Here is a 461,373-nt window from a genome sequence, read left to right as displayed (position 1 = left end):
GCTGCTAAAGAGCTTAGTCCGGCAAGAGAAGCCAATTCACTTGGCTATCAAGGATGACAACACTGGCAACTTGTACGAGAGCCATTCGGGATATATCAAGTACGGTCCGAACGTTGTGTACGGTAAGGGATTTCCGATGGGTCAGTTTACGATGGCCTGTGTATTTATGAATTAGGAGGCGCCCCCATGGGTAAAGGCAAGTATCAAGATTGGTTGACCCACGAGGGCTTGACCAAACTAGAAGGGTGGGCCCGAGATGGCCTAACCGATGAACAAATTGCTAATAATATTGGCATTGGTACAACGACTCTTTACAATTGGAAAAAGCGTTATGTGGAGATTGTGGAGGCCCTAAAAAAGGGAAAAGAAGTCGTTGATCGTGAAGTTGAAGGTTCACTTTTGCGGCGTGCCAAGGGATATACGACAGTTGACCATCAGTACAAAGTAGTTGATGTTGATCCGGATGTGCTGCATGCACGACGTCGTAAGGTGGCCAATACTTACAAGCTAGACCATCCGGAAGCAAACAAGCAGGAAATTGATGACTATGCTGCCGAAAAGGTCCCAACGCGAGAAAGCATTGAGCTATTTCAGAATCAGCATGAGGTACCACCAGACACTACAGCAGCTATCTTCTGGTTAAAGAATCGTAAGCCAGATGAATGGCGTGACCGTAAGGAGACCGAGTTATCTGGTGGCGTAGGCGTACAGGTCAGTGACCCCTACAAGAATTTATCTGAGGAGCAGTTAGCCAAGCTAGCTGATGATGACGATGGCTGACATGCAGCTTATCAGACAAGGCGCGCGGGTTGAACTGGCTCGGCGCCATTTCTTTTCCTATGCTCGGTTAATGGCCCCAGACTTTTACAAGCGGAGCCGGGGCTATTTAGTAGAGATGTGTGATTCCCTGCAAGACTTCGTTAAATCCGACGATGATATCCTAGTCATCAATGAGCCACCCCGACACGGAAAATCGCGCACAGCAGGGCTTTTCGTTCAGTGGTTGTTGGGTAAAGACCCATCGATAAAGGTCATGACTGGTTCTTATAATGAGACGCTTTCAACGACTTTCTCGAAGGGGGTACGGAACGCTATTCAAGAGGTTAAGGCGGACCCGGATATCCCGGTGTTTTCGGATGTTTTCCCAGGCGTCGGCATCAAGCAAGGTGACGGAGCCATGAACTTGTGGTCACTGCAAGGCGGATACAATAATTATTTGGCCACGTCACCAACTGGTACCGCGACAGGGTTCGGGGCTGACGTCATGATCATCGATGACCTTATCAAGAACGCCCAAGAAGCTTTCAACGAAGTAGCCCTAGACGCGCAGTGGTCATGGTTCGTCAACACGATGCTCTCCCGGCTCGAATCTGGTGGAAAAATCATTATCATCATGACTTGGTGGTCATCACAGGACCTCGCAGGACGTGCTCTGGACGAATTGCCCGTATTAGGGTATAAGGTCAAGCACATCAGTATGAAAGCTCGCCAGGACGACGGGACGATGCTTTGCGAGGACATCTTGTCACGAGCACAGTACGAACGGACCTTTAAGACCCAGTCGCCTGAGATTGCGGCGGCCAACTACCAGCAAAAACCAATTGACCAAGAAGGACGATTGTACAAGCACTTCAAAACTTACGACGAAATCCCACGAGATGAGCAGGGCAATCCGCTCTTTCGGGGGATTTTTTCATACACCGATACTGCCGACGAAGGCTCTGACTGGTTGGCTCATTACGTCTATGGGGTATACAACGACGAGGCCTATATCTTGGACGTAGTCTTCTCGCAAGACCCAATGGAGATGACAGAACCAGCTGTGGCCCAATCGCTATTCGAGAATAAGGTCAACGCGGCCACAATCGAATCTAACAACGGTGGGCGTGGGTTTGCCCGGCAGGTTGAGCGGAGATTGCATGAGGAGTATCACAGCAACGTCACTAAAGTTCAATGGTTCCATAACGGGCAGAACAAGATTGCTCGGATTCTGTCGAACTCAACTTGGGTCATGGAACACATCTACTTCCCAGGAAATTGGCGTAATCGTTGGCCAGACTTGTTTGATTTTCTGACGCGATACCAGCGTGAGGGGAAGAATGAGCATGATGACGCCCCTGATGCTCTCACTGGTGTGGCTGAATCGGTTCAAAACAAGGTAAACATCAGCAAGCGTCCTAGCCGTCGTAAGCAAGCCAAAACATTAAGAAGGATGGGATTAGTATGACGAAGAAAATGGGCCACGTTAGCGCGATGGTTGCCAATGCACTGGACCGATACGCGTTAGGTCGCGATGGTGGTCAGATTACTATTGTTGACCGTGAAATTGGTGAAGCGTTTGTGCTAAAGCTATCTGGTAAGAAGGCCGACATAGTGTGGCAGGTGCTGATTAGCACACACCCCAATCGCGATATCGGTAAGATTGAATTCGGTACAAAGAAAGGGCCACGCACCATTGATGAGTTAATCAAGACGGGGCCAGACGGAACACTTAAATCGAAACTGGGGCTGATCTAATGGCTGATGTACCTGTATTTGAGTGGAAGGGCGTTAGCATTGCTTCAATGAGTAAGCACGAGCTACTGGTGGCCATTAAAGATAACGAGCAAGGACGCAACTATCCAGATAGTGCCACAACAATCCTGTTGGGTGAAGCAATGAAGCGATTTCTTAATGAAGATGTTGATTTAGAAGATAAACGAGCTGAGGAACGAGAACGAGTGGTTAACGAAATGCTAGCCGGAACTGATGAGAAAGGGGATGAACTAGATGGCGGAAACGAATGATCTACAAGCCCATGGCATGTCTTTGCCGTGGCCTGATCGTAAGAGTATCTACATGCTTCGTGGTGGTTCACGTTTTGGATTCGATGCCAACCAAGATTATCAAATGCCAGCTGATGAATGGAATGCCATCAAAGCTAACCCAGACGCTATCAAACCGATTCTTTCCTGGTTCGTTAACGACCATTACACCAACCAGCTTCCACGCTTGCTGACCCTCGAACGCTATTATCAGGCTGAAAATGACATTCACTTCTGGCGATCAGACAAGGCTCCTGACCGGGCTGACAACCGCATCACATCTGGTTTGCCACGGTACATTACGGACCAAAAGGTAGGCTATCAGTTTGGAAACCCACTAAAGTTTGCGTACAGTGACCCCGATAATCCTGACGACAGCGGAGAAGACATTGTGAACGCCATTGCGGCATTCAATGACGCGGTAGATGAGCCTTATCACGAGAAGGTGATGAGTAAGAACCTCAACAACACGGGCCGAGCGTACGAGTTGACCTACGTCAAACAGGGAACCAATGACTTAGCCTTACGTGCTATTGATCCGGCCCATTGTTTTGTGGTATATGACACCACTATTGACCTAAACTCGCTATTTGCGGTGCGGTACTACATGGTCAAATTTATGGAAACTACCACTTATTACGTTGAAGTCTATACTAACTCCAACGTTTTTTATTACACCAGCACAGATAGCCCAAACGGTGAGTATACATTGACCGAACAGTCGCCACATTTCTTCGGCACGGTTCCGATCACCGAGTACAAGCTCAACGACGAGCGACTAGGTGCATGGGAGCCAAAGCTGGACGAAATTGACGCTTACGACAAGTCTATTTCCGAAATGTCAAACAGTCAGGAAGATTTCAACAATGCCATTCTAGTGATTAGCGGGGATGTTGACGATGAAGATGATCTCGACAATGCAATTCCACTGACAGACGTTGCCGGTGAGCAGGTCACTGATAGTGAAGGAAATCCGATCTACAAAGTCGATAGCATCAATCCGGAGAACCGCATCTTATTTATCAAGCCATCTATTATTGATAATCTGAATGGGGGCCCAACCATCGTACCTACCACGGCCGAGTATCTGACCAAAGAGCTTAACGCTCAAGGTTGGCAGACGTACAACGACCGCTTGCTGGCTGATATCCATAAGGACACCAACACCCCGGACGTCACGGACCAAAACTTTGCGGCTAACGCCAGTGGTGTGGCCATGTCCTACAAGCTGTGGGGTTCTGACCAAGAACGGGCGACACAACAATCCTTATATACACGGGGAATTAAGCGTCGAATTCGTTTGCTGGCCACTTACTGGGCAAAGACGTCACTTATCAAGTCCGCAGACGAGGCTGAGCACGTCAACCCCAGCTATACACCTAATCTACCGAAGAACGATAACGAAGTCATCACGAACGCAGCCGTATTGCTTAAGACCGGTGCCATCTCTAATCAGACGTTCTGGGAAGCGGTTGAATCAGCTACCGGGGTCAAGCCTGATGGCGAAGAGAAGCGCATGAAAGACCAGAAAGCTCAGGATAAACAGGATGGATTAGATTACATGGATAAGATAGATGGCTCCGACCAAGATAAAGCTCAAGGTGGTGTAAGTGATGGCGAAGACGATAGTGACCGACCAACAGGAGGGACAGCGAATAAGCCAGCTCCTAAGCTCGGACAAACGGTTTAAAGGCCAGACTGATAACCTATACTACCAAGCACTAAAACTCATCAGTGACAATATCAGGGCTTTCTACGCTCGATATGCCAGTAGTAAAGGATTGACCGCTGATGTGGTTCGCGAACGGGTCACTCACTGGGACTTAGACCAGTTCATGCACGCTATTGACCTGTTGATGAACGGTGATCAGTCCAGTGCTGACTTAAAGAAGCGGCTTAAGCTGACAAAGTATCAAGCGGCTGGCGGTGACCATGCTGACGCAGTTGCGGCCCTTATCGGTGCAACCATTGCCGTCACAACTGAGAAAGTCCACAAGACTAGTCGCCAGCACCTCGCTAACGACTATGTGTCTGAGCAAAAGTATCAGCAAGCCATTGCATCGAAGCACCTCACTTGGACGCTTCCACGTACCCAAAACGCTCAAATCACACCAGCCATTGGCCATGCGGTCGATGGCTCGGACTGGTCAGACCGTTTGTGGGTGCGCTCAGATGACATGGTCGCCGACATCCAGAAAGTGGTACGCGATTCACTTAGTGGTGGATTAGATCAAGACCAGCTCGAAAAGCTCCACATTTTGGCGCTACAGGTATGGTACCAAAGGGCATTCAAGCAGCTGGTGAGACTGAAATGTGGATGGTCGACCGCCTTATTCGAACTGAATCGGCACGATTAGTTGACAAGGCTACCATGGATTCGTTAAAAAACAGACGCGTAAAACGCATTGATATTGTGACAGAGCCGGACGCCTGCGAAAAATGCCGCAAGCTGGCAGCTCAAGGACCATTTTCGCTTAGTGAGTGTCCAGATTTACCATGGCATCCTAATTGCCGATGTAAGAAACGAGAACATCAGGAGGAAAACGATGAAACACATTAAACGTTACTTATAGTTTATCTGGAAGTCGCAAGACTTCATGGAAGGATACAATTCCGTGTGGGTATTTTTCCGGTCCCGTAATCTGGGAATTGGATTCTGTAAGCGTATGAGTCAAGACGACAAAATGTACAAGCACTCTTAGCGAGTGCTTTTTTATGCCCTTTTTTCGGCAGTGGGCGTTAAAGAAAGCTGATGAGATATGCAATCTCTAAAAGGCATTTAAGGAGGATTTTTATGTTAAAACGCGATTTATTCAACTCAAAGATGTTTGAAGCTCCAGATGACAATACCGGTGCCCCAGCCGATGGTCAAAAGCCAACGGAGCCAACACCATCATCAGATCCCAACCCGGATGATGGTCACAAAGATGGTGAACCTAATAAGGTTCCCATCAAGGACCAACGGCGAATCCGCCAGGACGCTGTTGATCAGTTTATGAACTCTGATAAGTTCAAAGGATTCATTGATGAAGCTATTGCTAAGGGGGAAGCCCGAGCCAAGATGTCTGCTGAGGAAAAAGCAGAAGCCGATCGTAAGGCGCAAGAACAACGGGATCAGCAAGAACGGGATAACTTCCACAAAGAACAAGCCCATTTTTATGCACAACAGGAACTTGCTAATCGGAAGCTGCCTGCTACCTTTGCTGACTATGTTGCCGATCAAGATCACGACACTATGATTGCAAACGTTGATTCTTTTGAAAAGTCTTTTAACGAAGCCGTTCATGATGAAACGTTGAAGCGCATGCAAGGGGACCAAACGCCAGCGGCTGGTACTCAAACACCCGGTGCAACAGTCACACAAAAGGACTGGGACGCTATGAGTTTTACGGATCAATACACGTTGATGCAAAAGAATCCTGAGTTGGCAAAAAAGTTTACGAAATAGAAAAGGAGTGATTCACATTGGCAGATAATTTCACACAACTGGCCGGCATGCTTCAATCGCCATTGTTTGGTCAGAACGTCATTAACAAGTCCACCAAGACTAACCGATTCTTAGCGTCTGGTATTTTGACACCAGATGCACAGTTTGGTGCTCATTTACTGGATTCCACAGAGGATTACATGACTTTGCCATTCACCAATGATTTAGCCGGCGATCCTGATCCATGGACCGATTTGACTGATATCGAGGTAAGCAACGTCACGACTGGCAAGCAACGTGCTATGCGAATGCGGCTAGTTAAGGCATTTGGCTACACCGATATTGCACAAGAATTTTCAGTATCTAACCCTGCAAATGTTATTGCAGCAAACTTTAGTGACTTCTGGGCTCGTGCAGAACAAAAAATGTTAGTGCAAATGTTGGCCGGTGTTTTTTCAAATACAGATATTGCCACAGCCAAGTTATTTGACGATTCAGCCAAGCAATTCGGTCCTCGTGGTTTCTTGGCAACCATCGGTCTATTAGGTGACTTGCAAGATCAAACGTTTAGCAAGATTGCCGTTAATTCCAGTGCTTATTCGGAAATGAAGGCACAACAGATGATTGATACAGCTAAGCCAAATGAAGCTGTTGGTCCTTTCGGAAACTATAATGGTATGCAGATCGTTGTCGATGACGACTTGCCACTGGATGAAAACGGAGTGGCCACTAGTTACATTTTTGGTAATGGATCAGTTGGCTATTCTGTGGCTAACCCAGCTAGTTCTACCGAAGTTGAACGAGAAGCCCGCAAGAATGGTGGTCGTACCAATGTCATTAACCGGCGTGTTGAAACCATGCACGTTATGGGAACATCGGTGGCTCCTAGCTTTCATTCAGCAGGTCAAACAGTCACCATGGCCGAACTGGCGTCACCAGATACTTGGGAATTCGTCAAGGATGTCGACCCACGGAACATCAAGGTTGTGGCATATAAGGCTAAGGTATCAACCGAATTCTTACCTAAGAAGAAGGCATCTAGTGGTTCTGGGTCAGGTTCTGGAACAACTACAGGTAAATAAGAGGTGAACCGCAATGGCCGATAACAAGACGACACTCGATAAGCTAAAAAAATACCCGCTGGCGTCTGATTTGGACGATGACGAGTATCTGCAGCAGCTTATCAATGATTCATGGGTAACTGTGCAAGATGACCACATCAAACCTATTAAGCAAGAAGAGGCCAACCGCCTGCTGGTGCTTAGTGAGCTGTATGTGGATACCTTGGTGGCTAACGGCGGCGTTCAGTCTGCCAGCCATTTAGGTGAATCTCAGACCATGTTTGACTGGTCTAAGGGCAACGATCCGTACATGTTGCGGTACCAAGCCTTGGTTGATCAATTCGGACGTAGTTATCACCGTGGCCGGGCATTCAGTCGGGATTGAGGTGGTTAGGTGGCAAGCTTTAATCACATTTCAGAGTGGGTTGAGCGATCTAAACGGCTTAATCAAATGGATTTGATTGTTGGCGTCCCCATCGATAATTCGTTCTTACAGATGGTTGCCCGGGTCAATGAACATGGCATGGTGATTCATGCTAAAAAGTCATTTTTGACCATTCCCACGGCTGCAGCCAAGGGACGAAAGCCAAGTGAGATACCTGGCCTGTTCCAACCTAAGGGTGCTCACAATCACGTCCTAGTGGTCGCCGACAAGTCGGTCCCATACGGCATGACTATCATGTTCGTACTCAAAGAGAGTGTTCGGATTCCACCAAGACGGTTTCTGAATATTGCCTTTGAACGCAATCATGATGAGTGGGGGCAACTTGTGGCCGATGGCTTTCTTCGAGTTATGGACGGCAAGCTATCCCCAGAAAGTCTTGAAAATCAGCTAGGGCGAAGAATATCAAATGATATCAAGAAAACTATCCGTGACCTGCACACGCCGCATAACGCGTCGCTCACTGTTGACCGTAAGGGATTCGATGATCCGCTACAGGACACAGGAAAATTAATTGGGTCAATCACATGGACCCGTGAAAGGAAGCTATAAAAAATGGCTCAAAAATTAGCGATTTACAAGAAGGGTGAAACGACACCCTTAGCAACTGGTGATCCATCTGAAAAGGTATCCGTAACTGGATTAGCAGCAGGCACGGTCGTTGCCAATGGTGATTATCAAGCCGCCGTTATTGATGATACTAATGCCGAAAATCCATCAGGTAAGGTTGATGTACCAGGATGGACGGTGCTAAAAAAAACTGAACCAGAGCTAACTAACGTAAAGGCTACGGCAACGGAAGATGGAGCAGATGTCACCGCTGACGTAACTAATGCCTAATTTTCAAAACCTGAATACTTTTCACTATATGTTTGACCGCAACAAAGAACCGCTGACAATCACACCATATCTTGGTAATGATGGTAGCGACCCGTTAGGAATAGGTGGTCAGTCGTGGGGAACACCGCGTGATGTGGTTGAACCCCTCACAACAACATCTAATCCAGCTATTACATACCAGCAAGGCTCTGGTGGTGAGATGGAAGTTAGCATTTTGGTCTGGTCTTCACGTACATCGGGGTACAAGAAGGGCACCAAGGTTTTTCGGAAAAACACGGGTGAAACGTATGAGGTAACTGGTGTAGCGCCATTGACGCATAGCCAGCTGACTTATTACACGCTTCAACGGAATGGAGATGGTAATGATGAACAACCGACAAACGGTGACAGCTCTGGTAACGGAGCTGAACAAGTATCCAATGAACCAGGGGGAGAAGATCCCTTGGGTCTATGAGAAGGTGATTGACGAAAAACGTCAGTTGCCTTTTTTTAGTTGGACGATTGCCAATGTTCATCAACGAAGCACCTTTAAGCACGTAGGTGAACCATTTCTTAAGGTTATTCAGTTAAAGGTCCACTGTGATGACCCACTGGAAGCTAGCGATCGCATCGAATGGTTGCAAAACGTCTTAGGTTCCATGCAACCACAGGTCGACTTGGCCCAGCAGGGCATTTCAATTGTGGAAGTGAGTGACCCTGAGCCACTTGACGAAGATTGGACGATCGCTGTTGAAAATCAGGTTGGTGTCACAGTCACGCTGATGATCAACCCTGACTATCGTGATCAGACACAAGTGGGCGAGCTCGATTCCGTTGAACCGAATATCAAGATTACAAAGGAGGAATCATAAACAATGCCTATTGCAAAGATTATTAAGCAGCCCTCGGATTTAATCACAACTACGACGGTTGCCCCACTTAATACGGGATCGGATACTGCAGCCGTTGCTTTGCTACGCCGGGGAACTGACGCAACCGAAAGCGTGCTGCTAGTTCATGATCCAGAAGAAATGCCAGATGCGGGTTTTGATGAAACAACTGAGGAATATGCGCTTGTCGAAGCAATGTTTGATGTTAAGAATTTCGAAGGTCCAGTTATGATTGGCACTTATCCAAACACCGATGTCATTAGTCTAAATGACGTCAGCGTGACGCCAACTTCTGATGGTGCGACAGTATCTGCTACTATCTCTGGTGTGCAAAAGTGGTTGGAAGACCATTTAAACGATGGCCCTCGGTGGTTTATTCCGGTTGGGATGACGGATGACGACATCAAAACAGCTGCTGATATTATGTACGTCAATGCACACAGTGAGTTGGTATTGCAGGTCGACAACATTGCTGATTTACAGAAATGGCATGATTACGCGGTTGCAACGCAAACCGATAAGGACAAGCTTGGACACCTGCGGGCAATTGTCGAAAAGAGTGCTGAAAATAAGCCGGCCGCACAAGCAGTGGCTTACGCTTCAACTCTGACATTGCTTGACTGGATGCGGATTGGCAATCTTAGCCAGTTCGTACCAAACGACTGGACCCAAGTTGAACTCGATATGATCGAAAACCTAAATAGTTTGACTGTCGTGAATAAGGCGGATGACCTCATGTTGAGCGCTGACAAAGAGTTAAATGGCAACTACATTGACAACTCTTTCAATGCGCAATTCAACACTGATTTTCTGCGATACCGGATTCAAAAGTGGATGAACAGTAAAAACTTTACCGAGATTACTGATGACAATATCAGTGAACTAGTTACGACCGCACAAGCAGCCGGCGATGACTTGTTCAAACTGGGAACCATCGCTACCGGGGACGATGGCAAGGCCGATTTCCATGTAACGGCCAAGTTACGTTCACAGTTATCTTCTTATGAAATCTCGCACCGTAAGTACAAGTCATTAGATGTTCAGATGGGATTGCCTAACCCATTTGAAAAGGTCTACTTGAACAATGCCATTACACTCTAGGAGGTGGAGCTAAATGATTCAACGCGTTCAACTCGATGACGGGAGTTACTTTGTCCTAAAGGATTCTCGCTTTATTCACGTTTACGTGATTGTTGATGGCACTCCAACGGAACTCAGCGGGTTCCAGTCTGGTGAAGCCGTTAACTGGTCTAAGACTGATAACGATGTCGATGTGGCATCTGACTTTAAGGGCGTTCCACTGGGCCTGATTAATCACTCGAAGTTAGGGCAATTTGTTGCTCACCTTAACGACGGCGCCCCAGCCCATGACATCATCTACAGCTGCTACTACCGGCAGATGAACCACTCTTCCGATGTCGTCCCAACCTTTGGATTTAAGGTCCAGAACGACAATAACGGTGAAGTAGTCAAGTCTTCAGTTTGCTTGATCCAGAAGATGCCGAATGGTTCCGTCTCTAACGGGATCACCACGCGCGACTGGACCTTGCTGGCTTGCCAGTACGAAGATACGTTCGGCAATAACGCGGCTTAATCGGCACTATAGAAGAACTCTGCGGGTCTGCTACGGGCCCGCTTTTTACATACCCATTTTGAAAGGATGGAGATTAATTATGACTGAACAAATGCCAGCACCAAAAGTAGACGTAACCAAGTTAGCGGAGAAGGACGAACACGCAACCATCAAGTATGGGCCGCTCGATGATAAGGGTAACCCCACCAAGTCCAAGGAAGTAACCTTCCGGGACCCTGGCTATGGGGTTCTTATGCAAATTCGGTCTAAGCAAAATGTTGGTGACAACGAACGCGACTTCGGTGAAATGGCCAATCTGATCAACGAAAACGTGATCGTCCACCCACGCTACGCCTTCGCTGACCTTAACAAGTCCGTTTCCAAGAAGGATGAATCCAAGGTGGTCACGCTGGACGGACGTAAGGGCAAGAAAGTTCAAATTCTGATGAAATTTCCGGGGTATCGGGAAGCCATTAACCTTGTTACTGATATCCGTGGTGCTAATGGCGCCGACATGTCACTAGGCGTACTAAACGCACTTGACCAAGATGTTTTTCGTCATGCAGACAAGCCGGACAATCCCTTAGACATTCAGTTCTGGGGCGATAACGGGGGCGGTGTGCAGGCCATCAGCGAGGCGCTTACTTACTTTACCGAAGTCATGGACCGCGAAGGGTACTTGACCATCTTCGGTAAGGCTGTGACGTTTCTGCAACCGCTCTACTAATCACTCGATTTACTACAACTCCGAAGGTGAGTTTGACCAGAAGCGACTAAACGCTGATGTGGATCACCTTTACGAGCTGTATGAGCCGGTGCTTGCTGGCTTGGCTAAGTCAATCGATGAGGTCATGAGCTGGACGCTCGACCAACGAATCTTGATGGGGAATCTGGCTCAACGAATCATCGACGAGCGGACTCAGCAACAAAGTATGGCGGTTCAAATGGGGGCTACGGAGTTCTGGAATGCCCTGCAGAAAGCCAATAGCAGATAGGAGGTGTGCCAATGGCTGGAGAAATTAGACGTGAGGACGTCGCAATCGGCTTTAATATCGACTACCAGAAGTTGGAAAAAGTCGATGCGGGAATCGACAAGATCGTGGATAAACTTGGATCTTTGGGCCATAAGTTTGAACCGGTCAATCAGCAGGTTAAGACTTTTGGCACTACCTTCGTCGATACCATCGATAAGGCTTTGGGCGCCAACAAGAAGCTTGACGCTTCTAATTCCGAGGTCAGCAAGGGAATCCAGAATAATTCTCGTGTGGCCACCACTTTTCGTGACAAGATGGCGAACATCAACTCGGTTACTGACAGCTACACTGCGTCACAAGAGCGGCACTATCATCAAGTCGGCACCGCCATGGATCAGGTCACTAAGCACGCCAGCATCTTAGGCAAGAAGCTACACGACTTGCCGAAGGAAACGACGGCTAAGGTCAGCTTCGACACTAACGGCGTTCAAGCTACTGACCTAACCGGCCAGCTTCACAAGGTCGATAAGTCTATGGACAAGACGGCTAAGAAGAGCCGCCGGCTGCACGACATCATCATGGGGACCTTTGTCGGTACTGCAATTTCTAACGGAATTGCGGGTATCACCAACGGCTTACACGAGGCCGCTCAGGCTGGTATGGAGTACAACAAAGAGCAAGACACGATGAAGACTGTGTGGACGTCCCTGACTACTGAGGCACCTAAGGATGGGAAAAATTTAGTCAAGTACATCAACTCCATGTCTCAGCATTCCATTTATGCCGCTGATGCTCTGAATGAGATGGCTCAGTCCTTCTACCACGTTCATTCAAACGAAAAGGAAACCAAGAACTGGACCAATGATTTCATCGCTTTAGGTTCCACGCTGCACATGTCTAATGACGCACTAGCCGAATCTGGTGAGCAATTTGCAAAGATTGTTGCTGGTGGTAAGGCGTCATCCGAAGATATGGCGGTCATGATCAACCGATTCCCAATGTTCGGTGAAGCCTTGCAGAAGGCGACGGGCAAGTCAATGAAACAGTTGTATGCCATGTCCGCAGCTGGGAAGCTATCGGCTAAACAATTTACTGATACGCTGACCTATCTTGGCAAAAAGTACGAAGGTGGGACTAAAGAGGCCATGACTTCATTCCTAGGGATGAGCATGTACTTGAAGTCTCGTTTTAGCACTCTAGCCGGGGACGTCATGAAGACCAGCTTCGAAATGGATAAGAAGACGGCCAGCTCCATGCAAGACCTTCTATCTGACAAGATGATGAAAAAGTACGCTAAGGGGATTAGTTCCGCCTTGGGCGTGGTCACAGGCGCCGCGGTTCATATGATTGGGTACCTTGATAAGCACAAAGACACCGTCATTGACGTGTTGGGGACCACGGGGGATATTGCTGGCGTTTTCGGTAAGGAAGTTTGGTCTGACACAGTCGATATCTTAGATGATATCGGCTCTGCATTCGGATTAGTCGATAAAAACGGGCAAGCCGCTAAGGACCCACTGGAGCAAATCGATGACCTGCTAAAGGGTATCGACAAGCATAAAGAGGGCATTCGAATCGCCGCTAAGCTGATGGTCGGATTCTTTGCCATCAAGAAGGCGACCGAGTTCGTCAAACTGCTCAAGGAAGTCAACACCCAGCTTAAAATTTCAGCGGCTCTAAACGCTATTGGTTCGTTCGGTGGTTCAAAGACGCCTAAGGGGACGCCTGAAATTCCTGCCGAAATTCCTACCGGGTCAGCGCCTAAAGCCGAGGCATCGGCTGGTGGTGGATTGCTGACCAAAGGAAAAGGGCTGCTAAGCGGTGCGGCTGGATTGGTTAAAGGCAGTTTGATTGCCGCAGGAGTTACCACAATCATCGACCGGCTTCCATCAGCGATTGCTGGGCAGGCCAAGGGGGTTAAAGAAGCTTCACAGGGTAAAGATGTCAGCAAGTCGACGAAGAAACAGTTTCTAGGCGGCGTCGGTTCTGACGAGTGGATTGGGAACAAACTTGGGTCTCTCTGGAAATGGGCCACCACGACCCGATACCCAGAAGGCCAAGGCCCTAAGAAGGCCACCCCAAAGAAAGAAACCACGAAGTCGAACCCCTACAGCGGTGTATCCAAGGACACTAAATCTTTCCTGAAATCTACACGCTCACAGATCAAGACGGCCACCAACGGGTACCTAGACATCATGGCGACGGGGTCGAAGAAAGCTATCTCCAAGAATAAAACCACTTACTCCCAGCTGCTTGCCAACGTGGACAAGTATGCCGGATCACAGAAAAAGTCGGCTGATGGCAGTGTGAACTATCTTCGTAAAATCGGGGCCATTACGGCTACAGAGCAAACTAAAGCCCTGCAGAAAGAAGACTCCGGGTCTGCCAAACGGGTCGCCAGTGTCAAGAAAACCATTGCTCAAATCGAACGTGATGAGAAGAATGGCGGAGGCAAGCGAAGTCAGCTGGTTGCTAAACTTGACGGCCAACTCCTTCGACTGACTGACACCGGTGCGAAGAATCAGCGCAAAATTTACAAGCAATTGCACGATGGCGTGACGTCACTGACTTCTAAGCAGTACTCAGCGGTTATGAAGAAGAGCCGCCAGGCACGGACTAGCACTGTCACGGACGCTCGTAAGCAGTACGACGCTCAGATATCGAGCGCTAGCAAGACTTACAGCAAAACACTGAAGTCCGCCAAGGCTACTTACGGTGTCCATTCCGACATGTACAAGAAGATTAAGAAGTACGCCGACCAGCAGTACACCGATACGACTAGCGCTGCTCATCAGCAGTACAAGGACACGGTCAAGTGGGCGAATAAATCCGAAAAGGCCGTCGAACTAGCCGCTGCTAATGCAGCTGGCGGCGTCTACGGAATTATGGGCGTCATGTCCGACAACATCACGATTCTTGGCAAACAGCTTGCCACGGCGGTTGGTGGGACTTGGCACAAGCCTAAGACCAATGATCAAGCGATTCATGATAACACCGACCCTGCTGGGAACTTAGCCAAGGGTGCTAGGAAGCTCCAAGGCAAGACGACCGTGCTCAAGAGTGGGCAGGCAGGAATTCAAATGCCTGACCCACTTACTGGTCACGCGTCTGGTGGTTCAATCGCAAAGCCGGGTATGGCCATGGTGGCCGAGGCCGGTACTGAAATCGGGTACGATTCTCGCTCTGGGAAGTATCAGATTTTCGACCACGGACCGCAGCTGGTGCACCTCACGGCTGGTATGCACATCATGAATCATCGTGACAGCATGAAAGCTATGCGTGGTGGCCTCGGACGAGGCCGGATTCTACCGGGCTATGCCAAGGGGACTGGGTCTGTTGGCGCTGCTTCTGTAGCTACGACAGTCAAGGTGAAGTGCGTCAATGACGCTACCATGAAGAATACTGAATACAAGACCAAGCGGTCGGCTGATCAGATTGGTACTGATATTGTATCTGGGTATGGTAAGGGTACCAAGGGCGCTCAAAAGAAACTGACTAGTCTTAACAAGAAGTCGAGTCAGATCCTGAAGGACACGAAGAATGGAACCAATAAGCAAACAGATCTGATTCGCAAGCAAATGATTGCTGATTTTGACGCCGCTCAAAAGGGTGCCGACAAGCAGCTAGCCCAGCTCAAAAATGGTGGGCTCAAAACCATGGGCAAATTGCAGGATGGCATGGCTAAGGCAGACCAGACCATCGTTTCAGACTTCGGCAATAACTTCGGCAAGTTACCAGGGCTAGCTAAGTCTGCTATGAAGGGCGCTATTACGTCCTTGAATGGTGGTTTTACGGGAATCGACTCGGCCCTGTCCCAATTTGGTGGGAACAAGCAGGTTCTGCGACCAATCCACTACGCAACCGGGTCTAATGGCCCGATTGACAGTGACCAGCTTGCCGTCCTCAACGATGCGTCGGTTGGGCCGCGGCAAGAGCTTGTCGGTCGTGGCAGTCAACTGCTACGGCCTGTCGGTGATAACGTCGCCGTTCACTTAAAGAAGGGTGACGAGGTCTTCAACGGAACACAAGTAGAGCGCGCCAAGTCTTACCTGCCGCACTTTAAGAAAGGAACCGGTGCTAGTGATAGCAAACTGCGTTCACTGGCCTCTAGCAACGCCTCAGCCCCATCTAAAGCGTTTAGCCAAGAGTTCACTGTCAACGTCAAAGCGAATGGCGCTAACTTGCAGAAAGGTTTGACCTCTACAGCTAGTGCTGGTGCTAAGACGATCGGCGTTCCTTGGGAGAATGCGATGTGGGGCTACATCGAGTCACTGATCAATTCTGGTGGTGGCGTCGGTGGCGGCCCTGTGCTTCATTCTCCCGGTTCCGGTTGGATGAAAACGTCCGGATTCGGGAATCGTGGTGCTGTCGGTGGTGGGTTCAGCAGCCATGACGGGAACGACTTTTCGGGTGCTAAGGTGGTCCATGCCATGCAAGACGCTGTCGTCACCCGAGTTGGTGGCGCACCTAGCGGCTGGGGTGGTAGTGACGGGATTGGTGAGTCTGTCGCGACTAAAGGCGGCAACCTCAGTCTTATCTACCAAGAGCTTAACGGCAAGAGCAATTCCGGCGCGACTATTCTTGTCCACAAGGGTGAGCACGTCAAGCAAGGCCAAGCAATCGCCAAACTAGGGCCTAGTGGCACTCACGTCCACGTCGGGGCTTCCACTGAGGGGCTTTGGTCTCACGGTGGGGATTCAACACGTGGTTGGTTGGATGTCACCAAGCTACACAGCAGCTTTGGCAATTCGGAAAGTAAGAAATCTAAGGATAAGCCGAAGGTAAGCAAGGCCATGACTTCGCTGGTCAAGTCCCAACTGGGGCCAACAGCAGTCAAGTGGATCAAGAAGAACCTTCAAGATTCCATCGGCGATGCTGACATCGGTAACCTGTCTGGAAGCATGATGCATCGGGCTAAAGCTTTAGCAGCTGCCATCAAGAAGATGTACGGTTCTGCAACTAACGCCGGAATCGCCGCTGTGCTGGGAAGCTGGGAGTTTGAGTCCGGCTTGAACCCATCAGCGGTTAATCCCAGTGGTGGTGCGTCTGGCCTGGGCCAATGGCTCGGTGGACGTAAGACGGCCTTAATCAACTACTCGAAACGCCATGGCAAAAACTGGAAGTCTGCGGAAGCTCAGCTGGAATTCGCCCTTAAAGGCGATGGCTCTGATAGCTCTGTCTTGAAGAGCGTTTTACGCGGTTCTGGGTCCGTAGCGTCCTTAGCTAACAAGTTCTCATCACAGTGGGAACGTGGGGGCTACAACGCACAACACGTCGCAGGAGCCCGCAAGATTGAGGCCGCTTTGCATGATGAAGGTGGCTGGTCTAAGAAGGGGAAGCTCAACATCTTCGGTGAAAAATCCAAAGAGGTTACCATTAACCCTCGTAAGGCTAGCGCTGATGGACTTATCGACAGTGCCATTAAGGCCCGTTCAAAGGTCGATGGTAGCGGCTTGGCTGGAACCCTTAACCAGGTTTTAAGCTCTAAGCCTGCCAGTCGAGTTCAGCCAGCTAAGGTGGCCGGTTCCGCCGGCGGCCGAAATGTCACTATCAAGATGACCAATCACATCAAAATTGAAGGGGCTGGCGATGACTCGGCCATTAAGAAGTCAGTTGAAGCTGGCTTGCAAAGCGGTAGTGAAAAAATGATTGACATGGTTCGTCGAGTAATCGGCACTGACCAGGGCCGGGAAGGATTCGTGATCTAATGGTGAACATCACTTTAAAAAAGAACGTTTCCAGCTCGGTTGATAACGCAATTCGACGTTATCTTAATGTCCCGGGCCACAAGTTGGTTCGCTTTAAAACGGACCAAATTGCACCGGACCAGCTTACAGATAAGCAGCTTACTAGCGAGTACAACAAGAATAAAAAGAAGGTGAAGACTGATGCGACAGGCATTAAGAATACCCAAACCACGATTACCAAGCAGCAAGCGGTAATCGATAAGGCTGATGATTTTCTGTCTAAGCAAAATGGCTATAAGACCCGTAAGGCAGCGTATGACCATGCTGATAAGACGGTGGCCGACCTTCAAAAACAGTTGGCCAAGGCCAAAACTGCTAAGGATAAAAAATCTATCACCGCTAAGATTAAGGATGCCAAGAAAGACCAGACGGCGGCCTACAAGGATTTGAAAAAGGTAACGAGTTCAAAATCCTATCAGGCCAAACTTAGCGAGCAGAGTAAGGCTCGGAGAGCCTTGAAAAACGCCAAGAAAAAACTGGCCAATCTTAAATCCAAGAAGAAAAAGGATAAGGCCGCATACAACGTCTACAAGAAAGAGAAGGCCAAGCGTGCCGCGGCGGCCAAACGCAAGAAACAGAAGGCCAATCTTTCTAAAATTAAGTCAAAAATCAAAGCACACAAAAAACAACCGCTCGTCGGGCAAACTGCGCTGTATCGCGCAGACCTGATGAGTTCGGTTGTTTATTTTTTGGGTGAAGTTCAACCGACGGAAACAGATACCAACGAAGTGACTTCGATCGGTGTCGACAATTCGGACCCACGGGCCGGTAAGTCAACACGGACAAGCAAAGAGCTATCCGGGACTTACTGGCTTTTTGGCAAGAGCTATGCGGCGGCCTGCAAGCAATTTAATGCGATCCAGAAGTTACAACGACTGGACACTGAGTTTGTGATCAAGGGTTTCTCCAACTGGAATCACGTCAAAATTTCCTCAATCAGTAAGACAGTCTCAGGACTCGCCCGTTCCAATGCCTTAGAGCTTAGTATCACTTTTGAGTACGTCAAACAGGGGAGAATCCTGTATGGCAAGGCTAAGAAGAAGACTAAGAAAAAGGGCGCCGTCAAGAGCACTAAGAAGAAGGGCTCCGACAAAGGGAAGTATAAGTCTTATACGGTCAAGTCCGGTGACACGTACTGGGGGCTTGCTCAGAAGAACCACACGACCGTGGCCACCTTGACTAAGCTCAATGGGTCACGGTTTAAGACAATGTTCCCTGGTCACAAGCTAAAAATCCCAAAGTAGGAGGCGATTAGATGCCAAAGCATGAAACGATCGAATTTGACCTAAGCAGCTTGCCAAGTCGAATCCAAGTGGACTTTGAAAATGTCAGCGCGGAGCTCACTCTGCAGTATAGCGAGCTCTCACAGACCTTCACGGTCGATTATGAGGACCTTGACGACGATACCCATAAGATCATGGGCGAGCCGCTCACTTACGGCGTCCCGCTTTGGTACTGGGCCTCTTACGATTGGCTGCCGGTCGAACGGCTAGTCCCGATGGACGAATCCGGCTTGGAGTCCTCAGTGACTAAGGGCAACCTCCAAAAGACGGTTTTCGTCATGGACCAGGATAGTGTTTATGAGAGCGGTGATGGTAATGGGTCTTAAAGTCACCAATCCCAAGGGGAAGACCTGGTACGGGGCGAAGGTGGAAGTTGATCTGGTACTTAAATCCGGTACCTATCGATTCACTAATTTCCACCCCAAAGGGTACGGCGTCCAGATCACCGGTGAAATCAGCGGCGGCGATGGGGGAACTCCAGCCACCAACACGTTCAACATTTATAACCTATCGAAGGCTCACCAGAACCTCTTCAAGTCTAAGGAGCACGTGATCGTGAAAGCTGGTGGGTATGACCTCTTCGGCATCATTGGCGCTGGAAATATTACCAAGGTTGCTCCTGCGGTCCGCGATGGTGAGGACACTTACATTGCCATCACGTTCGTAGCTGGAAAGGATTACGCCAAAAACAAGAAAATTTACAATCCCTATTCTGGCAGTAAGAAAGTCAAGCACTCTTACAAGACCAAGAGTGGGCGAACTATTACATGGACCACCACGAAAAAGAAGAACATCAATTTACGCTTTAAAAATGGGGTTAAAGCCAAGACGATTATCCAGCGAATCTCGCGTGAGGCGGGCATTCCTATCGCCGCCCTGCACCTCAAAAAGAACAAAGTGTACAAGAAGGGGTATCGGCTGTCCAGCAAGCCAGAGACGGCCATCAAGGCCATTGTCAAGGACTGCGGCAGCCGTTTCCAGTATCGGATGGACGACATCGTAATTGACTACGACGAGAAGCCGAAACTGTGGCAAACGCACCTGTATCTGACTCTTAAAGATGGTCTGGTCAACATGCCGACTATTTCTGACGAGGACGGGAAGAAAGCAACCTGGACGGTGGTGACCTACCTTAATCCGCTGGTGGCTAACGGGTCCGTTTTCTATGTGGCCGAAAACATCAAGAGCTTGGTGCGGGTCAAGAACTACACGCACAGCTTGGATGATATGCAAACGACTTGTGAAGTGGAGGCGGTTTAGATGAGTAAAGATAGAAACGACGCTTTAAAGCTGCTAGTCGATGAACTGCTTCCATACTTTCAAGCCGACGTTCATAGTCATATGAAAGGAAAAGTGGTCTCCATCAAAAGTGGGAGTCCCATGTATGCAGACGTCCAGCCATTGCCGGAACAGTCTGACGGTGAGATCCGTGCTATCTATGGTAACTGCCTAGTCTTGGCCAGTGCAGCCGAATATCTCAAAGATGGCAAACCCACAAAGCTAAAGCGTGGGGACATCGTCGAGGTAGCGTTTGATGACCGGGACCAAGATAATTTTGACGGCGGTTCTGGTAGCTACAGCCTAGCCAGCCGTCGAATGCACAGCGAAAACGACGGAATAATCATGGGGGTGATCCGATGAGTATGGATATAGCGACTGACGAAACCGGTGATGTGATCATTGACCCAGAAACCGGCGACTTTGTCATGGTTGATGATGCAGACCAAGCTGTGGCCACCAACATTGCTTTAGGCACCAACGAGGGCGAACTATCTTGGAACCCCGATTTTGGTCTTAATCATCTCCACGTCATTGAAAACTTGGATGACATACCGAGCTTAGAAGCTGAGATTGAAGACTATCTCGAATCTCAATTTGATAATTTTGTTAGTGCTGAGATCAAAGACATTAAGCGTAATGGGCGTACGGCAACGGTCGACTTAGCCGTTACTTATTTGGATGATTCTGGCGAAGAAACAACGGTAACCGCAGGAACGGAGGTGGATAACATTGGGACTGACTGATAAAGGATTTGACCGGGAAGAGCTGGACGACATCCGCGAGGGCGTTAACCAGCGTTTTAAAGAATCCCTAGGCGATAGTCTGGCCACCGATGATGCTCACCGATTTGGCCAGTTTGCTGGGGCTATTTCGGTAGGCAAGAACCTCGTCGAACAGTTGGCTGAGCTAACTTACAACTCACCTTACACGCTACGCGGACGGGACCAAGACTTAGATATCAGTGGATCAGACATCGGAGTTTCTCGGACGCCCGCGACGGCTGCTACCGTTTACCTGCAGATTGATGCTGATCCAGATACCGTAATTCCCGAAGGAACTCAGTACAGCACGGCTGATGGGGTCGTCTTCAATACACTCGATGAAGCAAAGGTCCCTGGGGTAGCTACCGTAAAGGACGACACTGGGGCTGACGTTCCACTGACGGATGACGACGGCAACGAGATTGGTCGGGTGACCGTACAGGCCCAGGCAAATGAACCGGGAGTGAGTGGCAACGTTAGCGCCGGAACCATCACGGATGAAGGCGGTAGTGATGGTACCGAGGGAATTGCGGGAGTTGTTCGGGTGACTAACCCAGAGGCCGCAACTGGCGGTGAGGAGATTGAGTCAGAGGTTAATTATCGGGCTCGCATCTTTGAGAATAAGCTGTCTAAGTCCGACTCTACCGAGGACGGTATCAAGACCAAGGTTGAAAACGTCACCGGGGTTATCCAGTGTAAGGTCACGGCTAACGACGAGCTGACGACCGATGCTGATGGAAACCCGCCTAAGACCACTCATGTCTATGTGATTGGTGGCTCTGACCAAGATGTGGCTGAGGCCATTTTTCACGCGGTCGGGCTGCCCGGACATACCTACGGAGAAGTGTCGAAGACTGTCTTAAACGCCTCCGGACAGGAGCGCACGGTTAACTTCTCTCGGGCCAAACAGCAGACGTTATACGTGCAGATCCGTATCAAGACGACTGATGGCTTTGACACGGACAACGGGATCACGGATCTAAAAAATAAGGTCGTCGAATACGACCGGACACTTAACATGGGCGACCCCTTGCTGTACTCAAAGCTCTTTGAGTACCTGTGGCAGGTCTCAGGATTATCTAGTATCGATATAACCGTCGGAACGGATAAGGGCCGCCTTAGCGCTTGGAAACGTCACTGTCGACGCCTACACGCTAGCTTATATCACAACCAACGACATCGAGGTGATTGTTGATGACGGATAAGCAATGGCTGCAGTTCTGGGTTGACCAGGGATTAGATGACGACACAATTCGTCAGCTGATTATCACGGCTCTTCCCGGAATGGCTAATCAAAGCCCCGACAGTAATAACCAGGCAATTTTGGGCGTTATTGCCGACTTGATCATTGACGAGGTCGATGAGTTCAGGAAGATCTACGAGTCTCGAAGTCTTGATCGGGCCAAGGGCGGTATCTTAGATGATATCGCTGCTGACTGGGGTGTAAGTCGCATCGATAATGATGATGATTTTCTCCGCTTCCAAATTCGATTAGCTAAGATGCTCAGTCGCATCGGAGTTACTGAGGACGACATCATCAGTCTGATCGCCTTTATCCTACAGGCTGACCCGACTGAGTTTGATGTAATCACTGACCCAGATCAACTAGGTGGTGATCCGGAAGCAGTGAGATTTACTAATATTCCAAACCGTTATAGTAAGTCTGCTCGCAAAAAGAACCTTCTGGTTAAAGCACTAGAGTCAGCCGTTATGCCAGAAGTAAAAATTGTTAGCGTTGACTTTCAAGCTGTCGCTAGCCAGATGCTATACGTGGCCACAGCCACTAAAAAGGAGCGGTCTCACTTCGCTGTCATGGATAGCATGAGAGACCGCACGCACACTACGGATGATAATACGACCGTGGCCACAGTCACTCAGCGACAGCGGCTTCACCAAGTCTCTAAGGAGGGATAAAAGTGCAATTTGATACTACCTATTTGACCGAAGCTGGTCGATCACTAGCAACGGGCACACTTGGGGGCTTGGATAAAATCCAGTTCCCCCGAGCAGTGGCCTCAAGCCATGATTACTCAGCTACTCCGGTCAACGATTTAAAAAAGCTCACATCAATTGAAGATGTGCAGCAGACAGTCGAATACTCACGAATTATTAAGAAGGATGACACTACCTTGACTATGCGGGTAGACTTTCCGTCTAAAGATGTGACGACGGCATACAGTCTCTATACAGTCGGCTTTTATGCACGACCAGAAAACGGGGATGAAATTCTGTATGGAGTACTGCCAAGCTCTCTACCAGACTACATCGCTGCATATGACGGTAAGTCCAACTTAAATGATTCATTCCAGACTGATACAACGGTGAGCGATGCCGATAATGTTTTGATTACTGTCAGTCAGGCTGGTTCACTTAATGAAGCCGACCTTGATGCAATCTTTGCATCAAAACACATTGCAACTATTGATGATATCAAGGCTAACATTCCTGCCACCGTCATTGATGGCAGTAAGCCAGCGGATTTCAAGGAATCCGTCACGCTGGAAAAGGGTGCGGTGGACGGTGAAGGCAATGCCATTGCGACCAGCAAGGATGTCTCCGATGGCGACGCCACGACACTCACGTCGGCGAAGGACTACGCAGACACGAAGATTAGTGGCAAAGCTGACGATAGTACGGTTGTGCACACGGCGGATATGCGCAAACCAGCCAATCAAGTTGCCAGCATTGATGAGGTTAACGTTAAAGCTGACGATAGTAAAGTAGTTCATGATAACCATGACAACACAATTACAGTGAACGGAACTTCTTACGACTTACCAAAATCAGGTCTTACTTCTTTACAACTTGTTGATGGGGGGTCATTTAATGATTTACCTTTGGGAACTATTCTTGCAAATGGCCATTTAATGACGGATGGCCCAGATAACACTCACAGTTTTACTACAACGACTTTTTATTTCTCACAATGGAACGGCCGTAAAGCACAAATTGCCATTGCTGATAATGCAAGCTCAATGTTTCTTAGAATATTTAATGCCGGCGCATGGACAAGTTGGGCTAAACTTGCTGACGATTCCAAAGTTGTCCATACCGCCGATATGCGTAAACCAGCCAGTGATGTAGCGGGTATAGAAGAAGTTAATGCTAAGCAAGATAAGTTGGATTACACACCCGCTAACGCCGCTAACGTGGTTGACCGCAATCCGGATACTGGCGTTGTTTCTACACCTACTGACTTCACCAAGCTCACTGTGAATGGAGGTAAATCAGTCGCTACCCGCGACGATTTGAAAAGCCTTGAAGCAAGCGCTTGGCATACAATAACTGGTAAAAGTGATTCGCTATCTGCATATACTTGCATGTACAGAAAAAATAACGAGCAAAAATATGTTGATTTGGTGTTATATGGAATAATGGGAATTGCAAAAAATGTTTATTTAAATAAACCAGACACCCAGACAGAATTATTAGATTTAAAAAATATTGTTAGCACCCCCAAAAATGTTAGAGGAATGATAGCATGTGCTTCACCTAATTCATCTGGTGGTGGTGCCACTTATGATTTAGAAATATCAGGCACAAAGTTAAAATTTGCTTGGAGTGACCACAACGTGTTATCAACAGGTAAAACAGTGGTAAGTGCAAATGATGATGGCGACCTATTTATGAGAATAACGTTTGACTAACTATTTTATTAATATGTAAAGGAGAAGTTATAATGCCAATTTATTACGTAAAACCAGATTCAGATAACCAATTTCCAGACAAGGACACTGCGCCCGTACTTGAGCCAGCAGATGGCTTACGAGCGGTGAATATCCCGACCACCTCGATTCAATATTTCACTCGCTACTGGTGGATGTACGCATTCAAGAGTGATGATTCGCAAGAAGTCACAGCTCCGGGGAACTTACCCAATTTGGATATTGACTACCTGCAAGGATTGATTGACCAAGAAGGTGAAACTATTCAAGGCTTGCAAACAGCGCTGGGGAGTGCCACAAAGGCTCAAGTAGAAGCCCAGCAGCAATTCGTTACTACGCAAGAGCAATTTCAAAAGCAATTTGTCAGCCTGTCACAGCAAATTGTGGCAGTGCAAAAGCAAATCGCAGCCAAGGCAGAATAGGAGGAATCATTATGGGAAATAATCCATTTTCAGCACCAAGCATTGAAGATGCTAAGTTGTATGCTTCATGGGGCCTAGACATTAGCTACATGGTCAACTGGTGCATCACACCAGAACAGTACAAGGAGCTGACAGGTAAGGATTACACGGCACCGACGACGGATACCACAACCGCCTAGGTGCTTTTTTGATGGAAGAAGGAATTTATATGTATCATCCAATTCGAGATAATCCGCTGCATACCGTGATTGCTTTTACTATGATTGGTATTGGCCTATTTTTGATGGTTAGTGATCATTATTTTACTTGGCCACCAGTAGTCGCTGAAATTGCGAATGATGATGCCGTAGGCATGATGTATGTGGTGATTGGTGTGGTTATGGCAATCTGGGTCTTGGACCCTAAGCGGTCGGTTAGGATGGATCACATCATTTTAACTGTGGCCACGTTTGCCATGGCGACCTTGTCATTTTATCAGTTCTTGCATTCAATGGTTATGGGGAGCGGAATGCCGTGGATCAGTAATGCCGCACTGACCATTGTCATTATGATTATTGCCCGCCGCTCGGATTCAGTTTGACTGAGAGCTATTTGCATCAGATATATCTAATCATGTCAGTTGTAGCCGGTATGATTGCGGCATGGTACACCAATCGAATATCACGGAAGAAGTCTAATCGTGAAGAATGGCAAGGACTGTACATGGAGATGAAGACGCGAACTGATGAAGCCGAAAAAAGAAATCATGAACTCATTATGGAAAACGAACAGCTACGAATTGAAAATGCAGAGCTCAAGAGTCAGTTAAAATCCTAGGAGGAAAAAGCATGAATGAATTTACGAAGATTATTAAATTACTCAACGACACCGGTATCTTAGGTGTCTTAATTTTTGCCCTGGTTGGCTGGTTTACCCGGATCAATCCGGCATTGAAGACCAAGATTGCGGCGAATAAGTCAGCCAATCAGCGAGAGGCATTGACGTTGTTGGACAAGTTGGCCGATAACGCTGTTCATCTTTTATCCACGTATTACGAAATTCCGGGAGACGAAAAACGGCAAAAGGCAATTTCCGATGTTACCGGTCAATTAAAAGGATTAGGTCACAACATTGATCCTGCAATTATTTCTGCGGCCATCGAAAAGGCCTATCAAGCGATGAGCACCCAAAGTACCGTTGCACAGAAGAAGCAGGCTAAATTTGACGTTGCGCAGGCGTCCACAGAGCAAGTGTTCGCGGATAAAGAGGAACAATTACTCAAGCGGAACGTTAAAGACAATGAAAATGAGCCGCTTGATGTCCCTGCAACTAGCCAAGTGGAGGGAGGTACTAAGTAATGCCTCGATGTGACATGGTGGACGTTTCCAATAACAACGGAACAATGACAGTTTCTAATTGGAAGTCAATGAAAAAGTATGGTGTTCGTGCGATGGTTGCTAAGCTGTCGGAGGGCACTTTTTTTACTGATCGAACTGCTAAAACTAGTATTCACAATGCAGTAAAAGCCGGACTGCATGTCAACGGCTACCACTTTGCCCGGTTTACAACCGTAGCAGGTGCTAAGGCAGAGGCCCGAATAGCAGCTCGTTGCGCATTAAATGCCGGGCTTGGTAAAGATGCAGTAATTGTGCTGGACTTTGAAGCGAACAATCTTGGCTGGACCCGTAATGCGGCGAATATTAAAGCATGGGTCGCAGAAGTTAAACGTATGGGATATCCTAAGACGGATGTGTACACCATGGGTTCTTGGACTAACTCAATGCCTCTTAACAATCATGGACGCGGTGGTTGGATTGCCAACTATCCATCTAACCCGGTGGGCCTGAAGTTTTATGCTAGTTATCGCGGTTGGCAGTGGACTAGTACAAAACACTTTCCTGGCTGTTATGGGGGCTTCGATGTGAGCCAAATGTATTCTAACTATTACTACGGCACCGCAACCAAGGCGGTTAAACCGAAGAAGGCCATCTATTACCGATACAATCCCAAGATGGTCTATGCCCGGACGCCAATTAATCGCTACAAGGATGTTGCCTTCAAACACAAAGTAGACAAATTCCCAGCCGGCACCGTATTTGCGATCGCTAAAGTGATTAAGTACGGTAAGATTACCCGATTCCAGTTGGCAAACGGCTATTACATCACGTCTAATAAGGCCAATGTCAATCGCTTATACTATTCCGTTAATGGTGGCGTCAAACGAGTGAAGTCTGTACGCGGTACTCATCGGTACAAAGATAAGACCCTCAAACATGTTGTGGACTGGCAGCCAGCCGGCACTGAATTTGATGTCGCTAAGATCGTCAAGTATGGATATACAACTCGGATTCAATTGGCTAATGGATACTATATCAGTGGAAACAAGAAGATTAACAAATTTGTCAAGTAACACCCCAAAAGCGCTCACTCCTGACGGGGTGGGCGCTTTTTTGCGTACAATTTTTAATTTATCTAAATAAAAGCAAAAAAATATTTTTTATTGCGCGTTTTTTGCGCAACATCGCTATTAACATTGATATTACAGCATCACTAAATCCAATAAGCGGCTTAAGAGATTTCAAAGGGGTAACAGGTCTGGATTTTTCAGGCCTGTTTTTGTTTAAGTGGAAAATACACAGCCTAAAATGAGATCAATTGGCAGGCCAGTTGGATAATTAGTCGGGAATTCGTAAAAAAATCGCTTGATCAGTGTGAATTGATCGAGCACTGTTACTAAATTGAACCGGGATTTAATCTATTTTGATAAATTATGGCTGAATAATAGAGCGTATACGTGAGGGCAAGTGGCGGATATGCTAATTTTTTATTGATTAATGGTGGATCTAGAGAGGAAATGAGATTTTGTCTTTAAGCGTAAGAGCCGCTAAAAGGGGCCACATAGGGGATTAAAAAAACAAAATCAGAAAAAGTTTAAAAATGATTTTACCGGATAATGATAAAACCATTCTCGTTTAAAGTTAGGAATTACTTCCTTATCGAGCCTAAACAAAACTAGTGTGGCAATTGATAAGTGACAAACCCGGATAATGGGGCGAGAAAGTCGCTTGATTGGTTAGACCACTAACGGGAAAGTCTTCATTTTAGTGTTGACGTTTAGCGGGGGAATTGGTATTCTTATATACGTTGTCAAAAATAGATGGCCAAGACCAATTCACTGATATGAATTTAGGGATTGACATCGTTGATAACAACATGATATATTGTATAAGCTGTCATTTAGTGACAGAGGTTAACGATAAAAAGAGAAATTAAATTTATCGTTGACAAGCATATCAGCTAAATGATATGATGATTAAGTTGTCTGCTTCGGCGGATAACGAGTAGACCTTTGAAAACTGAACATTGTTTCGACAAACCAAATATGTGTAGGGCGGTTTGAATTTATTCAAACCCAAACAATATTTGCAAAGTCAATTCGCTTTTAAAATGTAACAACAATCGATGAGTTATTCGAGCTTATCATCTTTAAGATGAGAGTTTGATCCTGGCTCAGGACGAACGCTGGCGGCATGCCTAATACATGCAAGTCGAACGAGCTTTGGTTGATTGATGTGCTTGCACTGATTTCTTCCTAAAGCGAGTGGCGAACTGGTGAGTAACACGTGGAAAACCTGCCCAGAAGCAGGGGATAACACTTGGAAACAGGTGCTAATACCGTATAACAACAAAAACCGCATGGTTTTTGTTTGAAAGATGGTTTCGGCTATCACTTCTGGATGGTTCCGCGGCGCATTAGCTTGTTGGTGAGGTAACGGCCCACCAAGGCGATGATGCGTAGCCGACCTGAGAGGGTAATCGGCCACATTGGGACTGAGACACGGCCCAGACTCCTACGGGAGGCAGCAGTAGGGAATCTTCCACAATGGACGCAAGTCTGATGGAGCAATGCCGCGTGAGTGAAGAAGGGTTTCGGCTCGTAAAACTCTGTTGTTGAAGAAGAACGGGTGTCAGAGTAACTGTTGACATCGTGACGGTATTCAACCAGAAAGCCACGGCTAACTACGTGCCAGCAGCCGCGGTAATACGTAGGTGGCAAGTGTTGTCCGGATTTATTGGGCGTAAAGCGAGCGCAGGCGGTTATTTAAGTCTGATGTGAAAGCCTTCGGCTTAACCGAAGAAGTGCATCGGAAACTGAATGACTTGAGTGCAGAAGAGGACAGTGGAACTCCATGTGTAGCGGTGGAATGCGTAGATATATGGAAGAACACCAGTGGCGAAGGCGGCTGTCTAGTCTGTAACTGACGCTGAGGCTCGAAAGCATGGGTAGCAAACAGGATTAGATACCCTGGTAGTCCATGCCGTAAACGATGAGTGCTAGGTGTTGAAGGGTTTCCGCCCTTCAGTGCCGCAGCTAACGCATTAAGCACTCCGCCTGGGGAGTACGACCGCAAGGTTGAAACTCAAAGGAATTGACGGGGGCCCGCACAAGCGGTGGAGCATGTGGTTTAATTCGAAGCTACGCGAAGAACCTTACCAGGTCTTGACATCTTCTGCCAATCTTAGAGATAGGACGTTCCCTTCGGGGACAGAATGACAGGTGGTGCATGGTTGTCGTCAGCTCGTGTCGTGAGATGTTGGGTTAAGTCCCGCAACGAGCGCAACCCTTATTATCAGTTGCCAGCATTCAGTTGGGCACTCTGGTGAGACTGCCGGTGACAAACCGGAGGAAGGTGGGGATGACGTCAAATCATCATGCCCCTTATGACCTGGGCTACACACGTGCTACAATGGACGGTACAACGAGTCGCGAAGTCGTGAGGCCAAGCTAATCTCTTAAAGCCGTTCTCAGTTCGGATTGTAGGCTGCAACTCGCCTACATGAAGTTGGAATCGCTAGTAATCGCGGATCAGCATGCCGCGGTGAATACGTTCCCGGGCCTTGTACACACCGCCCGTCACACCATGAGAGTTTGTAACACCCCAAGTCGGTGAGGTAACCTTTTGGAGCCAACCGCCTAAGGTGGGACAGATGATTAGGGTGAAGTCGTAACAAGGTAGCCGTAGGAGAACCTGCGGCTGGATCACCTCCTTTCTAAGGAATAATACGGAGGCCTGCACATACTTTGTTGAAACAATGGTCAGTTTTGAGGGGTCTACCCTCAAGCTTGTTCTTTGAAAACTAGATATTATCAATTATTTTCCTTTAATTATTAAAGATAATTAAACCGAGAACACCGCGTTTATTTTGAGTTTTTTAATTAGTTTATTCGCTAATACTCAATTAATCAGCGGTCACGAAGTGACCGTTAGGTTAAGTTATGAAGGGCGCATGGTGAATGCCTTGGTACTAGGAGCCGATGAAGGACGGGACTAACACCGATATGCTTCGGGGAGCTGTACGTAAGCTTTGATCCGGAGATTTCCGAATGGGGAAACCCAATCATCTTTACCGATGATTACAACTCAGGGAATACATACTTGAGTTGAGGCAGACGTGGGGAACTGAAACATCTAAGTACCCACAGGAAGAGAAAGAAAATTCGATTCCCTAAGTAGCGGCGAGCGAACGGGGAACAGCCCAAACCAACAAGCTTGCTTGTTGGGGTTGTAGGACTGAACATTTGAGTTACCAAAGTCAGTGATAGCCGAAACATCTGGGAAGGTGTGGCAGAGCGGGTGATACCCCCGTAGGCGAAATCGTTGACCCTCAGTTCAGGATCCTGAGTACGGTCAGACACGTGAAACCTGGTCGGAATCCGGGAGGACTATCTCCCAAGGCTAAATACTCCCTAGTGACCGATAGTGAACCAGTACCGTGAGGGAAAGGTGAAAAGCACCCCGGAAGGGGAGTGAAATAGTTCCTGAAACCATGTGCCTACAATTAGTTAGAGCCCGTTAATGGGTGGTAGCGTGCCTTTTGTAGAATGAACCGGCGAGTTACGTTAATTTGCAAGGTTAAGGTGTAAAGACCGGAGCCGTAGCGAAAGCGAGTCTGAAACGGGCGTTTCAGTAAGTTGACGTAGACCCGAAACCAGGTGACCTATCCATGTCCAGGCTGAAGGTGCGGTAAAACGCACTGGAGGGCCGAACCCGTGTATGTTGAAAAATGCTGGGATGAGGTGTGGATAGCGGTGAAATTCCAAACGAACTTGGAGATAGCTGGTTCTCTCCGAAATAGCTTTAGGGTTAGCCTCGGATGAAGAATCGTGGAGGTAGAGCCACTGTTTGGACTAGGGGCCCGTCATGGGTTACTGAATTCAGATAAACTCCGAATGCCACTGATTTATATCCGGGAGTCAGACGATGAGTGATAAGATCCACCGTCGAAAGGGGAACAGCCCAGACCACCAATTAAGGTCCCTAAATATGTGCTGAGTGGAAAAGGATGTGGAATTGCATAGACAGCTAGGATGTTGGCTCAGAAGCAGCCATCATTTAAAGAGTGCGTAATAGCTCACTAGCCGAGTGACTCTGCGCCGAAAATATACTGGGGCTAAGCACATTACCGAAATTGTGGATGCAACTATGTTGCGTGATAGGAGAGCGTTCTAAGGGCAACGAAGCTAGACCGCAAGGACTAGTGGAGCGCTTAGAAGTGAGAATGCCGGTATGAGTAGCGAAAGATCAGTGAGAATCTGATCCACCGAATGACTAAGGTTTCCTGGGGAAGGCTCGTCCTCCCAGGGTCAGTCGGGACCTAAGCCGAGGCCGCAAGGCGTAGGCGATGGATAACAGGTTGATATTCCTGTACTAGTTAAGATTGTTTGAACGATGGAGGGACGCAGGAGGCTAAAGCATGCGCACGATTGGAAATGTGCGTCCAAACGCTGAGTCTGGTGATGAGTCAAATGCTTATCGCTAAGGACAAGGCGCGACGGGGACCGAATTTTAGTAGGGAAGTGCTCCACGTCACACTGCCGAGAAAAGCTTCTAGTGAGATCTTAATTACCCGTACCGCAAACCGACACAGGTAGTCGAGGAGAGTATCCTAAGGTGAGCGAGTGAACTCTCGTTAAGGAACTCGGCAAAATGACCCCGTAACTTCGGGAGAAGGGGTGCTACACGCAAGTGTAGCCGCAGTGAAAAGGCCCAGGCGACTGTTTATCAAAAACACAGGTTTCTGCAAAATCGTAAGATGAAGTATAGGGGCTGACGCCTGCCCGGTGCTGGAAGGTTAAGTGGATGAGTTAGCTTCGGCGAAGCCCAGAAATGAAGCCCCAGTAAACGGCGGCCGTAACTATAACGGTCCTAAGGTAGCGAAATTCCTTGTCGGGTAAGTTCCGACCCGCACGAAAGGCGTAACGATCTGGGCACTGTCTCAACGAGAGACTCGGTGAAATTATATTACCTGTGAAGATGCAGGTTACCCGCGACAGGACGGAAAGACCCCATGGAGCTTTACTGTAGCTTGATATTGGGTGTTGACACAGCTTGTACAGGATAGGTCGGAGCCGTAGATATCGGAACGCTAGTTTCGATGGAGGCGCTGGTGGGATACGACCCTCGCTGTGTGAACACTCTAACCCGCGCCACTCATCGTGGCGGGAGACAGTGTCAGGTAGGCAGTTTGACTGGGGCGGTCGCCTCCCAAAAAGTAACGGAGGCGCCCAAAGGTTCCCTCAGAATGGTTGGAAATCATTCGACGAGTGTAAAGGCAGAAGGGAGCTTGACTGCGAGACAGACAGGTCGAGCAGGGACGAAAGTCGGGCTTAGTGATCCGGTGGTACCGTATGGAAGGGCCATCGCTCAACGGATAAAAGCTACCCTGGGGATAACAGGCTTATCTCCCCCAAGAGTCCACATCGACGGGGAGGTTTGGCACCTCGATGTCGGCTCATCGCATCCTGGGGCTGTAGTCGGTCCCAAGGGTTGGGCTGTTCGCCCATTAAAGCGGTACGCGAGCTGGGTTCAGAACGTCGTGAGACAGTTCGGTCCCTATCCGTCGCGGGCGTAGGAAATTTGAGAGGAGCTGTCCTTAGTACGAGAGGACCGGGATGGACATACCTCTGGTGTACCAGTTGTGCCGCCAGGCGCATCGCTGGGTAGCTATGTATGGATGAGATAAACGCTGAAAGCATCTAAGTGTGAAACTCGCCTCAAGATGAGATTTCCCATTCCTTTATGGAAGTAAGACCCCTGAGAGATGATCAGGTAGATAGGCTGGAAGTAGCAGCGCCGTGAGGCGTGGAGCGGACCAGTACTAATCGGTCGAGGACTTAACCAAGTGATTGGTGTTCTCAGAAGATAATTGGTAATACCTAGTTTTGAGGGAATAAGCTCTCAATAGTGTGGTGGCGATAGCCTGAAGGATACACCCGTTCCCATGCCGAACACGGAAGTTAAGCTTCAGCACGCCAATAGTAGTTGGGGGATCGCCCCCTGCGAGAATAGGACGTTGCCACGCAATGTTATAGGAACCCAGCAGGGTTCCTTTTTTTGTATAACTTTGAATTTTAACCTGAGCAGAACTGGTGGTGAGGCCCAATTTCAGATAAAATCGCTGGCCATAGCAGACAGTAGGACACGTGAATAACGAAATATAATGAAGAAATTCAAGTTTTACCTTCGTGTAGTGCGTCGTGAAGCCTAGCTTGTGCTATGATTATGGGGTGCTATGAAATCTAAAAAAACAATTAGACTATGAGAGAATGGGTGAAGATAATGAAAAGGTACCGCAGTTACCGGCTTAGTTTAGGCTGGCAAATTTTAATTGGGTTAGTCTTAGGAATTATTTTAGGGGTCATTTTCTACGAGAATAAAATGGCCATTACCGCCATGCAGAACATCGGGAACATGTTCATCGGCTTGATTCAAATGATTGTGCTACCAATCGTGGTGTCCTGTTTGACGGTCGGAATCGCGAACATGGGTGACATCAAACAATTAGGTCGGGTCGGCGGGAAGACCCTCCTGTACTTCGAAATCATGACCACGATTGCCATCGCCTTAGGGCTCCTGATTGGGAATGTCTTCCATCCGGGGACCTTCATCGATATTCATCAATTACATAGTACTGACATCAGCCAGTACGTGTCCACGGCCAAGTCAGCCAAGAGCACGGGCATCTGGTCGACGTTGATGGGCATCATTCCCACGAACTTCTTCAAGTCGTTATCTGATGGTGACATGATGCCGGTTATCTTCTTTTCCGTCTTCTTCGGACTAGGGACGGCTGCCATTGGTAAGCAAGGAAAAGTGATCGTTGATTTCTTGGATGCCGTTTCCCAAGTGATGTTCCGGGTCACTAACTGGGTCATGCACACTGCTCCAATCGGGGTTTGTGCATTGATTGGGGTCACGGTTGCGCAAATGGGACTGTCGGCCTTGGCGCCGTTAGGTTACTTTATCTTGCTGGCTTACGCGACGATGGTCATCTTCATTTTAGTTTTCATGGGCCTGGTCGCCAAGCTCTTCAAGTTCCGGTTATGGGATTTACTGTCGGTCATTAAAGATGAAGCCATCTTGGCCTTTTCGACGGCGAGTTCTGAAGCCACGTTACCACGGTTGATTGATAAGATGGACAAGTTCGGGGTCAGTCAGGGGATTGTCTCCTTTGTGATTCCCACCGGGTATACCTTTAACCTGGATGGCTCGGCTATTTATCAATCCTTAGCAGCCTTGTTCTTAGCTCAGGCCTACCATATTGATTTGAGTCTGGGACAACAGATTACCTTATTAGTGGTCTTGATGATTACCAGTAAAGGGATGGCCGGGGTTCCCGGGGCGTCCTTTGTGGTCCTGTTGGCCACTATCTCCACGATTGGAGTCCCAATGAGTGGGTTGACCTTCATTGCCGGAATCGACCGGTTAGTTGACATGGGGCGGACCGCTGTCAACGTGGTAGGGAACTCCTTAGCCACGGTGGTCATTGCCAAGTCGGAACACGAATTTAGTGAAGAAAAGAGTCAAAATTATCTGGCCGATATTCGGGCCAATAAGAAGACAGCCTAAGCCGTTGTCTGCCGACAGGATCTGCCATTGCGGGTCCTGTTTTATTTTGGGCGACGAATTGTCAAACCAAGAGCAACACTTTATCGAATAAAATCTCCGCTGGCGTATGATACCCAGGAACTCTTTTAGGGCGATGGTTTATTTTCTACTGACAGCGTTTTACTTCTTCCACAGTCTGTAAAATTAAGCTTTGATTTTTAGGGAAGTACTCTCGAATTAGGCCATTAGTATTTTCGTTAGTTCCTCGCTGTTTTGGTGAATAAGGATCTGGCCAGTAGATTGAGATTATGGTGTTCAATGTGTCGGTAAATGGTGTTTAACTAATGTGTCCGTAATTTTCTAGTACCATTCGTTTTGCGATTTGCTCAGGAGACCATTGATGTTCCTCGATTAACTCGATGACTTTTTGACATAAGATTGATTTTTGATCAAGTATTCGTGGTTTATAACTATGACACCTTTTAGCACGATAATTCTTTTGGGATTTGGACGAAGAGCAACGTCCTGGTAACCAATTCATCTCACGTGAAACAGATCTAGGTGAACGTTTTAGCCATAAGGCTATTGCTCGAATTGTCATACCTTTTGCAGAAAATTCTAGAATACTTTCTCGTTCAGATATAATAAAATGATGATAGCTCATAGCGCGTACTTCTTTGCTTTTCGTGGTTGTTAAGTGATTGTACCCGCTATGGGTCTTTTTATTCAATTACGTGTTGCACTTCAATTGTAAATTCGTCGTTGGAATTTAAAGACTTGTGCCCAAAACTCGCATTGGTGTTGGCCTTGATAAAACTAATAAATAGACATTCTGAATTTGCAGTCTATCCAATAACAATGTTTTTTCGGACACTAAAGGAACCGTGATAGAGGAACCTCAATGATTCAAGAAGATATTTGTTTTTCGCGAAATTGAAATTAGGTTATTTATTGATTTGAATTTGGTTAGTGATACACTCGCTCCAACGATAGCACATCACCTAAAAAAGAGATAGATTCTTATGAAAACAGCTATTAGTCTAGATGACTTGCAAAAAAAACGCGGGTGCAATTGGTTCCTTTATCACAGCATGGCTGCCGCTGTAAGTGTTGGAACTATCAGAATGATTGATGGGGATATTGTAGAAGCAAGCAATATTACAAGACAGATTTTCTACAAAGAGGCTGATGTAGATCACACAAAAAAGTAGATTCCAAGGAGGGGTACCATGATCGGCATTAGTGGAAACAGATTAATAAAATGGCGCGAAGTTAGTGGGCTGATTTTGGGGAAACTACTCTTAAACAACTTTAATCTATTTGTTTCATTAATGCTGCAAGTTGGCATAGGCTATGCTCTTAACAGAAATTCTAAGAGGTTGTGGGGAATATTAGTTGTTTTAATTTCTGGATCAATTGCATATGCAGTTATCTATTATGGAACTTCAATAATATTTACTAGAGTGCATCAACGAACTAGTCAGGAAATTTCAGAAAGACTGATCCATAAAGAATTGAATGATAGAAAATCAAATTCTAGTTTTGGAAAGTTCATTAATTTGGTTAGTTTGGATGTTCAAAACGTATCTGACTTCTTAGAAAGTGGGATTGTACCACTTATAGACTTTTGTACGACTTTGTTGTTTGGCTTGTGTTATATCTTTATCGTATCAAGAATACTTGGGAGCTTTTACCTACTTATGGGAGTCGTGCTGTTTTGCAGTGCGTATTATTTTTATAATCAGAGTCTCATAAATAGGAAAGAGTATCAAACAGCTGATGATAAACAAAAAGGGTTTCTTACTGAAATATTTAAAAATCTTCCGATTCTAAAAATCTTTCAATTAGATGACTGGACTAATTCGCGAAACTACACATTATTTTCTAAAAAACAGCTGTGGTTTGTTAAGTATAGCAAAGCTGGAGCATCTAATATTGGAATAATGAGTGGTGGTATATATGTGATAGAAATAGTTTCATTAGGATTAGGCCTTTGGCTAGTTAAGGTTGGTGAAATAAATTATGGGAGTATGGTTGGCGTTTGGAATGCTGGCATTGGATCCGTTTTTGATTCATTTTTAGCTTTGCCAATTACGTTGTCCTTCCTTGTTAATCAAAAATCATCAATTTAGAGGATTAGTGGGTCAATTAGCAAGACTCAAAATACTAGTCCTAATGATGGCTGGAAAAATGAGATAGTTGAACGTATTGAAATTTCCAGAATAAAGTTTAAGTATGAAGATAAAGATAGATTGGTTTTAGATAATCTGTCGGGATCAATTGATCCGCAAAGAATAACGTTTGTTGTTGGAGAAAATGGTGCGGGAAAGTCTACACTGTTTAAGCTAATGTTTGGAGAAATAAAGCCTCAAAGTGGAGAAATTAGTATAACCACTGCCAAAGGAAAATACGATTCACTCCAGGGATTAGCTGCCTTTGTTCCCCAAAATGTTGATCTCTATAGTGACACACTTAGAAATAATTTAACTTTCAGTGAACCAATGTCTGATGAAATAGTGTATCGGGCATTGGAAGAATCAGGGGCAGCAGAAATTGTCTCAAATTTGGATAATGGACTGGATACTTTTATATCAGACCCAAGTATATTCTCACCAGGTGAGCTAAGGAGAATAGCAATTGCACGAGCCTTATTAACCAGTCAAAATCTAATACTGATGGATGAGCCTTTTTCAGATATTGATGAAAGTAATCAAGTAAAGCTCATGAATACTCTTAGAAAACTAAATAAAGATATTGGATTTATCATCATAACGCATACATTCAATTTAGTTAAAAAAGAGGATTGTTTCTTTGCATTAGGAGGGAAAGCGTATGGAGAAAAGAAACTTTTATAGAACCGTGCTTTCCCCGATTAATTTTTTATTACTGGGGATTGCTGGAGTTATTGTTGCAATCGCAGAGTTTTTTCTTGCGTACAAATTGAATAACTTAGTTATCAGTGCACAAAAAGGAAATAGTGACTTCTTAAAAATTGCTATATTTTTGTTGGTTTTAAGTATACTAATTGGTGTTTTAAAAAAATACATTGCGTACAAAGAGAAAATGTTAACACTCATTGCTGAACAGAATATTATTTTTACAACAATTAGATCAACTATTAAATTTCCGAGATACTCGGATGAAGAATTATTGGAAGGCCAGTGGCTATCTTTAAATAATTCAGATGCTGGAGCTGTTGGAAAAATGATGGGAGAAACAATTGTGGAATTGTTTGTGGGATTGATATCCTTTTTGGCTGCTGTATTATTCGGAATTTTTACATCGCCATTGCTAACTGGTATCATTTTGGCTTTGGGAACAAGCTCCATACTAATTCCGAAGTTGGCAGAAGGTGTTGTACGAACAACCCAAGAGCATAGACAAGGAGATCAGGATCGAATTCAAACATTAATGTTGCAGATTTTAAAAACGAAGATGGTAATTCGCATTTTCCAAGCCCAAGAACCAATATTACGAATGTTTAACAAGACTTATCATAAGTTCTCCGAAAGTGTACTAGATAATTATCGGAGGAGATCCCAAATGGCGAGTCTCAGCCTGGGTATAGGGTTCATTTTTGACGTTACGATTATGGTTGTTAGCCTGGTCTTTGTAGCGTATGGAAAGCTTAGCTTGGGGCAATTTATGGGCTTTTCTATCCTAAATGGTAGCTTAATGTGGATTTTCTACTCAATGCCTATATATTACGGACAAGTAATAAATGGTCGTGTTTCTGTGGATAGAATATCAAAGTATTGGCGTCAGGAAAGAGTCTACATTGATGATAAACGAGATAGGGCACAGATGAAGATGCTAAGTTTAGAAAACGTCTCTTTTACCTATCAGGGGAGTTCAAGACCAATTCTGCAGAACATTAACTTTAGGATGAACTTGGAAAATCCTGATAAGATTGTTTTGACTGGACCAAGTGGGGCTGGGAAAAGCACTTTTATTAACTTACTTATTGGACTACTACGGCCAACACAGGGGAAAATTATTTTAAGTGATGGCAGTGGATTAACGAGTGGAGTTAGTGGGAAAATTACTTTGGTTCCACAAAAGGTACAATTATTCAGTACCTCATTAAAAGAAAACATTCTGCTAGGAAGAAAGATAAACACAAGTGATTTTAATCGTATTTTAAGTGAGGTTGGTTTGAAGAAATTTGTTGAGACTTTAATTGATCATGAAAATACTTTTATCTCGCAAACTGAGGAAGATGGAGCAGTAGATGTATCGGCAGGACAATTGCAGAAGATAGGGCTGGCCAGAGCATTAGTGGCCAATAGCTCGCTATTGATCCTAGATGAGCCAACAGCGAACCTTGACAGTGATTCTACAAAAGAGCTTTTAGATGAATTGGCAAAGCTTGATGTTTCAATGATTATAATTACACATCGTTTGGAAGATGTTAGAGACTACATGGTTCATTACAGAATCGAGAATGGAACGTTAACAAAAGAATAGGAAGTTATGTGATATAAACTATTATTTGATAGCTTATATCACATCTGTGCATGGCGGTTATAAAATGTAGGAAAATGACGGCGTAAAAATGTCGGTTTTCCTACATTTTTTGATATTATGAATCACATTGACTTTAGGAGGTTTTCAATGTGAGACATGATGTCCGCGAAGGAGTGAAACAGTACGTGAATAATGATATCAAGCCTAATTTTACGGCTCTTGGAAGACAGTTTGGGGTAGATTATCGTACAGCTAAGAGAGCATATGAGGAGGCCCAAGGGAGTATGACCCTGCCCTTGATCAAACATAAACGGCCTAGCTTACTGGATGGCTATAGAAGCATTATCGAGGAAAAACTAGAGCTACATTGTTCTGCCAAGGCCATTTACAAATTCATTCAGAAACGGGGCTTTCAGGGAAAGTACACTATCGTTCGAGAATACTGTGCCAGTATTCGTAAGGAACGAACTCATAAAGCAACTATTCGTGTTGAACATACGCCGGGCCTATCGGCCCAAGTCGATTGGAAAGAAGAAATGACTTTATACGACAGGAATGGGCAGCCGCACCGTTTCAACATTTTTCTTTACGTCTTACCCTTTTCTAAATTGAAATATGTCACTTTGGTCTTTGAACGCAGTCAAGATACGTTGTTTCAATGCTTAAATGACGCGTTTGAGGCAACTGGTGGTGTTCCTTCCGAAATTTGGTTTGACAACATGAAGCAAGTTGTTGATCATACCAAATCAAGCTTTGGCAAAGCGATATTTAACGAGCGTTTTCGCCAATTTAGCCACGATGCTGGCTATAATCCAATTGCTTGTCGAGTATTTCGTCCACAGACTAAGGGTGTCGTCGAAGCATTAGCAAGAACAATGGAGCGACTTCGCCCGTACAATTATGAGTTTGAAGACGGTGTAGAACTCATTGGTCTGGTCAATGATCTCTGTGAAGATTTAAATTATGAGGTTTCGCAAGCCACCAACCAGGTTCCAATGGATAAGTGGCAGAACGAAGAAAAAGAGTACCTACATGAACAGCCAGCCAACCTGTTAAATCCATTCTTTGAGGAAGATATTACCCGTATCGTCTCTAAAGAATCGATGGTTAACTTTCGTAAATGTAAGTACTCCGTTGATCCACGCTACATTGGTCGCACAGTCGATATCGAGCTGACCGATAATGAGCAGCGTATCCAAATTTATTATAACGGAGAAATGATCCGTTCGCACAATATAACGACCAATCAATTTAATTACGATAAGCAAGACCGTGTCCGCATATTGGGGTCCGACCTCTTAAAGGGACAAAGTGAGCAGGATATACAGGCATACATCGCAGAGCATCTTAGCGAATATGACCAGGTTTAGGTGATGATAATGACTAGTAAATTTCAGGAGCTACTAACTAACTTAGAGTCCCTAGGACTCACCAAAATGGTTGCGTATCTACCAGAATATGTTGACCAAATTAATCAACAACAACTATCGTTTACTGAGGCAATGCTTACACTGACGAGCACTGAGCTTGAATGGAATCAAGAACAATCGATAGAACGAATCGTAAAGCGGGCACACTTTCCGCAGAAAAAGACACTAAAGGGATTTGATTTTAACTTTCAACCCAGCATTAACCAGCAGGAAGTAGTTGGGTTTCAAGATTTGGCGTTTTTAGAAAAGAACGAGAACTTGATTTTTATTGGTAGTCCAGGGGTCGGTAAGACCCATTTAGCCATTAGTATTGGAATTGAAGCCTGTCGCCAAGGAAAAAGAACGCTCTTCATCAACTGTCATGAGCTTCTCCTTAGGTTGCGAACAGCTAACGAGAAGGGCACCTTAGAGCGCTGCATTAACCGTTATGCTCGTTATGACCTTTTGGTCATTGATGAGATTGGTTACCTACCCATTGATCACGATGAAGCTAACCTATTCTTCCAGCTTATCAACGCACGATATGAGCGTCATTCGACCATTATTACTAGTAATAGTGATTTATCTGGCTGGGTAGAAATCTTTCAAAATCCGACCGTAACGGCGGCGATTCTTGACCGCCTAGTTCATCATGTCCATGTCGTCAAGATTACCGGAAAGTCTTATCGACTAAAAGGCGTCGGTTGACCGCCCAAAACCTACATTTTTAAACCGCCATAAACCTGCATTTTATCACCGCCCTTGACACATCCGCAAAATTAAGTCTTGGGGTGCAGTTAAATAAGCCTTTTTATTCAATTATGTGTTGCACTTCAATTGTAAATTCGTCGCAAATTAAAAGACCTCGTTCACACCTTATAAAGGGTGATGACGAGGTCTTTTTGATTAGCGTGCGTCAGTCTTGACCAGTTCATTCATGTTGCGGCGAGTTAACTTGCGGGGTGATTCCCATCAGCCCATGGGTCGCTCGCGTTCACATCAATAACCGCGAAAAACGGTTTGGCCAAGGAATAGTCGACAGTAGAGTTTAGGTTAGCCATCATAGCGGAAACGGCGTCAATTACTTAGCGTTTTTCCCCCGCTGAGTTCCCCCAGCGGTGAAGCACGATTTGAACTAGCACGTCAATGCCTCAAGGTTAAAGTCGGGCCGGAAAAACAACGTAATTCTAGCTTGCGTTATCAGTTAAATGGTTTCGGTTCAACAGTCCCCAAACGAATTCGAGAAGGTCAGATGACAAGCGTGCTGGCTACAACGCCAACGGTATCTGAGTTAAAGGCGGACTGTAAATCGAAGGTAAAGTCTAGGGTCGAGTGACACCGCATCAAGCTACGGCGTCTGGCCCGGGAAAGCTAACGTAAGTGGCCCTTCCTCAAAGCGTCAACCAAGAGGGATGAACCGACGTCACCTTTCCCACAAGAGAGTGACACGCTCCGGGATCATCTTTCAATTGCGTCATGTTCATCACCTCCTAGCTAAGTTCAAATTGACATTAAAAGCGCTCGGCTAACAATTCATAGCCGAGCGCACTAAAATAACATGCGAATTAAAGTCGGCTAATCGTTGAGTTTTAGCACTATACGGCGTAGTCTTTCAACAGCTACATTAGATCAAGCCTTATGTTGACTTGAACAGCTGACTCATTGGCGTTTCTCGACGTTTCTGAGCAGTAGCATTTTCCGTATAGGAGCCTCACCTAACAGCTTCTAAATATCTTACAAAGTCAGTTTAACGTACTTTCTCAAAATGTGCAAGCAGAACGCAAATTTTCTACCAGATAATCATTATTATTTTTATAACTAGGGGTTAGTTCCCTGGGAATAAAGAATTTTACAGTCTAATTTAGAATCATTATTGATTAATTTTAAAAAAGCGTGTATGCTTTAGGCGAATCAAAAATCGAATTGAGGGAAGCCATAAGTTATGAACTTTATTGGAACTGAATTACCCGATTTTCAAGTCACCGCTTATCAAGACGGTGAAGACAAAACTTTGACGCGAGCCGACCTATTGGGCCACTGGTCCGTCATCTTCTTTTACCCAGCCGACTTTTCGTTTGTTTGTCCGACGGAGTTAGGCGACTTGGCCGACCACTACAGTGATTTTCAAGCCCAAAACGCGGAAATCTACAGTGTGTCCGAAGATACCGAGTTCGTGCACCAGGCTTGGCACGCCCAAAGCCCGGAAGTGGGCAAAGTCGCTTACCCGATGATTGCCGATCCCGCGGGCACGTTAGCCCGGCACTTCCAGGTGTTGAACCAGGACCTGGGGCAGGCTTATCGCGGCGTCTTCATCTTGGATCCTGACGGCAAAGTCCGCTCTTACACGATTAATGATATGGGCATCGGCCGCAACGCCGAAGAAATCCTCCGGACGTTGACTGCCGCCCAATTCGTCGCGGAACACGGCGACCGGGTTTGCCCCGCCAACTGGCATCCGGGTGACAAGACGTTGAAGCCTGGTACCGATTTAGTTGGCAAGCTTTAACTCCAGTTAAACTAAAACGGACCCGGAAAAATTCCGGATCCGTTTTTTAATAGGGTTAGAAACGTCACTAGATACCTTGTTGAATCTTGGCGAAACTTTGGCGGTACCAGCCGTCCCAGGTGTTATCCTTCAACGCGCCGTTAGCGTTGTAGGGGAGTTTGAGGTTTTTTAAAATCGTCAAAAATAGCTCACGTTTAGTCTTTAAAACGGCCTCGACCAGTTGTTCCGGCGCAAAGTAGCGGTTTTCGAACAAGTACTGGTTGATGTCGTTCATGGCATAGTCGACCTTGTACTGGGATAAGATTTCCAAATTGTTCTGCTTGTAGTGTTGCACGTAAAATTTGACAAAGTCCATCAAAGCAGTTTCTTGGGCGCTTTCGTCCAAATCGGTAATTGTTAATTCTGAGTCTGACAAAACTCGGGACCTCCTTATAAATTGTCTCGGTAGTTGGCTGTCACCCACACCCAACTTCCATTATGGCACTTTTTAATGATGGGGTAAAAATTTACTCTCCAGATTGCGGCGATTTGGGTGGTTGCCGGATTAAATCTGCCGCCAAGGCCGCGATTTTTGCCCGTTTTAGCGGCTTTTTCCCACCTAGTGTATACTTATAGGGACAGAAGTTGAGAAGGGAGTTAAACGCAATGCGAGTGTTTGTGGTGGGGGCCAATGGTCAGGTCGGTCGGTTAGTGGTCGCCCGGTTATTGGCCCAAGGGGATACCCCGGTGGCCGGGTTACGGCCGGGAGAAGACAGTGAGGACTGGGAGGACTTGGGCGTTTCGGTCAGCCGTTTCGACCTGTTTAGCCAGCCTGAGCAGTTGGCTAGTCAGTTACTGGGGCAAGACGCACTAATTTTTGCAGCCGGTTCCGGGAGTCGGACCAAGGACGACATGACCTTACTGGTAGACCTCGATGGGGCAGTCAAAACCATGCAGGCGGCGGAGATTGCTGGTGTTCAACGGTTTTTGTTGATCAGCATGTTGTTTGCCGAGGACCGTAATCGCTGGGCTGACCCGTTACGGCCCCTGTATGCGGCCAAATTTTATGCCGACCACTGGTTGACGCACCAAACGAAACTCGATTACACCATCGTGGAGCCCGGGGCGTTGTCGTTTCACCGGCCGACTGGTCTGCTTAAAAGTGACCCGTTAGCTGTTGGCAGCGTGTCACGGGGCGATCTGGCCGCCTTTTTAGTTGCCGCCGTTCACGACGATCGGACCATCAGGCGAACGATTCCGCTTTTGCAAGGTGACCAAACGATTGCCCAATTATTGGCTCAACTTTAACCGGTAAAATCAGGTGGCTTGGTATCATGGCGCTAAAGTGTCCATGAGACACATTAGGGAGGCCAAATATGACACACGACATCGTTTTACCGCCAGCCACGGCGCAATTACTGGTGCAGCACCTCAGTGCATGGGCCCAGTGGCAACGGACCCGTGATCCATTAACGGCAGCCGCGAGTTGGGACCAATTTATTGCGAAGAGCCGCGATAAGGCCCAGTGGGAAGGGGGCATGACCACGGAAATCGACCAGTGGGAAGCCTTGCACGACCTGTTAGTGACCTTAGAGACCGATTTGGCAGCAGACTAAAAAAGAAGCACGACGAGAAAAACTCGTCGTGCTTCTTTGTGCCATGAACCAGGTCACCCTGGTTGTTTTTAGTGGCTTTAATTTATTGTTCTTCGTACCATGAGTAGTGGAAGTCACCCTTACGGTCCCGACGTTCGTAGGTATGTGCCCCGAAGTAGTCCCGTTGTGCTTGTAACAAGTTAGCAGGCAAAACTTCGGCCCGGAAACTGTCGTAGTAGGTGATGGCAGCGGAGAAGCTTGGTACCGGAATACCAGCTTGAACGGCCAAGGCAACCACGTCACGGACGGATTGTTGATACTTCTTGGAGATGTCCTTGAAGTAGTCGTCAAACAACAAGTTGGTCAACTGAGGATCCTTGTCGAAGGCGTCGGTGATGTTTTGCAGGAATTGGGCCCGGATAATGCAACCGCCACGCCAAATCTGTGCTAATTCACCAAACTTCAGGTCCCACTTGTAGGTTTCAGAAGCGACCCGGAGTTGTTCGAACCCTTGGGCGTAACTCATCAACTTACTGAAGAAGAGGGCTTGACGAACCTTTTCGACGAATTCGTCTTTATCGCCAACGTCGACCTTACCTTGCTTTTCAGCAGCTGGTAAGACCTTGGAAGCCTTGACCCGTTCGTCCTTCATCATGGAGATGTAACGCGCGTAGACGGATTCAGTGATAACTGATTGTGGGACTTGAATGTTCAATGCATCTTCAGAGCTCCACTTACCAGTTCCCTTGTTGTTCCCACGGTCAAGAATGGCATCAACGATTGGCAAGTTCTTGTCGTCGCCTAAGTCATCCTTGCGCGTCAGAATATCAGCGGTGATTTCAACTAAGTAGCTGTCCAATTCACCCTTGTTCCATTCCTTGAAGATGTCAGCCATCTCGTCAACGGAAATACCGGCAACGTTACGCATGATGTTGTAGCTTTCATCGATCAGCTCTTCATCACCGTATTCAATCCCGTTGTGGACCATCTTAACGTAGTGGCCAGCACCGTTAGGGCCGATGTAAGTGACACAAGGCTTGCCATCTTGGGGCGCCTTAGCGGAGATTTGTTCTAAGATAGGCGCAACTAAATCGTAAGCTTCCTTTTGGCCACCAGGCATCAAGGATGGGCCTTGTAAGGCACCCAGTTCACCACCGGATACCCCCATGCCGATAAAGTTGATTCCGGACTTGTCGAGTTCGGCGTTACGCGCCATCGTGTCGTGGAAGTTGGTGTTCCCACCATCGATCAAGACGTCACCCTTATCCAATAATGGTAAGAGTTCTTGAATAACAGCATCGGTTGGCTTTCCAGCCTTAACCATTAACAAAATCCGCCGTGGTGTTTCCAGTGACTTCACGAAGTCAGCGACGTTGTAACTCGGGATCAGCTTCTTATCGCTGTGGTCCTTCATGACGTCCTTCGTCCGGAAATCAGAACGGTTGTAAATGCCAACCGTGTAACCGCGGCTTTCAATGTTGAGGGCTAAGTTCTTGCCCATGACTGCCATCCCAACAACACCAATGTTTGCTTTTTGATCTGCCATTAGTAACCTTCCTTTATGTTCAGAATTAAATCAGGCCTTACAAAGATAAGTGTATCATCTCACAATCTGAAAGTGAACTATTTTACCCCTGATTGTTTGAAAATTATGCTTGGTTTTCAATCAGAAGGTGGCAATGACTAGTTTCAGTTTTGGGGATGCCAAGACTGTCAGCCCTTTGAGACGGTAATCGCTATCATAAGAATAATTGTCCTGAGACCACAAACGCGGTATGTTAGATAATAATCGAAACTTACGGGAGCGTGGTTGATATGGTCACTTGGGAAGCTAAGACTTTTGCGGAACTAACCGCTAAGGAATTTTATGACGTTTTTTATGAACGCATTCGCACTTTCGTGGTAGCCCAGCAACGAATTTATCAGGAGTTAGATGCCGTGGATAAAACGGCCCGCCATTTGTTAGGGTATCAAGGTGGCAAATTAGTGGCTTACGCCCGCGTCTTTCGAACGGACGATCACGCTACTTTTGGCCGCGTCTTGACCGTGCCGGAAGTTCGTGGGCAAGGCCTGGGGCGGCAGTTGATGCAACAAATCACCACCGAATTGGCCCGTCACTTTGCGGACCAACCGGTGGTGATCGAGGCCCAGGTCGATAAACAGGGCTTTTATGAAAAATTCAATTATATGCCGGTGGGACAGCCCTTTTTGTTTCAACACACGCCCCATATTAAGATGCAACGGCGTGATTAACGCAACAGGTAACCACCATCGACCGGGATCGTGGTCCCCGTCACGTAGTTAGCTGCGGGACTGGCCAGAAAGACCAGTGTCCCCATGAGTTCCTGAGGTTGGGCCCAGTGACCGGCGGGAATGTGAGCCAGAATCTCTTGGTTACGTTGTGGGTCGGCTTGCAGTGATTTGGTCATTGGTGTGTCGATGTAGCCCGGCGCAATGGCGTTGACCTGGATATTATCAGCGGCTAACGCATCGGCGTAGGCCTTGGTCAAGCCCACGACGCCGTGCTTACTGGCGGCGTACGGGAAAATATTTTTCCCAGCACGGAAGGACTGCATAGAACCCACGTTGATGATCTTACCGTGTCCTTGTTGGGCCATGACCTTGGCGACAGCGTGAGAAAGGTAGTACAGGGCATTCAAATTCAACTCAATCACTTTACGCCAGTCTTCGTCTTGATAGTCACGCCAGTTCTGGCGAATCGTCCGGCCGGCGTTGTTAACCAGAATATCAATGTGGTCGAACTCTTCTTGGGCGATTTTAACGATTTTGGCGGGCGCTTCGGGTGCAGTGAGGTCACACTTCAAAAAGGCCACTTGACCGGAGAAAACATCGGGCAAGGAACGTAAATCTTCCCAGCCTTTATCGGTTCGGCTGACGACCAGGACGTGTGCCCCGGAACGCAAGAGTGCCTTGGTGTAATAGAAGCCTAGACCCGAAGCACCACCGGTGACGATGGCCACTTGGTCGTCCAGGCGAAAGAACTCAGTTGAAAAATCAGGTGAATTGGACATAAGCAAAACTCCCTTGCAATTAGTTGGCGGGTGACCAGGCGCGGAATATGTATTTTTAATCAAGTTGCGCCGCGTTGGGACCCGGTTAAACGATTAAACCGCTTTCATCATAAATCTTTTTTTGAAAAGTTGTCAATTCGAGGTGGGCCGGTTCAAGTCATTTGGGGACCGGTGGCCGTGAGAAAATGCGTGGGCCACACGGTGTGGGACCAGGATGGTGCATGGGCAAGATATTTACACAAAATCTACCATTCTTAGACCAGTTCTTTACATGCAGTTGGTAAGCTTGTTTCTGCATTAGAGAAAGGGGAACGAAAAAAGATGATTTTGCGACGGGTTTTATTGAGTGTGAGCTGCGCCCTGGCTTTGTTTGGAGCGACGGGGAGTCCGGCACTAGCTGCTGCCACCACTGCGACTGATACGGCATTACAGCCAACTGTTTCACAGACGAAAACGCCGGCCATCAACCTCACGGGGGCACCTAATGCCCGGGACATGGGCGGTTACCGGACTAAGAGTGGCCAAAAGGTCAGACTAGGCCGGCTCTTACGGAGTGATTCTTTGGACAAGTTGACCGCTGGCGACATGGTGCAGTTACAATCCAGCTTGCACTTGAAACAGGTCGTTGACTTACGGACGACGGACCAGATCAAAAAGAGCCCTGACCAACTGATCGAAGGCGTCAACTATCTGCAAGCGTCCGTATTGGGGACACGGTCGAACTACGATGACGACGATACGGGGATGTACCACGACATGGCCTTCAAACCAGCTGCCAAACGTAGCTACCACACGTTGTTGACGTTGATGGCCGCCCAGAAGAAAGGTAGTCTACTGTTCCACTGTTCTCACGGGATGGACCGGACCGGGACGGCTGCGGCCATCATCTACACGATTTTAGGCGTCAGTCGTCGTGATATCCAACGCGACTACCTCTTATCCAATACGCAACTGAACGTGACCTGGGCTAAACCGGCGTTACTGAACCAGTTTTTCCAAGACGTGAAGGGCCAATACGGCTCGATGAGCGCTTATATCCACAAAGGCTTAAAGATCACGCCGGCCCAAGAAAAGGCCATTCGGCACCACTACTTAACGCCGGCTCACTTGACCCATTAAATTGATTTTAAAAATTAAAGCAGGTTATCCAGCTAATCATATGCTGGATAACCTGCTTTTGCGTGACGGAGGTCACAAAAAAAGAGCCTGGTAAGCAAGCTCTTGTTTCGATGTTTCGGTTTTTAATCATGCTTAGTGGTTGAGTCGGTAGATCCATTCCCGGTGGTCCCGTTGAATCAATTCTTCAGCGGAAGCCGGTCCCATGGAGTGGGGCGTGTAGTTCGGGAAGTTTGGTTCTTGCAGGTCCCAAACCCGGCGAATCTGGTCAACGAACTTCCAAGCATAAGCCACTTCTGGCCAGCTAGAGAAGTTGGTACCGTCGCCCTTTAAGACGTCGTGTAAGAGGCGTTCGTAAGGTTCTGGCGTCTTCTTGGACTTCTGAGCGTCCACCAGGTAGTCCAACTTGATGGGTTCCGTCTGGAAGCCGGTGTCGTTGGTCTTGGCGTTTAATTGCAGGGAGAAGCCAGCGTGTGGTTCCACGAAGATGGTCAAGACGTTAGCAGCGAGTGGCGTCGATTTGCTTTGTGGGAAGGCAAAGATATCGACGAGCGGCCGTTTGAAGACCACGTCAACCCGGGTGAACTTATCGGCTAACATCTTCCCGGTCCGGACGTAGAACGGCGTCCCTGACCAACGGTAGTTATCGAAGAGGAGCTTCCCGGCAACGAACGTTTCAGTCGTTGAGTCATTCGGGACGTTGTCTTCGTGGCGGTAGTCGGGTTGATCATCGATGGCGCCGTATTGGCCGCGGACGAAGTTGGTCGCAGCGGCAGCCACGTTATAGACCCGTAAGCTCCGCAGTGCCTTGACTTTTTCGGCCCGGATGTCGGTATCCGTGAAAGCGACAGGTTGTTCCATAGCCAGTAGACTGACGATTTGCATGATGTGGTTTTGGACCATATCCCGTAAGGCCCCGCTATTGTCGTAGTAGGAAGCCCGTTCTTCGACCCCGAGTTTTTCGGACAGGGTGACTTGGATATTATCGATGTACCGGTTATTCCACAAGGATTCGACCAGGGTGTTGCCAAAGCGGATGGCTTCGATGTTTTGAATCATTTCCTTCCCCAAGTAGTGGTCGATGCGGAAGATTTGGTTTTCATCGAACGATTCACTGAGGGCGTCGTTCAATTGCTTAGCGGAATCGTAATCGCGGCCAAACGGTTTTTCGATGACCAGCCGGTTAAAGGCCCCTTTATTAGTGGACATTAAACCTTGAGTCTTCAGGTCATGAGCGATGGTCCCGAAGAATTGCGGTGCCATCGACAAGTAGAAGATACGATTTCCTTGCAACTTGTACTTCTTATCGAGCTTGTCCAGAAGGTCCTTGACCACGGCATAGTGCGCAGTGTCGGTCACGTCATGGGCTTGATAGTAGAAGTGTGACGCAAAGTCGGTGACTTCCTTAGATTCGACCCGATTCCCGGTGTCGGCCAATGATTTCTTGACGGCCGTCCGGAACTTTTCGTGATCCATCGCCTGCCGGGACGTCCCGACTACGGCGAAGTGGGTCCGTAAATTGCCTTTGCGATATAAATTAAAGAGACTAGGGTAAAGTTTCCGGTATGCTAAGTCACCGGTCCCACCGAAGAATAAGAATAAAGCTGTACGTTCAGTTGCCACGAGATAGTCACTCCTTAAAATGAAAACAATTTAGTTAGATGTGTTCAACGAGTTACGCGGAAAAACGGACATTTTTCCTAAATGGTTGCGAGTGGGGCAAGTCAACCCGCAACGAGTGATCACAACAGCTTATCTAGACCACTTCGTCAATTATTATACGCTAATCGAGCGGAGAAAGCGACCCCTTTAAAGCAAGAAATTGAATTTTTGACAACCGGTTGCAATCCCTATTTAACAGCGTTTACAATCAGAAACGATTTTTCATGAAAACGGAAACAAATATCGCCATTTTTTCTGAAAATGAGTTCGCTTTGCCTGACAAGTGTAATCGCTATCGCGTTAAGAGTAGCAAAAATCAATGGGAGAGGGAAGAAATTGGCTTAGGGGCCGCCAGTTTGGAAAGTGGCAGAATTTTGAGTTCGTGGATCAGTCGGTTAATTTGGCGGAATATATTATAGAATGACAAGCCTAGCGAGAGGTGGAAACCACTAACAAAAAGTTACAAAGAGGTTAAAATTCATTAAACCTGCAATATTTTGTCATCAGAATGTAAAAAGTCTGTTATACTACGAAGCGAATTAATAAATCATGCCGGTTAAAAATGACCAGCACAGAGTGAAGGAGTCGGAGTAATGAAAAAGTTTATGGTAGCCTTGACTGGCTTGGTCACGTTAGCAACTGTCGGTGCGGCAATGCCTGCACCAACGCTGACGGCGAACGCCGCCAAGAAGACGTCCAGTTACGTAAGTCCGAGTTTAAGCGTTAACAAGATTTACAGTAACTCAAAGAAGATTACGGGGAAAGCAACTAAGGGCTCCAAGATTACGGTTAAGAAGACGAAGCACGCTAAGAAGAACCTGGCGACAGCTACGGCTTCTAAGAAGACCGGGAAGTACACGGCCAAGTTATCCAAGACGCTGAAGAAGAACAGCAACGTCTACGTTTACGCCCGCAACCCAAAGACTAAGGCTTACTTCTACCGAATCATTCGGGTCCAAGCAGCCAGCACCAAGGCAGCCACGAAAAAGACGACGAAAAAGACCACGACTAAAAAGTCCACGAAGAAGTCAACTAAGACGGCTAGCTTCTCTGTGAAGACGCCAACGGGCACTTGGAAGTCCAACACGGCCAACAAGTACTCGCAAGTCTTCGTCTTCAGCCAGAAGAAGGGCTTCAACCAGACACTGTACAAGAATGGTAAAAAAGTGAAGAAGTTAGTGTCCTACGCGACCTACAAGGTAACGCCAAAGACTAAGACCTTCTGGAAGATCACTTACACGCGCCACAACAAGAAGGGCAGTTTCTACATGCGCTTCACTTCGGCGAAGAAGTTCAAGATTGTGAACTCCAAGAACCATGTCATCAAGACTAAGGCCGGCGTTGCGCCAGCCGCTAAGTGGACGTTTACTAAGAAGTAAATGATACCCACAAAATAGTAATGAAAGACGACTTGTGACTATTCGCAAGTCGTTTTTTGTCGGCTTTTTCGGCAAGTTGATTCAGTCACTTAACGACAGTGAGGTGATGGAAATCAGGGGGCAGTTGGACGTGGAAAAGCCGATTGACGGGGAATTAAGCTGGGCGAGATAGGCCTTGAGTATTTCATTAATCGTCTGATAAATAAGTTAACAACAATGATAATATCGTAAATAAGCTATTCACAGCGAAGACATTTTAAACTTGTGGTAGACTAAAGGAGGTTTAATCAATTCGTCTATTCTAGAGGGGGTACATAATAACAGTAAAGTGGTTTGAAACCGACTTGCTTACACTGGTTGGACGCTTTGTGTGGCGTCTGTTGTAAGCGCAACCACTAAGGCTGAAGTCAACGCAGTTGTGAACGACAACATCCCATTCTGGCGATGATGGTGAACGTTGGTAGTAGGACGTCATCGGTGGTTCAATCCGGTGTCATCACGGTAGCCAGCACTGCCAAAGATGGGCAGTACTAGGTCCATAGTTTTAAGTAGTTGGAGGAATGTAAAATGGTTATGAGAATAAGAGAAAAGTGGATTCAAGTGGGCTTACTAGCGGTAGTGGTAACGCTCTTGGCACTGTTGGGAATCAATCCAGCGACCAAGGCGCAAGCCAGCAGTACGCTTGCTGACGGTGAATACACCGTCCCAGCAACCTTCGTGAAAAGCACAGATACCAGTTCGACATCAGCAGCTGCCCAGTATTTTGCGACTTCAGCAACCGTCACCGCTAAGAACGGGACGTATGATGTCACCTTACCCATCAAAGAATCGGGACAGCAGTATATTAAAACTGTCACGGTCAATGATCAAGATGATAATGTCGTTAGTGGGACTAATTTGGTCTTTTCCGTGACCAGCACGGCCACGCAGATTCCGATTACGTTCACCCTCGATTTGTCGTCGGTCGGCATGGGAACCATGACGGAACCAGCCATTTTAGAGTTAGATTGGTCATCGGCCGAGTCAGTCTCTAATGACGATAGTTCCTCCTCATCTAGTAGTTCGTCATCGTCAAGTAGTAGTAGCTCCTCTTCATCCAGTAGTTCGTCTTCGAGCAGTAGTAGTTCTTCCTCGTCTAGTAGTACACCTGCGACCGCTGGCTCAACTACCAGTGACACCGCGACTAGTGAGGCCAATGCTGTTAGCACTAAATCAACGGATCCTACCGCTGGCTGGACCTACCAAGTTTTAAAGGAGTATGGCAAGTCGGTTTCGGCGGCTAACCAGTTCTACACCCATACCGCCCAGGTGACTAAAGTTGGCGACCATTACCAGGTTAAGTTGACCGTGAAATACGCTAAGAATTCGGGGATGACCCAAAAGGGCTTTACGCCATTGACCGTCAACGGTGAAAAGGTCCAAAACGTAACGTACGGCACGAGCGGCAAATATTACACGAATACTTATACTTTCAACGTACCGTCATTGAAGACGTTGAAGCACTTACTTAAGGGGACCCTGCACGTCACGGTACCGACTGTAGGCATTGACGAAACCTTTACAGTTCAATTCAAGTTCAGTCACAATGGGTCAGCTGCAACGGGGACCAGCGCGGCGAATAAGACCGCAAGTGGTAGTCAAGCCGACCAAGCTAGTGCCAGTGACACCGATCCAACGGCCACTACGACCGGAAGTACCGCTGCTGATACGGGCACGTTACCACAAACTCGTGATCACGTGGCCTTTGGTGCCATCGCGTTTGGTATCGTTGGGTTGATTAGCAGTGTCATCTTTTGGAAGCGGGGGATTTAAGATGAAAGCAAAATGGCTCTTAGCGGCGGCGATTGTCGCTCTGAGTACCTTGGGCCTAGCCACGACCGCGCAAGCTAAGTCGGTGACCTATTCGGCATTGACTTACGGCACGAATAAGACCTCGATGGCCAGCAAGTACTTTGTTCGACCAGCGAAGGTCACGGTCAAAAACGGCAAGTACTATGTGACGATGCGGTTAAAGACGGCTAACGCATTAGGGAAGTACCCAGTTAAAGTCTTAAAAGCTAACGGGCAGACCCCACAGAACCTCAAAAAGGTGCATCAATCGGGGAGTTACAATTTATACTACTCGTTCACCGCAACGGCTAGCCAAATGAAAAATAAGATTACGGCAAAGCTGGCCATCAACGTTTTGCACGTATACAAAGCCAAGCACAACATTTCGTTTAAATTCAAGCAATCGCAATTACCCAGTTTGAAGAAGCAGAAGCATACCAGCCAAGCCGCTGTCGCAACTGCGACAACTAGTAGTAGCTCCGCAAAAAAAGCACAAGCACTGCTGCCCGCCATTCCCAACCCGCTTCTAGCAGCAGTGTAGCATCATCGAAAGCGCAAAAGACGCCGACCACTGCGGCGTCCCACAAAGCCGCAAGCTCGACTTCCAGTAAAAAGCCGGCATCGTCTTCTAGCTCAAAGCCGAGCCAAAGTTCGAGTTCGGCCGATCAGGTCGCGGCGGCCCAGTCTAGTAGTCCATCCAAGCATGTGACCCACAAGACACAGGACCTCAAGGCCCAATCGGCCGCACCTCAATCTGGGATGAAATGGCTCTTAAGCGGTGCCATTGTCCTGGTCTTGATCCTTATCGGTGGGGCGACTTGGATTGCCCGGCGGCACGCGCCGAAACATTAACTTAGCAACAATGATGATTAAAAAGAACGCATCCGGAAATTAATTCGGATGCGTTCTTTTTAATAACGGTGTTTAGTTGGTGGCCAATTGTTGGTGCGGAGTTGGTTCCAGCTTAGTGGTGTGGGGCTTGTAAACAATTAAGCGCATCGCGTTGAAGATAACGACGAGGATGGAAGCCTCGTGGACGAACATCCCACTGGCCATGTAGATGTAGCCGTAGACCAAGCCAATCAATAAGAAGACGACAGTCAAAATGGCAATCGTGATGTTTTGTTTGGTGTTGGCAGCCGTCTTACGGGCTAAGCCAATCGCGTGGGTCAACGCGGTGAAGCTGGACTGCATCAGGACCACGTCAGCCGTTTCGATGGCCACGTCGGTCCCACCACCCATGGCAATCCCGATGTTAGCGGTCGCCAGTGATGGGCTGTCGTTGATGCCGTCCCCAACGAAGGCAACGTTACGACCTTGGTCTTGGAACTGCTTGACGTAGTCGACTTTATCAGCCGGGAGTAAGTCGGCGTGGACTTCGTCGATGGCTAACAAGGCTGCCACGGCGTTGGCTGTCGCTTGGTTGTCCCCGGTCAACATGACTAGATGCTTGATGCCCTGGCGCTTTAAGGCGGTCAAAGCGGCGGGGACTTCGGGCCGGATTTGATCGGCAATTCCGAAGATGTAGGCCAATTGTCCCTGGTAACCCACTAAGACGGTGGATTGACCGGCGGCTTGTAGGGCGTCTAAATCAGCATTTTGGGCGGCGGTCAAGGCGATGTCATGATCAGCTAAAAGCTTGGTATTACCGACGTATAAGGGGGCATCTTGCCAGGTACCAATCATGCCTTGGCCCTTGATAGTGTCGGTCTGCATAGTGGTCGCGTTAGTTGGCAAACTAGCAGTTAAATGTTGCTTGATGGCTTGGGCCAATGGGTGGTCGGAAGCCTGTTCGATTTGGGCCACTCCACCGAGGAGATTGTCATCGGTAGTGTAGCGTTTGGTGGCGGCGACCGTCATTTTTCCGGTGGTCAAGGTTCCGGTCTTATCGAAGACCAGCGTGTCGACTTTGCTCAAGCTGTCGACCACGTCGCCGCCTTTGATCAAGATGCCGTTCTTGGCCCCGTTACCGATACCCGCCACGTTGGAGACCGGCGCCCCGATGACTAAGGCCCCCGGGCACCCTAAGACCAGCACCGTGATGGCCAGGCGAAAGTCTTGAGAAATCAGAAAAACGAGAATGGCGATGACCAGGACGGCGGGCGTGTAGTATTGGGCGAATTTATCGATGAACTTTTCGGCGGGAGACTTGGTGTCCTGCGCTTCTTCGACCAGGTCGATAATCTTAGCGAAAGTAGTTTCGTCGCCGACCTTGGTGGCCTTGATCTGGACTGTACCGCTTTCGACGATGGCGCCGGAATAAACAGCGTCACCGACTTGTTTACCGACGGGTCGGGATTCACCGGTGATGGAGGCTTCGTTCACGTACCCGGAGCCGTCAGTGACCGTGCCGTCAACGGGGACTTGGCCCCCGGCTTTGACTAAGACCACGTCACCTTCATCCAAATCGTCGACGTCGACTTCACTGGTGGCACCGGTGCTGTCGAGTAAGAGTGCGGTCGTCGGGGCCATTTCGGTCAGCGATTTGATGGCGCCGCGCGTCTTGGCCAGGGTCTTTTGTTCCAGGTAGGATCCGAACAGAAAGAGGAAGGTCACGATGGCTGACTCCTCAAACTGACCGATAGCAAACGCCCCAATGACGGCGATGCTGACCAGAAGTTCGATACTGAAGACGCGGGCCTTCAGGGCACCAATCGCCCGTAAGACGATGGGGGCGGCTGCGATGATCGATGCGATGATCCAGACCGTTGCCGTCAGGTAGCTGAGGTGGACGAACCAGGAGTTGAGAAATCCCAGAATGATCAATCCTGCCGACCAGAAGGTGATGGGCGTGGTGTGTTGAAAGATGTAACGTTGAAATGCCATGTAAGTCGTTCCTTTCTATTAAGTGGGGAAGTTGATTAAATATGCTTGCCTCAATTGCTGACTCTAGTATGCCCCCACCCGGGATTAGTTAACTTGACGTGAATCAAGTTGGCGGAAAAAGATTAAAAATTATGATGAGACTAGATTAAAGTAGCGGTCAAGCCTTGATATTAGGGCTTGACCGCTACTTTAGCACGATTGACTTGTTGGGAGAGATTAGCCGTGGTGTTCACTATTTCTATGCTGACTATCATGAACAATGATCATTTTAACGGGAAGACTGCCTAAATTTCCCCAATTATGTGGTAACTGGGAATTAAGGTGGGTTGCGTCGCCCGGGTAGAGTTTGTAAATTTGGTCGTTAATAATTAAGGTTAACGTCCCAGCGAGAATGTACAAAAATTCTTCGCCCTCATGAGTGTATGCCTTGGGTAGCTCCTTGGCTTCGGTTGGCAACAAAATTAATAACTCCGGTTGCATAGTTAGCGTAGTAGATTTAGAACTGAGTGGTTTATAAATGGCGTGATTGAGCTGTTTATCAATTTTTTGGTTGTAGCTTCGAATAATGATTTGATCGTCACTATCATCGTCGAAGAAGTATTGGATAGTGACGTTAAAGACGTCAGCTATTTTTTTAAGGTTAGCGACGTCAATCGTTGTCTTTCCTCTTTCAAATTGAGAAATAAATCCAATTGATAGGTCGACTTCAGCTGCAAGTTCCTTAAGCGTCTTCCCACTTTGGGTCCGTAGAGCTTTTAATTTTTCCCCAATGTTCATGGTTAGATAACCCCTTTAATTAGACTTGATGCTACCCTAATTATCGTCGAAGGGGCGATAAAAGACAATACAGCTGAAAATGAAAATGTTCGTTAATTATTATACTAAAATGAAATTATAAGCGTTTAAATGTTGATTATTTTATATTCGTGAATTATAATAATGCTCGATTAATCAAGTTAAAAAGTGAGCATGTTCGTAAAACGATGACAAAATGAGAATGATAGGTACTTTGAAAAATGTGATGTCTGCGACTACGGGAAATTTATTGATTAAGGTTAATGACCGTCATCAGGAATCCTAGAATGGTCCAGATTCATGAAGACTTAAGCACCCGATGCCGTAGTGATTACCTGAGCAAATGGTTGGATTTGAAATAGGGGGATTTCAAGATGGGATTACGGAAGCTGGCGAGTTTTAGACTGACGAAAAAAAAGACTCGAGGATACGCACAAAATCAAGCGCAGGCTCAGCCGGAACCAGAGATTGATCTACAAGATGATGGTGAGATGACGCTTGATGCCGCGCCAGACACGGCTCATTTTCGCCGTGAAATCAGTAAAGGAACGTTCATTAGTCTGGGGTTCTTATTGTTATTAGGCATTTATTTCTCAAGTGTGATGGGGTTTGGGACTATGTTCAGTGTCGTCATGAGTACGGCCCACGACCTCTTATTAAATACGATTTTTTACATCATGGGTGTGGCCGTCTTAGCTGGTGCGGTCTCAACGTTGTTTTCTGAATTTGGAGTTACGGCACTGTTAAATAAATTACTGGCTCCGTTAATGAAGCCGCTGTTTAACTTGCCCGGTGTGGCTTCTCTAGTGGCAATCACGACTTACTTTTCTGATAATACGGCGGTGGCTGTTGTGGCTCAGGATCCGTCGGTTGCGAAGTACTATAAGAAGTACCAGTGGGTCACCATGATTAATTTGGGGACCACCTTCGGGATGGGGATTATCCTTGCCGGAGGAATCTTGGGCATTCAGTCCGGGAAGTTTGTATCGTGTGTGGCGGTTGGGTCGTTATGCACAATCGTAGGTGGGGTAGTCAGTAATCGACTATTAATGTGGAAGACCAAGAAAATGTATGGTATGGACGCGGACGTTGACGAGAAGTGTCTGGCTAGTGACTTGGAACCAGCGCCGAAAGGTTACCGGAGAATTCGAGACGGTGGCCCCTTCCAGCGGGGACTGAGTGCCGCGTGTGATGGTGGTAAAGTTGGGGTTAACTTGGGGATGTCGATTATCCCTGGTGTCTTGATTTTCACCACGTTAGTTATGATGTTGACCAATGGTCCCAGCGTGGTTCACGGACATGAAGTGTATCAAGGCGTGACTTACGAAGGGACGGGCTTGTTACCAATGCTGGGCGATAAGCTGTCGTTCATTCTACAGCCCCTGTTTGGTCTGACAAATTCACAGACTCTGGGCCTACCTTTAACATCATTAGGGGCTGCCGGCGCCTCACTAGCTGGGGCTAAGCAAATGGCAGATGCCGGAACGATTGGGATGCATGATATGACAGTCTATTTTGCCATCGCGTGGTGTTGGTCAGGGTTCTTATCCGCTCACGCCTCGATTGCCGATACAATGAAGACACGTGAAATTACAACTTTTGCTATGTTCGCACAATTGATTGGTGGCTTAGTTGCGGGAGTGGTCGCAAATTATGCGGCACAGTTGATCTTTTAGATGTCATAAGAAAGAGGGATGATGATGAAAAAAACGATTGGATTTATTGGCGGCGGTAACATGGGACGAGCGATGATGGCCGGTTTGCTTAAGTCGGGGCAGTATCAGCCGACTGAGGTTTACGTGTTCGACCCTTCAGTTAAAGTGCGGAAGCATTTAGAGGATACTTTGGGTGTACAACCGACCACGACTGTTGAAGATTTGGTTGATAACGCAGGGATTATCGTCTTAGCCGTTAAACCTCAGGTATTGAACCAGGTCTTGGCGAAAATCAATGGTAGGGTTAATGAACAGCAACTCGTGATTTCAATTGCGGCGGGGGTCACTTTGGCCCAGTTAGCAGCGGGGTTAACCGGTCGTTTGAAACTGATTCGGGTGATGCCAAATACACCAGCATTGGTGGGAGCAGGAATGGCAGCCATTGCTACGAATGAGAACGTTGATGAGCAGGAAAAGCAATTGGCGGTTACGCTGTTTAGCAGTTTTGGCTTAGCCAAGGTAGTACCAGAACATCTTATTGATGCAGTTGTCGGTGTCTCTGGTTCTGGACCCGCCTACGTTTATTTATTCATCGAGGCGCTGGCCGATAGTGCAGTGCTTGAAGGGATGCCAAGAAAAGATGCCTATGAATTTGCGGCTCAAACTGTTCTGGGATCGGCCAAAATGGTATTGGAAACACGGGAACACCCGGGCAATCTAAAGGACATGGTTTGTTCCCCTGCTGGAACCACGATTACAGGTGTCCGGGTCTTAGAAACTGGGGGCTTCCGGGGATTAGTTATGGATACGGTTCACGCTGTGGCGGAAAAGAACCGCCAAATGGCTGAATGAAAGGCAGCGCTTAAGAGTCATAATTGACGAGTAACCTAAAAAGGGACCCAACAGAAAGTAATCTTCTGTTGGGTCCCTTTAGGTAACGCGGCTCGTAGTCCGCAGTCAACTTTAGTCATCATCATCGTCGTCTTCGTCTAAGCCGTCGCGGGCGTCGTTACCCAAGATGGCTTGGAGTTCGCGGATGATGTGGTTATTCGTGCCGCGCAGGGTGGTCAAAAAGGCGGCCAGGGCTGGACGATCTTCTTTTGCGGCCAGCTTGATGGCCCGGTCGATAAAGAGGTTGTGCGTGTCCGCATCGTGGACTAATTCATCAACTTGGTCGGTAGCGGACAAGTATTTCTTGGCACCACTTTCCTCTAACATGTTGTACTCCCCAAATTCTTGGGTGGTCGTCGAGACCAGTTCCCCTTCGTCGAGCAATAGTTCACCGAGCGCATCGAATTGCTTGCGGTAGGTGGCGATGTAATCCGCTAAGAGATCGCGGACGCTGGGAGCGAGTGGGCCTTTGACAGACCAACGGACTTGGTGGAACTTCACAATCGAGATGTGTAAGTTAGCCAGGATATGGTTGGTCATGGCCCCGGCCGTCGGGACGTGGTGGTCGTGGTCGGCTTGGGCTTGTTCAGCGGCGTAACGGTCTTCAATCGTGGTGGTCATAGGAAACTTCCTTTCTACTTGTCGAGGGTCTTAACTTTAGCGCTTTTTACGGTGTATCCCAGGTCGGTCACCACGTTAGCGAGGTCGTCGGCAGAAGTCTGACTGTCGTCAAATTCAGCTTTGATTTTGCTGGCGTTGAACAGAACTTTGACGTCATCGACACCGGCTTGGTGGGACAAAGCACCTTCAATCTTGGTCATGCAAGATGGGCAAGTCAGGTCGTCTAATTTCATGGTTACTTTAGTCATATTGAATTCCTCCTGTCTTGATTACAAGTCTTAGTATAGGGGGACCAGGGGTGAAAAAACTTGACTCAAATCAAGTTACACCAAAAAGTCTGTGGAATTCCCCCTTTTTCTAGGATTGCCGTGATGAGGGGCGGCGGTTGAGTTTTAGGCCAAATATGCGACAATGAGAGCAGAAAGTCGAATAAGCGAGGGAATTGAAATGTGGAAAACAAAACAGGAAGTCAGTTTGGTGGGCATCCTCGCGGCAACGCTACTGTTGAACGCCGCGGCAGCCTGTATGTGGCCATTAACGACGGTCTACATGCATAACCAGTTGCATCAAACCCTGGCGTTGGCCGGGGTGGCGCTTTTGGGGATGTCTCTGTGCATGATTCTCGGGAATTGGTTAGGCGGCTGGTTGTTCGACCACTGGTCACCGTTTAAATCAAGTTTGCTGGGGACCACCTGCTCGTTAGTACCGATGGTGCTCTTGATTTTCTTCCACGGCTGGCCAATTTTTGGCCTGCTCTTACTGCTGATTGGGTTGGGCGACGGCATCGTGATGACCGTCGTGAACTCGTTTGCGGCTAACGTGAAGAGTATCCCGAGTCGACGGGTTTTTAATTATTTATATATCGGCATGAACCTAGGGGTCGTAATCGGGACCTTGATGGTGGGTTACCTGATGAAGCACGGTGTGGTCTTAGTCTTCATGGTCGCCAGTGTCTTTTACTTGGTCTTACTCCTCATCTTGTTGGCGGACTTTAACGTGGTGCTGGTCACCGCGACTAAGGCTCGTGAACAGGGCCCGGCCAAGCCGGCACATTTGCGTTTGATTTGGTTGATTGCAACGATGGTCTTTTGCTTGTACTTAAGCTATACCTTGTGGGAAAGTGTGATTTCGGTCCACATGGTCAACCTGGGGATTTCGTTTGAGAAATACAGTCTGTTATGGACGCTCAATGGGTTGATGATCGTCTTCGGCCAACCGTTAGCGAACCGGATTGGAGCCAATTTTAAACTCAGTACCCAAATCTTTGCCGGGACGTTGATTTTTACGTTATCGTTCCTATTATTGGTGTTTGACCGAACTTACAGCATGTTCGTTTTGACCATGGTCATCCTCACGTTAGGAGAAATGACCGGATTTCCGGGGATACCTGCATGGATTGATAATCTAGCAGGTAACAATGACAAGGGGAAATTTCAGGGCCTCTATAATATGGCGATTTCCTTGGGCCGAGCGGTCGGGCCACTTTACGGTGGGCTGCTAATCGAGTATGGCAGTTACCAGGCGCTGTTCTGGTCGGTCACCATTTTGATGCTGGTCGCACTACTCGCCGTGATGGGGCATAATCGGCAGATCCGACACCGCCGGATAAAACAAGATTAAATTCAACAAAATTAAAGCAGGCGCGGAAAGATTTCCGCGCCTGCTTTTTATAACTATTGTGATTATTGCTTTTCTTGCAAGAACCCTTGTTGCCGCAACGCCGCCAAAATACCAGCCCGTTGTTGCGGGTCACGGCTGAATTCGGTGACGATGTGGTGCGTGAAGGTCTCTTCGCGTTGGTTGGTTGACCGTTGTTGGTAATATGTTTTGAGCAACGCATCGTAAGCCACCAAGTGTGGTTCTGTGGCCGTGATGGGCTGGTACTGGTTCTCGAAGTGGATCAACTCTTGGGGTAAGCGCGGTTTCTGTTCTGGTTGTTCTGCCGGGTGACCGATGGCCAAACCCAAAATAGGGAAGGTCAATTCGGGAAGGTCGAACAACTGGATGAGACGAGGGACGTCGTTCAAGATACTGCCCATGATGGTACTCCCCAGGCCCAGACTTTCGCCCGCCGTGACCACGGCTTCGGTCGCGATGGTCGCGTCAAAGATACCGGCCAAGAGTTTGTCGACACTGTGGAGGTTTTCCGCCGTGGTTGCCGACGTGGGAACTAGTTGTTGATTGCGGTATTGGTCGACCAGGAAAATGAAGTAGTGGCCGGCCTTTTCCAGCCAGTGATGGCCGGTGATGTCCCCCAAGACCGCTAGCTTGGCGGGGTTGGTCACGCTGAGAATGCTGTATTGTTGGGAAAAGGTACTAGTGGCTGAATGCTGGGCCGCATCAATCAAGGTGTGGACCTGGTCAGTCGTCAATTTTTCAGGTGTGAATTTGCGGACGCTTCGGTGTGCCAATAAAGTGTCTAAAGCAGTATTAGGCATGGGCAGTCACCTCCTGAATCCGGGTGACCATTGCCTGGTACACGCGCTTTTCGTCAGCTGGGACCCCGCGAAGTTCGTAGTTGGCGATGAACGGAGCGTTGAAGCGCTTGGCGTAGCGCTTAGCCGTCAAACAGTACTGTTCATTGAAGTTCCGGTTGCCACTACCGACAATGCCGATCAGGTGCGTGGCGTTGTCACCAAAGTCGATATATTCACCCATCACGTTGGTCATGAGTTCTTTGACCCCGTTGTCAATGCCGTTACCGCCATCTAAATAGGTAGGAACGAAACAGAAGTACGGCGTTGTTTCGGGCGTAAAGTCGCTAGCTTCGCTGATCTCGGTGGCATCAATCGTCGGTTGAGTCGCGTCAGCGTCGTGTTGGGTCTGGGCATAAGCCGTTAGGTGTTCAACGAAGTTACGGGTGTTGCCCTCGATTGAAATGAATAAAATCCGTAGTGGTTGCATATCGGTTCCTCCGGTCTTTGAGTTTAGTTCTAGTGTACACGGATTTAAGTAAAATTGCGCGTGAAGTTTGCGCGATTATGTGGTCAAATCGAGCGGACTGTTGATGGCAATGAAGGCGATACTGCGGGTTATCAGGGTGAGCTAGATTGAAAAAGGATAACCTGTCTAAAGCGCACCAAAATCGAGAATTTGCCTAATGAAAACGCTTAACTATAATTTTTCATTAAAAAACACTTACGCGAAAAATTTTTTTCTGGTAGAGTAATCCATTGTGTAAACATGAAAGAAGAGTGAAAACCAATGGACACAGTAGAAAATAACCAAGCAGCTGCGGCTAAAACAGCGCGAGTTCCCGTCGCTCATCCAATGTTAGCGATGATGGGGATGCTGATTGGAGGCTTCGTGGGGATGTTCAGTGAAACGTCATTGAACATTGCCTTGCCACAATTGATGGCGCAATTAGGCGTCTCCACGGCAACGGTGCAATGGCTTGTCACCGGCTACATGCTGATGATTGGGATTGTTTTACCGTTATCAAGTTTAATTACAAAATGGTTTACGACGCGGCAAGTGATTTTGTTTGCCTTAGCTGACTTTGCCGTTGGGGCAGCAATTTCTGCCCTGGCACCAGGCTTTGGCGTTTTGTTAGTTGGCCGGATGATTCAGGGGATTGCCACTGGATTGATTCTGCCGTTGATGTTTACGGTTGCGATGCAGATCTTCCCGCCGTACAAGTTAGGTGCGGCGATGGGCATCGTCGGACTGGTCATTATGTTCGCTCCCGCGGTGGGGCCAACGTTGGCTGGTTTAATCTTAGGGATTGCGTCATGGCGCTGGATTTTCTGGCTCTTTATTCCATTCTTAGCGATTGCCTTTATCTTCGCCGTGACGTCCTTAAAGAACATTGCCCATGTTACCCGGCCAAAGGTCGACTTCATTTCCATCCTATTATCAATGGTTGGATTTGGGAGCCTGGTTGTCGGCGTTAGCTTAGCCAGTGACTATGGTTGGGCTTCTGCCGCCGTTATCGGCAGCATTGTCTTAGGGATCGTTGTCTTAGCATGGTACACTCATCGTCAATTGACCATGGAACACCCCATCTTGAACCTGCGGGCCTTCTCCATCCCGGGCTTCCGGGTCGGAACTGGCCTGGTCATGGTCAACTTCGGAATTATCTTATCCGCGATGTACCTCTTACCAATGTACATCCAAAAGGGGCTGTTAGTGCCAGTTGCGTTGACCGGGATCATCATGTTCCCCGGTGGGATTATGAACGCCATCGTTTCTGCTATTTCTGGCCGGATGTACGACCAAGTCGGCGCTCGGAAACCCGCTATCTTGGGCTTCATCATTTCGATGGTCGGTGCTTTGATGTTGGCCTTGACCAGTGCGCAGAGTACGATTGCGTATGTCATTGCCGCCCACGTCATCTTGATGATCGGGGCACCGATGGCGATGTCACCATCGCAGACCCACGGGTTGAACTCCTTGACCGGTCCGGTTGCGGCCGATGGGAGTGCCATCATGAACACCTTACAACAGGTCGTTGGGGCCATCTCAACGGCGATTGCCACTAGTCTGTTAGGGATTGGCCAAGCTGCTTACATGGCCAACGGGGCCACGAATAAGGCCGCTGACGCCTTCACGAACGGGGCGCACTACGGGTTCTACTTCACCTTCGTCTTGGCATTGGTTGGTTGCCTCTTAGCCTTCCGGTTACCGAAGAAGGAGAAGTACTCCACTAAAGAAAACTAAACCTGTTCAAACAGGATTTAAACGAGAGCCTGGACGTTATCTGTCCAGGCTCTTTTTTGTTTTCGTGGAGATTTAATGGTTAGAAAATAGTCCACGGATAGTGTAACCCGTGTAGTGTCTTGTTAGATGCGGCGACAAACTTATTAACTGGTTCACAACTGCTGGGCCTCACCGCCAACTGTGCTATGCTTCAGTCAAGCCTAACCGCGTACTGGCTTGGCTGGTGTTGGGCGGGATTCACATGGTAAATGGGAACCCGGCTAACGGTCATCGGAGCATTCAATTCGCGGGGGTAGGGTCTAAACGGATCGGTACTTTCGGGACCACACTCACGCCTCATTATGGCTACAGGACCGACGTTTGCCAGTCTTGCAGTGCCTGACTGATCTGATTGGGGGAACCGGGTTAGTGAGGAAACGGGTGACTAATTGGGGGATTGGTCATCTTAGAAACACAAAGGGCCCATTAGCCGGCGAACCGCCGGCTAATGGGCCTACTTTAGTGGTATTAAGTTGTGGTCTTGTGGTGTTTCGATGGGTCGGCCGTCGTCGTCAATTGCTTAGGCACGACCGGGTTCACGGTGACTTCGAACCAATTGATGAAGGAGTTTTCGTAATCCAACACCTTCAGGTCGAAGTTTTCTAGGTGAATCACATCGTTGGCCTGGACGTCGGGGTAATTGTCGATGATGAACCCTGCCAGAGTGACGATATCCGTGGATTCGAATTCCTTGATATCCACGTTGAAGTACCGTTCGAAGTCGTAAGTGGTCATCTTCCCACTAACCTGGAAGGTGCCCTTGGGTTGCTTGAAAATGTACTGGTCGTTGGCATCGTCGATTTCATCGCGGACGGTCCCGAAGAGCTCTTCGTAGATGTCCTTGTCGGTGATGATTCCGGAGGTGCCCCCGTACTCATCAACCACGACCACAATTGGCGTTTGGTGCTTGATCATTTGCTGTAAGACCTGCGTGATGGGCGTGGTCTCGGGTGTCGTGGTGATGTCTCGTAACAGCTTGTCGATGCGAATTGACGAATCGACTTGTTGTTGACGGACTAGGTCATAGTTATACACATAACCCAGAATTTTATCCTTATCATTATCCGCCACGACGGGCAAGCGGCTAAACCGTTCTTGCAGATACATCGTGACGGCTTTTTTAACCGTGGACGTAATGTCGATAACCGTCAATTGGGTCCGGTCAATCATGATGTCCTTGGCGACCTTATCGTTTAATTCAAAGGCCCGTTGCATGTAGACCAGGTCGTTTTTTTCCAACTCCCCACCTTCAACGGCGCTTCGAGAAAGGTTCAAGATTTCAGCTTGCGAGAAAACTTCGTCGCTTTCATTAGCGACCTTTAAGCCCATCATCTTGACGACTCCCGTGGCGCTGGTATTCAAAAGCCAAACGAACGGGTAGAACAAGACATGGCAGTAATGTAGCGGAGTGACAATCAGCATCAACACCCGCATGGGCATATCGATACTGATATTTTTCGGCACGATTTCGGTGAAAACCACTTCGAGGTAGGTCAAGACCAGGACCCCGATAATGGCACTTATCGTGTGCGCCGTTCCGCTATTAACGTGCATCGGGGCAATGCCCGCCAACAAGATGTCGACGAAGAACGTTTCCCCGATCCACCCGAGGATGATCCCCGCCAAGGAGACCCCCACTTGGGTGGTTGATAAATATTCATTTAAATTAGTGACCATTTTCATGGCCCGAGCTAACTTGGGGCTTGGCTTTTCCCGGGCGTCGATTTTTTCCTGCAACGCACTGGGACGCGTCTGCACCAAAGCAAACTCACAGGCAACAAAGAAAGCTGCAAAAAAGAAAGTAACTAAAATTATACCTAGATTTACAACTATCTGACCGCTATCCACACATCATTCCTCATTTCACTTTTCTATCCTTCTATTATAGCGCGACTGACCGCGTTTTTATAGGCATCAGATTGTAGCAAATTCTACGCTTCTGGCTATTTAAACGCAACTAAACTTTTTCGAAGTCCGGGAAAAAAAAGGTGATAAATTTACTTAACGTTTTTGAAACCGTTTCCTTTATTGTAAATTGCGAGTTAGTCGCGATAATGAAATAAATCATCTCCGTGCTTAACGTTTTCATCAAAAAGGACTAGACTAATCTTAGAAACGTCAAAGGAGATTTTGGATTATGGCAGATACACCAAAGAAAGACAAAGCAGAAGAACCGAAAATTGACATTCCCGCAGAGGATGTTAAGAAAGCGGCTGCACTGATCTTAAAACCGGGGTATGTGACGAAACACGATCTACTAAAAATGGTAGAGTTGCCTTGGGCAACCGCTTTAGCGGATGCAGTGACGCAGCACTTCTTAACTGACGACGACGATCACGACCCGTACGTTTACTTCGAGCAATTCGACTTTGCGGGTGGGGACATCGATTCAATCATCTTTAACATGGACCTCATCCCAACCCGGGAAAAAGCTCTGGAAACGTTAGGCCAGGAGATTAACCAGAAATTGGTTACGCCACCGGAACACTTCGATCTTTAATTTTAGTAATAATTATCATAGTAAACACAGTTTGACGACTGAGACAGTTGCCTGTCATCAAAAAGTGCCTGGCCAATGACCAGGCACTTTTTGTCGTGTCAATCCAAATGATGTTAGCTTATATTAATGTGCCGGTTAGTGTCTAACAAAAGTCGTTGGTAACTGCGTGTCGTGAGGTAGTGTCTAGGAAGTCACGTCAGACATGTGTGACTTTAGTGATGAGTCGTTTGCTGGCTATTTTTGCGTAAATTGAGCCACATGTTTAAGCAACTCAGCCCGGTCAGAATGGTTAAAATAATAAAGGCAACTCCAGTTCCTAATTGCGTCGTTGAGACATAGACTTTTGAGGTTGTTGGACCAGCTTGAAATAGGGCCACAATAGTTGAACAAACGGTCGTTCCCACGGCACCAGCAAATTGCTGTGTCACGTTAAACGTTGCGTTACCATCTGCCTGCTGGTTTGCGGGCAGGAGATTGATGCCGTTAGTCATAATGTTTGCGAGTCCCGTTCCGACACCTAACATAAAGATAGCGTAAAAGGTAATAATTGAGGTGTTGGTCAAATGGGTCGTATTAATGGTAAACAAGCATAGGGCAAAGAAAACAATCAGGGTTCCCGTTTTAATGGGTTTATTGGCGCCGAATTCATCTAAAATTCGGCCACTCAGTAGCGTAAAGATGGCCCCGATAATGGCGCCTAATAATAATTGCAGAGCGGCGATTAGGGCGGATTTACCAAGGACGATTTGGCTTAGATTAGGCAGCAAGAAGCCTAAGCCTAATAAGGTCATCTGAATCAGCAAAAATGACATGACGTGTGCCGAAAACTTGTTATTTTTGAAAATGGCAAGATTTAACAGGGGCCGAGCTTGCCGATTGTTGCGGCTAATAAAGCCAATTAGCCCAATGAGACCGACGATTAGGGCTAAAGCAAATTGCCAACTAATAATGCCGTGAATGCTAATTTGACTAAGGGCGAGAATGAAACCAGTAAACATTAATGGGATAAAAATAAAGGTTCGCAAATCGAATGGGTGCTTACTTAACGGTTTGGATTGAGGAATGGTAAAGACCCCCAAAATAAACGCAATCACTAAGAGGGGCAAAAGGAAAATAAAAATATAATGCCAGTTAAGGGCGCTACTGATGATCCCACCAAGGGTAGGGCCAAGAGCTGGCCCTACGGCCGTCACCAAAGTTCCGACGGCCATCATGATACCCATCTTTTCGCTCGGAACTTCATCAATAATAATATTGAACATCAGTGGAAGGGCTACCCCGGTCCCAATGCCTTGGATAATTCTTCCAACTAATAGGAAGGTAAAATCTGTCGCAAAGGAATCAATGCTGACACCAATAATGAAAAAAGTAATGGCAAATATAAACAGATGCTTGGTCTTAAATTGCTTTTTTAAGTAAGCGGAAATGGGGACAATAATCGAAACAATCAATAGATATGATGTGGTCATCCATTGTACGGTAGACGTCTTGATATGAAATTCTTTCATCAGCGTTGGAAAGACAATGTTCATAGAAGTTTCGATGACCATGCCACAGAAAATCATGATGCCGGTTGCTAAAACAGCTAGTAAAATTTGAGTTGTTGAATGTTTTTGAGATGAAGCCATACACATTTCCTTTCTTAATGGGTGTTAAATGAATGGAGATTTTTGATAGCTAACTCGAGTGACGCTAAAAAGGTTTGTTGTTGACTAGTGGGCATGCCGGTAAGCAATGCTTGTTCGAGGCGTTCCTTTGAAGCGTTGAGTTGTGTTTCTAATTGCATAGATTTATGGGTTAGTGAAAGTTGCTTACGTCGCTTATCGTTAGGATCGACGGTTTGTTGCAAGAGCTCTTTTTGAACCATAATGCGGATATTGGCGGTGGCGGTTGAACTACGGATATTAAATTCTCGTTCAATGTCAGTTTGATAGACAGTCGTTTGGTAGTTGTCAAAGAAAAAATTGAGAATAACGATTTCCATCCCACTAAGGTTTAGCTTGGCGCCAATTTGCGAAAAGTATTGGTTGATACCGCGGGCTAACACTTGAGCTAAGAAACCATAATCATGATTTTTCAAGTTAGGCACACACTCCTTAATAATAACTAGATATCTAGGCAACATAGTCTATATTAGGATGATAGTTATGAAAATGCAACTGGTTTACTGACACTAAAGTAAAAAGATGAAAGCAATTGAAACTTTAAACTCGCCAGGCAAAATCGTTTCGGTGGATTAGCAGGCAGAAAGGTGGGCCAGTTAACTATCCGAAAGGCGGGTGGTTAACTAGTTTAGGCGCTTTAGCAATCTTGGTTAAATTTTGTTGGGGATAATTAATTTTATGCAGCAAATGTTTATTTAAGGGTCATAAGGGTTACTGATGTAGGATAGTTAGTCGACAAAATTAATTTGTAAACGCTTAGAAATCAACGTTCGCCCGGATTGCGTTTTATCCTATATATGGTTTATTCATGGCTGGAATAATGGACAAAGTGAATAAACGCGACTATTTTTCGGCTGATTAGCAAATATGTGGGCAAAAATTGAAATATAAAAATTATCCACACCGGTAAAAACGTGGTACTATAAAGTAGATTATCGGGTAATAACTGTAACCTTTAAAAAGTTATGTGGATTGAATTGAGTGAGGGCGATTGAATGAAAGGATTGGATCCGAAACGTGCTTCGGAACTGTTTCGATCAAACAGCAAAACGCACTTTAAAATGTATAAGGCAGGTAGGAAGTGGCTAGTTGCCGGTATCTCAGCCTTAAGTGGTTTACTTGGTCTGGGGACCATTAACTCGTCACCCGCTAAAGCGGATACTAAGACGGGAGCGGCCAAGCAACTCGATACGGCTGACGTCGCGGCAACGCAAAAGTCGGGGACGATTCCGGCGACGTCGCAAACGGACGCGCAACAAGCAAGCACGAGTGAGACCACGACTTCGACCAGCGCGGCACCATCGAAAGTGGCCGCTTCCACGAGTGATGAGTCGACCACAACTGATAGTGAATCGTCGAGCAAGTCGGATGCGACCTCGACGTCCACTTCAACCTCGACCAGTACCAGTGATGCGACTTCCACGACAGAAGCTAGCACGTCCACAACGGAGTCGGAGTCTACCGCGACGAGCACGTCGCAACAAGATGAAAGCGCTTCTATTTCCACCACGGAAACGTCGACGGGACAACCCAGTGCTTCCGAAGATTCTCCGGTGGACAGCTTATCGACTAGTGATACCGATAATTCCGCTTCGACGGATGACAGTGTCAGTGAGTCCACGTCAACCAATGATAGTGCAAGTGATTCTGCATCAACGACTGACAGTACCAGTGAGACCAGCGAGACATCGGCTTCAGTAGACGCCTCGACATCAACGGAAAACAGTCTGTTGGTCGATGAACTCATGGACAAGCTGACCAATCTCAAAGATGCTTACGGGGCCCAAGCGGCAAATTCGCTGCTGGGGACGACGGCCATTATGCCGCTGGCTTTAGCACTGGATACGAATTCAGCGTCGACACCAGGCGTGTATACTGACGATGTTTCCTATAACCTTGGGGCTGCAGACGCTAAATCAGCAATTGATACCATCATTTCGAGTCTTAATCTGAGCGGTGGACTAAATATTCTGGGGGTACTTGACTCGTCAGCGATTACGAAGTCGATCCAAACGATTTCCTCATGGTTGGATGCCTATAATACTGATAGTTCTATGCAATCCAGTACGGATTATGCTCCGCCAATTTGGTCTGATAATAATTATAAAGCGCCTAGTGATGCAGATACGTTTACTACCGGCCTTCTTTTTAAAACGACGTACTATACGAAAGATTATAACCAAGGGTACGCAGATTGTTTGCGTGATTACACATCTGGCCTAAATGCTTGGTTAAAGGGGATTGAGACTAAGGCAACGGATATCGATGCGGGTAACGATTTAATTAATCAAACCTATGACGGTGATGACTTGGCGTCTGCGTCGTTTGGTGGGTCAACGTCAACGGCAATTAGTAGCCTGGTAACCATTGCTAAAAATTCAAAGGGAAATTATGCCTCTCAGCTATTAGGTTACACGTCTGATGCCAATAATACTGCGGATACTGAAATTAGTAATACGGTAAAGTATATTAATGGGTTTGTTGCGATTCTAGCGCCATCCATTACTAATGGGATTACCCACGAGGCTATTGGGGATATCCGTTCCATCGGGGGAACTCTGGATTCGACGAATGCGGATGGTGCGACCAACTATGCCCCAGAAACGCTGGCTGACGCGGTGGCCTTGAACGGTGATCTGCAGGCTGTCGTTAGCAGTTTAGGATTGACTTCGGTTTTAACGACCAACGTTTTAAACGAAATTTATACCGGTATCAAAGATTCTGCCGTAAATGCCATCATGAACGACTGGTCAATCGGGATGAATACGTCCATTGGCGAATTGATGCAGGGGTTTATTTACGGTTACGATAATAGTAACGGTGAAGGTTTTTTAGACCCTAACTCAACCTATGCGGATGTGGAGGGCTTTGGGATTGATGATCCTGCAAAGATTGCAGACGGGAGTGGCAGTCAGCTTAGCCTAACGGTCCAAGCCGCTGCCTATGCTTGGGGAAAGAAAATCCTGGGTAGCGTCATGACCTTAGCGAGTCATGATGCCTTGACGGAGAACCGGCCCGGGCTAGCTGACATCCTCAATGAATTGGAAGATATTGGTATCATTACCGCTGATGAAATTGATCAGTTGACGAACGACGCCGGGCATACCTATGTTGCTACAGCCAACGTAACTTATACGCGGGATGGCGCCGGAGCGTTAGCCATCATTCAAGCCCTTTACGATAATCAATACAATACGGTCAAGGCGGCAACGGATGACTATTTAAACAATCCATCCGGGTATAATTATAAAAATAGCCAAGAATTCGCTACGCAAGACGAAGCCCATGCGTATACTTATGCCGGCTCGTATCAAGGGACTTCCACGGCTACTATTCAGTCGTACAATAACCGGAGTTACTCGCTGGTGCGTAACGGACTGAACGAATTGGATGCGGCCTATCGGGCGATGAGTATCGCTGATGATCTGGTTCATACTGAGCTACGTGGGGACTTGACAACGGAGACGAATCCGTTAACTTATAGTCAAATTGGTCAAATCTCAATGGCTGGGTCGCCGTCCGTTCAATTGCCCGACTTCATGAACCTTGATAAAAGTGTTGATTCCACGCTTTTATCACGGGCCTTCTCCGATGATAATGTCAACGCGTTAACGGCGATTGGCCAAAAAGCGTTTATCAATAGTTACAAGACAGAATTGAAAAATGCCACTGACGCCTTTAAGGCCGGCGCTGCGTTAGCCGAACAAAATTATGAAAACTCTATTAATGGGGACATTCCAGCTGTGGAAGAAGCTGGGAGCTATAAAGGCCTTAATTACCAATCTGATGGTTCCGGGGTATTGTCCGGCAGATCAGGGATGCCATTATCCGATGGGACTGATACTGAAGCTCATCCAGGGCGAGCCTTTACCGATGGCTATAACGTTAACTTAGTCACGGTCAACGTCACGACTAGTGCAGCCAATACCGATGATGCAGCTGCCTTCGAGCAAACGTCGATGTTTGATGCTCAAGAAGCGTTGCATACCCTGCGAGGGAAGTCCATCACGGTCACGGCACCAACGCCCGATGCTGGGTGGAGTGTGGCTTCGGATAACCCGGTCGTCATTGAAAGCGCCGATGACACTTCTGCTATTGCTTTTATTTATAATCGAACGGCGGCCTATAACTACGCGAGTTTGAATGACCAAACGGGAACCTATGATGGTCAATTGGCCAGCACGTTATTGAATGACTCAGACTTTACGCCAGCTTGGAATGATGATGACTCCGGTCAGCAAATCGCGCTGGATAAAGGTTGGTTAGCCGTTGATAATGACGATATCAAAGTTGGAACTTATACGTATCATTTGACCCAAGCCGGTGCCGAGGCCTTAATCGCCCAATTGCAAGCGGATGAAGGCAGTGACTTCTTCGACACCCATGAATTGCCAACTATCACGAATTTGATGGCAATGAAAGGAAACCTGACGGTCGTTCAGACCACAGATGAAAGTCTTTTGCCAAAGATTAACGGGCATGATGTGACCTACGTGATTGGTACGGCAAAGCCAACGGCCCCGGACTACGTTTATAACGCTACGGGTGCTAATGGTGACCAAGTGTCATCCACGTTAGTCACGGCGGATGACACTGCGGTTGACTGGGATACGGATGGCACCTATGGGGTCACCTTGAGTTTGACGGATCCAATCAGTAATCAAACTGTCTCACAACTGGTTAACTTAATCGTGATGTCTGCCGAAGCCTCAACCTCAACATCTGAAGCCCAAAATTCGGCTTCGACTTCAGCTGAGGCCAGTGTTTCGCAACAGACGTCGAAGAGTACGGCTTCTGTCAATAACGCAGAAGATTCAGCGTCAGCTTCAGAAGCTAGCCTGAGTCAGCGGTCCACGTCTGATCAAAGTGATAACTCCGAGGCCTCAGTGAGTGACGCGAGTTTGAGTGACCGGTCGGTTTCCGACATGAGTTTAAACTCGGAATCTATCACCTCCACCCAAAGCGCCAGTGAATCACGGGCACAACAGTCGCAATCTAAAGCCAGTCAGCAATCGGCTTCAGAGGCCTCACAATCCGAGGCTTCCGTCAGTGATGCTAGTCGATCACAAGCTAGTGTCAGTGAGTCGATGGCTAGTGTTGTTTCGGTGTCCGAATCGCAATTTGAGTCACAACAGAGTGCTTGGTCCACGTCGAATGCGCGGGACTCGGCTTCGATGAGTGTGTCCGAAGCGAGTTTGAGTGACGCTTCAACTTCTGAAGCCAGTCAGCAATCAAATGCGTCGACTTCGGTGGCCAGTCTGAGTAACGACTCCGTGAGTGTCGATTCGATGATTAGTGCCAGTGACACGTCGCTGTTGAGTGAAACGTCCGTCTCGCTTTCGCAAGAATTATCGGCGGTCGTTTCCGCTGAACAAAGTAGCAGTCTGACTTCTATGAGCCAGACAAGTCAGAGCACGGATAGGAGTGCATCGCAGGTCAGCATGAGTGAAGCTTCGATGTCCCAACTCAGCGAACAATCTGAGTTGTCAGCGTCCCGAGCTTCACAGGCCCAGGATAGTGAACAGTCTATCATCTCAACTTCATTGGCCAGTCTGAGTGAACGGTCGTTGTCCGGCAAGAGTTTAGCCTCACAAACATCGGCCGCGGAAAGTCAGGCCAGCGAATGGGCCTCGGCGAAAGTCAGTGAGTTATCCGTGATGTCGCAAGCGGAAAAGAGTATTTCGGAGACAGTATCATTGAGTGAAGCATCGGCTAGTCTGTCGGTTTCTGACATGAGTTTGAGCCAGTGGTCGCAATCCATCGCGAGTGAAGCGTCCGTCTTGTCTGCGGATGAGGGGAGTTTGACGTCACAATCCGGATCTGATTTGAGTCAATTATCACTGGGGTCGGCTTCATTAGCCAGCTTATCGGCCACTAGTGTCAGCAACTATTCGGCTTCTGAAACCAGTCAAAATAGCGAAATTTCACAGTCGTTGGTCAGTTTGAGTTTAATCAACTCGACGGATCCGGATATTCAAGATTCCTTGACCAGTTTAAGTAATCAATCCGTTTCGGACCAATCCGCCCAATCACAATGGTCGGAAGCTAGTGACCAGGAAGCTTCAACCGCTTCGCAAGCTAGCGTGACCTCAACGTCCATTGCGGGATCGTTGAGTGCGGTGCAATCACAATCAGTGGTCTCGGCCAGTGAATCGGCAGACCAAACCAAGAGTTTGGCCAGTGCCAGCTTGTCACAAGCCAGTCAGCGGTCATCGTCCGAACATAGTTTGAGCCTACAATCGGTTCAAGAATCGACTGCCCAATCTGAATTGGATAGTGCCCTGACAAATTCAGCGAGTGAAAGTGCCAACGCCTCGGCCATCGCATCATTGAGTGTGGCCGGTTCCAACTTGGATGACCAGAGCCTGCAATCAGCAGAACAAAGTTTGTCTACAGTTCTCTCCAATATGAGCGTTTCGCAAGCTTCAGTCACCAGTGCCCAGGATAGTTTGAGTACGGCCTCGCAATCTGAAGCTAGTCTGAGTGCGCAGTCAACCAGTGAGTTCTCAGAATCCTTAGCCAGCTTAGAGGACGTCGTTGCATCAACTAATAGCGGCATTACCAGTGTCAAAGAATCTGAAACGAGTTTGGCCAGCCGGTCGGTCTCGGGTGAACAATCAATGTCGGTCGTTTCCGAAGCTGAAGCCAGCATGAGTGCCGCCTCGCAGAGCATGAGCTTGGCGGAAAAGTCTCTGAGTGATGCATCACAGAGTGAAGCCAGTGCGCATGAGTCGGCGAGTGAGTCGGCACGTGATTCCGCCGTAACTTCAGCTGAAAATTCTGCGAGTGTTTCGGCTAGTCAATCGGCCAGTGAATCCACGAGTGTCAGTGAGGATAACTCGTTGAGTGTCGCTTCCGCCAGTGTCTCGGCGAGTGAAAATAGTTTGAGTGCTCAGTCTATGAGTGACGCCTCGACGGCGTCCGAGTTATCGGCGAGTGAAGCCAGCGTTAGTCAACAAGTCAGCCAAGCTGATAGTGTTGAGTCGGCAGCTTCGACGTCGTTAGGTTCCATCTCGAACGCCAGTGTCAGTGAAGTTTCGGCTTCCGAAGCCAGTCAAAGTGCGGAAATTTCCAAGTCGTTGACTAGTATGGATTCCGCTGAGGTCAGTGATGATGATGTTTCCGAGTCATTGACGAGTTTGAGTAATCAATCGACCAGTGAAGCCAGTGCTCAATCGCAATGGTCCGAAGCCAGCCAGACGTTGGCTAGTGAAGGGTCAGCGCGGGAATCAGCCACGACGTCGGCTGAAGCCAGTGTGGCTTCGACGACGAGTGCGGCAGAGTCGGAATCCACAGCTTCGGCAAGTGCCTCGGCTAGTCAATCCGCCATTACGAGTAAATCGTTAGCATCCATTTCAATGGATCAATCAACGTTGACCAGTGTGGAAGATAGTTTGAGTGAAAGCAGTCAGAGTGCGGATAGTGCCCAATCCGAGTTCAACTCAATCAGTGCCAGCTTGAGTGCCGACGATGATAGTAGTCATGATAGTGAGTTGAGTACTTCCGCCGCAAGTTTGAGCGATGCGTCAACCAGCTTGAGTAGTGAGCTGTCGACGACGTCGACCAGTGCGGCTAGCCTGAGTGAAAACTCCATCTCCGAATTGTCGAAGTCCTTGAATAGCTTGAGTGATACGTCGGCTTCGATGGCGGATAGCTTAACTTCCGTCAGTGAATCCGAAGCCAGTCAAAGCGACCGATCAGATTCCGGTTCAGTCTCCGCATCAGTTGCTTCAGTTAGTGAGGCAAGTTTGAGTGATGCTAGTGCCAGCGCAAGTGCATCCATGGTTAGCTTGAGCGATCGGTTGACCAGTGAAGCGTCAGCTCATGAATCCGCCAGTGAATCGGCTTCGGCATCGGCGAGCGACGCCTCGATGAGCGACGCCTCGATGAGTGAAGCTAGTCAGAGTGACGCTTCGATGAGCGATGCTTCAATGAGTGAAGCGAGTCAAAGCGACGCTTCAATGAGCGATACCTCGATGAGTGAAGCCAGTCAAAGTGATGCTTCGATGAGCGATGCCTCGATGAGTGATGCGAGTCAAAGTGAAGCATCAATGAGCGACGCCTCGATGAGTGAAGCCAGTCAAAGCGACGCGTCGATGAGCAATGCCTCGATGAGTGACGCTAGTCAAAGTGACGCCTCGATGAGCGATGCTTCAATGAGTGAAGCCAGTCAAAGTGAAGCATCAATGAGCGACAGATCCATGAGTGAAGCCAGTCAAAGTGAAGCATCAATGAGCGATGCCTCGATGAGTGAAGCCAGTCAAAGCGACGCGTCGATGAGCAATGCCTCGATGAGTGACGCAAGTCAAAGCGACGCTTCAATGAGCGATACCTCGATGAGTGAAGCCAGTCAAAGCGACGCTTCAATGAGCGATGCCTCGATGAGTGATGCGAGTCAAAGTGAAGCATCAATGAGCGATGCCTCGATGAGCGACGCTTCAATGAGTGATGCGAGTCAAAGCGACGCCTCCATGAGCGATGCCTCGATGAGTAACGCTAGTCAAAGCGACGCTTCAATGAGCGACGCCTCCATGAGTGAAGCCAGTCAAAGCGACGCGTCGATGAGCGATGCTTCCATGAGTGAAGCCAGTCAAAGCGACGCTTCAATGAGCGATGCCTCGATGAGTGATGCCTCGATGAGTAACGCGAGTCAAAGTGACGCTTCAATGAGCGACGCCAGTCAGAGTATGGCAACTCCTCATGGTGGTGGTACTGCTGACACTGGTAATACCGGTGGTACCGGAACTACACCGGGCGGTAACACCATCTCGACTGGTACGGCTGCTGATACGGCAACCGACGATGACGAAGGTACCTTAATGACTGGTAGCAGTGCCGATACGGTCGCCAAAGCTTCTATGATTGGCCGCGCTGTTATGGCGGTTAAGAAGATCGGCTTGTACAAAAAACCGACGTTCTCTAAGAAGAACCGAATTGTTTGGTACAAGAAGATGCCGAGAAACCGTCGGCCAGAGTTCGTGATTATCGGGATTGCTCGTTCAAAGGGCGGTCGCCTGCGTTATAAGGTACGCGATGTTAACCACAAGTCCAAGACTTACGGTTTGATTTGTTACATCACGGCCCGCAAAGCGTACGTCAAGGAAACGTATTACCAGTCTATGACTAAGGCCAAGACCAAGAAGGTCGCGACTAAGACGGCGAAGGGTAAGACGAAGTACGTTTTGAAGAAGCAGACCTCTAAGACCAAGACGGTTACGATTATCAATCCAAAGGGGGGTCAACTCTTACAAGTCAGTCAACTTGACAGGAGAAGTTAAGCACTACCGTCAAGGACAGAAGCTCACCATCAAACGGGTGGTTCACTACCACGCGACGACACGGTTCGTCTTGAGTGATGGCACGTACATCACGGCCAACAAGCAATTAGTTCGGACCGGAGCCTTTACCCACGCGAAGTACGTCACGGTCAAGACCGGTGTCAACCTCTACAAAGATTACAACCTTCAGACCAAGGCAGGACATCACTACACTGCTAAGACGAAGATCAAGATCTTAGGTTGGGACTACTCCGATAACGGGACGCTACGTTACCGGGTTGCCGGTGGGTATATTACCGCCAATTCCCTGTACGTTTACAAACATTAGACAGTCATTGTAATCAACTAAAAGCGGTCGTTAGCCGCCCAATTAAGGGTGGTTAGCGACCGCTTTTAGTGTCCATGGGGAAATTACTGATAACGTCAAAAACGGGCCTGACAGCGCGTGTCAGGTCCGCTTGAAGTTGCGTTAAAGGTTAGATTTAGTCTTCGTCCGGAATCACAGTGGCCTTCTCGAGGTTAATGTTACGCAAAGCTAATGCATTGTAGGCGCTCTGGGTCATCTGGACTTCTTGGATGTATTGGATATCGTCGTTCAAAATTCCTAAGAGGTTCCCGCGGACTTCGTTTTGCTGGTCGAAGGGGTCTTCGGACAGGTGCAAGATGTTATGGGATTTGGTATAGCGCAAAGCCATCATTTCGACGCCCAGGTAGCAGACCGTCACCTGGTCTTGGACCGTCACCAACTTAGCCACCTGCTGGCAGATGAATTGGTTGAGATTGTCATAGTGTTCCAGGACCTTTTGGGTGGTCGGGTCTTCAATCGTGATGTAGTTTAAGACCTTATCGTAATAATAGTAGCGAATGACGGGTTGACCGGCCAGGTTCAAAAATTGAAACTCTTGGGGGTCGCCTTCGTTGTAAAACAACAGGGTGTATTGCCGGCCGTCCGTAGCATACTCTTCCACGATATCGTTACTACCATCGGGATTGAAGTAATCGATCTCCTTTACGGCCCGATTGGTATTAGGGTAGAGCTTAAGCTGACCAATCGGGGCGCCATCGTATTCGAGGGCACAGTAGCCGTCCGCGTTCATTAAGATGTTCGTCTCCGTCGGCACCGGTGCTCGGTTGAAAAAAAGGTAGTCATCAGTATTGTAAGTGGTCCGTTTGGTGATGGCATCGTAGAGATTCAAACTGTGCTTAATCCCTTCCTGTTTCATGGTTCCGGCAAAATTCGGGGCCGACCCAATGGAAAGCAAATGCAGGTTGTTAGCCTGTAAGACCTTCTTTTCCTGGTGCCAAACGTCAGTGGTGGTGAAAACACCGTTAACTAGTTCATAGTGCATCGATTAACTTCCTCCAATCTGCGGCGATAACGTGGTCCTGGTAGCGTTGGATGGATGCGAGGGTGTTTACCCGTAACTGCTGGTAGTCGGCTGCTAAGAGACGCTTAAGGGCCAAATAGAGCTGATTGACGCTATAGTCGGCATCAGTCCGGTTAAAGTCTGCCAAGAAACCATTTTTACCCTCGGTGACCAATTCCTGTGCGCCGAAGCGGGCGTTGAAAGTCACGATGGGCAAACCAGCGTTTAATGCTTCGATGTAAGTCAGACCAAAGCCTTCCGAGTAAGATCCGGATAAGTAGGCATCGTATTTGGGGTACTGGGTGTCAAGGTCGGCGGATTGGCCCTTGAGGGTGATGTAATCGCTGGCGTGACCGTCCTCAATTGCCTGTTTGATGCGTTTCTGTTCTTCACCAGCTCCGTAAATGTCAAAAACTAAGTTTACCCCGTCATCATCGTGGAGCTTAACCAACGCCTTGACGATGAAGGCGACATGTTTTTCAATCGCTAACCGTGACGCTGTGATAAAGCGAAGCGGGTCATGGGGTTGTTTGGTGGTGTCGAACTGGGGATCGTCACGGACGCCGCCAACGGGAATCGTGACGAATTGTTTATCGTGGCCCGGAAAGTCGATCAACATATCTTGACGCTGTTGCTCGGTGGCCGTGACCACGTTGTCGACCCCGTCGAGGTGGGTCAATAAGTATTCGTTATAGTTGTTGAATAAGGGGTAACGCGGGTCCTTACGGTTATTCAACTGGTCGGCGTGAATCACGTCGATAATTTTGACTTTATCGGAGTGCATCGGGAACAGGGCGACTTCTGGGTCGATGCCACGGTCGATCATGAAGATGTTTTTTTCGTTATAGGCCAAGTTGAGCCGTTCGAAGAAGTAGCGAATCAGTTGCATGCCGTTGCCGAAGAAGAGGTGCTCACCCCCGGCCTGATGGTAGAGGTGAATATTACGGATGATGACCTTGCGGTGCTGGTCGTCGTAGAACTGGAAATTAGCCATGCGTTGGCCGGTGTTGCGGTTGAAAATCTCCACGTGGTTGGACCCGACCAATAAAATTTTAGATTTTTTATGTTTATCGGGGTGCTTGATCATGTGGTCGACCACGTGCAGACCACTTTCCGTGTAAGTATCTCGTTTGCGGTGAGTGTTGGTGGAGTCGATGACCAGTTGGGTGCTGTGCTTGTAAAACTTCTGGGCGCCATGTTTGAGGTAGTCTTCGCCCAGAGCAAAGTATTCCCACATGTTGATGACCTGCTCGTTCGCTAGCCCCCAGCGACGCATCGGGGCCTGTAAGTCCCGGTTCAATCGGTAGAATAAGTAGCGGTATGGGAGCTGGGCCTGGTCCAAGACCTTTCCGCGGTAGAATTCGGCATGTTCCACCCCGGAGTTGCCCATCCCGATGGTTCCGTTTACAAAAAATATCATAGCTGATCCTCCTGGTTCTGAACTGATTGTGGCTGCCAATGTCGTTCCAAGGCCTGCCACGCATCGAGGCCGCTAGCTTGTGGCGACGTGTGGGGCTGCGCGGCGAGAAAGGCATCTCGTTTTTGATTGAGCTGGTGGACCCAATTGGGGTCCCGTAATTGCTGCGGGGTCACGAATCCGACCAGATTGTTTGCATTGGGCGCAATCCAGAGCGGTTTAGTGGCATTTTGCCGGACCACGAGATCAACGTGACTGGTTTGAGCGGCCTTAGTGGTAATCTGGACGGTTCCCAGCACCTGGTCGACGGTAAACGTATGGGTGGTAGCGGTGGTCTGCTCGGCTAACAGGAGGTAGCGAAACATGACCTGTTGGTGGTGGGTATTCACTAGTTCAATGCGGTAATTGACCGCCGTCGATGGAAAGGTGAAGCGACCACTGGTGCCATCGAGAATGATGGGATCCAACTCGGCGTTCGTAGCATCGAAGAACCGCAGACGCAAGTAAACACCCCCGGCAATCACGGTGATGTTGCCGTCTAAAGTATAGGCCCTTCCAGGGGTCAGAATAGGTAGCTCACAACTCAGGTGTTCTTGACCGGCATTGCGTTGCGATCGCCAGTCATGAATGACTTCGCCCGGCGGCATCAGCGGTGCACGGTAACTGACGACGTGTTCGGGAGACACGCTGACCTGACACCCGTATTCGTAGGTGCTACGTAAGTGGGCGGGCCACAATAATAAGTACGCCAAACTCATGGGGACACCTCCTTAGAGGCGATCGTCCGGTCGAACGCGGTGGCGAGGATCATCCGGTACTGCTTGATGAACCAGGCGTTGACGGCGGGCGTATCGTCGTTGTGGCGGCCTAAGATGCCTTTATGCAGGAATTGCACGTGGGGAAAGGCCGTCGTAATCCAGTCGAACAGCTCCGGAAACGTGGTGTTATCGAAGTCGTCCTGTTGCATGTGGGCCACGGCAAAGGTGGTGTGGCTGAAGTCGCCCTGTTTGACCTGGGCCCAGATGCGGTCGTTGAGGTCCTGGGCGGTCTTTGCCGTCACGTCGCCGGTGTGGTCTAACAATAAATCAAACGAGGGTTGGAAATCCTGGGTCCGTTTGATTCGCCCATTGGTGGCCGTGGTCCCCAGGTTCAACAAGGGTTTACCGGCGATGATGGCGCGAGGCTTTAACTTGGCACCGTAGTAGAACGCCGCGACGGTGCCCTCGGAGATGCCCGATAGAATCAAGTCGTCGGGAGCAAATCCCAAGCGGTCCAAGGTGTCTTGGATGACTTTTAAGAAGGCCGTTTCGTACGCCGGACTGCCCAAATAAAAGCCGCCCCCGTTGAGCCGGGGGTCACTGATCAATAAGAAGGGGGCACCCAAGCGTTCCATCATAAAGTTCCCTTCAAAGTGGTCGCTCAAGTTGAACCCACTGAAATACACGTTCAACGGTGGCTTAAGGTCACCGGCATCGAAGTAGGCGTAGAAGTTCTCGTTGAACGTTTGCGGAATATGGATGAACTGCCCACCGGGAAAGAGGCGGCCGTAAGTTTCGCGGGAACGGGAGATGTGGACTAAACCGATATCCACGGTTCCTTGGCCCCGGGCTAAAAGGCTCAGAGTGTAGTAATAATCGGTACTGCCGAGGTGTAAAGTCTTGCCCGTGGGATGGCGCGTCGGGTCGAACGTGACCGTGTGGATTGGCTGATCCGTGGTTTGATTGATCAAGGTGAGTTGGTAACGGACCGTCACGTTGGGGCCTACCTGGCACTCCGGCTGAAAGAGCAGGTCACGAAACCGGGGCGCATACCCCTGGGCCTCCCAGATAGCGACCGATTGTAGCGTCGCCCCAAAGTTGCCGGTGAGTGTCAGCCGGTAACGGCCATAGCGGGTGATTCCTCCCTCAAAACTAGGCAGGACACGTAATTGGCTGTGGTCTAATTTAAAGGCATCCTGACCGGGGAACCAGTCGCGGTTGATGGTGTCCGTTAAGCGCTGCGGGTCCGTCATGTCGACGGCAAAGGCCCCCTTTAATTTCAATAGTTGCTGGACGTCCTGGCGCGGCGTGACACGCTGGTCGTACAGGATGTGGTTGGCGGGCAACACTCGCAACACCGCGTCGTTCAACCAAGTGGCATCGCCACTTGGTAAGAGAAACAGGGCGTTACGCCACTGGGGCGTGAGTTGGCCGGCCAGCGTGAGGACGGACTGGGGCTCCTGGGGGTGTTGGGCGCGGTCCGGATAATAGACCCACTTGAAATCTGCTGTGAGCTTAGCGGGCTGGATGACCGGCTGGCCGCCCAGTTGGACGACTGGCATCTGTGTGTTCGCCATAATCGATCACTTCTCTCCAATAAGCTAAAAGTTTAGGTTCTGCTAAATTTTCCAAGGCAGTGATACTGCTGACCAGGCTCTGGTTCCAATTAACCAGCGTCTTTAAGTAAAAGTCGAGGGACTGTGTCAGGTCGCGGGGGTGCTGGATGATTAGACCATTTTGGTGGTCGGTGACATACCCGGTGGCTGTGGCGTTGATTTGCGGGATGCCCGCACTGATGGCGGCAATCTGTAGTTGCAGATCCGGCATGGGCCCGAGGTCAATCAATAGTCGCGCTTGTCCCAGCAACTGTTCGCGGGCATTGTCGGTCAGATGGACTTGTAGTGTCACCCGCTGGCGTTGGGTCAACACGTCTTGAATGGCTTGGGGGCAATCCGTGAGGCGAACGCCTTGCCCGCGTTGAATCTGGGTCCACAGCAAGTCGATAATCTGAGCTTGCGGGGATTCCAGGTCTACTTGGGCGTGGGCCAATAGCCGCGCGCGCAAGTCTTGTTCCAAGGCGTGTTGGCTACGCTGCGAAGTGGTGATGATGGCCAACTGATTTGTCTCAGCTTGGGTCAGCCAGGCGACCAATTGACTAGCCACGGTCTGTTGGGCGGTGGTGGTCAAATGATTGACGGTCCAGACGAGTGTGGTTGCCGGCAGTTCGGTACTGTGTCCCAGCGAAAGTGTTGTCGCGTAGGGTGAGATGACGTCGATGGGCGTCCCTACGTCGGCATTGACCAACGAAAACTTGGTCACCATCTGCTTGGTTGGGACGATGACGCGTTCCACGGCTCGCAACAGGTCATCCGGCAACGTCGGGGCCCGTTGTGTCGATAACAGATAGGCTACCCGGTGCTGGTGAGCCAACTGCGTCAGAATGGTAGCGGTGGCCGGGTTAGCGTCCGCAATCAAGAGGTCGTGACGCTGGGCCAAGTGTTGCTGGACCGTGGTCGTAATCAAGGTTTCGAGTGAAGCCACAGTTCGTGTTGGCTGCCCATCAGGTCCTAACACCTGAATTGTAGTGTCGTTTACTTGACGCATCTTGGGTTGCCGGGTCGGGGAGAACCAGAGTTTTTCTAACCGGTGATGGTGAGCATCGTAAGTGGTTTGGGTCGAACAGAATCCCCGGTCATCGTAGACCTTGACGATTTGTTGACCAGTCGTGGTGGTCAAATCAACTTCGCTCACGAAGCCAGCTGGATGGAAATGGACTTCACCGTAAATGCGGTCGTGACGGTACAGCAAAACGGTGTGGGCGAGGTAGGCAAATTGGGTATCTGCTGGTAAATCCAAGTCTTCCAGCCCTAAGGGTAACCCGGTGGCCCGAGTAACGCCCTGTAAGGCATCGAAGACGTTCCACCAAGGCAGTTGCGTCAGGTGGTTAGCTTGTAATTGATACCGGAGCCACGGCAACGGCTGGAGCAATAAGAGCTGGGTAGCCACCTGGTTATCCATGAATAGTTGGGCCAGCTTGACGACGGGCGTGTCGTTGAGCGCCGTCGCATCGCGGGACCACGCGGGAATAATCACAGTCATCTTGTCAGCTCCTTAGTCAAAAATCTGGTAACGGTTCTTATTGATCAAGCCCTTGATCTGGTCGGCCACGCCACCGACCATGCCGGCAAGAATCAAAACGGACCCCAAGTACAATGAGTAGTTGACGGCAGCCGGGTACCACAACCCAACGATTAACGGGCCGACGCCCACTAGCAAAATCAGAAAGTTCGAGATAAACGTTAGCAAGTTAAAGTGGTGCATGATGACCGCTTCGGTCGCGTCACCGGCCGGAACCCCGATCAAGTAGTCGTCACTTTCCCGTAAGGTCTTAGCCTGGCGGGAAGGCTGTAAGTTGATGTAGCCAAAGGCGTAGTTCAATAAAATCAACACCAGCGCATAGACCAGGATGCCCTGGGGCGTGCGGTAGGAGAACCAGGTCACGATGGCGTGTTGCAGTGGCGTGGTTGGTCCGACCGTTTGGTTGACGAAGTAGCGCGGCAACATGAACAGCGAACTGGAGAACATGAATGGCATCCCGGCTGAAGTCAGAACCTTGATTGGCAGGTAAGAATCCGAGTGTTCTTGGTCCAACATCGGTCGTTCGATGGGGAGGCGCAATTCAGCGGCGTTGGTGATGACACTCAGGACCAGGAAAATCGCCCCGATAATGATTGCGGCAGTCAGGGTCGTAGCCGTAATCTTGAGGGGCACGTCTTCTGTGTCGCCGAACCCGTTGATCAGGTTCCCGGGGATGCCCCGCACGATACCAGGGATGATCAACGCCACACTGCTTCCAATCCCGATGGCGGCGTTTAGGTTGGCCAGCCAAGCGACGAACATCGCGCCGGCGACCAGAATGATAATGGTGCTGATAAAGACAATGTTAATTTGGGTGCCTGGAAAGTAGAACGTGTCCAGTGACCCGCGCACCAGGTAAACTACCTGAAAGGATTGGGCGATGGCCAAGACCAACGTGATGCCGTATTTGCCCAGACTGACCTGGTGCGGGCTCAGGTGGCTAATGGCCTCGTCTCCCACGGCCTGAACTGCTTGCCAGATGATCATGGCACTCATGAACGGGCCCATGCCGACGGAGAACAGGGTCTGGTTGGAAAAATCACTCCCGGTCACGTTAGCGAATAAGCGTAAAAAGGTGACGTGACTGATAGCGTCCTGCGCCGTGCTCACATCGAGGTTGGGCAACGGGATGGTTTGGCCGGTGACAAAGACCGCCAAAATCAGGACAGTCCAGCCCAGGCTGGTTAAAAATTCACGATAGCGATGCACAGCAAGATCACCTTTCTAAGGATAGGTTACGTCAATCGTCCCGTCCGCTTTGAAGTTAAATTCCGATAAAAGAAGGTTCTGGACCGCCTGGTGAGCGAAGGCTCGCTTCATATTGGCGAAGGATCGCCGTCCGTCTTTTAAGTATTCCAAAAGCGGGTCATGTTGGGCAGTACTTCGGTTGGTCGCAATCTGGCGCAACTGTTGCAACATATCGACTTGGTCAATCCAGGCGTTGTCCAGCGATTTCAACAGGCACATGCGTTCAAAGTAGACTTGTTGGTCCTCATTAATATTCTTAAATTTTTTCTGCAATTGGTCAACCATTAACCGTCGTAAAAATTTAGCGGTTTGCTGTGATTGGGGAGTCCACTGCTGGTCAATGACGTCGGCGATTACCAGTTGGTTATCGATGGTATTGAGCACGTAATCAGCCAAGACGTTGCGAGTCGGTTCGGGGTGGTCGCGCAAGAAGGCGTTAGTGGCTATCTTAAAGACGCTGGTTAACAAGGGCGTCAAATCGGGTTGCGTCATGATGGTCTGCCGGGTGGCATAGATGGTATCACGTTGGACCCGCATGATCTCGGCGTATTGTAAGGTCTGGTTTCGGGACTGGCGGTCTTCCCGTTCGGCATTGTGTTGTGCCTGGGTAATCAGGTGCTTGAAGCGGTGCCGAGTTATCCAAGACGGGTGGGCCGGTGCTTCATTTTTAGCCAACTGACGACGGTATTTCCGCAGCCACTTAGGACCGTGCTCCAGCAAGATCGAATCTTCAATGGAGACCAAGAAAATGGTTTCGCCCGGAGCACCTTGGCGGCCAGACCGGCCACGCAATTGGTTATCGACCCGGGCACTGTTCATTCGCTCGGTCCCCACGACCAGGAGGCCCCCGAGTTCTTTGACGCCAGGGCCCAGGGAAATATCGGTCCCCCGGCCGGCCATAGAAGTGGCGACCGTGACGGCACCGAGTTGGCCGGCCTCCTTGACGATGAGGGCTTCCTTAGCGGCACTGCGCGCGTTTAAGAGGTTATGGGGAATCTCGTCGCGAAGTAGAATCCGGGAGAAAAGATTCGACAACGAGACGGAACCGGTTTCAATCAAGACCGGGCGACCCTTGTCGTGGGCCTGCTTGACTAGGGCCACGGCATGTTCGAGCTTAGTATCGGTGGTCATGAAGAGCTGGTCGGGCCGGTCGATGCGTTGCGAGGGTTTATTGGTCGGTACGGGGATGACCGAAAGGCGGTACGTCTCTTGGAGTTCCGCGGCGTCGGTCATCGCGGTGCCGGTCATGCCACTGAGATGGCTGAACATCCGAAAGAGGTTTTGAAAGGTGATGGACGCCATGGTCCGGGTCTGTGTGGAAACCGGGACTTGTTCCTTGGCTTCCAAGGCCTGGTGGAGGCCAGCTTCCAGTTTCATACCGGCTAGTTTTCGGCCATTCGACAGGTCCAAAAGTGAGATGCCGTCGTCATCGACCACGTAATCGCGGTCGCGCGTTAGCGTCTGGTGGGCCTTTAAGGCAAGGACGAGGTGCCGGTACAAGGTCCGGTGTTTTTCGGTCAAGAGCCCCGTGAGCCCCAGATATTCCGACATGTGGGTGATTCCCGCTGGGGTGAACCAGACCTTCTTATGGTCGCTACTGCGTTCAAAATCCACGTCTAGTTTGAGTAAGCGAATGACCTGATCGGCGATGCCAAAGAGGTTTGAGCGTACCCGTGGTGCCCCTGAGATGATCAATGGCATTTGTGCCGAATCCAACAACACCGCGTCAATCTCATCCAGCAACGCAAAATGGAACCCCTGTAAGAAGCGGTCCTGCGTGGTGCCGGCCAGATTGTCCATCAGATAATCGAACCCCAGGGTGGAGTTGGTGGTGTAAACGATGTCGGCTTTGTAGATGCGCTGGAGATCCCGGTCGTGGGGGTCGCCGCCAGTTGGTGGCACTCCCGCCACGGCGGTGAGTCCCAACCAACGGTAGACCTTGCCCATCTTTTTGGCGTCCCGGTAAGCTAAGTATTCGTTGGCCGTGACCAGAAAGTTGCCACTCCCGGTCAGACCGTTTAAGTACATGGGTAAAGTGGCGGTCAGTGTCTTGCCTTCCCCGGTCTTCATTTCGGCGACGTTGCCGTCCTGCATGACCAATGCCCCGATGACCTGCACGTCGAACGGGAAAAGGCCTAGGACACGACGGTCGGCTTCTCTCGCGACGGCGAAGGCAGGGATTTTAAGTGTATTTAACGATTGGCCCGCCGCTAGCTGCTGGCGAAAATGTGCCGTCTGAGCTTTGAGCTGGTCATCACTCATCGCACGGTATTTAGGTGCTAGGGCGGTGACCGCTTTCATTTGGCGAAAATAGCGTTGGGGCGTGTGTTCTGATTTGAGTGCCATATTGACCATTTCTTTCCATCAAAGTTGACCCGATTCATTGCTTTCCACACGTTAAGGTGGTTATAATTATAGCATGATGAGTAGTTCAAAAAAAGATATGTTAACACACGATATTTCTTCTCGAATGAAGCAGGAGAAGCGTTATGTGAAGGTACCAGCCCGGGAAAATGAAACCGGTGGCAAAGCACTCAACATAACGATTTCGGTCGCAATTGCCATTATTGTTTTGGCGGGGATCCTGTACCCGTTGGTAAGTCTATTTTAAGAGGGCGAATGGTTTCAAGGTGCGACTTATGGGGGACCCTGTGAACCATCGAGAAGAGAACGAATAAACTGTCAAAAGACTGGGTTGAATTGGGGCGTTTGTAAAATGAATAAATGGATAACGGATATTGTTCAGGGCCGAACTTTTGACGCGACTCGGCAGGCCAAAGAAGATATCGCGAAGATTGCGGCGCAAATGGGGTATCACATCGCCAACATCTTTCGCTACAATGATAGTGGCGAATCTGACGAGGCGGTGACCTCGAGAATCGATGGTATCACGGCTGCTGTGGCCCGCGGAGACATGCTGGTGTACCAATACCCTTCCTTGAATAGTGGTCGGTTTGATAACTTTTTTGTGGACCAGATGCACCGACGGGGGATTAAATTCGTCTGTTTGATTCACGACGTGGCCACACTCAGAGACCAACAGAAACCTACGTGGATCGACGAACTGGGGTACTTCAACCGTTGTGACGTGTTGATCGTCCACAACCGGCGCATGGCGGACCGGTTGAAGGAACTGGGTGTCACCACCCCGATGGTCATGCAGTATCTGCTGGATTATCTGGACGACAGCCACGATGACGACCGATACGTGTCCACCCCGGAGACCTTTAAGCGCGGCGTGGTCTTGGCTGGGAATCTGTTGAAGTCCCGCTATGTGGCACAATGGGCACAACAGACACCCATCACGGTCTTTGGCGTCAGTGATGACCAGTTGGACCAACAGTTAGCCGCCAATCCGAAGATCGACTTTCGGGGGCAACGCTGGCGCTGGGATTTGGCCCAGGAACTGCCACGTACCTTTGGTTTAGCCTGGGACAGTGACACCGAGACTTATAAATATAATGATTACACCCGTTACAATCACCCGCATAAGGTCGCGATGTATCTGGCCCACGGTTTACCAGTCATCATTTGGCGGCAAGCCGCCGTGGCTGATATTATCGTGCAAAACGGGCTGGGATTAGCTATTGATAGTTTGGACCAGATAGATAATGCTATAAATAGTATATCTGATGATAATTTAGCCCAGATGTTGGAGCGGGTCAACGCATTTGGTCAGCTGATTCGGGACGGGTGGTTCACGCGCCAAGGGCTCCAGGCGGCTGAAATGAAGTTGATTGCACCGGACTTTCAAATCCCAACTGACCTGCAATAGAATGGGTTGCCCTGCTACATTTATTATAGTCTGAAATACTTACAATGAAAGAACCGGCATGACTGCTGCATTGATAAAAAGGAGATTGGGCGGATGTCCAATCTCCTTTTTGGTACCACCGGTAAGGAAAACGGCAGTTGGGGAAGTGACCGAAGCAACGTCGCAAGGCGAAGCCATTTAGACAACTAAGAATTGTTTGATTTAATTTGACGTTTAAAAGCAAATTAATTGACGACATCGGCGCTAACCGCTTATACTGTTTTCTATAAAACGTAGTAGTATCAAGGGATTGAATGAAATAATTAGCACTCTAAAAATCAAGTGCTAATTATTTGCATTTCTGACCAATACTGACTATTATAGAAAATGTAAAGAGAAACAAAGCTAATTGAAAGGGGTTATTGATAATGACCAATGAAATGATGAACCGGAACGATGACTTATTCAATCCAATGAATTTCTTTAACGAAGTGGGTAACTTGGGCCGTGACTTATTCAGTGGTGAATCGACCCCAATGAAGACCGACGTTGTGGAACACGATAAGAATTACGTGGTCACGGCAGAATTGCCAGGCTTCAAGAAAGAGGATATCCACGTCGATTACCGTGACGATACGTTGCGGATCACGGGTAAGTCCGAAGTTAACGCCGATACGAAGGACAACGATGGCCGCATCTTACGGCAAGAACGCTCCCAGCAAAACGTTTCGCGTGCTTTCTACCTGCCAAACGTTGACTTAAAGCAAGTCGCTGCCAAGTATGATGATGGTATCTTGACGTTGACCTTACCAAAGGAAACCGAAAAGAATGACAGCCATAAGATCAGCATCGACTAAGCTGACTGACCTAAAAGCTGATTAAAAAGAGTGTGACGTCTTAGCCCGTGCAGGGTCGGGACGCCACACTCTTTTTTTACAATGGTGGAAATTTTTCGGACTTTAATATTGTTTACCGGTCTCGTAGACGATTTCAGGTTCGTTGCCGGTCCGCTGGTTCTGGTTGAGTAGGTCGATCATCGACATCTCATCGGCGGTCAACTCGAAATCGAAGACCGCTGCGTTTTCGGCGATACGGGCGGGGTGTTGCGATTTCGGGATTGGAAGTAACCCGTGTTGCAGTTCCCAGCGTAACGTCACCTGGGCCGGGGACTTCTGGTGGTGGGCCCCAATTTTCTGAAGCATCGGATTGGCCAGTACGGTATGATGCCCCAACGGACTCCAGGCTTCGGTCAGAATATGGTGGTCGGTATCGTAATCGAGCAAAGCCTGCTGGTTGAGATAAGGATGGTACTCGACTTGATTGACCACCGGCATCTCGTGGGCCTGCGTTGCCAGGAGTTCGAGGTGGGCGACAGTGTAGTTGGAAACCCCAATCGAGCGAACCTTCCCGTCAGCCTTCAACTTTTCGAGTGCCCGCCAGGTCTCAAAGAAGTGCACCCGGACCGGCCAGTGAATCAACAGCAGGTCAAGGTAGTCGGTCTGCAGGCGTTTTAGCGACCCCTCGACGGCTTTTAACGTCTGGTCGTAACCCTGCACGACCTCGGCGACCTTACTGGTGAGCTGAAGGTCTGTTCGCGGTAAGGCTAGTTGCTTGAGGGTGGTGCCCAGTAGGTCTTCGTTACGGTACAGCATGGCCGTATCGAAGAGGCGGTAGCCGGCGTCAAAGGCTGCTTGGATGGTGGTGTCCATTGCGGCTTGGTCCTTGATGAGGTAGGTGCCAAAACCCAGTATGGGTAAGGTATTGCCGTCGGCGAGCGTGTGCGTTGCGGTGATGCTAGATAATGTCATGGATACGTTTCCTCCTTGGCGGAAAATCCCGTCATGATTAGTCTGGCTCGGGCCGAACGAAGCAGCGAGCCCCTAGACCTATCTTAGGGGATAAGGCTAGAAATGACAACGCTTACTAGATTCAGTGCCGCCGAAATTGGTCGTACAGGTTGACGCTGGATTCGATCAGCATTCCAGCAGTCATTAACCACATGGCGACCATACTTTGTTTGGCGAACATGACCCCTAACAAGACCAAGTACAAGATGAACAGGAGCAGTGATGTTGATTTATGTCCCATGAAAAATTCCCCCTTATAATTAGATAACTCACTTCTCATTTAACCACTCTGCTGGCTGACTGTTAACAGCTAGCGATTCCATTAAGATGTCAGAAAAGTTGAACGGATGACGGGTGAGGGTTGCGATAATCTTGTACAATAAGGGTAAAAGCGGTACCAATTTAAGGAGGTCGGGCCATGACGCAAGAACAATCGACATCGCTAACACGGGGATTAACGGCCGCTGAGGTGACCACCCGAGTCCAACAAGGCCTAAAAAATGACCCGGTGCCGCCACTAACGCGTAGTGTGCGGCAAATCTTTCAAGACAACCTATTAACCTTATTCAATTTAATTAATCTCGTGCTGGCCGGCTTAGTTTTATTGACCGGTAGCTATAAAAACTTACTGTTCATCGGAGTCGTTGTGGTGAATACGGGGATTGGAATCTTTCAGGAAATTCGCTCCAAACACCAGATCGATCATCTAGCGTTACTTTCGGAAGGGCGCATTCGGGTCCGCCGGGACGGCAAAACCACACCACGCCGCCAGGAAGAGATCGTCCAAGATGACCTACTGGAACTGGGGCGGGGCGACCAACTCCCCGTTGATGGGGTGATTCGTGAAACCACGGGGCTGGAAGTCGACGAATCCCAAATCACGGGGGAGTCAACGCCCATCGTGAAGCAAACCGGTGACACCATGGCTTCAGGGAGCGTCCTGTTGGGCGGCCGGGCTGTGGTCCAGGCCACCAAGGTTGGCCAGGCTAGTTTCGTCAAGCAAATGACCCATTCCGTCCAGCAACAACCCCGGACGGCCAGCCTGTTGCTGAATAACATTAATCGTATTATTAAAGTGCTGACCATTACCATCATTCCGTTGGGCATCATTTTGTTTAGCGCTTCGCTCATCAAGGGCGAAGCAATCAACCGGGCTATCTTGGGGACGGTTGCGGCCGTTGGTGGCATGATTCCCCAGGGGCTGGTCCTGTTGACGTCGGTGGCACTGGCGGTAGGGGCCTTGACCCTGGGTCGGCGTAACGTCTTAGTCCGAGAACTGCCAGCTATCGAAGCGTTGGCCCGTGCCGACGTTTTGTGCTTGGATAAGACGGGGACAATCACGAGTGGCAAATTAAAGCTCGACCGGGTGGTGCCGCTGGGCACAACGTCCATGGTGACGGCACAGGCCCTGTTGGCTCAAATCGTGGCGGCGACCGGTGACGATAACGAGACGGCGCAGGCGATTCAAGAGGCCCTGGGCAACCCGGACGTGACGGCCAGTGACGTCCTGCCATTTTCGTCGGGGCGTAAGTGGAGTGGCGCTCGGCTGGCTACTGGACGGGCCTACGTCATGGGCGCTCCGGAGTTCATTTTTGAAACGGTCCCGGTGGCCGTACAAAGTCAAATCCAAACGGCGGCGCAACAGGGTTACCGGGTCTTAGTCCTGGCCCAAGTGGACCAATTGACCACGCCGCACCCGACAAGCCCCACCGCCTTAGCGTTGTTGTTGATTACCGATGAACTGCGCCCGCACGCGGCGGACACCTTTGACTTCTTTGCCACCCAGGACGTGGCCTTGAAGGTCATCTCGGGCGACAATCCCGTGACCGTGGCCAGCATCGCTGAACGTGCAGGCATCAAGGGCGCCCAGCAACTGGTCGATATGAGCCAGGTGGGCGAACAACCGGATTACGCCCAGCTAGTGGCTGACTATAACGTGTTCGGCCGAGTTACCCCCCAGCAAAAAGAAGGACTGATCAAAGCTTATCAAGCCGCCGGGCACACGGTGGCCATGACCGGTGACGGGGTCAACGACCTGTTGGCCCTACGTCAAGCCGATTGCAGTATCGCCATGGCTTCTGGAAGTGAGGCCACCAAGAGTCTGGCCGACTTCGTACTGGTCAACTCGAACTTCGATGCGATGATCAACGTTTTGAATGAAGGTCGGCGAGTCATCAATAACATCGAGCGAGTGGCGTCGCTATTTCTGATCAAGACCATGTATTCGGTGGTGCTGACCGTGATCTTCATTTTTATGACGCGCAGCTACCCCTTCGAACCGATTCAGTTGACCCCGATTTCATCGCTGATGGTGGGGATTCCGACCTTCTTTTTGGCCCTGCAACCCAACTATGCGCGGATTGCCGACCGGTTCATGAAACAAGTCATGGAGATTGCCGCACCGGCTGCGACCTGCGTCGTGGGCTACATCGTGGTCATCATGGTTTTAGGGACGCAATTTCACCTCGACTTTGCGACCACTTCGACTTTGAGTGTCCTGATGACGGGACTAGTCAGTCTGAACGCCTTACTGATGGTGGCTCGACCACTCAACCGTCTCAAAGTCGTACTGATTCTGGTCATGGCCACGTTATTTGCTTTCATTTTTCTGTTCTTGGGCAAATTATTCTCATTGGTCGATCTGTTCAATTGGGAACTGGCCCTGATTTACCTCCCGTTGGTCGTCAGCGTTCAACCCGTGTTCCTACTGGTTCAAGCCGTCCTGGGTAAACGGATTCTAAGTCGTATCAACTGGCGTTAGGTAAAAATAGCGGGGCTAAGCTTTATCTAGTCATCATGACTAGGTTATATGTTATAATTAAGACAAAATCCAGAAGGGCAGGGAACGACGATGGCAGATTTTAATCAATATACCCGGTGGGAAACGCAGATGCACGGGGTGCAACTTCCCCGATGGGATGACCTCCCCAAATTCGACCTGTACATGGACCAAGTCACAGCGCTGGTCAACGAGGTGCTGGGGCCGTTAGGCGTGGATACGGTGACGCCGGCCATGATTAACAATTACGTGAAACATAAGGTCATCTTGGCACCAGTGAAGAAGAAGTACCAGACCATGCAGCTGACGGATATTTTAATGATTAGTCTGCTCAAACCAATGTTCCAAACGGACACGGTTCGTTCGGGCATCGACCAGATTACGGCGGGCGACTACCCTAAGCAAGCCTATGATAACTTTATCGGCCAGTTGGAAGACCGGCTCCACCACTTAGGTGAAGACCAAGTCCAACCGGCGGCCAAGAACTTAAACGAAAAGCTGATGCAGGTCGCCGTAGATGCGGTGGTCTCCCGGCTACAATCTGCGAAGTTATTGACCATGATCAAACGGCCGATTCGTAAGGTGGAAAAAACCAAATAAATGTGACGTACGAAACGGTTTCCAGATGACGGGAACCGTTTTAATTTGGCGAGAAAAAGTTGCAGGAAGTGGCTCGCTAGGAAACGGGGAATAACGATAACGGCCGTTTAAATGTAACCGGTTTCGTGATAAGGTAAAGGTGTGACTAGAGACCAGGTGAGGCTGTCCTCATCGGCTGAGTAAAGGAGCTGTTTGTAATGGATGCAACTAAAGAAGTTAGTTATACCGATTTAATGTTGAAGCGCCAATCTGTCCGGAAATTCAAGCCGGACGTGGAAATCTCCCGGGACGAAATCATGACGATGCTGAAGGAAGCCACCACGGCACCATCGGCTTGCAACCTGCAATCTTGGCACTTCGTGGTCTGCAACGATAAGGCGGGCAAGCAAAAGGCCCACGACCTGGTTATGCCATTCAATTACCCGCAAACCGATACCTGCTCGGCCATTATCTTCGTCTTAGGTGACACCCAGTCTCACGAAAAGTATCGGGCAGTTTGGAACAAGATGTGTGACGAAGGCCGGATCACGCCGGAGAAACGTGACGAGATTTTCCAGACCTTCCTCCCGCTCTATGAACATGCGGACCGTGACTTCTTGGTCAAGGACAGCATGATCGACGCCAGCATGGTAGCCATGCAATTGTTACTGGCGGCTCGGGCACACGGTTATGGGGCGAATCCGTTAGCGGGTTACGCAGCGGACAAAGTCGTTTCGACCTTTGGCCTCGATAAAGACCGTTACGTCCCGGTCATGGCCATTGCCATCGGGGAACCCGACGAGACACCAATCAAGTCGATTCGCTACAATGTCGATGAATTGACGGATTTCGCTTAACCTAACCAAAATTGAAGAAAGCAAAAAACGGTGAACTTACGTTGCGACGTGAGGACACCGTTTTTAGTTTCTACTGAAATCTTTGATAGGATAAATGAGGTCGTAAGACGACCATGCCAGTGGTTGCGATGGGACTCGAAACTACTGCGTTTGGGTTTCCAAGTCAAGTTCGTTCATGAACGCCAGTAACAAATTGGCGTAGCTCGGATTATCCGAATTTCGCTTGATTTCGGCCTGCATCGTATGCAGATTGTCGGTGATGATGCCGTTGACGCCTAAGAACATCATCTGGTCGAGCTGGGTCACCCGGTCGATATCCCAGGCGTAAACCCGTTGGTGATGCTGGGCAGCTTGTTCGACGAAGTTGTCGTTGAGGGTCGTGGCTTCGACGGTATAACCACTCGCATCGGTATACGGGAACGTCAAATTATAGGGCAACACGTAACTGACGAAGAGCTTCGGTTGGTCGTGACGGAGCGCAGTCATGATGCGGTAGCTGAGGGTGTGGACCTGGTCGTGGTGGGCCAAAAGGTCGTTACCAAATTGGCGTAAAAAGCGCTGGGCAACGTCGGGCGTGGTGGCTGAGTTGGTCTTGATCTCGACTAATAATTTTTGGTGGTGGGCGTTAGCGGCCTTGAGGTAGGCGGCAAAGCTGGGGACCTTAGCCTGATAGCCGTTTTCGGTCACCGTGATTTTAGTTAACTGGTTGAGGGTCAAGCGGCCCACCTTTTTATTGAGTCCCGCGAGTTGTTTCAAGTTAGTGTCGTGTAGCACCACGAATTGGTGGTCCTTGGTTTCTTGAATGTCCATTTCGACGTAGTCGGGGTGTTCACGGCTGGTTTTGATCAACGCCGGAATCGTGTTTTGGACGCCGTTGCCGTTATCGACGCCCCGGTGAGAAATGGTGATGGGGCGGCTGGTAGCCAGACCGTTCAAATAGACCAGGTTGAAAGTCACTAGTGATGCGGCAATCACGACTAGTCCAGCCAGTAGGAATAAACGAGTGCGAAGTTTAGTGTGCGCTGGTTCGTGGAAGTTCAATAACATCGTGGGTGTCGGCTCGTGGTCGGCATGACTACTCAAGCTGACCATGACCAAGGCTAACAAGATCCGACTAAGGTAGTGCCAAAAGTCGTGGTGGGTAATGCGCCAACTTTCGCGGATGGCGGCGTGACTGTGGTAGTGGTCCAACATCATTAAGGGCAAGACCGCAATCAAGCGAATCCCTAGGTAGATGGCACCGGCATAAAAGAAGACCAAAACGATTGCCCACAGAGGGTTATCTAATAAGTAGCTGGTGATGAAAGCCGGAAGCTTGGCTTTGTTTAGCAGTGGGGTGGAAAAAAGGATACTGCCAAAGGGGAGAATCACGATGAAATACCCCATGAAGAACAAAAAAGTGCTCGGGGAGGCCCCCTTCAAGCTGGTGACCGTAGCCCGTAGTAACTGGCCCGTGGTGCGGGGCCGACCGCGGCGGATATTACGAATCCCCAACAGTAAAAAGGCAAACTGCCAATAGACCAGCAGCATGATAGCCAGTAAGATGGCCAGTAGCCCGATGACCGCTACTGGATGGTCGAGTACGATATTGCCGAGGTTGGTATACGACACGTAGGGGACTTGCTGCCAACGAAGCAACGCGGCCGTTAACCACCCGAAAATGGGGATGGCACAGTAGCTGATCGCAACATTAGTGAGAAACACCAGGGAGACGTAACTTCCCCAGTGGTGTCGAAAGTGGCGGGTGCTCCGCCGCCAAAACGTCCAGGCTTGACCCATAGTTCTTACCCCCTTAATAGTCTTAATGTACCACAATTTACCCAAACGGGTGGTCTAGCGACGCTTTCAGTCGGAAGTAGGCTGGTTTGGAAAACTTGAAAATTATCAATAATGTGATTCAATTCACACCGCTCAAACGGAAAAATAATTTGGCAGATCTAGCACTGCTTTTGTATCCGCTTCCAATGACGTGGTTATTGAATCCCATGAACTTGGGATTTCGCCGGCTTCAGTGAAAATTGTGATATTTTGAGCACAAAGCAGTTGACGTTTGAAAAAAGAATGATAAGATAGGACTCGTGAATAAGATAACAAGATGTTTTCAACCAAGATGGAGGCATAGAGATGTTAAAAGATATCAAAGTTAAAACCACCAAAACCAGCACGGATACTGAAACCGTCGACCAAATGATCGACCGGCTAGTCACCAAAGCACATAGTGCATTATGCGCGATGGACGATTTTACTCAGGAGAAAGTTGACCACATTGTGCATCAAATGGCAATTGCCGGACTAGACCACCACATGGAACTGGCCAAGGCCGCTTATGCGGAAACTGGCCGGGGGAACGTTGAAGATAAGGCCGTTAAAAACATGTTTGCGACCGAAGAGATTTGGCACTCTATCAAAAACGATAAGACGGTCGGCATCATTAAGGACGACCGTGAACGGCAACTGATTACCGTGGCCGAACCTTTGGGCATCATTGCCGGAGTTACCCCGGTGACTAACCCAACGTCGACGGCGCTGTTTAAATCTTTGATCGCCGTGAAGACGCGGAACCCCATCATCTTTGCCTTCCACCCGCAGGCGCAAAAATCGTCCGTGATGGCGGCGAAGGTGGTCCGGGACGCCGCGGTTGCGGCCGGTGCACCCGAAGGCGTTATTCAGTGGATTGATAAGCCCAGTTTGGATGCCACCACGGCGCTGATGAACCACCCGAAAGTGGCGAGTGTCCTGGCTACCGGGGGCCCTGGCATGGTCAAGGCCGCTTACTCCACCGGGAAGCCAGCCTTAGGGGTCGGTCCCGGCAACGGTCCAGCGTATATTGAAAAAACGGCCAATATCAAACGGGCCGTTTACGACATCGTGTTATCCAAGACCTTCGATAACGGGATGGTCTGCGCCTCAGAAAACAGTGCCATCATCGACACCGAGATTTACACCGACGTCAAAAAGGAAATGCAGGCTCGCGGCGTTTACTTCATTAAGAAGAGTGAACACGCTGCGTTAGCCACCGCGATGTTCCGACCAGAAGGCGGCATCAAGGGCCCCATCGCCGGCATGTCCGCGCAACAGATTGCTGACTTAGCCGGCATCAAGATTCCGAGCGACACCAAGGTCTTAGCCGCTGAAGTCACGGGCATTGGTCCCAAGGAACCTTTGTCAGCCGAGAAGCTATCACCGGTCCTGTCGATCTACAAGGCCACTAGCCACGCCGATGCCTTTAAGAAGGCCGACGCGCTCTTACACTTCGGGGGCTTAGGGCACACCGCCGCTATCCACACGCAAGACGATGATTTGGCCACCGACTTTGGCATTCAGATGAAGGCCAGTCGGGTGTTAGTCAACACGCCATCTGCAGTCGGGGGTATTGGGAACCTGTACAACGAAATGATTCCTTCCTTGACCTTAGGGACTGGCTCGTGGGGCAAGAACTCCGTTTCCCACAACGTGTCTTCCTTTGACCTCTTGAACATCAAAACAATTGCAAAGCGGCGAAATAACATGCAATGGATTAAATTACCTCGGGTTTACTTTGAAAAGACGTCTGTGCGTTATCTCGACGATATGCCGGGCATCAAGCGCGTCTTCCTGGTCACGTCCCCATCGATGGTTCAACTGGGTTACGTGGACACGGTCTTAAACGAATTGAAGCGCCGGCCAGACGGCATTGAATACTCGCTGTTCTCCGACGTGGAACCCGACCCGACCACGGACACGGTCAACCGGGGCGTGGCCCAGATGCGGACCTTCAAGCCGGATACCATCATCGCGTTAGGCGGGGGGTCGCCAATCGATGCTGCCAAGAACATGTGGCTCTTCTATGAAGATCCAGCAGCTAGCTTCTTCGGGGCGAAGCAGAAATTCATGGACATTCGGAAGCGGACTTACCAGTTCAAGAAGCCAAGCAAGGCCCAATTCGTGGCGATTCCAACCACGTCGGGGACGGGTTCCGAAGTGACGCCGTTCTCCGTCATCACGGATTCCAAGACCCACGTGAAGTACCCACTGGCCGACTACGCATTGACGCCAGACGTGGCCATCGTGGATTCACAATTTATCGAAACAGTGCCGAAGAAGACCGTGGCGTACTCCGGGTTGGACGTCTTAACCCACGCCATCGAATCGTACGTCTCCAACATGGCGTCGGATTACACCCGGCCATGGTCCTTGCAAGCCATCAAGCTGGTCATGAACAACTTGACCGCTTCCTATAACGGCGACGTGCACGCTCGCGCCGAGATGCACAATGCGTCGACCTTAGCAGGGATGGCCTTTGCCAACGCCTTCTTAGGGATTACCCACTCGGTCGCCCACAAACTTGGGGGAGAATTCGGTCTGACCCACGGGTTAGCCATCGCCATCACCTTGCCGCACGTTATCCGGTACAACTTCAAAGAACCAACCAAGTTGTCGATGTGGCCGAAGTACGAATACTTCCGGGCTGATGAAGACTACGCTGAAATTGCGCGCTTCTTAGGCCTGCCAGGAAAGACCAACGAAGAATTGAAGGAAGCCTTGGTCCACAAGATCATCGAACTGGCGCACTCTGTCAACGTAACGTTGAGCTTAAAAGCCAATGGTGTCGACAAAGCCCACTTTGACCAAGCCGTGGATCACTTATCGGAATTGGCCTTCGAAGATCAATGCACCATGGCCAACCCGAAGGAACCGTTAATTGCCGACCTGAAGCAAATCATGGTCGACGAATATGACGGTCAGGGGGTCGAAAAGTAATTCCCAGATGGTTCTAAAACCTTATCAAACCAAGAAAAGCACTGACGTTGAGTCGGTGCTTTTTTTGTGAGCCATCTAGGAACCTATATTTTATATAGGAAGAAACTTAAAATTGCAAGCGATGCTGTCATCAGGATGAATAACCAAGAAAAAACGGTGAAAAGGCGTAACTACGGGGCGGTTCGTCCCGATAAAAAAGTTAGGGCCCCGTAATCTATGGCGAAAATGGGCCTTTTTTCATTGTTTTTTCATCTAAAATGACAATTTTTACAAAAAAATTGACGACACAGTGGGGCGTATTTTACCCCAAATCGCACTAAATAGGCTAAAAAAGGGGAAAATAAAACGCTTTATATGACAGCGGCGTTACAAAGATGACAGGTTGTCATAGCCTTAGGGATTTCTTAACCTGGTCGTAATCAAACGTCAATTTACGTGTAACACCTATCAGTTATTCTAAGACCCGTTAAGCAATCAAAGGAGGATGTTTATTTTTATGAGGATTAAGAAAGCTTTAGTTATGACATTAGGGACAGTTGCAGTGATGAGCGCCGGGCTCCTCGCTACAAACGACACTGCTAATGCTGACACGCGGGTGACGGTCAAACAGGGGGATTCTGTTTGGTCCTTAGCCAACAGCTACAACTCATCTGTTAAGTCCATTGAATCAGCGAACAGCTTACAAAACAGCGCGTTGATCTACGTGGGCCAATCTCTGGTGATTCCAACCAGCACGACGACTACGTCCAGTGCGAGTGTGGCTCACCAAACTTACACGGCCCCAGCAACGACCACTACGACGCAAGCCAACACGCAAAGCGCAAAGACTTACAATAGTAACAATGCGCAACGCACGTCGACTTACACGGCCAACACGCAAAGCCAAGCTACGACTAGTCAGGCAACGACGACTTCTGCCGCAACCACGACCACGTCTAGCTCTGATGCCAGTGCTAAGGCCTGGATTGCCAACAAGGAATCTGGTGGTTCATACTCCGCAACCAATGGTCAATACATCGGGAAGTACCAATTAAGCGCCTCTTACTTAAACGGTGACTACTCCGCTGCTAACCAGGAAAAGGTCGCTAACCAATACGTTTCTTCACGGTACGGTTCTTGGAGCAAAGCCCAAGCCTTCTGGCAAGCTAACGGTTGGTACTAATATTTAAAAAACAACTCGTTTAAACTCAAGTAAGTCGTTCGGATGCAGGTCCGGACGGCTTTTTTGTTGGGACGAATTGTCAAATCAAGTGTAACTTTTTACCGAAGAAAACTTCAGATGGTGTCTTCCAGCCTAAGACCTTACGGGGGCGATTATTTAAATTCCTGACAAACTTCGCGATATCTTGATCGGTCAGTTCATCAAGGTCAGTTCCTTTGGGAAAATACTCTCGGATGAGACCATTGGTATTTTCGTTGGTCCCACGTTGTTGTGGTGCGTGCGGGTCTGGAAAATAGACTGAGATACCAAGCTCTTTACCGACTTCACGATAACCCGCAAACTCTGTACCTCGGTCTGGTGTAAGCGTACGAACGCGTTTAGGTGTGACTGTATGCAGGAGGTCGATCATCGCTTGGGTCACATTCTTGGCATTCACTTTGGGTACACGCTCAGACAGAAGGTATCGTGACTTACGGTCGACCAGTGACACTAAACCCGAACGCCCGACCTTGCCGCGAACGGTATCGCCTTCCCAATGGCCAAAACGAGTCCGATTCTCACATGAGACTGGTCGTTCATGGACTGATGGGACATTATTAAAACGGCCACGTCGTTCGTTGACAGTTCCTTTAACCTTACGAGTTTTCCCACGATGTCGTAACTTTCGAGCGAATCCTCGAGCCCCATGACTTTTACGTTTAACGCCTAAATTATTTCGTTCAATTCCGCGATAAATCGTGTTGTAGCTGATATGCCAATTACTGGTCTCTAAAGATAAACGACCGGCGATTTGCTCGGGTGACCATTGTCGTTGAAGAATGCAGTGAAGGACAAAGTCGCGTAGCTTTAAATTCTCCAGTACCCTGAGGCGGCGACTCTTTAATCGGCGCTGTTGATAGTTCTGCTGGGCTTTTACGGCGGAATAGGCGCCCCGACCGCCGTTGCGTTTAATTTCTCGTGACACAGTGGCTTTGGAACAACCGATTTGATTGGCAATAACCTGGTAAGTATGGTGTAAAGTTACACCTAACAGTATGCATTCGCGGTCTTTTAAGGTAAGATGTGTATATGGACTCATAGCCTAAGAACTCCTTTAGATGATTGTTATGGTGACTTCATTCTACAGGACTCAGGCTAGGAGTCTATTTTTATTTTCTTACTTGTTGCACTTCAATTGTAAATTCGTCGGCGTAATAATCAGTCACGACATCGTTCTAATCTTGAAAGCGATTTATCATCGAGCGGGAGAATGGTATATTTGAGGGGAAGTAGTGGTGAAAACGATACTTAATGGTAGAAACGGTGTCGTTAGACTGCCGATAGGAGGGCATAACGTGCGACAACGAAGCGAAATGACCCTGCGAACGTGGGTTAAAATCGGGGCTGGAATTTATGGTGGCTTGACGTGGTTGGTAATTTGGGGCTTAGGCGTCTTACTGCAACGGTGGCCGCGTTGGCTCGATACGATCTTTATGGTAATCATTATTCTGGCCAGCGATTGGGTCTTGCGGTGGGCTCCTTACCACAGTGTGGCGCACGATTTCTGGGCTGTAGGCTTCATTATCATGACCTTATCCTTTATTTTTCTGACTTGAACGGCAGCAATACCGCCTAAAAAGGCTATCCCTAAGAAGAGTTAATCAATAATTGATTAGCAACTAAGCTAAGTTATGCCAGAAATGTTTCGATGGCATTAATAAGATTGCGGATTGTCACATTTCTCCGATTTTCTTAATTAGGGTGTAACTTAACTTCAACTGCTGTGTAACCTCCAGCCGTTATGATAGGAATCGTTAAGTAATCACGACAACCACAAGGAGGACATTTCATTTATGACTATCAAGAAAGCCTTAGTTTCTACCCTCGGTATCGCTGCTGCATTAGGTGCAGGGGTCTTCGCTAGCACGACTTCCGCTAACGCCGATGTCCGGGTAACGGTTAAGTCAGGAGACACGGTCGCTAAGATCGCCAACCAATATAAATCAAGTGTTTCAGCTATTGAAAAAGCCAACAATCTTAAAAACGTTAATTTAATCTACGTGGGTGAATCCTTATCGATTCCAAGTTCGACGTCAACGACTACGGCTACGACCGCAAGCACGACGACGCCAACGACCACGACGCAATCTCAAAACACCACGCAAGCTAAAACAACGAGCCACAAGACGACCCAGCCAGCCAAGACTTACAACTATAGTAGTCAAAAGAAGGCTACGACTAGCAACACGGGTTACAAGAGCAACACGGCCAAGACTAGCAACAATAACACGACCTACAAGAGCAATAACACGGGCTACACGACGAACACTAGCTACAAGAGTAGCAATTCGGGCTACAACACTGGTAACACCAGCTACAAGTCCACGTCAACGGCTAACCAGTCCAGTGCGAACACGGGCTCAACGTCAACGACGAGTTCCAACACCAGCTCTAGCTCTAGCTCGACTTCTAGTTCAGAAGCCAGTGCGAAGGCTTGGATTGCCAACAAGGAATCTGGTGGTTCTTACTCCGCTAAGAACGGCCAATACGTTGGGAAGTACCAATTAAGCTCTTCTTACCTGAACGGGGACTACTCCTCTTCTAACCAGGAAAAGACTGCTGATGAATACGTTTCTTCCCGTTACGGATCTTGGTCTGCAGCTAAGTCTTTCTGGCAAGCTAACGGTTGGTACTAAAAAGAACGCCAACCTCATCAATTAACTTTGATTGATTAATCATTAAGACCCGAGCCTGGTGCTCGGGTCTTTTTTTATGGGCGATGACTTGTAGATAGGTTGGCGAATGAACGCATTGAACCGGTGAAAAGCCTAAGAATTATGCCGCAACCCTGAACTCAGTCTTGAAAGCGGATACATTTTTCTTTACACTGGGAAGTAAGCCATACCAAATTGGGAGGGGTCGCACGATGACCAAAGTATTAGCGATAAACGCTGGTAGTTCGACGTTGAAATGGAAATTATTTGCCATGCCAGAGGAAACGGTGATTGCATCGGGATTAGTGGATCGGTTGAATTTGCCTGGTTCTGTGTTCAAGGTAAAACTCGCCAACGGTAAGAAGTACACAGAAACGCAAGACAACATTACCAATAAACTTGCGGCGGCAATGGTTCTGACGCGGTTGAAAACCTATGGTATCTTGAGCCATTTGAGTGAAATTACTGGGGTCGGCCACCGTATCGTGGCTGGGGGAGAACTTTTCAAGGATTCAGCGGTAATCACACCCTTGGTCTTGAAACAGATTAAGGCATTGAAGGACTACGCGCCGCTCCACAACCCGGTGCAAGCTTACTATATTGAAGTCTTCGAGCAATTACTGCCGGAGGCCAAGCAGGTCGCTGTCTTCGATACGTCCTTGTACACGGAGATGCCTGCGGTCAACTACCTGTATGGGATCCCCTACGAGTACTACGAGAATTTTGGCGCCCGGAAGTACGGGGCTCACGGGACTAGCCATCGCTACGTGTCTAGTCGTGCGGCAGAAATTTTAGACCGGCCGTTAGCCGACCTTAAACTGATCACGTTACACCTGGGATCCGGGTCATCGGTGACCGCTTTTGACCACGGGCACGCACTGGATACTTCGATGGGGTTCACCCCGTTAGATGGTGTGATGATGGGCACGCGTTCCGGTGAGATCGACCCATCATTAGTGGCTTATCTAGCCCAGAAACTCGACATCACCATGCCCAAGATGATTGATATTTTGAATCACAAATCGGGTCTACTAGGTGTGTCGCAATTATCGCCGGACCAACGGGATTTGGAAAAAACGCAGGCGGACCGGCCTCAATCGAAGTTGGCCCTCGATATGTTCGTCAACCGGGTCGTACGATTCGTGGGGAGTTACGTGGCTGAACTGGGGGGACTGGACGCCCTGGTCTTTACGGCGGGTTCCGGGGAAAACGGCATCGCTATGCGCCAAGCAATCGCCGACCAGCTAGGCTATCTAGGCATCGCCATTGATCCCGCGAAGAACGATTTCCGCGGGAAAGAACGCGTGGTCAGCCCAGATGACGCGGCGGTCAAGGTCCTGGTGGTCCCGACCAATGAGGAACTGATGATCGTTCGCGACGTGGTTCGTTTAACCTAGCTTTAAGGTTCAGTGACAGAATATTTCATTACAGTAACTAATATAACAAAATGAAATTTAAAGCGATTTTCCTTAACCGAGCAGTAACTTAGTGTTAACTCGGCTGTGACGTTTCGGCGGTAAGCTGAAGTCAATCAATAAGGAGGTCGTTTTTTGATGACAATTCGCAAAACGTTACTGACAACAGTAGGCTTGGCAACGGTGGTGGCCGGACTTGGACTCACCAACGTGACCGCCAACGCGGACACAGTCGCCCCAAACGCCACGCCCAATCACGCCAAGCACGCGGCGCCAGCTTATCAGACGAACCCATATCAACGGCAGGTTCGCTTAGGCGCACCAGCTGCGCACCATCATAACCGGTCGATGACTAATCAGACTGGAAACAACACGACAAGCAAGAAGACTAATACGAGTTCTAATACCAGTAGTAGTAACAGCAGCACGAGCAGTACCAGTACCACGAGTTCTAGTAGCAGCAGTAGCAAAGCTTCCGGGGCAACGATTACCGAAAGTGAATTTGAAACTCAAGGGGTCGTTTACCTGAACGGTAACAAGTGGACTTACTACTCCGGTAGCGTGACCGCTGACGGGACTAAGATTAGTTCTGATGGCCTGGATTCCAACGGCTACCGGGTCGTTGCCGCACCATCGAGTGTGCCATTTGGCACGAAGATTATGACGCCACTGGGCATGGGCGTGGTCCATGACCGGGGAGCCGCAATCACTGGGAACCATTACGACGTGGTCATCCAGTAAGTTTAAATAGTGAAGATTAAATGAAACGCCTGACTGCCATGCGATTGGATGGCAGTCAGGCGTTTTTTAGCGCGATTGGAGATTTCGGCGCACGTAGCTCCCGAGACCAATGAGTCCGCAACTGATGGCTAAACCCAGTTCCCAGCTGACCGTCACCCAATTGATGGCGTGATCGGGAACGGTCGGTAGCCAGTCGAAGACCCCCAAGCTTTTCGCCCAATGAGGGAGCTGAAGGAGGTTACCCCGGTATTGACTGATGAAAGCGTAGGCCAAGTATCCCCAGACCACAAGGCGTCCTTGTGGCCAGGCTCCCACCACTAGTGCTCCCAGGCCTAACAAAAGGGCCATGACGGGCACACTGCCGGCAACACCCGTTAGAAATTCAGACCAAGTCAGCCCGTCTGCTGCGTGGGTCAGACTAAAATTGCCTACTAAAACCAGGCCGCTCCAGCCACCAAGAAAGACCAAGCAACTGGTCGTCACTGCACTGCCAGTGTAGCCGAGTAAGAGCCGCTGACGACTAACTGGCCGCGCGTAGAGGGCGTCTAACCACCCGGATAAATCGTCGTGGTAGAGTTTGAAAATCAGTTGTAAACCAGGAATACTCGCGACGGCGGTCAGGACTAGTGCAATCGTAGAACTATAGGTGAGAATCAACTGATGGTTGGCGGCATGAAGGGCATTGGTACCAAAGACTTGTTGCATGGTCGGGTTGGTCTTTAAGATGTCGCCGATGGTGTCGAAGACGGCACCATAAGCCGCGCCTAGAACGGTGATGCCGAGGACCCAACCCATAATGACGCGATACTCTTGGCGCCAAAGCAAGGTGATGGGTCCGCGTAAGGCCCGTGCGGCCGTGGCGCGACCGGCACGAATCGTTAAGATACCAGCCCCCAAGTCCCGGCATTGTGCCCAGACACTGGCACTGCCTAGGCAGAGTAGACCCAAGCCACCGAACAGGATCAAGGGGAGCAAGCGCGGCTGCTGATAGGGGGCTAATTTTTCGACCCAGCCCAAAGGAGATAACCAGGTGTAACGAGGAGCTTGCACATCGGTCAGCATTCGCACGAGATAGCTCAGACCAAAAAGCGCGTAAGCCAGACCCGTAGCGCTAGTGGCGTGGTCGGCTAGTTGGGCACTCAAGAGGGCCAACATGCCAAAGACCCAGCCACTGGCGGCTAACCCCAAGCCAATCACCCAATTTCCTAGCCAAGTCGCGCCGGGTAAACCCGCCAGACTCAACCCTAAGGCATCCAAAATGCCAATGCTGAGATTGATCAGTGTGAGTTCGATGACGGCGGCTTGTAGCGGCGCCAGGCTGCCGATAGCATGTGCCCGTAAGAGTTCAGTGATGCCGGTATCCTCTTCATGACGGGTGGCGTGAATTCCGAGTGAGATGCTCATGACGACCTGAATCAAGGCCATAAATAGTAACATCTCGTTAGCGAAGACTTGCGCCGTGGTGGCATGAGTGCCCAGGCGAAAGGGGCCGAACAACGCGACGATGGCGGGGGTCTTTAAAGCTTGGGTGATGCCGGCAATTTCAGCGGGTGTGCCGTAGATGGTCGCGAATTTAGCGGCGACGGCCATCATGAGACCAACTAAACTGACGCCCCATAGTAGGAGGCGCCACCAGTCACGCCGGAGCGCCAAGCGGGTCAATTGGCCGGTTTGGGTAAATGGCCCCATGCCAGTCACTCCTTTCCGTAGTAGTGCAAGAAGAGGTCTTCTAGGGTCGGCGGCGTACTGGTCAGCGCCACGATTTGGTGGCGAGCTAAAGCGGCTAAGACACCAGGCAACTGATCGGCTTCGACGGCAAATTGCCACTCATTGACTTGGTGCCCGACCCGGGCTTCGTGGATTCCGGGTAGGGCCGCGGGGTCCACCGGCGTTTGGGTCGTGACGGTGATTTGCGTGCGGGTCAAATGGCGCATGTCAGCTAACGTCCCGGTCTCAATGATGGTACCGTCGCGGATGATGGCGATGCGGTCACACATCCGCTCGACTTCTGACAAGATGTGACTGGATAACAACACGGCTTTCCCTTGTTGTTTCAGGGCTAAAACGGCCTCTTGAAAGTATTTTTCGTTGAGCGGGTCCAAGCCGGCAGTCGGTTCGTCGAAGATGTAGAAGTCTGCCGGCTGGGAAACGGCGGCAATCAAGGCGACCTTTTGGCGGTTACCCTTGGAGTAAGTCCGCGCCTTTTTGGTGGGGTCGAGGGCAAAGCGGGTGATCAGCCGGTCGGTACGGGCACTGTGAGCCACCCCGTTAAGCCGCAGTAACAAATCGATGATCTCGCCACCGGTCAGGTTAGGCCAGAGTGTCACGTCGCCGGGAACGTACGCCAGGCGTTGATGGATGGTGACCCGGTCGCGCCAAACGTCGTGACCAAAGATGGTGGCCGACCCGCCACTAGCGCGGATCACTCCCAGCAGGGTCCGAATCGTAGTCGATTTACCGGCGCCGTTGGGACCAATGAAACCGAAGACTTCGCCAGCATTGACGGTGAAGGTGATGTCGTGGAGCGCGGTGAACGTTCCGAAACGTTTTTGCAAGTGGTTGATTTGCAGAATGGGTTGGGTCATTAGTCATCCTCCTTCGTGACGATCGAATTGCCCCCAGCGTAAGCCCGGGCTAACGGGAAGTCAACGGAAGGTCCGCGGACGGTCGGGAATAGTTCGTTAAGCTGGTTAGAGGGTATGCTAGAATGAAAGAGAGAAGCAGGGGTAACCTACCGGAAAATGATGAAAGAAGGCAGTTGACATGACAACTGACACAACGCTTGCGGCGGTGCACGATTTCGCTCGAAGCAAGATGCGCGACGATGAGACCGGCCACGGGTTCGACCATATTCAACGGGTGGTCGGGTTGACCGAGCGCCTTTTACAGGCGTACCCGCAGGTCGACCGCTTGTTGACGCTGACGGCGGCTTATTTGCACGACGTCATTGATGAAAAATTGGTTGCGGATACCCGGGTAGCCAGCCAGGAAGTCCGCACTTTTTTAGCAGCCCAGGGCTTTAGCGGCGCGCAACAGGAGACGATTTTCTTGATTATGACCAACATGTCCTTCCATAAGACGCTGGACGGCACGGCTAAGCCCTTACCGTTGGCCGGCCAAATCGTCCAGGACGCCGACCGGCTCGATGCGATTGGCGCGATTGGGATTGCCCGGGCCGTGTACTTTGGCGGTCACTTTGGCGAAAAGATCTACGATCCCACGGTGACCCCACGAACACAGATGACCCACGCGCAGTATCGGGACCTGGGCCACGAGACCGTCATCAACCACTTCTACGAAAAATTATTGACGTTAAAGGACTTGATGAACACCACGGCCGCGAAGAAGTTAGCCGCCCACCGACAATGGGTCATGGAAGATTTTTTGACGGAATTTAAAGCCGAATGGCAAGCGCAGCGTTAGGTTGCATTGCCGGGAATGAAAACGCCCACCAAAGCTGATACTGGGGGCGTTTTCAATTCATGCGGGCGCACTTAACCCATGACATTCGGCTAAAAAGTGCGTATGATAGACGTCGTGTGCGCGACAATAACGAAAAGGTAAGCAGATGAGTTTGAAAGTGCGGGCCACGGCGTTAAGGTTCTCTTAGGTGGGAACAGTGGCCGCACAACCTAAACAGAGAAGGAGTGTTGATATGGCAGAACAAGCAGAGCCACAAAAATTAACGGGGCGGCGCATGGTCGCCATCGTGGCGGTTGCCTTGATGGCGTTCGTGGGTATCCTGGTCGAAACGTCGATGAACGTGACCTTTCCGACCTTGATGCGCAGTATGCACGTCTCGTTGGATACCGTCCAATGGGTTGCGACGGGGTATTTACTGACCGTGGCGTTACTGATGATTACCTCGGCGTACTTGAAACAGCGATTCACGAACCGACAATTGTTCGTGACGGGAGCGAGTTTGTTCATCGTTGGGGCGCTGATTTGTGCGCTAGCTCCTAATTTTCCAATCCTATTACTAGGACGCCTGGTCCAAGCCGGCTGTGCGGGGATTGCGATTCCGCTGATGATCAACGTCGTGGTGGAAAGCGTGCCGCGGGCCAAACTCGGCTTTTACCTGGGGATGACCGGACTGATCTTGATGATTGCACCAGCCAGTGAGCCGACCTTTGGTGGGATCATGGTCGCCATTGCCGATTGGCGGATGATCTTCTGGTCAACGTTGCCCGTCGAACTTCTGATTCTTATTTTTGGTTGGAAAGCTATCCAACAATACAGCCCGACACAAAAAGCTAAGTTCAATTGGAGCCAATTCGTGTTATTAGCCATTGCCTTTATTGCCATTACGTTGGGGTTCAACAGTCTGAATACAGCTGGCTGGTTGAGTTGGCAATTCTTGGGTGGCTTGATCGTGGGGGTACTTGCCATCTTGTGGTATATCCGGTTAAATAAGACCAGTGACCACCCCATCTTGCGACTGGAAATTTTCCGTAATCCAATTTTTACCTACAGTTTCTTCGCTTACGTGATTTTGCAATTTTGTAATATTGGGATTAATTTGGAACTGCCGAACTACGCGCAAATCGTGGTCGGCGCCGGATCGTTAGCCGGTGGGATGATGTTACTGCCCGGCAGTTTGATCACGGCCATCTTGCAGCCTTTATTCGGCCGGATGTTGGATGAGCACGGGGCGAAGTTACCCATCCTACTCGGAAGTAGCCTGTTTTTCGTGGCAGCCTTAGCCTTTACGGTGTTGGGGCAACACTTATCCATCCTAGTGATTTCGCTCCTGTACATTTTGTTCAGTATTGGGCGGTCAATGGCCTTTAGTAACACCATGACCAACGGCCTGAAGGAAGTTACGATTGCACAACGGGCCGATGCCAACGCGATTTACAACACCGGGCAACAGTTTGCCGGGTCGTTGGGGACCACCATCTTGGTAGCACTGATGTCATCGGTTCGCGGTGGCGGGTTATCGTACGCCCACGCCACGGCCGTCGGGAGCCAACTAGCCTTTGGATTGATTTTAACGTTGAGTATCAGCAACTTTGGCTTTTACTTTATCGTGTTCCGACACCAGAAGAACGATTAACGACTGTTTTTCTGTTAGTCTAATAACTAAAATGACCAGTCATAGTTGGGATTACGCCGACTAAGACGGGTCATTTTTGATGAGGATTGCGTTAGATTTGGACCATCACCACGGCACCAGCGATGAGGATGCCCAGACCCGCGGAGGTGGTCAGGGTCCGTTTGGGATCAGCTTCCTTTAGGATGACGATACCCAGTAAGGTGGCCACGACGACGTTCAATTGGGTCAATACGAACGCGTTGACCAGGTCGTTTAATTGCAGAGAAATTAAGTAAACGGATGACGAGACCGAGAAAATCAGCCCCGAGGTGATGTTTCGCAGGCCAGCTGGATCGTTGCCGGGAAGTCGATGCCGACCGACTAAGTAAAGAATCAACGAGGTACTGAGCATGCCCAGGGCCTGGGGCAAAAAGCCGTTGATGCCACTAGTCGAGTTGGCGTAGTGGGGGAAGCCGGAGTACCCCCAGTAGCCAAAGGTCGTGGCGAGTAATAACAGGTAGCCCCGCAAGTTTTTAACGGTTAAGCCGCCGACGCCGTTAGCGACGCCCACCACGATAATCATCAAGGCCCCCAGGCCCAAAGCGGTATCTTGGATCCCACGCCATTCACCGAACAACCAGCCGCCAATCAGTGAATTACCAATGATTTGAAAAGCGGTGGATAGTGGCATGGTCAAACTGACGCCGAGTTGACCGTACCCCCAGTACTGGCCACATTGACAGATACTCCAAAAGGCGCCGGAAATGAAATAAAGCCCAAAATCGTGCGCACTAATATTGAAACGAAAGATGACTTGGAGGGCCGTGGCGGTCATGACGATGCCCATACTGGTTCCCAATAATTGTTGCAAACAACTGCCACCGGTTAGTTTGCGCATCCAGATTGGTAAAATTCCCCAAAAAAGGGCGGGGATGAGCCCGATTAAAATGTTCATGGTCAAACTCCTGTTAAGCGAAAGGAACAGTCACGTAAAAGGGCGCGGGCCGTGACGCTGGTCATTGGTTAAGACAGTCTAAGGCCCGACACCCGCTCGGGAATTTTCGCCCGGCCACGCCAGGGCCTTAAAGCGGTGACCATGGGATAAGCTAACAGTTGACGGAGGTGGGGGGTGACGGTGGCAAGCACCACTTGGTCATTCAAGCCATCAGCTTTCGGACTGACGATAGTGTAAGGCATGAAACCAGGGGTAAAGATAATTCTACACCCAGCTTGTGCGTCATTATCGCTGGCGCGGTGGTCAACGAGGACGCTGACCGCCGGCATTTTTCGAGGAAATAAGAGAGCTGATAACATGAACGACACCTACTTTCCGTGAAGAATCACTCTTAGAGTAGCAGGCTAAGAAACCGTTTTCAATACCAATCGAAAAAAATTACCCTCTTTTTGATGAAACGGGTAATTTGGTTTAGCTGGTTAATCTGTGCTGTCGGGAACCAGGACGAAACGCTGGCCATGGTCCGTTCCCGCTTCTAATTGCGTGTGGCAGTCGGCCGCCGTACTGAAATGACGTTGGGTGAGGTGGTCTTCGAGAAGGGCGTGGTGGGCAAAAGCTTGGTTCAACCGGTGTGCCGCGCGGGCTAATTGGTTGCTGGTCGCGTGACTGATAACGAACCCGACAATGGATTGGTCTTGCATGTAGAAGCGGCGCCAATCGATTGGTACCGAGCTGGCTTTGGGGGCGGTGATCATGGTGAGCTGCCCGTGTGGGGCTAGATAGGCCAGATTGGTTGGTAAGCTGACCTGACCGGAAGTGTCGATGACGTGGTCGAAAGTCGCCCCATTTAAGGCGGCGAGGGTGTGGTAGTCAACGCACCGGGCACTCCCCATTTGGCGACAGATTGCGAAGTCTTGCGGCGCGGACGTGGTGGTCACGGTAAGGCCCATCTGAGTCGCTAATTGACAAAACTTGCGCCCAACGTTACCGGCACCGCCCGCAACTAAGAGGCTTTGGCCAGCTTGGGCTTGCATCATGTCGGTCAACACGATGGCTGCGGTCGCCGCCGAATGGACGGCCGCGACCAGGTGGAAGGGGTCGACGCCGGTAGGGACCGGATAAAGGCGGTCAGTGTCCACCAGGGTGTATTCAGCCGTGGCGCCGAGCCGCCCACCGTAGCCCGCCGAGTTGGTCCACACCAGATCCCCGATGTGCCAGGGACTGGCGGCATCAGCCACAGCGGTCACGGTTCCGACCAGGTCGCGGCCCACGATATGTGGGGTTGCCAAGGGGGTTTGAAACGCACCACTACGGACGAACGTATCGACGTGATCGACCGCCACACCTAAAACTTGAACTAAGACTTGGTGGGCGTGAGGAACGGGGCGCGGAATCTCAGTCACGGTGAGCACTTCTGGCCCACCAAATTGGGTAAAAGTAACGGCTTGCATGGTGAATTCCTCCTTAATACGGGTTATTGAATGCGCGTGAGGCGCTGGATGCCCAGTGCCCCGGCAATGGCGCCAATAATCAAGATGATGTAGACGATGTTTTGGGGGGTGCCGGTTGGGTCGAGGTGGTAGGCCCAGCCGTAAAGTGATGGCCCCAACGCAGCCATGAAGTACCCGCCGGCTTGGGCCATCCCGGAGAGCCGCGCGGTAATCAACGGTTTCGCGGTCTTGAGGCCGAACATGGTCGTGGTGTAAATGAAGAAGAAACTGACGGCGATACCGACCAGCAAGTTTTCCAGTAACCAAAAACTGAACGAAGCGGTGTTTTGAAAGAAGAGCATGCTACCGGCGACAATCCCGCAAATGCCGGCCCCGGCAATCAACCGGCGTAACCTGGTGGGGCCAAGTTGGGTCAAGAGATGCGGGGTCACCACGTACACGGGCACGCCCACTAGTGAATAGATGGCGATGATGAAACCTACGTGATCGGCGCTTAAGTGGTGGTAGCTCATCAAAACCGGGAACCAGGCGGCGATGGTGTAGTTTAAGACGGATTGGCAGCCAAACGTCAGTAAGAAAAGCCAGGCATGGGGATTGGTCCACAGGCTGGGGCCCTTGGGAGTCGGCTGAGTGTGGTCAGTCGGCGTGGCTTTCATTTTTTCGGGCAGGTGGCGACTGACGACCAGCCAAAAGGCGAAGACTAACAGCGCCACACCGGCTAGAATCGTGAGAATCGACGGCCAACCCCACAGATGGGTGGCGGGGGCCGTTAATAGGTTGAACCCGGCGCTTCCCAAGTTCATGGTGAAGGAGTACAGGGTGGTGTACAACGCGATTTTGAGCGGGAAATAAGCCTTAATGAAGGCGGGCATAAACACGTTGAGGTGGGCGATGCTGATACCAATCAGGATGGTGCCCAAAAAGAGGGTCGGTAGGGTGATGATCAACCGTAACCCTGACCCGACCAGGAGTAGGAGCAAAATCAGTCCCATGGCGGGTTTAACCCCCAGTTTAGCTAGCGGTATGGCGGCGAAGTTCGAAAAGAGTAAAAACATCACCAACGGGAGCGTGGTCAGTAACCCCAGACTTTCGGTCGAAACGCCCAATTGGTGGGCCAATTGGGTTACGATGAGTGGTGGGGTGGTGATTGGGGAGCGCATTAACAACCCGATGGCCAGTACCACCAGGAGGATTTCAATAGTATGTTCTGCTTTTTTAGCCATACGAGCGACCTTTCTGTGGAAGAATTTTTGGGGCACAATCATTAAAGTTTAAAACCTGAAAAGTTGTGTCTGGAGGAATCGAGATAAAAGATACTTTCATTCTATAACGAATTTACCTCGAAAGAAACTGGCTTTGAACGTCAAAAAAGCCTGGGGCACGGCCCCAGACTCTTTCGAGTTGTTGTCAAGTTATTAGGAATTCAGAAGTCTGAAAGGAGTTAGCCCTTAGTCTTCAAAGAAGCCAAAGTAGTTTTTGGCATTGTTGTACGAGATGTCTTGGACAATCTTACCCAAGTACTCGTAGTCGTCAGGAACCTGGCCCCGAACGACCCACTCACCGATTAGGTCACAGAGAACCCGCCGGAAGTACTCGTGCCGTGGATACGACAGGAAGCTCCGTGAATCAGTCAGCATGCCGACGAAGTTTGGTAACAGGCTCTGTTGGGCCATGATTCGCAGTTGGTCGTGCATGCCTTCGCGGGTATCGTTGAACCACCAAGCACAGCCGAGTTGCATCTTTTGTTTGATGCCGCCCTGGAAGTTCTGCATGCCAGTTGCCAGTTCCATCCAATCGTTGGGGTTGGTGGAGAAGAAGATGGTCTTTGGAATCCCGTCTTCTTCGGCCATGTCGCTCATCAACGCCATGATTTCACCGGCGATGCCCGGTTCGGATCCCATGGAGTCAAAACCGGTGTCGGCGCCCAACTTCCGGAACATCGGGCCGTTAGCGTTGCGCAAAACGTTCATGTGGTATTGCATGGTGAAGTCGTATTGCTTGTTCAAACGCATCAGAATTTCCAACAAGAGGGTGGTGTAGCCATCCACTTCGGCAGCGGTCAACTTCGTGTTATCCTTAGTTGCCTTGGTTAGGATTTGGTTGAACTCGTCCTTAGAAATCTTGCGGAAGTGGTAGCTGTTCAACCCGTGGTCGGACAACCGGCCACCCATCTGGCTAAAGAACTGGAAACGGTTGTCGAGTGCCTTGACCAGGCTGTCGTAGTCGGTGATGGTAACGCCGGCCGCGGCGCCCAGTTGTTTAAGGTAGGCGCCAAAGTCGCCTTGGTTAATACGGACTAAATTATCAGGCCGCATCGCCGGCAGAACTTTGAACCCGTTTTCATTTTCATCAGCCTTAATCAGCTTGTGATAGTGCAGGTCGGACGACGGGTCGTCGGTGGTGCAGACCACCTTGACGTTCATGTTCTTAATCAGGTTGCGGGGCTTGAAGGCCTCACTTTGGACCATTTCATTGGCCTTTTTCCAGATAGCCGGGGCAGTCTTGGTGTTCAGTGGTTCATCGATACCGAAGAAGCGCTTGAGTTCCAGGTGGGTCCATTCGTACAACGGGTTACCGATGGACTTTTCGATGGTGCCAGCCCAGGCGAGGAACTTTTGATATTCGTCGCCGTCACCGGTGATGAGGTCTTCGGGAACCCCGTTGGCCCGTTCGAGCCGCCACTTGTAGTGGTCGCCTAGGCTCCCGTCGTTTAGCCACAGACGGGTGATGTTCGGGTAGTTCTTGTTTTCGTAGATGTCCTTTAGCTCCAAGTGGCAATGGTAGTCAATGATGGGCATGTTTTCAGCATAATCGTGATACAGCGTCTTGGCTGGATCATTGGTGAGCAGAAAATCTTCATTCAATAAGGTCATGAAAAAAGCTCCTTTGTAAAAATTAGATTGTAAATGGAACCCGGTAGAAAGGACGGTAAAAACAAAGCAGACTAGTTGTTAGTTTGTTCTTCCTTTTCTTCTTCGGCGTTTTCATTATGAATCTTAGCCAACTTAGCAGCGTTTTCGTTAACTCGCTTCTTGCTCAATGGGTAGAAGAAGAGTAACAACAAGGCAGCGACTAACAGGCAGACCGTCGGCACACCAGTAGCCAAGTTGTAGATTTGGTCGATAACGGCTTGCGATTGGGTAGCACCGCCACCAGTGGAGGACTTGTAACCGATGAAGGTCAACATGAACCCACCGAAACCACCGGCAATAGCTTGAGCGACTTTCCGGGCAAAGGAGTTGACCCCGTATACGATCCCGTCTTCCCGGACACCGGTCAAGACTTCGTGATTATCGATAACGTCGGTGATGAAGGCCCAAACCATCAGGTTGAAGACCCCGGCACCTAAGGAACCGAAGAACATCATGACCAGGTAGAAGTACATGTTGGACGTATGCACGACCATCAAGATTCCGTAAAGAGCGGCCCCGATGATAAGTGAGACGATAGAGCATTCCTTTCGGCCGAACGTCCGGGTCATCCAGTTACTGAATGGCGCCAATAAAATAACGGTCGCAAAGTTGAAAATAAGGGCAATCCCCATGAAGGACGTATTCTTGAAGTAGTCGTTGAACAGGTAGGAAATCAAGGTCCCGGAGAGGTTTTGGTTGATAACGACCATGATATCGACTAAGACCAAGACGATTAAGGCTTTGTTCTTAAACAAGCCTTCGACCACTTGGCCAAGGGGAACAGGCTTACTCTTTTCAGTCCGGACCCGTTCAGTTGTCAGGTGAGTCGTTAATTGGTAACTGATGTAGCCTAAGATAGCACAAGCCACAACGACCCAGAAGAACCGGTTCCCGGAAATCTTTTGGGAAGCGCCGCTGTAGATGAACATTGGGACGATGTAACTAGTAATCATGGAACCCACGGATGCCCCAATGGACCGGAACGTTGACAAGGACGTCTTGTCGTTCGGGTCGCTACTGATAGCAGAGGCCATGGAACCGTAAGGGATGTTAACGGCGGAGTAGAAGATCCCCCAAGCAATGTAAGTAATGAAGACCCAGGTCAACCGTAATGGTAAGGCCCAGTCCTTCACGATAGGGACAAACAGCAGAATCAAAGCGATCAGTAACGGGTAGCGCATCCGATTGATCCAAGGCTTGAACCGGCCAATCTTATGTAGTTTACTGTTATCGACCAACCGACCAACGGTAATATCGGCAAAGGCGTCGACGAATCGGGCAATCAAGAAGATTACCCCGACTTGCGACCCCGTTAACCCTAAGACGTTGGTGTAAAAAATCATCAAGAACGAGTTAACAATGTTAAACGAGAAATTATTTCCGATATCCCCGAACATATAACCAATTTTATCTTTGATATTGAACGGTGATGCGGAAATCGTAATGGTCTTTTGTGTCTCCAACGAAAGTCACTTCCTAAACTAAATTTTTAATAAAAGACGAATTACCGCAGTGGTAAACAAAAATTGCTGAAACAGATAAAAGCGCACTAACTGAAAGCATCACCTCCTAAAACTGGTATAGAAGTTACCTAGAGAATAGCACGTAAGGAAAACGCTTTTAACAAAAACTTTGTAAATTTTGCACTTGAATTGAAAGCAATTAAGGCGTTAAATTGCGAAATGACGGGGATTTGTTGGGAATTGTAAATTTTTGGAGTAAAGTTGACAGCGCTTCCAGTCTCGATTAAAGTATAGCTGTGTTGATATTCTGGTATATCACTTAAGCTAATCGGCAGATACCATTAATTGAATAACAACATCATTATATTTCGGAGGTGCTTTTGATGAAAGTTAGTTCTAAACTCCTGAACGTTAAAGACCACCACGACTACCTTGACGTGGCGACGGATGGCGCTCAGTTTCGGATTTATTTGCTAGATGAGAACATTATTCGGATTCGTGGAACGTTCGATCAAGAATTTGCTCCAGAAGACTCCTATGCGCTGGTGAAAACGGCGTGGGATGATGCCACGGACGACTTAATGGCCGACGAACGGCAAAAAGTTACCCCGATTCCCATTGATTTGAAGACTAGCCAAGATGGCTACACGGTTACCAATGGCAAGTACACGTTGCGGATTCACGCTGAGCCGTTTTATTTTGAAATCGTGGATGACCAGGGCCGCGTGGTTCACAAAGACTTGGCAAGACGGTCGTTCGTTCAGGACAACCTGGGCCGGCGCTTCCACTACAGCAGTATGGGCGACCACGATAAATTCTATGGTTTCGGAGAAAAGTCCGGTAAGTTGAACAAGTTCAAACGCCGGATGCGGATGCACAACACCGACTCTCTGGGCTGGAACGCCAAGCAATCGGATCCGCTATACAAGATGATTCCGTTTTACATCGACTTCAACACGGAAGACAATGTGGCCAGTGGTCTCTTTTACAACAATATGTACGATTCCGTCTTTGATATGGATTGTGAACACAGTAATTACTGGTTGCGTTACAGTTATTTCCAGACTGACGGTGGTGACTTGGACGTCTTCTTCATCGGGGGTCCGACCATTAAAAAGGTCGTGGAACACTATACCGACTTGACTGGGAAGACTGCCATGATGCCGTTACCGTCATTAGGGTACATGGGTTCAACTATGTTCTACACGGAACTGGAGTCCCATTCCGACGAGGCCATCTTGGACTTCGTCGATACCTGCAAGAAAAATGGCATTCCGTGTGACGGCTTCTTCCTGTCCTCAGGCTACACGACCGGTGAAGACGGTAAACGCTACGTCTTCAACTGGAACAAGGAGCGCTTCCCGGATCTGGCGAAGTTTGTGGCTGAACTGAAGAAGCGTGGCGTCTTGCTGGCACCAAACATCAAGCCAGGAATTCTGACCACCAATCCAATTACGCCTGAATTCAAACGTGATAACGCCTATGTTAAAACACCGGACGGTCAGGATGACCAAATTGATCAATACTGGGGTGGCCCGGCACACTTCGTTGACTTTACCAACCCGAAAGGACGTGACGCCTGGGGCCAAAAGATTATTGATTCACTGGCTTCACTAGGAATCACCACGTTGTGGAACGATAACAACGAATTTGAAATCAACGACGATGGGGCACAGGTCGATGCTGATGGTGTCCATCAAACGATTGGCGCCGTCAAACCGATCATGCCAACCATGATGGCCAAGGCCGGGATTCAAGCCCTCAAACGCTACAACCCAGACGTGCGGCCATACTCCATCAACCGGGCCGGCTTTGCCGGGATTCAACGGTACGCCCAGACCTGGGCGGGGGACAACTACACCAGTTGGACCAACGTCAAGTACAACATCCCAACGATTCTGGGAATGGGATTATCTGGGGTGGCTAACCAGGGTTGTGATATCGGTGGTTTCGACGGTCCGCTTCCAGAACCGGAACTCTTCGTCCGGTGGGTTCAAAACGGAGTCTTCCAACCACGATTCTCGATTCATTCCTGCAATAACGACAACACGGTCACCGAACCCTGGACGTATCCGGCTTACACCAAGTACATTCGGGCGGCCATCAAGTTGCGCTACACGTTAGTACCGTACTTCTACTCCTTGTTGTACGAAGCTTCGACCAAGGGGTCACCAATCATGCGGCCACTGGTCTACGAATTCCAAGACGACCCTAACGTGGCCGAAGAAAGTTTCGAGTTCATGTTAGGCTCCTCCCTGTTAGTGGCCAACGTGGTGGACAAGGGTCAGACCGAAAAGACCATTTACCTACCACAAGGTTACCGCTGGTTAGATTTGAAGACCGCGCAATACTACGACGGTGGTCAGACCATCACCATCCCCGTGGACCTGAGCAGTATCCCGATGTTCTTGCGGACTGGGAGTATCGTGCCGCGTAGCTTCGGGTTGATGAACCTACACAATGACGTGATCGACCACCTTAACGTCCTGGTAGAAGCTAGTCAGGATGCGACCTTCACTGCCTACGAAGATGACGGGGTCACCAATGACTATCGTCAAGGCAAATCCTTGAGGACCACGTTTAAGGCCCAGACCAGTGCTGACGGCGTGACGTTGGATGTCCACCGTGAAGGGGACTACCAGACCAAGGTCAAGACCATGGAATTTGAAGTGTGCTGCCCGACCATGGCGCCATTGAGCGTCAACTTAGCGGGGCAAGACTTGCCACGCTATTTAAACTCTGCGAAGTTTGAAACGGCCGAAGAAGGCTGGTACTTCGACGGCGAGAAGCGCCAGGTCATTATCCGCTATCACAATCTGACGGCCAAGGATTACCAAATTGGCGTGAACTTCAGCGTTAAAGATTTGATTTCGATTTAACGTTTAACGCCAACCGAAAAAAGAGTTTGGGCGGTCTGCTCAAACTCTTTTCTTTACCGTCGATGAAGACTAAAACCTGAACTAGAAAAGGATGATTGTGATGACCACTATTGATTTAACGCACGGGCGACCCTTGAAAAAGATTCTCCTGTTTGCATTGCCCCTAGTGGGCGGGTCCATCTTTCAACAACTTTATAATTTTATCGACACCTTAATTGTCGGGCGTCTGCTGGGTATCGATGCGGTGGCGGCCGTCGGGGTCTATTACCCCCTGAACTTCTTGATTTTAGGATTCATCCAGGGCAGTTGTTTGGGTTTTAGCATTCCGTTATCCCATAGCGTGGGGAAGGGGGACGACCAGGAAAGTCGGGAATTTTTGACCAACGGGACCTGGTTGAGTCTCGGTTTGGCCGTGATTTTGACGCCAGTGATGATGCTAGCGACCCGCTCCTTACTGGTGGCCTTGAACACTCCTGCTAGCATTCTCGATTTGGCGGTAACCTTTACGTTGATTTCGTTTGCCGGGATTCCCGCCAACGTCCTGTACAACTACTCCGCCGATGCCTTACGGGCGTTTGGAGATTCTATCCACCCGTTGTACTTTTTGATAGTGTCATTGGTCTTAAACATTGGTTTGGACCTTTTATTTGTAGTGGGGTTGCACGCGGGAATCGCTGGGATTGCCTGGGCCACGGTTATCAGTGAATTTATCGGGGGCCTGTTGAATTTGACCCTGTTTTGGGGTCGTCGGCGGCCGTTACAAATTCGCCGGCGAGACTGGTGCTTGCGCGGCACGCGAATCAAACGCATGAGTATCATCGGTCTGCCAATGGGGTTGGAGTATTCCGTATCCGCGATTGGAGCTATTATCATGCAAGATGCCATCAATCTACTGGGACCGACTATCGTGGCGGCCCAATCGGCAGCCGAGAAGATTCGCTAATTGTTTACCCTGCCGATGGAAAGCGTGGGGGCGGCCGTGGCTACCTATCAGGCCCAAAATGATGGCGCCCAGGATCGCTCACGGATGCGGTCTGGCATTTTCAATGGGATGGGGATTCAATTGGTCTATTCGGTAGTGGCGTTTATCGTCATCAACTTGTTTAAGACCACTTTTACCACCATGATTCTGGGTCATCACGCCGCGAGTGCTGTGGCGAGTGCTGACCAATACATCTGGATTATTAGTTTTTTCTTTCCAGTACACGGTTTTTTGATGATTTTTCGCAATACCCTGCAGGGTTGGGGGCACAGCCTCTATGCCATCATTTCTGGAGTAGGCGAGTTATTGGGGCGGTCAGTGGCTAGTGTGCTTGCCATCACGACTTGGGGGTTTCTAGGAATCTGTTATGCCAATCCGGTAGCCTGGGGCGTGTCATTGTTCTACTGTATCGTCATGGTCGTCTGGGTCTTTCACCGGAACCACCCCCTGAAATGAAACCGGGATAATCGGCTACTCTATAATGGAAGAAAAATGCAAACGTGTGAAACGGTAATGAGGCAGATAAAAGAAATGCTTAAAACGTCTTATATTATGGTAAGAAACTCATTTTATTTAAGTGATATATTAGATTCTGGGATTGAAGATTTGCGGGAGCATGCTATACTATGAGCATAGAAATGTTCACGATAACATTATTGAAATGAGCCGAAATAAAGGGGCCAAATTATCACTTGAGAAAACTGATGTATTAGATTGATCGTTTTATTAATTTTACTTTATTGGGATTAATTACTGATATGGCGGCGTTTATACTGATGACTAATGAAAGCGGTTTTAAAACTGCCCTTGACATTTGCCCTGTATATTGTAATATGAAATCGGTTACAACTCATTACTGGTATATAAGTTTTCTCAAACGATTCACTTATTAGGCTCGTGTCACGGATACGACAAAGGAAAGGATGTTTCTCAATGGTTAAATTAAACGACGATTATTTAAACAATCAGGCAGCTTTCGAAAAAGCTGGCATTCAGGTGCCAACTTATGATCAGACAACGATTAAGAAGGAAACTGCCGACCATCCCCGCTGGGTCCATTTTGGTGGGGGGAACCTCTTCCGGGCCTTCCACGCTGCCATTGCCAACAAATTAATTGAAAAGGGCGAACTGGATTCCGGCGTTGTCGTCGCTGAAACTTATGATGACGGTGTTGTGAAGGATATCTACAATGCTTACAACAACCGGATTTTACGGGTCGTTACGCGGGCCGATGGTAACTTCGACAAGGAATTATTAGCTTCCGTTGGAGAAGCGCACTTCTTTAGCCCAACTGACCAAGCGGATTGGGACCGAATGTTTGAAATTTTTAAGAACCCATCTTTGCAAGTGGTTACCTTCTCTATTACTGAAAAGGGTTACAATTTACGGACCGTCGATGGTGACTTGAACGACATTACCAAAGCTGATATTGCTAACGGTCCCGATAAGCCGAAGGGGAACATGGCGGGCTTGGTTTCCCTGTTATTAGCCCGTTACCAAAACGGCAAGACGCCATTGGCCTTATTGAGTACCGATAACTTCTCTCAAAATGGGGACCGCTTGAAGGACAGTGTTTTAACCATTGCTAAGGGCTGGAAAGAAAACGGTTTCGTAGACGATGCTTTCTTGGCTTACTTACAAGATCCTAAGCAGGTCAGTTTCCCAATCTCAATGATTGACCGGATTACGCCGAACCCTGCCAAAGTTGTCAGCGATAAATTAAAGGCTAGTGGCTTCGAAGATTACCAAATCGTGCACACAGCACGGCACACTAACATTGCCCCCTTCACCAATACCGAAGAAGTGCATTACTTAGTCGTTGAAGACAGCTTTCCAAACGGTCGGCCGAAGTTTGAAGATGCCGGCGTGATTTTAACTAATCGGGACACGGTCAACGATGCCGACCAAATGAAGGTTACGACTTGCTTGAACCCACTGCACACGGCGTTAGCCATTTTTGGAAGCGTTTTAGGATTCACTGCCATCTCCAAAGAATTGCAAGACAAGAACTTAGTGGCTTTGATTAAGCAAATTGGCTATGTCGAAGGTTTACCGGTTGTGACGGATCCTAAGGTTATCAATCCCAAGGACTTCATCGATCAACTGGTCAACAAGCGTTTACCGAACCCTTACACGCCTGATACGCCACAACGGATTGCTACGGATACATCGCAGAAGATTCCAGTTCGTTATGGTGTGACTATCAAACAATACAACGACCGTGATGGTTTCGACCCTTCGACCTTGGAATTCATTCCACTGACGATTGCCGCTTGGTTCCGTTACTTAATGGCCGTTAACGATAACGGTGGGGCCTTCGAACCGAGTCCGGACCCAATGATGGACGATTTGAAGAAGTACGTGGGCGACATCAAGTTAGGTGAAAACACCGATGTCCATGCTCACCTGAAGGATATCTTGACCAACACGTCAATCTTCGGTCAGGACCTTTACGCTGTTGGCTTGGGGACTAAGGTTGAAGACTACTTCAAACAAATGATTGCTGGCAAGGGCGCGATTGTCGCCACTTTGGAAAAGGCCTTAAAGGACCACGCCAAGACAGTTGCCTAAGGAACCGTCCCGTTTGAAGGAGTGACACAAAATTATGATTACGATTCAAAATGATAACTTTCAAGCCATTATTGACGAAGTTGGCGCTCAGTTGACCCATCTGGTCGACCGTAAAGCCCAACGAGATTTGATTTGGAACAATGACCTTTGGCCAAAGCACGCGCCCGTGCTGTTTCCTGCCATTGGCCGTTCAAATGAAGACGCTTACCTCATCGATGGTGTAAAGCATGAGATGCCTCAACACGGGTTCGTGAGTGACTTACGGTTCGACGTTACGGACCAAGCCGTTGACCACGTGACACTGAGTACTCAAGGAAACACTGAGACGCAAGCTTACTACCCATTCAAGTTTGAACTTGCCATTACATTTACGGTGGTGGATGACGGATTGCACCTGAACTTCCAAGTGACTAACCAAGATACCCAGAAGCTGTCATATTCATTAGGCTCCCATCCCGCATTTAACGTCCCATTTGTGGATGGTGAAACTTTCGATGATTACCAATTGGTCTTAGACCCTAAACCGGGCGAGTTAAACCAGTTCGAAATCGTAAAAACGCCGAACCCCTACCGTTCGGGGAAGAAGTTGCCCGTAACGCAAAAGGATGGCGTGATTGACTTGAACTACGCGATGTTTGACGCAGGTTTAATCATTCTAGACGATGGTGATTTGAATAGTATCACGTTACGGTCCAAGAAAAACGATCACACGATCAGTCTGGATCTTACAGACTTCGACTACGTGACGTTGTGGACTAAAGAAGGAGCCAAAGCGCCGTTCTTATGCCTTGAACCGTTCAACGGTCTACCAGACGTGTCTGGCGATTTGCGTGAACTGGCCACCAAGGAAGGTAATCATCACTTGGCTGCTGGGCAACAAGAAACCATGCAGTACACGATTCACGTCCACTGAATTTAAATTAATACCTTATGCATTACTAGAGAATATGGAGGTCAATGAGAAAGATGTCAGAATATAAAATTGCGGTTGTAAATTCAAGTAGTTTTGGTCAAGTGTTCACGGAACACTGGAAAGAGCTCGAAGAGATTGGCGAAGTGAAGCGTTTCATGTTACCAACCGATATCGATGGGAAGTCATTAGCCGTTAAATTAAAGGGCTACAACATCATTATTGCGTCGGTGACGCCAATGTTTAATCAGGAATTCTTCGACAACACGGAAGGCTTGAAACTGATCTCTCGGCATGGTATTGGGTTTAACAACGTGGATGTTAAGGCGGCTAAGGCCCATGGCGTCAAGGTGACCATCGTGCCACAACTCGTTGAACGGGACTCCGTGGCCGAAAACGAACTAGTTAACTTATTGACGTTGGTTCGTCGGACGGTTGCTGCGGCCGAACGCGAACGAGATGACCACTACGAAGATCGGGCCGAATTCATGGGCAATGAACTTAGTGGCAAAACTTTCGGGGTTATTGGCTGTGGGAACATCGGCAGCCGGGTCGCCGAACTCTTCAGTGTCTTTGGTGGCCAAGTTTTCATCACTGACCCCGATCCCAAAGCCCCAGCCGGCTGGATTAAGAGTCACAACGTGCAACAGGTCGATCTCGATACGCTATTGAAGAACTGTGATTACGTTTCGCTGAACGCATCGTTGAACGATGGCAACTACCACTTAATCAATGCCGAAAAGGTCGCCGAGATGAAGAAGGGTGCTTACCTGTGCAACAATGCCCGGGGCGCTTTGATCGACGAACAAGCCGTCTTGGACGGGATTAAGTCCGGTCAATTATCCGGTTACGCGGCCGACGCGGTCGAAGTTGAACCGGTTCGGGCAAGCCATCCGTTCTTGCACAACGACCGCATCTTGTTGACACCGCACACTTCTGCTTACACCTACGAATGCCTGCATGGTATGGGTGAAAAGTGTGTCAGTGATGTGAAGAACTTAATTGCAAATAAGCCATTGGTTCGGGAATTAACCAGCACCTTGGCCTAAGGAAACAACCGAATGGGACCATGTGCGCTCAGTGCGGCATGGTCCCGTTCTTTCTCAAGAGACGCTGTAATCGTGACGAAGTCGGGTTACCCGGCTTTCGTCTCACCTTAAAAATATAACCGATATCATTAAGAAGAAAGCCGGGAATAACATGGACTATTTAATTGGAATTGACGTTGGGACCACCAGTACCAAGGCGGTCATCTACGATACGGAAGGGAAGATTTTTGGTTACGCCAACAAACTTTACCCGTTGATTCAGGAAAATGCCGACATGGCCGAAGAAGATCCGGACGTCATCTTTGATGCGACCGTTGCGGCCTTAAAAGAAGTGGTCGGCAAGGTGGACGGCAAAATTTTGGGTGTGTCCTGGTCGACGCAGCAACATAGTTTGATTGCGCTCGATAAGGACCACAAGCCACTGACCAATGCCATCACCTGGGCAGATAACCGGTCCGAGAAGTACGCGTCGGCCATGAGAAAGGACGGGTCTGGTCTGGAACTGTATAAACGCACCGGGATGCCCAATCACCCGATGGGGCCGGTTTACAAGATTCTATGGTTGAAGGCTGAACATCCAGACATTTATAACCAAACGCGTTACTGGGTCGGCTTGAAGGAATACTTGATCTACCGGTACTTTGGCCAACTCAAAGAAGAATACGGTATGGCGTCTGCGACCGGTCTGTTCAACATCCACACCATGGACTGGGACGAAGACTCCTTGAAGTTGACCGGCGTCACCCGCGACCAGTTACCGGAATTAGTCTCCGCCACTTACCAGGTCAAGGGCCTCAAGCCGGAATACGCCAAGGAGATTGGGTTTGACCCCGACATGCCATTCATCATGGGTGGGACCGATGGGGCCTTGTCTGGCATTGGCTCTGGTGCCATCGATGATGGAGAAGTCTCCGTCACCATTGGAACGTCAGGTGTGGTACGGACGTTTATCGACCAGCCGCAAATCGACCCGAAAGGCCGAATCTACTGCTATCCCGTCATGGATGGCAAATGGATTATTGGCGGGCCGGTCAACAATGGGGGCATCGTCTTCCGTTGGGTCCGCGATAACCTCTTCGCCCCGGAAAAGGCCTTGGCCAAGGAACTGGGTGAAGACCCATACGACCTGTTGACTAAGATTGCCAGTCAGGTACCGGCTGGTTCCGACGGCCTGATTTTCCATCCCTTCTTGGGTGGCGAACGGGCCCCGATCTGGGACGGTAACGCGCGGGGGTCGTTCTTCGGTCTGACGCGACGGCATAACCGGGCGCACATGGTCAGAGCGGCGCTAGAAGGTATCGTCTACAACCTGTACACGGTTGAACTGGCCTTGAAGGAATCCGCCGGGGAACCTAAGAAGGTCATGGCTTCCGGTGGCTTTGCCCGCTCACCGCTTTGGCGGCAGATGTTGGCCGACATTTTCGAGGAACCAGTCACGATTGCGGAATCCTTTGAAGCTGGTTGTTTAGGGGCCATGGTGATTGGCCAAATCAGCTTAGGCTTAGCCGATGACTTGTCCGTGGCCAAGAAGTTCGTGGGCAAGACCAACACCTACCAGCCGAACCCCGACACCTTCGCCAACTACCGAGAAATCATGCCGATTTACATTCGCTTAGGTCGGAAACTCGAATCCGAATACAGTAGCATCGCGGAATACCAGCGGAAACGCGAACCGAAGAAATAACCATTAGTCATGACGCGCACACGGGTAGAAAATAACCAGGTAGTGGCCCTTTAGCGCGACGGCTTAACAAACCGAAAAGGGTTTAGGCATTGTCCTAGGCCCTTTTTCAGATTAACGGTGATTCTTGTAATACGACCGGTTGTCTCCACTCTAATTCACAAGGAGATTGTCCAAATATTAAGAGCCGGCTGTGCTACACTAAAAGAATCTGCTAGTGTGTCAATAGGAATAATGTGATTATTGATTTGTTGTCATAATTTGACTTTGGTTGTTAGGGACAACCAACTGCTAAAGTAAGGATGAAAACAGTATGGGAGAGAAGAGTGAAGTCTTGAAAAAGGATGGTCGAAACGTGATGCAACTTAAAAATATGCGGAGCGAGGCCTATAAAAAACTTCGTTACCGAATCATGCACAATAAATATACTCCCGGCCAAAAAATTTCCGAAAAGATGATTTCCGAGGAGTTAGGGATTGGTCGGACTCCGGTCCGTGAAGCTGTGATTCGGGTCGAACGGGATGGCTTGATCGAAGTTATTCCACAAAGTGGGACGTACGTGTCTCGTATCGACATGGCGATGGCCAACAGTGCCCGTTTTGTTCGGCAGGTGTTAGAAGTCGAAATCATGCTGGAGGCTACGAGCAAGATGACCAGTGAGTGGACAGCAAAGTTGCAACAAAACTTGGCCGATCAGGTTGCTGTGGCGCAAGAGGGTGATCCCGATGCATTCTTTGATTTGGACGAAGCCTTTCATAAAACTTTTTATCAGGTGGCGGGGCGTGAAGAAATTTGGAACTGGTTGCAGACCATTAACATGCAGTTGAATCGGTTCCGGTGGATGCGGTTGAAAGTCACAAATTTGGACTGGCAGACGTTGCTCGACCAGCATCAAGGAATTTTGGATGCTGTTTCCCGACGTGAACTAGATGACGTCCGGTACAGTATTACTAAGCACTTGCGTCTGATGTTAAGTGAACGGAAGTATCTACTGAATAAGTTTCCCGATTATTTTACGAATGTTCGTCCTGAGGACTTGAGTTCAGCTGATATCCCGTCACGCAAACCGGGAACGCTAGACGTTCGGGGAATTTTAGCCAAAACGCAAGCGAAACATCAATAAAGGAGGTCGTCAAAATGGAAATGGGCTTTCGATGGTATGGTCAAGCAGACGATGCCGTAACCCTGGCGAATATTCGCCAAATTCCGAATGTGACCCAGGTTGTGGGGGCACTCTTTGACATTCCGTTAGGAGAAGTTTGGCCGCTGGAACAGATTCAAGCTTTGAAGCAACAAATTGAAGCAGCCGGCTTACAGTTTACAACGGTGGAATCGGTCAATATCCATGATGACATTAAAATTGGTCGGCCGAGTCGGGACCGCTACATTGAAAATTACCAGCGAACGATTCGTAATCTGGCGCAGGCCGGAGTGCGGACCATCTGTTATAACTTCATGCCTATTTTTGATTGGGTGCGGACGAATCTCCACTACCCGTTGGCTAGTGGGGCCACAGCATTAGCCTTTGAAGAGCAATATACCCAAAAGTCGCCGCAGGAGATCATTCACGATGTACAGAGCCAGGCGAATGGCTACGTGCTCCCCGGCTGGGAACCTGATCGTTTGGCAGAAGTTCAACGGATATTCGATGCTTACGCTGATGTTGATGCTGATAAATTGAAGACAAATTTGAAGTATTTCTTAGACGCCATTATGCCGGTGTGTGAAAAATATCGTGTGCAAATGGCAATGCATCCGGATGACCCCCCGATGCCAGTCTTTGGCTTGCCCCGCATCTATAAGAACGCTGCTGATATGCGGGCCATTATGGCGTTGAATTCCTCAAAGATGAATGGATTTACCATTTGCACGGGGAGTTTGGGTGAGAACCCGAAGAACGACGTCCCTGCGATAATTCGCGAGTTTGTACCCACGGGACGAGTGCCTTTCGTCCACGCCCGCAACGTGAAGCATTTGGGACATCATCTAGACTTTCATGAATCGGGTCACCTGTCGCAAGACGGGTCACTCGATATGTACGCGATTATGCAAGCGCTATCTGATAGCGGTTTTGATGGCCTGATTCGGCCAGATCATGGACGTGATATTTGGGGCGAACAGGGACGGCCTGGGTATGGGTTATATGATCGGGCCCTGGGTATCGCCTATTTAAACGGCCTTTGGGAGGCCATTCAGAAGTCTAAGTAAGGAGGTATTTGGACATGGGCACGATTTTAACGATTGGTGAACCGATGGTGGTGTTCAAGGCCCAAGAACTCAACACAAGCTTAGCGGACGCTACCACTTTTCGAAAATTCACCGCTGGTGCGGAACTTAACGTGGCGTTGGGCTTGGCTCGCTTAGGTCATGCCACGGAATACGTCTCGGCGGTGGGACAAGATCCCTTTGGTGAGTACCTGAAGGCTCAATTGCGACAGCAACACGTTGGGGTGACGAACCTGGTCACCAAGGATGCGTATCCGACTGGCTTTTACCTAAAACAAAATGTAGCTCAAGGGGATCCAGCAGTGTATTACTTCCGGCGAGGATCCGCTGCCGCGCATTATGATTTAAACGATTTACGCCAGGTTGACTTGAGCCACGTGCAGTTAGCTCACCTCTCGGGAATTTTTGCGGCATTGTCTGCAGAGAGCTTAGCGGTTTACCGTCAATTGAATCGTGAACTCTTGCAACACAGCATTCCGGTAACTTTTGATCCTAATTTACGGCCTACTCTATGGTCGTCATCGGCTGAGATGATCCGAGTGACCAATCAATTAGCCCAAACGGCTACGGTGGTCTTACCTGGCCTGGGTGAGGGTCGGACATTGACTGGACAAACGAAGCCAGAGGATATTGCCGCCTTTTACCTGCGGCAAAGCAAAGTGACTCAACTGGTTGTGGTTAAGTTAGGTGATCGGGGGGCTTTTGCCATGCGTGCGAACGGAGAACGCTTCACCGTGCCTGGTTTTGTTGTAGAGCCGGTAGTAGATACCGTGGGGGCTGGGGATGGCTTTGCGGTAGGAATGATTTCGGCCCTCCAAGAAAAGCTTCCACTGACCCAAGCTTTGAAACGAGCTTGTGCCATTGGCGCCATGGCGGTTCAAGTTATGGGTGATAACGACGGATACCCGACGCCAGCACAATTAGCGGCGTTTTACCAGGCTCATCCAAATTTTTAGGTAAATGAGTTGGAGTTCTGGGACATTAGGAAAGCTATGTGCCAAAAGGTTTAGTTTCTAAATCATTATTGGGACGATTTAAAAGGATGCCAGGCCTTAGAGCGCCAATCGGTCGGACAGCTTTTTTGCTTTTATGGAAAAGTTGTCCTATCCTGTTAGATAACGTCATCTAGCGTGTGATTAGTTGTGGCCGTAAAGGAGTTAATTGACGACCAAGTGGCAAGCGGGAGTGTTGGGGAACCCTTGGTCAGCTAATTGGTGCAACGACATGTCGCTAGTTGGATACCGACTTTGGGAGGGAATGAAAATGGAAGAAGTTACAATTCGGACAATTTCCCAACGGGCCAACGTGTCGCACACCACGGTGTCGCGGGCGCTCAACGATAGCCCATTGGTCAAAGAGGCGACCAAAAAGAAGATTCGTCAATTGGCTGATGAATTAGGATATGTCCCAAATCTTTATGCAAAAGGACTAGTTGAACGACGGTCATTTTTGATTGGGGTGTTCTTTTCGGATCTAGATACTGGGACTTCGCCTAGCTTTTTAGTAGATGTTATTAAGCAAGCGCGGGCTTTCTTACCAAAGGGCTATTCACTCTCATTGGACAGTGTCGAGTCGTTGAGTGCGAGTGGTAACGTATCACGCCACCAATATGATGGGGCAATTGTGGTCAGTCAGTCTAAAAAGGATGATCCATTCATCGAGACGTTAATCAAGTTACACTTACCTACTGTGGTCTTGAACCGGAAAATTGATCGCGATGACGTGTCGAATTTTTCGACCAATGATTATCTAGGGACTAAGAAGATTCTAGAATATGCCATTCGAATGGGTCATCGCAAATTTGGTTTGATTAGCGGAGCTGCTAGTTTTGTGTCAGCAGTTGACCGGCAACGAGCTTTTAACGATGTGATTGAGGAAAACGGTGCCGAGACTTGCTCAGATTGGCAACGTCAGGGGAATTACCTGCCGGAGAGTGGTTATAGAGCAATGCGGGCCATTTTAAGTGCGACGCAAACGCCAACTTGTATCTTTGCGGCTAATGATGATATGGCAACTGGAGCCGTGCGAGCTTGTCAAGACTTGGGTTATAAAGTCCCTGAAGATATTTCGATTATTGGTTACGATGATATGAATTATGCTAAATATTTAGTTCCTCGGTTGACGACGGTCCGTAAACCGACGGACGATATTGTGCAGGAAGGAGTTAGCGCCTTAACTGAGTTGTTAAATAATCCATCTATGATGCCAATAAAAAAGATTGCAGAGCCAACATTAATTGTGCGAGATTCTGTAAAGGATTTACGTAACTAAATCCTTTTTTTTTGAAATAAATGTTAACGTGTGCAGATATTTGTGATAAGATAAACATTGTTAGATAGAAAGCGCTTACGAAGCGGCGGAATAGCTTTTTAAGCGTTCTTCTAATAAATGTTTTATTGATAATCAATTGATATAAAACTGGTACATACCAAAGCTTGTGTTATCGTGTGTATTGGAGCGTAGATGTTGGTTATCCTTTTTCAGGTAGACAATTTAAGGAGGTGCTCACATGAGCGATACAGTAGCTAGTCCCGAGCCAGATACCGGAAAGGCTAAAGAAGAGATGATTAATGACTCATCTCGACACATTCCAATGCGTGAGAAAATCTCGTATGGGTTTGGGGACTTCGGTAACGGGTTCATGTTTGACTTAGGGCAAGCATACCTAACGAAGTTCTGGATTGATGCGTGTGGTATCGGTGCCGGTGCGGTTGCCGGAATCTTCGCCTTTACGAAGATCTTCGATGCGTTCATGGATCCAATTGCTGGTTCAGTGATTGATAACCGGAAGAAAATTGGGAAGGCTGGTAAATTCCGACCAGTCATGATGATTTCAGCTATTATTCTTGGGATTATGACCGTGGTCACGTTCACGATGCCTAGCGGGCTGAGCGGAACCCAAAAGATTGTTTATGCTTATGCTGCATATATGATCTGGGGGCTGGTTTATTCCTTTACCAATGACCCATACGGTTCATTGGCTTCTGTGATGTCCCGGAACTCGCAAGACCGGAGCTTTATGGCAACGTCACGGCAGGTTGGGTCCGTTGGGGCTCAGTTCATTGCCGGGGTTGCGTTTATTCCTTTGATGGGAATTATTGCAAACGGTAACACGGGTGTTAAGGAAGAACACGGTTACTTCTGGGCTGCCGCCGTCTTTGCGGTTATCGGGGTCTTGATGTTTGCCATCTGCTACTTAGGTACGAAGGAAAACGTTAAGGTTCACCGGAATACCGGGAGCGATGCTCACAAGGAAGGTTTCAAGGATTACATCCGCGTTATCTTCAAGAATGGGCCGTTAGGGGCTTTGATTCTGATGACGTTGTTCACGATTTCCGCCATGAACACTAACAACCAAATGATGGTGTTCTACGCGCAATACAACTTAGGTAACATTGGGCTACAGCCAATCATCAACGCGATTATGATGGGGTGCTCCATCGTTGGGGTCTTCATGATTCCGACGTTGACGAAGCACTTTGGTCAGAAGCGGACCGCAATGTGGAGCTTCGTTATCGGGGCCGTTGCGAACATCTTGAACTTCTTCTTACCAGAGAACGTTATTGTTTTCATCGTTCTGGTTACCATTGGTTACACGGCTTTGGCGATTCCAAACGGGATTACTTGGGCCATGGTTTCTAACGCCATTGACTATGGTGAATGGCACTCCGGTATCCGGAAAGAAGCCATTACTTACGCGGCGTTCAACTTCTCCCGGAAGATTGCGCAATCCTTAGCTGCTTTAGTTAGTGCCGGGGTATTGGCATTGACCGGTTACGTGGCGAACGCCCATCAGACGCCAGGTGCCCTTCGGGGGATCAAGGCTGCGATGACCTTATACCCAGGCTTCTGCCTGTTGGTTGCGGCCGTTGTTATCGGCTTCCTGTACAAGCTAGACGAAAAGAACTTCGCCAAGATTGCTGACGACTTGGATCACGGTCGTTGGGAACACGGGAAGATTAGCGGTAACTTGAAGTAATTTTACTTAATTAGGGTTTACGTTCCTTAAAAACTAGGTACTTATAACTATACTGGAGGCATTTTTGATGGATTTACAAAAATTAGTTTCAGACGTCCATGAGATTTTAGCCGCAAATGGCGACTATTCTAACTTGTCAGACAAAGAAGTTTATGTCAACTCGATCCAAGTCGACCGGAAGAACGTTTACTTCGACTTACACCAAACCGTTGACAAGCAAACGGTTAAGACCTTGGTGGTTTACGAAGACCGCGACGACGTCAAGGACTTCGATGCTCGCGAAAGCATTCAAGACTACGAAAAGACTTTAATCGTTGGTGACTTGAACGAACAAAACTGGCACGCATTAACGAAGCGTTTTGCATGGTTGAAGCCAACTTCTCGTCATGGCCACAAATATACCTTTGGTTTAGGTGACCGCTTAGGCTTGGCTTCTAACGCGCACTTACGTTTGTTCAAAGGCCGCGGCATTATGCCAGTCTTAGCACAACAATCCATTCGTGAACTTCTCTTAACGAACCGAACTGAAACCGACGTTCTGTTGGATGCCGGCTGGGCCGTCTTCGACGAAGGCTTCACCACTGGCTGGGCCGATGATGGGGACCACGTTAAGAATCCACATGAAGTTGATTACGCTATCAAGGCTGGTTGCACCATGATTACCTTGGACTCCACTGAAAAGATTCATAACGAAGTCGCCGACTTGACCGATGACCAATTGGATGCCAAGTTCAATGCGTTGGATGACGACTTAGTCAAGTACTTCAACGATACTTACTTAGACAAGACGTTCCAAATTAATGACAACGCTTCCGTTCACTTCAGCAAGAAAGATGTTGAACAATCCGTCTTGATCTTCTATGGTGCTGTTCGTTACGCTATCTTCATTTACAACAAGTTCATCAAGCCTTACAACTTAGACTTCGAAATCTCGATGGATGAAGCTATCGTGCCAACGACGCCAGCTAACCACTACTTCTTCGCTAATGAATTACACCGTAAGGGTATCACCCCAGAAACTATTGCACCACGGTTCTACGGTGAATTTCAGAAGGCCATCGACTACATCGGTGATGTTAAGCGCTTCGAACGTGAATTTGTCATTCATGAAGCCATTGCGGAACACTTCGGTTACAAGTTGAGTATTCACTCTGGTTCCGATAAGCTTTCCGTTTACGAAATCATCGGTCGGTTGTCCAATAAGCACGGCTGGCACGTTAAGACTGCCGGAACTAACTGGTTGGAAGCCTTACGGGTTATCGCCCATGCCGACAAGAAGTTAATGCGTGATATCTACAAGTTCGCTTACGACAATTTGGACGATGTTGCTTCCTTCTATGTCTTCAATGCTCAAACTGACGGTACGGCACCAAAGCCAGAAACCATCACTGACGACAATGTTATGGACTTGTTGAAGAATGATGACTCACGTCAAGTTCTCCACACGATGTATGGTTCTATCCTGAACTACCAGAAGAGCTACCGTTACGTCTTCCGTGACAAGTTCTTCAAGATTTTGAAGGAAAACCAAGCTCAATACGACAAGTACTTAATCGCCCACATTGCGGAACACATTGATTTGCTCCAAGGTAAGGCAAAGACTAAGGATGAAGTTAAGACAAAGTACGAACCAACTGACTAATCTGGAGTCGTTTTAAAGGAGGATAATATCCATGGATTTGCTTGATGACGATTTCTTACTCGGCAATGATATGGCGAAGAAGTTATTTAATGATTACGCTAAAGATATGCCGATCATTGACTTCCATTGCCACTTGAACCCAGAAGAAATTTATGAAAACAAAAATTATCCGAATATTACGCGGATTTGGTTAAACGAAGGCACTTACGGGGACCACTACAAGTGGCGCCTAATGCGGGCTAATGGGGTTCCTGAAGAACTCATCACCGGTGACGGCGACGAATATCAGAAATTCTTAGCCTGGGCTGGAACCATTGAAAAGTCTTTGGGGAACCCCTTATACGAATGGACCCACTTGGAACTCAAGCGGTTCTTCCATATCGATGAGGTCTTCAACCGCAAGACGGCCCCGGATATTTGGAAAAAGACCAATGCCTTACTACAGACCGAAGACTTCAAGCCACGGAATTTAATTAAGAATTCTAACGTGAAGGCCGTCTGCACCACGGACGACCCGGCCGATGACTTGCACTACCACAAACTGTTGAAGCAGGACGAAGCTGAAAACGGCTTCCGGACTTTACCAGCGATGCGGCCTGACAAGTTGATTCAAATCGATCGGGATGGTTACGCTGATTACTTGAAGAAGTTGGCTGACGTTTCTGGCGTCAAGATTAACTCCTTCAAGGACATCATCGCGGCCTTGAAACAACGTTTTGGCTTCTTTAACGACATGGGCGGTCGTTTATCCGACCACTCCTTGTTGACTTACCACTTTGTTGAGGCTTCGGACAGCGAGCTGAATGCCATCGTCAACAAAGGGATCAACAACCAAGACTTAACGCCTAAGGAATTAGACCAATACATCACCATGTTGTTGGAAAACCTGATGAAATTGAACAAGGAATTTGATTGGACCATGCAATTCCATATCAACTCCATCCGGGACATCAACCGGCCAATGTTCAAGAAGTTAGGTGCCGATACCGGGTACGATGCTGTTGGGACGCAACCTGATATTGCGGGTGAAATCCAAAAGCTTTACACCAAGATGCGCGACACTAACGACATTCCAAAGACGATTTTCTACTCCTTAAACGACAACGATTGGATGCAGTTAGCAACCATGATGGGGTCGTTCCAAGAGGGCGGCAAGCAACGGATGCAATTGGGTGCCGGCTGGTGGTTCAACGATACTGCCGAAGGGATGGACAATCAGTTACGGATTTTCGCCCAAGAAAGTCTGTTACCAAACTTCGTCGGAATGCTGACCGATTCACGGAGTTTCCTATCTTACCCACGTCACGAGTACTTCCGTCGGGTTCTTTGCAACTTCTACGGCAAGTTAGTTGAACAGGGTCGGGTACCAAACGACGAAGCGATGTTAGGGAAGATCGTTCAAGACATTTCCTACAACAACGCTTATAACTTCTTCGGTTTCTTCCCAGATAAGACGCCTGATGAGTTATTCAATACAAGTTATTCGACCAGTAAGTAATTACTGTTAACAACAACTTCTTAAAAGTCTCACACGACTGCTGTGACGGTCGTGTGAGACTTTTTGAGTTTCAAAAATTATTAGATGGCAATTTTTCAGTGGTTAAGGACGTTGATGATGGAAAACTGATAAGATAGTTATTGAAAAAAGCGCTTTCTTGTATCACTATAGACCTATACCCTATGGAAAATCGGGCTTTCAAGCCGTTGATCTTCCCAATGGAAGTTGTAGGAGGAATTTCAGATGAATCAGAATCCGTTGAATATTTTACATACGATTGGACTTCAGGAGTTATATCCCATTATTCGTTGCCAACTTAAGGTAACCGGGAAACTGGACGTTGATCGCTTTCGCCGAGCCATCACCTTAACGGCACGGGTCGTGCCTGAATTGTTTTGCCGTTATAATTTAGTTGATAACAGCTGGACACCTGTGGTCCACGATGCATCGACCATCGTGCGGGTGGTCGACCGGTTGACTCCTGACTTGGATGCGGCGCCGGATTGGTTCCATCAACCCCAACTGCGGGTCTTTATTGTGCCCGGGGCTACCACAACACTGGTCCTGACCATGAGCCATATCTTGACCGATGGGAGCGGCTTTAAACAGTACTTATACTTGTTGTGTGCTTGTTACAATCGGGGGAGCGAGGCCGTGACGGGTGTTCAAAATACGGTCAAGCTTGATTGGCTACAGGAGTTAATTAAAACCCACCCAGCGCCTGAAGAGGAGAGCAACGTTGATCACCCGGCGCACGCTTTGGCTTTACCGCGTTTGGCTGCCAAAACGGCTCCACGAACGGCCCACGTTGGTGGGGTGGTGTTGAATGGCGAGGTAATAAAGCGCTTAATTCAAGCTACTCACGACCAACATGTGACGGTCAATGCTGTTTTGCTGGCTCTTTTTGGAAAAACTGTGCAGGCTTATGATCCGGAGGTGACAGCGCTTGCGATTGCCTGCCCAACGGATATGCGACAAAACATCGAAAATGACCAGGCCACGTTGCGAATTGCCAACCATACGGCGCGCTATAACCCGGCTATTGAGTCGCCTGTAAGCGATTCTCTTCGAACAACGGTCCAAAAGATGCACGCAGGAATGGCCGCGTTAAAGGCCCAAGACCAGTTCTTGGATTCTGTACGGTCGTTGATGCAACAATACCAACACGAAAGTATCGCTGATCTCCAGCAGATTGTTGAGGCACATTATCATGTGCGGCCTATTGGCTACACTAACTTTGGCATCATTGATGATGAACGATTGATTCTGGCAGGACTGAGTGTTACGGACTGCCTGTTAACGGGGTCTTTCCGTATTGCACCAATGTATCAGATTGCTTGCAGCACGTTCAAGGGCCGGCTCACGTTAGGTTTCAACATGATCGGGACGCCGCAAGAAGTACAATTTGGTCAGGATTTAGCTGGTGCCATGGCGAGTCGGTTAGAAATGTTTATTGACCCGGTCACGGCGACTGCCCAATCAGTGGCCACGTCAATTGAATAAATTATATAAGATTTTGGGAGAAACTAATAAAGTGCTTTGCCCCAAGTGATAGAGTCATTGGAACGAGGCATTTTTGGTACTATGATGAACTAGTTGATTTTTCTTTGAGTAGATTGTAATTCAAAAAGCCCGAGCCATGAGGCCCGGGCTTTGTCTAATTAGAATTAGAGGTTATTTGAAAGGTTGTGCTTGCTTCTGCACCAACGCTGTGTAAGCTGATGAGAAGGAATGTGACGTTGTTCCGTGGTTCGCATTAGAAGCGGCAAAAGCTTGTGTGCTGACAAAAGCCCCAGAAACGACAACAGCAACAACGGCGATTAGAGCAACTACTTTTAAGAAACGCATAAATAAACATATCCTTTCAGCTGATGAGCTTAACTTTTTTTAGGTTTCGTACTTTCAACATTTGTTAACGTGAACATCGTAATTCTTTCAGAAAATTAAGTCAAGAATTAATTTGGCATGTAAAGGATTACATTGGAAAAAAACTTGTTGGAATCGATTCATTAGTAGGAAATAAGTGATAGTTTATACCCTGCTTTTAAATGAAAACGATTTTTTGCTTTTTCATATTTCGATTCGACCGACAGGAAATAATTTTTGGAAATCGTGAAAAATCTGGGGGCTTAAAATGTGATCGTTAAACTAAACAAAATGTTAAAAGCGGGCCCATTATTAACTGGGCCCGCTAGAGGTGTGTGGTAGCTAATCCGTTAAATTAAAAGCGATGTCGAGAGCTTGAACACTATTGGTCAGATAACCCAAAGAAATAAAGTCGATACCACTACCAGCATAGGCCGGGAGCTTGGTGGGGGTAATCCCACCGGAAACCTCAACTTTAATCGAAGTCGGAATAATTTTGCGCCAGGCTCGGGCCGTTGCCGGGGTCTGATTATCAATCATAATCATGTCGACCTGACTCGCAATCGCGGCTTGGAGTTGGTCACGGGTCGCGACTTCAACTTCGATGGTCTTGGTCGGACCACAGAGCTGACGCAATCGGCGAACCGTGGCTGGGAAATCGGTGATGAGGTGCCAGTGATTGTCTTTGAGCATCACCGCATCGTAAAGCCCCATGCGGTGATTGATTCCACCACCGCACTGGACCGCGTATTTATCGAACAGGCGGAGTCCGGGGGCCGTTTTGCGAGTATCCAAAATGCCGATCGAAGGGTCGTTCAAGGTCGTGACGGCCAAGTGGGTCGCTGTGGCAATGCCACTCATCCGCTGCATCAAGTTGAGAATCGTTCGCTCACCGGCTAAGAGGTCGGCGACGGGACCTGAGGCTTGGCCGATGACGGTACCTTGAGGCACCAGTGTCCCGTCCGGCACCGTGGGGGTGTAATGGCACTTGGGCCCCAACAACTGGTACACGGCATCGGGTAAGCATTGACCAACAATAACGCCGGCGTGCTTAACGACGAAGTCTCCGTGGACTAATTGCGGTGGTAAAGCGCTGGTGCTTAGGTCACCGGTGGCGAGGTCTTCTTCTAAAAAGCCTTTAAGGGCGTCAGTGAGTCGTTTCGGACTTAGCGTCATGGTGGTCAGCCTCCTTAGAGACAACCGTAGTATCGGTGATGCCGACGGCCAGTAACAGTGCCCCCACCACGAGTAACATGACGAAGAGACCGAGAACCGTGGCAATAGAGAAGTTCAACTGGATCAACAGTCCTACCATGTAAGGCCCAATCGTAGCTCCAATCCGACCGATGGCTTGGGCGGTGCCCATCCCGGTTCCCCGCACGGCTTGGGCAAATTGGCCAGGCGTCAACGCAATCAACGTTCCCCAGGCGCCCAGGTCAAAGAATGATAGCCAAGCCCCACTGACCAGGATAGCCAAGTTATTGCTGGCTAAACTAAAGGCCAAGACACTAACGATGGTGCCACATAAATAAATGAGCAAGACGCTTTTTTGCCGGAGCTTGCCCATCAAGTAAGCCGCTAAGAAGTAGCCGGGTAATTGCGCTAAACTCATCAAGAGAGTGTAGCTGAAACTATGCACGATGGGAAATCCGCGTAGGACCAGGATACTAGGTAACCACAGAAACATGCCATAGTAGGTCAGCATTACGATGAACCAGAGGGCGCTAAGCAATAAAGTTTGTTGCCGGTGTTGGGGTTGCCAGACTACCTTATAAGATGGCTTGACCATGGGCTGCACTGGTTGGTCGGGTAAATGGCGGCGAAGTGGTAGCGCGTAGAGGACGGTCAGTGCCGTGATCAACACGGTCCAGCGCCAACCAATCGCCGGCATGACCCCGAAGGCCAGCACAGAAGCCAAAATCCAACCGATAGCCCAGAAACTATCCGCCAAAACCAGCATCCGGGAGCGTTGGGTACCGCGGTACTGGTCTGCGACTAGGGTGGCCGCAACGGGTAATTCGCCACCGAGACCAATCCCAGTGATGAAACGAATCAGAATAAAAACGGTGACGTTAGGCGCGAGCGTCAGCGCTAAGTTTCCCAATGAAAAGAGCGCTAGGGTATAAATTAGAACGCGCTTGCGCCCAATTCGGTCAGCTAAATAGCCACAGCCCAGCGCCCCGAACACCATCCCCACGGAGGTGGCCGCCCCGACGGTCCCTAATTGGACGGGGGTCAGTTGCCATTCAGCTTTCAACAAGGGCATGATAAACGATAAGATAGCTACGTCCATGGCGTCAAAGAGCCAGGCGGTCCCCACCACGAGTAATAAACGATACTTGATCAACATTTAATTTTCCTCCCCAGAAAACAATAAAAGTAATTATTACTTTTATTATATTAAAATAAAAGTAATAATTACTTTTATTTAACTTGCTACTGAATATAAGCGGTTTCTAGCCGTTTGTCAAGCAAGAAGAATTCAAACGGTACAGAGTTGCCGGCCGTCCAGCATGGGCCGTGGCGGTGGTCCCTACGGCGGTAAAGTGATCACGGTGGGCCTTCTTGAAGTTGGAATTGTCCAGGGCACTCAGCGGTTGCCGCAAAAAAGTGGCTGCTACCGTGCGTGCCTCTTTCAACGTGAAGGTGGGACCCAACGTTAGGAAGACGGTCGGGTGGAAGGCTAATTCGTGACGAATCCGACGCGCAGCCACGGCAAGCAACCAGTCATGGTCGAAAGCCAGCTGACTTGGCGGCGCCGCGTGACGGGTCGTCAGATCGGCGTAATAGGTCGCAGTTTGGTTGGTCGTGGGCGTGGTGAAACGAGTATTCCCGTTTTGGACTTGGTAGGCAGTCTTAGTCGCAGTCACCTGAAACCAGCGGGCGTCCTGGGCGCCGTAGCCGGGCGTTAGCGGTGGCATTTTCGGTAAGAAGGTCATGTAAGCCAGGGCGACCCGCCGATGCGTGGGGGTCCGGTCGGGATGGGTGAACGTTGCCAATTGTTGGGTGTGCTGCCCGTCTAGGACCAGACCAATCTTTTCTCGAACCAACCGTAACGCCGCAGTATCAGCACTCTCGTCGGGCCGCATCAAGGTTTCAGGCAACGCCCAGAAACCGTTGAACGGGTCATGGTCGCGGTTGAGTAGGAGCAAGTTCACGTGGTGCGTGGTGCGATCGAAGCTCCAGATTAAATTTGTGATGGTAATGGTGGGGCTCACCAAGGCCACCGCCTCCTTTCACTTAATGGTGCCATTTGACATGCAGGCACAGACGAACCAGCAGGTTGGCTAGTCCCGAAATGAGCAGTGCACCACTCAGAATCACAGCGAGTAAGGCCATGACCGTGGCGACGCCGCGTAGCCACCCGGCCGCACCAGTCAGCAGGGTCCAAATTGCCGTCACTACCAGAATCAAGATGGTGAAGCCAATCAGTCCCATTTTAGAATTGCGAAAATCTGCCGCACTCAAATCAAAGCCGCCGATGCTGATGTTCATGGCCAGGATGAAGACAATGAGGCCGTGGCCCCAACTGTCGTTTGCGTCGGTGATGGCGTGGCGTAAGGCCGACCAGTCCAGGGCCAGGGGGTGACTGGCAAAGGCCACCAGCCCGGCAAATAAGCCCGGCAACAGCCACGCCGTAAGTCCAAGGAGTACCAGGCTACAGCCAAAAATCGGGGCGATACCGATAAAGAGGTTTCCCGTACTTTGGTACCAATTGCCTTGGTTCCAGGTGTGGTTAACATAGCCTAAAGCCAAATCGCTGTCGCCGTTACGGGTCCGCTGGTTGGGATGGGGCCGTTTCAACAACCGTACCCCGGTGATGCGGTGGCCAAAAAGCAAGGCTACCAGTAAGTGACTGAGTTCGTGGCAGAAGATGCCAATGAATCCGAGGTAGAGTTCACTGTTGATGCCAAAGCCGTTGGCCAGGTACTGTTTGGTGTTGCGGTTAACGCCAGTTAAAAGCGCAATAAAGGCTCCCGGCACGACCAGGAGCCAGAAGACGATCAAAGCGAGGTTTTGGAGCAACAGCATATAGTTGATGGTCATGCGCCCTTACTCCAGTAAATCGGTGAAGGTCCCGTGAACCAACGTCGCCAGTTCAGTGGCGTCGACTTCGACGGACCGACCGATTTGTCCGGAAGAGACCAGGATCTGGCCCTGTTGCTGAGCCGTTTGGTCGAGGTAGATGGGGAACTGCTTCTTTTCCCAGATGCCAACGGGCGTGTTGGCCCCGTGTTCGTACCCGGTGGTCTTGACCAGGTTCTTCAAGGGGATCATGTCGACTTTTTTGTTGCCCGAGGCCTTGGCGAGTTTCTTTTCATCGAGGTGTTCATCGATGGGGAGGACACCGACTAAGGGACCGGTGACATTACCACTTAAGACCAAAGTCTTGTAAATGTGGTGTTCGTCCACGGCGGCGTGGTCAACCTCCATTTGGGCCGTATCGCCCGCCATGTGGGTGGCGAAGGCGTATTGCTTATAAGCAATCTTATTTTTGTCGAGGATTTGCTCGACCAGAGTTTTGTGTAAACGTTTGGCTTTCTTTTTCTTAGCCATCAGGCATCACCTTTCTTCACAGTTATTTATAATTGGACCGCACTTTAAAGTCAACTGGAACGGTCAATTTTAAGGAAAAAGCAGACACCCGTTCGAAAACCTGCTATACTTTACTCCAAAGAAGCGTCTAGTTCACCAGTAATGAGGAGATATCATGGCAGATTTAGTTTATCGACAAGTCATGCGCGATTTGAAGCAGCGAATCCATCAGCACGAATTTCAAAATAAGCGGCTGCCCGATGAGCGGAGTCTAAGCGAAACCTACGGGGTCAGTCGTAGCTCGGTCAAACGCGCGCTGATCATTTTAGCCAACCAAGGCATTATTTTTAAAAAACGGGGTTCCGGGACCTTTATTAATCCATTATATATGAAAAACCAGACGATTTTTCAATATGAAGGGTCAAATTTAGGGATTACGGATAGTATGAAGTCCGCGGGCAACACGCCCGGCATCCGATTATTGGGGTTTAACGTGGTTCCCGCCAGCGAAGAAATTCAACAGGATCTTTTCTTGTCACCCGGCGATTTTGTGTACGAAATCAAACGACTACGGTTATTCAACGACCAACCGTTCATGATCGAAACGGGGTACATTCCCATCAAGATTGCGCCGAATTTGTCGCAACAGACCGTGTCGAGTTCGATTTTCAACTATTTGGAAAGCCAAGGCAAGGTCGTCACCAAATCATTCATGTCGATTCAAGCGGCACCGTCCACGGCCGATGATCAGGAGTTGCTACAATTGAAGCCGGTCGAACCAGTGGGCATTATGGAAGGAATCTTCTTCCTGGATGACGGGACACCGTTCGAAGTCTCGAATATGCGGCTACACTACCAATATTTGAACTATAACACCTTTGTGTCCCTAGATGAAGAGTAGGGACCACCGACCAAGATTATGAGCAGGTCGGTAGGGAGACAAGCCGGGCAGATGCCAGGCTTTTTTAATTGGTTAACAACTGGTAAACATCAAGCTGATAACCTTTACAGACAATTATTAGCTTTAACAGCTGACAATAGCGTAGTCGTTAAATTAGCACTTAACTGTTTCGTAAAATTCTTAACGCCAGTAATTTAACATTCTTACTCATAAAAAATAACCGTCTATAATTTTTGAAAACTAAAGCTAAACTACAATTACATCTTAAAATAGCTGGTAAAGGGGGCGAGTGTCGCCCCAAAAACAGCACGTTAAAGGGTGCATCCCTCAAACAAAAGGGGATGCACCTTTAATAGCTTAGGCTTTCTTTCGTTTCTAATATGGTTTTGACGTGGGATCACTATCAATCACATCAATTTTCCTCAATGGAATATTGATTAGATCTCCGATTCCTAACAAGTCCTTTGATTCTTTCATTCTTGATTAATTATAATATTAATCTTTAATTAAAAATAAGTAAATGATAATCCTTAATACGTTGATTACTGCCCAATATAATAAACACATTATTGCTAGAACACCGATCATAAGATTTGAATTTATTAATTGATAAATCAAGATAAGGAGTACGAATAGGCTAAGTGACAGCCATTCTAAAAAAACAACTGTTTTATGGTCAGATAAGTAACTTACATGTTCGTCTCGTTCATCGCTAAATTTTGTATTGGGATTGGTAGGCATATCTTTAAAGCTTAGAATGGCTAATATTGCGAGAATAATTGTAGTTAAAGCATCCTTAATGACTGATTGAGAAGCCAAGTAATCCTTAATAGTTAGGGAAAGGAAAAAGATAGCCATAAGGCTCAGTACCGTAATAATAAATTTATTTTTCATGAAGTCCTCCAAGGTATTCTTCGAGTTTAAACATTGTTTCAACATCAGTATCAAATACTTTTGCTAATTTGTAAGCTAAAATTAGAGAGGGCTTGTATGTACCCTTTTCAATTGAGATTATGGTCCGCGAAGTTACATTGACCATATTTGCAACTTGAAGTTGGGTAAGACCATTCTTTTTTCTGTAGTGTGCTACTAAATTATTCACACGGATAAGCCCCCTATTTCTAATAACGTGAAGCTGGCTTCATGCTATTAGAAAATTAGGGGGCTTGTCAAATAGAATTTAAGTCCCCACTAGGAGGACTTGGAGGACAAGGGGGATGCACAATATTTTAGGCAACCAAAAAAGGACTAATTTTGTGATCGGTCTATTTCTTAACTCAAATTTTCATGCGGTAAGCGTCAACGCTGGGGACCTTGGGAAAATTTTGAAGGGAGGGCGAAAATGTGGGCCTACATTTCGTTAAATTGGACCGTATCAATTTATAAAAAGGTTGACTTTTTCGCCAAACGCTGTATTATAGGGATTGTAAAAAGCATCCCGGTATCCACTACGAGATAAATTTTACGCCATTTTCTATCAACTAGATGATGCAGTTACGATTTCAAAGAAGGAGTGTTAATTACATGGCAGCAAATGCAAACTTCGACTCCAAGTCTTACTTGGAAGGCGTTGACAAGTACTGGCGCGCAGCCAATTACCTCTCTGTCGGGCAATTGTTCTTACGTGACAATCCGCTGTTAAAGCGCGACTTAACTTCTGACGATGTCAAAATTAAGCCAATTGGGCACTGGGGAACGATCGTTTCTCAGAACTTTATCTATGCTCACTTAAACCGGGTCATTAACAAGTATGATCTGAACATGTTCTATATTGAAGGTTCAGGTCATGGTGGCCAAGTGATGGTTTCTAACTCATATCTTGATGGTAGCTATAGTGAAATTTATCCAAATATCTCCCAAGATGAAGAAGGTATGAAGCGCTTATTCAAGCAATTCTCCTTCCCAGGTGGCGTGGCTTCCCATGCTGCCCCTGAAACCCCAGGTTCCATCCATGAAGGTGGGGAACTTGGTTACAGCTTGTCCCACGGGACGGGTGCCATCTTGGACAACCCCGACGTCATTGCCGCGGTTGAAATTGGTGACGGGGAATCTGAAACTGGTCCTTTGGCCGCTTCATGGTTCTCTGACAAGTTCATTAACCCAATCAAGGATGGGGCTGTTTTGCCTATCATCAACATGAACGGGTTCAAGATTTCCAACCCAACGATTCTTTCACGCATGAGCGACAAAGAATTGACCGAATACTTCACCGGGATGGGCTGGGAACCACACTTCGTTGAAATCGACGCCGATGACACCGACTACATGCGGGTCACGGAAGACATGGCGAAGACGATGGACACCGCTATCGAAAAAATCAAAGCTATTCAAAAGAACGCTCGGGACAACAACGATGATTCCTTGCCAAACTGGCCAATGATCATCTTCCGTTCCCCAAAGGGCTGGACTGGTCCTAAGCATGACCTGGACGGCAACCCAATCGAAGGGTCCTTCCGGGCGCACCAAGTGCCGATTCCGGTTGCTGCTGGCGACATGGAACACGCCGACATGTTAGTCGACTGGTTGAAGTCTTACAAGCCTGAGGAACTCTTCAACGAAGACGGTTCCGTCAAGCAAGAAGTTCGCGACATGGCACCGAAGGGTGACCAACGGATGGCCATGAACCCAATCACCAATGGTGGGATCAAGCCAGAACCATTGAAGCTCCCAGACTACAAGAAGTACGCGGTCGACACCACGAAGCGTGGCAAGACCATCGCACAAGATATGTTAGTTTGGTCCAAGTACTTGGCCGACGTCATGAAGTTGAACCCGAATAACTTCCGGGGCTTTGGTCCTGACGAAACCAAGTCCAACCGGCTCTACGCCGCCCTGGATTACGGGAAGCGTCAATGGATGGAAAACATCCACGAACCGAACGATGAAAATATGGCCCATGAAGGCCGGATCATCGATTCTCAACTTTCCGAACACCAAGCTGAAGGCTGGTTAGAAGGTTACGTTCTGACTGGTCGTCACGGGTTCTTTGCCACTTACGAATCCTTCGGTCGGGTCGTCGACTCCATGTTGACCCAACACATGAAGTGGTTACGTAAGGCCGGCGAACAATCCTGGCGTCATGATTACCCATCCTTGAACTTCGTGGATACCTCCACTGTGTTCCAACAAGACCACAACGGATACACCCACCAAGATCCGGGGATGTTGACCCACTTGGCCGAAAAGAAGCCTGAATTGATTCGTGAATACCTGCCAGCCGACGCCAACACCTTGTTAGCCGTTGGGAACGTGGCCTTCCAGAGTCGCAGCAAGATCAACTTGATTGTGACCTCCAAGCACCCCCGTCCACAATGGTTCTCCATCGACGAAGCCACGAACCTGGTCAACAACGGGTTAGGCTACATCGACTGGGCTTCGACCGACCAAGGTCAAGAACCTGACGTTGTCTTTGCCGCTGCCGGCACGGAACCAACTTGGGAATCCTTAGCTGCGATTTCCTTGTTGCATGACGAATTCCCAGAAATGAAGATTCGCTTCATCAACGTCGTGGACATCTTGAAACTCCGGTCACCGAAGTTGGATTCACGGGCGATCTCTGACGAAGAATTCGACCGTCTGTTTACGACGGACAAGCCAGTCATCTTTGCATGGCACGGCTTCGAAGACATGATCAAAGGTCTGTTCTTCGACCGTCACAACCACAACTTACACGTTCATGGTTACCGTGAAAACGGTGATATCACCACGCCATTTGACATGCGGGTTCTGAACCACCTTGACCGGTTCCACTTGGCCAAGGAAGCTGTCAACGACATCCCAGAATACGCCGTTAAGGGCGCTTACTTCGCACAACGGATGGACGACATGGTGGCTAAGCACACGGCCTACATTCGTGAGGTCGGGACTGACTTGCCAGAAGTTAACGACTGGCAATGGAAGCCCCTCAAGTAAGTCGTTTACGACTGACTTGGGTGTTAACCCATAATTAAAATGAAGACGCGTCGTCTAGGACTCACAAGAGTTCCGGACAACGCGTCTTTTTTGTTTTTGTCAATCGGTATTGATGAAGACTAATATGAGAATCCGATTTACTTTCGAATTGGATTCTTTTGCGGGTCTTCTATTGGGTCATTTAAGAGGCTTCCTGCGTCTATATTTTTAGGGTGACGGGGGTCATTCCGTTGCTAGCCTTGACGACAAATTAAATTCGTAATAATCTGTGGACGTCGGCGAATTAATGCCAGTTCAAAGGTGAAAACTATAAGGCATGGTCAGACCAATAAAAAGCATTTGTATATTTTTAGTTAGTCTATTATTGTCTCTAGGATCAACAATTTTTTTGGCTGCAAGCCTTCTGGTTAAAGCGATCCTCTTCCTAATATTTATGATTGTTAATATTATCGCGATAAGTGACTTTTCAAAACTAAAGAATCTTAAAGCGGCAATGGCCGACGATATTAAAAAAAGCTACATATTCGTGACGAAGTGTTAAGTGGTATTATCGGAGTGGTATGGTTTCTTCAAATGCCAGGAAACCTTTCTATAATAGAGAGTGCACTATGGATAGTCACTAACACAATCTGTTTATTAAGTACGCTTTATGTTGTCTATAAAATAACTAACATAGTTTTAAATCACGGTTGATGGCGACGAAACAACTGTAAGCATTGACGATGATGTTGTTCAAACTGCTATGGCTGAGCTTCGAAAAAACGTAAGACTGATCAATCAAAGTTAGAACAACAGCTAGGTGCTGGAGTCTACTAGCATTGAGACAGTTTCTCAACTAACTGCTGAAAAGAAACAGGAGTTCAATCAACTTGTTGCCGATGGTAATTTTAGCAAGAGTGAACAATTAGAAATTCTAAAAAGTAAAATTTCCAATGATAACTCTGATCGCTTACTTGGAATCAAATTAACTGTTGTTAAAAAAATTGCGTTGTATGTAGCCAAATATACTGGACGTAGTATTGCTTCTAAACCACTAAAATCTTTCGTTAATTACTTAACAGACTTTGAAGGTAAATCTGAAACAGGAATTCGTAATGGACTAATTAAATATTTACATTTCAACAAGACGGCGGCATATTGGACTGCTAGGACGATTGTTTTCATCTATCTTTAAAAAGGAGGATTTGAATGAGTACTAGCACAATAGTAATTATTATATTATGTTTAGCATTACCTATAATTATTCCTTCTCAACAATGGTTAATAGCACACAACTTAATCTATCTACCCTTAATTTTGGGTGGTGCATTTCTATTGTTCATGGTAGCTCTCACACTAGTTAAATCAGGATCCATTTTTAATTGGTACGACTACTGTATTGTTATTTTATTCTGCTTATATGAAGGTTGGAAGCTAATAAAATAGCTTTGCAACTGTCATTTATACCTTAAGTCTCAGCGAGCAAAAATTTGTGGGCTCTTTATCAACCGGTGTTGATGAGGCGTTTTAGCAGAACTCAATTCACTTTTGAATTGGGTTCCTTTTCTTTATTCTGATTTTAAATGGTTCTTTATCGATCAGTATTGATGGGGAGCAATTCACTGTCGAATCGCGTTAGTTAGCTTGTCGGTGACGGCAAACGTATTTAATAGTCAGCTTAGCCTTTCGATTGAAGAAAGGTTTCCCGGCATCAGCTAAACGCCAAGTTAATCGGACAAAAGAAAGTGGTGTTTGATTGTCTTTTACCCGTGAGGTTCGTATACTCGGGGTGTTGGATTTAGAGTAGGGTTATCACCATATTGGAGGGATTTATATGTCGAAAAAAGTTGCCCTCGTGACCGGTGCCGGTCAGGGGATTGGCAAAGCGATTGCCACGCGCTTAGCCGCTGATGGATTTGCAGTTGCGTTAGCGGATTTGAAGCTAGACAGTGCTGAAAAAGCGGCCAACGAGATTAACCAAAACGGAGGTCAGGCCGTGGCCATCAAAGCGAACGTGGCCGACCGTGATGAGGTTTTTGCGGCGGTCAAGACGGCCGGCGAACAACTCGGGGACTTCAACGTGATCGTCAACAATGCTGGCTTAGGGCCAACCACGCCGATTGATACAATTACACCCGAAGATTTTCAGAAGGTCTACGCCGTCAACGTCGGCAGTGTCCTGTGGGGCACCCAGGCGGCGCACCAAGCTTTCAAGCAGTTCGGTCACGGGGGAAAATCATCAACGCCACGTCACAGGCCGGAGTCGTGGGGAACCCGAATTTGGCCCTGTACAGTGGGACGAAGTTTGCGGTTCGGGGCATCACCCAGACCACCGCGCGGGATTTAGCGGCGGAGGGCATCACAGCTAACGCCTATGCACCGGGTATCGTGAAGACCCCGATGATGTTCGACATTGCCCACCAGGTCGGCCAAAACGCTGGCAAGAGTGACGAATGGGGGATGGCGACCTTTTCCGATGGCATCGCGTTGAAGCGGTTGTCCGAACCAGAAGACGTAGCCAATACCGTGGCGTTCTTAGCGGGGAAGGATTCCGACTACATCACCGGTCAGACGATTATCGTAGATGGTGGGATGCAGTTCCAATAAAAATCAGGTTAAGTTAAGATTTTGGGACAAAACACTAAATTCTATGGGTGCGTCAAGTTCTTCGCAAGTTCGATCCTTTTAGCTTTAAGTCCCTTGGTTCGGTTTCTAATTTCATTAAAAATAGTCTCAAACATACTAAGATTAGCTCTGTAAAACCGTTTCGGTTTTACAGAGCTAATCTTAGTGCTTTTTTCGATTCCTCGTCAGGTGAAGTTGATAGATTTTGTCCATCAACACTAAGTATCATAGAGCCTATTCTTTTACATTGGGACTAGTAATATCTCAGCTTCAAATATCATATAATGTCAAGGGCGGTGATAAAATGCAGGTTTATGGCGGTTTAAAAATGTAGGTTTTGGGCGGTCAACCGACGCCTTTTAGTCGATAAGACTTTCCGGTAATCTTGACGACATGGACATGATGAACTAGGCGGTCAAGAATCGCCGCCGTTACGGTCGGATTTTGAAAGATTTCTACCCAGCCAGATAAATCACTATTACTAGTAATAATGGTCGAATGACGCTCATATCGTGCGTTGATAAGCTGGAAGAATAGGTTAGCTTCATCGTGATCAATGGGTAGGTAACCAATCTCATCAATGACCAAAAGGTCATAACGAGCATAACGGTTAATGCAGCGCTCTAAGGTGCCCTTCTCGTTAGCTGTTCGCAACCTAAGGAGAAGCTCATGACAGTTGATGAAGAGCGTTCTTTTTCCTTGGCGACAGGCTTCAATTCCAATACTAATGGCTAAATGGGTCTTACCGACCCCTGGACTACCAATAAAAATCAAGTTCTCGTTCTTTTCTAAAAACGCCAAATCTTGAAACCCAACTACTTCCTGCTGGTTAATGCTGGGTTGAAAGTTAAAATCAAATCCCTTTAGTGTCTTTTTCTGCGGAAAGTGTGCCCGCTTTACGATTCGTTCTATCGATTGTTCTTGATTCCATTCAAGCTCAGTGCTCGTCAGTGTAAGCATTGCCTCAGTAAACGATAGTTGTTGTTGATTAATTTGGTCAACATATTCTGGTAGATACGCAACCATTTTGGTGAGTCCTAGGGACTCTAAGTTAGTTAGTAGCTCCTGAAATTTACTAGTCATTATCATCACCTAAACCTGGTCATATTCGCTAAGATGCTCTGCGATGTATGCCTGTATATCCTGCTCACTTTGTCCCTTTAAGAGGTCGGACCCCAATATGCGGACACGGTCTTGCTTATCGTAATTAAATTGATTGGTCGTTATATTGTGCGAACGGATCATTTCTCCGTTATAATAAATTTGGATACGCTGCTCATTATCGGTCAGCTCGATATCGACTGTGCGACCAATGTAGCGTGGATCAACGGAGTACTTACATTTACGAAAGTTAACCATCGATTCTTTAGAGACGATACGGGTAATATCTTCCTCAAAGAATGGATTTAACAGGTTGGCTGGCTGTTCATGTAGGTACTCTTTTTCTTCGTTCTGCCACTTATCCATTGGAACCTGGTTGGTGGCTTGCGAAACCTCATAATTTAAATCTTCACAGAGATCATTGACCAGACCAATGAGTTCTACACCGTCTTCAAACTCATAATTGTACGGGCGAAGTCGCTCCATTGTTCTTGCTAATGCTTCGACGACACCCTTAGTCTGTGGACGAAATACTCGACAAGCAATTGGATTATAGCCAGCATCGTGGCTAAATTGGCGAAAACGCTCGTTAAATATCGCTTTGCCAAAGCTTGATTTGGTATGATCAACAACTTGCTTCATGTTGTCAAACCAAATTTCGGAAGGAACACCACCAGTTGCCTCAAACGCGTCATTTAAGCATTGAAACAACGTATCTTGACTGCGTTCAAAGACCAAAGTGACATATTTCAATTTAGAAAAGGGTAAGACGTAAAGAAAAATGTTGAAACGGTGCGGCTGCCCATTCCTGTCGTATAAAGTCATTTCTTCTTTCCAATCGACTTGGGCCGATAGGCCCGGCGTATGTTCAACACGAATAGTTGCTTTATGAGTTCGTTCCTTACGAATACTGGCACAGTATTCTCGAACGATAGTGTACTTTCCCTGAAAGCCCCGTTTCTGAATGAATTTGTAAATGGCCTTGGCAGAACAATGTAGCTCTAGTTTTTCCTCGATAATGCTTCTATAGCCATCCAGTAAGCTAGGCCGTTTATGTTTGATCAAGGGCAGGGTCATACTCCCTTGGGCCTCCTCATATGCTCTCTTAGCTGTACGATAATCTACCCCAAACTGTCTTCCAAGAGCCGTAAAATTAGGCTTGATATCATTATTCACGTACTGTTTCACTCCTTCGCGGACATCATGTCTCACATTGAAAACCTCCTAAAGTCAATGTGATTCATAATATCAAAAAATGTAGGAAAACCGACATTTTTACGCCGTCATTTTCCTACATTTTATAACCGCCATGCACACATATAACCAGAATTACGATTCTGATCTTGAAAAAACATTGGTAAGTTAAAATGGCATTTCAAAATAATAAATCAGGGTGACAAGAAAATAGTAAAATCCCCCTAAATTTAGTTTTACTCCAATTCAAAGGGGTCACTTCACTTCCAATTCATACATAGCGACAATACAGGGCACTAAATACGATGCTTTGTGAAACTAGTTGCCAATATTTTATAAAGAATACCACATACAATGGCCATTAAGCCATAAATTACGAGTAGATATTGACCATTCATTGTCTGAAAAAGTAGTGTGCCTAAAGGTGCCCCGATTGCGTTCCCAATCAAAAATCCCGATTGAGCTAAGCTTAAATAAAGAGTAATTTCTTCCTTGGGTAACATATCATATTCGACTAGTTCTTTAAGAATGAAGAAACCAGTACCCTCAATTGACATCACAAAGAAAGCTACTAGTATCCACAGATGTGGATTTGAATTTTCTAATCCGCAAAGAATAATTATGATACCAGCGATTAGTTCAGTTAATAAGAAGTACGAGTCCGGCTTTTTATTAAAGAGTGGGATTTGAAATATAAAGACAGACAACATAGATACTAATCCTAGAATTGTTACAACTACACTTGTAGAACCGACACTATAGCCCACTGATCTTAGAACTGCCGGTGCAATCGGATCAACAATAGATGTTGTGATTCCCATTAAAATGACCGTTAGAAGAAAACCAATCCCGATGCGCTTATTCTTTGGTAATGCAATGATGCTTTCTTTTTGCTCTAATTGGATGCTCTTATTTTCGGGTATTGATGTAGTAGGTAAAAAAAGGATTGCCAGTGCTGAAACGATTAGAATCGTGACATAAACTTCATTGCGGGCTGAGAATATAAAAAGAATCAAACCAGCAATCAACGTTGCAATTAAGGAAGTAATTTGCATTAAAGTATACCGTGATGAAATTAGGACTTGCTTGTCTGATGGATTTTCATCAGCTTCTGCATATATCCACTTACGTATCACTAATAGCAATATAGATGCACCAATTCCAGCTACTCCCCCTGAAATAATCGCAATAAAACTATTCTGATAGAATACTCGAAGAGCCATACCAGTTGCATACAGAATTCCTAAAATTCTCGCAACCCTTCTTAGCTCAATTCCTATCATTTTATTTGAGAGAAGGAATGACAATGACCCTGTAATAGCCATCACTGAATAAGACAAAGAAAAATTTATTAATTTTCCATTTTGCTGAAAATATAATGTCTGCGAATATTTTGATATTCCCATAGCAAGATAGAACATTGTTATATACAAAAATAATGATTAATATTTTTGTATTACGCCAAAGTACGCTCTCATTTTATTCATCTACTCACATTTTCTACCTATACTTGATTACGGCAATAATATTACTTATACGTGAGTCTACCAGATTTTATTTTATTTTTTTAATTATAAATTCATTTAGCAAATGTACTTGGCGAGTTTTAGACTCAAGTTAGCCACTTTAACAAAATAAAATACACCAAGACAGAAAAGTCCAGTATCATTGGAGTTCCTACAACAAACAATGAAAGAGGTCTTTTATCTTGGTGCAAGAACAGCTTACCATATCACGGTCCAAGGACCATCACTTAACTGCATTCGAACGTGGGGAAAATCTTCGCACTACACAATGTAGGGCCTTCCAACCAGGCGATTTCTTGGCAACTAGGCGTTTGTCACCAGACCATCAATAATGAGTTGAAACGTGGCCAAGTCCGCCAGATGAAGAAGTTCAACGGTAAGCATCAATTTTCAATTCAGTATGTGTCTGAGTTCGCACGATGCTAATAGGCCTTTCTAGCATGCTTTGCCCAGCACTTCAGAAATGACTAGTGGTCCAGCTAGTTGGCCCCGTCTTAGCCGGCGAGTTTACACCGGACGAGATGGTTCCAACGATGACTTTGTATATCTCCATTGACAATCAACGGTTAGATAGCTGTAATATCGTCCATAGTATTGATGAGTGTCCGGCTGTGATAAACACCAGAGGGGAAATACTATGGGGATAAGCGTAATGGATGTGAATGTGTTGTTTTGACGTTTGTCGAGTGTCCGGCTCAGATGTCTATCCTTCGTTTCATTGACAGTTGAGAAGAGGACGCCGTAGCAGAAAATCAAACAGCAGTCTGGTCACATCATCAAATCAATCACGACTGACGATGGCCTCAAGTTCACTACATTGGCCGTGGTCGATATGGCATCTCGGCCATACACGTCTAGCGAACGGGGAACTACGAGGCCCATAATCGGATGGGTTTGATGCGACTTACCTAAAGGGGTATCCTTGGATATCATTAGTTCTGCCCAGGTTGCCAAGACGTAGAACCGCTTGAACAATCTTTGGCTGCAAACACTAGATGAACGCTTTTATGCCGCAACTGCTGGCCATTAATTCCATTCAGTGATATCCATTTTTGACTAGTGGCTAACTCGGTTCTAAAATTCGCCACAGATATCATAGAATCATTTTTTCGTGAAGTTTTTTCAAAGACGGCGGTCATGACCTAGGGGCAGGGGCGTTGGTTGATCAAGCTGGTCCTGAACTCTATCGAATTATGGAAGCGGATTATAAAGTTGATTTGTTCACAATGGAACCGTTTCCGACTGTCAATAAATTTTAGTAAGCGTATTGGTCATGCCAGATACTCACAATAAAAAGTAACTTATAAAACCAGCTACCATAACATTTCATAAAGATTAAGACTGAAAAGAAATGTTCAAAATGGGGTTGCATTTTAGAGCGATGACCCGTATACTTTCGATATTCATTAAGTTATCGAATTCACAAAAAACTATGGAGGGCTCAGCATGTCGAAAAAAGTTGCACTAGTTACCGGAGCAGGTCAAGGAATCGGGGAAGCCATCGCCAAGCGGTTGGCGAATGATGGGTTTGCCGTGTCCTTAGTTGGTCGCCATTTGGACAAGGTCCAAGCGGTCGCCGACGACATCAACCAAAACGGGGGTCAAGCGATTGCTGTTAAGGCTGACGTGGCCAACCGGGACGAGGTGTTTGCCGCGGTGCAAACGACTAGCGACCAATTGGGGGACTTCAACGTCATCGTCAACAACGCCGGCTTAGGGCCGACCACGCCCATCGACACCATCACACCGGAAGACTTCCAATGGGTCTACTCCGTCAACGTCGGCGGGGTCCTCTGGGGCACCCAAGCTGCCCACCAGGCCTTCAAGCAATTCGGCCATGGGGGAAAGATCATCAACGCGACCTCCCAAGCTGGGGTCGTGGGGAACCCGAACTTGTCCCTGTACAGTGGGACTAAGTTTGCCATTCGGGGGATTACCCAGACCACGGCGCAAGACCTGGCCGAAGAGGGCATCACGGTCAACGCCTTTGCTCCCGGCATCGTCAAGACCCCAATGATGTACGACATCGCCCACGAAGTTGGCAAGAATGCCGGCAAGAGCGATGAATGGGGCATGTCCACCTTCTCCGACGGTATTGCCATGAAACGGTTATCCGAACCTGAAGACGTGGCCAATTCCGTGGCCTTCTTAGCGGGCGAAGATTCTAACTACGTCACCGGTCAAACGCTGATCGTCGATGGCGGGATGCAGTTCCAATAAACCTAACGTTAATTTTTTAAGGTCCTCCACATTGCCAGCTTTGGCAGGTGGGGGACTTTTTGGTGTGCTACGGCTGGGGAATCCTATGCTAAACTGAAAGAAACGGTAAAGGAAGCGGTTTAGAAATGCAAGCACTCGTAGTCCCCCAAGCTGGTGACCAGCAATTAACGCAATTGAAATGGATCGAACGGCCCGTTCCCACGCCCCAAGCTGGCGAAATCCTGATTCAGACCCGTGCGGTCGGCTTGAACCCGGTCGATTACAAGGTGATCGAATCTGGCGTTGACGCGTGGCAGTATCCGCACACGGTGGGCCTGGACGTGGCCGGCGTCGTGCGCGCCGTGGGGCCTAACGTCCAGGGATTTGCGGTCGGCCAACGGGTCTGCGGTCACGGTAACTTAGCCGTTGATGGCAGTTTTGCGGAGGCCGTGGTGGCCACGGCCAGTGCGGTCACGGTAATTCCCGATACCGTAAGTTTCACGCAAGCCGCGGGGAGTTTGTGCGCCGGGTTGACGGCCTACCAGGCAATCTTTCGCAAGGCCAACTTGAATAACGTCCACACCGTGTTGATTCACGCGGGCGCGGGCGGCGTCGGCAGTATGGCCATCCAACTGGCTAAGGTGGCCGGTAAACGGGTATTCACCACGGTTTCCGCCGCCAAACAGGACTTTGTGCGGCAATTATACCCGGACACCCTCATCGACTACCGTACGGAAAACGTCACCCAACGTATTCACGACTTGACGCAGGGTCAGGGCGTGGATTTGGTCGTGAATACGATTGGCCATCCGGACGCCGACTTGCCCCGGTTAGCCTACAACGGCCAACTGGTCTGCGTGCTGGACACACCGACTCAGGTGCCGGCTAGCCAAGCCCTGACCGTCAGCAATCTGGACCTGGGCGGGGCACACCGTAGCGGGAACGCCGCGCAAGTGGCTGACCTGGGGCAAATGGCGCACGACTTGTTGGCCCTGGAAGCTGGCGGACAGGTGTCACCGCTGATTACCCAGGTTTTGGACCGCCGTGACATCGTGGCCGGGCTCCAGGATTTAGCAGCCGACCAAGTCGTGGGGAAAGTGGTCGCTCGTTTTGACGCTTAATTAACTATCCAAATAGCGCGAGTTTTAGCCGTTGGTCGGCAATCACCGACCAACGGCTAAATTTTTTTGAATTTAATTTACCATAATGACAAATTATGACGGGCGAAGTTTGTATACTAATCGGGTTGTATTAATTAACGTTAACCGGATTGATTAATCCTTCGGTAACGTGGCAAGTGATTATTGATAGGAGGAAAATGTCATGAAATTAGGCAACATTGCGGGGGCTGTGCTAGCTATGACCACGTTAGGTGTGTCGTTGGCCGTCGCGACGCCGGATACTTCGGCTCAGGCCAAGGCAAAGGTCAACAGTATCAAGACGTTCCCGAAGGCAATGCGGGGGAATTGGTACCGGTACGGGGAACATAATGGGTTCTACTATAAGCGAATCAAGATTTCAGCGAAGAAGTTCGTTGCTCATAACGCCCTGGACCCAACCGGGACGTCCGATAAGCTCCAGACGTTCACACAATCCTTGCACGTTTTGAAGGCCAAGAAGTCACCGAAATATTCTAAGAAAGCGCAAAGTTGGTGCTACGCGTACACCAAGAAGAAAGTCACGACGATCCATCAGTGGGTCAACGTGGACCAATTTCAAGATCCAATCCGCTACAAGGTGACTCATAAGACCTATAACGGCAAGAAAGTGAAGGTCTTGACCGTGGTCAGCACGAGTTATAACAACCACACGGACCACTATTATCAAACAAAAGCGCAAGCCAAACACTTTAACCCAGCCGGTGCCTTACATAACTAAAGGTCACGACCAGTAAAAATTAGTTTAGGAGGAAATCGATGATGAAATTAGTCAAAATTCTAGGGACCTTACTGGCCGCCGTGACGTTAGGCGGCGCCATGGTCGTGATGGGGCCAACGGAACCCGCACAAGCCAAAGCCGCGAAGAGCCTGGCGACGGTCCCGCAAAAGTTTCAGTGCACCTGGTATTACTATGTGAAGTACGGGAAGAAAGGCCACTATAACCGGTTCACGATTTCGGCCAATAAAACGGCTTACCGCAATTACACCAAGAAGAATAAGGTGACGACGGGGTCGAGTGTCCTCAAATCGCGCAGTCTCAAGAAAGCCTACAAAGGGAATGATGGCAGTACCTGCATGTTCATGAGCAAGGGCTACTTGGTCGATATCGGCTGGACCTATTATTCACCGAAAGATTCGGCTTACGGAACGTTTGGCACGGAATCTTACAAGATCGTGCCCAAATACTACCACGGTCAAAAGGTGCAGTCGTTGTATTCTAAGAACGTGTGGTTAGCGGATACGGGTGGCTTCCACCTGTTGCACTACTACAAGACCAAGGCGCAAGCCAAGTACTTCAACCCCACGGGGGCGAACGAAGACTATCCGGACTAAGGAATTCAGTTCTAATTAGTCCTGGCAGTCAGTCAACGACGGTGGATACTTAAAGTCCACCAAATAAAAAGACTAGTCATCTGAAAATTGCAGATGACTAGTCTTTTTTGGTTAGAATAACGACACAATGAGTTCTAGGTTAAGCGCGGTGATAATGCCTGCCAAGGTGTAGCCGACCCACTGGGTGAGCCGGGAGTTGACGTGGGCGCCCATCAAGGCGTGATCGCTGGTCAAGCGGACTAACGGAAAGAGCGTCAAGGGCAACGCGATGCTGAGGGCGATTTGGGCGTAGACGATGAGTTCTTCAAACGCCGCGTCGCTGAAACCGACCAGAAAACCAATGATGAGAATCGGCACCAGGGTGACCGCCCGGGTCAACAGGCGCCGTTCCCAGAGCGGAAGCCGGATATGCAGGAAGCCTTCCATCACGATTTGCCCCGATAACGTGCTGGTGATCGACGAGATCAGCCCAGTGATCAGCAGGGCAAAGGCGAACAACCAGCCCATGATGGGACTGGCCAGCTTACCCACGGTCGCGGGATTTTGCAGTTCGTAGAAGACGGCCTGTAAGCTGGCGAGGTTCTGGGTGGTGTGCCAGAAAAGCGTGCCTCCGAGAATCAAAAGGAGGGCGTTAATGATGAGGGCTGCAATCAGGTGGACGTTGGAGTCCCAACGCGCAAACCGCAGGGCTTCGTTGACCTGTTTGGGGTCGTTGTGGTCGTAGCGGCGACTCTGTGCCAACGACGAATGCAGGTAAATGTTGTGGGGCATGATGGTCGCCCCCATAATACCTAGGCTCAAGACCAGTTCGGTATGGTTGGTCAATAGGTGTGACGTGGGGATGAGCCCGCGGGCAATGGCGCCCACGGCAGGGTGAGCGCGAAAGACTTCGAGGCCAAAGATGATGCCGACCGTTAAGATGGCCAACACGACGATGGCCTCGACGCGACGAATTCCGAAGCGCAAGAACAACAGGACTACCAAGACGTCGAAGATGGTCAGTAAGATGCCGTAAAGTAGTGGTAAGCCAAACAATAGCTTTAACGCAATGGCGGTCCCGATGACCCCAGTCATATCAGTGGCCATCATCGCCAGTTCGTTTAACAGCCACAGAGTGATCCGCCCACCCACGGGGATGCGACTGGCAACGGCTTGCGCCAAATCTTGTTGGGCGACGACGCCCAGCTTGATGGCCAGCGTTTGCATGAACATGGCGACCACGATGGACAACCACAGAACCGCCAGTAAGGTGTACCGAAACTGACTGCCCCCGGCCAAGGACGTCAGCCAGTTGCCGGGATCCATGTACCCCACGGCGACCAGGGCCCCGGGCCCACTATACGCTAAGAATTTCTGGAAGAAACTGGTCTCGTAGACGCTCGGGACCAGGACGCTTTGATTGATCTCATCGAGGCTAGGTCGTTGGTTGGGCGTTTGCGAGTTCTGTGGCATCGCCAAGACCTCCTTTATCCGCCTTGACGGCCAGGTCTGCTAAGAATTGACAGAAGGCCGGGGCGGCGTTCATTGGCGGGACCAGTTGAAAGACGTCGCCGCCACTGGCTTTGAAGGTCTGATAGTTTTGGACGTTATCTTCTTCGATGGTCTCCAAACAGTCCGACACGAACGACGGGGTGACCACTAAGACCCGCCGCTTACCCAGTTCGACCAGTTGCATTAGTTCGTTTTTAAAATAGGGCTTGAGCCACGGGGCCGGACCGAACTTCGATTGGTAGGCCATCGTGATCTTGTCGTGGGGAATCTCGGGCGTCCGGGACATCACGCCCGCGGTCGTGGCGTTGCACTGTTCCTGGTAGGGGTCGCCATGGTTGACCATCGCCTGGGGAATGCCGTGGTAGCTGAAAACCAAAGCGTCGTAATCGCCCGCCGCCCACGCCGCGCTGATTTTTTCAGCCAGGAGTTGCTGGTAGGTCGATTCCTGATAAAAGTGCTTGATAATGGTGATGGGCACCAGAGCGGCTTTAGCCCGGTCGATGATGGTCTGGTGCGTACTCTGGGTGAATTGTGGGAATAAGGGCAAAACCACGGTATGGTCACACCCGGCTTGGGTCATCTCCTGCAGTGTCTGGGTGATGCGCGGTTGGCCATAGTAGCGCACGTCCCAGTCCGGAAGCCGGTCCTGGACGCGTTTAGCCATCAATTGGGTGTAGGCCACTAGCGGCGAGCCACTGGTGGTCCAAGAATGCTGATAAAAGGTGGCCGACCGCCACGAGCGTAGGGGCAAGATCACGCCGCGCAACAGGGGTTGCCAGAACCATCTGGGCATCTCAATCACGTTTTGATCGCTGAGAAACTCCCGTAAGTAGGTCTTGACTGCCGGTGTTTCGGGGGACGCCGGGGACCCCAAGTTGACCAAAAGTAAACCTGTCTTCATAAACGCATTTCCTTCCTCAAAGAACCCATTAGTTAGGGGTGTCCGGGGCGGTCAAAGCCACCCGCAAGAGTTTAACCTGATAACTCGCCGCGGGAGCGACCACCGTGACGATATCGCCAGCCTGATGGTCCATTACCGCACGGCCCAGGGGTGAGACTTGGGTGGCCTTGCCGGCGGCCAGATCCGCTTCGGGCGCCCCCACGATTTGATAGGTGGCTGTGCTGTGATCATCAAGAAACTCGAGGGTCACCCACTTGCCGATTTCGACCGTATCTGTCGCACTGGGAGTGACGATACGGGCGTATTGCCGCTCTTTATTTAGAAAACGTAAGCGACTCTCCAGGTGGCGGAGGTCGCGCTTAGCGGCACTGTACTCCGCATTTTCGGAGAGGTCGCCGTGGGATCGCGCTTCCGCCAGGCTGGCGATTTTGTGGGGACGGTCCGCCTCCAAGGCGGCGATTTCCTGTTCGATTTGGCGGTACCCAGCCGCCGTGATGGGGTTAAAGTTCTGGTCGTTAGCCATGCCTAACACCTCATTTGTAGAATGAATTACCCACTGCTAATGCTGAAAACGGTTACTTTTTGGCGTAACACTTAGCAGTGATTAGGTTAAGTTTACCGCATAATTTGGGGATAAGAAATGGGAGATTGCGTGAACCGGTGGCCAGTTGCTCAACTGCAAACAACTTGATTGCTCTCAATTAAATTGCCTTAAGAATTTACACTTTAACGCGCAAAAAATGACGTTTTTGCCACTTATCGCTTGACCGGCTAATTAAATGGTATGGTTAACACAGTTGGAAGGGGTCAAAGACGTTGGTCGTTGAACCTGACCTAATGTGGGGAACATGCGGCCCCACGAAAGACTGTGATGACGGTGAATAAATTTGTTTGTCATGATGTGCTGAGGAGTAAGTTTTGTTAAATAACAGATTATTGCGGTTGCGTCAGTTATCGAAATTGAGAACTTGGGGGAGTGCTGAATTTTTATCATATGAGTTAACGGCATAATCTGGTTGAGCGGCATCGCCCGGTGGGGTGGTGCCCTTTTTCGTCGGTGATACTTGTGGGGCGTCATCACTAGTGGGCCTAACGATTTGGCTGATCAATCGTCAGGGGATTAGGGCCTGCTGGCAAGCTTAATAGTGAGAAGCGCGTACCAGTCGTGATTCCCGTCAATTCGGGCCAATTGAGCGGGAAAAGGATTGCAACCGGCGCCGATTCACGTTACATTAAAGGTGTTTAGAGAAGGGAGACGGTGTCGGTGTTATCGGTTTATTTTTGTGAAGATAACCGCAAGCAATTAGAACATTACCGCGATGTCGTCCAACGCTACATCATGATCAATGATTACGACATGCAGGTCAAGCTGGCCACGGCCAGCCCCAAGGAATTGCTGACGGCGTTGGATACAGATGCCCCGAAGTACGCCCTACTATTTTTAGATATTGAATTTCCTGCCGCAGACATGAACGGTCTAGAGACCGCGATTGCCATTCGCCAACAGCTGGGATTTGCTGAAATCGTTTTCGTCACTACCCATTCGGAGATGGCGTTAGTCACTTTCGAGCGCAAGGTGGAACCGATGGACTTTATCGTCAAGGACTTGGGACGCGACCAGATCGACCAAAAGATTCGCGAGAACGTCGACTATGGTTATCAGCGCTATACCAACTATTTGGAAAACACGGAGAATCTCTTTCAGTACACTATCGGCGGCCGGACCTTTAGTCTGCCGATGGGGGACATCTACTTTGTCTCGACCGCGGATACGCCGCATAAGGTCTCGGTCCATGCGGCCAATCAACTGGTCGAGTTCCCCGGGCTTTTTGAAGGACATTGCGGATCAGTATCCCGAATTGTACCGGACGGACAAAAGTTTTCTGGTCAATTTGGACAACGTTAGCGGGATCGATACCGCTAACCGGCGACTGATTTTTCCGAATGGCGATCAGACCGACGTGGCGACCCGACGTTTTCATGAGGTTAAAACATTAGCCCAAAAGCATTTAAACGACTAAGTGAGTGATAATATTGATATTTCATTTATTTGACCAAGACTTCTGGGTCAACTTGACGCTAGCCATGATCATGCAGTGGTTCTGGACGCTCTGGATTGGTGAGATTCGTCCACAGAACTGGACGCTGCCACTCAAGTGGTTGGGCTGGGCTCTGTTGCCGGCGGTGATTGGCCAGGGATGGAGTCCGGTGATTCCACCGTTAGCGGCCTTGGTCTACCTTCTTCGGCAGCGGCCGAATCTAGCTCTGGTTTTTACTAACGTGACCATCGTGATTTTTCTCATTGTCGTGTTGATCAACGACTTCTCGTGGGAACTGACCCGCTTATTGTGGGGGCCGACCGTGGCCACCAGTGTGTTGGGAGTCGGGGGACGGTTGGTCGTCCAGTTGGGCATCTATTCGTTAGTCTCGTTGGGCGTGCGAAAGACGCATATCCAACCGGGGAGCTTGAACCAACTAGCCCTGAGTTACAAGGAGCAGTGGACCGTCTTGGGGTTGCTCTTGAGTCTGTCGGCATTGGTTGCCTTGTCATCGAACATTATTTACCAGATGGTCCTCAGCCAAGAAATGTTGACGTTTGCGCTGGGCATTGAAGTCATCATGATGGCATTGATCGTGGTGAGTTTGTTCGTGTTCTTACGCAGTTTTATGACCCGGCAACGTGTTAAGGCCAACTACCAGTCGACGATGCTACAGAATCGCTACGACCGTCAAATCTCGAATCAGGTCCAAACCATCCGGGATTTCAAGCAGACCTACCAAAAGCAGATGCTCAAGTTGGGGGATTATCTCGATGCCGAAGATTATGCGGGGCTGACCCAGTACTACCAGACTTTAAATACGCGCTGGCAGACCACCAATCAATTGGCTGGTATCGAAATCGACGGCCTGCAACGCTTGAACGACCCGCCATTGAAGAATCTGCTGTTTCAAAAGATTCTGCTGGCCCAAAACCACAATTGGCACTTTCGCTTGGAGGTCCCCGACCCGATTCAGGCGATTCCCATGAACAACGTCCAACTCTTACGGGTGTTGGGAATTCTATTGGATAACGCCATCGAGGCACCTCGCATTGGGACGCTGCCCGAAATCTACTGTGCTATTTTGGATTATCCCAGCGCGGTTGAACTGGCGGTGGCCAACCCGGTCGATGCGAAGAATCCGCCGGCTATCAACCAATTTATGCGCGCGGGCTACACCACTAAGGGGGGGAGTCACGGCCTGGGGCTGAGTACGGTCCAGGAGATCATTGACCAGACGGCCAACGCTTCATTACAAATCATGATCAAACACGATTACCTGTACTTTACGGTGATTCTGACTAAGGCAGGGGGTGGGGCAGATGATAACCGTCACAGCGCCTAGCTTATGGCTGGCCGGTTTCGTGATGAGCTTTTGGGTCATCTACTTTCAGTATTACTGGTTTCCCCAGTTGCGGGGGCCTCGCTTCGTGGCGGTGGCGTTAGGCCTGGCGGGACTCTATGCGACGCTGGATTGCTGGTTGGCGTTGCATTTGCGCACCCCAGTCGCGACGTCGCTACCAGCCGTTTTGTTACTTGGCGGCGAGTGTTTGTGGTTGGGGCGGCGGCATAATTGGCGTTACCTGCCAGCTTTTATGAGCGTTTCGATTTTGGCGTACCTGTTAACGGAATTTATCGACGCTTTGGTCACGACCGTGTTGATTGCCGCTAGCAGCTTGTCCTTTGCCACCACGTTGGTGGGGACCGGCATCACGTTGGCGTTTGATTCCGGCCTGTTCATCCTGCTGGTCTGGGTGATCTGGTCAACACAAGCACCATTGGAGAATCTGATTCAATCTCTCTGGGGACGGGGACTCGAATTCCTGCTATTGGGTTTGATGTCGGCGTTGATGCTAGTTTTCATTTTATTCGAGTATTCGTTGCAAGCATTGAACCGCTCGGCCAGTTACATGGTGATGCTGACGGGGATCTCTGGGGTCTTCATCTTAGGGTTTACGCTGAGCCTTTACATTTTGGTCCAAAGTCACCTCCAAACGGAGCGTACTCGCGCCCAACTCCAGGACCAGCGGTTTCACGACCAGTATCGCGCAGAGTTGCACCGGCAATTAGCCAGTGTCCGTAAGTTTCAACATGATTATCAAAACATGTTACTGGGCTTGGGTGGTTATTTGGCTGATCAGGACTACACCGGGTTTCGCCAGTTCTATGGCGACATTCGGTCACGGTGGACCACCAGTAACGCGGCGGAATTGACCATGGGAGATTTGATTAACATTCCCCAAATGGCATTACGCTACGAAGTTTATCACCAATACTTAGTGGCCCGGCGGTTAGGCGTGGCGCTGTACGTCCGCACGCCGACGCCTTTGACCGTCACCATGGCCGGGTTGCACCAGGTGACCCATTTGATCACTCAAGTTTTGGCCCAAGTCCTACCAGCCGCAGCGACGTTGATACCGGCTGTGGTCACGCTGGAGTTGTTGGAGACCCAGCATGCGTTTCATTTCCGGTTGACCTTTCCGGTGGCCGCGGGGGCTCAAGTGGTGGCCCACCACCGCATCGTCAGTGCCCAGGGAAATTTGGATTTTAACCGGGTCATCCGGCAATTGACCGGTGAACGGCGCGTCACGTTGCGAGTCAAACTGCATTGGGGGCAGTTAGAGATCACCTTTCCGAAAAAGTAAGTCGTTGATGGGGGGAGACACAAAATGATGACGGTAAACGACAGCAGTTTTATTTGGAACAATCTGATCATGGGATTCTGGTTCATTTACTTTCAGTTCTACTGGTTCCCAAGTATTCGCCGCTGGTGGGTCAATTGGGCCTACGGGGGTCTCGCGGCAGTCTTTACCCTGCTGAATTGGGTCGCCATGCGGCTTGAATCAAGGGGATTGAGCCTGCTGGCAGTCGGCCTGGTTTTTCTAGTGGAATTATGGTGGTTGACTTACACCAAGCGGCGGCACTATCTGCCGGCCTTCTTGACCGTGGCGATCCTAGACTACCTGCTGAGTGCCTTCGTCAATAGCATTAGCGTGACGGGGACCATGTTGTTGACGTCGTTTCACTTCACCACGACCAGCTGGGGGATGCTCACCGTGCTGACCTTCAACACGGTCCTTTTTGCCATGGTCGCCGTGGGGCTACTGGGGACGCAAGCGCCGATGGAGAACTTCATCCAGTCGATCATGACTCGCAAAACGCAGTACTTATTGTTGGCGTTTATGGTGGTGATGATGACCGTCTTCGTCCTCTTCATTTATCTATTGCGCTGGCTCCATGGCTCGTCCAGTAGTCTCTTCTTCTTGATGGGGATGACTGGGGTCGTCATGATCAGTCTATCGGTCAGTCTGTACCTGTTGATTCAGACCCACTTGCAACAGGAGCACGCTCACATCCAGTCGCGACAACAGGATTATTACCAACAGTATACCGATGAACTCCAACGCCAAGCGGCGGTGTTTCGTAAATTTCGGCACGACTACCAAAATATGTTGTTGGGGTTAGGCGGTTACCTGCATGACCAGGACTACGCCGGTTTTCGTCAATACTATATTGATATTCGTTCGAAGTGGCAGACCAGTAACGCGGCAGATCTGACCATCAGTGATCTGGATAATATGCCACAAGGGGTGGTGCAGTACGGCTTATATCACGACTATTTGACGGCCCAACGCCTGGGCGTCAACTTGTTCATCGACATTCCTAAACCACTGACCGCCACGGTCGCCGTAGGACGTCAGGTTGGTCGAATCCTCACCCACGCCTTACCAACGGCGATTCACGCGGTGGCCGCACTGGAACCGGCCCTGGTCAACTTGAAGATCACGGAGTCCGTCAAGGTGTCGTGGGTGGAACTGACCTTTCCGGTGCCGACTGATGTGCGCCTGTTGCGGGGTAATCGGCTAGTGGGGGACCGGTTCGAAGCCGATTTTTCCGGGATCCTCCGGCAGTTGCCCCCCGCGATTACCGTTCAGTTGAAGACCAAACTCCACTGGGCCCACCTCTTAGTGACGTTACCCATGAGCTGAGCCAGTATAAATTAGCAATTTAAGTTAAAGCTTATAAAGTAACCAAGAAATGTATAATTGTAAAGAAAGCGCTTGCAATTAAAAGCGACTTTGTTATACTGAGAGTTGTAATACCAATGAATCCTTTGAAAGAGCTGATGAATTGAAGCGTTTGTCAGTGATTGGATTTTATGAATAAAATGTAATTGTGACGATTAGATTTTATTCATACCTCGGATGGCCGTGGTTATTCGGGGTTGGCACACCTCAATACGACCTATTGAGGATTTAGCTAAGTGGAGGCACGACGTTTCCTGACTACAACTGTGAAATGTTGAAACTCTAATGATGCTAGTGGGAGCCGGAGTGTGGTTACTCCGGTTTTTTTATTGGCCAAAATCAGGGAGAACCCTGATTGTTAAACACAAATGGCAGCGCTACCATATAACTAAACCGAGCGGTGTGCTTAAGGCCACGGCCGGGTTCAGTTCGGGCGGGATATAACCCGCCCATAAGAGGGGGCAACCAAGCATGAAAATCACGTTTAATGGCAAGTTTTATCGGAACTTCTTGTTCTGGCTCGGCCTGATTTTTCTCGCCGTAGTCGTCTTGGAAAACGTGTACCTCGACGTTGCGTATAACGTTGCCGGGGTTGGCGCCGGAATACTCCTGATGGTCATGGGGTTGTTCCGTTTCACCGGGATTACGACCCGAAATTAATCTATTATGGTTAACGGCCCCCACCGTTGATGGTTGGGGGCCGTTTTTTGTTGGCGTAAGGGACTAAAAAACCAGGCGGCCTTGTGGCCTGACCTGGTCTCAACTGATGTCAATTTACGGACTGAGTACGCTGAAAGAAACCGGAACATTAAGTCAACAGAAACAGGTAGTTCTTCACGGCGGTCGCATCAAGCGATTCACCGGCGGCAGCAGCCTGGTCGTCTAACTCGTGTAACCACCGACTGCGGGCGGCCTCGTCGATTTGCGGGTCGTCAAACTGGTCGGTGGTATCATCAACGGTGGCTTGGTACGCCAACAAGTTGGTGTACAGCAGGCGCTGCGAATTGGGAATGAGGAGCAGGGCCCCCGATTTCTGAGGGAGGGCGAAGCATTCGGACGTTGGTTGTGGATTAGCCATGTTGTCACTTCCTTACCCTTAGTTTACCAGTTGTTAGGGTGGAAACCTAGCGGATTGTTACCGCTTACCGAATCTGGTCGTTAACGCTTAGACTGTCGGGGTGAAGTCGGCGGGTACCGGTGCGGTCACCAAAGTTTTGGGACCCGTTAAGGTGAAGGGTTGCGGGAAGGCCAGTTGCCAACAGTGGAGTCGTAAACGGTGGTGATCGGCGATCCCGTAGAGCGGGTCGCCCACTAGGGGGTGGCCGCTAGCGGCTAAGTGGACGCGTAACTGGTGAGTCCGACCAGTCTCTAACCACAGGCGAACTAGCGTTAGGTCAGGCGCATGTTCGACCACCTGATAGTGGGTAATGGCCCGCTGAGCGTGAGTCCCGTTGACCAGCCGCTTGCGTTTATCCTGTGGGTCGCGGCCAATCGGTGCCGTGAAGGTCCCTTGACCCTGGAGCGTTCCGTGGACCCAGGCCAGGTAAGTCCGTTGTACACGCTTTTCGGCAATGTTGCGCACCATGATGGGGACCACGGCGGGGGTCTTGGTCATCAAGAGTGCCCCGGTGGTCTCCTGGTCCAACCGACTTAAAATGTGGGCCGGGTTGGTCCGACCCTAAGTAAGCCGCTACGTGGTTGAGCGTGGTGCCCCGTTCGCCGGGTTGGTTAGGGTGGGTCTTACTGCCGCGGGTCTTGTTGATGACTAACAGGTCAGCCGTTTCGTACAGCTCGTACAGCACGCTGACCGTTGCCGCGCTGTCGGGAGCGACGGCTGGAAAAGGGTGCACGAAATCGGTAGGGATGAAGGTCAAGGTGACTTGGTCGCCACCCGTGACCAGTTGGTTCATCGAGCGGTAGTGGTCGTTGATGAGGACGCGTTGGTCGACGCGTAAGCTATGAATCAGGTGACTAGGAATCAACCAGGCCCGCAGAAGGTCACGGACCGTGAGCGCAGGCAGAGTGGCTGGAAGTTGTCGGTGGTAGGTCCAGTGCATAGGGGTCACTTCTTTCACATGGGTTAAGGTCAAACTAAAGAAGGCCTGAGACCGCAGTCCCAGACCTTCTTGTCATTCGCGTCGAGATTAATTGGTGAGTTCTTCGGGCTTCACGATGAGCACATCGCAAATGGCGGAGCGGCTCACGTAGTTGGTGACGGACCCCACCATCAGGCGCTCTACGGCAGTTAACCCGGTAGAACCGATGATGATGAGTTCCGTGTCATGGTCAGCTGGAAATTCCCGGGCGATAACGGGCTTAGGATTCCCAAACCGAACGTGGATGCTGACGTCTTTGACGCCAGCATCGATTGCTTGTTGCTTCAAAGCGTTTAGACGATCTTGGACGTCTTGGGACAACTTGTAGATGACGTCCCCACTAACGGCACCACCATAGGTATCGCTGAATTGGTTGACTTCCAGCACATTTAAAATGTCCAGGTGGGTTTTGTTGCGCTTTGCGACTTCAATTGCTTTTTCGAGAACTGGTTGGGTTGCTTTCGAACCATCAACGGGAACCAGAATATTTTGATATTGTTGTAACATAATGGATGCCACCCCTTCACGATGCATATAGAAACCTTACCTATACTATATCATTTATCACTTATCATGTAAGCCCTTAATTTCGCCCGGACCGTTATGAAAATCATGAAAACAAGGCGGTTAGCGCCTGGGTAAGACTCCTTGATTGAGACAGTCTTTCACGCGACTATTCACGAAGCTATTATACCGCACTTGACTCCGAAATGGGGAATTTGAGTAACTGTTCGCTACTGAACGTAAAGCCCCATCATGATTCAGTAGTGACCCAAAGCTTAAAAACGGAATCTCCATGAAAAATTGTGGGGCCATTTAGTTTATTTTACGGGGTTGACGACTCTGCTTGTGCTGAGTGCGAGTAGCGCTAGGAAGCTACTGTGGGATTATCTTTGAGATGAGACTGACTTGCCCTTGTAATCTGGTAGTCATCTCCACGCAATTCACAACGGGTAAACTGGGTATCATAAGCGCATGGTTGGCGAGGCTGAGTCGGTAACGTCATTACCGGCTAACCGTTGGTAACCTTAGTGGAAGAATCGAGTGGGAGGTCTTGACGGTCAAGTCTAAAAACTTTAGGATAACGGAGTAGTTCATTAACCGGTCAAAACACCTTTGAATAGGTGAGTGATGGTGAGGTAGTGGGGTTACCTCACCGTTGGTTGATTGGGTAATGATGTAATTTCAGGGAGGAATCAGTTTAATTGATGAAAAGCAAGCGACAACCAAAATTGGCTTACGCTGCCTACACGGGGATCTTTATCGTGCTCGTAGCCGCCATGTATGGCATTTTTATTTTGACGGGGAAGTCCTTTATTTGGCAGGGTGATGGGTTGGCCCAGCATTATCCGATTCTGGTTCGATTCTATGACTGGCTGCATCAGGGGAAACTAGCTGGCTGGTCTTGGAACCTCGGTTTAGGGGCGGACCGGATTACGGCGTTTTCATACTACGTCTTGGGGGATCCCATTAGTTATTTGATTGGGTTGTTCCCTAAGCAACATATTGAGACCGGGTATAATCTTTTGGTCCTGGTCCGCTTGTATTTGAGCGGCCTGGCCTTCATGTTCTTTGCCCGGCAACGGATGTTCAAACCTAGTAGTCGGCTCATCGGGACGATTACTTACACGTTTACCGGGTTTTCGTTATACGTCAGCATTCGCCACCCCTTTTTCTTGTTACCGATGATTTTGTTTCCGTTATTGGCTTACGGGATCGATCACGTGTTAGCGGGGAAATCATGGTTGCCACTGGCGGCCTTTACGGGCTTGACCCTAATCGGCAACTTCTATTTTGCTTACATCCTAGCCATTGGGAGCTTGGTCTACGCCATCTTACGGTACTTCGCCGTAAGACACGACCATGTCTTTCACCTGGGGCGTCTGATTGGGCGCTTAATCGGGGCTGGCTTGGTCGGGGCTTTACTCGGCAGCATCCTCTTCATCCCATCCGCTTTGGGTGTGTTGAAGTCGACGCGGGCCGGCACCGACTTTGCGAACGGCTACTTACTTTATCCATTCAACTACTACTTAAAAATTCCCAACGCAGTGGTGACCACGGGAAACGCGATGAGCTTTTGGGTCAATCTGGGGCTCGCGGGGCTGACCTTTTTGGCGTTGGTCTACACGCTTAGTCATTTTAAACGCTACCTCTGGTTGAACCTAGGCGTGGTGTTACTGGGCGTCGGCCTACTTTTTCCCGAAATCGCTGCCATCATGAACGGGGGCACGACTCCTTCGCAACGCTGGTTACTCCTGGGGTGTTTAGCCTTCGGGTTGGCTGTGATGAGCTTCTGTGACCAGTTAGTGACGTTGACGCACTGTGATCTACTCGTGCTGGTATGGGCGACGTTAGGACTCTTACTGCTAGTATGGGCGGCCAACGGCTTTATCATGGACAACGACGCCCACGATTTCGTGTTGTATGGCTGGTTACTGCTGACCCTCGGCGCAATTGTGCTGGGAGTCATGGAACATTGGTCAGCCAAACGGCAGGTGACCGTGCTGATGGGACTGTTGTGCCTCAACGTTGTGGCCAACAGTTACGGCTACTTCAGCCCACTATCGGGTGGGGCCAGTCAACAGCTGACGCCCCGCGGCGTGGCCACCAAATTTCAGAAGGACTACTACGACGGTGCCGAAAAGTACGTCAAGCACCAGGCCGGGTTCTCCCGGAGTCGAATCAGCCGTCAATATTACTATAGTAATGATGCGAAGACCAACCTGGGAATGAACCTGGGGGCTCATGACATCATGTCGTACTTCTCCGTGGAAAACGGGGACGTTGGGGTCTTTAGCCAGGCATTGGGCAACGCGCAGTTCAAGATGAACAAGCCCATTAACCAGGGCGACAGCCGCACCACGTTGAACAACCTGTTGGGGGTCCGCTACGTTTTCGCCCGGGAGAACCAACCCGGGATGCAGGCGTTCCCGTACGGATACCACGTGGCGAAAAAGAACGGCAAGGCGGTCACTTACGCCGACAAACCGGTCCATGGTTTTGGGAACAGCTACGGCACGACTATCTTGACCTCGAAATACGCCTTGCCACTGGCTTACCTACAGACGCAAAAATTAAGCGCGAAGCAGTTTAAACACCTTAGTGATACCGACCGTGAACAAGCTTTGACCACCGGGGCCCTATATGAAGCGGCCGCGCCCAAGGTCAAGACGACGACTTACCATAGTCGCCAGCGTGAGCTGAGCTACAAGGTCCGGCCCTTGAAGGAAACGGTCATCAACAGCTTCAAGCAGTTGGTGAATTACCGACAACAGGGGAACCAACTGGACCCAGACCTGGTCAAGACCTCGCAACAGTCCCTGCGGAAGCATAATCAGGACCGGTCCGTCAGCATCAACGAAGACCGGACGCGGTTAGGGAAGTTGATCAAACAAAACCAAAAGATTTTGAAACAAGGGAAACAAAAGAATAAACACGGGTTGACGCGGATGACCAGTGATAATCAGAATCATCCCATCACGTATCAGTTGCGGATTAAACAGCCGCAACGCACACGGGGCACGGAATTGTACCTGGACCTGAGTGGTATCAAGGCGGAGCGATTCACCGTGCAAGACAAGTATCAAGGTAGGCGTAACACGGAAATCTTCCAAAACCGGGCTTACACCGGGCTTACACCGGGCTCAGTCGTCTGCAAACGTTGCGGAAGTCCATCTGGAACTTAAGCGACGGGGCCTACTCCGTGACGGCCACCAGCTTCCAGAACGTGAACAGCTTCAACCAGTTAGGCCAAACCAATCTTTCAGACTACGAACCGAAGTCCCACGTGCTCTTGAACCTGGGGTACTCGACATCGCCACGGCGGAAGATTAAGTTGACCTTCAAGGGCGTCAAGAGTTTGTCCTTCAAGTCGGCTAAATTGATTGCCGTCCCGTTCGGCAAACCCTACGCCAAGCAGATGCGGACCTTGCAACATCAAGGCCTGTCTAACTTGAACGTGACATCGGACCGGGTCACAGGGACTGCACAGGCCGACACTGCCAGCATCCTGACCACGTCGATTCCGTATTCGAGTGGCTGGCGGTTGACCGTCGATGGGAAGCCTCAGGCCACACACCGGGTCAACGTTGGCTTTATCGGTGCTAGCTTACCGGCCGGCCAGCATAAAATCGAACTGACGCACCGAACGCCAGGCTTACGACTGGGAACCGTTGCGACGGCACTGGGCTTACTCATTATGGTGCTAAGTGCCATTTGGACGGGGCTTAAGCGACGTAAACGGCCTTAAGTAAATAATATCAACTCCTATTTGGGTCGGAGCCTTCTAGCGTTGTGGGACCGGCCCATTTTGGTCGTCTTTTCGCGCTGGTTTACCCGGAAAAGTGGCACGCTCTAAGAGTTTCGTTCAGGCAGTGTGGTATCATAGATGAATAATGATAGAATTTTTGGAAAGCGATGGCTAAACCATGAGACTAGACTTTTCCGTTGCCGTTCATAGCTTGCTGTACCTCGACGAGAAACGTCCCCGCAAGATTGCAAGCCGGGAACTGGCGACGTCCTTACAATTGAATGCGGTGATGATCCGTAACATTTTGTCGGTGCTCCACAAGCAGGGGTACATCGAAGGGTCCGTCGGTAAAAATGGGGGGTACCAACTGATCCGGAGCTTAGACGATATCAACGTGGGCGAATTATACGACCTCACGATTCCGCCAACCATTAGTTACGCGCGCTTTATTACGGGGGATTCGAAGGGCGCCAAGGTCAGTGACAGCACGGATATCTCGGCGAACATCTCGCAAACGCTGACGGATCTGTTCACGCTAGCCGATGACGACTACCGGCGCTTCTACCACCAATTTACGATGACGGATTTAAAACGCAACCTGCACCAGCATGGCTTTTTCCGGCAATTAGTGGTCGATTCCGACCAGGACAAATAGTTGAGCGTTAACCACCCGGTGGGAGTGGTAAGTCGGTATAATAAAGTTAGAGATGGCTGGTGGTTACGGCCACCATTAAGCTTTACCAGTCTGGCAACGAACGCCGACCGCAAAACGGAGCATCCCTTTTCGGGGTGGTCCGTTTTGTGCGTCTTTGGGGGGAATGAACGAAATCAGCCCGACGATTAGAATTATAATAATGGCCCGGTGAGGGGGCCACCTTTCAGGGGCTGAATGGTGGTCGTTGGGGGTCATCTTGCACCGCAACTTTCACAATTTTTTTAATTCGTGAAAGTGTAATTGTAATCGTTTTCAATCAGTGCTATGATTTTAAGTGACCGTAGAGTCGGTTTGGTCGCCGATAAATCGGTTGGTTAATTTGAAAGGGGTTTTTGGGTTATGTATTGGTACGCAATGAAGTCACACGATATTCGGCATAATTTAGCCACCGAACAATACTTAATGAATAATAAGAAGTTCGATGAACCACTGGTCTTGTTCTACTACGAAGGCCCCTGCATCATCGTGGGTCGGAACCAAAACACGTTGGAAGAAATCAACCAGAAGTACGTGGACGAACACAATATCACCGTTACCCGGCGCTTATCCGGTGGGGGTGCGGTCTACCAAGACCTCGGCAACCTGTGCTTTAGCTTCGTGGTCGATAGTGACAGTGAAGAATTTGGGGACTTCAAGTCTTTCGTCCAACCGATTGTTGATGCCTTACACGCCATGGGCGCCAAGACCGCCGAAGTATCTGGCCGCAACGATATCTTAGTCGACGGCAAGAAGTTCTCCGGGAACGCGATGTATTCGCACAGCGGCAAGACCTTCTCTCACGGGACCTTGATGCTCGACGTGGACCAAGACGTGATTGCTCACGCCTTGAACGTTCCCGCCGACAAGATGAAGTCCAAGGGCATCAAGTCCGTGCGCTCCCGGGTCACGAACTTGAAACCGTACTTGGCACCGGAATACCAGAACTTGACCGTCCCAGAATTCCGTGACACCCTGTTGAAGGAACTCTTCCACGTGGACAACTTGGACGCCATTGCGGACAAGGAAGTCCAAATCAGTGACGACGAAAAGGGTGCCATCGATGAGATCTTCAACCAGTACTACAGTAACTGGGACTGGGTCTACGGCAACTCCCCCGAGTTCACGGTTAAGAAGCGCCAGCACTTTACGGCGGGGACCATCGATGCCCGGCTGTTGGTCGAAGGCGGTAAGATCAAGAACATCAAGTTCTACGGGGACTTCTTTGGCCCCAGCGACGTCACGGAACTCGCTGATAAGCTTCAGGGCGTTCGTTACGACCGCGAACACGTTGGCGCCGTCTTGAAGGCGGTCGACACCCAAAAGTACTTTAGCGGTATCGACGTGGACGACGTTTTGACGCTCTTAGTGGACTAGTTACCCCAGATTAGCGGATTTTACTGATTTTACCGAGAGAATACGTTAGAATAGAACCAAATTGACTGAAACGCGGTCGGTTGACCGCGTTTTTTATTTTGACAACGATTAAGGAGTTTTGGAAATGAGAGATCGAAACGTGATTTCGTGGGCCATTATTTCGCTGGTGGGTTTTATTCTGATTAATTTTTTGATGAATCAGCCTTTCGTGCAAATTGGTCACGTCACGAATGACTTTTGGCCATCGTCTTTGTTGGCCCTGGTGCTCTACGCAGTGCCGATTGCTTTGGCTATCCTGAACTGGAAGCCCTCGTTTTACTTGCTTGGACTCGTGATTGTATTGTATTCTTTGGGATTGTTAGGGATGTTATTTGTGATGTGGGGGTCCAGTCACGCTAGTTTGACGATTCGACTCCTCATGTCGCTGTTCAGCGTGGGCATGCTGGTAGCCAACGCGTATTGGTTGGTGCTGGCACTGCGGTTGCGTAAGGACCAGCAGGACGCCCGCGATCGTAAACGATTTGGCAAATAAGACGAGGTGAGTAGAAATGGAACGCAAGATTCAAGATTTTATTGACGCGGTGGCAAATGATGAGGTGGAACATTTCACCACTAAAACGCCCCAGAAAGCTTTTTACGCCGATCCAGACAAGGCCGTGGCGCCCTTAGTGGACTTCATGCGCCAACAGATCCAACAAGACCACTTGGCCCAAGCGGAAACGACGGTCAACGGCACGGACATCTCGGTCCGCTTGGAACTTAGTGTGATTAATTTACCTTTACAAGATACTAAAACCATCGCCAAGATTATGGCGGTCGACGAGACGGCCCCATTGAACGTCTACGCGGTCATCGAGACACCGGACATCAATGTTTCGGGATTGCGCATCGATGCGCTGGCCCCAGCCCAGACTTACGTGGATCAAGCGGCGACGGCGGATGCCAGCTTACACGACTGGTTAAAGCTGCAGATTGAAAAGTTGCAAGCGGCGGCGACGAACGCCGAAGAAACGGACACAGTCAAAAAGCCGACTAAGGCGAAGAGTACCAAGACGAAAGCCACCAAAGCTAAAACTAGTAAGACCAAGACTACTAAGGCCAAAGCAAGTAAATAGTGGCGGAGTGGTCAACCATATAAAAAGGACGGTACCGGAAATTGACCTGGTGCCGTCCTTTTTTGAGTTTTGAGACCGTGATGCTGAAACTGGCTAGGGGCTTACTGATTACTTGACCACGTTGGTCTTGATGCGGTCCTTAGCCACGTCTCTAGCTGTGAAACTTTCGTCGGTTTGGCCTAACGTCAAGGCAAAGACGCCGGTAAAGCCAGCTGGTAACACGTCTTTCGGCACGGAGCTGACGCCCGCCATGTTGTAGTTGGCGCCTACCCCCTGGTCTTCGGCGGCCAGTTCCATGTTATGGACGATGGCGCCCACCGAGATGTTTTCCATCGGGCCAGGATTCTTGGCGGAGACTACGATGACGGTCGGAGCGTCGTAGATGTTGGTCATTTGCTTAAGAACTTGGGGATCTTGGATGACCGTTAAACGGTAGTTGTCATATTGGCCCATGCCGACGGGACCTTCGTTCGCGGCGGTCAAGATGGCTTGTAGTTGGTCATCGGTCAACTGGCCGTTATATTGGCGAACGGCCTTACGTGCGTTAAGTAGTTTGAGTGCTTCCATATAAATACCTCCTTAGTGGGTGACCAGGTAAATGGTGGCCCACTACCTCCATTATACGGCGCGCTGTCAAAACAGTCAGAACGAAATCGAAGTGGTATCATGGCCGCAAGGAGGGACCAAAATATGACGACAACCATGATTTTAGGCGGCGCCAGTGGCGTCGGTTTCGAGGTCGCCCGGCAATTCGGGGCCCACGACCAGGGTATTATTGTAGTTGCGCGGGATGCCGCAAAGGTCAAAGCCGCGGTGCAAGCCTTACAGCAGGACGGCGTAACGGCCAGCGGCTACGCCTGTGACGTCGACGATTACCTGGCGGTCCAGGACTTGTTTCAAAAGGTGACTCGGAAGACGCCAGACTTGACCACTTTGATTTATAACGTGGGTAATAAACACCTGGATAATGCCCTGTCGAGTGATTTGGCGACCATTCAAGCGAGCTTTAAGACTAATGTCTTGAGTGGGATTTACGCCGCCCGGCTGTTTTTGACCCAGACCGCCACGCGCGGACCGCGGGCCATCTTGTTTACCGGTGGGGGCGCTTCGGTGCGGCCATCGAACAAGGCGTCGACCCTGTCGCTGACCAAAGCGGCGCAACGCAGTTACGTGGCGACGTTACACGAGGAGTTGGCTCCGAAAGACGTGTTCGTGGGGCTGGTCACGATTCAAGGCATCATCGACAGTTCCCCAGAGATGCAGGCGGCCAAAGTCGCCACCGCCTACTGGACACTCTACCAGCAACGTGACCAGGGTGAAATCTTTTACCCGGAACACGTGGGGGGCTCCGAATTTGACCGATCCAACGGGTAAAAATGACGTTAACCAAATTTAAATTAAAAAAATTGTAGATTTAGCTTGTCCTGGAGTCGACTCCAGGATATATGCTAGCCTCATCCTCAAATGAGAAGGGGGGGCAATGAAGTGAATTCAGTTGTTGGAAATGATACGGTCGGCCTAACGGATGTGCCGCTAGCGAACTTGGTGGCGAGCGGAAGAGACGTTTTGGTTCAAGTTAAGGCCATCTCAATCAATCCCGTCGATATTAAGACCACGGCCCATACCGCAGCCGCGCAGATTCGCGGGTACGATGCGGCGGGAATCGTCGTTGGTGTCGGACCGGACGTCACAAAGTTTAAGGTCAACGACCGAGTGTTTTACGCTGGGACCACGACGCGTAACGGCAGTTATGCGGATCAGCAATTGGTTGATGAACGTTTAGTGGCCCGTGCGCCGGCGTTAGACTTTGCGGATCTGGCGGCACTCCCGCTGACCTGGTTAACGGCGGCGGAAATCTTATTTGAAAAATTGTCGTATACGCCGGCACCGGGAGCCAACGTGGGACATACTATCTTGGTGATCAACGGCGCTGGCGGCGTGGGGTCTATTTTGACCCAGTTGGCCCATTACGTGGGGCTGACGGTGATTGCGACCAGTAGTCCGCGCAACTTTGCGTGGCTGAAGGCCCATGGCGTCGACCACGTGGTGGATTATCACCAATCATTAGTGTCCCAGGTGAAGCAATTCGGCCTCACTATCGACAGTAGTCTTAACCTAATCGACACGGGGCAGTATTTTGATGAGTTGGTTGAGCTGGTCCGGCCGTTTGGCCATCTGGTGAACATCACCAGCACCGCCCAACCGATCGATATCATGAAATTACAACCCAAGTCGTTGAGTTTTGACTGGGAGTTAATGTTTACCAAGAGTGGCTACCATGACCGAATGGCGAGCCAGGGGCAATCATTGGCTTGGCTGGCTGATCTGCTAGCAAGCGGGCACATCAAATCGACACGGACCCAGACGATTCAAGCACCAATCACGGCCGCAACCCTGAAACAAGCCCACGCTGACTTGCGTGACCACCATATGGTGGGGAAGTTAGTCGTCGAGAACACAGCACACAACTAAAAGGAGAACAAATTATGAATTCAATTAATTGGTCTACAGAATTTTTACCAGGTAAGACGGACAACTTTGTGTCCAACGAGGTCATCGCAACGGGCATCACTTTAGCGGATGTTTGGGCTAACTTAGTGGATACGTCCAAGTGGGAAACGTATTACGATAACGCGACTAACATCGAATTAAGTGATAAAAGTGATTCGAACCTGCACTTTGCGGAAACGTTCCACTTTGACACCTTTGGCTTCCCCATCGATGCGCAAGTCATGGAATTAGTTGCGCCATACGATGGTCAGGTCGCCCGGTTGGCTTGGCACGGTTGGCAAAATGGGGACGCCGACACCCAGTTCGACGTTTACCACGCCTTCTTGATTGAAAAATTGGCGGATGGCCGTATCCGGTTGTTGACCCAGGAATCACAAATCGGGAAGCCCGCGGCGGAGTTGGCGCAACAGGATCCGAACCCGATGCTGAATGGCCACCAAAAGTGGTTAGATGGCTTAGTTAAAGCAGCTCGTCAAAATTAAGGAGGGGTTTCAATGGCAAAAACTTGGTTAATTACGGGAACGTCCAGTGGCTTCGGCAAGGCCTTGGCCACGATCGTCGCGCAACAACCCGACACGAATTTAGTCGCGACCGCACGGAAGACCCAGGATTTGGATTATTTAGACCAATTTACGGCGGCTCACGTGGAAAAGGTGTTGGTGGACGTCACGCAGCCCGCTGACGTTGAACGCGCCGTTCAAGTGGCCCAGCAAAAGTTTGGTACGGTCGACGTGTTGGTGAACAACGCTGGGCTGGGCTATTTCGCAACGATTGAAGAAAGCGATATGCAACAAGTCCGGCACATGTTTGAGGTCAACGTCTTTGGCTTAGCTGCCATGACTAAGGCGGTCCTCCCCCTGATGCGGGCCCAAAAGGCGGGCGTCATCGTTAACCTGTCATCGGCGTTGGCGCTAACGACGTTACCAACGATGGGCTTCTACAGTGCCACGAAGTACGCGGTTGAAGGCTACACCGATACCTTACGTCAAGAAGTGGCCGACCTGGGGATTCAGGTCATGGCCGTTGAACCGAGCGGCGCTAGGACGGATTGGTCAGGACGCTCATCGGCCAAGGCAGTGCCAACCTTAGCGGACTATCAACAGTTTAGCGAGTCGGTCGAACACGTTGCGGATTCAGTCCACGATGCCCCGGGTGCCCCGCAAAAGATCGCCCAGGCCATTTATGACCAGGTCACCCAAGCTGACCCGCTTCCGCAACACCTGCCATTGGGCCAGTTCGCGTATGAGGGTGGCTTTAAGAATTTGACGCAACTGGTCACGGAAATCAAGAGTCGGCAGGATATTTCGTTAGCTACCGACGATTAGTGAAGGGGGCCAATCATGAGCTACAGTATTGGGGAGGTCTCCCGGAAGCTGGGGGTCACCATCGACACGATTCGCTATTACGATAAAGCGGGTTTACTCCCTTTTATTCAGCGAAACGCGAGTGGTCGTCGCGCTTTTACCGAAAATGATATCCATCTGATGCGGACCATCGTCTGCTTGAAGAATGCGGGGGTGTCGGTCGCCGACATTTCCAAATTCATCGCGTATCGCTTGGAAGGTGATAGTACCCTGACCAAACGGTACCGGTTATTGGAAGACCATCGGCAAGCCCTCCAGCAACAGATTGCGGATCTGGAGGATACCATGACCTATTTGAAATTCAAGGAATGGTATTACAAGACGGCCGTGGATGCCGGGACCGAAAGCATCCACTTCGTCCCTGGGACCAATGAGGTGGTTCCCGACTTAGCGCAGGAGTATAGTGACCATTTAACGGCGGAGAATCAATTAGCTGAACGTGAACACTTCGCAAATGTGAAAGATTATCGCAACCGGGGCACTCACTGAGGTGGTGCTTTCTCCCACGATACCTTGCATTTCATGGCGTGATATGGTAGGGTATTGCTATGCGATGAGTCGAGAAATCACGCGTTGTTGGCTTGCCAATCGCGTCCGCGCAAGCGGCTAGGTGAAATTTTGATCGGTAGGGCACAGATGTCACCGGATTGTGACGTGCAGATTCTGCGGGAATGTGGATTCCAAAATGAGTCCCGTTAGGCTTGCCTAACGGCTACCAAAAACGGTCAGTGAAGAGCAATCTTCACTGACCGTTTTTTATTTGCTGATAGTGTATTGGTTACGGTGGTGACCAGGCGCAACCGGTGGTTAAATGACTCACCCGCTTAATTGTTCCCTCATAATAGAAAGAAAACGGGGGATGAGCAAGATGTTAAGTCGGGGATTACCACTCTTGATGTTGGGAATCGAAGTTCTAGTGGCGCTCCACTTGGTCGGCCAACGAATCGGGGGCGTGCGCTCGCGGGGGAGTGGCGTGACCCAAGCCATTTATACGGTCGTCGTGGGCAACTTTATTTTGGGGATGGGCCTGTGCTTGGTCTTGGGGCATCCCAATTTGTTGCACTGACGGCTTTCCCTTTGCGTCGGGTCATTAATATCGGTACACTAGGCGTATGAGACTTGTGGTCCCAACCGTGGTGGGTCAGGTTAACTAGACTCACTGAGTTGTGGACGGAAGGGAATGTGACGATGCAATTACGACGTGTTGGTGGTCAATTGATTGGGTTAATCGTGCTCGCGCTGGCCTTGATCTGGGGGTTAGCCTGGGGTGGTCGTTGGGGTGGCCTGGCGCCTTTGGGCCGCTTGGTGGTCCAAGATGGAGGTTTATTGGTGGTTTTACTCGCGGTGAATCACTGGTGGCTGCGGGTCCCGGTATTCTTCCGGTCGCCGTTAACTTTAGCGAACCAGTTCCGGGTCAACACCTTACCGGTCATCTGGATGGTGATTTTAGCCTTGGGGGCCGCCGAAATCGGCGCCGCGGGGTTATGGGCCATGCCGGTGGGCGTGGCGCTCGGAATTGCCATTTTGGTGGGGTGCTGTGAAGAGTACCTTTTTCGCGGGTTGACTCTGGGCCTGTGTTTGCGGTTATTTCACCCCACCACGGGGCCTCAAATTTGGGGCGCCGTGGGACTGAGTAGTCTCTTGTTCGGGGCGTTACACCTGATCAATTTGACCCACCAGGATTTGGGGCTGCCCCTGATTCAAATGCTCAACGCCTTTGCGCTGGGCGCGCTGTTCGCCGCGGTCTATCTGCGGACCCGCAGTTTACTCTGGCCGATTCTGGCCCACGCGTTCAACGATTTCGTGGCTTTTTTGATCATGGGACTGACGCCAACGACCGTGGGACCGACCAACAAGGCCGCCGTGATTGCGGTAATGGCCGTGGTCTATCTGGCTGTGGCCGCCTGGTTATTACGACGGGCGCGCCTGACCCAAGTGCAGGCCAACTTTGTGGGTAAAGCTTAACTTTAATTTTGGCAGTCCGGTCGTCATTGGCCGGGCTTTTTTAGTGCCGTCTCAGCGTAGCTATTTCGCTCACTGGTCGAACGAACCGGGTAACCGCGGGACAATTGAACTCATAGACTCGGTATACTAGGGCCATAGCTAGGGGGCGTTAGCTGATGCAAGGTAAAGCTGTGTTGCATCTGAGCGGGGTCTGCGCCTTATCGGTGGTCGTGATGCTTGGGCTAGGTCTGCTGGGGCACCTCCGGCAGCTCGCAGATCCTACGGACGTCGTGTTACAGGACGGAATCTTGTTGGTCATGATGGTGGGACTCAACCTGGAGTGGTTGCAGGTCCCCGTCTTTTTCCGTTCGGAATTACCGCTGGGGCAACAGGTCCGCTTGAATGCCGTGCCCCTTTTGGTGATGGCGTTGACTTGGTTAGACCTGTTGGGCATGGCGCAAAACTGGTTTCACCCCTTTGCCATGCCGGTGAGGTTGGCGTTGATTGTGGCGGGATGCGTGGCCGTTTTTGAAGAGTACTTTTTCCGTGGGGTGGTATTGACGCTGTTGATGCGGGCCTTGCCGCACCATTTGCTGGCGGCCGTGGTTGGGAGTGGCTTGATTTTCGGGAGCTTTCACCTGATCAATTGGGTCCACCAACCCCTGGCACTGACCCTACTTCAAGGCGCCAATGCCTGGGCGATGGGGCTGTTACTCGCGGCCATTTACCTACGCACGCGGGCCTTACTCTGGCCGATTCTGTGGCACTTTACGCACGATTTAGGTGTGCTGTTGCTGACGGGCGTGGTGGTGGACACGCGACCCACCACGTCGGTAACCGTGGGCACGGGCTTAGCCATTATCTACGTGGTGACGGCGCTAGTGTTATTGCGGCCGGACAAACAGGCGACTTTGACCTGGCCGTTGACGGCAATCAGTCATCACGGTTAACCACCGGCTAAAGGGAGGGATGTCCATGCGCTGGGCGTATTTCTTCGTGATTTTGGGGGCGGCGGTCTTGACCGTGGCCCTGACGGTCAACGGGGTGGCGACCACGAGTCATCGTGGCGCAGCCCTCGCCAGTTCGCCCCGGCAACCGATCAATCTGAAGGTCGCGTTGGGGCTGTATTTGGTGATGATCATCATTTTAGTGGGTGGCGTGGGAGCCTTGTGCGTGCTAGCGGCCCGGTGAAATTGGGCCGGCGTTTCAACGCAGAAAATAAACGAAATCTGCACGTCACACTACGATTAAAGCGGGAAACCCAGAGAATTTTTTAGATGGGCCCGCGGACGATAAATTTTGTGCTAGACTGAGATTAGGGAGAGTAAAACACGGTGAATGAACGACGCGCAAATCGCGCCACGACTGAATGTTGGGATAAGGGGCCCACCATGTCAGCGAGTTAACGTAGAGGGGAATTAGAACCATGCATAAGTTTTTAAAGGCGGGGATGTTACTAGGATTAAGTTTATCGGGCGTCTACGCGGCCGTTGCCAGTGCGACCGGTAGACGCCGGCCACACGTGGCACCGGCAAGTTCGGCGCCAAGCGTTAATCGTCTCCGGATCCATTACGGTCAAGACGGGTCGGCGACGATGGTGGCTTATTATCCGGCGAGGCGTCACCAATTAGGGACGCCGGTCTACCGGTTACAGGGCGCACAACACAATACGGATGGCTGGATTTGGCGCGGTAAGTTGCCGCGGTCCAAAGCACCAGTCGCGTCATAACGCAATTAAATCAAGTTAAAATAAAAGTGGTTGCAGGCAGCGGTAACGGTGCTTGCGACCACTATTTTAGTTAGGCTTGTTTGGCGGGTGTCACGGTTGACGTGACGTTGCTGGGCGTGTCGGGTTGAAAGACTCGTTTGAAAATGTCCAACCCATAACTGGTCAAACGTGGTTGTCCGGGCACTAGTTTGAAAGTCCGGTCGCCGTCACTGAGCCGTTGCGCCCGCAAGAACAGTGGGGCGGGGGTCAGTGTCGTGAGGCGTTGCCCCAGTTCGTACTGGTGGGTCACCGCACAGATAGTCTGGTTTTGGCTCAAGAGTCCGCGAATGATTTGCTCGTTGAGGATGGCGCCCTCGTGTTCGTTAGTGGACGAGAACGATTCGTTCATCAAGAGAAGGCTCGGCGCACTCAAGGCCTTGACGATGCCCTGCATGCGGACCAGTTCTTCATCGAGCTTGCCGTGGTGGGTGGTCTGGTCTTCCTCACGTCGGAAGTGGGTGAAGACCGCGCGGTAGGCGGGGACGGCGAAACGCTCGGCCGGCACCGGGAACCCGGCTTGGCCCATGACCTGAGCTTGCCCCAAGGCCCGTAAGAAGGTGGTCTTGCCGCCCTGGTTCGCGCCGCTGATTAACATCAGTTGGTGGGGCGTGGCCCGCAAGTCGTTGGCCACGACGGGGTGGTCGAGGTCGGTCTTCAACAATAACTGACTATTTTTAAGGCCGATGATGGTGGTCGCCGGTTCAAAAATCAAGTTGGTCAGTAGCTGGTCGGCCCCGAGGAGATTTTTGTAAGTGGTGACGGCCACTAGAAAGCCACTCTGGTAACGAAGTTGTTTGAAAAAGGTGGTGAATTCGCGGGTCACGTTGGTCAGAATCGTGGCGGCCGATTGGGCGGCGACGTTCTCATCGTGACTGATGGCGCTGGCCGCGTTGTCGTCCCGGTCGGGGACCTCGAAGGTCTCGCGGTTGTGGTGATTGGCTAAGAGGTGCCGGCCCAACTGGGTCAGCTTATTGCCATTTGGGTGAAAGTCGAGGTCGGCTGGCGTACTGCCGAGGTCGGCACTCAACGCGACCGGATAGCTGTACCCGTCACTTTGGCGGCAGGCAGCGACCACCTGGTGCATGGCGGCTAACTTGTCCGGAGAAAAGAGACGTTTGAGCTGGCCGGTAAAGGTCTTGCCCGCTGGGGATTTCCCGTGAAAAGCCACCTGCGTCAGGCTGGCGATGCCGTTGAGATAGGTCTCTAGGGTGTTGGATTGACTATAGAGTTGGTAGGTGGCGGACCCGTCAGGAAAGCTCCAGTTGTCCCGTTGAATTTTGTCGAGCGTGGCACTGGCCAACTGGTAAAGCTGGGTGCTCCAGGTCGGGTCGGCTAAGGCGTCAGCCACCGCGGCTTGGCGGTAGGCTAGTTCGGATTCGTCGAGAAGCGGGTGGCACCACTCACTGATGAGGATCTGCGCTACACGGTCGTCACCTTGAGCCAGTAACTTGGATAATGGCCGCAGGTTGAGGTCGGCGAGCATCGCCTGTTGCTGAACTGTAGCGGGGGCTTGGTCCACCAGATGGTCGTAAGACGTAATGAGATTAACGCGCATGTTTAGTCCCCCCTTCAAGGTCGGATTGGGTCAATTGATAACGGGCTAACAAAACGGTCGCGTAGGCGTGGTCGTCGATGGCTTGGCGGACCACTTTATAGGTCCGGCGACTGTCAGAAGTGACCTGACTCATCATGCTGACGGTCCCCGGAAAGTCCGCCAAACTGCTGAGGAAGGTCACGTAGATGCCGATGGCTTGCTTAGCCGTTAAGCGTTGGAGTACTTGTGTGGCCAGGGCTTCGGCGTCTTGCGTCGCGGTCGAGGAAAACAATTCATTCATGATGACCAGTTCGCCCGGGACCGCGGCCTGGATGATCTGGTGGATCCGGTCGATATCATTAGCCAAAAGGCCGGTCAACGGCTGACTAGATTCTTGACGGTCAAAGTGGGTCGCCAATTTCGGCCGCACCTTGAAAGTCGCCTGGGTACCGGGGATGGGGATGCCCAACCGGCAGAGGTAGACCAGCTCGCCGACCATCCGGGCGTAAGTGGTCTTGCCACCTTGATTTGGTCCCGAAATAATCAGGAACTGTTCGGTCGGTGCCAAACGAAAGTCATTGGTCACCAGTTCGGCGTCCGAAGTGGTAAGTAGGTTGTGGGCCAGGTCGAAATCAAAACTGGCCGTGGCGCTTTCCGGGCCACTGGTGATTATGGTCGGCAAACAGAAGTTGACGTGTAACGCCTTTTGAATCCGATCTTCGAGTTGCCACCAGCCGAGGTAAAAGGTGGCTTCCTGGGCCACACGCTGAAATAGTGTCGGTTGATAGCTACCATAGGCGTGTTCGAACTTTTGCAGGACCGCAAACTCTGCCGGGTAGAGCTTGACCAGCTGGTTGACCACGCTGATCTGCAGGTTGTTCAAGCGGCCCACGGGTTCCGGCTCCTTGAGCTGGATGTCGCGTTTCAGGTCTTGGGGACTCTGCATCACGGCTTGAAAAGTTTGTGCGAGTTGGTCACTGAGGGTCGCTTGGGCCTTCGGCGGTGCGCTGACGGTAACTTTGCGACCGTGAAACTCGAGTCGGTAAGTCAGGTTGGTCACGGCCACCTTGGCCTGAGCGATGGCGGCTAATCGCGTCCGAGTACCCGGGTCCTGCGCGTAAGCCTGGAGAGCGGTACGCAGCCCCAGCAGTGCTTGTGAAGTGAGCGAGTGAGCTTGCAAGCTAGTGGTTAATTGGGTCAGCGCGTCTTCCGTATCGCCTAGGACCGCGACCAGATTGATCCAGCGCGATTCGGCGGAAAACAGGTGGGGCAGGTGAATCCGCTGAGCATCCAACCGGTGCATGGTCGTGGCAAACGTGGCTAGCGCCTCACGAATAGCCGGCTGGTGCAGGTCGGTGAAAACCTGCTGGCGATAGGCGATTTCAGCGCGATTACTTAGAGGTTGTAAGAGTGTTGCGGCGATGGGGGCGGCGAGCTGTTGCCGGACGGTGCCCAGTAGTTGGTCTAGGTGCAAGTCGTTTAAAAAGTCCGCGTCGGCGGCGATTTGGGGTGGTTGTTGCTGGTAATCTAAGAATAATAGGCTATTGAACATGCAAGTTCCTCCCTTGGAAAAACAAAAAACGCCTACTAAGAACCGGAGTTCTTAGTAGGCGTCATCAGTTATGGTTGAAGTGAACGCCATCACTTGACCTGAAATCAGTTCCCAGTGTAGGCGGTAAGGGGCTAAAAGTAAAGGTAACGGCTTGGTTTACGCCAGGCCAGTTAATCAACCGACTGACACTTAGTGGACTAGGTAAACGTGGTCCTTGATTAGATCGATAGCGGTGTAGTGTCGATTGAGGTGCCGGGACGCGGCGTTCTCGGTGAATTGAGCGTGGTCCCAGAATGTTTTAGACCCGGTGGCGCCATGGGGTTCGCCTAGGACCACGAAGTCCACGGTGGTATCGGCTTGGCGAATCGCCTGGAGAAGTTCCCAGTCGAGGGGAAGACCGTCAGGGGACCAAGACATCACCACGACGCCGACTTGGTCCTGGTATTTGTGGAAGGCGTCCAGAGCCGTCAAGGGTTCGATGGGCGTGACCGGGTGCTTGCCGGTCTCATTTTCTTTGGTCCAAGCCTGACTATCGGTGGCGTAGACCGTTTTATGGGCATCGCGCAGGCCTTTGGAGATGTAGCCATTGCCGGCCATGACTTCCAGAACGGCGCGGTCACCTACGAAGTCGGCTAAATCGGCGATAAACGGTCGGGAGGTGTAGGCCCACATGCCATAGTGGGTCTCTAAGTAGTCGCGAAAGGACCGTAAGTCGTGGTCCAGGTGGGGTAAGGCGTCTATTAATTGGTCCCAGATTTTATCGCCGGTGGGGTCGCCGGCCGGGTACTGCTGGTTCAAGTGCTGATAAATCTGGTCTTCACTGTCGTCTGGTAGTTGAAGTAAGGGCAATTGTTGCGGTAAATCGCCTGCGGCCAACATCCGGTCGGCTAAAAGGACGTTACTAATGAGGATTTTGATGGCCGGGTAGTCGTTGAATTGTTTGTAGTACCCCATCATCCGGTCCATATAGGCCGTTTTTTGTTGCGGTAACGGCTGATGGCGAAAGTTCTTTTTTAATTTTTTGAGTTTACGTGGGTTCACGAAAAAAGCCTCCTTCTAGAATTCGAGTCAAAATTTGGCCGTCACAAAAGGGCCTGGGTGGTCATACCCAGACTCTTAGGCCACGTTACGGTGTGTGGTAGAAAATTTAATGGTCATCGAGGTGGAGGTCCAACTCCTCCTGTTGATTTGACGCTGGTCGGTCAGGTCGTTGTTCCTTCCCGTGCAGGTAGCCGTCAATTAGTTGGTAGATTTCGTAACGGTCCTGGCCACTCAGAACTTCGCGGTTAAAGCTCAATTGCTTGCCGGATAGAAACAGCCGACTCAAGTCGTAGGCGTCCCGTTCGGTTTTACCGGCGAGGTAGTCCATGGTCACATCGAAGAATTCCGCCAATTTGCGGACCTCAACGAAGGAAGGCGTCCGTACGCCCCGTTCCCAATTGCCAATCTGTGAGGCGGTATTGAGATGCTCGGCGTGGTCCGTTGTGGTGTGTTGATTTAAAGCCGTTGCTAATTGTTCCAAGGTAATGTGTTGCCCACGGCGTAAGGCCCGAAGTCGTTCCGGAAACATATGCTCACCCACTTTTCTAAAATCCGGTTATCATTACTTCCATTATACCACGAAGCGTGGGCTTAAGCCGGGGTCGTTGGGTGCACCAGTGGGTCAGTCAGCCGCATGAATTCGGCAACGTCTTTTTTGATCAAGTCCACGCCAGCCAACCAGAAGTCGGGTTGGGTCAAGTCGACACCCAGGTGTTTTTGGGCCAAGTCTTCGGTTGACAGGTTGGCCGTGTCCCGTAACAGGGCGATGTATTGGTCCTCGAAGTTATCGCTTTGTTGGGCCCGCGCATAAATACCAAGACTGAATAAATAGCCGAAGACATAAGGAAAGTTATAGAAGGATAAATCATCAATGTAGAAGTGTAATTTGCTGGCCCAGAGGTGGGGTGAATAGGTCGACAGGTCGTGGCCAAAGGCTTCCTTTTGGGCATTGAGCATCAGTTCGTTGAGTTCCGCCGGCGTGACCAGTTTTTGTTGGCGTAGTTGGTAAAAGCGGGGTTCAAATAAGAAGCGGGCGCGAATGTTTAGGAACATGGCTACCGGATTGGTCAGTTTGGCGTTCAGCAAGGTGATTTTTTCTGCCGGACTGGTCGCGGCGCGCACGTTGGCATCGGCAACGATCAGTTCGCCAAAGGTGGAGGCCGTTTCAGCGACGTTCATAGCGTAGTTCTGACGAAAATAAGGGAGGTCGGCTAAGACGCTGGAATGAAAGGCGTGGCCCAGTTCGTGAGCCAAAGTGGCCACGTCGTTGGGGGAGCCGGTGAAGGTCATGAAGATACGGGATTCGTTGGTCTCCGGGGCACTTTCCATCCAGCCGCCGGGCGCTTTGCCCGGGCGGTCTTCGGCTTCGATCCACCGATTGGTGAAGGCCTTTTTGGCTAGGGCTGCCATCTTAGGTGAGAATTCCCCGTAATGTTGAATGATAAAGGCCGCGGCTTGGTCGAAACTAAATTGGCGTTGCTTGGCACCGGGAATCGTCAATGGCGCTTCGACGTCTTGCCACCCGGCATGGCGTTTACCCAACAGAGCTGCCTTGCGATCCAAGTAATTGAGCAGGACCTGCTTGTTGTCGGCCACGACCCGCCAGATAGACTTGAGTGTAGCGGCACTCATCCGGTTGTCCTTGAGCGGAGCACGCATGAAATCGCGGACACCGTGAGCTCGGTATTCTGTCAGCCGAAATCCAGCTAAATGGTTCAACGTGTCGGCAAAAAGCTGTTCTTTGTCGGTCCAGGCCTGTTCCCAAGCCGGCAATAGGTCCGCACGGTACTGTGCATCGGCGTGTCCCAGTAACGTGTTATCGGCTTGACCCGCCGATAAGGTCACGGGGGTGCCGTCTGGTCGGTGGAACGGCACGTTGACCGTGGCCACCAGTGAATCGTAATGGGCACTCCAAGCGGCTTTACCATCAAGGTTGAGTTGACCAATCAGGGCTTCGGTCTTGTCATCGAGCAGTTCCTTACCGGCGTCGCGCATCTCGGTGAGGGTAAAGGCAATCGGCTTGAGCTGGGGTTGGGCGCAAAGTTGCGTGAACTGATCGTCCGGCACCTGGACCAGGACCTTCTTGAGTTTGTCGCTTACGGCCTGGAGTTGCGTATCGAGGGTTTGCAGCTGGTTGGTTAACGGGGCCACGGCGGGATTAGCGATATCTGCTGACCCAATCGCGGTCACGAAGAGACTAGCCTGGTCGAGACCAGCCGCCACTTTTTGCAGCTGGGTGATCAGCTTCTTGAATTGCTGAAAGGCCGGGGCGTCACTGGTGACGTCCCAGCGGTCGAGGAGGTCGCCTGTCGTGGCGGTCGTCGTTTTGATCCAGGTGATTTTTGCCTGGAGTGCCGGTGAATGGATGCCGCCGGGAAAGAGGGTGTCTAAATCCCAAGTCAATGAATAGGTCATAACGACTGAATTCCTCCTTTATGGTGTGGATAGATGCAAATTTTTTTGCGCGGTGCGTGGCGCTAAAATCGCAAGGGGTTACATGCCCAGTCACTCACCGTTTGATCACCCGCTAAGTTAGCAAGCGAAGTTGGCTATATTATAGCAAAATTTCTAGAAAAATTGCGCTGAATTGCGAAACCCCGTATACTATCTCTAGGCAAAAAGGAGGAAAATGAGTTGAATAAGGTGTTAAAACGTTGGCTGATTGCCGGCGGAATTTTGGTCGCCCTGGTGCTGGTTGCACTAGTAGGGGCCAGTTTTTACTTTTATAACATGACCGTGGCGCGGGGCAAGAAGAGTTTCATTTCCAGCCCGACCGCACTGACCAAGAAGGATCCTTTGTACCAGCAGAAGCACTGGTACAAGACGGTCAAGAAGTACCACTGGACCGAAACGGCGGCGGACGCAAAGTTCAAGCTCGACGCCAATTATATTCCGGCGGCTAAGGCCACTAAGCGCACGGTCGTGTTAGTCCACGGCTTCGCTTCAAGCAAGGAACAAATGGGCGGCTATGCCGGCATGTTCCATAATTTGGGGTATAATGTGTTGGTTCCCGATGACCGGGCCCAGGGCCACAGTGGTGGAAAAGCCATGAGCTACGGGTACTACGAAAGTCGCGATTACTTAAAATGGATCAATCAAGTCATTGCCCGGCAAGGTAAAAAGTCCCAGATTGTATTATTCGGGGTCTCCATGGGTGGGGCCACGACCATGATCACTAGTGGACTGAAGACGCCGAGTCAGGTCAAGGCGTATATCGAAGACTGTGGCTACACCACGGCGGACGATGAAATTCGTTACCAGGCCAAGCAAATGTATAACCTGCCGTACTGGCCGCTGGTCCCGATGACCAATGAGGTGGTCAAGTTGCGGGCGCACTTTAGCTTTAAGGACGCCGATTCAGTCAGCGCCGTTAAGAAGAACCATAAACCAATGCTCTTTATCCACGGGGGCGCCGATACCTTCGTGCCGACCAAGATGGTCTACAAAGTGTACCGCGCTGATGCGGGACCGAAGCAATTGTTAGTGGTGCCGGGTGCCAAACACGCCGCATCATTGAGTCATAATCCGAAGTTGTATCAATCGACGGTCAAGAAGTTCCTCGAGGCGAAGATGCCTAAGTAAGGGAGTGGTGACATGTCGTCGAAGTCCCAATGGCGGCCATTAACGTTGACGATTCTGACCCTTGGGGCGACCCTGGTGATGGGGATGGTCGATGCCGAGACCTTTTTGAATCATGGTGCCGTGTTCGTGAGTGCGCAGACCGGTACCCTGGTGGTGCTGATGGTCAAATTCGTGTTGCACGGCTGGTCAGCGGCCTGGGTCAACGTTCCGGTCTTTATCGGGTACTTTCTGGGTTGCTTTGGCGCCCAGGGATTGAGTGAACGCCTGGGGCGGGGAGATTCCCGGCGCCAGTTACGTGCGCTGATGGCCATCGACGTGGTCGTGTATTTTGGGTTAGCCGGTTTACAAAAAATGCTCCCTACGCTGTGGTTGATCTTTGCGTTGGGCGTGGTCGCCGGCTACGAACTGACCGTTTTTCGCGAGGTTGGCGGCATCGCCATCAACAACGGCATCATGACGGGCAACACCAAAAACCTGGCCACGGCGACGTATCGTTCCTGGGTCGACCACGACCACACTGCGTTACAGCACCAAGGGCGCTTACTATTAGTGCTTGCCATTTTTTTGGTGGGCTGTGGCAGCGGCGCGTTATTGGCGCAAGTCGCGGATTTTACCGTCCTCTGGGTCGCTAGTGGGGTCAAAACGGCTTTGTTAGCCTGGTTGTTCCTACCACGTGCGCAGGCCGTATCCGGAAATTGAACAGTTGGGTTGTCCCTTAAAGTGGCGTATAATTAACGAGAAACCTGACCAACCCACCCGGTGACTACCGGGAGTCAAATTAAGGAGTAATTCAAATTGTTAGTAACCGGATTGATTATCGGTCTATTAGTGATTGGGCTGGTACTGGGTTACCTCGTTCGGCGGCATCAACACCGGCAGGAGTTACTGGCAGTCCAGGCGCAAGCCAGAGACGTCATTGCCCAAGCCACGGCTAAAACCAAGCAGCAGATTGAACAGTTGCAGGCGCAGAGTCGACGAGAGACCCTAGCTTATCAGCAATCCGTCAAAGACGAATTGACCGAACAACAAAATGACATTGCGGCGCGTGAACAGCGCCGTCAACAACGGGAACACCTTTTAGACGACATGGCCGTCCGTTTGGAGGACCAAACCACCATGCTCGACCAACGTAGTCAAGTCAACCAGCAACACCGTCACGCTATCCATGACCTCCGTGATCAGGCGGCCGCTTTGCGCGAACAGCGCACGACGACGCTGATTGATCGAGCTGGCATGGACGTGGAAACGGCCCAAGCGGAAGTCTTGAAACGAACGGAAGCGGCTTTAAAGCGCGACCGTGATATCGAAATCAAAGCCCAGGGAGACAACGCCGAAGCTAACGCCGAGCGCTGGGCCAAGGACGTGGTCTTACCGGCCACTCAGTCCGGGCCGCAAGACCTGCCTAAGGAACACTTGGAGCACACGGTCACGGTACCGAACGGTGAGGTGCGTAGTAAGATCATCGGCCGTGAGGGCCAGCATATTCGCTTGCTCGAAACACTGACCGGGACCGACCTGATTTTCGTGCCCGATGACAACACCACGTTGTTCATCAGTACGCATGATCCAATTCGCAGAGAAGTCGCCCGGACAGCCATCACCAACCTGGTAGCCAGTCGGCGCATCTCGGCCAACCAGATCGAAACACAGGTCGAAAACGCCCAACGTGACGTTAACCACAGCCTCTGGGAGACCGGAGAACAGGCGGTCAGTCGCTTGCACGTTGGCTGGATGCACCCGGATTTGATGAAATTATTAGGCCGGTTGAAGTACCGGACCAGTTACGGCCAGAACGTCTTGCAACACTCGATTGAGGTCGCTCAGTTGACCGGGGCCATGGCCGCACGATTGGGGTACAATACCCGTCTGGCGCGCCGAGCCGGTCTCCTGCATGATTTGGGGAAAGCTGTCGACCATGAAGTCGAGGGCACTCACGTGGAGATTGGGGTCGAATTCGCTGAGAAATATGGCGAGGATCCGGTCGTAATCAATGCGATTGCGGCGCACCACGGTGACGTGGAGAAGACGTCACCGATTTCCGCTTTAGTCGCAGCTTCTGATTCGGTTTCCGGGGCCCGGCCAGGGGCGCGGAGTGAGTCCGTTGAGGATTACATCAACCGTCTGCGAGCCTTAGAAAAGATTGCCACCGATGAAGACGGCGTAACGGAAAGCTATGCCATTCAAGCCGGTCGCGAGTTACGGATTATGGTGAACCCACAGACCTTGGACGATAATGCAGCCGCCAACCTGACTAAAGAAGTGGCGAAGAAGGTCGAAGCCCAATTGACCTATCCCGGCAAGATCAAGGTCACCACGATTCGCAAGTTGACCGCCGTCGAATACATTGGTGATGACCGAAAAAAGAAGAAGAAACGTAAACGCGCTGCCAACGCGTCGTAAGACGTGCTGGATAAGCGAAAAGGCCCTCCGAAACATCGTTATCAAGCGGTGTTTCGGGGGGCCTTTTATTAGCCTTTAAGTGTGATTCTCATCGTTGGTTGGATGGGGCTCGTTGACCACACTGAAGTTATCGTTTGTGGTTGCGTCGACCGTGGGGTGGGCCTGTAAGTAGTCAGCAATCAGTTCACTCATCGGGCTTTGACTCTCGGCCACGATTTTACTGGCTTCATACATACTATAGTGGCCGCCACCCACGGCACGGTACTGGTTCAACACGATGCGGAGTTGTTGGTCCGCACGTACGGGCTGGCCGTGATAGGTCAACTCTTCGACACGTTGGCCCACGGGTTGGGCGATGTTGAGTTTGTAGTGGACGCCTTCGTACATATCGTAATTGTACTGGCGGCGTTTAGGGTGAATAAACGCCGGGTTGACCGCTATTTGGCCGTTTAAAATGGTGAAGTAGCGCGCGGAGACTTCAAGGGCGCCTTTGAGGTCGGCCCCGGTAATGTTTAGGAGTGATAATCCGTTAGGGTAGACGTAATTGGTCATGATGTTACGCATGGTAATCGGGTTCTCAAAGCCCAATGCTTCATCGCTAAACAGCGCCGTTGCGGAGATATCGGCGCCCATGGTGGCCATTTGAACTTGTTGGATGAATTCGATGTAGGGTGTCTCCCGTAGTCGGGCCGCAAAGGGGTCGGTAAAGGTCATATCGCCGTTGATGTGGCCCAAGGGCTGATCGAGCCAGCGGCCGACGCGGGTGTTGAGGGTGGCGGCCGCGTTGATAACGTCGTGGTCTAACGGTGCCTTGGTGGCGGAAATCAATTCGGAATCATGATTGATGACGGTGACCTTGCCCGTTGCGTCCCGTTTTAAGTCCAGGGTGATTTTACCTACAGCCTGGCCGCGGAAACCGGGTTGGGTGGTCGGCACATCGAAGAGTTCCGTGGCGATTTGTCGGTGTTGATGACCGGTGATCATGGCGTCGATGCCGGGAATTTCTGCCATCATGTGGTAGGCTTCGTTCTCGCCAACGTGAATATCATTGGGTTTTCCGGTCGCAAGGTCGCGTTCGAAACCACCATGGTAACTAACAATCACGACGTCGGCTTTTTGTCGCAAGATAGGGACGTACTTCTTAGCTGCCAGGAAGGCGGACTCGAATTGCAGGCCCTTAATATTAGTGGCTTTCTCCCACTTATAGACGGCCTGGGTGGTCAGCCCTAAAATCCCGATTTTGAGACCAGCTTTCTCAAGAATCGTGTAGGGCTGCCCGTATTCGGGGTCTCCGTTATGGTCTAAAATATTGGCGCATAGAATTTGGCGCTTCGCATCACGAATCGCGGCCTGTAAGTAGTCCTGGCCGTAGTTGAATTCATGATTACCCAGAATGCCACAGTCGTAGTGAATCTGGTTATAAATGGCCATCAGGGGGGCGGGGTCATGTTGGGGTTGGACCCGGGCAACATAATAGGCCAGGGGTGACCCTTCTAGGAAATCACCATTTTCAATCGTCACGACCGGGCCATCCGCTGCGGCCTGTTCGCGCGCAACCACCGTGGCAGCACGGGCTAACCCGAACCCTTGGGTGCTCCCTTTTTTAACGTAGTTCGTTGGAAAAACGTACCCGTGTGTATCGCTGGTTGATAGAATTGTTAGCTTCATCATGTCACCCTCCAAATTACGTCTAACTGGCGTTTGTTCACCGCCAGTGCTGGCAAGAAAACGCTAAGTGTGGAACGTGTTAAAGAAATTATAAGCTAGTTTGGCAAAACTGTAAATTTTTGGTATCGATTTCTCAATAATATGAGAGCTTTCTCATGAAGCGGGGCAATTTTGGGAAACAAAAAGGCGGTGACCACTTCACGAGGGAGTTGATCAGCCGTCGGCTTGTTGAAGCATAGATTACATCACACCGAAGATCAGTGAAGCTGACCCTGTCCGGCGTACAATTACTTTGGAGGAGTAATTAACTTATTCATCTTCATCATAAGTTACATGTCCCAATATACCCGTAAATTGTGAAGAAAATGTGACGAATGATGAATTATGTGGCTCTGGCCGCGGGTTTTAGCGGTTGGCCGCTCGTGAAATCAAGGAACTTAGGGGCGCTAAAAGAGCGACAAATCAGTCGTTTAGCGGGTCTGGTTCGGCCCCTGATATCAGACTTTCGCAGGGGCAAGAAAATTTTAAGTGGGGGTACGGATGTACTAGTAGCTTAAGGGGAGGTAATGGGACCTACGACTCGCTAATAAACCTAGTAGGAATAATTTAAACCAAACTTTTGCACTCTACGGAGGTGGCTTAAGTGATGGTCCTCCCTGAACCAGTTTAGGGGTGTTGCGAATTTTTAGCCACATATTCAGTGATGTGTGGTGATTAAAAGCGCTTCATACCAGGGGGTTATCTATAATTATTCATTTATTATCGATAATTATTCAATGTCAGGGTTTTCATAATTATGCCAGTATCTACCCGCATCTAGTTCAAAAATGGTAAGCCAGAAAAATTAGTTGGAATTTTTGCAATATTCAAATAAACGGGGGATTGACGGCGATTATCTGGATAATTATTGTAGTTATCTCCAGACAAATGAATTGTTGTTTGGACCAACTAACTTGCTAAGTATGGGAACCCATAATTGATAAAATTCTCAGAAAGGGTTGATTATTCATTCAATTGTGGTAATATATAAGTTGGTTCTACTAGATAGTTCACTGAACTGTTGGACTGGAACTAAATGAGTCAATTGTTGTTTTCTATCGTTAACTCAATCCAACGATAAGGAAGTGCTGAGATTATGATCAATTTGTACATTGCACCAAGTAGTGCCTCCAGCCGTAAGGCCCGGGCATGGCTGAAAGAACACGATATCGCGTTCCAAGAACGCAACATCAAGTCCAAGCCATTGAATGCTACTGAAGTGAAGCAGATTTTGCGGCTCACGGAAAACGGTAGCGAAGACATTATCTCAACGCGGTCAAATATCTTTAAGAAACTCCACGTTGATCTTGATAGTCTGTCGGTCAGCCAATTAGTTGATTTAGTTGTGAAGTATCCCGACCTGATCAAGCGGCCAATCATCTTTGATGATAAGCGTTTGGAAGTCGGCTACAACGAAGAAGAAATTCGTCGCTTCTTACCCCGTGAGGTACGGACAGCCGAATTACACCACTTAGAATCGCAACTAAGCTCTTAATTTAAATCGATCAGTCCTCGGGGGAGTGCTGATCGATTTTGTGTTTCTAGGGATGGTCTTATAACTTGTAATGAAAGCCCGGCGGCGTCACAGCTCGTGACGCTAGCCGGGCTTTTTTGCGGCCAATTTAGTGATAACGCCCGTTGCCACAGGACCGGACTTTAGGAGAAATAAAAACTCATAGTGAGCAACTTATTACGGTTTACGTAACAAGCGGCGACACTATGAGTCCTGCGAGACGCAGTTAAAAATTAGTTAAGTAGTTGGTTCCAGCATCAGCGACTCACCTTACCGTTGGTATTGGCGCGCCATTTGGGGGTAGCCCAGCTGGGTAAGCGTCGAGATGACAGTGGCTTCAATGGTAGCCGTGGCAACCACGTCGAACCCAGCTAATTGGGCCACGATGAGGCTTTCCACGCGGTGAACTACGGTGGGGTCATTGGTCAGCGCCGTGAGGTCGTGATGAATCAAAGCGGCATCAAACGCTACGTGGGCTCCAGCGGGCGTTTCCACGGTCAGACTGTTGGGATACATGTTGGTTTGCGATCTTCGAATAACGTCCATTGGCAAGACCCTCCTGGGGTGCGGGCGGTTAGGGGCATCCGGATCTCCTAACGCCGACCCAAAATCAGTATAGGTCTATGGTACGATGAAACTGGCCAAAACACAACTAGATATAGATGTTTTTAAAATGTTTTTCTATATCTAGTGGTTAGGCCACGCTCCGTGGGGTTGATTTTCAGGCCGTGGGAATTCCCCGTAAGGCTTCTTGACTGTGGATCAATTGCGTCAAAAGGGCGTTGGTCGGTGCGGGCACGTGCAGGGCTTGACCTAAGCGGGCCACGTAACCGTTCAAAAAATCGATTTCGGTGGGCCGACGGTGGGCCATATCCTGGTGCATCGACGGGTAATGGTCCCCGTTGACGTCGGGGGCGAACTGCGCCGCAATCAACTCGGTATCCGCCTGGGCATCAAAGTGAACGTTGGCGGCACTGGCAACGGCTTGGAATTCGTTTAACACGGCGGCGGTCAATGCTCGCCAGTTTGGCAGTGCGCCGAACTGGGCGATATTGCAGTCGAATAGGGTGCAGTAGGTGTTCAAGACACTGTTCAAGCCGGCTTTTTTCCAGATAGCGGCCAGGACATCATCGGCCGGACTAGCGTGTAAGCCAGCGTCATTGAGCGTGGTGAGGAGTCGTTTGAAATCGGGGAATTGGTCGGGCACCATGGCTTGTAAGGCAATACTACCGGTTCCCGTGATGGTGATGTGGCCAGGACCGGTCAAGCTGGAAGACCAGACCGTGGTCCCAGCGACGATGTTTTCCTGGGGGACGTACCGTTCAATGGTCTCAACGTTGCCAATTCCGTTGGCTAAGACCAAAATCATCGGGTGCTGGCGCAATTGAGCGCTCAAGTCCTGTAGCATCTGGTCCATTTGCATGGCCTTGGTGAAGAGAATGATCAAGTCAAAATGAGTCGTCACGTCCTGCGGTGCGGCCGCGGTCATCGGGACCACGGTGTCGTGACCGTTTTGAGTGATGGTCAAGCCATTTTGCTGAATCGCCTGGACGTGGTCGGCCCAGTTGTCGATTAAAGTGACCTCGTTACCGGCGTTTTGAAGCTTAACGCCAAACCGACTGCCCATGGCGCCGGCGCCCGCAATTGCAATTTTCATGATGGAAAACCCTCCTTATATAGAACAAACGTGTTCATGTCTAGTGTAGCAGGTTCTGGCCCGAATTGAAGAAGTGATTGACAGGGTTCGGGGGAACAGCTAGGATAGGATTAATCACTTTTGTGAGAAAACGATGAGAAAAGGGAAGCGATGTGGATGACAGCAACAGGAGTTCAAGCACAGGATTTGTTCCGGTTAAAAGCGCTCTCGCAACCGGTGGCAGCTAACGACCGGTTCTATTTTGTTGAGAATCACATGGATCAAGCAAGCGATGGGTACCGAGCAGACCTCAACAGCGTCGACCGTGCCGGTCACCAGCAGGTAGTCGCCACGACGGGGCCCCTCAACGTCCAACCGGCCGTGACTGCTGACACGGTCTTTTATGCGGCGAAGGTTGACGATGCTGGCGCCCAACTTTATGCAGTCCCGGTTACGGGTGGTGACGCGGTGGCGATTGCCACGCCGGGTGAAGCTGTCGATACGGTTATCGCTGCGGCGGACGGTCAAAGTGTCTATTTCAAGACTACGGCGACTACCGAACGGCCGAAATTACCTAGTCCTGAAGCCTTTCCACAGCCACGGCACGTCGAACGCCTGATCAACAAGGCGGACGGCTACGGCTGGCTTCCCTTACATGTGACCTATCGTCTCCGCCGCTATGTCCCGGCTAGCGGCGTGGTGGAAGAAATCTTCCAACGGGCGAGTGACTTTACGTTGACCTCGGTCAGTGCCGATGGGGGGCTGGTGACTTACCTGCACGATGACGATCCGGCTGACGATCAAAACTTTGCACACGGCGCCTACTGCTATGACGTCACGCAGGGAACCGAGACGGACTTGACGGTCAGTTTGCAGCACGGCCTTTTCGCTGACGCGACGCTTTCTCCTGATGGCAACACGGTGGCGCTAGTGGGCAGTGATGGCCAGTTCGACTCCCAAACGGTGGCCAACCTGTATTTTGCCGATCGGGCCACGGGCAAACTTACCAATCTGACCGCCGACTTAGAAGCTGATTGCACGTCCGAATTTGCGGCCGACTGGACCCAACAACCCGGGGGCAAGCTGGTGCGTTGGTTGGATGACCAGCAGGTGGCTTTTACGGCGGCCTATCATGCTCACAGTCAACTTTACGTGGGCAGTGTGGCAGGGTACCAATTAGTGGACGACCAGGCGCACGAGATCGTGGACTTCGACGTTATCGACGCTGGCCACGTCTTGCTTGCAGTCTCTGCGCAAACCCGGCCCAGTGAACTCCAGGTCGTGGACGTGGCGCAAAAAGAAGCCCAGGCAATCTACAATCCCAATGCGGCTTACGAAGAGAGCCACCAGTATGCCCAACCGCAACATTTCGACTACCAAGCCGCCGATGGTCAAGCCTTAGAGGGTTGGTACTTACCAGCGCAAACGGCAGCTAAGAAGACACCGGTCCTACTGTACGTCCACGGGGGTCCGCACGCTAACTACGGTGAGACCTTCTTCTATGAATTCCAGGTCCACGCCAGCCTCGGTTACGGCGTGGTCTTCGTTAACCCGCGGGGGTCGACCAGCTACGGACAGGACTTCGAAAATGCGGTCAACGAACATTACGGCGAGGGGGACTATACCGATGTCATGAGTGGCCTCGATGCCGCTTTAGCGCAGTTCCCCGAATTAGACGCTGACCGCCAGTACATTGCCGGGGGCTCTTACGGGGGCTTTATGACCTTATGGACGATTGGGCATAATCACCGCTTCGCTGCCGCGGTGGCGCAACGGCCCGTGACCAACTGGATCAGCCTGTATGGGACCAGTGACATTGGCTTCTTCTTTAACCCGCGGGAACTGGGGCCCGACTTGTTCGATAAGGACGGGGTCGCCACGTTCTGGCAACGCTCACCGTTGGCTTACGCCCCGCAGGTCACCACACCGATTCGCTTGCTTCACGGGGAATGGGACATGCGCTGCCCCGTCACGCAATCCGAGGAATACTTTACGGCGGTCAAGAAGGCTGGCGTCGACGCCGACTTTATCCGCTACCCGCAAAGTTTCCACGGCGTTTCTCGAGCGGGGCTGCCCAGCTTAAAGATGCGCCGGATCCTTGATATGGATGAGTGGTTCACGGCCCACCCGACGCGGCAAGCTTAAATTGACTATGATGAATTAATATAAAACCGGCTCTCATCATCGTTTGGTGGTGGGGGCCGGTTTTTATGGGGCAAGGTTTATTCCGGATTAACTCAAAAAGAGACCTCAGTCGGGATACCGACGAGGTCTCTCAGGCGAGTTGCCAGCTAGAAATTAGGGCGATGGTGTGGTGAATGCGTAATAAATCAATAATCCAAAAACCCATAAAATAAAAACAATGATTGCTAGCCAAAATAAGAAATAAGAAAGGGTGACAATCCAAAAAACTCCCATAATAATTATTTTAACGATAAATGCCATGGGTTTATAAATCACGAGCCAGATACAATAAAAAAACTCTCCCAGACTAGAAAAAAACTCCTGCATGCCTTCACTCTCCAATGTAAATCTAAATATACCATTATTTTTATGCTGAGGATATGGGGGTAGTTAATTTATTTGAATGACAAACACCGCTAACCGGGGGATCAAGGTCATCGTGTTTACGGAGTATAAAGCGGTAACGCGCGAAAATTCAAGCCCCAGATCAGGCATTTGCCCGACGAATTTACAATTGAAGTGCAACAAGTAAGAAAATAAAAATAGACTCCTAGCCTGAGTCCTGTAGAATGAAGTCACCATAACAATCATCTAAAGGAGTTCTTAGGCTATGAGTCCATATACACATCTTACCTTAAAAGACCGCGAATGCATACTGTTAGGTGTAACTTTACACCATACTTACCAGGTTATTGCCAATCAAATCGGTTGTTCCAAAGCCACTGTGTCACGAGAAATTAAACGCAACGGCGGTCGGGGCGCCTATTCCGCCGTAAAAGCCCAGCAGAACTATCAACAGCGCCGATTAAAGAGTCGCCGCCTCAGGGTACTGGAGAATTTAAAGCTACGCGACTTTGTCCTTCACTGCATTCTTCAACGACAATGGTCACCCGAGCAAATCGCCGGTCGTTTATCTTTAGAGACCAGTAATTGGCATATCAGCTACAACACGATTTATCGCGGAATTGAACGAAATAATTTAGGCGTTAAACGTAAAAGTCATGGGGCTCGAGGATTCGCTCGAAAGTTACGACATCGTGGGAAAACTCGTAAGGTTAAAGGAACTGTCAACGAACGACGTGGCCGTTTTAATAATGTCCCATCAGTCCATGAACGACCAGTCTCATGTGAGAATCGGACTCGTTTTGGCCATTGGGAAGGCGATACCGTTCGCGGCAAGGTCGGGCGTTCGGGTTTAGTGTCACTGGTCGACCGTAAGTCACGATACCTTCTGTCTGAGCGTGTACCCAAAGTGAATGCCAAGAATGTGACCCAAGCGATGATCGACCTCCTGCATACAGTCACACCTAAACGCGTTCGTACGCTTACACCAGACCGAGGTACAGAGTTTGCGGGTTATCGTGAAGTCGGTAAAGAGCTTGGTATCTCAGTCTATTTTCCAGACCCGCACGCACCACAACAACGTGGGACCAACGAAAATACCAATGGTCTCATCCGAGAGTATTTTCCCAAAGGAACTGACCTTGATGAACTGACCGATCAAGATATCGCGAAGTTTGTCAGGAATTTAAATAATCGCCCCCGTAAGGTCTTAGGCTGGAAGACACCATCTGAAGTTTTCTTCGGTAAAAAGTTACACTTGATTTGACAATTCGTCCCACAAAAAAATCCTCCCGCGCCTAAGGCAGGAGAATTCGGGTCGTTTGTTTGCTGAAATCAGTTTTGCTAAAGTTGCTTACTTGATGACGTTACCGACGCGGGCGTAACCGACTGCGTGCCACCATGGGGCGTGAACGGCTTCTCTCACCACACCACGGTTTTGCGAATCGATCATCTTACCATTGCCAACGTATAAGCCGACATGGGAGATGGAATGCTTACTGCCACCGAAGAAGACCAAATCGCCCTTCTTGATGTGCTTGTAAGACACGTGCTTGTACTTGTTGTATTGCGCTTGGGCCGTCCGGGGGATGGTCTTCTTAGCGGCGTGCTTGTACACGTAGCTGGTGAAACCGGAGCAGTCGAACCGGGAAGGGCCAGTGGCGCCCCAGCCGTAAGGTTTGCCTAATTGGGCCTTGGCAACCTTGTAGATCTTACTGTAAGACACCTGGGAAGCGGCCTGCGCTTCAGTTGGTTGGCTCATTTGAGCACCAGTGAACGCAAAGGCAACCGTGGCAACGAGTGACAAAATAACTTTAGCAACTGTTTTCTTCATAGAACTAAACAAACCCCTCATTGATAAATATTTTTTTGGAAATTAATTAAAACTATGTAAACAACATCTTCAATACTATCAAGACGTTGTTACAGTATTGTTTCAACATAATATCAATCGGGTTAAAGTCTTGAAAGGGCTTGTAAAATACAAAATTAATCTGCCGAATAAGCGTGCGGGAAGCGCCGGGTCGGCACGGTGCTGGTGGGTAAATCGGGATGCTCCGTCAGATAGGTTTTAGCCGCGGCGATGGTCGCCGTGGTAAAGTGGTCGGCCGAGACGCCTAAAAAGTCGTTCAGGTTCTGTTCATGGGTTGCCAGTACCGGTGTGTTGGTCAACACCTCGCTGGGGTTGGCAACGGCGTGTAGGTCCAGACTAGTGGGCTCGATGACCAGCGTGTGTCCCTGCCGGTCGCTTAACAGCCAGTGGAAGGGATAGACATAACGGTCGTTACCCCAACGGCGGTTGATCAGTCGGACTTGAGCTAGATCGCGCTTTACGGCGGTAAGGCTGTTGTGTTCACCTAAGACCCAGTTGATGAAGTCTTGCGGGGTCAGGTTGATTTTATCGGCAACGGGGTCGTCGGCGTAGGTCACGGCGCCAGGCAGATAAAGCTCCGCACAGGTGATACCCGCTTCGTTGACCCCATCGGCCATTAGGTAGGCCGGCCGGTCCGCGGCGGGGCGTCCGCCACCCAATAACGCGTAACGGGTGGTGCGGGTCACCCCCAAAGCGGTGGTCCATTGGTAATCTCGGGGTAAAAAGACGGGCCGCCAGGGCGTGGTGGTCGGAAAATCCATGGTGCGGGCGAAAAAGTGGTGGCCGGCACCGTTCGTATAGGTTAGACTAGTACACACAGAGCAAGAACCTCCTTAAGGAAATAAACTGCCTTTAGTATAACGGAATTAATCTTAGAATGCGCTTGTATTCGGTAGGCGAATCTCGTAAGCTTAAGGGTAATTGAAATTTAGCATTTAATATTGGAGAAATTGCGGAAGGGAACGAATGTTGGAATGAAATCAAGTTGGAACTTAGTGGGGATGGGCTTGTGGTTACTGGTTCTGATCACCCTCGTCTGGATGACGCATGATATGCGAGTACGGCGGATTCATTTGATTGTGAAGGAGGGCCGGAGCTTCTCGTGGCGCAATTTCATCATTTCGACAGTTGAACTGGTCGTTTGGCTCCTGTTCTTCGGGGGGATGAGTGCCACCACCTTTTTCCAAAACGAGAGTCATTTGGGCAGTCGGGTCACACAGGAGACGCGTTACGAACCACTGGTCTTGACTACCGGTGATAGCAAGGGCTCGTCGTATTACGTCGAGGTCAATAACGGTGGTGGTGACAAGCCAATCCAACAGTACACCTACCTGACTGAAGGCGAGCGCTACCAGGTCGATAGTACCGTTGCGACCGTATCGACGGGGAAGAAGCCAATCAACTTACCAGCATCTGCGTATAAGTGGAATAAAAAGAAAGTTGCGAAATATGACCAGCGGCACCAAAAGGCTTGGGTCGGCGTGATTGAGACCACCTACAAGAAAAACTTCTTGAACGGGATTGGCTTGCATGCCGGACGCCTGGCGCACCGGTACACGTTGATCCGGATTCCGGACCATTCGTTTATGGTGGAGAAATAAACGGCATGATTTTAAAATGTAACTAAAGCAAAGCAGCGCTCGGACCTGTAAGGGACCGGGCGTTTTTTCATCTCGTTAAGTCAGTGGGCAAACTTTTCAGTTTGCAAGGTCATCGTTTGGTTGGCAAGTGGCCGTAACACGTTGGTCAATGCTAAGCCTCTTTTCAACGAGTTTTTCAATTAGTTAATGGTCGAAACCTTAAACGACTACAGGGAAGATAAATGCCCAACTGTCGCGGAATTGGGTTGACCGATTTACCCGCTGCGAGCGTAACGCTGGGGCGCTGATGGAATGTTCTGGAAAATGTGAACTGAACAACAAAGGGGCAACAAAAGCGTGGAAGTGGGGAGCGAAAAACTTGAAAAATCTTTCTGAAAGCCCTTTAATTTCAATCGAAAAAGTGGTATAACGAACTTGTAGAGCGGAATGAGTAATTCTTCACAATCTGACTTTTTTTGCAAGTGCCGCTACCACTTGTGTTCCCACTGTTGGTGGGAGAAAAAGACTATAATGTGTGAATTAATCACAACGATCAAGTTGCTGGATGTCAGAATTTTACAGATAGGGATGATTGTATGCGTATCAAAGCGGCAGTTGTTGATAAAAAAGGCGATTCCTTTGAAATGCGGGACGATGTTGAGTTAGCCCCAATGCAGGCGGATGATTTGCAAATCCATATGGTAGCGACTGGGATTTGCCACTCCGACGAAGCGTTACGGAAAGGTGACGCGGAAATCGGTTATCCAATCATCTTGGGTCATGAAGGATCCGGGATTGTTGAAAAGGTTGGCCCCGAAGTCAAGGACTTCAAGCCCGGCGATCACGTCGTTCTTTCCTTCTATGGTTGTGGCAATTGTACGAACTGCTTGAAGGGGATTCCAACACAATGCTTAAACTACGCGGCGAATAACTTGTCTGGGGTTCGGCCAGACGGCAGTGCTCACTTTACTGAAAATGGGCACCAGGTCGATGATATGTTCGACCAATCCTCCTTCACCACGACCACGGTGGTTCGGGAACGTAACGCGGTTAAGGTACCAAAGGACTTGGATTTGCGGAAATTAGGGCCACTGGGCTGTGGCTACGTCACCGGGTCCGGGACCGTGCTCAACACCTTACAACCAAAGCCGGGCGACACTATCGCTGTCTTTGGGACTGGGGCCGTTGGTCTGGCTGCGATGATGGCCGGCAAGATTGCGGGTTGCACCACGGTTATCGCCATTGATGTGGTTGATTCTCGCTTGGCCTTAGCCAAGGAATTAGGCGCGACGGACACCATCAACAGTAAGAGCGAAGATGCCGTTGAAGCCATCAAGAAGTTGACGGATGGCTACGGTGTCAACTGGGCTGTTGATACTACTGGGGTCAAGAAAGTCATGGAAGATTCCATTCAAGCCTTAGCCCAAGGTGGGACGACCGCCACAATCGCCGTTACGCCAAACCACATTGATTTGGATACTTGGAACGACCTCTGTGTCAACGACCGTAAGATCGTCGGCGTCAACATGGGGGATGCCATTCCACAAGTTGATATTCCACGGTTAATCAAGTTCTATCAAGCCGGCATGTTTGACTTCGACAAGACTGAAAAGTTCTACAAGTTCGATCAAATCAACGAAGCCAACGCCGACTCTGGCAGTGGGAAGACCATCAAGCCAGTCTTAGTTATCGACCCAGATTACGTTCCGGGTAAGTAATCGCAGAATCATTTAGTTGTCGTCATTAATTCAAAATTAAAGGAAGCCATAAACATGTCAACTACGACAGATTTAAAGCACTATCAAATGTACGTTAATGGTGAATTTAAGGACTCCGATTCAGGGAAATTATTGACGGTTCTCAACCCTTCGACCGGGGAAAAGATTTCCACGGTGCCAAGTGCGACCCGCGAGGAAACGAAAGCTGCCATCGACGATGCCTACGAAGCTGAAAAGACCTGGAAGTTCGTTCCAGCCGCAACTCGGGGCCAATACTTACACGACGTGGCTACGGAAGTTCGCAACCAAGCGGATCACCTAATCGATATGCTCCAAGAAGAACAGGGGAAGATTCGGTCCTTAGCCACCACGGAAATTATGTTCTCCGCGGACTACTTCGACTACATGGCATCGGCAGCGCGGACCTATGAAGGGGAAATTCTTCAATCCGACAACGCGAACGAAAACATCATGATTGCCAAGCAACCAATCGGGGTTGCCGCCGGGATCTTACCATGGAACTTCCCATTCTTCCTGATTGCCCGGAAGATGGGGCCAGCTTTGGTCACCGGGAACACGATTGTCATGAAGCCAAGTTCTGACACGCCAAACCTAGCGCTGGAATTTGCGAAGATTGTCGACAAGGTTGGCATTCCAAAGGGTGTTGTTAACTTTGTTACGGGTCCTGGTTCGGTTGTCGGGGACGAATTATCCCACAACAAGAAGATTGGCATTATTAGTTTGACCGGGTCCGTTGATTCCGGGAAGCGGGTCATGGCTGCAGCATCCACGCACATGGCCAAGGTTTCTCTGGAATTAGGTGGGAAGGCCCCAGCTATTGTCTGCAGCGATGCCGACATCGACTTGGCGGTTCAATCCATCATCGACTCACGGATCGACAACAACGGTCAACTTTGCAACAACTGTGAACGGATCTACGTCCAAGAAGACGTGGCTGACGAATTCACCAAGAAGTTGACGGACAAGATGGCCGCCGTTAAGGTTGCTAACCCAATCGCCGACAAAGACTCCGGCATGGGTCCATTGATCAACCAAGCCGCTTTGGACAAGGTCGACGGCATGGTTCAACGTGCCGTTGAAGCCGGCGGGACGGTCACTACTGGTGGTCACAAGATTGAAATCGAAAACGGGTTCTACTACGCCCCAACGGTTATCAAGGATGTTAAGCAGGATTCTGAAATCGTGCAAGACGAAATCTTCGGCCCAGTTCTGCCAATTGTCACCTTCAAGACCTTAGATGATGCCATCAACATGGCTAACGATAGCGACTTTGGGTTGACGTCTTCCATCTTCACTGAGAACTTGGACAACGCTGCTCGGGCAGCTAACGAACTGGAAGACGGGGAAACCTACATCAACCGGTTCAACTTCGAAGCCATGAACGGTTCTCACTCTGGCTGGAAGGAATCCGGTATCGGTGGTGACGATGGTCGTCACGGTATCGAAGAATACTTGAATACTCACGTGATTTACTTGCAAGGTCATCCAGAAAAGGCCGATGGCTAGTTCATTAATGGCTAAACCATAACTTTGCAAGCAACAGCAGCTTTGATCAGGGACTCATCACTGAGATGATGGGCCCCTTTTCATGTCTAAAAACCCGTCTAGTCACGGCAGGCACCAGACGGGGAAATTAGATTAAGCTAAATGAATCAAAGCGACCCCACCGACCATAATCAGTAGGCCCACGATTTGAACCAGCGTGACCGGGTTGCGCTGGCTTTCCAGCCAACCAAAGTTATCGATAAGTAAACTGCCGCCCATTAAGCCAACTAACACGATGACCACGGTCAGCCCGGTACCTAGAATTGGGACCAGGTAGACGTTGCCCAGGACGAATAAGGCGCCGATAACGCCGCCGACCCACATCCACCAGGGATTCGGCCGGTCAGTGGGCTGGGTAAGTTGCCGTGATGAGCGTAACAGGAGGTTGATCACTAGAAGTGTTAGGGCTCCCACGAAAAACGAGATGAAGGCTGCATCGAGCGATGAGCGGAGTACGAGACCCAAATGGCCGTTGATGGCCGATTGCGCGGCCCCTAACATACCGGCGCCAATGCCTAAAAGCCGCCAAAGCCACAGACTCGCGGATGCGGTGGTCGTGGGAGCCGCATCTAAGGCTGCTCGCCGTTTTAGGAGCCAATCACTGAGGGCGACCGTGACGATAACGCCTAGAAGAACCAGTAGCGCACCCCCACCACGAACCGTGGTGAAAGGGCTAACTTTGGCGTGGAACCAACCGAAGTTGTCGATGAGTAGGCCCATTAGGATTTGGCCAAACATTGGCAAAATCACGGTCTGGACACTCCCCAATTTAGGGAACAGGAGAATGTTACCGGTCAGGTAGACCACTCCAAATACCCCGCCGAGCCACAACCACGCGGGTTGCTGGCTGAAGAGGTGGGGTGTAAAAAAGAGACGATGGTCGATCAAAAGTGTAATCACGGCTAGAAAGCCACTCCCGACGGTAAAGGAAATCAGTGACGCCATAAATGGCGACCCCACGGATTGGCGCAAGCGAGAGTTGATACTGGTTTGAAGCGGTAAGATGAGGCCGATGACGACCCCCATGACGATGGCAAACACGGCAGTTCCTCCTTAAAATGAGTTATGTCTAGTAAACACCATTTTAAGGTGGGGAGCCAATCGAATTTGCATCGTGAAATCGGGGAAATGGGTCCAATCGGCCTAATCACGGGAGTTAGGCGCTCACCAGATGCGCCCGAATTCCTTGATAGATGGCGTCGTAGTCGATGGTCGGCCCGTCACTGGCCGCAATCTTCAAGGTCAGTGCCGCAATCTGTGGATTGGTGTAGGTCAAGTGGTAGTGGTTGAGTTGAGCCAAGATGGCCAGGGCTAAAACGGCGGTCCGCTTGTTGCCGTCTTCAAAGGGATGCAGGGTGATGACTTTGAGAAAGACGATGCCTAACTTTTGCTCGATGGTCGGGTAGGCTGCGGTGTCGAAGAAGACTTGCTGGGGCTGAGCGATGATGGAATCCACGGCGGCCTGGCTACGGATGGTAGTCGTTTCGGTGGTGTCCGCCAAAGCAGCTTGATTGAGTACAGTCAGCTCGCGGGGCGTGAGGTAAGTGGTGGTCATGTTACTGATCCCCTTTCTTGAGACTGAGCAGGGCCGCTTGGTAGTCGTGCAAAACGGTTGGCAGTGCCGCGCTAAAGGCCGGCGAAGGATCCAATGGCGTCACGGGCGTCACGGTCACGCCGGTGGTTGTAGCGGTGACCGTCACCGCCTGGCCCGCGGTAAGGCCGAGCTGAGTGGTTAACGGCAGAATTAAGGTGCCGTCGGGAAGTGTTTTGATTTGGGTTGTCAGTGTCAAAAAAATCGCCATCCTTTCTTATCCTCACCAGTGTAAAAAGAAAGGAGCGCAGTGCAATAAAAGCGACTGAAAACGGGACGCTAAGGCCGGTGACTTACCGGTGCTTAGCGTCCCGTTTTATTGGGGGGGAGTGCTTTAAGTTAACGCAAAATCATTGGGGTCGGCGGCCAGGGGACCGTACGTGTCTTGGTCGGCATCGCGATAGTCCCACCATTCGTTGACGTACCCCACGAATCCGGCGGCCAGCATGGCTTGATGGAGCAATTGGTAGTGCTTCTCTTGAATTGTGGTCCGGGCGAAGTCGCGGTGGGCCCGCTCGGAGAAATCGTCGAAGGCACTTTGCATCTCCAGTTCTTGACCGTTGGTATCACAGAGGGTCAAATCAAAGGTGACCCCTTTTTGGTGGGAGAAGTTCGGGTCGGGTTGCGCCACGAAGGCTGGGTCGGGATAGACTTCAAAGAGCCGTTCCTGGGCGCGCACCGGCCGGTAAGCGTCGAAAACTTTTAGCCGGTAGCCTTGGTCCCGTAAACTGGCACTAGCCCGGGCTAATTTTTCGGCGGTTCCCGTGCGGGCGATGGCGGTTGTAAAGTCGTAAATCACTTGGCCCGTGAAGTTATTGGTCGTGGCGTAGCGTAAGTCGACCAGGATGGTTGGGTCGAGGGCCTGAATATTACTAAATCCGGTTGTCTGATCCATTGAAATCCTCCCTTATGCAACCGCTTACAATATAACAAGGAATGACAGATAAGACAACCGATATGCCCGAGAACGGCCGAATGTAGTGACTTGTCACCTGGTGGTTTACTTACTGGTCGCAAAAATTGGTAGCAAAAAGGTCCGGGGCATTGGCCCCGAACCTGGTGGTGTCACGGTTATTTTAAACTCTCCACGTTATCCTCCGCGTAAATGCCAATGTCAGCCACGTGCAAGATACCGGTGTGTTGCTTGCCGTTGACGGTCAGCATACCGATCTTTTTGTAAGCCATGGTGGTCGTGGAGTCGGCAAGGACCGCAACGCCTAGGGTCTCCCCGGTGTCCGCGTTGATGCCGGATGGCACGTCGATGGCCACGGTCGACGCGTCCGTCGCGTTGATGGCGTTGACGGCTTCGGCGAATTTGCCGGTAATCGGGCGGCTGAGGCCCACACCGAAGATGGCGTCGACAATCGTGGTGGCGTGAATCACGTCGTTTAGATCCGAGGTGAACGGAATGTGGTAGTAATTCGCAATTTTGAGTTGTTGGCTGGTCTGGGGCGTGGCCTTATCGGGGTTCCCCAAGAGATAAATGGCCACGTCGATCCCCCGAATCTTTAACAGTCGTGCGACGGCAATGCCATCGCCACCGTTGTTTCCGGTGGCGGCGACTACCACGACACGGGTGAGGTCGTAATCATCATTTAAGAGGTTGTTGAAGGTGGCTAGCGCCGCGCGTTCCATTAAGACCATGGACGGAATGCCGACCTGGTTAATGGTATGGGCGTCGTAACTTTGCGCTTGCGCAATCGTAATGGCTTTACTCATCGATAGTCCCTCCTTAAATAAAGGCAAATGCTATAGGTTTTCTAATGGATGGTCAAATTGTAACACACGGGTGGATAAGCGTTGCAACTGTTCCGTCATCGCTTGGAAGTTGACGGTGGTATCCGGCGGGGTGACGTTCTGCCACCAGTGGTGGAGGACCTGAATGGCGCGGCGGACGAGCTGGTCGCCGGCCGGGGTCAAGACCAGTTGTTTGTTGCGGCGGTCCGCAGGGTCATCAGTCTTTTGTAAAAGATCGATTGTGACCAGATGGCGGACCATGCGGGTCATCAGGCCTTCATCCACCGCAATCGTACGCGCCGCCATCCGTTGATTGATGGGACTAGACTCGGACACCAAGACCAGCAGGTAGAATTCCGTGATGTTGATGGGGACCTGGTCGGCCTCGAGAATCTGGTTCATGTCGCGCTGAAATTGCCGGTGGAGGATGGCCAGGTTCGTGGTGAAATCGAGAATATAATCTTCCGTGAGTTGGCGTCCTCCTTAGTCGGAACCATACGTCAGGTGAGGCGACCAACGCCCCACTGCGTATTACCTTTAGTTTACACCAGATGGCGGGGAAGGATAACGATTCGCCTCGTTCTTTTCTGCGGGTCTCGTGATAGAATGAATGTAAAACAAACTGGGGGCCACGAGAATGTTTATTCAAATTCTAAGTGATATGGACGAGGTGCAATTGCGTCAACTCCAACTGAAAAAGTTAGGCGATGACGTCAGTGAAGAAGACGTGATTCGCCAAGGGGTCCTAGACACCTTTCAGACCTTCTTAGATCAAATCGAAGACGGCCACTACGACACGGCCAAGTGGCAGAATGAAGACCTGATTGTGGTCGATATTTTAGGCCACCAAACGGCGACGGTCGCACCGGTCAGTGACTCATTCGTGACGGATTTTCGGCAAAACTCAGATGAGACCCAGCGCTATCTGGAACAACAGGCGGCCCGCGCCGCCGGAGGTCGGTAGTAGAACGCTAAAGGGGGCGTGCGTTGTGGAACAAGGCTCATTATTTGAACAGTCCCAACAAATGCCACTGGCTAACCGGGTTCGCCCGCAGTCACTCGACGAGTTCGTGGGCCAGCAACAGTTGTTGGGACCCGGGAAAATCTTGCGTGACCTGATTGAAAACGACCAGGTCTCGTCGATGATCTTCTGGGGGCCGCCGGGTGTGGGCAAGACCACGTTAGCTGAAATCATCGCCCACCAGACCCAGGCGAAGTTTATCCGCTTCAGTGCGGTCGATAGCAGTATCAGTAAAATCAAAAAGATCATGAAACTGGCCGAAGGCGACCGGGAAATCGGTGAGCGGACCCTGGTCTTCGTCGACGAAATCCACCGTTTCAACAAGGCCCAACAGGACGCCTTTTTGCCCTACGTCGAACGGGGCAGCATCATCTTGATTGGGGCGACCACCGAGAACCCGTCGTTCGAATTGAACTCGGCGTTGTTGTCGCGGTGCAAGGTCTTTGTGTTGAAGCAACTAGCCACCGCCGATATCCAACAATTGTTGACCAACGCGCTTCAGAATCCGGCCGGTTTTCCTGACCTTAAAGTCAATCTGGGCACCGACGAACTGCGGGCCATCGCTGAATTTGCCAATGGCGACGCCCGCACCGCACTTAATACGCTCGAGATGGCGGTCTTGAACGGGGACCGTCACGACAAACAGGTGACCATCACCATGGCCGACCTGAAGCAACTGATCACCCAAAAGTTCGTGCTCTACGACAAGACTGGTGAGGAGCACTATAACATCATCTCGGCGTTGCACAAGTCGATGCGCAATAGCGATGCCGACGCGGCGATTTACTGGTTGTCGCGGATGCTTGAAGGTGGGGAAGACCCGTTGTACATTGCCCGTCGGCTGGTGCGCTTCGCCAGTGAGGATGTCGGCCTGGCCGACACCAACGCCTTGAACGTGGCGGTGAACGTCTTTCAGGCTTGTCAGTTCTTGGGGATGCCCGAATGCGACGTTCATCTGACTGAGGCCGTGACCTACTTGGCACTAGCGCCTAAGTCCAACGCGATTTATAAGGCGCGTTTAGCCGCGAAGAAGGACGTCAAGGAGACCCGCGACGAACCGGTGCCGCTCCAGTTACGGAACGCACCGACCAAGTTGATGGCCGACCTGGATTACGGCAAGGACTACCAGTACGCCCACGATGCGCCGGATAAGCTAACCACGCTGCAGAGTTTGCCAGATGCCTTAGTTGGGCGCGAGTACTACCAGCCGACCGACCAGGGGCGCGAGAATTTGTTCAAGAAACGCCTGGATTACGTTAAGCGTTGGCGAAAAGACCATCAAAAGCCAAATGATTAAAAAATAATTAGAATTGCCATTGATTTTTCGTTTGAGCCTGGTTATAATGGGTACCAATATTTGAAAAACGTTGAGGAAAAAAGTAGCGTTTGAGTTGCTGTCCAGTGAGTCCCGTAAAATGTGAAGGGATCAGCGGTCAAACGTGAACATCATTTCTGAGTTCGGTGCTGAAGAGGCGACTCGTAGGTTACCGTGGTGGCCACCATTATTGGGCTAGCGGATGTTGGTCCGTGATGAGTGTGGCGTGTGTCAAACGCCACAAAAAGGTGGTACCGTTCTACTTAAAAACTAGAGCCCTTTTCCCGTTTCGGCGGGAGAAGGGCTTTTTTCGCGTTTGGATAATGGATTACCAGCAAAGATCGGAGGAATCAAGATGGAACAAGTAACTAGGCGACATCATTTTTGGCAATTATTAGTGGTGAGTTCGTTGATTTTCGGCATGTTTTTCGGGTCCGGCAACTTGATTTTCCCCGTTCATTTGGGCCAGATGGCTGGGCAAAATTGGATTACGGCGGCACTCGGGTTTGCTGTGTCCGGCTCACTGTTCCCGTTACTGGCCATCTTGGCGGTGGTGGTCACCAAGAGTGACGGCCTCTATGATTTGGCCAAGCCGGTCGGCGCCAAGTACGCGGCGGTCTTCTTGGTCTTAGTCCATTTGACCATCGGCCCGTTCTTCGGGACGCCCCGGACCGCGGCCACGGCCTACGAAATGGCGGCCGAACCCTTCCTACCGAAGAGTTGGTTGACCGTGGGACAAGTCATCTTTACTGCCGTCTTCTTCGCATTAGCTTACGTACTAGCGACCCACCAAAATATTCTGGTCAAGATCGTTGGCAAGTATTTAAATACAGCGTTTCTGGCGCTCCTGGCGGTAGTCTTTGTGGTCGCGTTCTTGAACCCAATGGGCGGCACCACCCATACGCCGACCACGGCTTACCAGTCCGGCGCCACCGTCAGTGGGTTGCTGGAAGGGTACAACACCATCGACGCCGTGGCGTTACTGGCGCTGAGCGTCACCTTCGTCCACGCGGTGCGGGGTCTGGGGTATCACGATAAGGAACTGACTCGCTTGACCGCCAAAGCCGGGACCTTGAGTATCTTATTAGAAATCTTGGTTTACTTTGGCCTGGTCCTGTTAGGGACGTTGAGCTTAGGTCAAGTTAAATTGTCGGCCAATGGCGGGGTGGCCCTGTCACAAATCGTGGGTCACTACTTCAGCAACTTCGGGACGGCCTTTTTGGGAGTGATGGTCACCTTAGGGGTCTTCACCACGGCGTTAGGGTTAGTGACGTCGTTTGCCCAGGACTTCCATAAATTGTTCCCGAAGGTCAGTTACCTGGCTTGGCTGCGGGTCACCACGGTGGCGTCGTTTCTGGTCGCCAACGCCGGCTTGGACAACATCATCGCGTGGTCGTTACCAGTCTTGATGTTGCTCTACCCGCTATCGTTAGCGTTGATCTTGGTGTCGTTGACGGTTTCGAAGCGGCCATACGCCGGGCTGGTCTACAGGACCACGATTGCGGTCACGGCGGTGCCAGCGGTCTTGGATATGCTGGCTAACGCGCCGGCCGTGGTTGCCGGTTTCGGTCCGGTCGCCGCGGTCTTACACGCCTATCACACCTATGTGCCGTTCGCGAGCCTAGGCTTAGGCTGGTTAGTGCCGACCGGTTTGGCCTTCGTCTTGAGCTTGGCCTGGGGGCACTTCCACTTGGCCGCTCAGCGGACCACGGAAGGTGTGCAACAATAAGGGGGCAAAAAAAACGTTCCGGTCGTGTGGGCCCGAAACGTTTTTTTTGACATCATGTTTAGCCGAACCCTTGGAGGCGCCGGGAGTGCCGGTCAGTGGCCTTCATGGCGGCGAAAACGGCGCGCGCCGTGACGGGGAAACCCATGTTGTGGATGGTCTCACCGTCTTGGACGGTCAATTTGGCGACTTTCAAGAGATCGTCGTCACTGACGGAATCGAGGTGTAACGCACTCAGTGTGGTCGGTAGACCCAGCCGATTTTCAAAGTCTAGGTAACGGGCGAATTCGGCGTCACTGGCGCCGGTCAACGTCAGGTTCAGTAGGGTGCCAAACGCCACCTTTTGACCATGAGAGAGTTTGTGGACGTCGCCGGAAAGGGCGGTCAGGCCGTTTTGAAAACTATGCGCGGCAGCTAGACCAGAGCTTTCGGCCCCCACGCCACTCAATAAGATGTTGGCTTCGATGATGTGGGAGAGCGCCGGGGTGACCACGTGCTGGTTGGCCGCGGCGACCGCCTGTTCACCATAAGTAAAGAGCAGCTCCTCACACTTTTCGGCCAGGGCTAAGCCGGCCGCGGTTTGGTGCGTGTGCAAGGGTAACAGGGTGGTCGTTCGCGCGCGAGCGATGGTCTGGGCTTCGACGTTGGTGGACAGGGCGTCGGCAATCCCGTCGACTAAGAAGCGGACCGGGGCCCCGGCAATTACCGCGTCGTCGACCAGGACCAAATCAGGGTTCTTGTCGTAGAAGCGGTAGGTCATGAATTCACCAGCCGGGGAGTAGATGACGCTGAGCCGGGTGCAGGGCGAGTCGTTCGAGGCCAGCGTGGGCACGATGACCACGGGAATCCCGAGGGCGTCCCCGACCGCCTTGGTGGTGTCGTTGGTCTTGCCACCGCCTAAGGCCATTACGAATTTAGCGGCGGTCCGTTCGCCGATGGCTTTGATGCGGTCGATTTCTTCGGGAGAACTTTCCCCGTTAAAGGTCACGTGGGCGATAGTTAGCCCGGCATCGGTCAGGTTCTGGTAAAAGGTCGCGCCGACCAGTTGCCAGACGTTGTCGTCGGTCAGTAGCATGCCGTGGTCGCCGAAGGGGGCGATGTACGGCGCGGCGTGGGTCAAAAGTTGGTCGTCCTGAACGTAGGTTGAAGGACTTGCGAAAGCGGTAATCATAATGTTCCCTCCTAGTTATGAAATTACCGTTATTATAGAAAGGGTCGTCACCGGCAAGTTGCGGTAGGTCTTAAGGTAGCTGATTTAGGAAACTGATGCGCCACAACTGATAGTCCCGACTGGACACCCGAAAAATCAGACTGCGTTTGCCGAAAAATTCGTCACCGGAATTGATTTGTATTAGAATGGAAGTGTTCAGCGCCCTTAGTGTAATGGATAGCACATGAGATTTCGGTCCTCATGATCCGAGTTCGACTCTCGGGGGGCGCATAAAACTGAAGGTGAAACGATGAGGGGACGCTGGGGTGAACTAGCGCCCTTTTTGTAAAATCAGAATTTTTGGTTGGGTCTTTGGCCTCCTACGGTGGAGGGGCACTCTAATTTAGATTGCGGCTAATGAGCCAGGCTTTACAAGTTGAAACCAGTCGTGATAATTCAAGTTATATACGTCGAACAGATTGAAATATTATTTGAATTTTGCGGTTTTATGACGCCCTATTTTGTATTCCAAAGTGTAAATGCGATTTAATTAAGGAATAATGAACGTTAAATTTTGCCGTCCAGCTCGTGATGAACTCATCAAACTGGTATGCTTAATTTAAGGGGATGAAGATGTGATCAAACAATTAACAATCGGAGCAACTTACAGTAACGCAGAGGTTGCCGAAGCATTCGGAGTTTCAACACAGGGGGGTATGCGAAAGTCCAATGCCAATAATTGCCTAGTCCTGATTTCTAAAGAGTCGGCTAATCTGTATCCGGATAAATGGGACGGGGAGGTTTTAAACTACTCGGGGATGGGGCAGCAGGGTGATCAGCGCCTCGATTACAGCCAAAATAGAGCCTTGGCACAGTCACGAGATACTGATCTTACGGTTTATCTCATGATTAATAAAGAACCTAATCGCTACGTTAATTATGGTGAGGTTGAATTAGTTCAGGATCCTTACATGATGTTTGATGGGCACCGAAACGTTGCCATTTTCCCGATTCAGCCACTGGTGAAAAAAGCCAAAGATTAATCAAGTAGATGCTAGTAGGAGATACGCCTGGATAAGTGTTGAAAAGGAGAGCTGAGCGATGAAGCTGACACAACAAGACTTAATTCAATTGATCAGTGCAAATAGAGCGGTCACGGTTAATCAGCCGTTCAATCAGCCGGGGCGACACAACCGCATTATTTTGACGCAATGCGCCATGCGAAAACTGGGCGCATCTTTGCGCTAGTTTATGCGCAAGACGAGCATTTGTATGTCGATTTGAAACAAAATTTAGCGGATATTGAAGAATTAGTTGCGCTGTCCCCTGCGATTACCATGGGGCGGCACTTTGACAAACAGCATTGGATTACCGTTGATGTGACAACCCTAAGCTCTAAGGCTGAACTGGTTAGATTAGTGGCGGTGAGCTATCGATTAACCGATGATTAATTAGAGTGAACGTAGTTTGGCATTTGGGAAAGCGTGCAGGGTAACCCGTACGGAATAAGCCAAGTTGGCCTTTAAAATATAAAAAGATAACGACCGTTGGTTCTTTGATCTCAAGCAGCATTGAAGAACCAGCGGTCGTTATTTTGTCGGTACTTTGCATTTTAGATTTTATGAAATTTGGTGTTGATTAAAGCGAGTTTCTAAGATTGGATGTTAAATCTAAACTTTAGAAGTTCGCTTTACTTAATGCCTTTTATTTTGACCAATTTTAATAGTTTGGGGTCAAAACGCGGTGAATCAGGGACTGATTTTTTAGTTTTCCCGGATAACGAATTATAATGGTAAGAGATGATAGCATTAACTATCTAATGTTAAATTGAATTCATAAGCATAATCAGTTGGGGTGAGCGGCTAATGAAAAAACAAAGTATCATGAAGTGGTTATTGATGGGATTATTGGTAGTTTGTGGCGTCCTAATTGGTGGGCAGGTGGCCCGGGCAGAGTCGTCTCTCCCGGAATTTACGGGCCCCCGATTAAATATTTATGTCCCGCGACACAGTGAGTTGGGGGTGGATAATACCCCTTTTGGTGACACAATGTCTGGCGTACCTGACACCACTAGCGATATGTTTGGTTCTTATAATTTGGATCCTGACAAAATTACGAAAGACTCGACGTTGGGAGAAATTCTGCAGGACAACGCGATAGAATGGAATTTGGGGATTAATCTAATATCGGGGGGGGATTTATCAGCTTCTGCTGTTGACTTAGCGATTGATTCCTCGGATGTAGCCAATCAGCTCATGCCCCGTAATATTTATAAGAATGACGTGGATAAATTTTTTACAATATACAAGGGTTATTCGGCAAGCCTAACTGAGTTTAGACAGATGTTAAATCAGCCCCTGAAGGCGTATAAATATTATCAGTATGATGAGGATGGCGTGACCAAAACGGCTTCTGCCGCGAATGCGTTTACAGATAAAAATGGAAATAAAAATCTCGCCAAAGGGTATTATCTTGTGCTTCCACAGGGGCACAAAATCCAGTATCAAAATAATATTGTCATCAGTGAACGTGGAAAACCTATCATCACGCAAACGATAACTTCAGCTTATCAAAACGATGATTTTCTATTGATTGATGCCCCTGACTCCCTCACGGATCCGAGTACCTATGCACCCGGTACCGATAAATTGATGAAGGGGTTAGGAGAGGATACCTCACAGGTAATTGATACCGATACAGGGACAGTCGTTAAAACGACTGAAAAAAAGCTAGGCGGAGTATCTGTTTACTTAATGCCGGTTAAGCTACCGTTCGATCTTCAAACGACTCCCGATAAAACAGACCATTATGCCATCGTGGCTAAAGATCAGGTGGCTAAAGCCAAAATTGAGTATAGGTTGCCGGATGGTTCTGAAGCTGCGCCGACAAGAGAGCTCCAAGGGAGTTCCGATCAGGCGATGGCCATTACGTCGCCAACTGTTGCGGATTACACGCCGGACCAAAAGCAAGTCAAAGTTGATTTTACGGCTAAAGACAAGACGTATACCGTCACGTATCACCCGACAGCAACGGGTTCCACGACAACGGGGACCAACACAACTAGTACAAGCGATTCCAGCTCCAGCGTCGCGGATGAGCTCAGTCCAATAACGCCGTTTAAGGTATATGGTAAGCAAGCCCTTTACAGATACAACACGCCGACCTTTAAGAAGTCCCAACGAATCAAACGTTATGCCAAGAAGGCCAAGGCTTACGCACCCGTCTTTAAAGTTGTCGACACAGCCAAGTCAGCCAATGGCGTCTTGCGTTACAAGTTAGCTGATGGCACCTACATTACGGCTAACCCGGATTACGTTGCCAAGCTTTACTGGCAAGGTAATTATCAAAAACTCTACGTGACTAACGCGCGGGGAATCCGGGCGCACAGCAAGGCCGTCTTTGCCAAAGCGACTGACGAAAAGCACTTCAAACAAGGCACCGCAATCAACGTGGTTAAACGCGTCAAGGCCGGGCAAACGACCCGTTACGAACTGACCGATGGGACGTACATCACTGGCAATAAGCAGTGGGTCTCCCCAACTAAGCCGCGCCTAGTGCGTCAAATTAAGGCCAAGAAGACGATCAAGTTGTACCGCAATGTCAATTTGACGCATAAGGTTAAAGCCATTAAGCAAGGTAAAACCGTGAAAGTTGTTGGCTGGGATTACTCCCGGCAAAACAGCCAAACAGTCAGTGGCACGTTGCGCTACCATGTCGCTGGTGGCGGCTATATTACGGCTAATCCTAAATTGGTGATGGTTGAGAAATAAGGACATAAGAAGTCTATGCAAGAGGACTCGTTTTTCGAGTCCTTTTCGTTTGCCCGGAGAAACGGTAAAAAGGCGACTGGCGGCTAGATGCTATAATTGTGAGAGAGTTTACCCAACTAGCAACGAAAGAAGGCTCCAAAATGTACTTAAATGTCACCCAAAAGAGTCGTGACCTATTTCGCGATTACCCGGTGGTACGGTCGACCGACCGGGCGCAAGCAGCCGCCTTAGCGAACCCGTTGTTTTCCTGGCACGCCACCACTGTGATGGCGCACCACCAGCGCTTATTGCTTTTTGGCCACGATGCCAGTGCGTTATGTGTCGTGGTGGATGCGGCGAACGTGACGGCGACCCAGCGCTTAGCCGACCAGTTCTGGGATCAGTTAGCCCAACAATGGCCCCAGTACGGGTTGCAATCAGCTAACTTGAAAGCGTACCGGCAAACGGCGGGAAGCTGGCAGATCAACGCGCCCATCGTCCATCAACACGTCCGACGGCTTAATGAACAGGGGATGTACGCCAGTTTTCTGCTTGACCAAGGGATCACGATACCGTTGGAGTTGGACCTTTTAGTGGCCAAAACACCGCCGTTGGGTCGCCAACAACCGCCTCACGTGGTGGCTAATATTGCCGCAGACCTGGCGGTGCAAGGCAATCACTGGCGCGACCCGAAAGGCTAAGGCGTGTGCTATAATGGAAATCACCCTTGGCAGGAGTGACCGAAACGAGTCACTGACAGACGGTCGTGTTGACCGTCTTTTTTGATGCGTTGATGATGAGCTTATTAGATCTAACGCCAGGAGTGACGATGATTTGGAAAGCATATCACCTGTGACTTACTAGGAATTCCCCCGATGAGGTTAGCCCTGGGGGAGGCGGACCCAATCGCCGCTGAGGATACGCCGGTTACCGTGGGGAATTAGGTCTACAAGTCGGAAAGAGAAGCACCTGGGAGGCGAAAATTCCAAAGCTAAAGACATCTTTGGCCAATGCCAGCATATCGACGATAGTCTGCAGGACGGCACCTTGTCAGATAGCTTAGTCCGCTATAACTTGACGTGGTCACAGCGTTACTGACCCAGACGGAAAGGGAGATGCTCAATGACGCGTTCGACTGATGCCGCAATAATGACGCTTGCAGGTTGGTTGGTGGGATTTTTAGACGGACGAATTTACAATTGAAGTGCAACAAGTAAGAAAATAAAAATAGACTCCTAGCCTGAGTCCTGTAGAATGAAGTCACCATAACAATCATCTAAAGGAGTTCTTAGGCTATGAGTCCATATACACATCTTACCTTAAAAGACCGCGAATGCATACTGTTAGGTGTAACTTTACACCATACTTACCAGGTTATTGCCAATCAAATCGGTTGTTCCAAAGCCACTGTGTCACGAGAAATTAAACGCAACGGCGGTCGGGGCGCCTATTCCGCCGTAAAAGCCCAGCAGAACTATCAACAGCGCCGATTAAAGAGTCGCCGCCTCAGGGTACTGGAGAATTTAAAGCTACGCGACTTTGTCCTTCACTGCATTCTTCAACGACAATGGTCACCCGAGCAAATCGCCGGTCGTTTATCTTTAGAGACCAGTAATTGGCATATCAGCTACAACACGATTTATCGCGGAATTGAACGAAATAATTTAGGCGTTAAACGTAAAAGTCATGGGGCTCGAGGATTCGCTCGAAAGTTACGACATCGTGGGAAAACTCGTAAGGTTAAAGGAACTGTCAACGAACGACGTGGCCGTTTTAATAATGTCCCATCAGTCCATGAACGACCAGTCTCATGTGAGAATCGGACTCGTTTTGGCCATTGGGAAGGCGATACCGTTCGCGGCAAGGTCGGGCGTTCGGGTTTAGTGTCACTGGTCGACCGTAAGTCACGATACCTTCTGTCTGAGCGTGTACCCAAAGTGAATGCCAAGAATGTGACCCAAGCGATGATCGACCTCCTGCATACAGTCACACCTAAACGCGTTCGTACGCTTACACCAGACCGAGGTACAGAGTTTGCGGGTTATCGTGAAGTCGGTAAAGAGCTTGGTATCTCAGTCTATTTTCCAGACCCGCACGCACCACAACAACGTGGGACCAACGAAAATACCAATGGTCTCATCCGAGAGTATTTTCCCAAAGGAACTGACCTTGATGAACTGACCGATCAAGATATCGCGAAGTTTGTCAGGAATTTAAATAATCGCCCCCGTAAGGTCTTAGGCTGGAAGACACCATCTGAAGTTTTCTTCGGTAAAAAGTTACACTTGATTTGACAATTCGTCTAACAAAAAAAGGCATCTAAGCCTCCCTAGTGCTATGCTTTAAGCGACGAAACTCAAGATAAGCGGGGTAGGAATAGATGTCTCAACTGGATAATACACTTAAATTACTGGGAATTACAGACACAAACATTCAGGTGTTCGGTACTCGTGAGGAATTTCATGGTCGGGGCTCGGGTCGCAAAAAGTATTTGGTCATCCAGGCAGAGCTTACCTACACACTCAGGCGCTGTCCCAGCTGTGGATACAATACGTTGCACCCTAACGGACACAAGCTCACTCATGTCCACATTGCAGGACCCATGGACCGGCCCGTAATTCTAGAGCTAAACAAGCAACGCTGGCGTTGTAGTAACTGCCATAGCACTTGTACGGCCACCACTCCAGTGGTATCAACCAACCACGCCATCGGTCACGGACTAGCGACTCATGTGCTGAAGCTAGCCAGTAAATCACTCCCGGCTAAGACTATCGCCAGTCTCACCGGTATTTCGACAAACTCAGTTCAGCGTATTTTGACGGCTAATATTCATCCACACGCGAGCCGCCGGTTACCGATTAATCTATGCTTTGATGAATTCCGTTCCACGCACGGCTCCATGTCGTTTATTTGCATTGACGCCGACACTCACAAATCAGTTAAAGTACTTAGCGACCGCCTTAATAGAACCATCAAACAGTTCTTTCTTAGTCAGTACAGCACCGCAGAACGGACCGCGGTTCAACGCGTCATCATGGACATGAACGCCTCCTATCAGGCATTCGTGCACGAACTATTCCCTAACGCCGAACTCATTATTGATCGGTTCCACATTATTCAATTAATGGGCCGGACGATGGATACCATTCGCACTCAATGTTTAAAGCAACTCGACAAGCATTCGCGGGAATATAAAGTACTGAAATCACTATGGCGCCTATTCCACAAGGACAACCCTGACGCACAAAAGAGCCGCTACCTCTTCGGCCTGAATGAGTACTCGACCGAACAGAACGCTATTGATATTGGAACCGATGCGTTTCCGGCCTTCAAAACAGCTTATGAAACCTACATCGATCTCCACGATGCTTTGATGGGGCGTCACGCTGATGAACTCAAGAATATCATCACTAACTATCAGCCTAACGGCACGCACCTAGATACGGCCATGCATACCCTACGAAAGAATCTTAATGGAGTAATTAACGCCGCCAAATCGTCCTACTCTAACGGACCGATAGAGGGCATCAACCGTAAGATCAAGGAGCTCAAACGTGCTTGTTATGGCTTATCCAATCAGGCCAATATGTTCACACGCGTCTACCAGCTGATTGCCTAGATTATCTACCACAATAACGTCACGATGGTAGGCTTATTTGTTATGCCTTCAAGTACGATATTCAGACAACACACCAGATTAAACGCCGCAACTAATAAAACAACAAAAAAGATCTCCCACACGAGGAGATCTCCAAAGGATAGAAACTATCCTTCAACACCATTTGACAAACTTCCTTAAAAAATGGCTGTGATTGCTCGCCGGCAACCACAACCATTTTAAATGTTTAGCTTACTTGATGAACGCCCTTGTCATACCAACCATGGTAGCAAAGTCTTCCATTTGTTCTTCCGTTAAGGAGAAGGAAAGCATGGTGTGGTGACCACCGCCGGCCTTCATCCATTCCAAGGCACCAGTCTTCAAACCAACCTTAGGTGTCCAAAGTTGCTTAGCAACTGGCAAATTAGGTGTTTCGCCTTCAGGCTTGTTCGCATCAACAGCATAGCCAATCATCTTGAAGCCATCACGGAAGTCCGCAACAGTGACGTCAATGGCGTCGCCTTCAGAACCAGTGAAGACCAAACGAGCTGGGTCAGCTTTACCACCAATATCCAATGGGTGAACTTCAACCCGTGGCTTGTCGGAAGCAATCGTTGGGTCGACTTCCAACATGTGAGAACCAAGAATAGCTTCGTGGCCCTTACGTAGATCCAAGGTGTAGTCTTCCATGAAGGCCGTCCGGTCATTGTGAGACATGATCTTCATCACACGACCCAAGGCAGCGGTCTTCCAATCACCTTCGGCACCGAAGCCATAACCGTCACGAATTAATAATTGAGCGGCTAAACCAGGTAATTGTTCCATTCCCCAGAGGTCTTCGAAGTTCGTGGTGAAGGCAGTGTAACCACCCTTTTCCAAGAAACGCTTGATCCCAAGGTATTGTTGTAATTGAACGCGAACGGAGTGCTTATAAGTTTCAGCATCGTTGTCCCCTTGAACCATGGTGTACTTGGATTCAAGATCAGCGTATTCTTTGTCAATGTCAGCGTCAGAAACCTTGTTGATTTCTTCAACTAAATCACCGATACCATAGTAGTCAACCGTCCAGCCCATCTTGATTTGTGCTTCAACTTTGTCACCTTCAGTAACGGCAACGTTACGCATAGTATCACCAAAACGAGCAACTTTAACTTTAAAGCTTTCGTTGTAAGCAACCGCAACGTCTTCCCAACGTGCGATTTGGTCTTGAACGTCTTCATCACCCCAGTAGCCGTAAACAATCTTGTTGTTGACGTTTAGACGGGCATTGATGTAAGCATATTCGCGGTCACCATGAGCACTTTGGTTCAAGTTCATGTAATCAAAGTCAATGTCAGCATAAGGAATGTTGTTCAAGTATTGCGTTGCCAAGTGCAGCAATGGCTTTTGCAATAATTCTGTCCCACGAATCCAATTCTTGGCTGGGGAGAACGTGTGCATCCACGTAATCACACCGGCAACTTTGTCGTTGTAGTTAACTTCTTTCATGAAGTTAGTGATGCTTTCGGCCGTTGTCATAACATCCTTGAAGACAACCTTGTAAGGCAACTTGCCGCTGGCGTTTAACTTGTCAGCAATATCTTGGGCATCCTTAGCAACGGACTTTAATTGTTCTTCACCATAAAGGTGTTGTGAACCGGTAACAAACCAAAATTCATAATCTGGAACTGATAACATAATTGAGCACTCCTTTTAGTATAATTTGGTTTTAAAATTGGATAACAAATTTATTGACGGGCCGCGTGATCTTTGGAATGAGCATTATTTTGGCCGTAGTAAGCGTTGGCCCCATGCTTACGCAGGTAATGCTTGTCCAACAGATACTGTGGCAATTCCCGATTAGCACGCGTCATTTGAGCGGTGTGATAGTCTTCTTCGGCAACCACTTCCAAAACCTTGGCGTTGTAAACTGCTTTGGCTGGCGTTGGCCCCCAAGCGAAGGGACCGTGTTGACTAACCAAAGAAGCGGGAACGGCTTCGTAATCAATGCCGCGTTCCTTGAAGGTCTTCACGATGGTCTTACCCGTGTTGCCTTCGTAGTCTTCTTCAATTTCTTCCTTAGTCAAGGCATCAGCAGCTGGTACATCGCCATAGAACGTGTCCGCATGCGTCGTGTTCATTGCAGGAATATCCATCTTAGCAGCGGCAAATGACACTGCCCAAGGTGAATGCGTATGAACAATTCCCCCAATATTAGGGAATTCATTGTAAAGTACTGTATGCGTTGGGGTGTCACTGGAAGGATTCATATCTCCTTCAACAACTTCACCCTTTAAGTTAACAACAACCATGTCGCTGGGCTTCAAGTCATTGTAATCAACCCCAGAAGGTTTGATGACAAACAGGCCTTTGTCCCGATCAATACCGGAAACGTTACCCCAAGTAAAGGTAACCAATCCCAATTCAGGCAACTGCATGTTGGCGTCGTAGACTTCTTGCTTTAAATCTTCTAACATTCAATTAACCTCTCTTCTCTTAGTCGCTAATAGCTTCGCCAGCGGCAGCTTCCACTGGCAATCCAGCTTGATAATTCTTGATGAACTCTTGGTAACCAGCAACTCCTGCAGGCTCAGGACTCAACGTCATACTTTCAGGATTCTTGAAGACCTCTTGATCCAAGAAGTCTTCAAGGTTCTCACTCGTTTGACGTTGGGCATAAGCCGCCAAGACAGCCATTCCCCAAGGGCCACCCTCACCAGCCGTACTCATAACCGTGATGGGGATATTTAAAGCGTTAGCCAGTACTTGTTGACCAATTACTGGTGTCCGGAATAAACCACCCTGCGCAATCATCACGTCAGTTTGTACGTGTTCCTCGTTGACCAAGATATCCATTCCAATCTGCAATGGTGCAAATGCTGCATAAAGCTGAGTCAGCATAAAGTTTGGCAGAGAGAACTTGCTGTTAGGCGTTCGAACAAACAGTGGTCGACCGGCTTGAATCTTAGTGATATTTTCACCAGATTGATAACTATAGTTAACCAGCCCGCCGGCGTTAGCGTCTGCCTTAGTTGATTCCAAGAAAAGTGTCTCGTAAAGTCGATCCGGTTTTAGATCAACACCTAACCGTGCAGCAAAGTCACTGAAAATGCTTGCCCAAGCGTTAATATCAGATGAGCAGTTGTTAACGTGGACCATGGCAACTGGTGAACCATCTGGGGTCATCACGATATCAATATCGCGGTAAACCTTCGACAATGTTTTATCCAAAACATTCATGGAGAAAGCTGATGTCCCAACGGAGATGTTACCAGTCCGCTTACGAACACTATTTGTTCCAACCATCCCAGTACCAGCGTCGCCTTCAGGCGGTGCCATAACACTACCGGCTTCAAGGTTGCCACTGGCATCCAATAAGTTAGCCCCTTCAGCGGTTAACTTACCGGCAATCTTACCAGCCGGTAAAATGCTAGGTAGAATGTTCTCAATCTGCCATGGATAACGTTTAACATTATCTAGACTGCTAAACTTATCTAGCATTGCTTGGTCATAACTACCAGTTTTTTCATCAATTGGGAAGACACCTGAAGCATCTCCAACACCCAAGACTTTCTCGCCAGACAATTTCCAAGTGACATAACCGGCTAACGTCGTGATGAAATCAACATTGGCAACGTGGTCCTCATCATTTAAGACCGCTTGGTATAAGTGGGCAATGCTCCACCGTTGTGGAATATTGAAATCAAAGAGCTTGGTTAATTCATCAGCTGATTGGCCCGTAATATTGTTCCGCCAAGTTCGGAAAGGCACTAACAACTCATTGTTCTTATCAAACGCCAAGTAGCCGTGCATCATTGCACTAACACCAATCGCATTAATATGCTTCAAGCTAGCATGATATTTACTTTGAACATCCGCCGCCATTTGCGTATAGCTCTGCTGGATACCGGACCAAACCTCTTCAAGTGAATAGGTCCAAACACCATCCTCAAACTGATTTTCCCAAACGTAACTACCGGAAGCAATCGTATTGAAGTCATCGGTGACTAACACCGCTTTAATTCGAGTTGAGCCTAATTCAATCCCTAAGGAAACCTGCCCCGCCTCAATGGCTTGCGCCGTTTCGACTAAGTTCATTTCGTTATGCCTCCTAAATCATTCAAAAATACTAGTTGTTTTGCGCCGTTTCAGTTTTCTTACCACGGTTAGTACCAGCAGCTTCGATTTCTTCGAGTGAGCGACCACGGGTTTCTGGAACACAGAAACGAACGAAGAGCACTCCCAAGACACAGATAACACCGAAGACAGCAAACACCGCTTCTTGTGACATTGAAGCCGTCATAATTGGGAAGAGTAACCCAACGGCCCATGAACCAATCCAGTTAAAGGATGATGATAAACCAGATGCCCGGCCCCGAACGGCCAGCGGGAAGATTTCACCAACCAGCACCCAAGTTAATGGCGCCCAAGTGAAGGAGTAAAAGGCCACATAAATTGATAAGAAGACCACAATCATCATTGGACTTGCATTTGGTACTAGACTGTTAATCACGGCTGGTAACAGGAAGGACAAAGCCATCACCGTACCACCTAGAGTTAACAACGTCCGCCGATTGAATTTATCAGCAATCCAGATGTACAAGAGTGAACCAAGAACTAACAGAACCCCCTGAACAATTGGCCACATCAATGCAGAACTTGCTGCACTACCAGTTGCCTTTTCAACAATCAATGGAATGTAGTAGAAGATTGCGTTGGCACCTTGGAATTGCTGGAAAGCAGCCACACCAACCCCGGCAATAACCAAGTAACGATACTTGCCGTTAAACAGTGTTGCCCATGAGGTCTTTGCCATGTTACTTGATTCGTTTTGTGCGGTTGCTTGAATTGACTTAACTTCAGGTTCAACTTCTTCTGGTTTACGAACAAATGATAAAACCTGCCGTGCTTCATCTAAACGGTTAGCCTTGATTAAGAAGCGAGGTGATTCAGGCAGCTTAAGAACCCCAGCAAATAAGATAATTGCAGGAACAGCAGCTAGCCCTAACATCAAACGCCAAGAAATGCTTTCTGGTAAATCCTTTAAAACAAAGTCAACAATGTATGAGATCAACATCCCAGAGACAATCATCGTTTGATTAATCCCAGACAAACTCCCACGTAATCGTGCCGGTGCCATTTCTGACATATAGGCTGGTACCAAAGCAGAGGCCGCACCAACAGCCAGTCCTAAAAATATTCTCATGCCAATCAGGTAAAACGTCCCGTTGTTAGGTGAAAATCCACATAGAATTGAACCAATAGCGAAAACCAAAGACGACATTAGAATCATTCGTCGCCGACCAAGTCGGTCAGCTAGCTGCCCAGCAATTGCAGCACCAAAGATGGCACCGAACATCACAGCAGAAGTAACCCAACCAACTAATGATGCATTTGTTAAATTCCAGTCAGTCTTCAGAAAAGGTAGTGCTCCGGTCATAACACCAATGTCATAACCGAACAAGATACCACCAAATGAACCGAAGAAGAAAATAAACTTACTGGAAACATTCTTTTTCTTATCCAATTTTATTCCTCCTAAATTAAGGGGTTTGTCAAAAATAATTGCTTACCCAAGTATTCATCATCTATCGAAAGCCCTTTCAATAATTCGTGACTCCCTGCGCCGGCATGCTTTAGGAATCACAATCTTATGAACCACTTTCATTTATTGAACAAATACAGTTTATAATATTTGTACGCATAAATCAACTTGTTTTTTTTGGGTCTAGAATTTTTGGTGTTGGAAAGTATTTCCATTCCAAAAGTACTAGGCCCTTTTTGATAGACGAATTTACAATTGAAGTGCAACAAGTAAGAAAATAAAAATAGACTCCTAGCCTGAGTCCTGTAGAATGAAGTCACCATAACAATCATCTAAAGGAGTTCTTAGGCTATGAGTCCATATACACATCTTACCTTAAAAGACCGCGAATGCATACTGTTAGGTGTAACTTTACACCATACTTACCAGGTTATTGCCAATCAAATCGGTTGTTCCAAAGCCACTGTGTCACGAGAAATTAAACGCAACGGCGGTCGGGGCGCCTATTCCGCCGTAAAAGCCCAGCAGAACTATCAACAGCGCCGATTAAAGAGTCGCCGCCTCAGGGTACTGGAGAATTTAAAGCTACGCGACTTTGTCCTTCACTGCATTCTTCAACGACAATGGTCACCCGAGCAAATCGCCGGTCGTTTATCTTTAGAGACCAGTAATTGGCATATCAGCTACAACACGATTTATCGCGGAATTGAACGAAATAATTTAGGCGTTAAACGTAAAAGTCATGGGGCTCGAGGATTCGCTCGAAAGTTACGACATCGTGGGAAAACTCGTAAGGTTAAAGGAACTGTCAACGAACGACGTGGCCGTTTTAATAATGTCCCATCAGTCCATGAACGACCAGTCTCATGTGAGAATCGGACTCGTTTTGGCCATTGGGAAGGCGATACCGTTCGCGGCAAGGTCGGGCGTTCGGGTTTAGTGTCACTGGTCGACCGTAAGTCACGATACCTTCTGTCTGAGCGTGTACCCAAAGTGAATGCCAAGAATGTGACCCAAGCGATGATCGACCTCCTGCATACAGTCACACCTAAACGCGTTCGTACGCTTACACCAGACCGAGGTACAGAGTTTGCGGGTTATCGTGAAGTCGGTAAAGAGCTTGGTATCTCAGTCTATTTTCCAGACCCGCACGCACCACAACAACGTGGGACCAACGAAAATACCAATGGTCTCATCCGAGAGTATTTTCCCAAAGGAACTGACCTTGATGAACTGACCGATCAAGATATCGCGAAGTTTGTCAGGAATTTAAATAATCGCCCCCGTAAGGTCTTAGGCTGGAAGACACCATCTGAAGTTTTCTTCGGTAAAAAGTTACACTTGATTTGACAATTCGTCCGGGAAAATACCGCCAGGCCATCTTATCGTTGGTCAAACGTGCATTACCCAATCGAATCAGCTACACTACAGTAAAGATGACCAAACTAATGAGGTGGACAAGCATGTTGATTAATGTGGTTCAAAAGGCCCAGGGACTGTTTCAGGACTTTCCGGCAGTGGCAGATTCCGCGACGGCCAAGCAACTGGCCCTGGCGAACCCGCTGTTTTCATGGCACGCGACTTACACGACCCGGCAGCATAAGAAGATAGTGTTGCTGGTGAACGATGCATGTATGTTGACGGTGGTGTTAACGGACGTGAACGCCAAGAACCGGCAACAGCTTGCAACTCGTTTTTGGGCGCAATTGGAAGAAATCTGGCAATATAATAACTTGCCACCTGCGGACTTTGACTTATATCGGCGAGTCGCTAAGCCGTGGGAGACTAATCGGACCGTGACCCGCAGCCGGGTGGGGCGGATGAACGATACCGGCGCGATGCTGACCAGTTTGTTGGAAGATGGACCGGCGAGGGACGAAGCCGAACTAGCCATTCGCCTGACACAGGGGATGCGCAAGGATGATGCGGGTCACTACCACACCGGTCGTGATTTGGCGGCGGATTTGGCCGCCGCTAACATGCAGTGGCACCCCGTCGTAGCCGTACCAGCTCCACCCAAAGAATCAGTGGAATTTGGTCCGGCCGTAGCCCAGCTACAAGCACTGCAAAAGACCTGTGATGACCTCAGTGTGACGGCAGATTTAGAAGAATTGGATAAATTGACGGCGCAAATTCAAGCCGCTAACACCACGTTGCTGGAAAATTTCGACCAGGCCTTGACGGGGGAAGTTTCAGCTAAAACGAAAACGTCTTATTTGCGGGAATTGACCTTCTATCTCAATGAGTTTCTGGCTTACCGGTATGTCACGATCCTTGACGACGATGCAGCGGGGGTGGATGAGCTCTTGTTGCACGGTGTGAGCGTGACGGAAGCCAAGCGGATTCAGACGGCGCTGCGCCGGCTGTACCGCTTATTAGCCCAGCAAAACTTAGTTACCGAAGACTTTGCCTCGACTGCCCGTGAAATCATGAGTAACACGTTGGATGAGGACTGGTTCCAGTTTTAAGCAGCTGCACCAAGTGGTGTGGCTGACTGGCGACCACTAAAACAGGTCAGAAAAAACGTCCCGTCGTGATTATTCCCCACGACGGGACGTTTTAGATTAAGCCAATTTAGATTGAGTGTTAGCTCCTTGTTGCAAGATGGCCATAATTTGTTGGTGGGCTGCATCTGCGTCCCAACTACCGTTGACTCCCGCATAATGGTGCAGGGAGGCAACCGGACGGTGGGCGTAGTGGGCGAGCGGGTGCTGCGCCGTGGGCCCTAGGGCAATCAGGGTGCTGGTTGCAGGAATCCCCAACTGATCTAAGTGTTGTTCGAAAGCGGCCACGTCTTGAGCGGTGAAGCGGACCCGCCGACTTACTGGTGGGGTGATACTGGAAAGGTCGGTCATGAAGGTCCCCCAGAGCGGCTTACCGTAGACCGCCGCCGCTAAGCGGTAGTCTAAACGGCCCTTGCGCCCGTGAAAGTTAAGGAACCGCCGTTCCCGTAGGTGTTCGCGCGTCACGTAATTGGGGTTGATCCCCACTAACACGTAGTGCGTTTCCCGTAAGCGCTGTTCAAGATTGCCGTTGAGCAGGTCTTTGGGGAAATGTTCAGCCTGATAGGCAGTGCCGAAGAGACGCTGGCGTTCCTGATTTGAGCGGGTGCTCAAGTCGGCAGCGGGAACGTCCCACAACGCCCAACTGTCGGCGGAAGTAAAGGGTAAGTCTTGCATGGATATCCAACCTTTCTGTACAACATAAAATGAAATGGTGGTACACAACCACTTCTTAAAATATAGGATACCAAATCAAGGTGACATAATATGACATTTGCCGCACGGAAGCGGAAAAAAGTTGGGTGAAGTCTGTCCAAATTTGAAATTAAGGCTAAACTAAGGGGGAAGGCTCCTGGTCATGATTACTGTAAACGAAAGTTGGTGACCACCGTGGCCCAGTTAACCTGGTGATAGGAGGAATTTAAGATGGCAGAACAAGCAGAACACGTCGCTAATATCCCGAGTACGATGCGGGCTTGGCAAGTGACCACACCGGGACCCATCGACGGCCCGACGGCGCCAATCGAAATGGTGACCAAACCCGTGCCGCAACCTGGTGTGGGCGAAACCTTAGTCCGGGTCTTGACCTGTGGTGTATGCCACACCGATTTACACGTGAGTGAGGGCGATTTGCCGGTCCACCAAGCCCACGTGACCCCCGGCCACGAAATCGTGGGGGAAGTCGTGGCGAATGGCCCGGCGACCACACGTTTCAAATTGGGAGAACGCATCGGCATTCCGTGGTTACGGTGGACCTGTGGCGTTTGTCGGTACTGCCGGTCCGGGCGGGAAAATCTTTGCCCGTACTCCAAATACACCGGCTGGGATCATGACGGTGGCTATGCCGAATACGTGACGGTTCCTGAGGGCTTTGCCTACCGGATTCCCGAGCGCTTGGATTCTGTAACGGCGGCCCCGTTGTTGTGTGCTGGGATCATTGGTTACCGGGCATTCGAACGGGCCAACGTGCCAGCTGGTGGTCGGTTGGGCCTCTACGGTTTTGGCGGGTCGGCCCACATCACCGCCCACATCGCCATCGCCCAGGGCATTGAAGTCCACGTCTTCACTCGAGGCAAGGACGCCCAAAAGTTTGGTCTAAAATTGGGGGCGGCTTCGGCGCAGGGCGCTTACGATAAGTCGCCGGTCAAGCTCGATTCGGCGATCATGTTCGCGCCGGTGGGCGACATGGTGCCCAATGAACTGGCTAACTTGGCAAAGGGCGGTACCCTGGCATTAGCGGGCATTCATTTGAGTGACATCCCGGCGTTGAACTACCAGTACCACATCTTCCACGAAAAGAACCTGACCAGCGTGGAAAGTAATACCCGGCGCGACGGCGAGACCTTTTTGACGCTGGCGGACCGGTTGAATATTCACCCGGCCACCACGCCGTACGCCTTGGACCACGCCGATGAAGCCTTACGAGTGGTCAAGCACGGAGACATCAAAGGCGCTTGTGTCTTACGCGTCGGTAACGATTAACCTAAATTAACTTCCAAAATCCCCGGAACACACTGAATTGGCAGATGTTTCGGGGATTTTGTATCTGCTAGTCGTGGCTAACGGTCACGGTTGTGCCAGCGTAGACCGACTAAACTGCCAAAGCCTAAGACGGTTAGGAGAAGCCCCAAACTGACAAAAACGTTTTGGGACTCGGCCACGTCGTTTTCAACTTGGGGTAAATCGAAGTCGGCTTCGGTAGTTTTGGGTGCTGTACGCAGGGCCGCTTTTGATTTAGAGGGCGTTGACGGGTTAGCCGTTGGTGTGGTGGGCGTTACGGCTTGCGACGTGTTGGCAACCCTGGTGGGGGCGCTGTGTGGCTGGGTGGTGGTCGGTGTCGGTGCGGGGGATGCTTGGTTGGTGGTACTGTCAGTTGCGCTGGAGGTGGTCGTCGTAAACTTAGTTAGTATGGTTGACTTACTAGTGGTTGGGTTTGAAGCGGGAACGACTTGGTCTTGGTCGGTGTTACTGACGGTCTGGTCGTCAGCGCTGTCAGCGATGTTTTGGTTATCATCGGCAGTACTGGTCAAGACAGGGCGGTAAGTAAAGATGATGGTCTGGGGCGTTTCGGTGTAGGTGCCGCTTTGGCTGGCGGAGCCAACGACCTGGTAACCAGCTAAAGTCGCCGCTGAGGCCTGGTAAATTGCCCCCACTTCACCGGTCATCACTTGCTGATTCAATAAGCTCCCCGTTTGGTTGACACCGTTGACGGTGACCATTCCGGTCGTGTTTGGCGTGACGGGAACACTGGAGTCAGAATCCTCATCGGTTCCACCGGGCGTGGTGGTCGTAACCTGATCGGGTGTCGTGACTGTCGTAGTGGGTGCCGTTGAAGCTGGAGCTGCTGTGGTGGGGGCTTGAGAGGCAGGAACTTTAATTGTTGGTTTAGCAGGCTTGGCTGCTAAATCGGCGGAACTAGATGGCGTTGCGGTCGGTGTGGTTTTTAAGGGCACACTGGATTTGGCAGGGGCGGTCGTCGTGGTGACGGCAGAAGACGTTGGTTGAGTGGTGGCCGGTGTGTCGGCACGGGCGACCATGGTGGTGCCGAAGACCCCGAGAGTGAGCGAGGTCACGGTTAAGCTAGTGGCCAGCCAGTGGTGTCGTGACGAAAGAATATGGGGTGGCATGGTAGTCACTTTTAATTTTTGGGGCACAGTGAACTCCTCCTCTCGATTGATAGATTAGATGACAATTGATGCCATTTAAGAAGTGCATTAAATTTACGGTTGTAACACATTGGAACAAGTGGACAACTTTTAATAATTTTATTGTAACTGGTTTAGGGATAAACAGCAACGATATGCCTCATTAACGGCCAATAACATCTGCTGGTGAAACCGTTTCGGGGATTCCAACTGCTAGCTGAGAAAAGAGAGCAATTGAAAGCAATTAAACAGTTACATTGCTGAGTTAAATGAACCAGTAAAATGGCTGACTCGCTAGTCAATCCGTGAAACTAATGGAAGTGAAACGACAGAGTCCTGATTAAAGTTTGTACTGTAAATGATAAAGTAGTGCTGGCAACGAGCTGGTCGGTGAAAAGGGGACCACTTCATGCCTTTATCAGGAATGGTAGTGTCGCGGCTGGGGACAGTCTGAAGGTCGACCAGGACTTCGTCGAAGGCTATTTAGGAGTCGATGACTAAACGCCTGAAGGCCACTCGGGAACAGGATGTGCGCCGAAGGACCCTAGAAATGAGGTCACTAATACCACACAAAATTCGACGCTGGCCAACTTTGTGATCGCCACCCCCAGGCTATCCACCCCGACATGGTGATCGACAGTCTAGGCAATATCCTGGCGTTGGACCAATCTCCATGGCAACTCAAGCGCAATTGAAAACTGAACTGGAAATGTTTCTTTTCCGGTAACGGGTGGGAGTTGTTTTTCGTTCAAGCGACGCGAACAAACGTTTGCTTTTTACAAAAATTATGGTAGGCTAAAGGCAAACAATTGAAAGGGAGCAGGACAAACATGGCAGATCAATTGGCGGTGTTGGAGAAAAAGGGACCGGACCAATCGCGGAACCTCTACGTAGTGGGTGCGCCGGCTTATCGGGTAGAGTCAGCGGAAGTCATCATTCGGGCGCCGGAACACGTGCGAATGGGGAAGGTGACCCAGATTTCGCGCAATGATCAGCATTATGTGGTCGGCTTCGCCAATGGTCACCAACTGGTCTTGAACCCCAATAAGGTCGTGGTCTACCAGACTTTTACCACGTCGCAAGCCCAGTGGACTTACCTGTCGGAACAGGGTTACGACTTCTCCCGGTCAAAGGGCGCCCAACCAGCCACACCGTTGGGCAACATTCGCCTCCTTAAAACGATCCCTCAACGCTATATTGCCGTGGACTGTGAGTTTGGCTCGTTTTACGCCGTTCAGCACCAGGGCAAGCAAATCGAGTGGCAACTGACGACGATCGATGGGGTGAATTTTGGGTTGTTTCAGCTCAGCGCCATTGGCTACGCGGGGACACGGCAGTTACCCATTTACTTCAACCGGTACGTCGACCAACCCGAATTCAGTCCGGAACAAAAACTTCAAGGTCTGGCCGCTACCGGCTTGACCCTGGCGGCCTACCAGCAACAGGCCCAGCCGCTAGCCGTGGTGCGGGCCTTCATTGCCCAGGTCCTAGCCCCCGGCTTACCGTTGATGGCCTGGGATTATCACAACGACTATAAAGTCTTACGTAGTTTAGTAAAGCGTTGTGAACCCCAATTGACGAAAGACGAACTCGCACTCTTGAGGCAGCCGATTCGCCTATTTGACGGGGAAGCGTATGTGAACCAGGTGATTAACCACGCCAACAAGGGGCGTGGAAAGGCGAGTTATACGTTACCGCTCAGCGGGATAGCAGGACTCTTGAACATCGCCACGCCCAACGCCCATAACGCCCTGTGGGATGCCCAAACGGTCCACACCGTGATGCAGACGGTCCAACGGTTGCAGAATCATCCGGTAACCGTCACGGCGCCGCACCGCCCCCCAATGGCGCCGGCCACACCTGTCGCCACTCCAGTCGCGTCTACTCAAGCCAAGCCACAGCATCACGCACTGGCGCGCTGGTTTGGTCCCCGACATTGGCGCCGGGGCAAACGGGCCCCGCTACGGGTCAAACATCAAAGGTGAGGCTCGATAATCAGCTGCTCGTACCTGGGCAACAAAATTGATAAAAAAGTAATGATAATTAAAGCACTTTCTTATGTAACCGAACATACCAAAAATAGGTCGTTGCAGGCCGAAATCCCTTCACTTACATTTTTTTAGTCAAGTTGAGGTAAAGCAGTTGATTTATCCACGGTCTTGCCACATACTGAGGTTAGTTGGTTCGCCAAACTAGAACCGCTGCTTAGTTTAACGGGGGTTCTGTTGGAGGACTAAAGTAGACAGTTGGCGTGGTTAGTTGGGGGACTAAATCATTATAATTGGGTCTAACCACTAATCTTGAAGGTATGGGGGGACGTAAAATGGTCCAGCGAAGTATGACACGTAATCAGCTACACGATCAAAATCTGAAGTTTGTCTTGCAACAAGTTTTTAACAATCACCCAACGTCGCGGATTGAAATCTCCCACCGACTGCACTTGAACAAATCGACCGTTTCTTCCTTATATAACACCTTGATGGCGAAAGGCTACTTAAAGGAGCTGGGTTACGGCGATGCGTCGACGGCCGGCGGGTGCAAACCGACGCTAGTGGCCATCAACCAAGATTACGGGTACACGCTGACCTTTGATTTGGGCTATCGACACCTGCATGCGCTGGCCACGACGTTGAATGGCAAGGTCTGGAAGTACGACCGCGTTCAAACGCGGGACCAATCGATTCATGAGATGGTCACCCAGATCAAGAAGTATATCGGTAACGTGCAGGCCGAAGACGAATCGGCCCACGGCTTACTAGGCATCTGCTTCTCCATTCACGGCATCATCTGCGATAATCAGATTCAGACGTCACCGTTTATTAACATGGAGGACGTTGATTTAGTCAAAATCTTTTCCACGGCGTATCATGTACCGGTGGTGTTGGAGAATGAAGCCAACCTATCTGCCATTTACGAACGAGACTTCAACGGCGCCCGCGAGTTGAACAGTACGGTGACCATCAGTATCCACCGGGGGATTGGGGCCGGCATTATTTTGCACCGCAGTCTGTTCCGTGGTGAACACGGGGATGCCGGTGAAATCGGTCAAACGGTGACCCGCCTAGAAATCGATGGCGAAGGTCAGGCCACGCCGGTCCGTGCTGAGGACATCAGTTCCGAAGATGCCATCATCCACCAGGTTGAGGAACAAAAGGGCCTGCATGATTTGGGTCGCGAGGACATTGTGCGGTTGTATCGCCAGCACGATACGGACCTCGCGGTGATCCTCCAGCGTTTCACGATTGCCATCAGTAGTTTGTTGTACAACACGATGCGCACGCTGGACCCGGACGCCTTCTTCATCAACTCGCCGTTGATCGAAGAGTTGCCGGAACTGCTCGAACAGATTCGGGCGGGGTACCGCCGGTTGGCGCACCAGGACTTCCCAATTGAACTGACTACCAATGCGCGGTTAGCCACGGTTTTGGGCGGCTGTTCGGTCATCACCCATCAAGTCTTGGGGTTGAACGGGTACGCTTTGAAATTTGAACGCATTCCAGAAAAATTTTAATTAACACGACGGGTCTGCCAGGACTAACCTTGGTGGACCCGTTTTTTTAGTTAGCCAGCTAAAATCACGACAGACTAACGGCGCGTATGGCTATTGGCAAACAAACATTGGAAGCGGTGGCAAAAATCCAGATTAATTTTCTGAAAACGCTTGCATTAACCCCAAACCACTGTATAATAAGACTTGTAAGTTGGTTGTCGCAACGAACTAACTAGGAGGGTTTTATTAATTATGGCAGAAGAATACTGGAAAGGCGTCGACAAGATTCAATATGTCGGCCATCAAGATAAAAAATCAGGTTTAGGCTTTCAATACTACAATCCGGACGAAGTCATTGGTGGAAAGAAGATGCGCGATTGGTTACGGTTCGCCGTGGCTTACTGGCACACCTTTGACCAACGCCTAGTGGACCCATTTGGTGATGGGACCGCCCAACGGCCATATGACAAGTACTCCGATCCAATGGATTTGGCATTAGCCAAGGTAGACGCCGCATTTGAATTTTATGACAAATTAGGTGTGGACTACCTTTGCTTCCACGACCGGGACTTAGCGCCAGAAGGGGACACGTTACGTGAAACCAACAAGAACCTGGACAAAGTCGTTGATAAGATTGTGGAATACCAAAAGACCAGTGGCATGAAGGTTTTGTGGAACACCTCGAACATGTTCACTAACCCCCGGTTCGTTGAAGGGGCTTCAACCTCGCCATACGCGGACATCTTCGCATACTGTGCCGCTCAATTGAAGCACAGTCTGGAAATCGGGAAGCGCGTTGGTTCTGAGAACTACGTCTTCTGGGGTGGCCGTGAAGGGTATGAATCCTTATGGAACACCAACATGAAGGAAGAACAAGAACACGCTGCGAAGTTCTTCCACATGGCGAAGGATTACGCTAACGAAATTGGCTTCGACGCCCAAATGCTGTTGGAACCAAAGCCAAAGGAACCAACGACGCACCAATACGACTTCGACGCCGCAACCACGATCGCCTTCATGAAGGAATACGATTTGGACAAAGACTTCAAGTTGAACTTGGAAGGCAACCACGCCAACTTAGCGGGTCACACTTACCAACACGAAATTCGCGTTGCGCGTGACGCGGGTCTGTTAGGCTCCCTGGATGCAAACCAAGGGGACAAGTTGATCGGCTGGGATATCGATGAATACCCATCCAACTTGTACGAAACGGTTGCTGCCATGACCGAAGTCGTTGAAAACGGCTCCATCGGCCCTCGCGGTGGCTTGAACTTCGATGCCAAGCCTCGGCGTTCATCCTTCGAACCAAATGACCTGTTCTACGGCCATATCGTCGGCATGGACAGCTTTGCGGCTGGTCTGCGGGTTGCCTTGGCGATGAAGAAGGACGGCTTCTTGGATAACATCGTCAAGAACCGTTACAGCTCTTACGATTCCGGTATCGGTGCAGATATCGAAAGTGGTAAGGCTGACTTCAAGTCCTTGGAAAAGTACGTCATTGACAAGCCACAATCTGAATTGATTGCCGCAACGCACTCCGACCACTTGGAAGAAATCAAAGACACAATCAACCACTACATCATCGACACGTTAAGCAAATAAGCCTTAATGCGCGCGACAGTAGCACTTAAAATGGTGGACGGACGGGAGTCCGTCCACCATTTTTGAGCCCCACCCCTCAGGGCGTTGACCCGTACGAGGGGCCGGTGGGGTACACTGAACGTAATGACAGCGACAAAGACTGATTGGAGGAGCAATTATGGGAAAGTATGTACTTGGGGTGGACCTCGGCACTAGCGCCGTCAAGGTCTCCGCACTGGACCACAGTGGTCAAATCGTCGCCCAAGAAAGCTTCGGTTACGACCTGATTCAGAAGCGCCCCGGCTATAACGAACAGAACCCCGAAGACTGGGTCTCCGGGACGACCGTGGCCATCGTCCGGTTGATTTTAACGGATCACCTGGCCGCCGAAGACATCGAAGGGGTCAGTTTCTCGGGCCAAATGCACGGGCTGGTCTTACTGGATGAGGACAAGAAGATCTTGCGCCCGGCGATTCTCTGGAACGATACCCGGACCACGCCGCAACGCCAAGAAATCATGGACAAAATGGGTGACGAATTTATCGACATCACCCGCAACCAACCGTTGGAAGGGTTCACCCTGACCAAGCTCTTGTGGGTTAAGGAAAATGAACCCGACATCTGGAAAAAGGCGAAGTACTTCGTCTTACCCAAGGATTACGTCCGTTACCGGATGACCGGCAACCTTGCGATGGATTACTCCGATGCGACCGGGACGGTGCTGTTGGACGTGGCCAAGGGCCAGTGGAGTCAACGCATCTGTGACGTCTTTGACATTCCGATGAGCATGTGCCCACCGTTGATTAAGTCAATCGACTTTGCGGGGACGGTCACGCCGGCCTACGCCGAATTTTCCGGTTTGACCACGGCCACCAAAGTCTTTGGCGGTGCTGCCGACAACGCGGCCGGTGCCGTAGGGGCGGGCATTTTACAGCCCAACATGGTCATGTCTAGTATCGGCACGTCGGGCGTGGTCTTGAAGTATGAAGACAATGCTGACGTCAACTACCACGGGGTCCTGCAGTTCGAAGACCACGCCATTCCGGATAAGTTCTATTCGATGGGCGTGACCTTGGCTGCGGGGTACTCGCTGAGCTGGTTCAAGAAGACTTTCGCGCCGGCGGAGGACTTCAACGACGTGGTTGCCAGCGCCGAAAAATCGACGGTCGGGGCCAACGGCTTGCTCTATACCCCGTATATCGTGGGTGAACGGGCACCGTACGCCGATGCGAATATCCGCGGGAGCTTTACCGGGATCGACGGGATCCATCAGCGCCATGACTTTGTGCGGGCGGTACTGGAAGGCATCATCTTCTCGTTTCGGGACCTCTTTGACATTTATGAGGAAAACGGGGGCGACTTCGACACGGTGGTTTCCATCGGTGGTGGGGCCAAAAGCCCGTTGTGGCTCCAGATTCAAGCCGATATCTTTAACCGAAAGGTCGTCAGTCTGAAGAATGAACAGGGCCCCGGCATGGGAGCGGCCATGATGGCGGCCACTGGCCTGGGATGGTTCGATTCTCTGCAGGACTGTGCGAAGACCTTTGTGCACTTCGGTAAGGAGTACCGGCCGATTCCGGAAAACGTCAAGAAGTACAAGAAACTCCACGATATTTACAAGCAAGTCTACGGTCAGACTAAGCAGATTAGTGCGGAGTTGCTGGACTTCCGACGTGAAAATATGAAATAAGCATTGTTTTGAAAATAGGTTGGCAAATCGGTGGAGAAATTTGGGCCGTTTTGACGATTTATAAGCCAGGCACAACTGGTTAAATTAGCGTCCACGATTGATTGCTCATCAATTGCGGACGTTGATTTTTTCCAACTGTTTGCCCGTATTGGTGGTAAATATCTTAAGTTTATCTTGTTTTGAGTAATTCGAATTTAATTGGATAATCCTGATAATCACGAGTAGTGAACGATTATTCATAATTAATTTTAGAAAACTCTTTCAAAGAAGTGAAGGGTGTGGTATATTATCTCTAAGGTTGGTCGCGTGAGCCAACCAACACTAAATGCGACAGTCACCAACTTACATTTGACTGGGAAATCACGGGCACAACTTACTAAGGAGCTAAAACTATGCGACAGGTTTCGACAGGGTTTGTCTACTTCTTTGGCGCACTTGGCGGCCTCCTCTTCGGATATGATACCGGAGTTATTTCTGGGGCCATTTTGTTTATTCAACGGCAAATGAATTTGGGGTCTTGGCAACAAGGTTGGGTCGTTAGTGCGGTCCTGCTGGGAGCCATTTTAGGGGCTGCTATCATTGGCCCATCATCTGATCGTTATGGACGACGTAAGCTACTACTGTTTTCTGCGATTATTTTCTTTGTTGGGGCGATTGGCTCAGCCTTTTCGCCAGAATTTTGGACGCTGATTATTTCTCGAATCATCTTGGGGATGGCCGTTGGGGCCGCCTCAGCGTTGATTCCAACGTACTTAGCTGAATTGGCTCCTGCCAGCAAGCGGGGGACTGTATCAAGTTTATTTCAACTGATGGTGATGACCGGGATCTTTCTGGCCTATGTCATCAATTACACGTTCTCGGGTATGTATACCGGCTGGCGCTGGATGTTAGGATTGGCCGCGGTACCCGCGGCGTTGTTGTTCTTGGGCGGGCTGGTTCTGCCTGAAAGTCCACGGTACTTGGTAAAAACGGGTCGGGGCGAACAGGCACGAGACGTGTTGGATACCATGAACCAACACGATACGGCGGCCGTGAACCAGGAGCTAGAACAGATTCATGAACAGGCCAAGATTAAGAGTGGCGGTTGGTCCGAACTCTTTGGGCCGATGGTGCGACCATCCTTGATTATTGGCTTGGGATTGGCCATTTTCCAACAAGTCATGGGGTGTAATACGGTGCTGTACTACGCGCCGACTATTTTTACCGATGTGGGGTTTGGGGTCTCCGCGGCGCTGATTGCTCATATCGGAATTGGAATCTTTAACGTGATCGTCACGGCGGTGGCCGTGGCCATCATGGATAAGATCGACCGGAAAAAGATGCTGAATATTGGTGCGATTGGTATGGGAATTTCCTTGTTCATTATGAGTTTCGCGATGAAATTCTCTGGGGATTCCTTTGCTGCCGCCGTTATTTGTGTGATTGCCCTGACTATCTACATTGCGTTCTTCTCCGCGACTTGGGGACCTGTGATGTGGGTTATGATTGGGGAAGTCTTCCCGCTGAATATTCGGGGGTTAGGGAATTCCTTTGCTAGTGTAATCAATTGGTCGGCAAACATGGTCGTTTCTTTGACCTTCCCCTCGCTATTGGACTTCTTCGGAACTGGAAGTCTGTTTATTGGTTACGGTGTTTTGTGCTTCTTGTCCATCTGGTTCGTCCACAAAATGGTCTTCGAAACCCGGAATCGTTCTCTGGAAGAGATCGAAGCCACTTTACGGCGGAAGCACGATGCCAAGACTGCTCATGTCACCACGCAAAATTAAGTTAAAATTATTGATTGACGAGGATTCTTGTGGGGATTTTCAGTCAGAACCCCAATAACTTTCTTGGTGCTCAGGCGGTACTTATAGGCATGCCGAGTTATCATGAGTATAAATATGAAAATGGCGTCCCCAGTGCGGGGACGCCATTTTTGCGTAGAGCGTTAAATGAAGTGGTTAGTCGTCGCCCCAGGCGAGATCGACAGCCGTTTCCCGGTTGCGGCGCGTCCAGCGCTTGGCCAGTTCGAGCACCAGCGTGGGGATGAGCATCGCGGGGATGACCAGGGCCCAAGCGCTCAGTGGCAAGTTAACTAGGCCAAAGAGGTGTTGGAGTCCGGGAACCGTAGCCACCACGAGGACCACGCCCACGGCTAGCAGCATCGCCCAATTCAGGACCGGGTTGCGTTTGAGACTGGCCAGCGACAGCGGTTGGCGGTCCTTGATGGCGTAGATGTCGACCATCGACCCGACGGCCAGCACCAGGAAGACCATGGTCGTGCCGATGGTGGCTTGCCCGTTGCTGAGGCCGAAACGACCAATCGCGTAGATGCCGAGCGTCAAGACGGTAAACGTGGCCGCCCGTAAGGCTAACCGACCACCCAAACCGCGGGCGAAGAGGCTTTCGTCGTTTTCCACCGGTGGCTGGGCCATAGCGGCTTTCTCGCCAGGTTCACGGCTAATGTAGAAGCCAGGAATCCCGTCGGCGAGCACGTTGATCAACAGGAGCTGTTCCGCCAGCAGCGGGGCGCCCCAGCCCATCAAGACGGCACCGACCATCAGGAAGATTTGGGCGAAGTTGACCCCGACCAAGAACTCGACGGCCTTCAAAATGTTTTGGTAGACCGTCCGGCCTTCACGGACCGCCGCGATAATCGTGGCAAAGTTGTCGTCAGTCAAAATCATGTCCGCGGCGCCCTTGGAAACCTCGGTCCCGGTAATCCCCATGGCAATCCCGACGTCGGCGGCCTTTAGGGCCGGGGCGTCGTTGACCCCATCACCGGTCATGGCCACGGTCTTGCCGGCCGCCTGCCAAGCCTGGACGATGCGAATCTTGTCACTCGGGGAGACCGGAGCGTAGACCGCGATGTCGTGAATCTGGTCGGCTAAGTCGGTGTCACTCATGGTCTGGAGTTCCGTTCCCGAGAGGACTCGTTGGCCGGGCGTCAGGATGCCGATTTCTTCGGCGATGGCCGCGGCGGTCACCATGTGGTCTCCGGTGATCATCACCGGCTTGATGCCGGCCCGTTTGGCCTCTTGGATGGCGGGGATGACTTCCGGCCGCGGTGGGTCGATGATGCCGACCAGTCCGGCAAAGGTCAGATCCTGCGTCAGTTCTGCCCAGTCAACACTGGTGGTTTGCGGCATCAGCTTGTAGCCGACCGACAGGACCCGTAAGGCTTGCTGGCCGAACTCATCGTGGACTTGCGTGGCCGCGGCCCGTTGAGCGGGCGTCCAGTTAATCGGCAGGCGGTCAAAGGCCCCTTTAACGATGACCAGTTGTTGCCCGTCGGCTAGGTGGTGGACCGTGGCCATGGTATTCTTAGTGGAGTCGAAGGGGTCTTCGGCTACCCGCGGCGCCAGGCGCTCAAACTTGGCCCGGCTGCGGTCGTGGCTGGCTAGCCAGCGCACGATGGCCAATTCCGTAGGGTCACCGTGGGTCTCTTCTTGGCCGGCCACCGTCTTGATTTCGGCGTTGGTCGCTAGCCCCAGGTAGCGCATCAGGTCTTTACCCGCCGGTGTCAGGTCATCGGCGGCAAAACTGGTTTTGGACTTGGGCGTCCAGTAGCGGGTGATGGTCATCTTGTTTTGTGTCAACGTCCCGGTCTTGTCCGAGGCGATAACGTCGACGCCGCCGATGGTTTCGACCGCGTTGACCCGGCGCATGATAGCGTTACGGTGAGCCATCCGCTTGACCCCGTGGGCCAGACTGATGGTTACGATAATTGGCAGAGTTTCGGGCACGGCCGCCACGGCCAGGGAGATCCCGATCATTAGGCTGTCGGCGATGCCTTGATTTTGCATCCAGATACTCAGGGCAAAGATCACCAGGCCGCCTAAAACGGCGAAACTGGTCAGCCAACCGGACAGGCGGTTCAAGCGGCCTTGTAAGGGCGTCGCGCGTTTCTTAGTCTTATTCAACAGGCCCGCGATTTGGCCGAGTTCCGTGGCCATTCCGGTAGTCACGATTTGCACGATGGCGGTTCCGGCGGTCACGGCCGTGCCGGAGTAGACGTGTTGCTCGTCGACGATAGCGGTTAGGGTGGTCAGGGAGTGTTTGGCGACGGGGACGCTTTCCCCGGTTAGAACGGCTTCGTCGACGGTCAAGTTCGTGCTTTCGAGCACCACCCCGTCGGCGGGAATCTGGTCACCGGCCTTCAGCAATACCAGGTCACCCGGGACCACGTCTTTAGCCGCGATACTTTGGGCCACGCCGTCCCGGCGAACCGTGGTGGTTGGTAGGCTCATGGACTGTAGCGCTGCTAGGGCTTTTTCGGCCGAGGCTTTCTGGTAGAGACCAATGGCCACGTTGATCACCAGGATGGCCCCAATCACGATGGACTTGGTCCAGCCACCACCTTGGAATAGGGCCATGTAGCTGGCCAGTCCGACCGCAAACAGCAGGACCAGCGAGGACACGTCGTTTAAATGGTGGGCAATTTGCCGCCATAAAGCGGGCTTCTTCGCCGCCACCAGTTCGTTTGTCCCGGCGGTTTGCCGGCTGGCTTGGACTTCTTGTGCGGTCAAGCCGTGTTCAGTTGTCAGGTTAAAGTGCGTCATCTCTTTTCTCGTCATGATTAGGATCCTCCGTTACTCTATAAAAAGATTAGATTGTTTATTAACATAGTCTTATTATGACGAAAAGTTTAGTGTAAACTATGCGGGATTTGTGAAGATTTTTAGGAGATGGAAAAAGTTGAAATTAGTGTTTTTCTTTGGCTTCTCGTTCTAGCCGTAGCAGAGCTTTTTTGGGGACTGGTAACTCAGGGTCAACATAAGGATTATTAGTATGAATGGGCCCGTGAATTTGGCGGTAGTGGAGTGGTGTGGTGCCAGTTAATTTACGAAACTGTAGAAAAAATTGTTTTTCATTTTTGAAGTAGGCGAAGTTCGAAATTTGTTTCACGGAAAGAGTTGTTCGCAAAAGGAGTTCGCAGGCAACTTTTATTTTTTGCTGGTTAATATATTCGATTAATGTTTGTCCTTGATTTTGCTTGAAAAAACGCGAGAGATACTGCGGAGTGAGACCGAAGTTATGGGCAATGTCGGTAACGGTTAGACGGACAGACATGTGAGATCGAACCCAACTTTTAATGTGCATCATGCGAGTGTAATAGATATTGGATGTATGTTGCGTTCGAATTCCCTGGAGAAATTGACTACTGATTTTTAAAAGTAAGTAGGTCATCAAATAGTTGCTTTCTTCAAAGTAAAAGGTGTCATGGGTATGACTATCTAAGAGTTGATAAACCAGGACGGAAATTTCCTGGGTGTCCAGTAATTTAAACTTATCGGGAAGAATGAAGTAGTCGGATAAGCCATTCTGGGCAATTTCGCTGAGCTGAGTGTCAGAATAGCGTTTGGTTAGGAAAGTGTGTCTGTCGTTAGCTGCAAAATGCAACCAAAAGAAAATCACACTATCACTTTTTTGATAGCCCTGGACTTCAGATGGGTAGGGAACTAATAAGACTTCGTCCGGAAGCACAGTATACTTTTGATGATTGATTTGAAGATAGACCGCTCCCTTAAGGCAAATAATGAGTTCGTAATCGCTGAAGCGTTTTTTCTCGTGGGCCCACGAAGAAGAACTGATGAATTTACCGCCAATCGTAAAAATAACAGGTTTTTGGTGTGACGAATTGTCAAATCAAGTGTAACTTTTTACCGAAGAAAACTTCAGATGGTGTCTTCCAGCCTAAGACCTTACGGGGGCGATTATTTAAATTCCTGACAAACTTCGCGATATCTTGATCGGTCAGTTCATCAAGGTCAGTTCCTTTGGGAAAATACTCTCGGATGAGACCATTGGTATTTTCGTTGGTCCCACGTTGTTGTGGTGCGTGCGGGTCTGGAAAATAGACTGAGATACCAAGCTCTTTACCGACTTCACGATAACCCGCAAACTCTGTACCTCGGTCTGGTGTAAGCGTACGAACGCGTTTAGGTGTGACTGTATGCAGGAGGTCGATCATCGCTTGGGTCACATTCTTGGCATTCACTTTGGGTACACGCTCAGACAGAAGGTATCGTGACTTACGGTCGACCAGTGACACTAAACCCGAACGCCCGACCTTGTCGCGAACGGTATCGCCTTCCCAATGGCCAAAACGAGTCCGATTCTCACATGAGACTGGTCGTTCATGGACTGATGGGACATTATTAAAACGGCCACGTCGTTCGTTGACAGTTCCTTTAACCTTACGAGTTTTCCCACGATGTCGTAACTTTCGAGCGAATCCTCGAGCCCCATGACTTTTACGTTTAACGCCTAAATTATTTCGTTCAATTCCGCGATAAATCGTGTTGTAGCTGATATGCCAATTACTGGTCTCTAAAGATAAACGACCGGCGATTTGCTCGGGTGACCATTGTCGTTGAAGAATGCAGTGAAGGACAAAGTCGCGTAGCTTTAAATTCTCCAGTACCCTGAGGCGGCGACTCTTTAATCGGCGCTGTTGATAGTTCTGCTGGGCTTTTACGGCGGAATAGGCGCCCCGACCGCCGTTGCGTTTAATTTCTCGTGACACAGTGGCTTTGGAACAACCGATTTGATTGGCAATAACCTGGTAAGTATGGTGTAAAGTTACACCTAACAGTATGCATTCGCGGTCTTTTAAGGTAAGATGTGTATATGGACTCATAGCCTAAGAACTCCTTTAGATGATTGTTATGGTGACTTCATTCTACAGGACTCAGGCTAGGAGTCTATTTTTATTTTCTTACTTGTTGCACTTCAATTGTAAATTCGTCGAGTACATCTGCGATGCCTCTTTTCTGGGTAAGATAAAAAAGGTTATTAATTGACCGTTTATGGACATTATAATCATTTGTGAAAGGGGTTACAATTCAATTGATAGTTAATTATCACAGCTTCAGAAATAAAAGGTCGCTAGCGAAATGGCGTTAACATCAGGTTTTTACACATTTATATAAGTAAATTCTTATTAGACAAATAAGGTGATACATTTGGAGATAAAAAATACGGAAATAACGGGCCAATCGGTAACTTTCCAGGTTAAGACGGATGCGCAAAATCAGGTGGTTGGGCTTCTCAACCGCCAGGATCAATACCACATGAATTGGGTAAAAGCCCACGAAATTTGGGGAAAGGTGCACACAACAGTGGACCTCAACGTAACTGTTAGCCGTCAATTGACTGACGAAAGTTTGACAGAAACCTATGTTTTTACGAATTCAACTAAAGATGGACACTCTCGACACGGATGTGGGCATCGATGTCCCGTTACCGGATTACTACACTAAAGCCAGTGTTGGCTTAACGCAATGTAGCAATACTCATATCTGGTGCGGGGAAACCTGCAGTTACCTCATGGCATTACGTCAAGGAGGCCAAGCCCCGCACTTAGGACTGCTTCTGCAACAAGGGAGTTTGAAAGGCTACAGCATTCAACGTAGTTATGACTTTTCGGGTCGGGAAGAAGAAGTTAGCAATACCCGTGGTGTGATTAGACTGCACCCCGAAAACTTTAAATTACAACCAGGAGAATCCTATACGCTAAGTTGGAAACTCTTCTGGTTTAACGGAAAAAAACAGTTCAAGGAGGTTTTGCAACGAACACCAGATTACATCGATGTGACAGCCGATGATTTTGTAGTGACGGGCAACCAACCACTAACGTTCAGAATTCACGTGGGTGGGGGAACGACGTCAACGGTAGGACCACAAGTTTGGTGGCAACATCATTTGGTCGCCACTGATTGGGACCAAGCAACGGCTACGGCCGTGGTAACTCTCCCGGCGGGGGTTAATGGTGAAAATCTCGTGGTCATTGATTGGCACGAGCAGCATACCCATGCACTGTTCTTCCGGACGTTACCGTTAGTTGAACTGGCCAGTCGGCGGGTACATTTCATTGCTGAAAAACAACAATGTTTGAATCCCGAAAGCGTACTTAACGGTGCTTACTTGATTTACGACAATGATGAGCACCAACAGTATTACATCCACGTGAATGATCATAATGGCGGCCGTGAACGGGTCGGCATGGGGGTTTTGATGGCGTATTATCTCCGGCATATCCCCGATAAAAAATTATATAAAAGTTTGTTGGCCTATATTAACTACGTCACGACTAATTTAGTTGATGTTGAGACGGGCACAGTCTATAACGATGCGCCGCGAAATAATGATGACCCCCGGTTGTACAACTATCCATGGGTCGCACAATTATTTCTGGAAATGTTCCAATTGGAAAATGACCAAAAGTATCTGGAGTGGTGCTACCGCGTGATGATGCACTTCTACCAGATTGGGGGAGTTGAGTTTTATGCTATTGGCATTCCAATGGCAGAATCGATGCGGCTTTTTCGCCAAGCAGGGCGCAAAGAGCAAGCTGATCAGCTACTCGACTGTTATCGACAAAACGTTGATTACATTGTAAAAAATGGCGTTAACTATCCAGAATCAGAAGTGTCCTATGAGCAAGCAATTGTTGGCCCGGCGGCGTTGTACGTTGTCGATATGTATCACTTGACGGGGGAAGAAAAGTACCTAGCGGCCGCTAAGGTTCAGTTACAATCGTTGGCCCAGTTTGAAGGGTTGCAACCCGATTATCACTTGAACGAAGTAGCTTTGCGCCATTGGGATGGCTATTGGTTTGGTAAGAATCGGATGTTAGGCGACACGTTCCCGCATTATTGGACCGCGTTATCCGGATTGGCATTTGCTCACGCTCAACAAGTGGTTGAGGCCAGTTATGAGCCTTTAGCGCACAAGTCTTTACGAGCCCCGTTGTCACTCTTTGGGGAAGATGGGAGTGCCTCGTGTGCCATGATCTACCCACTAAAAGTAAACGGTCAAGCCGCTCATCAACTCGATCCCTGGGCAAACGATCAGGATTGGGGCCTGTACTTTGCCTTGAAATATTGTGAATTTAAATAAAGCGATAGGAGGTCAGAAACATGACGGATCAGAAAGTGCTCCACGATGGTTGGGACGAGTACCGTTCCAAGCGTATCTATCGAGCAAAAAAGAAAATTGGATTTTGGCGGTCGATTGGCTTTGGTGTTTTTTCATCGTATAGTCAAGCGATGCAAGGTATGGTTGTGACGTGGCTGCTGTTCTTCTACACGACATTTTGTGGGTTGAGTGCGGTCGAAGGGGCTTCAATCTTTGCGATTGGCCGGGTCGTCGATGCCTTCACCACTTTACTTGCCGGAAATATTTCAGATAAATTCTATAAATTAAAGTTCGGTCGACGATTTGGTCGGCGGCACTTCTTCCTCTTGTTGGCAGCCCCAGCGGCGTTAATTGCTATTATTCAATGGGTTCCCAACATGAATTATATCTACTATCTAGCAACGTACTTGATCACGAATATGATGCTGTCATTCTTGGAAATTCCGTACGATACGCTGTCGAACGAAATGACCAAAGATTACAACGAACGGACCAAGTTGTCCACGTCCCGGATGGTCTTCGCCGGTGCGTTTGCGCCCCTTATTCAGTGGGTGATTGCACAGATGTTCAAGATGTGGCCTAAAACCAGTCCAGTCCCATACATGACTGCGCAAGCCATCTTCTCCGTTGGCGCTTTCGTCTTGATTTTAGTCACTTACTTTAGTACTTGGGAACACTTTGTGACCAAGGAAGAAGCAGCGGTCGAAGAATCACACAGCAATGGTCAAAAGCGGAGCGTCTGGGTTCTTTTGAAGTCAGCGGTTAAAAGCTATGTCTCAACGTTCAAAATTAAAGCTTACCGGATTCACCTGTTGATTTTTGGGGCTTCTTATCTGGCCGCTTCTGTTTGGGGCACGGTCTTTGCCTATTACATTGTTGATGTCATTGGCTTATCTTCCGCTACGGCGGCTTACCTGAGTATGTTTAGTTTAGTCTCAATTCCAATCACGATTATTGCCGGTTGGGCAATTACCAAAATTACGCCTCGAGCCCTTTACATGTACGCTTACGTGCCGATTATTGGCGCGTGTGCTGCGACGGCCTTTGTTGCCTTTAACCGGCCAGCGCACATTATCGTTTGGTTGAGTGTGATTTGCTTCTTCTACAATATTGGGCAATACATTCTCTGGTTTATTCCATGGAACGTCTTTCCGTTTATTCCCGATATTGATACGGTTGTGACTGGTGAAAATCGGTCAGGGGTCTTTGCTTCTGTCATGATGTTCATCATGCAGACGTCCATTGCTTTGGGAACGATTGTCGTTGGATTGATGCTGGATGCTTCTGGTTTTGTGAAGTCAAGCTCTGGGTCGGTCGGCGAACCTGAAAGTGCCAAGTTAATGATTGTTGGCATTATCAGTATCGTTGTCGGACTCTTGATTGTGATTGCGTTGATCGGGGCCATGAAGTTTAAGGTCACTCGGAAGACGTCCAAGGTGGTTAATGCCGAAATTAAGCGGTTACGTGATGGCGGTAAGATGGCTGACGTTGATCCACAGACGGAAGCTACGCTGAATGACTTAACTGAGATTAATTATCACGATATCAAGGTTTGGCAAAATAATTAAATATTAGTTGTCTGACTATAGAAACGGACTGCCACATTCTCGCTTTGACGAGTGTGACAGTCCGTTTTGAATTACTAGACCAATAATTCAGGTCTTTAAAATTTCGGTTGTTGCTGATTCTTCTCACTGACCGCCGGGATATCGATGGGGCGGCGGTCCAGGTCGGTCCGCACCACGAAGACGTCAATCGAAGCCGTCCGACTAACGTAGGCCGTGACCGAGCCTTCGACCATCCGGGCCACGGCGCTGAGGCCGGTGGCACCCATCATGATGAGGTCGTTATGGTGGTCCTTGACGAACTCGTGGGCGATAACGGTCTTGGGGTTACCGAAGCGCACGTGCGGTGAAATCGCGTGAAAGCCGGTGGCCGCCGCGGTGGTGTCGACTAGTGACTGTAAATACGCCGTGGCGTCTTGGGCCAACTCGTGGATGACGCTCCCTGGCATGGATTCCCGTGAGGATAAGCCGTGGGTGATGCGCAACACGTTGAGCAAGTCGATGTGGGCGTTGTCGTTACGTTGGGCCACCAGCACCGCCTTTTTCAACGCCAGTTCGGCTTGCACGGACCCGTCGACCGGGACCAGAATGTTTTGGTAATTTGCTGACATGACAGCCTCCGCTTAGACCCGACCGCGCAACGTGATCGTTGCGGTGTCGAGCACGTGACCGTTGATCTGGTGCAACAAGTCGTTCAACCAGAAGCCGTCTTCCAGGTCCAACTTAGTGTCCAGCGCGTAGACCGTCAGACTGTAGTCGTGGTCCTTGTCCGGTGGCACCGGGCCGGTGTAGTTTTGGTAAATGGCCGGGTCGGTGTTGCCGATTAATGAGCCGGCGTTACTGTTGCGACCGTGAACGTGAGGAATCGCGTTGGTCCGGGACACGTCGGCCGTGATCTCCCGGGTGGTACCAGGGAAGTTGGCAGCGACCCAGTGAATCCACGGGAAGCCGGAGACCGGGACAGCGTCGAAGTCGATGAGGTTCAACGCCAAGGTCTGGGTCTTCTTGGGGAGTTTACTCAGACTAATGGGAAATGACTTAACGGGGTTGTGCCCGTTCATGTCCTCCTTGGTGGCATGCTTACTATAGTCGTCGGCCAGGTAGCCGTTGTCAGTTGGTACAAAAATACGCATGAAATCCCTCCTAAAATGAGTCCTAAACTGCTTTCATTATACCGCAGGATCCCAGGAACCTCGACTAAGAACATTATGCAAATCAATGTATAAAAATCCATATATAAAAATAAATCCGTATAATTTATTAAAATAGGCTTGATTCTTGATTAAAAGAGCGTAAGCTAGGGTTAATCATTTTTTAATTGAAAGGACTTGATGTGCCATGACCCCAGCGCAAAAAATTGAAATTCTGCAACAATTGATTCAGATTCCGTCCGTTAACGCCCACGAAGCAGAAGTGGCGGATTACCTGGCCAGTCTCTTTGCCCCGTACCCGCAGGCCAAGGTCGAACGTTTGACCTATGCACCTGGCCGGGACAATCTGGTGGTGACCATCGGCGACCCCACTGGTCCGCTGCTGGGGTTAGCCGGGCACATGGACGTGGTGGCGCCGGGCGATGAAACCGCCTGGCACCACGCGCCGTTTGGCGGTGAAATTGTGGGGGACCAGCTCTTTGGCCGGGGAGCTTCGGACATGAAGAGTGGCTTAGCCGCCATCACCATCGCCATGCTCGAAGCCTTAGAACAGCACCAACCACTGGCCGGGGGCGTGCGTTTGTTGGCTACGGTGGGTGAAGAGACCGGTGAATATGGTGCCGCGCAACTGACCGATGCCGGATACGCTGATCACCTCGCAGGGCTGGTCATTGCCGAACCCAGTGGGCTGGACCAGGTAGTCTACACCGCGCGGGGCGTTATCGACTACAAGGTGGTCTCCACCGGCAAGGGCGTCCACAGCGCCAGTCCGGAGCTCGGTGTCAACGCGATTACCAATCTCATGAAGTTTTACAACGCTGTGGGGCCCATGATGGCCCAACATACCCAGGTTGACCCGGTCTTGGGCGGGTTGTTGCACAACGTTGATTTGATTTCCGGCGGTGAGCAGGTCAATTCTATTCCGGCCCACGCCGAATTGATGGCTAACATGCGGACGATTCCGGCGTATCCCAACCAAATGTTATATGATGAACTCGAAGGACTAGTGGCCAAGCTCAACCAGGAACCGGGCGTCGACCTTGAGCTGACCTACAGTTTTCCCGAGGAGGCCATCCCCGGTGATCCGCAGGCCCCGCTGGTCCAATTGGCCAAGCAGATCAGTGACCAGGTCTGCGGCCACGACACGCAAATCGTGGGCTCCGGGGGCGCTAACGACGGCGCGGAATTCTTGCGGGGCAAGGGCGACTTCACCAGCATCGAAATTGGCCCGGGTAGCAACACCTCCCACCAACCGGACGAGTACATCAGTTTGGCCGCGTACTTGCAGGCCATCGACTTCTACGAAGCGTTCGTCCCAGCGTTTTTCCAGTCGACCGTTGTGACGCACTAACCAGTCCTAAATCGATAACAAAAACAGGCTGACCAGGAAGATGAATTCCCGGTCAGCCTGTTTTTGTTGCGCGCACCCCTAGTACTGGGGTGCACACTCAAATCAGCGAACAAATTGTAAATTATAATTGCCTTGCCCATCGGACGTGATGGTGTAGGTCGAGTAGCCGGCCTGTAACCACTGACTCTTGGACGCCTGGGCCCAGTTTTGGGCGTCGGCGACCGACGAGAAGGTGTGGGGCGTGTCGAACGAACTGGCATTTTGGCTCTGTTGGGCCTTTTGCGTCGAGTTGGCGCTCGACTTTGCCGCATTGCTCGAACTCGACGAGCGTTTGACCTCGGCCTGGTTCAGGAGCTTTTGTTCCCGACTTTGGACCGCGCTGTTATCTTCGTTGTTGATGCTCTCCTGGAGCTTCTGCTTCTGAGTCAAGGTCAACGTGCCGTTTGATAGGTAGCGTTTGTACTTGGTCTCAAATTGGTCGTAGGCCGACTGTTGCGAGGTCGAGGACGATTTGGCCGCTAAGGACGCGTCGGCACTCGAAGCCGTTGCGGTCCGCGACGATGAGGACTGGTGTGTGTTGATGGCCAGGACTAACAACACCGCGATGGCCAGCGTGAGCAAAGTCATCAACCAGGGCCACCAGCGCCGTTGTTGGCGGTGCCGCCGCGGCGGCTGGTGGACGTCGTTAAAATTATACCGTTGTACGCGTGATTTTGGTTCTTGGTTGTTCAACTGAAAAACCTCCATGTCCAGTAAACGGTGGTTCCGTTAACGTCCGGGTAACGCGATGAGTAACAACACGGTGGGGCAGACCCCCACCCAATAAAGCTAAGTGGACGTTAAGGGACACAACGCCGCCCGACGAAAAATTCCCCCGGGAGGCGACCGTTTATTTGCTGTAAATCCAAAAACGAGTTTGCCGTTACCCACGACAAACTACCACACCTTTCATCTTAACGCAAAATCTTAATTGTTAGAAACTAAAACCTCTAAATTTTGAGGATTACGTCACCAGATGTGCGAAAGTGGGTGGGGTATTGTAAAATGGATGTATTGAAATGGCAAATTCTATAATTAATCCGAACAGAAATTAAAAAGCCCAAAGCAATCACTTACAATGGTAGTAGCTAATTCCAACCAATATAGGGAGTGATTACTTTGAGTACATCTACTTTATCACGTTTTCAACGTGGCGCACTAGCACAACTGGTCAATGAGGGGAATAAATCTTACCAAGTAATGGCTGACGCCTTAGGCGTCGCCAAAGCTACGATTAGCTATGAGTTGGACCGGGTTAAACCTTATGATCCAGAATTAGCTCAGCAAGATGCAGATCGCAAAAGGCGGAATTGCGGTCGTCGTTCGATGCTGACGGCAGCATTAGCGACTTTAATTACCAATCACTTACGATTAACCTGGTCACCAGAAACCATTGCGGCCGCTTATAACTTGAGCACTGCGTCAATTTATAATTGGCTTAATCGTGGCTGGCTCCCCTTCAAATTGACTGATCTACCCAATCGGAATGTCCGCCAGCACCGAGTGAGCGAAAATCGTGGGAAATTTACAAGTGGGACTTCCATCGAACAACGGCCAACAACTGTTGATCAACGGTTAGCTTTTGGTCATTGGGAAGTAGATACGGTGCTTTCTAGTCGAAGTGAGTCACGGATCATGTCTGGTTACATTCGTAGAACGTAAGACCCGACTTCTATGGGCCATCAAAGCCCCTAATAGAACGGCTAAGGCTCTAAACACCGCCTTTGGCAAGTTTATGGGGGCCTTCGGTCCCCAAGTAAAATCCATTACTGTTGATCATGGTAAAGAGTTTGCCAATTATCAGGCCTTAGAACAGGATTATCAGATCAAAGTTTATTTTTGCCATCCATATTCACCATGGGAGCGAGGTTCCAATGAATATTTTAATAGACGGTTACGCTGGTTCTTCCCGAAAAAGACCAATTTTAGCCAAGTAACGACTGATGAGATCCTAGCAGCACTTGAACTAATTAATCAACGACCATTAAAAATACATCATCAACAGACTGCCATTGAAAGATTCCGGGCTTGTTCGGATTAAACTTGTAATTTGCCAAATTAAAAAAGGTGGTTATGAAACATGCATAATGAGATTCCGGCCTTACCGTTAAACAACGGCAATACGATTCCCCAATTGGGGCTCGGGGTGTTTCGCGTCGACAATGCAGCCGACACGAAAAACGCCGTGAAATGGGCACTTGAAGCGGGTTACCGCCACATCGACACGGCCGCTTACTACGGCAACGAGCAGTGGGTGGGCGCCGCCATTCGCGAAAGCAACGTGCCCCGCGACGAGATCTTTGTGACCTCCAAACTCTGGAACAGCGTGCGCGGGTACGACCAGACCAAGCAGGCCTTCCAAACGACTTTGGATAAGTTGGGGCTGGACTACCTCGACATGTATCTGATCCACTGGCCAGCGCCCGGTTACGAAGAGAGCTGGCGGGCCTTAGAAGACCTGTACCAGGCAGGTAAGATCAAGAATATCGGTGTCTCGAACTTCCAGCAGCACCATTTGGAACACCTGATGGAAAAGGCCACGGTCAAGCCGGTGGTCGACCAGGTCGAAACGCACCCATACTTCCAACAAACGGACCTCCACGCTTATTTGGAGAGCCAAGGTATCCTGCACGAAGCTTGGAGTCCGCTGGGTGGTGGCCAGAATAACGCCATCAACGATGCGGTGATCAACGAGATTGCGGCGGCCCACGGCGTTAGTGCGGCCCAGGTCATCTTGCGCTGGCACGTCCAACGTGAAGAAGTGGTCATCCCGAAGTCCACGCACCAGGACCGCATCGAACAGAACCGGGACATCTTTGCCTTTGGCTTAGATGAAGACGAGATGCACCAGATTGAAGACCTCGACACCGGCCACCGCGTTGGCGCCGACCCCGACGACGAGGAATGGTTGAAGCAGTCGCAGACCTACGACGGTCCGAAAAAATAAGTTCCCATTGAAATTTACCGGGGACTCAAAGCAGGAAGCAAGCCCCACTGAAAGGAGCATGCTTCCTGTTTTAGGTTTTCGCCGGTATCGCCCAATGACTAGCGGTAGAGCGGAATGTGTTTTTCTTTGGCTTCGGCCAGCAACTTGTCACCAATGATGTTGGTGGCGGTGATAGGGACCTTGGCGAAGGGACTGAACCAGCGGGGCTTGTCCGGATTGGGCACGTCCTGGTTCTCGCGCAAGTTTGGGACCCAGGCCTTTAAGTCGGCGTAGTGGTAGTCCAACTGGTGCGCGTAGTAGATGATCGCACGGTAGGTGACGTTTTTAAAGTAGAAGTAGTACGCCCCGCCGGCGGCCACGAAATACCACAAGATGGTCCATTCGAGACCGATTTTGCTGGGATCTAGAAAGCCCCAGTAGATGGCCGCCAAGACGAAGAGCACGAACAAAATCACCGCGGCGATGGCCCAACGCAGTTTGTGCGTCAAGAAAATCATCTCAATTCTAATAAAGTTGTGCTTAGTTTACGGGGATACCCGTTCAAATTCAAGTGATTTGGCTAAATTTCGGGGAGATTCCTCGAATTCTAGGTTCAGTCGTGTATAATAACACAGTATTGTCCCGGCTGGGGAGCAGATTCCCCATACCGACTTGTTGTAAGCTACGGAGAAATGAGAGGTAGACAACTTGAAGTTAAGCTTTGAAACGATTCAACCGACCGATTTTGACCAAGTTGACCAACTAGTGGCGGATGCGTTCGCCCCGGTCCCGCAGAGTCAGGGCCAAGAGGTCGGCTTCTTACACCAGTTACGGACCACGTTTGATTACCAACCCACCTTTGAAATGGTGGCCAAGCCCTCAATCGACCAGGTCGTGGGCCACGGCATCCTGACGCCGGTCACGGTGCGCGGGACCCAACACACCACCACCATCTTGGCTCTGTCTGGCCCCGTTGGCTGTGAAACCAACTTGGCAAGGCAATGGTGTGGGGAGTCAACTCTTAAGTGAGTTAGAAGTACGTGCTCGCTTAGCCGGCTATCCGGCCGTGAGTGTCGTGGGTGACCCCAACTACTACGGGCAGCGCGGGTACGTGATGGCCGAAGAATTTTCGATTCATAATCCCCGCTTAGTGCCGATGGGCAATCACCTCATCAAACCCTTGAACGCCGGGGCATTGGCTCACGTGGGCGGTATGTTGGAATATCCAGCCCCCTTTGCTAAAATCTAAAATGACTGGTTGACGTGGTTTTCTCATCGTGCTATCATTCTAGTCAATCAAATATTGAACGCTAACTTCCATTACAAGTAGCGAGTCATCTGGGTGTCAGAAAGTCGGTGGGTGCTGCGAACCGATCAGGGTGATGTCGACGAAATACGGTGGAACGTCCTGATTCGTCAGGCGGAAAGACTAGAGCCGTTACCATCTAGAGAGTGGACTAACTGGCCCCCTAAGGCGGGACTGGCTAGTCAAGCTGGGTGGTACCACGGTAGTCGATCAATCGTCCCTGTTGCAAGGAAACTTGCGGCAGGGGCGATTTTTTTAATGAGAGAAATTGAGGAGTGTGAGTGATATGAAGCAAGCAAAACAATGGCAACCCGTTCGGTTGGGGGAAGCCTTAGCCGTGTTAGTCATCATGTTGGCGATTATGGGGGTCGGGGTCATCAAGTTTGGTCTCTCCCCGCAAACACCGGTGATGTTAGTCATCGCGCTGGTCATCTTGTGGGCCAAGGTCCGCGGGGCCGACTGGGAAAAGATTCACGGCGGCATCATTGACGGCATCAAGACCGGCATCATCCCCATCGTCATCTTCATCTTGATTGGGGCCTTGATCAGTGTCTGGATCCAAGCCGGCATCATCCCATCGATGATGGTCTTCGGGTTTCACCTGATTTCAGCCAAGTGGTTCGTGCCGTCGGTCTTTCTGGTCTGTGCCATCATCGGTTCGTCTATCGGGAGTTCCTTCACCATCATTTCGACGGTCGGTATCGCCTTGTTCGGAATGGGCGCGACCATGGGGATGAACCCCGCCTTAGTCGCTGGGGCCATCATCTCCGGGTCGATTTTCGGCGACAAAACTTCGCCATTGTCCGACTCGACCAACCTGGCGTCGGCCGTGGCCGAAGCCGACCTGTTCAGCCACATTAAAAACCTGATGTGGTCGACGATTCCGGCCTTTCTGGTGTCGCTAGTGCTCTACGCCATCATCGGTAGTGGGGCGGCCAGTGACGCCGGGCTGGGCAAGATTCAAACCACGCTCAACACCTTACAGACCCACTACACCATTACCTGGTGGGCGGTCGTGCCGTTGATCATCATGGTTATCTGCGCCGTCAAAAAGGTGCCGGCGATTGCGACCTTGTTCTTAAACATCGGGTTTGCCATCGTGATGATCTTCATCGAACGGCCCCAGACTTCCTTGGCCAGTTTAGCCACGACCATTGAATCCGGCTTCGTGTCGAAGACCGGGAATACCAGCGTCGACGACTTGCTGTCACGGGGGGGCATCAGTTCCATGATGGGGACGGTCTCCTTGATTATCCTCACGCTATCGCTCGGGGGCCTTTTGATGAAGTTTGGTCTGATTCAAACGGCCATGATGCCGCTGGTCAAGCGCTTGACCGGGTCGGGCTCACTGGTCACCGCGGCCATCTTTGCCGGTATTGGCGTCAACGTCTTCGTCGGTGAACAGTACCTGTCCGTCATCTTACCCGGTAAGGCCTTCAAACCGGCCTTCAACCAACGCGGCTTGGCCAACTTGGCCTTGAGCCGGGTATTAGAAGACGGCGGGACCGTCATCAACTACCTGGTCCCATGGGGCGTTGCCGCGGCCTTTGCCGCTAACACTCTGGGTGTCTCCACCTTAGCCTACCTGCCATTTTGTTTCTTCAGCCTGTTGTCACCGGTCTTCTCGATCATCAGTGGCTTTACGGGCTGGGGCTTGAAACGCCAGGCACCAACCAACGGGACCGCCACCGATGCCACGCAAGCCGTGACCCCCGAAGCCAGCGGGCGGTAACATGCGCCTAATTAGGATTAATTTAAGATTAAAATTAAATTAGCCATTGACAAGATAAAATGATAATGCTTTAATGCAACTAATCACTTAACCGGAAAGGAACGATGACAATGCTGAGATTAACCTTACCAACCACTGCGTATTATCTGGGCTTAGTTTACTTTAGATAGCGTCCGTATCGGGTTCTAGATGCGGGCGGCACACACGTCCGTGTCTAAGGTTAGCGAAGTCAGTCATTGTCTTGGCCAGCTAGACACGCGAGTCTAGCGAGGCTAAGTTCCACATTTCTCTCTCACGGTCCTTCCTGCGTGATGAGACGATCAGGCCAGCTAGATGCAAAATCTAGCTGGCCTTTTTCTTTTACCCGGGAGTCGATAAAGGAGGAAATCTATGATGTCCAAACGGTCATTATCCTGGAGTTTATACCTGAATTACTTGGTCCACGGCATCGGGTTGATCATCCTGACCCAAAACATGCAGGCGTTGAGTCAACAATGGCACTCGCCTTTGGCCACGGTGTCCTACGTCTTTTCGGGCGTGGGTATCGGCCGCATCCTGGCCTACTTTCTCTTCGGCCGACTTTCCGACAAGTTCGGCCGCAAAGTGTTCGTTAACGTTGGCATGGTCAGTTACCTCATCTTTTTCCTGGGGATGGCGGTGGTCACTAATTTACAAGTGGCCTATGGATTAGCCATCCTGGCGGGGGTCGCCAACTCGGCGTTAGATTCCGGGACCTACGCGACGTTCATCGAGATGGGGGGGCGCCAGGGAGCGGCCAACATCTTGGTCAAGGCCTTCGTGTCGGTGGGGGAGTTTCTTTTACCCCTGTTAGTTGCCGGCATCGAAGCCACCAACGCCTGGTACGGCTGGTCGTTTCTGCTCGCCAGTGTGATTCTGGTCGGCAATCTCATCTGCTTGAACCGGCAGACCTTCCCGCCACGTAACCGAGTCGATACCACTACGGCGACGACCGCGCAACGGTTGCCGAAACGCCGGCGGGTGCTCGCATCAGTGGGGTTAGCCGGGTACGGGTACACCTCGATGGCCTTGATGATTCTTTACACCCAATGGATCAGCCTGTTCGTGACTCGGACTTATGGCTTTGGCGGTGTGTTGGCCCACTTGTTGTTATCGCTGTACAGCATCGGGTCGATCACCGGGGTGTTGGTGGTCTTCGTCCTGTTACGCGCCGGGGTGGCCGAACGTAAACTCTTACTGGCAATGACCAGCGGGTCGTTCATCGCTTTGGCCGCCATCTGTTACGTGGGTATCCCAGCGGTGGCTATCGTGGCCGCGTTTGCCTTTGGTTTTCTGGCCGCCGGTGGGGCGATGCAATTAGGGTTGAATCTGTTCTTGCGGCTCTACCCGCGGATTAAGGGCACCATTACCGGACTCTTCTTCACCTTCAGTAGTGTCGCGACCTTCACGGTACCGCTGTTCACCGGTTGGCTGTCGACCATCAGCGTGGCCGCGGCCATGCGTTCCGATTTGGTGGTCGCTTTGGCCGGGGTCCTGTGCGTGAGTCTCACCGCCTGGGCGTTACGACCTAGCGACCCGTTGACCCGCGACCGGCGAGCCATCAATCAGATTGATAAAAAGGTGGTCCGTTTACTCAATCGGCGGTTTGCGACCGTCACTGATATCAGCGACGTTAAGCGCACGCAACACTTGCCGGTGCTGGACCAAAGCCGTGAGGAGCGGGTCTTAGACCAAGTGGCCCACCGCAGTACGGACACCACGCACACCCCATATTTACAAACTATTTACCAAACCATCATGCAACAGTCGCGGGCCTACCAACAGGCCCGCCGCACGGATGCCACCACCGTTTCTCGTCAAACGCGACCGGTCCCTACGGCACCCACTAAGGAGGATGAACATGCTTAATTTTGTCACTGCAGGAGAATCACACGGGCCCCAACTGACCGGCATCTTGACCGGATTACCAGCGGGGCTGACCTTGGACCTCGACGCCGTGAACGCCGGCTTAGCCGCACGCCAGGGGGGCTTTGGTCGCGGCAACCGCCAACAGATCGAACACGACCAGGTCACCGTGGTCGGCGGTCTGCGTCACGGGGTCACGCTGGGCTCGCCGTTAGCTTTGACCATCCAAAACCGCGACCACGCCCACTGGTCCAAAATCATGGATCCGACTAGTCCGGCCACGGCCGAAAATACCTTGCGCCAGGTCACCCGGCCGCGGCCCGGCCACGCCGATCTGGTTGGGGGCATGAAATACGGTCACCGCGATCTGCGCAACGTCTTGGAACGTTCATCGACGCGGGAGACCGCCATGCGGGTGGCAATTGGGCAGATTTGCGAACAGTTTCTGGCCCAACTGGACATTCACGTCTTGGGGTACGTTCAACAGATTGGGGCCGTCACCGTTGACCCCCACGCGGAACTGCCGCTGCGCGAGTTGGCCCAGCGGGTGACCCAAAACGATTTGCGCTTGGCGGCTGATGACCGGGTCGCCGAACTCCACGACCTGATCACCGCGACCCGCAAGGCGGGGGACACCTTAGGCGGCGTGATTCGGGTGGTCGCTGAAAACGTACCGGCTGGCCTGGGGAGCTACACCGGTTGGGACACCAAGCTCGATGGCCAACTGGCCGCGGCCGTGATGGGGGTCAATGCCATGAAGGGCGTCGAAATCGGCGACGGTTTCACGGCGGCCGGCCACTACGGCAGTCAGGTGATGGATGAGATCGATTGGCACCAAGGTCAAGGCTGGTCGCGGTTGAGCAACCACTTAGGCGGCTTCGAGGGCGGGATGAGCAACGGCATGCCCATCGTTATCAAGGCCGCGATGAAGCCGATTCCCACCCTGTACAAGCCGCTACAAAGCGTTGACATCCAGACCAAGGTGGTCAAAAAGGCCAACGTCGAACGTTCTGACACCACGGCCATCGTACCAGCGTCGTTAGTGGTCGAAAGCGTGGTTGCCATCGAACTGGCCAAGGCCTTGACCGCGACGTTTGACGGCAGTAACCTGACGCGTTTGCAACGCCAAGTGGCAGCTTACCGGACCGAACTGGCCGACTACTAAGGGTGGTGAGGGCGTGAACATTCATACCTTAGGGCCAGAAGCGACCGACAGCTACGCGGCTGCCAGCGTGTATAACCAGCGCTACTGCCAGGGGCAAGCAACCATCATGGGCCACGCGAGTTTTGAGGACCTCTTGACCACGTTAGCGCGATACCCCGGTGATCTGGTGGTAATTCCGGCGGCGTTCAAGTCACCAACGCTGCATGCCAGTTGGGGCGACGTGCACTACGCGTTGCTCGACCAGTGGACGCTTGTGACCAGTTTTATCACGGCGTTGGACCCGCTGGTGGTGATTGAGCGCCGGCACGCTGACAACCGCATCGGCTACACCCACGCGGCCACGGCACAACTGCTGGCCCGTATCGTGAGTAGCGTCGACGTTCAGACCGCCGCCAGTAAATTCCTGGCGTACCGCGCTTATTGTGCGAACCGTGGTGCCTACGTCCTGACTAACGAAAAAAACGTCACGCTGAGGCCTTACGAACGACAACTGAAACGCCTCACGCCCAAGATGGTGTGGTGCGTGTATCAAATTAAATAAGGGGTGCGAGCAAATGAAGCAACGACGATTACAGAACCGACCAACCACTGGCCTTCACGGCACACTGACCGTGCCGGGCGATAAGAGCATTTCTCACCGGGGCCTGATCCTCGGTGCTATCAGTACCGGGACCACCCGGTTGACCCACTTTCTCCCGGCCGCCGATTGCCTATCGACGCTCAATGCGTTGCGGGCCTTGGGGGTGCCAATCAAGCGACAAGGGACCACGGTGACCATTACCGGACGGGGACTGACTGGGTTACGACCGCCTCACCAGGCGCTTGACCTGGGCAACGCCGGGACCGCCACGCGCTTACTGGCGGGGTTATTGGCCGGACAACCCTTCGACACCCAACTGGTGGGGGATGGTTCGTTGAGTCGCCGGCCGATGGACCGGGTGCGTACGCCGCTGGCTACCATGGGCGCGACCTTAGAGTTGACCGGTAACCACCTGCCACTCTGGGTTCGCGGCCGCCGGTTGACTGGCACCACGGTGCATTTGAAAGTCGCCAGTGCCCAGGTCAAAAGCGCCGTGATCTTGGCGGCGCTTCAAGCGACGGGCCCCAGTACCATCGTGGAAAAGCTACCCACGCGTGACCACACCGAACGACTGGTGAACGCCTTTGGGGGCCAGGTGGTGATGGCGCTTGACCGGCGGACCATCACGGTGGCCCTGCACCCGACGTTACGCGGGCAGAACCTGACGATTCCGGGCGATCTGTCGTCGGCGGCGTTCTTCATCACCGCGGCGAGTATCGTGCCGGGGTCACGGGTCACGCTCAAAAACGTCGGCTTGAACCCGACGCGGACTGGAATCTTGTCTGTTTTGCGGCGGATGGGCGGTAAAATCAGCGTTCACCATCACGGCCAAGTAGGCGAACCGTTGGGTGACGTGACCGTGACGGCCGCGCCGTTGCGACCGCTGACCCTCACGGCTAACGACATTCCAGCGGTCATCGACGAGTTGCCACTGGTGGCCTTATTAGCCGCCACGGCCAACGGAATCAGTGAGATCAGCGGCGCCCAAGAGTTACGGGTTAAGGAGACCGACCGCATCGCCACCATCGTGACCGAACTTAAAAAACTGGGTGTGGCCATCACCGAAAAACCGGACGGCTTCATCATCGACGGTCGCCAATCCTGGCGGGTCCGCGCCACCCAGTTGGACAGTCACGGCGACCACCGCATCGGCATGATGCTGGCGGTGGCGGCGCTGCGACTTAGCACCCCGGTGACGTTGACCGGGGCGGACGCGATTGGCATTTCGTACCCCACGTTCTTCGATGATTTGGCCCGGTTGGTGCCGGTAAAGGAGGCATTGTATGTCGCAAGTGTTAATTAAGGGACTGGGCTTGATTGGCAGCTCACTGGCGTTGGCCATCCGCCAAGCCCACCCAGAAGTTCGACTGGTGGGGTGTGACGTCAACGCCGAAAGCTTAGCCTATGCCCAACAAACCGGAATGATCGATGCTGTGGCGTCAGACTTCTTGGCCGCCGCGCCACAAGCCGACGTCATCATCTTAGCCGGACCGGTCAGCGTCATCTGTGACGACCTGACGTTATTGGCGTCGTTGACCTTGAAACCGGACGTCTTGGTGACCGACGTCGGCAGCACCAAGCAAACGGTGCTCACCGCCGCCAAGCCGCTCCAACGCCGGGGCGTCGCGGTCGTGGGCGGCCACCCGATGGCTGGGTCGCATAAATCCGGGGCCACCGCCGGGCGAGCTGATTTATTCGAAAACGCCTTTTATTTTTTGGTGCCGGGCCACGCGCCACAGGCCGCAGTGACGCGGTTACAGGACTTACTTAAGGGTACGCACGTCAAGTGGTTGACGGTCACGCCGACCCAGCACGACCGGTTGGTGGGGCAGTTGAGTCACTTGCCCCACGTGGTGGCCGCGGCGTTGGTCAATCAGACCCAACGGGCGTTAGCTGACTCGCCGTTAGGGTTACGGTTAGCCGCGGGCGGCTTCAAGAGCATCACCCGCATCGCGTCGTCGGATCCGACCATGTGGACCGCGATTTTACTGGCGAACGGGCCCATCGTGACCGAACAGTTGGCGGCCTACCAGGCGGAATTGACCCGTATCGCCACGGCCGTCAAGCAACGCGACGTCACCCAACTGACCGCGTTCTTCGCCACGGCCAAGACCACGCGCGACCACCTGGGCCCCGAGCGGCTGGGGAGTTTACCGAACTTCTTTGATTTGTTTTTGAACGTTCCTGATCAGGTGGGGGCCATCGCCGACGTGACCGCGCGGTTGGTGCAAGCTAAGTTGAGTCTGGTCAACGTCCATATTTTAGAGATTCGCGAGGAAGTCGACGGGGTCTTACAACTGACTTTCGGTGACGCGGCCACCCGCGACCAAGCGGCGGAAGTTTTACAGTCAGCAGACTACCAGATTGTGAGGAGGGCTTAACATGCAAGCAATTTTAATTGGGTTCATGGGAAGTGGAAAAACGACGGTTGGTCAGTTATTGGCCAGAGAACTGGGCGTGCATCACGCCGACTTGGATGACTTGATCGTCCAAAGGGCGGGGTGTTCCATCAACACGATTTTTAACACGCAAGGTGAGGCCTACTTCCGCCAGCTAGAACAGCGGACCTTGCGTGGCGCCTTAGACCAACCGGGCATTCTGTCTAACGGCGAGTGACCGCACGATTCTGCAACGGGTCGGACAAGACACTGGCCGGCCGTTGGTGGACCAGTTGGGCCCCCAGGGACTACTCGCGTTAAAGGCCAAACGGGCGGCACTGTACCGCGCGGCGGCCGACCGGTTAGTGGTCACCGATGAGTTGACCCCGGTACAAATTGTGGCCGAAATTCGCCGACAATTGGCAGTGACCACCCGGGCCATTCAGGCGTAAATTTTACCGTTTCTTCCATATAGTAATCCGCAAGTTAAGAGACGCGGAAGAAGGGACTATAATAAAAAAGATCAAAGGGACACAGGGACTCTTTTGACTGATGAGAAGAATTGCCACATACCATAACATTACAGGTTGTGTGGGGTGGATTTTTTATTTGTTACGTAAGCTGTTAGACACAAAAATCGCCAGGTCATGGCGATTTTTGTCTGTCTTCTGAAATTAGTGGGCCAAGTCTTTGACTAAATCGTACCAGGTCTCCCCGGCGTGAGCCGATTGGGACACGCCCAGTGACCGGAAACCGTTTTTTTGGTAAAAGGGGATGCGGTCGGCCAAACAGGTCAAGGCCATGCTGGTGCACCCCCGGGTGGCGGCGACTTGTGCCAAAGCGGACAAAAGCTGACTACCGATGCCTTGGCCCTGGGCCGCGGGGGCGACCGCGACGGTCAGGACCATCTGGTGGCCGCCGTGCGGCAGATTCTGTGGCGCGTCGGCGTACATCCAGTCGGCGACTAATGACTCAGTGACGATGGGACCGCAGATGAAACCGACGATGGTCCCGTGGTCGTGGGCGACCAGAAAGGTTGTGGGAAAGGCGGCCAGGCGAGCCTCATAAGCTGCCGGCGACCCGGCCTCTTCAGGGGTGAAACCGGCGTTTTCGATGCGTAAAATGGCGGGCAGATCGGCGCGCGTGGCGGGAATGATTTGCAAAATGTATCCGCTTCCTTCTATTGTATAATGGGTTTGTTGTCTAGTGTACCAGAAGTTGGGGCGGGTGCGGTGAGAATCTGGGGCCGGTTAGGTGAAACAAAGGCCCCCACCTGTGGGTAATTGTCCCACCTAACGCCGTTTTAGTGGTAGTTAGTTCGTTAAGTGGTCAGCGCAAATACTGGCTTTTTTCGCGTTTTTATCGCCGAAGGGCTCGATTCTTTGCTAAACTGCGAGTGATTGGGAAAGGAGCGAAGTTATCATCGGATAAGCTATTCGTTTTGGGGACTAAGCTGTTTGTAGGGGATATTATTTCCTGGATAGTTTGGGTACCGAAACGCGCAAGAAAGGAAGTTTTAGAGATGCCGCAAACCACGCCGAAGAAGCGTAAGTTGATTCAATACGCCAACGGGCGGTCGTTGGAAGAAATCAACGGGACCGTTGAAGTGCCCCATGATATTAATTTTTGGAAAGCGTTGTTCATGTACTCGGGCCCCGGTGCACTAGTTGCCGTGGGGTACATGGATCCTGGGAACTGGTCAACGTCGATTACCGGGGGGCAAAATTTCCAGTACCTGCTGATGTCTGTTATCTTGATCTCAAGTTTAGTGGCGATGTTACTCCAATACATGGCCGCTAAACTTGGAATCGTGAGTCAGATGGACCTGGCCCAAGCGATTCGGGCCCGGACTAGTAAGTCGCTGGGAATCGTGTTGTGGCTCATGACCGAACTTGCCATCATGGCCACCGATATCGCCGAAGTTATCGGGACGGCGATTGCGCTGTACCTGTTATTCCACATCCCACTGGTCATCGCGGTGTTCATCACGGTCTTTGACGTGTTGTTGCTGTTACTGCTGACTAAGATTGGGTTTCGGAAAATCGAAGCCATCGTGGTCTGCCTGATCATGGTCATCCTGGTGGTCTTCGCCTACCAGGTCGCCTTATCCGACCCGAACTGGGGCGGCGTCTTCGCCGGCTTGATTCCGACGGGCAAGACCTTTGCCCAATCGCCAACCATTGGCGGGACCAACCCGCTGCAGGGGGCCTTGGGGATCATCGGGGCCACCGTCATGCCGCATAACCTGTATTTGCACTCGGCGATTTCACAAACGCGGAAGATCGACCACCATTCGGCCAAAGATATTGCGCGGACGGTCCGCTTTGCCAGTTGGGATTCCAACATCCAACTGACGCTGGCCTTCTTCGTCAACGCGTTACTGCTGATCATGGGGGTCGCGGTCTTCAAGTCTGGTGCCGTTAAGGACCCGTCATTCTTCGGGTTGTTCCAGGCCTTGTCCGACACCTCGACCATGAGTAATGGGGTGCTGGCTGCGGTTGCCAAGACCGGAATCTTGTCCACGTTGTTTGCCGTCGCGTTGTTAGCTTCCGGGCAAAACTCGACCATCACTGGGACCTTGACCGGGCAAGTCATCATGGAAGGCTTCGTTCACATGCGGATGCCGCTATGGTTACGGCGGCTGGTCACCCGGTTGATCTCCGTGATTCCGGTACTGGTCTGCGTGGCCATGACCAGTGGCAAGAGTGCCATCGACGAACACGTGGCGTTGAATGACTTGATGAACAACTCCCAAGTCTTTCTAGCGTTCGCGTTGCCGTTTTCAATGTTGCCGTTACTGATGATGACGGACAGTAAGTTGGAAATGGGCCAGTTTAAAAACGCTCTGTGGGTCAAGATCTTCGGCTGGATTTCCGTGATTGCCTTGACCGGTTTGAACATGCAGGGGATGGGCGACCAAGTCGTCGGCTTCCTGAGTGCCAACCCGACCGCCGCGCAAACGGCATTGGCTGGCCACATCGCGTTGGTCATCAACTTGATTATCGCCGCCTTATTGCTCTGGACCATCATCGAGTTGCACCGGGGCAACAAGCAGTTGGCCGCCCATTTGCAGGCGACCGGGAACGCCTCGGCCGTCGATGCCGCGATGAAGAGCGACGATGCCGACTAAAATTGACGCCAAAATCGAAAAAATGTGAGTAAACTGGTTGTCCCCGTTGTGGTGACAGCCAGTTTTTTTGGTTGCCCAAAGAAGGGATGATCAACGAAAAAATTATAGAAACATCAGTTAAAAGTTTAGGCCCCCTTAAGAATCTCTTAATCGCAGTTAGATAATTTGACAAATTTTTGAACTTTTTTGTGAAAGTTTAGGGTATGACGGGACTAGCCAAAAGTGGTCAAGCAAGATGACTTGACAGCAACGATGGCGGCGCTTTCAAGTTTGAGTAGGGTCCTGCCAATTGACTTCATGTGCCCGCGAATTAAATTTAGGTCAAGCTAAAAAAGTCTTTGCACTCGATTAGATTTAATGTACAATGGGTTCGTTGTTAAGTCATCAAGGGAAAGGAGTTTTTTTACGTGTCTGATAACTCTGTAAAAAAGCACAAGTTGATCCAATACGCCAACGGGCGGTCATTGGAAGAAATCAACGGTACCGTTAAAGTTCCACGCAACATTGGCTTCTGGAAAGCCCTCTTCATGTACTCCGGTCCTGGCGCCTTAGTCGCGGTCGGTTACATGGACCCAGGTAACTGGTCCACGTCAATTACCGGTGGGCAAAACTTCCAATACCTGCTGATGTCCGTCATCTTGATCTCAAGTTTAGTCGCGATGTTACTTCAATACATGGCCGCCAAACTTGGTATCGTGAGTCAAATGGACTTAGCTCAGGCGATTCGCGCCCGAACCAGTAAAGCGTTAGGCATTGTCTTATGGATTATGACCGAATTAGCCATCATGGCGACCGATATCGCCGAAGTTATTGGTGCGGCGATTGCGTTATATCTATTATTCAATATTCCATTAGTCATCGCCGTATTTATCACCGTCTTCGATGTTCTGCTCTTGCTCTTGTTGACCAAGATTGGGTTCCGGAAGATCGAAGCCATCGTGGTCTGCTTGATCATGGTGATCTTAGTCGTCTTCGCTTACGAAGTTGCACTGTCCAACCCGAACTGGGGCGGCGTCTTCGCCGGCTTAGTGCCAACGGGTAAGACGTTTGCTAGCTCACCGGTCATCGGGGGTAACAGCCCGCTGCAAGGAGCTTTGGGAATCATTGGGGCGACGGTTATGCCCCACAACTTGTATTTGCATTCAGCGATTTCGCAAACCCGGGAGATCGACCACACCGACAAGGCAGATATCGCCCGCACGGTCCGGTTCTCCAGCTGGGATTCCAACATTCAGTTGACGTTAGCGTTCTTCGTGAACTCCTTACTGTTGATCATGGGGGTTGCCGTCTTCAAGACGGGGGCCGTCAAGGATCCTTCCTTCTTCGGGTTGTTCCAAGCCTTATCTGATACGGCAACCATGAGTAACGGGGTCTTAGCCGGCGTGGCCAAGACCGGGATCTTATCCATCCTGTTTGCCGTGGCGCTGTTAGCTTCCGGGCAAAACTCCACGATTACCGGGACCTTAACTGGTCAGGTCATCATGGAAGGATTTGTCCACATGCGGATGCCGCTTTGGTTACGGCGCTTAGTAACCCGATTGATTTCTGTGATTCCAGTGTTGATTTGTGTCATGATGACCAGTGGTAAGAGCGCGATTGCTGAACATACAGCGCTGAATACCCTGATGAACAACTCACAAGTCTTCCTGGCGTTTGCGTTGCCATTCTCGATGCTACCGTTGTTGATGATGACGGATAGCAAGCTGGAAATGGGTGAGTTCCGCAACACGATGTGGGTGCGGGTCTTAGGTTGGATTTCCGTTGTTGGGTTGACCTTCTTGAACTTAAAGGGCCTGCCAGACCAAATCGTGGCCTTCTTCGGGGATAACCCATCCGGTGCTGAAACGGACCTGGCTAACGTGATTGCTTACGTTCTGATCTTTGCCATCTTGGCCTTATTAGTTTGGACCATCGTGGAACTTCATCAAGGGAACCAAAAGTTGGCTAACCACTTGAAGTCAGAAGGGAAGGAATCCGTCGTTGATGCCGCTATGGCCGGTAACGCGATCGAAAACCAAGAAGAAAACTAAGGGGCGATCTTTATGGCAACCAAGTTTAAACGGATTTTAGTCGGTGTTGATGATTCAGCGGATGCTTTGCTAGCGTTCAAGTATGCCCTGCATCAAGCCAAACGTGACGATGCGGAACTGCACATCGTGTCGGTTTGGGAGAACAACGAGATGAACGTCTACGAAGCCTTGAATAAGGATTTCATCCACGGGGAACGTCAAGCGCTGGAGGATCATATCCAGGACTATCTGAAGCAAGCGAAAGATGCCGGTCTCACCAAAGTTCACGCGTTGGTCGCGGACGGGGAACCTGGGGAAACCATCGTTAAAGATGTGATTCCGCACGTTAAACCAGATTTGTTAATCATCGGTTCCGAAGCCAAAAAGGGCGTGCGGCGCCACTTCGGGAGCCAAGCGGCCTATATGGCCAAGTATTCACCGATTTCGGTGTTGGTCATTCGGTAACGTGGTATAATCAAGGTAAATTGAATCAGTAACACTTGTGGCGGTCTAAGTCATGTCTGAGAGGACATGGCATAGGCCGCCATTTTTTTAAATGACCGGTAGCATCACCGGGTAAAAAGGGGATTATCAATATGCAAACAGCACCGAAAACCGCGTTTCAACGCGGGTTACATATCGAGTATTTTTCAACGGCTTGGATGACCTTCGAGTTTCTGGTGGGCTTCAGTTCCGGCGTCAAGGCGGGGTCCATCTTACTGATTGCCTTTGGGTTGGACAGCTTCTTAGAGATCATCTCGGGCAGCACGTTGATCTGGCGGTTACGTAAATCGGTCGCGGGCACGGCCAGTGACCAGGAGATTCAACGCGCCGAACAACGCTCGTCATTGATTGTGGGAACGGTGTTACTCCTGTTGGCGGTCTACGTGGTGGGCGTGTCGGTCTATAACCTCCTGACGCACCAGCAAGCGAACAGCAGTTGGTCGGGAATGGCGATTGCCGTGGCTTCGGTCATCTTGATGCCACTTTTGACCTGGGGCAAACGCAAAATCGGTCACCGGGTCCACTCGGCCGCGCTGATTGAAGACGGGATGTGTAACATCACCTGCGCCTACATGGCGGCCACGGTCCTAATCGGGGCCGTGCTCACGGCGGCCTTTGGCTGGTGGTGGGCCGATTCCGTGGCGGCCTTAGTCTTAGTCTACTTCATTGCCAGCGAGGGTTGGGAAGCCTTCCAGAACGGTCGGGGCAAGGGCGCCGATTGATTAACAGAACGCAAAAAAACTGCCGCTTCGCCCACACGGGAAGCGGCAGTTTTAGGCATGAGTTTAGTAATTGTCACCGTTCATGATCGAGTTCTTGACGACCACGTAGTCGACGGTGCGGATGTCGAGTAACGTCCGGCCACCGGCGTAGGAAATCGAGGACTGCAGGTCCTGACGAATCTCTTGGAGGGTGTCGGCGAGGTCCCCACGATACGGGACCAGCATCTGCTTGCCCTCGACGTTGCGATAGGCGCCCTTTTGCTTCTCGGACGCCGAGCCCCAGTACTGTTTGTAGACCCGACCGTCGATGGTCAGCTTATTACCGGGGGACTGTTCGTGCCCGGCAAGCATCGAGCCAATCATGACCATGCTGGCACCGAAGCGAATCGACTTGGCGATGTCGCCATTGTAGCGGATCCCCCCGTCGGCCACCAGTGGTTTGCGGGCGGCTTTGGCACACAACCGTAAGGCCGCAAGTTGCCAGCCGCCGGTCCCAAAACCGGTCTTGAGCTTGGTGATGCAGGCCTTGCCAGGGCCGATACCGACCTTGGTGGCATCGGCGCCCGCGTTTTCCAGTTCGCGGACGGCTTCGGGCGTGCCGACGTTACCGGCGATGACGAAGCTGTCGGGGAGGGTCGCCTTGATCTTTTTGATCATCTGAATCACCGAATCGGCGTGCCCGTGGGCGATGTCGATGGTGATGTATTCCGGCGTGAGGTTGGCCGCGGCGAGTTCGTCGATGAAGGCGTGCTCGTTGGGCTTGACGCCGACGCTGATGGAAGCGAACAGGTGCTTGGCGTGCATCCGTTCGATGAAACCCCGGCGGTTTTGGGGCTGGAACCGGTGCATCACGTAGAAGTAATCGTTTTGCGCCAGCCAGACGGCGAGGTCCTCGTTGATGACGGTCTCCATGTTGGCTGGAACCACGGGAATCTTGAATTTGCGGCCGCCGAAGGTAATACTTGGGTCGTCTTCGGACCGGCTATCGAGGATACATTTATTGGGAATCAATTGGATATCTTCGTAATCGAAGACTTCAGATGGGTGCATCGAGGTCAGCTCCTATTTCTTAAAATTAGTCCCAGATGGGTTCTAAAACGTTGGTTTGGTCACGGTCGGGTCCGACAGAGAAGGTCGCGACCGGCACACCGACCAAATCGGCCAGGTGTTGCACGTAGTTGCGGGCATTTTCCGGCAGGTCCGCTAAGGTCTTGCAGTGGGTGATGTCTTCGTCCCAGCCGGGCAGCTCGTCGTAAACGGGCTGGCAAGCCGAGAGGTCCTTCAAGCTGGCCGGGTTGTGGGTGATGGTTTCGCCGTTCAACTGGTAGGCCTTGCAGATTTTCACGGTCTTGAGGCCGGTCAAGACGTCGAGGCAGTTCAACGACAAATGCGTCAAGCCGGACACGCGGGCGGCGTGGCGAAGAACGACACTGTCGAACCAGCCGATGCGCCGCGGCCGCTTAGTGACCGTGCCGTATTCGTGGCCGGTCTCCCGGATGGTGTCACCGATTTCGTCGTGGAGTTCGGTCGGGAAGGGCCCGTCACCGACACGGGACGTGTAGGCTTTGCAGACCCCCACGACCTGGTCGATCTTGGTCGGGCCGACGCCGGAACCGATGGTCACGCCCCCGGCGACGGGGTTCGACGAAGTGACGAACGGGTAGGTCCCGTGGTCGATGTCGAGCATGACACCTTGCGCGCCTTCGAAGAGGACGGTTCTTGCCGGCGTCGATGGCGTCATTGATCAGCACCGACGTGTCGGTGACGTGGGCCTTTAATTGCTGGCCGTATTGGTAGTAGGTTTCGAAAATATCGTCAAAATTCAGGGGTTGTTCGTCGTAGAGTTTGACGAACAACTCATTTTTTTCGGCCAAGTTTTGCTTTAATTTAGCCGCGAAGGTGTCGCGTTCTAAGAGATCAGCCACGCGGATACCGACCCGTTCGGCTTTGTCCATGTAAGCCGGGCCGATACCCTTGTTGGTGGTCCCAATCTTGTTGGTTTTGGTTTTTTCTTGGCATTTATCCAAGAGAATATGGTACGGCAGGATGACGTGGGCCCGGTCGGAAATCCGCAGATTGTCCGTGGCCACGCCGTTATCTTTGAGGTACTGAAGTTCTTCCACTAATGACTTGGGATTCAAAACGACACCGTTTCCAATCACGCTGGTCTTATCTGCGTAGAAGATCCCCGAAGGAATCAAGCGTAGTTTGAACGTTTGGTCGTTGAAGACGATGGTATGGCCGGCGTTGTCGCCGCCTTGGTAGCGCGCGATAACTTCCGCTTTCTCACTTAAAAAATCAGTGATTTTCCCCTTACCTTCATCGCCCCATTGACTCCCAACTACTACTGTTGATGACATAACAACACCTCATCGATTTATTTTTTGCTAAGCCGAACGACCCAGCAAGAAATAATTTACCACGTTCGGAAATAAAAAGCAAGTTAAAAACGAACGATTGTTAAACTATGTGAGTTAATATTCTATTTATTAGGGGTAGAAACTGATTATGGGCGCACATAAGTCGCTAATATGACCCATTTTTAGGATAATCTATGATATAATAGGTCGCGGAGATTAACCGAAGATTTTAAACAATGTTCGTCCTTTACTACCAACAAGGGGGAAACACCATGTTATCACGTTACACGCGCCCGGAGATGGGGCGCATCTGGTCGTTACAGAACCAATACGCATCCTGGTTGGCCGTCGAAATCGCCATCGATGAGGCTTGGGCCAAGTTGGGCGAGGTCCCAGTGGAAGATGCAAAAAAGATTCGCGAACACGCTGCTTTTGATGTCGATAAAATTGCCGAGATCGAAGCGGTGACCCACCATGACGTGGTCGCCTTTACCCGCAACGTTTCGGCGTCCTTGGGCCCGGAACGTAAATGGATTCACTTTGGCGTCACCAGTACCGACGTGGTCGACACCGCCCAGGGCTACCGGCTGAAACAAGCCAATGCGCAGTTGCGCCAGGGCATCGTGACTTTGATTGGCACGCTCAAACAGATGGCTCTGACCTATAAGGACACGGTGATGATTGGCCGGACCCACGGGGTGCAGGCCGAACCGACCACCTTTGGGCTGAAAATTGCCCGCTGGTACGCGGAAATGCAACGGAATTTGGCCCGGTTCGACCGGGCAGCCAAGGGCGTCGAGACCGGGAAAATCAGTGGGGCCGTGGGCACCTTCGCGAACGTCCCGCCAGAGGTCGAAGCCTACGTGTGTGACCAACTAGGCATCACGGCTCAGCCGATTGCCAGTCAGGTCCTACCGCGGGACTTACATGCCGATTACATCGCCACGTTAGCGTTGATTGGGACCAGCATCGAAGAATTTGCCACGGAGATTCGTAGTCTCCAGCGTTCGGAGATTCACGAGGTGGAGGAACACTTCAATCCCGGACAAAAGGGGTCTTCGGCGATGCCACATAAGCGTAACCCGATTGGTTCGGAAAACGTGACGGGTCTGGCGCGGGTCCTACGGGGCAACGTCATCACGGCCTACGAAAACGTGAGTCTCTGGCACGAACGCGACATTTCTCACTCGTCAGCCGAACGGATCATCTTGCCGGAAAGCACCACGTTACTGGACTACATGCTGTACCGCTTCAACCGGATTTTGTCGTCGTTGGACGTTTTCCCGGAGACCATGAAGGCCAACATGGGCCGGACCTACGGCTTGATTTATAGTCAACGACTCTTATTGAAGTTAATTGAAGCGGGGATGAGCCGCGAAGACGCCTATGACTTGGTCCAGCCATTAACGGCCCAGGCTTGGGACGAACAGACCCAATTCCGACCACTGGTGGAAGCCAGCGCGGGAATTCGTGAACGCTTGACGCCGGATCAGATTGAGGATGCGTTTGATTATCACTATCACCTGAGACGGGGGGATGTGATTTTTAAGCGATTGGGGTTAAAATAGAAGATAATCGAGTTAACGTAAAACTGGTTTTTTGGAAAATCAAGATGCCGGTATGACGGGATTTGTTTAGTGTATTCCCCACGTAGGTGGGGGTGATTCCTGCTATCGTTAACCAGTTCTTGGATTTGCTTGGTATTCCCCACGTAGGTGGGGGTGATTCTTGATTAGTTTTGGTCATTTTTGGCACCATTAAGTGTTCCCTACATGTGTGGGGGTGGTTCTCATGAATAATTATATCGATTTGCCAACTAGTTGTATGCCCTTGGACGTTTTGAGTTGAATATAAAGTGTATTGCTCCTGTATTTTGGAATGTGCTATTGCGACACGTAATCAGTTGTTCTCTCCAAATTTTGTGATTCTAAACGTGTGAATTGATTTTCTAGTAAAGCCGGAATTTCCCGGCTTTTTTGATTTATCTTGTTGATTTGGCGTCGAGGATTGATTGAAAAGATTTCATCTAATATGTGTTTTAAACCATTAATGGTAGTGATATTATTGTAGCTGTACATAAACCGGAGGCGGAAATATGAAGAAGAATATCGTATTAATCGGCATGGCGATGGTTTCACTTGGGTTAGGATTATCTACGACATCCATTACAGCTAATGCCAAAGTTTATTCCACACTACCCAAAGCATTGCGGGGTCACTGGAAAAAACATGTTAAATGGGCGCGTGGTTCTAGGGGAGAACGCTACGAAGTTGCCTATACATATCAAGGATATAAACATTCGTTTTGGACTGGTATGACACAATCTGATACTGAACCTGAAAGTGTTCGATATGTTGTAAGCAAGGGGCATGGAATCTATAAAGTACATACTAAAACAACGATGGGTGGTACCAGATATCACATTGATACTTTTAAACGTACTAAGCACACCTTAAGAATTAAAGAGGGCCATGGCTGGTTGGTTTACAATAGTCGCCACAAAGCTGTTGAATAATTAGGATATTTATTCTCGTTTAGTTTTATAACGAGTTATCGAGGCGGGGATAATGGGGATGATTCTTAGATGAATTTATGTCCCTCATAGCGATGCTTGTGTTCCTTACACGTGTAGGAATAATTCTTAGATGAATCCATGTCCCTCATAATAATGATTTTTCCCTCAAAAAAGACTTGGCCCAATTACCAAGTCTTTTTCACGTTCCCAAACAAAAATCCCCCCAGCCTGAGGAAGGCCAGAGGGACATTTCATGAGGAGTGAGTTTCTTATGAGGGGAGAAACTCAAAATTGAGGAGTTCGCCAGACCTGAGGATGATCTGACGAGAAAGTCTAAATTCTCTTAGGGGGGAGAATTTAAAGGGAATTGGATATAGATTTTGACTAGTAATTGCTATTGGCTAATTACTATGATGTTTACTATACCCGCCAGTTGTGACCAGACCAGGAGAAAGTCGTGACGACTTCTTGACGATTTTATAAAGTAAGTCTAAAGACCTTACTATCCCCTTAAGACTGGTGCCTAGGGTTGTTTTGGCGTGAAGTACGTGTCCAGAAATTCGATCACGTGTTGACGGTAGCGAGCTGGATTGATCCAGAAACTCTCCGCGTGGGTCGCGTTCTTCACGATCCAGAGTTGCTTGGGTGCGTGGGTTGCCGCGTAGTTCTCGTAGGCCATCCCCACCGGGACGTAAGCGTCCTTTTCTCCGTAGATGAAGAGAATCGGCCGGGTATTTTTCTTCAGCTGACCGGTCGAGGTGACGTCGTTTAAGTAGTAGCCCAGCCGGCGCTTGGAAATGGTGCTGACCAGGGGTTCAATCGGGTACTTAGGCAGGTGGAACTGGCGCTTCAGTAGGTAAATCAGCTCGGCTTCGACGCTGGAATACCCACAGTCGGCGATGATGGCCTTGACCTGCGGCGGTAAAGTCTCGCCCGACAACATTTCCATAGTCGCGCCCCCCATCGATACGCCAAACAGTAAAATTTTAACGGGGGTGTCACTCCGGTCGATGATTTGCTGGATCCATTTGAGATAGTCTAAGCGGTCGAGCCAACCGAAACTGATGTACTTGCCGGCACTTTCACCATGGCCTCGGTCGTCGGGGAGTAGGACGTTGAAGCCCAGGTCGTGGTACATCTTGGCGAAGTTCGCCATGGTCTCGCCGTTGCCCTTGTAGCCGTGACCGATGATAACGGTCTGGTTGCTAGCCGGATTGGCCGGGATATATTCGGCGACCATCCGGTTTCTGGCGTCGTGTTCGTGGAGGTACCAGGCGTGCTTAGGCACGGCGTGGTACCAGTCGACATAAGCATAATAGTTGTCGGCATATTTTTGTTTTTCGGCCGACGTTTCGGGGACGTAGTTGACCCGTTTGAACGCAAAATTAAAAAGCTTTTCGCTAGCCAGTAAGGTGGTTGCGGCGGCTCCCAGCAAGGGGAGGCCCAGCGTGAATCTTTTCTTCAAGAGGGGTCATCCTTTCTATCATGAAGCATGTGGTTAGTATAAAAGTTTCGGCGCAACGGAACAAGTCTGGGGGTGAAAAAGACCGCCACTGAGCGGGCGCCCAGCGACGGTCGGTGCGTTAGTCCAAGTAGAGTTGCTTTAACGTGGCAATGTCTTTGTGCGAGAAGTCCAAAACGTCGTGTAAGAAGTCTTGAACGCCCCCGTACTGCGTATTGATGACCTTAGCGGCCGTGTCGAAGTAGTCGGGGTTGACGGTCGCGAGCGCCTTGATGTTGGCGATAAAGGCGTCGCTCTTACCAGTGGCTTGAGCGACCATCTTGTCGACCACGGGCGTGATCGTTTGGTTGGTCAAGAGGTAGTCGCGACGAATGACTTGGGGGTCGACGCCCAGCGCGTTTAAGGTCAAAAACGCCCCCATGCCGGTGCGGTCTTTGCCGGCCGTACAGTGAAAGAGGACCGCCTGGTCGGGCTTGGTGTTGGTCAGTAATGTGGCCAAAAAGTCGTGGTAGGCCTGTTGGGCGGACTCGAGCGTCACCATCTGGCGGTAAACGTCCAGCATGTGGCGGTACCCGGCTTGCGGGTCACTGGAAAATTGGCGCTCAAGGTCGGCCTGGCTGGCAGAAGCGTCGGTCCGGTCACCATCGGGGAAGACGGGCAGAAATTTATACGTTGCGCCCGTCGGGACCTTATCAGGCGCCTGGGATTGTTCGTCTTTTGACCGAAAGTCCACGTCGGTCACGACGCCATAGTTGGCGAGGTTGTTCTGGTCGGCCGCGGTGAGCTTATCCAGCCCCGAGGTCCGCACCAGCTTATGCCATTTGACGGTGTGACCGTCGACGGTGGGATACCCCCCTAATTCACGGAAGTTTAGGCCGCCCGTCACCTTTAAAATCCGATTAGTTGCCATTCGTTTTATCATCCTTTCGGTCAGTGTTAGTCTGGCTCTATTCTACCGGTTTTTATGAAAATTACCTAATAATTCATTTTGAGAAAATCTGCGAGCAAACACAAAACGCTGTATACTGTCTGTAAGAGTGTCAGAAATTGATGAAGGAAAAGATAGGGTGATAGTCGTGAGTTTGCGTGGGAAATGGTTACTCTTCAAGACCCAGCATAGTCAACTCAAGCAACAGCTTCAACAAGCTTTTTCGCAACCGAGTCGCCGTAATTTGGCGTTGGCCGCGGCCAAGTTTCCTGCCGATATCGTGACCAAGGACCGGCGACTCTTTGATGGGCGGCTTTTGACCGCTGATTCCGGTGCGCCGTTGCCCCAACACGTTATCTTATTGCATGGCGGGGCGTATACCATGCAGGGTATCGCGAGCCACCGGAAAATCATGGTCACTTTGATTCGCGAGGCCAATCTGCGAGTCACTTACGTGGATTATCCGCTGGTCCCCGAAGCCACGGTCGACCAGACATTGACCTTTGCCAGCCAGGCTTACGAGTACCTGCACGCCCAGTACCCCGACGACCAGTTTTTCTTGTTGGGGGACTCATCGGGCGGAGGTTTGGCCCTGGCGTTACTGCAGCAGTTACAAGAAAAGCAAGCCGAGTTGCCTGCCGGGACGATTCTAGTGTCGCCCTGGACGGACCTCAGCATGATGAACCCGGACTTGACGCGGGCGGCCAAACACGACCCGTATCTGTCGCTGACCACGCTCAAACGAGTGGGCTTCGCTTACGCCGGGGAACACCCGGTGACCGCTCCCGAAGTCAGCCCAATTTACGGGAATTTCGCTGACCTGGGCCCCATTTTACTGTACTACGGGACCAACGAGTTGCTGGTGGCCGATGACCGCCGGCTGGTTCAGAAGTTGCGCGACGCTGCGGGCACCGACTTAGCGGTCCGCGAGTTGCGTGCGATGCTCCACGATTACGTGCTGTGGTTGAAGTTGCCGGAATCTAAACGAACGTTAAAGGAAATCAAACAATTTATCTTGACCGGGAAACTGCCGCCAAGGCCGAAAGCCTAGAACGACAGCGTAGGCGGCGGGAACGTGGGGGTGACCCCGGTCCCGCCGCCTTTTGCGACCACCAAAAAGCGCCCAGCCAGTGGCTGGACGCAATGATTTTAAGGTTAACGATTAAACGTCGATGTGTTGCTTCAAGCGTGCGAAAACGTGGGTGTCCGCCCAAGCCATCACGATGCCCTGGGTGGCTAGCGCCCAGATGGTCCCAAAGCCGATGGCGTGGAGCTGACCCGTCGCCCAAAACGACAGAATGATGATGAGCACTGGCGGCAGGTAGCTGGCCCACTGGGCGACGACCGCCGAGCCGTGCAAGAAGCGAAAGCGGATGATGTAACACAAATCATCGTTGGGGGGCATGATGATGTTGCACCGCTGGTAGATGGACACCGCAAAGGCCACACCGGTCAAGCCGATGATGTCGATACCGATACGAGCTGGCAGTCCCAACTGGGGCACGCCCAGCCAGTTCCAGAAATAACCAATCCATTCAACCAGGTAACTAAAGGGCACGATATATAGTAGGTTCGACACGAAACGTCGCCGGTCGAAGTGTCCGAGAAAAAATTGGTTGAGCACCGTGATCACGATGCCGTACCCGAACAGTGTGGTCCCTAGGGGCACGTGAATCCAGTTGGCCAAATTGACCGAGGACCCGGTCCACACGGCACTGCCGAGGTTGGTGGAGATGGTCAACGCGTTGGCACCGGAGTTCAAGACGATCGAGAAACCCAAGAATCGCATGCGTTGTCCAAAATCCTTCATTTTTGCCACAAAAAGGGCCTCCTGTATAATTTAGTCAGTTTTTAGTCTAACTGAAATCAGGGGAGAAAAAAAGGGTTCTGCCGGCATTTTACCCGGTAATCTGATTACGCCCAAAAAGTGATTAACAAATCGGCCAATCAACCTTATAGTAGAGTGTGTAAGCATCACGAAATTATGATAAGCGAGGTAGACATGATGACTGAACGGCAAATGATTCAAGAAATTTTGAACTCTGAAGCGATGGAATACCACTTCGAAGATGTCGATGAAGATTCAAAGGAATACACGCTATTATTGAAACGCCTGGATAAGGACGTGCGCCCCGTTGAAGAACTCAACGACGAGATCAAGAAATACTTTAAGAGTGCGAACTTTGATTATAAAGAAGAGCTCCACCCCGATGACGTGGATGCCGACATTCGCTTAGTAATCAAGCGTTAATCAAGACTTAAGACCGTAATTGTTAGCGGTTACGCAAAAGAGTTTGGGGCGACCCAAGCTCTTTTGCGTCTTTTCAAGGAGGAAATTGTGACGATTACCGAGTTGTACCATGCTATGGCGCAAACGATGGGGCCTCAACCCTGGTTGCGCCCGGGGACGCCCTGGGCCGAGACGCCAATCGAAATCATGTTGGGCGCCATTTTGGTCCAAAACACCAATTGGCGCAACGTGGAACCGGCGCTAGTCAACCTCAAGCGCGTGACGGGTTTTGCCCCGGCTAAGTTGCGGGAACTGACGCCTGCGACCATCACGCCGCTGATTCGCAGTAGTGGCTTTTACCGCCGCAAGGGCCCGGCGATTCTGGCGTTAGCGGCCTGGTTGGGACAAGCCAACGACGATTTAGCGGCCCTGAAACGCCGCGACGCCGCCAGTTTACGGACCGAGCTACTGGCCATCACCGGCATCGGCAACGAGACGGCCGACTACATCTTGATGTACACGCTAGACCACGGCACCTTCATGGTCGACACCTACGCGCGGCGGTTGTTCGCCTGGTTAGGGGCGACCATGCCCAAGACCTACCCGGCGTTTCAACGTCAGGTCCTGGCCCAATTTAGCGGGGAATTACGCGACTACCAGGAGTTTCACGCGTTGATCGACGAGTTCGGCAAGCAGGTGAAAACGGCCGCGGATTTCGACCAGTCGTTTCTGGCCGGTCACCAGCTAAAAATCTAACTAGCAGAATGTTGGCTCACCGGTGTTGCGCCCACTGATTTGAACAAATCCTATCGACTCACGGGAAGTTCGTGATATGATAGGTGCAACGAAAATTGAAACCGTTTCCGCTACTTTTCGCACGGAGACCGGGAGGGAGTTTTTAGGATATGGCACTCAAAGAGCCGGAAAATTACGTCTTGGCGATTGACCAAGGGACCAGTAGCACGCGCGCGTTGATTTTTGACCATAACGGGCGCAAGGTAATCGAGGGGTACAAAGAAGTCCCCCAATATTACCCGCGACCGGACTGGGTCGAATCCGACGCCAACGAAATCTGGAACAGTGTCCTTTCGGTGATTGCCAGCGCCTTGATCGACGCATCGATTCACCCGGAAAATATCAAGGCCATCGGCATCAGTAGCCAACGGGAAACCACCATCGTCTGGGACCGGACTACCGGCGAACCGATTTACCGGGCCGTGGGCTGGCAAAGTCAACAGACCGCCGCTCTAGCCAAGGACTTGGCCGCGCAACACGGGGCGGCCATCCAGGACAAGACCGGCTTGGTGGTCGACGCTTACTTTAGCGCCACCAAGGTCCGCTGGATCTTAGACCACGTCGATGGTGCACAAGCACGGGCCGAAAAGGGCGAATTGGCCTTTGGGACTGTCGACAGTTGGCTGGCCTGGAAACTCTCCGGCGGGAAGATTCACGTGACCGACTACAGTAATGCCAGTCGGACCATGCTCTTTAATATTCACGACCTCAAGTGGGACACCGACATTTTGGACTGGTTGAATATCCCGGCGGCCATGTTGCCGACGGTCAAGTCCAGTTCCGAGGTCTACGGCGTGACCCAAAACTTCCAGTTCTACGGCATCGAGGTGCCGATTGCGGGGCTTATGGGGGACCAATCCGCCGCCCTGTTGGGGCAGTTGGCCTTGAAACCCGGCATGGTCAAAAATACTTATGGGGACGGGGCCTTTGCGATGATGAACACCGGTCATCACCCGCAACGGTCCAAACATAACTTGCTGACCACCATCGCGTATGAACTCGACGGCCAGGTGACCTACGCCCTTGAAGGGTCGATCCTGGTGGCTGGCACCGCGCTGGCTTGGTTACACGAAAGCTTAAAAATTATCGACAACGTGCCGGCGTCGCGTCAAGCGGCGATGGCCTCGACCGACGAAGATGAAGTCTACGTGGTGCCCGCCTTTAACGGGCTAGGGGCGCCGTACTGGGATCCGGATGCGCGCGGCGCGGTCTTCGGTCTGACGCGGGGCAGTAACCGTAACGACTTCGTCAAGGCGACCTTACAGTCAATCGCCTACCAGACGCGCGACGTCTTGACCACCATGACGCAAGACACCGGCATCACGATTTCGGAGCTGATGGTCGATGGGGGCGCCTCGCGGAATCGCTACTTGATGCAATTTCAGGCCGACATCTTGAACACGCCGGTCCAGCGCGCAGCCGATGAGGAGACCACCGCGATGGGGGCGGCGATTGCGGCCGGGCTGGCCGTGGGCTACTGGGACAGTCTCGATGAGATTGAGCAGATCCATGCCGACGGGCGCCTGTTCGTGCCCGATATGGCGGCCGACAAGCGCACCAAGCTCTACCAGGGCTGGCAACAGGCTGTCGCGGCCACGCGGGCCTTCAAGCCGAACACCACCGCATAAGTCATTCTAACTAAGGGGGAGTCGAAATGACGAAAGTTAAAGCCACAACCACGAAGAAATTGAAGAAACACTTTGCCCACTACGCCGATTGGGTCAACCAACACGACGGGGCGGTCATCGTCACCCGCGAGCATCACCGCAACGTGGTGATGATCTCTAAGGCGGAGTACGAGACCTGGCAGCGGACGCTAAACGCCTGGTCGACGTTGACACAAAATGAGGACCTGCAACAGAGTATGGACGAACTGACCAACGCCGATGAGTCCACGACGGCAGACACCACGCCACCAGCGGATGATGAAGCCTAAGAAGGTTAACCTAAAAGCCGCCCGAACCAGTCATGACCGGTTCGGGCGGCTTTTGATGGCCAAATTTTTGGCCATCAAAGTTATTTGTATCTCTCTTCCAGGCGACTCATCCACCAGCCTAACGCCGCCCCGACTACCGCGGCCCCTAAACTGGCAACGACTGTCCCCAGGGTCACTCCAGTGTAGGAGATGCCCTCGGCCGCCGCGGGGTTGGGAATCAGGATCAGCGCGGTGCTGGCGACCACCAGACCGATGATGAAGTGGTAGACCCGCGAATGGTAGTGGGTGATCAACGCCTCGATGCCGCGGGCTAACGCCACTAGCGTCACCAGCCCGCCGATAGCCATGGGCAAGAAGACGCCCAGCAAATCAAAGCGCTTGAACCCCTGGAGCATCGGCGTGAACAATCCAAGAATCAGTAATAAATTCGACGGGCTCAAGCCGGGAATCAGAATGCCTAGCGCAATCAAACCGCCGGCGACCATGAAGCCGCCGAAGTTGGCCGGTAGGGTCCCCAAAAAGCTCAGGTGGTAGAGGCCGATGCCGCCCACCAGCAAGGTGCCCACGAACCAGATCCAGTCGATGGTGTCACGAGGTGCCACTTTGGTTGCCGTCCGTAGTAAGTCGGGCAACGTGCCGACGATGGCCCCGGCAAAGCCCCACAACACGATGACTTGCGCGTGGGCCAAGAGGTAGGCGAGAGGCGCGGCCAGAAGCGCCACGCCCAACAAGCCGCCGATACCGACCGGCAAGAAGAAGGGCAGATCACGACGCCAGCGTTGCTTGGGGTGGGCCATAAAGCCCAGTAGGCGTTCGTACAGGCCTAAAATGGCGGCGAGTACGCCGCCCGAAACGCCGGGCAAGATGAAGCCTAACGCGATGATGACCCCCTTGCACAGGCGGGTCACGACGCTTAAAGTTCGGTGGGTCAACATAGGTGAATCCTCCTTAGAAAGTGGGGATGCCGGTGGAAAAGTAAGGGTTCCACCGGTCGAGTTCGTTGAGTGGGTCAGGGCAACAAGTTCTCAATAGGATACCAAGTGGGGCCACATTTCGCAACTCTAAATGGACACCGGTCGCAATCCAGGCGTACAAAAAGGGCCCCGCCACTGACAATGGTCAGTCGCCTGGGCCCCAGAAACGGGTTCAATTAGTCTTGCGGTTTCCAGTAGTGCGCGCGGGTCAAGAGATCGCGCGAGCGCTCATCGGCGGGCACGAAGCCCCGCGTGAAGAGATGCCGGTAGTACATCAGGTTGTAGATGGCGCCCCACAACACGGCGATGCCGAGTTCAACGACACTGCTGGCGGCCGCCCGGTCATTGAGCGGAACTAACAGGAAGAACAGCATCTGTAAGCCGAGTTCGACACCGATGATACACAACAAGTTGTACCAATCGGCCCGAAAGATGGAGGGAAACGGGTGGAACAGAAACATGGTCCACGAGAAACCAACCTTCGCAATCCGCATGTTCCCCGTTTTGGGGTTGACTACGGTCGCGTAGTTCGGCGGCAAGGGCAGTCCTTGAGGGCCGTTACCGTTATTGTTCCCATCATCATCGTTAAAGCCCTTAAAAGGATCTTGCATGTGATTAGCCAACTTTCTAACAAAATTCGTTATTAAAAGTCTAACACGAAATTAAATCGTTGCCTATTATTCTATTCTATCGCCGAGAAAGCTTGACGACCGCCTCGCAGCGGGCCGTCTGGGGCATCATGTCGACGGACTGGATGTAATCGACCCGGTAATCTTCGGTCAAGGTGACCAAATCTTTAGCCAACGTTGATGGGTTACAGGAGATGTAGACCAGCTTTTTTGGGTGAACGGCCAAGATGGTGTCCATCAGGGTGTCAGCTAAACCGGTGCGCGGCGGGTCGACCACGATAGCGTCCGGGCGAAAGCCGGCGACGGCCCATTGGGGCAACAGGTCTTCGGCGGTGCCCACACTGTAGTGGGCGTTGGTGATGCCGTTGGCCTGCGCGTTTGCTTCGGCATCGGCGACGGCTTCGGGGATGACGTCCATCCCGCGGACTTCAGCGGCGGTGTCGGCCAGTGTCAACCCGATAGTCCCGACCCCGGAGTAGGCATCGACCAGCGTTTGGCCCGGCTGTAAGTCCAGGGCATTTTTCGCTTGGTCGTAGAGGACTTCGGTCTGGGCCGGGTTCAACTGGAGAAAGGCTCGCGCGGAGAGCTTGAAAGCTAGGCCGCCGAGTTTTTCGGTGATGGTAGTCTCGCCGGCTAAGTGGCGGGTCTCGTCACCCCAGATGAGCGAGGTCTTGCCCGGGTTGATGTTTTGCATCACCGAGGTGACTTGTGGCAACTCGTCGGCGATCCGCAACAACAGTTGGTGCTTGTGTGGCAACTTTTGTGAGTTGGTGATGACCGTCAGTTGCACGTCGTCGGTGTTGGCGGCTGCGCGGACCACCAGCGTTTTGACGATCCCGGAGTTGTGGTCCTCGTCGTAGATTGGGACTTCGAGGTCCTGGAGCATCTGGACCACGGCGCGCATCACGGTCATGGTGACGGGCATCTGGACCGAACAGGTCGGCAGGTCCACTAAGTCGTGACTACGTTCGGCGTAGAGACCGGCCTGGACCGTGCCGTCAGCCGTTTGCCGGACTTGGAATTGAGCCTTGTTGCGGTACTCGTAGGGGTGATCCATCCCGAGTGTCGGCCGGACGTCGTAGTCCTTGAAGCCGCGGGGCTGGTAGCGTTCTAGCGACTGGATGACGATGTCGCGTTTGAATTGGAGTTGTTGCGGGTAAGCTAAGTGTTCCAGCTCGAAGCCCCCGACCGTGTCGGCGTAGCTATCGCGCGGGGTGACCCGGTGCGGACTGGCCTTACGGATGCGGTGGACCTTGGCGCGCAGGTAGCGGTGGGCCACGCTGGTGACCTCGACCACGGCCTCTTCACCAGTCAAGGCGCCGGGCACGAAGACCGCCATGCGCTTGTAGTAGCCGATGCCTTCGCCGTTGATGCCCATGCGCTTGATGGTCAACGGAAAGCGTTGGCCTTCTGTGACCTCGACCTGGGGCGTGTTGCGGTGGTCGGCCCGGTGCCGGTCGTTGCGCCGGCGATTTTGGTGCGGTTGATAATTTTTCATGTTTTCTCCTATATAGTTGTGTCTAAGAACCATTCAATCTGGACCATTATACCAAAGTTTGCCCCGCGGTGGGGTTTCCCGCTTGGTCCCGCGCAAAAAGTTCGCCCAAATGCGGCCGCTTTCATGGCGAAGCGCCGCGCTTTTCGGTACAATTGAAGTATCTCAAAAAGGGGGCTTGGCTTATGCATCATCGAAAAGTAGCGCTGGTCACCGGGGCGTCCTCGGGGATTGGCAACGCCATCGCGCGGGGCTTACACCGCAACGGGGTCACCGTTTACGCTGGCGCGCGGCGGGTAGACCGGATGAACGACCTTGACGACTTGGGCATCACCACGTTGTCACTCGACGTCACCGATACCGACAGCGTGGACCAGACGGTCAACCGCATCGTCGGGGAGACCGGGCGCATCGATATCCTGGTCAATAACGCCGGGTTTGGCTTACTGGGCGCGTTAGAAGACGTCCCACTAGAACAAGCTAAAGGGCAGTTTGACGTCAATTTATTCGGGGCGGCGCGGCTGATTCGCTCGGTCCTGCCGATGATGCGTCAACAGCACAGCGGCCGGATCATCAACATCACGTCCGTGGACGGCAAGGTCGCCCAACCCCTGGCCAGTTGGTACGTGGCCTCGAAGTTTGCCTTGGAGGGTCTCTCGGACACCTTACGTTTCGAACTGAGCCCCCACGGCATCCAGGTGGTGGTCGTCGAACCTGGCAGTATCCAGTCCGCTTGGGCCGACATCGCCGCGGGTCACTTGCACGAGCTGTCGGGCACTGGGCCTTACGCCCAATCGGCCAGCACCGGGGAAGCCATCTTGAGAGCCGCTAAACGCTTCGCCAGTGAACCCCAGGTGATTGCTCGGCTAGTCGACCGCGCGGCGTTGGCCCGGCGGCCGAAGACCCGTTATCACGCCGGGGCCGGCAGTCAGATCTTATGGGCGCGGCGCCTGTTGTCCGAAAAAGCCATGGATCAGATCTGGCGCTGGACTGGTGCAGCCGCTAAACGGATCATGCAATAATCTAAGAACCGTTGACGTCTCACGTCAACCTGTTATGCTTAAAGATAACTAACACTAGGAGTGCCCCTTGGGGCTGAGATGCGGGAATGCCCGCGATTCCTTTGAACCTGTCGAGACCATGCTTGCGGAGGGAACGTGTTTGATGGCGAAGCCACCCGTTCACTTGCTGTGAAGGGGGGGCTTTTGCGTTTGATTGGGACTGACGCGAAGCGTGGTCATGGCGGGGCACGTTAGCACTACTATTTTGGGGGTCCTTTACTCATGAAACTGAGCTTATTAAACGATTTACGGCAACAAAATCCCATCGTGTTCAACATCTCGAACTTCGTGACGGTCCAAGACGTCGCCAACGGCATCAACGCTATCGGTGCGTCACCGATCATGTCCGAAGAGGTGGCCGAGGCTGACGAGATGGTCCAACTGGCTCAAGCGGTCTGCTTGAACCTGGGGGCCTTCACCGAACCACAGATCAAGCACATCAAGGTCACCGGCCAACTGGCCAATAAGTACCACAAACCATTGGTCATCGACCCGGTCGCGGTGGGGGCCGTGGCTTATCGGGCCAAGGTGGCCGAAGACCTATTGACGGCCTTTCAACCAGACGTCATCCGGGGCAATGCCGGTGAGATTGCGGCCTTAGCCGGGGTCGACTGGCAGGCCAAGGGCATCGACGCCGGTAGCGGCAGTGGCAATCTGGTCAGCATCGCGCAGTCCTGTGCCATCAAGCGGCGCTGTACCGTCATCTTGTCCGGGCCGACCGACGTCATCACTGACGGCAAGCGGACCGTGCAGGTCTTGAACGGCACGCCGTTGTTCCAGACCCACGTGGGCTCCGGCGACATGCTGTCGAGTATCGTGGCGGCCTTTTGCGCCGTGGACCCCGACTACTTCGAAGCGGCCCAGACGGCGTGCCTGGTCTTTGCGGGCATCGGTCAACGCGTGGCCCAAAGTGACCCGCAGATGGGGTCCGGGACCTTTATTATTAAATTAATGGACGCCTTACAACAAACCACCGTCGCCCAGTTGGAAGAACTGGCGGCGTACGACTAAGGCGGAAAGAAGGACGAGTAATCATGGCAAACGAATTTCCCCAGACCTTGACGATCGCGGGGACCGATAGTGGTGGCGGGGCCGGCGTGATGGCCGACCTCAAGACCATGCAGGAACGGCAGGTGTTCGGCACGGCGGTGGTCGTGGCCGTCACCGCGCAAAACACGCTGGGCGTGCAAGACTTCATGGCACTGCCGCAGAAATTGATCGACGAACAGTTCGCCTCGTTAGCCGCGGACCTTAAAATCAGCGCCTGCAAGACGGGGATGCTGGCCGATGCGGCCCACGTGCACGGCGTGGTCGAGAACCTCAAGCGCTACGACTTTGGACCGCTCACGGTCGACCCGGTGATGATTGCCAAGGGCGGCGCGGCACTTTTGGCCGACGACGCGGTAGCCACGGTGCGTGACGATCTGGTGCCGTTAGCCGATGTCTTGACGCCCAACCTGCCAGAAGCCAAACGCTTGACGGGCTTGCCACTTGATGATAAAGAAGAGATGGAGGCCGCCGCGGTGGAGCTGCAGAACCTGGGCGCGAAGAACGTGGTCATCAAAGGGGGCCACGAAGCCACGCCCGACCAGGCCAGCGACTTCGTGTTGCTCGCCGACGGCCGGTCGTTTTGGCTGAGTGCGCCGCGAGTCGATACCGTGCGCACCCATGGTACCGGCGACACCTTGTCGTCGTGTATCACGGCCGAACTGGCCAAGGGTGCCGATTTCGAATCGGCCATCCGGTTGGCCAAGGACTACGTGACCGCCGCCATTGCCCACCCGATTGCGGTCGGGCACGGTCACGGACCGTTGAACCATTGGGCTTATAATCAAGGAGGGACGATCTAATGTCAGTAACGTTTGAGCCCGGCTTGCTCCGGGCGTACTTTGTAGCCGGCAGTCAAGACATACCGGGCCGCGACTTGCGGCAGGTGCTCGCAACCATGCTGGATGCCGGGATCACGGCTTTTCAGTTCCGCGATAAGGACGGCAGTACCTTGTCCACGGTGGAACGCTGTACCTTAGGTGGCGATTTGCGCGACCAGTGCCGGGAGGCCAACGTGCCGTTCATCGTCGACGATGACGTGGATTTAGCCTTGGCGTTGAACGCCGACGGGATTCACGTGGGCCAAAGCGACCAGCGGATTCAAGAAGTCTTGGAAGCCGTCAAGGACCGGCAGATTTTCGTGGGCCTGTCCTGCTCGACGGCCGAAGAGGTCGAGGCGGCTAACCAGATCGACGGGATCGCTTATCTGGGCAGCGGGCCTATCAACCCGACCGTTTCCAAGGCCGATGCCGACCCGGTCATCGGTACTTCGGGCCTGGCCCACCTGGTCGAACTCTCGCGGGTGCCCGTTGTCGCCATCGGCGGCGTCACCGTGGCATCACTGCCGGCGATTGCGGCAACTGGCGCGGCCGGTGCGGCGGTCATCACCATGCTGACCCGTCACGACCACCCGCAAGCAGCCGTCGACGCTATGCGCACGGCGTTTGCCGGCAATTAAATTAATTGCCTTTTGCCCTGAAATCGGTTATCGTTTGAACTAATACTGACCAAGAGGGGTTTACCAATGAGCTTTTTAGAGCTAAAAAATATTCATAAGGCGTACTACGTCAATAAGACGCCGTTCCCTGTCCTCAAGGGCATCAGCCTCAAGTTCGACCGCGGCGAGTTCGTGTCGATCTTGGGGGAGTCCGGGGGTGGGAAGACCACGTTGATGAACATCATCGGTGGGTTGGACGCCCAGTACGAAGGCGATGTGTTGTTGAACGGCGAGTCGTTGCGCCACGCGTCCGTCAAGCAACTGGACAGCTACCGGCGCCAGACCATCGGGTTCATTTTCCAAAACTTTAACCTGGTGAGTCACCTGAGTATCCTGGACAACGTGATGATCTCCTTACAGATGACCAAGCTGTCCAAGAAGGAACAGCGCGACCGGGCCACCGAGTTACTGGACCAGGTGGGGTTGAAAGAACACCGTCACAAGCACCCCAACCAGTTATCGGGGGGCCAAAAGCAACGGGTCGCTATCGCCCGGGCACTCGCGTCTGACCCGGACATCATCATTGCCGACGAACCCACCGGAGCATTGGATGCGCAGAACACCCAAGAGATTCTGGCCTTGATGGACCAGATTGCGGATAGCGGTAAGTTGGTCATCTGTGTGACCCACTCGCAGGCCGTCGCCGACCACGGGACGCGGATCGTGCACATGGCGGACGGGGTCATCGACCGCGACGAGCAGTTGAAGGACCCGTTTAAAGTCACCGACCACGCCGAGGTGCCCGCCAAGCACCTGAGCTTTGGCGCCACGGTGCGCATGGCCTTGCAGCACATGCGCTATAACCTGGGGCGCAACCTCTTGATTATCTTCGGGGCGTCGATCGGTATCTTCAGCGTCATCTTGATGCTGGGGTTGGGCCGCGGCGTCAAGGGTTATATCAATCACGAGATCTACTCGCAGATTAAACCAACGGCGGTCCAGGTCGCCCAAAAGACCAGCAGTGAAAATCCGCAGAAGTTGGAAATCAAGGCCAAAGACGTGCAGCGGTTGAAAAAGATCGACCACGTCAAGAAGGTCCAACTGGGTTACGCGACTCAGGGCGCTCAGATCCAGCAGGGCGGGAACACAGCCACGGCCCAACTGGTCCAAACGGTGACTGACCAGATGCTGGCCAAGAGCGTGAAGAAGGGGCATAAGCCGGGGCAAAATGAAGTCCTGTTGTCGAAGAGCTTCGCCCAGAAGTTCAATAAACAGCACCCCTACAAGCTGATTGGCAAGAAGGTCAAGGTGTCGTTGACTGCGATGGATAAGCACAATATTCCGACAGTCATGACCAAGCGCCTGACGGTCAGCGGCATCACCGATGGCAGTAGCGGGCAGTTCCAGACCACGTTGGGGACGATCAAGCAACTTTACCACAGTAAGAACCTGACGTTTAGAGCGAACTTCGCCACGGTCGATATCGACAGCTTCAGCCACGTCACCGGCGTGCAGGATAAGATTCGCGCGTTGACGACGGCTAACGGCAAGAAGCAGTACCAGTTGACCGGGGCGGGTGCCATCGTCTCGACGTTGAACACCTACATCCAGTTGGCGTTCTACGTCCTAGCGGCCATCGCCGGTATCTCGCTTCTGGTCTCGGCCATCATGATCATCGTGGTGCTGTACATCAGCGTCTCCGAACGGACCAAGGAAATCGGGATTCTGCGGGCTTTAGGGGTTCGCCGCCGCGACGTGAAGAACCTCTTCTTGTCGGAGGCCTTCTTCTTGGGACTGTTCTCCAGTCTCTTGGCGCTGGTCTTCACCGAGATCGTGGCGTTAGCGGCCAACCACGTGGCCACGACCTATATTGGGTACCACATCATCGGCATCACCGGTGGCTACCTGGTCTTCGGGGTGGCCGTGTCTATTATCATCAGCCTGCTAGCGGCCTTAGCGCCGTCCAGTCGGGCAGCTAAACTCGATCCAATCGAAGCCTTAGCTTACGAATAATACCAAAAAGCCGTTGGGACGAAAACGTCCTAACGGCTTTTTAAGGTCCACGGGTTGGCACACTAGTTGCAAAGTGTCACCCTAAGATAACCGTGAAAAAACAGCGCCGTCCGTTAGCGAAGCGAACTTCAATAACGAACGGTGCTGGTCATAAAATTGAGAAGTTAAGCTGACTAAGACTTAACTCTACGCGCATAGTCTACCATGGTGTGGGGGAGAAACCAACTAAAGGGGATCTTGAGGGCACTGACCAAACGAGAGAAAATTTCAGGTGAGTCGTTAAGGGCTTGAACGACTTTGCCTCCCGACAATTTCTGGTGAGGCGGACTAATTGCTGGGGCAAATTCGGTGGCGGGGCGCCTTGGTTAGGCTCACTGTCCAGCCCGGCACGTGATCTTTAGCGAGCAGCGGCAACACAAAAAGATAAAATTTATCCCCGGGGAGTTACCAGTCCCGCTAATCCCCCGGTCCCCATGGCTTTCCTCGCGGTCGCGGATTTGAATTTCGGCATCCCTCAACCGGGGGGAATTGACGAATGGGGCGCCAGGCGGTAAAGTGGGTTGCAAGAGGTGATACATACTGTGACCACGAGGCGACGTGACGCATCCTATCACGACTGACCCCACGTTGTGGTCCGTCATCTCGATGGCACGAGTTCACTACCGTGGGTCGCCCACGGATGGCCGGCAGTCAGCGGCAGGGATACCGCTGGCTACCGTCACGGTCACGGGATTGGCTGTGGCCCCGTCTGCGGCGATAAGCCCCCACCTTGATTTGGGGCCACGACCTGGTAACGGGTACCGTGGCCCCGATGGGAGCACCACGGATGGCCGCGCCTGTTGGTCGGTGACCTTTGACCCAAGGGTTACGACTAGCAGGGGCACGATTAGCGGGGCCCGTTAGCGGTGCGACCGCTAAAATCGGCCTTGCCATCTTGAACGTACGTTCGTATAATGGAACTGAACCGGGTGCAGCGGAGAAATTCTGCACGGTCAACTTTTGTCGTCTGATGAGCAATGAGGCCGTCATCACCGGGATGATGGCCGGGTGACCTTACCGGCGAGCGACGCTCAAGGGGTAGTCGCGTCTAGTTTAACTGAGGAGCCGTTCTGGCGTCGTGAGACGTGAGGGCGGCTTTTTAGTGTGTTTAAGGCCCCATAGCCGGCCAGAAGCTACCGGCCAGCTAAATCCCCGTTGCGATGCAAAAAGGCCGTCCCGCAGTGCGGAACGGCCTTTAAACGTGCGTTTAAGTTAGAAGTTCGCTTTGGTGGTCTTCATGACCTGAGCGGGCCGGTTAGTCAAGAGGTAACCGACGCCCTTATTGGTGAACTGCAAGCCTTCCAGTTCGCGCTTGCCGCTCAAGTTGGTGGCCTCGACGTCTTTAGCCTTGAGGTGGCCGAGCTTATTGACGGGGACGGACGAGATGCTGCCGTCACTCATGAAGTACAGCCGGTTACGCTTGGCGTTGTAGGCCAAGGACTGGCTCTTGGTGCCGGGGTTGTGCCGTAAGCCCTGCATGATCAAGTGGAACTTGACGGACTTGGCCTTGATCTTGCCCTTGTAGATCTTGACGGTGCCTTTCGGGGCCCAGCCGCCGCTGGAATAAGTATAGAAGTAGGCGTTGCCCTTCTTGTCGAAGGTCAGATTCTCGCCCATCGGCACGGTGCTCTTCAAGGTGAAGTTGATGCGCTTGATGGGCTTCAAGGTCTTGGTGCTGACCTGTTGGACGTTACTGTGGATGGCCCGGGCACCGACGAACCAGAGTTGACCGGTCTTGGGGTTGCGGGCCAGCGATTGGCCGTGGCCCGTGGCGAAGACGGGGCCGACTTTGACGTTCTTCAAGATGGCCTTGTCCTTTGCCGTCAGTTGGTTAGCTTCCTTGTCCTTGCCAGCTTGGGCGAGGGCGTCCTTGGCGCCACTGGTGACGCCCAACTTCTTCAGCCCGGCGACGTTGTACTTGACGATGAAGCCGCGGTTATTGTGCGCCGTACTGAGGACGTACATGGTGCTACCGGTCTTGTTCAGCACGATGCTTTGCGGGTTGGTCCAGGTCTTGCTATCGTAGTGGGATGGCAATAAGAAGTTGGTCTTGAACGTGACTTGCTTCCCCTTGGTGCTGGTCATCGAGCTGCCCGTTCCGGTGAATTGGTAGCGCTTCACAAAGAAATTCTTGTTGTTGACCGTCTTGTAATGCTTGACGTTATACGCGGCCAAGGCGTTACCGTGTTGGGTGTACGTCTTGACCTTTGCGGTTGCGGTGGTTGACCCGCCGACAAGCAATCCGAGTGCGATTGCCGAAGCGGTCACCCAGGGTAGCCAGGCTAACTTATGCATTGAAAACCCTCTCCTTAGATTGAAAAACATTATCGACACTCCGTATTATTTATAGCACTGATTTTGAAAAAAATTAAATGGTCAGCAACCAGAAAAACGGGGTAATCCAGAAAAATCGGGGCAGGTCCGCCTTCGCTAGGGTTATCTGCAAGTAATCGTTTTTATAAATTATACATATAAGGCGCCCCCACGAAAAGGCGGCTAAAAGGGCGAAAATTGGGGTTGGACGGGGGCTTTTAAAGCCGTTATCCTACAGAAGTTCCCTCAAATGGGGAACCAAACTAAAGCGATATTGGAGGGTAATACACATGTATTCCGATAATCTAGATGAGGCTTACAAATTTCTTTTTTCTGGGGACCATGAGCTAGTGATCCATAGTGTTTTGAAAAAACTATATTTAACCCCGAGTCACAACGATTACCAGGATTACTTACAGGAGGGGCGGTTGTTGTTCCCCCAGATTTATGCGCGTTTCCCGGAGAATCCGCGAGAAAAGCCGCACCAGTTCTTAGCCTACGCCCAACAGAAGTTGTATTGGGAGTTGCTGGACCGTTTGCGGCGCGACCGGCGCTTGCTGACCCATCAGGCGGAGGGCGACCACGAACAGTTACTGTCCGCCGTGGCCGACGATCAGGTCGACCCCCACATCTTGGTGGCCCAACGGCTCTTGGAAGCGCGGCTTTTGAAGCTGATTCGCGAGACGGGATCCATCGGGGAGTGGCAGTATCTGATGGGGACGCTCAAGCAACAGTTGTCGATCGCGGAGATTGCGGCCCAGTGCCGGGTCAGCCGCCAGACCGTCTATGGCTGGCGCAAGCACCTGGCGAACCGGCTCAAACGGGTGAATTTTTGGGGAAAGTAAATTAGGGGGTGACAAACTCGCCGCAAATTTCGTTAGTAAGGGTGTAAGGGCTGGCCAGTCACTTACCAAAACTTAACTTCGAGAGGAGCAGGACACTATGACGAGCAAATGGACAAAGACTTCAATCACCTTCTTGATGGGGGACGACTTGGTACATCCCGTGCGGATCGCGCTGAACAACGGCGTGGCTGAACCAACGTCCGACCAGATCGAAGCGTTTGGCAGTTACCTGGCCGATTTGACCGGCTTAACGTTCCGCCATGCCAACGTGACCACCCAAAACGACGTCGCTTAACGCCACTTATAGAAAGGGATTGGACTCATGAAATCATTGGAATTAACCTTCAAAGGCGCCGACCACCGCATCAAGAACCTGCGCTTGAAGTACGTCAGTGCCGACTTGACCGCTGAAAACGCCCTGGCCATCATGGCCAAGATGGCCGACACCAAGCTGTTCGCCAAAGAAGACGTGGCCCTCTACGCCACGCCGGTGAGTGCCCAAGTGATTGAGACCACCAAGACGCCGTTACCGGCTGCGACCGCTTAACACGACATACTAGCTAACTTACCGCACTGAGCTCTCCCCTCTGTGTGTACCGCAACGCTAAAAGCCGCCGTCTACCTGTAAGTGAGGTAGCGGCGGCTTTTGGGCGTGGGTCATAGGGCCCCGGGGTGTTGCAGGACTTTGCCCGGGTACTTCTGGGTGACGTAGCTAGTGATGGCGGTGATCATCTTGGCGGTCGAGGGCGCCTTGGCCTGCTCGCTGTTGACCACCAGGCAGATGGTCCGGTAGAAGCGCTGGTCGAAACGGTAGACGTTGACATCGCCGCTGATGCGCTCCAAGGCCAGTTCCGGTAAGATGCCCATGCCCATGCCGGCTTCGACCATGGCGAGGATCGATTGGTCGTCGATGGAGAAGCGCAGGGCGTTGGGTTGAATCTGGTAGTGGTCCAAGGCGGCCTTGGTGTCCTTGTCGTAGTCGCCGCGTTGGAGGATGAAGTTCTGGTCGGCTAAGTCGCTGGCGGTGACCGTCGTGCGGTTAGCGGGAATGAAGTCGGCCGGGGTGATGCAATAGATTTCGTCCTTGATCAGTGGCAGGACCGTTAATTTCTCGTTGACCGGCAAAGCGGAAAAGCCCAAATCGAGGCGGCCCGTCTTGACGGCCGCGGCGATCTCGGTGAAGTCGGCCTGTTCGACGTTGATGGCGATGGCCGGGTAGTCTTGCTTGAAGTTTTGGATGATGGGTGGCAGCCAGTTGATGCAGACCGACGAGAAGGCACCGATGCGCACCGACCCGGCGTTTAGGCCCTTGATGTTAGCGGCGGCCTGTTCCAAGCGGTCCTCGGCGTTGACGATGGCCTGAATCAGGGGTTGGACGGCTTGGCCATCCGGGGTCAGCTCGACGCCGGCGCGGTTTCTGATGAACAGGCTAAAGCCCAGCTCCTTTTCCAGTTGGTTGACGGAGTGACTGATGGCGGACGGCGTGACGTTCAAGATCTGCGCCGCCCGGTAAAAGGTGTGCTCCTGGATGATGGCTTGAAAGACGCGGTAGGCAAACGGTAACATGGTCGGCCCCCTCCTTAGTTAAAATGAATAACTTTCACGTTACTTTTGAATGCATGAATTGTACTTTTCTTTACCGATATTCTATCATATCGATGTCTTAGGGGATAGTCCAGTTAAGTGGTTGGGTCAGTCGCTGACCTGGCCGTAGCGTTAAAGGGGGAAATACTCATGAAAAATCTATTAGCGACCCGTGCCAATCCCGACGTCACGTCTGCATTGTCCGGCTTGTTTCCAGTCGATGACAGTCCGTTAGCCATCTCACTAGCCGCCGGCAGTCCGAACCTCGATTACTTTCCGGTGGCTGCCGTGCGCCAGGCCTTTTTGACCGCCATCGACCAGCAGGGGGCGGGGCTCTTCCAGTACCAGACCGCCCAGGGCAACCTGGACTTGCGCCAAGCACTGACGGCCCGGATCCAGAAGTGGGGCCAGGTGGCCACCACCGCCGACAACGTGGTCCTCACGGTCGGCGGTCAGCAGGGCATCGAACTGGTGGCCAAGGCCTTGTTGAACCCGGGCGACGAGGTGGCCGTGGAAGTGCCGACCTATATCGGGGCACTGGCGGCGTTCGACCTGTACCAGCCGACCTACCACGCGGTGCCGCTGGAACCAGACGGCTTGGACTTAAACGCGTTGGAGGAGACGTTAAAGCGCCATCCTAAAATCAAGTTGCTTTACACGGTGCCAGACTACCATAACCCGACCGGCATCACCATGAGCGTGACCAAGCGCCAGCAACTCGTTGACCTGGCCAACCGTTACGACTTCGTCATCTTGGAAGATACACCGTACCGCGACCTGGGGTACGAGGCAGCACCATTACCGGCCATCAAGAGCTTCGACACCCAGGGCCGGGTAGTCTTTTTATCGAGCTTCTCCAAGATTTTGATGCCCGGCTTGCGGACCGGCTGGCTGGTGGCCGATGGGGACCTGCTCGCGGCCATCATGAAGGTGCGCCTCGCCAGTGACCTGGAGACTACTAACATCACCCACGCGGCGATTGCGGCCTACATGCAAGCAAACGACCTCGACGCCCATATCCAGACGTTGAAGACCCACTACCGCGCCCAACGCGATGCGATGGTGACCAGCCTGGAACAAGACTTCCCGGACGAGGTGAGCTTCACCAAGCCCGCCGGCGGTTTCTTCGATTGGGTCACCTTGCCTAAGGGGATGAACGCCGCGACTCTATTGACGGACACGATGATCCCGCGGGCCCACGTGACCTACGTGCCAGCGACCAACTTCTACCCGAACCGTGACGTGACCAACGCCATGCGCCTAAGCTTTAGTGGCCTGGAGCCGCAGGTCATCACCACGGGGATGCGCCGGTTGGCCGACCAGTTGAAGCTGGCCATCCACCGCCAGGCCCCCGTCCTGTAACTCGACTCGTCAATTGCCTCGCTTTGGTCAGTGACCCGGCGAGGCTTTTTGTGTGGTTACAGCGTTAAGTTAAGTAACCGGTTAGACGTAACTTATAATAGGAAAAACTTGAGTCACCACGACCGTCAAACTAACCAATCTAAAACCGGCATACCGTGACCCACTGGCAATAAAAAAGGGGGGCTAACCCCCACATAAAAAGGCGTTCCCGAGAAAATTCTCGGAAACGCCGATCGACCCGCTACCGCTGATGGGCTGATATCTCGGCATGTGTGCCGCGAGACAGGTGACAACATATCAAACAATCAACGAAATTCGATTCGGTAGCGCTGTTCGCCGTCGATACTGCGAACGGTCTCTTCCAAACCATCGGTCAAGCGCCCGTCGCACCAGAAGCTGGGGTGGGCGTGACCGGTAAAGGAGAAGGTGTAACGTGCCGTGTGCGCTGAACGGGATACAGTGAGGTAACCACGGTCTTGGTCAGACAACTGAACGACTTGATCTTGTTGCTTGGGATCAACGTAAATCGTGAGCATATCTCTCGCCTCCGACTTAATTATACGGGGTTCGACCGAAAGTTATAATCAATTAGAAAACTAAATTAGGACTACCTTAACTAGATGGGGCAACACTGCATTATCAGTAGAAAGAGAGACCGAAAATATATAAATGGACTAGGCACGAAAAAATGGGCGAGCGGTCGCGTCACCGACGAAAATGCCGAAATAAAAGACCGGCGATTACATTTCGCCGGTCCATTCCCTTAAAGAGATTAGTCGTTTCCGTTCTCCGCGGAAGCGATCACTTTAGGGTAACATTGTGTTGCCAAAAAGCATCACCCCCTTTCATTTGATACCTGCAGTTTAAACGCCTAAACGAAGAAAAGCAAGTAACTTATCCTACCTTAACGCCGCTTTAAAATTAACGGAATTTAAATCTCATAATTTTTCTAATAATGAAAACGGTACAAATAACAGATGTGTTACAAAAATCGTTATAATGTTTCATTCAGAAGACAAAAAGAGCGATTAGCTTGTTTATAAAGAATGTAATCGCTATAATTATAGTTGTAGTTGGGGGATAGGAGCATGAATTATTAGTGACTTAATAAAATTCTTAACAAAATCACTAATATCGTGATATACTATTCCTGCTTGATAGATTACATACAATATGTTTGGAGGAAAAAGAATATACAATCAAGTTTAAAGAAATCTCTTTACTTGGGTCTTGCTGCATTAAGCTTTGGTGCCGTTGCTACCGTCTCCACCACTGCTTCTGCTAAGTCCTATGCTAAGGCTGGTGCTTACTCAACGTTAAAGGCAGCTGCTACTGACCGGAACGTTGAAGCTACTGGTACTAACGCCCTTTACACGAAGCCAGGTACTGTTAAGGGTGCCAAGGTCGTTGCTTCGAAGGCCAAGATGGCTGAATTAGCAACTTCCAAGAAGTCTGCTAACTACTTCCGTGCTTACGGGACTAAGACTACTAACCGTGGTTCCGTTTACTACCGTGTTGTTACCATGGACCAAAAGTACCGTGGTTACGTTTACGGTGGTAAAGTTGCTGATACCTTTGGTGGTGGGATCAAGAAGGATGAAACTACGACCGCTAACACGACCGACACTAACATTGGCAAGACGGTTTACTTTGCTAACCCTGGTAAGACTAATGTTACGTGGACTGCACCTAAGTATACGCAATACAAGTCTGGCGCTTCCAAGAACGTTGTTAGCACCCAACCATTCTCTGGCGATACTTTGAAGATCACGAAGGCTGAAACTAAGACTCGTGAAGGCTCATTGTACTACTACGTTGAAGACCAAACTCATCCTTCTGTAAGTGGCTGGATTTACAATAAGGCCGTTACTGATGATGCTAGTGTTGCCTTTAACCAAGCAACTGATGTTAAGGTAAACTTTGTTAACGATGGTAAGACAGTTGCTAGTGGCATCTTACAGGACTTAAAGGCTGATGGCGGTGACAGTGCTGCTAATGCTGTTGGGACTTCTGTCGGTACTGATGCAACTAGCAAGGTCGTTACGACTTCTGGTTCTACCACCACTGGACTAATAAGGCCTTGAAAGGTAGTGGCTACACTTACGACTTCTCTAATGCTAATGCGGCTGCACTGTTAGCTGCTAAGACAGGTGATACAATCACTCTCAATGTTAAAGCAGGGAATCAAGTAACGACGCCACTTTACTTCTACAAGTCTTCTGGAGATGTTACTTCTTCTGCTACTCAGTTAACTGTATTCCAGGATGCTACGAAGACGCCTGCTAATGCAGAAACGATTGTCCTTCCTACGTTAACTACTGGGTTCAAGGGTGTTAGTGGTGCTGATTACACTTCTGCAGATTTGAATTCATTTGCTACTACTAATAAGTTGACGAACCTTTACACGCCAACCTATAAGACTTCTGATGGTAACAATGCTTACACTGAATACACGTTAGTTTCTGCACAAGCTGGTACTTACAGCGTTAGTGGTCAAGCTCAACTTGTATACACTGCTAAGGAATACACTAATGCAACGTCACCAGTTGGCGATGGTACTACTAACTCAACTCAAACTGATACTGGTCAAGTTGTAGGTGATAACCCAACTACTACTACGACGGTTACGCCAGGTGCTGATTCAGATTCTAGTAAATAAATTTTGAATTAACATCTGTTAAATAGACTGTTTAAAAGGTATCTGGATCTAATTAGGTCCAGGTACCTTTTATTTTTTCAGTTTTTATCAACTAATTTTGGTTTTTTGTCAACCGGTGTTGATGAGGAGTGTTACTGGAACCTAATTCACTTTCGAATTGGGTTCCTTTTCTTTATTCTGATTTTAAATTCAAATGGAATTAAGCATGCCTCATTGAGAAGTTAATTTTAATCGAATATAATTAACACAAAAATTACCTACTGTGGTTAATCATTTAGATAAAGAGTGACCCGTGTCATCCTTTTTACCAATTTGGCAGTCGATTTTAGAGTCGTATAGCATTTTTAATGAAAGCACTTATATATCTACGATTGGAGGCTTTTTTATTCGAATATTTATATCGAATTTGCGTCAGACCGTTGAAAAAAGTTTCCAAAGGTAGGGGAGCTTGGTATACTTACTTCGTAACAAAATTCAATTACTTAGGGGAGAATAAAATGCAATCTAGTTTGAAGAAAACGTTGTATTTAAGTTTAGCCGCAGTTAGTTTAGGTGCCGTTTCATTGGTATCCACAACTTCTGCTTCTGCAAAGTCATATGCAAAGGCATACGCCTACCACACTTTGAAGACGGATGCGACTAAGCGTAATGTTGAAGCTACTGGAACGAACGCGCTTTACACGAAGCCAGGAACGGTTAAAGGTGCTAAAATTGTTGCTTCCAAAGCAACTATGGGGAAATTAGCTACTTCCAAGAAATCGGGAGACTACCTCCGCGCTTACGGTGTTAAGACGACTAACCGTAACTCCGTTTACTACCGAGTAGTAACGATGAACGGTAAGTACCGTGGCTACATTTACGGTGGTAAGACAACTGATGCTTTCGCTGGCGGGATTAAGTCTGCTGAAACGATGACGAAGGCAGATATGCCTAAGGAAACCACGGTTTACTTTGCAAACCCTGGTAAGAAGAACGTTACTTGGGATGCACCATACCTGACTCAGTATAAGTCTGAAAAACAAGTGGCTAACACAATGCCATTTGCGGGTGACAAGCTGGTCATCACTGATGCTGCGAAGAAGACTCGTGAAGGCTCATTATACTACTATGTCAAAGATACTAACCATCCTTCCGTAAGCGGTTGGATCTACAGTGAAGTTGTTACGACTGATGCTAATGTTGCTTTCAACCGAGCTACTGATGTTAAAGTAAACTTCACTAATAATGGTAAGACCGTTGCTACAGGTGTCTTGAAGGACTTGCTTGCCGATGGTAGTACTACTGCTAAGGCCAAAGCTGTTGGAACTTCAGTTGGTACGAATGCCACTGGCAAGGTTATTAAAACTGACGCTGCCGGTAAGGCAAATGATATTACTGATTGGACTAAGGGTGTCTTAAAGGGTAGTGGATACATTTACGAATTTTCTAATGCGAATGCTTCTGCTTTATTAGCTGCTAAGACGGGTGACACTATTTCGCTTAGTGTAAAAGCGGGTAATCAGGTAACTACGCCACTTTACTTCTACAAGTCTTCTGGTAGTGTTATTGAAAAAGCTAGTCAATTAACTGTATTTAAAGACAAGACCAGTACGCCGGCCAATGCAAATACGATTGTTCTGCCTAAGCTGACTACTGAATTTAAGGGTGTTGATGGTGCTAACTACACTTCTACAGATTTGGATGCATTTGCTCAATCTAACAAGTTGGTAACCCTTTACACGCCAACCTACCAAGTTAATGGTAAGAATGCTTACACTAAGTACACGCTAGTTTCTGTACAAAGTGGTTCTTATGGTGTTGGCAACCAAGCTCAATTGGTATATATTGCCAAGGAATACACTGATGCAACGTCACCAGTTGGTGATGGTACTGCTAACTCGACTGAAACTGATACAGGTCATGTTGTTGGTGATAATCCTGCCGTTCACGGAAACAGTACTGCCGGGGGAAGCACTTCCGGAAACAGTAATGCCGGGGGAAGCACTTCCGGAAACAGTAATGCCGGGGGAAGTGCTTCCGGAAACGATAATGCCGGGGGAAGTACTTCCGGAAACGATAATGCCGGGGGAAGCACTTCCGGAAACAATAACGCCGGGGGAAGCACTTCCGCTGATAAAGCTTAGTCCTTTGTCGCTCGTTAATTAATTTTAAGTTAGTGGTTGTTTTAAAGGTACCTAGACTTTTTGTCGGGTACCTTTTTATTGTAAAAATTAATTATGGAGTTTGAGTAGAGTATAGTGGATGACAATTATTAACAGTTTATCGGTTTTATCATTAGTGAATATGATATAATTAAGCCCGTTACATAAACTTATTCATCGGAGGAGAAGATTACATTATGCAATCACGTTTAGCAAAAACCTTGTACCTTGGGTTAGCTGCATTGAGCTTAGGCGCCGTGGCGTCGGTCTCAACAACGGCTAGTGCCAAGAGTAAGGCTAAAGTTGTGTCCACTAAGCCCTTAAAGACGGCACCGGAAACGCGGAATGTTCAAGTTACAGGAACCAACGCTATTTACTCTAAACCGGGAACGGTTAAGGGCGCTAAGATCGTGGCTTCTAAGAAAACGGTCAAGAAGTTGGCGAACTCCAAGAAGTCTGCCGATTACTTCCGGGCTTACAGTATGCAGGTCACCAACAAGGGGTCCGTTTACTACAAAGTCGTGGCTATGAACGGGAAGCACCGCGGCTACATCTACGGGGGGAAGAAGGACACTGTCTTCGCTGGGGGCATTAAGTCTGCAACCACCACGCAAACGGCTAATCTGCCAGCGAACACGACCGTTTACTTTGCCAAGCCAGGCAAGACCAACGTGACGTGGAGTGCCCCGAAGTACACCCAATATAAGGCTTCTAAGCAGGCCGCCAACACGTTACCGTTCGCTAAGGACACCCTGACCGTCACCAAGGCCGAAACCAAGACCCGTGAAGGTTCCCTGTACTACTACGTGGAAGATGCGGCTCATCCATCCATCAATGGTTGGATCTACAGCGGCGCTTTGACTACCACGCAAAATACGTTTGATGCTAAGTCCGACGTGAAGGTCAACTTCCAGACGACTTCCGGCGCTATCGTGAAGTCGACAACGTTAGCTGGTTTAAAAGCAAATGATGGTGGTAAGGTAGCAACCAAAGTTGGTACTGCGGTTGGAACGGATGCTGCTAACCAAGCAACGGATGCTTGGGGTGCGGCTGCACTAGCTGGCACTGGCTACGCTTACAAGCGTTCGGATTCCATGAATAATGCGGCTTTAACAGCGGCTAAGTCCGGGGACACCATTACTTTGTATGTAACCCAAAATGTAGCCCAAAGCACCAAAATCAACTTTTACGCGGTCACTAATGACCTGTCCCAACAAGGAAAACAGTTGAAGGCTTACACTAAGAGTGCCTCGGCGACTACGGTTGCTTTCCCAGCATTAACGAACATGTTTGCTGGCGCTAAGGATTCAACTTACACAGCTAATGATGTGCAAGCTTATCTGACCGCCAATAACCTGACGACGCTTTACACGCCAAGTTATACAGTTGGTAACGACAAAGTCTACATGAAATACACTTTCAACAGCGCGCTTAATGGAATCTATGGTTCAACTAACGCCAAGGCTTTCTACACGGGAACCCAAGAAAATGGGGCTTCACCGGTTGATACCATAGCGACTACCACGTCTGCGAATCAAGATTACGTGGGCTAATCCCAATTAAATCGAGTCAAAAGAAATCCCTCGCCAACTATTTGGCGAGGGATTTTGCTGTTCTGGGGGAATCGAGTGACGGATCAAGAAACGGGAAAACTGACCAAACAAACTCGTTCCTTGGTCGGTCTAGCATAGCGAACCGTCCGCCCAGTTGAACCGGACTGGGGTTGAACGGCTTGGGGAGGCTATGACTTTTAGCCCCGGCGGGGAGAAGCGCGGGATAATCGCCGGGCGTCTACCCAATAATGCCAGAGGACCTGAGTCGTTGAGCAGGTAATAAGCGCCGATTCGTCGTGGATTGAGTCGAACCGGTGTGGTATCGCGGCAGTGATCATCGAAATCATCTCGATTTATTGGAATTGCGCTGAGTGTAGTCCCTTTCTGGAACGAAGCCCAAGGAAAACGCTTAAAAATGGTGCTCGTGGGGGCCGTTGCTAAGGTAAGTAACTTTTTTAAGTTGACTTTCATTTCTAAAATAGTTTACCCGGTAACCTACCCCATTTTTTGGGAGAGGTGCTACACTAGGGAAAAACGAAGATGGGCAGCATCTGCGAAAGGGAAGTGGGCAATTATGACCAAACAGATTGGAATAACCGTTAGTCTTTTATTGGGAATTGTCGGGGTCACGGCCCTGGGGGTTGCGGTCCCAACGTCGCCCCATGCACTGGGCGTGGTCAGCGCCACTAGTGCGGCTGTCATGGTGGCACAACGGCCGCGGCATTTCGTAAGCGCTACCGCGACTGGCCGGGCCCCGCTGGTCTGGCGGGCGCGGACGCCGGTCGTGACCAAGCTGGCAGTGGGGACCAGCAGTACGGCGACCGGGACGCAGGTGTCGAAGGCGGCCATCACGCTAGAACGGAATTCAAATACGCCATCAACGGGGACCGGTGGCGCGCCTAGTAATCCGTCGAATTCGTCGAGTTTAGGGTCAACGAGCAGTAGTTCTTCATCTACCAGTAGTAGCAATTCCGGCACCTCGAGTTCATCCGAAAAGCCGATCAATGGCGGAAACGGCGTGAATCAGAACGGTGGCGGGAGTAGTGGTGCGGGGAGCTCCTCGTCGAGCGGTACGCACGGTGGCACCGGCATCACGCCGACTAATGGCGGTGGTGGTGACCACCCGCAGAGTGGGGCGCCGACTTCCACGCAGTCGACGATTCCGGGAAGTCATTCCTGGGTCAGTGGCTGGTTACCGCAGACCAACGAGCAGGGGAAACTCCTCTTATTGAGTGCTGGGGGGCTGATCCTCTTGATTTCCGTGCTGACCGTGGCTTATGGCTGGTGGCGCGAACGTCGGTCAAAAGCGTAGTTGAACGAACGCAAAAAGGCCCGGCAGTTGTCGGGCCTGAAAAGGGGGACGGGATTTAGATGAGTGGTGCGGTCATGAAGCCACCGGCGTTGCGGTTCCGCACGGCCGTGGCTAAATCAGTGGCGTGGGTGTACGTCTTGAGATCATCGGTCCCAAGCATCGCCCCTAACCAATCGAGCTGGGCAGGCGCAAACGGCGACTGGCCAGTCTCTTTTTGCCAATAAATCAGCGGTGGTAAGTCCAGAAGTTGAGCCATCTCGACCACCGACCGTTCCAGACAAGCGGTGCGCAAGAAGCGCAGAAGGTCGGCGTAGCTGTACTTGGCTGCCGGGTCCGTGCTGTCGGGATGGCCGTGGAAGCGCCGGGCAACTTGGGCACTGTCGGGCCACTTGATCATCGCGAGGCGCAACTCGGCTTCGTGGCGCAGGACACTGTCCGTTAAGACTTGTTCCATCGCTAGAGACAAGTCGTCCGCCGTGCGTAAGCGCTCGAAGTCACTAGCTGGCAACCCGTAAAAGCCCATCAAGAGGCGTTCCGTTTCCGGTTTGAGGCGGTGAGCCTGACTGTGTTCCAGGTTGAGGTAGTACCAGTCGGGAAGGTCGAATAGGGTTAACTCGGCGCGGAAGGTATCCAGGTCATCCTGGTAGATCCACTGTCGCAGGGTCGTTAAAATTTCACCAACGGTTTGGCTCATCGTTGCTCATCTCCTTATTTGTACGGTGAGTATACCAAGTCCAAGTGGTGATTTGCTGTGATGGTGCTAAGAAATTAGATAGAAAACGAATATTAAGGCCATAAGTTTGTCTATAATTCATATTTTTATATTTAAACGAATGGGCCACAACATGGTTGAACACCGTCAATATTTATAACTGTTTGGTTTAACTTTCGTTTATGGGGTGAGCCGATTACTTGCTAATGTTCGTGGTTTATGGCATATTAACGCTGGCCTGAATAATCAATGAGGCCTTTCAATTAAGTGTTTATCATGAGGGGGCATTCTGATGGAACCACGGTGGAACAATACGACTCCGGCTTTGCGTGATAAAGTCACGCACCGTGAGATGTTGGTATTATCAGATTTACGCGTGCAAGATATCACTCAGCAAGTTGATGCGAGTGACGTTGCTTTGGATTGGGAACATACCATTTTATTGAAGAATCTGCCGTCCGACGGGAAGACACGTCGGGGACGGACGATCGTTTGGAATGATTTGAGTGGGTTCTTATTGGTCACGGCGTCCCCCAACAATCTGATCGACCGGTTGTCGCGGGATAATCTGGTGAGCCGGTTGGACATGCAAGCTTATTTACAGGTTTGCCAGGGGAAAAATCCCGTTCCGTACGTTGTGGGGGACTTTCGGTTGATTGCTGTGGGCACGCAACAAAAAGAGCAGTACGACTGGATCAATCTCAAGTACTTCCAGACGATGATCCCGTTTAAGCGCAAGCGTGAGCGTGACCAAGCGTTGGTCATGTTGACCAACGGCGAGCAGTTATTGATTGAGGATACCGCCAGTCGCATGACGAACCGGAAGACGACCGCCGATAAAATCTTCGCCCTGCAGCTGAACCAGGCCAAGCATGACTTTCAGTTGTATCGGCCGAACGAGGGCCTTAGTCAACGGAATTACACGACGTTGCAGGCGTTTCAACTCGAAAAGATTGGTCAAGTCATCGAGCACGTCGTTCCGCGCTTGCGGAAACTCTTGACCGCAAAGGAGTGGTCGGACCTGGTCACGGCAATCGAACGAAATCAGCGGATACCCGAGGATATGCGGGTTCAGCCACCGAAGCCGGATGACTCGGCGGCTAAAAAGCCGGTTAAGCATGACCCCAAGAAGTCGCCGAAACCGCACCAATGGGACCAACAAAAGGATCCAAAAAAACATGGTAATCAGGACGAAGCGGGGGATTGAGCGGAAGCGGACAGAGTCTTATAACGAATTAAATAAAAATATTTCAACGGGCGTGACCTGTTTACACTATATTCGTTTGTTCTATGTTACAATACGAAGAGTATCAACTTAACTCGTCAGTAGTTTGGCGGCTAGGTTGGTCCGCGATGACTATGTTGACGCTGGTGATAACCGGGCCAGTCACTCGGTTACGACCGGCACGAGGAGGAAGAGCACCATGACAGAAGTAGATGAAATGGCCGGTGACATCGAACGAATTCACCAATTGAATTCACTCCTACGGCCGTTTATCAAACGGCCGAGTAGCGGGGACGCGGTCACGTTTGAACAATACCGGATTCTACACGAACTGATTCGGGAGAAGACCAGTACCAGTGAACTGTCGCGGCGGTTACACGTCGGGCAATCCATGATCTCGATTCAGATCAGTCGGCTACTCAAGGGGGGCTACATCCGTGATGAGACCCTCCCGACCGACCGCCGGTACCATGTGTTTCAAATCACGCCCCGCGGGGAAGCGGTACATGAACACGTTAGTCTTGTGTTGACCCATGAGCTGCCCCAGTTGATGGCTAAGTTAGCCACCTACGTTAAAGTCTGATCCCACCAGTGGGCGGAATGATGACACGCAAAAAGGCCGAGACCAACGTCCCGACCTTTTTTGTACCGCTTATTCGGCGGCTTCTACTTTATCGTCTGCTGGTTCTGCGAGGGCAGTCCCATTCTCGTCGACTAATTGAAGTTCCGTTTGTCGAATCACCACGAGGTCCCCGAAAGAATCGATCTTGTCTGTTTCCTTCTTCTTCAACTGGTCTGGTTCAACTTGAACCAGCGCCGAATGTTCGTACAGCTTGGTAATCGTGCCGTAGAATGAGGTCGAAAACAGTTCGGTTTCTTTGCAGTAGACCCGGTCATTTACGTGTAAAGCCATGAATGATCGTCCCCCATAAAAGTAATTTATAACAGGGTAAGGGTTATGCCGAAAAATGTCAAGGAAAATCGAAACTTTTTTCAATTAAGGGCTATTATTAAGGGAATTACCTTATAAACCATTCAGCGTCTTTAATGATGGCGTAACTGGTCGATACGTTCCTGGACCGTGAAGCGTTGGAGTAATTCAGTTTGCCGGGCGGTGTGTTTGGCCAGGTCACTGAGAAAGTCGATCTCCAGGTCACTCAACGGCGCCTGGGCCCGCGCGGCCGTCAACAGGTCATCGACGGCGTGATCCAGTTGGGCGTTGGCGGTTTTTAAGGCGGTGAAAGTCGGTAGGGTACTGAGGCCCCCGGCCGAGGAGACGGTCGTCGTGGTCGGTTGCGCCGGTTGCTTCTGCGGCGCGTCAGCCACGAAGTAGTAATAGACTTCGCGCGGCTTGAGCGTGGCCTTTTGAATCCGATGGTCAATCGATGGGGCCGCCGAGACCGCGCCCATCACGGCGGTCTGCGGGTAGCCGAGCTTGCCGAGCATCTGCCGCAGCTGAACCGCCCGTAACCCCTTGATGCCGGGGAAGCGACTGTCTGAGACCACCTCGACCAACTTATCGTCTTGCAGCCAGGCGATGATCTGCTTGCGGATCTTAGCCGCCTGACTATTCTTGGTATTCGCCAATCTGTTCACCCTCCATTAGACACCAATTAGACTTAATTAATGTCGGAATTATTAATAACATTACACCATTTTTGCGGGGGCGAATGCAAGGCGGGCACGCATTTTTTTGCCGCTTTCGCGCGTCTTTTTGGGAGCCGTCGCTAATTTCGCGGGTAAATATGGTACAATCGAGCTACATGGTTGAAAAGGGTGCCGCGCGTCAACCACCGGCCAAACGCCGTTGCGCGCGGCTTTTTGTTTGACCACGAGTAGTGGGGTGTGAGTCCCAACTACTGCTCTGCTTCCACGTGATTGGCCACAGGACGAATGACGCTCGGAAGTCCGGCGATGAGTCCTTAGGATTCCCCGTCCGGTAGTCAATTGATTATATATAGGAGTGAACATTTTGCATATTTTTAAAGATGAAAACGGAATTCGCTTGGTCGTTTCCCACCAATTAGGCCACTTTGCCGTCCACTTCGCGGATTATGCCCCGGAGCAGGAATTCATCAACTACGGCTTGAGCCAAGACAAGCGGGGGCGTTATCATCTCACCATCGAGAAGACCAACTTAACGGCGCTGCAGGCGTCGGTCTTCGATAAGGACGTCATCTTTGGTGATTTGGGCGATGAAGTTACCCCTATCAACGGCGTTACCTTCATGTTACTCTAAGCTTGAACCAGGGGAGTGGCGCGATGCTAAGCGCAACACGGGTCCGGCAGTTGCCGGACCTTTTTCGCGTCATCTAATTGGGAGAGTCAAGGCCTGCGAAGCCATCGACCGCGATGCGCCCCTTAACCGGCCAGCCGGGTTAGCGGATGACGACGAGGTGATCTATGAGCTGACGCCAAGAAGGACGCCGAGGTCTTCCTGGAAAGTAGCATTGCGTGAGTCACCAAGCTAGACCAGCACGTGAACCAATCAGCGGGTGTCAATCCTCCGGGCACGACTGGCGCCCAACCAACTTAGTATTAAGTCGCTAAGAGTGGGCTAAACATGTGCATTCCGATTATATTCGCTGTATAACAAGGGTGTGCGTTCAATGACAACGCATAAAGTGATTTCTTTTGTTAACGGATAACTTATAATCAGAGCAATGTCGCATTTCGTAGAACCTTTCCTCCAAACAAGAACTATCGTTTTGTGACCGTTGGTTATGGGCTATGCGATCGGATACCGGTGCCTGCGGGTGCCGGTATTTTTATTGGTCGGTTTGACGCAGCAAAAGTGGTTCTGACGACGGAATTTGCGTGAGGGAACAACTAGCGTTTAGGCGGCATGGCCGGCGCACCGGGCCCTTTAGCTGGGGTTATAAAAAAGTTTGTCACTTTAGCGGCCTTTCGGTTGCAAACGTTTACAGTTAATGATATATTATAACCGTAGAAAGGACCAGGGGTGGCCAAGCAAAGCACCACTTGATCTAGTTGATAAAAGTTTCACGGTTCGTAAATCTGATTTCCGTTTTGACGTAAGTCTGATTTAAGAGTTTCAATCAGTACCACAGATTTTTGATAACACGGTTCAAGATTCACGGTTTAAGATTCAAGCGTCACGGTTTCGCACCAGGTAACACAGATAAACCTTCTAACGAACTCTAGAAGAATCACGCACCAGCATTAGGCACTTCACCACAATTGAATAAGCTTTATGTACCATTAAGCAACCTGTTCTGAGATGGATAAACAATGTCAAGCCTAGAGCTCGGATGTCGGCACTAACCAGCTTCACGCGAGGATTTCAAGAAGAATCGTTTGAGCGTTGACGGGGACGACCGATGGAGGAATTAAGGAACACTGAAAACGGTAGCCAGAAATTAAGTGAGTGATTTGGCGGCTGCGACAGTTCAGTTGGAAAATTTGATGTATGAGGCGATTAAGTATTACGAAGATGACAAGACGGAAATTCCGGGATCACGCCTGCCTTTCTACAACCGAGTAGACTTCAAGTTGATTCTCAGCTAACTTGAAGTCTATTTTTGACTCTTGGATTCGGTTTGGAGACCCATTGGTTTACGGCATTACATAAACAAACGCGTGGGTCAGTGAGTGGGCTAATCCAGGAACACGATTTTAGCTGACCTAGTGGCAAAGTGGAGTAGTCCGGCACGTAAATCCTTTTAACCCGGTGGTAAATGGCCACCAGTGAATTTTCAATCCGACAATCACGAACTAGTTTAGCGCCGAAATGTTCGGGAAATTCGAAAATTGACGCTTTTAGTCAATCGGGGATTTACAGTGCTTTAGTGAAACGGTATATTATTACTAAGGCCCGGGACGCCCAGTCAAATTTTACGGAAATCCCGGACGAAGGGAGTGAGTAAGTGTGGCCTTTCACCGCATTTTTGTCATTGATTTTGCCGGGTTAGGATTAGGCGAATCTTCCGACGCGAACCACTTTCAATCCGTCGGTGCCGATACCATTGGGCACGTGGCGGCTACTTGGCCGGGAAAGCTGCAGCTCCCAACATTACAGCGCTTAGGCCTAGGCAATATTCGGGTTGACCATCCCATCTTGGGGGTCGAACCCATCTACCAACCGTTGGGATTCTTTGGGCGCCTGCACATGACCGCCCAGGACAACTTACGGCCGACCGGGCTTAGGGAGATGTGGGACTACACCGGTGCGATTCGCACCGAGAACGTCTTTACCACGCTGATTGCCGCGGGTTATGCGGTGACGGTGGCCGGGCCCTTTCTGAGCTATCTGGCCACCCAGACACCGGCCAATCGCTACCAAGTTGGCAGTAATCAAGCCAGTTTCAAGATCTTATACGACCGGTTGAACGAACCGGTCTCGGGCTTGACCTACGTGTGCCTACCGGAGATGCGCTTTGCCGGGGAACATCAGGACCTGATGGGCTTCGGCACGGCGCTCATCGCCGCCGACCACTATTTAGAACAGGTGGTGCACGATTTGGGGGCTAACGACCTTCTGATCGTGACGGCCACCCACGCCGCGGACCCGACCTTTAGTCTGACGCCCACGCGTGAGTATCTTCCATTATTGGCGTACTCACCGTCCCGGGCGAAGGGCTTTGCGTTGGGTATCCGCCGCACCCTCGCGGACATCGGGGCGACCGTCTTAGAGAACTACGGGGTCGCCACCGAGCACGCAGGACATAGTCTGTTGAATGAAATCACGCAGATCTGACGCACAGGATTCCTTGAAGGGGGGTGAGGAATAGCACCAGACCGGAACATACTTAAAGTGCAAGGACTAGCGAGAGGTTACTTCACTTATTTATTTACCCATTACGCTAGACTTTAAGGTCGTTTTGGTATCGTTCGGAACAGAAATTATGCGTACATAGTTTCTGCAGCAGCATCGTGTCGAAACGGAGTCGGTGGGGCGCCACCACCCGTTAAACAATATCGGAAAGAGGTATTTTGACCAATGTTAGTCGCAATTAATATTCTCGGGGTAATCGTCTACCTCGCCATTGCTTTCCTGTTCTCCAAGGCGAAAAAGAAGATTCACTGGAAATCTGTCGGTGTCGTTTTGGTCTTGAACCTGATCTTAGCTTGGTTCTTCACCAGTTTTGGCATTGGCCAAAGCATTGTTAAGGGTGCGGCCGATGGTTTCAACTGGTTGGTCCAAGTGGCCTATCAAGGGATCGTCTTCGCCTTACCTAACTGGGTCACGCCACAATTTGGTGGGACCGCGAAGTCGATGAACTTCATTACCAGTTCATTGCTGCCAATCTTATTGGTTGTTCCAATGTTCGATATCCTGACTTATATCGGGGTCTTGCCTTGGATCATCAAGTGGGTTGGCCGGGGCTTGTCCTACATTACCGGACAACCGAAGTTCGAATCCTTCTTCTCCGTTGAAATGATGTTCTTAGGGAACACCGAAGCCTTAGCCGTTTCTCAATTACAATTGAAGAGTATGCGTAAGGAACGGAACCTGACGCTGGCCATGATGTCCATGTCCTGTATCACGGCGTCGATTCTGGGGTCATATACCCAAATGGTTCCGGGGCAGTTCGTCTTGACGGCCGTTCCGATTAACATCTTGAACGCCATCATCGTGACGAACATGCTGAACCCAGTGGATGTCGCACCGGAAGAAGATACGATTGCCAAAATCGGCGGCTCGAACAGTGCCGCTGCCGAAGAAGGCGCCGTTGATGACAACGGGAAAAAGGAACCTTTCTTCTCCTTCTTGGGTGACTCCATCTTAGGGGCCGGCCGCCTGATCTTGATCATCGCTGCCAACGTTATCGCCTTCGTGGCCTTAGCTGCCTTGATCGATAAGCTATTAGGCTTAATCTACCCGTGGCTCTCATTGGAACACATCTTAGGGATCATCATGTTCCCGTTTGCTTGGTTGATGGGACTGAACGTCTCCGATGCCTTCCAGTTCGCTCAATACATGGGGACGAAGTTAGTCACCAACGAATTCGTGGTCATGGGGAAGATTGCTTCCACCATCAACACGAATGCGTTCTCTGACCACTACCGGGCCATCTTGACGGTCTTCTTGACGTCCTTTGCGAACTTCTCGACGACCGGGATGATCATCGGTTGTTTCAAGGGAATCGTTGACCGGGAAAATAACGAATTGATTTCGAAGAACGTGGGCTACATGTTACTTTCTGGGATCCTGGTTTCGCTGCTTTCTGCCGGAATCGTGGGTATCTTTGTTTGGTAATTTTGCCAGTTCTGCTTTAAACTAATGATAGCCCAGAGGCCTGGCCTGCTGGGCTATCTGTGTCAGAAGCCCCGGGGAGACCGGGGCCGGGCTGATGCGCGTCATCGGCCGTACGGGTGCCGACCTTTCGTAGCGACGAAAGTGAAACCCAGCCGGGTGTTTGAGACCATCCGGTTGCAATGCCCGTGAAGTCTGTACGTCATGTCGTGGCGTATTGAAAGCTAGGGAAAATTATGGATAAGCAACAACCACAGGTCACGCGCGTCGAGACGGCCATTGACCGGGCCAATCACATGACGTTGCGTGAAGCCTTACGCGACAAGGAGGTCGTCCGCAATGAGTTGATTGCGGGCGTCACGGGCTTCTTTGCCATCTCCTACATTATTATTGTCAACCCGCTGATCCTAAAGGATGCGGGGATTCCGACCGACCTCAGTGTCTTTGCGACGATTTTCTCGTCCGTCGTGGGGTGTTTGATCATGGCCTTCTGGTCCAACGCGCCGATTATCTTGACGCCCGGCATGGGGGTCAACGCCTTCTTCACGTACACCATCGTGGTCAACATGGGGTTGAGTTGGCAAGAAGCGCTGGGAATCGCGGCCGTGGCCAGTTTTGCCTACATGGTCATCGCCTTTACCAAGATTTCAACGGTGCTTTCCGAAGCGATTCCCGAATCGCTGAAGAGCGGGATCACCGCGGGGATTGGGCTCTTTTTAGTCGAGATCGGACTGGAAAAGGCCGGACTCATCGTAGCCGGCAAGTCTTCGCTGATCGTGCTGGGGGACCTCCTCAGCCCAACGCCTTTGCTGGCGTTGTTCGGATTAGTGTTGAGCCTCATCCTTTACCTGCGGAAAGTAAAGGGCAACTTCTTCATCGCCATCATCGCCACTAGTTTATTGGCGTTCTTCTGTGGCGTGAAGGACAGCGACACGCCCAGTGTGGACCTCGCACGCTTGGGCCAGTACCACAAGATCGTCTTTCAAAACGACCTGTCGCACTGGGCCAGCACGCCGTTCATTCTGGCGGCCTTTTCTATGACCATGATTCTGGTCTTCGAGTCGATGGGCCTACTGCAGGGCCTGTTGCTCGACCAAAAGAAGTTCAAGAAGACCTTCGAGGGCAGCTCGGTCTCGACCTTTCTGTCCGGGTTCATGGGCACCAGTCCCACCGTGGCGGCTGCCGAAAGCGCCTCGGGGATTGAGAGTGGGGGCCGGACCGGCTTGATGGCGTTAGTCGCCGCGGCCCTCTTCGCCTTATCATTGATTTTTGTGCCGCTGTTGGCCTACGTGCCGTCCGCGGCGATTGCGCCCGTCATCATCATCACGGGAGCAATCATGATGGCCGCCATCGGGAATATCGACATGGCGGACTTCTCCGAATGGTTTCCCGCGTTTTTGATCATCGTGTTGATTCCATTCACGAACAGTATCTCGACCGGTCTGGCTTTTGGTTTCGTGGCCTACCCAGTGATGAAGCTGGCGTTGGGTCAGGGCAAACGCCTGACCTGGCCGGTGTACCTGCTCGGCGTCTTGTTCCTGCTCGACTTGGTCTTCAGTGCCCTGTTGTAGCGGGACTTGATTTGCCGGCAAAACGTAAGCGGTTACGCAAAACGATTTACAGAATTTTTGAGGAGGAAATAAACATGGCAATTAAAATTTTAATGGATACCGACCCCGGAATTGACGACGCAGCGGCGTTGACCATGGCGATCAACGACCCCAAGATTGACTTACAGTTGATCACCACGGTGGCCGGCAACGTGACTGTCGACAAGACCACCAAGAACGCCTTGAAGATCGTCCGGTTCTTCAACCAGGATATCCCAGTGGCTGCTGGTGCCCAGTTACCATTGTTCAAGGATTTTGAAGACGCCGCCCGGATTCACGGCGAATCGGGGATGCCGGGGTACGACTTCCCCCAAGACCTGCCGACGCCGCTACATAAGACGGCCGTCGAAGCCTTACACGACACCATCATGGCTAGTTCAGACCCCATCACGCTGGTGCCGACCGGCTCGTACACCAACATCGCCTTACTCTTATCCGAGTATCCCGAAGTGAAGAGCCACATCGACCGCATCGTGGCCATGGGGGGCGCTCTGGGCATGGGGAACATGACCAGTGCCGCTGAGTTCAACGTCTTCACCGACCCGGACGCGGCCGCCATCGTCTACAAGTCCGGTGTACCGATCGTGATGGTCGGCTTAGACGTCACCATGAAGGCGTTACTGACCAACGAAAACATTGAAAAGTTACAGTCGTTGAACGAAGCCGGGCAGATGCTGCACGACATCATCATCAATGACGGTGACCACAGCGACCAGGGCAGTGCGATGCACGACGTCAACACCATCTTCTACCTGTTGCACCCCGAAGCCTTCACCACCCGTGACATGTGGATCGACGTGGTCACGGACGGCCCCGCCATCGGGGAGACCGTCGGCGATATCCGTGGGGCTTACCACAACGGCAAGACCAACGCCAAGGTCTCCGTGGACATCGACGCCCAAGCCTTCAATGACTGGTTCATGGCCGAAGTTAGTGCGATTAAGATGTAGGGTTATTGATTTAACTGAAAAGTAACGCAACGCCGTCACCCGATATTTTGAAGGTGACGGCGTTTAGCGTCGGGATTCAGATAAAAAATGACAACCTTTACACAAACGAAAACTTATCGATACAAAAACTAGACAAAGGCTTGCTATGATAAGGGTAAATCAGGAGGAAGAAAGAAGATGTGGTGAATGTCTGTTACGGATACCGATACACTCATCTTACTCATTTTGACCTGGTTACCGATGTTATGGTTTAGGAAACCAGCCCATCATCGTCGATAAGTCTTTTCCGTTGGAGGAGTCCGGAGTTGTTCTGGGCTCTTTTTGAGTTGGGAGGATTGGGGTGAGCGACGAGCCGGGCCTTTCGTGAAAACTTTACACGATGTTGACCAAGACCATACCAATAATTTACATGAAACGGGTATCCTAGACGTAGTTTCGCCGGCGAATCGTCTCGCGGGTCCGTTCGGTGGGGTACCACAGGGCGCCACCGAATGCAGAACTCAGCCTTCGCCGTAAATCTTGGGCGCTAGCGACCGGTACGGGGAGCGCAATAACCGGTCACTAGGCGATAGGGGCAATGTGGGAAATGAACAAATATACGATTATTCACGTGTCCGATCCGCAACTCACACCACCACTACCGGAAGTTGGCGCCGTTGCCGTTGCCAAGTTACAGCTGATTTTTGACGACATCGTGGCGCACCATCTGTGTCCCGATTTGGTCGTCATCAGTGGGGACTTGATTCAGCGGGGCGCCACGGCCGATTATCGGTGGTTACGGACCTACTTGGCACAACAAGAGCAGCGGTTGGGGACTGCGATTCAAGTCATCTTAGGCGACTTGGACGACCGGCAAGCGTTCAACGCCGGTTATTTGGACCAGACACGACGCGCTTACTACGCGTACAAGCTGAACCAGAAGAACCTGGACTTTTATTTTTTAGACTCGAAATGGGAGAGTCGCCGCACGGCCGGTTGGCTGGACCGAGCGCAACTCGACTGGTTGAATAAGAACCTTCACCTGGTGCCCCGGCGCCGGGCGTTTCTCTTTTTACACCACCCCTTGGACGCCCCAGCGTTGCGGGACATGCGTTACACCTTGTTGCAGAATAATCGTGAATTGCTGGCGATCTTGCACGGGCATAACGTGGGGGGGATCTTCGCCGGGCACCTGCACTTTTCAGCCAACTACCTGGTGGACAACGCGGTACCGGTGACCGTAGCGGGGGCGGCGTCGACCTACATCGACTGCCAAGACCCCCACAAGCACGTGGTCCACGACGCGGTCAGCTATAACGTCATCACCATCGAACGGGGCATCGCCAGTGTGACCAGTCACCCCTTGCGCTTTGACACGGGCATCTTGGCCACGATTCCGGTGGGCAACACCGGCTTCACCAAGCATCGGCCGCGTTTGACGCGGATTCGGGATGTCAGTGGGGTCAATCTACGCGGTGGTGTAGGCGAGTAGCGGTCATTAAATTCAGAAAGCTTAGAATCGGGGGACCTGCTGGGGGTCCGCCGATTTTTTATCGCGCGGGGCGTTTCATGTGGCCCCAGTTTTCGGTATAATAGGAAACGATGTGGTGCGGGGACGCGGTTGCGTTTCCGCTATAAGTAAGGTAAAGTATAAGCAAACGTGAAACAATTGTTTCACAGAAGTGGACTGGGAGATTATAAATGAATCCAGAAGAATTTCGGGCCGCACTGGCCGCTCAGGGGATCACGTTGACCCCCAAACAAGAGCAGCAGTTTGCGACGTACTATCAATTTTTAGTGGCGACCAACGAGCACGTGAACCTCACGACGATCACGGCCGCCCCAGAAGTTTATTTGAAGCACTTCTACGACTCGTTAACGCCGGCATTTTATTTGCCAGCCCTGCAGACCGACCCGCTCACGTTATGTGATGTGGGGGCCGGCGCCGGGTTCCCGTCGTTGCCGTTGAAGATTGTCTTTCCCCAACTTCAGGTGACCATCGTGGATTCTTTGAACAAACGGATTACCTTCTTGACCGAGTTAGCGGCCAAGTTGGGCCTTACCGGAGTCAAGTTTTACCACGCGCGGGCCGAGGAATTCGGCGGCAAGCGCGCGCCGCACCGGGAGAGCTATGACCTGGTCATGGCCCGAGCCGTGGCGCGGTTATCCGTGCTGAGCGAACTGTGCTTACCGTTGGCCAAGGTCCACGGGCAGTTCGTGGCGTTGAAGGCGGCGAAGACAGCTGACGAGTTAGCGGTGAGTCAAACGGCCATCGCCACTTGCGGCGGGAAGCTCGTTGCCGACCATGCGTTTAACCTGCCGGTCTCAAACGACCCGCGGCATATCGTGGTGATCGACAAGGTCAAGCCCACGCCCAAGCGTTACCCGCGCAAGGCGGGCACGCCCAACCGGGAACCGTTAGAAGATTAATGAGATGGAGGTAAGATAAGTTGCCATTTTCATTATTTGGAAATAACCGGGACAAGGCGACGCCGCCGGTGAAGCAAAACGTGGTGCTGATCCCGTTGGCGAAGATCATCGCCAACCGCTTCCAGCCCCGGCAACGCTTCGAACCGACCGGCATCGACGAACTGGCCCACACGATTGCGGCGCACGGGTTATTGCAGCCCATCGTTTTACGTCAGTACGAGCCCGACCACTACGAGATCATTGCCGGTGAACGGCGGTTTCGGGCGGTCACCAAGCTCGACTGGACCGAGGTCCCGGCCATCGTCGAAGACCTCGATGATGACGAGACGGCCTCGATGGCGTTGATTGAGAACCTCCAACGCGAAGAATTGACCGCCATCGAAGAGGCCACGGCCTACCAGCAACTGATGACGCTCAATTCGATGACCCAGGCTCAACTGGCCCAGGGCATCGGTAAGAGTCAGGGCTTCGTGGCTAACAAGTTGCGGTTGCTCAAGCTCAGTGACCCGGTCCGTCAGGCGTTGTTGAACCGGCAGATCTCGGAGCGCCACGGCCGCGCGTTACTGGCGGTTAATCCGGCCCAACAGGCCACGGTGCTCCACCAGATCATCGACCGTAAGCTCACGGTCAAGGAGACCGAAGCCCTGATTGCGGCCTTGGCCCCACAGAAGACCAAGCACCGCCGCAAAGTCACCAAACAAGGTGTCAACGGCGACACCCGCGTGGCGGTCAATACCATTCGCCAATCGGTGAAGATGGTGACCGACGCGGGGATGTCGCTGACCACCAAGGAAGAGGAGACGGCGGACCATTACCGGATTATTATTGATATTCCAAAAGAAAGCTAGAGGTGGAACGAAGTATGGGTGAAATCATCGCATTAGCCAACCAGAAGGGCGGCGTCGGTAAAACGACCACCGGCGTGAACCTAGGAGCGGCACTGGCCACGGACGGCAAACGCGTCTTGTTGGTCGATACCGATGCACAGGGGAACGCGACCAGTGGTGTCGGCGTGCAGAAGTCGGCGATTCAACGCGAAATTTATAACGTTCTGGTCGATGAGATTCCGATACGTGACGCGATCGTGTCAACCGAGCACGCCGGGTTGGACCTCGTGCCGGCCACCATTCAGCTTTCGGGGGCCGAAATCGAACTGACCCCCATGATGGCCAGAGAGACCCGGTTGAAGGCGGCGCTCGACGAGGTTCGTGACGACTACGATTATATTTTGATCGATTGTCCGCCGTCGCTGGGATTGCTGACCATCAACGCGTTCACCGCGGCCGACTCCATTTTGATTCCGGTGCAAAGTGAGTACTATGCGCTGGAGGGGTTGACCCAACTATTGAACACGGTCAAACTGGTCCAGAAGCACTTCAACCGCGATCTACGGATCGAAGGGGTGCTGTTGACGCTGTACGATGCCCGGACCAATTTGGGCAAGCAGGTCAACGAAGAAGTCAAAAAATACTTTAAAAATAAGGTTTACGCCACGATTATTCCGCGGAATGTCCAATTAGCCGAGGCTCCGAGTCATGGGATGCCGATTATTGACTACGCCCCGAAATCTAAAGGGGCCCAGGTATACACCGAACTCGCAAAGGAAGTGCTAGCTGCCCATGGCAAGTAAGAAAGAGAAAAGTTTAGGACGCGGCATCGACGCGCTGTTTGCTGAAAACGGCGTCGATACCGGAGAAGAGACCGTTGTGGATCTCGATTTAGCGGCGATTCGCCCCAATCCGTACCAACCCCGGCAGAAATTCGACCAACAGGGGTTGCACGACTTGGCCGCGTCCATCGAAAAGACCGGCGTGTTTCAACCGATCATCGTGCGTCAGCCCGATAAACAGATTGACCGCTACGAGATTTTAGCGGGCGAGCGGCGTTTCCGGGCCTCCAAGATGGCCAACAAGGACACCATTCCGGGCATTATTCGTGACGTCACGGAGGAACAGATGATGGAAATTGCCGTCTTAGAGAACCTCCAGCGCGAAGACCTCACACCTTTGGAAGAGGCCGAGGCCTACGATACGTTGATGACCAAGTTGACGTTGACGCAGGCGCAAGTGTCCGAACGTCTGGGCAAGAGTCGGCCGTACATCGCCAACTACCTGCGTTTGCTGGGGTTACCCAAGAAGGTCAAGGACATGCTGCAACACAACCAGCTGTCGATGGGCCAGGCCCGGACCTTACTCTCATTGAAAGATAAGAGTCAATTGGTGGTGCTGGCGCAAAAAGCCGTTAAGCAGGGGATGACCGTGCGGGCGCTGGAGACGGAAGTCAATAAGTTGAACGGGGCCGCTAAAAAAATGGCCAAGAAACCGGCCAAGAAGAAGTCCCCGTTCCTGCGTTCCACGGAGAATCAACTTCAGGAACACTTTGGTACGCAAGTCTCAATCAACGAGAACAATCACCAGACCCATACGGGCCACATCGAGATTGAGTACCTGTCGAACGATGATTTGAACCGCATTTTGACGTTGCTGAACATTCAATCGAACTAACGGAGGGATACGATGTACGACTTAGGCGATTTGGTGGAAATGAAGAAGCCTCATCCATGCGGGGCCAACCGCTGGGAGATTACCCGGATGGGTGCGGATATCAAAATCAAGTGTACCAACTGCGGCCACGTGGTCATGTTGTCGCGGCGTGAATTTGAAAAGAAATTAAAGAAGGTACTGGTCAAGAAGGCCGATATCGAAAATTCAGAAAAGAGTGAATAAGTGTTATGTCATTAACTGCAGGAATCGTTGGCTTGCCAAACGTGGGGAAGTCAACTTTATTTAACGCGATTACCAACGCTGGTGCCGAAATGGCCAACTACCCGTTCGCCACGATCGACCCCAACGTCGGCATGGTCGAGGTACCAGATTCCCGCTTGGCCCGGATTCAGGAGTTGATTCCGGCCAAGAAGGTCGTGCCCACGACCTTTGAATTCACCGACATCGCCGGGATCGTCAAGGGTGCCAGCAAGGGTGAAGGCCTGGGGAACCAATTCCTGGAAAACATTCGCCAAGTCGACGCCATCGTCCACGTGGTACGGGCCTTCGATGACGACAACATCACCCACGTCTCCGGCAAGATCGACCCCATCGACGACATCGAGACCATCAACCTGGAACTCGGCTTGTCCGACTTGGACGCCGTCAACAAGCGCTTAGCTAAGGTCGAACGCGCCGCTAAGGGCAGTGACAAGGAAGCCAAGGCCGAACTGGCCGTGCTGGAGAAGATCAAGCCAGTCTTGGAAAATGGCGGTGCGGTCCGGACGCTGGACTTTGACGAAGAGGAACAAAAGATCGTTAAGGGTCTATTCCTGCTGACGTCTAAGCCGGTCCTTTACGTGGCCAACATCGCTGAAGACGACATGGCCGATCCCGAAAACTCCAAGTACTTCAAGACTATCAAGGATTACGCTGCCAAGGAAGGCGCCGGCGCCATTGCTGTGGCCGCCGAAGCCGAAGAAGAAATCGCCGAATTAGACGATGACGAAAAGGCTGACTTCCTGGAAGCGGAAGGCGTCGAGGAACCCGGTTTGAACCGGTTGATTCGCGCGTCCTACCATTTGCTGGGTCTAGAGACCTTCTTCACGGCGGGGGGCAAGGAAACTCGAGCGTGGACCTACAAGGCCGGCACCAAAGCCCCGCAAGCGGCCGGCATCATCCACTCCGACTTCGAACGCGGGTTCATCCGCGCCAAAGTCATGGCGTTCGATGACCTGGACAAGTACAAGACCGAAGCGGCCGTCAAGGAAGCGGGTAAGCTGCGGGTCGAAGGCAAGGATTACGTGATGACGGACGGCGACATCGTCGAGTTCCGCTTCAACGTTTAGAAGGGGTTTCAATATGAGTGAAAACAAGTCGCGTCCGCGTAATGCGGGCGTCCATCAAAACCGGAACGACGTGGCGACCAACGAACGAGCCGCCTTTGACAACTTAGGCTTGACCAAGCGTAACGCCGACTACATGTTCCGTTTCAACCGGGCGTTAGCCGACACCAATCTGTCCGCCGACAAGAAGGCCGAGGCCGTCCAACAGATGGTCGACGAATTAGTTGCGGGCCAAAAGCACGGTGCGACCGCCAAGAATCTGTACGGTGACGTGCCCACGCGGGTCAAGTTCGTGGTCGAAGGGCCTAAACGCGAGGCGGAAGGTCATCTGATCGGTGGCCCCGATTACTGGCCGAACATGTGGTACAACACGCTAACGTTCTTCATGATCTTCACCTTACTGTTCGGGATTACCTACCTGTTCTCCCCGAAGATGATGAAGCCGGGCGAAGCGGTCGGCATCACGGCCATCATCGTCAGTGCGTTGGTCGCAGGCTTCCTGCTGCCAATCATGCCGCGGTTGTTTGACCCGAAGATCAAGCACCGCTTCAACGGCTGGATTCGGTTCCTGTTCACGTTGCTGGGCTTTGCGGTCTGGATGATTCTGTTCTTCCTGGCTCAAGCCTTACCAACGGTCGTCAACCCAATCTTGCGACCATGGCCAAGTATTATCGTCGGCGTCTTAGCCATCGTTGGGATGGTTATCTTGCGGCGGCGGTACAATATCCGTGGTGGCTTCTTCGGTTAAAAATTGAAATAATGAGCCGTTCGGTACCCCTAAGGGTATCGGACGGCTTTTTGCGTGGTGTGGTGGTTTGATTTCAAGCGGATACGATGCTTTGAAAGCGAGTTGGGAATTTGTGAATGAACCTGATGATGGCTTTTATGCCGCGAATAACGGTTTCACAAAGAAATAATCGATTAAGCGCCAATTTGGAAGCGTCACCGGCCTTGACAGGGGCTGGCGGCCTGTCTAGACTATAGGTTGCATGAGAACTAGAGAGAAAATCAACGATTAGGAGATCATTTTCATGAAAAAAGTTTTTGGATGGTTTACCGTTGCCGTGGTCGTCTGCGGTCTGTTGGGCGTGGCCGTCACCGCAAAGGCTGATGCGTCACTGTTCCCGCTCTACCGCAGTTCTAACGTTAACCGCCAAGCCATTGACGGCACGCACCAGTCCCATTTGAACCTGACCTTACCGCGGTTGGGAGGCCTGCCCTTTGCCAGTGGTCACAACTATAGCGGCAATTAGTTAGCCTGACTTGACAACCGGTGGGGGTATTTCCTACACTAAGGGCGTACCAAGTCTTAGCAAGGAGCGATACGCATGAAGAAGTTTTGGAGTTTCTGTGCCGGCGCAATTGCGGTTCTGGGACTGGGTGGCGTTGCCATCAATGCCAGCGCTGACACCATGTGGATGCCATTTACCCACAGTTCTCAAATGACCCACCACACGGGTGGGAACATGATGGACGGCAATTGGTCGGGCTCATCGTGCGGGTCTCACACGGGAAGCACACAGTATGATCACAATATGATGGACCGTTAAGTAACTGATGACAGGACCGGGGGATTACTTCTCTGGTCTTTTTTTGCGTTGAGTTCGGTGCCTGATGATTGGGCATAGCGACTATTTGGCGGTTAAGGATGAAAAAAGGTGAAAAGTTAGCGGCCATAGTTAGGTGACCGTCGTTTGCTCGGTTGGGGACTGACTCCCGTGGCCCCTTTAAAATCAAAGCTTTCGGGGGATTTTCAAGCAATCAAAAGCTGACGAAAAAAGTTTGTTGGGCCCGCACTTGACTCCAGAAAACGACCTCCTAGAATGGGGTCCAGATAGCCGATGTTTGTGACTACCTGACTACAATTTGGAGTTGAGGGGGAGTTTTCATGAAACGTATTTTGGGGTACGCAGCGGCCTTATTGGCATCGCTATCGTTAGCTGGAGTCGCCGCCACGTCGGCACGTGCCGATGGGGATGCGGCGAATGCGGCTAGTGGGCAGAACACGAGGATCTTGAACGATAATCCAACAGGTGATGCGAATAGTTCAAGTCCCGCGAATGATAATGCTAATGCAAGTGCGCCTAGTTCTAGTTCGAGTTCCGCCGCTGAATCGAGTTCGGTGAACAAGCCGCAAAAGCCCGCTAAGAAACCGGGAAAGAAACCCGCCAAGAAGCCGGCCAAGAAGCCGGCCAAGAAAGTGACCTCCGCAAAGAAGATGCGGGGGCGCTTGCACTACCGCAAAGATTCTCGCAAGGTTCTCTTCCAGAAGGGGCGGAAGGGTGCAAAGGTCGTTTTGCGGAACGCCAAGGGTCAGTTCGTCAAGAAGTTTGACGTCAAGCACAACGGCAAGTTCATCCTTAAGTTGAGCAGGAAGGAAGCCCTTAAGCTGGGCAAGTACCGCAAACACTTTACATTTACAGTCGCCGAAAAGGGCTACAAGGCCTACACCGTAAGGTACCTGATCTACAAATAAAATACGATGACTCAATTATCGGGGCGGTTTCCTGGGGGAACGGCCCCGTTTTTGTATTCGGGGGAGTAAGGCGAAGAAGCCTTCGAATACAAATATGGCAACGATTTCCAGATAGTGTATTATACTGGCTACTGGATGATTCCGCAGGGCCATACTAGCTGCTGGTCAGACCGATGTGTTCTGTCGCGACTAGAAAATGGTTAATGGTGGGATTACCAAGGCTAAGAGTGTGCCCATTAATAATTAAGGAGTTTGATATAAATGGCAAATACAGATCCGGTAACGTTAGTCGCTCAGTTAACGCTTGCTGAAAAAGCGGCGTTAGTCAGTGGTAAGGACTTTTGGTACACGGAAGCGGTGAAACATGCCAACCTCCCCAAAATCATGATGACGGATGGTCCCTCGGGGCTCCGGAAGCAGGCTGAGGGTGCCGATGCCCTGGGATTGAACGACAGTGTGCAGGCCATCAATTTTCCCGCGTTAGCCCTGAGCGCGAGTTCATTCAACCGCGACTTGCTGCAAGAATTGGGACAACATTTGGGGCAGGCGGCCAAAGCCAACCAGGTCTCGGTCTTGTTAGGCCCCGGGGTGAATATCAAACGGAGCCCGTTAGCCGGACGGAACTTCGAATACTTTTCCGAAGATCCGCTAGTGGCCGGTGAACTTGGCGCGGCTTACGTGCAAGGGGTCCAGTCCCAAGGCGTTGGGGTGAGTGTGAAGCACTTTGCCGCCAACAACCGGGAAAATCAACGGTTTACGGCTTCATCGAATGTCGATGAGCGGACGTTACGGGAAATCTACTTGAGTACCTTTGAACGCATCGTGAAAAAGGCCCAACCGGCGTCGTTGATGTGCTCCTACAACGCCATCAATCACCGGTTGAACTCACAAAATAAGCGCTTATTGACGGATATTTTGCGCAATGAATGGAACTTCAAAGGCGTCATGCTTTCCGATTGGGGCGCGGTTGCGGACCAAGAAGCGGCGTTAAAGGCCGGTTTAGATTTGGAGATGCCTGGAAAGGGCCAGACATCGACCCAAAACATTTTAGACGCCGTTCAGGATGGTCGGTTAGCCGAAGCGCAACTCGACCGGGCCGTGGAACGCATCGTGGCCATGGTTCAGCACTACCCAGCCGACCAGTCAGCGGCGGATGGATACGACTTGAAGGAACAACACCAGTTTGCCCGTAAAGTGGCCGATGAAAGTATCGTCTTGCTCAAAAACGACCAGAACGTCTTGCCGGTGCAAGCCAGCGACCACTTAGGCGTAATCGGCAAGTTGGCCGCCAAGCCACGGTACCAGGCGGGCGGGAGTTCGCACGTCAACGCGTTTCACGTGACGACGCCCTTGGAGGCGATTCAAGCAGCCGACAACGCCAGTGATTACGCTGAAGGTTACGCGTTAACGGATGATCAAGAAGACGATAAGTTGACGGCTGAAGCGGTGGCCGTAGCGAAGAAGGCGGACAAGGTCATCTTCTTTGCGGGCGTGCCGGAAGCTGATGAATCAGAAGGGTTCGATAAAACCACCATCGATTTGCCCGCGAACCAAACGACCTTGCTGGCCAAAATCGCGGCCGTTAATCCGCACGTGATCGTGGTCTTGCAAAACGGTTCAGCTATCACGATGCCATGGCGCGACCAGGTTGCTGGTATCGTCGAAACATACCTCGCCGGTGAGGCCGTCGGGGAAGCCACCTGGGACGTGTTGAGCGGTGCCGTGAACCCGAGTGGCCATTTGGCGGAGACCTTCCCGTTGCGCTTGGCCGATACCCCGGCTGCCACCACGTTCAACGCGAGTCCGACCGATGAAAATTACCGTGAAGGGCTCTTTGTGGGGTACCGGTATTACGACTCCAAGCAGGTGCCCGTTCTGTATCCGTTCGGGTATGGTCTGAGCTACACCCAATTTGCGTACAGTGATTTAACTGTCCAGGAACAAGCGGACCATCACGTCGCGGTCAGCTTGACCGTGCGCAACACGGGTGAGCGAGCCGGACGGGCGACGCCACAACTTTACGTTGCCAACCGGACTAGTCACATCGAGAAGCCAGCCAAAGAATTGCGGGGCTTTACGACGGTCGACTTAAAGCCGGGAGAAAGCCAAACGGTCACCATCGACCTCTCGCAACGGGCCTTTAGCTGGTACAACCCGCAAACCCAAAGCTGGCAAAGTGATAGCGGTGACTACGACATTTTGGTCGGTCAATCTGTAGCCGACATCGAGTTACAACAGACCTTGCAACTGGATTGGGGCACGAATGACGCACCAACGGTCACCCAAAATACGTACTTCAGCGATATTCTCAAGCGCGATGATCTCGACCAGGCACTGGCAACGTCTGGCTTGGATAAAGTCTTGTCAGACTTAACGTCATCCGGTGATAACGCCAAACTACTGGAAAATATCCCGTTACGGTCAGCAGTGATGCTAGGAATCAGCGAGCAGCAAATTACCCAGTTCATCCAGTTGGCTAATCAGCCGGTGACGGATTAAGCGCTGAGCAATAAAAAGCACGACTAAAATTCTAACAAGCTCCCTGTCGTTTTTGATTGGCAGGGAGCTTTTTTGGTGCGTAGGGGATAAATGCCAGGCCGCCAACGCTGGTAACCCCTTACACAATGGGATTTATAGCAACTTGAGCCAAACGAAGGGCCCTGGCTTGTCTTGGCTAGGGTGGGCTCCGTATAATACAGCGTATGTTGACCAGTCAGTCGCTGTGAGTGAGGAGTACACAAATTGGGGGAAATTATAAAAATGACAACGCAAAGTTCTGAGGTCACTACTAGACCCGCTACCGATATGGAAACCATCGTCATCGTGCCGCAAAACAAATGGGCGGCCAAAGCACCAGCCACCGTGTTAGCACCCATGACCGCTAAATGACCGGTAAAGCCCAGTCTTGCACTGAAGACCGTGCGGCCTAAACAACGGCACCTACGCTTTAAGCATGGGGCCAAAGGGATGACCGTGGTCCTGCGTGATCAGGACCAGTGCGTCATCAAGGTTTGCCAATTAAGCCATAGTGGCAAATTCACGTTACCCCTGTCCAAAGGGCAGTTTAATGCGCTGACCACCGGGGCCTTTTACGTGACGACCTTAGTCGCGCACCAGCCGGCCACGACCGTAAAGTATACAGTGGCGGGCTAAGTCTCGTTACCCTTTGTAAGGCGATTGGTTAATCGCCTTTTTTTGATGGCCAAATTGTTGTTGCTCGTTCGACCACTCGCCATAATGGGATTATCCATAACGGTATAAACACTTCAAATGGAAAATGGTAAAATTGGTTGAATGGAGTGATGCGGGATGTTGGCAAGAATCAAGGCAAAATTGGGGAGTGCAGAGGCCCAGTATCTCGCCTTATTTGCAATCTTAGGCTTTTTCATCATGTTGTTTTGCTCGTACACGTCACCGGCGTTTTACTTTGATTACTCGCCGGACAATAACGCCTTTTTCACGACCGGGAAGGCTATGATGCACGGACAAGTTCTGTATAAAGATATTTTTGAACAAAAGGGGCCTTACGTGTACCTGCTACACGGGCTCGTGTATTTGGTTTCCCACCGGAGTTTCATCTTGATCTACGGGGTGGAAGCTCTGACGTTGATTGCGGCGATGTATCTAACATATCGGATTGCTCGACTGATTTTACCCACGCCGCAAGCCTTATTGATGGGTATCTTGTCGCCGGCACTGTTCTTGTACCATCCGTACTACGATTATGGGGATACGGTGGAGTTTTTTGCGGTGCCGTTGATTTTGTCGCTGATTTATCTGGTCTTGTTACTGGCCGAGGACCGGCAAGGGGTCCAGTCGTGGTGGTACTTTTTGCAAGGGTTGTTCGTGGGCATCATCTTTCTGTCGAAGTACACGTTACTGGGGGGCTGGATAGCCTTTTACCTGTTCATGTTAGTGGCGCTGATTCGCGACCGGGATTGGCCGCTTTTGAGGCGCCTAGTAGGGTGGAGTCTTTTGGGTTTCTTGGTGGCCACGGTGCCGTGGGCCATCTATTTTGCGGTGACCCACAGTTTCGGGGCCTTGATTAACGTTTACTTTCTCTTCAATATGCGGATCTACATGACCTCGTCCGTCTCGGCCTTTTCTAACCTGTTGCAATCTACCAGCTTACTCTCGCAGTTTTTCTTATCCGACGTGGTCTTCTTCGTCTTGGGACTGGTGGGAACCTTAGTCATTGCCTTTCGGACCGACATCTTGAAGAATAGCTTTGCCAAATCGTTGTACTTGGTAGTCTTCTTGAGTAGCGACGTTTTAGCACTGTACGGGTACAGTAGCGGCAACGTTTTCCAATATTATCAACTGGTCTACTTTCCGTTCTTTGTGTTGCCGTTCATCTATTTTTGCCGGTTCTTCTTCGACCGGCAAACAATCGTGCGGACCGACGACGCGGGGCCCATCTTGGTCACGATTCTAATCAGTCTCTTTTTGGTCTTGGGCGTCAATAATAACTTTACCAGTTCGCGGCTGTTTCCTAACAACGCGTCCGTGACCGACCGCCATACCACGGTGCCCCAAGAGCCGGCACAAATTCAGTTCGGCAACTTGATGCGGCGCAGTGGCCAGCCATTGACCCTGTTAAATTACGGATCCATCGACATGGGCTTTTACACGGCGTCGGGGGCGGTGCCCGACCAGTACTACTTCCAGAATTACAATATTCCGGCGCGTAGTGACCCGACCATTTTAGCGGACCAATTGCGCTCGATTCGCCGGGCCAAGACCGAATGGGTGGTCTTCAACACGCCAAAGGGCAAGTCGCCGCAAGCGTGGACGGGAATCTCGTACCGTCCCGGGCAGATCAGCGACGGGAACTTGAATCCGGGCACGGCTAAAATGAGTCGGGTGTTGTATCAACATTACCGCTACGTGACTAAACACACGCAGAGCTTTGAAAACGTTAACGTGACTTATTGGTTGTTTCAACGCAAATCCTAACGGGGGGAACGGAAACCGCATTTGCGGGTCGTAAGAATTGAAGGGGGTCCTGAAAGTGGGACAACGGAGTCGGAAATTTATTGAACGGTATTGGTGGCAATTAGAACTCGTGGGGTTTGTCATCCTGAGCTTGATTTGGGTATTGCCCGGGGGTGCTTTTGGGCAGCTTTACGTGGGCGATGATCTCATCTTTCATCTGAACCGGGTGCAGGGGTTGCTCTCGGCCATACAACAGGGCGGGCACTGGTGGCAGGTGCCTGCGGTGACCACCGGGGCGTTTAGTGCCTGGGGCTACCCCATCAATTTATTTTATCCGGCCGTGACGCTGTTGCCGCTAGCCTGGATTCAACTGGTCATTCCCGGGATTCCCGGGTACGTCTGCTTTCTATTTTTGCTCAACCTTGTCACGCTGGTGGTGGCCGCAGCAGTGGCTCATCGGCTATTGGGGAGTCGGACTCAGGCGTGTTTGGCCGCCGTACTATATGGGTTTGCCCAGTACCGCTTTTTAGACTTCTTCGTGCGTGGGGCGTTAGCTGAAGGCATTGTTTTTGCCTTTTTACCACTGGTCTTTTACGGCAGCTACTGCATCGTAACGGGTGATTACCACCGTTGGTACTGGCTGGCGATTGGGATGGCACTGATTGCGTTGACCCACGTGGCTTCACTGGTACTGGCAGCCATTGCGGTGGTCTTGATGCTGGGCCTGTGGGGCTTACGACGACAAGACCTGCAACCCCGACTGGGGCGGTTGGCGGCCGCGATTGGCTTGACCGTGGCCTTAGCTCTGAGCTTTTTGGGCCCGCTGCTCCAACAGTTGCACCACGTCGGGGCGCTGGGCTTGGCCAAGTACGACTTGAAGGATAGCGCGCTTCAACTAAGTACCTTCTTAGCCAATTCCTTGGGGGATGCCGTGGCGTCGGGGTCCATCAACATGGGGTTTTTGCTTCTAGCGACTAGCGTCATCGCCATCATCATGTGGCGGCAATTGACCGCCCTAGATCGTTACTGGCTGGTTCTCGGGGCCGTGTTCATTTACCTGAGTTCAACGCTCTTTCCCTGGGCCTTGTTCCAAAACATACTGGGTGTCATCCAATTTCCGTGGCGCTTCTTAGCGTTAGCGACCTTTCCGTTAGCGCTCGTGGGGGCTAAAGCGGTGGCCCGTTTGACCAAGGCCACCACTTTGCGGCGCTGGGCAATCGTGGCGCCGGTGACGTTGGCGTTGATTCTGGGGTTAACCGTCAGTTCGACCGCGGCCTTAACGGAAGCGATTGGGCCAACGAACCCGAAATTACTGACGACCGCGACGTATCCGGCGGCCGTCAAAAGTGCGGTTGGATCGGATGCGGATTACGTGCCCCAACAAGGGCAAGTCTCGATGGCCGCCGTGCGAACGCACTCGATTCCAGTCATGAACACGCAACTGAACGGCAAACAACCGGCGTCCTTACAGCAACTTAGTGAATCGCCGCAAGTCAATGGGATTGATTACACGTTGCACAGTACCGTGACCCGAGATATCAAACTCCCGCAACTCATGTACTTGGGTGAACACGTCTCCGTCAACGGCCATGAGCAGACGCCCCGCCTGGACAGTAATGATGTGGTCCACATCACCGTGCATCAGGGGACCAGCCATATCCGTTTCTTGTATCGACGTACAGGTTTTCAGCACTTTTGTGGCGCCATCAGTTGGTTGGCTTGGCTGGTATTGCTGGGCCTCGGTGGCTGGCGTTGGTGGCGTCAACGGCAATCAAGAGTGAAACTAACGTCCTCTGACGATTGATTGGATAGTTTTATCGACAAATAGGTGACAGTTCGAACAATGTGGTCTTGACACTAAAATCAGCGCGGCTTAGGATAACCAATGAATTAGCCTCATGATTAAAAAACCAGTTAACAATGTAGGGGGATTTAAGAATGAAAAAGGTTCTAGGTTATGTTTTAGGATTAGTGGCTGTTTTGACGCTGGGCGGCATGTTAGCGACAACGGCGAACGCCGCTGGCAACCAAGCCACCGCGGCGAGTGGCACGACAGCGAGTTCAGTGGCCTCATCGCACACGACCACGACGAGTCCGGTCGTCACGACACCAACACGTTCGAGTTCGTCTGCTGTCGCTGCTTCGTCGAGTTCGGTGACGGCCACGACCAAGCAAACGAAGAAGGTTAAGCAGGCCACCAAGAAAGTTACCAAGAAAGCCACCAAAAAAGTGGCCACTAAGAAGCGGGTCAAGACCACTAAAAAGTACCGCAAACATGCCCGTAAGATTGTCTTCAAGAAGGGCCGCAAGGGTGCCAAGGTCACGATTCGCAACGCCAAAAGCAAGTGGTCAAGACTTACAAGATCAAGAAGAACGGTAAGTTCACCATTAAGTTGACCAAGAAGCAGGCCAAGAAGTTGCTGCGCAAACACGCCAAGTCCTTTAAGGTCACCGTCGCCCAGAAGGGGTATCGGACTTACAGCTTCACCGTTAAAATCGCTAAATAATTAAGTTGTGAAATAAAACGCGATTCGCGTGGTCGGTAACGGCCACGTTTTTTGGTTCTTGGGAGCCCCAATTAAGGGAGCTGATGCAATAATTTGTGATAAACCATGAAAGTTCTATGAGAAAGCTTGACCGGACGCGGATGTGCTGGTAAATTAGAACACAATATCTTCGACCCGGTTTCGGCGGGTGGAAGCAAAATTTATAGAGGAGCGATCAACTATTATGTCTAATTGGGACACGAAGTTTGCTAAAGAAGGAATCACGTTTGATGATGTACTGTTAATTCCTGCGGAAAGTCATGTTTTGCCGGATGAAGTTGATTTAAGTGTCCAATTAGCGCCAAATTTAAAGTTGAACATCCCGTTTTTGAGTGCCTCGATGGATACGGTCACCGAGACTAAGATGGCCACCGCCATGGCTTATAACGGTGGCTTAGGGGTCATTCACAAGAACATGACCACCGCCAAGCAGGCGGAAATGGTGGCCGCGGTCAAAGCCATCGAAAAAGATGACCAGCACCCGCATGCTGCGGTCGATGCGAACAATCACTTGTTGGTCGCCGCGGCGGTCGGGGTGACTTCCGACACCTCCGAACGGGCCCACGCCTTACTGGATGCCGGCGCTGACGCCATCATCATTGACACGGCTCACGGACACTCCGCGGGGGTCTTACGCAAGGTCGCTCAAATTCGCCAAGAGTTACCCGACGCAACGTTGATTGCCGGGAACGTGGCCACGGGTGAAGGTACCCGGGCCCTCTTTGAAGCCGGCGTTGACGTGGTCAAAGTCGGTATCGGCCCAGGCTCTATCTGCACCACGCGGGTCGTTGCCGGGGTCGGGGTGCCGCAAATCACCGCCGTTTACGATGCGGCGAACGTCGCCCGTGAATTTGGCAAGCCAATCATCGCCGATGGGGGCATGAAGTTCTCCGGTGACATCGTCAAGGCTATCGCCGCGGGTGGTAACGCCGTGATGTTTGGCTCGATGTTTGCCGGCACGGCCGAAGCACCAGGTGAAGTCATCGAAGACCACGGCAAGGCCTACAAGGCTTACCGGGGGATGGGCAGTTTGGCCGCCATGGAAAAGGGATCCAAGGACCGTTACTTCCAGGGCAGTGTCAACGAAGCCAATAAGCTGGTGCCCGAAGGTATCGAAGCGCGCGTGGCTTACAAGGGCAGCGTCAACGACATCATCTTCCAGATGGTCGGTGGCTTGCGTTCCGGGATGGGCTACACGGGTAGTGCGACCATCTGGAACCTGATCGACAACGCGCAATTCGTGAAGATTTCCAACGCTGGATTGTTGGAGTCACACCCGCACGATGTTCAGATCACGAAAGCAGCACCTAACTACAACGAAATTTAAGCCGTTAACGGCTCACGACAATCCTAAATCGACGGGATTGTCGTTTTTTTTAATGAGGGTGGTTGTGCGAATGGTAGTGGTTGCGTTAAGCTTCGGTTAACGTGAAGAGTGGCCGTTCACGATGAATTAGTGTAAACTTAAGGAATGTTAAAGGGCCTTACGCCTCCGTAAAACTTAGGCGAGTGGGCGGTCATCAGGTGTAGTTTTTGGTAAAATAGGTCTAAACGACCAGCAGCAACTGCGCTTGCGGGAATTAGCTGCAAAGGAGAATTTCCAGAATGAAAATTTTAGTTGTCGATGATGATAAGGAAATTGCACAATTACTCGAGATTTACATTAAAAACGAAGGCTACGAACCCCTGACTGCGTACAACGGCAAGGAAGCGTTGACCAAGCTCCATACCACCCCAGATATCGCGTTGATGATTTTGGACGTGATGATGCCCGAAATGAGTGGTATCGAGGTCATCAAGGAAGTCCGCAAAGACTCCCAGATTCCGATTTTGATCCTGTCGGCCAAGACCGGCGATATGGATAAGATTCAGGGCTTGATTACGGGGGCCGACGATTACGTCACCAAGCCGTTCAACCCGTTAGAGGTCATGGCCCGGGTCAAGTCGCTGTTGCGGCGGAGCCAGGACAAGGTGACCGATGACAGCCCGTATGTTTTAGACATCGGGACACTGACCATCAACAAGGATTCTCACGAGGTCAAGACGATTGCCGGCAAACCGGTCTCGCTCACGGCGTTGGAATTTGGGATTTTATACCTATTGGCTAGTCACCCCAACCGGGTCTTCTCGGCTGATGAAATCTTCGAACGGGTCTGGCGGCAGGAAAGTATCGTGTCGGCCAAGACGGTCATGGTCCACGTGAGTCATTTGCGGGACAAGATCGAAGAGGCCACTAATGGCGAAAAAGTTATTCAAACGGTCTGGGGCGTAGGTTACAAGATTGAAGCCCACTGAGGTGACCGGCATGAAGCTGACGACCAGGGAAAAAAGCGCGCTGTTTATGGAAGGCGTCGTGACCGTGATCTTACTGCTCATGCTGAACCTCGCGTTACTGGTCCTGATTGTTCAGGCTATCGAGAGTAACCCCGGTCTCCGTGATGGGATCTTCATCATTAAACGCTCCGTGGTGTTTGGTCCCTATAATTATCAGTTGTGGAGTTGGGAGAACCTCTTCGTTGGTCTGATGATGATTGGCGACGCTTTGGTCGTCTGGTGGCGACTGGTGCGGCGCTACAAACAGATGCAACTGCATCACATTATTGAAGAGTTGCACTATATCGCTAACGGTCATTTTGATCATCGGATTCCGTTTCGGGTCAGTGGGGACGTCCAGCGGGTGGTCGATTCCGTCAACGCCTTAGTCGATTCCGTGATTCGCTCGATGAACGAAGAACGGGCTATCGAAAAGTCGAAGGATGAATTGATCACTAACGTCAGCCACGATATCCGGACGCCGTTGACTTCGATTATTGGCTACTTAGGCTTGATTGAAGACAAGCAGTACCATTCAGACCAGGACTTATTGAAATATACCCATACGGCCTTCTTGAAATCCAAACAAATGAAATCGTTAGTCGACGATTTGTTTGAATACACCAAGGTGCGGCAGACTGACACGCCGTTGAGTCTGAACCAGTTGGACTTAGGGGCGATGTTGGAACAACTTGCCGCGAGTTTCGAATTGGAAGCCCAAAAGAAGGGCATGACGATTGGCGCCGCTGTCGGTGACAAGCCACTGATGATGGAGGCCGATGCTGAGAAATTGGTCCGGGTCTTCAATAACTTAGTCAGCAATGCTTTGAAGTACGGCGACGGGGGGAAACACATTGACCTGGTAGCCAAGCACGTCTCCGACACCGAACTCGAGGTCCGCGTGACGAACGACGGGCCGAAGATTCCTAAAGAGTCGCTAGCGCTGATCTTCGAACGGTTCTACCGCGTCGAGGAGTCCCGCTCCAAAGAGACCGGCGGGACCGGTTTGGGACTGGCCATCGCTCAAAGTATCGTGGCACTGCACGGCGGGTACATTTACGTCGAGTCCACGGACGAACTGACCAGCTTCGTGATTCACTTACCAACGCAACACGCACACCCCTTAACGGTGCCCCAGCGATTAAAAACGGCGGGTGCCGACAATTAAATTAAACCGGGACGTTCTTAATGGCGTCGCGGTTACATAAGACAGGAGAGTTTTGCTTTGAAACGTTTACGTCAACTCATGGTCGGGGTTGTTGCGGCCGTTACCTTATTGACCGGGGGCCTTGGCACTGCTAATGTTGCCCCAACGGTCACGGCTCAAGCCGCCACGACTAACTCAGCGAGCACCACCGTTAACTTAAAGGCTAAGGCGGGGATTGCCGTCGACGCCAAGACCGGTCAGATTCTCTACGACAAGAATAGTTCGCAGAGTTTGCCGGTGGCTTCGATGTCTAAATTGTTGTCGATTTACCTGGTATTACAAGCCATTCATTCCGGTAAGCTGAAGTGGTCGCAAAAGGTCACCATCAGTAAGGCGGTGGCCAAAGTCGCCCAAGACACGGATTTATCTAACGTGCCGTTACGGGCGGGGCACAGCTACACGGTCAAGGCCCTTTACCAAGCGTCCCTGATTTACTCGGCTAACGGGGCCATTGAAGCCTTGGGCGCAGCCGTTGCGGGTTCTCCGCACGCCTTTGTCACCCAGATGCGGGCCCAAGCCAAGAAATTGGGCATGACCAACGCCAAGATTTACAACGCCTGTGGGTTGACTAACAAGCAAGTTGGTGACTTGGGTTACGATAACGTTGCGGGGAAGGCCGAAAACGCCTGGTCCGCTGCCGACCAAGCCAAGCTGGCCGTGGCCCTGTTGAACAAGTACCCAGAAGTTTTACAGACCACAAAGATTACCAAGATGTGGTTTGAAAGGGGCACCAAGGACGCTACGAAGATGGAAAACTGGAACTGGATGTTGAAGGGCTTATCTGCCTCGTACACCAAGTTGCACGTTGATGGCTTGAAGACCGGGACGTCGACGGCTGCCGGCGCCAACTTCACGGGGACCGCCCATAACGGCGGTAACCGGATCGTGACGGTCGTTTTACACGCCGCACACAAGTCCGAGACCGACCCATCACGGTTCCAACAAACCCAAAAGATGATGTCGTACGTTTATAACAACTTCAAGACGGTGACCTACGCTGCAGGCACCCGGGTCAAGGGCGCTAAGACCGTTGCGACCCAAAGCGCCAAAAAGCAGACCGCCAAAACGGCATTGGCTAAGAGCGTGAAGTTATGGATTCGTAACGACCAAGTCGCTAGCAACATCACGGCTAAGCCGCAATTAAAGACTAAGCTGACTAAGAATCAGGCGTTGGAAGCTCCAGTCGCCAAAAATACGACCATCGGGACTGCCAATCTATCCTTAAAGGGTGATCAACTCGGGTTCTTGGGGAACACGAAGACAGTTAAGGTTCCGTTGAAGGTCACGTCATCCGTAGAGAAGGCCAACGTCTTCGTCCGGATGTGGCGTTGGATTGTCGCTCTGTTTTAATTGAATGAGGCAATATTTAGAGGACTGGGGGTCCCCTTGTGACCCGTGGTCCTCTTTATGTTGCCGCTGATACATAGTTTATCCACTGAATTATTAGCACCACTTAGGCAAAGGAGGTGAGCCCCGGATAGGACCGGGAATACGCCTAATTGAACATTTGTCAAGGGCATGTTGCTTTTTGATGATCCAGTATTGTCAAGGGCATGTTACTTTTTTGATGGCCCAATACTGTCAAGGGCATGTTGTTTTTTGAACCAAGCCCAGGCATCAGACTGCGCCAGTAACCGGCATATTAGCGGTGCATGCACTTATTTATATTTATTATGAGACAAAGGGAGTTGGAACTTGTGAACATGGTTAAACGCGAATGGCATTACATTCTGCATAACCGGTTGATATTAGCAACGGTTTTAGCAGTTATCTTTATTCCATTCCTCTTCTGTATTTTTTTCCTGCGGTCCGTTTGGGATCCGTATGGACAAACAAGTAAGTTACCGGTCGCGGTCGTCAACCTCGACCAACCGGTTAAGTACCAAGGTAAGAAGCTGAACGTGGGGGCGCAGACGATTACCAATTTGAAGAAGAACCACCAGTTGGGGTGGCGGTTCGTGTCACAGCAAAAAGCGGCCCAGGGATTGAAAGACAACAAGTATTACACGGTTATCACGATCCCGAAGAACTTCTCGGCCCACGCGGCGACGGCGTTAGACGCACATCCCAAAAAGATGACGTTTAACTACAACACCAACGCGTCGGCCAGCTATATCGCCAAGATCATGAGTGATACGGCAGCGGACAAGCTCCAAAGCCAAATCAGTGCGAAGGTCACTAAGGCTTATGCGCAAGCAACTTTTGACCAGATCTATAAGGTCGGTAAAGGTATGGGCAAGGCCGCTAGATGAAGACGTCGGTCAAACCCCTGGCTACCGGGATTCAACAGTTGAATGACGGGGCCGCCACGTTGAAGGCCGGCCTAGGGACTTACACGTCCGGAGTTAAACAGTATTCAGCTGGCGTGAACAAGTACACGTCCGGTGTCGGACAGTACACGAGTGGCGTCAACAAATACACGAGCGGTGTGGGCCAATACACGAAAGGCGTGAACCAGTTCACCAGTGGCGTGAGTCAACTGGGAACGGGGATGCCGAAGCTCTTATCTGGAAGCAAGCAATTGAACACCGGGGCTAAGTCCTTAAAATCCGGGACTTACAAGTACGTTGATGGCGTCTACACCCTCAATACCGGGGTCAAGCAACTCGGAAGTGGAGTTGAGCCACTAGCTAGTGGCGTGTCTAAGTTGTCCTCTGGCAGTACAACATTGAGCAGCGGGTTGAAAAAGCTTGATAATAATTCCAGCCAATTGACCGCTGGGGCCCAACAACTCTCGGGTGGGTTGACGCAGATGCAAAGTCTGTTAACGGAACTGGCACCAGGTTTAAAGACCCTCTCGCAATTAACGAGTAACCCAACGAAGCTAACGGAACTGCAGACCGTCTTATCAGAGTTACAAGCCACCCAAGGGAGTTTGTCGGCCGAGAAAGTGAAAACCATCTCGACGGCGCTGAAAGAATTGGACAGCCTAAGTGCCGATGATTTGTCGACACTGACTAGCAGTACAAAAGATGTGGGCACAGACCTTGCTACAATTAAGGCGCAACAAAGTTCGGCGTCTAGCAGCAGTAGCAGTAGTAGCGATAGCAGCAGTGACGGTGCAGCGGCCGCCAGTTCAGCAGCTTCGGTTGCCGCTGAAAAAGCCGCGGCGTTGAGTTCGGCTGAAGTAGACGGGGATAGTAAAAAGATCAGTTCCGCGGCGGCCGATGTGGAAACGGCCGTTTCAGAAACTCAAACGAAGACAAAATCGTTACAAAACAGCACCCAGAATTCAGGCGCTCAAACCACTAAAGAAAGTGCGACCGCTAGCGATGCGGTTCAGGACTTAATCACGCATTCAACGGCTCTAGTTGAAGCAATGAGTGCGGTCTCTGACAAATTGCAAGCTCTTGCCACGTTACAACCGTATGTGGGGCAATTAGAAACGGCATTAACGCAGATGAGTTCAATTGACAGTGATGACTTAACCGCGATGCAGGGGGCGTTATCGACGCTCCAAGATGAAAGCTCGGCCATCCAAAGTTTGGGGAATTCGACACAGGATGTGGCGGCCTTGGTTTCTGGTGCGAGTCAATTGAGCACCGGCCTGGACACCTACACGGCTGGTGTTTCCAGTGCCTTGAGTGGGTCAAACCAGTTAACGTCTGGCTTGTCACAATTGAACGCGCAAGTGCCAACGCTGACGAACGGGGTCACCCAGATTATGAACGGAACGGCCAAGTTAGCCAAGAATGGCTCGGCCTTGAAGTCCGGCTCGAAGCAATTGGCATCGGGTACCTCGACCTTAAACAATGGGTTACAAACGGCCGCTGCTGGCGTGAACAAGTTGACGGCCAATACTGGCAAGTTGACCAGTGCGGGCAATAAACTCAACTCCAGCACGGGCCAACTCACCACGGCGGGTCACAAGCTCAATTCCAGCACCGGCCAACTGACCAGTGCCGGCAACAAGCTGAACCAGGCTGCCCCGCAACTGACTAGTGGGGCGAGTCAACTTGCCAGTGGGACCGCTGAATTGAACAGCAAGGTGCCAACGCTGACGAGTGGCGTGAACCAGTTAGCTAATGGGTCCGCTAAGCTGAACAATAATAGTGGCAAGTTGAACGATGGCACCAATCAACTGAAGAACGGAACCGGGAAACTGGCTAAGTCCTTACAGGATGGTGCCGACCAAGTCAACGCCCAACCGTTGACCAGCAAGACGGCCGACATGTTCGCTTCGCCGACGAAACTCAACCACAAGAACTACAGTTACGTCCCGAATTACGGGAACGCCTTAGCGCCGTACGTGCTTTCCGTGGCGCTGTACGTGGGGGCGTTGGTCTTCAACTTCGTCTTCCCAATCCGGAAAGTTTCATTAGCCGGGGGGACCGCCACCGGCTGGTTCTTGAGCAAATTGTCGATTGGGGCCTTTGAAGCCTTGGCGATGGCCGTAGTCGAACCACTCCTGATGATGCTCGGGGGCTTATCAGTCGACCATCCTGGCCAACTGATCCTGGTTTCCATCTTCTTTGCGGAGGCGTCGATGTTCATTGTCATGTTCCTGTCGATGCTTCTAGATAATCCGGGACGGTTTGTTGCGATGGTTCTGCTGATGCTCCAACTCGGGGGTTCCGGTGGGACCTTCCCGATGGAAGTCACCAACCACTTCTTTAACGTGGTGCACCCATTCTTACCGATGACCTACTCGATTCTGGGGTTCCGGCAAGCCATCACCAGCGGCATGGGGGGTGGCAGTATGATTGGTCAAGCCGTCTTGATTTTAGGCGCCTTTGCCGTCATCAGCATCATCTGCCTGTACCCAACCATGCAGTGGCTCCAAAAGAAGCACCTGATGGGCGTCTCGCAATTAGACGATAATCAAAAGCTCCAAGCCGTTGAAGATGCCCATACGAACCAACACTCGTAAGCCGTTTGGCAAGTCAGCTAACCGTTACGACTAATTGAAAATTAAATCATGAAATGGTCTCCATCTGCAGTCGTTGCGGGTGGAGGCCATTTTGGCGTGACGTGGGGCGATTCGGGGGTGGTGAAAGATTATTTTTCCGTGAAAAAACGCTAAGAATTTTCACAAACGGGATTCTAGGGGGCTTAAAAAGTGACGCTTGGGCGCGGATAATGTCGGACTCGTGGTATGAAAATCTTGTGAAACATGGTAAAATATCCACGTGTGGTTTTATAATGCATTTCATATCTTAGAGTATTCGACGGAGGCAAACATTCTTGAATAGACGAAGGCCAAACCCTAAGCAAGTGCCGGACCCCAACGAACCCTTATGGCGGTCGACACTGCGGGTCGCCATGCCCCTTAACTTGAGTTACATTCCAATCGGGCTGGCTTGTGGGATTTTACTACACGCGGCAGGGCTTAATACCTTATTGACCGGATTAGTTTCGATACTAGTCTTTTCTGGTGGGGCACAATTTTTAATTGCCACGATGTTGACCATTAATTCTCCATTACTTTCAATAGTCTTGATGCTGTTTTTCTTGGAACTACGGTATGCCCTGTTAAGTTCGAGTCTATCTCCATACTTAAAGGGTCAACCGAATCGATTCTTATTTATATTTGCGATATCCCTAAACGATGAAAACTACGCGATCAATTACCTGAAATTCGCGACCGATAAGAAGTGGACTGGCAAAGAAGCGCTCATGGTTGAGCACTATTCCTTGCTTTTTTGGGCGCTCAGCAACGTTATCGGGAGCTTGATTGGGAGCACCTTGAAGATTGATCTGGGGATTGTCAATTTTGCGTTAACGGCGCTCTTCTTATACATGATCGTGATGCAGATCAAGAACCGCTTAACGGTGGTGATCTGTCTGTTGTCCGGGGTCTTAGCGGCGGTCTGCATGATGCTGACCAAGTCGACCTTAGGCCTGGTTATCTCGACCATTATTGCGTCGTTGATTGGGTTTGCGCTGGAATCTACGCTGCGTAAACGGCTCCCAGATAGCCATTGGCTCTGGAAACTGCGCAGCCCAGGGGCCAAGCAGTCGGCGGTAGAAAGTACGGATGAAAAATAAGGATGCAGGGAGACGTTTATGAGTACAGTTAATACTTGGACCAGCACGCAACATTTTTGGTTGATTATTCTCGGCTTTTGCGTTGCCTTCGTGCCGCGTTTTTTACCCTTGATGTTGTTTACCAAGCGGGAGATTCCGGAATGGTTTAACGAATGGATGAAGTTCGTGCCAGTATCACTTTTTACCGCGCTGGTGGTCAAAGACGTGTTTATTGACAGTGAAAGCTACCAGTTGATTTTAACCAAGGTGCCGGAAATGTTAGCGGCCGTTATCGTGATTTTTATTGCATACCGGACACGGTCGATGGCGATTTCGGTGATCACCGGTTTAATTGCGGTCTTTTTCCTCTCAATGGTGATTTGAATTTAGTAAAGCGTTACAACAACGACTATCCCGGGGATGCGGGGGTCGTTTTTTTTAATGCCCACACCCAAAAAGGCTCACCGGTTAACGTTGATCACGCGTTAGCCGGTGAGCCTTTAAAAGTCGTTACGATCCGCGGTCGCAACTAATCATTCATTTAATTCGTCACCTTAGTTGAATCGGCGTACATGTAGTCCCGCGTCATCGGCAGCATCCGGGCGGACGGACCCTTAGAAATCAGATACTGAATGACGTCAATGTTACCAGACTTGAAGGACGCGGCGCAAGCCTGCAGGTATAAGTCCCACATGCGCACGAAGTTCTCGTCAAACATCTTGGCTACTTCGTCACGGTGTTGGTTGAAGTTCTTGTCCCAAGTCTCGACGGTCTTTTGGTAGTGGCGCCGCAGGGGTTCCATGTCATCGACTTGCAGCCCATTTTCGACGATGTGGGTCAAGTTTTCGACCAAGCCCGGGACATAGCCGCCTGGGAAGATCCATTTGTTCAACCAACCGTTGTTGGCGCCACCCTGTTGCCGGGTGATCCCGTGAATCAACGCCACGCCGTCATCGGCTAAGTATTGTTGAACACACTTGAAGTATTCGCCCAAGTTTTCTTGGCCGACGTGTTCGAACATCCCGACGGACGTGATGTAGTCCCATTGTTCATCGCCCAATTCCCGGTAGTCTTCCAGCCGAATCTCGGCGACGTCTTGGAGGCCTTCGTCGGTAATCTTTTGGGTCACGTAGTCGTATTGTTCCTGACTCAAGGTAATCCCGGTGACGTGTAAGCCGTATTCCTTGGCAGCCGTCAGCATCAACGTACCCCAACCACAACCAATGTCGAGTAACGTCTTGCCCGGCTTCGGGTTCAACTTCTTGATGATGTGGTGGACCTTGTTGACTTGTGCGGTGGTTAAGTCATCTTCCGGCGTTTCAAAGTAGGCACAGGAGTAAGTCATGGTGTCGTCGAGCCAGAGACGATAGAAGTTGTTCCCGATATCGTAGTGGTTCTGCACGTCGGTCTTACTTTCCTTTTCGGTGTGCTTCTGCTTCGGCAGGAAGTTGATGTACTTCTTATTATGGAAGAAACTATCCGCATTTTCGTAAGCCGAAGTGAGGAGATCCTCAATACTGCCATCAATTTCAATCGTGCCGTCCATGATGGCTTCGCCCAACGCAATCGAGGCGTTGCGGGAGATTTCCTTAATCGGAATGGCCTTATGGATGGTGATGGTGTTTTCTGGAGTGCCGTCCCCGTACACATCACTGGAGCCGTCCCAATAGTTCACACGGACGGGGATGTTAAAGGTATGGCTGAGAAACGTTTTGTAAAAAGTTTTTTCAAGCATGTTAGAGGGTCCTTTCTCGTTTCGTTGTCTTCCGACAAGGAAAACAGAATTACTACGCCATTATACGCCTATCCCCGCAAGAGAGTAAGGGGGACGTCTTAGGTGAAAACGGTTAACGTTGCGTCGATTTTACAAAAATGACAGTAATGTGAAATGGACATGGTATAATGAATTACACTTTTACCAGCGGAGGTCTTCACTTTGAAAAAATGGGTATGGGTCGTCGCAACACTCGTGGTGGCACTTTTAATTGGCGGTTACGCCTATTCGAACCACCACGCCACCGCGAAGGAATACCAAGCGGCGATGACCAATGGGCGCACAGCCCTAACGAATAAAGATTACACGCAAGCTGAAAGTTATTTTCAGAATGCGATGAAGCGGCGGTTGAATGATAAGACCGCGCAGACGTATTTGACGCAAACGCAGCATTTTGTATCCGGGGAAGATGCGTTGGATGCGCGTAAATTTAGTCGCGCACAAGGCCGCTATCAGACGGTTAAAGATACCAAAAATGGTGCCAAGGTCCTGATCCAACGGGCGACGAAACGCCTGAAACAACTCAAGGTCATTCAGGCTAACGTCAAGCAATTCAAGAAGCTTTTGAAGCAGGCGGCAAGTGAGAACCAGGCCTTGAACTACGGCACGTCCAACAACACGTTAGATGAACTTTTCAATAATAAGCAATTCCAGAAGGTCTACTATAAGGACCTGTACACCCAAGCCTTAGCCCTACGCAAGGCCAACAACGCGGGCCAGGCTAGCAGCAGTTCTAGTGCCTCCAGCCAAACAACGGCGTCATCTAGTGCTAGCAGCACGACGACGTCCAGCAGTAAGGCAGCGGCCACTAGCAACAGTAACAGTAATAGTAATAGTAGCAGTAGTAGCACCAAAAACACCGGGGCATCGTTGACCTCGTCAGAATCTCAAGCGGCTAAGAACTACAAGGGGTCTAACGAGTACACGGTCACTAAGAAGCAGAAGGAACTGAACGGCAAGACCATCACGGCTAGCCAAATCAGTTCAGCGCGCAAGACCATTAACGCTGCGGGCGGCCAAGCAGACGCCATGAGTGATCAGGACATCCGTGTCGCCTTACAGCAAGCTGACAAAAAGGGCATGTCCTTGACCAAGTACACGCAACAATATCTGAAATAATTACTGGGAGTGGCCACGATTGACAAGGGTCGAGCCGCCCCCCGATGGACGGGTCGAAGGCGTAACTAGTCTTCGGCCCGTTTTGTGGATTATGGTTGGGGCGGGGTAAACCGACCTTACCAACGCCCCGCTAGGACCCGAATTTGCGAGCAACCTATGGTACACTAAGCGCCGTTAAGTTGTAACGTGAATCGATTATGTGAGGGCAACCTCATGAATACTAATAATATATTCTAGGGTAATGTAGTTTGTAAGGCGACTTAACCAGACGTTAGAAAGTTTTGCGACCCCAGAACGGCTGATTTGACACACAAAAGGTCAAGGATACCAGTGGTTTGGGGACTTTGAGACCTGATAAAACCGTCGTAAACTGGCGAGTCGTTATTTACCCGTTATTGGTAAGTGAGGTTTACTATAGTAATAGGTCCACAAACCAATTACACTGTAAGGGGGGTAAGGGTGATGTGGCACCAGGTGGCCAGAGTCGTGATGATCTTGGGGGATTAAGCGATTCTACTAAGGCAAGCGTCTTAGCGTCATGGTTAATCGGGGGTTAACATCACCACCATATTATGATTATTAACAAACATATCATGCGGACGACGAACGAAAAGCAAGTGTTGCAACAGATTGTCAATGCAGGACCCATTTCGCGGAGTCAGATTTCCCGGAACCTGAGCTTGAACAAGGTGACGGTCTCGGATATCTACAGTGAGTTGCTCCACGAAGGCTTGATCCGTGAGGTTGGTCACGGGGTCAGCACCCGTAACGGTGGTCGGAAGCCAGTCATGGCGTTGTTGAATGTCGACTACGGTTACATCATCAGTATCAATATCCTCCGGCAACGCTTCACTATGTTGGCGTGCCGGTTAGACGGTAAGTCGGAAGACTACACCAGCGTTTCGACGCGCAACGTGGATTTGACCACGGCGCTCGATATGATTGAAGACGATATCCGCAAGATGATGGCGGAACGTGATACCCGGCTGTTGGGGTTGTCCTTTGGCTTAGATGGCATGATCGACAACAATCAAATCTTAGGGGCCACGCTCGCTGGGTTGAAGAACTTTGATTTAGCCAAGTACTTCGGCGACAAGTTCAACGTGCCGGTGGTCTTGGAAAACTTGGCCAACGAATCGGCCATCTTCGAACGGGACTTTTCCGGTGAGGGCGTCTACGAGAACTTGATTTCGGTCACCATTCGGGATCAAGTTAGCGCCGGCATCGTCGCGGCCGGGCATTTGTACCGGGGTCACGCGGGTGAAGCGGGCGTCATCGGCCGGTGCCCATTAGCCGACCGGTACCAGGAACAGACTCACGAAACGGTCAACCACTATGTTTCTGAGACTAGCGTGTTGAAGCGTATCATGGCTTACCAGCATCTGGACCACGTGGATGTGAACCGGATTCGGCGGGATTACTTGGGCCATCAGCCCGAATTACTCGCCATTCTGGATGAGTTCACTTACTACCTGGCCAAGGTCTTGGCAAACCTCTCCGGCAGTTTTGCCCCAGATGCCATCGTCTTGAACGCGCCGATTTTGGAACTCCTGCCTGAATTGATGGATGGGGTTCGCGGTTACGTTGACCAGATGGCGATTTCCCGCAAGGCCCCGCTCCTCTTGACCAAGAAGGCTAAGGAAGCGTCCTTGATGGGTGGGTCATCGGCCATCATTCACCGGGTCTTAGGTCTCGATGACTTACAGCTGACCTTCAAGAACGAACGGCAAGTCGTACTCGAGGAATTGGAATCTTAAGGCCCCTGACCATTTAAAATATAACGATAATGTGAGCAGTTTGATGAGGTCCCGCCGATGATGGCGGGGCGTTGTCAAACTGCTTTTTTAGGTGTTGGTGTGGGAAATTCCTTCGGCAATCGCGACGGGTAGGGTATAATTAAGCTGATTAAGAGTGGGGGAATGCGATTTGAATTTATGGGAACGGTTTGTCGCGAACATCCGGCTCCGCCGTTTCGTGGTGCTGGCAGCCATTATCCTCATCTTATGGCTGGTTCGCAGTGAAATGAACACGATTCTCTTGACGTTTATCTTTACCTTTCTGGTCCTCCAGTTAGTGAAATTTGTGCACCGTCACGTGCACTTGCCCTCCCAGCTGATCGTCATCGTGACCTACGTGGTCATCTTAGGCGGGCTGTATTGGGCGATTACGACCTATTTACCACAACTCGTGACCTCGTCGATGCGGGGCATCGAACAGCTCTATAAGTTCTACCAAAATCCCGACAACGACACCAACGAAGTGGCGCGATGGGTGATCAATTACCTGAGCACTTCGGACATTGTCAATCAGTTGCAAAACGGTGCCAAGTTGGTCTTGAACTACGTGTCGACCATCGGCTCCTTTGGCTTTACCGTCTTTATGTCGATGATTCTGAGTTTCTTCTTCACCATCGAAGACAAGCAGATGGCGGCCTTTTCCCAACGGTTCTTGACCAGCACTTATGGTTGGATCTTCCAAGACATCAAGTTTTTCGCCGAAAAGTTCATCAATACCTTCGGCGTGGTCTTAGAAGCCCAGTTCTTTATCGCGCTGTGCAACACCCTGATTACCACCGTTATCTTGGCCATCATGCAGATGCCACAGTTGCCGACGTTAGCCATTATGATCTTCGTGTTGAGCCTGATTCCGGTCGCCGGGGTCATCGTGTCGGTCTTTCCATTGGCCATTTTGGGTTACTCGGTGGGCGGCTATCGCTACATCATTTACATCTTAGTGATGATCGTGGTGGTCCACGCCCTTGAAGCCTACGTGTTGAACCCGAAGTTCATGTCCAGCCGGACAGAGCTCCCTATCTTTTACACCTTCGTGGTGTTACTGGCGGGAGAACAGCTCTTCGGCGTCTGGGGCTTGATCGTCGGGGTGCCCATCTTTACCTTCTTCTTAGATATCTTAGGTGTGCGGCCGGTCCACGGCCTACACCCGGGTGTCGACGTGGAGAAATTGCGGCAATATCGGCAAACGCACGGGCGACACCATCACCATCCGGAAGATACTGATTGTGATGATACCGATAACAACGTAGAGAAACACGACCAACCGTAACAGTCGGTTGGCAACCAGAAGTGAATTTTATGGAGGAAAGCAGGTCATCGCCGACTTGGTTTCCTCTTTTTGGGTTTTACTGGTGAAGGTGAGACTAAGGGAGGACCAGGCTTATAGTAGTGTCAGGGGACCTTTTGTGCTACATTGAAAAATAGGAAGTGATATGAAATGAGTATTCGGCAACACTTATTGCGCGGGGCAATCAGATTGGCCGATGCCAGTGATCGGTTGCAACGCAAGTCGATGGTCAGTCGTTTGATCGGTGGTAATTTACCACGCTACGCCCCAAGTCGCCAACCGCTACACCCGAGGTCACCGCTGGCAGGCAAGCGCATCGCCTTTTTGGGGTCGTCCATTACGGCCGGGGCGGGGTCGCTACAGGATTCATTCGTGGATTATTTAGTGGCTCAAGACGGCGTGATTGCTATCAAAGAAGCCGTCAGTGGAACCACCTTGGCCGGGGATGAAGCCGACAGTTACTTGCCCCGGATGCGGCACAACATTCCGGTCACAGCGCTACTGGACGCGTTCGTTTGTCAGTTGTCGACCAACGACGGGCGCCATCACAAAGCCTTGGGCCACGTCACGCCGCCGCAACAACGGCACGGTTTTGACACGACCACCACGCTAGGGGCCATTGAAACGGTGGCGGCTTACGTGCACCAGTACTGGGCGGTTCCGCTGATTTTTTACACCTGTGTGCGGCATCCGGATCCAGACTATGCCCAATTAGTCCATAAATTGTGGGCATTGCAGCAGAAATGGCACTTCACGATTCTGGATCTCTGGCAAAATCCCATCGTCAAGGCCGAAAACCAGGCGCAACCACTCGCTATGGTCGATGATGCCCACCCGACACGGCTGGGTTACCGCAACATTTGGACGCCACTCTTTCGCCAGCAACTGATTGAGACGCTTCAACTGGATCCGCCTGCAGTTGCTAAAAAACAGCATGCTTAAGCAACGTATTTTATGAGGCAATCAGGTTATTGACGACTTGGGCGCCTCTTTTTTGATGATGAAACCAGTAGCCAAGCACCGCGTTTGCCCCCGAAGCATTGCGACCCCGGTTAGATTTGCGGTGTAATAACCAGACCACCGCGTAAATCACCGAATATTGCTGAAATTTACGGGGAGATGGTGTAGAATAGCAAAGGTAAACTATGAAAGAAAGAGGTCTAAATAATGGCAAAATTAGTACTGATTCGCCACGGCCAAAGTGAATGGAACCTTTCAAACCAATTCACCGGCTGGGTTGACGTTGACTTGAGTGAAAAGGGTGTTGAAGAAGCAAAGGCAGCTGGCCAAAAGGTCAAGGAAGCCGGCTTACAATTCGATTACGCTTACACTTCAGTTTTAAAGCGGGCTATCAAGACGTTACACTACGTTTTGGAAGAATCCGACCAACTTTGGATTCCAGAAGCTAAGACGTGGCGCTTGAACGAACGGCACTATGGCGCATTACAAGGCTTAAACAAGAAGGAAACCGCGGAAAAGTATGGGGACGACCAAGTTCACATCTGGCGGCGTTCTTACGACGTTTTGCCACCCCTGTTGGACGCTAACGATGAAGGTTCTGCGGTTAACGATCGGCGTTACGCTGATCTGGACCCGAACATCATCCCTGGTGGGGAAAACTTGAAGGTTACCTTGGAACGGGTTATGCCTTTCTGGGAAGACCAAATCGCTCCGAAGTTACTTGACGGCAAGAACGTGGTGATTGCAGCGCACGGTAACTCATTACGGGCATTAAGCAAGTACATCGAACGGATTTCTGATGACGACATCATGAACCTCGAAATGGCAACTGGTGAACCAGTGGTCTACGACTTCGATGACAAGTTAAACATGACGAACAAGACGAAGTTGGGCAAGTAGTCCCAACTCGTAAAGCCGATCCGGCAATTGCAGGGTCGGCTTTTTCGTGGGGAAAAGCGTATCGTGCGCTACGGCAGGTGCACACTATAAGAGAAGAAAAGAGATTGAGAATTGACTAAACCAGTAACGCAAGTTGAAATGATGAAGATTATCGCCCTGTTTCGCAAAGAGGGCTACAAAGGCGAATACGAGGAGTTTCAACGGGTCAGCGGCACCGACCGCGAGTTCTTCGTGGTCATGGGCAACGACCAGGGCTTGAAGGCCTTGTTCCGGGCCAGCTTGATGCTGGACGCCGTCGAGTTCCAGTACGTACTGGACGATAAGCACGTGTTCGTGCAAGGGGATGCGGACGCGAGCTAAAAAGCCTGCTCAACTGGTGTTGGTGAAGCGGCTTAGGGGAACCCAATTCGTTTGCGAATTGGGTTCTTTTTTTTATGGAGATTGCCCCTAGAAGGGAGACTCGAGTGATTGCCTGCCGCTAATATGATAAAAAAGGCATGCCCCCGAAGTTCGGAAGCATGCCAGAAACAACAGCACTATTCAATTAAATCCAGTTAAACCAATCTCAGCACCCCATTACGGCTTCATCAGAGCCGCCATAGCAACGCGTTAAACTATGGTCGAGGCTCTAATTACAATCACATCTTGAAGGGTAAGATCTTCGTAAAAAATACAATAGCCTGATTAATATCGGGAACGACAAAACCGGTGTGGTCAAGGGTCCCTTGAAAAATTGATGATGGCATACCCCTTTAGATTACCGTAAGTGCGCTTAAGTGGGTGACCGGATTAGTGGCTGTTACGATCTTGCCGAATTGGTAAGATGACGGTAGCCAAAGTAGAACTGAACTAATGCCAGGATGACGTTCACCCAAATTAAGACTTGGAACCAAGTGCTTAATCCACTAACCGGAGTAGCACCGTAGAATGCCCAGAAGCCCCAAATAACGGCAACAACATTAATCCAAGCAAACGTTTTTTGCTTGCTTTGTTGGTCGAGAACGAACCACATCCAGATGACATTAATAATGAACCAAATTGCTAAAATCCAAAAACTCCAAGCAAACATTATCATGACCTCTATTCTCTCTATAAATTTGAAAGGAATTATGCCGGCTTTCCTAACCTCTAAAGCATACCCTGTTTCGTTTATAAATCCCACCATCAAAATAAGTTTAATTGTCAGATTTCGAACAAAAGCCTTGCTGACTGTTCGAAAGGCAACAATTAAGCTGCAATTAATTTGTGGTATGCTAGACCTATCTTAAATTGAGGAGTTCGTTAACGTATTCATTATGACAAAAGACGTGCGAAAAATAAAAACTGAACGTGATATTCAAACCGCTTTTTTAGAGTTGCTCACGACACGACCGTTTACTAAGGTTACCGTGAGTGATATTTGTCAAAAGTCACTCACCAGTCGTTCAACCTTTTACAGTCACTACCTTGATAAGTATGACTTATTGGACCGAATTGTGACTTACTATCAGACAATGTTGGTCCAGCAATTAGATCAGAATTTTAACCAGATGGTTGCCGGTGATTTAGAGTCTTTGATTCATAAGGTCATCATCGCAATGGCACCGCATCGCCGGGCGATTCAGATTCTTTTTACGGTTCATGAACCTCACGTTGATTTAAAGGAAAGCTTTCGCCAGCTACTACATACCGAATGGCGCCACTATATTCAAAAACAAGGTCCCATTCATGAGGTCCCAGTTGAGCTAATTGCCGATATGGGGACCAGTATGCATATGACGTTAATCGAATGGGTCATCACTCATGGCACCGATTCGCTACCAGCCGTGATTGAATCGATTAGTATCATTCGTAAAGCAATCTTATTACAAATCGACGAGTCGCAACCGTCCCCATAAGGCGACTCACGCCACCTAGTTTTGATCAGCTGGCTATGGTTAAGTGGCAGGGACCAGCGTGAAGGCCCGTTATAATCAGGTCACTGATTTCGCTGAGTGAATTGGTCGGGGCGTTGCCGAGAAAAAGACTATTTCGCTAAAAACGGCGTCGCCACTTGTTACTGCCTGACTACGTGTTAATCGTTCGGATGAGCGATGAATATGAAGCGGATTGGTGGTGAAATGTAGCGTAAAATTAGCAGTTGAAGGGGTATCTTATAATTTTTGAAATAAAAACAACCCGCTAAGATGACTGATTGAAGCCAATCTTACCGGGTTATTTTTTATGTCAGGGGTGCGCATCCAATTGTGCCCATCGCTCCTGCAACTGTTCAACTAGTGGCATCACCCGCTGCCGGTTACGGCTGAGAAAGCAGGCGTAGAATCGTTGGTGGGCGACTTTGTCGGTTAACGGTTTGAGCAAGCGGTCGTTAGGCAAGTGCTGGCCCCACTCATCGTTAAGATTAGTGAGGTTGGTGGTGAAGAAGGGGAGACGAGAATAATTTAAAATCTCACTGTATTCTTGGGATTGATCCTGATAAATCAGCTTGGCCGCCGGAATCTGGTCGTGATAAATCGTTTGCCAAAAGCCGATATTCTGCGGACTCAACAACGTTTGCCCCCTTAAGTCCTGAAAGGTCAACGTTGGCTGGTTCGCGAGCGGACTATCAGCGGGCAAATTGACCGCCATCTTTTCGGTCCCCAGGTACACGGATGTAATATCGAAGGCCTTCAAAGGATGATTGATCAACACGCATGTCACCTGTTCGTCGGTGAGGCTTTCGGCGACGTTTGCAACCAAAAAGTCGGCTTGAATCTGGACGTTAGTCGGGGCCAAGGACCGCAGGACAATCAACGGCCCGGGGGCGTTGGCCGCCACAGTTAGAGTGGCTTGATTTTGGCTGAAACGTTGGACGCGGGTGACGAAGTTGGCGTTGTTGTTCAGCACCTTTTTAGCTTCGCGCGCGGCGTATTTACCGGTCTCGGAGAGGTAGAGCTTATTCGGCTGACGAATAAAAAGCGCGACGCCTAAATCGGTTTCCAGTTTTTGCATGGAATGAGAAATTGCCGGCTGGGTGAGCCCTAATTTTTGGGCCGTCTTGGCCAAGGTCCCCACTTGGGCGTAAGTCGCCAGAACCGCCAGCAAATGGTAATCAATCATGGCTGACACCTCCTACCTTAAATTGAATTTATACTAGCATGCCTAAACGTCAATTTTCAAGCAAGACGAGAGCGCCTATAATATAAAATGTTAAGAAAGGAAGGCGTGCAAGATGAAAATTGTTATGTTAACGGGGAGTCCCCACAATCCCGGGACTTCTAAGCAGTTGGCTGACGCCTTTGAAGCGGGCGCTAAGGAAGCTGGTCATTCAGTTTACCGGTATGATGCGGGTCTGCAAGGGACGGACCAACCGCACTTCTTACAACTTGAAAAGGCGTCGGGGATGGAAGTCGGGATTCCGGATAATGATCCGGTGGAAAACGACGTCCTGCCGCACCTATTGAAGGCCGATGTGGTGGTGTTGGTTTCGTCACTGTACTACTTCGGGATTAACGCTCAGCTCAAAGCGGTGATTGACCGCTTTTGCGATTATAATCATGAGTTGAAGGGAAAAAAGTCCGTCGTTTTAGTGACTGGCTACGGTAGTCAAGACGACCTCGGGGCCATCAAGCTCCAACTGCAAAAGCTTCAAAAATACATGCGCTGGCCAAGTCTTGGCGACATTTATGCCGACGATTCGTGGAACCAACGCAAACTGGCCGTGTATGTGCAACAAGCCCACGACCTGGGTCAGTCCATCAAATAACCCAATTAACAGCATTGAAGAGAGGAGCCCATTATGGCGAACACACTAGTCCTTTACTTTTCAGCAACGCAGACGACGAAACGCATCGCCGAACAGATTGCGCAACAATTAGGCGCTGATCTGCACGAGTTACACGCGCAACAACCCTACACGACAGCTGATTTGAATTGGCATGATCCAGACTCCCGGACATCGAAGGAACAACACGAACACGCTAGCCGGGTCGCCATTCAAGACGATCTACCAGACCTCGCGGGTTACCAGAACATTTTGCTGGGTCATCCCATCTGGTGGGGGATTCCACCGCGTTTGATTACGGACACCATCGATCACTTAGACTTAAATGGTAAGCAATTCGCCGGTTTTGCGACGTCGGGTGGGACCGGTTATGGCCGGTCACAACGTAATATCGAGCGGACCATCGCGGATAACCACTACACCGCCACGGTCCATCCAGGCGCGGTCCTGATGAACGATCGGCAAATCAAGCAGTGGCTGAAAGAATTAGATTTGGCCTAACCAAATAGAGTCAGTAGAATTGAAACGCATCATCTGACGGTCTCGTCTCAGGTCACTGGGACGGGGCCGTTTTTTGGCGTGTTGGCAAGCTGAGTGCTATGGAACGTTACTTTTCGCCACCAAAAGTCTCAGAGCGGGTTACTTTTAAACACCAATTATACTTTTGCCACCATTGTAATCGCTTTCTTAGATGCTAAGATAATAAGTAGGCATGAGAAACTGCGAGCAATGAGTGGGAACTGATTGGAAGACCACGAAAGGAGCAGTCAGCATGACTGATGAGTTTAGAAAGGTGGCGTTAGTACCGCCAAAAGGCTGGAACAGCTGGGATAGTTACGGGGCTTCCGTGCGTGAAGACGAAGTGAAACGCAACGCGGCGTACATGAGTCGTTATTTGCGTTCAGCCGGTTGGGAGTACGTAACGGTCGATATCCAGTGGTATGAACCCACGGCCAATTCGTCCAAGTATCACAATTTTGCTCCGCTGGTGATGGATCAGTATTCACGTCTATTACCCGACCCGAAGCGGTTCCCCTCGGCGGCGAATGGTCAAGGTTTTAAGCCGTTAGCGGATTACGTCCATGGATTGGGTTTGAAATTTGGCATTCATATCATGCGGGGGATTCCCCGCCAAGCGGTACATCAGGCCACGGCTTTGAAGGGTACGACTAAAACGGCTCGTGATATTGCCTTAAACAACATTTGTCCTTGGAACGCGGACATGTACGGAGTCAACGTAGCGTTGCCAGAAGGTCAGGGATACTACAATTCATTAATGGATCTTTATGCGTCGTGGGGAGTGGATTTCATCAAATGCGATGATATCGCCAACTCCGTGATTTACGGCGGGACCCATAAGGCGGAAGTTACAGCCTTACGCAAAGCCATTGACCAGTGTGGTCGGCCGATGGTGTTGTCGTTGTCACCCGGACCAGCGCCCGTGGTGAACGGGGCATTTTTTCAACACACGGCCAACATGTGGCGCATTACGGATGATTTCTGGGATGAGTGGTCGTTACTGTTGAACATGTTTGACCGGGCCGAAGAATGGCCAAGTCTGTCGCGTCCGGGAAACTGGCCTGATTGTGATATGTTGCCGCTGGGGCACATTGGGCTACGGTCAGTAGATGGCCCTGGGGGTGACCGTCAGACTCGCTTTACCAAGGCTGAACAGAAAACCATGATGACACTGTGGTGTTTGATGCAGTCACCATTGATCATGGGCGGTGAGTTGCCAGACTTGGATGAATGGACCACGAGTCTACTGACTAATCCCGACCTGTTGGCCATGGATGACCAACTTACCGAAAAGTACCAGGTGACCCGGACCGACCAAGTGATTGTTTGGCGGGGGATTAGTGCCATGCACCAGTATTTTGCCATTTTTAATATTTCAAATCAGGCATTGTCTTTGTCCTCGGCGGCAGTTAAACGGTGGGAGGTTCCAACCACTGGTTACGATATTTGGCAACAACGGCCCGTGACCTTAGAGAGCGGTAGTGTGCAGATTCCGCAGCACGATGTGTTCTTATTACGGATTGATTAAAGTTACTAAAAATCCTGGTAATGGCAAAACGGTAAGTTCAGCCAGTTATCAGGATTTTTGAGTCGCATTGATTAAACGATCAACTATGGTAGCGCCAGTAAAGTGACACCGCAAAACAACTTGTGGCCACCAGGATAATGCTAGTCAGCAAAACAGTGTCCCAAGGTGTTGGCAGAATGTAGGTGACGCCAATGGGAGACAAGGATGTAACGAGAATGGCAGCCACTCCTAGTAGGAAAATCAGCCCCATGAGAATGACTGGGAGATGCCGATGGAAAAATGAATGTGCGTTCTGGTAGGTCGTGCGATGGAGCAGTTTGAACGCTACGCCGATGACGATGAGTTCAACGATTGGCACCCCCACAAAGGCTAGCAGATTCAGCTGCAGGCCTTGGGGCGTTTTCTGGCTACTGAGGAGTAAGGAGAACCAACTAATGCCGATAATTAGGGCGACGAATCCAGCCAGGTCACGGAGCTTAGCGCGCCATTGTGGTTGCGGAAATTGGCGGAGAATTTCGTCGGCCATGCTTTGCGGGTCGTGGCCGAACCATTCCGCAGCGTTTAGGCCGTCTTGATTGGCGTTGAGTAGGTCCTGGAGCATGGCCAATAATTGGGCGTTGATTGGGGCGTTGCTATAAAAAACGGTTGCGGTATTGAGGTAGACTTGTAAGTCATCGATGTATTTGCGGTCCGCCGGTGACAGCTGGCGTTTAAGCTGATTAATGGTGGTTAAATCACGGTTGGGGTTCGTCATGGGTTAATGCCTCCGTTAGAATTTGATCAACGTTGCCTTTTAATTGCGTCCATTGCTGGCTGAATTCCGTTAACGTTTGGGTCCCCTGGGGCGTTAATCGATAGTATTTCCGATTAGGCCCAGCAGGGGAAGGCTTGGTGCGACTGGCGAGGTCACCGTTGCGTTCGAGCTTGACCAGCAGGGGGTACAGAGTCCCCCCAACGATGGTGGTGAACCCACGGTGTTTCAACGCTTGCATCAGGTCGTAGCCGTAAACTTCTTTTTGCGCAATAATGGCCAGAACGCAGCCTTCTAAGACGCCCTTGATGAGCTGGGTCTGTTTCATGTTGTCACCTCTTGCTAGGTTGTTTTACAACATAGCTAGTATAGAGGGCGGCTGCTAGGTTGTCAAACATTCTAGTTGCTAGGGACTAAATTAAGCTGACTTAACTCTTTTCAGTAGAATTTAAGCGTGAGGCAGAAAAAGATGACGTTTTTTCGGAAATATCCTTAGTCAAAACAACTGCCTGGTTGTATAATACGATATATCGTATTTATTGACGAGGTGAAGACATGAAGATTCCAGAGTTATTAATTGAACATAATACCTCGGCGAAGACCATTGCGGCGCACCAAGCAATTCCTTATACGACGTTACAATCCGCGTATAAGCGTCCCTTGGAAACTTGGTCGGTGGCGGTTTTAATTGCCACGGCTAAAGAAATTGGAGTAGGAGTGGAGCATTTGATTACACTTTTGGATATTTCCGATCCACTATCCCCATTTATTAAATGGGTAGGGGGTAAGCGCCAATTACTCCACAGCTTGAACTCGTTAATGCCAACGACGTTTAACCGTTACTACGAACCGTTTATTGGCGGGGGGGCCTTTTTCCTGAATTTAGCGCCTAAACGAGCGGTAATTAATGATTTCAATCCGGAATTGGTGAACACTTGGCAAGTTGTCCAAGAGTCGCCCAAAACGCTGTTGGAAATTTTACAGGTTCATCAGGCCAAAAATAGTAAAGACTACTACTTGGATTTACGAAGTGCCGACCGGGATGGCCGATTAGAAAAGATGTCTCCGGTAGAGCGAGCCGCTCGCTTTATTTATATGAATAAAACGGGTTTCAACGGTCTCTGGCGGGTCAACCAGCGAGGACAGAATAACGTGCCTTATGGCCGGTATAAGAACCCTAAAATCTGTGATGAACGCATTCTATTAGCAGCGGATTATTTAGCAAATAATGATGTTCAAATTCTGTGCGGCGATTATCGGCAGGCCATAGTCACAGCTAGTGAGGGTGATTTGGTTTATTTTGATCCACCGTATATTCCAGTGACGTTATCATCGTCGTTTACGTCGTATACGAAGGATGGCTTTGGCTTACAACAACAGACTGAATTACGAGATACGTTTGTGGACCTGACGAGTCGAGGCGTGAAAGTAATGCTGTCTAATTCAGATGTGCCATTAATTCAAGACTTGTACGGGACCATTCCGGGAGTGACCGTGCACCATGTCCAAGCACGCCGAGCTATCAATTCAGTTGGGTCTAAGCGGGGCAACGTTGTTGAGGTTATTATCACTAATTATTAACAATGCTTTTAAAGCAGACTTAAGTCGTGGCTGTTTAATTATGGCCAGTCTTAAGCCTTTTTTGTGCATCACGAGTTTGGCCAAATTAAACCTGTTTGTTGGGCAACGGACATGGTAATCTAATAGTAGAAAAAGTCGGTTTAACTTGAGGGGGCCATAGAGGTGGGGAAAAAGTTTAAATTACACTATGCATTGGAGTCGTATAACAAACGCAATAACAAGCCCAGTTATGCTTGGGAAATCTTGTTAAGAAATATGACATTGTTAATGAAATTGAAACGCACGGGTATTACGACATTAAGACGGATTAAATGATGCGCAATAATGAGGTTATTCAGCTTTGGCAACGGGACCATGCTGGGGTGTCGATTCCGGATAATCGAAATATTTTAAAGTTTGATTTTTCGGCCGATTTACCGAATATCTTTAAGGGTTATCGCCTGCAGATTATGCCGCTAGGAGGGAACACTTACCGAATTGCACCGTTTCAAATGTACCATCAATTGAAGAATGAAGATGTGCCGGTCATTCCCATGGCTAGTCCCTTTAAAATTGCGAGTTTGGATTTTAATCACGTCACCACGGAACCTAATGCTCAGACAGTTGCTGAAGTAACGGGGATGTTGGCTTACGTCTTTCATGATTTAAACCCGGCTAATCGGATGGTTGTGAGCACATTGAGTGGTAAAAATAACATTCGCAACATTAAATTTAACGTTCAGAATGTGCTGGATAAGCAACCTATCACATTTGATATCGAAACCTGGCAGGCGGAAATTGATGGTGTCTACGAGTCCGAAGAATCTATCTTAATTATTGAAAGCAAGATGAAATTTCCTAAAGACTTTAATATCCGGCAGTTATTTATTCCGCGGCTATTGATTGAACAGATTATGACCAAACTGCAGCAACGTAAGGACGTTTACGCGGGTTACTTCGTAAAGACGAAAGACATCTATATTTTCACGATTTATAAATTTACCGATTTGATGGATATGAATTCAATCAAGTTACAACGCCAGTATAAATTTAGCCTGCCAGATGATCCGACGCATGTGTTTACCATTGAAGGCCCCAAGCGACAAGCCACACCTTTGAAAAGTGTGGCGGATATTCAGGACTTTATCGAAGAGATTTCGGTCCAGCAAGATTATCCGCGTTATTCTAATGGCGCTATCATTAGTTTTCCGCAGGCCAATAATTTACAAATTGCGTTGGATTATTTGGAGCTGTTAGATGGACCGGCATCGTACACGACCATCAATGATGAGAGCGTACCGCGAGTAGGCGCGGAAGCTTTTGTGGACGCCTTTAAGTACGATCGCCGCCAGTACAATTATTATCTTAATTGGCTGGGATACTTAGGCTTTGTGGACCGAGAAGCGAAAACGGGGCGACCAGTGGTGACAACTGCCGGTCGTAATCTGAGAGAAGCAAACTTGAATCAGCGTAACCGCATACTCATTTACGCAATGGCACAACATTTAAGTTCACGGGAGACGTTACACCGTCTTTTGAACCAGCAGAAAGTGACTAACGATTACTTAATCCAAGTTATCCAGCAGGAGATGCAGAACGTTCCGGCTAGAAGCCGAATAACAAAGTCAACCTTGCCAAGGCGAATTTCTAGTGTGAAATCGATGTGCAAGCAGGTCTTGGCGCAGATGCAGGTTTTTGATAGGTCGTAGTTAAAAGGAGAGCGGCTAAAATTAGTTGTTCTCCTTTTAAGTTGTCGCGTTTAGGGTTAATTCCACCCGGAGTGACTCATCACCAGTTTCCCGGTCTTCAGATTCACAAAGGCAATTTTACTGTTGAACGCGGCCTCCACATATTCCGATAAGAACGCGGCATATGTCCCGTGTAGCTTTTTAAACATTGGCATCTTAATTTCACGGCGAATCGTGGGATTCTTCTGAATACCAAAGAATTGGTTCCAAACAATGTGATCCGTTTCCTTCTTGGAGATACGTAACTTCCTTTGTTTATACTTCAAATGGTATTTTTTACGCATCTGGCGAATGGAGTACTTCGAATGATATTTGTGGCCATGATACCTGATGGTCGCGGCCTGAGCAGTCGTTGTTGGCAGGAGATTAATGGCATTACTGTCATTCCATAGCGTACCGGTCAATAAAGAGGTAACGATGACGGCTACGGTAACTGACTTTTTCATGGTTTAGCTCGGCTCCTAATAAGAAGTTTTATGAAATACCAGCCTCAAATAAACAACTAAACGATAAGTAGATAGCTCAATATAAAAGAAACTCTGCTTGTCTGGCTACAGTCTAGCACGCCGGAATCGGGAAGCAAGTAAGAGGTGTTCAACGTTAACACCAGCATATGATTTATCTGGCTTGGATAGGTTTTAAGCGAGTAACAAAATAGACTCATGACTTTGACTTACCCACCCATTAATATGTGCTCCACCCATCCCCGCCAAGTCACCTTACCAATCGCATCCCCGTCCAAGCACGATTCCCGCCATCACTCCCCAAAGGCGGTACGATAGTCACCCAAAGCGAGATGAGAAGCATGTTAATTAACGGAGTGAGCCGCGGGGGACGCTTACTGATTTTGGTCCTCGACAGCCTGTTGTTGATGGGAATCTATTGGTCGCAGTTAGCATATCACCGGCTTTCGATCATCTGGGTGATTGCCGCGATGGTCGCGTATCTGGGGCTCTTGGCGTTGACCTTCTTGGGAGAACGGGTCTTGCTCACCCAACACGTCGCTCAATTGACGGTGGACTTGGGCCTCTTCTTTGGCCTGTACGCGTTACTTCTCCTAAGTTTTCCCCAGGCGTTTCGGACGGGGTTGGGTGGGGGACCGGCGCTGCTGTTCTCCGTCGTTGGTCTGCCGCTCCCTTACGTGCCGCGCAACGGTTGGGTCGGCGTCCGAGTTCCCTGGACCATGACGTCGCCGTTGATCTGGCACAAGACGAATTTGTTGGCGGCGCGCTTCATGGTGCCCTTCGGTGGTGTGCTGCTCCTAGCCAATCTGGTGGGAGCGTCCCTCCTGATGTTAGTGGTGGGTACCGGACTACTGGTCGTGACCGTGGGGGGCTACTCGTATTGGTTGACGCATTAACAGCAGGCCCCGGTCCTAGTTACCGGGGCTTTTTGCGACGATTGGGAGGATTATTTTCCCACCCATGACCACACATTGCCCAGCTTGACCCCACAAATCATTACCGGTTAATCAATCGGAAGTGTATTATAGAGTTGTGAACAATTAAATATTTTATACCAGAAAGGGATGCGACGTCATGGCAACTATCTATGATTTTCAAGAAACCGAAATGAGCGGGCAACCAATCAACTTTGCCGATTACAAGGGCAAGGTGCTCCTCATCGTCAACACGGCCAGCAAATGTGGGTTAGCGCCCCAGCTAACCGGGATTGAGGACCTGTACAAGCGGTATCATGACCAGGGGCTAGAGGTCTTGGGGTTACCGTCGAACCAGTTTCACCAAGAGCTCGACTCCGACGCAGCAACGAACGACTTTTGTCAGATGCACTATGGGGTGACCTTTCCCATGACGCGCAAGGTGCGGGTCAACGGTAACGACGAGGACCCACTCTTTACCTATCTGAAGGCCACTGCGGGGCACGGTCGAATTAAGTGGAATTTTACGAAATTTTTGATTGGGCGCGACGGGCAGTTGATTAGCCGTTATGCCCCAACCACCACGCCGGAGAAGTTCGAAGCGGCCATCGTGGCGGCGTTACGTGCTGAACCATCGACAGCAAAATCCGCACAATAACCGTAAAAAATGATATCATTGGGAACGTTACGTTTCTGATGGTATTTTTTTGTTTGGGGCCGTGCTGATTGGTGGGCCACCGCGCGATGCCGCTCGAAACGTGATGGAACACTTATATCGAAAAAAGAAAGTTGAGGATATATGGAAAATCAGCATCTGGAACGTAAACTAAAACGCCGCCATGTTCAGATGATTGCCCTGGGTGGGGCCATCGGAACGGGACTGTTTCTGGGGTCCGGGACGGCGATTCGCCAAGCGGGGCCTTCAATCTTACTAGCTTACGCTATCGGGGGATTCTTCTGTTACCTGATGATGCGGGCGCTTGGGGAACTTCTGTTATCGAACACGAACCTTCATTCATTTTTGGAATTTATTCAACAATACCTGGGTAAAAAATTTGAGTTTGCGATTGGGTGGACCTACTGGCTGTGCTGGATAAGTTTGGCCATGGCCGATTTGACCGCGAGTGGGATTTACATTCGTTATTGGTTACCGTGGTTGCCCCAGTGGGTGACGCCGTTGATCATCATCGTGTTGTTGCTGGCCTTCAACCTATTATCGGTCAGTGTCTTCGGGGAATTGGAATACTGGTTCTCGATGATCAAGGTGGTCGCCATCGTGGCCCTTATCCTAACCGGATTGGTTCTGCTAGGGTCATCGGCCAATGTCGGCGGCCACGCGGTCACCGTGACCAACCTGGTCAACTACGGTGGCTTCTTCCCCAAGGGGATTGGTGGCTTTCTGATGTCGTTTTCGTTGGTCATCTTTGCGTTTACCGGGATCGAAATGGTTGGCATCACGGCGGGTGAGGCGGAGAACCCCACCACGGAATTGCCGCGCGCCATTAACAGTTTACCGATTCGAATCTCGGTCTTCTACGTCGGCGCCTTGTTCGTTATCATGGCGATTTACCCCTGGAACCAACTGTCGGCGAGTCAGTCGCCGTTCGTGCAAGTCTTTAGCGACGTGGGCATCAAGGCGGCGGCCAGCATCATCAACTTCGTGGTCCTGACCGCGGCGTTATCGGCCTGCAACAGTGCCATCTTCAGTACCAGCCGGACGCTATTCACCTTGGCGCACAACCGCAACGCCCCCAAGTGGATGGGGCAGATCAACCGTTACAGCGTGCCGTCGAATTCACTGATTTTTTCGTCATTGATCTTGCTGATCATCGTGGTGTTGAACTACGTGATTCCCAGCACCGTGTTCACGTTGATTTCCAACGTGGCAACCACCAACTTCATCATCGTGTGGTGTTCGCTCTTGGTTTGCCATCTGATTTACCGGCGGACCACCGACAACCGGCTCAATCCGTTTAAGATGCCGTTGTTCCCGTGGTCGAGTTGGGCCACGTTGGCGTTCTTTTTGGCCGTGACTATCATTTTATGCTTCGACCCAGTTAACCGCTGGGCGGTCATTGGCTCCGTGATTTGGCTGGTTGGCCTGTTAATCGTTGAGTCGTTTATTCGCCGCGAACAGGCGGACTGAAAACATGTAAATCGTTAACCCCTGAAAGGGGGCACCAAGCCTTGTAAACTCGTTAGAGCTTACAAGGCTTTTGTGTTGGCTGGGACGGACCGCACGCGGGGGGAAGTGTTGCAAATGCCCAGGGGATAACATTCTCGGCATGCCGCCGTTTATCGGCCCTTTCAGCAATGGTTTAGATCGGTAAGTAAATTTGCGATTTTACCGAAACATTCGCAAAGAAAGGGCTTCCATAAATGAAAGATGATGCTATACTTACATTTGTAAGCGGTTACGTAAACTTGAACGTGGCCGTTACTTACATAAATTGGTTGTTTCTAACAACAAACCAACTAAGGAAGTGATCATCCCGTTCGTTAAATCATTCAGGTGTTTCTATTTTGAGAAAGAAGGCTAGTATTATGCGTGTTGATGCATCAGGTCCAGAAGACAACGCTAACGCGGAATCTTCGGCGCGACGGAAAAACATGGTTCCGTGGACGGAGCGTTTTAGCTATTCATTATCCGACTTTGCCTGCAACTTGTCCTTTTCGTTAATCAGTACGTACCTTATGTTCTTTTACACCGACGTCTTTGGCATTGGCGCCGCAGCTGTCGGAACGTTGTTTCTGGTCGCCCGAATTGTTGATGCGTTCGATGGTCCTTTCTGGGGGATCATGATTGACCATACCCACACGCGGTGGGGCAAGAGCCGGCCGTATTGGCTCTGGTTCTCCATCCCATTTGCCGTGTTCAGTGTCCTGTGCTTCAGTGCACCGGATATGAGCATGGGCATGAAGATTGTCTGGGCTTACGTCACTTATATTGGGGTCGACATCCTGTATTCAGCGGTGAATATCCCGATTACGTCGATTTTGCCAAGCTTGACCAGTAACCCGCAAGAACGGGTCACCTTGTCAACCATCCGGCAATTCATGGGGACCTTAGGGGCCACCATCATTTCCGCGATTGCGTTGCCGATGGTTGCGTTCTTTGGTAAGGGCAGCACCACCTCGGCTCATGGCTGGTTCATGGTCGCTTTGATCATGGCCGTCATCGCCATGATCATCTTCTTCGTTGTGTTTGCGAACACGAAAGAACGGGTCCAAACGGTGCAATCTAAAAAGAGTATTCCAATCTTAACGTCGCTGAAGGCTTTGAAGAAGAACTGGCCATGGGTGATCGTGATCTTCATCAACTTCATCTACTGGTTAGGGATGCAGACCCGGTCACAAGTAACGGTCTACTTCTTCAAGTACAACATGCATGACGCTACGTTAGCCTCATTCATTTTGAGTTTACAGTTGGTTGCCTTGGCTGCGGTTGTCGTTACGCCGTGGACTTCCAAGAAAATTGGGAAGCGGAACACGATGCTCCTCGGCATGATTTTGGCCATTTTAGGTCAATTAATCTTGTGGGGTGGGTCCAAAGCCTTAAACGTGCCAACCATCACGATTGGGACCATCGTCGGTTACTTAGGAACTGGATTTGTTTCCGGGTTAATCGCCGTGATGTTAGCCGATTCTGTGGACTATGGTGAATGGAAGAACGGTGTCCGGGCCGAAGGAATCGTCACCTCCTTCTCAAGCTTCTCCGCGAAGTTTGGGATGGGCATTGGTGGTGCCGTCACCGGGATCATTCTCTCCGCCGGTGGTTACGTGGCTAACCATGTTCAGACCGCTGAAGCCTTACGGGCCATTGAAATGAACTATGTTTGGGTTCCAATCATTGGTTTCGGGTTATCCGCGATTGCCTTGTTGTTCTACAAGGTCGACAAGATCGAACCAAAGATGTTGGCGGACTTGGACGCAAAGCATGCTCGTGAAAACGCAGCGGCTAAAGATGCTGGAAATAACTAATAGAAAGGATGTTACACAGTGAAGTTTACGAATGGCTATTGGTTAAATCGTGAAGAGTACGATATCAATTCTCCTCAGGAAACGTTTGATGCGCACCAAGACGGCAAGGTCCTCAAGGCTTTTGCCCCTTACAAGCGGATCCATTCTCGAGGCGATGAACTCAACATTGGGGCGACGACGTTAACGTTGACGTCTCCAGTTGAAAACGTTATCGGGGTTAAACTAGAACATTTTGACAGCAACGATCACGGACCAAAATTCAAGATCAACAATACTGACCCGGACGTCGACATCAACGTTGACGACAAAGTGGCCAGTCTCCAAAGCGGCGACTTGAAGGTCGAATTGCCATTACGGACGGCCTTTGACATGAAGTTCACCGCGAACGGCAAGGTCGTCACGGAATCCGAAACCAAGGCGCAAGCCACGATTTGGAACCACGACACCAAGGTCAACTACATGCGCGAACAACTCAACATGGACATTGACGAAAAGATCTATGGGTTAGGTGAACGGTTTGCCAACTTCGTCAAGAACGGCCAAACCATCTACACCTGGAACCAAGATGCCGGGACCGGGAGTGAACAGACCTACAAGAACATCCCATTCTACATGAGTAGTAATGGCTACGGGGTCTTCGTTGACGAACCACAACGGGTGTCCTTCGAAGTCGCTTCCGAAAACGTGGACCGGGTCCAATTCAGTACTGAAGGCCAATCCCTACAGTACTACGTCATCTACGGCCCAACGCCTAAGGAAGTCTTACACCGTTACACCGAGTTAACTGGGGCCATCAAGTTGCCACCAGAATGGTCATTCGGTCTCTGGTTGACCACGTCCTTCACCACTGATTACAGTGAAGAAACGGTGCTGAAGTTTATCGACGGTATGCAAGAACGTCATATTCCGCTAGACGTCTTCCACTTCGACTGCTTCTGGCAAAAGGGCTTCGAATGGTGCAACCTGGCTTGGGACAAGGATGAATTCCCAGATCCAGAGGGCTTGATCAAGAAGATCCACGACCGGGGCGTCAAAGTTTGTGTTTGGCTCAACCCTTACGTGGCGCAAAAGTCACCATTGTTCAAGGAAGCCAAGGATCAAGGCTACCTGGTCAAGCGCCAAAACGGCGACGTTTGGCAATGGGACCTCTGGCAGGCTGGCAACGGGTTCGTTGATTTCACGAACCCGGACGCTGTGAAGTGGTATCAATCTAAGCTGAAGGCCTTGTTAGACATGGGTGTCGATTGCTTCAAGACCGACTTCGGTGAACGGATTCCAGTTGACGACGTGAAGTTCTTTGACGGATCCAACCCACAACAAGAACATAACTACTACACGTTGCAATACAACCGGGCTGTCTTCGAAACCATCCAACAAGAAAAAGGCGAAGACGAAGCCGTTGTCTTTGCGCGTTCCGCTACGGCTGGTTCGCAATCCTACCCGGTTCACTGGGGCGGCGACAACTTATCCAACTACCGTTCCATGCGTGATACGTTGCGTGGTGGCTTGTCCTTCCTGCTCTCTGGCTTTGGGTTCTGGAGCCACGATATCGGTGGGTTCGAAGACGGACCAGATACGCCAACTGCTGACTTGTACAAGCGCTGGACCCAATTTGGGTTACTGTCCTCGCACAGTCGGTACCACGGCAGTGATGTCTACCGGGTTCCGTGGAACTTCGATGACGAAGCCGTTGAGAACACCCGTAAGTATGTCAACTTGAAGCTGTCCTTGATGCCATACCTGTACACAGAAGCGGCTCACGGCGCTGCTTACGGGAACCCATTGATGCGGGCCATGTTCCTTGAATTTGGTCAGGATCCTAATGTTTACGACATTGCGACCCAGTACATGTTTGGGCCGAACATCCTGGTTGCCCCAATCTTCAACGACAAGGGCGATGCACACTTCTACTTACCAGGTGGCAAGTGGACCAGCATCTTAGACGGTAAGGTCTACGATGCCCCTGAAACTGGGGAATGGGTCAACGAGAACTTTGACGAATTAGACTTACCAGTCTTAGTCCGTGAAAATTCCATCATTGTGCGGAACGAAAAGGCGGAACACGCCCAATACGACTACACCAAGGATGTTGACATTCACCTGTATCAAATCGACGAGGGTCAAGTTGAGACCAGCGTCGTTGATAACCGTGGGAAAGATGTCGCAAAGGTTCAAGCAAAACGCAAGGGCAATGAAGTGTCCGTGAAGACGACTGGCTTGAGCGGTGACATTACGGTTTACGTTCACGACGGCACCAACGTGGTCAAAGCCACTTTGGATAACGGCCAAGCGAAGGTTTCACTGTAAGACTTTCCGTTTAAAATAACATTATTGAGCTCCGGTAATCCCTTGTGGGGTTGCCGGGGCTTTTTTGTGGTTGGTCGATGAAACCGCTAAGCGTCTGGCCAGTGAAAACCAGTGAACTGCGGTATCATGGGGAGTGTTAATTGTGCTGGGGGATAGTACTCCTGGTAGCCATTTTGGCCGTAATGACTTTATTTTGGGAGGTTAGCTATGATTGAATTTAAACACATCACCAAGACCTACGGCGACACGGACGTCATCAAGGACCTGAATCTGACCATTAATTCGGGTGAACTGTTCGTGCTGGTCGGGCCTAGTGGGAGTGGTAAAACGACGTCGGTCAAGATGATCAACCAATTGATCCAACAGACTTCGGGAGACATCGAAATCGACGGTCAAAACGTGCAGACTACCGATCTGCGTCAATTGCGATTGGGGATGGGGTACGTGCTCCAAAACATCGCGCTATTTCCCAACCTCACGATTCAAGAAAACATCGGTATCCAGCTTGAGGAGCTCAAGGTGCCCAAGGAGAAACGGGTGGCCCGGGCGCGTGACTTATTGACCCAGGTGGGCCTCGACCCGGACAGTTACGCCGGGCGGATGCCCGACGAATTGTCGGGTGGGGAGCAACAACGTATCGGCATCATTCGGGCGCTAGCGACTAACCCCAACATCATTTTGATGGATGAGGCCTTTAGTGCGTTGGACCCGCTGTCCCGCAAGCAACTCCAAGACATCGTGTTAGATCTCCACGCCAAGGCGACGAATAACCTGACCATCGTCTTTGTGACTCACGATATGCGTGAGGCCCTCCGGTTAGGGTCACGCATCGCGGTTTTGCAGGACGGGGTCATCCAGCAGGTCGGCACCCAAGAGGAAATCTTGAACAATCCGGCCAATGCGTTTGTGGCCAACTTCTTTAAGAACGAGCAAGAGACCCAGACAGCGACCGTGGGCAAGGTCATCATTCAGGGCTACGGCCACCGAGTGACCACGACTGACACGCCTAAGATGGCCTTTGAGACGGAGCTGAGCGATGCTGTCCGCACGTTGCGGCAACAACCAGCAATTAGCGTGGCCTATCACGACGCGTGGTATCAGCTTAAGTTGGCAGATGTCCTAGACTTTATCGAGAATAAGGAGGAGGCTCTTGACTGATTTACTTCGCGTTTTACGCACCCAACATCAAGATATTTTAAGTGCTTTGGGCCAACACCTGAGTATTTCGCTGATTTCACTGCTGATTGCGGCGGTCATTGCGATTCCGTTGGCCATTTACTTACGGCGCTACCGGCGAGTGGCCGGGGTGGTCTTGCAGATCACCGGCGTCATGCAAACGATTCCGAGTCTGGCGTTATTGGGATTTTTGATTCCCTTCGTCGGTATCGGGACGTTACCAGCCATTATCGCGTTAGTGGTTTACGCGGTGATGCCGATTTTTCAAAATACTTATACCGGTTTTACCACCATTGACCCCAGCCTGGAGGAAGCGGCTAGCGCCTTTGGATTGTCACGCTTCCACCGGTTGACGCGCATTGAATTGCCGCTGGCGATGCCGTTGATTGTATCCGGATTGCGGATTGCCATGGTCATGATCATTGGGACCGCCACCTTGGCCGCCTTGATTGGGGCCGGGGGATTAGGAACCTACATCCTGTTAGGGATTCAAAATAATGACAATTCCCTGCTACTGATCGGGGCGATTCTTTCCGCCGTATTGGCTTTGATTTTCTCCGCGTTGATTCAGTGGTTGGGTAAGTTGTCGTTTCGTAAAATCATCTACATTTTCGCCGCGATTCTGGTGCTATTTGCCGGCTGGGGCGCGTACGCGGTGATTAGCCGTCCGGCGCCTACGATTACCATCGCTGGGAAACTGGGCAGTGAACCGGAAATCCTGATCAACATGTACAAGGACCTGATTCAACAGGATCATCCGCGACAAAAGGTCGTTTTGAAACGAAACTTCGGGACCACTACCTTCCTGTATAAGGCCCTCAAGGCTGGCCAGATCGATATTTATCCGGAATTCACGGGGACCGTGATGGAGTCTTTGGTCAAGGTCAAAAATTACGGCCATGACCCGCAAAAGATTTATCGGCAGGGCAAGACCCTGTTGAAGCAACAAGATAACCTGGATTACCTGTCCCCGATGCACTATCAAAACGGGTACGCGTTAGTGGTTTCTAAGGCCTTCGCTAAGAAGTACCACCTCAAGACCATCGATGATTTGAAGGCCGTCCAAAATAAGGTCAAGGCTGGCTTTGATTTGGACTTCTACCAGCAAAAGGATGGCTATCCGGGTGTTCGCAAGGCGTACAACCTGAAGTTCGGCAAGGTCAGCTCCATGCAGTCGAGCTTGCGCTATAAGGCGATTGCGTCTGGCGAAGTCAACTTGGTCGACGGCTATACTACCGATCCGCAGATTCAGAAGTACCATTTGGTCGCACTAAAGGATAACCGGAAGTTCTTCCCACCATATCAAGGTGCGCCGTTGGTCCGGAATAAAACCCTGAAGCAGCATCCCGGCCTAAAACGGTCGTTGAACAAGCTGAAGGGGAAAATCACGGACAAGGACATGCAGAAGATGAACTACCAGGTCACCTTCCAGCACCAGAAAGCAGCCACCGTTGCCCGGAATTACCTGATTAAGCACGGACTGTTAGTTAAGTAAGACTACAATCAAATCGATTAGTCTAAGTGGGCTTGCGGGTCTAGACAAATTGTCTAGACCCGTTTTTTTGCGGTTTGAGGCCAGTAAAACCCGCTAAATATTAGTTAGACTAAACCTTAAAGGTGTGGGAAAACTGCGGGGTTTAGGCATTTTTCTTAGCTGTTACTTATCGATAAATTAGGATAAAATGATTAATTCTAGTCAGGGCTTATCAACGATTTAATCCCCAGCATATTGGGATTTTGGTTGAGCATAGAACTTGATTTTATGCAGAATGTTTTTAAGCCAGTTTAGTAGACGGTAATAATTAATTTAGTTATAATGAATTTACGGATATTATAAATGATTAGTTCATATAATAGCTTAACTACTGGGGATAACAGTTTACTTAAGGATGATGCTAGGGGGGCATAAGAATTATGATGAAACCAATGACCACAAAAGAACACTACAAGATGTATAAGAAAGGTAAACTATGGGTCTTTGCAGGAATCTTCACGGTCACGTTGGGCTTGAATGTGGGCGAAAGTCAGACTGCTCACGCGGCAACGACCGATGCAACGACAACCGGGGAAGAGAAAACGACGACTAAAGCCGTCACAGCGTCTAAGACCGTCACGTTAAAGTCAGCTCAGGATAAGGTTACGACTGCCACGACGGCCGATGACCAGACAACCGAGGAAGATAAAACAGGAGAGGCAACACCTGATCAACCGGCTACTGACCAGGACACAACTAACCAACAGAATAGTGATCAAACGACACCCAAAACTGACCAGCAAAATGCTGATCAAGCTGATACCGGTCAGGCCAATAACCAATCAACTACGACGAGTCAGGAATCAAGTGGTCAAACCGAAACAACGTTGCAAGATAATGACCAAGCCACCACTGACCAGCAGACCGCTGGTCAAGCCGCTACCGATCAACCAGCAACGACTCAAACGACACCTGATCAAGTGGCAACTGATTCGACTGAATCCAATCAACAGAACAATCAGACAACCACGACCGACCAACCAGCAACTGACCAGACGACGGCTAGCCAACAGGGGACTGATCAGCCAACGCCGCCGCAATCTACAACGTCCCAACCAGAAAATGAAAGCGCTAACCAGGCTGTCATCGACAAAACGGATGAAGATTCGATGGCCACGACCCAGGAATCAACTCTGCGACAACCAGTCGCTGAGGTCATGTCACTCGGTGATGAGCCGGCAACCCCTACGGTAGCCAGCATTAAGGCGGCCGCGGCCACAGTTAATGCACCAGTCGCGGTGCCAACCGCAGACGAAAGTATCGATGAGTGGATGCCGAATAAAACTTTACAACAATGGGTCTTGTATGCACTTAATAACGCAGGTGTCGGTAAGACCTGGACCAGCGTTGACCAGATTACGAAGGAAGATATGCTGTATCTTACCGGTAAGTTGTCCAGCCAAAGTATGCATGGCACAACGTATATTGATGGAAAATCTTCCTTCTCCTTGGAAGGGTTACAGTACGCCACGAATTTAACGGAATTGGATTTGTTAAATAATGTGAATAGCAATCCATATATGATGCGAGGAGATATTACGGATATTTCACCATTGAGTGCCCTGACTAATTTAACCTGGCTACAATTAGGTGGCAACCGAATTTCTGATATTACTCCTATTGCAGGATTGAAGAAAGTCACTTATTTGGTTCTAGGGATGAATAGTATTGCGGATTTTTCATCGTTGAATCCGGCACAGTATACGGATGGGCTTAGCATTGGCCAACAATTTGTGGAATTAGAGACGGTTTACGTCCCTAAGGTCGATGCCAGTCAGGGTTACTATCCAGAGTACACGACGGTTAACCCGGTAAAAGCACCGCAAGGTATGACCATGAGCGCTAAATATCCAATGGCTGTTGCCTTACCTGTTGTTTCGTTAACTCAATCTGAAGTCGCATCCACTGTAAAAATATTTTGGACTGGAGGCGCGATGGCTCTAAGCCCTGATGGGACTGAAATTACTTATAAGGTTGCGTATAATCAGGAACCATGGTACGCAAAGGATACTGCAGAGTATGGCGTGCCTACTAATTTTGGGTATGACCAGCAGGTTCCAGGTGACTATCTGTATTCCATGGTAGCTAATTTCACAATGTCTGGTTACGGTGATAGCCTTGTTGTGTCATTAGTGACACCATACGTAACGGCCGATGCCGCGCAAAGTATCACGGTCAACTATGTCGATGAGGCGGGCAAGGCTCTACGAGACCCTGATGTCTTGAGCGACGGGTTAATCGGGGAACCTTACACCTTAACGGCCCCAGATATCGACGGCTACACCTTAACGGAAATGCCAGCCAACGCCACCGGGACTTACAGCGACCAACCACAAACGGTAACTTTCGTTTATAAAGAAGCTGTGGGAACCATTACGGTGACCTACCAAGATGACCAGGGCAATCAGCTACTTGAACCGGAGACTTTGACCGGGAAAGTCGGAGAGGCTTATACCGTTCCGGCGAAGACCATTGACGGGTACACACTGACCGAGACCCCAGCGAACGCCACGGGGACTTACACGCAGGATGCCCAAACAGTTGCCTTCGTTTACACCAAAGACACGACGCCGGTGACCCCACCAACGCCGCCGACCCAGACCGTAACGGTCACGGTTCATCACCAAACGGCTGATGGCACGACGGTGGCGCCGGACGTCACTTTGACCGGTGAACAGGGGGATGCTTACACCACTGAACCGGTTGAGATTCCTGGTTACACGCTAGTTACGACGCCGGACAATGATAGCGGGACCTTCGGCGCCAGTGACAGTACGGTGACCTACATTTATGCGAAGGATGTCGAGGAAGGCGAAGGTGGCGACCAAGTCACGCCAGAAACGCCAACACCGGATACCAAGCCAGATAAGACCAAGCCGGGCCCAAACCAGACTAAGCCAACCGGCAAACCAGGCATCGAGGCGGACCAAGCCGTTCGTGGCGGCAGTGCCAACCAGATTACGGGGACTACGCGTCGTGGCACCACCACGCCAACTCAGTTGGGGACCACGACCAATTCGGCAGCCGATAAAGTGAACTTGAAATCAATGCCAACGCAACAGCCAGCAACCCAGACACCGCAGGACCAGGCCAAAGCTGCGAAAGCTGCCACGACCTTACCACAAACGAATGACCAGACCATTTCTGGCTGGTGGGGCGCCGCGTTATTAGCTTTACTGGGCAGTGTTGTCGGTTTCAAACGTAAATTCAAAGAATAATGTCATTATGTCATTTAAAAACGGCCGTCCCCAATGAGGAGGACGGCCGTTTTTGTGTGTTGCGAGAATTAGTCGAGACAACCAATGCAAGGAGGATCGGTCGTCTCCACTTGAAAGCCCTAATCAGCCGGAGTCACGGCTAAGATGGGGTCGAAGTAGGTGAGATGCGTGTAGTCCACGTTACCGCCATCGGTAATGGCAAGGTCCGGGATAGCGGTGATCGGTAAGAAAGACAAGTAGAACAACGGGTCTGGCAGGGTACTCCCCAGGCTTTCCGCCGCAGTCTTCAGCTCGATTTCCTTTTGGGCTAACGCGTCTGGTGTGAGGTCGGTGGTGATGCCAGCGATGGGGAGCTCTAGTAAGGCGAGCACCTGACCGTCGGCGACTACGACCTGGCCGCCGCCACACGCAATCAGGGTGTTGGCGGCTAACGCCATATCGGTCGGGTCAACACCCGCGACCACCAGGTTATTGTCATCCGGAGCCGCCGAGGTGGCGATGGCCCCCCGTTTGAGCGACCACCCAGAAATGAAACCCCGGGCGTGATGGTCGGTCTTACCGTACCGGTCGATGACCGAAACGGCCGCCACATCTTGGTCGGAGTCGGGATGCACGTGGCCACCCTGGATTGGCAACTCAACGTCTAACGCTTTACGGACGAAAGGACCGACGCTGTGAATCGTGCGGACCGTGGCCGTACCGGTAGTCACAGTTACCGGGTAGGCGAAGTCCGCCGCATCTAAAGGCGCGTGGTTGAGCTGGCCCTTTAACGTGGTCGACCGTTTTGGCGGCGTAAAGGTCATCACCGGTTGGCCGGCTTTGGTGACCAGGTGACCTTTACTGATGACGGTCTCGACGTGAAAACTACCGGGGTTATCGACCAGTAAGACGTCGGCGTCCTTACCGGGAGCGATGGAGCCGACCGCGTCATCGACATGGTAAGCTTCCGCGCCGTTTAAACTTGCCATCTGAATGGCAGTCATGGGGGCGACACCGGCTTGAATCGCCAAGCGGACCATGTGATCGAGGTGGCCGTACGCCAGCACGTCGCGAGCATTAACGTCATCGGTACAGAAACTGACGTGGCGGGCAACACCGGACGGCCCCTCGGTCACGGCCCGGATGTTTTCCTTTAAGAATTTGGTGACAGAGGACTCACGAATCACCACCCGTAGGCCTTTGCGTGCTTTTTCCAAGAATTCCTCGTGACTGTAGCTTTCGTGGTCGATGTGGACGCCACTCAGCAAGAAGGCGTTCAAGTCGATGCCCCGAGCCATCGGGGAGCAGCCGAAGATGGGTTTGTGGTACCGTTTGGCCAGTTCCAAGGCCTTCAACGTGTCGGGATCTTGCATTGCAACGGCTTCACGGACGGTCTCCCACACGCCGTAACAGTTGGCTTGTGGCAGGTACTTTTCGTGGTCGGCGGCCGTGACATTATAGGCGATGGTCGACTCCGGAATCGTGTAGGGCGTCTTGTACGGCAACCCCCAGAAGACCTTGAGCGGTAACTTTTCAATTTCGGCAAAAATTTCGCTTAATCCGTCGACGCCCACGACGGAGATGTACTCGTCGAGACCGGACACGATACTGGTGGTGCCGTGGGGTACCGCCAGTTCCGCAAATCGGGTCATGGACAGCTTGCTACATTCAACGTGGATGTGGCCGTCGATCAGTCCGGGGACCAAGTATTTACCAGTTGCGTCCAAGTGTTGCGTTTGCGGACCAACATAGGCGCTGACGTCGTGGTCGACCGCCACGATTTTTTGATGATAAATGGCGACGTCGGCCGGATAAAATTCACCAGTATCGACGTTGGTGAGGGTGCCGTGTTCGATGACCAGGTCCGCGGGTAATTTGGCGGCCCCGGCATCGAGGTATTGCGTGAATTCGGTCATAGAGTTTAACTAACCTCCTAAGATTTCGGCAGAATGTTCAAAATGTAAAGCAGGATGATGAAGACGACCATGAGGCTCCACATCACACCGTTGACTTCGCGGCGCCGACCCGCGGCCGTCATCAGAATCGGGTAGGTCAAGAACCCAAAAGCAATCCCGTACGAGATGTTGTAGGTCAACGGCATGCCGACGACCGTCAGAAAGGCAGGCACGGCGATTTCGAATTTGTCCCATTGGATATTTCTTAGTGCCGAAGCCATCAGAACCCCGACGATGATCAAGGCCGGTGCAGTGACTTGCGTGGTCACGACCGTGAGCAATGGCGAGAACAGTAAACTCAGGATGAACAGGACGCCGGTAACCAGTGCGGTCAACCCGGTCCGACCACCGACTGCGATCCCCGCGGAAGATTCCACGTAAGCGGCGGTTGGGGTGGTCCCCATGACGGACCCGGCCAACATGGAAATGGAGTCAGACATCAAGGCGCGACCGATGCGGGGCATTTTGTTGTTTTTCATGATGCCGGCTTGTTGGGCTAAACCAATCAAGGTGCCGGCCGTATCGAAGAAGGCCACCAGCAGGAAGATGATGACTACCGCCCACATCTGCGGATCCAAAACGGATGGTAGGTGCTTCAGGCTCACGCCAAAGGTCGGGCCCATGCTTGGTGCCATAGAAATCAAGCTGCTAGGCGCTTTGATGAGACCAGTTACTAGCCCAGCCCTAAGACGGTGGAAGCAACCAGGCCGATGAAGATGGCGCCAGGAACGCGCATTGCCATCAAGATGGCAATCACGAACAACCCGAAAATGGTCAACCAAGTCGTGGGTACTGTGAAGGAACCGATTTCCACGAGTGACGTCTTGCTGGCGACGATGAGGCCCCCACCTTGTAAGCCGACGAAGGCGATGAAGATCCCGATGCCGGCGGCCATGGCGAGTTTTAAATCGCTCGGGATGGCGTCGATGACTAGCTCACGAACTTTAAAGAAAGATAATAGCTTGAAGAGAACTGCGGCGACGAAAACGCCGGCCATGGCCTTTTCCCAAGGGATGCCCATTCCCAGGACCACGGAATATGTAAAGAAGGCGTTGTCCCCGAGACCTGGTGCGACGGCGATGGGGTAGTTGGCGAGAAAGGCCATCAAGAAACAGCCCAGGATGGCGGATAATGCGGTGACCGTGAAGACGGCCCCCTTGTCCATACCAGCGGCCCCAAGAATACTGGGGTTAACGAAGAGAATGTAAGCCATCGAAACAAACGTGGTCAGGCCGGCCAAAACTTCTTGGCGAACTGTGGTGTGTTGTTCCGATAGGTGGAAAGTTTGTTCCAAAAAATTGGTAGTAGCAGTGTTACGACTAACTTTTAACACGGTGTGAAACTCCCTTCTCTCTCAAGATAAGTTTTATTGTGGCATATATTATTTAAATGCGCAAGCCTATAGTTCGTGTTTTATCCATTGACAATGAAATATTATCTGCTAAGCTCAAATAAACGGCGAAAAAGCCGGATGATAAAATTTGTAGGGGGTATTAACATATGTCTACAGAAATTACACCAGCGTTTACTCAGGGATTGCCCAAAGCAGAGCTCCATCTGCATATCGAAGGAACGCTAGAGCCGGCATTGAAATTGAAGTTAGCGCAGCGCAACCACGTTGATTTGGGGCAGACCACCATTGAAGAGGTGCAGAAGTCCTACCAATACAATGATTTGGCGTCGTTTTTAGCGGTGTATTACCCAGCGATGGCCGTGTTGCAACACGAACAAGACTTTTATGATTTAGCTTGGGATTATTTGAAACGGGCCGCGGCCAATCACGTGCGCCACGTGGAAATCTTCTTCGATCCCCAGGCCCATACCAGCCGGGGCATCGCCTTTGAAACCGTGATCAACGGGTTATACCGGGCTACGGTCGATGCTCGGGCACTCAACGTAGATGCCCAGTTAATTTTGTGTTTTCTGCGGGATTTTTCCAAGGAATCGGCGCGGCAAACATTAGCGGAAGCCTTGCCATACAAGGATAAATTTATTGGTATCGGCTTGGATTCCGACGAGCACAATAACCCACCAATGAAGTTTGCCCGCCAGTACGAGGACGCGGCCGCCGCGGGGTTGCACCTGACCGCCCATTGTGACATCGATCAGAAGGATTCCATCGAACATATCCGGCAAGCCTTAGAACAACTTGACGTGGAGCGCTTAGACCATGGCACCAACATTGTCGAGGACCCGGATTTGGTGGCGCTGGTGGCCAAGAAGGGCATTGGGCTGACGTCCTGCCCACTTTCTAATGGTTTTGTGTCTCCGGAAATGAAGGGGAAGGAAGTCCTCGAGTTATTGGCCCAGCACGTGAAAGTCTCTATCCACTCGGACGACCCGGCATATTTTGGTGGCTACATCGGCGATAACTACTACGCGCTTGCCGACCAGTTCAACTTGACTAAGGACCAGGTGGTTCAATTGGCCCGTAATTCATTTGAAACCTCCTGGATCAGTGACCAGCAAAAAGCGGTTTACTTACAGGAACTGGCGGACTACGCGGCTCAAAATTAAACTTAGACAGATAGGTAACGACCAGTGGTCTGCATGTATGACTATTGGTCGTTTTTATCTATAATCAATGGCTAACGGATGAGTAATTGTTTTAGTAAATATTTGAGAAACCAATTTTATTTTACTAAAATAGCTCTTTAACTTTTGGCTGGCACGAGCTATAATACAACTGTAAGCGGTTTCATAATAGCCATTATTTAGTTAAAGTTCTCCTCAGCTTGAGGTTGGACGCGGAAATGCATTAGTCATTTACATATGAACCCTCTTACAAATCTATATACTTAGGAGTGAGCCATGATGTCGAAAGAAGATAAAGGCAATCAGGCAGTGAACTCTAGTGTTGGTCTAGTGACGAACGCTAAAGTCAAAGACGAAGAACAGCCCAAGCTTCCTTGGATGGTTTCTTCGGCCATGTTTTTAGCCCCACTATGCTGGTATGGGCCGATTGGGTCCACGCGAAGCGTTTTGATTCCCCAATTGTTCTCACAATTGGATCCCGTTCATAAAGTTTGGGCGGTCGGAATCTTAGCCACGGTTGCGTCAATTACCGGTGCGGTCGCAAACCTGTTGTTTGGGGCGTTCTCTGATGTTACCCGGACACGTTTTGGGAAGCGGAAGCCATACATTGTTCTGGGGACCGTTGCGATCGCCCTTTCATTGATTGTGATCGCCAACGTCAAGTCGATTATGGCTATCATTTTTATTTGGATTATCGCGGCGGCAGCCGAAAACGCCATCGCGGCGGCAATTTATCCGCAAATCTCTGACCGGGTCGCGCCTAAGTGGCGGGGGACTGTTTCAACATTTTATGGAGTCGGGTTCACCATTGCTCAACAAGGATTTGCCTTGTTAGCGGCTCAATTTTTGGGGAACGTTAAAATGGGGATTTACTTCATGGCTGGTTGCACGGTGGTGTTAGCCGTTATCCATGAATTGCTGATCCAAGAAAAAGGTAACCTGGATGACCCGAAGGTTCCATTCAATAAGGATACTTTGAAGAAATACTTCTTCTTCCCAACCCACGATTCCCGCGACTTTTACTTAGCGTTGACCGGGAAATTCTTCATGGTTGTGGGGTCAACCATTGTTACCACGTTCCTGTTGTTCCTATTTACGGATTATATCGGTCAAGGCACCGCTGCCGCCGGGAAATCTATTTCGATTTTCTCAACCATTATGTTAATTATCGGGGTCATTTTCGCCCTGATTGGAGGACCGTTAGCCGATAAGTTAAAGCGGGTTAAGGCACCAGTTGTAATTGCGACGTTTGCTTTAGGCTTTGCTGCGTTGTTCCCATTATTCGTTCAAAAGCCATGGGCGATGTTTGTTTACGCCGTTATCGCTGCATTTGGGAATGGGCTGTATAACTCCGTCGATGGTGCCTTGAACATGGATGTTTTACCTTCTTCAGACACTGCCGGGAAAGACTTAGGACTGATTAATTTAGCCAATACTTTAGGCCAGATGTTAGGGGCCATGGTAGCGTCCGCTATCGTTGCATCCTTTGGTTATGGTGCAATCTTCATCTTTGCGATTGCTATGGAAGTCGTTGGTGGGATTGCCATCGCGATGATTAAGCGTATTCGATAATTTCCAAGTCCCCGTTAGCCAACTCAAAAATGATGATGGCACGCGGGGCTTTTTGGTCACGAGGACTAGGAGGAATCTATGTTGAAACAGAAACTGTTCAATGAACAAATAAAAGCGAACCCACTCCGGAGTAAAACTGATGTGAAATCAGCGTTACTCGATATTTTACGGCCGGCTATGGCAGTCTTAGCCCAACAAAAACAAAAGGGTCATTTCCGGATGAGTGACAGTGGGGCGGTCTACTTACAAGAAAAGACCGAAATCGAAGGCTTCATGCGGTTGTTGTGGGGCCTTGGTCCGTTCTTTAGCAACGCCGAGAACATTCAAGAATACCCCGATTGGTTTGAACTCGTTACTCAGGGTATCTTAGCCGGAGTTGCTCCCGATTCAGATAGCTACTGGGGAGGCGACCTGGGCGATTACGACCAACTCTTCGTTGAAATGGGTGCCCTGACGGCATTCTTGTACGAGACTAAGCCGAACTTCTGGGACAGCCTGTCTGTGACTCAGCAAAAGCAAATCATCGATTGGATGGATCAGGTCAATGGTAGAGTTGTGCCGAAGACTAACTGGCTTTTCTTCCGGGCAATGGTCAATAAGTTCATCACGGACACGGGTTACGCGGATCATTCGCAATTGGTGGCTGACGATTATGCCATTACCAACACTCACTACTTAGACCATGGTTGGTCGTACGATGGTTACAAGAACCAAATTGACAATTACATTCCGTTCGCGTACCAGTTCTTTACCCTGCTGACCGTAGGATTGACCGACTGGCAAGGCGATGAAGCCACGCTTCTGCGGCAACGAGCCAAGGCGTTCGTACCAAGTTATGCTAACTGGTTTGCGGCAGACGGGGCGGCGTTACCGTATGGACGGAGCCTAGATTATCGGTTTGCCCAAGCGGCTTTTTGGGCCGTAGCGGCGTATGCTCACATTGACTTACCTGAAGGTTATACATTGGGTGACGTCAAGCACCTATTACTTAATAATCTGCGTTGGTGGTTCCAACAGAACATCTTTACAACGGATGGCTTACTGCCAATTGGGTATGCTTACCCGAATATGGTCTTTGCCGAAGGCTATAACGGACCAGCTTCTGCTTACTGGGCCTTAAAGACTTTCATCTTCTACGCACTCCCTGATGATGATCCATTCTGGACCGTCAAGGAAAGTGAAGACTTCAAGTTTGTGCCGTTGAAGAAGCAACCCGAACCACGGATGCTAGTTGCCCACAGTAAACACGGCTTAGAAGTTCAGGCCTTTACCGCGGGGCAACACTCTCACGAACACGCTGAAGGCGCCGCAAAATACGAAAAGTACGTTTATTCCTCAACTTTTGGCTTCAGCACCCCTAAGGAATCAGTTTTGCTCAAACAATGTGCCTTTGACAATACATTAGGTATTTCCGAATCGGAGAATTTCTGGCGGACGGCTTTCAAGTATCAGGACTATCAGATTCATGACGACTACGTTTACTCGGATTGGCAACCATGGTCGGACGTGGAGATTAAAAATTACATTATTCCGGATATGCCATGGTACGTTCGGGTTCACCAAATCAAGACGTCGCGGAAATTACACGTTGCTGAAGGGAGCTTCTCGGCACCGGATAGCGGATCACCTGACGAACAAGTTGTACCGGTTCAAGCCAAGAACGCGGTCTTCTACCAGACGCGGGTCGGGATTACCGGTTTGGTCGGCTTATCAGATGATTTGAAGGTCGAATTGTCCGAACCGGAACCTAACACTAGCATCTACTTCCCGAAAACGAAGATTCCGTTACAAACAGGGATCTTGGAACCTGGAGACTACACGCTGGTATCCTTGTACTTAGGTGACCGGGAGCTCGAAAGCTTGGATGCACAGGGTCACATTCAGATTCCAACGGTGGCATTAGTCGGCAATCAAATTAAGATTACGGCCGCAGGAAAGACTAAGACGGTCACGTTAGCAGAATTTTAGGAGGTCGTGACGTATGGAAAAAGAACTTTTATATCCCGTCATGAATCAATACCGGTTTGATCAAAAACTGGATGGTTTATGGGATTTTCAATTTGATGAGGCGGCTCAAGGGGATGCCCAAGGGTGGCCCGAAAACGGGTTATCAGCGGCAATTCAAATGCCGGTGCCCGCTAGCTTCAACGATTTCTTTACAGATAAAGCATCTCGCGAGTATACCGGAGACTTCTGGTATGCCAAGCGCGTCTTTGTCCCGAGTACGTTGAAGGGCCGGACCATTGCATTACGGTTCGGTGCCGCCACGCACCGGGCAGTCGTGTACGTTAATGGTCAGGAAATTCGCCGGCACGAAGGTGGGTTTCTCCCGTTTACGGCGGATATCACAGCGGAAGTTAAGTTTGACCAGGAGAACCTAGTGGTCGTTAAACTGAACAACGAACTGCATCGGGATGCTTTACCGGCCGGGGATACGACGGTATTGAAAAACGGTAAAAAGATGGCGAAACCCTTCTTTGATTTTTACAATTATTCGGGGTTGAACCGTAGTGTGCACCTACTGGCGTTGCCGCAAGACCGGGTCACGGACTACACCGTAACGACCAGTTTAGTTGGACAAACGGCTCACGTGGCTTATCGAGTTACCACCAGCCAAGCCACGGCTCAAGTCACCGTGACATTGCAAGACGTCGACGGGACCGTTGTGGCCACGGGACATGGTCGCCAAGGTGACTTAGTGGTTGACCAGCCCCATCTGTGGAACGTGCGGGCGGCGTATCTTTATACGCTACATATTCAGTTGACGACGGCTGATCAAGTGGTCGATGAGTACCATGATCAAATTGGGTTGCGGACCGTTAAGATTGAGGGCCACCAGATTCTGGTTAATGGCAAGCCGGTCTACCTGAAGGGGTTTGGCCGTCACGAAGACAGCATTTATGCTGGACGGGCCTTTGACCTGAACGTTGAAAAGCGTGACTTCGAACTGATGAAGTGGATGGGGGCTAATTCTTTCCGGACCTCGCATTACCCATACGATGAAGAGGTCTATCGCTTTGCTGACCGAGAAGGGTTCTTGATCATTGATGAAGTGCCAGCGGTTGGCTTCAAGATGGCCGCAGCTAGCTTCCTGGGTGGCTTGGATCAATCCTTCTTCGATGGAGATTGGACGACAGCCCTTTACCAGAAGCACCTCGATCAAATTACCGATATGATTCACCGGGATAAGAACCATCCTAGTGTCTTGGCATGGAGTCTGTTGAATGAACCTGATACGTCGTCAAAGTCGGCAGTGCCGTACTTTGAAAAGTTGTTCCATGATACTAAAGATTTGGATCCCGACCAGCGGCCGCGGACCTTCACGTTGAACGAAGATGATACGTTTGAGACGTCGTATTGCAAGCAGTTCCCTGACTTCTACTTACTGAACCGGTACCCAGGCTGGTACCATAAGTGGGGTTATGAGATTTCGGACGGTGAAGCAGGCCTGCGCGCTGAACTGGACCAGTGGCAAGCTTCCGATATTGATAAACCCGTGGTCTTCTCCGAATTTGGGGCGGATACTGAACCTGGTTTACACAAATTACCATCGGTTATGTGGAGTGAAGAGTACCAGATTGAACTGTTACAAATGTTCGACCGGGTCTTTGATTCCTACGACTTTATCCGGGGGGAACAACCTTGGAACTTGGCCGATTTCCAAACGGTCGAAGGCAACATGCGGGTCAACGGCAACAAGAAGGGCCTGTTCACACGGGATCGGCAACCGAAAGCGGCGGCTTTCTACCTGCGGCAACGGTGGCATCAGATTCATAATGATTTTAAAAATTAGGATTGGGGCTTAGTTGGAGTTTGTGAAGACTGTGATACGTCCTGGTCATAACTGACTAAACAGGCCCCGTCCCATCAAATGCTGATGAGGCGGGGCCTGTTGTTGAAAGTTTCGGTGTTAGAGGCTACTATCTCGATGAATAATCTGGGTGCTAATGACGACAGATTCCGGAACCTTATGGGGATTTTTGAGTTGTTCGCGGAGTAATTCAAATGCGCGCTCACCCATGATTTCGGTGTGCACATGAGCAGTTGTCAACGCAGGATAAGCGTATTTTGCAATCGCGACATCGTTGAAGCTGACGATGCTGACCCGGTCAGGCACCGTAATCTCACATTCCTTTAAAGCGTTGAGCGCACCGATGGCCATAGAGTCACTTCCGATGATAAAAGCGTGGGGAAGCTGGTCTTGTAATTGGTCGATAGCTTGCAACATGAGCGAGTGACCAGAGTCGGGACCATACGTGCCGGCGTAAAGAAAGTCGGGATTGAAGAGCCCTTCGTGAGTCATTCGGGTACGGTAAGTCGTTGCCCGGGGATCGTAAATGGCTTGGTGTTCGGTCTGGGTTTTTTCCTGACCAGCCAGCAATCCAATATCTTGAATTCCTAATTCCAGAAAATGTGTGATCATCCAGTTGATAGGCGTTAAGAAGTCGCTTTGTACGCTATCGAAGCCGTACAGCAGATAATTTTGACCGATGAATACCAATGGTCGTTTTAAGGCGGCTAACTGGTCAATCTCGGAGGCGTCGTATTTACCTACGGCGATGATTCCGGTGTAACCACTTAGGTCAATGTTTTGCAGGTTGTTAAAGGAAATCGTATCGATAGAAACGCCACTAGTTTGGGCTTTTGTTTCGATACCGTACTGAATCTGGTAGTAGTAGAGGTCGTTGAGCTCTTCTTTATCGGAGTGCCATTGAATGATGGCGACCTTGTCCCCGGATTGTTTAACCTTTTTAGTGCGTTTCTTGTATTGAAGCTTCTCAGCGACCTCGAGGACTTTTCGCCGGGTTGGTTCACTGACGGCTAACGTTTGGTCATAGTTCAGAATTCGTGACACGGTAGACGCAGAAACGCCGGCGTGTTGGGCCACGTCTTTAATGGTTGTCATACAACGCCTCCCCCAATCTAAAAATGAATTAGCGTTCATTTACAGGACGCCTTGTCATCATTATAGCGTATATTTGCAAAAGTTTTAGTAAAATTGTCCGTAATAGTCATAAGATTTACTATGGGAGTGAAACTCAAATGGTCAAGACAACAGAAATTACTATCGATGGGCAGCTGTTGGATACGGCGGCTCAGGACGCCAATACGTTTAAAGGATTTGGCTACCTGAGTTGTAACAATTCGTCGCGGTTGTTGCTGGATTACAAGTGGGAGCATCCTGAGAGTTACCAACAAATCCTCCAAATCTTATTTGGGGGTCCGCACCCACTAATTACGATGATCAAGGTTGAATTGGGTGACGATGCCAATACCTCGTCAGGTACAGAACCCGCAACGAAACGTTCGGCCACGGAACCAGCCAACGTGTTGCGTGGTGCCGGTTATCAGTTAATTGCGGATGCCAAGAAGATAAATCCTAAGTTGAAGACCTGTTTGTTACGGTGGGGAGAACCAGGTTACTTGCGTCCCTTGTGGCAAGCAGTTAAGAGCGCCGACCCGGACCAAAAGGTACCCGTAACGGCCTATGAACCGATGTATCAACTTTATAAACAAACTGTCGTAGCAGCCTACCAACAGTTCGGATACCTCTTTGATTATATTGACCCCGACCGTAACGAGACCAAACATCCGATGTACCGGTGGATTAAATGGTTTAGTGACCGCGTGCAAGGCGACCAGGATTTTCCCCAGGATTTTCCGGTAACCCGCTATCAACGTCTCAAAATCATTGCGGCGGACCAAAATTACGAAACGGATTTTGGGGATGCTATGTTGGCGGATGCTGACCTCTTAGAGCGGGTCGCGGCCGTGGGTTATCACTACAATACAGATGATGGCCCCCAGCATCCGTACACCCAATTGGCAGATCATAAGCACCGTGAAGTGTGGTACAGCGAAGGAATTGCGCCGATGACCTTTGGCCAATATCGAGTTCGAGCTACGTCTGGTGACGGTATTGGCGGCAAGCAAAGTGGGTTGGATGTGGCGAACCGGTTAATTAAGAGCTACGTCAACTCACGACGGAGCCTGTATATCTTTCAACCGGCCGTTTCAGCGTATTATCCTGGCGTCAATTACAGCCATAAAGAATTGATTACGGCGAATCATCCGTGGTCCGGGTACTACGAGGTGGATAATGTGGGACTTCAGATTCTGCGTCATTTCACGGACTTTGCTCATGCCGGTTGGGCGAGTGACCAGGCTTGGCGTTATCTGACCAGTGCTTGTGGTAGTGGCGTTGGTGGTACGGAAAACTTGGACACGCACACGGAAGCCCCAAGTTATCTAACTCTGATGGCACCGAGTAAAAAAGATTATTCAATTATTATGGTCAATGACAGTTCAGTTTCCCGCCAGTATCAAGTTACCGTTAAACATTTACCGGGTGCGCCGCAAAGCTTGGGGGTGTGGCAATCCAGTGGACCAACTAGTCCTGCCGAAGCTTACGATACCAACTTAAAAGCCTGTCTGGGGCGCTTGACTATTCAGGACGGTCAAGTCACCATAACGATAGCGCCTCACGCAATTTTAACGGCGACAACGCTCGATTTAGCAACGGATTCTACCGTACAATACACGCGGCAAATGGCTACCCAACCTAATGAAGTGTTGATGGCTAATCACGAGAACTTTTACCAGGATGATTTTGCCTATGCGCAACGTTACCAGACAGAACGGGGAGGAACGCCACGGTACACCACGGACCAGGGTGGTGCCTTCGAAGTTCAAGTACAAGCTGGACACGGCGTTTTGCGACAAAAGATTAGTGAACAGGAGCGAGCGTTAGACTGGGAACAGTCGTACGCGCCGAATCTAACGCTGGGGGATGACCGGTGGCACGACTACATGGTCGTAGTCACGATGGCTTTTGACACACAGTTACAGCAAAATTCACCGGATGGCAATTACTTTGGTATCGGTCTTTACCAGCTTACCGATGTTAAGGGGCGGTTGGAAAGTGCGCCGTATGTCTTTAAACTGTCAGTTGATGGCAGTTGTCGGCTCATCATAGAAGATCAGGTTGTGGAGTTAGGTAACGTACCCGAATTTGACGCGACCACGGCCCATGTGGTCAGTTTTGGGGTGATTGGTAATCAGTTAACAGCTCAGGTTGACCATCAGGTGATCTTAACAACAGTCGTCACGGATAACCCACATTATAGCGGACGGGTCAAACTGGGGAGCGGCTATTATCACACCATCATCAGCCAAATCAGTGTACGGCGAACTAATTTAGTTGGCGGCGTTCAGTATCAACGGCTGGATGATCTAGATACCCAGATCAATTACCGGGGCAATTGGACCCATCGTTGCGGGTTAGGCAATACCATTTGGAACCGGACACTTTCGACTGGCTCGGCTGGCACGACAACGCAGGTCAGCTTTGATTTTACTGGTACGGGATTTGCCTTGTATGGTCGCCAAGAAACGCTTAGTCACCTTAGTCTGGAAGTTGACGGCCAGGTGCTTAGGCCCGATGTTATTCCCCAGACTGCAACGGATAAAAGTGAAAATATCACGTTGTTTGGACTGACACCCACTACTCATCACGTGGTGGTTACGGTGACGGCAGGCCACTATACATTAGACGCCGTTGGCTGCTATCGTTAATTAAATAGTGCAATCAAAAAACGACTCACGGCAAAGAAACTTTTGTCGTGAGTCGTTTCAGGATTTTAAGACGCCTTAACCGTCCGGGCCAAATCGGGTTGCCGGCGGAGTTGCCGCGCGACAACGAGGGAAGCGATCAACAACAGTAGGCAGACCAAGAAACCGGCCTCGATGCCGTAACGGCCGTCACCAGGCGTGCGGTCGTTGACCACGGCGACCACCGCGATGATAATCGCCGTCCCAAAGGAGGCTGCAACCTGGCGAATCGTGTTGAACGTTGCCACACCATCGGGCACCATATCATAGGGCAACAGGCCCAATGCGTGGGTCTGAATGGGGATCAGCATGGTGACTAACCCCAACTGGCGGACCGCCTGGAAGACGGCCAGGACCCAGGCCGAACTTTCGGTACCGACGAAGGCTTGCATCAGCGTGCCGACACAGTCGATACACAGGCCAGTAAAGACCAATTTCCGGACCGAGATGCGGTCATAAAGCCGGCCACTCAGTCGGGACAGGGTTCCAGTCAACAAGGCGCCAGGCAGGATGACCAGCCCGGAGACCAGGGCGCTACGGTGTTGAATCGTTTGGATCAATAACGGTAACAGAATGGTATTACCATACATGGTGGCGACAATCAGCATGTTGACCACTGTGGCCACCACGAACTGCTGGTGGTTAAAGACGTGCAGGTTGATCAGAGGATCAGTACTGTGTCGTTGGGTGAGGTAAAAAATACCCGTAAAGATAGCGCCGACCACGACCAGACCGCCAACCTGCCAGGACAGAAAGTTGGCCGTAGAGATGTTAGACAAGCCCATCAGGACCGCCCAGAGCCCCAGACTGATGATAATCAACCCGCGTAAGTCAAACTGCGGGGCTTCATTATGGGGAATCTTGGGCAGAATGATGATTGAAGCAATCAAGGTCGCCACGATGAACGGTAGAATGATGATGAACAGGTATCGCCAGGACAAGTAGTCCAGAATGACTCCGGACACGGTGGGCCCGATAATGGGGGAGAAATTGAAGGCTAGTCCAATAATCCCCATGATGGCGCCCTTCTTTTCGGGCTTAGCGTAACGAATCGCCAGCACGTTGACTAAGGGCATCATCATCCCGGCGCCCATAGCTTGAATCATCCGGGCGAAGATGACCAGGATGAACTGGTGGCAGAGTGCGCCGAGCAAGGTACCCAGCAAGAAGATGGTGGTCGCCAATATGTAGAGGTTTCGAAACATGAAGCGTTTGATCAGGTAGGCACTCACCGGAATCATCAAAGCGTTGACCAGCATATAACCGTTGGTCACCCATTGCACCCGGGCTTCCCCGACGTGAAACGCGGTCATTAACTGGGGCAGTCCCGTGTTAATCAAAGTGGAACACAGAATCCCAAAGAAGGTTCCAAAGACCATGACAATTAATGATCGGGAGATCCTTTTATTCGTCATTAAAAAATTATCCTTTCAAAATTATTGTTCGGCAAAAATCATTACAAGGTTCCATTATAGAGGTTTTTCCGTCAAGTGGAGCAGTGAATTTCTCGCGGGGGACTTCTAATTGCGTCGGTCGGACAAGTTCAGTATACTGTAACCTAACCCAGTAAATTTTTGGCTGACTAAAAAGCGGTCTTGTGGGTATGAGAGAAGAAAGAGATGGAGAAATTTGAAAGAGACAACGGTTGGGTTGAACCGATCGCTGGGGCTGTGGTCGGCTCTGGCGCTCGTGATTGGGACCGTCATCGGCTCCGGGATATTTTTCAAGCAGGCTTCGGTCCTGCAGATGACGGGTTCCACAAATTTAGCGTTACTGGCGTGGCTCTTAGGCGGGCTGATCACGCTCGCTGACGGGCTGACGCTGTCTGAAATCGGGGCTCAGATTCCCCATACCGGGGGGCTGTACCAATACATGGCCCACATCTACGGTGAGTTTTGGGGCTTCATGTCTGGTTGGATGCAAGTTATTGTCTATGCGCCATCAATTGTCGGCTCGATTGCCGGGTACTTAGGGCTACTCATGGTCAACTTTTTCGGCATCAGTTCGGTCTGGAAAGCGCCGATTGCAATTCTGACCATCGTGTTGATTGCCATCCTCAACATGTTAGAGAATCGTTACGGTGCGGCGTTTGCGATTGTGACCACGATTTGCAAACTCCTGCCGATTGCCGTGATCGTGTTGTTCGGCTTGTTTTTCGGCCACGAGAGCGCCTTTGGCGAAACGATTACCACGGTTCATCAGAGCATGGGTAACTTTGGGGTCGCCGTGCTGGGGACTATTTTCGCTTATGACGGCTGGATCCTCATCACCAATTTGGGTGGTGAGATCAAGCGGCCGGAAAAGTTGTTGCCGTTGGCGATTATTTTAGGCATTGCCATCATTATCGTCCTGTATCTGGGCGTCACCTACGGCATCTTCCGCTCAATGAGTGCCACGCGCATCAACGAGCTGGGTGAAAACGCCACGGCATACTTTGCCACCAGTGCCTTTGGGGTCTGGGGCGGTCGGCTGATTAATATTGGCATTATGATATCCATCATTGGGGCACTTAATGGAAAAATCATGACTTTTCCGCGGATCTACTACGCGATGGCGGCTAAGCACCAATTGCCGTTTGCCAAGCACCTCAGTCGATTGAGTCCGAAAACGCACACGCCAGTCGTAGCTATCGTGACGTTATTGGTCCTGACGGCGGCGATGATTCTGACCATCGATACGGACCGCTTATCGGAGCTGTGTATCTTCGTGATGTACAGCTTCTACATTGCGGCATTTATCGGTGTGTTCATCCTGCGGCGCCGACACGGGGGCAAGCCTAAAGGATTCCGCACGCCGGGTTATCCCGTGGTGCCCATCTTAGCGATTTTAGGTACGGGCTTCGTGGTCGTCAGCGAATTGTTCTCCGACTTTGCCGGGGCAGCGGTCTCGATGTTGGTGATTGCTTTAGGGATTCCGCTGTACTATTACTTACGCCACAAGTATGGCGATAGCGACGATACCGATGTGATTTAGAGACAATCAAAAAGGCGGTGCCCATTGCGGACACCGCCTTTTTTTGCGCTCAATTAGATTAGGTTTTTAGTACCAGTGGTGATGTTGCCAGAACTTCTTCGCCTTGGTCCAGGTGCCATAACGGCCAGACACGTACTTGTTAGCCGTCTTTTCCTGGTTAGCCGGAGAATAATTTCCGTGCAAGTAAGACTTCAAAAGTTGGTACCGACCGTAACATTTTCCGTTCTTAGCGGTGTAACTATAGCCGGATTCACGGTAGGCAATCCACTTCTTAGCGGCCTTTTGTTTCTTAGACAATGACGCGTTGATCTTCTTGATCTTTTTCTTTTGCTTAGCCGATAATTTAGACGCTTGGGCCGTCACCGTAGCGGGGACTCCCAGACTAGTTGAGACGTCTGAGACCATCCCAAAGGAAAAACTAAATAGTAAAAAGAATGTAGCCAGTTTAAGTTTGAATTTCGACATTTTCGATAACTCCTAATCTATGTGCGTTCCGATTTGTTGCTTAATTACTCGTAGCATAACCGATGAATGTTGCAGTTGTGTTAAGGAGTTATTACCAGGGCGTTAAACTGGTATCACAAACGAAAGCGCATCCGAGCCGTGAAACCAGTGTTTAGGAGGCTTTCCAAGAAAATTAAATCGCTTAATGAATTACCCTAACCGCAATGTACCGGGGGTTACCGTCTCCAGGCAATTAATCGTGAGAAATAGTACAAAGTCGCGGGGTTTCCAATAAAATCGAAGACTGTGGGCCCCATAAGTGGCACAACCTTAAGTCAGTGGCGTAACCAACCGGAGAAGGCGGATTGGAGAAAACTAGGGGGTTAACTGGTCACAAACCATAGCAGTTTCACTGAATCCAAACAAAAACCGGGTCCGACTTCTCAAAATTGAGAAATCGGACCCGGTTTAATTTAGAAGAGACCATCATGGTCTAATCCGTTAAAGGTTGAGGTTAGGCTTAGAGAGCCCAAGCACTCATCCCTTGTGCGTTGTACAGGCTAACGGCTGCATCAACTTGTTCGCTGACGGAACCACTAGAGATGTGCATGTTTTGGAACAAGCCGTAAGCACCACTAGAACTGTTCCGAACAGATGGTTGCCAGTTGGATTCACGTTGGATGATAGTGTTCCAAGTAGAAGCAGAAACACCGGTCCGTGAAGACATTTGGCTTAAGACGTAGCTCTTCAAGTTGCTACCAGTGTAGCTTGAGTTGCTGCTAGAGCTGTTGGAGCTAGAGCTGTTGGAACTGTTGGAAGAAGAAGCGTTGGACGTGGATTGCGTCGACGTCGTGTTTGCTTGGTTGCTGTAGTTGTTGTTGCTGCTGTAGTTGCTGGACGTGTTTGCTTGGCTACTGTTGTTAGACGAAGCTTGGTTGCTGTAAGTCGAGGATTGCGTTGACTTAGCAGGCGTCGTGTAAGTGGTTTGCGTCTTAGTCGTTGACGTGCCATCCGTAATCGTTAAGTGTTGACCTGGTAAGATCAAGTGGTTTTGGATGTGGTTAGCCGTTTCAATGGCGTTGATAGTCGTGTTGTACTTTTGGGAGATTGCCCAAACAGAGTCGCCAGACTTAACCGTGTAAGTCGTGGAAGCATCAGCGTTGACAGAGCCGGCGAAGAACAAACCAACGGCCGCTGCGGTTGTTGCGAAAAATGTTGTAACAAATTTATTCAAAATATACACTCCTATTTTTTTAATACTACGTGTGCGTGACATGACTTGATTAATTGTGTTGGCTAACTTAATCAATGACTCAGAGTTTACCGGCTCAGTGTTACCTGACAGTATCACTGACATTAAGAACAGACGGCAAGACGTTGCAGAAAAACACAATTTTGTAATATTTGTCATCTTAATGTTCCCGTTTAAAAAACAAATAAAACGGTTAATCAGATGGGCCAGTAGCTAAACAGGCGTTTTTGAAAATTGTAAAGATTATTAAACTTGTTACCGAAATTTGGGTGTTGGCAATAAAAATCGTGCGAATTTTTACGCCTAATCACGCCAAAAAAGAGAAAAAATAACCGCAAAATTCCCTTGACGCCGAAAAAATTCGCAAAATTCAACTGAAAAAAGCAACTTTTAAGACCGGTTGCCATTAGTTGTGGGTCCTCAGTACTCTAACCAGCGGGTAAAGGAAGCCGTTGGTAAGGGGCGGGTAACTGGAAACTACTATAGTGAAGGTGGTCAAGTTGGGGAGATGTCCCAGGTTAGTCCAGGATGTCATGACGAGACCGTGAGGGTTGCCGACGATAGGGGCACGTGATCCTGTCCGAGGGCGGCACGTCGTCATGAGAGGGGGACGACCAAGATGCGCAGATGGATTTATGCGGTGATTTTAGGACTCAGTGGCCTCTTATTAGGGGCTTTTTTAGCGGGGCCGTTATCAGCTCAAGCCGCGGTCGCAGTGGCAGGACTCCAACCCAGTGAAGCCAATATCACGACCTCGACGGGATAACCGGTGACCAATGGCACGGCCTTTAATAAGTGGGAAAATTACGAAGTGAGTTATCATTGGTCGCTTCCAGACGACGTTTCGATTGCTAACCAGACGACCAGCGTGACGCTTCCGACGGGGTTGGTCGCCGCGGATGACACCACGGTGCCCTTAACGAATCAGACGGGGCAAATCATCGGTCAATTTACAATTAAGGTCGGGGCGACCACGGGAACCTTGAACTTTACGGCGGCCGCTGAAGATGCGGTGGACCGCAAGGGGACCTTGACGCTCTTCACCAAGGGGACCACGGACAACGAAACGACGGATAATAATTGGACTGTCAATAAGATCGGTTGGATCGCCAATAAAGATGATGCGGGCAACCCAACGACTCTCTTATGGAACGTGGCATTTAATGCGGGCAGTGAGAATCTGGGGAGAATCACGATTACGGACGCCTTGGGACCAAATCAGACTTACGTGCCGGGAAGTGTGACGGCAGCGACCGGTGCGTATGACGCTGCGGGGAGCTTCGTGGCCGACGGGGGACATTTGACGCCGACGGTCACGCAAAAAGGCCAAACGCTGACTTTTGCCTTTAGTGGGGTCACCACGGCGGTCGACATGACCTATCAAAGTGTGCCGCGGGTGAGTCCGGGGAGTCAGACCTGGACCAATACGGCGAGCGCCAATGGTCAGACCGTCACGGCCAGTATCCCGTTTGGAGGTAACGGTAGTGGCACGGGCACCTATGGCGGCGTGGTTTTGAACAAGACCGGGACTGACGGCGTAGCTTTGCCCGGAGCGGAGTTTGAAGTTTTGCAAAGTGATGGGGCCGTGGTGGAAGCCGGATTGACCACGGATGCTAACGGCCAGATCAGTCTCAAAAAGTTGCACGCTGGTGATTACGTTCTGGTCGAAACCAAGGCGCCCACTGGCTATAGCTTGAAGCCAATTGCCATTCCGTTTACGATCACGGCAGGGGCTACGGCCATCGAGCAGCTCTATGAAAATGATCAGGCCGCAGCCACCCCGCCGGCTGAAACACCCGTCGCGGCGGGGACCGTGGCCTTGACTAAGACAACGAGTACTGGACAAGTCCTGAGCGGAGCCGTTTATGAGTTGCAGAATGCCCTCACGGGGGCGGTCCTGCAAACGGGACTGACCACAGATGCCGCTGGGAAGCTAACGGTCACTGATTTAGCAGCGGGGGATTATACGTTAACGGAAGTCCAAGCACCGGTGGGTTACCACCGCAACCCCACGCCGGTGAGCTTCACCGTACCGGCCACGGCGTCCGGTAGTATTCAAGTCGCGCAACAAGACGTGGCTAACCCACCGGTAAACGGGGGTGCTGGCGTGACGCCGGCGCCAGCGACCCCACCAGAAAACGGTCTAGTAACCAATCCGCCCCTTCCTGGCACTAGTCCAGAAAGCACGCCGCCACAAGTTGAAACGTTGCCGCAACCCCCGGCAACGGGGATGCCGAGTTATCCCGGCATTAGTGATGGGACTGACCAGACCCCGGTGGTCACGGGACCACAAGCCAATCATCCCGGGGAGGCTGGACTTAGTTGGCATCCGGGCATGGGCGGTCTGCCAGGTCAACCTACGCCATCAGGTCATGGTGCCCCCGCTGGGCATTTAGATAATCCTCCGGTAACAGCGCCAGGGGCGACGAATGGGATCGGCGCCAGCCTGCCGGCAAACGGTGTCTCCGCCACGGGGCCCATTGGAAATGATATGGGCAATGAAATAGTCAATGGGTCGTCAACGCCGCCGACCACTAGTTCCACGCCCGTGGCGCTTAAGTTGCCCCAAACAGCTGACCAACCAGAGCGAGACTTAAGCCGCGTAGGCTTGAGCTTACTCTTGGGGAGCTTACTTAGTTGGTGGTGGCGTCGGCGATTTGTTTAAGTGGAAGCTGAGAGTTTGTTTGACGTCCGGGCACAACTACCGAACGCCTTTTTGGTCTGAAATAAAATGACACTATTATATAGAAGAAACGGGTTCAAAATGAAGGGAAAGTTCAGGGATTTTACCCGGGGATGAATGATGTTAGCCATTCACCAGGTGAATAAAAATCAGCTGAGTAAAAAATCGTGCATAGGCGGTTTGATTTGTCGTCCAGAGAGGTGGTTTTGCTTGTTCAGCATGTGAAAATAAGTTGGGGCAACGCGTTTTTCTCGGGAGCTACCGGGAACTTTTTCAGAAAACTTCGGGGTCACCCAAAGGCCGGCGAATGGGGCAAGTCAACCAACAAGACGGCGGGATTTTCGCCGTTAGCCATTGTTTTGCATGAAAAATTGCTTTATAGTGGAATTGTGAAGAATTTACTAAAAGGGAGATGTGTGGTATGGCAATTACCATTTCGGCTTTGAAAGAAGCGCCAGGTGAAAACCGAGTCGCTTTGTCACCGGACGTTGTCGGTAAGCTCGTCAAACAAGACTACCAAGTCTTCATTGAAAAGGGCGCTGGCGACCGTGCGTTCTATCAGGATACCGTGTATACGGATGCTGGGGCCCAGGTGGTTGACCGGAACACTGCAATTGAAAAGGCGTCGCTGATTGCGACGGTTGGTCAGCCCGGGGCAGACGTCGTGGATCACATGCAGGCAGGACAAGCGTTATTGGGACTTTTGGCACCGCTTACAGATTTGGAGTTCGTCAAGAAGCTGGCAGCTAAGAAGATCAACGCACTGGCGTTCGAACTCCTCCCGCGGACGGTTTCTCGAGCCCAAACGATGGATGTGTTGAGTTCGCAATCTAGTGTCGCTGGCTATAAGGCGGCGTTGCTGGCCGCGGATCGCTTCAGTCGGTACTTACCGATGATGATTACGGCTGCGGGGACTGCCAAGCCGGCTAAAGTCTTGGTCTTAGGGACCGGGGTTGCCGGACTCCAAGCCATCGGGACCGCCAATCGGTTAGGCGCGATGGTCTCTGGTTATGATATTCGGCCTGCGTCTCGGGGTGAAGTGGAATCCCTGGGGGCTAAGTTCTTGACCACGTCCGTTTCAGCCACCGGTGAAGGCGGTTACGCGCGGGTATTGACTAAGGAAGAAACGGCCAAGCAACAGGCGGAACTGGCTGGATTCATCGCGGAAAATGATGTCATCATCACTACCGCTCAAGTTCCGGGTCGCCGACCACCATTGTTGGTCACCCAAGAGTCCGTAGACCAGGCCAAGGCCGGGACTATCTTTATCGACCTGGCGGCTAGTGCCTTAGGGGGCAACGTCGCCGGGTCTAAGGAAGGCGAGACGGTGACCACCAAGAACGGCGCACAGATCATTGCTGCCGGTGACATGGCCAGTCAGTTACCCGCTTCGGCGTCGGACATGTTCGCCAAGAACGTGCAGGCCGTCATCACCGATATCACCAAAGATGGCGAGTTGACTTTCGACGTGGACGATGAAGTGGTGGGCGAATTATTAGCCACCTACCAAGGTGAATTCATCAGTAGTCGGGTTCGTTCCGCCATGAAGTTACCGGACCGCCACCCCGCTGAACCAGCAGCGGATGAGACGGCGGCGACCACGGATGCCACGGAAGCAACCAAGACTAAAGGAGCTGATTAGTCATGAGTGAAGAGTTATTTACGAATTTAGCTATCTTTGTATTGAGTCTCTTAGTGGGCTTTGAGGTCATGAGTAAGATTCCAGCTACCCTGCAAACGCCAATGATGTCCGGGGCCAACGCGATTCACGGGGTCGTTGTCGTTGGGGCCTTCGTGATTGCGGCGGAAGCTAACAGCGCCGTCTTTTACGTGTTAGCCTTCTTGGGCGCCTTCTTTGCGGCGGTCAACGTTGCCGGCGGTTACACCGTCACCGACCGGATGTTGGGCATGTTTGACCGTAAGCCGGCTGCCAAACCAAAAGAGGAGGCTGATCAGAAATGAGTGCGTTACAAACGGTATCATCATTAATTTACTTAGTTTCCGCGATTTGCTATGTTTTGGGTGTCCACATGATGCGGTCACCGAAGACGGCACGGCGCGGGAACGGGCTTTCCGCAATCGGGATGTTTTTAGCGGTTATTACGATTATTGTCACGATCATTGTGGAAGGCACCATCGATAGTGTTGGCTGGATCGTCTTGATCTTAGGCCTGGCACTAGGAATTCTTTACGGGGTCGTCAAGGCGCGTAAGGTGCCCATGACCGACGTCCCGCAATTAGTCAGTCTCTTTAACGCCGTTGGGGGCGGGGCTGCCGCGGTAATCGGGATTTTCGATTACCTCTTGAAGGGCGACGGGGCGAGCCTGAGTATCGCCTTCTCGTTACCAGTTCTGCTGGACGTGGTCATCGGGGGGATTACCTTCTCCGGATCACTGATTGCGACCGGGAAGTTGTCCGGTCACGTGCCGGGCAAGCCGATTACCTTCCCGGGGGCGCGACTTTTAAACGTTATCGTCGTTTTGGCCATCTTAGTCTCCGCTTGGCTGATGCTGGGCTACGCCACCAACGTTTGGTACGTGGTCTTAGCCTTAGTCATGAGTTTGTGCTTCGGGTTGTTGATGACCTTACCAATTGGTGGGGCCGATATGCCGGTCGTGGTTTCACTGTTGAATGCCTTCACTGGTTTGGCGGTCGCCTTTGCCGGGTTCGTTATCAACAACCAAGTCTTGATCATCGCCGGGGCCTTAGTTGGGGCCGCCGGGACCATCTTGACGCTGCAAATGGCCGATGCCATGAACCGGTCCGTGGCCAATATCTTGGCCGGGGGCTTCGGGACTGGTGATAGCGATTCTGGGAGCGCCGCCGATGCCGTACCGGTTGACGTCAAGGAAACGTCAGCCGATGACATTGGGTTACAATTGGCCTACGCCCAAAACGTCATGATTGTGCCTGGTTACGGGCTCGCTGCGGCGCAAGCCCAACACGAGGTGGCCGAATTGGCCAAGGTCTTGACCGATAAAGGCATCGGCGTGAACTACGCCATTCACCCGGTTGCCGGGCGGATGCCAGGGCACATGAACGTGTTGCTGGCCGACGTGAACGTGCCGTACGATCAAATGAAGCAACTGGATGACGCCAACCCGATGTTTGAAAACACCGACGTGGCGCTGGTCATTGGGGCCAACGATGTCACGAACCCGTTAGCGCGGGAGAGCGGCAACGCCATTTCCGGGATGCCGATTCTAGACGTCGACAAGTCGAAGTCTGTCGTTGTCATCAAGCGGTCGATGAGTACCGGGTATGCCGGGGTTCAAAACCCATTGTTCTCGATGGATAACACGCAGATGTTCTTCTCCGATGCGAAGAAGGGGCTGCAAGAGATTGTAGCGTCGACTAAGCAGTACCTGGAGTAAAACAGTAACTAGTGGATTTTAAAAAGGCGTCACGACTGAGCTTTCGGTCGTGACGCCTTTTAGTTTACCTGATCATCTTTAGTTAGCTTGTTGCTTGGCTAATTTAACCAGGCGTTTGAGTTGTTTTGGTTCCTGTTTGTTGAATTCACGGGTTACCGCTTGTTGTTTCACGATTTTAGTAACGGCCTTCTTTTTATTTTTCTGGTTAGATTTGGCCTGTTCTTTAGTCGCTGCATTGAGCCATTGGGCCTGCTGACTCGTCAACGTCACCCAGTTGTGGGGAAGAATGAAGGTGTTGGTCTGTTTGACCAGATTGGTGTGCTTACCGGTGTGGCTGAACAAGACCCGCCAGCGGTGATTACGGTAGTGCCAAGTGGTGGTCTTCGTCTCCAATTGGGCCGTAGTGGTCGCTTGGTGGGTGACTTTATTGTGGGTCGTCGAGCTGGCCGAAGTGCGCTGTTCCTGGTCGCTGTCCATGGTGCGGTAAACGTAGACCCGCTTCGTTTTAGAGTTTTGCAGGGGTTGATAGACTAAGACGCTGAGTTGCTTGGTGGGTGAAGTAGAGGTGATCGTCGTGCGATTGGTCGTGGTGACCTGTTTCATCCCCCAGTGTCGCTTACTATTGCCGACCAGGATGATGGTGGCGCCCAGGGCGATGAGGATTCCCACTAGCGTCACGCTGATTCGACTGATGCGATTAGGGAGTACCAAGGCTCCCACGAAAAGTAAAATAATGCCAATAGATAAGATAAGTATAATCATGCTGAAACCTCCCGGACGTAATCATGGCTGAAACAGGTAAAGCCAAGGTCTAAGATTGCCACCACTGTGACCACCAGAAAATGGCGTGCTGGATAAGGCACTTTTTCGACCACTAATCAGCTAGCGCTTAAACGCCAATCGTTGATAACCAATGGCTGTTTTAGTCAAAAGGAACTATTTTAAGAGTACCACTGGTTGACCAAAAATGAACGGTAAAACGATTACAACGGTGCCAGGAAGCAATAACGCCCGAAGGATTTTCGTTAAGTAACGCCAAACAGCCTGGGGACTACGGTGTCCTCAGGCTGTTTGGGGTCATGACTTAGATTTTTAAAATTAATTGTTACTATCCTGGCGTTCACTGGCGGGACCAGTGACGAAAACCGCGACACAGCCAAAACCGGTGTGACAGGCAATCGTGGGCCAATGTGGCAGTTGACCTGCGGAAAGTCAGCGTGAATCAAATCCTGGACGGTCTGAGCGGCTTCCCAATCACCACTGGTCGAAATCAGGACCGGTTGCGTTGCGTCGAGTTTCAACGCGGCTTTAGCGTGATCCGCTAATGCGGTCAAGGCGTGCTTCCGGGTCCGAATCTTGCTGACCATTTGCAATTTTCCCGTAGCGTTGACGTTTAACAAGGGCTTGATATGTAGCAAAGTGCCCAGGGTCGCCGTGGCTTTCGAGATCCGACCACCGTGGTAGAGAAAATCAAGACTGTCGACGGTAAACCAGTGTTGAACACGTAGTCGGTTGTCCATTATCCAGTCGATAACGTCTGCGAGGGGCGTCTGGTCGGCTTGAAGATGGATGGCCTCAAGGACTAGGCGACCTTCACCGGCGCAGGCCGCTAAGGTGTCGACGATGTGAATTTCGGCCTGGGGGTGGGATTCCAGAAGAATCTGGCGAGCCTGCACCGCGTTGGCGTAGGAACTGCTAAGAGCACTGGAGGTCCCTAAGAATAAGATTGGCGTTTGAGCCAGTACGTAAGGTTTAAAGAATTCGATGTATTCACCAACGTTGATGGCAGACGTCGTTGGTTGAATGCCCGCCTTGACTTTAGCGTAGAGATCTTCGAGTAGTTGATCATTCGCTAAGTCGCTAGCAACGGTTTGACCGTTGACTTCAAAATGAAACGGGATAACTTCCACGTGGTGCTCCTGGAGCGTTGCTGCCGGGAGACCGCACTCGGAGTCGGTCAAAATTTGATACATTCGGAGTCACTTCCAATTTTCAGAATAAATCCAAGTATATAGTTTTCGAGACGAGCTGTAAATATGGCACTGAAATAGGGATAATGTTGGCTTAAGCATGTTGATTTAATCTTTGACTCCACAAGTAGTTCACTAAAGATTTGGGTTAATTTGTATACTATTAGGAAACACTTTATTTACGAGCGGATAGGCGATTGGAGAGCGTCAAAATCCTGTGAAATGCTGGGCATAAAAACTAACTTAGTTGTGTATGTGAAAGTCTTTTTCAAAGAGTGGTCAATTAAAATTGCGTTTAGGCCCACGTAGGGCTCAGCCTACGCTATACTCAACGAGTAAATTTGTTTAGCGCTTCGAAATTAACCGAATCATGTGCACTAACGGGTAAAGGATTACTTCACTAGTGGACAGTAAAAGTTATTAGAAATAGGAATTACCGGTTTCAAAGTTACTGAAACGAGATGACGTATAAAACAGCTAAGAAAGCAATTAAAAGAATAGGTGGAAAAAAGATGAAGAAAATTTGGCAGACGACGATTGGTTTAGGTTTAGGATTAGCGGCTTTTGGGGCGGGAGACTCCGATTTGAAGGGATATGCGCGTGAATGGCAAGGCACCGGATTGGACGCAGCGAGTGCGGTGATTAAAGACACGGATGGAATGGTTCAATCCCATACCGCTGATCTATACACGAATCAAGAATTTACGGTTGAATACACTTGGACATTGCCGGAGTATGTCCCGATTTTAAATAGAGATACCATGAAATTTCAAATTCCCTCGAACGTTAAAGTTGCTAGAGATGAAAAGTTCGAAATGGTAGGAACTAAGGGTCCTAAAAAAACGATTGGAACGGGAGAAATTACAGTGGGTTCACAAACGGGGATTGTAACCTTTAATAATAGATTCTTAACCCAATATTTAAATCGAGAAGGCTACATCAAGTTATGGGTCACGGGAGCAACGCCGGCACCAGATCCAGAACCTGATAATGAAGAAACGCCAACGAAGCCAGATACTGACGAAAGTACGGAAACGCCAACGAAGCCGGATACGGATAACAACGACGATGAGGATGAACCATCAACCGGTACCACGCCAAATCCAACTCCAGATGAAGAAGTTCCGGCTGATGATGAAGATGAGACGCAACCAGAAACGCCAACTACACCAGACAACCCGGATACTGATGGGAGTACGGAAGTCCCAACAGAACCAGATACTGATGACAACGACGATGAGGATGAACCATCAACTGGTACCACGCCAAATCCAACTCCAGATGAAGAAGTTCCGGCCGATGATGAAGATGAGACGCAACCAGAAACGCCAATTACACCAGACAACCCGGATACTGATGGGAGTACGGAAGTCCCAACGGAACCAGATACTGATGACAACGATGATGAGGATGAACCATCAACTGATGCCACACCAGATGAAGAAGTTCCGACTGATGATGAGGATGAGACGCAACCGGAAACGCCGGATACTGGTGGCGACGGAAGTACACCAACGAAACCGGATACTGATGGCAACGGGAGTACGCCAACGGAACCGGATACTGATGGCAACGGGAGTACGCCAACGGAACCGGATACTGATGGCAACGGGAGTACGCCAACGAAGCCTGATACGGGTGGCAGCGGTAGCACGCCAACAAATCCGGGTACGAACGGCAATGGCGGTACAACGAACCCGGGAACAAACGGCAACGGTAACGGAGATACGCCAGGAAAGCCTAACACTGGAAGTGATAACGATGCACCGAACCCTGGGAATAATCCTCCGACATCGAACCCACAACCAACTAACGGTGGCATGCCCAGCGGCAGTCAAAACGATGGGGCGACCGGCACGTCCAGTTTCCATCTCACGCCGTTAACGTTTATCACGAGCCAAACGGCGGCTGACCAACCAGCCCCAACTACGGATCACATCAGTTTCCCAACGCCCGTGGTGGCAAGCCAGGGAAGTTCGGCCGATAAAGCCCTGCCCCAAACTGGTGACCGCCAAAACAAGCAACTGTCATTAGTTGGCTTAGGTCTCTTGTTAGGACTAAGCGTAGGCGGTTGGTGGTTACGCCGTCGGCGTCAATCCTAATTTAATTATCTTATAGCGTTTGAGAAAGGTCCCGGATTTTAATTGTCTGGGGCCTTTTTATGGTCTCAACCTACAAATCATTATGCGGAATCATCTCTGAGCGAATAAGTTCTGTTATCGCAAAATTAGCTAGCTGAACGAAAGGAACAGTCTCGTGACGGGTTGCCAGTTGGGCGTGCTAGATTGTAGGGATGAAACTCAAGATTGGAGGAACAGCCCATGCGAAAGTTGTGGCAGGGAGTATTACTATTAGTTGTCAGCGTCACAGTCATTTTAATTGGTCCACCGGTGACGGGCGAAGCTAAGACGTGGAAAGTGTCAACGTTGAACGCAGATAGCGCGAAGATTACCGATGTTGACGGTCACGTGATGTCGCATACGGCGGAATTACCCGCAAATCAAACGTATCACTTGAATTATATTTGGCGGCTTTACCCTCTTCTTAAAATTTCGGTGGGGGACACGATGCCAGTGACAATCCCCACTAACGTCCGGGCTTATCGAACCATGTCGTTTCCAATGACCAACACCGGCTATTTCGGTGGGAACGTTATTGGCTCGTTTTACATGCCAGCCGGAGCCTATGTCGGAACGGTCACGTTTAACCAGACGATGGCTGACACGAACTTTTTTCGAAAGGGCTATATTCACTTGATTGTCCGTGGCGCGACGCCCGTGGCGGGTGAAACTGAACCGGGAATCGACGAAGAAGATGAGCCGGAAACGACAACGCCAGAACAGTTCCCCGAAGTGACCGATCCGGAGATCCCTGATGCGACGGAACCAGAAGAACCTGGGACCACAGAACCGGAGAATCCAGGGACTACGGAACCAGAAAATCCGGGGACAACAGAGCCAGAGAACCCTGGCACCATAACACCGGAAAATCCCGGGACTACAGAACCAGAGAATCCTGGCACTACGACGCCAGAGAATCCCGGTATTACGGGCCCTGAAACGCCAGGAACTACCGAACCCGAAACGCCGGGCACAACGCCAACGGTTCCAGAAGGTCAGCACCCAACGACACCGCCTGCGTTAGGTGGGTCGAATGATAATCCGGTCGGCGGAACCACGCCTTCAGTGACGGTTCCTGAGATCACGCCGGTAACACCGGGGCAAATTCCAACGACGGGTGGCAGTAACGTGACGGTTCCGGGAACTACCCCGAGCAATCAACCAGGGCAAACGCCGGGAACGCAACCAGCAACATCACCAGCGGAACAGCCGGCACAACAACCAGCGGCGAATGCTGGTGGTGCGGCGGGCACAAGTTCTTCGACGACTGCAGGCACGCAAGCAGCTACGGCAAACTCGTCAACTGCGATGCAACCAGCAACTGGAGCCAAGACTGCACCCGTTTATACGGTTGGACGGCATGGCCAGCAAGTAAGTCGATTACCACAAACGAGTGACCACGCCTGGGTAGTAGCTATCGTGAGCGGGGCAGTCTTACTCGGACTGCTTGGCGGTCTGGACTTACGGCGGCATTTAGCTTAATCAACGGTATGTAAGGTGCTTTGGCAAGACTGCGTGTCTGGTCGGGGTGCCTTTTTTAGACCCAATTGAGATAACCGGAAAGGCAAAATGACGAGTCGTTAAACTATCGCTTTGAGATGTAGTGACTATAATGGGTCATAAAGTAAACCATATTTATTGCTGATGATTGTGACTATTGGTTAGAACATCACAATCATCAGCTAAGAGACTTACGTAAAATGGCAAGAAACGAGCCCGCAACTATTCTTGTTAACGTTAACTTATTAGGAGGCAAAACGATGCGGTGGCGGGTTTTAATTGGATTGGTTGAATTAGTCATGGGTTTAGGCGTCTTTGGCGGTTTGTCGGTAGGGCCTACACGGCCGGTAAAAGCGCAGGCTCAAGCACCAGCAACCGAGATTTTTCATGGCGTGATTGGCCAGGGGTGTCACTGGAAATTTGAAAACGGTAATTTGACGTTAAGCGGGGGGATGCTGCCTAATTATGCTGAACAGGATGGTCATCTGATGGGAAGCCAACTACCTATGGATCTTTATCATAGTGATCCAGCATTTGGATTTCGGAAAATTTACAATCTGACAATTGATTCCCAACACCCAGTTAAGACTAACCGGGATGCGTACCGCTTATTTTCTAATTTTTCCGAAATCACTACTATCCATAATTTATCCAGTTTAGATACTTCAGCAACGGTTGATATGGCCGGGATGTTTGAAAATGATGAGAGTAAAGTTTATGGATTTAGATCGCTTGACCTGTCACATTTGCAGACGAGTCAAGTCACAGACATGACGGATATGTTTCGCTTCAATACGCGGTTGACCAAATTGGACGTGAGTGCGTTGGATACACGACGGGTCCAAAATATGACTGGTATGTTTTCGTATTGTTTGGGATTGACTAGCATAGATCTAGCGCACCTGCAAACTGGACAAGTGACGAACATGAATCAAATGTTCGTGGATACCGGATTGACTAGTTTAGATTTGAGCCATTGGGATACCGGTCACGTTCAACAAATGGGAGCCATGTTCAGTGGGTCTGAATTTTTGAAATGGATTAACTTAAAGGGCTTTGACACGCGTCAGGTGGTCACAATGCATAATATGTTTGTAGATAATAAAGTCTTACAAGATGTCGATTTGTCAACGTTTGACACCACCCATACGACGGACATGGGCGACATGTTTGATGAGGATGCCAACTTGACCCACTTAGATCTCACCAATTTTAATATGAAAAATTGCCGATATACAGATAATATGCTCGCGGAGACCGGGTTACGACACCTTCGTCTGGGCCCCGGAGTCAAATTCAAACAGAACCCACAACTCCCTGAATTGCCAACAACGGCACCAAATACGGGGCGATGGATTCCAGTCGGAGAAACTGCCCAAAAATTACGACCTACCTATACAAGTCATGAATTGGTGGACTTGTATAGTGGTCACACTCCAGCATTTCCAGTAACTTTTGAGGGCCAAACGATTTCAACGCCGACCCCGACCCCAGCACCAGAACCAGCACCAACACCGAATCCAGCACCAACGCCCACACCAACACCGAATCCAGCTCCAGAACCAAGTCCGGAACCGAACCCAACCCCAATAACGCCGCTTCCCCAAGAACCCAACTTGCCGCAACCCACACCAGCGACGCCTACACCAACCTTTCCGATTCAACGGCCGCAGCTCAAAACGGGGAGCAGTGCCGATACCATCGTGAAAACGCGGATGAGTTTGACGGCGGTTCGCAAACTCGGATTATACCGCCACCCAACGTTGACTGCGGCCAATCGTCTCAACTGGTACCGGCGTCAGCCCCAGATGCACCAGCCCCAGTTCGTGGTCTTACGGCGAGCGTATTCGCGCGCGGGCCGGTTACGGTATCAAGTTCGCGATGTGAACCACCACACGGCTACAGCGGGGCGCGTCGGATACGTGACCGCCAGAGCGGCCTGGGTCCGGCCGACATACTATCAGCGGGCATCGAAACATCAAGTTTTGACCGTGATTAATCCTCAAGGGGTGAATGGGTATCGGCACCGGCAGTTGACCGGTCAGGTCCGGCACTACCGTCAAGGGGCTCGGATTACCATCAAACGCCTGGTTCATTACCATTTGACTACGCGTGCGCAACTGCCGAATGGACGTTACCTAACGGCCAACCGGCAATTGGTCCAAGCGGGTCGTATCCCGGTGGTGCACCGAATCCAAACCAAACACAAGATTGGTCGGTACCGTAACGTTCAGTTGACTCGTGGTCGCCGCTGGTTAGCCGCGCACCGGACCGTGCGAGTTGTCGGTTGGGATTACTCACCCGACGGCACGTTACGTTACCGCGTTGTCGGCGGTTACGTGACCGCTAACCGACACTTGATTCGAATCCTGGCCTAAATCAAAGCCACAAAACGCCCCGTCACACCAGCACCATCTCAACGATGATGGCGGTGTGACGGGGCGTTTTCAACTCACGATTAATTTTCTTCGCGCACATGTTTACGGGTCAGTTCAAAAATCTGCAAGACGTGCTGGTCGGTGACCTGGTAATGCATCTCACGACCAACCCGGACATTGGTGACTAAATTCAGTTGGCGCAGGGTCTGTAAGTGGTGCGACACGGCGGACTGGCTAATGCTGAGTTGCGCGGTGATGTCGCTGACGCTGAGCGCTTGGTGGGCAATGAGCAGGATAATCCGCATTTTGGAGGGATCACTGATTGCTTTAAAAATAGAAAGAACCGGGCGAAGTTCACTGTCACTGGGCAGTGAAGAGCCGGTGGTCGACGAATCGTTGGTCATGAGGCAACCCCCAGTGGTTTTAGAATTGGCTGACTATTTGAAAGCCAAGAGACGCAGACCGTTGAGAATCACCAACAAGGTACTTCCTTCGTGGACCACTACGCCCCAAGCAATATTAGTCAGGCTTAAAAAGTTCAGCACAATTAATAATACCACGATTGCTAACGCAAAGATAAGGTTTCCCCAGATGACCCGGTTGAGGCGCTTAGCCAAGCGGTGGGCGTAGATCAGTTTGGCCAGGTCGTTTTGCATCAGAACCGTGTCGGCGACGTCGATGGCCACGTCGGTCCCGTCTCCCATGGCAACGCCGATATCGGCCGTGGCAAGGGCAGGAGCGTCGTTGACCCCGTCACCGACCATGGCGACGGTGGTGTAACGCTGTTGTTGCTCGCCGATGATGGTGGCCTTGTTTTCCGGCAGGACGTCAGCGGTCACGGCATCGACGCCTAAGGCTTGCCCCACGGCTTGGCCCGTCAATTGGGCGTCACCGGTGAGCATGTGGGTGTGAATCTGTTGCGCTTTGAAGTAGGCGATGGCATCTTTAGCGGCTGGGTTCGGGACGTCCATTAAGGCCAGTAAGCCTTGGACCTGGTCGTCTTGGACCACGTAAATCACGGTCTTGCCTGCGGCGGCCAAGGCGTCCGTTTGGGCGGCTAAACTGGTGGGGACTTGGGTGAAACTGACCGGTTTACCGATGCGAATGGTATGACCGTCAATGATGCTTTCCAGGCCGCGGCCCAACTGGTTGGTCACGGTCACGTCGAGAGTGGCCGTGGGGGTGAAGTGGGCCACGATGGCGGTAGCTAGCGGGTGGTTGCTTTGGCGTTCCATGGCCACCAGCTGATTGATTAGGGCTGGTTGGTCGACGGTCGGCAGGAAACTGACGTCGGTGACCGTGGGTTTACCCGCGGTGAGTGTCCCCGTCTTGTCAAAGGCGATGGCCTGAAGTTCAGCCAATCGGGTCAAGTAGGCACCACCCTTGAAAAGGATCCCGTGACGAGCGAGATTGGAGAGTCCGGAAAGGGTGGCCGGGACGGCGGCCGCGGCCAGTGCGCACGGCGACGCCGAGACCAGAAAGACGATGGTCCGGTACAGGCTAGTGGTCAAGGACCAGTGGATACCGAAGTAGCCCAGTAAAAAAACGACGGGAAGCAGGGCTAAGACGGTCGTGACGTACAGGGGTTCGAAGCGTTTGATTTTCGTCGCCGTTTTCCCTAAAGATTGTTGCGAATCCTGGACCAACTGTAAAATCTTGGCGAAGACGGTGTCGGCACTGCTGGCCGTGACCACCATGGTAAAGGTCGAGTCGCCGTTGATGGTACTGCCGAAGACGGTGTCACCCACGACCTTTTCCTTGGGGAGACTTTCACCGGTGATGGCGGCTTCATCAAGGGTGGCGGTCCCCTTAGTGATGGTCCCATCGATGGGGACCTGACCGCCATTTAGGACCTGTAAGTGGTCACCCACGGCCAGTTGGTCGACGGTGACCACTTCCACGGCCCCGTCGGAAGTGAGCCGCCGGGCTTCAACGGGGTTCAAATCAAGTAACGCGGTGATTTCACGTTGACTCTTGCCCTCGGCGTACTCTTCAAGAAAGTGGGCGCCGGCAAAGATTAGAATCAGCAGGGCGGCTTCCTCAAAACTACCGATTGCGATGGCCCCCAGTGCCGCCAGGAACATCAGAAGATGAATGTTGGGGGCGAATTTATGCTGAGTGGCTGAATCCGTGATGGTTTCCGTGACGCCTTCGACGACAATGTGGTAACCGGCCAGACCGGTCGCCAGTAAGCAGCCAGCAGCACTCAGCCAACCGGGGAGCAAGTAGCTCACGATAAAGAGGGTGAGGCCCGTCAAATAAGCGGTGACGGCACGCGTTTGGGTCGACATGGAAAATCCTCCTTTTTAATATCTATGTATGCTCATATGTTAATTCATTTATATCACGAAAGCGCGTTCGATGCAATCCGCTTGACCGCTAAAGAAAATCGGAGGAACAACGGACGTTGATCTAACGGGATTTTGGTGGTTACGCGACACGCAAAAATGACCGGCCAGAAGGTTAATTCTGGTCGGCCAGGGGTGGTCGGGGACGTTAGAAAGTGACGGAGTTGGTCAACGCCAAGCTTAGACTGAAGACGATGAGGCTGACCAGCAGGGGCAGACTGTAGTCGCGAATGCTACTAAGTAGTGCCAGCCCCCAGTGCTTGAAGTAGCTGTCACCTTTCGCCCAGTCGTTACGGGTGATAGTCTCGCTAGTGGTCAGGATGGCCGTGAACAGCAAGCCTAGCATGGACGCCACGAAGGCCAGGTACACCAGGGCCAATAAGGCCGGGCCGCGAAACATCACGGGGATGAGTTGGTAGAGTGCGACGATGCCGATGGTCAAACTCAGAAAACTGAGCAGCGTGACGGGCCAGCGCATGGGGATGGTCGAAAAGACCAAGAACAGGACAACCAAGCGCAAGCCCATCAGTGCGCTGGCCAGAAAACCGTCCAGGGTGAGAGCGTGGAGCGTGATCAGGTGAGGTTGCATCGCGTGTAACGACCCGAGGACCACGAGAATCACGGCTAAGAGCAGACACCACCCCAACAGAATCCGGGTGGTAAAGCGGGAAAGATGTAGTTTTTCCATGATGAACTCCTTCAATAAAATAGTCCCTCAGGGGGACGTCTAAACCAATCGTTAAGTCTAAGATTAAGCTATCCGGTCAGGCCCGTCAACTTGGGGGCCCATCATGCTATACTTAGATTGTGAAAAAATTGTTATTTGTCCGAATCGGCTTTAATTTTAGGGTGAATTCAGGTACGATAACGAAGAAAGGAAGGTGGTTTGATATGCCGCAAGCAACCCGGGTGGTCCATATGATGGGGACTGTGATAACCCTCACCATTACTCACCCCAACCCCGACCCCATTTTGACCGAGGCCGTGCGGCGTCTCGCCGTGTATGAACATCGGTTTAGTGCCAACGACGATACCTCAGAACTGATGGAAATTGCGCATCAGGCTGGCAAACAGCCGGTACAAGTCGACCCGGAGCTCTTTGATCTGATCCGGATTGGCCAGGCACATAGTGCGAAAACGGCGGAACATTTGAACATCGCCATCGGGCCACTGGTCCAGACCTGGCGTATCGGGTTTGACGACGCTCGCAAACCCAGTGACGCCGAGATTCAGGCCGCGTTGAAGTTGACCGACCCGCAGGCTATCGTGTTAGACCCACGACACTTAACGGTCTATCTAAAGCAACCGGGGATGACCTTGGACCTCGGCGCCATCGCCAAAGGTTACATTGCTGATTTGTTGCACGATTACTTTGTTGATCTGGACGTCACGGCAGGGTTAATCAACCTGGGCGGGAACGTCGTGGTCTTTGGGCCGCAAGCCCGGCACGCCGATAACCAATGGCGCATCGGGATTCAGGACCCGCAAAAGCCCCGCGGTCAGAACCGGCTGGTCCTTAAGGTCCGCGACAAGTCCGTGGTGACTTCGGGGATTTACGAACGCCAGTTGAAAACGGCCGGTCACACGTATCATCACGTGTTGGATCCACAAACCGGCTACCCGATGCCGACCGACATTGCCAGTGTAACCGTTATCTCGGCGAAATCGATCACTGGTGAACTATGGACAACCAAATTATTCGGCCAGTCGGTTCAAGACGCATTAGCGTTACTGCAACGGACAGCGGGGATTGAAGGGGTCATTATTACCCACGAGGGACAACTTTATTCCTCATTTTTGTGAAAATATTGCTATAGTATATAAAACCGAATATAATAACGGGTGAGCGGTAGTTTACCGCGAATTCCCCCAAGCTTAAAGGAGCGGTCAATAATGGATAAATTTGTTGCAATGGTGGGGACCAATGCTAAGACCTCCACCAACCGAACGCTACTCCAGTACATGAAGCGGCATTTTGCCGACCAAGCCGAACTTCAGCTGATGGAAATCACTGATCTTCCCTTATTTAATAAACCTGAAAACAGCCCGATTCCACCGCAAGTCGTGACCATGGCTACGGCCATCGATGACGCTGATGGGGTGATCATCGCCACGCCGGAATACGACCATTCGGCCCCGGCAGCGCTGATGAACGCCCTTGAGTGGTTATCTCACCGGGTCCACCCGTTTGTCGACAAACCGGTCATGATTGTGGGTGCGTCGTACGGGTCATTGGGTTCGTCGCGGGCCCAAGCCCATCTCCGGCAGATTCTGGATTCCCCAGAACTGCGGGCTCGCATCATGCCAAGTTCCGAATACTTGTTAGGACATTCTCTGCAAGCCTTCGATGACAAGGGTAACCTGACGGATGCCAAAGATGCGAAGAAGTTGGACGGCTTATTCAAGGACTTCCTAACCTTCGTGAAGTTCTCCGGTGAGCTGAACAACGCCACGGGCCTCAATAAAAAAGAAGCCAAAGATTTCGATTGGAGTACCTTAGAATAACCCATAAAGGAGCGTATAAGTTATGAAGTTAGTTGGAATTGCCGGTTCAGTAGCCGATAAGTCGTATAACCGGATGTTGTTGAAGTATATGACGACCCACTTTAGTGACCTGGCGGACATTGAAATGCTCGATATCAAAGACGTCCCGCTGTTTAATGAAAGCGATGACCAGACCAATAGTGATGCGGTCCAGTACTTAAAGCACAAGATTGAAGCCGCTGACGGGGTCATCATCGCCACGCCAGAACATAACCACACCATTACGGCGAGTTTAAAGAGCGTCATCGAATGGTTGTCCTACAAGATTCACCCACTAGATGGTAAGCCCGTTATGATCGTCGGGGCTTCCTATTACAACCAAGGGTCGTCTCGCGCACAGTTGAACTTGCGCCAGATTTTGGAAGCGCCTGGCGTTAACGCGGTCGTCTTACCCGGCCACGAGTTCCTCTTAGGAAACGTCAAGGAAGCTTTTGATGCGGATGACAACCTGAAGGACGAGGGGACCATCAACTTCCTTCAATCCACCATGCAAAAATTTGTGAAGTTTGTCACTGTAATCAATTCAATGGAAAAGAGTGCCCCGAAAGACGATGATGGCGCCGATAGTGAAGACTTAGGCGCTACGGGCAAGATTTCAACGACCGTTGAAGGTATCGACATGAACGCCCCTGATTGGGTCGAACAAGCCGCCAAGAAGACTAACGCCGCTGAAGGTAACGACTACGTCAAGTTAGACCGCGGACTATTGACCGTTGACCAATTGAACGCCTTTCTGAACTCGATGCCGTTGGAATTGACTTACGCCGACAACAGCAACCAGTTCATCTACTACAACAAGATGGGACCGGCAGAAGACATGTTGGCCCGGCGGACGCCAGACCAAGCCGGTGATCCGTTGTCAACGGTCCACCCAATGAAGGCCCGGGTCATCAAGCATGTCAAGCAAGTTATCCACGCCTTACGGACCGGTGCTTCCCAGGAAGTCCGCATGCCCGTTCCAGGCAACACAGCCGACAAGTACGTGGTCCACAACTATCGGGCCATGCATGATCCGGATGGCAACTACATGGGGGTCAACGAAAACGTGGTCGATATCATGCCGATGATCAAATGGTATCTGAAGCAGACCGGTCAAAAGCTGGAAGGTAACCCAGATGCGACGACCAGTGCGTCCGTCAAGGCTGAGGAACCCGCACCAGTCGCTGATGCGTCTTCTAGCGCTTCCGTGGATGACGGCGCTGAAGAAAAGCCCGCAGCCAAGCCCGCACCAGCCGCTACACCGAGTGATGGGTACTCCAGTGCTTCAGTCAATGATTAAGCTGGATTAATCGAATAGCGCTAAAAAAGTCGACGTGTTTAGTCGACTTTTTTGATGACTCGGTGAGAAAGCATTTGAAAGTGGGGAAAAGTCCGCTGCCTAAAATATTTTTTGAAAAAAACATCACATTCTTTCAAGGGCAATGGCGTCGCAGTAACGAGGCGTTCAGCTTAGGGGCCCAAGCGTTAAGCAGCCCCTTTTAGCTAAAACAACCACGGTAACAAAATTGGCTGGTGACTATACTTCAGCTGGTCAGGTGATTGACACCTCTGACAAGAGGCGGTACATTAGATGTGTAAATTGAAAGCGCGAACATGGTCACTAGTAAATTTTAGTTGCTTGCATAGAGAGCCAACGGTTGCTGGAAATTGGCGAAGCAGCGGGATCGAATCCACGACCTAAGCGCCTGGTTCCGAATGAAGGAACCACGGTGAGACGTTATACTCGTTGAGTGCATCTTCATTTGGATGCAAAGTTGGGTGGTACCACGTTAACTCGTTAAGTAGACGTCCCATGACTTGTAGAATTGCAAGTCATGGGACGTTTTTAATTTCAGCAGTTAGAAAGGGAGTTCTTGTCTATGCTAGATCCGAAATATGTCCGCAACCATGCCGATATCGTGAAAACTAAATTGCAGACGCGGGGCGTCGATCCTAACGAAATCGACGAGTATTTGGCGTTGGACCAACAAAATCGGGATGCCATTACGAAAGCCGAAACGTTGAAGAACCAAAAAAACGAGTTGAGCCGGCAGATCAGTCAAGCTGACCCGAAGTCTGACGCGGGTCAAGCTCTGATTCAACAGGTCAAGACGTTCAATGGGGACATCAAGAGCACCGAAGCAGCCCAAGAAGAAGTTGCGGAACGGTTGCACTATTTAGCGGTCCGCTTCCCGAATCTGCCTGCTGATGGTCTTCCCGTGGGCCCCGATGAGAACAGTGATGTCGAAGACCGCAAGTGGGGGACCATCCCGACTTTTGACTTCGAACCCAAGGCCCACTGGGAACTTGGCGAAAACCTGGGTATTCTCGACTTTGAGCGGGCGGCGAAGGTCTCCGGGGCCCGGTTCGTCTACTACAAGGACGCCGGGGCCAAGTTGGAACGGGCGGTCTACTGCTTCATGCTAGATTTGCACACCCAAAAACAAGGATATCACGAGATTATTCCGCCATATTTAGTCAACGGCAAGACCATGTTTGGGACCGGCCAATTCCCGAAGTTCAAGGAAGATGTCTACACGGTGGAAACGACCGGCGAGACGCTGATTCCAACCGCCGAAGTCCCGTTGACCAACTACTACGCCAACGAAATCTTAGATGAGGATCAGTTACCAACTTACTTCACTGCCATGACGCCGTGCTTCCGGTCTGAAGCCGGTAGTGCCGGCCGGGACACTCGGGGCTTGATTCGGATGCACCAGTTCCACAAGGTCGAGATGGTGAAGTTCTGTAAGCCTGAGAATTCTTATGCGGAACTAGAGACGTTGACCGATAACGCCGAAGAGGTGTTGCGAGAATTGAAGCTCCCGTACCACGTCATCACGTTATCCACCGGCGACCTCGGCTTCTCCTCCGCCAAGACTTATGACGTGGAGGTCTGGATGCCGCAGCAAAATGTTTACCGCGAAATCAGTTCTTGCTCCAATTGCCTGGACTTCCAAGCCCGGCGAGCGATGATTCGCTACCGTAAAGCCGATGGTACCGTGGCGTACGTCCACACGTTGAACGGGTCCGGATTAGCCGTTGGGCGGACAGTCGCGGCCATCTTAGAGAATTATCAACAAGCCGATGGTACGGTCAAGGTGCCGGAGGTTCTCCAGCCCTACCTGGGTGGTCTGACGGTAATAAAATAGGAAATCAATCGAGACGTTAAATTAGTTACTGGGACGGACCATTGACCCGGTATGGCGGGACAGTTGCCCCTCCAATAAAACGCCAAAGAGTGGTAAAATGATTACTCATAATCATTTCGCCACTCTTTTTTAATGCCGTCATCATGAAACTTGCACCGGGAATCTCGCGGGGGAGGTTGAGGAGACGGGGGAAAAGACGACTTGACGACCTGATTCAAAAAGTCGGGCTCATCCAGCCGACGTTGTACATCCCATCTAGGAGGCATTATCATGAAAATTATATTCGGGGTGTTGGTCTTACTGGCCGTTATCGTTGTGATGCCCCTGTTTACATTTAGAGCACCTAAAGGCCAGCGAGCGATGAGTGCCTTATCGAACGCCGCTTGTGCCACGTTTCTGCCCCAAGCCTTTCTTAGCTACGCCATCGGGGGCGTTTTCCACATTGATTTTGTCAAACAAATTGGGGACACCATGGGATCGATGGGGGGCCTAGCCGTTGGGGCGTTGGTCCCGCTAGCGTTTGGTATCAGTCCGGTGTTTGCCGTTTTGCTGGGGGTGTCCCTCCTAAAATTTAAATTACTACCGGCCTTTGTGGCAGCCTACCTGGTCTCATTTCTGGTCAAGGAGATTCAAAAACGTTTCCCAGACGGGGTAAACCTGATCATCATCGTGCTGGTGGGGCCAATCTTGGTCAACCTGATTGCGGCGGTGACGTCGCCGGGGATCATGGCCGTCCTCCACTTGATTGGGAACACCATCGTCTCCGCTGAAACTGGCAACCCGCTAGTTATGGGAGCTGTGTTAGGCGCGATTATCCCGTTAGTGGGGATGACACCGTTGTCCTCCATGGTTTTGACCAGTTTGATCAGCTTGGTGGGGGTTCCCATGGCTGTCGGGGCGCTGGTTTGTACCGGCAGCTCGCTATTGAACTTCAGCTTCTTTCGTAAAATGAAGTTCGGGGACCGCGCCACGACTTTAGCCGTGACCATCGAACCCCTGACGCAGATTGATATTATTTCGACCAATCCCGTACCCATCTTTACCACTAACGCAATTGCCGGTGCCATCAACGGCATGGTCATCACAGCACTAGGATTAGTGGTGAACGTGACGGGGATGGCCACCCCGTGGGCAGGCTTGATCGTGGTCTTTGGGATGAACCCGTTAACGAAGGTCTTATTGGCCGTGGGCATCATTCTGATCAACAGTACCCTGTGGGCGTATATTGGCAGTTGGGCCTTCCGTAAGTTCAAGATTCACACGGTGGCCGAGATTCGCGCCAAGGACGCGTTAGCCCGAGATAAGACTGATAAAACGGTGAAAGTTTAAGTGAAAATTTAGTGGCAGTGATACCTATTTTGACGGGCGTCACTGCTTTTAGTTTCTCATCCTGGGTGACCGCCAACAAGACTGTAAAATTAAGCACCGGTTAGCGAAAACTGTCGTTAATCGGTGCTTTTAGGTGGTGATTAAATTATTTTGCAACGCGTAGCGCACCAGTTCGGGGCGCGAGTGCATTTTGAGTTTGTGCATGATGCTGGCCTTGTGCGCTTCGACGGTTTTGGGGGAAATAAAGAGCTTCGCCGCAATTTCCTTATTGGCGTACCCCAGGACCATCAGCGGAAAGACCTCAATCTCACGTTTCGACAGGCAGGTGTACCGATTGTTGGTCACCAGCTGTTTACGGGTCGGGCAAGGGTCAAGCTGTGCGTCCAGGTAGGCCTGGTCAGCGAGGACACTTCGAAGTGCCCAAACGATTTCGTGGTTCGGCGAATCGGTCAACAGGTACGCAGCCAATCCTTGGTGCAGAAAATTTTCGGCCAGGTGTTTCGAACAAAGCGGCCCAAAGGCAATAATCTTGGGGGTCGCAGTTGGTGGGGCCAAATAGGTGTGGGCCAGCGTTGGCAGGTCCTCGGGGTAGTCACTGGTCAGGACCAGCAACACGTCGAGGGTCGCCAAAGCGGGGCGTAATTCCGTCCACTCGGTGAGTTGGGTGGTGACGGTGCAATTGGCCTGTTGATTGACCAGAAACGCCACCCGGTCCTTTAACGCCGTCGTGTGGCCTAAAATTCCGATACGGTACATCGTCTCCCACCTCCTCGAAAAGCCCCAGTGAAATTTGGTCATCTGATTAAGTCATTACTGATAGTTTAGCATGAATTTTGGGGGTCAGTGACCGTTTTCGCTGGGTAATAATTATCCAATTTTCACTAAGCGTGGCGGTGTTTTCGGACGATAAAATAGCCTATAATAGAACCAGCAAGTGAACCATAATTGTGAGGAGGGGTTAGCGATGGAATGGCCCATTGCGCAAGATTACCTATTATTAACGGAGAAGATCACGGACCGACCGCAGCTCCGGACCCGGGTTACCACGCAGGCCTACCTAGTATTAGCTGCGTTTTTAGATCTCCGGGAGGCACAACTGATCACTTTAGACAGTGACCGCGTTACGATTCCAAGCGTACCGCGGTTAGAGGCGGCGCTACCGGATAGTCTTCAATCGATTTCCCAGCGTTTGCAAGCGGCGCTCAACCAGAGCCCCGCCACGGTGGACGTTTTCAAGCTTCTGGTCAGTTGGAATTTGGCCAACGCACTGTACGATACGATTGGCCCGCAACTGACGCAGCGTGACCAGGTCGAAGCCGTGACCTTTCAAAATAACTTGTTGCCGCATACGATTTACGTCCCGACTAAGGCGGGCAAACAAGCGTTACTGACGACCCTCACTCAGGAATTGCGGGCTCAAACGCTGACGGCAACGCACCGAGAACTCCTCACGATTTTTGAGCAGTTGGACGCCCTCAAGTGGATCTTGCCAGCAGACCTAAGCGCTACGGTCCCAGCCCAGTTGGTTCGGGGACCGGAATACGCGACGGTTCACGCGCTGACTGCCATGGCGGCCCATCGCATCACCATGCGAAAGTTTGAATTAGATTCGTGGCTAAGTTGAACCCGTAAAGAAAGGGGTTATCCATCATGCGTCGACGACAGTTACTCGGTCGCTTGATTGCGTTAGGTTTGACGATTGGGGTTATTTTGGGGTTGAGTGCGCTACGACCAACGCCCGCCCAGGCCAAGACCAGTCAAGCCGTGACCTGGTACCGGCAGTGGCAAAAAGCCTACGTCGGTGGGAAAACGCAGAAGTACGTGCGAATGAACGACGGTAACGGGGCCACCACGGTGGTCTCGGAGAGTCAGGGCTACGGCATGTTGGCCGCGGTGCTGGCTGCGAAGAAGGGCGTTAAGTCGCACACGACCTTCAACCAGTTTTACCGCTACTACCGAGCCCACCGCATCTCCAAGCAAAATCCGCTGATGTGTTGGCAACAGACTAAAAAGAACGGCAAGCTCACCAGCGTGGGGTCACAACGCAACAGCGCCACGGACGGCGATTTGGACATTGCCTACGCCTTGATTTTAGCCGACCGGCAGTGGGGGAGCAAAAAGACCAATTACAAAGCGGGGGCCCGGGCCATTTTGAAGGCCATCAAGAAGTCCGAAATCAATTCAACGACTAAGTTGCCGTTGATGGGGAACTGGGCCACCAACAGTTACGACCGCAGTAAGCTCCGGACGTCAGATTTGATGACCGGCTACTTCAAGACCTTCGCCAAATTTACGGGCGATAAGAGTTGGAATACCGTGGCTAAGCGCAGCCAAAAGCTGGTTAAGAAGCTCAGTGCGCGGCATAAGACGGGCTCGTTCCCCGATTTCATCCGGGTCACGGGCGCAAAATTAAAGTTGACCACGGTCCGCGCTTACCAGATTGAATCCGCCACCGATAACCAGTACGGTTATAACGCCTGCCGGGTCCCGTGGCGCTTGGCCCAGACTTATAAGCTGACCAAGGACGGGACCACCAAGAAAGCCCTCAAGAAACAGTTGAAGTTCTTCAACCGGAAGCAACGGCTGACCGCGGGGTATACGTTGGGCGGTAAAGCCGTCAACAATTACACCAATCCGGCGTTCACCGCACCGGCCAAGTACGGGGCCCAGGTCCTCAAACAGACTAGCCTCAAGCGTAAGTTGAGTCGCCAATTGCCCACCAAGATTCAAAAGAAGAGTTACTTCGGGGCGACGATTCAAGTCCTCACCGCTTTACAATAACTAAGTAACGCCGCCAACCGGAAAATCCCGGTGGGCGGCGCTTTTTGTGCGACCACAAAAAAAGGAGCCGGCCCGTAGCCGACTCCTCGAGATGCAATTTAATTAAGGTTTAGTAAGTTGACACGTAAGCCTTGTTGGCCGTGACGTACTGACCGTTCGTTAATTGGAAACGGTAGGCGTTCTTACTGTTCTTGGTGATGGCTTTGACGGCCAGCTTGGTGCCGACCTTGACCTTACTGTTCCGGTGTGCCTTGGTGAAACTGGTGCCGGAGTACTTGTAAACGGTCTTCTTGGTCTTGATGCCCGTCACGTTTTTGACCGACTTGTAGTAGCTAGGTGCGGCCTGATGGGTGGCGCTGCCGTTGAACCAACTCTTGACCACGGAACTGCGTAGGGCCTTGATCAAGTCAACGCTACCGCTAATGCCGGAGACCCGCCCTTTGCTGGTGTATTGCCAGAGATCAGCCTTGACACCAGGAACGTTAGGCTTCACGGAACTGTACTTGGCGATCCAGGCCCCGTCAAACTTCGAGAAGTTCAACTTGTGGGCCGTGGCGTAGTATTCCCCGGAGTACAGGATCAACGGTTTGTTGGTCAGTTTCCGCATGGTTTTTAACCAAGCGTTGACGTAGGTTTGTTCGGACTTCTTAGCTGAGCCCATCCGTTGTTCTTCGTCTAAAGCAAAGAACTTGGTGTGCTTGTTACTGCGCTTGTAGAAGTCTTTGGCTTCCTGCTGGGCGTCCTTAACGCTAGTGAACTCCGCAAACATATATTGGCCGAACGGTACGCCGGCCTTGTAGGCCCCATTAGCGTTGACGTTGCGCTTCGAATCGATCATGTAGCCGGTGTCGCCCTTGCTACCATGTTGGACCCGAATCAACGCGTACTTTAAATCCTTCGATGCTTTGTTCCAATTAATGTTCCCCTGGTATTGGGAAATATCAGCGATTTTCTTGCCAGCTGCGTTAGCGGTGGTCGTGTTTAAGCTAACCCCGATAGCCACTGCGGCCGCCATGGCAGCGAATCCAATACCCAAACGACGTAACTTATTTCGCATAAGATAATCCTCCTCATTCTTTAAGGCTATTGTACACGGTGATAAATTGCCATAGGTTACCAATTATTAACATTTATTTACAATTTTATTGCAGAAAAAAACCATTACCCGCAAAAACGGTTAATGGTTTTTCGGAATTAAAGTTACCGTGCGGCCACGTAGATCTTCAAGGCGAGCTTAGCGCGGGCCTTATCGGTGGCGGTCACGGGGTTGTATTTCTTCATGTTCTTGGTGACTTGCTTGTAGCTGTAGACCTTGTTAGTCCCACTTTGGTAGTACATCAAATCCTTGGTGCTCGGCGAGTGGTCCAGTCCCATAGTATGGCCGAATTCGTGGGCCACGGTGCTGGCGTACTCGTACATCCGGCCCTGCGCCGCAACGGATTTGTCGATGGCGGTCAGCTTTTGACTGACAGTCTTAAACGCACTCATATTGTGGGCCACCTTGGCCTCTTCTTGATCTAATTCGTCAGAGTAGGCGTTTGAGCTGGGACTGATGTTTTCCTTCGCCAGGTTCTTCTTGGCGGTATTGACGATGGTATCACTGTACTTCTTGTCGAAAGCCGTCTGTAAAGATGAACTCATTCGTTGCGCGATGTTTTGTTTGGCAGCCTTGTAATAGGACCAGCGAATCTGGACTTTCTTAGTTGCAGGGGTCCACCAAGCATCGCTGTTATCACTCTTTGAAGCCTTGGCGTGGGAGACGGAGAAGGTGAAGGTATGGTGCTTCTTGGAGCCTTTGGTGAACTCCTTCTTGCCTAACTTGTGGTTCCAGTAGTCCATGGCTAACTGGACGCTCTTCTTCAAGTTCTTGTCGGATGTCTTGACCCACACCGTGGCTTTCCCATTTTTCTTCAATCCCGTTTGGGCGTCGTAGACCAGCTTGTATTTCTTTCCCAACTTCTCAGCGTGTTTACGATAGTAGCTGTTACTCTTCTTGAGGACGCTAGCCGATGGCTTAACGCTGGCGGCCTGAGCCGTCACCGTACTAGTCGCAGTAATGGGCATCACCAGTAGGGCGGCCGCGGCCGCAACCAGCACGGGGTGGGCTTTCAATCGTTGTGCGTTACGCATGATATGGTACCTCCTTAAATCCCCCAAAACAGTTGTTGTTTCTAATAGCATAGGACTTTCACTTGAGTGGGTCAAGCAAAGCCGACACCAATTTCAACCGATCATAGTTCCTATTTAGCAGACTTGGCTGCGGCTTCAACTTCAGTTTACCACTCAAGCGGAATAACACGTCAACCAATCAGATTTGGTAAAATAGATATTATTATCGAAGGGGGAATCTTAGTATGGTTACTCGATGCTCCTGGGCGAACGGCTCGCCCAGCTTACAACACTATCATGATACTGAATGGGGGCGGCCGGTGCACGATAACCGCCAATTATTTGAATTGTTATGTATGGAAACTTATCAAGCGGGGCTCAGCTGGCAGACGGTCCTGAACAAGCGGGCGGCGTTTCACCGGGCCTTTGCCGATTATGATTTGGCCCAGGTCGCGGTGATGACGCCCACTGATTTAGAACGGTTGCGCCACGATGAAAGCATCATCCGTAACCGGCTGAAATTGGCGGCAACGGTGACCAACGCGCAAGTCATCTTGCACTGGCCAGCCGGAAGCGACTTTAGTACCTGGTTGTGGGCCTTCGCCGGTGGCCGACCGATTCGGCATCACTGGACGCAGACCGACCAGATTCCACCCACGACGGATCTGGCCCAGCACATTTCCCGGGAAATGAAGAAGCGTGGGTTCAAGTTTGTGGGCCCAACCACAGTCTACTCGTTTCTGCAGGCAGCCGGGTTGGTCAATGACCACCTGATCAGCTGTGATTGGGCGCCGGAAAATCAGCGGGCAAACTGACCGGTAAAGGCCTCGATTAGGGCGAAATGATTGCACTGCCCGTAAACCGTTAACGGGCGGTTTGACAGCATTTCAACGCCTTTTTGCGTTATTGTGCATCCTATTACCGATTATCCGTGCAAAACTTGTGGGGTGGGGTTAGAATGGGAAGGATAATGACTGCAGAAATGAGATGACCAGAATGTGTACCAGTTTAACTTATCAGAATAGTCGCGGGGACCACTTTTTGGCCCGGACCATGGACTTTGCCTTTGAATTGGATGGCCGACCACTGTTTATGCCCCGAAATTGGACCGTTGCGGGGGATGCGGGTGAGTTTACGACCAAGTATGGCTTCGTCGGTGCCGGCCGCAAGTTAGGCCACGAGATGGTAGTAGATGGCGTCAACGAAAAAGGCCTGGGGGTCGCCGCTTTGTACTTCCCGGGTAACGCGCACTACGAAGCCCACGCCACTGAAGGAAAATTAGGCCTCGCACCCCACGACTTTACGGCCTGGGCGTTAGGCAACGCCGGGAGCGTGGCGGAACTTGCTAAGTTAGTGCCCCACGTGCAACTCGTTGACGTGCCGGTGGCCTTACTTCAGTTGACACCGCCGTTGCACTTTATCATTAGCGATACCACGGGGAAAACGGCAATCTTAGAAGCCACCGGCCCCGAGTTACACCTGATTGATAACCCGGTCGGTGTCATGACCAATGCGCCTGAATTCGGGTGGCATTTGCAGAACCTCAGCACCTACGGGACTCTGACCGCCCAAGAGCGGCCATTGAACAATTATCTGGGCTACACGTCCAAGACCCAGGGTCCAGGGACCGGGGCGTTGGGCTTACCCGGAGACTACACGTCGCCATCGCGGTTCGTACGGACCGTTTTTGCCAAGCACTTCAGCCAGCCCATGGCCGACACGCCCAGCACCTTGAACCTTTTACAACACCTATTGGACAACGTCACGATTCCTAAGGGCGTGAAACTAAAGGCCGATGGTACCAGCGACTACACGCAATACCGCGGGTACATGAGCTTGGACGACCAGGCTTATTACATGGAACCCTACGATAACCAGGAACTTCAACGGGTCGTCTTAACGCCAGAACTCTTGGCCGAGACCACGCCCAAAGAATTTCCGTTGGATCACCAGGTCCATATTGCGAACATGAACTAACTTCGAGGAGGGGGCAAAATGAAGTTTCAGCTACGATCATTTGCACAATTGACGACCGCTGAACTATGGGCCATCTACCACTTGCGGACGGCGGTCTTCGTGGTGGAACAACACTGTGCTTATCAAGAAGTCGACACGGACGATCAGATTGCGGTACATCTCCTCGGACTGGATGCAACTGGTAAATTGGTTGCTTATGCCCGGTTGATTCCTGCCGCGTCCGACCACGTCCAGATTGGGCGGGTCGTAGTGGCACCGTCAGCGCGAAAGGGTGGTTTGGGCCGGCAATTAGTTCAAGAAGCGATTGCGGCTATTCGGAAAACTTGGCCGCAGACCCGTCAAATTGACATCGAAGCTCAGGCCTACCTCCAGGAATTTTACCGCTCATTGGGTTTTCAGGCTGTCAGTGACGAATATTTAGATACGGGGATTCCGCATCTGGATATGATTTTGCCGCTAAATTTAACGACTAATTGATTTTTATGACAAAAAGAAAAGCCGATTCGGGACTGCGGGACTGCTCCGAGTCAAGTAGACAGTTCAAATAATTAAAATAGCTATGCAGTTTTTTGAATGGCATGATTCCGAAATTCTTTCGGGGTCATGCCATTTAGTGTTTTTTGGCGGCGGTTATAGTTATACCAGTTGATGCATTTTTCGATAAGTTGAACCATTTCTTTTCGATTTAATGCATGGTAAAAATTGAAAAACTCTGTCTTCATATGACCCCAGAAACTTTCCAGAGGACTGTTATCTCCGGGAGTTCCTGGACGTGACATACTGTGCTTAACCCCATTGCTAGCCAAACGGTCGTTAAATACCCCAGATGTGTAGCTTGATCCTTGATTTGAGTGTAAAACCGTTGCTTATTGCTAATGCCTTATCAAACGATCCAGTTATGTTGTTTTTCGACCATTTTTCACTGGTTTCACGCTCCTAGTAATGAGTTGTTTACCACTAGTATACTGATGAACCCATTGATAGATGGTACTAACATTAGGAATATTATATTTATCGCACAATCGAGGATAAGAAGTGTTTCCTTCTAGGTACTTCAGAACTATTTTCAGTTTCAAATTGCTTGGATATTTTCCTATGGGTCGATACCGTAGGCCATCGATTCCTTCAAGGTTATATCGCTTTATCCATTGACGTATCTGATCATCCTTGACTCCGTAATCTCTCTGAACAGCATTAGGGCTGGTTCCTTGATTAACTAGACCAATATAGAACAACTTTTTATCAATGGTGTAGCGTGAGCTTTTTCTGCCCATGCAAAAACTCCTCCTTAGGTAGGCAAGCTTTGATTATTTGCTTGTCTACCCAAAGAGGAGTATATCCATATCCCTTCTTTTTTCATAGTTATCAAAGTAGATGAATCCCACGATTCCGAAAATCGAATACACTATTACAAAGAATTTTGGTATCCCAACAATGAAGCTTTCTTCATCTGGGTCAATTGCAATGATGCCTTGAACTGGTGCATGTACTTCAGTACGAGTGTGTCCCATGCTATCACCTCCTTTCAGTGTGATAATTAGTCTGCTGAAGCGTAATGACGTAATCCCTGGCGCCATTCTAAAATAGAAATGTATATAAGCAATACGTCTATGAAAAAAAGCCAAATTAGTGAAAATGTAGAGTATTTGCCACGAATAATATTAGCTGGTAGGTTAGTTACCGTAAGAGATGGGAAAATCCAAAGAAAGATATTCTGAATGATTCGCGGATAAATACTCGCCGGATACGCAGAGGCATCCATAATATACTCAGGTACACCCGCTAAGGCACTTAGACCATCAATCCAGAAGGAAATAGTCACGATAATTTGGTTGATGGCAAAGACGAAAATAACACCCGCCAATATAGCAAGAATATAGCTAATTAGTGACAGAATTGAAGTTCCAAGCTTAACTAGTAATAAAGCCTCGATAACGCCCGATACGAATACTGGAATTAGAGATGGGAAGTCAGCTCTAAATATCATGTGAAAGTAATAGCTATTAACTGGACGGACTAACGAGTAATCTAGGGTTCCATCAAGTATTTGCTCTGTTAGATGTTCATGGCCAGATACAAACAAGAACTGGTATAAATAACTAATAAGGTTTGCTGTAGTAATCAGGTTTAAATAGTTTAGAAAGTCCCAGCCAAAAATAGATTTTGAAAATGAGAAATATACCGTTCCAGTAACTAAAGCAATTAAGTAAAACATAATCCCAAAAATAGCTGTTAGAATAGATGTACCGCGATAGACTAAGGATTCCCCTAGACTCTGAGATAGTAAAATCCTATAAAGTTTGATCATTATCCACCGACCCCCTCATAAGACTTTAATCCTTTAGTCCATGTTAATTTCATCGTTATTATTAAAATGAAACTCCAAATGCAAGATAATGCAATATCGAGTAGTACATCCTTGTGAGTTAGCCTTTTTAGTACAAGTAAAGTTAGTTGATTCCCTGCAAGGGAGAACGGGTTATAAATTAACCATTGGAGACTGTATGGTAAAACTTGCAGGGGAAAGGACTGCCCACCGAGCAATAAAAAAGCGGCGGTTATAACTGGTCGTAATGGCCAAACTTGAATTAGCCAAAAACTGCACAGACTAATAGATGCTACTAGGAGGAAAAACATAATGTAAACACTGACAATTAAAACTAAACTTAGTATCAGGAAAAATAGGTCGTGTATGCCAATTGTAAAAGCAAAGAATAACATGTAAATTAAAACATATGGAAAAGTAGATCCAAGATATTCAAAAAATTCCTTAAGTGCAAAACTTATCGGTCTGGCAAATTACAAGTTTAATCCGAACAAGCCCGGAATCTTTCAATGGCAGTCTGTTGATGATGTATTTTTAATTGTCGTTGATTAATTAGTTCAAGTGCTGCTAGGATCTCATCAGTCGTTACTTGGCTAAAATTGGTCTTTTTCGGGAAGAACCAGCGTAACCGTCTATTAAAATATTCATTGGAACCTCGCTCCCATGGTGAATATGGATGGCAAAAATAAACTTTGATCTGATAATCCTGTTCTAAGGCCTGATAATTGGCAAACTCTTTACCATGATCAACAGTAATGGATTTTACTTGGGGACCGAAGGCCCCCATAAACTTGCCAAAGGCGGTGTTTAGAGCCTTAGCCGTTCTATTAGGGGCTTTGATGGCCCATAGAAGTCGGGTCTTACGTTCTACGAATGTAACCAGACATGATCGTGACTCACTTCGACTAGAAAGCACCGTATCTACTTCCCAATGACCAAAAGCTAACCGTTGATTAACAGTTGTTGGCCGTTGTTCGATGGAAGTCCCACTTGTAAATTTCCCACGATTTTCGCTCACTCGGTGCTGGCGGACATTCCGATTGGGTAGATCAGTCAATTTGAAGGGGAGCCAGCCACGATTAAGCCAATTATAAATTGACGCAGTGCTCAAGTTATAAGCGGCCGCAATGATTTCTGGTGACCAGGTTAATCGTAAGTGATTGGTAATTAAAGTCGCTAATGCTGCCGTCAGCATCGAACGACGACCGCAATTCCGCCTTTTGCGATCTGCATCTTGCTGAGCTAATTCTGGATCATAAGGTTTAACCCGGTCCAACTCATAGCTAATCGTAGCTTTGGCGACGCCTAAGGCGTCAGCCATTACTTGGTAAGATTTATTCCCCTCATTGACCAGTTGTGCTAGTGCGCCACGTTGAAAACGTGATAAAGTAGATGTACCCAAAGTAATCACTCCCTATATTGGTTGGAATTAGCTACTACCATTGTAAGTGATTGCTTGGGGCTTTTTAATTTCTGTTCGGATTAATTATAGAATTTGCCGTCTTAATAAGACTACTGAGAGATTTCCGCTTCTTACTAAGGCACTAAACTTAAAAATAAGAGATGTGGAAAACACTAGTGACAGTAAATTCACAACAACTAAGTAATTCAACATCTGTGAAGGTATAATTCCAGCAATATTATCGGAAGAACTAAATTTGTAGACCGCTAACCACATGAATACTGATACAGCAACGTCTAAAGCCGTAGTAATTAGTTTTAAGAGTAAGTTTCCTTTATAGATTAGGGTCGAAAACAAACCGTTTTGAAAACAATACAAATATTTTTTCAAATTTCATCGCTCTCACTTCTGAATAGATTAATTAAAATCGTGTCCAAATCGCTGTTTTTCTGTTGCACCGAAATAATTTGCTTTGCGGGAACCGGAATGAGTGACGTGTTTTTATCGTTAATTTGGTATTTGGTATCACTTAATTGGGTCATATTATTAGGAAGTGGGATTATCGGTTCTTTAGTAGTAATTTCAAGAATGTCATTCGACGCGAACTTCGAAGTTAGCGATGGCGTTGTGCCTTCAAACAACTTCTTTCCATGGCTAATTACAATTACCCTTTGAGCAAGCGCTTCAATGTCTTTAGTGTTGTGACTGGTTAAAACAATAGTCATATTTGTTTCAGTATTTATTTTTTTTAAAAACTTATAAATGTTTTCTTGACTGGATACATCAATGCCAATTGTTGGTTCATCAAGAAATAGAATTTTGGGGTAATGAATGATGGCACAGATTAATTCAAATTTTGTTCGCTGTCCAAGGGAAAGTTTTCTAACGGGTACAAGTAATTGCTTTTTAACGGATAATAGCCCTGCTAGATATTGAATACGATTTTTAAAATCTTCTGGCGACACTTTGTATATTTCTCTTAGCATAAGGAGTGTATCCATTGGTGGAAGGTCCCAAATTAATTGGCTTTTTTGGCCCAACATCACCCCAATTTGATTAAGATATTTAACCTCCTTTTTGACTGGGTCGATGTTCTCAAGCAAAGAGATCTTTCCACTACTAACTGGAAGAATACCAGTTAGCATTTTGATTAGTGTTGTTTTCCCAGCTCCATTAGGCCCAAGCAATCCGATGACTTCTCCTGGGTTGATAGAGAAAGTGAGATTTTCAATAGCTGGGATTTTTTTCGTATTTCGTTTAAAGAAATCCTTGAGAGTTCCAGTTAGTCCAGTGCCCTTGGTATAACTGATATAATTGAAGCTAGCATCCTTTGCTTGAATTATGGGTTCCATCACATCCAGCTCCCTCAGTATCTTTGTTGGTAGCCACTATGCACAGTAAGTTTCTTAAAAAAACCGGTAATAATTTTATTAGTAATTTTATTTTTTAGAAAGAAAAATCTGTAAATGATAAGCGATAAGGACATCCATGGGGTGTCCTTTTTCGTGGATACTTGGTAACAGATCGACTAGCATAACGGGTATAGAATAGTCACCTGTCCGCTATTCATGAACGCATTCTATGTTCAAAGGCTTCAAAAATCAAATTGTTTTTTAACTATTTTGTAATTTTTAAATTGAAAAATCATTTAATTTTCAATCGATGAATTTACAATTGAAGTGCAACACATAAGTGAATAAAAAGGCCCATAGTGTGTCAAGGGCGGTGATAAAATGCAGGTTTATGGCGGTTTAAAAATGTAGGTTTTGGGCGGTCAACCGACGCCTTTTAGTCGATAAGACTTTCCGGTAATCTTGACGACATGGACATGATGAACTAGGCGGTCAAGAATCGCCGCCGTTACGGTCGGATTTTGAAAGATTTCTACCCAGCCAGATAAATCACTATTACTAGTAATAATGGTCGAATGACGCTCATATCGTGCGTTGATAAGCTGGAAGAATAGGTTAGCTTCATCGTGATCAATGGGTAGGTAACCAATCTCATCAATGACCAAAAGGTCATAACGAGCATAACGGTTAATGCAGCGCTCTAAGGTGCCCTTCTCGTTAGCTGTTCGCAACCTAAGGAGAAGCTCATGACAGTTGATGAAGAGCGTTCTTTTTCCTTGGCGACAGGCTTCAATTCCAATACTAATGGCTAAATGGGTCTTACCGACCCCTGGACTACCAATAAAAATCAAGTTCTCGTTCTTTTCTAAAAACGCCAAATCTTGAAACCCAACTACTTCCTGCTGGTTAATGCTGGGTTGAAAGTTAAAATCAAATCCCTTTAGTGTCTTTTTCTGCGGAAAGTGTGCCCGCTTTACGATTCGTTCTATCGATTGTTCTTGATTCCATTCAAGCTCAGTGCTCGTCAGTGTAAGCATTGCCTCAGTAAACGATAGTTGTTGTTGATTAATTTGGTCAACATATTCTGGTAGATACGCAACCATTTTGGTGAGTCCTAGGGACTCTAAGTTAGTTAGTAGCTCCTGAAATTTACTAGTCATTATCATCACCTAAACCTGGTCATATTCGCTAAGATGCTCTGCGATGTATGCCTGTATATCCTGCTCACTTTGTCCCTTTAAGAGGTCGGACCCCAATATGCGGACACGGTCTTGCTTATCGTAATTAAATTGATTGGTCGTTATATTGTGCGAACGGATCATTTCTCCGTTATAATAAATTTGGATACGCTGCTCATTATCGGTCAGCTCGATATCGACTGTGCGACCAATGTAGCGTGGATCAACGGAGTACTTACATTTACGAAAGTTAACCATCGATTCTTTAGAGACGATACGGGTAATATCTTCCTCAAAGAATGGATTTAACAGGTTGGCTGGCTGTTCATGTAGGTACTCTTTTTCTTCGTTCTGCCACTTATCCATTGGAACCTGGTTGGTGGCTTGCGAAACCTCATAATTTAAATCTTCACAGAGATCATTGACCAGACCAATGAGTTCTACACCGTCTTCAAACTCATAATTGTACGGGCGAAGTCGCTCCATTGTTCTTGCTAATGCTTCGACGACACCCTTAGTCTGTGGACGAAATACTCGACAAGCAATTGGATTATAGCCAGCATCGTGGCTAAATTGGCGAAAACGCTCGTTAAATATCGCTTTGCCAAAGCTTGATTTGGTATGATCAACAACTTGCTTCATGTTGTCAAACCAAATTTCGGAAGGAACACCACCAGTTGCCTCAAACGCGTCATTTAAGCATTGAAACAACGTATCTTGACTGCGTTCAAAGACCAAAGTGACATATTTCAATTTAGAAAAGGGTAAGACGTAAAGAAAAATGTTGAAACGGTGCGGCTGCCCATTCCTGTCGTATAAAGTCATTTCTTCTTTCCAATCGACTTGGGCCGATAGGCCCGGCGTATGTTCAACACGAATAGTTGCTTTATGAGTTCGTTCCTTACGAATACTGGCACAGTATTCTCGAACGATAGTGTACTTTCCCTGAAAGCCCCGTTTCTGAATGAATTTGTAAATGGCCTTGGCAGAACAATGTAGCTCTAGTTTTTCCTCGATAATGCTTCTATAGCCATCCAGTAAGCTAGGCCGTTTATGTTTGATCAAGGGCAGGGTCATACTCCCTTGGGCCTCCTCATATGCTCTCTTAGCTGTACGATAATCTACCCCAAACTGTCTTCCAAGAGCCGTAAAATTAGGCTTGATATCATTATTCACGTACTGTTTCACTCCTTCGCGGACATCATGTCTCACATTGAAAACCTCCTAAAGTCAATGTGATTCATAATATCAAAAAATGTAGGAAAACCGACATTTTTACGCCGTCATTTTCCTACATTTTATAACCGCCATGCACACATAGTGGGTACAATTACTTAACAACCACGAAAAGCAAAGGAGTACGCGCTAAAAGATGTCATAGTCATAAACCACGAATACTTGATCAAAAATCGATCTTGTGTCAAAAGATTGTTGAATTAATTGAAGAGCATCAGTGGTCTTCTGAGCAAATCGTAAAACGAATGGTACTAGAAAATTATGGGCACATTAGCTACAACACCATTTACCGACACATTGAACACCATAATCTTAATCAGAAATTTAAATCAAGCAGAGATACGGGGATAAGGCGAAAGCTACGTCACCGTGGGCGTCAACGTCACCGCGCAATCACCGCGCAGGCGACCGAAAGCATTGGGAACCCAAGGTCGATTATATATCGATTCATGAGCGGCCCACTTTTATCAATAAACGTAAACGCATTGGGGACTGGGAGCTGGACACTGTTCAAGGTAAAGTGGGTGGTGAAGTGTTGGTAACCGCAGTAGACAGATTGACACGATACGTTCTCATAACAAAAGCTGCACGAAAAGATTCTGAGTCAGTAAACAACGCTTTATTAAAAATGTTCCTTCAAATTCCTAAGGAATTTGTTCATTCCATTACACCCAATCATGGAACTGAGTTCTTGAAATTAGGTAGTATACGCGATGATTTAGACGTTACAATCTACTGGCCAGATCCTTATTCACCAGAACAACTAGGAACTAACGAAAATACTAATAGCTTAATTCGAGGGTATTTCCCTAAAAATCAAAGCTTAAGTTTACAGACTGTGGAAGAAGTAAAACGCTGTCAGTGGAAACTAAAACATCGCCCTAAAAGGGCTCCTGGGTATCGTACGCCAGCAAAGATTTTATTCGATAAAGTGTTGCACTTGGTTTGACAATTTGTCCCATACAAAAACTCCCCCTTAGGTAGGCAAGCTTTGATTATTTGCTTGTCTACCCAAAGAGGAGTATATCCTTCGAGGAACGACCTCGAGTCGGCTTTTTTAGTGTCAAATTAAGACTTAACGACTTTGGTTGGCCGCTTGGATAAAGTCATTTAGCGGTTTGGCCGGGGTACCCAGCGCGACTAATGCCCGCAACGGCATGTTCAAGTACATGCGGCTTTGGAAGAGTAACGGTTGGTGATCGGCATCCGTTTCGCTAAAGAGGTTTTGCGGGACGTCGGGTTGCAACAGGGGAGCCACAACGGTCCGCTGGAAGAGTCCGCGCAACCGGGGATCCGTGACGACCTTGGCCAGGTAGGTTTCGAGCGTGACCGGTGCCGGCGCGTTCTCGAAGTCCATGGTCAGTTTAGATTGGACCCGAATGTCGTGAGAGGATTCTCCAATCATGACTTCGTAGTCCCCGGTATCTGCTTGCCAACGGTGAACGCGTTCGCGCCACCAGCTGAAGTCCCGCCGGTTCAAGTGGAAGGTCACTGATTTAGTCTCGCCAGGGTCGATACTGAGTTTGGTGAACCCACGCAGTTCCTTGGTCGGCATCGGGGCGTGCGACGCGTGGTTGGCCACGTAGAGTTGGGGCACGGCCTTACCGGCTTGATCCCCGGTGTTGGTGACATCGAAGGTGATCGTGGCGCCGTGGGCATCGGACTTGGTAACCAGGTTGCCGTATTCAAAGGTGGTGTAGCTGAGGCCGTGACCAAACGGGAAGAGCACGCGCATCTCGTGAGTGTCGTAGTAGCGGTAGCCCATGAAGATGCCTTCGGAGTAGTTTTCGTGGTGTGGGTCTTGGCCAAAGGTGGGTGCCATTGGCGTATCCGCTAACTTCAACGGGAAGGTTTCCGCTAAGTGTCCGGATGGGTTGACCTTGCCGGTGATGATGTCCCAGGTGGCTTCACCCACGGCTTCACCAGCCAGGTAAGTTTCGACGATGGCGGCCACGTTCTTGACCCACGGCATCTCGACCACGGAGCCGTTTTGGAGGACGACCGTGATGTGGGTGTTGACCTTGGTCAATTGACCGATCAGTTCCGTTTGGTTTTCGGGCAGGAGGATTGCGGACTTATCGAAGCCTTCAGATTCTTCCTTTTCGGGGTAACCGGCGAAAACGATGACGTGGTCGGCCTGCTTAGCGGCGGCGATGGCGTCGCTAGCTAACTGGTCGTCGGTCTCGCTGTCATCTAACGTGTAACCCTGCTGGTAGTCGGCACTTAAGCCACTGTCGGCCAAGGCGTCGAGTGGGGTGACTAGCTTAGTCGGGTTGACGTGGGAACTCCCGGAGCCTTGGAAACGGGGATGCTTAGCCAATTCGCCCACAATGACCAACTTGCCCTGATTCTTAGGAGTCAGTGGCAGTTCGTTTTGGTGGTTCTTTAGTAGCACGATACTGTCGTCGGCCATCTTACGGGCAAAGGCGTGGTGGGCCTCGTGATCGTAAGCCTTAGGATGCGGGTTGGTCGGGCAATTTTGAATTAGGTGCAGGAGGTGCCGCACAGATTTGTTCAAGGTCCCTTCGTCTAGTTCACCGGTCTCGATAGCTTTGACGATTTCATCGACGGAAGGTTGACCCTTACCGGGCATTTCAAGGTCTAGCCCGGCACTCAACGCCGCGGCGTGGTTGGCGACCGCGCCCCAGTCGGACATCACGGCGCCGTGGAAGCCCCACTCGTCACGCAAAATATCGCGCAACAGGTAGTGGTTTTGGGAGTTCAAGACGCCATTGATCCGGTTATAAGAGACCATGAGGGTTTCCGGTAAGGCATTTTTAACGATGATTTCAAACGCTTTTAAGTAGAGTTCACGCAACGTTCGTTGGGACATGTCACTAGAAGACGTGAACCGTTGGTTTTCCCGGTTGTTGGCGGCAAAGTGCTTGACCGAGACACCGACGCCCTTGGATTGGACACCTTGAACGTAAGCGGTTCCTAATTTACCAGCTACCAGGGGATCTTCGGAGAGGTATTCGAAATTCCGCCCACCCAGTGGGGAGCGTTTCATGTTGACGCCGGGACCTAAGAGGATGTTGACCTGTTCGGCGCGGGCTTCGACCCCCAGGTGTTCACCTAATTGGTGAAAGAGGTCGGTGTTCCAAGAACTGGCGCTCAAGGCAGCGGCGGGGTAGGTGATGGCCTTCACGGAGTTGTTAATGTCGTTCGTGGTCGACGTCTGTTTCCGTAATCCCGAGGGACCGTCCGTCATCATCAAAGCGGGAATGTTCAACCGGTCGATTTTGGCGGTATACCAGTTGTCTTTCCCAGAAACCAACGCGGCCTTTTCCGGTAGCGTCAGTGCTGCCAGTGTCTTTTCAATGTCCATACGTTCAAATCCTTTCTGTCTGTAGATCAGCCGATGGCGGGAGCGGTTACATACCAGTGCTACTCGCAAATCAGCTCTGTTTCTAGTATACCGTTTTCGGGGGTCAGATGTTACCGTGGCTGAAATTTTCTAGGGGGAAAACTACCCGTTGACAAGTTTTTTAAAGTGGGGTACTTTTAAGTTGTGCAATTTCTAGATGACGAATTTTAAAAAGGAGGGGAACCACAAATGTTAACTAACGCTAACCAACTTAACCAAGTTATGATCGCATGTTGTGTATGTAACGTGTGCTTTTTTGCGTTGCGTTCACATGTGGTTCCCGATTTCTCGTAGCAACTTAAACAGGCGACGAGAGTTTCTGACAACGGGTGATACCATCACGGTGAGCGTGATGGTATCACCCGTTTTTTATCGTCAAGGAGGTTGCACACCAATTTGAGGAATGGAAAGGGAGTTAGTCAGTGATGAAAAGATGGACGAGTTTTGGATTAGTCGCCGCAGTGGTTGCGTTAGGATTGGGGCTGGCCGCTTGTGGGCAATCAACGACTAGCGCCAAACCCAAACAAGTATTGCGATTACCGGCCACCGCGCAATTGGATACGATCGACCTGGCCAAGGCCACCGGTTATGGCCAAACGGGGAATGTGTTTGAAAGCTTTTACCGTCTGGGGAAGAACGGGAAGGCCGTTCCGGGGTTAGCGGATAAAGTGACGGAATCCAAGGATCAAAAGACCTGGACCTTCCATATCCGGAAAAACGCGAAGTGGAGTAATGGTGATAAGATTACCGCCCACGATTTTGTTTATTCCTGGCGGCGGACGTTAACGCCGTCCACGAAGTCGTCCTACACCAACATGTTCTCCGGCATTAAGAATGGGGATCAAATCATTGCGGGAAAGATGAGCCCGAAGAAGATTGGGATTCACGCTAAAAATAAGCAGACCGTCGTGGTGCAACTTGAAAAGCCAATGGCCTATTTCAAGATTCTGATGGCCTACCCGCTGTTCGCACCACAAAACGAAAAAGTCATCAACAAGTACGGCAAGAAGTACGCCACCAAGTCTAAATACATGGTCTACAGTGGACCGTTCAAGATTGAGGATTGGAAGGGGACCAGCAACACCTGGTCTTTCGTCAAGAACGACCAGTACTGGGATCACAAGGTGGTCAAGCTCCATAAGATTCATTACCAAGTGGTCTCCAACACCCAAACGGGTCTGAGCCTCTATCAAAACAAGAAGCTTGACCTGGCGCAACTGACCAACGAACAGGTGAAGAACTACAAGAACAACGCCGCGTTCAAAGAGTACCCATACTCCATCATGATTCATTTGAAGTACAACTTTAAGGACACCGATTCGACTAAGCTGGCCGCAATCAAGAACCAGAACTTCCGGCAGGCAATCGGCTTATCCATCAATCGCAAGCAACTGACCAAAAAGGTCTTAGGAGATGGCTCCGTGACGCCGACCGGGTTCGTCACCAGCGGCTTGGCCAACGACCCCAAGACCGGCACGGACTTCGCGACGCAACAGGCCGTCAAGAATACCACGACTTATAACCCGAAGTTAGCTAAGCAGAAGTGGCAAAAGGCCTTGAAGCAACTGGGAACCAAGGAAATCAAGCTGAACATTCTGGCCGGAAACGACGACCCGATGGCCAGCACCGTCACCCAGTACCTGAAGGGCAAGTTGGAAAAGATGTTACCAGGGCTTAAGCTCGACATCCAAAACGTGCCGGCGCAAGTCGCCCAACAACGGTCACAATCCGGCGACTTTGACCTCTACCTCTCCCACTGGGGTGCGGATTTCAACGACCCGATTTCCTTCATGCAGATTCCGTTGAGCACCAACTCGTTAAACTACGGTAAGTGGTCCAACAAGACCTACGATAAGCTGATTGCTAAGGCGCAAAATCAGGATGCCGGAACGCCTGAGAAGCGCTGGCAGGATATGGTCAAAGCGGCTAAGCTCTTGAACAAGGAGCAAAGCTTCACGCCGTTGTACCAAGCCAACTACGCTTATCTGCAACGGCCAACGGTCAGGGGTGTGATTCACAACACGGCCGGCACGCAGTGGAGTTACAAGTACGCCTATATCAAATAATTGTTATCTTAGTGAAGTTCAAAGGAGACGATGACCCATGACCCTGGCAGCAGACGATGGCCAACAATGGACGACAAATGGTGTTCAAGAGTATCACGCCTATTTTGGGACTCCCACCCACGATGATCATATCTTGTTCGAGTTGATGACTGTAGGCGTGTTCCAGGTGGGCCTAAGTTGGCAGGCCGCGGACAGTAAGTTGCCGGTGTTTCGCCGGGTCTTTGCGGGCATGGCGCTTTCCGCCGTGGCGGGGTTCGACCTCGAACACGATGGGGAGCGCATCGCCCGCGACCCCCAGATGATTCAAAACGGGCGTAAGATTCGCGCCACGATTCAAAATGCCCGGGCCATTCTACAGATTCAACGCAAATTTGGTAGTTTTGCCGATTATTTATGGGCCTTCGTGAACGGCACGCCGTTGCTGTTACCCGTAGCGACGCGTGACGAAATCGTAAACCAGTCGACCATCGGTTCTGCGGTCGCCAAAGACTTGAAGCGCCGCGAATGCAAGTTTGTGGGCCCGGTGGTCACCCATATGTTTTTGAAGGCTGCTGGGATTTTACAAGACCAAGTCTTGGCCGAGAATTAACGGGGCACGTCACTTCCTTGAGAACGATTTCTTTCAGCTAGGGCGGCGATTATCGATTTTATGGTAATCGTCGCCCTCAGTTGTTGGCGGAAATTTTTAATCGCTTCAGCTTGACACTGCATTAAAGTTGCATTAGACTTACTGATAAATTAAGTGATTGAAAACAATGTGATCAGGAGAGTAACTATTGGTAAGTCGTTTCAGAGAGCTCGTGTTTTGCTGTAAGCGAGTAACGATTGCCGCGGTGAAGATGGCCTGAAATGAATTGGTGCCGCTAAGTTCGCAAGAATGAAGTGGTGATGACTGGCACTCATTATCGTGCACACACCGGGGCGGGCTTTTTGCGCCACGATGTTAATGAGGGGCCGGCCGTAAAAGCTGACTTAAACTAGAATGGTACCACGACAAGTTCGTTTCTATTAACTTAGAAGCGGACTTTTTCTTTTGGTCCAAATTTTCAATCACAACTTAACTTAGGTAAAACCATGACTTGAGGAAAAAGGGGATATTAACATGAAGCAATTTAAACGATTCGCTTGGCTATTTCTATTATTGATTCCATTATTGATCGTTGCCGGCTGTGGGAAATCCAGCTCATCAGACAAGACCGTTAAAATTGGAATCATGGGTTCCGACGAAAAGATTTGGAAGCCCATCAAGAAAAAATTGGCTAAGCAAGGCATTAATCTGAAGTTAGTGACCTTTACGGACTATAATCAACCTAACGCGGCGTTGACTAACCACGAAATTGATTTGAACGCGTTCCAACACACCTACTTCATGAACACTTGGAACAAGGCGCATAAGACTAACATTGTTTCCATTGGTAAGACGGTCCGCGCACCACTACGGTTGTACTCCAAGAAGGTCAAGTCCGTGGCCGACATCAAGAAGGGCGACCAAATCACGATTCCAAACGATTCGACCAACGAAGGCCGGGCCTTACACCTGTTACAATCGGCCGGGTTAATCAAGGTTAACAACAAGGTCAAGTTGCCAACGCCGAAGAATATCACGCAAAACAAGCTGAACTTGAAGATTACGGCGGTTGACGCGGCCCAGACGCCACGGTCCCTGTCGGATGCCACGGCGGCCATCGTCAACAACGAATTTGCGGCTGAAGCTAAGTTACCGAACAAGGAATGCATTTACAAGGAAAAGCTGAACAAGGCGTCGATTCCATATATCAACGTGATTGCGACGAACAAGGCCGATAAGAATAACAAGACGTACAAGAAGATCGTCAAGGCTTACCAGAGTGAAGCCACGAAGAAATTGATTAAGAAGTACTACCACGGCTTATCCGTTCCAGCATGGTAAGCCAATTAGCTTAAGTTGAGAATTGCCGGCATGGCGAGTAAGGAGAATTGACTGTGAGCAAAGATGCGATTATTCAGTTAAAAGACGTTGACGTGACCTTCCATAATAAAGGTCAGACGGTCGAAGCCGTCAAAGACGTCTCGTTAGATGTTGAACGCGGGGATATCTACGGTGTTGTGGGGTATTCCGGTGCCGGAAAGAGTACCTTAGTCCGGGTGATTAACCGGCTCCAGCAGCCCACCGCGGGTCAAGTCACGGTTAATGGTCAGAATATTCTGACACTAAATGGTAAGAAGTTGCGGCAAGCGCGGACGAAAATCGGGATGATTTTTCAACACTTCAACCTGATGAACGCCCGGACGATTGCGGATAACGTGGACTACCCTTTGAAGGGGAGTAAGTTATCTCGGACCGAACGCAAGGAAAAGGTGGCCCGGTTACTCGACCTAGTTGGGTTGAGCGAAAAGGCCAACGATTACCCGGCCCAACTATCTGGGGGGCAGAAACAACGGGTGGCGATTGCCCGCGCGCTGGCCAACGACCCCGAAATCCTGATTAGTGACGAAGCGACTAGTGCGCTGGACCCGAAAACCACGTCGGCCATTCTGGAACTGCTCAAGCAATTGAACAAAGACTTGGGCCTGACCGTGGTCTTGATCACCCACGAAATGGACGCTGTCAAGGAAATCTGTAATAAGGTGGCCGTGATGGAAAACGGTAAGATTATCGAACGTGGTGACTTACTGACCATTTTCAGTCAACCGAAGGAAAAGCTGACCCGGGACTTCATCAATACGGCCACGCAGATTGACCAAGCCTTAGAAAAGATTTACAAGCAGGTCGGCGACTTAGGGTTGGATGACCACCACCGCTTGATTCAACTCAAGTATGTGGGCGCCAGTACCGATGCACCGCTAATTACGGAGTTGTTCAAACGGTATCAGGTTGTTTCTAACATCCTGTACGGAAACGTGGAGATCTTACAAGATACGCCACTGGGGAACTTGGTCGTCGTTATGGCCGGGGAACCCGACCAGTTGGACCGCGCTTGGCAGTACTGCCGCGACGCCGGGATTCAAGTAGCGCAACTCGACCCACATGATTCGGAGGTGGCCTAGTTGAAAATTTTTGCCCATTACTTTCCTAATGCCGTGACCATGAAGAGTGAGTTCATGCAGGCCACCGGCGAAACGCTTTACATGACCTTGATTACCGCGATTATCGCGGGGATTATCGGGATGGCCCTCGGGATTGGGTTAATCGTGACCCAACCAGGTGGGATTCTCGAGAACCGGGTCGTGTACAACATCATCGATAAGATCGTTAACCTGTTCCGGTCGATTCCCTTCGTTATTTTACTAGCGGTGATTGCACCGGTCACCCGGCTAATCGTCGGGACTGCTATCGGGACCACCGCGGCTATCGTGCCGTTGATTATCGGGTCCGCGCCGTTCTACGCGCGGCAGATTCAAAACGCCTTGGCCGAAGTCAATCGTGGGGTGGTCGAAGCCGCCGAAGCAGTCGGTTCTGGACCGATTGCGATTATCTTCCGGGTCTACCTGAAGGAAGGCCTGGCGGACATTATCCGGTCATCCGTTCTAACGATCATTAGTCTGATCGACCTGACCGCGATGGCTGGTGCCATCGGGGGTGGGGGCTTAGGTAACCTCGCGATTAACGTGGGGTACAGCCGGTTTGAAAACGACGTCACTTTCTTAGCGATGTTGATCATTCTGGTGATTGTCTTTGCCATCCAACTCTGCGGGGACCTCTTAGCGCGGCACGTGGATCACAGTGCTTAATTTTGAATAAACGACTCTCGTTGCGAGTGTAACGGGAGTAAGCGAGTCTGGCGGAATGGTCAGACTCGTTTTTGGGTTTCTGCGGCTTAAGGTAAATTATTTAATAAATCTGCTGGGTTGTTAGCAAATTTTAATCCTAACTGGTTAGAATTGAAGTTTAAACTGGTGAGTGAAAGTGAGGATTTTGGACGTTTAGAAAAGTAGGTGTACCAACTGGAAGTGTCATGAAGGGTATTTTTTGGGCCACGATAGCTTCGGTCATGTTTGGGGTCTCCGGGACCGTGTTACAGTTTATTTCGCAGGGCCAGGATATTCCGGCAAGTTGGTTTTTGTCGGCGCGAACCTTAGGGGCGGGCGTCGTCTTATTAGTGATTAGCCTGATTCTGTACGGTAAAGAGACCTTTACGATCTTCCGCCATCCCCGTGAGATTGGGTGGTTACTGGCGTACGCCATCATCGGCCTGGGGGCCAACTTGTTGACCTTTTACATGTCGGTTCAGACCGGGACCTCGGCGGCGGCCACGATTTTGCAATACTTAAGCCCCTTGTTTATTGTCCTGGGGAGTTTTTTATTCAAGCATGAACACCCGTTGCGCAGTGATATGATTGCCTTTGCAATCGCGCTGGTAGGGGTCTTTCTGGCCATCACCCGCGGTAATTTAGCTCAATTATCGATTCCTTTGGGCTCGTTACTCTGGGGCATCGGTTCCGGTATAACGGCGGCCTTTTACGTGGTCTTACCGCGACCGTTGATTCGTGAGGGTGGCCACGCCCCGATTACCGTGTTAGGCTGGGGGACGTTGATTGCGGGAATTATTTTCAACCTCAATCATCCGGTCTGGCTCAGTACGCCGCCATTGACCATGGGGTTATTGGCGTCGATGAGTACTGTGATTTTACTGGGGACCATTATTCCGTTCTCACTACTGTTGTATAGTAGTCACTTTGCGCCGTCCGACGTCATCAGTATCGTCGATGCGGCCCAACCCGTGATGACCTTTGTGCTCTCGATTCTTTTCTTGAGGACGAATTGTCAAATCAAGTGTAACTTTTTACCGAAGAAAACTTCAGATGGTGTCTTCCAGCCTAAGACCTTACGGGGGCGATTATTTAAATTCCTGACAAACTTCGCGATATCTTGATCGGTCAGTTCATCAAGGTCAGTTCCTTTGGGAAAATACTCTCGGATGAGACCATTGGTATTTTCGTTGGTCCCACGTTGTTGTGGTGCGTGCGGGTCTGGAAAATAGACTGAGATACCAAGCTCTTTACCGACTTCACGATAACCCGCAAACTCTGTACCTCGGTCTGGTGTAAGCGTACGAACGCGTTTAGGTGTGACTGTATGCAGGAGGTCGATCATCGCTTGGGTCACATTCTTGGCATTCACTTTGGGTACACGCTCAGACAGAAGGTATCGTGACTTACGGTCGACCAGTGACACTAAACCCGAACGCCCGACCTTGCCGCGAACGGTATCGCCTTCCCAATGGCCAAAACGAGTCCGATTCTCACATGAGACTGGTCGTTCATGGACTGATGGGACATTATTAAAACGGCCACGTCGTTCGTTGACAGTTCCTTTAACCTTACGAGTTTTCCCACGATGTCGTAACTTTCGAGCGAATCCTCGAGCCCCATGACTTTTACGTTTAACGCCTAAATTATTTCGTTCAATTCCGCGATAAATCGTGTTGTAGCTGATATGCCAATTACTGGTCTCTAAAGATAAACGACCGGCGATTTGCTCGGGTGACCATTGTCGTTGAAGAATGCAGTGAAGGACAAAGTCGCGTAGCTTTAAATTCTCCAGTACCCTGAGGCGGCGACTCTTTAATCGGCGCTGTTGATAGTTCTGCTGGGCTTTTACGGCGGAATAGGCGCCCCGACCGCCGTTGCGTTTAATTTCTCGTGACACAGTGGCTTTGGAACAACCGATTTGATTGGCAATAACCTGGTAAGTATGGTGTAAAGTTACACCTAACAGTATGCATTCGCGGTCTTTTAAGGTAAGATGTGTATATGGACTCATAGCCTAAGAACTCCTTTAGATGATTGTTATGGTGACTTCATTCTACAGGACTCAGGCTAGGAGTCTATTTTTATTTTCTTACTTGTTGCACTTCAATTGTAAATTCGTCAGCCTAAAAATCACCGTGGCCGAAGTCATTGGCTCCGTGTTGGTCATCGTGGCAATTTACCTGTTGCAACGGGGCCGGCGCAAGGTCGAAACCGTGTTTGAGCGTCAAGAAAACTAGCGAACAGAAAGGGTGGTTTTGATGACCACGATTGATTGGGTGCGTCACGGCCAAACGATCACGAACGCCAAACGTCTGATTCAAGGTCAATTGGATACGGACGTGACACGCTTAACGTCCACCGGGACAGCCCAGGTCCAAGCCTTATTGGCTGGGGGCCTCGATGTTGCCCATTACGACCGCTTGATTGTCAGTCCGTTACAGCGAGCCCGCCAGACCGCCGCCTTGATTACCGCGGCGACGAAGGGCCACCGGCCACTGACAATTGAGCCACGGGTGATTGAAGGCGACTACGGCGATTGGGCCGGTCGGTCGATTGCGGATCTGCAACGCGCTCATCCGGACGCCGTCGACCCGTTGACCCACGAGGTCACGCCAACCTGGCTGCCCCGGATTGGGGGCGAAAGTTACGCGCAGATTCAGGATCGGTTAGGGTAACTGTTGGCGGAGTTGGTCGTTGACCACCCCTCTGAGCATGTTTTAGTGATCAGTCACGGTTTGACCATTAAGGTGGCCGCGCTGTTGATGTTGGGGTTACCCGCCTCGACCGCGTTACCGGAGCCGCCGAACGCTAGTTTAACCAAGACGGCCATCGACCCGGCTACGGGGCGCCGGTACCTGTTGGGGTACGGCATCTTGCCGGGAGGGCCGGAATAAAACGGGCCAATTAAACTTTAAATGAATGAAGGACCGGGGATAACCATCTCCGGTCTTTTTTACGGCTGTTTTTAGTAGTTCTTTGTCAATCGGCGTTGATGAGAAGTTTGACGAGAAAAGCAATTCAGTTTCGATTTTAGTAAAGCCGATGTGAGGACGCCGTAACATCTCAAAAGTTGCCTTGTTGGGCTATAATTTGAATAATGAGAAGCAAACATGGAAGGCAGGCTGAAGGATGAAGAACAATTCTGTGGTCATTGAAAACCATTATCAACAACTCAATCCATTTCAAGGACTCGTGATTTACCGTCCGGTTGACCCGACGAATCGAAAACCGGTCGGAATCGTTTTGATGCATTCGGACGAGGCTTATTACGGCTTTATTCCGGCGCCCGAATTGGCTCAGCGCGGCTATACGGTATTTACCGCTGCCGTCAAGCGTTCGGAAGAAACGCTGGATCAAAAAATATTGGACGTGAAAGCCGTTGTCGATTATGTGAAGCAGGATGACGCCATCAAAAAATTCCTGCTGCTGGGGCACAGTGGTGGGGCGACACTGCTAAGTGCTTATCAAGCCATCGCCGAGAACGGTGCCCATATTTTTCAAACGGAACGGCAGGTCGTTAAATTAACGGATGTTGGTGACTTAACGCCGGCGGACGGGGTCATGTTCCTAGATTCTAATTTTGGCAACGGCGTGATGGAATTGTTGAGCTTGGACCCCGGTCTGACGGAAGGCGACAGTGCGCGTTACTTGAATCCCAAATTTGACCTCACGTCGCCTGAAAATGGCTGGTGCGGGGACCATGGTGAGTATAGTTCGGCATTCATCCGGGCCTACCAACAAGCGCAAGCTGAGCGTCAGCAAAAGCTAGTTGATGATGCGTTGGCACGATTGAACGCAATCGAAGCGGGGCAAGGCAAGTTTAAAGATGATGAACCGTTAACCATTGTGGGTGGCCAGCAGTTTGCGCCGTGCAATAAATTATTTCCGCAGGATCCGACCCTGCTTCAGCATACGGCCAAGCCATGGGATTTGATTCATGCCGATGGGTCGATCTCAAACGAGGTCATCTATTCGCGGCGCCTGCCACGCGCCGCCCAACAATTTGTGCAACTGAATAATTTGTCGACCAAGCAAACGACCGTTAAGAATTTTCTAACTAATTTTGGCCTGCGAACGAAGGGGTTTGGTTACGATGCGACCCACGTTTACGGCATTGATTGGGATAGTGCGTATTGCAATACCCCGGCAATGTCCGACATATTCAAGTGCCAACGCTGATTATGGGGATGACGGGCAGCTACGAATTTATGGCCGCCGAAGCCATCTACCAAAATAGTTCGAGCCCTGATAAGCAAATGGCATTTGTGGACGGGGCTTCGCATAACATTGTGCCTGAAAAAGCTGCCGAACGGTTTGCTGGGGAGTTTGGCGATACTGTTAGAAATTGTTTTGAGCATGTCAATAGTTGGTTAGAGGAGCGATTCTAGGATGAAAAGTGAACCCAAAAATAAGAATGCGGTATTATCTGGTGCGACCCGGGGAATGGGCCGCGAGGTCTCGTTGCAACTGGCAAAGGCGGGGTATAATATTTGTCTGTTAACGCATAATTTGCCGGATGCCCAAGCCTTAAAGGCGGCAATCGAACAGATTGGGCCGGACTGCTACATTTATCCGTGTAAAGTTGAAGATGATGATGAAGCCTTAGCAACATTTCAGACGATTGAAGACCGCTTAGGCAGTATCGACCTGGTCTTTACGAATATGGGGTTGATGCCGGATTCGGCGGGCTACTCTAATAAGAGCGTTGCCGAGTTAAGCGGTCGGGAGTGGCGTGATTACCTGGCAACGGCGCTGATGGGGGTCGTTAATAGTACTCGGCTGGCGGTGCGATTCATGCAGAAAAATGAATGGGGTGGTTACATCTTGGATGTGGCGCCTTGGGGGGAAACGGCTCAGGCAAAGTTAGGGCTGTATACCACTAGCCGGGGTGCGATTCGGGCCCTCGTTGAAACGGTGAATGTTGAAAATTCTAAAATCAAGGCGTATTTGTTACAGCCACAGGCGGGGCGAACCACTATCGCCGCAAAGGTTGCGCAAATCGTTCAGTAGCTCGTGGGGGAATCCTCATTGATTTTCCGGTTAACGCGGCCCATTTGACTAGCTGAGGGTTATTATATTAAGTGTTTATGGATGATAAAACTGCCCCAAGGAAGGCCTTAGCCCTTCTTGGAGCAGTTTTTGAGTTGCGGATTGAAACAAAAAAATAACGCCACCAGACGATCGCGTTATTTTTGAGTGAGCCGGTTACTTCTTCAGATTCTCTTCAACGAACGCCTTGACGTCATCGTCAGACTTCGCATCGATCTTCTTCATCGAAGCTTCAGTTTCATCGGTGTTGTGACCATTAGCTTCCATGTAGTGATCCCAGATGGCGTCACGTACAGGAGTAGAGTCCTTGGACCAGTCAAACACTTCGGACATCTTCTCATCTAATAATGCGGTCTTTTCTACAACAGCCATAACCATTACCTCCAATTTTAAATTGGGTCAGTGTATCGTGTTGTTGGCATGGGTACCACCGGCTTCATTTTCTATGTTAGTTCATTTTGGCAGAAATGGGAATTATTTTATTGAAAATTTTACCCGCTAGGTTAGTCGACTTTGAGCACCAAAATCCAGTTGGCGGCTTGGTTTTTAGGCGTGATCGCACTGGGATCTGCGACCAAGGCATCGTTGGTTTTAACGACGGTGCCAGCGTAGGGCGTCTTGAAGTTTTCGACAGCTTTATCACTCTCGACTTCGAGGATGTCGTCTTGGGCGACAAGCTCATCGTCGACTAAAATCGGGAGGTCGGCAAAGCTGATGTCACCGATCTGTTCCAGTGCGTCACTGGCTAAGCCCAACCGGTAATGGTGGGCGTCTTGCTGTTCGATCCAGACACCGTCCTTTTCGGTAATGGTCGGTGCGCTGGGAGCACTAAAACGGGCGTGCCACCAGTGTTTTAAACGTTGCCAAAATGATGGGGTAGAATTTATCATGGTCATCTTCCTCTCGGATAACTTAAGGTCACCTCTAGTATACGAAGTTATGTAACCGCTGACAACCACTTCTATTGAGCGGTTGTAAAGTTGTTGGGGGCGGGGCCGTATGCTAAACTGAGAGTAATTTAGACCCGCGGGGGAAGGAGCTTTTCGCAATGTTTCTCATCGATACGACGCGTCGAGGCCAAGTGGTCACCGATGCGTTGGTGAATCAATCCATTGACAATTACTTGGTCAACGATTTAAAGCTACCAGGCCACGGCCTCATGATGTACGTGAACCAGCCGGCGGTCATCATCGGTGTGAACCAGACCGTGACCGCAGAAGTGGACTTTAATTACTTGCAGGCGCACCACGTCCAACTGGTTCGACGCACGTCAGGGGGCGGCGCCGTCTATCACGATGAACGCAACTTGATCTTTGAGCACATCGTGAACGGCGAGGTGGATGATGGGGCGCGATTTGGGGACTATGCGGTCTTCGCGGCTCCCATTTTGAAGGCTTTGACGGCAATGGGCGTGACCGACTTGGCCATCAGCCAGAAGAGTGCGCTGACGGTGGCGGGCAAGAAGTTTTCGGGGATGACCATGTTCAAAAACGGGGCTGGTTACGCGGCTGGCGGGACCATCATGTATGATCTGAACGTGGCGGCGGCTCATCAGGCGTTACGCCCCGCGGCGCAGACGGCAACCACTCGCGGCGTGGCCTCGAACCGAGTGCCCATCACTAATTTGCGGCAGTACTTGGCCCCGCAATATCAAAATTTGGATATTCAAGCGTTCAGGGAGGCCTTGCTTTGTCACGTGTTCGGGGTGGCCCGACTAGACCAAATCGAGACCTACCACTTAACGGACCACGATTGGGCCGTGATTGACCAGCGTCTGACCGAAAAATACCGCACGGACGCATGGAACTACGGCGCCAATCCCGGTTTCCGACAGTACCAACGGTTGCAGCTAGCCGATGGCGACTTGCACGTCAACTTTACTGCGCAACGAGGACAATTACGGCGGGTGGCGTTGTTTGGCACGCTGGCGTCAAGTGACCAATTAGCCCCGATTGCGGCTCAGTTGGTCGGGCAACCCGCCACAACAGCGGTGTTACAACCCATTTTGACTCAACCGAAAATTACGGCCGTTTTAGGGGCGGCGACCATTGACCCCCTGATTACGGCGTTGACTAAGGAGAATTCGTAAAAGAGATGGCAAAAGCAAAGTATGAGGTGAACCAATATCTGGGCGTGCCCGTCGTGGCGGATGCATCGGGCAACTACCAGATCAAGCGGGAAGCAAACGGTGAGTTCAAGCTACATTCCTGGCGAACTGGCCGGCACAGCAAGGGTAAGTACCGCGGGGTTGGTCAAATTTTCTTGACCGAAAACCAGTTGAAGGTCGCGGTCGTCGCGGCCTATCCGGTGGCCTATAAGGACCGGCACGCTTACACCCCGATGCAACGGCTGACCAGTGAGTTCGCCGGAGATGCGGTGGTCCAAGAAGCGCAACAACAACTTAACGATTGACCCTAAAATCAGAGTCTGGGACAAAACAGTAAAGTGCATCGCTTTTAAATGAAAATCCATTTAAAAGCGGTGCACTTTTTAAGTTACTCGGATCCATAAGGGTGCCGAAGCATGCGCCAAAAGTCAGTTTGTTGCACTCTTGTGATTGGTTGTCCGGGTGGGCTTGATTTTATCTGGCGAAGTAGGCTTCCTTGAAGTTCGACAACGTTCCTACGGTGTTGAAGCGAACGCCGTTTAAGTGTGGGTTCATCAGGTACGTGCTAGCTGGTTGGAAAAGTGGCGTGACGCCTTGTTCGCGCATCAAGATTCCGTCGGCTTTTAATAGGGTTCGCCACCGCTGGGTGTTGAAGGCCGTGGCGTTGCTGGCTTGAGCAACCAAACGGTCGTAATCGCGATTGTGCCAGCGTGTGGTGTTCGCGGAGTTGGTCGTTGTAAACAGTGCCAACATCGCCAGGGGGTCGGCGTATTGCGCCTGCTGGGTGTTCAAGTTCAAATCACCGTTTAACGGGCTGGAATGACCGTTGAGGTGTTGTGCCCGCTGTTTTAAGCGGACCGTGAGCCCCGGCAAAGTCGTCATGAGTTGTTTTTGAAGCTGTGTCGCGACCAGGCGACCGTGGGTGGTATCCAAGTAACTCAAAGTCAAGGTGATGCGGTGCCGGTGGACTTTCTTTAAGGCTTGGCGCCACTGTTGCCGAGCTACTTTAGGTTGGTATGTCAAGGCGGTTTGGTCCGGTTGACTAGCGGCAAAGTCGGTGGTGCCCCGGAGACCCCGGCTGAGCCCAGCCGGGACGATACCTTGAGCGGGAAGCGATGATTTTCCGTAGGTATTGCGGCCCAAAGCTTGACGGTTAACGGCGTGGGAAATGGCTAACCGGGTCGTAGTTTGGCGTAAAAGTTGGCTGGGTATGCTCGTTGAGGAGTGGTGTCGATATGTAATCAGAATCATTTTGGAGTAAGGCCGAGCCGTGTAGGTGGTCTGTGTTTCCGCCGATTTAACGTCAGTTTTCGACTGGAGTCGAACTTCATCCAGCCGGCCTTGTTGATAATCTTGCCATTCTTGGGCCTGATTATGGTAAACGTTGACGTTGATGCGGGTCAAATAAACGTGCTTGCGGTCCCAGTAATAGGGGTTGGGAATTAGGTGCCAGTGCTTGGCCGTGTTACCGTGAGAACTGACCATGAAGGGTCCCGCGTACACCTGATACTTGGGTTGGGTAGCGTACTTGGCTCCCCATTTTGTCGCTACCCGCTGGTTCTGGGGGCCGAAGATGGGGTAAGCCAGTCGTTGGGGGAGTTCCACCATGGGATGATCGAGGGTGACCACCAGGGTGAACCGTCCCTTGGCGTGGACTCCCAACTGGGTGGCGGGTAGATCACCGGCCAGAATCTGGCGGGCATTTTTGATGCCTAAAAACAGGTCGGCTTCCGGCGCCTTAGTTTGTGGGGCCAAAGCGCGGCGCCAGGCGTAGACGAAATCTTGTGCGGTGATAGTGTCCCCGTTGCTCCACCGGGAATCCTGCCATAATTTGAAGGTGTAAGTCGTCTTGGTGGCGTTCAGTTGGACGCGCTTGGCCAGAGCCAGTTGGGTTTGACCGTCGCGATTGGTCTGATATAGACCTTCAATGGTGTTGTTCAACCGTCCAAATTTGGTCATCTTATCGGCATCTAAAGTGGTCAAAGGAGTGCTGGTGGCTAGCGTCAAAACTTGGCGTTGGGTCATGACCCCTTGACTATCGCTCGTTGAATGAACCGTTGTGTCTTTCGTACACCCAGCGAGGCTCCCTAGCAGTAGGAGCATCGCGGGTAAAATCCAGTGTTTCATGTGTTTTCCTCCGATGAGTTTCTCCAATTGTTCACCCCGTTCACGCGCTGACTTAACCATCTGATCGTGGCCGGCCCAGGTGGCATCGACTCGTGGACTAAGCCGGGTGATGCCTTCAATGACAGGCGTTAGGGATTGGAGACTTCCCGTTTGATGATAGGGGAGGATGAGGACCACGTCAAGGGCTAGTTAAGGGGCCCCACTTGTGATACCGGTGGGAATTCGCTAAAATTAAGAAAATGGTAAACGGAGGGATGGTCATGGAAAAATGGTCGCCGGCGACGATTCGCGAGTTCCGTCGCACCCTATTAGCCTGGTACGACCAGGAGGGGCGGGACTTGCCCTGGCGCCACGATCACGACCCGTATCACGTGTGGGTCAGTGAGATTATGTTGCAACAAACGCAAGTCCAAACGGTCATTCCGTATTATCAGTGTTTTATGGCCGCTTTTCCAACGGTCACGGCGCTGGCTAACGCGGCGGAGGCCGACTTGTTGAAGGCTTGGCAGGGATTGGGCTACTATTCGCGGGCCCGCAACTTGCAACGAGCGGCGCGCCAATTAGTGACCGATTATCACGGCCAGTGGCCCACGACCGCCGCGACGCTCCAGGATTTGGTGGGGGTTGGCCCGTACACGGCTTGTGCTATCGCTAGCATCGCTTTTAATGAAGTCGTGCCGGCCATCGACGGCAACGCGTTTCGGGTCTTTGCTCGCTTGTTGTTGATTGATGCGGACGTGGCTCAACCCAAGACGCGCCAGGTGTTCTTTGATATCTTACAACCCATTGTGGATTCGCAGCGGCCCGGAGACTTCAACCAGGCTGTCATGGACTTGGGGTCGAGCTACATGACAGCCAAGACGCCCGACCCAGCACACTCCCCGGTTCGCGCGTTCGACGCGTCGTACCGGACGGACCAGGTGCTCGCTTACCCGGTCAAGACTAAGAAACCTCGGCCTAAATTGGTGCCATACTACGGTCTGCTGGTCACCTCACCGGCGGGGGACTTACTGGTCCAGCGCTCAGCACAACAGATGTTAGCGGGATACTGGACTTACCCATTGATTCCCAAGGCCGATTTACTGCCGGCCGAGGCCACGACGACACCAACTTTAGCGGCTGATATTGCCGCCTTGGAAGCCCGCTGGCAACGCGATTACCAGTTGTCGGTAAGGTTTACGCCACTGGGCGGAAGAACCGTGAGTCAGACGTATACACACCAACGCTGGCAAGTGAGCTTACTGCAAGCGAAACTCCCCACGGCGACGCCTTTGACTTACTTTCCGGGGCAGTGGGTCGCGACGACACAAGTGGCTGATTTACCCGTTCCAAAGGTGCAAGAAAAGATGATGCGGCGCTGGGCTCAGGCTCGCGCGGCGGTTCAATAACAGGGGGGAAATATCTTATGCCAACTATTTTTACCATTTTAAAGTTTGTTTCCGTCAATCATCGGCCGTTGGCAAGCGCCCAAGTCGTGGTGACCGACGTGCAGGGCAAACCCAACGGCCTGTTGAGCGACTTGGTCCATGACTTGATCAACGACGCGCTATTGTTCGTTGATTTGGGCCAGATTGAAACGGCCGACGAGTTGATCAAGCAATTACACGACCACACGCCCCTTCCCGACGATGTGCTGGACGAGTACGGTAAGATTTTGACGGAGCCGTGCTTTGGGTTGAACGTGGCGCCACAAAAAGATACCATTGAAATCATTGTGCACCGCTAGGAGAAAACGAGAATGGATGATTTGATTGAAACCATGCCGGGAGCTAATACCGCGCCCCCGGTGTTATTGTTGCAGGGTACAGGGGGCACTAACCGTGAGATTTTAGACTTTGGCCGGCGCTTGGCCCCCACAAGCCCTTTGATGACGATTGCGGGCCGTCAGGGGAGTGGTGCTCAGCGCCAGTATTACACGCAAACGGCCAGTTCCCCGGCGAATCCGGCCCAAATTAAAGCCGCTGCCCAGTGGGTGGCTGACCAGGCACAGAGACTATGCCAAGAACACCACTGGGACAGTTCTCAGTTGATCACGGTTGGCTATTCGAACGGTGCCGCACTGGGGGCTTACGGCGTCCAGATGGGGCTGTTTCCTGGCCGTTATGCCGTTTTATTTCACCCCTTACAGTTGCCGGTCCCCACTCCCCAGGTTCAACCGGACCGAGAAGTCTGGTTATCCGTGGGGCAGCGCGACCAATTAGTAAGTGTGGCGACCGTTCGAAAATTAGCGGCAGCCTGTGAAGATTTACAGATGACGACGACCGTTAACGTGACTGGTGGAACGCATAACATCACGCCCCAAGAGGTGTTGGCGGCATATAATTGGTTGGCCGCGAGGCGCTAGGGCTTAATCATAGTTTCGCCAAATATTTGAAACTTCCCATTTGCTATTCTGGGGAATACCTGTTATCCTATGGTTAATGTATTTATGGTTCGGAAGTTTTAAAGGCTCGACGTTCTTTAAGAATGGCTCCTTTTTACCCCAGCTTTCAAATGCAAATATTATTGCGCTATGCGCACGGAGGTTTCATTCTTATGGAACAAGGTACTGTTAAATGGTTCAACGCTGATAAAGGTTACGGCTTCATCACTTTGGAAAACGGCTCTGACGTTTTCGTTCACTTCTCTGCTATCAACAGTGAAGGCTTCAAGACTCTTGAAGAAGGCCAACACGTATCCCTTGACGTAGAACAAGGCGATCGTGGCCCACAAGCTGCTAACGTTACGGTTGTTGACTAATTTACATTAGCCTCTAGCCTAAAAGCCACCGTCTTCGGACGGTGGCTTTTTTAATGCCCTGATCCTGATGATGAAAAAGTAATTAGACATGGGGCACTAGCTGAAAAATGGGCTGTAGCCGGCATTCAGTCAGGGCCATTGAGTAATGCCTCCTAAAGGTGATTGACAAAGATGAGAAACTCTCTTAGAATTTGGCTAATTCTTCACGACGGCCAGGTCCGGGTCCAGTGAGGCCCGTTAAAGCGTACCGTCGATTCTAATTAAGGGAGTTTTTGCTGATGACTCAAACGTTTGTACATTGCCAACTCTTTGATGGGGTGACCGACCACTACTTACTCGATGCGTATTTTACGGTCAACGCTGCCGGTGAGATCAGCGACCTCGGGACGGGGACGCCGACCACCACCGAAAAAACGTTGGACTTACACGGCAAGTATGTGATTCCGGGATTGATGAACGTTCACACTCATCTTATGATGAGTGGCACGAGTGGCCGGCCCAACGACCATTTATCCGAGACCGAGGTGGCTTACCGGGCTCTGCGAAACTTAAAGGCACTCGCCCGCGATGGCGTGACCTACATCCGGGACTGCGGGTGTGCCTTTGACGTTGATCTCAAGCTGGCGCGTTTGCAACGGGCAGGGGACCTGGGAGGCACTGAAATCGATGGTTCCGGTCGACCCATTTCCATCATTGGCGGCCACGGGGATGAACCCCAGGGGTTGAACGGTGAAAGCAACTTTGGCCATCTGGTCAACTCGGCGACCGACGTGCGGCGGGCCGTCCGAGAAAACTTTAAGCTGGGGGCCGGCAACATTAAGGTGATGGCCACTGGCGGGGTGATGTCTGCCGCTGACGAGGTCGATGATACGGAACTGACCGAAGAAGAGATTCAGGTGGCCGTATCGGAGGCCCACAGCAAGCACATGACCGTGGCATCACACGCGCAGGGTAATCGAGGCATTCAACTGTCACTTGAAGCCGGGGTGGATTCCATTGAACACGGCATTTACCTGGATGCCGATCAATTGGCCCTGATGAAGGCCCAGGGGACTTATTTGGTGCCCACGTTGAGTCCCTGTGACAAGATTGACCGGTATGGTAAGGGCATCGTGCCAGACAACGTCTATCGTAAGAACGCGGGAGTCAAAGATTTCTTCTATCAAAACATGCGCACTGCGTTGACGTCTGGGGTCAACTACGCCGTGGGCACCGATGCGGGGACGCCGTTCAACGGCTTTGCCACCGGGACCACGGATGAATTGGTGTTGATGACTCAGATGGGATTGACGCCGTTTGAAGCCCTCTTAGGGGCGACGAAAAACGCGGCTAAGCTATTACAGATCGATAAGCGTTATGGCACCCTGGCCCCCGGGAAGATGGCAGATTTCGTGGTCCTCGACGCTGATCCACTCGCGGCGATTCAAGCGGTCCAACAACCGGATAAGCAAGTCTATAAAAAGGGGGTCCGCCTCGCCTAAGGGGTAATCACCGGCCCCCGCTGATTATGGCTCGGTTTCCCCAAAAATTGGGGCTACATTTTAACGGGCAAAATGGCGTATACTAATAGGTATTCTGCCCCACAATTATCGGGGGTACATATCGAGGGATGAGTTTTGGAAGATCTATTTGAAAAGGCACCGGTACATCGCGCTTACTTTACCTTGGCGATGCCGGTCGTCTTGAGCATGCTCGCGAGCATGATTTATAACTTGGCGGACACCTTCTTTGTGTCCATGACTCAGAATACGGCGTTGGTGGCGGGGGTCTCACTCTGTACACCGCTGTTTAACCTGATGATTGCCTTAGGGGATATCTTTGGTTTAGGTGGCAGTGCGTATGTGTCCCGGCTATTGGGTCAGCACAATTACGAGTTGGCACGCCGGGTCAGCAGTTTCTGCTTCTACGGCGTCCTGTTTGCCGGGATTGCCGTAGCAGTTTTGATGTTGGTCTTCGAACGGCCGGTTCTGACTTTGATGGGCGCAACGGCCACAACTTACCCGTACGCCGCCCAGTTCTACCGCATCTTTAACGTTGGGGCGGCGCTGGTGGCACTGTCCATCGTTCCCGGGAACTTGATGCGAACGGAAGGCCGGGCCAAAGAAAACATGATTGGCAGCGTTGGCGGCATCATCGTCAGCATTGCCCTGGACCCCATCTTGATTTTAAGTTTAAAGTTGGGGGCGGCCGGGGCCGCGTTGGCTAACGTGATCGGTTTCGTGTTGACCGACTTGATTCTGGTCTACTTCGTGCGGCGGCGGTGTCAAATCGTGAACGTCAACTGGCACGAATCGCGGTTACATAAGGCTGACATCTGGCAGATCCTGGTGATTGGGGTGCCGGCTTCCGTGACCAACCTCATGGTTAGTTACCAAACGGCGCTCTTCAACAACTACTTAGCCCGTTACGGGGCCGATCGAGTGGCCGCGTTGGGGATTGCCCTCAAGGTTTACCAGGTGGTCAATGCCATCATGATTGGTTTTGCTTTCGGCGCCCAACCATTGATCGGGTATAGTTATGGGGCCAATGATAAGCCCCGCCTGCAAAAAGTCATTCGCTTTGATTTGATGGTCGAAGTGGTCTGGTCGCTAGTCATGGCGTCCTTGATGATTATTGTGTCGCCGTGGTTGGTTTCGTTGTTCTTGAAGAACCCTGCGGTCATTCACTACGGCGGGCAACTGTTGCGTATCTTGCTGGTGATCACACCGTTTGTGGGGGCCATTCTGGTTTACACGACGGTCTTCCAGTCAACGGCTAAGGCTTTGAACGCCTTCATCATGTCGATTTCACGGCAAGGCATTATTTTTACCGTGGCCATCGTCGTGGGGAACTTGTTATTTGGATACACCGGAACGATTTGGTCTCAAGCCATTGCGGACGTCTTGACGGCGCTTTTGGGCTGGGGCTTGTACCGGCACCAGGTTGCCCGAGCAAATCGAGCAGTAACCGAATCTTAACTGAATCCAATGAAAAAAGTCGCGATAAATTATCGCGACTTTTTGTGTTTACCGGCCAAAGGACAATTTCTTCGGGCGTCTGGGACTGGATTAGACCCGGAACCATGGTACAATTTAACGATAGAAGGGGGTTGATGGCATGGGGACGAAACAAGAAACGGACCAACGAATCTTGTTAGCGTTTTCTGAACTACTGCTGAAATATGGTTACCGGGGGACCACGACCCGGAAACTCGCCACCCGCGCTGGAGTCAATGAAAGCACCATCTTTCGCCATTTTCAGGATAAACGGCATCTGTTGGAGCAGTTGATTACGGGTTATCTTGCCGATATTGATCGCATTGGGGAAGTGTTCCAGATGAGTGGCGACGTCGTGTTTGACCTGCAGCGGATTGCCGAACTTTACATTGATTTTGTTCGGCAACACCAATCTATCTTTCTGTTGGACTTACGGGAATCCTATCAGTTTGCCGAGGTTCGGCGGATTGCCGAAAAGTTACCCCTTCGGTTGCGGGAATCACTGACGGGGACCTTCCATAAAATGGTTGCCAGTGGCGAAATGGCGGCTGACGTGAACGTTTCCCAGGAAGTTGATAACTTTATCTTGATCAATTTTGGCAACGCTGTTTTTCGTAGTCTGTACCCGCACGGCGGCATCGGGATCGTCCGGCGGCAGTTCTTACGGGAAAACGTCCGGACCTTTGCCCAGCACCTCCGACCACGGGAAATCTAGCCACGTGACCACAACCATAATAAAAAACGCCAAGTCCACTCGACCTGGGGTCTTTCCTTATCAATTATAATGGGTCTTTGACCCTTAGGAATGTCGCAAGAGAGGTTCGAACCCTCGACCTACGGTTTAGAAGACCGTTGCTCTATCCAGCTGAGCTATTGCGACAAAAGTATTCACAATTATTTATTATAGAGAAGCCGTCGGTCCGTGTCAATCGCGGGTCTGCGAAACGCAGACGCAACTGAGATGTGTCATTCGGCAACCAACCAGGAGGGAATCGCATGGTCATTATTCACGTGGTCGCGGAGATCATTGTTTTCTTTGCGGCCATTAGCTTAATCTACTATTTCTTTCAAATCACCCAGGCTCACGGCGAGCGGAAACAGAACCTGATTTATCTCGCCATCGCCTTGGGTGTCCTCATCGTGGCGTACCCTATCTCGAATTTGGCGGGGAAGTCGGATGTCAGTCCGACAAACCAGGTCTCCCACCAAGTCGACAAAGCTAAAAAACGCCACCAGTCCGTTAAAAAGTCATCGACCGACCAGTCAAAGCCCGCCACGTCAAGTAGTGAGTCGAGCCACCGGTAGCGAAAAATTGGTCTGAATCGGTGGGCGTTAGGGTGAGAAATTATTAAAATTATTATTTTTGATGTTTTTTACTTGCAATCTTTCTGTAACGTTAGGATAATATAACTGTAACCTGATATTAACAGGGGGGATTCTGATGACGGCTGTACTTATTATTTTGTTGATTATCTTGTTCGCTGCAGGAGGGCAATTATACCTCAATAATCTCGCGGCCTTTCGGAAGAAGAGCAAACACCTTGCTGAACGAGACCGTTTCTCCAGTAAGTCGAATCAACGTCTAAGTTAAGCTTAAGCCCGTAAACTTCAGTTAGCGGGCTTTTTTGCTGGGGAAAAATCATTTCTATGCTACAGTGGATTCAGAAAGGAATGGTAACCGATGGCAACCTTAGTGCTGGTAGCCCATCCGCAAGTTGCGGATTCGACCACCCAACAATTTTTACACGCCAGTTTACCGGCCTCACAGGTGACTTGGCATGAACTGGGCGACCTGGGACCAATCGATGTGGCGGCCGAGCAGGCGCTGTTACGTCAAGCCGACCGCATCATCCTACAATTTCCCTTGTACTGGTACGCGGCGCCGGCGAGTTTCAAACGCTGGGAGGATACGGTCTTGACGCGTAACTTCGTGTACGGCGATCACCGCTACCCCCTAGCGGGGAAAGAACTGGGGGTCGTGGTCAGTACGGGGATGCCGCAAACGGCCTTTCGCCGGGGCGGCACGGAAAACTTGACCCTTGACGCGGCTTTGGCGCCGTTAGCTGCGGTAGCCCACCGAGCCAAATTGACGTGGTTACCGCTATTCCCCGTTTATCAGTTCGGTTATATGACTGAGCCGCAAAAATTGCAACTGGTCATTGATTACCAGCGTTATTTGACGCAGACCCAACCGGATACGTTAGCTAACCGGCAGGCTTGGTTTGCAGCCCGCTTACCGGCCATGATTGCCCGTTTAAGCGCCAATCAGCGGCAAACAGGCCAATTGGTGGCCGCAACCTTCGATCAGCAATGCGATGACTTAGAGGGCCTGACAGACACGTTAGCGATGATTAAGGAGGCCGACGATGACGAGTAAGCAGGATTGGCTTCATCAGCAAATACAAGCGTTAGCGGCCCAGCAGCCCCAATTCACGGACCGGGCCTTTTGGGTAGCGTTGGACCGGGTAGTCACCGAACAGGCGCAACGCCACGACCAGTTACAAGGGGAAATCGATGGCCGGACTTGGCGGCCAGACAAGTGGTGACCCGGAGTGACAAGACCAAAAAAGAGTCCGGCCGCAGGGCGCGAACTCTAATGAAACTCGTGAGAGATTAAGGTTACAGTTGGTCGTAAGACGCACGTTGGGCCGCCCAGTGATTGATGGGACCGAACTTATGGCCGACTTCAATCGGGTTACCGATTGCGGTGTTCACGAACGCTTTAGCCAAGGCGATAGCTTGTTTCATTGGCGTGCCCTTGGCTAATTCGGCGGTGATGCAGGCCGACAAAGAATCACCGGTCCCGTTGACCCGGTCGGTATCGTGGTAAGGTTGGCTCAACCAG

At 50.5% G+C, this 461,373-nt stretch carries 407 protein-coding genes, 2 tRNA genes, 3 rRNA genes, 6 pseudogenes and 3 riboswitches (2 of these 421 only partly in view); of the genes and pseudogenes, 287 read left to right on the top strand and 131 right to left on the bottom strand.

Translation table 11 applies throughout. The features are described 5' to 3' along the window. The 36 genes from H3M12_RS02655 to H3M12_RS02475 form a co-directional block, all read left to right on the top strand. A protein-coding gene (locus tag H3M12_RS02655) for a hypothetical protein (RefSeq protein ID WP_129033035.1) crosses the window boundary here: on the top strand, positions 1–175 show its 3' end. It extends 209 nt beyond the left edge of the window; 175 of the gene's 384 nt are visible here — the last part of the coding sequence; its start codon lies off the left edge, out of view; it ends in the stop codon at positions 173–175. 11 nt (positions 176–186) lie between these two features. Beyond that, a complete protein-coding gene (locus H3M12_RS02650) occupies positions 187–780 on the top strand; it encodes a helix-turn-helix domain-containing protein (protein ID WP_182150895.1) in 594 nt (197 codons plus the stop codon). A gap of 1 nt (position 781) precedes the next feature. Next, positions 782–2,227, top strand: a complete 1,446-nt coding sequence (terL, locus tag H3M12_RS02645; RefSeq protein WP_404820033.1) for a phage terminase large subunit — start codon at positions 782–784, stop codon at positions 2,225–2,227. Then, the gene (locus H3M12_RS02640; protein ID WP_129033038.1) at positions 2,224–2,517 is read left to right on the top strand and encodes a hypothetical protein; all 294 of its coding nucleotides are present in this window, start codon (positions 2,224–2,226) and stop codon (positions 2,515–2,517) included. Before terL ends, H3M12_RS02640 begins: the two co-directional genes overlap by 4 nt. After that, the gene (locus H3M12_RS02635) at positions 2,517–2,786 is read left to right on the top strand and encodes a hypothetical protein (protein ID WP_129033039.1); all 270 of its coding nucleotides are present in this window, start codon (positions 2,517–2,519) and stop codon (positions 2,784–2,786) included. The genes H3M12_RS02640 and H3M12_RS02635 overlap by 1 nt, the downstream gene beginning before the upstream one ends. Next, positions 2,770–4,494 (top strand): phage portal protein, encoded by a 1,725-nt coding sequence (locus H3M12_RS02630; RefSeq protein WP_129033040.1) that lies wholly within the window; start codon positions 2,770–2,772, stop codon positions 4,492–4,494. Before H3M12_RS02635 ends, H3M12_RS02630 begins: the two co-directional genes overlap by 17 nt. After that, the gene (locus tag H3M12_RS02625; protein ID WP_182150894.1) at positions 4,418–5,161 is read left to right on the top strand and encodes a hypothetical protein; all 744 of its coding nucleotides are present in this window, start codon (positions 4,418–4,420) and stop codon (positions 5,159–5,161) included. The genes H3M12_RS02630 and H3M12_RS02625 overlap by 77 nt, the downstream gene beginning before the upstream one ends. Positions 5,162–5,598: 437 nt before the next feature. After that, entirely contained in the window at positions 5,599–6,252 is a 654-nt protein-coding gene (locus H3M12_RS02620; RefSeq protein WP_182150893.1) for a DUF4355 domain-containing protein, read from the top strand. Positions 6,253–6,269: 17 nt separating this feature from the next. Beyond that, a complete protein-coding gene (locus H3M12_RS02615; protein WP_182150892.1) occupies positions 6,270–7,313 on the top strand; it encodes a replication protein in 1,044 nt (347 codons plus the stop codon). A gap of 13 nt (positions 7,314–7,326) precedes the next feature. Beyond that, complete coding sequence (locus H3M12_RS02610; RefSeq protein ID WP_182150891.1) at positions 7,327–7,677, top strand: hypothetical protein; 351 nt, start codon at positions 7,327–7,329, stop codon at positions 7,675–7,677. Positions 7,678–7,686: 9 nt separating this feature from the next. Beyond that, the gene (locus H3M12_RS02605; protein WP_129033044.1) at positions 7,687–8,286 is read left to right on the top strand and encodes a hypothetical protein; all 600 of its coding nucleotides are present in this window, start codon (positions 7,687–7,689) and stop codon (positions 8,284–8,286) included. A 3-nt stretch (positions 8,287–8,289) separates the two neighbouring features. Continuing rightward, positions 8,290–8,574, top strand: a complete 285-nt coding sequence (locus H3M12_RS02600; protein ID WP_129033045.1) for a hypothetical protein — start codon at positions 8,290–8,292, stop codon at positions 8,572–8,574. Next, the gene (locus H3M12_RS02595) at positions 8,567–9,028 is read left to right on the top strand and encodes a hypothetical protein (protein ID WP_182150890.1); all 462 of its coding nucleotides are present in this window, start codon (positions 8,567–8,569) and stop codon (positions 9,026–9,028) included. Before H3M12_RS02600 ends, H3M12_RS02595 begins: the two co-directional genes overlap by 8 nt. Next, entirely contained in the window at positions 8,940–9,425 is a 486-nt protein-coding gene (locus H3M12_RS02590) for a phage neck terminator protein (protein WP_129033046.1), read from the top strand. Before H3M12_RS02595 ends, H3M12_RS02590 begins: the two co-directional genes overlap by 89 nt. 3 nt (positions 9,426–9,428) lie before the next feature. Beyond that, on the top strand, positions 9,429–10,544 hold the full coding sequence (locus H3M12_RS02585) for a hypothetical protein (protein WP_129033047.1): 1,116 nt from the start codon (positions 9,429–9,431) through the stop codon (positions 10,542–10,544). 13 nt (positions 10,545–10,557) lie between these two features. Next, positions 10,558–11,037: a hypothetical protein gene (locus H3M12_RS02580; RefSeq protein ID WP_129033048.1), complete on the top strand. Its 480-nt coding sequence runs from the start codon at positions 10,558–10,560 to the stop codon at positions 11,035–11,037. Between the two features lie 79 nt (positions 11,038–11,116). Beyond that, on the top strand, positions 11,117–11,743 hold the full coding sequence (locus tag H3M12_RS02575; RefSeq protein ID WP_129033049.1) for a hypothetical protein: 627 nt from the start codon (positions 11,117–11,119) through the stop codon (positions 11,741–11,743). 58 nt (positions 11,744–11,801) lie between these two features. Then, a complete protein-coding gene (locus tag H3M12_RS02570) occupies positions 11,802–12,011 on the top strand; it encodes a hypothetical protein (RefSeq protein ID WP_182150888.1) in 210 nt (69 codons plus the stop codon). 11 nt (positions 12,012–12,022) lie between these two features. Next, positions 12,023–17,698 carry a phage tail tip lysozyme gene (locus H3M12_RS02565; protein WP_182150887.1) on the top strand — a complete coding sequence of 1,892 codons (5,676 nt, stop codon included), beginning with the start codon at positions 12,023–12,025 and terminating at the stop codon, positions 17,696–17,698. Then, complete coding sequence (locus H3M12_RS02560) at positions 17,698–18,981, top strand: LysM peptidoglycan-binding domain-containing protein (RefSeq protein WP_129033051.1); 1,284 nt, start codon at positions 17,698–17,700, stop codon at positions 18,979–18,981. Before H3M12_RS02565 ends, H3M12_RS02560 begins: the two co-directional genes overlap by 1 nt. 11 nt (positions 18,982–18,992) lie before the next feature. Beyond that, a complete protein-coding gene (locus tag H3M12_RS02555) occupies positions 18,993–19,346 on the top strand; it encodes a phage baseplate plug family protein (RefSeq protein WP_129033052.1) in 354 nt (117 codons plus the stop codon). Then, positions 19,336–20,280: a hypothetical protein gene (locus tag H3M12_RS02550; protein ID WP_182150885.1), complete on the top strand. Its 945-nt coding sequence runs from the start codon at positions 19,336–19,338 to the stop codon at positions 20,278–20,280. Before H3M12_RS02555 ends, H3M12_RS02550 begins: the two co-directional genes overlap by 11 nt. Beyond that, entirely contained in the window at positions 20,281–20,661 is a 381-nt protein-coding gene (locus H3M12_RS02545) for a hypothetical protein (protein WP_129033054.1), read from the top strand. Then, the gene (locus tag H3M12_RS02540) at positions 20,658–21,044 is read left to right on the top strand and encodes a hypothetical protein (RefSeq protein ID WP_129033055.1); all 387 of its coding nucleotides are present in this window, start codon (positions 20,658–20,660) and stop codon (positions 21,042–21,044) included. The genes H3M12_RS02545 and H3M12_RS02540 overlap by 4 nt, the downstream gene beginning before the upstream one ends. Beyond that, positions 21,031–22,257 (top strand): baseplate J/gp47 family protein, encoded by a 1,227-nt coding sequence (locus H3M12_RS02535; protein ID WP_182150884.1) that lies wholly within the window; start codon positions 21,031–21,033, stop codon positions 22,255–22,257. The genes H3M12_RS02540 and H3M12_RS02535 overlap by 14 nt, the downstream gene beginning before the upstream one ends. Beyond that, a complete protein-coding gene (locus tag H3M12_RS02530) occupies positions 22,257–22,976 on the top strand; it encodes a hypothetical protein (protein WP_129033379.1) in 720 nt (239 codons plus the stop codon). Before H3M12_RS02535 ends, H3M12_RS02530 begins: the two co-directional genes overlap by 1 nt. A 2-nt stretch (positions 22,977–22,978) precedes the next feature. Further along, positions 22,979–24,709, top strand: a complete 1,731-nt coding sequence (locus tag H3M12_RS02525; RefSeq protein WP_182150883.1) for a pyocin knob domain-containing protein — start codon at positions 22,979–22,981, stop codon at positions 24,707–24,709. Between the two features lie 32 nt (positions 24,710–24,741). Next, the gene (locus H3M12_RS02520; protein ID WP_129033381.1) at positions 24,742–25,149 is read left to right on the top strand and encodes a hypothetical protein; all 408 of its coding nucleotides are present in this window, start codon (positions 24,742–24,744) and stop codon (positions 25,147–25,149) included. Between the two features lie 11 nt (positions 25,150–25,160). After that, the gene (locus H3M12_RS02515) at positions 25,161–25,328 is read left to right on the top strand and encodes an XkdX family protein (RefSeq protein ID WP_129033382.1); all 168 of its coding nucleotides are present in this window, start codon (positions 25,161–25,163) and stop codon (positions 25,326–25,328) included. A gap of 11 nt (positions 25,329–25,339) precedes the next feature. Beyond that, the gene (locus H3M12_RS02510) at positions 25,340–25,729 is read left to right on the top strand and encodes a hypothetical protein (RefSeq protein WP_129033383.1); all 390 of its coding nucleotides are present in this window, start codon (positions 25,340–25,342) and stop codon (positions 25,727–25,729) included. A gap of 247 nt (positions 25,730–25,976) precedes the next feature. Continuing rightward, positions 25,977–26,486 (top strand): phage holin, LLH family, encoded by a 510-nt coding sequence (locus H3M12_RS02500; protein ID WP_129033384.1) that lies wholly within the window; start codon positions 25,977–25,979, stop codon positions 26,484–26,486. Between the two features lie 44 nt (positions 26,487–26,530). Then, entirely contained in the window at positions 26,531–27,538 is a 1,008-nt protein-coding gene (locus H3M12_RS02495; protein WP_233449212.1) for a GH25 family lysozyme, read from the top strand. A gap of 1,077 nt (positions 27,539–28,615) precedes the next feature. Further along, positions 28,616–30,180: ribosomal RNA gene (locus H3M12_RS02490) — 16S ribosomal RNA — on the top strand. Between the two features lie 217 nt (positions 30,181–30,397). Continuing rightward, a 23S ribosomal RNA gene (locus H3M12_RS02485) occupies positions 30,398–33,312 on the top strand. A 63-nt stretch (positions 33,313–33,375) separates the two neighbouring features. Beyond that, positions 33,376–33,492, top strand: a 5S ribosomal RNA gene (gene rrf, locus H3M12_RS02480). Together the 16S, 23S and 5S rRNA genes form the textbook arrangement of a ribosomal RNA operon. 257 nt (positions 33,493–33,749) lie before the next feature. Then, complete coding sequence (locus H3M12_RS02475; protein WP_129033393.1) at positions 33,750–35,039, top strand: cation:dicarboxylate symporter family transporter; 1,290 nt, start codon at positions 33,750–33,752, stop codon at positions 35,037–35,039. A 316-nt stretch (positions 35,040–35,355) separates the two neighbouring features. Here the strand turns inward: H3M12_RS02475 and H3M12_RS13110 are convergent, their stop codons facing one another. Beyond that, positions 35,356–35,682 carry a helix-turn-helix domain-containing protein gene (locus H3M12_RS13110; protein ID WP_129033394.1) on the bottom strand — a complete coding sequence of 109 codons (327 nt, stop codon included), beginning with the start codon at positions 35,680–35,682 and terminating at the stop codon, positions 35,356–35,358. A 358-nt stretch (positions 35,683–36,040) separates the two neighbouring features. Between H3M12_RS13110 and H3M12_RS02460 the strand changes: the two genes are divergently transcribed. From H3M12_RS02460 to H3M12_RS02430, 7 genes are all read left to right on the top strand, one after another. Next, a complete protein-coding gene (locus H3M12_RS02460) occupies positions 36,041–36,229 on the top strand; it encodes a ThiF family adenylyltransferase (protein ID WP_129033395.1) in 189 nt (62 codons plus the stop codon). Positions 36,230–36,247: 18 nt separating this feature from the next. After that, positions 36,248–37,150, top strand: coding sequence for an ABC transporter ATP-binding protein (locus tag H3M12_RS02455; protein ID WP_182150882.1), 903 nt, complete (start codon positions 36,248–36,250; stop codon positions 37,148–37,150). 120 nt (positions 37,151–37,270) lie between these two features. Continuing rightward, on the top strand, positions 37,271–37,873 hold the full coding sequence (locus tag H3M12_RS02450; protein WP_170955022.1) for an ATP-binding cassette domain-containing protein: 603 nt from the start codon (positions 37,271–37,273) through the stop codon (positions 37,871–37,873). Beyond that, positions 37,851–39,485 (top strand): ATP-binding cassette domain-containing protein, encoded by a 1,635-nt coding sequence (locus H3M12_RS02445; RefSeq protein ID WP_129033398.1) that lies wholly within the window; start codon positions 37,851–37,853, stop codon positions 39,483–39,485. The genes H3M12_RS02450 and H3M12_RS02445 overlap by 23 nt, the downstream gene beginning before the upstream one ends. A gap of 149 nt (positions 39,486–39,634) precedes the next feature. Continuing rightward, complete coding sequence (gene istA, locus H3M12_RS02440) at positions 39,635–40,855, top strand: IS21 family transposase (RefSeq protein WP_042749622.1); 1,221 nt, start codon at positions 39,635–39,637, stop codon at positions 40,853–40,855. Positions 40,856–40,864: 9 nt separating this feature from the next. After that, positions 40,865–41,602 carry an IS21-like element helper ATPase IstB gene (gene istB, locus H3M12_RS02435; RefSeq protein ID WP_031263932.1) on the top strand — a complete coding sequence of 246 codons (738 nt, stop codon included), beginning with the start codon at positions 40,865–40,867 and terminating at the stop codon, positions 41,600–41,602. A gap of 859 nt (positions 41,603–42,461) precedes the next feature. Then, positions 42,462–42,624: riboswitch (M-box (ykoK) riboswitch) on the bottom strand. 212 nt (positions 42,625–42,836) lie between these two features. Next, the gene (locus H3M12_RS02430) at positions 42,837–43,400 is read left to right on the top strand and encodes a redoxin domain-containing protein (RefSeq protein WP_129033422.1); all 564 of its coding nucleotides are present in this window, start codon (positions 42,837–42,839) and stop codon (positions 43,398–43,400) included. A 67-nt stretch (positions 43,401–43,467) separates the two neighbouring features. On the opposite strand, the gene H3M12_RS02425 is transcribed toward H3M12_RS02430, so the two are convergent. Further along, positions 43,468–43,815, bottom strand: coding sequence for a hypothetical protein (locus tag H3M12_RS02425; RefSeq protein ID WP_182150881.1), 348 nt, complete (start codon positions 43,813–43,815; stop codon positions 43,468–43,470). Between the two features lie 230 nt (positions 43,816–44,045). Between H3M12_RS02425 and H3M12_RS02420 the strand changes: the two genes are divergently transcribed. Both H3M12_RS02420 and H3M12_RS02415 read left to right on the top strand, forming a co-directional pair. Next, entirely contained in the window at positions 44,046–44,687 is a 642-nt protein-coding gene (locus H3M12_RS02420) for an SDR family oxidoreductase (RefSeq protein WP_129033424.1), read from the top strand. A gap of 68 nt (positions 44,688–44,755) precedes the next feature. Next, a complete protein-coding gene (locus H3M12_RS02415) occupies positions 44,756–44,995 on the top strand; it encodes a hypothetical protein (protein ID WP_129032593.1) in 240 nt (79 codons plus the stop codon). An 82-nt stretch (positions 44,996–45,077) separates the two neighbouring features. Here H3M12_RS02415 and gndA read toward each other — a convergent pair whose 3' ends face one another. After that, positions 45,078–46,520, bottom strand: a complete 1,443-nt coding sequence (gene gndA, locus H3M12_RS02410) for an NADP-dependent phosphogluconate dehydrogenase (RefSeq protein ID WP_129032594.1) — start codon at positions 46,518–46,520, stop codon at positions 45,078–45,080. Positions 46,521–46,789: 269 nt separating this feature from the next. Here gndA and H3M12_RS02405 point away from each other — a divergent pair, with 269 nt between their 5' ends. Then, positions 46,790–47,227, top strand: coding sequence for a GNAT family N-acetyltransferase (locus H3M12_RS02405; protein ID WP_182150880.1), 438 nt, complete (start codon positions 46,790–46,792; stop codon positions 47,225–47,227). Here H3M12_RS02405 and H3M12_RS02400 read toward each other — a convergent pair. Continuing rightward, positions 47,224–48,006 carry an SDR family oxidoreductase gene (locus tag H3M12_RS02400; RefSeq protein ID WP_129032596.1) on the bottom strand — a complete coding sequence of 261 codons (783 nt, stop codon included), beginning with the start codon at positions 48,004–48,006 and terminating at the stop codon, positions 47,224–47,226. The two genes, H3M12_RS02405 and H3M12_RS02400, sit on opposite strands and share 4 nt — an antisense overlap. Positions 48,007–48,327: 321 nt before the next feature. Between H3M12_RS02400 and H3M12_RS02395 the strand changes: the two genes are divergently transcribed. Then, a complete protein-coding gene (locus H3M12_RS02395; RefSeq protein WP_129032597.1) occupies positions 48,328–49,125 on the top strand; it encodes a tyrosine-protein phosphatase in 798 nt (265 codons plus the stop codon). A 132-nt stretch (positions 49,126–49,257) separates the two neighbouring features. Here H3M12_RS02395 and zwf read toward each other — a convergent pair whose 3' ends face one another. Continuing rightward, complete coding sequence (zwf, locus tag H3M12_RS02390; RefSeq protein WP_129032598.1) at positions 49,258–50,745, bottom strand: glucose-6-phosphate dehydrogenase; 1,488 nt, start codon at positions 50,743–50,745, stop codon at positions 49,258–49,260. A gap of 632 nt (positions 50,746–51,377) precedes the next feature. On the opposite strand from zwf, the gene H3M12_RS02385 reads away from it, so the two are divergent. From H3M12_RS02385 to H3M12_RS02370, 4 genes are all read left to right on the top strand, one after another. Next, on the top strand, positions 51,378–52,163 hold the full coding sequence (locus tag H3M12_RS02385) for an Ig-like domain-containing protein (protein ID WP_182150879.1): 786 nt from the start codon (positions 51,378–51,380) through the stop codon (positions 52,161–52,163). A gap of 573 nt (positions 52,164–52,736) precedes the next feature. Continuing rightward, positions 52,737–53,975 carry an NEAT domain-containing protein gene (locus H3M12_RS02380; RefSeq protein WP_182150878.1) on the top strand — a complete coding sequence of 413 codons (1,239 nt, stop codon included), beginning with the start codon at positions 52,737–52,739 and terminating at the stop codon, positions 53,973–53,975. Between the two features lies 1 nt (position 53,976). Then, positions 53,977–54,534, top strand: coding sequence for an NEAT domain-containing protein (locus H3M12_RS02375; protein WP_129032601.1), 558 nt, complete (start codon positions 53,977–53,979; stop codon positions 54,532–54,534). Between the two features lie 164 nt (positions 54,535–54,698). After that, entirely contained in the window at positions 54,699–54,845 is a 147-nt protein-coding gene (locus tag H3M12_RS02370) for a hypothetical protein (RefSeq protein WP_170954975.1), read from the top strand. Between the two features lie 72 nt (positions 54,846–54,917). Here the strand turns inward: H3M12_RS02370 and H3M12_RS02365 are convergent, their stop codons facing one another. Beyond that, positions 54,918–56,819 carry a heavy metal translocating P-type ATPase gene (locus H3M12_RS02365; RefSeq protein ID WP_129032602.1) on the bottom strand — a complete coding sequence of 634 codons (1,902 nt, stop codon included), beginning with the start codon at positions 56,817–56,819 and terminating at the stop codon, positions 54,918–54,920. 216 nt (positions 56,820–57,035) lie between these two features. Further along, the gene (locus tag H3M12_RS02360; protein ID WP_129032603.1) at positions 57,036–57,596 is read right to left on the bottom strand and encodes a helix-turn-helix domain-containing protein; all 561 of its coding nucleotides are present in this window, start codon (positions 57,594–57,596) and stop codon (positions 57,036–57,038) included. Between the two features lie 392 nt (positions 57,597–57,988). Between H3M12_RS02360 and H3M12_RS02355 the strand changes: the two genes are divergently transcribed. After that, entirely contained in the window at positions 57,989–59,290 is a 1,302-nt protein-coding gene (locus tag H3M12_RS02355) for a CD0519/CD1768 family membrane protein (protein ID WP_129032604.1), read from the top strand. 24 nt (positions 59,291–59,314) lie between these two features. Next, positions 59,315–60,121 carry a pyrroline-5-carboxylate reductase gene (gene proC, locus H3M12_RS02350; RefSeq protein WP_129032605.1) on the top strand — a complete coding sequence of 269 codons (807 nt, stop codon included), beginning with the start codon at positions 59,315–59,317 and terminating at the stop codon, positions 60,119–60,121. A gap of 111 nt (positions 60,122–60,232) precedes the next feature. Here proC and H3M12_RS02345 read toward each other — a convergent pair whose 3' ends face one another. Beyond that, positions 60,233–60,781 carry a ferritin-like domain-containing protein gene (locus H3M12_RS02345; protein ID WP_129032606.1) on the bottom strand — a complete coding sequence of 183 codons (549 nt, stop codon included), beginning with the start codon at positions 60,779–60,781 and terminating at the stop codon, positions 60,233–60,235. A 14-nt stretch (positions 60,782–60,795) separates the two neighbouring features. Next, entirely contained in the window at positions 60,796–61,029 is a 234-nt protein-coding gene (locus H3M12_RS02340; protein ID WP_129032607.1) for a heavy-metal-associated domain-containing protein, read from the bottom strand. Between the two features lie 199 nt (positions 61,030–61,228). Here H3M12_RS02340 and H3M12_RS02335 point away from each other — a divergent pair, with 199 nt between their 5' ends. Further along, positions 61,229–62,401 carry an MDR family MFS transporter gene (locus H3M12_RS02335; protein WP_182150877.1) on the top strand — a complete coding sequence of 391 codons (1,173 nt, stop codon included), beginning with the start codon at positions 61,229–61,231 and terminating at the stop codon, positions 62,399–62,401. A gap of 62 nt (positions 62,402–62,463) precedes the next feature. Here H3M12_RS02335 and H3M12_RS02330 read toward each other — a convergent pair whose 3' ends face one another. Both H3M12_RS02330 and nrdI read right to left on the bottom strand, forming a co-directional pair. Continuing rightward, a complete protein-coding gene (locus H3M12_RS02330) occupies positions 62,464–63,219 on the bottom strand; it encodes an NADPH-dependent oxidoreductase (protein ID WP_129032609.1) in 756 nt (251 codons plus the stop codon). Next, a complete protein-coding gene (gene nrdI / locus H3M12_RS02325) occupies positions 63,212–63,685 on the bottom strand; it encodes a class Ib ribonucleoside-diphosphate reductase assembly flavoprotein NrdI (protein WP_129032610.1) in 474 nt (157 codons plus the stop codon). Before nrdI ends, H3M12_RS02330 begins: the two co-directional genes overlap by 8 nt. A gap of 300 nt (positions 63,686–63,985) precedes the next feature. Between nrdI and H3M12_RS02320 the strand changes: the two genes are divergently transcribed. Then, on the top strand, positions 63,986–65,440 hold the full coding sequence (locus tag H3M12_RS02320; protein ID WP_182150876.1) for a DHA2 family efflux MFS transporter permease subunit: 1,455 nt from the start codon (positions 63,986–63,988) through the stop codon (positions 65,438–65,440). 507 nt (positions 65,441–65,947) lie between these two features. Here the strand turns inward: H3M12_RS02320 and H3M12_RS02315 are convergent. After that, positions 65,948–67,327 carry a hemolysin family protein gene (locus H3M12_RS02315; protein ID WP_129032612.1) on the bottom strand — a complete coding sequence of 460 codons (1,380 nt, stop codon included), beginning with the start codon at positions 67,325–67,327 and terminating at the stop codon, positions 65,948–65,950. Positions 67,328–67,616: 289 nt separating this feature from the next. Here H3M12_RS02315 and H3M12_RS02310 point away from each other — a divergent pair, with 289 nt between their 5' ends. Beyond that, positions 67,617–67,979, top strand: coding sequence for a hypothetical protein (locus H3M12_RS02310; RefSeq protein ID WP_182150875.1), 363 nt, complete (start codon positions 67,617–67,619; stop codon positions 67,977–67,979). A 212-nt stretch (positions 67,980–68,191) separates the two neighbouring features. Here the strand turns inward: H3M12_RS02310 and H3M12_RS02305 are convergent, their stop codons facing one another. Further along, positions 68,192–69,544, bottom strand: a complete 1,353-nt coding sequence (locus H3M12_RS02305) for an MFS transporter (RefSeq protein WP_267905796.1) — start codon at positions 69,542–69,544, stop codon at positions 68,192–68,194. Between the two features lie 77 nt (positions 69,545–69,621). Beyond that, entirely contained in the window at positions 69,622–70,059 is a 438-nt protein-coding gene (locus H3M12_RS02300; protein WP_170954977.1) for a MarR family winged helix-turn-helix transcriptional regulator, read from the bottom strand. Between the two features lie 645 nt (positions 70,060–70,704). Here H3M12_RS02300 and H3M12_RS02295 point away from each other — a divergent pair. Next, the gene (locus H3M12_RS02295) at positions 70,705–78,921 is read left to right on the top strand and encodes a KxYKxGKxW signal peptide domain-containing protein (RefSeq protein WP_182150874.1); all 8,217 of its coding nucleotides are present in this window, start codon (positions 70,705–70,707) and stop codon (positions 78,919–78,921) included. After that, positions 78,905–79,249 carry a DUF5776 domain-containing protein gene (locus tag H3M12_RS02290; protein ID WP_129032617.1) on the top strand — a complete coding sequence of 115 codons (345 nt, stop codon included), beginning with the start codon at positions 78,905–78,907 and terminating at the stop codon, positions 79,247–79,249. Before H3M12_RS02295 ends, H3M12_RS02290 begins: the two co-directional genes overlap by 17 nt. A 154-nt stretch (positions 79,250–79,403) precedes the next feature. On the opposite strand, the gene H3M12_RS02285 is transcribed toward H3M12_RS02290, so the two are convergent. From H3M12_RS02285 to secA2, 7 genes are read right to left on the bottom strand one after another with little or no spacing between them, the layout of a single operon-like run. Beyond that, positions 79,404–80,270: a hypothetical protein gene (locus H3M12_RS02285; protein WP_129032618.1), complete on the bottom strand. Its 867-nt coding sequence runs from the start codon at positions 80,268–80,270 to the stop codon at positions 79,404–79,406. Then, positions 80,260–81,708, bottom strand: coding sequence for a glycosyltransferase (locus H3M12_RS02280; RefSeq protein WP_182150873.1), 1,449 nt, complete (start codon positions 81,706–81,708; stop codon positions 80,260–80,262). Before H3M12_RS02280 ends, H3M12_RS02285 begins: the two co-directional genes overlap by 11 nt. Then, positions 81,705–82,463, bottom strand: coding sequence for an accessory Sec system protein Asp3 (asp3, locus tag H3M12_RS02275; RefSeq protein ID WP_129032620.1), 759 nt, complete (start codon positions 82,461–82,463; stop codon positions 81,705–81,707). The genes H3M12_RS02280 and asp3 overlap by 4 nt, the downstream gene beginning before the upstream one ends. Beyond that, on the bottom strand, positions 82,460–84,040 hold the full coding sequence (asp2, locus tag H3M12_RS02270; RefSeq protein WP_182150872.1) for an accessory Sec system protein Asp2: 1,581 nt from the start codon (positions 84,038–84,040) through the stop codon (positions 82,460–82,462). The genes asp3 and asp2 overlap by 4 nt, the downstream gene beginning before the upstream one ends. Then, positions 83,979–85,562, bottom strand: a complete 1,584-nt coding sequence (asp1, locus tag H3M12_RS02265) for an accessory Sec system protein Asp1 (protein WP_182150871.1) — start codon at positions 85,560–85,562, stop codon at positions 83,979–83,981. Before asp1 ends, asp2 begins: the two co-directional genes overlap by 62 nt. Before the next feature lie 12 nt (positions 85,563–85,574). Next, positions 85,575–86,810, bottom strand: a complete 1,236-nt coding sequence (locus H3M12_RS02260) for a preprotein translocase subunit SecY (RefSeq protein ID WP_129032623.1) — start codon at positions 86,808–86,810, stop codon at positions 85,575–85,577. A gap of 15 nt (positions 86,811–86,825) precedes the next feature. Beyond that, positions 86,826–89,195: an accessory Sec system translocase SecA2 gene (gene secA2, locus H3M12_RS02255; RefSeq protein ID WP_182150870.1), complete on the bottom strand. Its 2,370-nt coding sequence runs from the start codon at positions 89,193–89,195 to the stop codon at positions 86,826–86,828. Positions 89,196–89,268: 73 nt separating this feature from the next. Between secA2 and asp4 the strand changes: the two genes are divergently transcribed. The 3 genes from asp4 (at position 89,269) to H3M12_RS02240 (ending at position 91,460) form a co-directional block, all read left to right on the top strand. Further along, the gene (gene asp4, locus H3M12_RS02250) at positions 89,269–89,460 is read left to right on the top strand and encodes an accessory Sec system protein Asp4 (protein ID WP_233449210.1); all 192 of its coding nucleotides are present in this window, start codon (positions 89,269–89,271) and stop codon (positions 89,458–89,460) included. Between the two features lie 105 nt (positions 89,461–89,565). Then, entirely contained in the window at positions 89,566–90,624 is a 1,059-nt protein-coding gene (locus H3M12_RS02245; RefSeq protein ID WP_129032625.1) for a sugar transferase, read from the top strand. 407 nt (positions 90,625–91,031) lie between these two features. After that, positions 91,032–91,460 carry an Hsp20/alpha crystallin family protein gene (locus H3M12_RS02240; RefSeq protein WP_129032626.1) on the top strand — a complete coding sequence of 143 codons (429 nt, stop codon included), beginning with the start codon at positions 91,032–91,034 and terminating at the stop codon, positions 91,458–91,460. A 102-nt stretch (positions 91,461–91,562) separates the two neighbouring features. Here the strand turns inward: H3M12_RS02240 and H3M12_RS02235 are convergent, their stop codons facing one another. Together H3M12_RS02235 and H3M12_RS02230 are read right to left on the bottom strand one after the other, a co-directional pair. Beyond that, entirely contained in the window at positions 91,563–92,411 is an 849-nt protein-coding gene (locus tag H3M12_RS02235) for an aldo/keto reductase (RefSeq protein ID WP_129032627.1), read from the bottom strand. A gap of 121 nt (positions 92,412–92,532) precedes the next feature. Then, positions 92,533–92,691 carry a hypothetical protein gene (locus tag H3M12_RS02230; RefSeq protein WP_170954978.1) on the bottom strand — a complete coding sequence of 53 codons (159 nt, stop codon included), beginning with the start codon at positions 92,689–92,691 and terminating at the stop codon, positions 92,533–92,535. Between the two features lie 177 nt (positions 92,692–92,868). Here H3M12_RS02230 and H3M12_RS02225 point away from each other — a divergent pair, with 177 nt between their 5' ends. The 3 genes from H3M12_RS02225 to H3M12_RS02215 all read left to right on the top strand — a co-directional run bounded on the left by H3M12_RS02225 (position 92,869) and on the right by H3M12_RS02215 (position 96,665). Further along, positions 92,869–95,211: a cation-translocating P-type ATPase gene (locus H3M12_RS02225; protein WP_129032628.1), complete on the top strand. Its 2,343-nt coding sequence runs from the start codon at positions 92,869–92,871 to the stop codon at positions 95,209–95,211. 90 nt (positions 95,212–95,301) lie between these two features. Next, positions 95,302–95,829, top strand: a complete 528-nt coding sequence (locus H3M12_RS02220) for a DUF1836 domain-containing protein (RefSeq protein ID WP_129032629.1) — start codon at positions 95,302–95,304, stop codon at positions 95,827–95,829. A gap of 197 nt (positions 95,830–96,026) precedes the next feature. Then, positions 96,027–96,665: a nitroreductase family protein gene (locus H3M12_RS02215; RefSeq protein WP_129032630.1), complete on the top strand. Its 639-nt coding sequence runs from the start codon at positions 96,027–96,029 to the stop codon at positions 96,663–96,665. A 141-nt stretch (positions 96,666–96,806) separates the two neighbouring features. Here the strand turns inward: H3M12_RS02215 and H3M12_RS02210 are convergent, their stop codons facing one another. Beyond that, a complete protein-coding gene (locus tag H3M12_RS02210) occupies positions 96,807–98,444 on the bottom strand; it encodes a glycerophosphoryl diester phosphodiesterase membrane domain-containing protein (protein WP_129032631.1) in 1,638 nt (545 codons plus the stop codon). 345 nt (positions 98,445–98,789) lie between these two features. On the opposite strand from H3M12_RS02210, the gene adhE reads away from it, so the two are divergent. Together adhE and apf (H3M12_RS02200) are read left to right on the top strand one after the other, a co-directional pair. Then, positions 98,790–101,405, top strand: coding sequence for a bifunctional acetaldehyde-CoA/alcohol dehydrogenase (adhE, locus tag H3M12_RS02205; protein ID WP_182150868.1), 2,616 nt, complete (start codon positions 98,790–98,792; stop codon positions 101,403–101,405). A gap of 496 nt (positions 101,406–101,901) precedes the next feature. Beyond that, positions 101,902–102,567 carry an aggregation-promoting factor gene (apf, locus tag H3M12_RS02200; RefSeq protein WP_129032633.1) on the top strand — a complete coding sequence of 222 codons (666 nt, stop codon included), beginning with the start codon at positions 101,902–101,904 and terminating at the stop codon, positions 102,565–102,567. Between the two features lie 79 nt (positions 102,568–102,646). Here apf (H3M12_RS02200) and H3M12_RS02195 read toward each other — a convergent pair whose 3' ends face one another. Next, a complete protein-coding gene (locus H3M12_RS02195; protein ID WP_182150575.1) occupies positions 102,647–103,645 on the bottom strand; it encodes an IS30 family transposase in 999 nt (332 codons plus the stop codon). A gap of 256 nt (positions 103,646–103,901) precedes the next feature. On the opposite strand from H3M12_RS02195, the gene H3M12_RS02190 reads away from it, so the two are divergent. The 4 genes from H3M12_RS02190 to H3M12_RS02175 all read left to right on the top strand — a co-directional run bounded on the left by H3M12_RS02190 (position 103,902) and on the right by H3M12_RS02175 (position 107,416). Further along, complete coding sequence (locus H3M12_RS02190) at positions 103,902–104,162, top strand: hypothetical protein (RefSeq protein ID WP_129032634.1); 261 nt, start codon at positions 103,902–103,904, stop codon at positions 104,160–104,162. Positions 104,163–104,399: 237 nt separating this feature from the next. Next, positions 104,400–105,242, top strand: a complete 843-nt coding sequence (gene apf / locus H3M12_RS02185) for an aggregation-promoting factor (RefSeq protein WP_182150867.1) — start codon at positions 104,400–104,402, stop codon at positions 105,240–105,242. 230 nt (positions 105,243–105,472) lie between these two features. After that, a complete protein-coding gene (locus tag H3M12_RS02180) occupies positions 105,473–106,657 on the top strand; it encodes an acetate/propionate family kinase (RefSeq protein ID WP_182150866.1) in 1,185 nt (394 codons plus the stop codon). Positions 106,658–106,813: 156 nt separating this feature from the next. Further along, complete coding sequence (locus H3M12_RS02175) at positions 106,814–107,416, top strand: hypothetical protein (protein ID WP_129032637.1); 603 nt, start codon at positions 106,814–106,816, stop codon at positions 107,414–107,416. Positions 107,417–107,482: 66 nt separating this feature from the next. On the opposite strand, the gene H3M12_RS02170 is transcribed toward H3M12_RS02175, so the two are convergent. Together H3M12_RS02170 and H3M12_RS02165 are read right to left on the bottom strand one after the other, a co-directional pair. Beyond that, positions 107,483–109,105 (bottom strand): ABC transporter permease, encoded by a 1,623-nt coding sequence (locus tag H3M12_RS02170; RefSeq protein WP_182150865.1) that lies wholly within the window; start codon positions 109,103–109,105, stop codon positions 107,483–107,485. Positions 109,106–109,110: 5 nt separating this feature from the next. Next, a complete protein-coding gene (locus H3M12_RS02165) occupies positions 109,111–110,001 on the bottom strand; it encodes an ABC transporter ATP-binding protein (RefSeq protein ID WP_182150864.1) in 891 nt (296 codons plus the stop codon). A 178-nt stretch (positions 110,002–110,179) separates the two neighbouring features. On the opposite strand from H3M12_RS02165, the gene H3M12_RS02160 reads away from it, so the two are divergent. Continuing rightward, the gene (locus H3M12_RS02160; protein WP_129032640.1) at positions 110,180–110,839 is read left to right on the top strand and encodes an HD domain-containing protein; all 660 of its coding nucleotides are present in this window, start codon (positions 110,180–110,182) and stop codon (positions 110,837–110,839) included. 232 nt (positions 110,840–111,071) lie between these two features. Then, on the top strand, positions 111,072–112,472 hold the full coding sequence (locus H3M12_RS02155) for an MFS transporter (protein ID WP_182150863.1): 1,401 nt from the start codon (positions 111,072–111,074) through the stop codon (positions 112,470–112,472). A gap of 91 nt (positions 112,473–112,563) precedes the next feature. Here the strand turns inward: H3M12_RS02155 and H3M12_RS02150 are convergent, their stop codons facing one another. From H3M12_RS02150 to H3M12_RS02130, 5 genes are all read right to left on the bottom strand, one after another. Continuing rightward, on the bottom strand, positions 112,564–113,406 hold the full coding sequence (locus H3M12_RS02150; protein ID WP_182150862.1) for a GRP family sugar transporter: 843 nt from the start codon (positions 113,404–113,406) through the stop codon (positions 112,564–112,566). A 479-nt stretch (positions 113,407–113,885) separates the two neighbouring features. After that, a complete protein-coding gene (locus H3M12_RS02145; protein ID WP_182150861.1) occupies positions 113,886–114,857 on the bottom strand; it encodes an alcohol dehydrogenase catalytic domain-containing protein in 972 nt (323 codons plus the stop codon). 23 nt (positions 114,858–114,880) lie between these two features. Continuing rightward, entirely contained in the window at positions 114,881–116,080 is a 1,200-nt protein-coding gene (locus tag H3M12_RS02140) for an MFS transporter (RefSeq protein WP_129032643.1), read from the bottom strand. Between the two features lie 225 nt (positions 116,081–116,305). Then, the gene (gene uxaC / locus H3M12_RS02135) at positions 116,306–117,730 is read right to left on the bottom strand and encodes a glucuronate isomerase (RefSeq protein WP_129032644.1); all 1,425 of its coding nucleotides are present in this window, start codon (positions 117,728–117,730) and stop codon (positions 116,306–116,308) included. 71 nt (positions 117,731–117,801) lie between these two features. After that, positions 117,802–119,232 carry an MFS transporter gene (locus H3M12_RS02130; protein ID WP_182150860.1) on the bottom strand — a complete coding sequence of 477 codons (1,431 nt, stop codon included), beginning with the start codon at positions 119,230–119,232 and terminating at the stop codon, positions 117,802–117,804. A 383-nt stretch (positions 119,233–119,615) separates the two neighbouring features. Between H3M12_RS02130 and H3M12_RS02125 the strand changes: the two genes are divergently transcribed. The 15 genes from H3M12_RS02125 (at position 119,616) to H3M12_RS02060 (ending at position 140,152) form a co-directional block, all read left to right on the top strand. Continuing rightward, positions 119,616–122,111 (top strand): glycoside hydrolase family 31 protein, encoded by a 2,496-nt coding sequence (locus H3M12_RS02125; protein ID WP_182150859.1) that lies wholly within the window; start codon positions 119,616–119,618, stop codon positions 122,109–122,111. A 100-nt stretch (positions 122,112–122,211) separates the two neighbouring features. Next, positions 122,212–123,054, top strand: a complete 843-nt coding sequence (locus H3M12_RS12825; protein ID WP_233449209.1) for an MATE family efflux transporter — start codon at positions 122,212–122,214, stop codon at positions 123,052–123,054. A 15-nt stretch (positions 123,055–123,069) separates the two neighbouring features. Beyond that, on the top strand, positions 123,070–123,549 hold the full coding sequence (locus H3M12_RS12820) for an MATE family efflux transporter (RefSeq protein WP_233449208.1): 480 nt from the start codon (positions 123,070–123,072) through the stop codon (positions 123,547–123,549). Positions 123,550–124,026: 477 nt separating this feature from the next. After that, complete coding sequence (locus H3M12_RS02115; RefSeq protein WP_182150858.1) at positions 124,027–125,664, top strand: mannitol dehydrogenase family protein; 1,638 nt, start codon at positions 124,027–124,029, stop codon at positions 125,662–125,664. A gap of 34 nt (positions 125,665–125,698) precedes the next feature. Further along, on the top strand, positions 125,699–126,577 hold the full coding sequence (locus tag H3M12_RS02110) for an aldose 1-epimerase family protein (protein ID WP_182150857.1): 879 nt from the start codon (positions 125,699–125,701) through the stop codon (positions 126,575–126,577). Positions 126,578–126,630: 53 nt separating this feature from the next. Further along, positions 126,631–127,623: a D-isomer specific 2-hydroxyacid dehydrogenase family protein gene (locus H3M12_RS02105; RefSeq protein WP_182150856.1), complete on the top strand. Its 993-nt coding sequence runs from the start codon at positions 126,631–126,633 to the stop codon at positions 127,621–127,623. 151 nt (positions 127,624–127,774) lie between these two features. Further along, positions 127,775–129,307 (top strand): gluconokinase, encoded by a 1,533-nt coding sequence (gene gntK, locus H3M12_RS02100; protein WP_182150855.1) that lies wholly within the window; start codon positions 127,775–127,777, stop codon positions 129,305–129,307. Positions 129,308–129,617: 310 nt separating this feature from the next. Continuing rightward, positions 129,618–130,427: a GntR family transcriptional regulator gene (locus H3M12_RS02095; protein ID WP_233449207.1), complete on the top strand. Its 810-nt coding sequence runs from the start codon at positions 129,618–129,620 to the stop codon at positions 130,425–130,427. Positions 130,428–130,441: 14 nt separating this feature from the next. Beyond that, positions 130,442–131,512 (top strand): mannonate dehydratase, encoded by a 1,071-nt coding sequence (uxuA, locus tag H3M12_RS02090; protein WP_182150854.1) that lies wholly within the window; start codon positions 130,442–130,444, stop codon positions 131,510–131,512. A 14-nt stretch (positions 131,513–131,526) separates the two neighbouring features. Continuing rightward, entirely contained in the window at positions 131,527–132,486 is a 960-nt protein-coding gene (locus H3M12_RS02085; protein WP_182150853.1) for a sugar kinase, read from the top strand. A 307-nt stretch (positions 132,487–132,793) separates the two neighbouring features. Then, a complete protein-coding gene (locus H3M12_RS02080) occupies positions 132,794–133,801 on the top strand; it encodes a LacI family DNA-binding transcriptional regulator (protein ID WP_182150852.1) in 1,008 nt (335 codons plus the stop codon). A gap of 238 nt (positions 133,802–134,039) precedes the next feature. Continuing rightward, positions 134,040–135,509 carry a glycoside-pentoside-hexuronide (GPH):cation symporter gene (locus tag H3M12_RS02075; protein WP_182150851.1) on the top strand — a complete coding sequence of 490 codons (1,470 nt, stop codon included), beginning with the start codon at positions 134,040–134,042 and terminating at the stop codon, positions 135,507–135,509. Positions 135,510–135,576: 67 nt separating this feature from the next. Then, positions 135,577–137,151, top strand: coding sequence for a tagaturonate epimerase family protein (locus tag H3M12_RS02070; RefSeq protein ID WP_182150850.1), 1,575 nt, complete (start codon positions 135,577–135,579; stop codon positions 137,149–137,151). A 31-nt stretch (positions 137,152–137,182) separates the two neighbouring features. Then, complete coding sequence (uxaC, locus tag H3M12_RS02065) at positions 137,183–138,649, top strand: glucuronate isomerase (protein ID WP_182150849.1); 1,467 nt, start codon at positions 137,183–137,185, stop codon at positions 138,647–138,649. A gap of 243 nt (positions 138,650–138,892) precedes the next feature. Further along, positions 138,893–140,152: a hypothetical protein gene (locus tag H3M12_RS02060; RefSeq protein WP_182150848.1), complete on the top strand. Its 1,260-nt coding sequence runs from the start codon at positions 138,893–138,895 to the stop codon at positions 140,150–140,152. Positions 140,153–140,323: 171 nt separating this feature from the next. Here H3M12_RS02060 and H3M12_RS02055 read toward each other — a convergent pair whose 3' ends face one another. The 6 genes from H3M12_RS02055 to ybaK form a co-directional block, all read right to left on the bottom strand. Continuing rightward, positions 140,324–140,497, bottom strand: coding sequence for a hypothetical protein (locus H3M12_RS02055; RefSeq protein ID WP_170955016.1), 174 nt, complete (start codon positions 140,495–140,497; stop codon positions 140,324–140,326). A gap of 360 nt (positions 140,498–140,857) precedes the next feature. After that, positions 140,858–141,691: a carboxylating nicotinate-nucleotide diphosphorylase gene (gene nadC / locus H3M12_RS02050; RefSeq protein ID WP_129033308.1), complete on the bottom strand. Its 834-nt coding sequence runs from the start codon at positions 141,689–141,691 to the stop codon at positions 140,858–140,860. Next, positions 141,663–142,865: an MFS transporter gene (locus H3M12_RS02045; protein ID WP_182150847.1), complete on the bottom strand. Its 1,203-nt coding sequence runs from the start codon at positions 142,863–142,865 to the stop codon at positions 141,663–141,665. Before H3M12_RS02045 ends, nadC begins: the two co-directional genes overlap by 29 nt. 106 nt (positions 142,866–142,971) lie before the next feature. Continuing rightward, positions 142,972–143,736, bottom strand: a complete 765-nt coding sequence (locus tag H3M12_RS02040; protein WP_404820040.1) for an NrtR DNA-binding winged helix domain-containing protein — start codon at positions 143,734–143,736, stop codon at positions 142,972–142,974. A gap of 19 nt (positions 143,737–143,755) precedes the next feature. Next, positions 143,756–144,562, bottom strand: coding sequence for a hypothetical protein (locus H3M12_RS02035; RefSeq protein WP_129033305.1), 807 nt, complete (start codon positions 144,560–144,562; stop codon positions 143,756–143,758). Positions 144,563–144,568: 6 nt separating this feature from the next. Then, positions 144,569–145,072, bottom strand: coding sequence for a Cys-tRNA(Pro) deacylase (ybaK, locus tag H3M12_RS02030; RefSeq protein WP_129033304.1), 504 nt, complete (start codon positions 145,070–145,072; stop codon positions 144,569–144,571). A gap of 154 nt (positions 145,073–145,226) precedes the next feature. Here ybaK and H3M12_RS02025 point away from each other — a divergent pair, with 154 nt between their 5' ends. Beyond that, positions 145,227–145,952 (top strand): GntR family transcriptional regulator, encoded by a 726-nt coding sequence (locus H3M12_RS02025; protein WP_182150846.1) that lies wholly within the window; start codon positions 145,227–145,229, stop codon positions 145,950–145,952. 495 nt (positions 145,953–146,447) lie between these two features. Here H3M12_RS02025 and H3M12_RS02020 read toward each other — a convergent pair whose 3' ends face one another. Then, entirely contained in the window at positions 146,448–146,846 is a 399-nt protein-coding gene (locus H3M12_RS02020) for a hypothetical protein (RefSeq protein ID WP_129033302.1), read from the bottom strand. Then, positions 146,836–147,054 (bottom strand): helix-turn-helix transcriptional regulator, encoded by a 219-nt coding sequence (locus H3M12_RS02015; protein WP_129033301.1) that lies wholly within the window; start codon positions 147,052–147,054, stop codon positions 146,836–146,838. Before H3M12_RS02015 ends, H3M12_RS02020 begins: the two co-directional genes overlap by 11 nt. Positions 147,055–147,476: 422 nt before the next feature. On the opposite strand from H3M12_RS02015, the gene H3M12_RS02010 reads away from it, so the two are divergent. From H3M12_RS02010 to H3M12_RS02000, 3 genes and pseudogenes are all read left to right on the top strand, one after another. Beyond that, positions 147,477–149,864, top strand: a complete 2,388-nt coding sequence (locus H3M12_RS02010; RefSeq protein ID WP_182150845.1) for a phosphoketolase family protein — start codon at positions 147,477–147,479, stop codon at positions 149,862–149,864. A gap of 799 nt (positions 149,865–150,663) precedes the next feature. Beyond that, positions 150,664–151,038, top strand: coding sequence for a hypothetical protein (locus tag H3M12_RS02005; protein WP_129033299.1), 375 nt, complete (start codon positions 150,664–150,666; stop codon positions 151,036–151,038). Between the two features lie 639 nt (positions 151,039–151,677). After that, positions 151,678–152,450, top strand: a pseudogene (locus H3M12_RS02000) ((S)-acetoin forming diacetyl reductase). Between the two features lie 363 nt (positions 152,451–152,813). Here H3M12_RS02000 and istB (H3M12_RS01995) read toward each other — a convergent pair. From istB (H3M12_RS01995) to H3M12_RS01985, 3 genes are all read right to left on the bottom strand, one after another. Continuing rightward, positions 152,814–153,551 (bottom strand): IS21-like element helper ATPase IstB, encoded by a 738-nt coding sequence (gene istB / locus H3M12_RS01995; protein WP_031263932.1) that lies wholly within the window; start codon positions 153,549–153,551, stop codon positions 152,814–152,816. 9 nt (positions 153,552–153,560) lie between these two features. Then, the gene (gene istA / locus H3M12_RS01990; protein WP_042749622.1) at positions 153,561–154,781 is read right to left on the bottom strand and encodes an IS21 family transposase; all 1,221 of its coding nucleotides are present in this window, start codon (positions 154,779–154,781) and stop codon (positions 153,561–153,563) included. A 278-nt stretch (positions 154,782–155,059) separates the two neighbouring features. After that, the gene (locus H3M12_RS01985; protein ID WP_129033298.1) at positions 155,060–156,184 is read right to left on the bottom strand and encodes an MFS transporter; all 1,125 of its coding nucleotides are present in this window, start codon (positions 156,182–156,184) and stop codon (positions 155,060–155,062) included. A 348-nt stretch (positions 156,185–156,532) separates the two neighbouring features. On the opposite strand from H3M12_RS01985, the gene H3M12_RS01980 reads away from it, so the two are divergent. The 5 genes from H3M12_RS01980 (at position 156,533) to H3M12_RS01960 (ending at position 160,980) form a co-directional block, all read left to right on the top strand. Beyond that, a complete protein-coding gene (locus H3M12_RS01980; RefSeq protein ID WP_182150844.1) occupies positions 156,533–156,715 on the top strand; it encodes a helix-turn-helix domain-containing protein in 183 nt (60 codons plus the stop codon). Positions 156,716–157,735: 1,020 nt separating this feature from the next. Then, positions 157,736–158,509 (top strand): (S)-acetoin forming diacetyl reductase, encoded by a 774-nt coding sequence (locus H3M12_RS01975; RefSeq protein WP_182150843.1) that lies wholly within the window; start codon positions 157,736–157,738, stop codon positions 158,507–158,509. 125 nt (positions 158,510–158,634) lie between these two features. Then, entirely contained in the window at positions 158,635–159,609 is a 975-nt protein-coding gene (locus tag H3M12_RS01970; protein WP_129033391.1) for a zinc-binding dehydrogenase, read from the top strand. A 202-nt stretch (positions 159,610–159,811) separates the two neighbouring features. Then, a complete protein-coding gene (locus H3M12_RS01965) occupies positions 159,812–160,366 on the top strand; it encodes a hypothetical protein (RefSeq protein ID WP_129033390.1) in 555 nt (184 codons plus the stop codon). A gap of 41 nt (positions 160,367–160,407) precedes the next feature. Beyond that, on the top strand, positions 160,408–160,980 hold the full coding sequence (locus H3M12_RS01960) for a hypothetical protein (protein ID WP_182150842.1): 573 nt from the start codon (positions 160,408–160,410) through the stop codon (positions 160,978–160,980). Positions 160,981–161,091: 111 nt separating this feature from the next. Here H3M12_RS01960 and H3M12_RS01955 read toward each other — a convergent pair whose 3' ends face one another. From H3M12_RS01955 to greA, 3 genes are read right to left on the bottom strand one after another with little or no spacing between them, the layout of a single operon-like run. After that, positions 161,092–162,432, bottom strand: a complete 1,341-nt coding sequence (locus tag H3M12_RS01955) for an Nramp family divalent metal transporter (protein WP_182150841.1) — start codon at positions 162,430–162,432, stop codon at positions 161,092–161,094. Then, positions 162,395–163,372, bottom strand: a complete 978-nt coding sequence (gene hemH, locus H3M12_RS01950; protein WP_182150840.1) for a ferrochelatase — start codon at positions 163,370–163,372, stop codon at positions 162,395–162,397. Before hemH ends, H3M12_RS01955 begins: the two co-directional genes overlap by 38 nt. A gap of 28 nt (positions 163,373–163,400) precedes the next feature. Further along, positions 163,401–163,895 (bottom strand): transcription elongation factor GreA, encoded by a 495-nt coding sequence (greA, locus tag H3M12_RS01945; protein ID WP_182150839.1) that lies wholly within the window; start codon positions 163,893–163,895, stop codon positions 163,401–163,403. Between the two features lie 741 nt (positions 163,896–164,636). Between greA and H3M12_RS01940 the strand changes: the two genes are divergently transcribed. From H3M12_RS01940 to H3M12_RS01920, 6 genes are all read left to right on the top strand, one after another. Further along, a complete protein-coding gene (locus tag H3M12_RS01940) occupies positions 164,637–165,278 on the top strand; it encodes a response regulator (RefSeq protein WP_225423554.1) in 642 nt (213 codons plus the stop codon). Further along, positions 165,202–165,393, top strand: coding sequence for a LytTR family transcriptional regulator DNA-binding domain-containing protein (locus tag H3M12_RS12815; protein ID WP_225423553.1), 192 nt, complete (start codon positions 165,202–165,204; stop codon positions 165,391–165,393). The genes H3M12_RS01940 and H3M12_RS12815 overlap by 77 nt, the downstream gene beginning before the upstream one ends. 4 nt (positions 165,394–165,397) lie before the next feature. Then, a complete protein-coding gene (locus H3M12_RS01935; protein WP_225423552.1) occupies positions 165,398–166,756 on the top strand; it encodes a GHKL domain-containing protein in 1,359 nt (452 codons plus the stop codon). Then, complete coding sequence (locus tag H3M12_RS01930; RefSeq protein ID WP_129033009.1) at positions 166,734–168,056, top strand: signal transduction protein; 1,323 nt, start codon at positions 166,734–166,736, stop codon at positions 168,054–168,056. The genes H3M12_RS01935 and H3M12_RS01930 overlap by 23 nt, the downstream gene beginning before the upstream one ends. Positions 168,057–168,080: 24 nt before the next feature. Next, the gene (locus tag H3M12_RS01925; protein ID WP_129033008.1) at positions 168,081–169,400 is read left to right on the top strand and encodes a signal transduction protein; all 1,320 of its coding nucleotides are present in this window, start codon (positions 168,081–168,083) and stop codon (positions 169,398–169,400) included. Between the two features lie 510 nt (positions 169,401–169,910). Further along, complete coding sequence (locus H3M12_RS01920; RefSeq protein WP_129033007.1) at positions 169,911–170,099, top strand: hypothetical protein; 189 nt, start codon at positions 169,911–169,913, stop codon at positions 170,097–170,099. Between the two features lie 148 nt (positions 170,100–170,247). Here H3M12_RS01920 and H3M12_RS01915 read toward each other — a convergent pair whose 3' ends face one another. Together H3M12_RS01915 and H3M12_RS13030 are read right to left on the bottom strand one after the other, a co-directional pair. Then, positions 170,248–170,517, bottom strand: coding sequence for a hypothetical protein (locus tag H3M12_RS01915; RefSeq protein ID WP_129033006.1), 270 nt, complete (start codon positions 170,515–170,517; stop codon positions 170,248–170,250). A gap of 87 nt (positions 170,518–170,604) precedes the next feature. Further along, positions 170,605–171,084: an RluA family pseudouridine synthase gene (locus H3M12_RS13030; protein ID WP_325065014.1), complete on the bottom strand. Its 480-nt coding sequence runs from the start codon at positions 171,082–171,084 to the stop codon at positions 170,605–170,607. A gap of 116 nt (positions 171,085–171,200) precedes the next feature. On the opposite strand from H3M12_RS13030, the gene H3M12_RS13025 reads away from it, so the two are divergent. Further along, the gene (locus tag H3M12_RS13025; RefSeq protein ID WP_325065013.1) at positions 171,201–171,359 is read left to right on the top strand and encodes a hypothetical protein; all 159 of its coding nucleotides are present in this window, start codon (positions 171,201–171,203) and stop codon (positions 171,357–171,359) included. A gap of 224 nt (positions 171,360–171,583) precedes the next feature. Here H3M12_RS13025 and H3M12_RS01905 read toward each other — a convergent pair whose 3' ends face one another. Beyond that, positions 171,584–172,042 carry a universal stress protein gene (locus H3M12_RS01905; protein WP_129033004.1) on the bottom strand — a complete coding sequence of 153 codons (459 nt, stop codon included), beginning with the start codon at positions 172,040–172,042 and terminating at the stop codon, positions 171,584–171,586. Between the two features lie 701 nt (positions 172,043–172,743). Here H3M12_RS01905 and H3M12_RS01900 point away from each other — a divergent pair. From H3M12_RS01900 to H3M12_RS01880, 6 genes are all read left to right on the top strand, one after another. Beyond that, positions 172,744–175,221, top strand: coding sequence for a YfhO family protein (locus H3M12_RS01900; RefSeq protein WP_267905793.1), 2,478 nt, complete (start codon positions 172,744–172,746; stop codon positions 175,219–175,221). Between the two features lie 17 nt (positions 175,222–175,238). Next, complete coding sequence (locus H3M12_RS12980; RefSeq protein WP_267905792.1) at positions 175,239–175,784, top strand: YfhO family protein; 546 nt, start codon at positions 175,239–175,241, stop codon at positions 175,782–175,784. Between the two features lie 178 nt (positions 175,785–175,962). Beyond that, positions 175,963–176,439, top strand: a complete 477-nt coding sequence (locus H3M12_RS01895) for an RrF2 family transcriptional regulator (protein WP_129033002.1) — start codon at positions 175,963–175,965, stop codon at positions 176,437–176,439. A 399-nt stretch (positions 176,440–176,838) separates the two neighbouring features. Then, positions 176,839–177,852 (top strand): lipoate--protein ligase, encoded by a 1,014-nt coding sequence (locus tag H3M12_RS01890; RefSeq protein ID WP_182150838.1) that lies wholly within the window; start codon positions 176,839–176,841, stop codon positions 177,850–177,852. Positions 177,853–177,976: 124 nt separating this feature from the next. Continuing rightward, positions 177,977–178,384, top strand: coding sequence for a hypothetical protein (locus tag H3M12_RS01885; protein ID WP_129033000.1), 408 nt, complete (start codon positions 177,977–177,979; stop codon positions 178,382–178,384). 16 nt (positions 178,385–178,400) lie between these two features. Next, entirely contained in the window at positions 178,401–178,967 is a 567-nt protein-coding gene (locus tag H3M12_RS01880; RefSeq protein WP_225423550.1) for a hypothetical protein, read from the top strand. A gap of 108 nt (positions 178,968–179,075) precedes the next feature. Here H3M12_RS01880 and H3M12_RS01875 read toward each other — a convergent pair whose 3' ends face one another. Then, positions 179,076–179,534 carry a nitroreductase family protein gene (locus H3M12_RS01875; RefSeq protein WP_129032999.1) on the bottom strand — a complete coding sequence of 153 codons (459 nt, stop codon included), beginning with the start codon at positions 179,532–179,534 and terminating at the stop codon, positions 179,076–179,078. A gap of 123 nt (positions 179,535–179,657) precedes the next feature. Here H3M12_RS01875 and H3M12_RS01870 point away from each other — a divergent pair, with 123 nt between their 5' ends. The 10 genes from H3M12_RS01870 to H3M12_RS01825 all read left to right on the top strand — a co-directional run bounded on the left by H3M12_RS01870 (position 179,658) and on the right by H3M12_RS01825 (position 186,515). Further along, positions 179,658–180,341, top strand: coding sequence for an SDR family NAD(P)-dependent oxidoreductase (locus H3M12_RS01870; protein WP_182150837.1), 684 nt, complete (start codon positions 179,658–179,660; stop codon positions 180,339–180,341). Between the two features lie 111 nt (positions 180,342–180,452). After that, positions 180,453–181,439 carry a zinc-binding alcohol dehydrogenase family protein gene (locus H3M12_RS01865; RefSeq protein WP_170954993.1) on the top strand — a complete coding sequence of 329 codons (987 nt, stop codon included), beginning with the start codon at positions 180,453–180,455 and terminating at the stop codon, positions 181,437–181,439. 14 nt (positions 181,440–181,453) lie between these two features. Further along, positions 181,454–181,960, top strand: coding sequence for an SRPBCC family protein (locus tag H3M12_RS01860; RefSeq protein WP_129032996.1), 507 nt, complete (start codon positions 181,454–181,456; stop codon positions 181,958–181,960). Between the two features lie 12 nt (positions 181,961–181,972). Then, the gene (locus H3M12_RS01855) at positions 181,973–182,803 is read left to right on the top strand and encodes an SDR family NAD(P)-dependent oxidoreductase (protein WP_182150836.1); all 831 of its coding nucleotides are present in this window, start codon (positions 181,973–181,975) and stop codon (positions 182,801–182,803) included. Positions 182,804–182,818: 15 nt separating this feature from the next. Next, positions 182,819–183,331: a MerR family transcriptional regulator gene (locus H3M12_RS01850; RefSeq protein WP_129032994.1), complete on the top strand. Its 513-nt coding sequence runs from the start codon at positions 182,819–182,821 to the stop codon at positions 183,329–183,331. A gap of 379 nt (positions 183,332–183,710) precedes the next feature. Beyond that, positions 183,711–183,908, top strand: coding sequence for a hypothetical protein (locus tag H3M12_RS01845; protein WP_129032993.1), 198 nt, complete (start codon positions 183,711–183,713; stop codon positions 183,906–183,908). A 122-nt stretch (positions 183,909–184,030) separates the two neighbouring features. After that, positions 184,031–184,807 (top strand): CPBP family intramembrane glutamic endopeptidase, encoded by a 777-nt coding sequence (locus H3M12_RS01840; protein ID WP_129032992.1) that lies wholly within the window; start codon positions 184,031–184,033, stop codon positions 184,805–184,807. A gap of 155 nt (positions 184,808–184,962) precedes the next feature. Beyond that, positions 184,963–185,736 (top strand): CPBP family intramembrane glutamic endopeptidase, encoded by a 774-nt coding sequence (locus H3M12_RS01835; RefSeq protein WP_129032991.1) that lies wholly within the window; start codon positions 184,963–184,965, stop codon positions 185,734–185,736. Between the two features lie 25 nt (positions 185,737–185,761). Beyond that, complete coding sequence (locus tag H3M12_RS01830) at positions 185,762–185,977, top strand: hypothetical protein (RefSeq protein ID WP_129032990.1); 216 nt, start codon at positions 185,762–185,764, stop codon at positions 185,975–185,977. A 235-nt stretch (positions 185,978–186,212) separates the two neighbouring features. Beyond that, the gene (locus tag H3M12_RS01825; protein ID WP_129032989.1) at positions 186,213–186,515 is read left to right on the top strand and encodes a hypothetical protein; all 303 of its coding nucleotides are present in this window, start codon (positions 186,213–186,215) and stop codon (positions 186,513–186,515) included. A 70-nt stretch (positions 186,516–186,585) separates the two neighbouring features. On the opposite strand, the gene H3M12_RS01820 is transcribed toward H3M12_RS01825, so the two are convergent. The 5 genes from H3M12_RS01820 to H3M12_RS01800 form a co-directional block, all read right to left on the bottom strand. Next, a complete protein-coding gene (locus tag H3M12_RS01820) occupies positions 186,586–188,109 on the bottom strand; it encodes a MutS-related protein (protein WP_182150835.1) in 1,524 nt (507 codons plus the stop codon). Further along, complete coding sequence (locus H3M12_RS01815) at positions 188,099–189,640, bottom strand: MutS-related protein (RefSeq protein ID WP_129032987.1); 1,542 nt, start codon at positions 189,638–189,640, stop codon at positions 188,099–188,101. The genes H3M12_RS01820 and H3M12_RS01815 overlap by 11 nt, the downstream gene beginning before the upstream one ends. 48 nt (positions 189,641–189,688) lie before the next feature. Continuing rightward, a riboswitch (Fluoride riboswitch) is annotated at positions 189,689–189,743 on the bottom strand. A gap of 86 nt (positions 189,744–189,829) precedes the next feature. After that, on the bottom strand, positions 189,830–190,681 hold the full coding sequence (locus H3M12_RS01810) for an SAM-dependent methyltransferase (RefSeq protein ID WP_129032986.1): 852 nt from the start codon (positions 190,679–190,681) through the stop codon (positions 189,830–189,832). A 106-nt stretch (positions 190,682–190,787) separates the two neighbouring features. After that, positions 190,788–191,210, bottom strand: coding sequence for a helix-turn-helix domain-containing protein (locus H3M12_RS01805; RefSeq protein ID WP_129032985.1), 423 nt, complete (start codon positions 191,208–191,210; stop codon positions 190,788–190,790). A gap of 62 nt (positions 191,211–191,272) precedes the next feature. Then, positions 191,273–193,096 carry a M3 family oligoendopeptidase gene (locus H3M12_RS01800; protein ID WP_182150834.1) on the bottom strand — a complete coding sequence of 608 codons (1,824 nt, stop codon included), beginning with the start codon at positions 193,094–193,096 and terminating at the stop codon, positions 191,273–191,275. A 219-nt stretch (positions 193,097–193,315) separates the two neighbouring features. Between H3M12_RS01800 and H3M12_RS01795 the strand changes: the two genes are divergently transcribed. The 3 genes from H3M12_RS01795 to rny all read left to right on the top strand — a co-directional run bounded on the left by H3M12_RS01795 (position 193,316) and on the right by rny (position 196,663). Beyond that, a complete protein-coding gene (locus H3M12_RS01795) occupies positions 193,316–194,263 on the top strand; it encodes an alpha/beta hydrolase (protein ID WP_129032983.1) in 948 nt (315 codons plus the stop codon). Between the two features lie 12 nt (positions 194,264–194,275). Next, positions 194,276–194,962: a YoaK family protein gene (locus H3M12_RS01790; RefSeq protein WP_182150833.1), complete on the top strand. Its 687-nt coding sequence runs from the start codon at positions 194,276–194,278 to the stop codon at positions 194,960–194,962. A gap of 96 nt (positions 194,963–195,058) precedes the next feature. Next, positions 195,059–196,663 carry a ribonuclease Y gene (rny, locus tag H3M12_RS01785; RefSeq protein ID WP_129032981.1) on the top strand — a complete coding sequence of 535 codons (1,605 nt, stop codon included), beginning with the start codon at positions 195,059–195,061 and terminating at the stop codon, positions 196,661–196,663. Between the two features lie 75 nt (positions 196,664–196,738). Here the strand turns inward: rny and H3M12_RS01780 are convergent, their stop codons facing one another. Beyond that, positions 196,739–198,331: a bifunctional metallophosphatase/5'-nucleotidase gene (locus H3M12_RS01780; protein ID WP_129032980.1), complete on the bottom strand. Its 1,593-nt coding sequence runs from the start codon at positions 198,329–198,331 to the stop codon at positions 196,739–196,741. 1,135 nt (positions 198,332–199,466) lie between these two features. On the opposite strand from H3M12_RS01780, the gene spx reads away from it, so the two are divergent. Beyond that, a complete protein-coding gene (gene spx, locus H3M12_RS01775; RefSeq protein WP_182150832.1) occupies positions 199,467–199,865 on the top strand; it encodes a transcriptional regulator Spx in 399 nt (132 codons plus the stop codon). A 288-nt stretch (positions 199,866–200,153) separates the two neighbouring features. On the opposite strand, the gene H3M12_RS01770 is transcribed toward spx, so the two are convergent. Beyond that, on the bottom strand, positions 200,154–200,429 hold the full coding sequence (locus H3M12_RS01770; RefSeq protein ID WP_129032978.1) for a hypothetical protein: 276 nt from the start codon (positions 200,427–200,429) through the stop codon (positions 200,154–200,156). 175 nt (positions 200,430–200,604) lie between these two features. After that, positions 200,605–201,540: a 2-dehydropantoate 2-reductase gene (locus H3M12_RS01765; protein ID WP_129032977.1), complete on the bottom strand. Its 936-nt coding sequence runs from the start codon at positions 201,538–201,540 to the stop codon at positions 200,605–200,607. Between the two features lie 156 nt (positions 201,541–201,696). Here H3M12_RS01765 and H3M12_RS01760 point away from each other — a divergent pair, with 156 nt between their 5' ends. Both H3M12_RS01760 and H3M12_RS01755 read left to right on the top strand, forming a co-directional pair. Next, positions 201,697–203,664, top strand: a complete 1,968-nt coding sequence (locus H3M12_RS01760; RefSeq protein WP_182150831.1) for a S9 family peptidase — start codon at positions 201,697–201,699, stop codon at positions 203,662–203,664. 649 nt (positions 203,665–204,313) lie between these two features. After that, the gene (locus H3M12_RS01755) at positions 204,314–205,312 is read left to right on the top strand and encodes an IS30 family transposase (protein WP_182150575.1); all 999 of its coding nucleotides are present in this window, start codon (positions 204,314–204,316) and stop codon (positions 205,310–205,312) included. A gap of 87 nt (positions 205,313–205,399) precedes the next feature. Here the strand turns inward: H3M12_RS01755 and H3M12_RS01750 are convergent, their stop codons facing one another. Further along, positions 205,400–205,879 (bottom strand): C40 family peptidase, encoded by a 480-nt coding sequence (locus tag H3M12_RS01750; RefSeq protein ID WP_129032943.1) that lies wholly within the window; start codon positions 205,877–205,879, stop codon positions 205,400–205,402. Between the two features lie 155 nt (positions 205,880–206,034). Beyond that, on the bottom strand, positions 206,035–206,736 hold the full coding sequence (locus H3M12_RS01745) for a linear amide C-N hydrolase (RefSeq protein WP_129032942.1): 702 nt from the start codon (positions 206,734–206,736) through the stop codon (positions 206,035–206,037). 156 nt (positions 206,737–206,892) lie between these two features. Here H3M12_RS01745 and H3M12_RS01740 point away from each other — a divergent pair, with 156 nt between their 5' ends. The 3 genes from H3M12_RS01740 to aldA all read left to right on the top strand — a co-directional run bounded on the left by H3M12_RS01740 (position 206,893) and on the right by aldA (position 210,743). Further along, positions 206,893–207,519 (top strand): LVIS_2131 family protein, encoded by a 627-nt coding sequence (locus H3M12_RS01740; protein ID WP_129032941.1) that lies wholly within the window; start codon positions 206,893–206,895, stop codon positions 207,517–207,519. A 575-nt stretch (positions 207,520–208,094) separates the two neighbouring features. Then, complete coding sequence (locus H3M12_RS01735) at positions 208,095–209,216, top strand: NAD(P)-dependent alcohol dehydrogenase (protein WP_129032940.1); 1,122 nt, start codon at positions 208,095–208,097, stop codon at positions 209,214–209,216. Positions 209,217–209,270: 54 nt separating this feature from the next. Further along, positions 209,271–210,743: an aldehyde dehydrogenase gene (gene aldA / locus H3M12_RS01730; RefSeq protein ID WP_129032939.1), complete on the top strand. Its 1,473-nt coding sequence runs from the start codon at positions 209,271–209,273 to the stop codon at positions 210,741–210,743. Positions 210,744–210,875: 132 nt separating this feature from the next. Here the strand turns inward: aldA and H3M12_RS01725 are convergent, their stop codons facing one another. From H3M12_RS01725 to H3M12_RS01700, 6 genes are all read right to left on the bottom strand, one after another. After that, the gene (locus H3M12_RS01725; protein WP_233449205.1) at positions 210,876–211,823 is read right to left on the bottom strand and encodes a DMT family transporter; all 948 of its coding nucleotides are present in this window, start codon (positions 211,821–211,823) and stop codon (positions 210,876–210,878) included. A gap of 115 nt (positions 211,824–211,938) precedes the next feature. After that, positions 211,939–212,337, bottom strand: a complete 399-nt coding sequence (locus H3M12_RS01720; protein WP_182150830.1) for a type II toxin-antitoxin system death-on-curing family toxin — start codon at positions 212,335–212,337, stop codon at positions 211,939–211,941. A gap of 1 nt (position 212,338) precedes the next feature. Then, a complete protein-coding gene (locus H3M12_RS01715) occupies positions 212,339–212,572 on the bottom strand; it encodes a hypothetical protein (protein ID WP_129032937.1) in 234 nt (77 codons plus the stop codon). 135 nt (positions 212,573–212,707) lie between these two features. Then, the gene (locus tag H3M12_RS01710) at positions 212,708–213,268 is read right to left on the bottom strand and encodes a M15 family metallopeptidase (protein ID WP_182150829.1); all 561 of its coding nucleotides are present in this window, start codon (positions 213,266–213,268) and stop codon (positions 212,708–212,710) included. A 176-nt stretch (positions 213,269–213,444) separates the two neighbouring features. Next, positions 213,445–214,092, bottom strand: a complete 648-nt coding sequence (locus H3M12_RS01705; protein ID WP_182150828.1) for an NAD(P)H-hydrate epimerase — start codon at positions 214,090–214,092, stop codon at positions 213,445–213,447. Positions 214,093–214,122: 30 nt separating this feature from the next. After that, the gene (locus tag H3M12_RS01700; RefSeq protein ID WP_182150827.1) at positions 214,123–214,512 is read right to left on the bottom strand and encodes a MarR family winged helix-turn-helix transcriptional regulator; all 390 of its coding nucleotides are present in this window, start codon (positions 214,510–214,512) and stop codon (positions 214,123–214,125) included. A gap of 235 nt (positions 214,513–214,747) precedes the next feature. On the opposite strand from H3M12_RS01700, the gene H3M12_RS01695 reads away from it, so the two are divergent. The 3 genes from H3M12_RS01695 (at position 214,748) to brnQ (ending at position 218,175) form a co-directional block, all read left to right on the top strand. After that, on the top strand, positions 214,748–215,074 hold the full coding sequence (locus tag H3M12_RS01695) for a hypothetical protein (RefSeq protein ID WP_129032934.1): 327 nt from the start codon (positions 214,748–214,750) through the stop codon (positions 215,072–215,074). A 25-nt stretch (positions 215,075–215,099) separates the two neighbouring features. Continuing rightward, on the top strand, positions 215,100–216,428 hold the full coding sequence (locus H3M12_RS01690; protein ID WP_129032933.1) for a replication-associated recombination protein A: 1,329 nt from the start codon (positions 215,100–215,102) through the stop codon (positions 216,426–216,428). 373 nt (positions 216,429–216,801) lie between these two features. Further along, a complete protein-coding gene (gene brnQ, locus H3M12_RS01685; protein WP_129032932.1) occupies positions 216,802–218,175 on the top strand; it encodes a branched-chain amino acid transport system II carrier protein in 1,374 nt (457 codons plus the stop codon). Positions 218,176–218,233: 58 nt separating this feature from the next. Here brnQ and H3M12_RS01680 read toward each other — a convergent pair whose 3' ends face one another. Further along, a complete protein-coding gene (locus H3M12_RS01680; RefSeq protein ID WP_170954991.1) occupies positions 218,234–219,340 on the bottom strand; it encodes a glycerol dehydrogenase in 1,107 nt (368 codons plus the stop codon). Positions 219,341–219,541: 201 nt separating this feature from the next. Between H3M12_RS01680 and H3M12_RS01675 the strand changes: the two genes are divergently transcribed. From H3M12_RS01675 to H3M12_RS01640, 7 genes are all read left to right on the top strand, one after another. Continuing rightward, positions 219,542–219,613: transfer RNA gene (locus H3M12_RS01675), tRNA-Arg, on the top strand. A gap of 344 nt (positions 219,614–219,957) precedes the next feature. Then, on the top strand, positions 219,958–220,365 hold the full coding sequence (locus H3M12_RS01670; RefSeq protein ID WP_129032930.1) for a hypothetical protein: 408 nt from the start codon (positions 219,958–219,960) through the stop codon (positions 220,363–220,365). Positions 220,366–220,533: 168 nt separating this feature from the next. Next, positions 220,534–220,773: an MmcQ/YjbR family DNA-binding protein gene (locus H3M12_RS01660; RefSeq protein WP_129032929.1), complete on the top strand. Its 240-nt coding sequence runs from the start codon at positions 220,534–220,536 to the stop codon at positions 220,771–220,773. 891 nt (positions 220,774–221,664) lie between these two features. Then, positions 221,665–223,092: a DUF5776 domain-containing protein gene (locus H3M12_RS01655; RefSeq protein ID WP_182150826.1), complete on the top strand. Its 1,428-nt coding sequence runs from the start codon at positions 221,665–221,667 to the stop codon at positions 223,090–223,092. Positions 223,093–223,232: 140 nt separating this feature from the next. Further along, positions 223,233–223,772, top strand: a complete 540-nt coding sequence (locus H3M12_RS01650; RefSeq protein ID WP_129032927.1) for a DUF6933 domain-containing protein — start codon at positions 223,233–223,235, stop codon at positions 223,770–223,772. Between the two features lie 594 nt (positions 223,773–224,366). Beyond that, positions 224,367–225,365: an IS30 family transposase gene (locus H3M12_RS01645; RefSeq protein WP_182150575.1), complete on the top strand. Its 999-nt coding sequence runs from the start codon at positions 224,367–224,369 to the stop codon at positions 225,363–225,365. Positions 225,366–225,451: 86 nt separating this feature from the next. Next, on the top strand, positions 225,452–226,690 hold the full coding sequence (locus H3M12_RS01640; protein ID WP_129033428.1) for an ISL3 family transposase: 1,239 nt from the start codon (positions 225,452–225,454) through the stop codon (positions 226,688–226,690). Between the two features lie 231 nt (positions 226,691–226,921). Here the strand turns inward: H3M12_RS01640 and araA are convergent, their stop codons facing one another. Genes araA through H3M12_RS01620 form a run of 4 tightly spaced genes read right to left on the bottom strand, consistent with a single transcriptional unit; the run spans position 226,922 to position 232,175 of the window. After that, positions 226,922–228,346, bottom strand: coding sequence for an L-arabinose isomerase (gene araA, locus H3M12_RS01635; RefSeq protein ID WP_182150825.1), 1,425 nt, complete (start codon positions 228,344–228,346; stop codon positions 226,922–226,924). A 50-nt stretch (positions 228,347–228,396) separates the two neighbouring features. Beyond that, positions 228,397–229,125 (bottom strand): L-ribulose-5-phosphate 4-epimerase, encoded by a 729-nt coding sequence (locus tag H3M12_RS01630; protein WP_047020913.1) that lies wholly within the window; start codon positions 229,123–229,125, stop codon positions 228,397–228,399. 19 nt (positions 229,126–229,144) lie between these two features. Continuing rightward, on the bottom strand, positions 229,145–230,746 hold the full coding sequence (locus H3M12_RS01625; RefSeq protein ID WP_129033405.1) for a xylulokinase: 1,602 nt from the start codon (positions 230,744–230,746) through the stop codon (positions 229,145–229,147). A gap of 31 nt (positions 230,747–230,777) precedes the next feature. Beyond that, positions 230,778–232,175 (bottom strand): sugar porter family MFS transporter, encoded by a 1,398-nt coding sequence (locus tag H3M12_RS01620; RefSeq protein ID WP_129033406.1) that lies wholly within the window; start codon positions 232,173–232,175, stop codon positions 230,778–230,780. Positions 232,176–232,544: 369 nt separating this feature from the next. Here H3M12_RS01620 and H3M12_RS01615 point away from each other — a divergent pair, with 369 nt between their 5' ends. Beyond that, positions 232,545–233,543: an IS30 family transposase gene (locus H3M12_RS01615; protein WP_182150575.1), complete on the top strand. Its 999-nt coding sequence runs from the start codon at positions 232,545–232,547 to the stop codon at positions 233,541–233,543. Positions 233,544–233,656: 113 nt separating this feature from the next. Then, positions 233,657–234,661, top strand: coding sequence for a DUF6933 domain-containing protein (locus tag H3M12_RS01610; protein ID WP_182150824.1), 1,005 nt, complete (start codon positions 233,657–233,659; stop codon positions 234,659–234,661). Positions 234,662–234,757: 96 nt separating this feature from the next. On the opposite strand, the gene H3M12_RS01605 is transcribed toward H3M12_RS01610, so the two are convergent. Continuing rightward, the gene (locus H3M12_RS01605; protein WP_182150823.1) at positions 234,758–235,372 is read right to left on the bottom strand and encodes a hypothetical protein; all 615 of its coding nucleotides are present in this window, start codon (positions 235,370–235,372) and stop codon (positions 234,758–234,760) included. 249 nt (positions 235,373–235,621) lie between these two features. Here H3M12_RS01605 and H3M12_RS01600 point away from each other — a divergent pair, with 249 nt between their 5' ends. Next, complete coding sequence (locus H3M12_RS01600) at positions 235,622–236,677, top strand: zinc-dependent alcohol dehydrogenase family protein (protein ID WP_182150822.1); 1,056 nt, start codon at positions 235,622–235,624, stop codon at positions 236,675–236,677. Between the two features lie 77 nt (positions 236,678–236,754). Here H3M12_RS01600 and H3M12_RS01595 read toward each other — a convergent pair whose 3' ends face one another. Beyond that, positions 236,755–237,849: a MucBP domain-containing protein gene (locus H3M12_RS01595; RefSeq protein WP_129032924.1), complete on the bottom strand. Its 1,095-nt coding sequence runs from the start codon at positions 237,847–237,849 to the stop codon at positions 236,755–236,757. 821 nt (positions 237,850–238,670) lie between these two features. Between H3M12_RS01595 and H3M12_RS01590 the strand changes: the two genes are divergently transcribed. The 5 genes from H3M12_RS01590 to H3M12_RS01570 all read left to right on the top strand — a co-directional run bounded on the left by H3M12_RS01590 (position 238,671) and on the right by H3M12_RS01570 (position 246,367). Further along, positions 238,671–239,825 carry a hypothetical protein gene (locus H3M12_RS01590; protein ID WP_129032923.1) on the top strand — a complete coding sequence of 385 codons (1,155 nt, stop codon included), beginning with the start codon at positions 238,671–238,673 and terminating at the stop codon, positions 239,823–239,825. A gap of 353 nt (positions 239,826–240,178) precedes the next feature. Beyond that, positions 240,179–241,351, top strand: coding sequence for an ROK family protein (locus H3M12_RS01585; protein ID WP_233449204.1), 1,173 nt, complete (start codon positions 240,179–240,181; stop codon positions 241,349–241,351). 231 nt (positions 241,352–241,582) lie between these two features. Then, positions 241,583–242,932, top strand: coding sequence for a xylose isomerase (gene xylA, locus H3M12_RS01580; protein ID WP_129032921.1), 1,350 nt, complete (start codon positions 241,583–241,585; stop codon positions 242,930–242,932). A gap of 157 nt (positions 242,933–243,089) precedes the next feature. Continuing rightward, positions 243,090–244,601: a xylulokinase gene (xylB, locus tag H3M12_RS01575; RefSeq protein WP_129032920.1), complete on the top strand. Its 1,512-nt coding sequence runs from the start codon at positions 243,090–243,092 to the stop codon at positions 244,599–244,601. Between the two features lie 392 nt (positions 244,602–244,993). Continuing rightward, positions 244,994–246,367, top strand: a complete 1,374-nt coding sequence (locus H3M12_RS01570; RefSeq protein WP_129032919.1) for a sugar porter family MFS transporter — start codon at positions 244,994–244,996, stop codon at positions 246,365–246,367. A 174-nt stretch (positions 246,368–246,541) separates the two neighbouring features. Here H3M12_RS01570 and H3M12_RS01565 read toward each other — a convergent pair whose 3' ends face one another. The 3 genes from H3M12_RS01565 to H3M12_RS01555 all read right to left on the bottom strand — a co-directional run bounded on the left by H3M12_RS01565 (position 246,542) and on the right by H3M12_RS01555 (position 251,223). Further along, a complete protein-coding gene (locus H3M12_RS01565; protein WP_182150821.1) occupies positions 246,542–249,157 on the bottom strand; it encodes a cation-translocating P-type ATPase in 2,616 nt (871 codons plus the stop codon). A gap of 127 nt (positions 249,158–249,284) precedes the next feature. After that, positions 249,285–250,118, bottom strand: a complete 834-nt coding sequence (locus H3M12_RS01560; RefSeq protein WP_233449231.1) for a helix-turn-helix transcriptional regulator — start codon at positions 250,116–250,118, stop codon at positions 249,285–249,287. Between the two features lie 106 nt (positions 250,119–250,224). Next, entirely contained in the window at positions 250,225–251,223 is a 999-nt protein-coding gene (locus H3M12_RS01555; protein ID WP_182150819.1) for an IS30 family transposase, read from the bottom strand. Between the two features lie 539 nt (positions 251,224–251,762). Between H3M12_RS01555 and H3M12_RS01550 the strand changes: the two genes are divergently transcribed. Both H3M12_RS01550 and H3M12_RS01545 read left to right on the top strand, forming a co-directional pair. Continuing rightward, the gene (locus H3M12_RS01550) at positions 251,763–253,484 is read left to right on the top strand and encodes a hypothetical protein (protein WP_182150818.1); all 1,722 of its coding nucleotides are present in this window, start codon (positions 251,763–251,765) and stop codon (positions 253,482–253,484) included. A 20-nt stretch (positions 253,485–253,504) separates the two neighbouring features. Then, entirely contained in the window at positions 253,505–255,070 is a 1,566-nt protein-coding gene (locus H3M12_RS01545) for an MFS transporter (RefSeq protein WP_129032915.1), read from the top strand. Between the two features lie 95 nt (positions 255,071–255,165). On the opposite strand, the gene H3M12_RS01540 is transcribed toward H3M12_RS01545, so the two are convergent. Together H3M12_RS01540 and H3M12_RS01535 are read right to left on the bottom strand one after the other, a co-directional pair. Beyond that, the gene (locus H3M12_RS01540) at positions 255,166–255,678 is read right to left on the bottom strand and encodes a universal stress protein (RefSeq protein WP_129032914.1); all 513 of its coding nucleotides are present in this window, start codon (positions 255,676–255,678) and stop codon (positions 255,166–255,168) included. 12 nt (positions 255,679–255,690) lie between these two features. After that, positions 255,691–256,200: a YbhB/YbcL family Raf kinase inhibitor-like protein gene (locus H3M12_RS01535; RefSeq protein ID WP_129032913.1), complete on the bottom strand. Its 510-nt coding sequence runs from the start codon at positions 256,198–256,200 to the stop codon at positions 255,691–255,693. Positions 256,201–256,405: 205 nt separating this feature from the next. On the opposite strand from H3M12_RS01535, the gene H3M12_RS01530 reads away from it, so the two are divergent. Continuing rightward, on the top strand, positions 256,406–257,569 hold the full coding sequence (locus tag H3M12_RS01530) for an ArgE/DapE family deacylase (protein ID WP_129032912.1): 1,164 nt from the start codon (positions 256,406–256,408) through the stop codon (positions 257,567–257,569). Between the two features lie 102 nt (positions 257,570–257,671). Here the strand turns inward: H3M12_RS01530 and H3M12_RS01525 are convergent, their stop codons facing one another. Next, positions 257,672–258,301 carry a hypothetical protein gene (locus H3M12_RS01525; protein ID WP_129032911.1) on the bottom strand — a complete coding sequence of 210 codons (630 nt, stop codon included), beginning with the start codon at positions 258,299–258,301 and terminating at the stop codon, positions 257,672–257,674. Positions 258,302–258,727: 426 nt separating this feature from the next. Here H3M12_RS01525 and H3M12_RS01520 point away from each other — a divergent pair. Continuing rightward, positions 258,728–259,649, top strand: a pseudogene (locus H3M12_RS01520) (IS30-like element ISLsa1 family transposase). A 39-nt stretch (positions 259,650–259,688) separates the two neighbouring features. Next, positions 259,689–260,555: an aldo/keto reductase gene (locus H3M12_RS01515; RefSeq protein WP_129033407.1), complete on the top strand. Its 867-nt coding sequence runs from the start codon at positions 259,689–259,691 to the stop codon at positions 260,553–260,555. A gap of 98 nt (positions 260,556–260,653) precedes the next feature. Here H3M12_RS01515 and H3M12_RS01510 read toward each other — a convergent pair whose 3' ends face one another. Next, the gene (locus tag H3M12_RS01510) at positions 260,654–261,052 is read right to left on the bottom strand and encodes a hypothetical protein (protein ID WP_233449203.1); all 399 of its coding nucleotides are present in this window, start codon (positions 261,050–261,052) and stop codon (positions 260,654–260,656) included. 190 nt (positions 261,053–261,242) lie between these two features. On the opposite strand from H3M12_RS01510, the gene H3M12_RS12810 reads away from it, so the two are divergent. The 9 genes and pseudogenes from H3M12_RS12810 (at position 261,243) to H3M12_RS01470 (ending at position 270,031) form a co-directional block, all read left to right on the top strand. Next, positions 261,243–261,563: a hypothetical protein gene (locus tag H3M12_RS12810; protein ID WP_233449202.1), complete on the top strand. Its 321-nt coding sequence runs from the start codon at positions 261,243–261,245 to the stop codon at positions 261,561–261,563. Continuing rightward, positions 261,541–261,783 (top strand): hypothetical protein, encoded by a 243-nt coding sequence (locus tag H3M12_RS12805; protein ID WP_233449201.1) that lies wholly within the window; start codon positions 261,541–261,543, stop codon positions 261,781–261,783. Before H3M12_RS12810 ends, H3M12_RS12805 begins: the two co-directional genes overlap by 23 nt. Positions 261,784–262,126: 343 nt before the next feature. Then, positions 262,127–263,572, top strand: coding sequence for a Na+/H+ antiporter NhaC (nhaC, locus tag H3M12_RS01500; RefSeq protein ID WP_129033410.1), 1,446 nt, complete (start codon positions 262,127–262,129; stop codon positions 263,570–263,572). A gap of 393 nt (positions 263,573–263,965) precedes the next feature. Further along, on the top strand, positions 263,966–265,459 hold the full coding sequence (locus tag H3M12_RS01495; RefSeq protein WP_182150817.1) for an MFS transporter: 1,494 nt from the start codon (positions 263,966–263,968) through the stop codon (positions 265,457–265,459). Beyond that, on the top strand, positions 265,452–266,621 hold the full coding sequence (gene aroC / locus H3M12_RS01490) for a chorismate synthase (protein ID WP_129033058.1): 1,170 nt from the start codon (positions 265,452–265,454) through the stop codon (positions 266,619–266,621). Before H3M12_RS01495 ends, aroC begins: the two co-directional genes overlap by 8 nt. A gap of 13 nt (positions 266,622–266,634) precedes the next feature. After that, positions 266,635–267,162: an amino acid biosynthesis protein gene (locus H3M12_RS01485; protein ID WP_129033059.1), complete on the top strand. Its 528-nt coding sequence runs from the start codon at positions 266,635–266,637 to the stop codon at positions 267,160–267,162. 13 nt (positions 267,163–267,175) lie between these two features. Next, positions 267,176–268,504, top strand: coding sequence for a 3-phosphoshikimate 1-carboxyvinyltransferase (aroA, locus tag H3M12_RS01480; protein ID WP_182150816.1), 1,329 nt, complete (start codon positions 267,176–267,178; stop codon positions 268,502–268,504). Next, complete coding sequence (locus H3M12_RS01475) at positions 268,485–269,582, top strand: prephenate dehydrogenase (protein WP_182150815.1); 1,098 nt, start codon at positions 268,485–268,487, stop codon at positions 269,580–269,582. Before aroA ends, H3M12_RS01475 begins: the two co-directional genes overlap by 20 nt. Position 269,583: 1 nt before the next feature. Next, positions 269,584–270,031, top strand: a pseudogene (locus H3M12_RS01470) (shikimate kinase). Between the two features lie 222 nt (positions 270,032–270,253). On the opposite strand, the gene H3M12_RS01465 reads toward H3M12_RS01470, so the two are convergent. Further along, the gene (locus tag H3M12_RS01465; RefSeq protein WP_129033061.1) at positions 270,254–270,742 is read right to left on the bottom strand and encodes a GNAT family N-acetyltransferase; all 489 of its coding nucleotides are present in this window, start codon (positions 270,740–270,742) and stop codon (positions 270,254–270,256) included. A gap of 359 nt (positions 270,743–271,101) precedes the next feature. Here H3M12_RS01465 and H3M12_RS01460 point away from each other — a divergent pair, with 359 nt between their 5' ends. From H3M12_RS01460 to H3M12_RS01445, 4 genes are all read left to right on the top strand, one after another. Further along, positions 271,102–272,709 (top strand): Nramp family divalent metal transporter, encoded by a 1,608-nt coding sequence (locus tag H3M12_RS01460; RefSeq protein ID WP_182150814.1) that lies wholly within the window; start codon positions 271,102–271,104, stop codon positions 272,707–272,709. A 407-nt stretch (positions 272,710–273,116) separates the two neighbouring features. After that, positions 273,117–274,739 (top strand): Nramp family divalent metal transporter, encoded by a 1,623-nt coding sequence (locus H3M12_RS01455; protein ID WP_129033063.1) that lies wholly within the window; start codon positions 273,117–273,119, stop codon positions 274,737–274,739. Between the two features lie 12 nt (positions 274,740–274,751). Beyond that, positions 274,752–275,183: a universal stress protein gene (locus tag H3M12_RS01450; protein WP_129033064.1), complete on the top strand. Its 432-nt coding sequence runs from the start codon at positions 274,752–274,754 to the stop codon at positions 275,181–275,183. Positions 275,184–275,314: 131 nt separating this feature from the next. Next, a complete protein-coding gene (locus H3M12_RS01445; RefSeq protein ID WP_129033065.1) occupies positions 275,315–275,944 on the top strand; it encodes a cation transporter in 630 nt (209 codons plus the stop codon). A gap of 63 nt (positions 275,945–276,007) precedes the next feature. Here H3M12_RS01445 and H3M12_RS01440 read toward each other — a convergent pair whose 3' ends face one another. Both H3M12_RS01440 and H3M12_RS01435 read right to left on the bottom strand, forming a co-directional pair. Then, positions 276,008–276,994, bottom strand: a complete 987-nt coding sequence (locus H3M12_RS01440) for a GMP reductase (RefSeq protein ID WP_129033066.1) — start codon at positions 276,992–276,994, stop codon at positions 276,008–276,010. A 25-nt stretch (positions 276,995–277,019) separates the two neighbouring features. After that, positions 277,020–278,304 (bottom strand): annotated as a pseudogene (locus tag H3M12_RS01435) (adenylosuccinate synthase). A gap of 272 nt (positions 278,305–278,576) precedes the next feature. On the opposite strand from H3M12_RS01435, the gene purB reads away from it, so the two are divergent. Both purB and H3M12_RS01425 read left to right on the top strand, forming a co-directional pair. Next, positions 278,577–279,872: an adenylosuccinate lyase gene (gene purB / locus H3M12_RS01430; RefSeq protein ID WP_129033068.1), complete on the top strand. Its 1,296-nt coding sequence runs from the start codon at positions 278,577–278,579 to the stop codon at positions 279,870–279,872. Between the two features lie 527 nt (positions 279,873–280,399). Continuing rightward, a complete protein-coding gene (locus H3M12_RS01425) occupies positions 280,400–280,819 on the top strand; it encodes a hypothetical protein (RefSeq protein WP_129033069.1) in 420 nt (139 codons plus the stop codon). Positions 280,820–281,342: 523 nt separating this feature from the next. Here the strand turns inward: H3M12_RS01425 and H3M12_RS01420 are convergent. Then, positions 281,343–282,284 (bottom strand): alpha/beta hydrolase, encoded by a 942-nt coding sequence (locus H3M12_RS01420; RefSeq protein ID WP_129033070.1) that lies wholly within the window; start codon positions 282,282–282,284, stop codon positions 281,343–281,345. A gap of 118 nt (positions 282,285–282,402) precedes the next feature. Beyond that, positions 282,403–283,191 (bottom strand): tyrosine-protein phosphatase, encoded by a 789-nt coding sequence (locus tag H3M12_RS01415; protein WP_129033071.1) that lies wholly within the window; start codon positions 283,189–283,191, stop codon positions 282,403–282,405. Positions 283,192–283,348: 157 nt separating this feature from the next. Here H3M12_RS01415 and H3M12_RS01410 point away from each other — a divergent pair, with 157 nt between their 5' ends. After that, positions 283,349–284,260: an alpha/beta hydrolase fold domain-containing protein gene (locus H3M12_RS01410; protein ID WP_225423557.1), complete on the top strand. Its 912-nt coding sequence runs from the start codon at positions 283,349–283,351 to the stop codon at positions 284,258–284,260. Positions 284,261–284,371: 111 nt separating this feature from the next. On the opposite strand, the gene H3M12_RS01405 is transcribed toward H3M12_RS01410, so the two are convergent. Further along, positions 284,372–285,028: a hypothetical protein gene (locus tag H3M12_RS01405; protein ID WP_129033072.1), complete on the bottom strand. Its 657-nt coding sequence runs from the start codon at positions 285,026–285,028 to the stop codon at positions 284,372–284,374. Between the two features lie 186 nt (positions 285,029–285,214). Between H3M12_RS01405 and H3M12_RS01400 the strand changes: the two genes are divergently transcribed. The 4 genes from H3M12_RS01400 to H3M12_RS01385 all read left to right on the top strand — a co-directional run bounded on the left by H3M12_RS01400 (position 285,215) and on the right by H3M12_RS01385 (position 288,170). After that, a complete protein-coding gene (locus tag H3M12_RS01400) occupies positions 285,215–285,460 on the top strand; it encodes a hypothetical protein (RefSeq protein ID WP_129033073.1) in 246 nt (81 codons plus the stop codon). Positions 285,461–285,574: 114 nt separating this feature from the next. After that, a complete protein-coding gene (locus H3M12_RS01395; RefSeq protein ID WP_129033091.1) occupies positions 285,575–286,195 on the top strand; it encodes an endonuclease III domain-containing protein in 621 nt (206 codons plus the stop codon). A gap of 149 nt (positions 286,196–286,344) precedes the next feature. Then, the gene (glpK, locus tag H3M12_RS01390; RefSeq protein WP_129033074.1) at positions 286,345–287,862 is read left to right on the top strand and encodes a glycerol kinase GlpK; all 1,518 of its coding nucleotides are present in this window, start codon (positions 286,345–286,347) and stop codon (positions 287,860–287,862) included. A gap of 26 nt (positions 287,863–287,888) precedes the next feature. Continuing rightward, positions 287,889–288,170 carry a type II toxin-antitoxin system Phd/YefM family antitoxin gene (locus H3M12_RS01385; protein WP_129033075.1) on the top strand — a complete coding sequence of 94 codons (282 nt, stop codon included), beginning with the start codon at positions 287,889–287,891 and terminating at the stop codon, positions 288,168–288,170. 80 nt (positions 288,171–288,250) lie between these two features. Here H3M12_RS01385 and H3M12_RS01380 read toward each other — a convergent pair whose 3' ends face one another. The 3 genes from H3M12_RS01380 to rlmD form a co-directional block, all read right to left on the bottom strand. Further along, complete coding sequence (locus H3M12_RS01380; protein WP_182150813.1) at positions 288,251–289,105, bottom strand: DUF368 domain-containing protein; 855 nt, start codon at positions 289,103–289,105, stop codon at positions 288,251–288,253. A gap of 215 nt (positions 289,106–289,320) precedes the next feature. Next, a complete protein-coding gene (locus H3M12_RS01375) occupies positions 289,321–289,755 on the bottom strand; it encodes a DUF2628 domain-containing protein (RefSeq protein WP_129033077.1) in 435 nt (144 codons plus the stop codon). Between the two features lie 76 nt (positions 289,756–289,831). Further along, a complete protein-coding gene (rlmD, locus tag H3M12_RS01370; protein WP_129033078.1) occupies positions 289,832–291,271 on the bottom strand; it encodes a 23S rRNA (uracil(1939)-C(5))-methyltransferase RlmD in 1,440 nt (479 codons plus the stop codon). A gap of 182 nt (positions 291,272–291,453) precedes the next feature. Here rlmD and H3M12_RS01365 point away from each other — a divergent pair, with 182 nt between their 5' ends. The 6 genes from H3M12_RS01365 to H3M12_RS01340 all read left to right on the top strand — a co-directional run bounded on the left by H3M12_RS01365 (position 291,454) and on the right by H3M12_RS01340 (position 297,730). Beyond that, the gene (locus H3M12_RS01365; protein ID WP_129033079.1) at positions 291,454–292,290 is read left to right on the top strand and encodes an oxidoreductase; all 837 of its coding nucleotides are present in this window, start codon (positions 291,454–291,456) and stop codon (positions 292,288–292,290) included. Positions 292,291–292,336: 46 nt separating this feature from the next. Then, positions 292,337–292,441, top strand: a riboswitch (TPP riboswitch). Between the two features lie 110 nt (positions 292,442–292,551). Further along, on the top strand, positions 292,552–293,340 hold the full coding sequence (gene thiM, locus H3M12_RS01360; protein WP_129033080.1) for a hydroxyethylthiazole kinase: 789 nt from the start codon (positions 292,552–292,554) through the stop codon (positions 293,338–293,340). A gap of 23 nt (positions 293,341–293,363) precedes the next feature. Then, positions 293,364–294,179, top strand: coding sequence for a bifunctional hydroxymethylpyrimidine kinase/phosphomethylpyrimidine kinase (gene thiD, locus H3M12_RS01355; RefSeq protein WP_182150812.1), 816 nt, complete (start codon positions 293,364–293,366; stop codon positions 294,177–294,179). Beyond that, positions 294,179–294,835, top strand: a complete 657-nt coding sequence (thiE, locus tag H3M12_RS01350) for a thiamine phosphate synthase (protein ID WP_129033082.1) — start codon at positions 294,179–294,181, stop codon at positions 294,833–294,835. Before thiD (H3M12_RS01355) ends, thiE begins: the two co-directional genes overlap by 1 nt. Before the next feature lie 66 nt (positions 294,836–294,901). After that, complete coding sequence (locus H3M12_RS01345) at positions 294,902–296,827, top strand: ABC transporter ATP-binding protein/permease (RefSeq protein WP_129033083.1); 1,926 nt, start codon at positions 294,902–294,904, stop codon at positions 296,825–296,827. A 597-nt stretch (positions 296,828–297,424) separates the two neighbouring features. Then, positions 297,425–297,730, top strand: a complete 306-nt coding sequence (locus tag H3M12_RS01340; protein ID WP_129033084.1) for a hypothetical protein — start codon at positions 297,425–297,427, stop codon at positions 297,728–297,730. Positions 297,731–298,078: 348 nt separating this feature from the next. On the opposite strand, the gene H3M12_RS01335 is transcribed toward H3M12_RS01340, so the two are convergent. Further along, on the bottom strand, positions 298,079–299,161 hold the full coding sequence (locus H3M12_RS01335; RefSeq protein ID WP_129033085.1) for a hypothetical protein: 1,083 nt from the start codon (positions 299,159–299,161) through the stop codon (positions 298,079–298,081). 383 nt (positions 299,162–299,544) lie between these two features. On the opposite strand from H3M12_RS01335, the gene H3M12_RS01330 reads away from it, so the two are divergent. The 3 genes from H3M12_RS01330 to H3M12_RS01320 all read left to right on the top strand — a co-directional run bounded on the left by H3M12_RS01330 (position 299,545) and on the right by H3M12_RS01320 (position 300,571). Next, positions 299,545–300,024, top strand: a complete 480-nt coding sequence (locus tag H3M12_RS01330) for a helix-turn-helix domain-containing protein (protein ID WP_233449200.1) — start codon at positions 299,545–299,547, stop codon at positions 300,022–300,024. Between the two features lie 97 nt (positions 300,025–300,121). Then, the gene (locus tag H3M12_RS01325; RefSeq protein WP_129033087.1) at positions 300,122–300,319 is read left to right on the top strand and encodes a hypothetical protein; all 198 of its coding nucleotides are present in this window, start codon (positions 300,122–300,124) and stop codon (positions 300,317–300,319) included. Between the two features lie 27 nt (positions 300,320–300,346). Then, positions 300,347–300,571 (top strand): DUF2922 domain-containing protein, encoded by a 225-nt coding sequence (locus H3M12_RS01320; RefSeq protein WP_129033088.1) that lies wholly within the window; start codon positions 300,347–300,349, stop codon positions 300,569–300,571. Positions 300,572–300,681: 110 nt separating this feature from the next. Here the strand turns inward: H3M12_RS01320 and H3M12_RS01315 are convergent, their stop codons facing one another. Beyond that, a complete protein-coding gene (locus H3M12_RS01315; protein WP_129033089.1) occupies positions 300,682–301,590 on the bottom strand; it encodes a LysR family transcriptional regulator in 909 nt (302 codons plus the stop codon). Positions 301,591–301,758: 168 nt separating this feature from the next. Here H3M12_RS01315 and H3M12_RS01310 point away from each other — a divergent pair, with 168 nt between their 5' ends. Further along, positions 301,759–302,970 carry an aminotransferase-like domain-containing protein gene (locus H3M12_RS01310; RefSeq protein WP_182150810.1) on the top strand — a complete coding sequence of 404 codons (1,212 nt, stop codon included), beginning with the start codon at positions 301,759–301,761 and terminating at the stop codon, positions 302,968–302,970. 305 nt (positions 302,971–303,275) lie between these two features. Here the strand turns inward: H3M12_RS01310 and H3M12_RS01305 are convergent, their stop codons facing one another. Beyond that, complete coding sequence (locus H3M12_RS01305; RefSeq protein ID WP_129033411.1) at positions 303,276–303,506, bottom strand: hypothetical protein; 231 nt, start codon at positions 303,504–303,506, stop codon at positions 303,276–303,278. A gap of 687 nt (positions 303,507–304,193) precedes the next feature. Between H3M12_RS01305 and H3M12_RS01300 the strand changes: the two genes are divergently transcribed. The 5 genes from H3M12_RS01300 (at position 304,194) to H3M12_RS01280 (ending at position 310,635) form a co-directional block, all read left to right on the top strand. Next, entirely contained in the window at positions 304,194–305,054 is an 861-nt protein-coding gene (locus tag H3M12_RS01300; RefSeq protein ID WP_325065012.1) for a hypothetical protein, read from the top strand. Beyond that, entirely contained in the window at positions 305,051–305,629 is a 579-nt protein-coding gene (locus H3M12_RS01295; RefSeq protein ID WP_182150809.1) for a hypothetical protein, read from the top strand. Before H3M12_RS01300 ends, H3M12_RS01295 begins: the two co-directional genes overlap by 4 nt. A 347-nt stretch (positions 305,630–305,976) precedes the next feature. Then, positions 305,977–307,752, top strand: a complete 1,776-nt coding sequence (locus tag H3M12_RS13020; RefSeq protein WP_182150808.1) for a hypothetical protein — start codon at positions 305,977–305,979, stop codon at positions 307,750–307,752. Positions 307,753–307,967: 215 nt separating this feature from the next. Continuing rightward, a complete protein-coding gene (locus tag H3M12_RS01285; RefSeq protein WP_182150807.1) occupies positions 307,968–309,323 on the top strand; it encodes a hypothetical protein in 1,356 nt (451 codons plus the stop codon). A gap of 574 nt (positions 309,324–309,897) precedes the next feature. Beyond that, positions 309,898–310,635 carry a hypothetical protein gene (locus H3M12_RS01280; protein ID WP_129032385.1) on the top strand — a complete coding sequence of 246 codons (738 nt, stop codon included), beginning with the start codon at positions 309,898–309,900 and terminating at the stop codon, positions 310,633–310,635. Positions 310,636–310,690: 55 nt separating this feature from the next. Here H3M12_RS01280 and H3M12_RS01275 read toward each other — a convergent pair whose 3' ends face one another. Further along, positions 310,691–311,329 (bottom strand): hypothetical protein, encoded by a 639-nt coding sequence (locus H3M12_RS01275; RefSeq protein WP_182150806.1) that lies wholly within the window; start codon positions 311,327–311,329, stop codon positions 310,691–310,693. Positions 311,330–311,639: 310 nt separating this feature from the next. Here H3M12_RS01275 and H3M12_RS01270 point away from each other — a divergent pair, with 310 nt between their 5' ends. Both H3M12_RS01270 and H3M12_RS01265 read left to right on the top strand, forming a co-directional pair. Continuing rightward, positions 311,640–312,554, top strand: coding sequence for a hypothetical protein (locus H3M12_RS01270; protein WP_129032387.1), 915 nt, complete (start codon positions 311,640–311,642; stop codon positions 312,552–312,554). 217 nt (positions 312,555–312,771) lie between these two features. Then, complete coding sequence (locus tag H3M12_RS01265; protein ID WP_129032388.1) at positions 312,772–313,155, top strand: MarR family winged helix-turn-helix transcriptional regulator; 384 nt, start codon at positions 312,772–312,774, stop codon at positions 313,153–313,155. Between the two features lie 69 nt (positions 313,156–313,224). On the opposite strand, the gene H3M12_RS01260 is transcribed toward H3M12_RS01265, so the two are convergent. Both H3M12_RS01260 and H3M12_RS01255 read right to left on the bottom strand, forming a co-directional pair. Then, positions 313,225–313,485, bottom strand: a complete 261-nt coding sequence (locus tag H3M12_RS01260) for a hypothetical protein (protein ID WP_129032389.1) — start codon at positions 313,483–313,485, stop codon at positions 313,225–313,227. A 131-nt stretch (positions 313,486–313,616) separates the two neighbouring features. Beyond that, complete coding sequence (locus tag H3M12_RS01255; protein ID WP_233449199.1) at positions 313,617–314,168, bottom strand: hypothetical protein; 552 nt, start codon at positions 314,166–314,168, stop codon at positions 313,617–313,619. A gap of 376 nt (positions 314,169–314,544) precedes the next feature. Between H3M12_RS01255 and H3M12_RS01250 the strand changes: the two genes are divergently transcribed. The 31 genes from H3M12_RS01250 to H3M12_RS01110 all read left to right on the top strand — a co-directional run bounded on the left by H3M12_RS01250 (position 314,545) and on the right by H3M12_RS01110 (position 347,415). Further along, positions 314,545–314,811, top strand: a complete 267-nt coding sequence (locus H3M12_RS01250) for a hypothetical protein (RefSeq protein ID WP_129032391.1) — start codon at positions 314,545–314,547, stop codon at positions 314,809–314,811. 1,650 nt (positions 314,812–316,461) lie between these two features. Further along, the gene (locus H3M12_RS01245) at positions 316,462–317,289 is read left to right on the top strand and encodes an alkaline phosphatase family protein (RefSeq protein ID WP_129032392.1); all 828 of its coding nucleotides are present in this window, start codon (positions 316,462–316,464) and stop codon (positions 317,287–317,289) included. A gap of 243 nt (positions 317,290–317,532) precedes the next feature. Further along, a complete protein-coding gene (locus H3M12_RS01240; protein WP_129032393.1) occupies positions 317,533–318,792 on the top strand; it encodes a NupC/NupG family nucleoside CNT transporter in 1,260 nt (419 codons plus the stop codon). A 233-nt stretch (positions 318,793–319,025) separates the two neighbouring features. Further along, on the top strand, positions 319,026–320,360 hold the full coding sequence (locus H3M12_RS01235) for an NCS2 family permease (RefSeq protein WP_182150805.1): 1,335 nt from the start codon (positions 319,026–319,028) through the stop codon (positions 320,358–320,360). Positions 320,361–320,434: 74 nt separating this feature from the next. Beyond that, positions 320,435–321,349, top strand: coding sequence for a ribonucleoside hydrolase RihC (gene rihC / locus H3M12_RS01230; RefSeq protein ID WP_129032395.1), 915 nt, complete (start codon positions 320,435–320,437; stop codon positions 321,347–321,349). A 586-nt stretch (positions 321,350–321,935) separates the two neighbouring features. Further along, positions 321,936–322,820 (top strand): metallophosphoesterase family protein, encoded by an 885-nt coding sequence (locus H3M12_RS01225; protein ID WP_129032396.1) that lies wholly within the window; start codon positions 321,936–321,938, stop codon positions 322,818–322,820. A gap of 209 nt (positions 322,821–323,029) precedes the next feature. Further along, positions 323,030–323,758 (top strand): 16S rRNA (guanine(527)-N(7))-methyltransferase RsmG, encoded by a 729-nt coding sequence (rsmG, locus tag H3M12_RS01220; RefSeq protein WP_129032397.1) that lies wholly within the window; start codon positions 323,030–323,032, stop codon positions 323,756–323,758. Positions 323,759–323,778: 20 nt separating this feature from the next. Next, entirely contained in the window at positions 323,779–324,606 is an 828-nt protein-coding gene (noc, locus tag H3M12_RS01215) for a nucleoid occlusion protein (RefSeq protein ID WP_182150804.1), read from the top strand. Between the two features lie 14 nt (positions 324,607–324,620). Beyond that, on the top strand, positions 324,621–325,388 hold the full coding sequence (locus H3M12_RS01210; protein WP_129032399.1) for a ParA family protein: 768 nt from the start codon (positions 324,621–324,623) through the stop codon (positions 325,386–325,388). After that, the gene (locus H3M12_RS01205) at positions 325,378–326,262 is read left to right on the top strand and encodes a ParB/RepB/Spo0J family partition protein (protein ID WP_129032400.1); all 885 of its coding nucleotides are present in this window, start codon (positions 325,378–325,380) and stop codon (positions 326,260–326,262) included. Before H3M12_RS01210 ends, H3M12_RS01205 begins: the two co-directional genes overlap by 11 nt. Positions 326,263–326,274: 12 nt before the next feature. Beyond that, the gene (locus tag H3M12_RS01200) at positions 326,275–326,484 is read left to right on the top strand and encodes a DUF951 domain-containing protein (protein ID WP_129032401.1); all 210 of its coding nucleotides are present in this window, start codon (positions 326,275–326,277) and stop codon (positions 326,482–326,484) included. 5 nt (positions 326,485–326,489) lie between these two features. Beyond that, a complete protein-coding gene (gene ychF, locus H3M12_RS01195; protein ID WP_129032402.1) occupies positions 326,490–327,590 on the top strand; it encodes a redox-regulated ATPase YchF in 1,101 nt (366 codons plus the stop codon). Positions 327,591–327,603: 13 nt separating this feature from the next. Continuing rightward, entirely contained in the window at positions 327,604–328,335 is a 732-nt protein-coding gene (locus H3M12_RS01190) for a DUF1129 domain-containing protein (protein WP_129032403.1), read from the top strand. 283 nt (positions 328,336–328,618) lie between these two features. Next, positions 328,619–328,840, top strand: coding sequence for a hypothetical protein (locus H3M12_RS01185; protein WP_129032404.1), 222 nt, complete (start codon positions 328,619–328,621; stop codon positions 328,838–328,840). 75 nt (positions 328,841–328,915) lie between these two features. Next, positions 328,916–329,137 (top strand): hypothetical protein, encoded by a 222-nt coding sequence (locus H3M12_RS01180; protein WP_129032405.1) that lies wholly within the window; start codon positions 328,916–328,918, stop codon positions 329,135–329,137. Between the two features lie 338 nt (positions 329,138–329,475). Further along, positions 329,476–330,063, top strand: coding sequence for a hypothetical protein (locus H3M12_RS01175; RefSeq protein ID WP_129032406.1), 588 nt, complete (start codon positions 329,476–329,478; stop codon positions 330,061–330,063). 261 nt (positions 330,064–330,324) lie between these two features. Further along, on the top strand, positions 330,325–332,562 hold the full coding sequence (locus H3M12_RS01170; RefSeq protein ID WP_129032407.1) for a beta-glucosidase family protein: 2,238 nt from the start codon (positions 330,325–330,327) through the stop codon (positions 332,560–332,562). 261 nt (positions 332,563–332,823) lie between these two features. Then, positions 332,824–332,952, top strand: a complete 129-nt coding sequence (locus tag H3M12_RS12975) for a hypothetical protein (RefSeq protein ID WP_263853901.1) — start codon at positions 332,824–332,826, stop codon at positions 332,950–332,952. A gap of 30 nt (positions 332,953–332,982) precedes the next feature. Continuing rightward, complete coding sequence (locus tag H3M12_RS01165) at positions 332,983–333,216, top strand: hypothetical protein (protein ID WP_182150803.1); 234 nt, start codon at positions 332,983–332,985, stop codon at positions 333,214–333,216. Positions 333,217–333,372: 156 nt separating this feature from the next. Then, positions 333,373–335,019 (top strand): glycosyltransferase family 39 protein, encoded by a 1,647-nt coding sequence (locus tag H3M12_RS01160; RefSeq protein ID WP_129032409.1) that lies wholly within the window; start codon positions 333,373–333,375, stop codon positions 335,017–335,019. Positions 335,020–335,074: 55 nt separating this feature from the next. After that, positions 335,075–336,802 (top strand): glycosyltransferase family protein, encoded by a 1,728-nt coding sequence (locus H3M12_RS01155; protein WP_129032410.1) that lies wholly within the window; start codon positions 335,075–335,077, stop codon positions 336,800–336,802. Between the two features lie 134 nt (positions 336,803–336,936). Continuing rightward, positions 336,937–337,395 carry a hypothetical protein gene (locus H3M12_RS01150; protein ID WP_129032411.1) on the top strand — a complete coding sequence of 153 codons (459 nt, stop codon included), beginning with the start codon at positions 336,937–336,939 and terminating at the stop codon, positions 337,393–337,395. Then, complete coding sequence (locus H3M12_RS12795; RefSeq protein WP_233449198.1) at positions 337,344–337,505, top strand: hypothetical protein; 162 nt, start codon at positions 337,344–337,346, stop codon at positions 337,503–337,505. The genes H3M12_RS01150 and H3M12_RS12795 overlap by 52 nt, the downstream gene beginning before the upstream one ends. Before the next feature lie 223 nt (positions 337,506–337,728). Then, on the top strand, positions 337,729–338,871 hold the full coding sequence (gene guaB / locus H3M12_RS01145) for an IMP dehydrogenase (protein WP_182150802.1): 1,143 nt from the start codon (positions 337,729–337,731) through the stop codon (positions 338,869–338,871). 278 nt (positions 338,872–339,149) lie between these two features. Next, positions 339,150–339,839: a response regulator transcription factor gene (locus H3M12_RS01140; RefSeq protein ID WP_129032413.1), complete on the top strand. Its 690-nt coding sequence runs from the start codon at positions 339,150–339,152 to the stop codon at positions 339,837–339,839. A gap of 10 nt (positions 339,840–339,849) precedes the next feature. Continuing rightward, on the top strand, positions 339,850–341,025 hold the full coding sequence (locus H3M12_RS01135) for a sensor histidine kinase (protein WP_129032414.1): 1,176 nt from the start codon (positions 339,850–339,852) through the stop codon (positions 341,023–341,025). Between the two features lie 57 nt (positions 341,026–341,082). Next, complete coding sequence (locus H3M12_RS01130; RefSeq protein WP_233449197.1) at positions 341,083–342,414, top strand: D-alanyl-D-alanine carboxypeptidase family protein; 1,332 nt, start codon at positions 341,083–341,085, stop codon at positions 342,412–342,414. A 353-nt stretch (positions 342,415–342,767) separates the two neighbouring features. Further along, positions 342,768–343,316 (top strand): YhgE/Pip domain-containing protein, encoded by a 549-nt coding sequence (locus H3M12_RS01125; protein WP_129032460.1) that lies wholly within the window; start codon positions 342,768–342,770, stop codon positions 343,314–343,316. Next, on the top strand, positions 343,313–345,934 hold the full coding sequence (locus H3M12_RS01120; RefSeq protein WP_182150801.1) for a YhgE/Pip family protein: 2,622 nt from the start codon (positions 343,313–343,315) through the stop codon (positions 345,932–345,934). Before H3M12_RS01125 ends, H3M12_RS01120 begins: the two co-directional genes overlap by 4 nt. Before the next feature lie 314 nt (positions 345,935–346,248). Further along, positions 346,249–347,052, top strand: a complete 804-nt coding sequence (locus tag H3M12_RS01115) for an AzlC family ABC transporter permease (protein ID WP_129032417.1) — start codon at positions 346,249–346,251, stop codon at positions 347,050–347,052. 18 nt (positions 347,053–347,070) lie between these two features. After that, a complete protein-coding gene (locus tag H3M12_RS01110; protein WP_129032418.1) occupies positions 347,071–347,415 on the top strand; it encodes an AzlD domain-containing protein in 345 nt (114 codons plus the stop codon). A gap of 157 nt (positions 347,416–347,572) precedes the next feature. Here the strand turns inward: H3M12_RS01110 and H3M12_RS01105 are convergent, their stop codons facing one another. After that, positions 347,573–348,766 carry an SAM-dependent methyltransferase gene (locus tag H3M12_RS01105; protein ID WP_129032419.1) on the bottom strand — a complete coding sequence of 398 codons (1,194 nt, stop codon included), beginning with the start codon at positions 348,764–348,766 and terminating at the stop codon, positions 347,573–347,575. 201 nt (positions 348,767–348,967) lie between these two features. Here H3M12_RS01105 and H3M12_RS01100 point away from each other — a divergent pair, with 201 nt between their 5' ends. The 6 genes from H3M12_RS01100 (at position 348,968) to H3M12_RS01075 (ending at position 355,225) form a co-directional block, all read left to right on the top strand. Further along, positions 348,968–349,924, top strand: a complete 957-nt coding sequence (locus H3M12_RS01100) for a hypothetical protein (RefSeq protein ID WP_182150800.1) — start codon at positions 348,968–348,970, stop codon at positions 349,922–349,924. Between the two features lie 572 nt (positions 349,925–350,496). Further along, positions 350,497–351,681, top strand: a complete 1,185-nt coding sequence (locus H3M12_RS01095) for an ROK family protein (RefSeq protein ID WP_129032421.1) — start codon at positions 350,497–350,499, stop codon at positions 351,679–351,681. Positions 351,682–351,850: 169 nt separating this feature from the next. Then, on the top strand, positions 351,851–352,987 hold the full coding sequence (locus tag H3M12_RS01090) for an AI-2E family transporter (protein WP_129032422.1): 1,137 nt from the start codon (positions 351,851–351,853) through the stop codon (positions 352,985–352,987). 168 nt (positions 352,988–353,155) lie between these two features. Beyond that, the gene (locus H3M12_RS01085) at positions 353,156–353,947 is read left to right on the top strand and encodes an SGNH/GDSL hydrolase family protein (protein ID WP_129032423.1); all 792 of its coding nucleotides are present in this window, start codon (positions 353,156–353,158) and stop codon (positions 353,945–353,947) included. Between the two features lie 225 nt (positions 353,948–354,172). Continuing rightward, positions 354,173–354,865 carry a 2,3-diphosphoglycerate-dependent phosphoglycerate mutase gene (locus tag H3M12_RS01080; protein WP_129032424.1) on the top strand — a complete coding sequence of 231 codons (693 nt, stop codon included), beginning with the start codon at positions 354,173–354,175 and terminating at the stop codon, positions 354,863–354,865. Between the two features lie 111 nt (positions 354,866–354,976). After that, positions 354,977–355,225 (top strand): hypothetical protein, encoded by a 249-nt coding sequence (locus H3M12_RS01075; protein WP_225423508.1) that lies wholly within the window; start codon positions 354,977–354,979, stop codon positions 355,223–355,225. 439 nt (positions 355,226–355,664) lie between these two features. Here H3M12_RS01075 and H3M12_RS01070 read toward each other — a convergent pair whose 3' ends face one another. Further along, on the bottom strand, positions 355,665–355,934 hold the full coding sequence (locus H3M12_RS01070) for a hypothetical protein (RefSeq protein WP_129032425.1): 270 nt from the start codon (positions 355,932–355,934) through the stop codon (positions 355,665–355,667). A 226-nt stretch (positions 355,935–356,160) separates the two neighbouring features. Between H3M12_RS01070 and H3M12_RS01065 the strand changes: the two genes are divergently transcribed. Continuing rightward, on the top strand, positions 356,161–356,742 hold the full coding sequence (locus H3M12_RS01065) for a TetR/AcrR family transcriptional regulator (protein WP_129032426.1): 582 nt from the start codon (positions 356,161–356,163) through the stop codon (positions 356,740–356,742). A 328-nt stretch (positions 356,743–357,070) separates the two neighbouring features. Here the strand turns inward: H3M12_RS01065 and H3M12_RS01060 are convergent, their stop codons facing one another. Further along, positions 357,071–357,943, bottom strand: a complete 873-nt coding sequence (locus H3M12_RS01060; protein WP_182150799.1) for a LysR family transcriptional regulator — start codon at positions 357,941–357,943, stop codon at positions 357,071–357,073. Between the two features lie 112 nt (positions 357,944–358,055). On the opposite strand from H3M12_RS01060, the gene H3M12_RS01055 reads away from it, so the two are divergent. The 3 genes from H3M12_RS01055 (at position 358,056) to H3M12_RS01045 (ending at position 360,654) form a co-directional block, all read left to right on the top strand. Then, on the top strand, positions 358,056–358,589 hold the full coding sequence (locus tag H3M12_RS01055; protein WP_129032428.1) for a flavodoxin family protein: 534 nt from the start codon (positions 358,056–358,058) through the stop codon (positions 358,587–358,589). Between the two features lie 33 nt (positions 358,590–358,622). Continuing rightward, positions 358,623–359,108: a flavodoxin gene (locus H3M12_RS01050; protein ID WP_129032429.1), complete on the top strand. Its 486-nt coding sequence runs from the start codon at positions 358,623–358,625 to the stop codon at positions 359,106–359,108. 271 nt (positions 359,109–359,379) lie between these two features. Further along, positions 359,380–360,654: a glycoside hydrolase family 27 protein gene (locus H3M12_RS01045; RefSeq protein ID WP_129032430.1), complete on the top strand. Its 1,275-nt coding sequence runs from the start codon at positions 359,380–359,382 to the stop codon at positions 360,652–360,654. A gap of 79 nt (positions 360,655–360,733) precedes the next feature. On the opposite strand, the gene H3M12_RS01040 is transcribed toward H3M12_RS01045, so the two are convergent. Continuing rightward, entirely contained in the window at positions 360,734–361,408 is a 675-nt protein-coding gene (locus H3M12_RS01040; protein WP_129032431.1) for a DUF1129 domain-containing protein, read from the bottom strand. After that, the gene (locus H3M12_RS01035) at positions 361,389–361,733 is read right to left on the bottom strand and encodes a PadR family transcriptional regulator (RefSeq protein WP_129032432.1); all 345 of its coding nucleotides are present in this window, start codon (positions 361,731–361,733) and stop codon (positions 361,389–361,391) included. The genes H3M12_RS01040 and H3M12_RS01035 overlap by 20 nt, the downstream gene beginning before the upstream one ends. Before the next feature lie 227 nt (positions 361,734–361,960). On the opposite strand from H3M12_RS01035, the gene H3M12_RS01030 reads away from it, so the two are divergent. Both H3M12_RS01030 and H3M12_RS01025 read left to right on the top strand, forming a co-directional pair. Beyond that, positions 361,961–362,986 (top strand): DNA adenine methylase, encoded by a 1,026-nt coding sequence (locus H3M12_RS01030; RefSeq protein WP_182150798.1) that lies wholly within the window; start codon positions 361,961–361,963, stop codon positions 362,984–362,986. 311 nt (positions 362,987–363,297) lie between these two features. Further along, positions 363,298–364,674: a type II restriction enzyme gene (locus H3M12_RS01025; RefSeq protein WP_233449196.1), complete on the top strand. Its 1,377-nt coding sequence runs from the start codon at positions 363,298–363,300 to the stop codon at positions 364,672–364,674. A gap of 56 nt (positions 364,675–364,730) precedes the next feature. On the opposite strand, the gene H3M12_RS01020 is transcribed toward H3M12_RS01025, so the two are convergent. After that, positions 364,731–365,159, bottom strand: a complete 429-nt coding sequence (locus H3M12_RS01020) for a hypothetical protein (protein ID WP_129032435.1) — start codon at positions 365,157–365,159, stop codon at positions 364,731–364,733. 359 nt (positions 365,160–365,518) lie between these two features. Between H3M12_RS01020 and H3M12_RS01015 the strand changes: the two genes are divergently transcribed. From H3M12_RS01015 to H3M12_RS00980, 8 genes are all read left to right on the top strand, one after another. Continuing rightward, positions 365,519–366,073 (top strand): SdpI family protein, encoded by a 555-nt coding sequence (locus H3M12_RS01015; RefSeq protein WP_170954964.1) that lies wholly within the window; start codon positions 365,519–365,521, stop codon positions 366,071–366,073. Between the two features lie 178 nt (positions 366,074–366,251). Then, positions 366,252–366,749 (top strand): glutathione peroxidase, encoded by a 498-nt coding sequence (locus H3M12_RS01010; protein WP_129032437.1) that lies wholly within the window; start codon positions 366,252–366,254, stop codon positions 366,747–366,749. A gap of 141 nt (positions 366,750–366,890) precedes the next feature. Then, positions 366,891–368,237, top strand: coding sequence for an amino acid permease (locus H3M12_RS01005; protein WP_129032438.1), 1,347 nt, complete (start codon positions 366,891–366,893; stop codon positions 368,235–368,237). 464 nt (positions 368,238–368,701) lie between these two features. Further along, positions 368,702–370,072 carry an MFS transporter gene (locus tag H3M12_RS01000; protein WP_225423512.1) on the top strand — a complete coding sequence of 457 codons (1,371 nt, stop codon included), beginning with the start codon at positions 368,702–368,704 and terminating at the stop codon, positions 370,070–370,072. Positions 370,073–370,090: 18 nt separating this feature from the next. Beyond that, positions 370,091–372,379 carry an alpha-xylosidase gene (gene yicI / locus H3M12_RS00995; RefSeq protein WP_129032440.1) on the top strand — a complete coding sequence of 763 codons (2,289 nt, stop codon included), beginning with the start codon at positions 370,091–370,093 and terminating at the stop codon, positions 372,377–372,379. Between the two features lie 207 nt (positions 372,380–372,586). Then, complete coding sequence (locus H3M12_RS00990; protein ID WP_129032441.1) at positions 372,587–373,537, top strand: ABC transporter ATP-binding protein; 951 nt, start codon at positions 372,587–372,589, stop codon at positions 373,535–373,537. Beyond that, positions 373,530–375,050 carry an ABC transporter permease/substrate-binding protein gene (locus tag H3M12_RS00985; protein WP_129032442.1) on the top strand — a complete coding sequence of 507 codons (1,521 nt, stop codon included), beginning with the start codon at positions 373,530–373,532 and terminating at the stop codon, positions 375,048–375,050. Before H3M12_RS00990 ends, H3M12_RS00985 begins: the two co-directional genes overlap by 8 nt. A 431-nt stretch (positions 375,051–375,481) precedes the next feature. Then, the gene (locus H3M12_RS00980) at positions 375,482–378,307 is read left to right on the top strand and encodes a MucBP domain-containing protein (protein WP_182150796.1); all 2,826 of its coding nucleotides are present in this window, start codon (positions 375,482–375,484) and stop codon (positions 378,305–378,307) included. Positions 378,308–378,426: 119 nt separating this feature from the next. Here H3M12_RS00980 and H3M12_RS00975 read toward each other — a convergent pair whose 3' ends face one another. After that, on the bottom strand, positions 378,427–380,202 hold the full coding sequence (locus H3M12_RS00975; protein WP_129032444.1) for an adenine deaminase C-terminal domain-containing protein: 1,776 nt from the start codon (positions 380,200–380,202) through the stop codon (positions 378,427–378,429). 17 nt (positions 380,203–380,219) lie between these two features. Continuing rightward, positions 380,220–381,574 (bottom strand): annotated as a pseudogene (locus H3M12_RS00970) (NCS2 family permease). A 167-nt stretch (positions 381,575–381,741) separates the two neighbouring features. On the opposite strand from H3M12_RS00970, the gene add reads away from it, so the two are divergent. The 4 genes from add (at position 381,742) to uidA (ending at position 388,141) form a co-directional block, all read left to right on the top strand. After that, positions 381,742–382,758: an adenosine deaminase gene (gene add, locus H3M12_RS00965; RefSeq protein ID WP_129032446.1), complete on the top strand. Its 1,017-nt coding sequence runs from the start codon at positions 381,742–381,744 to the stop codon at positions 382,756–382,758. Positions 382,759–383,052: 294 nt separating this feature from the next. After that, positions 383,053–384,348 (top strand): MFS transporter, encoded by a 1,296-nt coding sequence (locus H3M12_RS00960; RefSeq protein WP_404820010.1) that lies wholly within the window; start codon positions 383,053–383,055, stop codon positions 384,346–384,348. A 78-nt stretch (positions 384,349–384,426) separates the two neighbouring features. Further along, positions 384,427–386,316: a DUF2264 domain-containing protein gene (locus H3M12_RS00955; RefSeq protein ID WP_225423509.1), complete on the top strand. Its 1,890-nt coding sequence runs from the start codon at positions 384,427–384,429 to the stop codon at positions 386,314–386,316. Between the two features lie 13 nt (positions 386,317–386,329). After that, on the top strand, positions 386,330–388,141 hold the full coding sequence (gene uidA / locus H3M12_RS00950) for a beta-glucuronidase (RefSeq protein WP_182150795.1): 1,812 nt from the start codon (positions 386,330–386,332) through the stop codon (positions 388,139–388,141). Between the two features lie 117 nt (positions 388,142–388,258). Here uidA and H3M12_RS00945 read toward each other — a convergent pair whose 3' ends face one another. Beyond that, positions 388,259–389,254: a LacI family DNA-binding transcriptional regulator gene (locus H3M12_RS00945; protein WP_129032449.1), complete on the bottom strand. Its 996-nt coding sequence runs from the start codon at positions 389,252–389,254 to the stop codon at positions 388,259–388,261. A 137-nt stretch (positions 389,255–389,391) separates the two neighbouring features. Here H3M12_RS00945 and H3M12_RS00940 point away from each other — a divergent pair, with 137 nt between their 5' ends. Beyond that, positions 389,392–391,923, top strand: a complete 2,532-nt coding sequence (locus H3M12_RS00940) for a glycoside hydrolase family 30 protein (protein WP_182150794.1) — start codon at positions 389,392–389,394, stop codon at positions 391,921–391,923. Positions 391,924–391,988: 65 nt separating this feature from the next. On the opposite strand, the gene H3M12_RS00935 is transcribed toward H3M12_RS00940, so the two are convergent. Continuing rightward, positions 391,989–393,374: a DHA2 family efflux MFS transporter permease subunit gene (locus H3M12_RS00935; protein WP_129032451.1), complete on the bottom strand. Its 1,386-nt coding sequence runs from the start codon at positions 393,372–393,374 to the stop codon at positions 391,989–391,991. A gap of 214 nt (positions 393,375–393,588) precedes the next feature. On the opposite strand from H3M12_RS00935, the gene H3M12_RS00930 reads away from it, so the two are divergent. Continuing rightward, positions 393,589–394,932, top strand: a complete 1,344-nt coding sequence (locus H3M12_RS00930) for an APC family permease (protein WP_129032452.1) — start codon at positions 393,589–393,591, stop codon at positions 394,930–394,932. Between the two features lie 66 nt (positions 394,933–394,998). Here H3M12_RS00930 and H3M12_RS00925 read toward each other — a convergent pair whose 3' ends face one another. Together H3M12_RS00925 and H3M12_RS00920 are read right to left on the bottom strand one after the other, a co-directional pair. Further along, the gene (locus H3M12_RS00925) at positions 394,999–395,397 is read right to left on the bottom strand and encodes an aggregation-promoting factor C-terminal-like domain-containing protein (RefSeq protein ID WP_129032453.1); all 399 of its coding nucleotides are present in this window, start codon (positions 395,395–395,397) and stop codon (positions 394,999–395,001) included. Between the two features lie 499 nt (positions 395,398–395,896). Beyond that, positions 395,897–396,610 carry a LysM peptidoglycan-binding domain-containing protein gene (locus H3M12_RS00920; RefSeq protein WP_182150793.1) on the bottom strand — a complete coding sequence of 238 codons (714 nt, stop codon included), beginning with the start codon at positions 396,608–396,610 and terminating at the stop codon, positions 395,897–395,899. Between the two features lie 637 nt (positions 396,611–397,247). On the opposite strand from H3M12_RS00920, the gene H3M12_RS00915 reads away from it, so the two are divergent. The 5 genes from H3M12_RS00915 (at position 397,248) to H3M12_RS00895 (ending at position 402,685) form a co-directional block, all read left to right on the top strand. Next, complete coding sequence (locus H3M12_RS00915; protein ID WP_170954965.1) at positions 397,248–397,394, top strand: hypothetical protein; 147 nt, start codon at positions 397,248–397,250, stop codon at positions 397,392–397,394. Between the two features lie 45 nt (positions 397,395–397,439). Further along, positions 397,440–399,293 (top strand): MSCRAMM family protein, encoded by a 1,854-nt coding sequence (locus H3M12_RS00910; protein ID WP_182150792.1) that lies wholly within the window; start codon positions 397,440–397,442, stop codon positions 399,291–399,293. A 439-nt stretch (positions 399,294–399,732) separates the two neighbouring features. Then, the gene (locus H3M12_RS00905; protein ID WP_182150791.1) at positions 399,733–400,953 is read left to right on the top strand and encodes an NAD(P) transhydrogenase subunit alpha; all 1,221 of its coding nucleotides are present in this window, start codon (positions 399,733–399,735) and stop codon (positions 400,951–400,953) included. Positions 400,954–400,955: 2 nt separating this feature from the next. Next, positions 400,956–401,273, top strand: coding sequence for an NAD(P) transhydrogenase subunit alpha (locus H3M12_RS00900; protein WP_182150790.1), 318 nt, complete (start codon positions 400,956–400,958; stop codon positions 401,271–401,273). After that, positions 401,270–402,685, top strand: coding sequence for an NAD(P)(+) transhydrogenase (Re/Si-specific) subunit beta (locus H3M12_RS00895; protein WP_129032458.1), 1,416 nt, complete (start codon positions 401,270–401,272; stop codon positions 402,683–402,685). The genes H3M12_RS00900 and H3M12_RS00895 overlap by 4 nt, the downstream gene beginning before the upstream one ends. 78 nt (positions 402,686–402,763) lie before the next feature. Here the strand turns inward: H3M12_RS00895 and H3M12_RS00890 are convergent, their stop codons facing one another. After that, positions 402,764–403,447 carry a DUF4811 domain-containing protein gene (locus H3M12_RS00890; protein WP_129032459.1) on the bottom strand — a complete coding sequence of 228 codons (684 nt, stop codon included), beginning with the start codon at positions 403,445–403,447 and terminating at the stop codon, positions 402,764–402,766. A 263-nt stretch (positions 403,448–403,710) separates the two neighbouring features. Continuing rightward, complete coding sequence (locus H3M12_RS00885; RefSeq protein ID WP_225423510.1) at positions 403,711–404,658, bottom strand: DegV family protein; 948 nt, start codon at positions 404,656–404,658, stop codon at positions 403,711–403,713. A gap of 509 nt (positions 404,659–405,167) precedes the next feature. Here H3M12_RS00885 and H3M12_RS00880 point away from each other — a divergent pair. From H3M12_RS00880 to H3M12_RS00870, 3 genes are all read left to right on the top strand, one after another. After that, entirely contained in the window at positions 405,168–406,757 is a 1,590-nt protein-coding gene (locus H3M12_RS00880; protein WP_182150789.1) for an LPXTG cell wall anchor domain-containing protein, read from the top strand. A 219-nt stretch (positions 406,758–406,976) separates the two neighbouring features. Further along, the gene (locus H3M12_RS00875) at positions 406,977–408,257 is read left to right on the top strand and encodes a hypothetical protein (protein WP_182150788.1); all 1,281 of its coding nucleotides are present in this window, start codon (positions 406,977–406,979) and stop codon (positions 408,255–408,257) included. Positions 408,258–408,535: 278 nt separating this feature from the next. Further along, positions 408,536–410,653 (top strand): BspA family leucine-rich repeat surface protein, encoded by a 2,118-nt coding sequence (locus H3M12_RS00870; RefSeq protein ID WP_182150787.1) that lies wholly within the window; start codon positions 408,536–408,538, stop codon positions 410,651–410,653. Between the two features lie 80 nt (positions 410,654–410,733). On the opposite strand, the gene H3M12_RS00865 is transcribed toward H3M12_RS00870, so the two are convergent. The 3 genes from H3M12_RS00865 to H3M12_RS00855 all read right to left on the bottom strand — a co-directional run bounded on the left by H3M12_RS00865 (position 410,734) and on the right by H3M12_RS00855 (position 413,689). Then, on the bottom strand, positions 410,734–411,057 hold the full coding sequence (locus H3M12_RS00865; protein ID WP_129033239.1) for an ArsR/SmtB family transcription factor: 324 nt from the start codon (positions 411,055–411,057) through the stop codon (positions 410,734–410,736). A gap of 33 nt (positions 411,058–411,090) precedes the next feature. Continuing rightward, positions 411,091–412,944 carry a heavy metal translocating P-type ATPase gene (locus tag H3M12_RS00860; protein ID WP_129033240.1) on the bottom strand — a complete coding sequence of 618 codons (1,854 nt, stop codon included), beginning with the start codon at positions 412,942–412,944 and terminating at the stop codon, positions 411,091–411,093. A gap of 205 nt (positions 412,945–413,149) precedes the next feature. Next, positions 413,150–413,689, bottom strand: coding sequence for a hypothetical protein (locus H3M12_RS00855; protein WP_129033241.1), 540 nt, complete (start codon positions 413,687–413,689; stop codon positions 413,150–413,152). 203 nt (positions 413,690–413,892) lie between these two features. Between H3M12_RS00855 and H3M12_RS00850 the strand changes: the two genes are divergently transcribed. From H3M12_RS00850 to H3M12_RS00830, 5 genes are all read left to right on the top strand, one after another. Further along, positions 413,893–414,804: an FAD:protein FMN transferase gene (locus tag H3M12_RS00850; protein WP_182150786.1), complete on the top strand. Its 912-nt coding sequence runs from the start codon at positions 413,893–413,895 to the stop codon at positions 414,802–414,804. A 90-nt stretch (positions 414,805–414,894) separates the two neighbouring features. Continuing rightward, a complete protein-coding gene (locus H3M12_RS00845) occupies positions 414,895–415,506 on the top strand; it encodes an NADPH-dependent FMN reductase (protein WP_129033243.1) in 612 nt (203 codons plus the stop codon). Positions 415,507–415,528: 22 nt separating this feature from the next. Continuing rightward, positions 415,529–416,824 (top strand): NAD(P)H-dependent oxidoreductase, encoded by a 1,296-nt coding sequence (locus H3M12_RS00840; protein ID WP_129033244.1) that lies wholly within the window; start codon positions 415,529–415,531, stop codon positions 416,822–416,824. A 580-nt stretch (positions 416,825–417,404) separates the two neighbouring features. Next, positions 417,405–418,676 (top strand): serine--tRNA ligase, encoded by a 1,272-nt coding sequence (serS, locus tag H3M12_RS00835; protein WP_129033245.1) that lies wholly within the window; start codon positions 417,405–417,407, stop codon positions 418,674–418,676. 270 nt (positions 418,677–418,946) lie between these two features. Continuing rightward, a complete protein-coding gene (locus H3M12_RS00830) occupies positions 418,947–420,005 on the top strand; it encodes a PTS sugar transporter subunit IIC (protein ID WP_182150785.1) in 1,059 nt (352 codons plus the stop codon). A gap of 129 nt (positions 420,006–420,134) precedes the next feature. Here the strand turns inward: H3M12_RS00830 and H3M12_RS00825 are convergent, their stop codons facing one another. After that, the gene (locus H3M12_RS00825) at positions 420,135–420,761 is read right to left on the bottom strand and encodes a response regulator transcription factor (protein ID WP_170955011.1); all 627 of its coding nucleotides are present in this window, start codon (positions 420,759–420,761) and stop codon (positions 420,135–420,137) included. Between the two features lie 208 nt (positions 420,762–420,969). On the opposite strand from H3M12_RS00825, the gene H3M12_RS00820 reads away from it, so the two are divergent. Continuing rightward, positions 420,970–421,629: a hypothetical protein gene (locus H3M12_RS00820; protein WP_129033248.1), complete on the top strand. Its 660-nt coding sequence runs from the start codon at positions 420,970–420,972 to the stop codon at positions 421,627–421,629. A gap of 26 nt (positions 421,630–421,655) precedes the next feature. Next, positions 421,656–422,786 carry a glycosyl hydrolase family 8 gene (locus tag H3M12_RS00815; RefSeq protein WP_182150784.1) on the top strand — a complete coding sequence of 377 codons (1,131 nt, stop codon included), beginning with the start codon at positions 421,656–421,658 and terminating at the stop codon, positions 422,784–422,786. A 109-nt stretch (positions 422,787–422,895) separates the two neighbouring features. On the opposite strand, the gene H3M12_RS00810 is transcribed toward H3M12_RS00815, so the two are convergent. After that, entirely contained in the window at positions 422,896–423,843 is a 948-nt protein-coding gene (locus H3M12_RS00810; RefSeq protein WP_182150783.1) for a GH25 family lysozyme, read from the bottom strand. A 143-nt stretch (positions 423,844–423,986) separates the two neighbouring features. Continuing rightward, positions 423,987–424,916, bottom strand: coding sequence for a matrixin family metalloprotease (locus H3M12_RS00805; protein ID WP_129033251.1), 930 nt, complete (start codon positions 424,914–424,916; stop codon positions 423,987–423,989). Positions 424,917–425,140: 224 nt separating this feature from the next. On the opposite strand from H3M12_RS00805, the gene H3M12_RS00800 reads away from it, so the two are divergent. From H3M12_RS00800 to H3M12_RS00790, 3 genes are all read left to right on the top strand, one after another. After that, positions 425,141–425,710 (top strand): DNA-3-methyladenine glycosylase I, encoded by a 570-nt coding sequence (locus H3M12_RS00800; protein WP_182150782.1) that lies wholly within the window; start codon positions 425,141–425,143, stop codon positions 425,708–425,710. A 181-nt stretch (positions 425,711–425,891) separates the two neighbouring features. Further along, positions 425,892–426,872, top strand: a complete 981-nt coding sequence (locus tag H3M12_RS00795) for a choloylglycine hydrolase family protein (protein ID WP_129033253.1) — start codon at positions 425,892–425,894, stop codon at positions 426,870–426,872. 18 nt (positions 426,873–426,890) lie between these two features. Beyond that, positions 426,891–427,349, top strand: coding sequence for a GNAT family N-acetyltransferase (locus H3M12_RS00790; RefSeq protein WP_129033254.1), 459 nt, complete (start codon positions 426,891–426,893; stop codon positions 427,347–427,349). Between the two features lie 80 nt (positions 427,350–427,429). Here H3M12_RS00790 and H3M12_RS12790 read toward each other — a convergent pair whose 3' ends face one another. The 9 genes from H3M12_RS12790 to istA (H3M12_RS00745) all read right to left on the bottom strand — a co-directional run bounded on the left by H3M12_RS12790 (position 427,430) and on the right by istA (H3M12_RS00745) (position 434,342). Next, positions 427,430–427,651, bottom strand: a complete 222-nt coding sequence (locus H3M12_RS12790) for an IS3 family transposase (protein WP_233449195.1) — start codon at positions 427,649–427,651, stop codon at positions 427,430–427,432. A gap of 117 nt (positions 427,652–427,768) precedes the next feature. Then, on the bottom strand, positions 427,769–428,146 hold the full coding sequence (locus tag H3M12_RS00780; RefSeq protein WP_225423570.1) for a helix-turn-helix domain-containing protein: 378 nt from the start codon (positions 428,144–428,146) through the stop codon (positions 427,769–427,771). Between the two features lie 45 nt (positions 428,147–428,191). Next, positions 428,192–428,383, bottom strand: coding sequence for a hypothetical protein (locus H3M12_RS00775; RefSeq protein ID WP_129033255.1), 192 nt, complete (start codon positions 428,381–428,383; stop codon positions 428,192–428,194). Positions 428,384–428,409: 26 nt separating this feature from the next. Further along, entirely contained in the window at positions 428,410–429,180 is a 771-nt protein-coding gene (locus tag H3M12_RS00770) for an ABC transporter permease (RefSeq protein WP_182150781.1), read from the bottom strand. Next, positions 429,180–429,593 carry an ABC-2 family transporter protein gene (locus H3M12_RS13105; RefSeq protein WP_129033257.1) on the bottom strand — a complete coding sequence of 138 codons (414 nt, stop codon included), beginning with the start codon at positions 429,591–429,593 and terminating at the stop codon, positions 429,180–429,182. Before H3M12_RS13105 ends, H3M12_RS00770 begins: the two co-directional genes overlap by 1 nt. 86 nt (positions 429,594–429,679) lie before the next feature. After that, positions 429,680–430,600, bottom strand: a complete 921-nt coding sequence (locus H3M12_RS00760; protein WP_182150780.1) for an IS30-like element ISLsa1 family transposase — start codon at positions 430,598–430,600, stop codon at positions 429,680–429,682. A gap of 386 nt (positions 430,601–430,986) precedes the next feature. Then, positions 430,987–431,952, bottom strand: a complete 966-nt coding sequence (locus tag H3M12_RS00755) for an ABC transporter ATP-binding protein (protein WP_233449194.1) — start codon at positions 431,950–431,952, stop codon at positions 430,987–430,989. Positions 431,953–432,374: 422 nt separating this feature from the next. Continuing rightward, the gene (gene istB, locus H3M12_RS00750) at positions 432,375–433,112 is read right to left on the bottom strand and encodes an IS21-like element helper ATPase IstB (protein WP_031263932.1); all 738 of its coding nucleotides are present in this window, start codon (positions 433,110–433,112) and stop codon (positions 432,375–432,377) included. A gap of 9 nt (positions 433,113–433,121) precedes the next feature. After that, positions 433,122–434,342 carry an IS21 family transposase gene (gene istA, locus H3M12_RS00745; protein WP_042749622.1) on the bottom strand — a complete coding sequence of 407 codons (1,221 nt, stop codon included), beginning with the start codon at positions 434,340–434,342 and terminating at the stop codon, positions 433,122–433,124. A gap of 352 nt (positions 434,343–434,694) precedes the next feature. On the opposite strand from istA (H3M12_RS00745), the gene H3M12_RS00740 reads away from it, so the two are divergent. Continuing rightward, positions 434,695–435,315: an IS30 family transposase gene (locus H3M12_RS00740; protein ID WP_129033364.1), complete on the top strand. Its 621-nt coding sequence runs from the start codon at positions 434,695–434,697 to the stop codon at positions 435,313–435,315. A 126-nt stretch (positions 435,316–435,441) separates the two neighbouring features. Here the strand turns inward: H3M12_RS00740 and H3M12_RS00735 are convergent, their stop codons facing one another. Next, positions 435,442–437,694, bottom strand: coding sequence for a glycoside hydrolase family 3 C-terminal domain-containing protein (locus tag H3M12_RS00735; RefSeq protein ID WP_182150779.1), 2,253 nt, complete (start codon positions 437,692–437,694; stop codon positions 435,442–435,444). Between the two features lie 464 nt (positions 437,695–438,158). Between H3M12_RS00735 and H3M12_RS00730 the strand changes: the two genes are divergently transcribed. The 6 genes from H3M12_RS00730 (at position 438,159) to H3M12_RS00705 (ending at position 444,652) form a co-directional block, all read left to right on the top strand. Further along, positions 438,159–439,799 (top strand): peptide ABC transporter substrate-binding protein, encoded by a 1,641-nt coding sequence (locus tag H3M12_RS00730; protein WP_129033362.1) that lies wholly within the window; start codon positions 438,159–438,161, stop codon positions 439,797–439,799. 37 nt (positions 439,800–439,836) lie between these two features. Beyond that, complete coding sequence (locus H3M12_RS00725; protein WP_129033361.1) at positions 439,837–440,388, top strand: DNA-3-methyladenine glycosylase I; 552 nt, start codon at positions 439,837–439,839, stop codon at positions 440,386–440,388. Between the two features lie 513 nt (positions 440,389–440,901). Next, on the top strand, positions 440,902–441,708 hold the full coding sequence (locus H3M12_RS00720) for a MetQ/NlpA family ABC transporter substrate-binding protein (RefSeq protein ID WP_129033360.1): 807 nt from the start codon (positions 440,902–440,904) through the stop codon (positions 441,706–441,708). 53 nt (positions 441,709–441,761) lie between these two features. Further along, the gene (locus H3M12_RS00715) at positions 441,762–442,826 is read left to right on the top strand and encodes a methionine ABC transporter ATP-binding protein (protein ID WP_129033359.1); all 1,065 of its coding nucleotides are present in this window, start codon (positions 441,762–441,764) and stop codon (positions 442,824–442,826) included. A 39-nt stretch (positions 442,827–442,865) separates the two neighbouring features. Beyond that, positions 442,866–443,510, top strand: coding sequence for a methionine ABC transporter permease (locus tag H3M12_RS00710; protein WP_170955020.1), 645 nt, complete (start codon positions 442,866–442,868; stop codon positions 443,508–443,510). A gap of 224 nt (positions 443,511–443,734) precedes the next feature. Continuing rightward, the gene (locus H3M12_RS00705) at positions 443,735–444,652 is read left to right on the top strand and encodes a DMT family transporter (protein ID WP_182150778.1); all 918 of its coding nucleotides are present in this window, start codon (positions 443,735–443,737) and stop codon (positions 444,650–444,652) included. Here the strand turns inward: H3M12_RS00705 and H3M12_RS00700 are convergent. Next, complete coding sequence (locus H3M12_RS00700) at positions 444,544–445,542, bottom strand: IS30 family transposase (RefSeq protein ID WP_182150575.1); 999 nt, start codon at positions 445,540–445,542, stop codon at positions 444,544–444,546. The genes H3M12_RS00705 and H3M12_RS00700 overlap by 109 nt on opposite strands. Positions 445,543–445,789: 247 nt before the next feature. Between H3M12_RS00700 and H3M12_RS00690 the strand changes: the two are divergent. From H3M12_RS00690 to H3M12_RS00670, 4 genes and pseudogenes are all read left to right on the top strand, one after another. Beyond that, positions 445,790–446,425: pseudogene (locus tag H3M12_RS00690) on the top strand (histidine phosphatase family protein). Between the two features lie 235 nt (positions 446,426–446,660). Continuing rightward, positions 446,661–447,710, top strand: a complete 1,050-nt coding sequence (locus H3M12_RS00680; protein ID WP_182150777.1) for an alpha/beta fold hydrolase — start codon at positions 446,661–446,663, stop codon at positions 447,708–447,710. A 29-nt stretch (positions 447,711–447,739) separates the two neighbouring features. Then, positions 447,740–447,919, top strand: a complete 180-nt coding sequence (locus H3M12_RS00675; RefSeq protein WP_233449193.1) for a hypothetical protein — start codon at positions 447,740–447,742, stop codon at positions 447,917–447,919. Between the two features lies 1 nt (position 447,920). Then, positions 447,921–448,541: an SDR family NAD(P)-dependent oxidoreductase gene (locus H3M12_RS00670; RefSeq protein ID WP_129032156.1), complete on the top strand. Its 621-nt coding sequence runs from the start codon at positions 447,921–447,923 to the stop codon at positions 448,539–448,541. 195 nt (positions 448,542–448,736) lie between these two features. Here the strand turns inward: H3M12_RS00670 and H3M12_RS00665 are convergent, their stop codons facing one another. Together H3M12_RS00665 and H3M12_RS00660 are read right to left on the bottom strand one after the other, a co-directional pair. Beyond that, positions 448,737–448,952 carry a P8 family protein gene (locus H3M12_RS00665; RefSeq protein WP_129032154.1) on the bottom strand — a complete coding sequence of 72 codons (216 nt, stop codon included), beginning with the start codon at positions 448,950–448,952 and terminating at the stop codon, positions 448,737–448,739. A 131-nt stretch (positions 448,953–449,083) separates the two neighbouring features. Then, a complete protein-coding gene (locus H3M12_RS00660) occupies positions 449,084–449,470 on the bottom strand; it encodes a glycine cleavage system protein H (RefSeq protein WP_129032152.1) in 387 nt (128 codons plus the stop codon). 158 nt (positions 449,471–449,628) lie between these two features. Here H3M12_RS00660 and H3M12_RS00655 point away from each other — a divergent pair, with 158 nt between their 5' ends. Together H3M12_RS00655 and H3M12_RS00650 are read left to right on the top strand one after the other, a co-directional pair. Next, positions 449,629–450,669: a lipoate--protein ligase gene (locus H3M12_RS00655; RefSeq protein ID WP_129032150.1), complete on the top strand. Its 1,041-nt coding sequence runs from the start codon at positions 449,629–449,631 to the stop codon at positions 450,667–450,669. A gap of 5 nt (positions 450,670–450,674) precedes the next feature. Beyond that, on the top strand, positions 450,675–450,992 hold the full coding sequence (locus tag H3M12_RS00650; protein WP_129032148.1) for a DUF7671 family protein: 318 nt from the start codon (positions 450,675–450,677) through the stop codon (positions 450,990–450,992). A 169-nt stretch (positions 450,993–451,161) separates the two neighbouring features. On the opposite strand, the gene H3M12_RS00645 is transcribed toward H3M12_RS00650, so the two are convergent. Continuing rightward, positions 451,162–452,814, bottom strand: coding sequence for a peptide ABC transporter substrate-binding protein (locus H3M12_RS00645; RefSeq protein ID WP_225423499.1), 1,653 nt, complete (start codon positions 452,812–452,814; stop codon positions 451,162–451,164). Positions 452,815–453,074: 260 nt separating this feature from the next. Here H3M12_RS00645 and H3M12_RS00640 point away from each other — a divergent pair, with 260 nt between their 5' ends. From H3M12_RS00640 to H3M12_RS00610, 7 genes are all read left to right on the top strand, one after another. Beyond that, on the top strand, positions 453,075–454,202 hold the full coding sequence (locus H3M12_RS00640) for an A/G-specific adenine glycosylase (protein ID WP_129032146.1): 1,128 nt from the start codon (positions 453,075–453,077) through the stop codon (positions 454,200–454,202). A 17-nt stretch (positions 454,203–454,219) separates the two neighbouring features. Beyond that, entirely contained in the window at positions 454,220–454,540 is a 321-nt protein-coding gene (locus H3M12_RS00635; RefSeq protein WP_129032144.1) for a hypothetical protein, read from the top strand. 12 nt (positions 454,541–454,552) lie between these two features. Further along, complete coding sequence (locus H3M12_RS00630) at positions 454,553–455,158, top strand: alpha/beta hydrolase (RefSeq protein ID WP_129032142.1); 606 nt, start codon at positions 454,553–454,555, stop codon at positions 455,156–455,158. Between the two features lie 191 nt (positions 455,159–455,349). Further along, a complete protein-coding gene (locus H3M12_RS00625) occupies positions 455,350–455,553 on the top strand; it encodes a cold-shock protein (protein WP_024746588.1) in 204 nt (67 codons plus the stop codon). Positions 455,554–455,831: 278 nt separating this feature from the next. Then, entirely contained in the window at positions 455,832–457,034 is a 1,203-nt protein-coding gene (locus tag H3M12_RS00620; RefSeq protein ID WP_129032140.1) for a metal-dependent hydrolase family protein, read from the top strand. A gap of 135 nt (positions 457,035–457,169) precedes the next feature. Further along, positions 457,170–458,510 carry an MATE family efflux transporter gene (locus H3M12_RS00615; protein ID WP_182150775.1) on the top strand — a complete coding sequence of 447 codons (1,341 nt, stop codon included), beginning with the start codon at positions 457,170–457,172 and terminating at the stop codon, positions 458,508–458,510. A gap of 139 nt (positions 458,511–458,649) precedes the next feature. Beyond that, complete coding sequence (locus tag H3M12_RS00610; RefSeq protein WP_129032136.1) at positions 458,650–459,243, top strand: TetR/AcrR family transcriptional regulator; 594 nt, start codon at positions 458,650–458,652, stop codon at positions 459,241–459,243. Positions 459,244–459,334: 91 nt separating this feature from the next. Here H3M12_RS00610 and H3M12_RS00605 read toward each other — a convergent pair. After that, positions 459,335–459,408: transfer RNA gene (locus H3M12_RS00605), tRNA-Arg, on the bottom strand. 116 nt (positions 459,409–459,524) lie between these two features. Between H3M12_RS00605 and H3M12_RS00600 the strand changes: the two genes are divergently transcribed. The 4 genes from H3M12_RS00600 (at position 459,525) to H3M12_RS00585 (ending at position 461,074) form a co-directional block, all read left to right on the top strand. Continuing rightward, on the top strand, positions 459,525–459,833 hold the full coding sequence (locus H3M12_RS00600; RefSeq protein WP_129032134.1) for a hypothetical protein: 309 nt from the start codon (positions 459,525–459,527) through the stop codon (positions 459,831–459,833). A gap of 136 nt (positions 459,834–459,969) precedes the next feature. Continuing rightward, positions 459,970–460,119, top strand: a complete 150-nt coding sequence (locus tag H3M12_RS00595) for a hypothetical protein (protein WP_170954950.1) — start codon at positions 459,970–459,972, stop codon at positions 460,117–460,119. Positions 460,120–460,209: 90 nt separating this feature from the next. Then, positions 460,210–460,905, top strand: a complete 696-nt coding sequence (locus H3M12_RS00590) for an NAD(P)H-dependent oxidoreductase (RefSeq protein ID WP_129032132.1) — start codon at positions 460,210–460,212, stop codon at positions 460,903–460,905. Continuing rightward, the gene (locus H3M12_RS00585) at positions 460,895–461,074 is read left to right on the top strand and encodes a hypothetical protein (RefSeq protein ID WP_129032130.1); all 180 of its coding nucleotides are present in this window, start codon (positions 460,895–460,897) and stop codon (positions 461,072–461,074) included. Before H3M12_RS00590 ends, H3M12_RS00585 begins: the two co-directional genes overlap by 11 nt. Positions 461,075–461,147: 73 nt before the next feature. Here the strand turns inward: H3M12_RS00585 and thiD (H3M12_RS00580) are convergent, their stop codons facing one another. Further along, positions 461,148–461,373 carry the end of a bifunctional hydroxymethylpyrimidine kinase/phosphomethylpyrimidine kinase gene (thiD, locus tag H3M12_RS00580; RefSeq protein ID WP_129032128.1) on the bottom strand. The gene runs 599 nt beyond the window's last position, so 226 of the gene's 825 nt are visible here — the last part of the coding sequence; its start codon lies off the right edge, out of view — the gene reads right to left on this strand; its stop codon occupies positions 461,148–461,150.

Origin of the sequence: Levilactobacillus suantsaii (genome assembly GCF_014069315.1) — a bacterium.
In the GTDB taxonomy this organism is placed as follows: domain Bacteria; phylum Bacillota; class Bacilli; order Lactobacillales; family Lactobacillaceae; genus Levilactobacillus; species Levilactobacillus suantsaii.
This window is presented reverse-complemented; position numbering and strand designations above follow the sequence as displayed.

Coding starts and splice junctions, on each gene's coding strand:
- H3M12_RS01475 (WP_182150815.1), top strand. CDS start 268,485: ATGTCGCAAGTGTTAATTAAGGGACTGGGCTTGATTGGCAGCTCACTG.
- H3M12_RS01660 (WP_129032929.1), top strand. CDS start 220,534: ATGCGCCATGCGAAAACTGGGCGCATCTTTGCGCTAGTTTATGCGCAA.
- H3M12_RS01985 (WP_129033298.1), bottom strand. CDS start 156,184: ATGTTCTATCTTGCTATGGGAATATCAAAATATTCGCAGACATTATAT.
- H3M12_RS12820 (WP_233449208.1), top strand. CDS start 123,070: ATGGAAAGCGTGGGGGCGGCCGTGGCTACCTATCAGGCCCAAAATGAT.
- H3M12_RS13025 (WP_325065013.1), top strand. CDS start 171,201: ATGACTAACAGGTCAGCCGTTTCGTACAGCTCGTACAGCACGCTGACC.
- H3M12_RS02320 (WP_182150876.1), top strand. CDS start 63,986: ATGGACACAGTAGAAAATAACCAAGCAGCTGCGGCTAAAACAGCGCGA.
- H3M12_RS00840 (WP_129033244.1), top strand. CDS start 415,529: ATGAAGTTAGTTGGAATTGCCGGTTCAGTAGCCGATAAGTCGTATAAC.
- H3M12_RS01180 (WP_129032405.1), top strand. CDS start 328,916: ATGAAGAAGTTTTGGAGTTTCTGTGCCGGCGCAATTGCGGTTCTGGGA.
- H3M12_RS02595 (WP_182150890.1), top strand. CDS start 8,567: ATGCCTAATTTTCAAAACCTGAATACTTTTCACTATATGTTTGACCGC.
- H3M12_RS00650 (WP_129032148.1), top strand. CDS start 450,675: ATGGCAAAAGCAAAGTATGAGGTGAACCAATATCTGGGCGTGCCCGTC.
- apf (WP_182150867.1), top strand. CDS start 104,400: ATGACTATCAAGAAAGCCTTAGTTTCTACCCTCGGTATCGCTGCTGCA.
- H3M12_RS00860 (WP_129033240.1), bottom strand. CDS start 412,944: ATGTCGACCCAAACGCGTGCCGTCACCGCTTATTTGACGGGCCTCACC.
- thiD (WP_182150812.1), top strand. CDS start 293,364: ATGGCAAACGAATTTCCCCAGACCTTGACGATCGCGGGGACCGATAGT.
- H3M12_RS02235 (WP_129032627.1), bottom strand. CDS start 92,411: ATGACATTATCTAGCATCACCGCAACGCACACGCTCGCCGACGGCAAT.
- H3M12_RS00800 (WP_182150782.1), top strand. CDS start 425,141: ATGGTTACTCGATGCTCCTGGGCGAACGGCTCGCCCAGCTTACAACAC.
- H3M12_RS02220 (WP_129032629.1), top strand. CDS start 95,302: ATGGCAGATTTTAATCAATATACCCGGTGGGAAACGCAGATGCACGGG.
- H3M12_RS02330 (WP_129032609.1), bottom strand. CDS start 63,219: ATGCCTAATACTGCTTTAGACACTTTATTGGCACACCGAAGCGTCCGC.
- H3M12_RS02355 (WP_129032604.1), top strand. CDS start 57,989: ATGGGATTACGGAAGCTGGCGAGTTTTAGACTGACGAAAAAAAAGACT.
- H3M12_RS01655 (WP_182150826.1), top strand. CDS start 221,665: ATGTTAAATCAGCCCCTGAAGGCGTATAAATATTATCAGTATGATGAG.
- H3M12_RS01050 (WP_129032429.1), top strand. CDS start 358,623: ATGGCGAACACACTAGTCCTTTACTTTTCAGCAACGCAGACGACGAAA.
- guaB (WP_182150802.1), top strand. CDS start 337,729: ATGTCTAATTGGGACACGAAGTTTGCTAAAGAAGGAATCACGTTTGAT.
- H3M12_RS01700 (WP_182150827.1), bottom strand. CDS start 214,512: ATGAACCAGATTCTCGAGGCCGACCAGGTCCCCATCAACATCACGGAA.
- secA2 (WP_182150870.1), bottom strand. CDS start 89,195: ATGGCACTCAAATCAGAACACACGCCCCAACGCTATTTTCGCCAAATG.
- H3M12_RS00830 (WP_182150785.1), top strand. CDS start 418,947: ATGAAAATTATATTCGGGGTGTTGGTCTTACTGGCCGTTATCGTTGTG.
- H3M12_RS01450 (WP_129033064.1), top strand. CDS start 274,752: ATGGCAACCAAGTTTAAACGGATTTTAGTCGGTGTTGATGATTCAGCG.
- H3M12_RS00805 (WP_129033251.1), bottom strand. CDS start 424,916: ATGCGTAACGCACAACGATTGAAAGCCCACCCCGTGCTGGTTGCGGCC.
- H3M12_RS00945 (WP_129032449.1), bottom strand. CDS start 389,254: ATGACAACCATTAAAGACGTGGCCCAACACGCCGGCGTTTCTGCGTCT.
- H3M12_RS01030 (WP_182150798.1), top strand. CDS start 361,961: ATGAAGATTCCAGAGTTATTAATTGAACATAATACCTCGGCGAAGACC.
- purB (WP_129033068.1), top strand. CDS start 278,577: ATGTTATCACGTTACACGCGCCCGGAGATGGGGCGCATCTGGTCGTTA.
- ybaK (WP_129033304.1), bottom strand. CDS start 145,072: ATGGCTAAGAAAAAGAAAGCCAAACGTTTACACAAAACTCTGGTCGAG.
- H3M12_RS02125 (WP_182150859.1), top strand. CDS start 119,616: ATGAAAGTTAGTTCTAAACTCCTGAACGTTAAAGACCACCACGACTAC.
- glpK (WP_129033074.1), top strand. CDS start 286,345: ATGGCACTCAAAGAGCCGGAAAATTACGTCTTGGCGATTGACCAAGGG.
- H3M12_RS02115 (WP_182150858.1), top strand. CDS start 124,027: ATGGTTAAATTAAACGACGATTATTTAAACAATCAGGCAGCTTTCGAA.
- H3M12_RS02285 (WP_129032618.1), bottom strand. CDS start 80,270: ATGCACTATGAACTAGTTAACGGTGTTTTCACCACCACTGACGTTTGG.
- H3M12_RS00635 (WP_129032144.1), top strand. CDS start 454,220: ATGCCAACTATTTTTACCATTTTAAAGTTTGTTTCCGTCAATCATCGG.
- H3M12_RS00675 (WP_233449193.1), top strand. CDS start 447,740: ATGGCCGCCGAAGCCATCTACCAAAATAGTTCGAGCCCTGATAAGCAA.
- H3M12_RS01890 (WP_182150838.1), top strand. CDS start 176,839: ATGTATTGGTACGCAATGAAGTCACACGATATTCGGCATAATTTAGCC.
- H3M12_RS00770 (WP_182150781.1), bottom strand. CDS start 429,180: ATGATCAAACTTTATAGGATTTTACTATCTCAGAGTCTAGGGGAATCC.
- H3M12_RS01530 (WP_129032912.1), top strand. CDS start 256,406: ATGACCCCAGCGCAAAAAATTGAAATTCTGCAACAATTGATTCAGATT.
- H3M12_RS00590 (WP_129032132.1), top strand. CDS start 460,210: ATGGCAACCTTAGTGCTGGTAGCCCATCCGCAAGTTGCGGATTCGACC.
- H3M12_RS01460 (WP_182150814.1), top strand. CDS start 271,102: ATGCCGCAAACCACGCCGAAGAAGCGTAAGTTGATTCAATACGCCAAC.
- H3M12_RS02580 (WP_129033048.1), top strand. CDS start 10,558: ATGATTCAACGCGTTCAACTCGATGACGGGAGTTACTTTGTCCTAAAG.
- H3M12_RS01645 (WP_182150575.1), top strand. CDS start 224,367: ATGAGTCCATATACACATCTTACCTTAAAAGACCGCGAATGCATACTG.
- H3M12_RS01915 (WP_129033006.1), bottom strand. CDS start 170,517: ATGGCTAATCCACAACCAACGTCCGAATGCTTCGCCCTCCCTCAGAAA.
- H3M12_RS00795 (WP_129033253.1), top strand. CDS start 425,892: ATGTGTACCAGTTTAACTTATCAGAATAGTCGCGGGGACCACTTTTTG.
- H3M12_RS01975 (WP_182150843.1), top strand. CDS start 157,736: ATGTCGAAAAAAGTTGCACTAGTTACCGGAGCAGGTCAAGGAATCGGG.
- brnQ (WP_129032932.1), top strand. CDS start 216,802: ATGGAACAAGTAACTAGGCGACATCATTTTTGGCAATTATTAGTGGTG.
- H3M12_RS00885 (WP_225423510.1), bottom strand. CDS start 404,658: ATGTATCAAATTTTGACCGACTCCGAGTGCGGTCTCCCGGCAGCAACG.
- H3M12_RS12975 (WP_263853901.1), top strand. CDS start 332,824: ATGACAACGCAAAGTTCTGAGGTCACTACTAGACCCGCTACCGATATG.
- H3M12_RS02035 (WP_129033305.1), bottom strand. CDS start 144,562: ATGACCATCAACTATATGCTGTTGCTCCAAAACCTCGCTTTGATCGTC.
- H3M12_RS13105 (WP_129033257.1), bottom strand. CDS start 429,593: ATGTTATTCTTTGCTTTTACAATTGGCATACACGACCTATTTTTCCTG.
- H3M12_RS01830 (WP_129032990.1), top strand. CDS start 185,762: ATGCGCTGGGCGTATTTCTTCGTGATTTTGGGGGCGGCGGTCTTGACC.
- H3M12_RS00850 (WP_182150786.1), top strand. CDS start 413,893: ATGCCGCAAGCAACCCGGGTGGTCCATATGATGGGGACTGTGATAACC.
- H3M12_RS02565 (WP_182150887.1), top strand. CDS start 12,023: ATGGCTGGAGAAATTAGACGTGAGGACGTCGCAATCGGCTTTAATATC.
- H3M12_RS01825 (WP_129032989.1), top strand. CDS start 186,213: ATGCATAAGTTTTTAAAGGCGGGGATGTTACTAGGATTAAGTTTATCG.
- H3M12_RS01920 (WP_129033007.1), top strand. CDS start 169,911: ATGAAAATCACGTTTAATGGCAAGTTTTATCGGAACTTCTTGTTCTGG.
- H3M12_RS01015 (WP_170954964.1), top strand. CDS start 365,519: ATGTTAATTAACGGAGTGAGCCGCGGGGGACGCTTACTGATTTTGGTC.
- H3M12_RS01630 (WP_047020913.1), bottom strand. CDS start 229,125: ATGTTAGAAGATTTAAAGCAAGAAGTCTACGACGCCAACATGCAGTTG.
- H3M12_RS00600 (WP_129032134.1), top strand. CDS start 459,525: ATGGTCATTATTCACGTGGTCGCGGAGATCATTGTTTTCTTTGCGGCC.
- spx (WP_182150832.1), top strand. CDS start 199,467: ATGATCAATTTGTACATTGCACCAAGTAGTGCCTCCAGCCGTAAGGCC.
- H3M12_RS00710 (WP_170955020.1), top strand. CDS start 442,866: ATGAAGAGTGAGTTCATGCAGGCCACCGGCGAAACGCTTTACATGACC.
- H3M12_RS00720 (WP_129033360.1), top strand. CDS start 440,902: ATGAAGCAATTTAAACGATTCGCTTGGCTATTTCTATTATTGATTCCA.
- H3M12_RS02060 (WP_182150848.1), top strand. CDS start 138,893: ATGAATCAGAATCCGTTGAATATTTTACATACGATTGGACTTCAGGAG.
- H3M12_RS02160 (WP_129032640.1), top strand. CDS start 110,180: ATGACAACTGACACAACGCTTGCGGCGGTGCACGATTTCGCTCGAAGC.
- nhaC (WP_129033410.1), top strand. CDS start 262,127: ATGAAGCAAGCAAAACAATGGCAACCCGTTCGGTTGGGGGAAGCCTTA.
- H3M12_RS02610 (WP_182150891.1), top strand. CDS start 7,327: ATGGCCGATAACAAGACGACACTCGATAAGCTAAAAAAATACCCGCTG.
- H3M12_RS02360 (WP_129032603.1), bottom strand. CDS start 57,596: ATGAACATTGGGGAAAAATTAAAAGCTCTACGGACCCAAAGTGGGAAG.
- H3M12_RS00935 (WP_129032451.1), bottom strand. CDS start 393,374: ATGACGAATAAAAGGATCTCCCGATCATTAATTGTCATGGTCTTTGGA.
- H3M12_RS01790 (WP_182150833.1), top strand. CDS start 194,276: ATGTCGTCGAAGTCCCAATGGCGGCCATTAACGTTGACGATTCTGACC.
- H3M12_RS01590 (WP_129032923.1), top strand. CDS start 238,671: ATGGCAGATCAATTGGCGGTGTTGGAGAAAAAGGGACCGGACCAATCG.
- H3M12_RS01495 (WP_182150817.1), top strand. CDS start 263,966: ATGTCCAAACGGTCATTATCCTGGAGTTTATACCTGAATTACTTGGTC.
- H3M12_RS01205 (WP_129032400.1), top strand. CDS start 325,378: ATGGCAAGTAAGAAAGAGAAAAGTTTAGGACGCGGCATCGACGCGCTG.
- H3M12_RS01060 (WP_182150799.1), bottom strand. CDS start 357,943: ATGATTGATTACCATTTGCTGGCGGTTCTGGCGACTTACGCCCAAGTG.
- H3M12_RS02515 (WP_129033382.1), top strand. CDS start 25,161: ATGGGAAATAATCCATTTTCAGCACCAAGCATTGAAGATGCTAAGTTG.
- H3M12_RS02510 (WP_129033383.1), top strand. CDS start 25,340: ATGGAAGAAGGAATTTATATGTATCATCCAATTCGAGATAATCCGCTG.
- H3M12_RS02395 (WP_129032597.1), top strand. CDS start 48,328: ATGATTTTGCGACGGGTTTTATTGAGTGTGAGCTGCGCCCTGGCTTTG.
- H3M12_RS02085 (WP_182150853.1), top strand. CDS start 131,527: ATGGGCACGATTTTAACGATTGGTGAACCGATGGTGGTGTTCAAGGCC.
- H3M12_RS01540 (WP_129032914.1), bottom strand. CDS start 255,678: ATGTCAGCAAATTACCAAAACATTCTGGTCCCGGTCGACGGGTCCGTG.
- istB (WP_031263932.1), top strand. CDS start 40,865: ATGACTAGTAAATTTCAGGAGCTACTAACTAACTTAGAGTCCCTAGGA.
- H3M12_RS00735 (WP_182150779.1), bottom strand. CDS start 437,694: ATGGACATTGAAAAGACACTGGCAGCACTGACGCTACCGGAAAAGGCC.
- aroC (WP_129033058.1), top strand. CDS start 265,452: ATGCTTAATTTTGTCACTGCAGGAGAATCACACGGGCCCCAACTGACC.
- H3M12_RS01275 (WP_182150806.1), bottom strand. CDS start 311,329: ATGAGCCAAACCGTTGGTGAAATTTTAACGACCCTGCGACAGTGGATC.
- H3M12_RS01835 (WP_129032991.1), top strand. CDS start 184,963: ATGCAAGGTAAAGCTGTGTTGCATCTGAGCGGGGTCTGCGCCTTATCG.
- H3M12_RS01120 (WP_182150801.1), top strand. CDS start 343,313: ATGAAGACGTCGGTCAAACCCCTGGCTACCGGGATTCAACAGTTGAAT.
- H3M12_RS02340 (WP_129032607.1), bottom strand. CDS start 61,029: ATGACTAAAGTAACCATGAAATTAGACGACCTGACTTGCCCATCTTGC.
- H3M12_RS00660 (WP_129032152.1), bottom strand. CDS start 449,470: ATGATAAATTCTACCCCATCATTTTGGCAACGTTTAAAACACTGGTGG.
- nrdI (WP_129032610.1), bottom strand. CDS start 63,685: ATGCAACCACTACGGATTTTATTCATTTCAATCGAGGGCAACACCCGT.
- H3M12_RS12790 (WP_233449195.1), bottom strand. CDS start 427,651: ATGTCACGTCCAGGAACTCCCGGAGATAACAGTCCTCTGGAAAGTTTC.
- H3M12_RS01085 (WP_129032423.1), top strand. CDS start 353,156: ATGAGTATTCGGCAACACTTATTGCGCGGGGCAATCAGATTGGCCGAT.
- H3M12_RS02305 (WP_267905796.1), bottom strand. CDS start 69,544: ATGATTTTCTGTGGCATGGTCATCGAAACTTCTATGAACATTGTCTTT.
- asp2 (WP_182150872.1), bottom strand. CDS start 84,040: ATGGCGAACACACAGATGCCAGTCGTCCAACTGGGCGGCCAGCCGGTC.
- H3M12_RS01855 (WP_182150836.1), top strand. CDS start 181,973: ATGGCAAAAACTTGGTTAATTACGGGAACGTCCAGTGGCTTCGGCAAG.
- H3M12_RS02335 (WP_182150877.1), top strand. CDS start 61,229: ATGTGGAAAACAAAACAGGAAGTCAGTTTGGTGGGCATCCTCGCGGCA.
- H3M12_RS00700 (WP_182150575.1), bottom strand. CDS start 445,542: ATGAGTCCATATACACATCTTACCTTAAAAGACCGCGAATGCATACTG.
- H3M12_RS01860 (WP_129032996.1), top strand. CDS start 181,454: ATGAATTCAATTAATTGGTCTACAGAATTTTTACCAGGTAAGACGGAC.
- H3M12_RS02225 (WP_129032628.1), top strand. CDS start 92,869: ATGACGCAAGAACAATCGACATCGCTAACACGGGGATTAACGGCCGCT.
- H3M12_RS01640 (WP_129033428.1), top strand. CDS start 225,452: ATGTCTCAACTGGATAATACACTTAAATTACTGGGAATTACAGACACA.
- H3M12_RS00820 (WP_129033248.1), top strand. CDS start 420,970: ATGGAATGGCCCATTGCGCAAGATTACCTATTATTAACGGAGAAGATC.
- H3M12_RS01040 (WP_129032431.1), bottom strand. CDS start 361,408: ATGACGAACCCCAACCGTGATTTAACCACCATTAATCAGCTTAAACGC.
- H3M12_RS02145 (WP_182150861.1), bottom strand. CDS start 114,857: ATGCAAGCCGTTACTTTTACCCAATTTGGTGGGCCAGAAGTGCTCACC.
- H3M12_RS00610 (WP_129032136.1), top strand. CDS start 458,650: ATGGGGACGAAACAAGAAACGGACCAACGAATCTTGTTAGCGTTTTCT.
- H3M12_RS02170 (WP_182150865.1), bottom strand. CDS start 109,105: ATGGGGCCATTTACCCAAACCGGCCAATTGACCCGCTTGGCGCTCCGG.
- uxaC (WP_129032644.1), bottom strand. CDS start 117,730: ATGACCTTATTGAATGAAGATTTTCTGCTCACCAATGATCCAGCCAAG.
- rihC (WP_129032395.1), top strand. CDS start 320,435: ATGGCAATTAAAATTTTAATGGATACCGACCCCGGAATTGACGACGCA.
- istB (WP_031263932.1), bottom strand. CDS start 153,551: ATGACTAGTAAATTTCAGGAGCTACTAACTAACTTAGAGTCCCTAGGA.
- uxuA (WP_182150854.1), top strand. CDS start 130,442: ATGGAAATGGGCTTTCGATGGTATGGTCAAGCAGACGATGCCGTAACC.
- H3M12_RS00665 (WP_129032154.1), bottom strand. CDS start 448,952: ATGGCTGTTGTAGAAAAGACCGCATTATTAGATGAGAAGATGTCCGAA.
- greA (WP_182150839.1), bottom strand. CDS start 163,895: ATGGCTAACGACCAGAACTTTAACCCCATCACGGCGGCTGGGTACCGC.
- H3M12_RS01805 (WP_129032985.1), bottom strand. CDS start 191,210: ATGTTTCCGGAACGACTTCGGGCCTTACGCCGTGGGCAACACATTACC.
- H3M12_RS00775 (WP_129033255.1), bottom strand. CDS start 428,383: ATGGGACACACTCGTACTGAAGTACATGCACCAGTTCAAGGCATCATT.
- H3M12_RS02445 (WP_129033398.1), top strand. CDS start 37,851: ATGGAGAAAAGAAACTTTTATAGAACCGTGCTTTCCCCGATTAATTTT.
- H3M12_RS02620 (WP_182150893.1), top strand. CDS start 5,599: ATGTTAAAACGCGATTTATTCAACTCAAAGATGTTTGAAGCTCCAGAT.
- H3M12_RS01770 (WP_129032978.1), bottom strand. CDS start 200,429: ATGGACGTTATTCGAAGATCGCAAACCAACATGTATCCCAACAGTCTG.
- H3M12_RS00915 (WP_170954965.1), top strand. CDS start 397,248: ATGCGCAGATGGATTTATGCGGTGATTTTAGGACTCAGTGGCCTCTTA.
- H3M12_RS00585 (WP_129032130.1), top strand. CDS start 460,895: ATGACGAGTAAGCAGGATTGGCTTCATCAGCAAATACAAGCGTTAGCG.
- H3M12_RS01265 (WP_129032388.1), top strand. CDS start 312,772: ATGACAGAAGTAGATGAAATGGCCGGTGACATCGAACGAATTCACCAA.
- asp3 (WP_129032620.1), bottom strand. CDS start 82,463: ATGAGTTTGGCGTACTTATTATTGTGGCCCGCCCACTTACGTAGCACC.
- H3M12_RS01850 (WP_129032994.1), top strand. CDS start 182,819: ATGAGCTACAGTATTGGGGAGGTCTCCCGGAAGCTGGGGGTCACCATC.
- proC (WP_129032605.1), top strand. CDS start 59,315: ATGAAAAAAACGATTGGATTTATTGGCGGCGGTAACATGGGACGAGCG.
- H3M12_RS01650 (WP_129032927.1), top strand. CDS start 223,233: ATGTACTTAAATGTCACCCAAAAGAGTCGTGACCTATTTCGCGATTAC.
- H3M12_RS12825 (WP_233449209.1), top strand. CDS start 122,212: ATGACCACTATTGATTTAACGCACGGGCGACCCTTGAAAAAGATTCTC.
- H3M12_RS01000 (WP_225423512.1), top strand. CDS start 368,702: ATGGTTCCGTGGACGGAGCGTTTTAGCTATTCATTATCCGACTTTGCC.
- H3M12_RS01225 (WP_129032396.1), top strand. CDS start 321,936: ATGAACAAATATACGATTATTCACGTGTCCGATCCGCAACTCACACCA.
- xylB (WP_129032920.1), top strand. CDS start 243,090: ATGGGAAAGTATGTACTTGGGGTGGACCTCGGCACTAGCGCCGTCAAG.
- H3M12_RS02630 (WP_129033040.1), top strand. CDS start 2,770: ATGGCGGAAACGAATGATCTACAAGCCCATGGCATGTCTTTGCCGTGG.
- H3M12_RS02545 (WP_129033054.1), top strand. CDS start 20,281: ATGAGTAAAGATAGAAACGACGCTTTAAAGCTGCTAGTCGATGAACTG.
- H3M12_RS02635 (WP_129033039.1), top strand. CDS start 2,517: ATGGCTGATGTACCTGTATTTGAGTGGAAGGGCGTTAGCATTGCTTCA.
- H3M12_RS01515 (WP_129033407.1), top strand. CDS start 259,689: ATGCATAATGAGATTCCGGCCTTACCGTTAAACAACGGCAATACGATT.
- H3M12_RS02110 (WP_182150857.1), top strand. CDS start 125,699: ATGATTACGATTCAAAATGATAACTTTCAAGCCATTATTGACGAAGTT.
- H3M12_RS01695 (WP_129032934.1), top strand. CDS start 214,748: ATGTTTATTCAAATTCTAAGTGATATGGACGAGGTGCAATTGCGTCAA.
- H3M12_RS02345 (WP_129032606.1), bottom strand. CDS start 60,781: ATGACCACCACGATTGAAGACCGTTACGCCGCTGAACAAGCCCAAGCC.
- H3M12_RS01545 (WP_129032915.1), top strand. CDS start 253,505: ATGACGGATCAGAAAGTGCTCCACGATGGTTGGGACGAGTACCGTTCC.
- H3M12_RS00645 (WP_225423499.1), bottom strand. CDS start 452,814: ATGAAACACTGGATTTTACCCGCGATGCTCCTACTGCTAGGGAGCCTC.
- H3M12_RS02555 (WP_129033052.1), top strand. CDS start 18,993: ATGCCAAAGCATGAAACGATCGAATTTGACCTAAGCAGCTTGCCAAGT.
- H3M12_RS00630 (WP_129032142.1), top strand. CDS start 454,553: ATGGATGATTTGATTGAAACCATGCCGGGAGCTAATACCGCGCCCCCG.
- H3M12_RS01535 (WP_129032913.1), bottom strand. CDS start 256,200: ATGCGTATTTTTGTACCAACTGACAACGGCTACCTGGCCGACGACTAT.
- H3M12_RS02375 (WP_129032601.1), top strand. CDS start 53,977: ATGAAAGCAAAATGGCTCTTAGCGGCGGCGATTGTCGCTCTGAGTACC.
- H3M12_RS01140 (WP_129032413.1), top strand. CDS start 339,150: ATGAAAATTTTAGTTGTCGATGATGATAAGGAAATTGCACAATTACTC.
- H3M12_RS00990 (WP_129032441.1), top strand. CDS start 372,587: ATGATTGAATTTAAACACATCACCAAGACCTACGGCGACACGGACGTC.
- H3M12_RS02600 (WP_129033045.1), top strand. CDS start 8,290: ATGGCTCAAAAATTAGCGATTTACAAGAAGGGTGAAACGACACCCTTA.
- H3M12_RS01270 (WP_129032387.1), top strand. CDS start 311,640: ATGGAACCACGGTGGAACAATACGACTCCGGCTTTGCGTGATAAAGTC.
- H3M12_RS00810 (WP_182150783.1), bottom strand. CDS start 423,843: ATGCGAAATAAGTTACGTCGTTTGGGTATTGGATTCGCTGCCATGGCG.
- H3M12_RS01720 (WP_182150830.1), bottom strand. CDS start 212,337: ATGACCACCACTTACCTCACGCCCCGCGAGCTGACTGTACTCAATCAA.
- H3M12_RS02650 (WP_182150895.1), top strand. CDS start 187: ATGGGTAAAGGCAAGTATCAAGATTGGTTGACCCACGAGGGCTTGACC.
- H3M12_RS00845 (WP_129033243.1), top strand. CDS start 414,895: ATGGATAAATTTGTTGCAATGGTGGGGACCAATGCTAAGACCTCCACC.
- H3M12_RS02045 (WP_182150847.1), bottom strand. CDS start 142,865: ATGTTGATCAAGTATCGTTTATTACTCGTGGTGGGGACCGCCTGGCTC.
- H3M12_RS01415 (WP_129033071.1), bottom strand. CDS start 283,191: ATGGCAACTAATCGGATTTTAAAGGTGACGGGCGGCCTAAACTTCCGT.
- H3M12_RS02025 (WP_182150846.1), top strand. CDS start 145,227: ATGGCAGATTTAGTTTATCGACAAGTCATGCGCGATTTGAAGCAGCGA.
- H3M12_RS13020 (WP_182150808.1), top strand. CDS start 305,977: ATGAAAGCACTTATATATCTACGATTGGAGGCTTTTTTATTCGAATAT.
- ychF (WP_129032402.1), top strand. CDS start 326,490: ATGTCATTAACTGCAGGAATCGTTGGCTTGCCAAACGTGGGGAAGTCA.
- H3M12_RS01440 (WP_129033066.1), bottom strand. CDS start 276,994: ATGCACCCATCTGAAGTCTTCGATTACGAAGATATCCAATTGATTCCC.
- H3M12_RS01375 (WP_129033077.1), bottom strand. CDS start 289,755: ATGCAAGATCCTTTTAAGGGCTTTAACGATGATGATGGGAACAATAAC.
- H3M12_RS02080 (WP_182150852.1), top strand. CDS start 132,794: ATGGAAGAAGTTACAATTCGGACAATTTCCCAACGGGCCAACGTGTCG.
- H3M12_RS01150 (WP_129032411.1), top strand. CDS start 336,937: ATGAAAAAGGTTCTAGGTTATGTTTTAGGATTAGTGGCTGTTTTGACG.
- H3M12_RS00865 (WP_129033239.1), bottom strand. CDS start 411,057: ATGACCAACGATTCGTCGACCACCGGCTCTTCACTGCCCAGTGACAGT.
- H3M12_RS02175 (WP_129032637.1), top strand. CDS start 106,814: ATGACAATTCGCAAAACGTTACTGACAACAGTAGGCTTGGCAACGGTG.
- H3M12_RS02280 (WP_182150873.1), bottom strand. CDS start 81,708: ATGATATTTTTTGTAAACGGAACCATCGGGATGGGCAACTCCGGGGTG.
- H3M12_RS00655 (WP_129032150.1), top strand. CDS start 449,629: ATGTTTCTCATCGATACGACGCGTCGAGGCCAAGTGGTCACCGATGCG.
- H3M12_RS02155 (WP_182150863.1), top strand. CDS start 111,072: ATGGCAGAACAAGCAGAGCCACAAAAATTAACGGGGCGGCGCATGGTC.
- H3M12_RS01600 (WP_182150822.1), top strand. CDS start 235,622: ATGGCAGAACAAGCAGAACACGTCGCTAATATCCCGAGTACGATGCGG.
- rsmG (WP_129032397.1), top strand. CDS start 323,030: ATGAATCCAGAAGAATTTCGGGCCGCACTGGCCGCTCAGGGGATCACG.
- H3M12_RS01895 (WP_129033002.1), top strand. CDS start 175,963: ATGAGACTAGACTTTTCCGTTGCCGTTCATAGCTTGCTGTACCTCGAC.
- H3M12_RS00595 (WP_170954950.1), top strand. CDS start 459,970: ATGACGGCTGTACTTATTATTTTGTTGATTATCTTGTTCGCTGCAGGA.
- H3M12_RS02245 (WP_129032625.1), top strand. CDS start 89,566: ATGAATAAATGGATAACGGATATTGTTCAGGGCCGAACTTTTGACGCG.
- terL (WP_404820033.1), top strand. CDS start 782: ATGCAGCTTATCAGACAAGGCGCGCGGGTTGAACTGGCTCGGCGCCAT.
- H3M12_RS01175 (WP_129032406.1), top strand. CDS start 329,476: ATGAAACGTATTTTGGGGTACGCAGCGGCCTTATTGGCATCGCTATCG.
- H3M12_RS02215 (WP_129032630.1), top strand. CDS start 96,027: ATGGATGCAACTAAAGAAGTTAGTTATACCGATTTAATGTTGAAGCGC.
- H3M12_RS02560 (WP_129033051.1), top strand. CDS start 17,698: ATGGTGAACATCACTTTAAAAAAGAACGTTTCCAGCTCGGTTGATAAC.
- H3M12_RS01800 (WP_182150834.1), bottom strand. CDS start 193,096: ATGACCTATTCATTGACTTGGGATTTAGACACCCTCTTTCCCGGCGGC.
- H3M12_RS01010 (WP_129032437.1), top strand. CDS start 366,252: ATGGCAACTATCTATGATTTTCAAGAAACCGAAATGAGCGGGCAACCA.
- H3M12_RS01565 (WP_182150821.1), bottom strand. CDS start 249,157: ATGACGAGAAAAGAGATGACGCACTTTAACCTGACAACTGAACACGGC.
- H3M12_RS01610 (WP_182150824.1), top strand. CDS start 233,657: ATGTTGATTAATGTGGTTCAAAAGGCCCAGGGACTGTTTCAGGACTTT.
- H3M12_RS02105 (WP_182150856.1), top strand. CDS start 126,631: ATGTCAGAATATAAAATTGCGGTTGTAAATTCAAGTAGTTTTGGTCAA.
- H3M12_RS01160 (WP_129032409.1), top strand. CDS start 333,373: ATGTTGGCAAGAATCAAGGCAAAATTGGGGAGTGCAGAGGCCCAGTAT.
- gndA (WP_129032594.1), bottom strand. CDS start 46,520: ATGGCAGATCAAAAAGCAAACATTGGTGTTGTTGGGATGGCAGTCATG.
- H3M12_RS01710 (WP_182150829.1), bottom strand. CDS start 213,268: ATGGATCAGACAACCGGATTTAGTAATATTCAGGCCCTCGACCCAACC.
- H3M12_RS02070 (WP_182150850.1), top strand. CDS start 135,577: ATGGATTTACAAAAATTAGTTTCAGACGTCCATGAGATTTTAGCCGCA.
- hemH (WP_182150840.1), bottom strand. CDS start 163,372: ATGAAGACAGGTTTACTTTTGGTCAACTTGGGGTCCCCGGCGTCCCCC.
- H3M12_RS01260 (WP_129032389.1), bottom strand. CDS start 313,485: ATGGCTTTACACGTAAATGACCGGGTCTACTGCAAAGAAACCGAACTG.
- H3M12_RS01885 (WP_129033000.1), top strand. CDS start 177,977: ATGAGAGATCGAAACGTGATTTCGTGGGCCATTATTTCGCTGGTGGGT.
- H3M12_RS13110 (WP_129033394.1), bottom strand. CDS start 35,682: ATGAGCTATCATCATTTTATTATATCTGAACGAGAAAGTATTCTAGAA.
- H3M12_RS01615 (WP_182150575.1), top strand. CDS start 232,545: ATGAGTCCATATACACATCTTACCTTAAAAGACCGCGAATGCATACTG.
- apf (WP_129032633.1), top strand. CDS start 101,902: ATGAGGATTAAGAAAGCTTTAGTTATGACATTAGGGACAGTTGCAGTG.
- H3M12_RS01880 (WP_225423550.1), top strand. CDS start 178,401: ATGGAACGCAAGATTCAAGATTTTATTGACGCGGTGGCAAATGATGAG.
- H3M12_RS01055 (WP_129032428.1), top strand. CDS start 358,056: ATGAAAATTGTTATGTTAACGGGGAGTCCCCACAATCCCGGGACTTCT.
- H3M12_RS01190 (WP_129032403.1), top strand. CDS start 327,604: ATGAGTGAAAACAAGTCGCGTCCGCGTAATGCGGGCGTCCATCAAAAC.
- H3M12_RS01025 (WP_233449196.1), top strand. CDS start 363,298: ATGATGCGCAATAATGAGGTTATTCAGCTTTGGCAACGGGACCATGCT.
- H3M12_RS01960 (WP_182150842.1), top strand. CDS start 160,408: ATGAAATTAGTCAAAATTCTAGGGACCTTACTGGCCGCCGTGACGTTA.
- H3M12_RS01815 (WP_129032987.1), bottom strand. CDS start 189,640: ATGTTCAATAGCCTATTATTCTTAGATTACCAGCAACAACCACCCCAA.
- H3M12_RS01445 (WP_129033065.1), top strand. CDS start 275,315: ATGCAAACAGCACCGAAAACCGCGTTTCAACGCGGGTTACATATCGAG.
- H3M12_RS01135 (WP_129032414.1), top strand. CDS start 339,850: ATGAAGCTGACGACCAGGGAAAAAAGCGCGCTGTTTATGGAAGGCGTC.
- aldA (WP_129032939.1), top strand. CDS start 209,271: ATGTCAACTACGACAGATTTAAAGCACTATCAAATGTACGTTAATGGT.
- H3M12_RS00640 (WP_129032146.1), top strand. CDS start 453,075: ATGGAAAAATGGTCGCCGGCGACGATTCGCGAGTTCCGTCGCACCCTA.
- H3M12_RS01170 (WP_129032407.1), top strand. CDS start 330,325: ATGGCAAATACAGATCCGGTAACGTTAGTCGCTCAGTTAACGCTTGCT.
- H3M12_RS01900 (WP_267905793.1), top strand. CDS start 172,744: ATGAAAAGCAAGCGACAACCAAAATTGGCTTACGCTGCCTACACGGGG.
- H3M12_RS00900 (WP_182150790.1), top strand. CDS start 400,956: ATGAGTGAAGAGTTATTTACGAATTTAGCTATCTTTGTATTGAGTCTC.
- H3M12_RS01755 (WP_182150575.1), top strand. CDS start 204,314: ATGAGTCCATATACACATCTTACCTTAAAAGACCGCGAATGCATACTG.
- H3M12_RS00955 (WP_225423509.1), top strand. CDS start 384,427: ATGTTGAAACAGAAACTGTTCAATGAACAAATAAAAGCGAACCCACTC.
- H3M12_RS01605 (WP_182150823.1), bottom strand. CDS start 235,372: ATGCAAGACTTACCCTTTACTTCCGCCGACAGTTGGGCGTTGTGGGAC.
- H3M12_RS01105 (WP_129032419.1), bottom strand. CDS start 348,766: ATGCTTGAAAAAACTTTTTACAAAACGTTTCTCAGCCATACCTTTAAC.
- H3M12_RS02095 (WP_233449207.1), top strand. CDS start 129,618: ATGGGAGAGAAGAGTGAAGTCTTGAAAAAGGATGGTCGAAACGTGATG.
- H3M12_RS01335 (WP_129033085.1), bottom strand. CDS start 299,161: ATGCATAAGTTAGCCTGGCTACCCTGGGTGACCGCTTCGGCAATCGCA.
- H3M12_RS00895 (WP_129032458.1), top strand. CDS start 401,270: ATGAGTGCGTTACAAACGGTATCATCATTAATTTACTTAGTTTCCGCG.
- H3M12_RS00870 (WP_182150787.1), top strand. CDS start 408,536: ATGCGGTGGCGGGTTTTAATTGGATTGGTTGAATTAGTCATGGGTTTA.
- H3M12_RS02165 (WP_182150864.1), bottom strand. CDS start 110,001: ATGACCCAACCCATTCTGCAAATCAACCACTTGCAAAAACGTTTCGGA.
- H3M12_RS01320 (WP_129033088.1), top strand. CDS start 300,347: ATGAAATCATTGGAATTAACCTTCAAAGGCGCCGACCACCGCATCAAG.
- H3M12_RS02430 (WP_129033422.1), top strand. CDS start 42,837: ATGAACTTTATTGGAACTGAATTACCCGATTTTCAAGTCACCGCTTAT.
- H3M12_RS01345 (WP_129033083.1), top strand. CDS start 294,902: ATGAGCTTTTTAGAGCTAAAAAATATTCATAAGGCGTACTACGTCAAT.
- H3M12_RS01820 (WP_182150835.1), bottom strand. CDS start 188,109: ATGCGCGTTAATCTCATTACGTCTTACGACCATCTGGTGGACCAAGCC.
- H3M12_RS01045 (WP_129032430.1), top strand. CDS start 359,380: ATGACTGATGAGTTTAGAAAGGTGGCGTTAGTACCGCCAAAAGGCTGG.
- H3M12_RS02195 (WP_182150575.1), bottom strand. CDS start 103,645: ATGAGTCCATATACACATCTTACCTTAAAAGACCGCGAATGCATACTG.
- H3M12_RS00780 (WP_225423570.1), bottom strand. CDS start 428,146: ATGGGCAGAAAAAGCTCACGCTACACCATTGATAAAAAGTTGTTCTAT.
- nadC (WP_129033308.1), bottom strand. CDS start 141,691: ATGACGCTAAGTCCGAAACGACTCACTGACGCCCTTAAAGGCTTTTTA.
- H3M12_RS01780 (WP_129032980.1), bottom strand. CDS start 198,331: ATGAAGCTAACAATTCTATCAACCAGCGATACACACGGGTACGTTTTT.
- H3M12_RS01095 (WP_129032421.1), top strand. CDS start 350,497: ATGATTATTAACAAACATATCATGCGGACGACGAACGAAAAGCAAGTG.
- H3M12_RS01005 (WP_129032438.1), top strand. CDS start 366,891: ATGGAAAATCAGCATCTGGAACGTAAACTAAAACGCCGCCATGTTCAG.
- H3M12_RS01845 (WP_129032993.1), top strand. CDS start 183,711: ATGTTAAGTCGGGGATTACCACTCTTGATGTTGGGAATCGAAGTTCTA.
- H3M12_RS00670 (WP_129032156.1), top strand. CDS start 447,921: ATGAAAAGTGAACCCAAAAATAAGAATGCGGTATTATCTGGTGCGACC.
- araA (WP_182150825.1), bottom strand. CDS start 228,346: ATGTTATCAGTTCCAGATTATGAATTTTGGTTTGTTACCGGTTCACAA.
- H3M12_RS01925 (WP_129033008.1), top strand. CDS start 168,081: ATGATGACGGTAAACGACAGCAGTTTTATTTGGAACAATCTGATCATG.
- H3M12_RS02075 (WP_182150851.1), top strand. CDS start 134,040: ATGAGCGATACAGTAGCTAGTCCCGAGCCAGATACCGGAAAGGCTAAA.
- H3M12_RS01955 (WP_182150841.1), bottom strand. CDS start 162,432: ATGCCACAGAACTCGCAAACGCCCAACCAACGACCTAGCCTCGATGAG.
- H3M12_RS00625 (WP_024746588.1), top strand. CDS start 455,350: ATGGAACAAGGTACTGTTAAATGGTTCAACGCTGATAAAGGTTACGGC.
- H3M12_RS01625 (WP_129033405.1), bottom strand. CDS start 230,746: ATGAACTTAGTCGAAACGGCGCAAGCCATTGAGGCGGGGCAGGTTTCC.
- uidA (WP_182150795.1), top strand. CDS start 386,330: ATGGAAAAAGAACTTTTATATCCCGTCATGAATCAATACCGGTTTGAT.
- H3M12_RS02460 (WP_129033395.1), top strand. CDS start 36,041: ATGAAAACAGCTATTAGTCTAGATGACTTGCAAAAAAAACGCGGGTGC.
- H3M12_RS00975 (WP_129032444.1), bottom strand. CDS start 380,202: ATGACCGAATTCACGCAATACCTCGATGCCGGGGCCGCCAAATTACCC.
- H3M12_RS02400 (WP_129032596.1), bottom strand. CDS start 48,006: ATGTCCAATTCACCTGATTTTTCAACTGAGTTCTTTCGCCTGGACGAC.
- H3M12_RS01840 (WP_129032992.1), top strand. CDS start 184,031: ATGCAATTACGACGTGTTGGTGGTCAATTGATTGGGTTAATCGTGCTC.
- H3M12_RS01550 (WP_182150818.1), top strand. CDS start 251,763: ATGTTTTTACGAATTCAACTAAAGATGGACACTCTCGACACGGATGTG.
- H3M12_RS01200 (WP_129032401.1), top strand. CDS start 326,275: ATGTACGACTTAGGCGATTTGGTGGAAATGAAGAAGCCTCATCCATGC.
- H3M12_RS00940 (WP_182150794.1), top strand. CDS start 389,392: ATGGTCAAGACAACAGAAATTACTATCGATGGGCAGCTGTTGGATACG.
- H3M12_RS02640 (WP_129033038.1), top strand. CDS start 2,224: ATGACGAAGAAAATGGGCCACGTTAGCGCGATGGTTGCCAATGCACTG.
- H3M12_RS01365 (WP_129033079.1), top strand. CDS start 291,454: ATGCATCATCGAAAAGTAGCGCTGGTCACCGGGGCGTCCTCGGGGATT.
- H3M12_RS00620 (WP_129032140.1), top strand. CDS start 455,832: ATGACTCAAACGTTTGTACATTGCCAACTCTTTGATGGGGTGACCGAC.
- H3M12_RS02385 (WP_182150879.1), top strand. CDS start 51,378: ATGAAAAAGTTTATGGTAGCCTTGACTGGCTTGGTCACGTTAGCAACT.
- H3M12_RS02475 (WP_129033393.1), top strand. CDS start 33,750: ATGAAAAGGTACCGCAGTTACCGGCTTAGTTTAGGCTGGCAAATTTTA.
- H3M12_RS01305 (WP_129033411.1), bottom strand. CDS start 303,506: ATGCTCACGATTTACGTTGATCCCAAGCAACAAGATCAAGTCGTTCAG.
- H3M12_RS01035 (WP_129032432.1), bottom strand. CDS start 361,733: ATGAAACAGACCCAGCTCATCAAGGGCGTCTTAGAAGGCTGCGTTCTG.
- H3M12_RS02590 (WP_129033046.1), top strand. CDS start 8,940: ATGAACAACCGACAAACGGTGACAGCTCTGGTAACGGAGCTGAACAAG.
- H3M12_RS01425 (WP_129033069.1), top strand. CDS start 280,400: ATGAAGAAGAATATCGTATTAATCGGCATGGCGATGGTTTCACTTGGG.
- H3M12_RS02530 (WP_129033379.1), top strand. CDS start 22,257: ATGACGGATAAGCAATGGCTGCAGTTCTGGGTTGACCAGGGATTAGAT.
- H3M12_RS01210 (WP_129032399.1), top strand. CDS start 324,621: ATGGGTGAAATCATCGCATTAGCCAACCAGAAGGGCGGCGTCGGTAAA.
- H3M12_RS02140 (WP_129032643.1), bottom strand. CDS start 116,080: ATGGCTAAAAAAGCAGAACATACTATTGAAATCCTCCTGGTGGTACTG.
- H3M12_RS01110 (WP_129032418.1), top strand. CDS start 347,071: ATGAGTACAGTTAATACTTGGACCAGCACGCAACATTTTTGGTTGATT.
- H3M12_RS00875 (WP_182150788.1), top strand. CDS start 406,977: ATGCGAAAGTTGTGGCAGGGAGTATTACTATTAGTTGTCAGCGTCACA.
- uxaC (WP_182150849.1), top strand. CDS start 137,183: ATGGATTTGCTTGATGACGATTTCTTACTCGGCAATGATATGGCGAAG.
- H3M12_RS01385 (WP_129033075.1), top strand. CDS start 287,889: ATGACGAAAGTTAAAGCCACAACCACGAAGAAATTGAAGAAACACTTT.
- H3M12_RS01905 (WP_129033004.1), bottom strand. CDS start 172,042: ATGTTACAACAATATCAAAATATTCTGGTTCCCGTTGATGGTTCGAAA.
- gntK (WP_182150855.1), top strand. CDS start 127,775: ATGGACTATTTAATTGGAATTGACGTTGGGACCACCAGTACCAAGGCG.
- H3M12_RS01750 (WP_129032943.1), bottom strand. CDS start 205,879: ATGAAGAAAACAGTTGCTAAAGTTATTTTGTCACTCGTTGCCACGGTT.
- H3M12_RS02150 (WP_182150862.1), bottom strand. CDS start 113,406: ATGAACATTTTAATCGGGCTCATCCCCGCCCTTTTTTGGGGAATTTTA.
- H3M12_RS02625 (WP_182150894.1), top strand. CDS start 4,418: ATGGCGAAGACGATAGTGACCGACCAACAGGAGGGACAGCGAATAAGC.
- H3M12_RS02405 (WP_182150880.1), top strand. CDS start 46,790: ATGGTCACTTGGGAAGCTAAGACTTTTGCGGAACTAACCGCTAAGGAA.
- H3M12_RS02310 (WP_182150875.1), top strand. CDS start 67,617: ATGGCAGATACACCAAAGAAAGACAAAGCAGAAGAACCGAAAATTGAC.
- H3M12_RS01070 (WP_129032425.1), bottom strand. CDS start 355,934: ATGTTTGCTTGGAGTTTTTGGATTTTAGCAATTTGGTTCATTATTAAT.
- H3M12_RS01555 (WP_182150819.1), bottom strand. CDS start 251,223: ATGAGTCCATATACACATCTTACCTTAAAAGACCGCGAATGCATACTG.
- H3M12_RS02295 (WP_182150874.1), top strand. CDS start 70,705: ATGTATAAGGCAGGTAGGAAGTGGCTAGTTGCCGGTATCTCAGCCTTA.
- H3M12_RS01570 (WP_129032919.1), top strand. CDS start 244,994: ATGCGACAGGTTTCGACAGGGTTTGTCTACTTCTTTGGCGCACTTGGC.
- H3M12_RS00890 (WP_129032459.1), bottom strand. CDS start 403,447: ATGATTATACTTATCTTATCTATTGGCATTATTTTACTTTTCGTGGGA.
- H3M12_RS02550 (WP_182150885.1), top strand. CDS start 19,336: ATGGGTCTTAAAGTCACCAATCCCAAGGGGAAGACCTGGTACGGGGCG.
- H3M12_RS01970 (WP_129033391.1), top strand. CDS start 158,635: ATGCAAGCACTCGTAGTCCCCCAAGCTGGTGACCAGCAATTAACGCAA.
- H3M12_RS01020 (WP_129032435.1), bottom strand. CDS start 365,159: ATGAAAAAGTCAGTTACCGTAGCCGTCATCGTTACCTCTTTATTGACC.
- H3M12_RS02240 (WP_129032626.1), top strand. CDS start 91,032: ATGACCAATGAAATGATGAACCGGAACGATGACTTATTCAATCCAATG.
- adhE (WP_182150868.1), top strand. CDS start 98,790: ATGTTAAAAGATATCAAAGTTAAAACCACCAAAACCAGCACGGATACT.
- H3M12_RS01125 (WP_129032460.1), top strand. CDS start 342,768: ATGGTTAAACGCGAATGGCATTACATTCTGCATAACCGGTTGATATTA.
- H3M12_RS01585 (WP_233449204.1), top strand. CDS start 240,179: ATGACACGTAATCAGCTACACGATCAAAATCTGAAGTTTGTCTTGCAA.
- H3M12_RS01325 (WP_129033087.1), top strand. CDS start 300,122: ATGACGAGCAAATGGACAAAGACTTCAATCACCTTCTTGATGGGGGAC.
- H3M12_RS01735 (WP_129032940.1), top strand. CDS start 208,095: ATGCGTATCAAAGCGGCAGTTGTTGATAAAAAAGGCGATTCCTTTGAA.
- H3M12_RS00815 (WP_182150784.1), top strand. CDS start 421,656: ATGCGTCGACGACAGTTACTCGGTCGCTTGATTGCGTTAGGTTTGACG.
- H3M12_RS02415 (WP_129032593.1), top strand. CDS start 44,756: ATGACACACGACATCGTTTTACCGCCAGCCACGGCGCAATTACTGGTG.
- H3M12_RS02210 (WP_129032631.1), bottom strand. CDS start 98,444: ATGGGTCAAGCCTGGACGTTTTGGCGGCGGAGCACCCGCCACTTTCGA.
- aroA (WP_182150816.1), top strand. CDS start 267,176: ATGAAGCAACGACGATTACAGAACCGACCAACCACTGGCCTTCACGGC.
- H3M12_RS02230 (WP_170954978.1), bottom strand. CDS start 92,691: ATGGGACATAAATCAACATCACTGCTCCTGTTCATCTTGTACTTGGTC.
- H3M12_RS01705 (WP_182150828.1), bottom strand. CDS start 214,092: ATGAGTAAAGCCATTACGATTGCGCAAGCGCAAAGTTACGACGCCCAT.
- H3M12_RS00925 (WP_129032453.1), bottom strand. CDS start 395,397: ATGTCGAAATTCAAACTTAAACTGGCTACATTCTTTTTACTATTTAGT.
- H3M12_RS00730 (WP_129033362.1), top strand. CDS start 438,159: ATGAAAAGATGGACGAGTTTTGGATTAGTCGCCGCAGTGGTTGCGTTA.
- thiM (WP_129033080.1), top strand. CDS start 292,552: ATGAAACTGAGCTTATTAAACGATTTACGGCAACAAAATCCCATCGTG.
- H3M12_RS02365 (WP_129032602.1), bottom strand. CDS start 56,819: ATGGCATTTCAACGTTACATCTTTCAACACACCACGCCCATCACCTTC.
- add (WP_129032446.1), top strand. CDS start 381,742: ATGTCTACAGAAATTACACCAGCGTTTACTCAGGGATTGCCCAAAGCA.
- H3M12_RS02575 (WP_129033049.1), top strand. CDS start 11,117: ATGACTGAACAAATGCCAGCACCAAAAGTAGACGTAACCAAGTTAGCG.
- H3M12_RS00880 (WP_182150789.1), top strand. CDS start 405,168: ATGAAGAAAATTTGGCAGACGACGATTGGTTTAGGTTTAGGATTAGCG.
- H3M12_RS01235 (WP_182150805.1), top strand. CDS start 319,026: ATGGATAAGCAACAACCACAGGTCACGCGCGTCGAGACGGCCATTGAC.
- H3M12_RS01870 (WP_182150837.1), top strand. CDS start 179,658: ATGACGACAACCATGATTTTAGGCGGCGCCAGTGGCGTCGGTTTCGAG.
- H3M12_RS02585 (WP_129033047.1), top strand. CDS start 9,429: ATGCCTATTGCAAAGATTATTAAGCAGCCCTCGGATTTAATCACAACT.
- H3M12_RS01965 (WP_129033390.1), top strand. CDS start 159,812: ATGAAATTAGGCAACATTGCGGGGGCTGTGCTAGCTATGACCACGTTA.
- H3M12_RS00825 (WP_170955011.1), bottom strand. CDS start 420,761: ATGTACCGTATCGGAATTTTAGGCCACACGACGGCGTTAAAGGACCGG.
- H3M12_RS02520 (WP_129033381.1), top strand. CDS start 24,742: ATGCCAATTTATTACGTAAAACCAGATTCAGATAACCAATTTCCAGAC.
- xylA (WP_129032921.1), top strand. CDS start 241,583: ATGGCAGAAGAATACTGGAAAGGCGTCGACAAGATTCAATATGTCGGC.
- H3M12_RS01065 (WP_129032426.1), top strand. CDS start 356,161: ATGACAAAAGACGTGCGAAAAATAAAAACTGAACGTGATATTCAAACC.
- H3M12_RS01310 (WP_182150810.1), top strand. CDS start 301,759: ATGAAAAATCTATTAGCGACCCGTGCCAATCCCGACGTCACGTCTGCA.
- H3M12_RS01185 (WP_129032404.1), top strand. CDS start 328,619: ATGAAAAAAGTTTTTGGATGGTTTACCGTTGCCGTGGTCGTCTGCGGT.
- H3M12_RS00960 (WP_404820010.1), top strand. CDS start 383,053: ATGATGTCGAAAGAAGATAAAGGCAATCAGGCAGTGAACTCTAGTGTT.
- H3M12_RS02055 (WP_170955016.1), bottom strand. CDS start 140,497: ATGCGTTTCTTAAAAGTAGTTGCTCTAATCGCCGTTGTTGCTGTTGTC.
- H3M12_RS02495 (WP_233449212.1), top strand. CDS start 26,531: ATGACAGTTTCTAATTGGAAGTCAATGAAAAAGTATGGTGTTCGTGCG.
- H3M12_RS01930 (WP_129033009.1), top strand. CDS start 166,734: ATGATAACCGTCACAGCGCCTAGCTTATGGCTGGCCGGTTTCGTGATG.
- H3M12_RS02420 (WP_129033424.1), top strand. CDS start 44,046: ATGCGAGTGTTTGTGGTGGGGGCCAATGGTCAGGTCGGTCGGTTAGTG.
- H3M12_RS01080 (WP_129032424.1), top strand. CDS start 354,173: ATGGCAAAATTAGTACTGATTCGCCACGGCCAAAGTGAATGGAACCTT.
- H3M12_RS01400 (WP_129033073.1), top strand. CDS start 285,215: ATGACTGAACGGCAAATGATTCAAGAAATTTTGAACTCTGAAGCGATG.
- H3M12_RS02020 (WP_129033302.1), bottom strand. CDS start 146,846: ATGAAAAATAAATTTATTATTACGGTACTGAGCCTTATGGCTATCTTT.
- H3M12_RS00755 (WP_233449194.1), bottom strand. CDS start 431,952: ATGGAACCCATAATTCAAGCAAAGGATGCTAGCTTCAATTATATCAGT.
- H3M12_RS01285 (WP_182150807.1), top strand. CDS start 307,968: ATGCAATCACGTTTAGCAAAAACCTTGTACCTTGGGTTAGCTGCATTG.
- thiE (WP_129033082.1), top strand. CDS start 294,179: ATGTCAGTAACGTTTGAGCCCGGCTTGCTCCGGGCGTACTTTGTAGCC.
- H3M12_RS01380 (WP_182150813.1), bottom strand. CDS start 289,105: ATGTTGACCCACCGAACTTTAAGCGTCGTGACCCGCCTGTGCAAGGGG.
- H3M12_RS01875 (WP_129032999.1), bottom strand. CDS start 179,534: ATGGAAGCACTCAAACTACTTAACGCACGTAAGGCCGTTCGCCAATAT.
- asp1 (WP_182150871.1), bottom strand. CDS start 85,562: ATGACTGTGATTATTCCCGCGTGGTCCCGCGATGCGACGGCGCTCAAC.
- istB (WP_031263932.1), bottom strand. CDS start 433,112: ATGACTAGTAAATTTCAGGAGCTACTAACTAACTTAGAGTCCCTAGGA.
- H3M12_RS02180 (WP_182150866.1), top strand. CDS start 105,473: ATGACCAAAGTATTAGCGATAAACGCTGGTAGTTCGACGTTGAAATGG.
- H3M12_RS00855 (WP_129033241.1), bottom strand. CDS start 413,689: ATGGAAAAACTACATCTTTCCCGCTTTACCACCCGGATTCTGTTGGGG.
- H3M12_RS01395 (WP_129033091.1), top strand. CDS start 285,575: ATGGCGCAAACGATGGGGCCTCAACCCTGGTTGCGCCCGGGGACGCCC.
- H3M12_RS00980 (WP_182150796.1), top strand. CDS start 375,482: ATGACCACAAAAGAACACTACAAGATGTATAAGAAAGGTAAACTATGG.
- H3M12_RS00790 (WP_129033254.1), top strand. CDS start 426,891: ATGAAGTTTCAGCTACGATCATTTGCACAATTGACGACCGCTGAACTA.
- H3M12_RS02500 (WP_129033384.1), top strand. CDS start 25,977: ATGAATGAATTTACGAAGATTATTAAATTACTCAACGACACCGGTATC.
- H3M12_RS02010 (WP_182150845.1), top strand. CDS start 147,477: ATGGCAGCAAATGCAAACTTCGACTCCAAGTCTTACTTGGAAGGCGTT.
- H3M12_RS02540 (WP_129033055.1), top strand. CDS start 20,658: ATGAGTATGGATATAGCGACTGACGAAACCGGTGATGTGATCATTGAC.
- H3M12_RS01240 (WP_129032393.1), top strand. CDS start 317,533: ATGTTAGTCGCAATTAATATTCTCGGGGTAATCGTCTACCTCGCCATT.
- H3M12_RS02380 (WP_182150878.1), top strand. CDS start 52,737: ATGAGAATAAGAGAAAAGTGGATTCAAGTGGGCTTACTAGCGGTAGTG.
- serS (WP_129033245.1), top strand. CDS start 417,405: ATGCTAGATCCGAAATATGTCCGCAACCATGCCGATATCGTGAAAACT.
- H3M12_RS00680 (WP_182150777.1), top strand. CDS start 446,661: ATGAAGAACAATTCTGTGGTCATTGAAAACCATTATCAACAACTCAAT.
- rlmD (WP_129033078.1), bottom strand. CDS start 291,271: ATGAAAAATTATCAACCGCACCAAAATCGCCGGCGCAACGACCGGCAC.
- H3M12_RS00905 (WP_182150791.1), top strand. CDS start 399,733: ATGGCAATTACCATTTCGGCTTTGAAAGAAGCGCCAGGTGAAAACCGA.
- H3M12_RS01280 (WP_129032385.1), top strand. CDS start 309,898: ATGACCAAACAGATTGGAATAACCGTTAGTCTTTTATTGGGAATTGTC.
- H3M12_RS02455 (WP_182150882.1), top strand. CDS start 36,248: ATGATCGGCATTAGTGGAAACAGATTAATAAAATGGCGCGAAGTTAGT.
- H3M12_RS01510 (WP_233449203.1), bottom strand. CDS start 261,052: ATGATTTTCTTGACGCACAAACTGCGTTGGGCCATCGCCGCGGTGATT.
- H3M12_RS00725 (WP_129033361.1), top strand. CDS start 439,837: ATGACCCTGGCAGCAGACGATGGCCAACAATGGACGACAAATGGTGTT.
- H3M12_RS00705 (WP_182150778.1), top strand. CDS start 443,735: ATGAAGGGTATTTTTTGGGCCACGATAGCTTCGGTCATGTTTGGGGTC.
- H3M12_RS01315 (WP_129033089.1), bottom strand. CDS start 301,590: ATGTTACCGTTTGCCTACCGCGTCTTTCAAGCCATCATCCAGGAGCAC.
- H3M12_RS01760 (WP_182150831.1), top strand. CDS start 201,697: ATGACAGCAACAGGAGTTCAAGCACAGGATTTGTTCCGGTTAAAAGCG.
- H3M12_RS01740 (WP_129032941.1), top strand. CDS start 206,893: ATGAAATCAAGTTGGAACTTAGTGGGGATGGGCTTGTGGTTACTGGTT.
- asp4 (WP_233449210.1), top strand. CDS start 89,269: ATGATGAGTAGTTCAAAAAAAGATATGTTAACACACGATATTTCTTCT.
- H3M12_RS01765 (WP_129032977.1), bottom strand. CDS start 201,540: ATGAAAATTGCAATTGCGGGCGCCGGCGCCATGGGCAGTCGGTTTGGC.